At 59.8% G+C, this 461,373-nt stretch carries 421 protein-coding genes, 2 tRNA genes, 3 other RNA genes, 12 pseudogenes and 1 other annotated feature (2 of these 439 only partly in view); of the genes and pseudogenes, 232 read left to right on the top strand and 206 right to left on the bottom strand.

All coding sequences use genetic code 11. The annotated features are described in order from the left end of the window. Positions 1-106, top strand: partial view of a cytochrome c1 gene (locus J3A65_RS12045; protein WP_174196424.1) — the final stretch only. 794 nt of this gene lie to the left of the window's left edge; the window shows 106 of its 900 coding nt (coding positions 795-900); its start codon lies beyond the left edge, outside the window; it ends in the stop codon at positions 104-106. A gap of 96 nt (positions 107-202) precedes the next feature. On the opposite strand, the gene J3A65_RS12040 is transcribed toward J3A65_RS12045, so the two are convergent. From J3A65_RS12040 to J3A65_RS12025, 4 genes are all read right to left on the bottom strand, one after another. Further along, entirely contained in the window at positions 203-1,183 is a 981-nt protein-coding gene (locus tag J3A65_RS12040; RefSeq protein WP_209901379.1) for a spore coat protein U domain-containing protein, read from the bottom strand. Then, the gene (locus J3A65_RS12035) at positions 1,164-3,617 is read right to left on the bottom strand and encodes a fimbria/pilus outer membrane usher protein (RefSeq protein ID WP_209901377.1); all 2,454 of its coding nucleotides are present in this window, start codon (positions 3,615-3,617) and stop codon (positions 1,164-1,166) included. The genes J3A65_RS12040 and J3A65_RS12035 overlap by 20 nt, the downstream gene beginning before the upstream one ends. Before the next feature lie 12 nt (positions 3,618-3,629). Beyond that, a complete protein-coding gene (locus J3A65_RS12030; protein WP_062455754.1) occupies positions 3,630-4,058 on the bottom strand; it encodes a fimbria/pilus periplasmic chaperone in 429 nt (142 codons plus the stop codon). A gap of 65 nt (positions 4,059-4,123) precedes the next feature. Further along, on the bottom strand, positions 4,124-4,621 hold the full coding sequence (locus tag J3A65_RS12025) for a spore coat protein U domain-containing protein (RefSeq protein ID WP_092660363.1): 498 nt from the start codon (positions 4,619-4,621) through the stop codon (positions 4,124-4,126). A 436-nt stretch (positions 4,622-5,057) separates the two neighbouring features. Here J3A65_RS12025 and J3A65_RS12020 point away from each other — a divergent pair, with 436 nt between their 5' ends. After that, positions 5,058-5,600, top strand: coding sequence for an adenine phosphoribosyltransferase (locus J3A65_RS12020; protein WP_062455760.1), 543 nt, complete (start codon positions 5,058-5,060; stop codon positions 5,598-5,600). A gap of 101 nt (positions 5,601-5,701) precedes the next feature. Further along, entirely contained in the window at positions 5,702-6,316 is a 615-nt protein-coding gene (locus tag J3A65_RS12015; protein ID WP_209901376.1) for a LysE family translocator, read from the top strand. 7 nt (positions 6,317-6,323) lie between these two features. Here the strand turns inward: J3A65_RS12015 and J3A65_RS12010 are convergent, their stop codons facing one another. From J3A65_RS12010 to ychF, 3 genes are read right to left on the bottom strand one after another with little or no spacing between them, the layout of a single operon-like run. Then, a complete protein-coding gene (locus J3A65_RS12010; protein ID WP_209901374.1) occupies positions 6,324-6,791 on the bottom strand; it encodes a MaoC family dehydratase in 468 nt (155 codons plus the stop codon). Continuing rightward, entirely contained in the window at positions 6,788-7,258 is a 471-nt protein-coding gene (locus J3A65_RS12005) for a MaoC family dehydratase (RefSeq protein WP_209901372.1), read from the bottom strand. Before J3A65_RS12005 ends, J3A65_RS12010 begins: the two co-directional genes overlap by 4 nt. A 27-nt stretch (positions 7,259-7,285) precedes the next feature. Further along, positions 7,286-8,389: a redox-regulated ATPase YchF gene (gene ychF / locus J3A65_RS12000; protein ID WP_062455771.1), complete on the bottom strand. Its 1,104-nt coding sequence runs from the start codon at positions 8,387-8,389 to the stop codon at positions 7,286-7,288. Between the two features lie 284 nt (positions 8,390-8,673). On the opposite strand from ychF, the gene clpS reads away from it, so the two are divergent. Beyond that, positions 8,674-8,982 carry an ATP-dependent Clp protease adapter ClpS gene (clpS, locus tag J3A65_RS11995; RefSeq protein ID WP_062455774.1) on the top strand — a complete coding sequence of 103 codons (309 nt, stop codon included), beginning with the start codon at positions 8,674-8,676 and terminating at the stop codon, positions 8,980-8,982. A 12-nt stretch (positions 8,983-8,994) separates the two neighbouring features. Here clpS and prmB read toward each other — a convergent pair whose 3' ends face one another. The 5 genes from prmB to J3A65_RS11970 form a co-directional block, all read right to left on the bottom strand. Then, positions 8,995-9,924 carry a 50S ribosomal protein L3 N(5)-glutamine methyltransferase gene (gene prmB, locus J3A65_RS11990; protein WP_245341526.1) on the bottom strand — a complete coding sequence of 310 codons (930 nt, stop codon included), beginning with the start codon at positions 9,922-9,924 and terminating at the stop codon, positions 8,995-8,997. Between the two features lies 1 nt (position 9,925). After that, entirely contained in the window at positions 9,926-10,654 is a 729-nt protein-coding gene (gene pth / locus J3A65_RS11985; protein ID WP_209901369.1) for an aminoacyl-tRNA hydrolase, read from the bottom strand. A gap of 108 nt (positions 10,655-10,762) precedes the next feature. After that, entirely contained in the window at positions 10,763-11,527 is a 765-nt protein-coding gene (locus J3A65_RS11980; protein ID WP_245341525.1) for a transporter substrate-binding domain-containing protein, read from the bottom strand. A gap of 28 nt (positions 11,528-11,555) precedes the next feature. Continuing rightward, positions 11,556-13,940, bottom strand: a complete 2,385-nt coding sequence (locus J3A65_RS11975; protein WP_184653548.1) for an EAL domain-containing protein — start codon at positions 13,938-13,940, stop codon at positions 11,556-11,558. Positions 13,941-14,159: 219 nt separating this feature from the next. Beyond that, a complete protein-coding gene (locus J3A65_RS11970; protein ID WP_062455789.1) occupies positions 14,160-14,777 on the bottom strand; it encodes a 50S ribosomal protein L25/general stress protein Ctc in 618 nt (205 codons plus the stop codon). 369 nt (positions 14,778-15,146) lie between these two features. Here J3A65_RS11970 and J3A65_RS11965 point away from each other — a divergent pair, with 369 nt between their 5' ends. Continuing rightward, positions 15,147-17,957, top strand: coding sequence for an EAL domain-containing protein (locus J3A65_RS11965; protein ID WP_209901366.1), 2,811 nt, complete (start codon positions 15,147-15,149; stop codon positions 17,955-17,957). 20 nt (positions 17,958-17,977) lie between these two features. On the opposite strand, the gene J3A65_RS11960 is transcribed toward J3A65_RS11965, so the two are convergent. The 8 genes from J3A65_RS11960 to lgt all read right to left on the bottom strand — a co-directional run bounded on the left by J3A65_RS11960 (position 17,978) and on the right by lgt (position 24,776). After that, positions 17,978-18,235 carry a hypothetical protein gene (locus J3A65_RS11960; RefSeq protein ID WP_062455795.1) on the bottom strand — a complete coding sequence of 86 codons (258 nt, stop codon included), beginning with the start codon at positions 18,233-18,235 and terminating at the stop codon, positions 17,978-17,980. A 109-nt stretch (positions 18,236-18,344) separates the two neighbouring features. Beyond that, positions 18,345-18,749 carry a Kazal-type serine protease inhibitor gene (locus J3A65_RS11955; protein ID WP_082472021.1) on the bottom strand — a complete coding sequence of 135 codons (405 nt, stop codon included), beginning with the start codon at positions 18,747-18,749 and terminating at the stop codon, positions 18,345-18,347. Between the two features lie 116 nt (positions 18,750-18,865). Next, positions 18,866-19,798, bottom strand: a complete 933-nt coding sequence (locus tag J3A65_RS11950) for a ribose-phosphate pyrophosphokinase (protein WP_209901364.1) — start codon at positions 19,796-19,798, stop codon at positions 18,866-18,868. Positions 19,799-19,923: 125 nt separating this feature from the next. After that, complete coding sequence (locus tag J3A65_RS11945; RefSeq protein ID WP_192086268.1) at positions 19,924-20,667, bottom strand: hypothetical protein; 744 nt, start codon at positions 20,665-20,667, stop codon at positions 19,924-19,926. A gap of 78 nt (positions 20,668-20,745) precedes the next feature. Then, positions 20,746-21,897: a Xaa-Pro peptidase family protein gene (locus J3A65_RS11940; RefSeq protein ID WP_209901362.1), complete on the bottom strand. Its 1,152-nt coding sequence runs from the start codon at positions 21,895-21,897 to the stop codon at positions 20,746-20,748. A gap of 18 nt (positions 21,898-21,915) precedes the next feature. Then, positions 21,916-22,707: a peptidoglycan editing factor PgeF gene (gene pgeF / locus J3A65_RS11935; protein WP_184653541.1), complete on the bottom strand. Its 792-nt coding sequence runs from the start codon at positions 22,705-22,707 to the stop codon at positions 21,916-21,918. Between the two features lie 127 nt (positions 22,708-22,834). Beyond that, positions 22,835-23,950: a class I SAM-dependent methyltransferase gene (locus J3A65_RS11930; protein WP_209901360.1), complete on the bottom strand. Its 1,116-nt coding sequence runs from the start codon at positions 23,948-23,950 to the stop codon at positions 22,835-22,837. Positions 23,951-23,957: 7 nt separating this feature from the next. Then, positions 23,958-24,776 (bottom strand): prolipoprotein diacylglyceryl transferase, encoded by an 819-nt coding sequence (gene lgt / locus J3A65_RS11925; RefSeq protein WP_062457920.1) that lies wholly within the window; start codon positions 24,774-24,776, stop codon positions 23,958-23,960. Positions 24,777-25,010: 234 nt separating this feature from the next. On the opposite strand from lgt, the gene J3A65_RS11920 reads away from it, so the two are divergent. From J3A65_RS11920 to J3A65_RS11905, 4 genes are all read left to right on the top strand, one after another. Continuing rightward, positions 25,011-25,295, top strand: coding sequence for an accessory factor UbiK family protein (locus J3A65_RS11920; protein WP_062455813.1), 285 nt, complete (start codon positions 25,011-25,013; stop codon positions 25,293-25,295). A 537-nt stretch (positions 25,296-25,832) separates the two neighbouring features. After that, entirely contained in the window at positions 25,833-26,333 is a 501-nt protein-coding gene (locus J3A65_RS11915; protein ID WP_062455815.1) for a YbjN domain-containing protein, read from the top strand. Continuing rightward, positions 26,333-27,148 carry a pyrroline-5-carboxylate reductase gene (gene proC, locus J3A65_RS11910; protein WP_209901358.1) on the top strand — a complete coding sequence of 272 codons (816 nt, stop codon included), beginning with the start codon at positions 26,333-26,335 and terminating at the stop codon, positions 27,146-27,148. The genes J3A65_RS11915 and proC overlap by 1 nt, the downstream gene beginning before the upstream one ends. Positions 27,149-27,152: 4 nt before the next feature. After that, positions 27,153-27,494 carry a tRNA-binding protein gene (locus J3A65_RS11905; protein WP_209901356.1) on the top strand — a complete coding sequence of 114 codons (342 nt, stop codon included), beginning with the start codon at positions 27,153-27,155 and terminating at the stop codon, positions 27,492-27,494. A gap of 92 nt (positions 27,495-27,586) precedes the next feature. On the opposite strand, the gene J3A65_RS11900 is transcribed toward J3A65_RS11905, so the two are convergent. Genes J3A65_RS11900 through J3A65_RS11890 form a run of 3 tightly spaced genes read right to left on the bottom strand, consistent with a single transcriptional unit; the run spans position 27,587 to position 30,194 of the window. Then, positions 27,587-28,966, bottom strand: coding sequence for an ATP-binding protein (locus J3A65_RS11900; RefSeq protein ID WP_174196440.1), 1,380 nt, complete (start codon positions 28,964-28,966; stop codon positions 27,587-27,589). A 39-nt stretch (positions 28,967-29,005) separates the two neighbouring features. Beyond that, the gene (locus J3A65_RS11895; RefSeq protein ID WP_062455827.1) at positions 29,006-29,704 is read right to left on the bottom strand and encodes a response regulator; all 699 of its coding nucleotides are present in this window, start codon (positions 29,702-29,704) and stop codon (positions 29,006-29,008) included. A gap of 13 nt (positions 29,705-29,717) precedes the next feature. Further along, entirely contained in the window at positions 29,718-30,194 is a 477-nt protein-coding gene (locus J3A65_RS11890; RefSeq protein WP_092660392.1) for a MarR family transcriptional regulator, read from the bottom strand. 264 nt (positions 30,195-30,458) lie between these two features. Here J3A65_RS11890 and J3A65_RS11885 point away from each other — a divergent pair, with 264 nt between their 5' ends. After that, positions 30,459-30,653: a hypothetical protein gene (locus tag J3A65_RS11885; RefSeq protein ID WP_062455833.1), complete on the top strand. Its 195-nt coding sequence runs from the start codon at positions 30,459-30,461 to the stop codon at positions 30,651-30,653. A gap of 68 nt (positions 30,654-30,721) precedes the next feature. Beyond that, the gene (locus J3A65_RS11880; RefSeq protein ID WP_209901354.1) at positions 30,722-31,369 is read left to right on the top strand and encodes an MBL fold metallo-hydrolase; all 648 of its coding nucleotides are present in this window, start codon (positions 30,722-30,724) and stop codon (positions 31,367-31,369) included. A 78-nt stretch (positions 31,370-31,447) separates the two neighbouring features. Here the strand turns inward: J3A65_RS11880 and J3A65_RS11875 are convergent, their stop codons facing one another. After that, on the bottom strand, positions 31,448-31,663 hold the full coding sequence (locus J3A65_RS11875; protein ID WP_006725577.1) for a cold-shock protein: 216 nt from the start codon (positions 31,661-31,663) through the stop codon (positions 31,448-31,450). A 478-nt stretch (positions 31,664-32,141) separates the two neighbouring features. Continuing rightward, entirely contained in the window at positions 32,142-33,083 is a 942-nt protein-coding gene (locus J3A65_RS11870) for an EAL domain-containing protein (protein WP_209901351.1), read from the bottom strand. Positions 33,084-33,303: 220 nt separating this feature from the next. Here J3A65_RS11870 and J3A65_RS11865 point away from each other — a divergent pair, with 220 nt between their 5' ends. Continuing rightward, positions 33,304-34,506 (top strand): pyridoxal phosphate-dependent aminotransferase, encoded by a 1,203-nt coding sequence (locus J3A65_RS11865; protein WP_209901349.1) that lies wholly within the window; start codon positions 33,304-33,306, stop codon positions 34,504-34,506. Between the two features lie 134 nt (positions 34,507-34,640). Here J3A65_RS11865 and J3A65_RS11860 read toward each other — a convergent pair whose 3' ends face one another. Beyond that, positions 34,641-35,861: a PQQ-dependent sugar dehydrogenase gene (locus tag J3A65_RS11860; protein ID WP_209901347.1), complete on the bottom strand. Its 1,221-nt coding sequence runs from the start codon at positions 35,859-35,861 to the stop codon at positions 34,641-34,643. 124 nt (positions 35,862-35,985) lie between these two features. Next, positions 35,986-37,098: a calcium:proton antiporter gene (locus tag J3A65_RS11855; protein WP_209901345.1), complete on the bottom strand. Its 1,113-nt coding sequence runs from the start codon at positions 37,096-37,098 to the stop codon at positions 35,986-35,988. A gap of 201 nt (positions 37,099-37,299) precedes the next feature. Between J3A65_RS11855 and J3A65_RS11850 the strand changes: the two genes are divergently transcribed. Next, a complete protein-coding gene (locus J3A65_RS11850) occupies positions 37,300-37,560 on the top strand; it encodes a DUF2188 domain-containing protein (RefSeq protein ID WP_062455848.1) in 261 nt (86 codons plus the stop codon). 80 nt (positions 37,561-37,640) lie between these two features. Here the strand turns inward: J3A65_RS11850 and J3A65_RS11845 are convergent, their stop codons facing one another. The 4 genes from J3A65_RS11845 to trxB all read right to left on the bottom strand — a co-directional run bounded on the left by J3A65_RS11845 (position 37,641) and on the right by trxB (position 41,583). Continuing rightward, positions 37,641-38,765: an alkene reductase gene (locus tag J3A65_RS11845; protein WP_113166398.1), complete on the bottom strand. Its 1,125-nt coding sequence runs from the start codon at positions 38,763-38,765 to the stop codon at positions 37,641-37,643. A gap of 51 nt (positions 38,766-38,816) precedes the next feature. After that, complete coding sequence (locus J3A65_RS11840; protein WP_062455854.1) at positions 38,817-39,113, bottom strand: metalloregulator ArsR/SmtB family transcription factor; 297 nt, start codon at positions 39,111-39,113, stop codon at positions 38,817-38,819. A gap of 590 nt (positions 39,114-39,703) precedes the next feature. After that, positions 39,704-40,606: a LysR family transcriptional regulator VtlR gene (locus J3A65_RS11835; RefSeq protein ID WP_062455858.1), complete on the bottom strand. Its 903-nt coding sequence runs from the start codon at positions 40,604-40,606 to the stop codon at positions 39,704-39,706. Between the two features lie 2 nt (positions 40,607-40,608). Next, complete coding sequence (gene trxB, locus J3A65_RS11830; protein WP_062455861.1) at positions 40,609-41,583, bottom strand: thioredoxin-disulfide reductase; 975 nt, start codon at positions 41,581-41,583, stop codon at positions 40,609-40,611. A 341-nt stretch (positions 41,584-41,924) separates the two neighbouring features. Here trxB and J3A65_RS11825 point away from each other — a divergent pair, with 341 nt between their 5' ends. From J3A65_RS11825 to J3A65_RS11815, 3 genes are read left to right on the top strand one after another with little or no spacing between them, the layout of a single operon-like run. Continuing rightward, positions 41,925-42,395, top strand: a complete 471-nt coding sequence (locus tag J3A65_RS11825; RefSeq protein ID WP_062455864.1) for an Lrp/AsnC family transcriptional regulator — start codon at positions 41,925-41,927, stop codon at positions 42,393-42,395. A 49-nt stretch (positions 42,396-42,444) separates the two neighbouring features. Further along, positions 42,445-43,458, top strand: a complete 1,014-nt coding sequence (locus J3A65_RS11820; RefSeq protein ID WP_209903474.1) for a Stealth CR1 domain-containing protein — start codon at positions 42,445-42,447, stop codon at positions 43,456-43,458. 60 nt (positions 43,459-43,518) lie between these two features. Beyond that, positions 43,519-44,250 (top strand): hypothetical protein, encoded by a 732-nt coding sequence (locus J3A65_RS11815; RefSeq protein ID WP_092660400.1) that lies wholly within the window; start codon positions 43,519-43,521, stop codon positions 44,248-44,250. Positions 44,251-44,272: 22 nt separating this feature from the next. Here J3A65_RS11815 and J3A65_RS11810 read toward each other — a convergent pair whose 3' ends face one another. The 3 genes from J3A65_RS11810 to greA all read right to left on the bottom strand — a co-directional run bounded on the left by J3A65_RS11810 (position 44,273) and on the right by greA (position 46,826). Then, positions 44,273-45,163 (bottom strand): 3-deoxy-manno-octulosonate cytidylyltransferase, encoded by an 891-nt coding sequence (locus tag J3A65_RS11810; RefSeq protein ID WP_113110717.1) that lies wholly within the window; start codon positions 45,161-45,163, stop codon positions 44,273-44,275. Positions 45,164-45,233: 70 nt separating this feature from the next. Next, positions 45,234-46,286: a glycosyltransferase family 4 protein gene (locus J3A65_RS11805; RefSeq protein WP_209903472.1), complete on the bottom strand. Its 1,053-nt coding sequence runs from the start codon at positions 46,284-46,286 to the stop codon at positions 45,234-45,236. 63 nt (positions 46,287-46,349) lie between these two features. Further along, positions 46,350-46,826: a transcription elongation factor GreA gene (gene greA, locus J3A65_RS11800; protein WP_062457929.1), complete on the bottom strand. Its 477-nt coding sequence runs from the start codon at positions 46,824-46,826 to the stop codon at positions 46,350-46,352. Between the two features lie 242 nt (positions 46,827-47,068). On the opposite strand from greA, the gene J3A65_RS11795 reads away from it, so the two are divergent. The 3 genes from J3A65_RS11795 to J3A65_RS11785 all read left to right on the top strand — a co-directional run bounded on the left by J3A65_RS11795 (position 47,069) and on the right by J3A65_RS11785 (position 50,230). Then, positions 47,069-48,301 carry a putative DNA modification/repair radical SAM protein gene (locus J3A65_RS11795; RefSeq protein WP_062455876.1) on the top strand — a complete coding sequence of 411 codons (1,233 nt, stop codon included), beginning with the start codon at positions 47,069-47,071 and terminating at the stop codon, positions 48,299-48,301. Further along, positions 48,301-49,752: a UdgX family uracil-DNA binding protein gene (locus J3A65_RS11790; RefSeq protein WP_209903470.1), complete on the top strand. Its 1,452-nt coding sequence runs from the start codon at positions 48,301-48,303 to the stop codon at positions 49,750-49,752. Before J3A65_RS11795 ends, J3A65_RS11790 begins: the two co-directional genes overlap by 1 nt. A gap of 100 nt (positions 49,753-49,852) precedes the next feature. Beyond that, positions 49,853-50,230, top strand: a complete 378-nt coding sequence (locus J3A65_RS11785; protein ID WP_245341524.1) for a DUF6693 family protein — start codon at positions 49,853-49,855, stop codon at positions 50,228-50,230. A gap of 6 nt (positions 50,231-50,236) precedes the next feature. On the opposite strand, the gene J3A65_RS11780 is transcribed toward J3A65_RS11785, so the two are convergent. After that, positions 50,237-51,805 carry an MFS transporter gene (locus tag J3A65_RS11780; RefSeq protein WP_209901342.1) on the bottom strand — a complete coding sequence of 523 codons (1,569 nt, stop codon included), beginning with the start codon at positions 51,803-51,805 and terminating at the stop codon, positions 50,237-50,239. 106 nt (positions 51,806-51,911) lie between these two features. Further along, positions 51,912-55,400 carry a carbamoyl-phosphate synthase large subunit gene (gene carB / locus J3A65_RS11775; RefSeq protein ID WP_062576875.1) on the bottom strand — a complete coding sequence of 1,163 codons (3,489 nt, stop codon included), beginning with the start codon at positions 55,398-55,400 and terminating at the stop codon, positions 51,912-51,914. Positions 55,401-55,648: 248 nt separating this feature from the next. Between carB and J3A65_RS11770 the strand changes: the two genes are divergently transcribed. The 4 genes from J3A65_RS11770 (at position 55,649) to J3A65_RS11755 (ending at position 60,775) form a co-directional block, all read left to right on the top strand. Next, the gene (locus J3A65_RS11770; protein WP_209901339.1) at positions 55,649-56,662 is read left to right on the top strand and encodes a phosphatase PAP2 family protein; all 1,014 of its coding nucleotides are present in this window, start codon (positions 55,649-55,651) and stop codon (positions 56,660-56,662) included. A 71-nt stretch (positions 56,663-56,733) separates the two neighbouring features. After that, the gene (locus J3A65_RS11765; protein ID WP_209901337.1) at positions 56,734-57,981 is read left to right on the top strand and encodes an MFS transporter; all 1,248 of its coding nucleotides are present in this window, start codon (positions 56,734-56,736) and stop codon (positions 57,979-57,981) included. A gap of 100 nt (positions 57,982-58,081) precedes the next feature. Continuing rightward, entirely contained in the window at positions 58,082-58,978 is an 897-nt protein-coding gene (locus tag J3A65_RS11760) for a neutral zinc metallopeptidase (protein WP_062576881.1), read from the top strand. Positions 58,979-59,359: 381 nt separating this feature from the next. Next, entirely contained in the window at positions 59,360-60,775 is a 1,416-nt protein-coding gene (locus J3A65_RS11755) for an MATE family efflux transporter (RefSeq protein WP_209901335.1), read from the top strand. A 42-nt stretch (positions 60,776-60,817) separates the two neighbouring features. Here J3A65_RS11755 and carA read toward each other — a convergent pair whose 3' ends face one another. Next, positions 60,818-62,023, bottom strand: a complete 1,206-nt coding sequence (gene carA, locus J3A65_RS11750) for a glutamine-hydrolyzing carbamoyl-phosphate synthase small subunit (RefSeq protein WP_113167658.1) — start codon at positions 62,021-62,023, stop codon at positions 60,818-60,820. Positions 62,024-62,330: 307 nt separating this feature from the next. On the opposite strand from carA, the gene J3A65_RS11745 reads away from it, so the two are divergent. The 6 genes from J3A65_RS11745 (at position 62,331) to J3A65_RS11720 (ending at position 70,152) form a co-directional block, all read left to right on the top strand. Then, positions 62,331-62,783, top strand: coding sequence for a GatB/YqeY domain-containing protein (locus tag J3A65_RS11745; protein ID WP_062455897.1), 453 nt, complete (start codon positions 62,331-62,333; stop codon positions 62,781-62,783). 383 nt (positions 62,784-63,166) lie between these two features. Further along, complete coding sequence (gene dnaG, locus J3A65_RS11740; protein ID WP_209901333.1) at positions 63,167-65,182, top strand: DNA primase; 2,016 nt, start codon at positions 63,167-63,169, stop codon at positions 65,180-65,182. A gap of 537 nt (positions 65,183-65,719) precedes the next feature. Beyond that, positions 65,720-67,771, top strand: a complete 2,052-nt coding sequence (gene rpoD, locus J3A65_RS11735) for an RNA polymerase sigma factor RpoD (protein WP_062455900.1) — start codon at positions 65,720-65,722, stop codon at positions 67,769-67,771. 113 nt (positions 67,772-67,884) lie between these two features. After that, positions 67,885-69,207: a DUF930 domain-containing protein gene (locus J3A65_RS11730; RefSeq protein WP_209901331.1), complete on the top strand. Its 1,323-nt coding sequence runs from the start codon at positions 67,885-67,887 to the stop codon at positions 69,205-69,207. A gap of 25 nt (positions 69,208-69,232) precedes the next feature. Continuing rightward, positions 69,233-69,655, top strand: coding sequence for a secondary thiamine-phosphate synthase enzyme YjbQ (locus J3A65_RS11725; RefSeq protein WP_092660426.1), 423 nt, complete (start codon positions 69,233-69,235; stop codon positions 69,653-69,655). A 155-nt stretch (positions 69,656-69,810) separates the two neighbouring features. Further along, positions 69,811-70,152 (top strand): hypothetical protein, encoded by a 342-nt coding sequence (locus tag J3A65_RS11720; protein WP_113110862.1) that lies wholly within the window; start codon positions 69,811-69,813, stop codon positions 70,150-70,152. Positions 70,153-70,230: 78 nt separating this feature from the next. Here the strand turns inward: J3A65_RS11720 and J3A65_RS11715 are convergent, their stop codons facing one another. Further along, entirely contained in the window at positions 70,231-70,998 is a 768-nt protein-coding gene (locus J3A65_RS11715) for an SIMPL domain-containing protein (RefSeq protein WP_062455912.1), read from the bottom strand. A 188-nt stretch (positions 70,999-71,186) separates the two neighbouring features. Here J3A65_RS11715 and J3A65_RS11710 point away from each other — a divergent pair. Both J3A65_RS11710 and J3A65_RS11705 read left to right on the top strand, forming a co-directional pair. Next, a tRNA-Ile gene (locus tag J3A65_RS11710) sits at positions 71,187-71,262 on the top strand. 939 nt (positions 71,263-72,201) lie between these two features. Then, the gene (locus J3A65_RS11705; RefSeq protein ID WP_209901329.1) at positions 72,202-73,638 is read left to right on the top strand and encodes a hypothetical protein; all 1,437 of its coding nucleotides are present in this window, start codon (positions 72,202-72,204) and stop codon (positions 73,636-73,638) included. 136 nt (positions 73,639-73,774) lie between these two features. Here J3A65_RS11705 and J3A65_RS11700 read toward each other — a convergent pair whose 3' ends face one another. Next, complete coding sequence (locus J3A65_RS11700; RefSeq protein ID WP_062455952.1) at positions 73,775-74,092, bottom strand: hypothetical protein; 318 nt, start codon at positions 74,090-74,092, stop codon at positions 73,775-73,777. 372 nt (positions 74,093-74,464) lie between these two features. On the opposite strand from J3A65_RS11700, the gene J3A65_RS11695 reads away from it, so the two are divergent. The 13 genes from J3A65_RS11695 to J3A65_RS11635 all read left to right on the top strand — a co-directional run bounded on the left by J3A65_RS11695 (position 74,465) and on the right by J3A65_RS11635 (position 87,662). Beyond that, a complete protein-coding gene (locus tag J3A65_RS11695; RefSeq protein ID WP_281064384.1) occupies positions 74,465-75,328 on the top strand; it encodes a branched-chain amino acid ABC transporter permease in 864 nt (287 codons plus the stop codon). Between the two features lies 1 nt (position 75,329). Next, a complete protein-coding gene (locus tag J3A65_RS11690; RefSeq protein ID WP_113167646.1) occupies positions 75,330-76,334 on the top strand; it encodes a branched-chain amino acid ABC transporter permease in 1,005 nt (334 codons plus the stop codon). Next, positions 76,331-77,110, top strand: a complete 780-nt coding sequence (locus J3A65_RS11685; RefSeq protein WP_209901327.1) for an ABC transporter ATP-binding protein — start codon at positions 76,331-76,333, stop codon at positions 77,108-77,110. Before J3A65_RS11690 ends, J3A65_RS11685 begins: the two co-directional genes overlap by 4 nt. Next, a complete protein-coding gene (locus tag J3A65_RS11680; RefSeq protein WP_092661081.1) occupies positions 77,091-77,807 on the top strand; it encodes an ABC transporter ATP-binding protein in 717 nt (238 codons plus the stop codon). Before J3A65_RS11685 ends, J3A65_RS11680 begins: the two co-directional genes overlap by 20 nt. Continuing rightward, positions 77,807-78,628 (top strand): PhnD/SsuA/transferrin family substrate-binding protein, encoded by an 822-nt coding sequence (locus J3A65_RS11675; RefSeq protein ID WP_113110701.1) that lies wholly within the window; start codon positions 77,807-77,809, stop codon positions 78,626-78,628. Before J3A65_RS11680 ends, J3A65_RS11675 begins: the two co-directional genes overlap by 1 nt. Before the next feature lie 92 nt (positions 78,629-78,720). Then, complete coding sequence (gene hutH / locus J3A65_RS11670) at positions 78,721-80,211, top strand: histidine ammonia-lyase (protein ID WP_209901325.1); 1,491 nt, start codon at positions 78,721-78,723, stop codon at positions 80,209-80,211. Between the two features lie 81 nt (positions 80,212-80,292). After that, entirely contained in the window at positions 80,293-81,090 is a 798-nt protein-coding gene (locus J3A65_RS11665; protein ID WP_209901323.1) for an NAD(P)-dependent oxidoreductase, read from the top strand. A 15-nt stretch (positions 81,091-81,105) separates the two neighbouring features. Next, positions 81,106-82,539 (top strand): aldehyde dehydrogenase family protein, encoded by a 1,434-nt coding sequence (locus J3A65_RS11660; RefSeq protein ID WP_209901321.1) that lies wholly within the window; start codon positions 81,106-81,108, stop codon positions 82,537-82,539. A gap of 145 nt (positions 82,540-82,684) precedes the next feature. Further along, positions 82,685-83,572 carry an AraC family transcriptional regulator gene (locus tag J3A65_RS11655; protein WP_209901319.1) on the top strand — a complete coding sequence of 296 codons (888 nt, stop codon included), beginning with the start codon at positions 82,685-82,687 and terminating at the stop codon, positions 83,570-83,572. 139 nt (positions 83,573-83,711) lie between these two features. Beyond that, a complete protein-coding gene (locus tag J3A65_RS11650; RefSeq protein WP_209901317.1) occupies positions 83,712-85,886 on the top strand; it encodes a TonB-dependent siderophore receptor in 2,175 nt (724 codons plus the stop codon). 113 nt (positions 85,887-85,999) lie between these two features. Next, positions 86,000-87,055 carry a siderophore-interacting protein gene (locus J3A65_RS11645; RefSeq protein ID WP_245341523.1) on the top strand — a complete coding sequence of 352 codons (1,056 nt, stop codon included), beginning with the start codon at positions 86,000-86,002 and terminating at the stop codon, positions 87,053-87,055. Positions 87,056-87,167: 112 nt separating this feature from the next. Continuing rightward, positions 87,168-87,257 (top strand) — tRNA-Ser (locus J3A65_RS11640). A 126-nt stretch (positions 87,258-87,383) separates the two neighbouring features. After that, positions 87,384-87,662: a hypothetical protein gene (locus J3A65_RS11635; protein WP_062581198.1), complete on the top strand. Its 279-nt coding sequence runs from the start codon at positions 87,384-87,386 to the stop codon at positions 87,660-87,662. A gap of 64 nt (positions 87,663-87,726) precedes the next feature. Here J3A65_RS11635 and J3A65_RS11630 read toward each other — a convergent pair whose 3' ends face one another. Next, positions 87,727-88,386, bottom strand: a complete 660-nt coding sequence (locus J3A65_RS11630; protein WP_092660551.1) for a peroxiredoxin — start codon at positions 88,384-88,386, stop codon at positions 87,727-87,729. A 284-nt stretch (positions 88,387-88,670) separates the two neighbouring features. Next, positions 88,671-89,069 carry a DUF1236 domain-containing protein gene (locus tag J3A65_RS11625; protein WP_062455989.1) on the bottom strand — a complete coding sequence of 133 codons (399 nt, stop codon included), beginning with the start codon at positions 89,067-89,069 and terminating at the stop codon, positions 88,671-88,673. Positions 89,070-89,460: 391 nt separating this feature from the next. Between J3A65_RS11625 and J3A65_RS11620 the strand changes: the two genes are divergently transcribed. Further along, on the top strand, positions 89,461-90,177 hold the full coding sequence (locus J3A65_RS11620) for a hypothetical protein (RefSeq protein ID WP_209901313.1): 717 nt from the start codon (positions 89,461-89,463) through the stop codon (positions 90,175-90,177). An 11-nt stretch (positions 90,178-90,188) separates the two neighbouring features. On the opposite strand, the gene J3A65_RS11615 is transcribed toward J3A65_RS11620, so the two are convergent. Beyond that, positions 90,189-90,854, bottom strand: a complete 666-nt coding sequence (locus tag J3A65_RS11615; RefSeq protein WP_062455995.1) for a response regulator transcription factor — start codon at positions 90,852-90,854, stop codon at positions 90,189-90,191. Continuing rightward, positions 90,851-92,233: a sensor histidine kinase gene (locus J3A65_RS11610; protein WP_245341522.1), complete on the bottom strand. Its 1,383-nt coding sequence runs from the start codon at positions 92,231-92,233 to the stop codon at positions 90,851-90,853. The genes J3A65_RS11615 and J3A65_RS11610 overlap by 4 nt, the downstream gene beginning before the upstream one ends. Before the next feature lie 271 nt (positions 92,234-92,504). On the opposite strand from J3A65_RS11610, the gene J3A65_RS11605 reads away from it, so the two are divergent. The 3 genes from J3A65_RS11605 (at position 92,505) to J3A65_RS11595 (ending at position 94,649) form a co-directional block, all read left to right on the top strand. After that, a complete protein-coding gene (locus J3A65_RS11605; protein WP_209903466.1) occupies positions 92,505-93,167 on the top strand; it encodes a phosphatase PAP2 family protein in 663 nt (220 codons plus the stop codon). Between the two features lie 58 nt (positions 93,168-93,225). Beyond that, complete coding sequence (locus tag J3A65_RS11600; protein ID WP_062457949.1) at positions 93,226-93,864, top strand: nucleoside triphosphate hydrolase; 639 nt, start codon at positions 93,226-93,228, stop codon at positions 93,862-93,864. An 80-nt stretch (positions 93,865-93,944) separates the two neighbouring features. After that, positions 93,945-94,649, top strand: coding sequence for a Crp/Fnr family transcriptional regulator (locus J3A65_RS11595; RefSeq protein WP_062581192.1), 705 nt, complete (start codon positions 93,945-93,947; stop codon positions 94,647-94,649). On the opposite strand, the gene J3A65_RS11590 is transcribed toward J3A65_RS11595, so the two are convergent. Continuing rightward, positions 94,646-95,020: a response regulator gene (locus tag J3A65_RS11590; protein ID WP_192077058.1), complete on the bottom strand. Its 375-nt coding sequence runs from the start codon at positions 95,018-95,020 to the stop codon at positions 94,646-94,648. The genes J3A65_RS11595 and J3A65_RS11590 overlap by 4 nt on opposite strands. 203 nt (positions 95,021-95,223) lie before the next feature. Between J3A65_RS11590 and J3A65_RS11585 the strand changes: the two genes are divergently transcribed. Continuing rightward, complete coding sequence (locus J3A65_RS11585) at positions 95,224-95,937, top strand: Crp/Fnr family transcriptional regulator (protein ID WP_062456004.1); 714 nt, start codon at positions 95,224-95,226, stop codon at positions 95,935-95,937. Between the two features lie 9 nt (positions 95,938-95,946). Here J3A65_RS11585 and J3A65_RS11580 read toward each other — a convergent pair whose 3' ends face one another. From J3A65_RS11580 to J3A65_RS11540, 9 genes are all read right to left on the bottom strand, one after another. Further along, a complete protein-coding gene (locus tag J3A65_RS11580; RefSeq protein WP_062456007.1) occupies positions 95,947-96,177 on the bottom strand; it encodes a hypothetical protein in 231 nt (76 codons plus the stop codon). A 99-nt stretch (positions 96,178-96,276) separates the two neighbouring features. After that, positions 96,277-97,512: a peptidase T gene (gene pepT / locus J3A65_RS11575; protein WP_209901309.1), complete on the bottom strand. Its 1,236-nt coding sequence runs from the start codon at positions 97,510-97,512 to the stop codon at positions 96,277-96,279. Between the two features lie 125 nt (positions 97,513-97,637). After that, positions 97,638-98,918, bottom strand: a complete 1,281-nt coding sequence (locus J3A65_RS11570) for a TRAP transporter large permease (protein WP_062456012.1) — start codon at positions 98,916-98,918, stop codon at positions 97,638-97,640. Continuing rightward, a complete protein-coding gene (locus tag J3A65_RS11565) occupies positions 98,918-99,439 on the bottom strand; it encodes a TRAP transporter small permease (protein WP_062456015.1) in 522 nt (173 codons plus the stop codon). The genes J3A65_RS11570 and J3A65_RS11565 overlap by 1 nt, the downstream gene beginning before the upstream one ends. A gap of 87 nt (positions 99,440-99,526) precedes the next feature. Next, entirely contained in the window at positions 99,527-100,513 is a 987-nt protein-coding gene (locus tag J3A65_RS11560; RefSeq protein WP_062456018.1) for a TRAP transporter substrate-binding protein, read from the bottom strand. Between the two features lie 51 nt (positions 100,514-100,564). Next, a complete protein-coding gene (locus J3A65_RS11555; RefSeq protein ID WP_209901307.1) occupies positions 100,565-101,446 on the bottom strand; it encodes an amidohydrolase family protein in 882 nt (293 codons plus the stop codon). Further along, positions 101,446-102,597 carry a mandelate racemase/muconate lactonizing enzyme family protein gene (locus J3A65_RS11550; protein ID WP_209901305.1) on the bottom strand — a complete coding sequence of 384 codons (1,152 nt, stop codon included), beginning with the start codon at positions 102,595-102,597 and terminating at the stop codon, positions 101,446-101,448. The genes J3A65_RS11555 and J3A65_RS11550 overlap by 1 nt, the downstream gene beginning before the upstream one ends. 4 nt (positions 102,598-102,601) lie before the next feature. After that, positions 102,602-103,507 carry a 5-dehydro-4-deoxyglucarate dehydratase gene (kdgD, locus tag J3A65_RS11545; protein ID WP_062581182.1) on the bottom strand — a complete coding sequence of 302 codons (906 nt, stop codon included), beginning with the start codon at positions 103,505-103,507 and terminating at the stop codon, positions 102,602-102,604. A gap of 71 nt (positions 103,508-103,578) precedes the next feature. Beyond that, complete coding sequence (locus tag J3A65_RS11540; RefSeq protein ID WP_092660568.1) at positions 103,579-104,331, bottom strand: FadR/GntR family transcriptional regulator; 753 nt, start codon at positions 104,329-104,331, stop codon at positions 103,579-103,581. Positions 104,332-104,516: 185 nt separating this feature from the next. Between J3A65_RS11540 and J3A65_RS11535 the strand changes: the two genes are divergently transcribed. From J3A65_RS11535 to J3A65_RS11515, 5 genes are all read left to right on the top strand, one after another. Next, a complete protein-coding gene (locus J3A65_RS11535) occupies positions 104,517-105,089 on the top strand; it encodes a DUF922 domain-containing protein (RefSeq protein ID WP_210311718.1) in 573 nt (190 codons plus the stop codon). Between the two features lie 31 nt (positions 105,090-105,120). Then, the gene (locus J3A65_RS11530; RefSeq protein ID WP_209901303.1) at positions 105,121-106,272 is read left to right on the top strand and encodes a M20 family metallopeptidase; all 1,152 of its coding nucleotides are present in this window, start codon (positions 105,121-105,123) and stop codon (positions 106,270-106,272) included. Positions 106,273-106,385: 113 nt separating this feature from the next. Continuing rightward, positions 106,386-107,942 (top strand): VOC family protein, encoded by a 1,557-nt coding sequence (locus tag J3A65_RS11525; RefSeq protein WP_209901301.1) that lies wholly within the window; start codon positions 106,386-106,388, stop codon positions 107,940-107,942. Beyond that, a complete protein-coding gene (locus tag J3A65_RS11520) occupies positions 107,939-108,901 on the top strand; it encodes an ROK family protein (protein WP_245341521.1) in 963 nt (320 codons plus the stop codon). The genes J3A65_RS11525 and J3A65_RS11520 overlap by 4 nt, the downstream gene beginning before the upstream one ends. Positions 108,902-108,906: 5 nt before the next feature. Then, complete coding sequence (locus tag J3A65_RS11515) at positions 108,907-109,635, top strand: copper homeostasis protein CutC (protein ID WP_113110857.1); 729 nt, start codon at positions 108,907-108,909, stop codon at positions 109,633-109,635. A 14-nt stretch (positions 109,636-109,649) separates the two neighbouring features. Here the strand turns inward: J3A65_RS11515 and J3A65_RS11510 are convergent, their stop codons facing one another. The 4 genes from J3A65_RS11510 to J3A65_RS11495 all read right to left on the bottom strand — a co-directional run bounded on the left by J3A65_RS11510 (position 109,650) and on the right by J3A65_RS11495 (position 113,006). Beyond that, positions 109,650-110,291 carry a helix-turn-helix domain-containing protein gene (locus tag J3A65_RS11510; RefSeq protein ID WP_244508750.1) on the bottom strand — a complete coding sequence of 214 codons (642 nt, stop codon included), beginning with the start codon at positions 110,289-110,291 and terminating at the stop codon, positions 109,650-109,652. Between the two features lie 78 nt (positions 110,292-110,369). Continuing rightward, a complete protein-coding gene (locus J3A65_RS11505; RefSeq protein ID WP_139283807.1) occupies positions 110,370-110,741 on the bottom strand; it encodes a transcriptional regulator in 372 nt (123 codons plus the stop codon). A gap of 140 nt (positions 110,742-110,881) precedes the next feature. Then, a complete protein-coding gene (fixJ, locus tag J3A65_RS11500) occupies positions 110,882-111,502 on the bottom strand; it encodes a response regulator FixJ (protein WP_062456050.1) in 621 nt (206 codons plus the stop codon). Then, the gene (locus J3A65_RS11495) at positions 111,489-113,006 is read right to left on the bottom strand and encodes a PAS domain-containing sensor histidine kinase (RefSeq protein ID WP_274598251.1); all 1,518 of its coding nucleotides are present in this window, start codon (positions 113,004-113,006) and stop codon (positions 111,489-111,491) included. The genes fixJ and J3A65_RS11495 overlap by 14 nt, the downstream gene beginning before the upstream one ends. A gap of 308 nt (positions 113,007-113,314) precedes the next feature. Between J3A65_RS11495 and J3A65_RS11490 the strand changes: the two genes are divergently transcribed. Beyond that, positions 113,315-113,710, top strand: a complete 396-nt coding sequence (locus tag J3A65_RS11490; protein ID WP_209901297.1) for a response regulator — start codon at positions 113,315-113,317, stop codon at positions 113,708-113,710. Between the two features lie 16 nt (positions 113,711-113,726). Here the strand turns inward: J3A65_RS11490 and J3A65_RS11485 are convergent, their stop codons facing one another. Further along, positions 113,727-114,983, bottom strand: coding sequence for an AGE family epimerase/isomerase (locus tag J3A65_RS11485; RefSeq protein WP_209901295.1), 1,257 nt, complete (start codon positions 114,981-114,983; stop codon positions 113,727-113,729). A gap of 160 nt (positions 114,984-115,143) precedes the next feature. On the opposite strand from J3A65_RS11485, the gene metH reads away from it, so the two are divergent. After that, positions 115,144-118,914 (top strand): methionine synthase, encoded by a 3,771-nt coding sequence (gene metH, locus J3A65_RS11480; RefSeq protein ID WP_209901293.1) that lies wholly within the window; start codon positions 115,144-115,146, stop codon positions 118,912-118,914. A 126-nt stretch (positions 118,915-119,040) separates the two neighbouring features. Here metH and J3A65_RS11475 read toward each other — a convergent pair whose 3' ends face one another. The 4 genes from J3A65_RS11475 to J3A65_RS11460 all read right to left on the bottom strand — a co-directional run bounded on the left by J3A65_RS11475 (position 119,041) and on the right by J3A65_RS11460 (position 122,989). Beyond that, positions 119,041-120,102 (bottom strand): ABC transporter ATP-binding protein, encoded by a 1,062-nt coding sequence (locus J3A65_RS11475; protein ID WP_209901291.1) that lies wholly within the window; start codon positions 120,100-120,102, stop codon positions 119,041-119,043. Between the two features lie 27 nt (positions 120,103-120,129). Continuing rightward, positions 120,130-120,918, bottom strand: a complete 789-nt coding sequence (locus J3A65_RS11470) for an ABC transporter permease (protein WP_209901288.1) — start codon at positions 120,916-120,918, stop codon at positions 120,130-120,132. 11 nt (positions 120,919-120,929) lie between these two features. Further along, complete coding sequence (locus tag J3A65_RS11465; RefSeq protein ID WP_113110683.1) at positions 120,930-121,805, bottom strand: ABC transporter permease subunit; 876 nt, start codon at positions 121,803-121,805, stop codon at positions 120,930-120,932. 80 nt (positions 121,806-121,885) lie between these two features. Then, complete coding sequence (locus tag J3A65_RS11460; RefSeq protein WP_062581155.1) at positions 121,886-122,989, bottom strand: ABC transporter substrate-binding protein; 1,104 nt, start codon at positions 122,987-122,989, stop codon at positions 121,886-121,888. 666 nt (positions 122,990-123,655) lie between these two features. Between J3A65_RS11460 and J3A65_RS11455 the strand changes: the two genes are divergently transcribed. Next, positions 123,656-125,155, top strand: a complete 1,500-nt coding sequence (locus J3A65_RS11455) for an amino acid permease (RefSeq protein ID WP_062456074.1) — start codon at positions 123,656-123,658, stop codon at positions 125,153-125,155. A 215-nt stretch (positions 125,156-125,370) separates the two neighbouring features. Then, positions 125,371-126,087, top strand: coding sequence for a ParA family protein (locus tag J3A65_RS11450; RefSeq protein WP_062456077.1), 717 nt, complete (start codon positions 125,371-125,373; stop codon positions 126,085-126,087). Positions 126,088-126,165: 78 nt separating this feature from the next. On the opposite strand, the gene J3A65_RS11445 is transcribed toward J3A65_RS11450, so the two are convergent. After that, entirely contained in the window at positions 126,166-127,584 is a 1,419-nt protein-coding gene (locus tag J3A65_RS11445) for a L,D-transpeptidase (protein WP_209901286.1), read from the bottom strand. 182 nt (positions 127,585-127,766) lie between these two features. Between J3A65_RS11445 and J3A65_RS11440 the strand changes: the two genes are divergently transcribed. The 3 genes from J3A65_RS11440 (at position 127,767) to J3A65_RS11430 (ending at position 129,434) form a co-directional block, all read left to right on the top strand. Next, positions 127,767-128,600 carry a DUF4432 family protein gene (locus tag J3A65_RS11440; RefSeq protein WP_209901284.1) on the top strand — a complete coding sequence of 278 codons (834 nt, stop codon included), beginning with the start codon at positions 127,767-127,769 and terminating at the stop codon, positions 128,598-128,600. Positions 128,601-128,674: 74 nt separating this feature from the next. Next, a complete protein-coding gene (locus J3A65_RS11435; protein ID WP_113167049.1) occupies positions 128,675-129,013 on the top strand; it encodes a TIGR01244 family sulfur transferase in 339 nt (112 codons plus the stop codon). Positions 129,014-129,092: 79 nt separating this feature from the next. After that, positions 129,093-129,434, top strand: a complete 342-nt coding sequence (locus J3A65_RS11430; protein ID WP_062581144.1) for a RidA family protein — start codon at positions 129,093-129,095, stop codon at positions 129,432-129,434. A 76-nt stretch (positions 129,435-129,510) separates the two neighbouring features. Here J3A65_RS11430 and J3A65_RS23485 read toward each other — a convergent pair whose 3' ends face one another. The 5 genes from J3A65_RS23485 to J3A65_RS11410 all read right to left on the bottom strand — a co-directional run bounded on the left by J3A65_RS23485 (position 129,511) and on the right by J3A65_RS11410 (position 134,525). Then, on the bottom strand, positions 129,511-129,633 hold the full coding sequence (locus tag J3A65_RS23485; protein WP_256413794.1) for a hypothetical protein: 123 nt from the start codon (positions 129,631-129,633) through the stop codon (positions 129,511-129,513). A 61-nt stretch (positions 129,634-129,694) separates the two neighbouring features. Then, entirely contained in the window at positions 129,695-131,344 is a 1,650-nt protein-coding gene (locus J3A65_RS11425; protein WP_209901282.1) for a thiamine pyrophosphate-binding protein, read from the bottom strand. Continuing rightward, a complete protein-coding gene (locus J3A65_RS11420) occupies positions 131,341-132,540 on the bottom strand; it encodes a CaiB/BaiF CoA-transferase family protein (RefSeq protein ID WP_209901280.1) in 1,200 nt (399 codons plus the stop codon). The genes J3A65_RS11425 and J3A65_RS11420 overlap by 4 nt, the downstream gene beginning before the upstream one ends. Positions 132,541-132,542: 2 nt before the next feature. Next, the gene (locus J3A65_RS11415) at positions 132,543-133,508 is read right to left on the bottom strand and encodes a DMT family transporter (RefSeq protein ID WP_209901277.1); all 966 of its coding nucleotides are present in this window, start codon (positions 133,506-133,508) and stop codon (positions 132,543-132,545) included. A gap of 54 nt (positions 133,509-133,562) precedes the next feature. Beyond that, positions 133,563-134,525, bottom strand: a complete 963-nt coding sequence (locus tag J3A65_RS11410; protein ID WP_209901275.1) for an alpha/beta hydrolase — start codon at positions 134,523-134,525, stop codon at positions 133,563-133,565. Positions 134,526-134,674: 149 nt separating this feature from the next. Here J3A65_RS11410 and J3A65_RS11405 point away from each other — a divergent pair, with 149 nt between their 5' ends. The 4 genes from J3A65_RS11405 to metF all read left to right on the top strand — a co-directional run bounded on the left by J3A65_RS11405 (position 134,675) and on the right by metF (position 140,302). Next, a complete protein-coding gene (locus tag J3A65_RS11405; RefSeq protein ID WP_209901274.1) occupies positions 134,675-136,477 on the top strand; it encodes a hypothetical protein in 1,803 nt (600 codons plus the stop codon). Positions 136,478-136,597: 120 nt separating this feature from the next. Beyond that, on the top strand, positions 136,598-138,247 hold the full coding sequence (gene ettA, locus J3A65_RS11400) for an energy-dependent translational throttle protein EttA (RefSeq protein ID WP_062456108.1): 1,650 nt from the start codon (positions 136,598-136,600) through the stop codon (positions 138,245-138,247). A gap of 149 nt (positions 138,248-138,396) precedes the next feature. Then, complete coding sequence (locus J3A65_RS11395; protein WP_209901272.1) at positions 138,397-139,395, top strand: metalloregulator ArsR/SmtB family transcription factor; 999 nt, start codon at positions 138,397-138,399, stop codon at positions 139,393-139,395. A gap of 10 nt (positions 139,396-139,405) precedes the next feature. Beyond that, on the top strand, positions 139,406-140,302 hold the full coding sequence (metF, locus tag J3A65_RS11390) for a methylenetetrahydrofolate reductase [NAD(P)H] (protein ID WP_184653441.1): 897 nt from the start codon (positions 139,406-139,408) through the stop codon (positions 140,300-140,302). A gap of 411 nt (positions 140,303-140,713) precedes the next feature. Here metF and J3A65_RS11385 read toward each other — a convergent pair whose 3' ends face one another. From J3A65_RS11385 to J3A65_RS11365, 5 genes are all read right to left on the bottom strand, one after another. Next, positions 140,714-141,628, bottom strand: a complete 915-nt coding sequence (locus tag J3A65_RS11385) for a DMT family transporter (RefSeq protein WP_209901270.1) — start codon at positions 141,626-141,628, stop codon at positions 140,714-140,716. Between the two features lie 89 nt (positions 141,629-141,717). Further along, entirely contained in the window at positions 141,718-142,947 is a 1,230-nt protein-coding gene (locus tag J3A65_RS11380) for a lytic murein transglycosylase (RefSeq protein WP_192086331.1), read from the bottom strand. Positions 142,948-143,077: 130 nt separating this feature from the next. Continuing rightward, positions 143,078-143,872 carry a GH25 family lysozyme gene (locus J3A65_RS11375; protein ID WP_062456127.1) on the bottom strand — a complete coding sequence of 265 codons (795 nt, stop codon included), beginning with the start codon at positions 143,870-143,872 and terminating at the stop codon, positions 143,078-143,080. A 133-nt stretch (positions 143,873-144,005) separates the two neighbouring features. After that, a complete protein-coding gene (locus tag J3A65_RS11370) occupies positions 144,006-144,689 on the bottom strand; it encodes a class I SAM-dependent methyltransferase (RefSeq protein ID WP_113110672.1) in 684 nt (227 codons plus the stop codon). After that, a complete protein-coding gene (locus J3A65_RS11365) occupies positions 144,689-145,948 on the bottom strand; it encodes a DUF3419 family protein (RefSeq protein WP_209901268.1) in 1,260 nt (419 codons plus the stop codon). The genes J3A65_RS11370 and J3A65_RS11365 overlap by 1 nt, the downstream gene beginning before the upstream one ends. Positions 145,949-146,056: 108 nt before the next feature. On the opposite strand from J3A65_RS11365, the gene J3A65_RS11360 reads away from it, so the two are divergent. Beyond that, a complete protein-coding gene (locus J3A65_RS11360) occupies positions 146,057-147,415 on the top strand; it encodes a serine hydrolase (protein WP_209901266.1) in 1,359 nt (452 codons plus the stop codon). Here the strand turns inward: J3A65_RS11360 and J3A65_RS11355 are convergent. The 3 genes from J3A65_RS11355 to J3A65_RS11345 all read right to left on the bottom strand — a co-directional run bounded on the left by J3A65_RS11355 (position 147,355) and on the right by J3A65_RS11345 (position 150,506). Continuing rightward, positions 147,355-148,497, bottom strand: a complete 1,143-nt coding sequence (locus J3A65_RS11355; protein ID WP_245341519.1) for a lytic transglycosylase domain-containing protein — start codon at positions 148,495-148,497, stop codon at positions 147,355-147,357. The genes J3A65_RS11360 and J3A65_RS11355 overlap by 61 nt on opposite strands. Positions 148,498-148,609: 112 nt before the next feature. Next, on the bottom strand, positions 148,610-149,245 hold the full coding sequence (locus J3A65_RS11350) for a hypothetical protein (RefSeq protein ID WP_209901264.1): 636 nt from the start codon (positions 149,243-149,245) through the stop codon (positions 148,610-148,612). Between the two features lie 49 nt (positions 149,246-149,294). Beyond that, positions 149,295-150,506, bottom strand: coding sequence for a pyrophosphate--fructose-6-phosphate 1-phosphotransferase (locus J3A65_RS11345; protein WP_062456140.1), 1,212 nt, complete (start codon positions 150,504-150,506; stop codon positions 149,295-149,297). A gap of 354 nt (positions 150,507-150,860) precedes the next feature. Between J3A65_RS11345 and J3A65_RS11340 the strand changes: the two genes are divergently transcribed. The 19 genes from J3A65_RS11340 to J3A65_RS23480 all read left to right on the top strand — a co-directional run bounded on the left by J3A65_RS11340 (position 150,861) and on the right by J3A65_RS23480 (position 169,721). Then, a complete protein-coding gene (locus J3A65_RS11340) occupies positions 150,861-151,604 on the top strand; it encodes a DnaJ family molecular chaperone (RefSeq protein WP_162728316.1) in 744 nt (247 codons plus the stop codon). Continuing rightward, positions 151,601-152,371: an N-acetylmuramoyl-L-alanine amidase gene (locus J3A65_RS11335; RefSeq protein WP_174196511.1), complete on the top strand. Its 771-nt coding sequence runs from the start codon at positions 151,601-151,603 to the stop codon at positions 152,369-152,371. Before J3A65_RS11340 ends, J3A65_RS11335 begins: the two co-directional genes overlap by 4 nt. A gap of 243 nt (positions 152,372-152,614) precedes the next feature. Beyond that, on the top strand, positions 152,615-153,241 hold the full coding sequence (locus tag J3A65_RS11330; protein WP_209903462.1) for a lytic transglycosylase domain-containing protein: 627 nt from the start codon (positions 152,615-152,617) through the stop codon (positions 153,239-153,241). Between the two features lie 67 nt (positions 153,242-153,308). Then, positions 153,309-154,529, top strand: coding sequence for an FAD-dependent oxidoreductase (locus J3A65_RS11325; protein WP_209901262.1), 1,221 nt, complete (start codon positions 153,309-153,311; stop codon positions 154,527-154,529). A gap of 42 nt (positions 154,530-154,571) precedes the next feature. Next, positions 154,572-155,018: RNase P RNA component class A (gene rnpB / locus J3A65_RS11320), an RNA gene on the top strand. A gap of 443 nt (positions 155,019-155,461) precedes the next feature. After that, the gene (gene mraZ / locus J3A65_RS11315; protein WP_062457964.1) at positions 155,462-155,896 is read left to right on the top strand and encodes a division/cell wall cluster transcriptional repressor MraZ; all 435 of its coding nucleotides are present in this window, start codon (positions 155,462-155,464) and stop codon (positions 155,894-155,896) included. A gap of 14 nt (positions 155,897-155,910) precedes the next feature. Continuing rightward, on the top strand, positions 155,911-156,936 hold the full coding sequence (gene rsmH / locus J3A65_RS11310; protein WP_062456153.1) for a 16S rRNA (cytosine(1402)-N(4))-methyltransferase RsmH: 1,026 nt from the start codon (positions 155,911-155,913) through the stop codon (positions 156,934-156,936). Between the two features lie 3 nt (positions 156,937-156,939). Then, positions 156,940-157,407, top strand: coding sequence for a hypothetical protein (locus J3A65_RS11305; protein ID WP_062581108.1), 468 nt, complete (start codon positions 156,940-156,942; stop codon positions 157,405-157,407). Continuing rightward, positions 157,407-159,155 (top strand): penicillin-binding protein 2, encoded by a 1,749-nt coding sequence (locus J3A65_RS11300; protein ID WP_062456158.1) that lies wholly within the window; start codon positions 157,407-157,409, stop codon positions 159,153-159,155. Before J3A65_RS11305 ends, J3A65_RS11300 begins: the two co-directional genes overlap by 1 nt. Before the next feature lie 59 nt (positions 159,156-159,214). Further along, positions 159,215-160,687, top strand: coding sequence for a UDP-N-acetylmuramoyl-L-alanyl-D-glutamate--2,6-diaminopimelate ligase (locus J3A65_RS11295; protein WP_062456161.1), 1,473 nt, complete (start codon positions 159,215-159,217; stop codon positions 160,685-160,687). Continuing rightward, on the top strand, positions 160,684-162,117 hold the full coding sequence (locus J3A65_RS11290) for a UDP-N-acetylmuramoylalanyl-D-glutamyl-2,6-diaminopimelate--D-alanyl-D-alanine ligase (RefSeq protein WP_209901260.1): 1,434 nt from the start codon (positions 160,684-160,686) through the stop codon (positions 162,115-162,117). The genes J3A65_RS11295 and J3A65_RS11290 overlap by 4 nt, the downstream gene beginning before the upstream one ends. Before the next feature lie 30 nt (positions 162,118-162,147). Continuing rightward, positions 162,148-163,251, top strand: coding sequence for a phospho-N-acetylmuramoyl-pentapeptide-transferase (gene mraY / locus J3A65_RS11285; protein ID WP_062456167.1), 1,104 nt, complete (start codon positions 162,148-162,150; stop codon positions 163,249-163,251). A 4-nt stretch (positions 163,252-163,255) separates the two neighbouring features. Next, a complete protein-coding gene (murD, locus tag J3A65_RS11280; RefSeq protein WP_209901258.1) occupies positions 163,256-164,662 on the top strand; it encodes a UDP-N-acetylmuramoyl-L-alanine--D-glutamate ligase in 1,407 nt (468 codons plus the stop codon). Positions 164,663-164,664: 2 nt separating this feature from the next. Next, positions 164,665-165,819: a putative lipid II flippase FtsW gene (ftsW, locus tag J3A65_RS11275; RefSeq protein WP_062456173.1), complete on the top strand. Its 1,155-nt coding sequence runs from the start codon at positions 164,665-164,667 to the stop codon at positions 165,817-165,819. 4 nt (positions 165,820-165,823) lie between these two features. After that, complete coding sequence (gene murG / locus J3A65_RS11270; protein ID WP_209901256.1) at positions 165,824-166,948, top strand: undecaprenyldiphospho-muramoylpentapeptide beta-N-acetylglucosaminyltransferase; 1,125 nt, start codon at positions 165,824-165,826, stop codon at positions 166,946-166,948. Next, positions 166,945-168,354, top strand: coding sequence for a UDP-N-acetylmuramate--L-alanine ligase (murC, locus tag J3A65_RS11265; protein ID WP_062581099.1), 1,410 nt, complete (start codon positions 166,945-166,947; stop codon positions 168,352-168,354). The genes murG and murC overlap by 4 nt, the downstream gene beginning before the upstream one ends. 1 nt (position 168,355) lies before the next feature. Next, positions 168,356-169,330: a UDP-N-acetylmuramate dehydrogenase gene (murB, locus tag J3A65_RS11260; protein WP_113110663.1), complete on the top strand. Its 975-nt coding sequence runs from the start codon at positions 168,356-168,358 to the stop codon at positions 169,328-169,330. A gap of 5 nt (positions 169,331-169,335) precedes the next feature. Further along, positions 169,336-169,602 (top strand): hypothetical protein, encoded by a 267-nt coding sequence (locus J3A65_RS11255; protein ID WP_209901254.1) that lies wholly within the window; start codon positions 169,336-169,338, stop codon positions 169,600-169,602. After that, positions 169,599-169,721 carry a hypothetical protein gene (locus J3A65_RS23480; RefSeq protein WP_280141282.1) on the top strand — a complete coding sequence of 41 codons (123 nt, stop codon included), beginning with the start codon at positions 169,599-169,601 and terminating at the stop codon, positions 169,719-169,721. The genes J3A65_RS11255 and J3A65_RS23480 overlap by 4 nt, the downstream gene beginning before the upstream one ends. Positions 169,722-169,800: 79 nt before the next feature. Here J3A65_RS23480 and J3A65_RS11250 read toward each other — a convergent pair whose 3' ends face one another. Beyond that, entirely contained in the window at positions 169,801-171,105 is a 1,305-nt protein-coding gene (locus tag J3A65_RS11250; protein WP_062456185.1) for an MFS transporter, read from the bottom strand. A 393-nt stretch (positions 171,106-171,498) separates the two neighbouring features. Between J3A65_RS11250 and J3A65_RS11245 the strand changes: the two genes are divergently transcribed. The 8 genes from J3A65_RS11245 (at position 171,499) to ligA (ending at position 182,957) form a co-directional block, all read left to right on the top strand. Then, positions 171,499-172,425, top strand: a complete 927-nt coding sequence (locus J3A65_RS11245) for a D-alanine--D-alanine ligase (RefSeq protein ID WP_062456188.1) — start codon at positions 171,499-171,501, stop codon at positions 172,423-172,425. Beyond that, positions 172,413-173,333, top strand: a complete 921-nt coding sequence (locus J3A65_RS11240; protein ID WP_062456190.1) for a cell division protein FtsQ/DivIB — start codon at positions 172,413-172,415, stop codon at positions 173,331-173,333. The genes J3A65_RS11245 and J3A65_RS11240 overlap by 13 nt, the downstream gene beginning before the upstream one ends. Then, on the top strand, positions 173,330-174,661 hold the full coding sequence (gene ftsA, locus J3A65_RS11235; RefSeq protein ID WP_062581091.1) for a cell division protein FtsA: 1,332 nt from the start codon (positions 173,330-173,332) through the stop codon (positions 174,659-174,661). The genes J3A65_RS11240 and ftsA overlap by 4 nt, the downstream gene beginning before the upstream one ends. 82 nt (positions 174,662-174,743) lie before the next feature. Further along, positions 174,744-176,504: a cell division protein FtsZ gene (gene ftsZ, locus J3A65_RS11230; RefSeq protein WP_209901252.1), complete on the top strand. Its 1,761-nt coding sequence runs from the start codon at positions 174,744-174,746 to the stop codon at positions 176,502-176,504. A 366-nt stretch (positions 176,505-176,870) separates the two neighbouring features. Further along, positions 176,871-177,827: a UDP-3-O-acyl-N-acetylglucosamine deacetylase gene (gene lpxC / locus J3A65_RS11225; protein ID WP_092660624.1), complete on the top strand. Its 957-nt coding sequence runs from the start codon at positions 176,871-176,873 to the stop codon at positions 177,825-177,827. Between the two features lie 192 nt (positions 177,828-178,019). Then, positions 178,020-178,886 (top strand): outer membrane protein assembly factor BamD, encoded by an 867-nt coding sequence (locus tag J3A65_RS11220; RefSeq protein ID WP_062456202.1) that lies wholly within the window; start codon positions 178,020-178,022, stop codon positions 178,884-178,886. Between the two features lie 40 nt (positions 178,887-178,926). Further along, positions 178,927-180,600 carry a DNA repair protein RecN gene (gene recN, locus J3A65_RS11215; protein ID WP_209901249.1) on the top strand — a complete coding sequence of 558 codons (1,674 nt, stop codon included), beginning with the start codon at positions 178,927-178,929 and terminating at the stop codon, positions 180,598-180,600. A 179-nt stretch (positions 180,601-180,779) separates the two neighbouring features. Beyond that, positions 180,780-182,957, top strand: a complete 2,178-nt coding sequence (gene ligA, locus J3A65_RS11210; RefSeq protein WP_209901247.1) for an NAD-dependent DNA ligase LigA — start codon at positions 180,780-180,782, stop codon at positions 182,955-182,957. Positions 182,958-182,960: 3 nt separating this feature from the next. Here ligA and J3A65_RS23555 read toward each other — a convergent pair whose 3' ends face one another. Continuing rightward, on the bottom strand, positions 182,961-183,278 hold the full coding sequence (locus J3A65_RS23555) for a GNAT family N-acetyltransferase (protein WP_348635214.1): 318 nt from the start codon (positions 183,276-183,278) through the stop codon (positions 182,961-182,963). A 490-nt stretch (positions 183,279-183,768) separates the two neighbouring features. Between J3A65_RS23555 and J3A65_RS11200 the strand changes: the two genes are divergently transcribed. Together J3A65_RS11200 and J3A65_RS11195 are read left to right on the top strand one after the other, a co-directional pair. Further along, a complete protein-coding gene (locus J3A65_RS11200; protein WP_209901246.1) occupies positions 183,769-184,359 on the top strand; it encodes a 3'-5' exonuclease in 591 nt (196 codons plus the stop codon). 66 nt (positions 184,360-184,425) lie between these two features. Next, positions 184,426-184,923 carry a CreA family protein gene (locus J3A65_RS11195; protein WP_209901245.1) on the top strand — a complete coding sequence of 166 codons (498 nt, stop codon included), beginning with the start codon at positions 184,426-184,428 and terminating at the stop codon, positions 184,921-184,923. A gap of 79 nt (positions 184,924-185,002) precedes the next feature. Here the strand turns inward: J3A65_RS11195 and J3A65_RS11190 are convergent, their stop codons facing one another. Then, positions 185,003-185,470 (bottom strand): chemotaxis protein CheW, encoded by a 468-nt coding sequence (locus tag J3A65_RS11190; protein WP_062457968.1) that lies wholly within the window; start codon positions 185,468-185,470, stop codon positions 185,003-185,005. 122 nt (positions 185,471-185,592) lie between these two features. On the opposite strand from J3A65_RS11190, the gene J3A65_RS11185 reads away from it, so the two are divergent. The 3 genes from J3A65_RS11185 to J3A65_RS11175 all read left to right on the top strand — a co-directional run bounded on the left by J3A65_RS11185 (position 185,593) and on the right by J3A65_RS11175 (position 187,395). Beyond that, positions 185,593-185,748 (top strand): hypothetical protein, encoded by a 156-nt coding sequence (locus tag J3A65_RS11185; protein WP_209901244.1) that lies wholly within the window; start codon positions 185,593-185,595, stop codon positions 185,746-185,748. 99 nt (positions 185,749-185,847) lie between these two features. Continuing rightward, the gene (locus J3A65_RS11180) at positions 185,848-186,447 is read left to right on the top strand and encodes an SCO family protein (RefSeq protein ID WP_209901243.1); all 600 of its coding nucleotides are present in this window, start codon (positions 185,848-185,850) and stop codon (positions 186,445-186,447) included. Between the two features lie 66 nt (positions 186,448-186,513). Next, positions 186,514-187,395 carry a 50S ribosomal protein L11 methyltransferase gene (locus J3A65_RS11175; RefSeq protein WP_062456224.1) on the top strand — a complete coding sequence of 294 codons (882 nt, stop codon included), beginning with the start codon at positions 186,514-186,516 and terminating at the stop codon, positions 187,393-187,395. Positions 187,396-187,475: 80 nt separating this feature from the next. Here J3A65_RS11175 and J3A65_RS11170 read toward each other — a convergent pair whose 3' ends face one another. Continuing rightward, on the bottom strand, positions 187,476-187,649 hold the full coding sequence (locus J3A65_RS11170) for a hypothetical protein (protein WP_062456227.1): 174 nt from the start codon (positions 187,647-187,649) through the stop codon (positions 187,476-187,478). Positions 187,650-187,887: 238 nt separating this feature from the next. On the opposite strand from J3A65_RS11170, the gene J3A65_RS11165 reads away from it, so the two are divergent. Next, positions 187,888-189,723, top strand: a complete 1,836-nt coding sequence (locus tag J3A65_RS11165) for an aminopeptidase P family protein (protein ID WP_209901242.1) — start codon at positions 187,888-187,890, stop codon at positions 189,721-189,723. Between the two features lie 6 nt (positions 189,724-189,729). Here the strand turns inward: J3A65_RS11165 and J3A65_RS11160 are convergent, their stop codons facing one another. The 3 genes from J3A65_RS11160 to pncA all read right to left on the bottom strand — a co-directional run bounded on the left by J3A65_RS11160 (position 189,730) and on the right by pncA (position 191,555). Further along, positions 189,730-190,053, bottom strand: coding sequence for an AzlD family protein (locus tag J3A65_RS11160; RefSeq protein WP_209901241.1), 324 nt, complete (start codon positions 190,051-190,053; stop codon positions 189,730-189,732). Between the two features lie 11 nt (positions 190,054-190,064). Then, on the bottom strand, positions 190,065-190,811 hold the full coding sequence (locus J3A65_RS11155; RefSeq protein WP_174196527.1) for an AzlC family ABC transporter permease: 747 nt from the start codon (positions 190,809-190,811) through the stop codon (positions 190,065-190,067). 117 nt (positions 190,812-190,928) lie between these two features. Beyond that, positions 190,929-191,555, bottom strand: coding sequence for a bifunctional nicotinamidase/pyrazinamidase (gene pncA, locus J3A65_RS11150; RefSeq protein WP_209901240.1), 627 nt, complete (start codon positions 191,553-191,555; stop codon positions 190,929-190,931). 304 nt (positions 191,556-191,859) lie between these two features. Between pncA and J3A65_RS11145 the strand changes: the two genes are divergently transcribed. Both J3A65_RS11145 and J3A65_RS11140 read left to right on the top strand, forming a co-directional pair. After that, the gene (locus tag J3A65_RS11145; protein WP_192077018.1) at positions 191,860-193,083 is read left to right on the top strand and encodes a YeeE/YedE family protein; all 1,224 of its coding nucleotides are present in this window, start codon (positions 191,860-191,862) and stop codon (positions 193,081-193,083) included. A 507-nt stretch (positions 193,084-193,590) separates the two neighbouring features. Continuing rightward, a complete protein-coding gene (locus J3A65_RS11140) occupies positions 193,591-195,039 on the top strand; it encodes a DUF2778 domain-containing protein (RefSeq protein WP_245341518.1) in 1,449 nt (482 codons plus the stop codon). Positions 195,040-195,084: 45 nt separating this feature from the next. Here J3A65_RS11140 and J3A65_RS11135 read toward each other — a convergent pair whose 3' ends face one another. Together J3A65_RS11135 and J3A65_RS11130 are read right to left on the bottom strand one after the other, a co-directional pair. Further along, positions 195,085-196,230 carry an amidohydrolase gene (locus tag J3A65_RS11135; protein ID WP_209903460.1) on the bottom strand — a complete coding sequence of 382 codons (1,146 nt, stop codon included), beginning with the start codon at positions 196,228-196,230 and terminating at the stop codon, positions 195,085-195,087. Positions 196,231-196,298: 68 nt separating this feature from the next. After that, entirely contained in the window at positions 196,299-198,863 is a 2,565-nt protein-coding gene (locus J3A65_RS11130) for a UvrD-helicase domain-containing protein (protein ID WP_209901236.1), read from the bottom strand. A gap of 218 nt (positions 198,864-199,081) precedes the next feature. On the opposite strand from J3A65_RS11130, the gene J3A65_RS11125 reads away from it, so the two are divergent. Together J3A65_RS11125 and J3A65_RS11120 are read left to right on the top strand one after the other, a co-directional pair. Then, positions 199,082-200,260 carry an efflux RND transporter periplasmic adaptor subunit gene (locus tag J3A65_RS11125; RefSeq protein ID WP_192077016.1) on the top strand — a complete coding sequence of 393 codons (1,179 nt, stop codon included), beginning with the start codon at positions 199,082-199,084 and terminating at the stop codon, positions 200,258-200,260. Beyond that, positions 200,257-203,442 carry an efflux RND transporter permease subunit gene (locus tag J3A65_RS11120; RefSeq protein ID WP_209901234.1) on the top strand — a complete coding sequence of 1,062 codons (3,186 nt, stop codon included), beginning with the start codon at positions 200,257-200,259 and terminating at the stop codon, positions 203,440-203,442. The genes J3A65_RS11125 and J3A65_RS11120 overlap by 4 nt, the downstream gene beginning before the upstream one ends. A 10-nt stretch (positions 203,443-203,452) precedes the next feature. On the opposite strand, the gene J3A65_RS11115 is transcribed toward J3A65_RS11120, so the two are convergent. Further along, positions 203,453-204,889 (bottom strand): PLP-dependent aminotransferase family protein, encoded by a 1,437-nt coding sequence (locus tag J3A65_RS11115; RefSeq protein WP_209901232.1) that lies wholly within the window; start codon positions 204,887-204,889, stop codon positions 203,453-203,455. 95 nt (positions 204,890-204,984) lie between these two features. Between J3A65_RS11115 and J3A65_RS11110 the strand changes: the two genes are divergently transcribed. From J3A65_RS11110 to J3A65_RS11100, 3 genes are all read left to right on the top strand, one after another. Continuing rightward, entirely contained in the window at positions 204,985-205,848 is an 864-nt protein-coding gene (locus J3A65_RS11110; RefSeq protein WP_113167508.1) for a DMT family transporter, read from the top strand. An 86-nt stretch (positions 205,849-205,934) separates the two neighbouring features. Then, a complete protein-coding gene (locus J3A65_RS11105) occupies positions 205,935-207,350 on the top strand; it encodes an FAD-linked oxidase C-terminal domain-containing protein (protein ID WP_209901230.1) in 1,416 nt (471 codons plus the stop codon). Positions 207,351-207,437: 87 nt separating this feature from the next. Next, the gene (locus J3A65_RS11100; RefSeq protein WP_245341516.1) at positions 207,438-211,166 is read left to right on the top strand and encodes an AsmA-like C-terminal region-containing protein; all 3,729 of its coding nucleotides are present in this window, start codon (positions 207,438-207,440) and stop codon (positions 211,164-211,166) included. Positions 211,167-211,217: 51 nt separating this feature from the next. On the opposite strand, the gene J3A65_RS11095 is transcribed toward J3A65_RS11100, so the two are convergent. The 9 genes from J3A65_RS11095 to J3A65_RS11055 all read right to left on the bottom strand — a co-directional run bounded on the left by J3A65_RS11095 (position 211,218) and on the right by J3A65_RS11055 (position 218,683). Next, entirely contained in the window at positions 211,218-211,463 is a 246-nt protein-coding gene (locus J3A65_RS11095; RefSeq protein WP_062456265.1) for a ribbon-helix-helix domain-containing protein, read from the bottom strand. A 98-nt stretch (positions 211,464-211,561) separates the two neighbouring features. After that, positions 211,562-211,768: a DUF4169 family protein gene (locus J3A65_RS11090; RefSeq protein ID WP_113167506.1), complete on the bottom strand. Its 207-nt coding sequence runs from the start codon at positions 211,766-211,768 to the stop codon at positions 211,562-211,564. Between the two features lie 9 nt (positions 211,769-211,777). Then, on the bottom strand, positions 211,778-212,281 hold the full coding sequence (locus tag J3A65_RS11085; protein ID WP_062456270.1) for an SspB family protein: 504 nt from the start codon (positions 212,279-212,281) through the stop codon (positions 211,778-211,780). Positions 212,282-212,392: 111 nt separating this feature from the next. After that, positions 212,393-212,755: a transfer-messenger RNA gene (ssrA, locus tag J3A65_RS11080) on the bottom strand. Positions 212,756-212,799: 44 nt separating this feature from the next. Continuing rightward, positions 212,800-213,162, bottom strand: a transfer-messenger RNA (tmRNA) gene (gene ssrA, locus J3A65_RS11075). Then, entirely contained in the window at positions 213,155-213,619 is a 465-nt protein-coding gene (locus tag J3A65_RS11070; RefSeq protein WP_209901226.1) for a hypothetical protein, read from the bottom strand. The genes ssrA (J3A65_RS11075) and J3A65_RS11070 overlap by 8 nt, the downstream gene beginning before the upstream one ends. Beyond that, on the bottom strand, positions 213,620-215,440 hold the full coding sequence (locus J3A65_RS11065; RefSeq protein WP_209901224.1) for a hypothetical protein: 1,821 nt from the start codon (positions 215,438-215,440) through the stop codon (positions 213,620-213,622). It lies immediately after the preceding gene. Next, positions 215,437-217,374 carry a hypothetical protein gene (locus J3A65_RS11060; protein WP_209901222.1) on the bottom strand — a complete coding sequence of 646 codons (1,938 nt, stop codon included), beginning with the start codon at positions 217,372-217,374 and terminating at the stop codon, positions 215,437-215,439. Before J3A65_RS11060 ends, J3A65_RS11065 begins: the two co-directional genes overlap by 4 nt. Then, positions 217,334-218,683, bottom strand: a complete 1,350-nt coding sequence (locus J3A65_RS11055) for a tyrosine-type recombinase/integrase (protein ID WP_245341515.1) — start codon at positions 218,681-218,683, stop codon at positions 217,334-217,336. The genes J3A65_RS11060 and J3A65_RS11055 overlap by 41 nt, the downstream gene beginning before the upstream one ends. 19 nt (positions 218,684-218,702) lie before the next feature. Between J3A65_RS11055 and J3A65_RS11050 the strand changes: the two genes are divergently transcribed. After that, on the top strand, positions 218,703-218,948 hold the full coding sequence (locus J3A65_RS11050; protein ID WP_209903675.1) for a hypothetical protein: 246 nt from the start codon (positions 218,703-218,705) through the stop codon (positions 218,946-218,948). A gap of 1,053 nt (positions 218,949-220,001) precedes the next feature. On the opposite strand, the gene J3A65_RS11045 is transcribed toward J3A65_RS11050, so the two are convergent. From J3A65_RS11045 to J3A65_RS11035, 3 genes and pseudogenes are all read right to left on the bottom strand, one after another. After that, a complete protein-coding gene (locus tag J3A65_RS11045) occupies positions 220,002-220,703 on the bottom strand; it encodes a hypothetical protein (RefSeq protein WP_209901218.1) in 702 nt (233 codons plus the stop codon). Then, entirely contained in the window at positions 220,700-221,308 is a 609-nt protein-coding gene (locus tag J3A65_RS11040; protein WP_348635213.1) for an ATP-binding protein, read from the bottom strand. Before J3A65_RS11040 ends, J3A65_RS11045 begins: the two co-directional genes overlap by 4 nt. Positions 221,309-221,845: 537 nt before the next feature. Further along, positions 221,846-222,061 (bottom strand): annotated as a pseudogene (locus J3A65_RS11035) (ArgP/LysG family DNA-binding transcriptional regulator); the annotation flags it as partial. A 95-nt stretch (positions 222,062-222,156) separates the two neighbouring features. Here J3A65_RS11035 and J3A65_RS11030 point away from each other — a divergent pair. From J3A65_RS11030 to J3A65_RS11005, 6 genes and pseudogenes are all read left to right on the top strand, one after another. Continuing rightward, positions 222,157-222,660 (top strand): hypothetical protein, encoded by a 504-nt coding sequence (locus tag J3A65_RS11030; RefSeq protein WP_209901216.1) that lies wholly within the window; start codon positions 222,157-222,159, stop codon positions 222,658-222,660. 1,441 nt (positions 222,661-224,101) lie between these two features. Further along, positions 224,102-224,635: a GNAT family N-acetyltransferase gene (locus J3A65_RS11025; protein WP_209901214.1), complete on the top strand. Its 534-nt coding sequence runs from the start codon at positions 224,102-224,104 to the stop codon at positions 224,633-224,635. Positions 224,636-224,867: 232 nt separating this feature from the next. Then, positions 224,868-225,692 carry an LON peptidase substrate-binding domain-containing protein gene (locus tag J3A65_RS11020; protein WP_209901212.1) on the top strand — a complete coding sequence of 275 codons (825 nt, stop codon included), beginning with the start codon at positions 224,868-224,870 and terminating at the stop codon, positions 225,690-225,692. A gap of 8 nt (positions 225,693-225,700) precedes the next feature. Beyond that, positions 225,701-226,207: pseudogene (locus J3A65_RS11015) on the top strand (transposase); the annotation flags it as partial. Positions 226,208-226,904: 697 nt separating this feature from the next. Further along, positions 226,905-227,420 (top strand): annotated as a pseudogene (locus J3A65_RS11010) (transposase); the annotation flags it as partial. Between the two features lie 1,226 nt (positions 227,421-228,646). Beyond that, the gene (locus J3A65_RS11005) at positions 228,647-229,072 is read left to right on the top strand and encodes a phosphotransferase (protein ID WP_209901210.1); all 426 of its coding nucleotides are present in this window, start codon (positions 228,647-228,649) and stop codon (positions 229,070-229,072) included. A gap of 45 nt (positions 229,073-229,117) precedes the next feature. On the opposite strand, the gene J3A65_RS11000 is transcribed toward J3A65_RS11005, so the two are convergent. After that, complete coding sequence (locus tag J3A65_RS11000; protein ID WP_209901208.1) at positions 229,118-230,083, bottom strand: phosphotransferase; 966 nt, start codon at positions 230,081-230,083, stop codon at positions 229,118-229,120. Positions 230,084-230,251: 168 nt separating this feature from the next. On the opposite strand from J3A65_RS11000, the pseudogene J3A65_RS10995 reads away from it, so the two are divergent. Continuing rightward, positions 230,252-230,778: pseudogene (locus tag J3A65_RS10995) on the top strand (GNAT family N-acetyltransferase). Between the two features lie 932 nt (positions 230,779-231,710). On the opposite strand, the gene J3A65_RS10990 reads toward J3A65_RS10995, so the two are convergent. Further along, complete coding sequence (locus tag J3A65_RS10990) at positions 231,711-232,463, bottom strand: aminoacyl--tRNA ligase-related protein (protein WP_209901206.1); 753 nt, start codon at positions 232,461-232,463, stop codon at positions 231,711-231,713. Between the two features lie 378 nt (positions 232,464-232,841). On the opposite strand from J3A65_RS10990, the pseudogene J3A65_RS10985 reads away from it, so the two are divergent. After that, a pseudogene (locus J3A65_RS10985) lies at positions 232,842-233,589 on the top strand (SDR family oxidoreductase). A 160-nt stretch (positions 233,590-233,749) separates the two neighbouring features. On the opposite strand, the gene J3A65_RS10980 reads toward J3A65_RS10985, so the two are convergent. From J3A65_RS10980 to J3A65_RS10970, 3 genes are all read right to left on the bottom strand, one after another. Continuing rightward, positions 233,750-234,304, bottom strand: coding sequence for an ankyrin repeat domain-containing protein (locus tag J3A65_RS10980; RefSeq protein WP_209901204.1), 555 nt, complete (start codon positions 234,302-234,304; stop codon positions 233,750-233,752). A 109-nt stretch (positions 234,305-234,413) separates the two neighbouring features. Then, positions 234,414-234,821, bottom strand: coding sequence for a DUF1801 domain-containing protein (locus J3A65_RS10975; protein WP_209901202.1), 408 nt, complete (start codon positions 234,819-234,821; stop codon positions 234,414-234,416). Positions 234,822-234,920: 99 nt separating this feature from the next. Further along, positions 234,921-235,430 carry a GrpB family protein gene (locus J3A65_RS10970; RefSeq protein WP_209901200.1) on the bottom strand — a complete coding sequence of 170 codons (510 nt, stop codon included), beginning with the start codon at positions 235,428-235,430 and terminating at the stop codon, positions 234,921-234,923. Between the two features lie 263 nt (positions 235,431-235,693). Between J3A65_RS10970 and J3A65_RS10965 the strand changes: the two genes are divergently transcribed. Then, positions 235,694-235,999: a hypothetical protein gene (locus J3A65_RS10965; protein WP_209901198.1), complete on the top strand. Its 306-nt coding sequence runs from the start codon at positions 235,694-235,696 to the stop codon at positions 235,997-235,999. A 421-nt stretch (positions 236,000-236,420) separates the two neighbouring features. On the opposite strand, the pseudogene J3A65_RS10960 reads toward J3A65_RS10965, so the two are convergent. From J3A65_RS10960 to J3A65_RS10940, 5 genes and pseudogenes are all read right to left on the bottom strand, one after another. Beyond that, positions 236,421-236,531 (bottom strand): annotated as a pseudogene (locus tag J3A65_RS10960) (transposase domain-containing protein); the annotation flags it as partial. Between the two features lie 220 nt (positions 236,532-236,751). Next, positions 236,752-237,234: pseudogene (locus J3A65_RS10955) on the bottom strand (ATP-dependent DNA ligase); the annotation flags it as partial. 1,534 nt (positions 237,235-238,768) lie between these two features. After that, positions 238,769-239,110, bottom strand: coding sequence for a hypothetical protein (locus tag J3A65_RS10950; RefSeq protein ID WP_209901196.1), 342 nt, complete (start codon positions 239,108-239,110; stop codon positions 238,769-238,771). A gap of 177 nt (positions 239,111-239,287) precedes the next feature. Then, positions 239,288-239,752, bottom strand: a complete 465-nt coding sequence (locus tag J3A65_RS10945) for a GNAT family N-acetyltransferase (RefSeq protein ID WP_209901194.1) — start codon at positions 239,750-239,752, stop codon at positions 239,288-239,290. Positions 239,753-240,084: 332 nt separating this feature from the next. After that, a complete protein-coding gene (locus J3A65_RS10940; RefSeq protein WP_209901192.1) occupies positions 240,085-240,414 on the bottom strand; it encodes a hypothetical protein in 330 nt (109 codons plus the stop codon). Positions 240,415-240,550: 136 nt separating this feature from the next. Here J3A65_RS10940 and J3A65_RS10935 point away from each other — a divergent pair, with 136 nt between their 5' ends. The 8 genes from J3A65_RS10935 to J3A65_RS10900 all read left to right on the top strand — a co-directional run bounded on the left by J3A65_RS10935 (position 240,551) and on the right by J3A65_RS10900 (position 247,628). Further along, a complete protein-coding gene (locus J3A65_RS10935; RefSeq protein ID WP_209901190.1) occupies positions 240,551-240,820 on the top strand; it encodes a hypothetical protein in 270 nt (89 codons plus the stop codon). A 117-nt stretch (positions 240,821-240,937) separates the two neighbouring features. Further along, positions 240,938-241,603, top strand: coding sequence for a hypothetical protein (locus tag J3A65_RS10930; protein ID WP_209901188.1), 666 nt, complete (start codon positions 240,938-240,940; stop codon positions 241,601-241,603). A gap of 82 nt (positions 241,604-241,685) precedes the next feature. Then, positions 241,686-242,036: a hypothetical protein gene (locus J3A65_RS10925; protein ID WP_209901186.1), complete on the top strand. Its 351-nt coding sequence runs from the start codon at positions 241,686-241,688 to the stop codon at positions 242,034-242,036. Positions 242,037-242,450: 414 nt separating this feature from the next. Continuing rightward, positions 242,451-243,679, top strand: a protein-coding gene (locus J3A65_RS10920; protein WP_209901184.1) for an IS3 family transposase whose coding sequence is annotated in 2 segments (ribosomal slippage) — positions 242,451-242,745 and positions 242,745-243,679 — 1,230 coding nt in all. Because the reading frame shifts where the segments join, the coding sequence is not laid out codon by codon here. Then, positions 242,732-242,848: a sequence feature (AL1L pseudoknot), on the top strand. (Overlaps the previous gene by 117 nt.) A gap of 369 nt (positions 243,680-244,048) precedes the next feature. Continuing rightward, positions 244,049-245,148, top strand: a protein-coding gene (locus J3A65_RS10915) for an IS3 family transposase (protein WP_209899056.1) whose coding sequence is annotated in 2 segments (ribosomal slippage) — positions 244,049-244,301 and positions 244,301-245,148 — 1,101 coding nt in all. Because the reading frame shifts where the segments join, the coding sequence is not laid out codon by codon here. Positions 245,149-245,296: 148 nt separating this feature from the next. Beyond that, positions 245,297-245,635, top strand: a complete 339-nt coding sequence (locus J3A65_RS10910) for a hypothetical protein (protein WP_209901182.1) — start codon at positions 245,297-245,299, stop codon at positions 245,633-245,635. A 334-nt stretch (positions 245,636-245,969) separates the two neighbouring features. Beyond that, entirely contained in the window at positions 245,970-246,833 is an 864-nt protein-coding gene (locus J3A65_RS10905; protein WP_209901180.1) for a hypothetical protein, read from the top strand. 261 nt (positions 246,834-247,094) lie between these two features. After that, positions 247,095-247,628 carry a hypothetical protein gene (locus tag J3A65_RS10900; protein WP_209901178.1) on the top strand — a complete coding sequence of 178 codons (534 nt, stop codon included), beginning with the start codon at positions 247,095-247,097 and terminating at the stop codon, positions 247,626-247,628. Positions 247,629-247,688: 60 nt separating this feature from the next. On the opposite strand, the gene J3A65_RS10895 is transcribed toward J3A65_RS10900, so the two are convergent. Continuing rightward, positions 247,689-247,901: a hypothetical protein gene (locus J3A65_RS10895; RefSeq protein ID WP_209901168.1), complete on the bottom strand. Its 213-nt coding sequence runs from the start codon at positions 247,899-247,901 to the stop codon at positions 247,689-247,691. A 462-nt stretch (positions 247,902-248,363) separates the two neighbouring features. Here J3A65_RS10895 and J3A65_RS10890 point away from each other — a divergent pair, with 462 nt between their 5' ends. Beyond that, positions 248,364-248,747 (top strand): hypothetical protein, encoded by a 384-nt coding sequence (locus J3A65_RS10890; protein WP_209901176.1) that lies wholly within the window; start codon positions 248,364-248,366, stop codon positions 248,745-248,747. 663 nt (positions 248,748-249,410) lie between these two features. Here the strand turns inward: J3A65_RS10890 and J3A65_RS10885 are convergent. Next, positions 249,411-249,644 (bottom strand): hypothetical protein, encoded by a 234-nt coding sequence (locus J3A65_RS10885; protein WP_192077347.1) that lies wholly within the window; start codon positions 249,642-249,644, stop codon positions 249,411-249,413. 140 nt (positions 249,645-249,784) lie between these two features. Here J3A65_RS10885 and J3A65_RS10880 point away from each other — a divergent pair, with 140 nt between their 5' ends. Continuing rightward, the gene (locus J3A65_RS10880; protein WP_209901174.1) at positions 249,785-250,039 is read left to right on the top strand and encodes a hypothetical protein; all 255 of its coding nucleotides are present in this window, start codon (positions 249,785-249,787) and stop codon (positions 250,037-250,039) included. 77 nt (positions 250,040-250,116) lie between these two features. On the opposite strand, the gene J3A65_RS10875 is transcribed toward J3A65_RS10880, so the two are convergent. From J3A65_RS10875 to J3A65_RS10860, 4 genes are all read right to left on the bottom strand, one after another. Next, positions 250,117-250,473 (bottom strand): hypothetical protein, encoded by a 357-nt coding sequence (locus J3A65_RS10875; protein ID WP_209901172.1) that lies wholly within the window; start codon positions 250,471-250,473, stop codon positions 250,117-250,119. Between the two features lie 170 nt (positions 250,474-250,643). Next, positions 250,644-250,877: a hypothetical protein gene (locus tag J3A65_RS10870; RefSeq protein WP_209901170.1), complete on the bottom strand. Its 234-nt coding sequence runs from the start codon at positions 250,875-250,877 to the stop codon at positions 250,644-250,646. Positions 250,878-250,976: 99 nt separating this feature from the next. After that, on the bottom strand, positions 250,977-251,189 hold the full coding sequence (locus J3A65_RS10865; protein ID WP_209901168.1) for a hypothetical protein: 213 nt from the start codon (positions 251,187-251,189) through the stop codon (positions 250,977-250,979). Positions 251,190-251,477: 288 nt separating this feature from the next. After that, positions 251,478-251,999, bottom strand: a complete 522-nt coding sequence (locus tag J3A65_RS10860; protein WP_209901166.1) for a hypothetical protein — start codon at positions 251,997-251,999, stop codon at positions 251,478-251,480. An 86-nt stretch (positions 252,000-252,085) separates the two neighbouring features. Between J3A65_RS10860 and J3A65_RS10855 the strand changes: the two genes are divergently transcribed. Next, positions 252,086-252,253: a hypothetical protein gene (locus J3A65_RS10855; RefSeq protein ID WP_209901164.1), complete on the top strand. Its 168-nt coding sequence runs from the start codon at positions 252,086-252,088 to the stop codon at positions 252,251-252,253. 90 nt (positions 252,254-252,343) lie between these two features. Here J3A65_RS10855 and J3A65_RS10850 read toward each other — a convergent pair whose 3' ends face one another. Continuing rightward, entirely contained in the window at positions 252,344-252,676 is a 333-nt protein-coding gene (locus tag J3A65_RS10850; RefSeq protein ID WP_209901162.1) for a hypothetical protein, read from the bottom strand. Positions 252,677-252,879: 203 nt separating this feature from the next. On the opposite strand from J3A65_RS10850, the gene J3A65_RS10845 reads away from it, so the two are divergent. Both J3A65_RS10845 and J3A65_RS10840 read left to right on the top strand, forming a co-directional pair. Continuing rightward, positions 252,880-253,941, top strand: a complete 1,062-nt coding sequence (locus tag J3A65_RS10845; RefSeq protein WP_209901160.1) for a hypothetical protein — start codon at positions 252,880-252,882, stop codon at positions 253,939-253,941. A gap of 275 nt (positions 253,942-254,216) precedes the next feature. Further along, entirely contained in the window at positions 254,217-254,666 is a 450-nt protein-coding gene (locus tag J3A65_RS10840; RefSeq protein WP_209901158.1) for a hypothetical protein, read from the top strand. On the opposite strand, the gene J3A65_RS10835 is transcribed toward J3A65_RS10840, so the two are convergent. Next, a protein-coding gene (locus tag J3A65_RS10835) for an IS5 family transposase (RefSeq protein WP_245341514.1) occupies positions 254,637-255,427 on the bottom strand; the annotation gives its coding sequence in 2 pieces (ribosomal slippage) (positions 254,637-255,097 and positions 255,097-255,427; 792 coding nt in all). The two genes, J3A65_RS10840 and J3A65_RS10835, sit on opposite strands and share 30 nt — an antisense overlap. Before the next feature lie 351 nt (positions 255,428-255,778). Between J3A65_RS10835 and J3A65_RS10830 the strand changes: the two genes are divergently transcribed. Beyond that, the gene (locus J3A65_RS10830) at positions 255,779-256,312 is read left to right on the top strand and encodes a hypothetical protein (RefSeq protein ID WP_209901156.1); all 534 of its coding nucleotides are present in this window, start codon (positions 255,779-255,781) and stop codon (positions 256,310-256,312) included. A gap of 336 nt (positions 256,313-256,648) precedes the next feature. Then, the gene (locus J3A65_RS10825; RefSeq protein ID WP_209901153.1) at positions 256,649-257,119 is read left to right on the top strand and encodes a hypothetical protein; all 471 of its coding nucleotides are present in this window, start codon (positions 256,649-256,651) and stop codon (positions 257,117-257,119) included. 738 nt (positions 257,120-257,857) lie between these two features. On the opposite strand, the pseudogene J3A65_RS23350 reads toward J3A65_RS10825, so the two are convergent. Further along, positions 257,858-257,956: pseudogene (locus tag J3A65_RS23350) on the bottom strand (transposase domain-containing protein); the annotation flags it as partial. 44 nt (positions 257,957-258,000) lie between these two features. Between J3A65_RS23350 and J3A65_RS10815 the strand changes: the two are divergent. Together J3A65_RS10815 and J3A65_RS10810 are read left to right on the top strand one after the other, a co-directional pair. Beyond that, the gene (locus J3A65_RS10815) at positions 258,001-258,408 is read left to right on the top strand and encodes a hypothetical protein (RefSeq protein WP_209901149.1); all 408 of its coding nucleotides are present in this window, start codon (positions 258,001-258,003) and stop codon (positions 258,406-258,408) included. Between the two features lie 182 nt (positions 258,409-258,590). Continuing rightward, positions 258,591-259,130: a hypothetical protein gene (locus J3A65_RS10810; protein WP_209901147.1), complete on the top strand. Its 540-nt coding sequence runs from the start codon at positions 258,591-258,593 to the stop codon at positions 259,128-259,130. Between the two features lie 420 nt (positions 259,131-259,550). Here the strand turns inward: J3A65_RS10810 and J3A65_RS10805 are convergent, their stop codons facing one another. From J3A65_RS10805 to J3A65_RS10780, 6 genes are all read right to left on the bottom strand, one after another. Beyond that, complete coding sequence (locus J3A65_RS10805; protein WP_209901145.1) at positions 259,551-259,805, bottom strand: hypothetical protein; 255 nt, start codon at positions 259,803-259,805, stop codon at positions 259,551-259,553. A 935-nt stretch (positions 259,806-260,740) separates the two neighbouring features. Then, positions 260,741-261,190 (bottom strand): hypothetical protein, encoded by a 450-nt coding sequence (locus tag J3A65_RS10800; protein WP_209901143.1) that lies wholly within the window; start codon positions 261,188-261,190, stop codon positions 260,741-260,743. A 94-nt stretch (positions 261,191-261,284) separates the two neighbouring features. Next, entirely contained in the window at positions 261,285-261,596 is a 312-nt protein-coding gene (locus J3A65_RS10795; protein WP_209901141.1) for a hypothetical protein, read from the bottom strand. 253 nt (positions 261,597-261,849) lie between these two features. Then, a complete protein-coding gene (locus tag J3A65_RS10790) occupies positions 261,850-262,176 on the bottom strand; it encodes a hypothetical protein (RefSeq protein ID WP_209901139.1) in 327 nt (108 codons plus the stop codon). A 1-nt stretch (position 262,177) separates the two neighbouring features. Next, the gene (locus J3A65_RS10785) at positions 262,178-262,990 is read right to left on the bottom strand and encodes a Ku protein (RefSeq protein ID WP_209901137.1); all 813 of its coding nucleotides are present in this window, start codon (positions 262,988-262,990) and stop codon (positions 262,178-262,180) included. Positions 262,991-263,000: 10 nt separating this feature from the next. Next, positions 263,001-263,906 (bottom strand): Ku protein, encoded by a 906-nt coding sequence (locus tag J3A65_RS10780; RefSeq protein WP_209901135.1) that lies wholly within the window; start codon positions 263,904-263,906, stop codon positions 263,001-263,003. A gap of 47 nt (positions 263,907-263,953) precedes the next feature. On the opposite strand from J3A65_RS10780, the gene J3A65_RS10775 reads away from it, so the two are divergent. Continuing rightward, entirely contained in the window at positions 263,954-264,361 is a 408-nt protein-coding gene (locus J3A65_RS10775; RefSeq protein WP_209901133.1) for a hypothetical protein, read from the top strand. A 675-nt stretch (positions 264,362-265,036) separates the two neighbouring features. Here the strand turns inward: J3A65_RS10775 and J3A65_RS10770 are convergent. Further along, on the bottom strand, positions 265,037-265,741 hold the full coding sequence (locus J3A65_RS10770; protein ID WP_209903453.1) for an SOS response-associated peptidase: 705 nt from the start codon (positions 265,739-265,741) through the stop codon (positions 265,037-265,039). Between the two features lie 156 nt (positions 265,742-265,897). Between J3A65_RS10770 and J3A65_RS10765 the strand changes: the two genes are divergently transcribed. From J3A65_RS10765 to J3A65_RS10750, 4 genes are all read left to right on the top strand, one after another. Continuing rightward, positions 265,898-266,050, top strand: a complete 153-nt coding sequence (locus J3A65_RS10765; RefSeq protein WP_209901131.1) for a DUF3606 domain-containing protein — start codon at positions 265,898-265,900, stop codon at positions 266,048-266,050. A 216-nt stretch (positions 266,051-266,266) separates the two neighbouring features. Beyond that, entirely contained in the window at positions 266,267-268,738 is a 2,472-nt protein-coding gene (locus J3A65_RS10760; RefSeq protein WP_209901129.1) for a hypothetical protein, read from the top strand. A gap of 752 nt (positions 268,739-269,490) precedes the next feature. After that, positions 269,491-270,558 carry a hypothetical protein gene (locus J3A65_RS10755; RefSeq protein ID WP_209901127.1) on the top strand — a complete coding sequence of 356 codons (1,068 nt, stop codon included), beginning with the start codon at positions 269,491-269,493 and terminating at the stop codon, positions 270,556-270,558. Between the two features lie 64 nt (positions 270,559-270,622). Next, positions 270,623-271,135 carry a GNAT family N-acetyltransferase gene (locus J3A65_RS10750; RefSeq protein ID WP_209901124.1) on the top strand — a complete coding sequence of 171 codons (513 nt, stop codon included), beginning with the start codon at positions 270,623-270,625 and terminating at the stop codon, positions 271,133-271,135. On the opposite strand, the gene J3A65_RS10745 is transcribed toward J3A65_RS10750, so the two are convergent. The 8 genes from J3A65_RS10745 to J3A65_RS23345 all read right to left on the bottom strand — a co-directional run bounded on the left by J3A65_RS10745 (position 271,115) and on the right by J3A65_RS23345 (position 278,011). Next, positions 271,115-271,642 carry an ATP-binding protein gene (locus J3A65_RS10745; RefSeq protein ID WP_281064430.1) on the bottom strand — a complete coding sequence of 176 codons (528 nt, stop codon included), beginning with the start codon at positions 271,640-271,642 and terminating at the stop codon, positions 271,115-271,117. The genes J3A65_RS10750 and J3A65_RS10745 overlap by 21 nt on opposite strands. 4 nt (positions 271,643-271,646) lie before the next feature. Then, a complete protein-coding gene (locus J3A65_RS10740; protein WP_209901119.1) occupies positions 271,647-272,069 on the bottom strand; it encodes a hypothetical protein in 423 nt (140 codons plus the stop codon). Beyond that, positions 272,047-273,096 (bottom strand): N-acetyltransferase, encoded by a 1,050-nt coding sequence (locus tag J3A65_RS10735; RefSeq protein ID WP_209901117.1) that lies wholly within the window; start codon positions 273,094-273,096, stop codon positions 272,047-272,049. The genes J3A65_RS10740 and J3A65_RS10735 overlap by 23 nt, the downstream gene beginning before the upstream one ends. 271 nt (positions 273,097-273,367) lie before the next feature. Next, on the bottom strand, positions 273,368-274,135 hold the full coding sequence (locus J3A65_RS10730) for a hypothetical protein (RefSeq protein WP_209901115.1): 768 nt from the start codon (positions 274,133-274,135) through the stop codon (positions 273,368-273,370). A 23-nt stretch (positions 274,136-274,158) separates the two neighbouring features. Next, positions 274,159-274,971, bottom strand: coding sequence for a metallophosphoesterase (locus tag J3A65_RS10725; protein WP_209901112.1), 813 nt, complete (start codon positions 274,969-274,971; stop codon positions 274,159-274,161). A 71-nt stretch (positions 274,972-275,042) separates the two neighbouring features. After that, positions 275,043-276,791 (bottom strand): AAA family ATPase, encoded by a 1,749-nt coding sequence (locus J3A65_RS10720; protein WP_209901110.1) that lies wholly within the window; start codon positions 276,789-276,791, stop codon positions 275,043-275,045. A gap of 278 nt (positions 276,792-277,069) precedes the next feature. Continuing rightward, on the bottom strand, positions 277,070-277,372 hold the full coding sequence (locus J3A65_RS10715; RefSeq protein WP_209901108.1) for a hypothetical protein: 303 nt from the start codon (positions 277,370-277,372) through the stop codon (positions 277,070-277,072). A 195-nt stretch (positions 277,373-277,567) separates the two neighbouring features. Next, the gene (locus J3A65_RS23345) at positions 277,568-278,011 is read right to left on the bottom strand and encodes a hypothetical protein (protein WP_245341513.1); all 444 of its coding nucleotides are present in this window, start codon (positions 278,009-278,011) and stop codon (positions 277,568-277,570) included. A gap of 548 nt (positions 278,012-278,559) precedes the next feature. Between J3A65_RS23345 and J3A65_RS10705 the strand changes: the two genes are divergently transcribed. The 5 genes from J3A65_RS10705 (at position 278,560) to J3A65_RS10685 (ending at position 284,127) form a co-directional block, all read left to right on the top strand. Continuing rightward, entirely contained in the window at positions 278,560-279,354 is a 795-nt protein-coding gene (locus tag J3A65_RS10705) for a thymidylate synthase (RefSeq protein ID WP_209901104.1), read from the top strand. After that, on the top strand, positions 279,354-279,881 hold the full coding sequence (locus tag J3A65_RS10700) for a dihydrofolate reductase (protein ID WP_209901102.1): 528 nt from the start codon (positions 279,354-279,356) through the stop codon (positions 279,879-279,881). Before J3A65_RS10705 ends, J3A65_RS10700 begins: the two co-directional genes overlap by 1 nt. Positions 279,882-280,043: 162 nt before the next feature. Further along, positions 280,044-281,153 carry an FtsH protease activity modulator HflK gene (hflK, locus tag J3A65_RS10695; RefSeq protein ID WP_062456280.1) on the top strand — a complete coding sequence of 370 codons (1,110 nt, stop codon included), beginning with the start codon at positions 280,044-280,046 and terminating at the stop codon, positions 281,151-281,153. Then, positions 281,153-282,115, top strand: a complete 963-nt coding sequence (locus J3A65_RS10690; RefSeq protein WP_062581041.1) for a protease modulator HflC — start codon at positions 281,153-281,155, stop codon at positions 282,113-282,115. The genes hflK and J3A65_RS10690 overlap by 1 nt, the downstream gene beginning before the upstream one ends. A gap of 272 nt (positions 282,116-282,387) precedes the next feature. Next, entirely contained in the window at positions 282,388-284,127 is a 1,740-nt protein-coding gene (locus J3A65_RS10685; RefSeq protein WP_348635212.1) for a Do family serine endopeptidase, read from the top strand. A gap of 9 nt (positions 284,128-284,136) precedes the next feature. Here J3A65_RS10685 and J3A65_RS10680 read toward each other — a convergent pair whose 3' ends face one another. Beyond that, the gene (locus tag J3A65_RS10680) at positions 284,137-284,739 is read right to left on the bottom strand and encodes a GNAT family N-acetyltransferase (RefSeq protein WP_209901100.1); all 603 of its coding nucleotides are present in this window, start codon (positions 284,737-284,739) and stop codon (positions 284,137-284,139) included. Positions 284,740-284,765: 26 nt separating this feature from the next. Then, positions 284,766-285,659 carry a phosphoserine phosphatase SerB gene (gene serB, locus J3A65_RS10675; protein WP_209901098.1) on the bottom strand — a complete coding sequence of 298 codons (894 nt, stop codon included), beginning with the start codon at positions 285,657-285,659 and terminating at the stop codon, positions 284,766-284,768. Between serB and miaA the strand changes: the two genes are divergently transcribed. Continuing rightward, on the top strand, positions 285,660-286,553 hold the full coding sequence (miaA, locus tag J3A65_RS10670) for a tRNA (adenosine(37)-N6)-dimethylallyltransferase MiaA (protein WP_209901096.1): 894 nt from the start codon (positions 285,660-285,662) through the stop codon (positions 286,551-286,553). It begins immediately after the preceding gene. A 16-nt stretch (positions 286,554-286,569) separates the two neighbouring features. Here the strand turns inward: miaA and J3A65_RS10665 are convergent, their stop codons facing one another. After that, entirely contained in the window at positions 286,570-288,759 is a 2,190-nt protein-coding gene (locus tag J3A65_RS10665; RefSeq protein WP_192086359.1) for a DUF87 domain-containing protein, read from the bottom strand. Between the two features lie 382 nt (positions 288,760-289,141). On the opposite strand from J3A65_RS10665, the gene J3A65_RS10660 reads away from it, so the two are divergent. The 3 genes from J3A65_RS10660 to J3A65_RS10650 all read left to right on the top strand — a co-directional run bounded on the left by J3A65_RS10660 (position 289,142) and on the right by J3A65_RS10650 (position 292,604). Continuing rightward, positions 289,142-290,920 carry an acetolactate synthase 3 large subunit gene (locus J3A65_RS10660; protein WP_174196542.1) on the top strand — a complete coding sequence of 593 codons (1,779 nt, stop codon included), beginning with the start codon at positions 289,142-289,144 and terminating at the stop codon, positions 290,918-290,920. A 70-nt stretch (positions 290,921-290,990) separates the two neighbouring features. Then, on the top strand, positions 290,991-291,563 hold the full coding sequence (gene ilvN, locus J3A65_RS10655; RefSeq protein ID WP_062456299.1) for an acetolactate synthase small subunit: 573 nt from the start codon (positions 290,991-290,993) through the stop codon (positions 291,561-291,563). 30 nt (positions 291,564-291,593) lie between these two features. After that, positions 291,594-292,604, top strand: a complete 1,011-nt coding sequence (locus J3A65_RS10650) for a capsular biosynthesis protein (RefSeq protein ID WP_209901094.1) — start codon at positions 291,594-291,596, stop codon at positions 292,602-292,604. Here J3A65_RS10650 and J3A65_RS10645 read toward each other — a convergent pair. Continuing rightward, on the bottom strand, positions 292,601-293,443 hold the full coding sequence (locus J3A65_RS10645; RefSeq protein WP_209901092.1) for an aldo/keto reductase: 843 nt from the start codon (positions 293,441-293,443) through the stop codon (positions 292,601-292,603). The genes J3A65_RS10650 and J3A65_RS10645 overlap by 4 nt on opposite strands. Before the next feature lie 196 nt (positions 293,444-293,639). Between J3A65_RS10645 and nthA the strand changes: the two genes are divergently transcribed. The 5 genes and pseudogenes from nthA (at position 293,640) to J3A65_RS10620 (ending at position 296,858) form a co-directional block, all read left to right on the top strand. Continuing rightward, positions 293,640-294,293 (top strand): nitrile hydratase subunit alpha, encoded by a 654-nt coding sequence (nthA, locus tag J3A65_RS10640; protein ID WP_209901090.1) that lies wholly within the window; start codon positions 293,640-293,642, stop codon positions 294,291-294,293. Beyond that, the gene (nthB, locus tag J3A65_RS10635) at positions 294,290-294,949 is read left to right on the top strand and encodes a nitrile hydratase subunit beta (protein WP_209901088.1); all 660 of its coding nucleotides are present in this window, start codon (positions 294,290-294,292) and stop codon (positions 294,947-294,949) included. Before nthA ends, nthB begins: the two co-directional genes overlap by 4 nt. After that, entirely contained in the window at positions 294,936-295,343 is a 408-nt protein-coding gene (locus tag J3A65_RS10630) for a nitrile hydratase accessory protein (protein ID WP_209901086.1), read from the top strand. The genes nthB and J3A65_RS10630 overlap by 14 nt, the downstream gene beginning before the upstream one ends. Before the next feature lie 15 nt (positions 295,344-295,358). Beyond that, positions 295,359-295,619 (top strand): annotated as a pseudogene (locus tag J3A65_RS10625) (type II toxin-antitoxin system HicB family antitoxin); the annotation flags it as partial. A 114-nt stretch (positions 295,620-295,733) separates the two neighbouring features. Continuing rightward, entirely contained in the window at positions 295,734-296,858 is a 1,125-nt protein-coding gene (locus tag J3A65_RS10620; protein ID WP_062581019.1) for an ATP-dependent RecD-like DNA helicase, read from the top strand. Positions 296,859-296,864: 6 nt separating this feature from the next. Here J3A65_RS10620 and J3A65_RS10615 read toward each other — a convergent pair whose 3' ends face one another. After that, positions 296,865-297,581, bottom strand: coding sequence for a MerR family transcriptional regulator (locus tag J3A65_RS10615; RefSeq protein ID WP_209901082.1), 717 nt, complete (start codon positions 297,579-297,581; stop codon positions 296,865-296,867). 340 nt (positions 297,582-297,921) lie between these two features. Here J3A65_RS10615 and J3A65_RS10610 point away from each other — a divergent pair, with 340 nt between their 5' ends. Together J3A65_RS10610 and J3A65_RS10605 are read left to right on the top strand one after the other, a co-directional pair. Next, the gene (locus J3A65_RS10610; protein WP_209901080.1) at positions 297,922-298,674 is read left to right on the top strand and encodes a pyridoxine 5'-phosphate synthase; all 753 of its coding nucleotides are present in this window, start codon (positions 297,922-297,924) and stop codon (positions 298,672-298,674) included. Between the two features lie 274 nt (positions 298,675-298,948). Beyond that, the gene (locus tag J3A65_RS10605) at positions 298,949-300,217 is read left to right on the top strand and encodes an NAD(P)/FAD-dependent oxidoreductase (protein WP_244474072.1); all 1,269 of its coding nucleotides are present in this window, start codon (positions 298,949-298,951) and stop codon (positions 300,215-300,217) included. A gap of 53 nt (positions 300,218-300,270) precedes the next feature. On the opposite strand, the gene J3A65_RS10600 is transcribed toward J3A65_RS10605, so the two are convergent. After that, complete coding sequence (locus J3A65_RS10600; RefSeq protein WP_209901078.1) at positions 300,271-301,215, bottom strand: helix-turn-helix domain-containing GNAT family N-acetyltransferase; 945 nt, start codon at positions 301,213-301,215, stop codon at positions 300,271-300,273. A gap of 85 nt (positions 301,216-301,300) precedes the next feature. Next, positions 301,301-302,194: an SDR family oxidoreductase gene (locus tag J3A65_RS10595; protein ID WP_209901076.1), complete on the bottom strand. Its 894-nt coding sequence runs from the start codon at positions 302,192-302,194 to the stop codon at positions 301,301-301,303. A 117-nt stretch (positions 302,195-302,311) separates the two neighbouring features. Between J3A65_RS10595 and J3A65_RS10590 the strand changes: the two genes are divergently transcribed. Continuing rightward, positions 302,312-302,719, top strand: a complete 408-nt coding sequence (locus J3A65_RS10590; RefSeq protein ID WP_062581012.1) for a helix-turn-helix domain-containing protein — start codon at positions 302,312-302,314, stop codon at positions 302,717-302,719. Between the two features lie 51 nt (positions 302,720-302,770). Here the strand turns inward: J3A65_RS10590 and J3A65_RS10585 are convergent, their stop codons facing one another. Further along, positions 302,771-303,820 (bottom strand): NAD(P)-dependent alcohol dehydrogenase, encoded by a 1,050-nt coding sequence (locus tag J3A65_RS10585; RefSeq protein WP_209901074.1) that lies wholly within the window; start codon positions 303,818-303,820, stop codon positions 302,771-302,773. 189 nt (positions 303,821-304,009) lie between these two features. Here J3A65_RS10585 and J3A65_RS10580 point away from each other — a divergent pair, with 189 nt between their 5' ends. The 13 genes from J3A65_RS10580 (at position 304,010) to lipA (ending at position 315,667) form a co-directional block, all read left to right on the top strand. Then, the gene (locus J3A65_RS10580; RefSeq protein WP_062456341.1) at positions 304,010-304,915 is read left to right on the top strand and encodes an AraC family transcriptional regulator; all 906 of its coding nucleotides are present in this window, start codon (positions 304,010-304,012) and stop codon (positions 304,913-304,915) included. Between the two features lie 175 nt (positions 304,916-305,090). After that, the gene (locus tag J3A65_RS10575) at positions 305,091-305,741 is read left to right on the top strand and encodes a TetR/AcrR family transcriptional regulator (RefSeq protein WP_062581008.1); all 651 of its coding nucleotides are present in this window, start codon (positions 305,091-305,093) and stop codon (positions 305,739-305,741) included. Positions 305,742-305,780: 39 nt separating this feature from the next. Next, positions 305,781-306,800, top strand: a complete 1,020-nt coding sequence (gene ilvC, locus J3A65_RS10570; RefSeq protein WP_192086368.1) for a ketol-acid reductoisomerase — start codon at positions 305,781-305,783, stop codon at positions 306,798-306,800. A gap of 194 nt (positions 306,801-306,994) precedes the next feature. Beyond that, positions 306,995-307,312 (top strand): septum formation initiator family protein, encoded by a 318-nt coding sequence (locus J3A65_RS10565; protein WP_062581006.1) that lies wholly within the window; start codon positions 306,995-306,997, stop codon positions 307,310-307,312. Between the two features lie 183 nt (positions 307,313-307,495). Next, positions 307,496-308,554 carry a pyruvate dehydrogenase (acetyl-transferring) E1 component subunit alpha gene (gene pdhA / locus J3A65_RS10560; RefSeq protein ID WP_062456352.1) on the top strand — a complete coding sequence of 353 codons (1,059 nt, stop codon included), beginning with the start codon at positions 307,496-307,498 and terminating at the stop codon, positions 308,552-308,554. Positions 308,555-308,573: 19 nt separating this feature from the next. Then, positions 308,574-310,028 (top strand): pyruvate dehydrogenase complex E1 component subunit beta, encoded by a 1,455-nt coding sequence (locus J3A65_RS10555; protein ID WP_062456355.1) that lies wholly within the window; start codon positions 308,574-308,576, stop codon positions 310,026-310,028. A 10-nt stretch (positions 310,029-310,038) separates the two neighbouring features. Continuing rightward, positions 310,039-310,332, top strand: coding sequence for a hypothetical protein (locus tag J3A65_RS10550; protein WP_092660695.1), 294 nt, complete (start codon positions 310,039-310,041; stop codon positions 310,330-310,332). Between the two features lies 1 nt (position 310,333). Further along, positions 310,334-311,731: a pyruvate dehydrogenase complex dihydrolipoamide acetyltransferase gene (locus J3A65_RS10545; protein ID WP_209901072.1), complete on the top strand. Its 1,398-nt coding sequence runs from the start codon at positions 310,334-310,336 to the stop codon at positions 311,729-311,731. Between the two features lie 123 nt (positions 311,732-311,854). Further along, a complete protein-coding gene (locus tag J3A65_RS10540; protein ID WP_062456364.1) occupies positions 311,855-312,097 on the top strand; it encodes a hypothetical protein in 243 nt (80 codons plus the stop codon). Between the two features lie 47 nt (positions 312,098-312,144). After that, a complete protein-coding gene (locus J3A65_RS10535) occupies positions 312,145-312,783 on the top strand; it encodes an SGNH/GDSL hydrolase family protein (RefSeq protein WP_113110630.1) in 639 nt (212 codons plus the stop codon). A 77-nt stretch (positions 312,784-312,860) separates the two neighbouring features. Then, positions 312,861-314,324, top strand: coding sequence for a dihydrolipoyl dehydrogenase (gene lpdA / locus J3A65_RS10530; RefSeq protein ID WP_209901070.1), 1,464 nt, complete (start codon positions 312,861-312,863; stop codon positions 314,322-314,324). A 70-nt stretch (positions 314,325-314,394) separates the two neighbouring features. Next, a complete protein-coding gene (locus tag J3A65_RS10525) occupies positions 314,395-314,640 on the top strand; it encodes a GlsB/YeaQ/YmgE family stress response membrane protein (protein ID WP_113167569.1) in 246 nt (81 codons plus the stop codon). 37 nt (positions 314,641-314,677) lie between these two features. Beyond that, positions 314,678-315,667 (top strand): lipoyl synthase, encoded by a 990-nt coding sequence (gene lipA, locus J3A65_RS10520; protein ID WP_113110628.1) that lies wholly within the window; start codon positions 314,678-314,680, stop codon positions 315,665-315,667. Between the two features lie 27 nt (positions 315,668-315,694). Here lipA and J3A65_RS10515 read toward each other — a convergent pair whose 3' ends face one another. Then, on the bottom strand, positions 315,695-315,892 hold the full coding sequence (locus J3A65_RS10515) for a hypothetical protein (RefSeq protein WP_062580987.1): 198 nt from the start codon (positions 315,890-315,892) through the stop codon (positions 315,695-315,697). Positions 315,893-316,196: 304 nt separating this feature from the next. Here J3A65_RS10515 and J3A65_RS10510 point away from each other — a divergent pair, with 304 nt between their 5' ends. Further along, complete coding sequence (locus tag J3A65_RS10510; protein WP_062456381.1) at positions 316,197-316,649, top strand: type II toxin-antitoxin system RatA family toxin; 453 nt, start codon at positions 316,197-316,199, stop codon at positions 316,647-316,649. 12 nt (positions 316,650-316,661) lie between these two features. Here the strand turns inward: J3A65_RS10510 and J3A65_RS10505 are convergent, their stop codons facing one another. Both J3A65_RS10505 and J3A65_RS10500 read right to left on the bottom strand, forming a co-directional pair. After that, positions 316,662-317,159 (bottom strand): CinA family protein, encoded by a 498-nt coding sequence (locus J3A65_RS10505; protein WP_209901068.1) that lies wholly within the window; start codon positions 317,157-317,159, stop codon positions 316,662-316,664. Next, positions 317,156-318,379 (bottom strand): bifunctional 2-C-methyl-D-erythritol 4-phosphate cytidylyltransferase/2-C-methyl-D-erythritol 2,4-cyclodiphosphate synthase, encoded by a 1,224-nt coding sequence (locus tag J3A65_RS10500; protein ID WP_209901066.1) that lies wholly within the window; start codon positions 318,377-318,379, stop codon positions 317,156-317,158. The genes J3A65_RS10505 and J3A65_RS10500 overlap by 4 nt, the downstream gene beginning before the upstream one ends. Positions 318,380-318,526: 147 nt before the next feature. On the opposite strand from J3A65_RS10500, the gene dusB reads away from it, so the two are divergent. The 9 genes from dusB to J3A65_RS10455 all read left to right on the top strand — a co-directional run bounded on the left by dusB (position 318,527) and on the right by J3A65_RS10455 (position 330,187). Further along, entirely contained in the window at positions 318,527-319,549 is a 1,023-nt protein-coding gene (gene dusB, locus J3A65_RS10495; protein WP_209903449.1) for a tRNA dihydrouridine synthase DusB, read from the top strand. Then, entirely contained in the window at positions 319,546-320,691 is a 1,146-nt protein-coding gene (locus J3A65_RS10490; RefSeq protein ID WP_209901064.1) for a nitrogen regulation protein NR(II), read from the top strand. The genes dusB and J3A65_RS10490 overlap by 4 nt, the downstream gene beginning before the upstream one ends. Further along, positions 320,691-322,142 (top strand): nitrogen regulation protein NR(I), encoded by a 1,452-nt coding sequence (ntrC, locus tag J3A65_RS10485; RefSeq protein ID WP_062456396.1) that lies wholly within the window; start codon positions 320,691-320,693, stop codon positions 322,140-322,142. Before J3A65_RS10490 ends, ntrC begins: the two co-directional genes overlap by 1 nt. Positions 322,143-322,359: 217 nt before the next feature. Then, the gene (locus J3A65_RS10480) at positions 322,360-324,636 is read left to right on the top strand and encodes a PAS domain-containing sensor histidine kinase (protein ID WP_209901062.1); all 2,277 of its coding nucleotides are present in this window, start codon (positions 322,360-322,362) and stop codon (positions 324,634-324,636) included. Next, positions 324,626-325,990 carry a sigma-54 dependent transcriptional regulator gene (locus tag J3A65_RS10475; RefSeq protein ID WP_062456399.1) on the top strand — a complete coding sequence of 455 codons (1,365 nt, stop codon included), beginning with the start codon at positions 324,626-324,628 and terminating at the stop codon, positions 325,988-325,990. The genes J3A65_RS10480 and J3A65_RS10475 overlap by 11 nt, the downstream gene beginning before the upstream one ends. A gap of 6 nt (positions 325,991-325,996) precedes the next feature. Further along, the gene (locus J3A65_RS10470) at positions 325,997-326,860 is read left to right on the top strand and encodes a D-amino-acid transaminase (RefSeq protein ID WP_209903447.1); all 864 of its coding nucleotides are present in this window, start codon (positions 325,997-325,999) and stop codon (positions 326,858-326,860) included. A gap of 106 nt (positions 326,861-326,966) precedes the next feature. Next, on the top strand, positions 326,967-327,209 hold the full coding sequence (gene hfq, locus J3A65_RS10465) for an RNA chaperone Hfq (protein WP_007757453.1): 243 nt from the start codon (positions 326,967-326,969) through the stop codon (positions 327,207-327,209). A gap of 2 nt (positions 327,210-327,211) precedes the next feature. Then, positions 327,212-328,642, top strand: coding sequence for a GTPase HflX (gene hflX, locus J3A65_RS10460; protein WP_209903444.1), 1,431 nt, complete (start codon positions 327,212-327,214; stop codon positions 328,640-328,642). A gap of 273 nt (positions 328,643-328,915) precedes the next feature. Next, a complete protein-coding gene (locus tag J3A65_RS10455; RefSeq protein WP_209901061.1) occupies positions 328,916-330,187 on the top strand; it encodes an MFS transporter in 1,272 nt (423 codons plus the stop codon). Between the two features lie 84 nt (positions 330,188-330,271). On the opposite strand, the gene J3A65_RS10450 is transcribed toward J3A65_RS10455, so the two are convergent. From J3A65_RS10450 to cysG, 5 genes are all read right to left on the bottom strand, one after another. Then, positions 330,272-331,087: a ferredoxin--NADP reductase gene (locus tag J3A65_RS10450; protein WP_209901058.1), complete on the bottom strand. Its 816-nt coding sequence runs from the start codon at positions 331,085-331,087 to the stop codon at positions 330,272-330,274. A gap of 128 nt (positions 331,088-331,215) precedes the next feature. Beyond that, positions 331,216-331,725 carry a DUF934 domain-containing protein gene (locus J3A65_RS10445; RefSeq protein ID WP_209901056.1) on the bottom strand — a complete coding sequence of 170 codons (510 nt, stop codon included), beginning with the start codon at positions 331,723-331,725 and terminating at the stop codon, positions 331,216-331,218. Beyond that, positions 331,725-333,398, bottom strand: coding sequence for a nitrite/sulfite reductase (locus tag J3A65_RS10440; RefSeq protein ID WP_092660727.1), 1,674 nt, complete (start codon positions 333,396-333,398; stop codon positions 331,725-331,727). The genes J3A65_RS10445 and J3A65_RS10440 overlap by 1 nt, the downstream gene beginning before the upstream one ends. A 21-nt stretch (positions 333,399-333,419) precedes the next feature. After that, entirely contained in the window at positions 333,420-333,734 is a 315-nt protein-coding gene (locus J3A65_RS10435) for a DUF2849 domain-containing protein (protein WP_209901054.1), read from the bottom strand. Continuing rightward, positions 333,734-335,176, bottom strand: coding sequence for a siroheme synthase CysG (gene cysG / locus J3A65_RS10430; protein WP_209901052.1), 1,443 nt, complete (start codon positions 335,174-335,176; stop codon positions 333,734-333,736). Before cysG ends, J3A65_RS10435 begins: the two co-directional genes overlap by 1 nt. A 224-nt stretch (positions 335,177-335,400) precedes the next feature. On the opposite strand from cysG, the gene J3A65_RS10425 reads away from it, so the two are divergent. Together J3A65_RS10425 and mazG are read left to right on the top strand one after the other, a co-directional pair. After that, positions 335,401-335,982 (top strand): nucleoside deaminase, encoded by a 582-nt coding sequence (locus J3A65_RS10425; RefSeq protein ID WP_209901050.1) that lies wholly within the window; start codon positions 335,401-335,403, stop codon positions 335,980-335,982. A 17-nt stretch (positions 335,983-335,999) separates the two neighbouring features. Further along, positions 336,000-336,830 carry a nucleoside triphosphate pyrophosphohydrolase gene (mazG, locus tag J3A65_RS10420; RefSeq protein ID WP_209901048.1) on the top strand — a complete coding sequence of 277 codons (831 nt, stop codon included), beginning with the start codon at positions 336,000-336,002 and terminating at the stop codon, positions 336,828-336,830. Between the two features lie 60 nt (positions 336,831-336,890). On the opposite strand, the gene J3A65_RS10415 is transcribed toward mazG, so the two are convergent. Both J3A65_RS10415 and J3A65_RS10410 read right to left on the bottom strand, forming a co-directional pair. Then, the gene (locus J3A65_RS10415) at positions 336,891-337,277 is read right to left on the bottom strand and encodes a hypothetical protein (protein WP_209901046.1); all 387 of its coding nucleotides are present in this window, start codon (positions 337,275-337,277) and stop codon (positions 336,891-336,893) included. Between the two features lie 639 nt (positions 337,278-337,916). Continuing rightward, the gene (locus tag J3A65_RS10410) at positions 337,917-338,114 is read right to left on the bottom strand and encodes a hypothetical protein (protein WP_062456430.1); all 198 of its coding nucleotides are present in this window, start codon (positions 338,112-338,114) and stop codon (positions 337,917-337,919) included. Between the two features lie 196 nt (positions 338,115-338,310). On the opposite strand from J3A65_RS10410, the pseudogene J3A65_RS23550 reads away from it, so the two are divergent. Together J3A65_RS23550 and J3A65_RS10405 are read left to right on the top strand one after the other, a co-directional pair. Then, a pseudogene (locus J3A65_RS23550) lies at positions 338,311-338,469 on the top strand (nucleoside triphosphate pyrophosphohydrolase); the annotation flags it as partial. A 371-nt stretch (positions 338,470-338,840) separates the two neighbouring features. After that, positions 338,841-340,361: an anti-phage dCTP deaminase gene (locus tag J3A65_RS10405; RefSeq protein ID WP_209901044.1), complete on the top strand. Its 1,521-nt coding sequence runs from the start codon at positions 338,841-338,843 to the stop codon at positions 340,359-340,361. 316 nt (positions 340,362-340,677) lie between these two features. Here J3A65_RS10405 and uvrB read toward each other — a convergent pair whose 3' ends face one another. Further along, positions 340,678-343,656, bottom strand: coding sequence for an excinuclease ABC subunit UvrB (uvrB, locus tag J3A65_RS10400; RefSeq protein WP_209901041.1), 2,979 nt, complete (start codon positions 343,654-343,656; stop codon positions 340,678-340,680). 430 nt (positions 343,657-344,086) lie between these two features. Here uvrB and J3A65_RS10395 point away from each other — a divergent pair, with 430 nt between their 5' ends. Both J3A65_RS10395 and J3A65_RS10390 read left to right on the top strand, forming a co-directional pair. Then, complete coding sequence (locus tag J3A65_RS10395) at positions 344,087-345,565, top strand: DUF1800 domain-containing protein (protein WP_209901039.1); 1,479 nt, start codon at positions 344,087-344,089, stop codon at positions 345,563-345,565. 2 nt (positions 345,566-345,567) lie between these two features. Then, positions 345,568-346,740, top strand: coding sequence for a DUF1501 domain-containing protein (locus tag J3A65_RS10390; RefSeq protein WP_209901037.1), 1,173 nt, complete (start codon positions 345,568-345,570; stop codon positions 346,738-346,740). Positions 346,741-346,805: 65 nt separating this feature from the next. On the opposite strand, the gene J3A65_RS10385 is transcribed toward J3A65_RS10390, so the two are convergent. Further along, positions 346,806-347,201, bottom strand: coding sequence for an acyl-CoA thioesterase (locus J3A65_RS10385; protein WP_062456448.1), 396 nt, complete (start codon positions 347,199-347,201; stop codon positions 346,806-346,808). A gap of 231 nt (positions 347,202-347,432) precedes the next feature. Here J3A65_RS10385 and J3A65_RS10380 point away from each other — a divergent pair, with 231 nt between their 5' ends. From J3A65_RS10380 to J3A65_RS10360, 5 genes are all read left to right on the top strand, one after another. Beyond that, positions 347,433-349,262 (top strand): methyl-accepting chemotaxis protein, encoded by a 1,830-nt coding sequence (locus J3A65_RS10380; protein ID WP_209901035.1) that lies wholly within the window; start codon positions 347,433-347,435, stop codon positions 349,260-349,262. Between the two features lie 256 nt (positions 349,263-349,518). After that, positions 349,519-350,868, top strand: coding sequence for an extensin family protein (locus J3A65_RS10375; RefSeq protein WP_092660750.1), 1,350 nt, complete (start codon positions 349,519-349,521; stop codon positions 350,866-350,868). A 349-nt stretch (positions 350,869-351,217) separates the two neighbouring features. Then, a complete protein-coding gene (locus J3A65_RS10370) occupies positions 351,218-352,045 on the top strand; it encodes a sulfite exporter TauE/SafE family protein (RefSeq protein WP_062458004.1) in 828 nt (275 codons plus the stop codon). Positions 352,046-352,170: 125 nt separating this feature from the next. Then, entirely contained in the window at positions 352,171-353,109 is a 939-nt protein-coding gene (locus tag J3A65_RS10365; protein ID WP_192076982.1) for an ABC transporter ATP-binding protein, read from the top strand. Beyond that, positions 353,106-353,867, top strand: a complete 762-nt coding sequence (locus tag J3A65_RS10360) for an ABC transporter permease (protein ID WP_062456458.1) — start codon at positions 353,106-353,108, stop codon at positions 353,865-353,867. The genes J3A65_RS10365 and J3A65_RS10360 overlap by 4 nt, the downstream gene beginning before the upstream one ends. Positions 353,868-353,975: 108 nt before the next feature. On the opposite strand, the gene J3A65_RS10355 is transcribed toward J3A65_RS10360, so the two are convergent. Beyond that, entirely contained in the window at positions 353,976-355,172 is a 1,197-nt protein-coding gene (locus J3A65_RS10355) for an MFS transporter (RefSeq protein WP_244508772.1), read from the bottom strand. Between the two features lie 82 nt (positions 355,173-355,254). On the opposite strand from J3A65_RS10355, the gene J3A65_RS10350 reads away from it, so the two are divergent. Next, complete coding sequence (locus tag J3A65_RS10350) at positions 355,255-356,265, top strand: AraC family transcriptional regulator (protein WP_113110608.1); 1,011 nt, start codon at positions 355,255-355,257, stop codon at positions 356,263-356,265. 18 nt (positions 356,266-356,283) lie between these two features. Here J3A65_RS10350 and J3A65_RS10345 read toward each other — a convergent pair whose 3' ends face one another. From J3A65_RS10345 to cobS, 3 genes are read right to left on the bottom strand one after another with little or no spacing between them, the layout of a single operon-like run. After that, positions 356,284-356,988 carry a TIGR02281 family clan AA aspartic protease gene (locus J3A65_RS10345; protein ID WP_209901033.1) on the bottom strand — a complete coding sequence of 235 codons (705 nt, stop codon included), beginning with the start codon at positions 356,986-356,988 and terminating at the stop codon, positions 356,284-356,286. Then, the gene (locus tag J3A65_RS10340; protein WP_174196576.1) at positions 356,985-357,230 is read right to left on the bottom strand and encodes a DUF1289 domain-containing protein; all 246 of its coding nucleotides are present in this window, start codon (positions 357,228-357,230) and stop codon (positions 356,985-356,987) included. The genes J3A65_RS10345 and J3A65_RS10340 overlap by 4 nt, the downstream gene beginning before the upstream one ends. Positions 357,231-357,239: 9 nt before the next feature. Further along, positions 357,240-358,031, bottom strand: coding sequence for an adenosylcobinamide-GDP ribazoletransferase (gene cobS, locus J3A65_RS10335; protein ID WP_209903442.1), 792 nt, complete (start codon positions 358,029-358,031; stop codon positions 357,240-357,242). 209 nt (positions 358,032-358,240) lie between these two features. Between cobS and cobT the strand changes: the two genes are divergently transcribed. Further along, positions 358,241-359,257 (top strand): nicotinate-nucleotide--dimethylbenzimidazole phosphoribosyltransferase, encoded by a 1,017-nt coding sequence (cobT, locus tag J3A65_RS10330; RefSeq protein ID WP_062456473.1) that lies wholly within the window; start codon positions 358,241-358,243, stop codon positions 359,255-359,257. 6 nt (positions 359,258-359,263) lie between these two features. After that, positions 359,264-359,656 (top strand): diacylglycerol kinase, encoded by a 393-nt coding sequence (locus tag J3A65_RS10325; protein ID WP_113110605.1) that lies wholly within the window; start codon positions 359,264-359,266, stop codon positions 359,654-359,656. Between the two features lie 19 nt (positions 359,657-359,675). On the opposite strand, the gene J3A65_RS23475 is transcribed toward J3A65_RS10325, so the two are convergent. After that, positions 359,676-361,196, bottom strand: a complete 1,521-nt coding sequence (locus J3A65_RS23475; RefSeq protein WP_281064383.1) for an endo alpha-1,4 polygalactosaminidase — start codon at positions 361,194-361,196, stop codon at positions 359,676-359,678. A 38-nt stretch (positions 361,197-361,234) separates the two neighbouring features. After that, positions 361,235-362,770, bottom strand: a complete 1,536-nt coding sequence (locus J3A65_RS10315) for a HAMP domain-containing sensor histidine kinase (protein ID WP_092660767.1) — start codon at positions 362,768-362,770, stop codon at positions 361,235-361,237. Positions 362,771-362,906: 136 nt separating this feature from the next. Between J3A65_RS10315 and J3A65_RS10310 the strand changes: the two genes are divergently transcribed. From J3A65_RS10310 to J3A65_RS10295, 4 genes are all read left to right on the top strand, one after another. Next, positions 362,907-363,491, top strand: a complete 585-nt coding sequence (locus J3A65_RS10310) for a thermonuclease family protein (RefSeq protein ID WP_209901031.1) — start codon at positions 362,907-362,909, stop codon at positions 363,489-363,491. Beyond that, positions 363,485-364,138 carry a uracil-DNA glycosylase family protein gene (locus J3A65_RS10305; RefSeq protein ID WP_244476142.1) on the top strand — a complete coding sequence of 218 codons (654 nt, stop codon included), beginning with the start codon at positions 363,485-363,487 and terminating at the stop codon, positions 364,136-364,138. Before J3A65_RS10310 ends, J3A65_RS10305 begins: the two co-directional genes overlap by 7 nt. 50 nt (positions 364,139-364,188) lie before the next feature. Then, entirely contained in the window at positions 364,189-364,680 is a 492-nt protein-coding gene (locus tag J3A65_RS10300) for an Lrp/AsnC family transcriptional regulator (RefSeq protein ID WP_062456489.1), read from the top strand. Positions 364,681-364,796: 116 nt separating this feature from the next. Beyond that, on the top strand, positions 364,797-365,852 hold the full coding sequence (locus J3A65_RS10295) for an alpha/beta hydrolase (protein ID WP_209901029.1): 1,056 nt from the start codon (positions 364,797-364,799) through the stop codon (positions 365,850-365,852). 40 nt (positions 365,853-365,892) lie between these two features. Here J3A65_RS10295 and J3A65_RS10290 read toward each other — a convergent pair whose 3' ends face one another. The 9 genes and pseudogenes from J3A65_RS10290 to J3A65_RS10250 all read right to left on the bottom strand — a co-directional run bounded on the left by J3A65_RS10290 (position 365,893) and on the right by J3A65_RS10250 (position 374,445). Continuing rightward, complete coding sequence (locus J3A65_RS10290; protein ID WP_209901027.1) at positions 365,893-367,080, bottom strand: GAF domain-containing sensor histidine kinase; 1,188 nt, start codon at positions 367,078-367,080, stop codon at positions 365,893-365,895. Between the two features lie 210 nt (positions 367,081-367,290). Then, a complete protein-coding gene (locus J3A65_RS10285; protein ID WP_209901025.1) occupies positions 367,291-368,163 on the bottom strand; it encodes an NAD(P)-dependent oxidoreductase in 873 nt (290 codons plus the stop codon). A 176-nt stretch (positions 368,164-368,339) separates the two neighbouring features. Beyond that, positions 368,340-368,750, bottom strand: a complete 411-nt coding sequence (locus tag J3A65_RS10280) for a CopD family protein (RefSeq protein ID WP_209901024.1) — start codon at positions 368,748-368,750, stop codon at positions 368,340-368,342. Between the two features lie 3 nt (positions 368,751-368,753). Next, positions 368,754-369,316, bottom strand: a pseudogene (locus J3A65_RS10275) (DinB family protein). 100 nt (positions 369,317-369,416) lie between these two features. Further along, the gene (locus J3A65_RS10270) at positions 369,417-370,889 is read right to left on the bottom strand and encodes a hypothetical protein (protein ID WP_209901022.1); all 1,473 of its coding nucleotides are present in this window, start codon (positions 370,887-370,889) and stop codon (positions 369,417-369,419) included. Positions 370,890-371,062: 173 nt separating this feature from the next. Continuing rightward, entirely contained in the window at positions 371,063-371,878 is an 816-nt protein-coding gene (locus J3A65_RS10265) for a class I SAM-dependent methyltransferase (protein WP_092660781.1), read from the bottom strand. 55 nt (positions 371,879-371,933) lie between these two features. After that, on the bottom strand, positions 371,934-372,764 hold the full coding sequence (locus J3A65_RS10260; RefSeq protein WP_092660783.1) for an ABC transporter permease: 831 nt from the start codon (positions 372,762-372,764) through the stop codon (positions 371,934-371,936). After that, the gene (locus J3A65_RS10255) at positions 372,761-373,543 is read right to left on the bottom strand and encodes an ABC transporter permease (RefSeq protein ID WP_209901020.1); all 783 of its coding nucleotides are present in this window, start codon (positions 373,541-373,543) and stop codon (positions 372,761-372,763) included. Before J3A65_RS10255 ends, J3A65_RS10260 begins: the two co-directional genes overlap by 4 nt. A 122-nt stretch (positions 373,544-373,665) precedes the next feature. Continuing rightward, the gene (locus J3A65_RS10250) at positions 373,666-374,445 is read right to left on the bottom strand and encodes an ABC transporter substrate-binding protein (protein ID WP_062456519.1); all 780 of its coding nucleotides are present in this window, start codon (positions 374,443-374,445) and stop codon (positions 373,666-373,668) included. A gap of 321 nt (positions 374,446-374,766) precedes the next feature. On the opposite strand from J3A65_RS10250, the gene J3A65_RS10245 reads away from it, so the two are divergent. Further along, complete coding sequence (locus J3A65_RS10245) at positions 374,767-377,091, top strand: OmpA family protein (protein WP_209901018.1); 2,325 nt, start codon at positions 374,767-374,769, stop codon at positions 377,089-377,091. A gap of 49 nt (positions 377,092-377,140) precedes the next feature. On the opposite strand, the gene mobB is transcribed toward J3A65_RS10245, so the two are convergent. The 3 genes from mobB to J3A65_RS10230 are packed head-to-tail and all read right to left on the bottom strand — an operon-like array spanning position 377,141 to position 379,211. Further along, on the bottom strand, positions 377,141-377,659 hold the full coding sequence (gene mobB, locus J3A65_RS10240) for a molybdopterin-guanine dinucleotide biosynthesis protein B (protein WP_062456524.1): 519 nt from the start codon (positions 377,657-377,659) through the stop codon (positions 377,141-377,143). Then, positions 377,656-378,282: a molybdenum cofactor guanylyltransferase MobA gene (gene mobA, locus J3A65_RS10235; protein WP_245341510.1), complete on the bottom strand. Its 627-nt coding sequence runs from the start codon at positions 378,280-378,282 to the stop codon at positions 377,656-377,658. The genes mobB and mobA overlap by 4 nt, the downstream gene beginning before the upstream one ends. Further along, positions 378,279-379,211 (bottom strand): DMT family transporter, encoded by a 933-nt coding sequence (locus J3A65_RS10230; RefSeq protein WP_209901016.1) that lies wholly within the window; start codon positions 379,209-379,211, stop codon positions 378,279-378,281. Before J3A65_RS10230 ends, mobA begins: the two co-directional genes overlap by 4 nt. 228 nt (positions 379,212-379,439) lie before the next feature. Between J3A65_RS10230 and J3A65_RS10225 the strand changes: the two genes are divergently transcribed. Beyond that, positions 379,440-382,001 carry a methyl-accepting chemotaxis protein gene (locus J3A65_RS10225; protein WP_209901014.1) on the top strand — a complete coding sequence of 854 codons (2,562 nt, stop codon included), beginning with the start codon at positions 379,440-379,442 and terminating at the stop codon, positions 381,999-382,001. 78 nt (positions 382,002-382,079) lie between these two features. On the opposite strand, the gene moaA is transcribed toward J3A65_RS10225, so the two are convergent. Further along, complete coding sequence (moaA, locus tag J3A65_RS10220) at positions 382,080-383,066, bottom strand: GTP 3',8-cyclase MoaA (RefSeq protein WP_113110841.1); 987 nt, start codon at positions 383,064-383,066, stop codon at positions 382,080-382,082. 210 nt (positions 383,067-383,276) lie between these two features. Between moaA and J3A65_RS10215 the strand changes: the two genes are divergently transcribed. The 3 genes from J3A65_RS10215 to J3A65_RS10205 are packed head-to-tail and all read left to right on the top strand — an operon-like array spanning position 383,277 to position 386,123. Then, positions 383,277-383,663 (top strand): DUF971 domain-containing protein, encoded by a 387-nt coding sequence (locus J3A65_RS10215; RefSeq protein WP_209901012.1) that lies wholly within the window; start codon positions 383,277-383,279, stop codon positions 383,661-383,663. A gap of 31 nt (positions 383,664-383,694) precedes the next feature. Next, on the top strand, positions 383,695-385,518 hold the full coding sequence (locus tag J3A65_RS10210) for a monovalent cation:proton antiporter-2 (CPA2) family protein (protein ID WP_062456538.1): 1,824 nt from the start codon (positions 383,695-383,697) through the stop codon (positions 385,516-385,518). Further along, entirely contained in the window at positions 385,515-386,123 is a 609-nt protein-coding gene (locus J3A65_RS10205) for a pyridoxamine 5'-phosphate oxidase family protein (protein ID WP_092660801.1), read from the top strand. Before J3A65_RS10210 ends, J3A65_RS10205 begins: the two co-directional genes overlap by 4 nt. A gap of 10 nt (positions 386,124-386,133) precedes the next feature. Here J3A65_RS10205 and J3A65_RS10200 read toward each other — a convergent pair whose 3' ends face one another. Beyond that, complete coding sequence (locus J3A65_RS10200) at positions 386,134-387,204, bottom strand: GGDEF domain-containing protein (RefSeq protein WP_062456544.1); 1,071 nt, start codon at positions 387,202-387,204, stop codon at positions 386,134-386,136. 264 nt (positions 387,205-387,468) lie between these two features. Further along, positions 387,469-388,860: a class II fumarate hydratase gene (fumC, locus tag J3A65_RS10195; RefSeq protein WP_062580887.1), complete on the bottom strand. Its 1,392-nt coding sequence runs from the start codon at positions 388,858-388,860 to the stop codon at positions 387,469-387,471. 390 nt (positions 388,861-389,250) lie between these two features. Between fumC and J3A65_RS10190 the strand changes: the two genes are divergently transcribed. After that, positions 389,251-391,254, top strand: a complete 2,004-nt coding sequence (locus J3A65_RS10190; RefSeq protein WP_245341509.1) for a L,D-transpeptidase family protein — start codon at positions 389,251-389,253, stop codon at positions 391,252-391,254. A gap of 67 nt (positions 391,255-391,321) precedes the next feature. Here J3A65_RS10190 and J3A65_RS10185 read toward each other — a convergent pair whose 3' ends face one another. After that, positions 391,322-391,990, bottom strand: coding sequence for an HAD family hydrolase (locus J3A65_RS10185; RefSeq protein ID WP_113167395.1), 669 nt, complete (start codon positions 391,988-391,990; stop codon positions 391,322-391,324). A gap of 187 nt (positions 391,991-392,177) precedes the next feature. Between J3A65_RS10185 and rpiA the strand changes: the two genes are divergently transcribed. From rpiA to J3A65_RS10165, 4 genes are all read left to right on the top strand, one after another. After that, on the top strand, positions 392,178-392,873 hold the full coding sequence (rpiA, locus tag J3A65_RS10180) for a ribose-5-phosphate isomerase RpiA (protein WP_062456553.1): 696 nt from the start codon (positions 392,178-392,180) through the stop codon (positions 392,871-392,873). Positions 392,874-392,892: 19 nt separating this feature from the next. After that, positions 392,893-393,480 carry a DUF2059 domain-containing protein gene (locus J3A65_RS10175; RefSeq protein WP_062580883.1) on the top strand — a complete coding sequence of 196 codons (588 nt, stop codon included), beginning with the start codon at positions 392,893-392,895 and terminating at the stop codon, positions 393,478-393,480. 135 nt (positions 393,481-393,615) lie between these two features. Next, on the top strand, positions 393,616-395,004 hold the full coding sequence (gor, locus tag J3A65_RS10170) for a glutathione-disulfide reductase (RefSeq protein ID WP_209901008.1): 1,389 nt from the start codon (positions 393,616-393,618) through the stop codon (positions 395,002-395,004). A gap of 187 nt (positions 395,005-395,191) precedes the next feature. Then, positions 395,192-396,565, top strand: coding sequence for a 3-deoxy-7-phosphoheptulonate synthase class II (locus J3A65_RS10165; protein ID WP_113110585.1), 1,374 nt, complete (start codon positions 395,192-395,194; stop codon positions 396,563-396,565). 66 nt (positions 396,566-396,631) lie between these two features. On the opposite strand, the gene J3A65_RS10160 is transcribed toward J3A65_RS10165, so the two are convergent. Then, on the bottom strand, positions 396,632-398,368 hold the full coding sequence (locus tag J3A65_RS10160) for a pilus assembly protein TadG-related protein (protein WP_209901006.1): 1,737 nt from the start codon (positions 398,366-398,368) through the stop codon (positions 396,632-396,634). A 1-nt stretch (position 398,369) separates the two neighbouring features. Beyond that, positions 398,370-398,789, bottom strand: a complete 420-nt coding sequence (locus tag J3A65_RS10155; protein WP_209901004.1) for a TadE/TadG family type IV pilus assembly protein — start codon at positions 398,787-398,789, stop codon at positions 398,370-398,372. Between the two features lie 187 nt (positions 398,790-398,976). On the opposite strand from J3A65_RS10155, the gene J3A65_RS10150 reads away from it, so the two are divergent. Together J3A65_RS10150 and bluB are read left to right on the top strand one after the other, a co-directional pair. After that, positions 398,977-399,807 carry a PD40 domain-containing protein gene (locus tag J3A65_RS10150; protein ID WP_209901001.1) on the top strand — a complete coding sequence of 277 codons (831 nt, stop codon included), beginning with the start codon at positions 398,977-398,979 and terminating at the stop codon, positions 399,805-399,807. Between the two features lie 81 nt (positions 399,808-399,888). After that, positions 399,889-400,590 carry a 5,6-dimethylbenzimidazole synthase gene (gene bluB, locus J3A65_RS10145; protein WP_209900999.1) on the top strand — a complete coding sequence of 234 codons (702 nt, stop codon included), beginning with the start codon at positions 399,889-399,891 and terminating at the stop codon, positions 400,588-400,590. Here bluB and J3A65_RS10140 read toward each other — a convergent pair whose 3' ends face one another. Both J3A65_RS10140 and J3A65_RS10135 read right to left on the bottom strand, forming a co-directional pair. After that, positions 400,591-401,280 carry a hypothetical protein gene (locus J3A65_RS10140; protein WP_092660813.1) on the bottom strand — a complete coding sequence of 230 codons (690 nt, stop codon included), beginning with the start codon at positions 401,278-401,280 and terminating at the stop codon, positions 400,591-400,593. 85 nt (positions 401,281-401,365) lie between these two features. Further along, positions 401,366-403,684 carry an NADP-dependent malic enzyme gene (locus J3A65_RS10135; RefSeq protein WP_062456577.1) on the bottom strand — a complete coding sequence of 773 codons (2,319 nt, stop codon included), beginning with the start codon at positions 403,682-403,684 and terminating at the stop codon, positions 401,366-401,368. A 218-nt stretch (positions 403,685-403,902) separates the two neighbouring features. On the opposite strand from J3A65_RS10135, the gene J3A65_RS10130 reads away from it, so the two are divergent. Further along, a complete protein-coding gene (locus J3A65_RS10130; protein WP_209900996.1) occupies positions 403,903-404,718 on the top strand; it encodes a UDP-2,3-diacylglucosamine diphosphatase in 816 nt (271 codons plus the stop codon). Between the two features lie 24 nt (positions 404,719-404,742). On the opposite strand, the gene dgcA is transcribed toward J3A65_RS10130, so the two are convergent. Then, a complete protein-coding gene (gene dgcA / locus J3A65_RS10125) occupies positions 404,743-405,723 on the bottom strand; it encodes an N-acetyl-D-Glu racemase DgcA (RefSeq protein ID WP_192076959.1) in 981 nt (326 codons plus the stop codon). A 118-nt stretch (positions 405,724-405,841) separates the two neighbouring features. Here dgcA and J3A65_RS10120 point away from each other — a divergent pair, with 118 nt between their 5' ends. The 5 genes from J3A65_RS10120 to J3A65_RS10100 all read left to right on the top strand — a co-directional run bounded on the left by J3A65_RS10120 (position 405,842) and on the right by J3A65_RS10100 (position 410,559). Beyond that, a complete protein-coding gene (locus J3A65_RS10120; protein ID WP_348635211.1) occupies positions 405,842-406,987 on the top strand; it encodes an ABC transporter permease in 1,146 nt (381 codons plus the stop codon). A gap of 11 nt (positions 406,988-406,998) precedes the next feature. Continuing rightward, positions 406,999-407,844: an ABC transporter ATP-binding protein gene (locus tag J3A65_RS10115; RefSeq protein ID WP_244476144.1), complete on the top strand. Its 846-nt coding sequence runs from the start codon at positions 406,999-407,001 to the stop codon at positions 407,842-407,844. Positions 407,845-407,852: 8 nt separating this feature from the next. After that, positions 407,853-409,223, top strand: a complete 1,371-nt coding sequence (locus J3A65_RS10110) for an MlaD family protein (protein ID WP_062456594.1) — start codon at positions 407,853-407,855, stop codon at positions 409,221-409,223. A gap of 37 nt (positions 409,224-409,260) precedes the next feature. Continuing rightward, entirely contained in the window at positions 409,261-409,854 is a 594-nt protein-coding gene (locus J3A65_RS10105) for an ABC-type transport auxiliary lipoprotein family protein (RefSeq protein WP_209900992.1), read from the top strand. A gap of 303 nt (positions 409,855-410,157) precedes the next feature. After that, a complete protein-coding gene (locus J3A65_RS10100) occupies positions 410,158-410,559 on the top strand; it encodes a hypothetical protein (RefSeq protein ID WP_209900990.1) in 402 nt (133 codons plus the stop codon). Positions 410,560-410,930: 371 nt separating this feature from the next. On the opposite strand, the gene J3A65_RS10095 is transcribed toward J3A65_RS10100, so the two are convergent. After that, positions 410,931-418,286, bottom strand: coding sequence for a hypothetical protein (locus tag J3A65_RS10095; protein ID WP_209900988.1), 7,356 nt, complete (start codon positions 418,284-418,286; stop codon positions 410,931-410,933). A 466-nt stretch (positions 418,287-418,752) separates the two neighbouring features. Here J3A65_RS10095 and J3A65_RS10090 point away from each other — a divergent pair, with 466 nt between their 5' ends. Both J3A65_RS10090 and J3A65_RS10085 read left to right on the top strand, forming a co-directional pair. After that, on the top strand, positions 418,753-419,121 hold the full coding sequence (locus J3A65_RS10090; RefSeq protein ID WP_062456603.1) for an Hpt domain-containing protein: 369 nt from the start codon (positions 418,753-418,755) through the stop codon (positions 419,119-419,121). Between the two features lie 119 nt (positions 419,122-419,240). Next, the gene (locus tag J3A65_RS10085) at positions 419,241-419,561 is read left to right on the top strand and encodes a 2Fe-2S iron-sulfur cluster-binding protein (protein ID WP_062456606.1); all 321 of its coding nucleotides are present in this window, start codon (positions 419,241-419,243) and stop codon (positions 419,559-419,561) included. Positions 419,562-420,009: 448 nt separating this feature from the next. Here the strand turns inward: J3A65_RS10085 and J3A65_RS10080 are convergent, their stop codons facing one another. Next, on the bottom strand, positions 420,010-420,624 hold the full coding sequence (locus J3A65_RS10080; RefSeq protein ID WP_184653265.1) for a DUF922 domain-containing protein: 615 nt from the start codon (positions 420,622-420,624) through the stop codon (positions 420,010-420,012). 181 nt (positions 420,625-420,805) lie between these two features. Here J3A65_RS10080 and folP point away from each other — a divergent pair, with 181 nt between their 5' ends. Genes folP through folK form a run of 3 tightly spaced genes read left to right on the top strand, consistent with a single transcriptional unit; the run spans position 420,806 to position 422,473 of the window. Next, positions 420,806-421,597, top strand: coding sequence for a dihydropteroate synthase (folP, locus tag J3A65_RS10075; RefSeq protein WP_209903436.1), 792 nt, complete (start codon positions 420,806-420,808; stop codon positions 421,595-421,597). Next, positions 421,597-421,962, top strand: a complete 366-nt coding sequence (folB, locus tag J3A65_RS10070) for a dihydroneopterin aldolase (RefSeq protein WP_174196599.1) — start codon at positions 421,597-421,599, stop codon at positions 421,960-421,962. The genes folP and folB overlap by 1 nt, the downstream gene beginning before the upstream one ends. After that, positions 421,931-422,473, top strand: coding sequence for a 2-amino-4-hydroxy-6-hydroxymethyldihydropteridine diphosphokinase (folK, locus tag J3A65_RS10065; protein WP_245341508.1), 543 nt, complete (start codon positions 421,931-421,933; stop codon positions 422,471-422,473). Before folB ends, folK begins: the two co-directional genes overlap by 32 nt. Here folK and J3A65_RS10060 read toward each other — a convergent pair. From J3A65_RS10060 to J3A65_RS10045, 4 genes are all read right to left on the bottom strand, one after another. Next, positions 422,463-423,017, bottom strand: coding sequence for a hypothetical protein (locus tag J3A65_RS10060; protein WP_062456618.1), 555 nt, complete (start codon positions 423,015-423,017; stop codon positions 422,463-422,465). The genes folK and J3A65_RS10060 overlap by 11 nt on opposite strands. Positions 423,018-423,120: 103 nt before the next feature. Next, positions 423,121-424,194, bottom strand: a complete 1,074-nt coding sequence (locus tag J3A65_RS10055; protein WP_209900986.1) for a TIGR01620 family protein — start codon at positions 424,192-424,194, stop codon at positions 423,121-423,123. Beyond that, positions 424,191-425,657, bottom strand: coding sequence for a YcjX family protein (locus tag J3A65_RS10050; protein WP_062456623.1), 1,467 nt, complete (start codon positions 425,655-425,657; stop codon positions 424,191-424,193). The genes J3A65_RS10055 and J3A65_RS10050 overlap by 4 nt, the downstream gene beginning before the upstream one ends. 81 nt (positions 425,658-425,738) lie before the next feature. After that, positions 425,739-426,248, bottom strand: coding sequence for a histidine phosphatase family protein (locus J3A65_RS10045; protein ID WP_209903431.1), 510 nt, complete (start codon positions 426,246-426,248; stop codon positions 425,739-425,741). A gap of 265 nt (positions 426,249-426,513) precedes the next feature. On the opposite strand from J3A65_RS10045, the gene dksA reads away from it, so the two are divergent. Then, entirely contained in the window at positions 426,514-426,933 is a 420-nt protein-coding gene (gene dksA, locus J3A65_RS10040; RefSeq protein ID WP_062456626.1) for an RNA polymerase-binding protein DksA, read from the top strand. A 106-nt stretch (positions 426,934-427,039) separates the two neighbouring features. On the opposite strand, the gene J3A65_RS10035 is transcribed toward dksA, so the two are convergent. Next, positions 427,040-428,128: a flagellar biosynthetic protein FliO gene (locus J3A65_RS10035; protein WP_209900984.1), complete on the bottom strand. Its 1,089-nt coding sequence runs from the start codon at positions 428,126-428,128 to the stop codon at positions 427,040-427,042. Positions 428,129-428,403: 275 nt separating this feature from the next. On the opposite strand from J3A65_RS10035, the gene J3A65_RS10030 reads away from it, so the two are divergent. The 7 genes and pseudogenes from J3A65_RS10030 to J3A65_RS10005 all read left to right on the top strand — a co-directional run bounded on the left by J3A65_RS10030 (position 428,404) and on the right by J3A65_RS10005 (position 437,813). Next, positions 428,404-431,025, top strand: coding sequence for a PAS domain-containing sensor histidine kinase (locus tag J3A65_RS10030; protein WP_092660830.1), 2,622 nt, complete (start codon positions 428,404-428,406; stop codon positions 431,023-431,025). A gap of 245 nt (positions 431,026-431,270) precedes the next feature. After that, positions 431,271-432,359, top strand: coding sequence for a recombinase RecA (gene recA, locus J3A65_RS10025; protein WP_062456635.1), 1,089 nt, complete (start codon positions 431,271-431,273; stop codon positions 432,357-432,359). A 230-nt stretch (positions 432,360-432,589) separates the two neighbouring features. Next, positions 432,590-435,247 (top strand): alanine--tRNA ligase, encoded by a 2,658-nt coding sequence (gene alaS, locus J3A65_RS10020; protein ID WP_209900982.1) that lies wholly within the window; start codon positions 432,590-432,592, stop codon positions 435,245-435,247. A 53-nt stretch (positions 435,248-435,300) separates the two neighbouring features. Next, positions 435,301-436,167: a tRNA 2-thiocytidine(32) synthetase TtcA gene (ttcA, locus tag J3A65_RS10015; RefSeq protein ID WP_184653251.1), complete on the top strand. Its 867-nt coding sequence runs from the start codon at positions 435,301-435,303 to the stop codon at positions 436,165-436,167. 40 nt (positions 436,168-436,207) lie between these two features. Then, the gene (locus tag J3A65_RS10010) at positions 436,208-437,032 is read left to right on the top strand and encodes an inositol monophosphatase (protein ID WP_209900980.1); all 825 of its coding nucleotides are present in this window, start codon (positions 436,208-436,210) and stop codon (positions 437,030-437,032) included. Between the two features lie 96 nt (positions 437,033-437,128). Then, positions 437,129-437,344, top strand: a pseudogene (locus tag J3A65_RS23545) (ArsR family transcriptional regulator); the annotation flags it as partial. Then, complete coding sequence (locus J3A65_RS10005) at positions 437,328-437,813, top strand: SRPBCC domain-containing protein (protein WP_209900978.1); 486 nt, start codon at positions 437,328-437,330, stop codon at positions 437,811-437,813. The pseudogene J3A65_RS23545 and the gene J3A65_RS10005, both read left to right, overlap by 17 nt. Positions 437,814-437,971: 158 nt before the next feature. On the opposite strand, the gene J3A65_RS10000 is transcribed toward J3A65_RS10005, so the two are convergent. The 16 genes from J3A65_RS10000 to J3A65_RS09925 all read right to left on the bottom strand — a co-directional run bounded on the left by J3A65_RS10000 (position 437,972) and on the right by J3A65_RS09925 (position 450,560). Further along, entirely contained in the window at positions 437,972-438,409 is a 438-nt protein-coding gene (locus J3A65_RS10000; protein WP_209900976.1) for a GNAT family N-acetyltransferase, read from the bottom strand. 213 nt (positions 438,410-438,622) lie between these two features. Further along, positions 438,623-439,828 carry a multidrug effflux MFS transporter gene (locus J3A65_RS09995; protein WP_209903429.1) on the bottom strand — a complete coding sequence of 402 codons (1,206 nt, stop codon included), beginning with the start codon at positions 439,826-439,828 and terminating at the stop codon, positions 438,623-438,625. A gap of 118 nt (positions 439,829-439,946) precedes the next feature. Continuing rightward, positions 439,947-440,279, bottom strand: a complete 333-nt coding sequence (gene grxD / locus J3A65_RS09990) for a Grx4 family monothiol glutaredoxin (protein ID WP_062456655.1) — start codon at positions 440,277-440,279, stop codon at positions 439,947-439,949. Between the two features lie 150 nt (positions 440,280-440,429). Beyond that, positions 440,430-440,693 carry a hypothetical protein gene (locus J3A65_RS09985; protein ID WP_209900974.1) on the bottom strand — a complete coding sequence of 88 codons (264 nt, stop codon included), beginning with the start codon at positions 440,691-440,693 and terminating at the stop codon, positions 440,430-440,432. Positions 440,694-440,709: 16 nt separating this feature from the next. Beyond that, positions 440,710-440,946: a BolA family transcriptional regulator gene (locus J3A65_RS09980; protein WP_062581431.1), complete on the bottom strand. Its 237-nt coding sequence runs from the start codon at positions 440,944-440,946 to the stop codon at positions 440,710-440,712. 150 nt (positions 440,947-441,096) lie between these two features. Beyond that, positions 441,097-443,304, bottom strand: a complete 2,208-nt coding sequence (purL, locus tag J3A65_RS09975) for a phosphoribosylformylglycinamidine synthase subunit PurL (protein WP_113165595.1) — start codon at positions 443,302-443,304, stop codon at positions 441,097-441,099. 102 nt (positions 443,305-443,406) lie between these two features. Next, the gene (locus J3A65_RS09970) at positions 443,407-443,970 is read right to left on the bottom strand and encodes an acyloxyacyl hydrolase (RefSeq protein WP_244508759.1); all 564 of its coding nucleotides are present in this window, start codon (positions 443,968-443,970) and stop codon (positions 443,407-443,409) included. A gap of 104 nt (positions 443,971-444,074) precedes the next feature. After that, positions 444,075-444,452, bottom strand: a complete 378-nt coding sequence (locus J3A65_RS09965) for a hypothetical protein (RefSeq protein ID WP_062456663.1) — start codon at positions 444,450-444,452, stop codon at positions 444,075-444,077. A gap of 71 nt (positions 444,453-444,523) precedes the next feature. Beyond that, the gene (gene purQ, locus J3A65_RS09960) at positions 444,524-445,198 is read right to left on the bottom strand and encodes a phosphoribosylformylglycinamidine synthase subunit PurQ (protein WP_062456665.1); all 675 of its coding nucleotides are present in this window, start codon (positions 445,196-445,198) and stop codon (positions 444,524-444,526) included. Next, positions 445,195-445,452, bottom strand: a complete 258-nt coding sequence (locus J3A65_RS09955; protein ID WP_209900972.1) for a hypothetical protein — start codon at positions 445,450-445,452, stop codon at positions 445,195-445,197. Before J3A65_RS09955 ends, purQ begins: the two co-directional genes overlap by 4 nt. A gap of 17 nt (positions 445,453-445,469) precedes the next feature. Continuing rightward, the gene (gene purS, locus J3A65_RS09950; protein ID WP_062456669.1) at positions 445,470-445,712 is read right to left on the bottom strand and encodes a phosphoribosylformylglycinamidine synthase subunit PurS; all 243 of its coding nucleotides are present in this window, start codon (positions 445,710-445,712) and stop codon (positions 445,470-445,472) included. 15 nt (positions 445,713-445,727) lie between these two features. Beyond that, positions 445,728-446,492, bottom strand: a complete 765-nt coding sequence (purC, locus tag J3A65_RS09945) for a phosphoribosylaminoimidazolesuccinocarboxamide synthase (RefSeq protein WP_062456672.1) — start codon at positions 446,490-446,492, stop codon at positions 445,728-445,730. A gap of 236 nt (positions 446,493-446,728) precedes the next feature. Further along, complete coding sequence (locus J3A65_RS09940; protein WP_209900970.1) at positions 446,729-447,283, bottom strand: alpha/beta hydrolase; 555 nt, start codon at positions 447,281-447,283, stop codon at positions 446,729-446,731. Between the two features lie 45 nt (positions 447,284-447,328). After that, positions 447,329-448,636, bottom strand: coding sequence for an adenylosuccinate lyase (purB, locus tag J3A65_RS09935; protein ID WP_209900968.1), 1,308 nt, complete (start codon positions 448,634-448,636; stop codon positions 447,329-447,331). Between the two features lie 102 nt (positions 448,637-448,738). Then, on the bottom strand, positions 448,739-449,413 hold the full coding sequence (rpe, locus tag J3A65_RS09930; protein ID WP_174196612.1) for a ribulose-phosphate 3-epimerase: 675 nt from the start codon (positions 449,411-449,413) through the stop codon (positions 448,739-448,741). Between the two features lie 70 nt (positions 449,414-449,483). Beyond that, complete coding sequence (locus J3A65_RS09925) at positions 449,484-450,560, bottom strand: branched-chain amino acid ABC transporter substrate-binding protein (protein WP_092660855.1); 1,077 nt, start codon at positions 450,558-450,560, stop codon at positions 449,484-449,486. Between the two features lie 182 nt (positions 450,561-450,742). Between J3A65_RS09925 and J3A65_RS09920 the strand changes: the two genes are divergently transcribed. The 4 genes from J3A65_RS09920 to J3A65_RS09905 are packed head-to-tail and all read left to right on the top strand — an operon-like array spanning position 450,743 to position 453,740. Further along, complete coding sequence (locus J3A65_RS09920; protein WP_062456684.1) at positions 450,743-451,072, top strand: XdhC family protein; 330 nt, start codon at positions 450,743-450,745, stop codon at positions 451,070-451,072. Continuing rightward, the gene (locus J3A65_RS09915) at positions 451,069-451,764 is read left to right on the top strand and encodes an XdhC family protein (RefSeq protein ID WP_062456687.1); all 696 of its coding nucleotides are present in this window, start codon (positions 451,069-451,071) and stop codon (positions 451,762-451,764) included. Before J3A65_RS09920 ends, J3A65_RS09915 begins: the two co-directional genes overlap by 4 nt. A gap of 3 nt (positions 451,765-451,767) precedes the next feature. Then, positions 451,768-453,411, top strand: coding sequence for a molybdopterin-binding/glycosyltransferase family 2 protein (locus J3A65_RS09910; RefSeq protein WP_209900966.1), 1,644 nt, complete (start codon positions 451,768-451,770; stop codon positions 453,409-453,411). A 2-nt stretch (positions 453,412-453,413) separates the two neighbouring features. Next, the gene (locus tag J3A65_RS09905; protein WP_174196616.1) at positions 453,414-453,740 is read left to right on the top strand and encodes a TfoX/Sxy family protein; all 327 of its coding nucleotides are present in this window, start codon (positions 453,414-453,416) and stop codon (positions 453,738-453,740) included. A gap of 223 nt (positions 453,741-453,963) precedes the next feature. On the opposite strand, the gene J3A65_RS09900 is transcribed toward J3A65_RS09905, so the two are convergent. The 4 genes from J3A65_RS09900 to bcp form a co-directional block, all read right to left on the bottom strand. Continuing rightward, positions 453,964-454,389 (bottom strand): NUDIX domain-containing protein, encoded by a 426-nt coding sequence (locus J3A65_RS09900; protein ID WP_209903427.1) that lies wholly within the window; start codon positions 454,387-454,389, stop codon positions 453,964-453,966. Further along, positions 454,386-455,939 carry a DEAD/DEAH box helicase gene (locus J3A65_RS09895; RefSeq protein WP_062456700.1) on the bottom strand — a complete coding sequence of 518 codons (1,554 nt, stop codon included), beginning with the start codon at positions 455,937-455,939 and terminating at the stop codon, positions 454,386-454,388. Before J3A65_RS09895 ends, J3A65_RS09900 begins: the two co-directional genes overlap by 4 nt. 228 nt (positions 455,940-456,167) lie before the next feature. Then, positions 456,168-457,475, bottom strand: a complete 1,308-nt coding sequence (locus J3A65_RS09890) for a M23 family metallopeptidase (RefSeq protein ID WP_209900964.1) — start codon at positions 457,473-457,475, stop codon at positions 456,168-456,170. Positions 457,476-457,633: 158 nt separating this feature from the next. Then, complete coding sequence (bcp, locus tag J3A65_RS09885; RefSeq protein ID WP_209900962.1) at positions 457,634-458,101, bottom strand: thioredoxin-dependent thiol peroxidase; 468 nt, start codon at positions 458,099-458,101, stop codon at positions 457,634-457,636. A gap of 114 nt (positions 458,102-458,215) precedes the next feature. Between bcp and J3A65_RS09880 the strand changes: the two genes are divergently transcribed. Then, a protein-coding gene (locus J3A65_RS09880; RefSeq protein ID WP_209900960.1) for a DUF3971 domain-containing protein crosses the window boundary here: on the top strand, positions 458,216-461,373 show its 5' portion. The gene runs 250 nt beyond the window's last position; 3,158 of the gene's 3,408 nt are visible here — the first part of the coding sequence; it begins with the start codon at positions 458,216-458,218; its stop codon lies off the right edge, out of view.

Raw genomic sequence — 461,373 nt, 5'->3', positions numbered from 1 at the left:
GGAAGAGCGCAAGCGCACCGGTTTCATGGTGATGATCTTCCTGGTGATCTTTACCGGGCTGATCTATCTGACCAAGAAATCGGTCTATGCCCGCAAGCCGCACTGAGCTTCAAAGTTTAAACCAAAAAGGCGGCTTCGGCCGCCTTTTTCATGTCTTGCGATCAACCACTTACGGGTCAGGGCAGCCCAGCTTACGCGGTGGTCAGAAATAGGTGACGGTGACGATGACCGTGTCTGTGTAGTTGCCGACGGCAGCCGGTTGCGGAGCGACGCGGCCAAAGACAGGTATCGACTGCACCGCGCCGGCCCCTGTGCCGGAGACGAGTGCGCTACCTGTCGCACCCCAGGGTCGAGAATGGGCCTGATCGGCGTAAAGGCCGTAGGCGATCGTGTTGTTACCGGAGCGCATCAACCGTTGTTCCGGGTTGGTGGCCGCAGCCAGGCCGCCATCCATGGCGATGCTATAGGTCGAGTTCGGCGTGCAGGTGATGTCGACCCCGCCGCTTGCGGTCACTTCGGAATCGATCAGGCCGTGAAGACCGAAATCAAGGTTTGAAACGGCGATCAGGCAGTTTGCCGCAACTGTTGCCTGAACGGTGAAACTTGCCTGCGCCAGTGTCGCCGACGTCGGTGCCGTGCAGTCGAGGGTACTTCCCTCTTCGTAGTAGAACCGCACCTCGCCGGTGCTGAACGAGGAGAGGTAGGTGCCGGTGCCAGCGCTCGTCTGGCCGGCAGATAGCCCGCCGTAAAGCGTCACGGCGCCATTGGCCTCGCCATCAGATGCGGCGATGCGGATCGTCCGTGGCTGGCCGAGTGTCGTATCGTCATACGAACCCCAGCGGGTCGCGCGGCCGGCGTCGGCGTAGAGCTGGTAGCCGAGTTCGTTCGTGCCCGATCGCATGGTGCGGGTCCCGCCGGATGCGCCACCGCTGCCGCTGCCGAGATTGCCGCAGAGCGTGACCGCCGTTGCGTTGGCGCTGACGCCGCTGCAACTGATCGAAACCTGCGCCGTCGCATCGGCGGACACGCCCGAGAGCGTATCGACATTGCCGAAGTTGGCGGAATCGATGTCGACGGTACAGTTTGCGGCCGCGGCGTCGCCGGCGCCGGCTCCATAGAGGAGCAGGCCGATCCCGGCCTGGAGAAGAAGCGTTCTGAGGCGCTTAAGGCTGACAAATCGCATCGGTAATACTCACCTGTTTGCCCCGCTGGGGCTTGTATTGGAAGGTTGCAACGCAGGTGGTCTCATCCGGCAGCGTCAGGGTGAGGCGGTTGCTGGCTTTCAGATTTTCCACGAGCGTCTGGCCGTCATAGCCGACGACGAAGGGCTCCGATCCGGTCTTCGTCGTGCCACTGGCGCCGACTGCGATTGGTTTTCCGTCCGGTCCGGAGAAGGTCACCAGTGCGGCGTTCGCATCGACGTCGACCTCGAAGTTGACGACGATCCCCGACCGGTCGGCCGGCACCACGACGGTTCGGGTGGTGTTGACGACGGCATCGAGCGGCAGATCCTCGGGGTCGATCGCAATGTGGTTTTCCTGATAGGAGCGCAGGTTCGGAAGGAGCAGCTTGCCGCCGCTGTTCGTGCGGCCGGCTGGTCTGTTCTCATGCTGGACCTCGACGCCGGGCGCGCCTGCATCGACGATGGCGAACGCGTCGTTGATGCGGTTGGAGGCGAAGACGCCGCCTCCGGCGCCGACCAGAGCTCCATCAACGGTCACACTGGCCCTTGTCTTGCTGCCGCGTTGGTCGACACGCGCCGCCACTTTCGCCGCCGAAGCGCGGTAGCTGACGGCTGCCGAGTTGATCGCGTTTTCCGACTGCGTCCGGCCAACGCTCCAGCCGTAGTCGCCGATCTGCTGACCCAGCGTGCGACTGACCGTCTGCGTCACGCTGGTTTCGTCTGACTGCGATGCTACCGTTGTGGTGGCCGAGATCCGCTTGCCGATCGGGACGAAGAGGCTCGCATAGATTCCGACAGTGCCGTCGGTCAGGCTCTTGATCGCGGACACGGAAAACGTGCTGTCATTGAACACCGGGCGGCTGTAGGAAAGGCCGAGGATACGCTGCCGGTCACCTTCTGCGGTCTCGGCATTGGTGAAGCTGAAGTTCAGGTTCGATCGGTCGAAAGGCATTGGGACCGACAGGGATACCTGGTCGAGCGCCTTGGGCGGCGCCGCTGATCCGAGCAAGATCCCGTCGGTGGAGCTGCGCTTGTCGGCTGTGACCGAGGCAATGTCCTGAAAACTGCCGAAGCTGCGCTGCATGCGGGCTCTGAGGTGAAAGCCCCGCATCTGTCGCTCCCAGGTCATGCCAACCTGCTCGCCTATTGAACCGTCGTGATAACTGCCAGCGCCCGAGAGCGAGATGACGCCACTCCAAGGCGCGGCGAACACGGCGCCGACGCCGCCATGGACGAGATCCGCGCCGCCCTCGGCATGGCCTTCCATCGTCAGCCAGTTGGTCGCGCCGGTGCGCAGGGTCAGCGATCCGTAAGGGCGGGAATCGTAGTCGTTCGAGTCGATCCCGTAGCCGTGTCGCGCAAAGCCCAGCTCGGCGGAGAAATCGTAAAGCCCGCGGGCGAGCATCTGACTGGACGCGATGAAGCTGCTTTCGGTCGACACCTGCTGCCCTTGAGCGTCGGTGACGACAACCCGGGCATTGCCGCTTCCGTCGACGAAGGGCAGGTTGGTGATGTCGAACGGACCTGCGCCGACCGAACTGGAAAAGCGCTTGGCATCATTGAGATAGACATCGACGGTGGAAGGCACGGCAGCGCTTGCCGACAGTTCCGGCACGGGAAAGGTGACCAGGTCGGATCGCAGCGAGAAGCTGCGTTGCACCTGCAGGCCTCCAAGACGGGTCGGGCGCGTCCAGTTCAGGCCGCCGGTGATGACGTCACCGGCGCTGTAGGTGATCATCGAGTCCTGATCCGAATAGCGCCAGGTCGTGTCCAGGCGCGTCGAGCCGTAGTATGTATCGTCCGAGGTGCTGGCGATAAATGTATTGCTGAGGACGCCCAGCGGGCTGAAATACAGGGCTTCGAAAGCGCCGCTCACACCGGTGAAGCCGAACCGCGAATCCTTTTCGGAATTGTCGGAAGACGCGACGATATTGTAGTTGAGGAGTGCACCGGACGAGGATTGCGCCTTCAGTCTCGGTCTCTTCGGCGCACCGCCGCGCCGCGCCTTGGCGTCGATGATTTTTGGCGCGCGTTCGCCGTTCGATGCGGTAAAATCGATCGTTTGCTGCAGATCGTCGTAGACGAAGGTGACTGATGGTAGCTGATCGATCGTCACGCGGCCATCGGCGCCGATTGCCGTCTTGGCGGGCTTGATGCCGATATTGCGCAGCTGCTCGATCTCGATCGAGAGGGATCCGTCCGGTGCCTGCCGGAAGGCGGCAACGAGATTAGTCTTTACGCCGTTGATCGACACGGACAGGTAGAGGTCGCTCGGCCCGTCCGTATCGGTGGCCGCAGGGACGTCAAAGGGATCGGCGTCGGCCGCCAGATTGGCATCCGGAGACGTATCCCCGGATGCCGCATGACCTGCGGTCGGCAGGACGAGGACGGCGAGGCACAAGCGCGCCAGGAGCAGGGCTGTCTGACGCGCCATGCGACCGACCCCCTAGTCGGTAAACCGAACGGGGATCGAATGCCGGATCATGACGCTGACCTGACCGGGGGTCTTTCGCCCGGCCTCGGGCAGCTGATCGATCAGAAGCCGGTAGGACTCTGTTCCGACAATCGGCTTCTTGCTGACACGGACAACTCTGATCGAGTTCTCAGTACCAGGCTTCAGCGTGGTGACCGGGGGGCTGGCAACCACGTCCGTGGTGGGATCCAGGCGATCCTTGCCATTGACCTTCGTCCAGCGAAAAACCCGCACCTGCACCTTGACCGGCCGCAACCCGTCTTCCCACACCCGAACCGTTCCCGTGGGGGAAGAGGCTTTCAGATCCAAAGTGATCGGAGAAACCCTCAAAGCAGCTGCTCCGGCACCGCCGGCTATCAGGCATGCGAATAGGCTCGCTGCCATGAAGCGCATGGAGATCATCTTGTCATCCTTATTTTCAGGTTAGCGACACGCCGCGCCGCCGGAGCTTGCCGCAAGCTTCGTGCTTAGTAGTTGATCGTTGCGATCAAGACGTCGGCGTAGGTATCAGCCTGGACGCTCTGGTTCGCTGCAAGCACTGCCGTGAACGGAATGACGTCTGCTGCGCCAGTCGCGGTGCCGTCAAGCGTGTTCGTACCGAGGGTGGCGCCCCAGATCGGGCCGGTCGCCAAGCCCTGGTGAACCGTATAGGTCGCCAGACCACCGTTGGCTACGCCTGTCATAAAGCGGGTTTCAACGGTTGCCAGGGCGCCATTGCCGACACCGAGCTGTATCTGATAGGGCGCATTCGCCGTGCATTGCACGGTCATGTTTCCGGGGACCTCGACGGCTACATCGATCAGGGCCTGATTGCCGAAGGCTACCGGATCAGTGGCAAGCGTGCATTCGGCAGCCACGGTCATGGAGACATCCATGTTGGCATCCAGTGTCTGGGCAAATGCGGCGCTGGACGTCAGGGAAAGGGCTGTAGCGGCGAAAATCGTCGCGAGTATTGTCTTCGTCATGAAGGACCTCAATGGGCGCGATTATTCGCGCTTTGATAGAAATTGGCAATGTTGCCAACCCTAGACTGCAGCCCAATTTGTTAACGAAACATTAATGCCGTTTCTTTCGCAAGTAACTAATTTACTCTAAATCAAATAAAGTGATGATGAATCGGAAAATCGATCTTCCGCATTCAAACGAGCCAGCGCGTAATGCGAGGGCCGGGCGACAGGTTACTTATTCGTAATTTCTAATGGATGGCGGAATGTCGAGAGTGCAGGTATCGATTGCGGTGAATACTCAGATCGGTTTTGGCTGAAGAGACGGCGGACGAGAATGCGTCGCTGGGGGCACTGTTGGGTCGGCGGGTAGTGCGCGGTTTGATCTGGACAATGTCGACCGCAGCTGCCTATTGCTTTCCTTTAGCAACGAACAACAAACAAGGCTCCCGCCCCAATGTCCTCCCGTGACGACACACTCGCCGCCTCCATCCGTGCCATCCGTGATTACCCGAAACCAGGTATCATCTTTCGCGACATCACGACGCTGCTTGGCGATGCCAAGGCGTTCCGTCAGGCGGTGGACGATCTGGTGAAACCTTATGCCGACATGTCCATCGCCCAAGTGGCCGGTATCGAGGCGCGTGGCTTTATTCTCGGTGGTGCACTGGCGCACCAGCTCTCGGCAGGGTTCGTGCCGATCCGCAAGAAGGGCAAGCTGCCGCACGAGACAGTGCGCGTGGCCTACAGCCTCGAATACGGCGTCGACGAGATGGAAATGCATGTCGATGCGGTCAAGCCCGGGGAGAAAGTCATCCTGACCGACGACCTGATCGCGACCGGCGGCACGGCCGAAGGAGCGGTAAAGCTGCTGCGCCAGATGGGTGCGGAGATCGTATCCGCCTGTTTCGTCATCGACCTGCCGGAACTCGGCGGCCGCAAAAAGCTGGAAGCCCTCGGCGTCGAAGTGCGCACGCTGATCGAATTCGAAGGGCATTAACGAAAATCCGCAAATGCCGCCGGTTTTGAGGATTGCGACCGGCGGCGGAGGCGATATCCTTCACCCGTTCCGGACTTGACCGGAGCCTTAGGGAAACGGACATGGATATCGCAAGCCTGACTGCCTTTGCCGCCGCGTTTCTGGTTTTCGCGGCAAGTCCCGGACCCGACAATGTGACGATCATGGCCCGTACGGTGTCGCACGGTGCTGCGGCTGGGATCGCCTATGGAGCCGGAACGGTCACCGGCATCCTGGCCTTTCTGTTCCTCGCCGTGTTCGGCCTGTCGCTGGTGGCGGAGGAGCTGGGCGTGGCAATGACGGTGCTGCGCTATGCCGGGGCTGCGTATCTGGTCTGGATGGGTGTCCGGTTGTGGTTTGCCGAGCCGGTTTCGGCCGATCATGCCGTGGCAACGGGCCGGTCGGGGCTGGTTGGAAGTTTCGCGACCGGTGTCCTGCTCAATCTTGGCAATCCGAAGATGCCGCTCTTTTACATAGCGCTTCTGCCCAACGTCGTTGGACCCAATCTCACGATGGAGCAGGCCGGCGTTTTGGCGCTTGTCATCGTCGCCGTCGAGGTTCTGGTGATCGGCGGCCACGTCGTTCTGGCAGGCCGCGCGAGGGCGGCACTGAAGCGGACGTCGGTTCTGCGGCGCGTCAACCGGGGTTGCGGAGCGGTGATGGTGGGGGCGGGCGTTGCTGCTGTCGCCGTGCGATAGCAGGCTTTCAGGCGAATTCGAGAACGGTGCCTTCGTAGCGCATCACTGTTTCGCCGTGCTGGTTCACGCCGTCATTTTCCGTCAGGTTGATGAACGTGCCGGTGCGGCTTGTGAGCGGGCGCGATTCGATCAGGGTCACGGAATAGGTGATGCTGTCGCCGGCATAGACGGGTTTCAGCCATTGTAGCGACTTGAAGCCGGCGGAAGGGCCGAGTTTCGGGGCGGCGAGGCCGGCGGCTTCGAGGCGTGCGACTTCCGCTGTCCAATAGGCCATGAACGTCTTCATCCAGCCGGCGCAGGTGTGCCAGCCGGAGGCGCAGAGCCCGCCGAAGACGTAGTGTTTTGCGGCTTCCGCATCCACATGGAAGGGTTGCGGATCGAATTTCCGGGCGAACCGGATGATGTCTTCAGGGGTAAAGAGGAGCGTGCCGGTTTCGATCCGCGTGCCGGGGGGAGAGAGTTCGATCAGCCTCATGGCGTGACCTCGGCCGCGTTTCGGAGCCGGATCATGATCGGGTTTTCACCGCGCATGACGATCTGGCCTCGCTGATTGGTGACTTCGTGCAGGAAGTTGACGAGGCCGATGCCCGGGCGGGAGCGGAGCAGGCGGGTCGAGGCCACGGTGGAGCGGCCGGACAGCGTGTCGCCGGCGAGGACCGGCTTCTTCCATTCCATCAGTTCGATGCCGGGCGAGCCTTCGGACGCTGCGCGCGACAGCCAGCCGTCATACATCATCCGCATGAACATCGACGATGTATGCCAGCCGGACGCAGAAAGACCGCCGAGAATGCTGGCACGTCCGGCGGCTTCATCGAGATGCATGGGCTGAGGGTCGAATTCGGTGGCGAACTCGACGATTTCCTCGGCCGTGACAAGCTTATCCGCAAGCGGGAAGGCGCGATCCGGGGTGAAGTCCTCGAAGTGATATTCGATTTCCATCATCTCGTTCGCGCCTCTGCCGTGTCCCGATCAGGTGTTGAAGCGGAAGTGGATCACGTCGCCGTCGTTGACGACATATTCCTTGCCTTCGTCGCGGCCCTTGCCGGCTTCCTTGGCGCCGACTTCGCCCTTGAAGGCGACGTAGTCGTCGAAGCCGATGGTGAAGGCGCGGATGAAGCCGCGTTCGAAATCCGTGTGGATGACGCCGGCAGCGGCCGGGGCCTTGGTGCCGCGCACGATGGTCCAGGCGCGGGTTTCCTTGGGGCCGACCGTGAAATAGGTGATCAGGTGAAGGAGATTGTAACCGGCGCGGATGAGGCGATCGAGGCCTGCTTCTTCAAGGCCGAGGGCCGAGAGGAATTCCTTGGCTTCGTCTTCCGGCAGCTGTGCGACTTCGGACTCGATAGCAGCCGAGATGATGACGCATTCGGCACCCTGTTCCTTGGCCATCGCGGCCACGGCCTTGGTGTGCTCGTTGCCATCGACGGCATCGCTTTCGGCGACGTTGCAGACGTAGAGGACGGGATGCGAGGTCAGAAGGTTTAGAGCCTTCAAGATCTCGATGTCGTCGGCTGCCAGCGTCTTCAGAAGAATGCGGGCAGGCTTTCCCTCGTTGAGAAGTTTGATGACGGCTTCCATGACCGGCAGCTGGGCCACAGATTCCTTGTCATTGGTCTTGGCCCGCTTGCGGGTCTGCTCTACGCGGCGTTCCAGGCTTTCGAGGTCGGCGAGCATGAGCTCGGTCTCGATCGTCTCGGCATCGCCGACCGGGTTGATGCGGCCTTCGACATGGGTGATGTCGTCGTCTTCGAAGCAGCGCAGCACGTGCACGACGGCATCGACTTCGCGGATATTGGCGAGGAACTTGTTGCCGAGACCTTCACCCTTCGAGGCGCCGCGCACGAGGCCGGCGATGTCGACGAAGGAGATACGGGTCGGAATGATTTCCTTGGAGCCGGCGATGGTTGCCAGCTGCTGCATGCGCGGATCCGGAACCGCGACTTCGCCGGTGTTCGGCTCGATCGTGCAGAACGGATAGTTGGCAGCTTGCGCCGCTGCAGTCTTGGTGAGAGCGTTAAAGAGCGTGGACTTGCCGACATTCGGCAGGCCGACGATACCGCATTTGAAACCCATGGGACGGACCCCGTCTGACTAGAATTGTTCGTTGCCGTGGCTATGGGGGAAACAGGCCGGGCGGTCAAGGGTTGGCGGCTTGGGGGAGGCGGCGGGGACGCTGGTAACGACGCAAAACAGAATTCGGAAACGAGACGTCGGCTTGCGATGCAAACACAAATCAGACCCACCGGTCCCAATCGGGCAAATCACCGCAGTTGCTTGAATTTCCGACCCGTCGGTGCGATATAGCCAGCATACAATCATTGCTGTTTGAGCATGGCGAACGTCATCAGGAGATGCGGATGGCCGGAGACACCACCCTCACGCCGAAGACGACGACGAAGCCCAAGCTGGAGCGGCCGAAGCTCTACAAGGTTATGCTCGTCAACGACGATTATACGCCGCGCGAATTCGTGACCATGGTTCTGAAAGCCGTGTTCCGGATGAGCGAGGATACGGGCCGGCGGGTGATGATGACCGCCCACCAGATGGGTGTGGCGGTCGTGGTTGTCTGCACCAAGGATATTGCCGAGACCAAGGCCACCGAGGCGATCGATCTCGCCAAGGAAGCCGGTTTTCCGCTGATGTTCACGACCGAGCCTGAAGAATAGCCGGTCGTCCGCTCACGCCGCGGTGACGCCGAGAGCTTCGGCGGAGATCCAGAACACCGCGTCCTGCGATTCCTCGGTTTCCAGCCAGACGAAGTCGAGACCCGGAAATTCCTCCTCGAGGATTTCACGGCCGGAGCCGATCTCGCAGATCATGCCGCCTTCGGGATTGAGGTGGTTTGCGGCGTCTGCCAGCAATGTCCGCACCAGATCGAGACCATCAACACCGCCATCGAACGCCATCGAAGGCTCGGCACGGAATTCCGCCGGGAAACCATCCATCGCGTCGTGATCGACATAGGGCGGGTTGGTGATGATCAGGTCGTATTTCCGGCCTGCGAGCGGCTGGAAGAGATCGCCCTGATGCAGGCTCACCTGCTGTTCGACCTCGTGTTCCCTAAGGTTCAGCTTTGCCACTTCCAGCGCGTCGGCCGACAGATCGACCGCATCGACGGCGGCGTTGGGGAAGAATTTGGCGGCCAGCACCGCGAGGCAGCCGGAGCCCGTGCAGATGTCCACAGCAGTCTCGACCATCATCTGGTCGGGCAGGAAGGACGATCCGTTCGGACCGAGATATTCGCGAAACAGGATCTCGCCGATATGCGAGCGTGGCACGATGACCCGCTCGTCAACCAGAAACCGGACGCCCTGGATATAGGCGCGGCCGGTGAGATAGGACGACGGTTTACGGGTCGTGACGCGGGCCTCGATACGCTCTGCCAGAAGTCGGCGCTCGGCCGGCAGGAGGCGCGCGTCGAGGAAGGGATCGAGTGCGTCGATCGGCAGGTCGAGCGTATCGAGCAGCAGAAAGGCCGCGTCGTCGCCGGCAGTCGTGGTGCCGTGGCCAAAGGAAAGATTGGCGGCGTTGAAGCGCGAGATTGCATAGCGCCAGTAATCGCGCAGCGTGACGAGTTCGGTCGTGAGAGCGGTCATAGCTGGTGTCATCTTACTTGTCCTTGTCGCCGAACAGTTTCTTCAGCATGTCGGCCATCGGGCCGGTGGCCGGGATGTTCGGTTTCATGCCGCCGCGCGCCTGGTGGATATGGCTCTTGCCTGCAGGTTTCGGTGCCTTCGGGGTGGGCTTCGGCTTTTCGTCCTCGTCCGGCTGGCTGCCGACGGCAAGGGCGAGCTTGTTCATCAGCTGCGAATCCTCGCCCTTCACCAGCATTTCGGCATTGTCGGCAAGCGCATCGAGAAGCTGCGGCAACCAGACCTGATCCAGCTTGTCGAAATCGCCGAGCACGTGGTTGTTGACGAATTCCTTGGCCCCGGGATGGCCGATGCCGAGCCGCAGGCGGCGGTAGTCCTTGCCGCAATGGGCATCGAGCGACTTGATGCCGTTGTGGCCGCCATGGCCGCCAGCCGTCTTGATGCGCGCCTTGCCGGGCGCAAGATCCAGCTCATCGTAGATCGCGATGATATTTTCAGGCCCGAGCTTGTAGAAGCGCATGGCCTCGCCGACCGCTTCGCCCGACAGGTTCATGTAGGTCTGCGGCTTGATCAGCAGAACCTTGTCGCCGGCGAGCTCGCCTTCGGAAATGAGGGCCTTGAACTTCTTTGCCCATGGCGAAAAGCCCGGCCGCCGCTGGATGGCGTCGAGCGCCATGAAGCCGATATTGTGGCGATTGCCGGAGTACTTGCTGCCGGGATTGCCGAGACCCGCAATGATCAACATGAAGTGCGTCCGAATTTTCGTACAGGATGTGGTCTCACCACCCCGAAACGGAACGGAAGTCAACCCGGTTTCGTCCCTGCCGACTGATTGGCACCGCTGATCGCTTGCTCAGTGTTCGGCCTTGAGGCCGTAGCGCCGGTAGATCGTGTCCTGGCGGCCATCAAGGATCATGCTGTCGAGTGCGGCCTGCATTTTAGCGATCAAGGCGTCCGGGACTGTTTTCTGACAGGCAATGCCGAGCTTCTCCTCGGAGAGGGGAACCACCCTCTCGACGTCGGTGCCATTGTTCTTCAGCCTCTGATAGACGCCTTCCGACATGGGCATCATGTCGATCCGGCCCCGGACGAGCTTGCGCAGCGACGTGTCGAAATCGGCGCTGAGATCGAGGTTCGCAAATCCCATCGATTTCAGAAGGTCTTCGGTGAAATCGAGCCGATGGGTTCCGATCAGAAAGCTCTTCGCCTCATCGAGCGTCGTGGCGTGGATCGACGAGCCCGCCCGCTTGACCAGGATCGTATGGTTCACGGAGATCGTCATGACCCATTTGAACCGCGGCTTGCGGTCCGCTGTCTGCGCTGCCGAGAAGGCGCAGGTCATCGGCTCGGTCTCGGCGAGCGCGATGGCGCGGGCCCAAGGGATCATTTCAACGTCATAGGGTATTTGCGCTTGCCGCATGATGACATCGATCTGGTCTATGCCCGCGCCGCCATAGCGCCCGTTCTGATCACGGTAGCTGAAGGGTGCATAGGGCTCTGTCTTGAGCTGGAGCCTGTCTGCGGCGTGCGCCTGCAGGCAAGACCACGGTCCGATTGTTGCAGCGAGAGCAAGCACGACGAGTGCTGCGCTTGTCATGCCACACCTGATCGAGGACATCTGCTGCTCCACATCGAGGGCCGGAATTTCAGCTTGCAATAGAATCAATTCGGTCGCCGCTTCGGTCGGCGTTCAACATCGTAAGGACATCGCCGATCGCTTGCGGTCGTGCGAAGTAGTAACCCTGAGCGTATTCGATGCCCATGTCGATGAGTGTCGAACGCTGATATTCGGTTTCGACGCCTTCGGCGACGACATGGCAGTTCATCTTGTGCGAGATCGCGGCAATGCCTTCGATCAGCATCTTGTTTCGACGATCGATATCATCATCGCCATTGTTGAGAGACCGGATAAAGGATTGGTCGATCTTGACGATATCGACCGGGAAACGGCTGAGATAGCTGAGCGAGGAATAGCCGGTTCCGAAGTCGTCAAGCGCGATGCGGCAACCGATGTTGCGGATCTCGTCGAGCAGCCTGCGGATTTCCGGATTGTCATGCATCAGCACGGCCTCCGTGATCTCGATGACCAGTCGGGACGGGCGGATTGCGTAGCGGCCGAGCAAGGTTGACAGCTTGACGGGAAGGCTCGCATCGAATTGCAGCGGCGATACGTTGACGGCGACATAGGTGTCAAACATGCCCGGTATCCGGGAGATGCGGGCAAGATTGGCGACGGCGTCCTCAAGGATGAGATTGCCGATCTGGCCGATCGTGCCGGTTTCCTCGGCGACGCTGACGATTGCGCCCGGAGGAACAAGCCCCTTGCGCGGATGGCGCATGCGCATGAGCGCTTCAAAGCCGTTGCAGGCGCCGGTCCTGATATCCACGATCGGCTGGAGATGCGCTTCGAACCAGTTGGCGGCAAGCGCTGCTTCGATGTCGGTTTCGATTTCGGCACGTTCCCGCGTCTTGTCGAGGATGGCCGAATTATAGACCTGCGCACCGTTCTTGCCGTCGCGCTTGCGGGCATACATGGCCAGATCCGACTTCTGTAGAAGCTCGGCGCCGCTTGCGGCATGGGCAGGGTAGAAGGCAAGGCCGATACTGGCGCTAAGGCGCACACTGTTGGTCTCGATGCGGAATGGAACGTCAAAGAACTCGACGATTCTCTGGCACAGCTCGGTGCCGCGCCGTTCCGACCCCTCGCCACACAGAAGAATGGCAAACTCGTCGCCGCCCAGGCGCGATGCCGCGTCGTGGTCGCCCAAAAGCGGCAGCATCCGCTCGACGAACTGGCCAAGCACGAGATCGCCGGCCGCATGACCGAGATTGTCGTTGATCGATTTGAACCGATCGAGATCAACGAACAGACAGGCGATGTCGGTTCCGTTGCGATCCGCCTCGATGATTTTCTGCTCAAGCGCCGCCTCGAACCCCTGACGGTTGAGAAGACCGGTCAGGTGGTCGGAAATGGCCTGCTGATAGTTGCGGATTTCTGACTGCTTGAGTTCGGTGACGTCGGTCATCACGCTCAGCGAGCCGGTCTCGCCGTCGCCCGCGGAACCGAGTTCGGTCTCGGCGATAAGGACGTTCATCGTCTTGCCGGACTGACAGATGAAGCGCACGGTGACTTCGAACGCCGGTCCGCGTGATCGCACCTGCGATTTCCTGTTGTGGTAGAGGCTGCGGTCTTCCGGCATCACCAGTTCGCAGAAGGGCAGGTTCAATATGTCAGATCGGCTGTACCCGGTCGCAACGAGCCAGTAGTCGCTGACGGCGGCGATCCTGTCGTCGGCGTCGAGCGAAAACAGCATGGCCGGCGTGAGATTGTAGGTCTGCGTCGTCTTGCGATGTGCCAGCTTCAGCTCGCGCTCCTCGTGTTCGAGAAGGGTCTGCATCTCGTTGAAGCTCTTGGCCAGGCGTCCCATTTCATCGGTGGAGCGCCAGTCGACATGGTGACGAGAACCGAGGCGACGGGTCGCTTCGATTGCGGCGGTCAAACGCAGAAGAGGTTTGATCACCATCACGCGGTTGCCGAGAATGGCGGCGCCGAACACGGTCAGGATTGCGATGATGAAGATCGAGATGAAGGCGAACTCGAATTCGTGAAGCTTCGAGAACCAGCCGATTGTCGGGATGCTGACGCTGACCTTACCGACAACGCGAGCGCCGTAGTTCGACATGTAGGTGATGGGCTGTGAGCGGATCGTCAGGTCGCTCAGGGATATCTCTTGCGGCGTGACTTCCGATATATTCAGTTTGCCCGTCGTGTCGGTGACACGAACCGCGTAGATGGTCGGATCTTTCACCATGGCGACGGCGATCTGGTGAACGCTTTCGGTATCGAGATCCCAGAGGGGCTTGGCAAGCGCCTGCGAGTTCGTCGCCAGAACGATGTCGACATGCTCTTCGAGCGCCCGAACCGCCTGCTGCGATGACAACGCCAAAAGCAGCGTGAACAACGGCACGACGACGGCCAGAAGCGCGCCCGAAATAATGGCTATGAACCGACTCTCAACGGAATGAGCCACCCGTATTCCCCGCCTGCTTGTAGTCGGTGTTAGCCGCCGACTGCGTGTTCCCCAACACAGTAATCGGCCGGATAATTCCAGCCATTGATTAAGCTTTACTGAAGCCGGGAAGAGTAAAGCGAAGCGGATCTTAAAGAGGGTTACGTAATCCTGACCGGAAAACGTAAAAGCCCGCCTTCTGTGGAAGGCGGGCTCTCAGAAAGACAAGACGAAAATGTCTTATTCGGCTTCAGGAGCCGCAGTCTCAGTCGCTTCTTCTTCTTCGACGCCTGCAGCAGGTGCAACGATCGTCGCGATGGTGAAGTCGCGGTCGGTGATGACAGGTGTCACGCCCTTCGGCAGCTTAACGGCCGAGATGTGGAGGCTGTCGCCGATCTTGGCGTCGGTCAGATCAACCGTGATGAATTCCGGGATCTGGTCTGCCGGGCAATGGAACTCGACCGTGTGACGGACGATGTTCAGAACGGCGCCCTGCTTGATGGCCGACTTGTCTTCGTTTTCGAAGTGTACCGGTACTTCGACGTTGACTTCAGTCTTGGCCGAAACGCGCAGGAAGTCGACATGCATGGTGAAGTCGCGGACCGGATCCAGCTGGTAGTCCTTCGGGAGGACCTGGATCTTCTTGCCGTCGAATTCGATCGTCGCGATGGTGGTCATGAAACCGCCAGCGTGAATGCGCTTCGTGACTTCGTTCGTGTTGAGCACGATCGACAGAGGAGCCTGCTTGTCACCATAGATGACTGCAGGGATAAAACCGTTGCGGCGAAGTTCACGGGAGGACCCCTTACCGACCCGTTCGCGCGCCTCGGCCTTGAGCACGTAAGTTTCCTTGCTCATGGCAATTCCTTTCGAGGTTGTTTGGAGAGTTCTTCGCGGACAGTGCCGCGTCAAACCGGAGGGCATCGTCCGACGCTCTCCATCCGCGTTGCCTCCAAGGGTGTCTACGCGGACGGGGTCCCTATAGTCCATCAGGGCAGGAGACGCAAGGGATCTGCGGCGTGGTTGGCTCTGCAAACCGGTCGTCGTCGTTACCTACCGCCAGATACCCGCGTGCCCAATATGAAACTTCCGGTATGTGCCGTTTTGCCATCCATTAATGACGTTCATTCGAAATTAGCGAGATTCGATAAATGCGAGGTCCGGGCGACCGAATTTGTTAAATTGTGAGGGTCAAGACGGTGTTAACTCCGGAGACCAAGATCTAACATGTACGCCGTTCTGTCCTGTCTGGCCTATGAGCACAATCTCTTCCTCGTCGTCGTGGCGGGGGCGCTCTGCTTCATTGCGAATGCGGGGACCGTGGTTTTTGCCGCCCGGGCACGACAGGCAAACGACCGCAGCCGCTACGGCTGGGTGATCGTCTCCGGCGGAGCAGGGGGCTTCGGGATCTGGGCAACACATTTCGTGGCCATGCTCGCCTACGATCCGGGCCAGCTCTTCACATTCAATCTGTCACTGACGCTGCTGTCGCTTGGTATTGCATTTCTCGCGACATTTGCGGCGGGACTGCTTGCCGTGCTGTTTACCGGCAAATCCGGCGCTGTGGCCGCCGGCCTGGTATTCGGTACCGGCGTTTCCTGCATGCATTTTACCGGCATGGCGGCGATCGAGTTCGGCGGCCTGATCGTCTGGTCGCAGCCACTGGTCATCGCTGCCATCGTCACCGCGATCGTCATGTCGACGACGGCGTTTCTCATGATCCTGAAGGGAGGCCTTGCAAACAACATTATTGCTGCAGGTCTCCTGTCGCTCGGCATCGTCTTTATGCATTTCATCGCGATGGGCGCGGCAACGCTTGTCCCGGGTTTCGGGATCCTGCCTGAAGACGGGATGCTGTCGAAGCCGCTGTTGCTGGCAACGATCATTGCCGTCTCGCTGTCGCTGATCGGGTCGGGCCTGGCCGTTGCCACCATCACCGGGCGTGCGGCGCGGTCCTCGAAGGCCAGCGAAGCCAATTTCCAGATGCTCGTGCGCGGAGTGACCGACTACGCGATCTACATGCTTTCACCCGAGGGCGCCGTCTCCAGCTGGAATGCAGGGGCAGAGCGTGCCAAGGGGTACAGGGCCGACGAGATCATTGGCCAGCATTTTGCACGTTTCTATTCGGATGAAGAACAAGCCCGGGGTCTGCCGGAACAGGCGCTCGCAACAGCGCGCACAACCGGTCTGTTCGAGGCGGAAGGCCGGCGCTACCGCAAGGATGGGAGCTGGTTCTGGGCACATGTGGTGATCCAGCCCGTCCTCGACGACGATGGCGTGCTTGCCGGCTACGCCAAGATCACGCGCGACATCACCCGTCAGAGACAGGACACCGACCGGATCGCCTCCGTGACGCAGAACCTGGATCTGGCGCTTGAGAACATGGCGCAGGGGATCTGCCTGTTCGATCGCGAGCAGCGGTTGGTGCTGACGAACCGGCGCTACGGCCAGATTTTTCGGTTTGAGGAAGGCGCTCTGAAGCCGGGTATGACATACCGCGAGATCGTGGCTCTTGGCTACAGGACCTCGTTTGCCGACGCGGCGGAGGCGGAAGCACGGGCAGAACAGCATTACCAGCGCAACATCGCAGCCATCAATTCCAGGCAGGAAGCCCTTCTACACCGACTGAGCGACGATCGGACGATCCGGATCGATTTCAGCTATCTCGATCAGGGCGGCTGGGTTTCGACATTCGAGGATATCAGCGAGCGGATACGGTCGGAGGAAAAGATCGCCTTCATGGCGAAGCATGACAGCCTGACGCAGCTTCCGAACCGTCCGGCCCTGATGGAATATCTCGAAGCCGAGGTGCGTAACGCGGAGAGCGAGGGCGGGCATGTTGCGGTCGTCGGCATCGATCTCAACAAGTTCAAGCAGATCAACGATCAGTTCGGGCACGCGGCCGGCGATGCCGTGCTCAAGGAAATTGCCGAGCGGATGAATTCGATCGTGCGGCCGCACGAGATGTTTGCCCGGTTCGGCGGCGACGAATTCGTGGCCGTGAAGCGCTACGGGGATTTGGCCGAAGTGTCCGAGTTCCTGGACCGATTGTCGGATGCGTTCGGGCAGCCGATCCAGATCGAGGTGCATCGTCTCAGTCCCGGCGCAAGCATGGGTGTTGCGCTCTACCCGCATGACGGTGCATCCCCCGATGCGCTGATCGCGAACGCGGACCTGGCCATGTACCGCGCCAAGGGATCGCTCTCGCGCGACATCTGCTTCTACGACATCGAGATGGACGAGGCCGCCCGCGACCGAACCAAGATGGCGGAGGATCTTTGGACGGCGATCGAGCAGGATCAGCTCAGGCTGCACTACCAGGTGCAAAAATCGGTCGCGACCGATGAGATCACCGGTTACGAGGTCCTGCTGCGCTGGAGCCATCCGGAGCGGGGCAATGTCTCGCCGGCAGATTTCATCGGGGTTGCCGAGGAATGCGGCGCCATCTTGCCGATTGGAGCGTGGGTTCTGCGCGAAGCATGCCGGGAGGCGGCGAACTGGCCGAATGACTACAAGGTTGCGGTCAATCTGTCGCCGGTGCAGATCGCCCATGCCGACATGCCGGCGCTGGTCCATACCGTGCTTCTGGAAACCGGTCTGAAACCAAGCCGTCTCGAGCTTGAAATCACCGAAAGCTCGATCATCAGCGACAAGCAGCGGGCGATGAATGCGCTTCGCTCCATCAAGGCGCTGGGCGTATCGATTGCGATCGACGATTTCGGGACCGGCTATTCGTCGCTGGAGACGCTGCGCTCCTTCCCGTTCGACAAGATCAAGCTCGACCGGAGCTTCCTGACCGAAGTGGACCGCAGCGAGCAGGCAACGGCCATGGTGCGAGCAATTCTGGCTTTGGGGCAGGGCCTGCAGATCCCGGTTCTCGCGGAGGGTGTCGAGACGGTGAACCAGCTCGACATTCTGCGGCGGGAAGGATGCCACGAAGTGCAGGGCTATCTTCTCGGTCGGCCGATGCCGATGGAAGATCAGCCGAACCCGCAGGCTGGGTCAGAGATGGGCTCGGCCAACCAGAACGCTGCCTGAAGATCGTAGAAACGTTTGACCTAGCGTCGGGGTTCGCCGCCGGGGGCGTAGGCCGTTTTCTGCTCGAACCGGAATTTGTGGCCGCAGTCGCTACAACGCAGCATGTATTTGCGCGGATCTTTCGAGGCGAACTCGGTCTGAAAACCTTTCGGGAGTTCGTCGATACGAAAATCGCGATTGCTGGCGCGCTTGTCGTCGGACTCGGAGACTTCGGCATAACCGGCGTGTCCGCACTGCGAGCATTCGAGTTTTCGGGAATAGCGGTCGCGGGCGGCCATGCGGAACTCCTTGGGTACCGCGCCTACATAGTCAACAGACGCCTCGAATGCAAAACGCCGGGATGAAAATCCCGGCGTTTATATTCTTGGCGTTCAACTCACGTCGCGATCAGCGGCGGCATTCGCCCGGAGAGACCGCGCCGAAGCCGGCATTGCGGGCTTCGCAGGCATTCGGGAATGTCTGGAGCCGACCGCCACGCTGGCCGCAGACCGGGCGATATTCGCGGGTGCACATGCCGCCGCCATTTTCAGGACGGTCAGGTCTGCCGGGACGATCCGGCCTCGAGGGGCGATCCCAATCCGGGCGGTCAGGCCTTGATGGACGATCCGGGCGATCGGGTCTGGATGGGCGATCCCAATCTGGACGGGGATCGGGGCGATCGGGCCGGCTCCAGCCGGGGGCGGGACGTTCCGGCGGATAGCCGGGGCCTGGACCTGCGTCGACGCAGGCGGAAAGCATTGGAGCCAGGATGAAAAGTGCAAGCCATTTCGGCTTGTTTCGTAGGATCGACATCGCGATAGGTCCTCCCTCTGCAGATGGATGGCAGACCTCTATCAGACTTACATAGCCGTGGGACAGGGGCCGCAGCGTTTTTGCTGCAAAGCCCGTCCCACGGTCATGCGTCAATCCTAGTCGAAAAGGCTCGAGACGGACTCTTCCATGGCGGTACGGTTGATCGCCTCGCCGAGAAGGTTTGCCGTGGTGATGACGCGGATATTGTGCGCCGACTGAACGGATGTCGTCGGCTGGATCGAATCCGTGATCACCAGTTCCTTGAGCTTGGACGCCGCGATGCGGGCAACGGCACCGCCCGACAGCACGCCGTGGGTGATGTAGGCGGTCACGCTGGTGGCGCCATTCTTCAAGAGCGCTTCGGCCGCGTTGCAGAGTGTGCCGCCGGAATCGACGATATCGTCGATCAGGAGACAGTCCTTGCCGGTCACGTCACCGATGACGTTCATGACTTCCGACTCGCCTGCGCGTTCACGCCGCTTGTCGACGATGGCGAGCTGGCAGCCGAGGCGCTTGGCAAGCGCTCGGGCGCGAACCACACCGCCGACATCTGGCGAGACCACCATGACGTTGTTGAGGTCGTAGTGTTCCTTCACGTCGCGCGCCAGAATCGGCACGGCGTAGAGGTTGTCGGTCGGGATATCGAAGAAGCCCTGGATCTGGTCTGCGTGCAGATCGAGCGTCATGACACGGTTGGCGCCGGCCTCGGTGATGAGGTTGGCGACGAGCTTGGCCGAGATCGGCGTGCGCGGCCCGGCCTTGCGGTCCTGACGGGCATAGCCGAAATAGGGAAGCACAGCCGTGATGCGCTTGGCGGAAGACCGCCGGAACGCATCGATCATGATCAGCAGTTCCATCAGGTGATCGTTGGTCGGAAACGACGTGGACTGGATGACGAACACGTCTTCCCCACGGACATTCTCCTGTATTTCAACGAAGATTTCCTGGTCTGCAAATCGCCTTACCGAGGCTTTTCCCAATGGTACATTAAGATAGCTGCAGATCGCGTCGGCCAGATGCCGGTTCGAATTGCCTGCGAAAACCTTCATTGCGGTCCGCCTGTATTGAAGCTGGATGGCGGCCTTTTACCGGCGCCACCTTCGAATGCAATAGCGTTTTCCCTCAGGCCACCGTTTTTTGCGAAGAAACAGTGACCGTGTCACATCATGGTTACCTAACCGCCATGCGATTGCCGCCAGCTCATATAGTCCTGGATCGTCTTTGCGGCGATGAGTTCCATCGTCGAGGACGGCACTGAGGCCCATGGATCCTGGCCGCTGCCGGGCACATTTTCCTGGCCCTGCATGCGGTGAAGTCTGGAGCCGGTATTGTCGAGAACATCCCAGACGTAGACGATGGTGATCTTTTCGCCATCGCTGAAGGCCGAGAAATAGCCCTTGAGGATCTGCTCGGTACCCGTATCGCTGGAGGGACGGATCGTCAGCCCGGCGGCGCGCGCCTCGGCGCCAAGCCGTCGCGACAGCGGCGTTACGGCCTGGACAGGGGCACCGATGATCGGCAGGAAGCGGATGGTGTTGCCGGCGGCGGCGGGCAGGGAAGCCTCCTGCTGGGGCGCTGCAGCGGTAGACTGGGCTTCAGCCTGGCTTTGGCCCTGCCACTCGGGTGGCGGGCCTGAAGAGGCGGGCGAGGTCTGGTTGCCAGACTGCATCGCCTGGGCCTGCGCCTCGAGCGTATTTTGCGGGCGCGGCTGGTAGGTGTCGTTTCTGTAGGTCTGGTTCTGGTAGGTCTCGGGCCTTGGGGATCGTGCCATGCGTTCCGTATCGGCCTGGGTGACCGGTGTCGATGCGCGACTGCCGCCGCCGATCTCGGCGCGCGGCGTCAGGGCCTCGCTGGTGTTGCAGCCGGAGACGGACAGCGCAACGATGCAGGCGGAAAGCAGTTTTCCGATAAGCCGCATGCGTTCGCCCCTTTGCCGGTTCCCATCCCCCGACAAGCTAAGGTCGGATTTTCCGGCCTGTCAATGATCGCGGGCTTCTCAGCCCTGGATAAGGTCGAGAGCATGACGTGAAAGCGGCTGGGGAGCGCCTTCCGTCGTCAGATAGGTCTGGCCGAGCGTCATGGCCGCGCCGCTGTCGCTGTCCATGATGATCATGTGCACGAACAGTGTCATGCCGGGCAGGATCTCCTGCGGGTTGCCGAAGTGGAACATCTGGTGCTCCATCCAGGACGGCGAGAAGCGGGCGCCCAGCGAATAGCCGCAGGCATTCAGACGGTGACGGGAGAGGCCGCGTTCGTCGAGGATCCTGGCATGGGTGTCGAATACGTCCCCGAATGTATGACCTGGAGACAGAACCTCCTCGATCGCCCGGATCGTCTCAAGGCAGGCCTTGTAGAGTTCCTTGTGGCGCGGCGATGGATCACCGACGAGCGCGGTGCGCATCATCGCGACGTGATAGTGGGCGGCCGTGCCGGCCCATTCGAGCGTCAGCTGGTCGGTGGCATCGAGCTTGCGGCGACCGGCTTTGTAACGGCACAGAAGCGCATCCTCGCCGGAACCGATGATGAATTCGTTGGCGGGATAATCGCCGCCGCCGGAAAACACCGCGCCCTGCATCGCCGCGAGGATATCGGCCTCGTCGCCGCCGGACTTGATCAGCGGCAGAGCGGCGTCGAGCGCATCGTCCGCCAGTTCGGCGGCGCGTTGCACATGGGCGATCTCGGCCGCGCTTTTGACGAGGCGCAGCCGGCTGACCAGATAGGATGCGTCACTGAGCTGGCCGAAATTGGTGAGCTGGTTGTCGAGCAGGCGCGCGATGCGGCCGGTCATGCCATGCGTGTCGTATTCGACGCCGATCTTTGCGCCGAGCAGATCGAGTTCGCTCAAGAGGTTCTTGAGATCCAGCGTCGGATCGGCATTCACCCGGTCGACCCAGACGACGATGTTTTCGATGATCGAGGTCTGGCGGGCCTGGCGAAGGTCGGCAGAGCGCGTGAGCAGCGTCATCGAGCCATCCGCCTTCACGACCAGCGTCTGGAAGAAGCAGTAGCCGAACGTGTCGTAGCCGGTCAGCCAGTACATGCTTTCCTGCGCAAACAGCAGGATGGCATCGAGCTTTTCCTCGGCCATCTTCGTCGTCAGGCGGGCGAGGCGATCGGCATATTCCGATCTGTCGAAGTGCAGAGCCATGGTAGTCCTCCCGAACTTTTATTGCTGAAGCGCGATGGCTGAAATCTGGCGGCCGTAATCCGGCTCTTGGTCATGCGTCGTGCGGCGATAGGAAAAGAAGCGTTCCCGATCCGGGTAGGTGTCGAGGCCGAGGTTCTCAGCGGCGACGCCTGCCGCCTTCAGTCGCGACATGGTGAGAGCGGGCAGATCGAACATCGAATGCTGCGGCTTTGGAGACGGCGTGAAGAAGGCTGCGTATTCGGGGTTCACTCCGAGGAAGCGTTCCACGAATTCCGGGCCGACCTCGTAGCTGTCAGGGCCGATCGAGGGTCCGAGAACGGCCACGATCTTTTCCCTTTCAGCACCGAGCGACACCATCGCGTCGATCGTGTTTTCGAGCACGCCTGTCAGCGCGCCCTTCCAGCCGGCGTGGGCCGCGCCGATCACGCCATTGTCGCCATCGGCAAACAGGATGGGGCCGCAATCGGCAGACAGGACGCCGATCACGACGCCGGGCGTGGCCGCGACCATCGCATCGACCTGCGGGCGCTCGCCTGAATAGGCGGCATCGACCACGACCACATCGGGCGAATGGACCTGATGGACGGTTGCGAGCTTTTCGAGCGGCAGATCGAACCAGGCCGCGACCCGCCGGCGGTTTTCCAGAACGAGCGTCTGATCGTCTTTCGACCCGACACCGACATTGAGGCCGGCGTAGATTCCGTCCGAAACGCCGCCCTTTCGCGTGAAGAAGCCGTGGCGGATTTTGGCGCCGGCTGCTGCGTTCAAGACTGCGCTTTCGATCGGCGTCGGCGAGGCGTTCTCCGGCATCGGTTTATCCACCCTGCTGATTTTGTTGGTTTTTGCGTGATGCACCGTCGGCGGCACTCGCTGCTTCGATTGGGCGCGAGATTGGCGCAAGCCGATAGCGTGTGTCAATCCGCCCGGACGTGCTCTTTCAGTCGACCGGACGGAAGGGCATCAGATTGACCGCGGAGCCCGAGACGGCGATGACCTTGAAAAGCTCGCCCATCTTGCCCGCACCTTCGCCGGCAAGACGATCGACGGCAGCTGCTATCAACCGCTGTTCGGACGGTTCCTTGTCGCGCGCCAAGGCCGAGGCCCGTTCGGCAAGGCCGAGGCCATAGAGGAATTCGCCCTGATGGAGGCCGCCGTTCAGGTGGATGCCGGACGCCAGGGCGACCTTGGCGAGATCTTCGAAATCGACGTGGCTGGTGAGATCCGCCTCGCCGGGGCTGGCAAGCGGCGGGTCATAGTCGTGGTTCTTTACGGCCTGCAGCGTATCGCCGAAACTGGTGACCATATGGCCGTAGTCGATGACGAGCGCACTGCCGCCGAAATGCCTTAGCCTTTCGCAGAGCGTCTGCATGACGGCCTGGCGGGCAGGGGCGAATTCGAAGATCGTGCCTTCCGGGATGGAAGCGACGGGGGCCGGCAGGAGGACCGGATCGAGCGTGGCGATGCCGGCGACGTAGGACAGCTCGTCCTCCGGGCCGAGGCCCACCAGCCTTTCCCGAAAACCGGTCGGTGTCCGAACGAACTGGCGGATCGGGATCGCGTCGAACAGTTCGTTGGCGGCGATCAGGGTGAACCCTTCCGGCACGTCTTCGAAACTATCGTGCCACGAAATCTTGGTCGAATAGGCCTCGAGCGTGACGCGCTGAACGCCGCGAAGGCGTTCGCTGGTTTCGACCAGATGGACACGCAGGCCGTCCATCAGGGATGGTGCGATGCGCTGGATGACGCGCAGCATGTCGGACATCATCGTGCCGCGGCCGGGACCGATCTCGACCAGGCGCACATCGCCCGGGCTACCCTGGCGCTGCCAGGCGTGGACCATGAAAATGCCGACCATTTCGCCGAACAGCTGGCTGATCTCCGGCGCGGTGACGAAATCGCCATGCCGGCCGAAAGGTTCGCGGGTGCGGTAGTAGCCGAATTCCGGATCGGCAAGGCAGAGCGCGAAATAGTCGGTGACGCTGATCGGTCCGCTGGCGCGGATCAGCGTCTTGATCTTTTCGGCAAGGGGCGTGGTTACTTCTGGGCTGTTCACGGGTGCCTCACACTTTCGCCGCGGAGGCGACGCGAGCCCGCGTGATCGCCCAGATGCCAACAGCAACCATCGGTAGTGATAGCACCATGCCCATCGTTAGCCAATTGGTGCCGAGCAAATAGCCGAGCTGCACATCCGGTTCGCGGAAGAACTCGACAAAAATTCGGCAGAGCCCGTAGCCGAGGACGAACGCGCCGCAGATGGTGCCGGGTACACGAAGGGCCTTGAAACGATAGATCAGGAGTGCCAGCACCAGAAGCAGGATGATGCCTTCCAGGCCTGCTTCATAGAGTTGGCTCGGATGGCGGGCGAACGGGCCACCGGTCGGGAAGACGACAGCCCATGGTGCATCGCTCAACCGTCCCCAGAGTTCGCCGTTGACGAAATTGGCGATGCGGCCGAACAGCAGGCCGAACGGCACGACGGCGGCGACGATGTCGAACATGCTCCAGACCGGAATGGCATGACGGCGGGCAAACACGATCATCGCAATTGTCGCGCCAAGGAAGCCGCCATGGAAGGACATGCCGCCGTTCCAGATCTCGATCGCGCGGATCGGGTTTTCCAGGATCGGGCCGAGATCGTAAAACAGGATGTAGCCGATGCGGCCGCCAAGGACGACGCCTGCCGCGATCCAGACGAGGAAGTCGTCGAGATGGACCGCGGTCATCGGGGCCTGACCGTTGGGCCACAGTGACGCGTTTGCGGTCAGCTTGCGGGCGTAAAGCCAGCCCAGCATGATACCGGCAACATAGGCGAGGCCATACCAGTGTACCGCAAGCGGCCCCAAGGAGAACGCGACCGGATTTATCTCGGGAAATGGCATGAGAGCAAAAAAATGAAGCGCTTCGTACAAATTACAGGTGTCTCGCTTACTCACAGTCGTGTGAAAAGATGGACTTGGGGACATCGCCGGTCAAGATGAATCTCAATCTGAGACGCGCGCAACAGTGGATGACGCTTGCAACGCGGCGACCCAAGCCCTACTTCAGATCCCATAGGACAAACACAGGCCGATATCGGGCCGATATCGCTGCCGATGGCAAGGAGACGGAACCTCATGTCGACCGGAACGAACCGCATATTCGACGATTTCGCACGGCTGATGACGGACGCTGCCGGCGCTGCACAGGGTGTGCGCAAGGAAGTAGAGACGGCTTTCCATGCCCAGGCGGAACGGTTCCTTAACAACATGGATCTGGTCAAGCGGGAAGAATTCGAAGCCGTTCGCGAGATGGCTGCCCGCGCTCGCGACGAGAATGTTGCGCTAAAGGCCCGTCTCGATGCGCTTGAGGCAAAATTCGGCCAGAGCCAGAGCCACGACCAGGGCCAGTCAGGTCAGTAGGCCACTTCAGATCCGGCCATAAACTGTGGCCCCTCAGGGGATTCGCAATCTCCGTTTGAGATCGCCGTCAAAGTCCAGCGCCAAAAGCCTGCGCGGCGATCTTTCCCAGCCTATTCGCGATTGAGCGTCATCGCGTCTAATCGGCACAGTCAGGCGTCTGTTTTGCCTCGCCAAATCCCCATGAATTTACAAAAATTAAGCCCTGTGGACACTCTTAAAAAAGCCAGCGTCCAGAGTCATTTAACCATCCGTTCTGATCTCATGCGCGAACCGTTTTCGGGGTTCAATCCACGGAAATCGGCATTCAGGGGATGGCAGCCGGACTCCGTCTAGCTACACTGATTTTACACGATGATTCGAAACGAGCCGGTGAGCTTCCGGTGGTGACCGATAGGTTACCGACGAGGCTGAAGGTAAGCTCCAGACAGGGTAACTCAGTTATTCTGGCGGCGACGAGCGATCATCGAAATGTAGTTCCGGTTAAGTGTTGGCGCGTTCCGCTCGAATTCGCATTCATTCCGGTCAAAAAGGTGCCGCATGAGCCTCATGGAATTGAACGTTGAGCGACAGTCGAACCCGGTGGACATGATCGAGTTCGTCGCAGCTTCCAACGATTGGACATTCGAACGGTCCGGCGAAGACGAGATCGCCATGACCGTGGAGGGTCGGTGGACGGACTACCACGTGTCCTTCTCCTGGATGGAGGAGTTCGAAGCGCTGCATCTCGCCTGTGCCTTCGATCTGAAGATCCCCGATATTCGTGTGAACGAGGTCATCCGGCTTCTGTCCTACGTGAACGGCCAGACGCTGATGGGGCATTTCGACCTGTGGCGTCAGGAGGACGTGGTGATTTTCCGCCAGTCGCTTCTGCTGGCCGGCGGTGCCGAGCCCACGAACCAGCAGGTCGAGGTTCTGTTTTCCAGCGCGCTTGATGCCTGCGAGGCCTATTATCAGGCGTTCCAGTTCGTCGTCTGGTCCGGCATGGAAGCGAAGGCTGCCATGGATTGCGTTCTGTTCGAGACGGTCGGCGAGGCTTGATGGCGTTGCAGCTGGGTTCGATCGTTCTCGTCGGTGCCGGCAATATGGGCGGCGCCATGCTTTCCGGCTGGTTGAAGAACGGCGTTCCCGGCGCATCCGTCACGGTCGTCGATCCATCGCCTTCAGATGCGATGCGGGCCATGATGTCAGATGCCGGCGCGACACATGTGACTGCAATTCCTGAAGGCATGTCGGCAGACATTCTGTTCCTTGCGGTCAAGCCGCAGCTGATGGATGCCGTCCTGCCGCCATTGAAGCCTCTGGTCGGCGATGCGACGGTCGTCGTGTCGGTCGCGGCCGGCAAGACGCTCTCCTCGATGCAGAGCCATCTCGGCGAGGCTGCGATGGTGCGCGCCATGCCGAATACGCCGGCCATGATCGGCCGCGGCGTGACCGGCGCCTATGCCAATGACAAGGTTTCCACCTCCCAGCGCGACGCCGTGCATGCGCTGCTCAAAGTCAGCGGCCCGGTCGAGTGGGTTTCGAGCGAGGCGGATATCGATGCCGTCACCGCCGTTTCCGGTAGTGGCCCGGCCTATGTCTTCTATCTGGTCGAATGCATGGCGGAGGCCGGGCGCAAGGCCGGTCTTCCCGCTGATCTTGCCATGCGTCTTGCGCGCGAAACCGTATCGGGTGCCGGAGAACTTCTGCACCAGTCGACCGAGGATGCCTCGCGGCTTCGCCAGAACGTGACCTCGCCGGGCGGCACGACGGCTGCGGCCCTCTCCGTGCTGATGGCCGGCGATGGCATGCAGCCGCTGTTCGACAAGGCAATCGAAGCGGCGCGCAGCCGCGCAGAAGAACTGGGACGCTGAGTTCATGTCTGACGAGATAACCTTCGCCGACTTCGAGAAGGTCGATATCCGGGTTGGCACGATCGTCGAGGTCGAGCCGTTTCGGGAAGCCCGCAAGCCGGCCTTCAAGCTGAAGATCGACTTCGGGCCTGACATCGGCGTCAAGAAATCGTCGGCGCAGATTACCGTCCACTATACGCCTGAAACGCTGCTCGGACGCCAGGTGCTGGGCGTCGTCAATTTTCCGCCGCGCCAGATCGGGCCGGTCCGTTCCGAAGTGCTGACGCTTGGCTTTGAAGACGAGAACGGCGCGATCGTTCTGGCTGCCGTCGAGCAGGGCGTTCCAAACGGCAAGAAGATGATGTGATCAGGCGCGAGGGCGTCCTCACCGGACACCTTAGCCGTTTCGCCAACAGTCTCCCTAACTCTCACGTGAGCTCTTTGACTGCCGGCCTTCGGTCAGGCGGGAACGCGAACGATAGCTCTCAAGCCACCGCTCGGACTGTCGTCCAGCGTGACATTGCCGCCATGCGAGCGGGCGATGTCGCGGGCGATCGCGAGGCCGAGGCCGGTTCCGGACGCATCGAGATTGCGGGCCTCGTCGAGCCTGTGGAATGGCTTGAACACATCCTCGCGGGATTGCGCAGGAACGCCCGGGCCGTCGTCATCGAGGGTCAATGTCAGCCACTTGGCGCTGTGGCGCGCATCGATATGCAGGTTGTCTGCGTAGCGCTGGCTGTTTGAGACGAGGTTTCCGAGCAGGCGGTTGAAGGCGTTCGGCCTGACGGCGATCTCGTCGTCGCCCTCGATGTGGTAGGTGAGGATCTGCCCGTGCAGGCTGAAGCTCGCGCGGAATTTCTCGAGAAGCTCGCTCAGATACAGCGTACCGAAATCCTCCTCGGCCTCGCCCTTGGCAAACGCCAGGTAGCCTTCCAGCATGGACTGCATGTCTTCGACATCCTGTTCCATGCCGGCGAGTTCCGGCTTGTTGCCGGCAAGCGCCAGCTGCAGTTTGAAGCGGGTGAGGATGGTGCGAAGGTCGTGGCTGATGCCGGCCAGCATCGCGGTGCGCTGCTCCATCTGCCGTTCGAGCCGTTCGCGCATCTGGATGAAGGCAAGGCCTGCGCGCCTTACCTCGTCTGCGCCGCGCGGCGAAAAGCCTTCGGTCTTTTGTCCCTTGCCGAAACTTTCCGCCGCCTGGGCAAGTCTCAGGATCGGGCGGATCTGGCCGCGCAGGAACAGGATCGAAATCACCACCAGCACGAAGGCGGTGCCGATCATCCAGATCAGGAAGATGTGGGTGTTGGACGCGTAGGTAGAGCCGCGTCTGGCAAACACCCGCAGCACCCGTTCGTCCATTTTTACGCGGATCTCGACGAGCCGACTGTCGCCTACCGTATCGATCCAGAACGGCATGCGGATCTGACTGCTCAACTGTTCGGCAAGAATGTTGTCGAGGATCGCGAAGAAGGGGCGCTGGCGGGGCGGCGGCAGCTGGCCGTTCTCCTCGATTGCAATCGTCAGGCCGAGAGAGCTGTCGGCGATGCGGCTGACTTCGTTGTAGTTGCTGTCCTGCGGATAACTGCGGATGATCTCGATAATGGCGGCGATGTCGCGAACGGTGCCTTCAGACAGGCGCTCTGTCACCATGCGCCAGTGGCGTTCCATGAACACCGCGGCGACGACTGTCTGGAGCAGGAGCATTGGGAGAATGACGATCAGCAGCGAACGGGTGTAGAGGCCCGTCGGCAGCCAGCGACGCAGCCAGCGCGTGAACGGACGCCAACCGGGGAGGGTAAACCGGCTGGTCTCTCGCTTCAGCGTGTTGAAAATTGCCATTCGCCGCCCGTTATCGTCCTGTCGTCGGTCTCTTGTGCATCAGTCGATACTCAGCCTGTACCCGATGCCACGCACGGTCTGGAGATAGACCGGGTTGGCGGGGTCTTCTTCGATCTTACGACGCAGCCGGTTGATCTGCACGTCGATTGTGCGCTCGCCGACATCCGTATCGTCCCCGATCAGTTCGTGGCGGGGGATCGTTTCGCCGGCGCGCAAGGCAAACAGCATCATGATTTCCTGTTCGCGGTCGGTCAGGCGGATCGTCTCGGCCGCCTTGCGCAGTTCCTTGCGCGGGATCGAGAAGGTGAACGGACCAAACATGATCTGCTCGATCTTGGGTGCATCGGCCGAGCTGCTGCGGCGCAGGATGTTGTTGATGCGCAGGACCAGTTCGCGCGGATCGAAGGGTTTGGACAGGTAATCGTCGGCACCTGCCTCGAGACCGGCGATGCGCGATTCTGCCTCGACCCGTGCCGTCAGGAGGATGACCGGGGTGGTCTTCTTTTCATAAAGCGACTGGGTGAGCGACAGGCCTGTTTCGCCCGGCATCATCACGTCGAGAATGATGAGGTCGAAATGCAGTCCTTCCAACTTGCGCCGCGCTTCGGCGGCATCTCCCGCGACCGTGATGCGGAAACCCTGCTCCACCAGATAGCGGTTGAGGAGATCGCGGATGCGGGTGTCGTCGTCGACAACGAGAAGGTGAGGGGCGTCGTCCAAAAGCGGTGTATTGGTCATCTGTCTGTCCCGGTCAGATATCCTGACTGATGTCGATATCAGAAATCACGAGGTTCGGGTCACGTCCACGCATCCGTTGAAGGAAAAGGGTTACGCTTTCCCGCATCCCGGGGGTGAAGTCTTCCATGGCGCGTGCGATACGCTTGGATTGCGGCTCGCACAGGGCCAGCGCCAGTTCGCGGCCGGCAAGGGTCGGATAGAGGCGGCGCTGTCTGCGATCCTTGGCCCCGGCCATCTGCCGGATATAGCCAGTCTCGATCAACTGCTTCAGGACGCGGGCGAGGCTCTGCTTGGTAATCTGCAACAGATCGAGAAGATCCGTCACCATCATCCCCGGCTGGCGGCAGACGAAATAGACAACCCGATGGTGGGCACGGCCCATGCCGATCTTCGCCAGGATAGCGTCCGGATCGGACACGAAGTCGCGATAGGCAAAGAAGAACAGCTCGATCGCTTCGAAATCGATCTGGCCCTCGTCGACCACGGGCATCTGTGGCGGGACTTTCTTGACGGCTTTTCCCGTCGCTGCAGGCGGCACGCCGTTTCCTTTCGCTCGCTACGTCTTCATCGTGTGAAGCTGTTTAACGTAATCCTTTTGCGCTGTCGCCCGTGATAAATCGCTCTGGCGGTCAAAATTCGACCGGTTGTGTTGCTTTCAGGGAGAACACGCACTTTCTTTTGCGCGCACGACTTGTCCGGCGGAACCTTTATCCCCAAGCGCCATTATTCCCAGCGAACGACTGGAGATTATTCAATGAACGCGCACACTTATTCCGCAATGCCGCCGATCGAGCTGAACCAGACCAAGGCCGAAGCTCATCCGCTGCGCCCGGTCTTCATCACGGTGATTGCGCTGAAAGTCGTCGTCTCGGCATTTCTGCTGGCGACTGTTTCGCTGGCTCCGCCGGTTGCTGCCGAAGGCACGTATCTGGCCGCCGCTATCAACTGATTTTGAGGCTGTCATCGGCACGCCTTCCGGCTATGAAGAACGACAACGTTCAGGGCAGGACAGGCATTATGGGTCGATTGCAGGCAAGCGTCATTCCGGTGACGCCATTTCAACAAAACTGTACCGTCTTCTTTGACGACGATACAAAGACAGGCGTCATTGTCGACCCAGGCGGTGACATCGGGGTTATTCTGGACCTCGTGCGCAAAAGTGGCATTACCCTTTCCGAGATCTGGCTGACCCACGGGCATATCGATCATGCCGGAGGTGCCGACGAACTTCGTGAGGTGCTGGGCATTCCTGTCGTCGGACCCCACCGCGACGATCTTCCCCTTCTTGAAAACCTTGAAAAGCAGGCTCAGATGTTCGGTGTCGACGACGACGTCCGCAACGTCGTGCCTGATCGGTTTCTTGACGAAGGCGAAACAGTCTCGTTCGGCGAGCATGTGTTCGAGGTTTTTCATTGTCCGGGACATTCGCCCGGTCACGTCATCTTCTACAACAGAGATAACGCCTTCGCACATCTTGGTGACGTCCTGTTTGCCGGGTCGGTCGGACGGACTGATCTACCCGGAGGCGATCACGCGACCCTGATGGACTCGATCCGCACCAAGGTTCTGCCGCTGGGAGACGAGGTAGGTTTTCTCTGCGGTCATGGACCGGGAAGCCGGATCGGCGACGAGCGCCGCAGCAATCCATTCCTGAAGGGCCTGTAACCGGCAACCGGTATCACGGGCATAAAAAAACCCGGCATCACTGCCGGGCTCCAACTGGAATGAGCGAGCTTTTGAAGCTCAACCGGAGATCTGCAGATTGACGGCCTTGGGGCCTTTTCCGCGACGATCCGGTTCCGTGTCGAAGCTTACTTTCTGGTTTTCAGTCAGCCCGGACAGGCCGGAAGCCTGTACGGCGGAGATATGAACGAAGATATCGGCGCCACCGTTGTCTGGTTTGATAAAGCCGAATCCCTTGTCCGTATTGAAGAATTTCACAGTGCCAGTCTCGGCCATGCAGCAGGTCCTTTTCCTTCTGTCCGTGTTCAGCGGCGGACAGCATCAGAGTGTGCCCTTACGGGCGGCGGCAGGCAGCTTTAAGAAAGGGTCCCTGTGTTTACCGCGGCGACTGGCAGATAAGGTATAAAACCAAGCCCCCAGTTCCCGCCCGAAGTCTTGGCGCCTTCGGAGCGCGTCATTATAGGTCTTCCCATGCTCGTAAATTGCCCGAACATGGACAGAGTGCTGTGTTTATCAAAAATTGGCAAGAAAAAGTTTTTTGAAAGGCAGGCCCGTTCCAGCCTGCCTCATTTGGCCAAAAGCGCTGCAAATGAGGGCTTTGCGCATGGTCCGAAGGACGTTGGATGGGCAACGGATCGCTGGCGATGCTTCGCCCGATCGGCTCTATGCCTGTTCGCGTCATGTTTGTAGCCGTTTCACAACGTCTACACTCTCTGCGGGAAGTTCCACTGCGAACCGGTGAAGGTGCGGACGGCTAGCTGCCTTGATGTCTGCGGCCGAAGGTTTTCATCCGCTTGAGAGGGGTGGCCGACGGAAACGGGGCGGCGGCAGAGACGCGAATGGCGGATGCAGGCGAGGGGCTCATATCGAGATCGCCGCCGATCCGCGGCGGGCCGTGTTCCGGGAATGTCCTGTCGAACGTGGTCGGGGCGAGTTCAGGCCGTGCGAGTGCATATCCCTGCACGAGAGACGCGCCGAATTCCTCGCACACCTCCACCTGCCACATTTCCTCCAGTCCTTCGATGATCGGCTCGATCCCGTCATCCAGCATCTGCTGCAGGACGACGCGCAGGAGTGCTGCTCCTGCCGGATTGTCGAGAAAGTCGCGGACCCAGCCGGGTTCGAATTTGACGTAGTCAGGCTTCACCCGCTTGAGAAGCGCCAGATCGGACTCGCCCGCACCGTAATCATCGATCGCCACCTGGAAGCCGATGGCGCGCATGTGGCTGGTGAAGTCGGCGATGACGGCGGCGTTGGTCTCGGCGGTCTGACGGATTTCGCAGACGATCCGGTTGACGGCAAGTCCGGCTTCGTGGCTCGCAAGTTTGATGCGTTCGACTTCGTGGCGCATGTCTTCGGGCGTGCGCACCAGACCCGGCTGGAACTTGACGAAGATCTTCGCCTGGCGTCTGTCGAGCCGGCCGGTGTTGAGAATATGGATCGTCCGGACCATGCTGTCGATATCGGCAACTTCGGCGGGATCAACGAGGCTGAAGAATTCGTGCGGGGGAACGGGCTCTTCGCCACGATAGGCGCGCACGAGCCCGACAAAGGCTTCGATGGTCAGCCGATTGCCGGGTTTCGACGTTCTGAAAATGGGCTGAAGCGCGGATCTGAGAATGAAAGGCCCGTACGCGGTCGACCATGCCCCGTCGTCGCCGCGAACCAGGTTGGCGAAAATGCTTCTCGATGCCATACCCGTACCGTCTCCTGCGCAATTTTGCAGATTGTAGGCGAGACGGGTTACGCGGTCGTAAATACGCGCCCGAAGGTTTTAATCAGCGACATTGATCGCATTCATTCATGCTTTTTTCTTGAAAGGCGCCGGTTCATTCTCCATACAGCTTGAGGCGGCCGCTCGGCGGCGAATGAGCGCACCCCGCCGTAGTGTTCAATCAGCCCAGGACCGAAACGACATGGCCTTTCTTGCCGACGCCCTTTCCCGTGTAAAGCCTTCAGCGACAATCGCTGTTTCCCAGAAAGCTCGCGAACTGAAGGCGAAAGGTCGTGATATTATCGGTCTCGGTGCCGGTGAGCCTGACTTCGACACGCCTGACAATGTCAAGCAGGCGGCGATCGACGCGATCAACCGCGGTGAAACCAAGTACACGCCGGTTTCGGGTATTCCAGAGCTGCGCAAGGCGATCGTCGACAAGTTCAAGCGCGAAAACAACCTCGACTACAAGGTCGAGCAGACCATCGTCGGAACCGGCGGAAAGCAGATTCTGTTCAATGCCTTCATGGCGACGATGAATGCAGGGGATGAAGTGATCATCCCAGCACCCTACTGGGTTTCCTACCCGGAAATGGTCTCGATCTGCGGCGGCACGCCGGTAACGATTTCGACCAAGCAGGAAAACAACTTCAAGCTGACGGCCGAAGAGCTGGAAAGCGTGATCACGCCGAAGACCAAGTGGTTCATCTTCAACTCGCCGTCGAACCCGACGGGCGCTGCCTACAGCGCGGATGAACTCAAGTCGCTGACCGACGTGCTGCTGAAGCATCCGCATGTGTGGATCCTGACCGACGACATGTACGAGCACCTGACCTTCGGCGACTTCAAGTTCGCGACGCCTGTCGAAGTGGAGCCGAAGCTCTACGACCGGACGCTGACGATGAACGGCGTTTCCAAGGCCTATGCGATGACCGGCTGGCGCATCGGCTATGCTGCCGGTCCGATCGAACTGATCAAGGCCATGGACATGATCCAGGGCCAGCAGACCTCGGGCGCATCGTCGATCGCACAGTGGGCGGCTGTCGAGGCGCTCAATGGTCCGCAGGATTTCGTGACCAAGAACAAGGCGATCTTCGAAGGCCGCCGCGATCTCGTCGTGTCGATGCTCAACCAGGCGTCCGGGATTGTTTGCCCGAAGCCTGAAGGCGCATTCTACGTCTATCCGTCCTGCGCCGGCCTGATCGGCAAGACGGCTCCGACCGGCAAAATGATCGAAACGGACGAGGATTTCGTGTCCGAGCTCCTGGAATCGGAAGGTGTCGCCGTGGTTCACGGATCGGCCTTCGGTCTTGGCCCGAACTTCCGCATTTCCTACGCGACGTCGGAAGACATTCTCGAAGAAGCCTGCAAGCGCATCCAGCGCTTCTGCGCAGCCTGCAAGTAAGTTTCGAGACACGAGTTCGATGGGAGAGCCCGGCCAAGCGCCGGGCTTTTTCGTGAGTGGTGGTCCAGTGGAGGGAAGGTCGGGGCGGGCCACGGCTATAGCCCCGACCGAGCCCCTTTTCGAGGATCCTGCGTTTAAGCCTTGGTTAGCTTGACGATCGTCGAGGAGCCGGAGCGGGTTTCGGTGACGGCGTAGACGGCGCCATCGGGGCCGACCTTGACGTCGCGGATGCGGGCCTTGAGCGGAACGTGTTCTTCGTGACTCACCTTGTCGCCATCCATATGCAGGACCACCACGCCCTGGGTTACCAGGCCGCCGACCAGGAATGCGCCCTTCCATTCGGGGATCGCATCGCCATCGTAGAAGGCCATGCCGGAGGGGCCGATGACCGGATCCCAGTAATAGACGGGCTGTTCGGTCTGAGCCTTCTCGGTGATGCCGTCGCCCACCTTGCCGCCGCTATATTCGACGCCGTAGGTAACCTCCGGCCAGCCGTAGTTCTTGCCGGCTTCCGGTCGGTTCAACTCGTCGCCGCCCTTGGGGCCATGTTCGACCGTCCAGAGGCGGCCGTTGCCATCGAGCGCTGCTGACTGGAGATTGCGGTGTCCGTAGGACCAGATTTCCGGTCGCGCTTCGGCCTGATCAACGAATGGATTGTCGGGCAGGGCCTTGCCGTCCATGTCGATGCGGAAGACTTTTCCAAGACCGCTTTTGAGATCCTGTGCCTGGACACGCGGCTCCGGATCGGACCGCTCGCCGACCGTGACATAGAGCTCGTTGTTGGGGCCAAAGGTGAGGCGCGAGCCGAAATGCTTGTTGCCGTCATAGCTTGGCATCTGCTGGAAGATCACCTTGACGTCTTCCAGCTTGCCGCCGCCATCGTCGTTGGCGACGAGCTTGGCGGAGGCGACGGATGTGCCGTTGCCGTCTTCACGCTCTTCTGAGAAGGAGAAGAAGATCATTCCGGATGTTTCGTAGTCCGGTGCGAGCGCCACGTCGAGAAGACCGCCTTGGCCAGCGGACAGGACTTTCGGAACGCCTTCGATCGCAGGGCCGGGCTTGCCGTCCTTGATGATATGCATCGCGCCTTCCTTGGCGGTCACCAGCATGCGGCCATCGGGGAGAAATTCCATAGACCAGATGTGCGGAAGCCCTTCGGCAACGACTTCGGTGGTGATCTTAGGCATAGCCGCCGGCTGCGCTGCGCGGGTCTGACCGGTGAAGGCAGGTTTTTGATCCTTCGCATTTGGAGCGCTTGTTTCAACCGGTTTGCCACTGGTCTGCGCCATCGCGGGAGCGCCGACCAGTGCGAGAGCCAGGGCCGTGCCTGCAAGGAAGATGTTCGTGCGTTTCATGGGTCACCTCCGGACTTTGTCTTGATGCCTTTCAGTGGCGATCGCTCGCCAGACATTGTCCCATCTAGGGCGGCCAGTCCCGAAGACCGAACACAGGGTGTTCAACTCTTCTTTATTACAGATGTCACAATCCGATCATCGTCAGCATGATGAAGGTCGCAAACAGCACAAAATGGGTCATGCCCTCGATTGCGTTGGTCTGGCCGTCGTTGAGGTTGATCGCCGCAACCACGAGCGTGATTGCCACCATCACCGTCTGGACCGGCGTCATCGCCATGATGAAGGGCTGGCCGGTATAGAGCGCGATGCCTTCCATGACCGGGACGGTGAGAATGACCGTCGAGAGCGACGCGCCCATGGCGATGTTGACGACGGACTGCATGCGGTTCTTGAGCGCCGCCCGCATGGCGGTCAGGATTTCCGGCGCGGCGGAGATAGCGGCGACAACCACGGCGGTCAGCGCGATCGGCGCGCCGGAGCCTTCCAGGCCTTCGCCCATGAAGACCGACATGAATTCCGCCAGGAAGCCGATGATCAGAACGCCCAGAAGAATGATGCTGATCGATACGGCCGCGGAATCCTCGGCGGCCTCCTCCTGAGGCGCGGACGCTGTCCCGGCGGCTGCGGCCTTCTGGGTCCGCGGATAGGTGTAGCTGAAGAAGTAGCTGTGCGGCCCGACCTGCATCTTGAGAAAGACGCCGTAGAGCGCGATCATCGCGCAGATGGTAAAGGCGGAATAGTAGTGCCAGCTTTCACGGGGCACGAATTCCGGCACGATCATCGAAATGCCTACCGCCGTCATGATCATGACAGTGTAGGTGCGGCTTGAATCGTCGTTATAGGGTTGCTCGCCATGGCGTAGGCCACCGAGCAGGGCCGCGAGGCCCAGAATGCCGTTGATATCCAGCATCACGGCCGAATAGATCGTGTCGCGCACCAGCGTCGGTGAGGAATTCGAACCCATCATGATGGCGAGGATCAGGACCTCGACCGCCACCGCGGACAGGGTGAGGATCATCGTGCCATAGGGGTCGCCAACCTTGTGCGCCAAAACCTCCGCATGATGGGCGACACGTGTCGATGCAAGCACGATCACGCCGACGAAGAGCGCTGCTGCGATCAGCGACACCGTCTTTCCGGCCTCCAGAATTGAGTGTTCGATGAAGAAGCCGAGAATGGCGACGACGAGGGCGATCAGCAGGAATTTCTCCTGCCGGAGGTGGGTCGCGATTTGCACTGGAAGCTCCTGGAAACGATCTCGGAGAAACTAGGGTTGTCGGTCGACCTGCACAGAGGACGGTTTGCGATAATCGGTCTTTGGTGCCATTATCCTCGCCAGTGGAAGGAACTTCGCGGCGTATTCCGGCTTTTTTGCTCTACGCGGCCTTCTGGACCGAGACCGGTCGGGGCAGCCACGAAAAAACATACAGGAGGATCTATGACCAAGGTCGTTTACACAATCGTGCCACATGATGGCGGCTGGGCCTATCGACTGGGCGACGTTTATTCCGAAACATTCCCGAACCACAACGACGCGCTGCAGGCGGCCCGGATTGTGGCTGCCGAACAGCAGGTGGGTGGTGAGCCCGAAGAGATCAGCTGGCAGGACGCAAAGGGCGTCTGGCACACGGAGCACAGCGACGGCGGTGACCGTCCCGAAGCCGAAGTTGTGGATGGCGATCAGGCGGACGCGCGCTAGGCATTCGCTGCGACCAAAAAGAAGGCCATGCCCGGCGTTTGTGCCAGGCATGGCCGATTTCAGACAGCCGGGCCTAAAGCTTAGGCTTCTGCTGATTCAAGCGACGGGTAGTCGGTATAACCCTTTGCGCCGCCGCCGTAGAATGTGTTCTTGTCCGGCTCGTTGAGCGGCGCGTTTGTCTTGAAACGCTCGACCAGATCCGGATTGGCAATGAACAGCTTGCCGAAGGCGACGCCATCCGCATAGCCGCTGGCCACAGCCTTTTCAGCCGTATCCTTTTCGTAGCCATTGTTGACCACCCAGGCGCCGGTGCCGCCGGCGTTGCGGTAGGTATCCTTCAGTTCCTGGTAATCGAACGGCTTGCCGCCCTGGACATAGCCGCGGTCACCACCGGTCGCACCCTCGATGACGTGTATGAAGGACAGGTTGCGGGTCGCGAGTTCCTTGACCAGATAGTCGAAGACCGTCTGCGGCGCATCTTCGGTGATGTTGTTGGCAGGCGTAACAGGCGACAGGCGAATGCCGACGCGGCCGCTGCCGATGGCTGCAGCAACGGCGTCAACGACTTCGAGCGCGAACCGGGCGCGGTTCTCGACGGAGCCACCGTATTCGTCTTCGCGGAGGTTTGCGCCAGTCTTCAGGAACTGGTCGATGAGGTAGCCATTGGCGCCGTGGATTTCGACGCCGTCAAAGCCGGCCTCGATCGCAGCCTTTGCACCGGCAGCAAAATCGGCAACGACGCCCGGGATCTCGGAGAGTTCGAGAGCGCGCGGCTCCGATGTATCGGCAAACGCGCCGCTGCCATCCGGATTGATGATGTAGGTCTTGCCCTTGGCGCCCAGTGCGGACGGCGCGACGGGTGCGCCTTCATTCGGCTGCAGCGAGGTATGCGAAACGCGACCGACGTGCCAGATCTGGGTAACGATCTTGCCGCCCTTCTTGTGAACGGCTTCCGTCACCTTCTTCCAGCCGTCGATGGCCGGAGCGAGGTAAAGGCCCGGAACGTCGGCATAGCCCTGTCCCTGCTGGCTGACCGGGGTGCCCTCGGTGATGATGAGGCCCGCGGAGGCGCGCTGTTCGTAATAGGCGATGTTGAGATCGTTGGGGATCGCCTTCGGCGAACGGTTGCGGGTGAGCGGCGCCATGACGACGCGGTTCTTCAGTTCGATGTCGCCGAACTTTACCGGTTCAAAGAGTGAGGTCACAGGAATATCCTTCCATGCTGCTTTGGGAGTGATTGAGTTAAGGGGTGGCATTCAGAGAGCGGAGCGAAGATTGGTCACGAAGTCTGCGATCTTCTCCTCGTCGCGGCTGTAGAACGCCCATTGACCAACCCGGCTCGTTTTCACGAGGCCGGCTTTTTCGAGGGTCGAAAGGTGCGCAGAGACGGTCGATTGCGACAGACCACATCGTCTTTCGAACTGCTTGGCACAGATTCCCATTTCGAGCGGATGATCCTGATCGGAAAAATGCTGCTCGGGCTGCTTCATCCATTCAAGGAACTCAATCCTCGTCGGATGGGACAGTGCTTTCAGTATCTCGGTGCGATCCATCGTCTTTCCATATCGTCTCTAACCGATATATAGATCGTCTGAAGACGATTTAAAGGAATGACGTTCCCATTTTTTTGAGGAAGGCAAAAAAAAGGGCCTCCAGATTGCTCCGAGGCCCGTCAGGTGTGAAGGTCTAAAACCTCCAGAGGGGAACAGCCGGCGCTGATAACGGGGACGTCATCAATTGCTCCGGCTGATCCCTATATGGGCGCAGCGATTTGTGAGAGCAAGGGGGGTGGCCGAAATATTGACCGTTTCGGTCCAATTACTCTGACAGGCAGCCGAGGATTGCGGCGGGCCGGCAAACCGCAGGGCAAAAAAAGAGGGCCACCGGATCACTCCAGGGCCCTTATAATTATGAAGGTTAAAAACAACCTCCAGAGGGGAACAGCTGCTGCGGTGGAACTGGGAGGAAAGCCACCATATGCATCAGCTGAGTGCGATATGATGGTTTTTTGGGCAAGCGGCAACGCTTTTTTGCGCAGGACTGCCATGCACGTTCTGCACAGCTTACTCTAGTCACTGAGTCGTGTATGAAATCGCTGCGAGAATCCCGGTGCCCATTCTGAGCGAAACGTCTTCGACAGCGATCAGAAATTCCAGTTACGCGCCTTGGCGACGATAAAATCGCGGAAGACCTTGAGCTTTGCAGCGTTCTTCATTTCATCCGGGTAGCAGAAGTAAGTGTCGAATGAAGGGATGTCGGCGCTCAGCGTCAGCTGGATCAACCCAGGGTCGCGGCCGACGATATAGTCGGGCAGGCAAGCGATGCCGATGCCAAGCAGGCAGGCTCGTTTGATGGAGGTCTGGCTGTTGATCTGCAGATGCGGCGTGCGGGTGTTGTCCGAAGAACGGCCGGCGGATTCGAGCCAGTTGACGTCGAGAAGGTAATTCGGGGCAGGCTCGCCGAAGGAGATGATGCGGTGGGTGTCGAGATCCTCGACCGACTGCGGTTCGCCATAGCGGTTGATATAGGACGGGGCTGCATAGACGTGCATGTGCACGGTGAACAGCTTGCGCTGGATCAGGTCCGACTGCTGCGGCTGGCGAAGGCGGATGGCGCAGTCCGCATGGCGCATGTTGACGTCGACTTCCTCGTTATCGAGGATGAGCTGGATCGACATTTCCGGATAAAGCTGCAGGAACTCCTGCACCTTGTCGGTGAGCCAGCCCTGGCCAAGGCCGACCGTCGTCGTGACGCGCAGCTTGCCCGACGGCTTTTCCGTCGTCTCGGTCAGCTGCATCTTCACGGTTTCGAGCTTCAGAAGCACGTCATGCGCGGTGCGATAAAGAAGCTCGCCCTGTTCGGTAAGGATGAGGCCGCGGGCGTGGCGGTGGAACAGTTTGACGCCGACGTCCTGTTCCAGCGCGCTGACCTGCCGGCTGATTGCCGACTGGGACAGATGCAGCTTGTCTGCCGCATGGGTGAAGGATCCCGCCTCCGCCGCAGCGTGGAAGATGCGCAACTTGTCCCAGTCGAGAGGTACGCCCATGCTTACTCCGCAGCAATGGCAACCGGCTGAATGCCGGCGAGGTAACGTTCGGCTTCGAGCGCTGCCATGCAGCCCATGCCGGCGGCGGTGATCGCCTGTCGGAAGGTGTCGTCGGTGACATCGCCCGCGGCAAACACACCGGGAACGTCGGTCATCGTGGAATCAGGCGCCGTCCAGAGATAGCCGCCGTTCTTCATCTTCAGCTTGTCCCTGAAGAGCTCGGTCGCCGGCGCATGGCCAATCGCCACGAACACGCCGTCGATCGGCTGATCGGAGATCGTGCCGGTCCTGGTATCACGCAGGCGCACACCCTCGACCGATGGCGGCAGTGGCGCGCGGGCCGGCTTACCGGTGACCTCGGCAATTTCGGTGTTCCACATGACCTTGACGTTGGGGCGCTGGAACAGGCGCTCGGACAGGATCTTTTCCGACCGGAACGAATCACGCCGGTGGACGACCGTCACGGTCTTCGCGATATTGGAGAGATAGAGCGCTTCCTCGACTGCGGAGTTGCCGCCGCCGACCACGATCACATCCTTGTTGCGATAGAAGAAGCCGTCGCATGTGGCGCAGGCGGAAACGCCAAAACCCTGGAACTGCTGCTCGCTTTCGATGCCGAGCCATTTGGCCTTCGCACCGGTCGCGATGATGATCGTATCGGCAGTCCAGACGGTGCCGGAATCGGTGCGGACCGTGAAGGGGCGATGATTCATCTCGACCTCGGTCACGAGATCGTTGACGATCTCGGTGCCCACATGGACCGCCTGCTGCAGCATCTGCTCCATCAGCCAGGGACCCTGGATCGGATCGGCAAAGCCCGGATAGTTTTCAACGTCCGTGGTGATCATCAGCTGACCACCCTGTTCCATGCCTGCAATCAAGACCGGCTTCAGCATCGCACGCGCTGCGTACACCGCAGCTGTATAGCCGGCGGGGCCGGAACCGATGATCAGAACCTCTGTATGACGGGCGGACATGATGACGTTTCCTTTCCAAGACCGTGTCGGGCGCGTGGCGCCGCTTCCTCATATAGGAAGCCATTATTCGGTCTGCCGCTTTTGACACGTCATGTAAGGGCCATCCATGCAACATTGCAAGGGCAGCCTTGCGATAACAACAAGACAGTTGGAACTGCCCGGTAGAAACGTCAGGCCAACTGCGATTGGATGTGTCTCTAGGTGCACCTCGGTTGACAACAACTGGACCGGCGCACGAAATTTTCTTGCGTCGGAACGATGTTATTGTATGTCTTCGCGACACCGAGATGGATACCCGGGAGCCTGCGTGCTCCCGTCAATTTTGAAGGCAGGCACTACACATGGTCGTGAAAGTCGAACTCGATACCATCGACCTGAAGATCCTTCGCGAATTGCAGAAGGACGGACGCATGACCAATGTCGAGCTGTCCGAACGGGTCGGCATATCGGCGCCGCCCTGTCTGCGGCGCGTTCGCAAGCTGGAAGAGAACGGCATCATCAAGGGTTATCGCGCCATGCTGCAGGCGTCGCTGCTCGGATACGATCTTGTCGCCTTCTGCATGGTGGGACTGAAGCAGCAGTCGGACAGCAAGCTGAAGGCCTTCGCGGCGGATATGGAAACGCGGACCTTGGTGCGTCAGGCCTGGATGGTCTCCGGCGAGACCGATTTCCTGCTGCAATGCGTGGCCGAGAACCTCACCGTCTTCCAGGATTTCGTCATCGAGGATCTGACCGCGGTCGACAATGTCGATACGGTTCGCACCATGCTGACGATCCGGCAGGTCAAGGATGCGCCGGTCGTGCAGATCTAGGGTCGTCTCGATCGAGATCGTCCGAGGGGCAGGGAGCAGGAACCAGAGCATGTCCAGCCACGACATCGAGCTTGTGATCACCTGGGTTGATGGTTCGGACCCGGATCATCGCGCGAAGCGCCTGCAATACGATGACGTTGCGTCGAGTTCGCACGCGGTGGCATCCAGCCCGACGCGGTTTGCCGATAACGGCGAGATCTACTATCTCATCGCCTCCGTGCTGAAATACGCGCCGTTCATCACCAAAATTCACATCGTCACGGACGGGCAGAAGCCGGAATTCGTCGACAGTTTTGCGCAGGCGGGTTTCTGCACGGAAGATTTCATCGCCATCGTTGATCACAACGTGGTCTTCGACGGGCTTCCGGCCGTGCTGCCGACGTTCAACTCGCTGTCGATCGAGGCTGCGGTCTGGAATATTCCGGGGCTTTGCGAGAATTTCGTCTACAGCAATGACGACTTCTTTCTGAACGCTCCGACATCTGCCTCCGCGTTCTTTCGCGACGGCAAGCCGATGCTTTACGGGCGCGTGAAAAGCGGATTGCGATCCCGCCTGAAGCAGTGCCTGCGGTGGTTCAAGCGGCAGCGGGCGGAAGCGTCCAACGCTGTTCCGAGCTTTACCGTCGCGCAGGAGAAGGGGGCAGAGCTGGCGGGTGCGAAGAACCGGTTTCTGCAGGTCGGCCATTACTTTCACGCGGTCAGACGCTCAACGCTTGCCGATTACTATGCAGCGCATCCCGACGTGCTTCGCCAGCAGCTCTCCCATCGCTTTCGCAACATCGCCCAGCATTCGCCGGTTGCGCTTGCAAATCATCTCGAGATGGAGCGCTTTGGCGCGACCCCGTTACCCGAACACCGCACGGCCTATATCAAGCCGCGGCAGAAGCGGGCGGTCGCACCTGTGCTCGCCATGATCGAACAGGGGTCGACGCCGTTCGGATGTATCCAGAGCCAGGACGAACTCAGCATCGAGCTTCGCCAGGCGCTGACTGACGTGATGATAACGAAATTTCACACCCATCTGCCGCACCGGCTTATCGAACACCTGCGGGCGGCAGACTGACGAGGTTACCGGTGTAGACAGGACTGCCGAGGTTACGGCAGCAAGACTTGGAGAACGTGCGTGGTACGAAAGAAGAGTAAGCTTGAGGCACTGCTGTCCTTCAACCGCTACCGCAAGCGCTGGGGAGCTGCGAAATACGCCAAGCTCGACCAGGATTACGCGGGCATGAAGCAGCGGCTGATCGAGGATTCGGATCGCGAGCACCGGTCGGGCAAGCAGAAGTCGCTCGACGATCACATGGCGAACCTGAGACTGGAGTTTAAAGGCCAGCCGGAACTGCTGTTCTATCATGCACAGCTTATCGTCCTCATGCGGCGCGAATATAATGTCCGGGAGACGTACCAGCAGTTCAAGACCCTGTGGGAGAATGAAGCGCCGTTCCTCACCGCCCATCTCGATCTGCGTTGGCTGATCTCCGCGAGCGACAGCATCGCCGATCTCGACGAGGACATGACGGCAAGGGCGATCGCCATGATCGGCTCCTCGCTTGCCAACACGATCAAGGTTTACGAGACCGACCGCTTTATCCATGGCGGCGACGAGCGTCCTGTCTCACAAGATGCGATCGAACAGACGCAAGGTGCGCCGATGCACAGGTTCAACGGGATGTATCTGTTCAAGGTGGGGACCGACGACACGCTGCGAAACATGCGCTGGCGGCTCGATCCCTTTTTCAAGCAGGGAATTGCCGGCGAGATCGCGAAGGCGATCTACGACCGCCTGCAGGAGAACGACACGGCATTCAGCCGGTTACGAGCGCTCCACCACCGCGATCGCAGCGGGTGGTGGTAGCAGGCGCTTAAGCTGTCCCGGTTCAGGATGGCTCGCCATTCTTCGCTCGCTGCTTTTTGCGCTGCTTGACCAGCCTGTCCTTCTTGGACCTGATCCGCAGACCTCTTGCGAGATTGTAGATGACGCGAAGCGGCATGGTGATCGTGATCAGCTTGCCGAGGTTGCGGTTGCTGTTTTCCAGCCGTTCGGAAAGGACCTGGATGGCGGCAAACACAAAGTTGCTGTTGCCGATATCGGGGAAGTGGCGCGATAGGGCCTTGTAGGGATTGAAAGCTGTTCTTCCTGCCATTTCGAGCTTGTCGCTGTTGGCGAGGAGTTGCAGCACCGACTGTTCGAACGTCCAGTCGTGGATGTGGAACATCTGCCACTTGCGGCTGCGGCGTCCCGAGAAACCGCAAAGCACGACCTTGGCCTGCGGCACCTTCTCGCAGAGCCAGACCGAAAGGGCGAAGCCTGAACTGGCGGTATGGTCGCGCGGGTAGAAATCTTCGAGGTAGCTGCAAAGGTCGATGGCGCCTGCTGCGACGCCGCCGAACTCGGCCGGTTCCGTCACCTGTTCCATCGTGGCGGCGCGCATGCTCATGACGCCGGTAAACCCGGGGCCCGGCAGCAGGGCCAGCACCTTGTCGAGAGCGTTGTCGTAGATCAGTTCGGACCCGACGCGGCTCGTGCGTGCCACCAGCAGCGAATTGCGCGTGAACGGCGTTTTCAGCACCTTGCTGACGTAGTTGAAAAAGACGAACAGCGTCGTTTCCGGATAGGCGGCGTGGATCTCGTTGAAGTTCTGCTCGTCACTGTTGGCGACAAGGACGATGTGGGTATAGCCGGCGAAAAACTGCTGCCAGTCTTCCTCGTTCATAAGGCCGCTCGTCGTCGGTCTGTGCTGCGCCATCCCGGCAGAAAGTTCCGTCATTTGAAGCGTCCTCCATGCAGATGCGGGCAGAGCCGGACCGGTTGCGTGGCACCGAATACCTCTGAAGTTTTCATGGTCTGGTCTCTAAAAGCGTTTCGTAGATTTCCGCCAGACTGTTGGCTTCCTTTTCGATGGCGAAGGCGACGCGCACATGCTCGCGACCGCTCCAGCCCTGCTGGCGGGCCAGTGCAGGGTTTTCGAAATAGGTGCGCAGCGCATCGCGAAGCGCCGTGTAATCGCCGGCCGGAACGACCGATCCGGTCTCACCTTCGACGATCATTTCGGAATAGGCGCCGGCATCGCTTGCAACGACTGCGGTTCCCGATGCCATCGCCTCGAGCGGCGTCAGTCCGAAGCCCTCATTGCGGGACGGCGCCACATACAGAGACAGGCGACGGTACCAAGGCTTGATGTCGTCCACTTCGCCCATGAACAGGATGCGATCTGTCAGACCGCTCATGGCGACATCGGCTTTCAACGCATCGCCGAAAACCTTGTTGTCCGGCGTGACACGTCCGCAGACGACGCCCGTCCATTCGGGATAGGACGGCAACAGTTCGATCAGGGCGCGCACGAAAAGGTCTGTGCCCTTCTGATGCCGAACGCGCCCGAAGCAGCCGATCAGATGCTTGCCGAAACCATCTGCCGGGGAGGAAGGGTCGGATGGGCCGGAGGGACGGAAGAGATCGAGATCGACGCCGTGGTGCACCACCTTATAGGGCACTTTCAGGTATGAACCCGATCGTGCAGACGTCGCGACGACCGCATCCATCTTGCTGATCAGAAAACCCGTCCATGCGGAATGGGTTCGTTGCGCGGCGGAGGTGAACAAGAGCTTCAACGGCATCCGCAGCACATCGCGCATGAAGAGGCCGGGCAGCATCTCGATATTGCGGCGGGCATGCCAGACACGGGCGCGCCGCCCTGATGGCGGTGACCACAGCGCGGCAAGGTCGGCATAGCGGATGTGGGGAAGGTGGGAGGGCAGGCCAGGTCCCAAGACCGCGATCTTCTGACCCTTTGCCCATTGCACCGGAATCAGCTGGACGATCGTGGACGTCACGCCGGAGAGCCGCTTCTTGAAGTTCGGCGCGATCACTTCGATATCGGATATATCGACCACGGAGCCGGGAGCGATACCGCTGCCCATCTCCGTGGCGACTTCGCCAGACGTTTCCACGAGCGATCAGCCCCAGGAGATGGCGAGGATCTCGTAGGCCTTGGAGCCGCCAGGGGCGACGACTTCGATACTGTCACCCTTTTCCTTGCCGATCATGGCACGGGCGATGGGTGAGGAGATCGAGATGCGGCCAGCCTTCACGTCGGCTTCCTGATCGCCGACGATCTGATAGGTTTTTTCCTCTTCGGTATCCTCATCGATTAGCTTGACGGTTGCGCCGAACTTGATCGTGGAACCGGACATCTTGGAGAGGTCGATCACTTCGGCGCGGGCCGTGAAATCTTCCAGCTCGCCGATGCGGCCCTCATTGTGGCTCTGGGCTTCCTTGGCCGCGTGGTATTCGGCGTTTTCCGAAAGGTCACCATGGGCGCGCGCTTCCGCAATCGCTTCGATGATGCGGGGACGCTCCTCCTGCTGGCGCCAGCGCAGTTCTTCCTGCAACTGGGTAAACCCCTTCGGCGTCATCGGTACCTTTTCAACCATTTTCTTGTCCTTAAGGCGCATGTCCGCGGATGCCGCGGACACAAAAAGAAACAGGTTCCGGAGCGGTAACTTCGGAACCATCTGCAGCATCTGAATTTAGGGCATCATAACAGAATTTCGACTGCTCCCGCTAGGAAAATCGAAATGGTGTCAGATGCGCCAGCTGGAGTTGAATGAATCAAACGTCCCTCGATTTGTCAACGGGTTGACGCAGTCATAAAGAACATATAGAGAACGCACTAATGAAGAAGTCGCTGAAAGAACGGTTGGCGATCCTGTCGGACGCTGCCAAGTACGACGCCTCCTGCGCCTCCAGCGGGACATCGAAGAGAGATTCGTCGGTATCCGGCGGTTTGGGTTCGACCGAAGGGTCCGGCATCTGCCATGCCTATGCCCCGGATGGCCGTTGCATCTCGCTTCTGAAAATCCTTATGACGAATTTCTGCATCTACGATTGCGCCTACTGCATCAATCGTTCCTCCAGCAATGTCGAGCGGGCCCGGTTCACGCCCGAAGAGGTTATCTGGCTGACGCTGGAATTCTATCGGCGCAATTATATCGAGGGTCTGTTCCTGTCGTCGGGCATTATCCGCTCGTCCGATCACACGATGGGCGACATGGTACGGATCGCGCGGGAATTGCGGACCGTTCATAATTTTCGCGGCTACATCCATTTGAAGACGATCCCGGAAGCGTCGCAGCAGCTGATCGAGGAGGCGGGGCTGTATGCCGACCGTCTGTCGATCAACATCGAACTGCCGACCGATGCCGGGATCAGCCAGTTTGCGCCGGAAAAGCGGCCCGCCAATATTCGTCGCTCGATGGGCGATCTGCGGCTGAAGATCGAGGAGATGCGCGACCCGACGCTGCAGACCAAGCGTCGCAAGCGGTTCGCGCCTGCCGGCCAGAGCACGCAGATGATCGTCGGGGCAGACGGCGCCAACGACGCGACCATTCTCGGGACGAGCGCCAGGCTTTACGGCAGCTACAGCCTGAAACGCGTCTATTACTCCGCCTTCAGCCCGATCCCGGACTCGTCGAAGACACTGCCGCTGATCAAGCCGCCTTTGATGCGCGAGCATCGGCTCTATCAGGCGGACTGGCTTTACCGGTTCTACGGGTTCGAGATCGGCGAGATTACGGCGTCCACGGAAAACGGCATGCTGGATCTAGACCTTGATCCGAAGCTTGCCTGGGCGCTCGGCAACCGCGACAAGTTTCCGGTCGATGTGAACAGGGCGGACAAGGAGACGCTGCTGCGGGTGCCGGGTTTCGGGACCAAGACCGTCGGAGCGATCCTGTCGTCGCGCAGGTTTCGCAAGCTGCGGCTGGAGGATTTAAAGCGGCTGAGCGTGTCTCTGAAGAAGGTACAGCCCTTTATCACCTGCGAAGGGTGGACACCGCGCAAGCTTGCCGACCGGGCCGATCTGCGATCCATGTTCCAGCCAAAGCCGGAGCAGCTGTCGCTTCTATGATGTACCGAGTCTTGTTGCGGGGGAGAGGCGATCTGACCGAGTGGCGCGATGCTGCGCGTGCCTATCTGGCGGCCGGCATCGCACCTGATCGTGTCGAGTGGCGCACGATGGACGACACGGACGGATTGTTCGGGCTGGACGGCAATCAGTTGCCTGAGCCTGTCGACAAGCCGGTGACGCAGGGTGTTCCTCCAGCCTTTCTGAAGCTTGCCGCCTCGGTCATCTGCCATTCCGATCCGACGCGGTTCTCGCTTCTCTACCGGATGCTGTTTCGCATGGCGCACGGGCGCAATTTTCTGGGTATGGCGACCGATCCAGATGTGGTGGCGGCAAACCGGATGTCGAAGTCGATCGGCCGCGACTATCACAAGATGACCGCCTTCGTCCGTTTCAAGGAAATTCCACTGCCGGAGGGTGTTGCCGGACGCCGGCGCTTTGTGTCCTGGTTCGAGCCTGATCATTTTATCATCGACCGTGTGGCCCCGTTTTTCCAGCGTCGTTTCAACGACATGGACTGGCTGATCGTGACGCCCAGGGGTTCGGCGTCCTGGGATGGCGAGACCCTGCGGACCAGCGATGAGCCCGCCGAAAAGCCAGACCTTCGCGACGACACGGACGATCTGTGGCGGACGTACTATGCCAATATCTTCAACCCCGCGCGGCTGAAGGTGAAGATGATGATGTCGGAAATGCCGAAGAAGTACTGGAAGAACCTGCCCGAGGCAGAGCTTATTCCGGGCATGATCGCCAGCGCCGAGGCAAGTGTGATCGAGATGGGACGCAAGGCGGCGAGCGAACCCCTGGCGTTCCACCATCGCATCCAGGAAGCCGCAGCACGGGTGCCAATGCCAGAAGGGCCGACCGCCGGTACAATCGAGGCCTTGCGGGAGGAAGCACGTCGCTGCACCCGCTGCGACCTCCATTGCATGGCGACCCAGACGGTTTTCGGCGAGGGGCCTGTCAATGCCAAGGTGATGATCGTCGGCGAGCAGCCGGGCGATCAGGAGGATCTGGCCGGGCGCCCCTTCGTCGGGCCGGCGGGCAAAGTGTTCAACGAGGCGGTGAGCGCGGCCGGGATCGACCGGACGCAATTCTACATCACCAATGCGGTGAAGCATTTCAAATACGAGCCACGCGGCAAGCGGCGCATTCACCAGAAGCCAAATATGGGCGAGGTGCAGCAGTGTCGCTGGTGGCTCGTCCAAGAACTCGATCTGGTGCAGCCGAAGCTGGTCGTCGCGATGGGTGCGACCGCGCTGTTTTCACTCACCGAGATGCGCCACAAGCTGGAGGACGTCCGGAGCAGGCCGATTGCCATGCAGAACGGTCGGACGCTGTTTGTCACCGTGCATCCGTCCTACCTGCTTCGCATTCCCGATCTGGGGCGAAAGGCGGAGGAGGTGGCGCGGTTCAAAGAGGATATCGTGGCGATCGGACGCCTGGCTTCGTAAGCGAAGCATCAAGTTCATTGGTAGGCCCAGGTTTCAATTGACTTCGTCTTGAAATGAAAGCTGTATTCGGCGGGGTCTCTCAAGACTATAGCTGGGGAATATGTCGAATACAGACGTTGCGGCCACACCGCCATTCAAGACGCAACCTTTCGGATCCACGCTTCGGTGCGAATATTCGCTGATGGAGGCGGTCGGGTATATCATTCTCTGGTTGATCATCAGTGTGTTGACACTTGGGATCGGTGCGTTCTTCGCTGTTTACTACTTCTACAAGAGCATCATCAACAAGACCTACCTGATCGGCCGGGACGGCCAGCGGATCGCGCGGCTCGAATGCGAACTCAATCTGGCGGAGATGATCGGTCACATCCTGATCTGGATCCTGATCTCCATCGTGACGCTTGGGATCGGTCTCGTGTTCTACGTCTTCCGCACGCTGCGCCTCTGCTTCAACAGAACGAGGCTCGTCTATATCTGAGCGCGCTCAGTGTCCCGAGCCGATCGCGCTTTCGTCGATATGGGCGCGGGCGTAGATCGTGCGGGCGGTCGCTGCGAGGATAAGCAGGAGCAGTGAGGCGAGGAGGCAGCAGCAGGCAAAACCCGTCGAGAAGGATTGCCGGGCGGCCTCCAGCCAGACCGGACCTTCGCCTGCCTGCAGAGTGGTGCCACTGAGCCCGCGTGCCGTCTCGACGGCGCCGCCAATGGTCGCCCTGACCGTTGCTGCCTGGGCCGGGTCGAGCCCGGTCACATCCGCGCCATCCATTAGAATGCGATAGACCAGTGTCCCGAAGCTGCCGAGAAGGGCGACACCGAGGGCGCCGCCGAATTCGGCGCTGGTTTCGGAAATCGCCGAGGCCGAGCCGGAGCGTTCCGGCGGCGCCGTGCCAACGATCAGGCCAGTCGTCGTCAAAACGACGGGCACAAAGCCGATGGCGATGAACATGGTCGAGCCGAGGACGCCGTAGAGGCTCTCGGAATAGGCGGCGATCGACATGGACAACATGCCGGCCGCGTTGATGATGAGACCGATCAGGACGGTGTTGACCGGACCGAACCGGTTGGTGAAACGGTAGGCCTGTAGTGACATGACGGTAAAGACGATCGATGACGGGATCGACCAGAGGGCGGCTTCGAGCGGCGACAGGCCGAGAACGAACTGCAGGAAGAGGTTCTGGTAGAGAAACACCCCGAAGACGAAGAACATGCCCGCGAGATTGACGAGAAGCGAGGCGGTGAAGGCGGGGATGGCAAACAGCTTGAGGTCGATCAGAGGCTGCGTCAGGCGCTTCTGACGGCGGATGAACAGGTAGCCGAACGCAACGCCGACCGCGATCGGGATCAGATGCTGGCTCTGGAACCCATCTGCCGCCATGTGCTTGAAGCCGTAGATCACCGGCAGCACGGTCGCGAGCGACAGGACGACGCTGACGAGATCGAGCTTGGCACTTTCCGGGCTTTTGTATTCCGGCAGGAGGAACGGGGCGACGACCAGAAGCACCAGCATGATCGGAATGTTGATGAGAAACACCGAGCCCCAGTGAAAATACTGCAGGAGAAAGCCGCCGAGGAGCGGGCCAATTAGTCCGCCCAATGCGAAAGCTGTTCCCCAGATGCCGATCGCCCGGTTTCGCTCGGCTTCGTTCTTGAACAGGTTGACGATCAGCGACAGGGTCGAGGGCGCGATCGTCGCACCGGCGATGCCGAGAAGTGCACGGGCGGCGATGAGTTCCTGTGCTGTCGAGGAGAAAGCGGCAAGTGCCGAGGCGATCCCGAAGGCGAATGCGCCGATCAGCAGCACGCGGCGGCGGCCGATCCGGTCTCCGAGCGTGCCCATGGTGACGAGAAAACCGGCGACCATGAAGCCGTAGATGTCGTTGATCCAGAGCAGTTCGGACGCGGACGGGTCGAGATCGGCGACGATCGCGGGGACGGCGAGAAACAGGATGGACAAGTCCATCGAGTAGATCAGGCAGGCGATCGACAGGACGCAGGCACCGATCCATTCCCGGCGACCGGCAGGCTCGTGGCCCGGATGTTGCGACGGCGTCTGCATCGTTCCTCTCCCAGATATCGGCTTGCGGATTTACCGCACGTCTCAGGATCGGGCAACCGCTGCGACCTCAACGAAAACGGGCGCCAGAGGCGCCCGTTCGAGATTGTTATGCGAAGTAGCTTTGCAGCGTCCGCACTTCGAGATTGCCTGCTTTCAGTGCCTTGATCGCCATCGCAGCGGATTCGGCACCTGAGATCGTCGTGTAATACGGCACCTTCTGCATCAGCGTTGCGCGGCGCAGTGATTTCGAGTCCGAGATCGCCTTGTTTGAATCCGTCGTGTTGATGACGAGCTGGACCTGGCGGTTGCGGATGGCATCCTCGATATGCGGGCGTCCTTCCAGGACCTTGTTGATCTTGGTCGACTCGATGCCGTTTTCGGCGAGGAAGCGGGCGGTACCGCCGGTGGCGATGACCTTGAAGCCTATTTCCTTCAGCATGCGGATGGCCGGCAGCACGCGTGGCTTGTCGTCGTCGCGGACCGACACGAAGACCGCACCGTCGCGGGGCAGTTCGACGCTTGCACCGAGCTGGCTCTTGGCAAAGGCAAGTGCGAAGTCCGTATCGAGACCCATCACTTCGCCGGTCGAACGCATTTCCGGTCCGAGCAGGATGTCGACGCCGGGGAAGCGGGCGAACGGGAAGACCGCTTCCTTGACCGCGATATGCTTCAGATTGCGCGGATCGGGCTTGGTGCCGTAAGCCGCAAAGATAGCGTCGAGCTTTTCGCCGGCCATGGCACGGGCGGCGATCTTTGCGATCGGGGCGCCGATAGTCTTGGCCACGAAGGGCACGGTGCGCGAGGCACGCGGATTGACTTCGAGCACGTAGACGGTGCCGTCCTTGATGGCGAACTGGACGTTCATCAGGCCGACGACGTTAAGCGCCTTGGCCATCGACGTTGCCTGGCGTTCCAGCTCGTCGATCATCTCGTTTGAGAGCGTGCGCGGTGGCAGCGAGCAGGCGCTGTCACCCGAATGGATACCGGCTTCCTCGATATGCTCCATGATACCGGCGACATAGACGTCGGTGCCGTCGCAGAGGCAGTCGACATCGACTTCGATGGCGTTGGACAGGTAGCTGTCGAACAGAAGCGGGTTCTTGCCGAGCAGGGTGTTGATCTGGCCGGTCTTGTCGTTCGGATAGCGCTGCTTGATGTCTTCAGGCACCAGTTCCGGCACCGTATCGAGGAGGTAGCTCTGCAGCTGGCTTTCCGAATGCAGGATCTGCATGGCGCGGCCGCCCAGAACGTAGGATGGGCGAACGACCAGCGGGAACCCGATTTCCGACGCCACGAGGCGGGCCTGCTCGACCGAGTAGGCAATGCCGTTGTTCGGCTGCGTCAGGTCAAGCTTCATCAGAAGCTTCTGGAAGCGGTCGCGGTCTTCGGCCAAGTCGATCATGTCAGGCGCGGTGCCGAGGATCGGGATACCGTTCTTTTCGAGCGCTTCGGCAAGCTTCAGCGGTGTCTGGCCGCCGAACTGCACGATGACGCCGACGACTTCGCCCTTTTCCTGCTCGGCGCGGAGAATCTCGATGACGTCTTCAGCCGTCAGCGGCTCGAAATACAGGCGGTCGGACGTGTCATAGTCGGTCGATACGGTTTCCGGGTTGCAGTTGATCATGATCGCTTCGTAGCCGGCATCCTTCAGGGCGAAGGCGGCGTGGCAGCAGCAATAGTCGAACTCGATGCCTTGGCCGATGCGGTTTGGACCGCCGCCGAGAATGACGACCTTCTTGGCGGTCGAGACTTCGGCTTCCGAGCGCAGTTCGCCCACGAACGGCGTCTCGTAGGTCGAGTACATGTAGGCGGTCGGCGAGGCGAATTCGGCAGCGCAGGTGTCGATGCGCTTGAAGACCGGCCGCACGTTGAGCGCGTTGCGCAGTTCCGCGACTTCCTTCGGACGCTTCTTGGTCAGGCTGGCGAGGCGGGCGTCGGAGAAGCCCATGGCCTTCAGCATGCGCAGGTTCTCGGCGTCAGCAGGCAGGCCGTGTTCGCGAACGCGCGCTTCCATGTCGACGATCGCCTTGAACTGGGCGATGAACCACGGGTCGATCTTGCAGGCTTCATGCACTTCGGCTTCCGAGAGACCGAGACGGAGAGCCTGGGCGACCTGGCGCAGACGGTCCGGCGTCGGCGTGCCGATGGCAGCGCGGATGGCGTTCTTGGAGCCTTCTCCCTCTTCCATGCCGGGGATCTCGATCTCGTCGAGACCGGTCAGGCCGGTTTCGAGACCGCGGAGAGCCTTCTGCAGCGATTCGGCAAAGGTACGGCCGATCGCCATGACTTCACCGACCGACTTCATGGCCGTGGTGAGGACCGGCGAGGCGCCCGGGAATTTCTCGAAGGCAAAGCGCGGGATTTTTGTGACGACGTAGTCGATCGACGGTTCGAACGAGGCAGGGGTTGCACCACCGGTGATGTCGTTGTCGAGTTCGTCGAGCGTGTAGCCGACCGCAAGCTTTGCCGCGACCTTGGCGATCGGGAAGCCTGTCGCCTTGGAGGCGAGCGCCGAAGACCGCGATACGCGCGGGTTCATTTCGATGACGACAAGACGACCATCGGCCGGGTTGACCGCGAACTGGACGTTGGAACCGCCGGTCTCGACACCGATCTCGCGCAGGACCGCGATCGATGCGTTGCGCATGATCTGGTATTCTTTGTCGGTCAGCGTCAGGGCCGGTGCGACGGTGATCGAGTCGCCGGTGTGGACGCCCATCGGGTCGATGTTTTCGATCGAGCAGATGATGATGCAGTTATCCGCGGTGTCGCGGACCACTTCCATCTCGTATTCCTTCCAGCCGAGAACCGATTCCTCGATCAGCACTTCGGTGGTCGGCGAGGCATCGAGGCCGCCGCCGATGATCTCGAAGAATTCCGAGCGATTGTAGGCAATGCCGCCGCCGGTGCCGCCCATGGTAAAGGACGGGCGGATGATGGCGGGTAGGCCGACGACGTCGATAGCCTGTGCCGCAATCGCCATCGCGTGGCTGATATAGCGCTGCTTGCGGTCGGTTTCGCCGAGGTTCCACTGGTTTTCGAGCGCGTCGAGCGCCTTGTCGAGCTCGGCGCCGGACAGTTCGGCCTTGACCTTGTTGCGCTCGGCTTCGTGCGTCTTGCGGTCGGCATCCTTGATGTCGGTGGCATTGGCCAGCATCGACTTCGGTGTTTCGAGGCCGATGCGGCTCATGGCTTCGCGGAAGAGGGCGCGGTCTTCGGCCATGTCGATGGCGGCGGGCTTGGCGCCGATCATCTCGACATTGTAGCGGTCGAGCACGCCCATTCTCTTCAGCGACAGTGCGGTGTTCAAGGCCGTCTGGCCGCCCATGGTTGGCAAAAGCGCGTCAGGGCGTTCCTTGGCGATGATCTTGGCCACCACTTCCGGGGTGATCGGCTCGATATAGGTGGCGTCGGCCAGGCCCGGGTCGGTCATGATCGTTGCCGGGTTGGAGTTGACCAGAATGACCCGGTAACCTTCTTCGCGCAGCGCCTTGCAGGCCTGGGTGCCGGAATAGTCGAATTCGCATGCCTGGCCGATGACGATCGGGCCCGCCCCGATGATGAGGATCGATTTGATGTCTTGGCGCTTCGGCATGATCTCTATCCACTTTTTTCTGCGCGAAAAACCGGCACGGGGCGTGAAGCTCCGGTCGGGTGGCGTGCGCATGTTTTTTCTGGCTAGACGCGGCTTATAGGGAAATGTGCCGGGGAACGGAACCCCATAATTGAGCATATCGACAGGAATTGTCCGGATTGGACGTTGCACACGCAACATTCGGTGTCAGGCTGGTTTTAACTTTCGACGGATACACTCGTGCTGTTTGTGCAAGGTAGTCTGACGTCATGGATTTGGAACTGATCAGGGCGCGGTACGGGTTGCTGTCGCTCACCGTCGCCTCCTATGTGGTGGCTTTCGGATTGGCGCAGATTACCGGACTGAAAGTGGATTATGCCGGCGTCGGCAGGTCCGCGGGTTACTTTGTCGCATTGCTCGTCGTCGTCGGGTTTTACTGTCACGTCCGCAAGCTGAATGCGATGACGTTCGTTCTCGAAACGGTCACCTGTACTCTGCTTCTCATCGTGCCGGTACTCGTCTCTACCTATCTCAGCATCCGGGTCGGCATGCCGACTGCGGACGCGGTGCTTATGTCGTGGGATGCGGCACTTGGCCTGTCATGGCGAGGGTTCATAGCATTTGTTGATGCAAGGCCGTTGCTGGCTGAGATCCTCGGCCTCGCGTACCTGTCGTTTTCGTTCCAGTTGCTCCTGATTCCGGTCGTCCTCATCGCGACGGGGCGTCCTTTGCGTGCCTATCAGATGGCGATTGCATACGCGGTGCTATGCTACATCTCGAGCGTGATATCGATCTGGTTTCCAGCACTTGGAGCCTATGTCGTCTACGGTGTCGAGCCAGAGCAACTGACAAGCATCAACGCGTATTTCAGCTTTTTCTTTCTCGATCAGTTCAATGCCTTGAGGACAGATCCTGATTTCATTTTCAGAATGGAGGAGGTCGCCGGCATTTTGACATTCCCATCCGTGCACGCCGCGGTCGCTGCACTTTGCGCCTGGGCCGCATGGGATCTTAGATTTGCGCGCTATCCGATGATGGTGATCAACATCCTGATGGCTGTTGCGGCTGTTTCGCATGCCAGTCATTATTTTGTCGATGTGCTGGCAGGCGGGGTCGTCGCCGGCGTTTCCATCGTTGCCGTCAAACGGCTGACACGGGGACCAAACAGATCGCCGGCAATGAAAAACCATGCTTTGTCACAACCTCGACGAGACCCGTTTCCGAACCACGATCGTACCGTTTGCTCCCGTCCTGACATGGACAGGCCTGATTTGCCGCTCTAATCCTTGGCATACGTCAATATTTGCAGCGGCAACGATCCTTGAAGGACGAACACCCGCGCGGAGGAGCCCCGATGGCCGATGCCACGTCCAGACCCGTTGATGCAGCTGCAACCGTGCAGCCGGAAAATTCGGCTTCCGCCGTCCAGGCGGACAAGACGGTGATGCCGATCATTTTTGCGGTCAGCTTCTGCCATATGCTCAACGACATCATGCAGTCGATGATCTCGGCGATCTATCCGATGCTCAAGGCCGACTACAATCTCGACTTCTGGCAGATCGGCATTCTGACGCTGGCCTTCCAGTGCACCGCATCGCTGCTGCAGCCGGTGATCGGCATCATCACCGATAAGAAGCCGTTTCCGTACTCGCTGCCGATCGGCATGGGGGCGACGTTTGTGGGGCTGTTTCTGCTCGCCGGTTCGCATGTCTATCTGATGCTTGTGGTGGCGGCTGCGCTGATCGGCATCGGGTCGGCGGTATTTCATCCGGAATCGTCGCGGGTGGCGAGGCTTGCGTCCGGCGGGCGCTATGGTTTTGCGCAGGCGACCTTTCAGGTGGGCGGCAATTTCGGACAGGCGATCGGGCCGCTGCTGGCCGCCTTCATCATCGTGCCGATGGGGCAGGGCAGCGTCGCCTGGTTTTCGGCAATCGCGCTCCTCGGCATCGTGATCCTCTCCTGGGTCGCGCGCTGGTACAAGGCGCATATGCTGGCCAACAAGGGGCGCAAGAAGAGCCTCGGCATCCACAGCCTGCCGCGTCGCACGGTGATGGTTGCGCTGGTCGTGCTGGCGATCCTGACGTTTTCGAAGAACATCTACATGGCGGCGATCGGCAGCTATTACACGTTCTTCGTTATCGAGCGCTTTGGCGTCACCGTGCAGTCGTCGCAGGTCATGCTGTTCGTGTTTCTGGGCGCGACGGCGCTGGGCACGTTGATCGGCGGTCCGATCGGCGACCGGTTCGGCTCCAAGGTGGTGATCTGGATCTCCATTCTCGGCGTGCTGCCGTTCACGCTGGCGATGCCGTTTGCCAATCTGCCGATGACGATCGTGCTGTCGGGTATCGTTGGGCTGCTGATGGCGTCGTCGTTCCCGGCCATTATCGTGATGGCGCAGGAGCTGGTGCCTGGCCGGGTGGGAATGATCGCCGGCATCTTCTTCGGGCTCGCTTTCGGCATGGGTGGCATCGCCGCCGCCGTGCTCGGGATCATCGCCGACCACGGGGGCATCAGTTTTGTCTATTCTATCTGCGCCTTCCTGCCGGCGCTCGGTCTTCTTACCGTGTTCCTGCCCAGCAAGGCGCAGCTCAGGGTCGCCTGAGCCAACAGCCTGACATCCCGACATGGATATTTGGCGGGCCTGTTCTATATCGTCGTCAAGGATCATTTCCGACCGAACTTATTAGAACCTGGGGTGCGATATGGAATGGAAAGGGCGTCGGCAATCCGACAATGTCGAGGATCAACGGGGTGCCTCGATGGGTGGCCGCGGTGGCGGTTTCCGCATCCCGATCGGTGGCGGCGGACGTGGCGGTGGTGGATTGAGCATCGGCGGCATCGTCGTCGTGCTGATCATCTGCTGGGTCACGGGCATCAATCCGCTGACGCTTCTGTCGGGCGGCGATACCGGCATGGATACGGGCACCAGCACCACGCAGCAGGCGCCGCGTACGCCGGCTGAAGACGAGATGACCGGTTTCGTCCGCACCGTCCTTGCTGATACCGAAGACACCTGGAACGAAATCTTCCAGAGCAACGGCGCTCGTTACGAGGAGCCGACGCTGGTTCTCTTCGGCGGTCAGGTTCGGTCTGCCTGCGGTTTTGCGTCGTCGGCAAGCGGCCCGTTCTACTGCCCGGGTGACCGCAAGGTTTATCTGGATACGGAGTTCTTCAAGGAACTCAGCCAGCGGCTTGGGGCCGGAGGCGATTTTGCCGAGGCCTATGTGGTCGCGCATGAAGTCGGGCATCACGTCCAGAACCTGCTCGGCGTATTGCCGAAATTCAACCAGGCGCGGCAGAATATGAGCGAGACCGAGGCCAACCGCATGTCGGTTCGCGTCGAGCTTCAGGCGGACTGCTTTGCCGGCGTTTGGGGCAAGCGGACCCAACAAAAGGGCTTTCTCGAAAGCGGCGATCTGGAGGAGGCTCTGAACGCCGCCCAGCAGATCGGAGACGACACGCTGCAGAAGCGCAGTCAGGGTTATGTCGTCCCGGAAAGCTTCAACCACGGCACCTCGCAGCAGCGGATGCGCTGGTTCAAGCAGGGCTTCGACACCGGCGACATGAAGGCCTGCGACACGTTCTCGGGCAATGTCTGAGCAGTGATCTCTGCTGCTCCGGCGAGCAGCAGAGCCGTGATTTAGAGATCAATCTTCGAAAAATCGTGTGGGCGGCGAAACCGATCGCCCGCACTTTCCCGGTTTCGGCGTGCTCGACTGCGCAAAGCCGGGGCCTATGCCGGGCTGCATTCGGCACCAGCCGGCGGCGATGGACAAGGCCGAGAATCCTTGCCGCACCATCCTCCCATCGATCGGTCCGTCAGACCTGTCACGTCACCCATCAACGTTAGTGAACTTCGCCCTACAATTTTTGCTGGATCGGTGCCGAGCCTTGATGAACCCCGATGCCTTCTTTATAGGCAGGGTACCGTGCCGCTGACCGTTTCTGGAAGCGGCTTTTTCCATTTGTAGGATTTATCGATGTCGGGCTTGCCGAACACTGCCGGTGCATCTGCGCCGCATGACGCCGTCATTACGGATCGTTCCTGGTCGTCGCATCTGCGCGGCACGTTTGCGCTCGGCATCCCGCTGGTGGGAGCCCAGCTTGCGCAGATGGCGATCCATACGACTGACGTCATTCTGGTCGGCTGGCTTGGGACGACCGAACTGGCCTCCGTGGTCATCGCAACGCAGCTGTTTTTCGTCGTGTTCATCTTTGGCACCGGGTTTACCAGTGCCATCGTGCCGCTGGTTGCGCAGGCGCTCGGCCACGGCGACAGGATCGGCGTGCGCCGGTCGGTGCGCATGGGGCTGTGGGTGGTGATTGCCTATTGCACGGTTGTCGCGCCGCTGCTCTGGTTTAGCGAACCGATGCTGCTCGGCCTCGGTCAGGCGCCCGATGTCGCGGCCAATGCGCAGAGCTATCTGCGGATTGCGCAATGGGGCATGTTCCCGGCGCTCGGACTGATGGCTCTGCGCAGCTTCGTGACCGGATTGGAGAAGGGCGGGATCGTTCTCTACATCACGATCGGCATGTTCATCATGAACGCGATTGTCGCCTATCTGCTGATCTTCGGCCATTACGGAGCGCCGCAGCTGGGTCTTCATGGCGCGGCGATCGCTGCTGTGTCCGCCAACCTGGTCGGCTTCCTGATCGCGATTGCCTATGTGCAGGCGCAGCCCGTCATGCGCGCTTATGAACTCTTCGTGCGCTTCTGGAAGCCTGACTGGTCGATGGTTCGGGAAGTCTTCCTGCTCGGACTGCCGATCAGCTTCACGATCCTTGCCGAAACCAGCCTGTTTGCGGCGGCTTCGCTGATGATGGGCAGTATCGGCAAGCTCGAGCTTGCCGCCCATGGGATTGCGCTGCAGCTTGCCTCGATCGCCTTCATGGTGCCGCTGGGTCTGGCGCAGGTTGCAACGGTTCGGGTCGGTCTTGCCAACGGTCGTGGCGACATGGTCGGTGTTCGAAGGGCCGGCGGGGCCGTGCTGATCGTCAGCATCATCTTCACGGCGATCGGTGGTGTCCTTTACGCCGTGATGCCGGGCGCGCTTGCGGGGCTTTTCCTCGACACCAGCCAGCCGGACGCCGCTGCGGTGCTCGCGCTCGCCACACCGCTGATTGTCATTGCCGGCATCTTCCAGCTGGTGGACGGGCTGCAGGCCGTGGGGGCCGGGCTTCTGCGCGGATTGAAGGATACGAAAGTGCCGATGCTGCTGGCGCTGATCGCCTACTGGCCGATCGGCTTCGTCTGCGCCTGGGTGTTCGCATTTCCGCTCGGCTATCGCGGCGAGGGTGTCTGGTTCGGTTTCGTGATCGGCCTTGCCGCCGCAGCTCTCTTCCTGTGCGGACGGTTCTGGATTCTTTTGCAGCGCCATAAGCAAATGGCCCGCTGAGAGCAGCGAGCCATCTGATTGAAACCGTGACTTGAGAAGGTTTTAGCGCTCGGCGAGCGCTGCCTCTCCCTTGTTCTCGCGCACCATGTTGATGAAGCGGCGGAACAGGTAGTGGCTGTCCTGCGGACCGGGCGATGCTTCCGGGTGATGCTGGACGGAGAAGACCGGCTTGCCGGACAGACGCAGACCGCAATTGGTGCCGTCGAACAGCGAAATGTGAGTCTCCTCAACACCCTGCGGCAGCGACTTCGAGTCGACCGCGAAGCCGTGGTTCATCGACACGATCTCCACCTTGCCGGTCGTGTGATCCTTGACCGGGTGGTTGGCGCCGTGATGACCCTGGTGCATCTTTTCGGTCGTGGCGCCGAGTGCGAGGCCGAGGATCTGGTGGCCGAGGCAGATGCCGAAGGTCGGGATGTCGGTCTTGACGATGTCCTGGATGACGGGGACAGCATAGGCGCCGGTGGCTGCCGGATCGCCCGGGCCGTTCGACAGGAAGATGCCGTCCGGCTTCAGGGCAAGAATGTCTTCCGACGAGGTCTGTGCCGGCACGACCGTGACCTTGCAGTCGAGGCCGGTGAACAGGCGCAGGATGTTGCGCTTCACGCCGTAGTCGATGCAGACGATGTGATACTTGGCATCCTCGGCCTTCAGCTCTTCTGAACCTTCGTTCCAGACCCATGGCTTTTCGGTCCACTGCGACGACTGGCCGGAGGTTGCTTCCTTGGCGAGGTCGAGGCCTTCGAGGCCGCTCCAGGCCTTGGCTTCGGCCTTTAGCGCTTCGATGTCGAAATTGCCGTTCGGATCATGGGCGATCACGGCGTTCGGGGCACCGTTCTGGCGGATCCAGGCGGTCAGCGCGCGCGTGTCGATGCCCGACAGGCCGATGACGCCGCGGCTCTTCAGCCAGGCGTCGAGGTCCTTTGCCGAGCGGTAGTTCGAGGGTTCGGTGATATCGGCCTTGAAGATCGTGCCGACGGCGCCGCGGCGGGCAGCGGGCGTCAGGTCTTCGATGTCCTCGTCATTGGTGCCGATATTGCCAATATGCGGGAAGGTGAAGGTGACGATCTGGCTGAGATAGGACGGATCGGTCAAAATTTCCTGGTAGCCGGTGAGGGCGGTGTTGAACACCACTTCGGCGGTGACCTTGCCGGTCGCGCCGATGCCTGTTCCTTCAATCACGGTTCCGTCGGCAAGCACGAGAACGGCGGTGGGTTTTTTCGTGGTCCAAGGGGTGGTCGCGGTCATATCCATCCTTCTGCCCCAGCGGCCCGTTTCCCGAAACGGAAAACAGGGTGTCGAGGTCATCTCTCGTCGCAGAAAAGGGCGCGCGGAAACCCGCTTGCGGCCCACTATCCAATTGTTGTGCAGGTCCTCGACATAAACAAGGCAGAACAGCGGGTCAATTGCCGTTTATGAGAAAGCTGGGCGCAAAGGCCGGCAATCGGTGAGTTTTGCCGTGTCGGCAAAACGTTTGATCGCCGTTCACGCTTGTTCTATGACGTCGCAAAAGATCGGTCCGCTGCGGATCGAGCGACGTTCAAGGAGACAGGCCATGTTGCGCGAGAAGCTTTCCGAAGCGATGAAGGAAGCGATGAAGGCGAAGGAAACCCGCAGGCTTTCGACCGTGCGGCTGATCCAGACCGCCATCAAGGACCGTGACATCGCCAATCGCGGCACCGGCAAGGACGCTGCCACTGACGACGAAATCCTGCAGATCCTGCAGAAGATGGTGAAGCAGCGCGAGGAGTCGGCGAAGATCTACGAAGACAACGCCCGCCCGGAACTTGCAGCACAGGAACGCGAAGAGATCGCCGTCATCAAATCCTTCATGCCGGAACAGATTTCCGACGAGAAGGCGAGCGAGATCGTCGCTTCCGTCATCGCCGAGATCGGTGCTGCTGGAATGAAGGACATGGGCAAGGTGATGGCCATTCTGCGCGAACGCTATGCCGGCCAGATGGATTTCGCCAAGGCGTCCGGCACGATCAAGGCGCAGCTGAGCTGAGGTCTAGCCGCTACGCATAAAACGAGAAAGGCGGGAAGTCCTTCATGGAGTTCCCGCCTTTTGCTCTTCTACGCCTCCCATCGGCCGACCGCGGACATGCCACCGGTAGGAGAGAACGATCGCCTGCAATCATTGCCGGCCGCCGTCCTGAAGAGCAATCCGTGAGGCCGATACCCGCAGGGTGAGCGCGTGACGGCACGATTGTCCGGCTCAAGGCTATGCAGGGAACCCGCATACCGCAAGTTACAATTCGTTAATTTCTGTGGGTTGATCGGGCGAGGGGGCGCGTGAACGGCGGCCTGTGAATAGCGGGCATGATTTGCAGCTGGGCTGGCGTTCCCGTGCACTGAGCCTTAATATGACGTCTGACCCGTGAGGTAGACATGCGCTTTTCAAACAGTTTTCTTGACGAGATTCGGGACCGGGTCCCGATTTCGACGGTGATCGGCCGTCGTGTCGCCTGGGATCGCAGGAAGACCAATGCTGCGCGCGGCGATTTCTGGGCATGCTGCCCGTTCCATGGCGAGAAAAGCCCGAGCTTTCACTGCGAGGACCGCAAGGGTCGCTACCACTGTTTCGGCTGTGGCGTATCGGGCGATCATTTCCGCTTCATGACGGATCTGGAAGGGTTGAACTTTCCAGAAGCCGTCCAGCAGGTCGCCGATATGGCTGGTATCGCCATGCCGCAACCCGATCCGCAGGCGGAAAAGCGTGAACGGGAGCGGATGTCGCTTCTCGACGTCATGGAAATGGCGACGCGCTTCTTTCAGGACCAGTTGCAGAGCCCAACCGGCGCCAAGGCACGCGCCTATCTTCGCGACCGCGGACTGACGGCTCGCACGATCGAGAATTTCCGGCTCGGCTATGCGCTGGACAGCCGCAATGCGCTCAAGGAGTTCCTCGCCGGCAAGGGTGTGGCCAAGGAGCAGATCGAGGCCTGCGGGCTGGTGCGTCATGGCGAGGGGATTGCCGTATCCTACGACTATTTCCGCGACCGCATCATGTTCCCGATCCTGTCGTCGCGCGACAAGGTGATTGCCTTTGGTGGACGAGCGATGGCGCCGGATGCGCCGGCCAAATACATGAACTCGCCGGATACCGAACTCTTCCACAAGGGTCAGGTGCTCTACAATTTTACCCGCGCCAGGCGGGCGGCCCAGCCAGGGCCGGGATCCAAGGAGCCGGGCACGATCATAGCCGTCGAGGGCTATATGGATGTGATCGCGCTCAGCCAGGTGGGCGTCGAGAATGCCGTCGCGCCGCTCGGTACGGCCTTGACCGAAAACCAGCTGGAGCTGCTCTGGCGGATGACGCCGGAACCGATCCTGTGTTTCGATGGCGATGGTGCCGGTATCCGTGCTGCAAACCGTGCTGCGGATCTGGCACTTCCCTCCATCAAGCCCGGCCGCTCGGTGCGGTTCGCGTTGCTTCCAGACGGCAAGGATCCGGACGATCTCGTCAAGCACGAGGGAAGAGCGCCGTTCGATGGCGTGATCGCGCAGGCGCGTCCGCTTGCGGAGATGGTCTGGCAGCGGGAAACCAATGGTGCCGCCTTCGAGACCCCGGAAAAGCGGGCGGAACTCGAGGCAAGGCTCAAGCAGATCGTTTCCGTGATTGCCGACGAAAGTGTGCGCCGTCACTACCAGCAGAATGTGCGCGATCGTCTCAACGGCTTGTTCCAGCCGCAGCGCAATGGCGGCGGTGGCGATCGTCGTCAAAGCTACCAGCAGCGCGAAGGCGGCGGGTCCGGCAGAGGCGGTGCGGCCGGCGGACGGGGTGGATCGTCGTTCCAGCAGCAGGGGCGCGGAATGGGTGTTTCCGACCGCCTGACGCGATCGGGGCTGGTGCGGGGACATCTCGACCTTCCGGCCCTGCGAGAAAGCGTGCTGGCGCTGACCATCGTCCATCATCCGCAGCTTCTGCTCAACGAGTATGACGAGATCGCCTCGATCGAATTCGAGAACCGCGATCTGAAGCGGATGTGGTCTTGCGTGCTGACTATTGTCGGGCAGGCCGGTGCCGGTTTGACGGTGCAGGAACTGAAACGGGAACTCGGCGAGAATGGCTTTGAGGAACTGTTGAAGTCAATGAACCAGCAGATCCGCAATGCGCGACTGTGGACGGCGACGGAAGAGGCCGATCCGCAGGATTCGCTGCAAGCCTACCGTCAGACCCGGGCACTGCATTCCAGAAACAAGGAGCTCCGCTGGCAGAAGATCGAGCTGGAGCGTGAACTCGCGGAGATGACCGAGGACGAGGCCGAGCGTGCCGAGATCCTGCTGCGTGCACTTCTGGAGGTACAGAATGAAATTTCCAGGCTTGAAAACCAGGAAGCGATCATCGACGGCTTCGGTGTTCTGTCAGGACGCGTCAAGGGCGCTGCCGTCAGTCACGGATAAAGGAGAGCTGCGCAGATACTAAACCGTGTTGAATTGGTCGCCTGATGGATTAACAGCGCGAGTGGAGTGGTCTATACAGCTCTTGATTGATCACTGTATTGTTGCAACGCATCGGAAAATGGCGTCAATCCCGCGCATTTCGGGTAGAGCCAAGGGTTTTTACCGGGCGGCGGGCTCTTGTCTTTCATTGTGCACCGCTTACATATGGCTTCAATATGACGGGAGTACCGCCAACGGGGACATGGTCGTAAGGTAATTTCCACTTTTCCTGGGCACAAGCTTTGGAAGAACTTGACGAAGCGTTATTTTGTGGGAATCACCATTTCGGGCAATATTGGTGGAGTGGGTCTAGCGCCGCGGCGATGTTCGGCATCTTCGTTCTGGCGGTCCCCGCGAGTAGCGGTCGCCGATGGTAATCGGGAGTTAAAGGTCATTCCGTTACGAGTTGGATATTGATTCGCGGCTGGTGTGGCTTTTGCCCTCCGCCGCAGGCCACGAAGCGCTGCGCAGTGGCGTTCAGGGAAAGCGACGACATACATGGCAACTAAAGTCAAAGAAAACGAAGAAGCCGATACCGAGCGCGAAGGCTCGGTCGACGGTCCGCTTCTCGATCTTTCTGACGACGCGGTCAAGAAGATGATCAAAGCCGCGAAAAAGCGCGGCTACGTGACGATGGACGAGCTCAACTCGGTCCTTCCGTCCGAAGAGGTCACTTCCGAACAGATCGAAGACACGATGGCGATGTTGTCCGACATGGGCATCAACGTCGTTGAAGATGAAGAAGCCGAGGAGGCCACCACCGAGGAGGAGGACTCCAACGAGAGCGAAGAGAGCGAAGGCGGCGAACTTGCCCCGACGTCCAGCACCGCTCTTGCCACGGCGAAGAAGAAAGAACCCACCGATCGTACCGACGATCCGGTCCGCATGTATCTGCGCGAAATGGGCTCGGTCGAGCTTCTGTCGCGTGAAGGCGAAATCGCGATCGCCAAGCGCATTGAGGCCGGCCGCGAGACGATGATCGCCGGTCTGTGCGAAAGCCCGCTGACGTTCCAGGCGCTGATCATCTGGCGCGACGAACTGAACGAAGGCACGACGCTGCTGCGCGAGATTATCGATCTCGAGACGACCTATTCGGGTCCCGAGGCGAAGGCTGCGCCACAGTTCCAGAGCCCGGAAAAGATCGAGGCGGACCGCAAGGCTGCCGAGGAAAAGGAAAAGACCCGCAAGGCTCGTTTCTCTGCTGCCAACGATGACGACATCACCGCTGTCGGCGGTGACCAGGGCTTGGAAGAAGAGGAAGAGGACGACGACGAGTCGAACCTTTCGCTTGCCGCCATGGAAGCGGAACTGCGCCCGCAGGTCATGGAAACGCTCGACACGATTGCGGATACCTATAAGAAGCTGCGCAAGCTTCAGGACCAGCAGGTCGAGCAGCGGCTTGCCGCCTCCGGCACGCTGTCTTCCGCTCAGGAGCGCCGCTACAAGGAACTGAAGGACGAGCTGATCACGGCAGTGAAGTCGCTGTCGCTGAACCAGAACCGCGTCGAAAGCCTTGTCGAACAGCTCTACGACATCTCCAAGCGCCTGATGCAGAACGAAGGTCGTCTTCTGCGTCTGGCTGAATCCTACGGCGTCAAGCGCGACTCGTTCCTGGAACAGTATCAGGGTGCCGAGCTTGATCCGAACTGGATGAAGTCGATTGCCAATCTGTCGGCACGCGGCTGGAAGGATTTCGCCAAGGCGGAGTTCAACGCCATTCGCGATATCCGTCAGGAGATCCAGAGCCTGGCCACCGAAACCGGTATTTCGATCACCGAATTCCGCCGGATCGTGTCGATGGTGCAGAAGGGCGAGCGCGAAGCGCGGATCGCCAAGAAGGAAATGGTCGAGGCGAACCTTCGTCTCGTCATCTCCATCGCCAAGAAATACACCAACCGCGGCCTGCAGTTCCTGGACCTTATCCAGGAAGGCAATATCGGCCTGATGAAGGCCGTCGACAAGTTCGAATACCGTCGCGGTTACAAGTTCTCGACCTATGCGACCTGGTGGATCAGGCAGGCAATCACCCGCTCGATCGCCGACCAGGCCCGCACGATCCGTATTCCGGTGCACATGATCGAGACGATCAACAAGATCGTCCGGACATCGCGCCAGATGCTGCACGAGATCGGCCGCGAGCCGACCCCGGAAGAGCTGGCCGAGAAGCTGGCCATGCCGCTCGAAAAGGTCCGCAAGGTCCTGAAGATCGCCAAGGAGCCGATCTCGCTCGAAACCCCTGTGGGTGACGAAGAGGATTCGCATCTGGGTGACTTCATCGAGGACAAGAATGCGCTGTTGCCGATCGATGCCGCCATCCAGGCGAACCTTCGTGAAACGACGACGCGGGTTCTCGCATCGCTGACGCCGCGTGAAGAACGTGTTCTTCGCATGCGCTTCGGCATCGGCATGAACACCGACCACACGCTCGAAGAAGTCGGCCAGCAGTTCTCGGTCACCCGCGAACGTATCCGCCAGATCGAGGCGAAGGCGCTGCGCAAGCTGAAGCACCCGAGCCGGAGCCGCAAGCTTCGCTCGTTCCTCGACAGCTGATCGCTGGACCAGACCCATCAAAAGCCCGGCCGTTATGACGTGCCGGGCTTTTTTATTGATGTTGTGATCGGGCCGGGCTCGATCATGCCCGCGAACCATCCTACATGGGAGCCATGCCGGATATGTCTCCCGCCCCGCATAAGAAGGTGATCGCAACGGCGCTGGGTGCGTCCGTCGCTCTGCATCTGATCATCGCGGGCGCGCTCCTCGTCAAATTGCCGCTGCCGACAAATGCGGTTCCCGAGGAGGAAACCGTCCAGGTGGAGATTGTGCCGCCGCCGGAAGAGGACAAGCAGGAGCCGGTCGAAGAAGCGAAGAAGCCTGACGAGCTGAACCTCAAGGAAGAGGCGAAGACCGAAGAGCCGCCACCGGAAAAGCCGCCCGAGCAGAAGCCTCAGGAAGATCCGCTCGAGGACCCCGTGATTTCGGCGAGCAAGGCTTCTGCACCGGAAGCTGCTCCGCCGCCTTCCCCTGCGCAGGACGAAAAGCCGGAGGAGACGAAGCCGCCGGAACCTCAGCCTCCCAAGCCTGAAGAACCAAAGCCCGAAGAGCCGCAGCCTCAAGAAAAGCCGCCCGAAGAAAAGGTGCCGGAAGAAGCGAAAGAGCCCGAGGCACCGCAGAAGGCCGAGCAGCCGGCACCGCCGCCGCCGCCTGCAAGCCCGACACCGGCCGAGGAGGAGAAGCAGGCGTCAGCGCCGCCGATGTCCGCACTGCGGCCTGTGTTCCAGTTTGGCGAAAAGGATAGCGGTCCGCGCCAGGCGCTTGACGGCAATGCTGCGGAGGATACGCCAGCGCCCGCTGCGACCGATGCCGATCCGCCAGCGCCTGAGGAGCCTGCACAGACGGCGGGTACCGACGGACAGGGCGAGGGCGCGCCAGCAGAAGCGCCGGTGCCGACCAATATGACGCCACCGCAGCTCAGTGTTCCAGGCTCCGATCCGTCGGGAATGCCCGGACCTGCCGGCGGTGCGTCTCCTGATGCGATGACGGCCGGGCTCTTTACAGGGCCGCCTTCCTCCGCACCCGTGCCGACGCAAAAGCCGGCGCCGCCGAAACCATCCACTGCCGCCGGCGATCTCAAGCCTGTCAGAACGCTGTTTTCCGCGCGCGATACCGGTGATGCGCTGGCGACCGTCGCGATGGCCGGCATTCCGCGCGGCGTTCGGGCAGGGCAGCTCTGCTCGTCGGAACTCAGCGCGCAACTTCAGAACGGCTCGCCCGCCTACAATCCCGATGTCTTGCCCGCACCGAAGCTGCCCAATGGGACGGTTCTCGAGGCGCGCAATATCGGCTTTCGCGCCAAAGGCCAGTGGCATGATGTCAGCTTCCGCTGCGAAGTCGATGCCGATGCCACGAAAATCGTTTCGTTTTCGATGAATCTGGGTGGCCTCGTGCCGCGCTCGGAATGGCGCAAGCGCGGTTTTCCCGAGTTTTGATCTTCAAGCAGACAAGAGAATTTCGATGCCGCAGACCGCGATCCAGATTTCGACCAGAGGCCAAGGGCTATACGAGTTCACGGATGAAGCCGAACGCTTCGTGCGCCAGGCCGGGCGCGACGAGGGCCTGCTGACCGTCTTCGTTCGCCACACGTCCTGTTCGCTGATCATTCAGGAAAATGCCGATCCGGACGTGAAGCGCGATCTGAATGCGTTCTTTTCCCGCCTCGTTCCGCCGTCGGATGATCCTTCGATGGGCTGGGTCAGCCATACAATGGAAGGGCCAGATGATATGCCGGCACATATCAAGGCGGCACTGACGGCAGTCTCGATCGGCATTCCGATAACCGGCGGTAGGCTGGTGCTCGGCACGTGGCAGGGGATCTATCTCTTCGAGCACCGCGACAGCCCGCACAGGCGCGAGATCGTGCTGCACCTTTCGTCGTGATGATCGTTGTTTTCCAAATGAACAAATACTGAATGATCGGTTTTGCAGGCATTCAGCTGGGTTGGATAGAGTTGCATCGACCGTTGGCCCGAAAGGCCGGCGCGAGACAGCCGGACAACCGGTGACAGGTTCAGGAGAAGCAAAAGATGACTACAATCACACGCCTGATGGCGAAGGCCGGCCTTGCAGCCTTGATCGCCATGACAGGGATTTCGGCGTCCGCGCCAATCGCCGCCGCCGCCGGCCCTGAATTCGTACAGTACCGTGAGCGCGACTGGCGTCCGCATCACCCGCCGCGCTATGAGCGCCCGCGCCACATGCGTCCCGTCGGCTGCTCGCCGCGCCTGGCTGAACGTCGCGCCGAAGCGATGGGTCTGCGCCGTACCCGCGTCGTCGACATCTCCCGCCGCAGCGTGACCGTCGTCGGCGTCGACCGCCGCGGACGCGACCGGGTCGTGTTTGCCAATGTGCGGGGCTGCCCGCTCATCCGTCGCTAACGGATCTAAAGCGTCCCAGTCTATCTTCAGCCCCGTCCGGCATTCGCCGGGCGGGGTTTTGTCGTTGAAGCGATCCGATCAGGGATCGATGGAGAACACGACGTTGACGTTGACCGTGTAGCTGGTCTCGCCGGCCGCCACCGGGACGCCGTTGCCGGAATCCTTTGCCATTGTCATGCGCATCATAGGCGGGGCCATGGGCGGTGCCGAATTCTCGCTGATCTCCATGATGCGGCCGAGCTTGACGCCGGCAGCTTCCGTCAGCGTCTTTGCCTTGGCGAGCGCTTCGGCAACGGCTGCCTTGCGCGCCTGCGTCATCACTTCGTCGGTATTGGTATTGGTGAACTCGATCTGTCCGCCCTGGTTGACACCGAGCTTGACCGTCTTGTCGATCAGACCGCCGAGCTTTTCGAGATCGCGCACCTTAAGCGTCAGCGTGTTGGACACTTCGTAGCCGATGATTTCCTGCGGCGGCTCGATGCCGTCCTTCGGGGCTACCTGGCGATATTGCGGGTAGATCGCAAAGCTGCTGGTCTGGACGTCGCGATCGGCAATGCCTTCAGCCTTGATGGCGGCGAGCACTTCGCTCATTGCCGTGTTGTTGGCGGAGACGGCCGCATCGGCGGTCTTTGCCTGCCTCACGACGGCAAGCGACAGGATCGCCATATCGGGCGCGACCGCGGCCTTGCCCTCACCGGACACGCTGATGATCGGTTCGCGCGGCGTGCGGGCTTCCTGCGCAGAGGCGACCGTTGCCGAAAACGGCGACAGCGGAAGGAAGGCCGTGCCGAGGGCAAGGGCTAGGAAAGCCGGCGCGAGAGAAGGGGCGGTGGGCAAACGGCGCATTGTGTCTCCTTTGATACTGGTTGTTCGACGATCCCGGCCAAATGCCTGAGTTGAAAGCCGAACACCCTCTAGGTGACGTGTGATTGTGAACCTATTGCGGCGAGGCCTTGTGAGCGTTCACAATTTGAGCTAGACGGACCCTTGCGACCGGCGAACCATTGCGCCAGTCGTCATGCCTTCAAAGGGCAGGGCCTGTAGCTCAATGGTTAGAGCCGGCGGCTCATAACCGCTTGGTTGGGAGTTCGAGTCTCTCCGGGCCCACCACATTTCTCATTGCAGTTTGTAGCCGGACGCGAATTTCCGGAATTTTGTCACGAGGTTCCGGAATTCCGCATCTGGCCTGTGCCTGTTGTAAAACGGTAGATCGTCTCACCATGGTCGCCGGACAAATGTCTTCGTATCAGGTCTGACGCTCGAATCACATCTCAGCTTTTGCGACGGGGCAGTCACGAGGTCTCAATGCAATATGCTATCGATGGCTTCGTCACCTTGTTGAACGCTGCCGTAGCGAACACCGCGCCTGCGCTTGCAATTAGTAGCACGAGGAGCAGTCCAGCTTGATGCCAGCAAATCCGCGCAAGCAGGCCACCGAAACGAGAACCGAATTCGTTTCCAATCGCCTCGTAATCCCGTTTAAACTTCGTCTGCTGATTTGCGATTTCACCGCGCAGAGCTGAAAGGGTCAGCCATTGGTTGATGATAGCTACCGCGAGGAGTGCAAGGAAAATCCCACTAAATCTGTGATCTCTTACTCCGACTTGACGACCAATGGCGCTTGCTGCGGAGCTATCAGTCGCAATCCACGCGCCTAGTGACTGTCATGAAGATTGGCGGGTGATGTTCGATCTTTAAAAGCGGAAGGTCACATCCTTGCCGGATCTACCGAACCTATAGGTCGAACAATAAAAGCGGTTCAATCTTTTTGGATCCCGGACGGACGTAGGACACCTCCCCAGCTCGGCGAAGCCACACATTATTGCATATACTTTTTTCGCATTCTCTGAATCGAGTTATGCTTGCGGGGCAAGGGCCCCGACATACCAAGGCAACCGCACGTCCCCCGCCCTCTCGCAACTCGGCGAGCCTTCTTGCAAGCAAGTTGAAACCGGATGATGATACATCTAGTGCGCGATGCGGCGTAGATTTCACCACTCGCATCGATTTCCGGAAGCAGAAAAGCTTGATTGGCCGTAGCGAGTGACAATGGCAAACAACGATAAGATCTACGTGACGTTCAGAAAAGACGACGACAGGTTCAATGGCCACTCGCTGAGCAACCAGAAACCAACATTGGACAGCCTCGATAGAGACAAGTTCGCGAAAGACGTTGACGGTCCTGACCCATCTGAGAAACTGCAGGATGGTAATGAGCGGTCCTTCGCGGACGTCATAGACAGCTTTCTTTCAATCATGGATACCTATCGAAATCTGATACCTTTGACGATCCAGCTTTCACCAATGGTGTCGGGAACATTGGCGAACCAGAGACTCGGCGACTATGTGAAGAAGAATGCCAGCCTTATCGAAGAGCTAGAATCTGAAGATTTTTCCGTTTTCGAAATTGGTAGAGAGCATTTTCCCGCGTTGATTAAGCGCCACGAAGAAACGTTGGCTGCAATAGCGGGTGCGAGCCATCTGCCTGAGATTGCCGTTATCGGGCTTTTGAGCGTCTACGACGCCTATCTAGCCAAAATCCTGGGTCATATTTTCAGCATTCGCAAGGAACTAGTTTTCTCCTCCGAACGCGAACTTAAATTCTCTGATTTGGTGAAGTTCGGCGACATCGCGGAAGCCAAAAACCATATTATCGAGAAGGAAGTCGAATCAGTTCTCCGCAATAGCCATCATGACCAATTCACTTGGATGGAGAGCAAATTTGGTATGAAACTCACCGCAGGCTTAGACATATGGCCGGAGTTTATCGAGCTCTGCGAGAGGCGTAATCTTCTCACCCATACTGGTGGTGTCGTTTCGGCTCAGTATTTGAAAGTTTGCAAAGAGCATAAGGTCCAGATCGACGCGCAGATCGGACAGCGGCTGTTGACAGATTCTACGTATCTCAAACACGCAGTTCAGATTATCGGGGAAATTGGCATCAAGCTCGGTCACGTGCTTTGGAGGAAATTCAGCGCAAGCGAACGCGAATTTGCCGACAGTCACTACAATGCTTTAGCTGTCGATCTGATATCTGGAAGAGAATACAAGCTTGCGGAGAATTTGCTTGATTTGGGCGTAAACGTATTCTCACGAGAGTCGAAGGAGCCCAATAAGCGAATGATGATTATCAACTATGCGAACGCGATACGGCTCCAAGGAAAATCGCAAAACGCGAAAAAGATTATAGAAGCGCACGACTGGGATGCGAGCAGGACCGATTTCCAGATATGCGCAGCAGCAGTTTCGGAGGATATGGAACAACTCTGCTCCCTCATGGATCGCCACGGTCGGTACAGCGAAATTTCGATGCAAGACTACCGAGAGTGGCCTGTCTTTCGTGGGTTGAGGGCAACGTCGGAATTCAAGGAAACTTTTGAACGCGTCTTCGGCGAGCCGCTCGTCCGTGATGCCAAAATTCAGGCGACAGTTACCAGTCCGAGACTGGCGACACGCGCGCGTGATGAGCCCGATATTTTTCACTGAGTGACGAACGCCAGTTTACGTATGGCTGGATTTCTCGTCGTTTTGTTTGATAGAAGTGCCTACTGAAGCCACCACCACCCAAAAAAAAGCGCCCTCCGCGATATCGCGGAGAGCGCTTTTGGGGAAAAACTGCTGATTAGCAGTTGGTGCCCTGGACGGTTGTGCCGGTGTTGTTCGGGAGGTTGCCCGAGTTGGCTGCGTCACCTGGCTGGCCGCCGTTGTTGCACTTCTTGCTGCCTTCGCCCATCGTGCTGCTGCTCGGCATGGTGCTGTTGGTAGCTGTCGAATCGACGGTGCCGGAAGCTGCTGGCTTCGGCGGGATGTTGCCACCTTCGCCTGCGGTGTTCTGCTGTACATTGCTGCGGTCTGCGGCGGTGCCGGACGTTGCCGTCTGGGCCATAGCCGACGTTGCGAGACCAGCGGAAAGGATCGTTACTGCGAGAAGCTTCATCATTATGGTGTTTCCTTGTATTCCCTACGGTGACTTAACCCGATGGCGGGCAAAAGGTTTCCTCACATTAGCAAAAGATCTTCATGCGGGCGGGCCGTGGGTTTTTGATGATTGGCAGCTTCGTCGGTTCGGTTGCGTCATTCGGGAGCACGGTTGCCGGCAACTTCTAGGCCACTCGCTGGCGACTGGTCGGCCACGAGGCAGCTGGTGGCGTTCGTGCATGGTCGGTTCGCTTCGTTCGCCATGCCGTAGCCCCGCTCTGTGGATAACCCCATGTCGGGTGAATTCCGGCTTTTGTCACCCCAGCAATTTTCTTGACCTTCGGCTTCAATTATAAGCAGCCTGCAGTTCAGGACCGCATGGGAGGCGAGACGGTTGCAGACGATTTTGAGCATCGGTATCGATGCGCTCGCCTATGGCATGATCCTGTTCGTGATTTCGATCGGGCTTTCGGTGACGATGGGGCTGATGCGGGTAGTCAATCTCGCCCATGGTGCCTTCGCGATGATCGGCGGCTACGTCGCCTCCTACGTTTCGCGGGATCTCGGCCTTGGCTATGCGCCGGCTATCCTTGCCGCCGTGGTTGCGACGATCGTGATTGCGGTGCCGATCGAGCGGTTTCTCTATCGGCGCATCTATGGCGCGCCGGAACTGACGGAGGTGCTGATGACGATCGGTATCACCTTTTGCATCATCGGGCTTGCCAATTACCTGATGGGGCCGACGCTGAAGACCATTCCGCTTTCGGATATGCTGCAGCAGCCGGTCGATCTCGGTTTCCGCAGCATTTCCGCGCATCGGCTGTTTGCGATCTTCTGCGGTCTTGCCGTGGCGCTTTGCCTGTGGCTTGCGATCGAGAAGACCGGTTTCGGCATCAGGCTGCGGGCCTCGGTCGACAATGCGGCGATGGCCTCAGCGCTGGGGGTTTGCACCGAAATCATCTATGCGGTCAGCTTTGCGGTCGCGGTCGGGCTTGCGGCCTTCGGCGGCGTGGTCGGGGCGGAGCTGCTGCCGGTCGAACCCTATTATGCGCTGCGCTATCTCGTGACATTCCTGGTCGTCGTTTCCGTCGGCGGGGCAGGCTCGATCGGGGGCACGCTGCTCGCCTGCCTGCTGCTCGGCGCGGTCGATACGACGGGCCGCTATCTCCTGCCCGAGTTCGGCGAGTTCTTCTTCTACCTTGCGGTGATCGCCATCATCTGCGTGTTTCCGAACGGCCTCATGAAGGGGGCGAAATAGAATGGCGGTTGATGTGAGTTCAAGGGATATGGGCGCAATGCGCCGTCGGCGTTCGCTGATGCGCGATGTCGTGGGGTTCGGCGTGATCGTCCTTGCCGCGGCGATCGGCTATTTTGCCTTTCCGGATAATCTGGCGCTTCTGACGCGGATCATCGCGGTGGCGCTGCTCGTGCTTTCGCTCGATCTCGTTACCGGCTATTGCGGCGTGGCGACGCTTGGTCATGCGGCGCTGTTTGGCAGCGGCGCCTATGCGGCCGGTATTCTCTCTGCCCATTACGGCATCAACGATCCGCTGCTGATGACGCTTGCGGGTCTTATCGGCGGAGCGCTTGCCGGGCTGTTGTCGGGGCTCGTCATGCTGCGTGCCCATGGCCTGCCGCAACTGGTTCTGTCGATCGCGCTCATTCATCTGTTTCACGAGCTTGCCAACAAGATGTCGTCCTTTACCGGCGGCAGCGACGGCCTTTCGGGGATCGCGCCGGATCCGATCTTCGGCCGTTTCGAATTCGATCTGTTCGGCAATACGGCCTATGTGTTCGCGGTCGTGATGCTGCTCGTCGTGTTCGTTCTCCTGCGCATTCTCGTGCGGTCGCCATTCGGCATGCTGTGTCGCGGGCTGAAGGAGGATCCGCTGCGGATCCGGGCGATGGGCGCCTCACCGAAGCGGGCGATCGTCAAGATGTATGGCATTTCCGGCGCTGTCGCCGGGCTGGGCGGCGCGCTCAACGCCATCTCCACGCAGGTGGTCGGGCTCGATACGCTGTCGTTTACCCAGTCTGCGGAAGCGCTTGTGATGTTGGCACTCGGCGGCACGGGTTCGCTGTTCGGGGCCTTGGCCGGCACCGTCGCCTTCATGATGTTTCAGGACTATGTGTCCTCGGTCAATCCTTTCCACTGGCTGACCATGGTCGGCGCGCTTCTGATTGCCGTGGTGCTGTTTGCGCCGAAGGGCATCTATGGAACGGTGGCGGCGTTTCTTGAAAAACGGCGGGAGGGACGGCCATGACCGCAGTTGTCGGAAGTCCCGTGTTCGAAGTCGTCTCCCTCAAAAAGTCGTTTGGCGGGCTGGTGGTCACGAACGATGTTTCGCTGTCCATGGCGGCGGGCGATCGGGTGGCGTTGATCGGCCCGAACGGTGCCGGCAAGACGACCTTCGTCAATCTGGTGACGGGAACGCTGGCCCCCAGTTCTGGCGAGGTGCGGCTGGGTGGCGAGGTGATCACGGGGCTCGACGCGAGTGCTCGCGTCAAACGCGGGCTGGTGCGGTCCTTCCAGGTGACACGGCTGTTTCAGGATATGACGGCGGCCGAACATCTGGGACTTGCGGTCCTGCAGCGGGAAGGGCGGTCCGGCCGTATCTTCGGCAATTTCCTGACCATGCCTGACGTGATGCAGGAGGTGGAGCACCGTCTCGAGACATTGCGGCTGACCGCGCTCATGCACCGCAAGGTCCGCGAGATCGCCTATGGTCAGCAGCGTCTTCTGGAGATCGCCATCGCGCTCGCCTTGAAGCCGAAAGTACTTCTTCTCGACGAACCTGCGGCCGGCGTGCCGCAGAGCGATGTCGGGCTGATCGAGCAGGCGCTCGACGAACTGCCGGCCGATCTGGCGGTGCTGATGATCGAGCATGACATGGATCTCGTCTTCCGGTTTGCCAAAAAGGTCGTGGTGCTTGCCGCCGGCGCTGTCATTTTCGACGGCGCGCCGGGCGACGCCACACGCGATCCCCGCGTCAGGGAAGCCTATCTGGGGAGCTATGCCGATGCCGGCCGCGTCGCTTGAGATCGAAAACCTGTCGGCGGGCTACGGCCCGACCAGGGTGCTGGAAGACATCACCGTCACGGTCCCGGCTGGACGGCGGCTGGCCGTTCTCGGCCGCAACGGCATGGGCAAGACGACGCTGCTTGCGAGCCTTGCCGGGCAGACCCGTCGTTACGGCGGACGGATTGCGCTTGACGGTGCCGATATCAGCACTGCCGCGAGCGCCGACCGTGCCCGCGCGGGCCTCGGCTATGTGCCGCAGGAACGCTGTGTATTCCCGAGCCTGACGGTGGAGGAAAACCTGTTCGTCGGCTTGAAGGCGCGCCCGAAGGATGCGATCGAGGAGGCCTATGCCATGTTTCCGCGGCTGAAGGAGCGGCGCAGCAATCTGGGCAACCAGCTTTCCGGCGGCGAGCAGCAGATGCTGACGACGGCCCGCACCATTCTCGGCCGTCCCTCCGTGTTGCTTCTCGACGAACCGCTGGAGGGACTCGCCCCCGTCATCTGCGAGGAACTGATGATTGCATTCGCGGCACTTGCGACCTCAGGCGACATGACCATCCTTCTGGTGGAGCAGCGGATCCAGAGCGCGCTCGATTTCGCGGAAGACGTCATCATTCTGGAGCGCGGGCGCATTGCCTGGAGCGGCACGCCGGATGCGCTTTCCAAGGATCAGCAGACGGTGGACCGTCTGCTCGGTGTCGGCGGTCTGCATTGATGGACAGCCCGGCGCGGCTCGCCAGTTTGGCGATGTATGTCGGGCCGCCAGCGGTTGCACAGGCGACCGATGCGCTGTGGGCGTTTGTTGCCCGTAGGCTGACCGATGCCGGCATGGCCGGGGTTCCCGACAGGCTCGACCGATCGATCTCCCATGACGATGCCTGGCCGCTGCCGGATCTGCTGTTGTCGCAGACCTGCGGCTACCCTTACGTCAGCAGTCTGCGCGGAAACGTGCGGCTGGTGGCGACGCCCTGCTATGACTATCCCGGTTGCAGCGGGCCGGATATGTGCAGCTTCGTGATCGTTCGGAGGGATGCGGGGATATCCTCGCTTGAAGATCTGCGCGGGCGGACGGCGGCGATCAACAGTCCCGACAGCAATTCGGGCGCCAACCTGTTTCGCGCGGTGATCGCCCTGATTGCGCGCGGACCGCTCTTCTTCGGTAAGGTGATCGAGACTGGTGGGCATGCCGCCAGCATAGCTGCGGTTGCCGAGGGCAGGGCGGATTGCGCTGCGATAGACTGCATCACGTACGGTCATGTGGCGCGGTTCGCGCCTGACGATCTGGCTGATATCGTCGTGGTGGCAGAGACCCCATCCGGCCCCGGCCTGCCGTTGATCACCCGTGCATCTGCGTCCGATGACGAGGTGGCGCTTTTGCGAGAAGCGCTTGAGGCCGCCCTTGTCGAACCGTCGCTTGCGGATGTGCGTGACGTGCTGGCACTGTCCGGTTTCGCGGTTCTCGACGATTCCCGTTACGAGAGGCTGCTCGAGCTTGAGCGGCAGGCCGCAGCGCTTGGCTATCCTGCCGTCGCCTGACACATCGACGCCGCTGCCGGGACTTTGCCTTATCCCTTGAGACGCCTATCGTAGCGCCTTCGCCAACCCCGGCCTTTCAAGGGACGCTGCCCGTGACGATCCTTATCGACAAGGTACTGACGTGGCGCGATGTCGCTCACGTTGCGGAAGGCGAGGATCTCGCGCTTTCGCAAGGGGCTTGGGACCGCGTCGCCTATGCCCGACGTATCGTCGAGGCGTTGGTGGAGAACGGCGCGAGGGCTTACGGCATCACGACGGGCGTCGGGGCGCTGTCCGATACGGTCGTCGATCGCGAGGCGCAGAGCCGGCTTTCGCGCAATATCGTCATGAGCCATGCCTGTGGTGTCGGGCCACTGCTTGGCCGCCGCGAGGTGCGGGCGGTGATCGCAGCGCAGATCGGCAATTTCGTGCATGGGTATTCGGGGGTACGCCCTGATATCGTTCGATACCTGTGCCGGTTTCTCGAGGCCGATTGCATTCCGGATATGCCGTCGAAAGGCTCGGCCGGCTACCTCATTCACAACGCCCATACGGCGCTGGTGCTGATCGGCGAGGGACATGCCTGCGTGGCGGGGGAGCGGATGACCGGCCGCGCGGCGCTTGCCGCAATCGGGCTCGAACCGTTGGTGCTCGGCGCCAAGGAAGGGCTCAGCCTCGTCAACGGCACCGCCTGCTCGACCGGGCTTGCCTGCGTGGCGCTCGCGCGTACCGAACGGTTACTCGACTGGGCCGATGCGATTGCCGCTGTGACGCTGGAGGCTGCCGGTTGCCAGATGGCGGCTTTCGACGAGGATGTGCTGGCGCTGAGGCCTTCGGCCGGCATCGCTATGGTCGGAGCGGCATTGCGGTCGCGTCTTCAGGGAAGCGGTATCATCGCGGCCGCGGTCGGGCGTCGAACACAGGATGCGCTCAGTCTTCGCGCCATACCGCATGCGCATGGCGCCGCCCGTGACGTGTTTGCCCATGCCGGCGGAATCGTCGATCAGGAGCTTGCCTCCGTCACCGACAACCCTGCAATCGCGGGCACGCCGGATGCGCCGCTCGTCTGGTCCGAAGCGCATGCGGTGGCGCCGGCGCTTGGTCATGCCGCCGATGCGCTGGGAAGCGCCATTGCCCAGGTTGCGGCGATGAGCGAGCGGCGCATAGACCGGCTGGTCAATCCGCTGGTGAGCGGCCTGCCGCCGTTTCTTGCGACCGACGCGGGCAGCCATTCCGGTTTCATGATAGCGCAGTATACGGCGGCCGCACTCGTCAATGAGAACCGGCGGCTGGCCGCGCCCGCTGCAACCGATGGCGGTCTCACGTCGGGCCTTCAGGAAGATTTCCTGGCGCATCCGACCGCGGCAGCCAACAAGCTGCTCGCCATACTCGACAATGCCGAACAGGTGCTTGCGATCGAACTGATGGCGGGCGTCCAGGCGCACGACATTCTCGCCGAAACCAATTCGCCCGCGATCGGCACCCTGGACGTCCGCGATATGGTGCGACAGCATGTGGCCATCTACGCGGACGATCGCCCGCTGGGTCAGGATATGGAGGTGCTGCGCCAACTGATCGCTGCCAATCCGCCGCCGCCTGCTTGACCTCCCTTGCGCATCTTATAGTATGACTTCAGCCATCATGTATGATGACATGACGATGGGAATCTGTCCTGGGGAGGATCAATGCTGAAGAGACTTTTGCTGACCGGCGCTGCCGGCGGGCTTGCGCGCGGAATTCGTCCGCTGCTGAGCGAGCTTGCAGAAGAAGTGGTGCTGTCGGATCTCACTGAGATCGATGACCCCGGTGCGAACCAGAGTTTCGTGCGCTGCGATCTGTCCGATGCCGCCGCCGTCGCCAGACTGGTCGAAGGCGTCGACGGTATCATCCATCTCGGCGGTGTTTCGATCGAAAAGCCGTTCGACATGATCCTGCAGGCCAATATCGTTGGCCTCTACAATTTGTATGAAGCCGCCCGCCACAGCGGCAAGCCGCGCATTGTGTTTGCCAGTTCCAACCATGTCGTCGGCTATTACAGACGCGACGAATTTATCGACAACAGCGTCGCACCAAAGCCGGACTCGCTTTACGGTGTTTCCAAAGTCTTCGGCGAGGCGGTTGCCAGCATGTACTGGCAGAAGTTTGCGCAGGAGACGCTGTCGATGCGGATCGGCTCCTGCTTCGACAAGCCGCTCACCCGGCGTATGCTGGCGACCTGGCTGAGCTACCAGGATTTCATTTCGCTGTGCGGGCGGGCCTTCTCCGCTCCACGGCTTGGTCATACAGTGGTCTACGGCGCTTCGGCAAACGACGAACAATGGTGGGACAACGGCAACGCGTCCTTCCTTGGCTGGAGACCGCAGGACACATCCGCCAAATGGCGCGTGGAAGTGGAGGCGGCGGCGGTTGACGATCCGGCCGATCCCGCGGTCATTTATCAAGGCGGTGCATTCACCACGGCCGGGCATCCGGACGATATCTGAGATAGGAATTTTGTAATGACGATCTACCAGAACCTGATTGCCGGCGAATGGGTCGGCTCGGATGCGTCCGAGAATATCAGCCCGTCCGACACGAAAGATGTCGTGGGGCTTTATGCAAGGGGGAGTGCCGAGGATACCAAGACCGCGATCGCGGCCGCCAAGGCTGCGTTTCCCGCATGGTCGCGTTCCGGCATTCTCGAGCGGCACGCGATCCTGAAAAAGACCGCGGACGAGATCCTTGCCCGCAAGGAAGAGCTCGGCAAGCTGCTGGCGCGCGAAGAAGGAAAGATCCTTCCCGAGGCGATCGGCGAAGTGACGCGCGCGGCGCAGATCTTCGATTTCTTCGCGGGCGAAGCGCTGCGCCTGACCGGCGAGATCGTGCCGTCGGCACGGCCGGGCATCACCGTCGAGATTACCCGCGAACCGCTCGGCGTCATCGGCATCATCACGCCGTGGAATTTCCCGATCGCCATTCCGGCCTGGAAGATCGCACCGGCGCTTTGCTACGGCAACACGGTCGTGTTCAAGCCCGCCGAACTCGTGCCGGGCTGCGCCTGGGCCATCGTCGATATTCTACACCGCGCAGGCCTGCCGAAGGGTGTGCTCAATCTGGTGATGGGAAGCGGCTCGGTGGTCGGTCAGGCGATGCTCGACAGCCGGGATCTCGGCGGTATCACGTTCACAGGCTCGACCGGCACCGGCAAGCGGGTGGCGCTCGCCTCGATCGAGCATAACCGCAAGTTCCAGCTGGAAATGGGCGGCAAGAACCCGATGGTGGTGCTTGACGATGCAGACCTTAACGTCGCTGTGGAAGCCGCTGCCAATTCCGGCTTCTTCTCGACCGGCCAGCGCTGCACGGCCTCGTCACGCCTGATCGTGACGGAAGGCATTCACGACAAGTTCGTGGCTGCCATGACCGACAAGCTGAAGTCACTGACCGTTGACAATGCACTGAAGGCCGGCACGCATATCGGTCCCGTCGTCGACGAAAGGCAGCTCAAGCAGGATACCGACTATATCGAGATCGGCAAAAGCGAAGGCGCCAAGCTCGCCTTCGGCGGCGAGGTGGTTTCCCGCGATACGCCCGGCTTCTATCTACAGCCGACGATGTTTACCGAAGCGACCAACCAGATGCGCATCAGCCAGGAAGAGATTTTCGGACCGGTCGTGTCGGTCATCCGGGTCAAGGATTACGACGAGGCGCTCTCCGTTGCCAACGATACCCCGTTCGGCCTTTCCGCCGGCATCGCGACGACCAGCCTGAAGCATGCGACGCATTTCAAGCGGAACTCCGAAGCCGGGATGGTGATGGTCAACCTGCCGACGGCGGGCGTCGACTTCCACGTTCCGTTCGGTGGCCGCAAGGCTTCGTCGTTCGGTTCACGCGAACAAGGCAAGTATGCAGCGGAATTCTTCACGATCGTGAAGACGGCCTATACGCTGCCGTAACCAGAACTTTGGCCCCGGCGTAGCGGATGTTACGCCGGGTCCAATCACCGTGATCCTCTGCAGCAGTCGGCCGCAATTGGCAGGGATTGATGCACGCGCTTAAACTTGATAACCAAAGCCAAGTTTAATGTGCCACGGTGACTTCATGACCTTCCAGCCTCGGATGCGAAACCAGATCGAAGGTTTTTCGGTCATCGGCGGCATGCGTCGGCGGCACTGGAATGGGATCACTGCAGATCTGTGGGATGTGGAATGCGGTCCGCATGCGGGTGGCTACTATGTAGCGCAGGATCCGCGGCTTTTCATCCTGCTGGAGCACCGGGGTGGCGGACGGCCGTTGGTGAAATGCAGTCCGCGGGCGGGTGGCTCGCCGCAGGACAGCTGCGAGAGCCCGATCTCCTATATCCCGGCCGAAATGGATCTCTGGGTCGACATCGAAGACGTCCAGTATGTGCGGCACCTCGACATTCATTTCGATGCGGATGGTTTGCGGCGCAGGCTGATGGACGAACTCGATCCGCGGCGTCTGACCGAGCCGCATCTTCTGTTTGCCGATCCGCGCGTGATGTCGCTGGCGCAGCTGATCGCGACGGAAGTTGCCAGTCCGGACCCGCTCCATGATCTCTACGGCGATGGCCTGACGGTCGCGCTGCTCGTCGATGTGCTGAAGATCGCCAAGCTGTCGGACGCTCGCAAGCGCAGCACGCTTGCCCCGTGGCAGTTGCGGCGCGCCGTGGAATTCATCGAGGCCAATTGCCTTCGCAGCATTCGGCTGCAGGAGATCGCGACCCTGACGGGGTTGTCGCAATCGCATTTCAGCCACTCGTTCAAGGCGTCGACCGGGTTTGCACCGCACGAGTGGCAGATGAATGCCCGTCTCGACCGTGCCAAGCAGATGCTGATTTCCGGCGCCCGGCCGTTGACGGAAGTTGCGGTGGAGAGCGGCTTTGCCGATCACGCGCATTTCAGCCGCGTGTTCCGCAAGCATGTGGGCACCACGCCGTCGAAATGGAAAAAGTCACACTCGATTTGAATCGGCGGTGACGAGGTTCCGTCTGCCAACTTTGCCCAAGATCGTTCAAATATCGCGGATGCGGGCAAGCGAGGGCGTTTAATTTGAGTTAAACACTCATCTATTGTGCCAGTAGTATGGCGGCGTGAGTGGGGCGAATATGAGTGGAATTTTGGGGAAGAACAAGGTGAAGGCGGCGCTTGGGGCAGGGGTTGCCCTGATGGCGCTCAGCGCATCCTTTAGCGCGCGGGCGCAGGTGCAGAGCGAGGGGACAACGCTTGCACCGATCGTGATCGAGGGCCAAGGAACGGAAGGCGGCGGTACCGGCCCTGTTGAGGGTTACGTCGCCAAGCAGACCACGACGGGGTCCAAGACCGATACGCCGATCAATGAAATTCCGCAGTCCGTATCCGTCGTCGGGCGCGAGGAGCTGGAGGATCGCGGCGTCGTCGACAAGGTCGATCAGGCGCTTCTATATACGCCCGGCGTCTTTGCGCAGCCTTACGGTTCGGATCCCGATACCGACTGGATTTATGTGCGCGGCTTCAACGCGTCGCAGACCGGTCTCTTCTACGACAATCTGGCTCTGACCAGCCACGCCTTCGGCAATTTCCAGATCGATCCGTTCCTGCTGGAGCGCGTGGAAGTTCTTAAAGGCCCGGCATCGGTTCTGCTCGGGGGCGCCAATGCCGGCGGTGTCGTGAACCTGGTGCGCAAGCGTCCGACGGACGAGCCCTATTTTTACACCGAGCTCGGAGTGGACAGCAACGGCAGCGGTTATGCCGGCTTCGACTTCTCGGACAAGGCGCTCGGCAGCGATGTCGTCAGCTACCGCTTCACGGGCAAGCTTTCCGGCGGCCAGGGCTATTCGGATGAGCAGGATGACATCCGCGGCGTGTTCATGCCGCAGATCACATTCCAGCCGACCGACACGACCAGCCTCAATGTCTGGGGCTCCGTCAGCAAGCTCGATCAGACCCATACGTCCAACGGTCTGCTGCCCTATACGGGCACCGTGGAAAGCAATCCCGTGTTCGGCAAACTTGACCGTGACGTGTTTGTCGGCGATCCGGATTTCGATATCGGTCGCTCGACCCAGGCAATGGTCGGCTACGAGTTCGAGCATGAATTCGATAGCGGCTGGAAGTTCACGCAGAACCTGCGCTACGCGCATCTCGACAAGCGCGAACGCCAGATCTACGCGTTCGACTTCCTCTCGCAGACCGATGGTCTGGTGCTGACCTACGCAGACGACGTGCGCTCTTCGGCCGACTCGTTCAATATCGACAACCGGCTGGAGAACGAGTTCGAGCTTGGCGGCGCGAGCCACAAGGTGATGGCTGGCGTGGATTATCGCTACTACCGTCTCGACAACGATCAGCTCGCGACACCCTTCGGGTCCTATCCGCCGCAATACGATCCGCTCAACCCGAGCAATGACCTGCCAACACCAACACTCGTGCCTTCGACGCATCAGATCTACACGATCAATCAGGTCGGTGCTTATGTTCAGGACCAGATCAAGTTCGGCGGAGGCTGGGTCGCCACCCTCAACGGTCGCTTCGATTATCTTGAAAGCGAGGTGGACGACCGCCTTGGCACCGGTGATGCCAAGCTGAACGATACCGCCTGGAGCGGCCGTGCGGGCATCGCCTACGAATTCGAAAACGGTGTCACGCCCTATGCCAGCGTCGCCACCTTCTTCAGCCCGCTGGTCGGCACCGGTGCGGATGGCGCGCTGAAGCCCGAAGAAGGCGAGCAGTACGAGGCCGGCGTCAAGTACGAGCCGACCTGGCTCGACGGAAGTCTGACGGCGTCTGTATTCCAGATCGACAAGCAGAACTACACGGTCAGTGTCCCGGCCATCGGTGACCGTCAGCTCGGCGAAGTCCGCTCACGCGGTGTTGAACTCGAAGGCAAGTTCAATCTCGATCGCAACTGGAAGCTCATCGCTGCCGCCTCTTACACGGATCTCGAGTTCACCGAAAACCCTGGCGATTCCTCGCTGGAGGGCAATACGCCGGCGGTGGTGCCGAACGCGCAGACTTCGCTCTGGCTGGACTACACGGTCATGGACGGACCGCTCGCAGGCCTGGGTCTCGGGGCCGGCGTGCGCTACCGCGGCGAGTCTTGGGCTGACGACGCCAATACGCTTCGCGTGGAGGATGCGACCGTGTTCGATGCGGGTATCCGTTATGAAAAGAACGACTGGAAAGCTGCTTTCAACGTGACCAACCTGTTCGACAAGGAATACGTCGCAGGCTGCAACACGATGCATTTCTGCGGCTACGGCGAAGCCCGTACGCTGACCTTGAAAGTCAGTAAGGTTTGGTAACTTGACAACTTGAGTAAACTTTAGCAGGAAGGCCCTACGGGGCCTTTCACACTGACCGGCTCATGAGACTGTTGACGAACGGGTGAGCGCAGAGGAGCGCGACGGGAATGTTGATGGACAGGTTTACGCTTTCCGGCCAGGCAATTCCGGTCGACCCGGAGCGCATGCTGTGCGAGATCTGCGAACATTTCGTCGAGCATAGCGAGGTCAAGCGCGACGGCGACCACGTCAATCTCGCAAGCGAGGTTGGCGAAGCCAATATCCGCAAGCAGGGCGGCTGCCTTTCGATCGATATTTCCTGCCCGTCGGCGCAGTTGCTGCAACTGGTGCGCAGCTCCATTGCCGAGCATCTCTTCATGTTTGCCGGCGAAGAGCCGCTGGAACTGAACTGGCATGACGAAGCGGTCCTGACGCCGATCCCGGGCCTTACCGAAATTCGCGTCGTTGCCGCGCGGCATGTAACGCCGCATATGCGCCGCCTGACGCTTGCCTGCGACGACATTGCCCGGTTCGTCGGCGCCGACTACCACATTCGCCTGCTGATCCCGAAGAAGGGCCGCAAGCCCGTCTGGCCGGTTACCCGTGCGGATGGTCGCCTCGGCTGGCTGAACGGCGAAGACGAAATGGTGATCCGCATCTACACGATCCGCAGCGTCGATGTGGTCCGCGGCGAGATGGATATCGACTTCGTTCTACACGAAAGCGACGGCCGACCGATGCCCGGTGCCGAGTTCGGCCGCCATGCCGAACCGGGCGATGTCGCAGGTCTGCTGGGACCGGGCGGCGGCGGTTTGCCGGATGCCCGGCACATGATCCTTGCCGGCGACGATACGGCCTTGCCGGCGATTTCCCGCATTCTGGCCGAAGCGCCTGCCGATGCGCGGCTGCAGGTGTTCATCGAAGTCGACGACGTTGCCGATCAGTTGCCGCTCTGCTCCAGGGCGTCGGTCGAGATCACGTGGCTGCATCGCAAGGGGATTGCGCCTGGCAAAGCCGGGATCCTCGGTCCCGTCGTTCTTCCTGTCATCGAGCAGGCGGGGCCCGACACCTTTATCTGGGTCGGATGCGAGAAGTCCGAAGCTCGGCCGATCCGCAATCATCTGAAGTCCCGCGGCCACGACAAGAAGCGCATGTGCGTGATCGGATACTGGGGCGAGAACAAGCACTGAGAGCGATTGCCGTGGGGCAAAGGCCCTAATCGTCGCGTGCGAGCGGCAACACGGTTGACGCCGGCAGGGCGAAGCAGATAGGACGCGATCGTTCCCTTTTAGGGAACAGTGCGGAGAGGTGGCCGAGTGGTCGAAGGCGCTCCCCTGCTAAGGGAGTATACCCGGAAGGGTATCGTGGGTTCGAATCCCATCTTCTCCGCCATTATTTTCCCAGATCGTTTCGTCTCGACATCTTTTCTGGGAACTTTTGCACCTTCAGAAAGATAAGTCAGGAACCACCTCGCGACGTACCCGTTGATAGTCATTCACCTATCAAGAAGGATACCCCATGGCTCGCGATATTTCCTCCGACATCGATCGTCTGTCCGATCAGCTCGCCGACCTGCGTTCGGCTCTCATGAAACAGGCCAGCTCTTCGGCAAGCGAGGCATCCAGCTATCTCGCGCCGCGTGCCCGGCAGGTGGCGCGGCAATTGCAGCACGGCAGCCATGACATTTCGGAGGTCGTACGCCGCAACCCAGGCACCGCAACCGGTGCACTCGTCGGCGCGCTCGCGATCGGAGCCGCAATCGGCTTCCTTCTGTACAGTGCCGCTGAGCGCGACTAATTAGACCTGAAACAGGCGCATGGATTTCTTCCATGCGCCTGTTTTCACATTGTGGATGTAGGGCTCAGGCCGACGGCTGTTTCGTCTTGCGCAGATACGGAAGAACCGTGTCGAACGATCCAAAACGCGCAAGCGCATCCTCATTCGAAACCCCTGCCGTAATGATCACATCGTCGCCCTGCTGCCAGTTGGCGGGCGTTGCGACCTGATGCTTTGACGTCAGCTGGATCGAATCGATCGCCCTCAAGATTTCATTAAAATTGCGACCTGTTGTCATCGGGTAAGTGAGGATCAGTTTGATCTTCTTGTCTGGACCGATGACATAGACGGAACGTACCGTCGCGTTGTCTGCAGGTGTGCGGCCCTCAGACGATGACCCGGCGCTTGCCGGCAGCATGTCGTAGAGTTTCGCGACGTTGAGATCCTTGTCGCCGATCAGCGGATAATCGACATCGTAGCCGGTTGCCGTGCGAATATCGTCCTTCCACTTGCCGTGGCTTTCGACGGGATCGACCGAGATGCCGACAATCTTGACGCCGCGTTTCGTGAATTCGCCTTCGAGCCCCGCCATCGTGCCGAGTTCGGTGGTGCAGACGGGCGTGAAGTTCTTGGGGTGGGAAAACAGAACCGCCCAGCCATCGCCGATCCAGTTGTGGAATTCAATCGTGCCTTGGGTAGTTTCGGCAGTAAAGTCCGGGGCGATGTCGTTGATACGCAGGCTCATGGTGAAGTCCTCCAGTGCTTTTCGCATTGTGATCGGTGACGGCGGCATATCCGGTCGGGCGCCGCCTTTAGGCCACCTTAGATATTAGCGGCCGGTCCACTGAATACCACCTTGTTTGTTCCAAAATGCGATGGGGAAGGGGCGAATTGTTGCGCATCGCGCCGTCTTAGCGAAGTCGCTTTGCGCAGTTCGCGTTTGTGGCCTGAAGCGCGCTATCGACCAAACAAATCAGCCCCGCATTCCTTTCGGAAGGCGAGGCTGGAAGGGTAGTCTTTCGACCGCGATTAGCGGATGATCTGGACGACCTTACGGGTCTGCGGATCGACGATCACGCGTTCCTCGTTGACGACCGTGTAGGAATATTCCGGCGCTTCCGGGATCTGCGAGAGAACGACGGTTTCAGGAACCGCCTGGCCGACCACGATGCGCTCCTTGACGACGACGCGTTCGGTTGGCATCGGCTGCTGCTCGACATAGGTAACGACGCGCTGCGGCGGCGGATCGATTGCGCTGCCGACGATCGCGCCAGCGACGCCACCAACGGCTGCGCCGACTGGTCCGCCGACGATTGCGCCGGTAACCGCGCCGCCTGCTGCACCATTAACCGTGCCCTGCTGCGCCATAGCGACCGGCGCAATGCCGATGCTGAGAAGGGTAGAAAGAACGAGGATCTTCGTTTTCATAACGTTTACCTTTCGATGCCTGCGACGGGACCGGCCCGGCAGTTTTATGTTCTGCCAGATGCAACGGTCGTTTTCGACCCCGTTCTGGATGAGTATGGCGATGTCCTGATACCCAAAAGGATAATGTGTTCAGCGCCTTGATACGACCTGACAATGGCCGAACGGATGGTTCGTTCCAGCCATTGGGCTTCAGTCCTGTGCGGTATGGGACCAAAGGCTGACACTTGGCGGATCTTGCCGAAGAGACGGAAAAGACGGAACAATTCCGGCGGCCGGTGGATTTCAAATACTCAGTGCACCTGCGCAGGCGGGATGCTGACACCTCATGTGGCAAGAGGCCGATACGACGGGCAATGCGCCCTTTGTCACGGCACATTTGAAGAGCCAACAGATGATCACACGCCGAGACATACTCACCGCCGTCACCACCGCAGCATTCGTCACGGTGTTTCTGCCTGCGCAGCTTCGTTTCGATGTGACGTCGGATGGAATGCTGATCGGGATCGCCCAGGCACAGGCGCAAGGCAATGGCGGTGCAGGGTCTGGTGGCGGAGCCGGCGGTAATGGTGGCAAGGGAGGCTCGGGTCAGGGTGGCTCGGGGCAAGGTGGTTCAGGCTCGGGTGGCTCTGGTCCCGGTGGCTCTGGCCCAGGTGGTTCAGGCCCAGGTGGTTCAGGCCAAGGCGGGTCAGGGCAGAGCGGCGGCTCAGCGGGTGACGGCGCGGATGGCGGATCGAAGGGTGACGGGGGCAAGGGCGGCTCTGGTAGCGGTGCGCCGGGAGAGGGCAATCGCGGGGACGCGCAAAATGCCGGTACGTCGGGGACACCCTCTGATGCTCCGGCGAATGGAGCCGTGACTGATGGACCGCAGAACACCGGCACCCAAAAGGACAATGCGATCGGGACGACACCCGAGACACCGGACGTCTCGGCCGAAGGACGGAAGAAGACCTCTAAGAATTCGCGCTCGCTGTCTGTTCGTCATGCGAACGGAACCACAGAGCGGATCTCAGGCGATCGGTACGAGATGCGGGATTCACGGCAAAGACCGATCGTGAACCGCGAGGCCACACGATCGGACCGAAAGCGACTTGAGACGCTGAGCCGCTAACGGTTACCGCGCTAGGCTGCTCCGCCCGTCCGACTTTCGGTCGCGTCGCGAAGGGCCAGCGCTGCTTCGGTGCGGTTGGAGACTTTGAGTTTCGACAGAATGCGCGTCATGTGGTGCTTGACCGTCTTCTCATGCAGATCGAGCAGTTGCGCAACCCGCTTGTTGCTGAGACCCGATGCCACGAGGTTGAGGACTTCCTGTTCGCGATCCGTCAATTCCGCCATCAGATCCTGCTTGGCGGCATTTTCCCTTTCCTTTGCCATGCCGGCGAGAAGCCGGGCAGAGAGGCTAGGGGCCAGATAGGGTTCTCCAGAGGCAACGGTGCGGACGACGTCGGCCAGTTCGCGGGATCCGATGCCTTTCAGAACATAGCCTTTCGCTCCAAGCTTCAGGGCACCTGCAATGTCCTCGTTGGCTTCCGATACGGTCAGCATGACGATCTTGATAGGGGGCCAGGCCTCGACGGCGCCGGCAACGGCCTGCAGTCCGTTTCCGGGCATCGAGATGTCCATCAGCATCACGTCGGGGCGTATATGCTCGACGATATGAAGCGCCTCGTCCTTTGAGCCACCTTCCGCCACGATCTCGAAACCCTCCATTTCAGAGAGGCTGCGGATCACTCCCTCGCGAAACAGCGGGTGATCGTCGATGACGGCTATTCTGGTTGGGGCTTTCATACATGCTCCGATTCATGAACGTTCAGCGACATTCTGACCGTTGTTCCACGAGAAGACGTCGCGAGATCAAAGGTTCCCCCGAGGCTTTCAATCCGCTCCCTGAGACCAGCGATCCCCAGGCCTTCCGGCCTTATAGTGGATTTGTCGAAGCCGGGTCCATCGTCGCTTACCTCGACAATGATCATGTTGCCTTCGTAGGTTTGGGTGACTGTCTGGTTTGCGCCAGCGGCGTGCCTGTATCCGTTGTTCAACGCTTCCTGGACAAAGCGGTAGATACAGATCTTGGCGGAAGGAAGAAGCGGTCTGGCGGGCGATGCGATCTTGAGGTCAACGGTCGCCGCAGTCCGCTCGCGGTGAGCGCCAACGACCTTTTCGAGGATTTCCGGCACAGCTGCCGTTTCGATCTGCGGCAGGACAAGCCCGCTGCAGATGCTGCGGATCTCATCCATCGCTTCCTGCAAGCGCGCCTTGATTGCAGTAATCTCCGCTTCCCGGACATCGCGGGGAGCTTCCGGATCGACCAGGAGCGCGCTGTCGACGCGCAGCGCCGCGTAGGCGACAAGCTGGGCCGGGCCGTCGTGCAGGTCGGCACCCAGCCGCCGCAGGTAGCCTTCGTTCAACGCTGTTGCGCGTTGCGACGCGCGCTGTGCACGGCTGTGCAAGGTCCTGTTCTGGGTCAGCAGGCTCTGCAGGTCCACCACCCGCTCCGTGAGGCTGCGCTGCTGCGCCTCGATCATCCTGCTGCCCTTGAAGACGATCGCCGACAAAAGCAGGAAGAACGTCGTCGTGACCCCGGCGACGGCCAGCCAGCTCTGAAGGCGCGCCTGCGACAGGCTTTGCTGGAAATCATCGGCGATCTCGTAGAATTCCGTGACCGCGATCACCTCGCCGGACCACGGCTGCAGAATCGGATTGTAGATCTCGAGAAGCGGCTTTCCGAAACTGCGCTGATCGAAACTTTCGGCATCATCGACATAGTCGAACTGTGCGACCATCTTGCCGGAAAAGGCTGCGGTCAGATCTTTGCCCGGCGGGAAACGTTTGCCCTGGATCGTTTTGTCCGTCGCATAGAGAACGGTGCCGTCTGCGCGCCAGAGCCTGAAGGAGACGACCTGCTTCCCGAGAGCGCCCTGACCGAAGGTTTCGTCGAGAACCCGGTTGGTCACGTCGTCGAGCGTGTCCGTTGTCTTGAGATCCGGCAGGATCGGCGCAATGATGCTATCGACATAGAGTGCGGTGGTGGCCGCAGAATTGCGTGTGACCGCGTCCTCGATGAGGTTCGTCACGAAGGCGCCGACCAGCAGCATTGCAACGATGGACACGATGCCGCCGGCAAACAGGAATTGCCGCGCCAGCGTCTGTTGGTTCCAGCGTTCCAAAATTCCTGTCTTCAGCAATGCCCCGGGGCCTCGATTGATCGAGCCATACCTATGGCAGCCGAAAGCAGGATCAATTGTGGCCGTGTCGCGAAAGGAGCGATGATGCCTCCAGAACACATTCTTCATGCACCTTCTTTGCCTTCACGTCTCTCCTGCCTATCTGTTGCAGCAATGAAACCGACAACGACGTCGTCGCCATCGCGGCTGATGATGCAAACCCGGAGACGATGCCGTGCTGCAACGCCTGAGAACGATCATTGCCGAGCGGTTCATGACGTTTGAGCCTCTTGGCCTGATCATGTTCTCACTCCTGGCCGGTAGCCTCTTCCTGTTCATCAGCCTGACCGGTATCGTGATCGATGGCGAAACGCACGAATTCGACGAACGGATACTGCTTGCTCTGCGCCAGACAGGCGACCCTTCGGTGCCCATCGGGCCCTACTGGCTGACCCATGCCGTTGGTGACATCACCGCGCTTGGCGGCATTACCGTGCTATCGCTTATGACCGTGCTTGCCACGATCTATCTTCTGCTCGCGGGCCGCCGCTCGATCGCCGTCTTCATGTTTCTATCCATTCTCGGCGGTTGGCTGCTCAGCAACCTTCTCAAGCTCGGCGTGGCGCGGCCAAGGCCGGACATCGTACCGCATCTCGTCAATGTCCACGACCTGAGCTTCCCGAGCGGGCATGCGATGCTTTCGGCGGTGACCTATCTCACCCTTGCGGCGCTGCTGTCACGTGCCGAACAATATCGCTCGACCCGCATCTTTTTCCTCGCGACCGGCATCCTGCTGACCCTGCTTGTCGGTCTCAGCCGCCTCTATCTCGGCGTTCACTATCCAACAGACGTGATGGCGGGGTGGTGTGCGGGTGCAGCCTGGGCTGCCGGCTGCTGGATTGTCGCGCGACGGTATATTTCGTCACGCGCATCTTGAATGAAGCGACCGCGTCGGGAATGAGTGGGCAAACGAAAAGGGGATATATATGGCGGACATGCAACTCGACGAACTGTGCGACCTTATCCTGAAGACGGAGGAGGGAAAGTCTCGCTCGCTCATCGCGGTCGCAGGACCGCCCGGAGCGGGGAAGTCGACACTGGCCGACATTCTGGCATCCAAGCTCTCCGGACGGGGGGAAACAGCCGAAGTCCTGCCGATGGATGGTTTCCACATGGACAACGGCATTCTCGAGGAGCGCGGATTGCTCGCCCGCAAGGGGGCGCCCAATACGTTCGACCTGCGCGGTTTTATCGATGTCGTCCAGGCCGTGAAAGCGGCCGAGGATGAAGTGCTCGTGCCCGTGTTCGACAGGTCGCGCGAACTGGCGATCGCTGCGGCACGGGTCGTCTCGCCACGCCATCGGTTCATCGTGATCGAGGGCAACTATCTTCTGCTGGGCGAGGGTGGCTGGGAGCGTCTTGCACCGCTGTTCGACTACCGGATCCTGCTCGCCCCGCCGATCGAGGAGCTGCAACGGCGTCTGGAGGCACGATGGACGTTCTACGGTCTGGCCGGACAGGCGTTCGAAGACAAGATCCACGGAAACGACATGCCGAATGTTCGGTTGGTGCTGGAAAAATCGAAGGGCGCCGATCTGGTTCTCGAAAGACTGGATCTCGAAGCCGCACGATAAGTGCTCCCGGGGGGCTACACAGATCGACTTCGTGATCCAAATATAACAGGGTAACGATCACAGAGGACGGGTGAAAACCAATGCGATCACCCAACACGCTGCTATCCCTGTTGTCCGAGGACGACTACTCGCACGCGGAACGCTGCATGGAGGAGCTCGAATTGCCGCAGGGCATGCTCCTTTCCGGGCCGGACGAAGTCGACCGATACTGCTATTTCCCCTATTCCGGGATCGGGTCGACCGTCGCGATCTCTGCGCGCGGCAAGCAGTCCGAGATCGGACTGTTCGGGCGGGAAGGCATGTCTCCCGCGTCGGCGATACTGGGATCCGATCGCAACCCGTACAAGGTCATCATGCAGGTTCCGGGGCACGGCGCACGCATTGAGGTGGGGCAGCTGGTTGACCTCATCTGGAGCAGGCCGGAGATACGCCGGGTCTTTTTCCGGTGGGCGCATGTTTCTTCGGTGCAGGTTGCTCTGACTGCGCTGACCAATGCCACCCAGACGATCGAGCAGCGTCTGGCCCGATGGATCCTGATGTGTCACGACCGCACTGGAAGCGACGAAGTCAACCTCACGCACGAATTCCTGGCAATCATGCTTGCCGTCCGGCGTCCGAGTGTAACGACATCGCTGCATGTACTCGAAGGTCGGCAAATGATCCATTCGTATCGGGGAACGATTGTCGTGCGAGACCGTCCGGCGCTAGAGAAACTCGCAGCCGACTGCTATGGCGGAGGTGAGGTTGAATATCAGCGCGTGATGGAGATGTCAGCGTCAGTCTAAGCTCTGGCTGAAACCGCGGCGAGCTTCTGCTCGACGACGGAAACGACGAACGCTGGATCGGCCGGCTTGTCAATCCAGACGCCATCGCTGAAGAGCTCGTTTTCCCAGTCCTGCGGCTTTTCACTGCCCGAGTAGACCACGAATGGGATGCGAGCGTCATGCAACACCTGGATGACCGCGTAGCAATCACCATCGGTCAGATGAAGATCGAGAATGACAATGCTCGGAACATTCTTCTGCAGCCATTCCAGCGCAGCTTGTTTCGAGCGCAGATTGATAACGTTATTCAGCCCAGCAGCCCCGAGCGCGTCCTCGATATCCAACGAAATGAGCGGCTGATCTTCAAGCAATAAAATCATATGTTTCGACAAACCAGTTCCAAAGGGTCACTGTGTTGAAAGCGCGGATTCGTTCTAATCAATTTGCTTCGGACTTTGTCCGTTGGTCTGATAGCGTACCGACGTTGGGAAGCGGGTTGTCTCGCTTATTTTATGGACATAGATGGAATCATTCTATTCAGGCGGAGATATCTCCATAGGCCGAGCAGGCTGGTCTCTGCCTTCAAGGGTTGGCGATGGGTGACATTCAGAAAGATACGGTCCGGAATTCGCTTCTCCGGCTGATGCCCCGAGAAAGCTTCGAAGCAATTGCGCCGCATCTCGAACATGTCGATCTTCCGCGCGGAACCGAGCTATCGGCTCCGAACGAAACGCCCCTGCACGCCTATTTCCCGGAATCCGGTATCGCCTCGATTGTGGCGAGGTCTCCACAAGGGCAGCATGCTGAGATCGGAATTTTTGGTCGCGACGGAATGACCCCCACGGCGATGGTCCTTGACGCGGAATCGGACCCCTATTCGATCTTTATGCAAGTGGAGGGCCGTGGTTACCGTCTGGCCTCAGATCAGTTGAAGCTGGCTTTGAAGGATCGCGCCTGTCTCAACCTTCTGACGCGCTACAGCCAGGCCCTGTCGGTCCAGGGGGCCTACACGTCACTGTCCAACGCCGTCCATCACATCGACGAACGTCTGGCCCGGTGGATCCTGATGTGTCACGATCGGACCGACGGCGACGAGATCAGCCTTACCCACGAATTCCTCTCGATCATGTTGGCTGTCCGCCGACCGAGCGTGACGACGGCACTGCATCTGCTCGAAGGTCGCAAGCTGATCTACTCCGAGCGTGGCATGATCATCGTCAGAGACCGTAGCGCACTCGAGGATTTCGCCAAAGATGCCTACGGGGAATGCGAGCGGGAATACGAGCGTCTGATCGGACCCTTGAGGTAGAAGTCGACCTCAGTTTGTCGCCGCGGGCAGGGAGAACTCCCCAACCTTCGTTCCCTTGTAGTCGCGAACTTCAATCATTGGTGAGACGGAAGGACGACCCTGTCGCAACCGGTCGGCCATGATTTCGCGCGCAGACGCCTCGGCCTCGGCCAGGGCGCTTGGAAGATCCGGAAGATCGTTGCCTTCTTCGTCTTCGATCAAATCTTTGCCGTCACGAACGTGGAAATAAAATCGGGGCATGTGGGTACCTAGCGAGCTTTTTATTCATACCCGCGAGGCTCGCTTAGGTTCCAGATCCGTGTTCATGTCGGCAAAGACTGTACGGTTGCGTACATAGGCTCAGGCGCGCTCTTCCCAGAGCTTGGCCAGTTCAACGATCGTGTCGACCGCCTTTTCCATATCCTGGCTGCTGACCCATTCCAGCGGGGAGTGGAATGCATGGCCGCCGGCAAAGATGTTGGGGCAGGGCAGGCCCATGAAGGACAGCCTCGAACCGTCAGTGCCGCCGCGGATGCTGCCGCGCTTCGGCGTCAGACCGGCCCGCTTGATCGCTTCGATCGCATTCTCGACGATCTCAGGATGACGGTCGAGCACCAGCTTCATGTTGCGATACTGCTCGATGACGGTGAACGTGTAGGTCGAACCGGGATAGTCGTGCATGACGTCCTTGACGATATCCTCGAGCAACGTCTCCTTGGTCTTCAAACCCTCGTCGGCGAAGTCCCTGATGATCAGGCTGATCTTTGCCTTCTCCATGCTGCCGCTCAGATCCGTCGGATGGATGAAGCCGTCCCGGCCTTTCGTCGTTTCCGGCGCCATGTGTTTTGGCAGGCGATCGACGATGGCGCCGGCGATGCGGATCGCGTTTTCCATCTTTCCGTAGGCGAAACCGGGGTGGATCGCGACGCCGGTGATGGCGATCTCGACCGCGTCGGCAGAAAACGTCTCATCCTCGATCGTGCCGACTGTTTCGCCATCCAGCGTATAGCCAAAATCGGCGCCGAGCTTTTGAATATCCACCTTTTCCACACCGCGGGCGATCTCTTCGTCGGGCGTGAAGAGGAGGCGGATCGCGCCGTGCTTGATGTCGGGGTTGTCGATCAGGTATTTCGCGGCCGTGACGATTTCGGCAAGGCCCGCCTTGTCGTCGGCGCCGAGAAGCGTCGTGCCGTCGGAGGTGATGATGTCGTGGCCGATCTGGTTCTTCAGTTCCCTGTGCTCGCTCTCGCGGATCACGCGACCCGCGTGGCCGGGAAGTGCGATATCGCCGCCCTGGTAGTTACGGATTACCTGCGGCTTGACATCGGTGCCGCTGAAGTCAGGTGCCGTATCCATATGCGCGCAGAAGCAGACGACGGGCACGTTGTTCTTACCCGTATTGGATGGCACCGTCGCATATACATAGCCGTGTTCGTCGAGATGCGCGTCTGAGAGGCCGATCTCCAGCAGTTCTTCGACCAGAAGACGGCCGAGCGTCAGCTGTTTCGAGGTCGATGGCTGGGTGGGTGAGGAGGCATCCGACTGGGTATCGATGACGACGTATCGGAGGAAGCGGTCGGTAACGGTATCGGTCATGAGCAAATATCCGGATCAAATCAAAGCCGGACTGTAGCCTGACATCTCCAAAATGCAAAAGGTCCCGTGCTGGACGGGACCTTTGATTTCAGGAGCGATGACTATCCGACTTGAACAGCCTCGGCCTACTTGAACAGAGCCGGCAGCCAGAGCGACAGGCCGGGGATATAGGTGACCAGCAGCAGCACGAAGATGCTGGCGCCAAAGAACGGCCAGATGGTCTTCATAGCTTCGCGGATGGTGATGCCGCCCACCGCGCAGCTGACGAAGAGCACGGTTCCGACCGGAGGCGTGTTCAGTCCGATACCGGCGTTGAGGATCATTACCACGCCGAAATGGACGGGATCGATGCCGAACGCCTTGACGACCGGCAGCAGGATCGGCGTTGCGATGATCACCATCGGCGCCATGTCCATGAACGTGCCGAGCACCAGCAGGATAATATTGATCATCAAGAGCACGATGATCGGATTGTCCGAGATTGCCGAGATCGCAGCGATGATCAGCGTCTGCACCTGCAGGAAAGCCATCAGCCAGCCGAACGAGGCAGCCATGCCGATCACCAGCAAGACCATTGCCGTGGTGCGGACAGCACCCATAACCGCTTCGACGAAACCATCCCAGTTCAGTTCGCGATAGACGATCATCGCGACAAGGAAGGCGTAGAGTACCGCGATGCAGGAGCTTTCCGTTGCCGTGAACACGCCCGAGCGGACACCGCCGAAAATGATGGCGATCAGGAGGATGCCCGGGAGCGACGCCAGGAAGTAGTAGCCCACACGCCTGAAGCCGGGGAACGGGTCCGCCGGGTAACCGCGCTTGACGGCAACCCACCAGGCCGTGACCATCAAGGCGGCGGCGAGAAGCAGTCCGGGAATGATGCCCGCGGTGAAGAGATCGGCGACGGAGACATTGCCGCCAGCTGCGATCGAATAAAGGATCATGTTGTGGGACGGCGGGATCATCAGCGCGATGATCGCAGCATTTGCCGTCACGTTGACAGCATAATCCCGGTCATAGCCGCGAGCTGCCATCTGCGGGATCATCAGGCCGCCGACCGCCGAAGCGTCGGCCACCGCAGAACCGGAAATGCCACCGAACAGGGTCGAAGCGACCACGTTGACCTGGCCGAGGCCACCCCGCATGTGGCCGACCAGGCCGGCCGCAAAGCGGATCAGCCGAGTGGCGATACCGCCGCGTACCATCAGGTCGCCTGCGAAGATGAAGAACGGGATCGCCATCATGGCAAACACGTTCATGCCGGAATTCATCTGCTGGAAGACGACGATCGGGGGCAGGCCGATGTAGAGCACCGTCGCGAAGGATGCGATGCCGAGGCAAAATGCGATCGGCATGCCGATGATCATCAGAAAGGTGAAGGCGCCGAAAAGAATGGTATAGGCCATTATGCGGCCTCCTGCACAAGTACGTCCGCTGCGATTTCCTCGCCGATCGCGACGTCGATGAAACGTTCGAGTGAAAAGATCGATATCATTGCGCCACCGACGATCATCGGAAAGAAATCCGTACCGCCGGGCCATCCGAGAACGGGGATGCGCGCCGTCCAGGTCCCGATCGCCAGAAGCGATGAGTAATAGGCCATGCCGATGCCAAACAGCACGATCAGTCCGAGGCTGAGCAGGTCCATGGCCCGCTGGATGGCCGGCGGCATGATGTAGCGAACAACGTCGAGCCCGAGATGGACGCTTTCGCGAACACCGACCGCAGCGCCAAGCATGATGAACCAGGACATCAGATAGAGCGACAACGGCTCCGACCAGCTGGGACTATCGTTGAGAATATATCGGCTGAAAACCTGCCAGCCGACGATCAGGGTCATCGAGACCATGCCGATACCGGCGATCCACAATGATGATCGGCTGATCATGCTAAGAACAGGTCTTATCGCCTGCATGAAATTTCGCATTGTCCCGTCCTCCAAAGCCCGACACGTTCCCCGATGTCGGAAAAGCACAGCCGACCCCGGTGTGGCGGGGCCGGCCGATCAGGGCTGTCAGTTGACGGCCTGGATTTCTTCCAACAGGCTCTTCATCTTCGCGTCGGTCACGAACTTGTCGTAGACTGGCTTCATCGCGGCCGAGAACTCGTCCTTGTTGACGGTAATGACCTTGACGCCGCCGGCGCGGACCTTTTCTTCCGAAGACTTTTCGCGGGCAGCCCACAGTTCGCGCATCTTGACGACACTGTCCTTCGCGGCCTGGCGGATGACCTTCTGGTCATCGGGCGTCAGCTTGTCCCAGGAGACTTTCGACATGACCAGAATTTCCGGGTTCATCGAATGCTGGGTCAGCGAATAGTTCTTGGCGACCTCGTAATGACGGGCCGATTCGTAGGACGGCCAGTTGTTTTCAGCACCGTCGACAACGCCGGTTTCCAGCGACGAGTAGACTTCGCCCATCGGCATTGGCGTCGGGTTGGCACCGAAGGCCTGCATCATCGCGATCCAGAGGTCGGACTGCTGGACGCGGATCTTCATGCCCTTGAGGTCGGCCAGTTTTTCGACCGGCTTCTTGGTGGTGTAGAAGGAGCGCGCGCCGCTGTCGTAGTAGGCCAGACCGATCAGGCCGTGCGGTTCGAAGGCGGCAAGGATCTTGTCGCCGATCGGGCCGTCTACGACCTTATGCATGTGGTCGGTCGAGCGGAACAGGAAGGGCAGGCCAAGAACGACCGTCTCGGGGATGAGGTTGTTGAACGGCGCGGCATTGACGCGGTTCATGTCGATGACGCCGAAACGGGTCTGCTCGATCGTGTCCTTCTCGCCGCCGAGAACCGAGTTGTTCATCACCTGCACGCCGATGCGGCCGCTGGTGCGTTCCTTGACGAGGTCGCCCATGTATTTGACTGCTTCGACAGTCGGATAGCCATCAGGATGGATATCGGCAGAGCGCAGGGTGATCTCCTGCGCGCGGACGCTTGTATGGGCCGTGGTGGTGGCCAGCGCCAGGCAAAATGCGAGCCCGAGGGCTTTCGTCAGTTTCATGTCTTCCTCCTCCAAAAAGCCGTCGCCTCCACGCGCCGGCGGTGATTAAATTTATTTGGTCGATGCACTCCAGTCCGGAAGGCCAAACAGCTGTTCCGGGTTCTTCACGAGCGCCAGCTCAAGCGCTTCTTCGTCCGCCAGCCAGCTTAGAACCGTGTCGGTCAACGCGACGTCGTCCGGATAGTCCTTCTGCTCGCGTGCAAGGTTGTGCGGCCAGTTGCTGCCCCAGACGATGCGTTCAGGCGCGTAGGCGGCGATATCGCGCGAGAAGGCCGCGACATCGGCATAATCAGGTGCGCCGGACTTCGAGGACTCGTAGACGCCTGCGAACTTGAACCAGCATCTGCCGATATCCATCAGTCGCTTGACGGCTGCGATCTCCGGGCCCTCTGGCGTTGCGCCGGAGAAGAACTTGCCGTGATGGTCGAACACCCAGCGGCTTTTGAGTTTGGCAAGGCGTGGCTCATGCTCGAGGATATTGCTGCCGTCGAACTGGACTGCGAGCATCCAGCCGCGGGCGGCAGCCTTGGCGTCGAGTGCTTCGAGCGCCGAAAGGTCCACGGCACCGCCGGGCAGATCCATGATGCGCAGGCCGACGATACCGGCTTCGGCGAGCTGGTCGAGTTCGCCATCGGAGACATCACCCGCGACTGCAGCGACGCCACGGGCAACATCGCCCATTTCCTTCAGGCAGGCGACCAAGTTGGTATTGTCGCGCTGGTGGGCATTGCCCTGCGTGATGACGACCCGGTCGATGCCGAGCCATGCCATGAACTGGCGATACTGGTCCGCATCGGGAAGTGCGCCGACCGGAAGGCCCGGACCACCGGGCTGCGATGGGAAACCCGGCAGGTACATATGCATCTGCGAGTCGACTGCGCCCGCCGGCAGTTTGGTCGTTGGCGCGTCTCCGGAGAGCGGACGAACAAGCATCAGACGTCTCCCGACTTCGGTTCAGGCATTTTGAATTCCTTGAGCGCATCGCGGTTGATCTCGATCCCGAGACCAGGGCCATCGGGGATCTGCACCACGCCGTGCCGATGTTCGATCGGTGTTTTGATCACCGCCTGGCGGAAAGGGTTGTCGGTGCGATCAAATTCGAGAATGGGTTCGATCGGATTGACGCGAACCGGGCTCGGGATCATCGCTGCCATGAATTGCAGGGCGGCGGCGATATGGACGGCCGTGCCCCAGACATGCGGGACAACGCGGATACCGTGCAGCGCCGCGAGATCGGCGACGCGCTTGGCTTCGGTAAACCCGCCGACGCCGGCAAGATCGGGCTGGAGAATGTCAACGGCGCGGGTTTCCACCGGCTCGCGCATGCCCCACCGGCTGTGCCACGTTTCACCGCCGGCAACCGGGATCGGCTGGCGGGCGCGCACTTCGCGGTAGGCGGCCAGCTGTTCCGGCACGACGGGTTCCTCGAACCAGTCGATATCGTATTGTGCCGCCGCATTGCCGAGTTTGACGGCTTCCACTGTGTCATAGCCATGGTTGGCGTCGATCATCAGGCGCATGTCGGGACCGGCTGCTTCCCGCACGGCGCGGATGACGCGAAGGTCTTCCTCGACACCGAAGCCGATCTTGATCTTCGTCGCGTGGAAACCTTCGTCGCGGTAGCGGGCGACGTCGCGGGCATTGTCTTCGACGCGGTCGACGCCGTCGCGCTTGAAGCTGCCGGTGGCATAGGCCTTGACGTTCTCGCGAAAACGGCCGCCGAGCAGGATGGAAACAGGCACGTCGAAATGCTTGCCCTTGATGTCCCAGAGCGCGATGTCGATGCCCGATAGAGCGGTGACGGCAAGGCCGCGCTGGCCCTGATCACGCAGGGCGTTATAGAGCTTCGCCCAGATCTTTTCGGTTTCCAGCGGATTTTCGCCGATCAGCCAGTTCGTATAGGCCGCCACCACGGCCGCGTTGGGTCGGGCCGGGCCGAGGCATTCTCCCCAGCCGATGGTTCCGTCGTCGCACTCGATCTCGACCAGGATATGGGCGCGGCGGTCGAAGCGCATCGAGGCGCTTTCGAAGGCGACATCCAGCCGGTGTTCGAGAAGGTGAGTGCGGACCGCAGCGATCTTCATGGGTTCACCGCTTCTGATCGCCGATGAGCTTCAGCAGGATCTGCTCTTCTTCTTCCGTCAGGTCATCGAGCGGCGGGCGGACCTTGCCTGCATCAAAGCCCTGCAGGCGCACGCCGGCCTTGATGGCCGAGACGGCATAACCCTTGCGGCGGCCGCGAAGCGCCATGAAGGGGTAGAAGAATTCGGTGAGGATCTGTTCGCAGCGGGTGCGATTGCCGGCACGCAGTGCCTTGTAGAACTCGACAGCAAGACCCGGCACGAAGTTGAAGACGGCCGACGAATAGGTGGTGAAGCCGGCGCCGAGATAGGCTTCGGCAAACAGTTCGGCCGTCGGCATGCCGCCAAGATACATCAGCCGGTCGCCCATCGTGGCGGTAATCTGGCGCACGAGGCCAATGTCGCCGGTGCCGTCCTTGAAGCCGATCAGGTTAGGGCATTCGTCGCAGAGCCGCTGCAGCGTGTCGACCTGAAGCACGGAGTTGTCGCGGTTATAGACCATGACGCCGATGCCGACCGACTGGCAGATCGCCTTCACATGCTTGTACAGGCCTTCCTGCGGCGCATCGATCATGTAGTGGGGCAGCAGCAGAATTCCGTCCGCGCCTGCTTTCTCGACCTTCTTTGCAAGGTCAACGCCGACATGGGTGCCGAAGCCGCAGCCCGACACGATCGCGGTCTTGCCGGACGCTTCCTTGGCGGATTTCACGATGGCGGGAATTTCGTCGGGGGCCAGCGAGAAGAATTCTCCGGTGCCGCCGGCGGCAAAGAGAACGGGCGCCTCGAAGCCGGAAAGCCACTCGATATGACGCTGATAACTTTCAGGCTGAAACTGGCCCTCGGCATCGAAATGGGTCACAGGGAACGACAGCAGGCCGGCGCCAAGCGCTGCCTTGATCTCTTCAGGCGTCATGTAGTGTTATCCTCTCAGTGTCTCCTCCAGACAATGTTGTCGTACATGTATGATGAATTTGTGTCAACACGTCATCTGACAGATTGGCGAACTTCGCGCAGCAACGTCCGGTAGCGCAGTTGCGCGCCACGCAGATGGCTGCGCATGGCCTGCCTTGCGCCTTCTTCGTCGCCTTCCGAAATTGCCACGACGATCGCGTCATGCTCCTTGTCGAGAAGGGCGATATAGGCCGCCTGATCGGATTCGGAATCGTCCGGACGCAGGGCCGCACGGGGGATCAGCCGCTTGCCGATCATGGTCAGGAACTCGCGGAAACGTGGGTTGTTGGTCGCTTCTGCAATGGCGAGATGGAGGGCAAAATCCGCCTCGCTGGTCGGCTTGTCTGCCTCGAGACAGGCGCGGACGGCGTGGTGGTGTTCGAAGATGCTTTCTTCCTGCGCGGGCGAGCGACGCACCGCTGCAAGGCCTGCAGCTTCGACTTCGACGGCGGTTCTGAGCTCCAGGAGCTCGATCATCGATGACACCTGAGCAAGATCGATATTGTTGAGCGAGAGCATCGTGGGCTGGGTGTTTTGCCGTGGTTCCAGCACAAAGACGCCGGCTCCCTGGCGCGCTTCCACAAGACGGTCGGCGCGGAGTGCGGCGATCGCCTCGCGCACAACGGTGCGGCTGACGCCGTGGGTCTCCGTCAGCTGCGCTTCGCTTGGCAGCCGCGCACCGGCCGTGAACTGACCGGCGGCGATCGCCTGGCGCAATGTATCCGTCAGCTGAGACACCAGCGTTCCTGCACCCTTTGCCGGCTCCAGCCTCGTCTCTCCAGCCATGCGTCTCTCCTTGCGCTCTTGTTATCTGCTCCCGTTAACCTGTATGATAAGTCGGCTTCGTTGTCACGGCTTTTGCTTATGGAGCCTTTGCGGCAGTTGAAAGCGGCCGCACTTGTCTCTAGGTTGCGGCATTGATTTCAGATGTCGGGTGATGAGTGCGCGAGAGAGTTCGGTGTATCGGTCTGTTGTGTGCTCTTAGTCTTTGGCCGGCGGCGGCGCAGGCGCAGTGGAAGCCGGTGGAGCAGGTGAAGACCTATCCGGTCAAAGGCACGTCCGGCATCGAGCTCTACTCCTCGATCGGCGAAAACGGCCCGAAGGTCGGCAGCCAGGTTCGGGCGATTGCCCATACGGATTTCAAGCTGACCTGGTCGCGCAAATACGAACCGCAGCCGGACGGCGCCTGCACGCTGGTTTCGGCGCGGCCCAACATCATCATCATCTACACACTGCCAAAGCTTGTCTCGAAGCTGTCGCCCGCGCTTCAACAGAAATGGGACGCGTTTACTGACGGCGTGCGCCGGCATGAGCGGGTCCACGGCGCGATGATCGAGGATCTCGTGCGCCAGATCGAGGCGGCCAGTATCGGGCTTTCGGTGCCTAACGATCCGAAATGCACCAAGGTACGGGCTGAACTCCAGAGCAAGATCGCCGTCATCTTTCCCGCCCATCAGCAACGCAACCGGGATTTCGACAAGGTAGAACTCGGCGATGGCGGCAATGTGCAGCAGCTGATCCTCCAGCTCGTCAACGAGCGCTAGAGACAGGCGAATTTTTCAAAGGAAGCTTTCAATGACGCAGGTTATTTCCGCTGGTGATGTCGATGCCGAGGCTCTGATCGAAGAGCTGAAAGAGTGGGTGCGGATCGAGACGCCCTCCGGCAATGCGGCGGCGGTAAACTTCCTGGCCGATCGGGTGGAGGCCAGTGCGGCTAAGGCCGGGCTTTCCGTCGAACGGCTGCCGGGCACGCTCGGGTTCGGCGATATCCTCGCGGTCCGATCGCCACGGCAGGCGGGGAGCAACGAGAAATCGGTTCTGGTGCTTGCGCATCTCGATACGGTGCATGCGATCGGCGTGATCGATAACCAGCTTCCGCTCCGCCAGGAGGGCGACAAGCTTTACGGTCCCGGCATCTACGACATGAAGTCCGGTGCACTGATGGCGCTGGAGGCGTTGAAGATCGCGGTTGCAAAGGGCAGCAGAATGCCGGTCGATCTCGTTTTCGTGCCGGACGAAGAGGTCGGAAGCTTTTCGTCGCGGGCCTTCATGGAGGAATGCGCGCGTAGCGCCGGTTATACGCTGGTGGTGGAACCGGCGCGCGACGGCGGCAAGATCGTCATCGCTCGCAAGGGTGTGGCGATGTACGATATCGTCGTGCGTGGCCGGGCCTCGCATGCGGGCACACGGCCACAGGACGGACGAAGCGCCGTGCGGGCGGCAGCAAGGCTTGTGCTCGATCTGGAGGCGCTGAACGACGCAGGGCGCGGCATCACCGTCACGGTCGGAACGATCAGCGGCGGCACCGGCCGCAATACGGTGCCGGCGGAATGCCGCATGCAGGTGGATGTGCGCGTCCCCGACGATGCGGCAGCCACGGAAGTCACGGCGAAGATCGCCGCCATGCAGCCGGTCGATCCGGATATCAGTTTCGAGATCAAGGGACAGATGAACCGGCCACCGTTTGCGCAGTCGGATGCGGGCCGGAGATTGTTCGATACGGCCGCGAAAATCGCTGTAGATCTCGGCATTGCGCTGGAGGGCGTCACGACCGGCGGCGGTTCCGACGGCAATTTCACCGCAGCGCTTGGCGTGCCCACGCTCGATGGTCTCGGCGCTGATGGCGCAGGCGCGCATACGTTCGAAGAGTATATCTTGCTGTCGAGCGTTGCGCCGCGGACGGCCCTCTTGGCCAACCTGATGATGTCGCTCGAGCCCGAAGCCTGACGGGTGCCGCTTTGTGAACGGTGCGGCACCGGCCGCACCCATCACGGCATCTTTTCATCGTCCAGAAATTGCGTCCATATGGCTGATATCGAAGACCAATCGGGAATTCCGACATGACCAGCGGCCTGCACCACATCACCGCCATCACCCGCAAGATACAGGCGAATGTCGACTTCTATGTCGGCTTCCTCGGATTGCGGCTGGTGAAACGCACCGCCGGTTTCGAGGATGCGCAGCAGTTGCATCTGTTTTACGGCGACGGTGCCGCATCGCCCGGATCGATCGTGACGTTTCTCGCCTGGGAAGATGGATCGCTCGGTCGGGTCGGGCATGGGGCGCCGAGCGAGATCAGCCTGGAGATTTCGCCGGAAGCGATCGGCTTCTGGCTGACGAGGGCCCTCCAATATAACATCAAGCTATCCGGGCCTGCGCAGGAATTCGGCCAGCCCGTGCTGCGGCTGACGGATCCGGACGGTATCATCGTCAAGCTCGTCGGCGTCGAGGAGACGGGACCCTGGGTCTGGTGGCCGGATGGCGGTATCGCCGAAGAAAACGCAGTCCGCAGGCTTTACGGCGCGACGATTCTTTCCGAGAAGCCCCAGGAGACTGCTAAATTCCTTGTGAGGCATATGGGGTTGGCTGTTGGAAGCCGGGAAGGCAACATCCAGCGGCTGGTTTCGGATGCGCATGATATCGTCGATGTCCGCGACGCTTCAGGCTTTTGGACTGCAGCACCGGGGACGGGCGCAATCGATCATATCGCGTTCCGGGCCGCGGATCGCGTGGCGGTCGAGGCGGTGTATGGAGATTTTGTTGCTGCCGATGCGGGCGAGATGAACATCCACGACCGGCAGTATTTCCATTCGCTTTACGTGCGCGAGCCGGGCGGCACGCTGATCGAACTCGCCTCGGACGGGCCGGGTTTTGCCACCGATGAACCGGTCGAGACGCTCGGAAGCCAGCTGTTCATTCCGAAGCATTTCAAGGCGGATCACGAGGCGCTGAAGGTGATGCTGCCGCAGTTCGGTCTGCCGGGCGAGGAACGCGTCATCTACCGCGACCTGCCGTTCGTGCATCGGGTCCACATGCCTGACAACTGGGACGGCACGACGCTGGTGCTGATGCACGGCACCGGCGCCAACGAAACGGCGCTGCTGCCGCTCGGCCGCAAGGCGGCACCCAATGCGATGCTGATCGGTTTGCGCGGCCGCTCCGTGGACGAGGGCTATCCGCGGTTTTTCCGCAGGCTCAGCCAGACGACGTTCGACCAGAAGGAGATCGCGTCCGAGGTGGAGGCTTTCGTCGGGTTCATCGAGGATATCGGTCCCGCCTATGGCGCGGATCCTGCGCGCACGGCGTTTCTTGGCTATTCCAACGGCGGCAACATGATCGGAGCGACGATGCAGCTTTACCCTGAGGTGATCCGCAAGGCAGTGCTGCTGCGCTCGATGAACGTGCTGGAAGAGCGCCCCGTCGTTGATCTTTCCGGGACAGAGGTCCTGTCAATCAGCGCCACCAACGATTTTTACGGCCCACTTGCCGGCGAGATCGAGGACAGGCTACGGACGGCCGGGGCCGACGTGACGGCCCGGGTACTCGATGCCAATCATGGCCTCGACGCGGAAGACGAGGTCATCGTGCACGAATGGCTCAAGGAGCGGATTGGTTGACAGGTAACGTGTTCACGACCGGAAACGACAAGCCGGTATTCTGTGCCGATATCGGCGGTTCGTTCATCAAGTTCGCGGTGTCGCCGAAGCCTGGTGTCATCGAGCCTCTGGAGCGGGTTCCAACACCCGCGTCCGACTGGGATGCGTTCGTGGCAGCGCTGTCTGACCTGATCGCGCGGCATGCCCATCTGGTCGAAGACAATGACTCGACGCCGCTGGCGTTGTCGATCACCGGGATCGTCGATCCCAAGACCGGTGTTTCGATTGCCGCCAACATTCCCTGCATCACAGGACGTCCCGTGGCGGCGGAACTTTCCGCGCGGCTCGGAAGGCCGGTCGTTGCGGCCAACGACGCCGATTGCCTGACGCTTGCCGAAGCCAGTGAAGGTGCCGGCAAGGGCCATGACGTCGTGTTCTGCGCCATCATCGGCACCGGGATCGGCGGTGGTCTGGCGATTGGTGGCAAGCTGGTGCGCGGTGCGGGCGGCGTGACCGGCGAATGGGGCCACGGGCCGATCGTCAATACGACCGTCGAGATCGCCGGCGAGACGATCCACATTCCGCGCCTGGCCTGCGGTTGCGGCCAGTCCGGCTGTGCCGATACGGTCGGCGGCGCACGCGGGATAGAGCGTATCGACGGCCTGCTCCATGAGAGAGCCGAGACCAGTCACACGATCATTGAAGACTGGCAGGCCGGCGATGCGTTGGCGGAAAAGACGATCGCCGTCTGGCTGGAACTGATTGCCGATCCCCTGGCGCTTGCGGTCAACACGACAGGGGCGTCGGTCGTGCCCGTCGGAGGGGGACTGGCCTCCGTTCCGGCACTGATCGACCTGCTGGACGGAGCAGTGCGCAAACGCATCCTCAACCGGATAAGTCACCCATTGGTGATCCCGGCGCTTCGGCAGGCGGATGGCGGGCTGGTCGGGGCAGCGGTGCTCGGTCGGCAGGAGGGCTGATGGCGATGCGGATCACGCTCGAAGTCTGTGTCGATACGCCTGAGGGGTTCGAGGCGGCTGTGGCGGGCGGGGCCGACCGGATCGAACTCTGCGCGGCGCTCGATCTGGGCGGACTGACGCCGTCGCCGGGGCTGATGGCACTGGCGGCGAAAGCGTCGACCCCGGTCTATGCGATGATCCGACCGAGGGCAGGGGATTTCGTGTTCGGTCTCGGTGACGAGGCGGCCATGCTCGGCGATATCGACGCTGTGCGGTCCGCCGGGTTGGCGGGTGTGGTGATCGGTGCGAATCTGGCCGACGGCCGTCTCGATGTGGCGCTGCTCGAACGCCTGATGCGACATGCTGACGGTCTCGGTGTGACACTGCACCGTGCCTTCGATCTGGTGCCGGATCCGGTTGAGGCCCTCGACGTGGCGATGACGCTCGGCGTTGAGCGCATCCTGACGTCCGGGCTGGTTCCGCGCGCCATAGACGGGGTGAACCTGTTGAAGCAACTGGTCGATCAAGCCGGGACACGGTTGTCGATCATGCCGGGCAGCGGGGTCACGCCGGCAAACGTTGTCGAATTGTTGAACTGCACCGGTGCCCGCGAGGTCCACGGCTCCTGCCGCGCTGTTCTCAAGCGCGGTGACGGCAGGGCTGTCGAGTTCGGTTTTCAAGCTAACCAATCATACCGGACAAGCGAAGTCATCGTGCGCGAGATGCGGACGATCTTGGATGGTGTCGGCAGCTGAGGGTTCGCTCAGCCTCAGGCGCAGAGGCTGGCGAGGGCCTTGAAGTCCTGGATCTGCACGCAGCGGACGCTTTGCAGTTTGATCAGGTTGGATGCGCGCAGCTTTGCGAACACACGCGAAACGGTTTCAATCGTCAGGCCGAGATAATCCGCGATGTCGAGCCTCGACATCGGCAGGTCGAAATGGTCGAGATTGCCCTGGCGGTTGGCCATGTCCAGCAGGAAGCCGGCGATGCGCTCCACCGCGGTCTGGCGGCCAATGACCGCCAAGTGCTCCTGGGCGCGCAGCATGCCGCGCAAGGCGAGCTTCAGAATGTCGTCGCCACTGCCGGGCTGGGAAAAGCTGCGCAGTCCCGTCGGAACGATCGCTTCCGCAAAAAAGGCATGAGTGCGGTCGGCTTCAAACCCAAAGGTCTCGCCGGCAAGGTAGAAGCCGATGACCTGACGGCGGCCATCGGACAGCAGCCGATGGAGGCGGACGGCGCCGAATTCGACCTCGTAGAACGTGCCGGATTTCTCGCCGGGCGTGTAGATTTCCTTGCCGCCGGCATAGGTCTGGACCTGGGTAACCCGGGTGACTGGTGCGGAGGAACACGGAAACGCGATCGGCGTTGCGTTTAGCATCTTTGCCTGGGCGTTCGCGACCGGAGCGTTCACGGCTCTTCCTCCAAGTGATCAGAGCTAGGATGCCGCAAGCCACTCGTCGGCGATATTGAGGTGTCTCCCTACGGAGTTCTACGTAGCAACCGGTGCTGGCGTGGCGTGGCTCAGATGGGCGAAATCCCTCACCATCCGCAGGAGTTCGGCACCATCGAACGGCTTTATCAGGATGCGCGCCGTGTTTTTGGATGGGATCGGCGTCATTCCGTCTGCCAGCATGATGAAACGGCTGGGAGAGTCGAGAAGCTTGTGCTGGGCGTCGAGGTTGCCGTGGACTTCGTGGGAGTCGATGATCGTGCACGCTGACGAGGCTGCCGAAGCGTGGCCCGCGCACCAGCTTTCATAGGACAGAACCTGAAAACCTTCGACCTCCAGCGCGAACGCCAGCGACTGTCTAAGCCCGGCATCCGGAGCGATCACTGCAATAGTGGTCGAGGGTGACAACACGTGGACTATCCAGGATCCGGGGGGCGCTAGGGCGACATTGGACGCCGATTGTAATATGCGCGCCACGCCCCAAGCGGACTTTGCGTTAGATCAAGAAGTTGCAATTAAATCGCGGATTGTCCGTTTGTTCAGGTTCGGCGTCACTCCTGGTCGAATCCGGCCGCCATGGTCATCCGAACCAACTGCGGCAGGCTGCGCGCCCGCATCTTGGCCATCACGTTGGCGCGGTGGACTTCAACCGTCCGGGGGCTGATGTCGAGATCGTAGGCGATCGACTTGTTCGGCAAGCCGGCAACGACTGCCAGAAGGACCTGGCGCTCGCGATCGCTAAGCGACTGGAGGCGGCTCAACACTTCCTGCACCTCGGTCACTTCCGTCGGCTTTTCGACGAGAAGCTTGGCAGCCCGCTCGATTGCTTCGATGATGGTCGTATCGTCGAACGGTTTTTCGATGAAATCGACAGCGCCAGCCTTCATTGCTTCCACTGCCATCGCCACGTCGCCGTGGCCGGTTATGAAGATCACAGGCATCCGTATCTTCTGGGCGGCGAGCGACCTGATCAGCTCGAGTCCCCCGATATCGGGCATCCTGAGGTCGCTGATGAGCAGGGCGTTGCGAGTTCCGGGCGCAAATTTCAGGAAGGCCGTCGCGCTTTCATGCACGCGCACGGCAAATCCGTTCATCGTCAGCATGAAGGCGAGCGACTTGCGCACCGGCTCCTCATCGTCGACGATATGCACCACGTAGTCAGCGGTCGGCATTCTCTTCGTCCTCCTTGTACAACGGCAGCGTGAACCGGAACGTGGCACCTCCGGCGACATTTCGGGTGACCACCATCTCACCGTCATGGGCTTCGATAATACGTTTGCATATCGAAAGTCCGATTCCCATACCACCCGCCTTGGTCGTCACGAATGGCTTGAACAATTGGGCCTCGATCTCCTCCGCAATCCCGGGGCCTGTGTCTTCGACGACCACGGCCACGTGCTCGTCGTCCTGGACCAGCGTGCGGATCGTGAGCTCTCTCCGCTCACTGTCGCGCATCGCTTCGATTGCGTTGCGCATCAGATTGGTCAGGACCTGCTGGATCTGGATCTTGTCAGCGACGACGATTTCCGGGCCGTCGTTGAATTCGAACATCGTCCGCACGCCGTTTTCCCGAGAGCCGACCAAGGCCAGAGCCGCGGCTTCTTCAATCAGCCGGCGGATGTTGTGGGGTGCTTTTTCCGTTTCGCCCTTCGTCACGAATTCGCGCAGGTGCTTGATGATCTGCCCGGCGCGGAGCGATTGGTTGCCGGCTTCCTTCAGCGCGTCTCGCAATCGCGACGCCATGTCGTCGTCCATGTCCCGCAGGAGTCTTGCGCAGCCGTGGACATAATTCGCGATGGCCGAAAGCGGTTGGTTCAGTTCATGGGCAAGTGTCGAGGCCATTTCACCCATCTCGTTCAGACGCGCGAGACGGGCGACTTCACCCTGCATTTCCTGCAATCGTGCCGCCGATTCGGCGCGTTCGGTAAGATCTCGCACGAAGCCGGTATAGAAGGTCTCGCCACCCGACCGGGTTTCGCCAACGGCAAGCTTCATCGGGAAGGTGGAGCCATCCTTGCGGCGGCCGACCACGACGCGATCCCGTCCGATAATCCGCTTCTCGCCGGTGCGCGCGTAGCGCTCGAGATAGCCGTCATGCTCACGGTGGTAGGGCTCCGGCATGAGGATACGCAGGTTGCGTCCGACGACCTCGTCTTCCGTATATCCGAACTGGCGAACGGCCGCGGAATTGAAGGAGACGATGATGCCCTCCTTGGTAATGACGATGGTGGCATCGAGCACGGTGTCGAGGATCGATCGCAGATGCGCCTCGCGAACCTCGGCCTTGGCCTGGGTCTTTGCGATGATGATCCGGGCGATATGCAGGACCTTGCCGGTGACGGCGATTGCCAGGCTGGTCAGAGCGACCACTCTCAGTTCCGCCGAGGTCGCGCTGACGGGTGACAGTTCCTTCAACGCCCAGACACCGATTACGGAGAGGACTGCAGCGACCACACCCGGTCTCAAGCCTCCGATGACGGAGGCGAAGATGATCGACGGCACGAAAAAGAAGTAGATTCCCTTGCCGTTCATGGGAACGGACAGAGCCAGACGAATTGCAAAGCCGACCAGGAAGCCGACCACAGCAAGGAGATAGACCTCACCGCGGGTGAAATCACGTTTCTGAATGAACTGTACGAAGCGTTCGGTGCGCCCGGTCATTTCGCTTAGGATCATCGCTCATCCTACTGAAAAGGCGATCGACACAGGCGCGCGGAGAGACGGGCGCGGATGTCTTGAACGCGTTGTAGCACAGGCTTAAATGCAGCGTCCAACGGGCAAATCAGGGAGGGGTCTTCATACACATGCTTTTCACCATATGTCAGAGAAACCGCGCATTCGCTCCGGAACCCTGTTCATCCCGGCGTGCAATTGGTCGGCAAACCCGATAAGGCTGGGCCTTGGCCTAAACATTCCGCTAGGTTATCAACCAGAATCAGACTGGTAACACACACGCAGCCATGGCTGCTGCCGGAGAATTCGATATGTCGACCGTAGCCGCCGAAGCAAATGAAGGGCGCGCCGCACCGATCAAGGTTTTGTTCGTAGAAGACGAAGCCCTGATCCGCATCTCTACAGCCGATTTCCTGCAGGACGCCGGCATGGGCGTCGTCGAAGCCGGCACGGCCGGTGAGGCGCTGGGCCTTGCCTCCGAGCAGCCGGTCGATATCCTGGTTACCGACGTGCATCTGCCCGACATGACAGGCCTGCAACTGACCATCAAACTCCGCGCGCAATTTCCGGATCTCCCGGTCATCTTCGCGACCGGCGATCGCAATGTCGAAGGCGCCGAAGGCCTGTCGCGTTCGGGCCTGGTGACCAAGCCCTATGACTACGACAGCCTTGTCTCGCTAATCCGCTCCATGGTCTCGGGAGGCTGACCGGCGGAACCGGCCGTCAGATTCGGCCGTCCGCCTCCACGATCATCTTCGTCAGGCTGCCATCCGCGGGAAACAGCGGGATGAGGCATGCCTGCAGCGCGTGATAGATGTCGCCCTTGCCGGGAAACAGGGTGTGAGCCGGAACCAGATCTTCCGTGAGTTCCTCGTGCCAGCCGCCGTTCTTGTGGTCGACGAACTTGTTGGCGATGGTGCCCCAGATCAGCCTGTAGCTGTCTTCGTAGAAGCTGTCTGCCGGCAGATGCTGGTTGATGAAATGCGCAGCGCCAGCGCCCTCGCACATCGGCCACCAGAGCTTGTTGGTCTTGGCGGGCTTGTCTTCCCAGTTGAGTGTGTAGAAAAAGCCGCCTTTTTCCTTGTCCCAGCCGAGTGACATGGCCTGCACGAACAGGTTCTTGGCCGCATCCGGCATCCAGGCGCGCTTCTTGTCGCCGAGCGTCCACAGTTGCAGCGTCAGTCTTGCCCATTCCAGCCAGTGGCCGGGCGTCGTGCCGGCCGGGCGGAACATCTCGTCCTGGTGGTAGTAGTTCTTGTCGATCTGCCAGTCGGTATCGAAATGCTCGGCGACGCGGAAGCCTACGCTGCCGGCGAGGCGCCTGATCACGAGGTCTGCAATGCTTTCGGCCTTATCAAGATAATGCCGTTCGCCGGTTGCCTCGAAGGCCGCCATCAGCGCTTCGGTCAGGTGCATGTTTGAGTTCTGGCCGCGGTAGCTGCCACCGTCGATCGGCGACCAGTCGGACGCGAATTCCTCTGCGATGGCGCCGTGTTCGCGATCCCAGAACCGCGTTTCCAGCACGTCGGTAACGTCGGCCAGCATCGCGTCCGCAAGCGGATGGCCGACGACCTTGGCGGAGGATGCGGCGAGCAGCACGAAAGCGTGGCCGTAACCCTGCTTGTTGCTGTCGGCTGGGCCATCGTCGTTCATCGACCAGGCATAGCCACCGTTTTGTTGGTCGCGGTGACCGTTCCAGAGAAAATTCATGCCGTGGTCGACCAGGTCGCCCGTACCCGGACGTCCCAAGAGATAGCCGATAGAATAGCAGTGCACCATGCGGGCGGACGCGTGAATGCCGCGAACGGGATTGTCGCCGGGGAGCGGGTTGCCGGTAGGATCGAGATCGAAGAAGCCGCCCTTGGGGTTGATGGCCCTGTGCTGGAAGAAATCGAACAGGCCGTCAGCCTGTTGCAGCAGCCAGCGCCGGTGGTAGGGCAGATCGCTCCAGAATTTCGATACCTGGCCCGCGTCGCTCATGCTTCTCTCCCTTTTGCATTCTGCTTCAAGGCTATACCGTCAGGAGTATGGCCTGTCATCGACAATTCGTTTATTACTCACGGCACGACGGCTGGACATCATATAAACGCATCTTTATATGATTATGAATACCGTTTGATGCTGTTCAGGAGTGTGTCCCTTGTTTGATGAACTCTTCGGTCCCGAAGGCGATCGCCGCGACGGTGCGGAAATCCTTGCAGCTCTAAAGGCGGCCGCACGCGAACGAATTCTCGTGATAGATGGCGCCATGGGCACCCAGATCCAGGGGCTCGGCTTCAACGAAGAGCATTTTCGTGGCGAACGCTTCATCGGTTGCGCCTGTCACCAGCAGGGCAACAACGACCTTCTGATTCTCTCGCAGCCCCAGGCGATCGAGGATATCCACTATCGTTACGCCAAGGCCGGCGCCGATATTCTCGAGACCAACACGTTTTCCTCCACCCGTATCGCCCAGGCGGATTACGAGATGGAAGGCGCTGTCTACGATCTCAACCGCGACGGGGCACGCCTTGCCCGCCGGGCCGCGATCCGCGCCGAAAAGGAAGACGGCCGCCGCCGTTTCGTGGCCGGCGCCATCGGGCCGACCAACCGGACGGCCTCGATTTCTCCCGATGTCAACAATCCGGGCTACCGCGCCGTCTCCTTCGACGACCTGCGGATTGCCTATGGCGAGCAGATCGACGGTCTTATCGACGGCGGTGCAGATATCATTCTGATCGAAACGATCTTCGACACGCTCAACGCCAAGGCTGCGATCTTTGCCTGCGAGGAGCGCTTCGAGGCGAAGGGTATTCGCCTGCCGGTGATGATATCGGGCACGATCACCGACCTTTCCGGACGCACGCTGTCCGGCCAGACGCCGTCTGCGTTCTGGAACTCTGTGCGCCATTCGAACCCGTTCACAATCGGTCTCAACTGCGCGCTTGGCGCAGATGCCATGCGTCCGCACCTGCAGGAATTGTCGGGCGTTTCCGACACGTTCATCTGCGCCTATCCGAATGCCGGCCTGCCCAACGAGTTTGGTCAGTATGACGAGACGCCTGAAATGATGGCGAAGCAGGTCGAGGGATTTGCCCGCGAAGGTCTCGTCAACGTCGTCGGCGGCTGCTGCGGCTCGACGCCGGAGCATATTCGCGCGATCGCCGAGGCTGTCTCCAAGTACAAGCCGCGCCAGATCCCGGAGCATTCGCCGTTCATGTCGCTGTCGGGCCTCGAGCCCTTCACACTGACAAAAGACATCCCGTTCGTGAATGTCGGCGAACGCACCAACGTCACCGGTTCGGCCAAATTCCGCAAGCTGATCACCGCCGGCGATTATGCGGCAGCGCTGGTCGTTGCCCGCGACCAGGTCGAGAACGGCGCGCAGGTCATCGACATCAACATGGACGAGGGCCTGATCGACTCAGGTCAGGCGATGATCGAGTTTCTCAACCTGATCGCCGCCGAGCCGGATATCGCGCGCGTTCCAGTCATGATCGACAGCTCTAAGTTCGAGATCATCGAAGGCGGACTGAAATGCGTTCAGGGCAAACCGATCGTCAACTCGATCTCGCTGAAGGAAGGCGAGGAAAAGTTTCTGGGGCAGGCCAAGCTGATTCGCAATTACGGCGCAGCTGTCGTTGTCATGGCGTTCGACGAGACCGGCCAGGCGGATACCTATGACCGCAAGGTCGAGATCTGCAGCCGCGCCTACAAGATCCTGACCGAGCAGGCAGGCTTTCCGCCTGAGGATATCATCTTCGATCCGAACGTGTTTGCGGTGGCGACCGGGATCGAGGAACACAACAATTACGGCGTCGACTTTATCGAGGCGACGCGCACCATCCGTGAACGCATGCCGCTGGTGCATATCTCGGGCGGCGTTTCGAACCTCTCCTTCTCGTTCCGCGGCAACGAGCCGGTGCGCGAGGCGATGCATGCCGTGTTCCTGTACCACGCCATCCAGGCGGGCATGGACATGGGCATCGTCAATGCCGGTCAGCTGGCGATCTACGAGAACATCGATCCGGAACTGCGCGAGGCCTGCGAGGATGTGGTGCTGAACCGCCGCGCCGACGGAACCGAGCGGCTGCTGGAGGTGGCCGAAAAATATCGCGGCGGCCCCGGTAAGGAAGCAAGGGTGCAGGATCTGGCATGGCGCGAGCGCTCTGTCGAAGAGCGGCTGTCGCACGCGCTGGTCAATGGCATTACCGAATTCATCGACGCCGATACGGAAGAGGCGCGGCTGCAGGCCGCGCGTCCGCTCCACGTCATCGAGGGGCCGCTGATGGCCGGCATGAATGTGGTCGGTGATCTGTTCGGTTCGGGCAAGATGTTCCTGCCGCAGGTGGTGAAGTCCGCCCGCGTGATGAAGCAGGCGGTTGCGGTGCTGTTGCCTTACATGGAAGAGGAAAAGCGCCTGAACGGCGGCGACCAGCGCAAGACCGCCGGCAAGATCCTGATGGCGACCGTCAAGGGCGACGTCCACGACATCGGCAAGAACATTGTCGGCGTCGTGCTCGCCTGCAACAATTACGAAATCGTCGATCTCGGCGTGATGGTACCGGCGACGAAGATCCTCGAAACGGCAATTGCCGAACAGGTCGATATCATCGGTCTGTCGGGCCTGATCACGCCGTCGCTCGACGAAATGGTGCATGTGGCAGCCGAAATGGAGCGGCAGGGCTTCAACGTGCCGCTGCTGATCGGCGGCGCCACCACCAGCCGGGTTCACACGGCCGTCAAGATCCATCCGCGTTACGAGCGGGGCCAGGCGGTCTATGTCACCGATGCCTCGCGCGCCGTCGGCGTCGTCTCGGCGCTTCTGTCGCCGGACGCGAAGGATGGCTATGTCGAGACGATCCGCGGCGAATATGCCAAGGTCGCAGCGGCGCATGCCCGTTCGGAAGCGGACAAGAAGCGGCTGCCGATCGAGCGTGCCCGCGCCAATGCCGAGACGGTCGACTGGACATCCTATGACCCCAAGAAGCCGCAGTTCTTCGGCACGAAAGTGTTCGAAGGCTACGATCTGGCGGAGCTTGCGACCTATATCGACTGGACGCCGTTTTTCCAGACCTGGGAACTGAAGGGTCGCTATCCGGCCATTCTCGAAGACGAGAAGCAGGGCGAGGCCGCGCGGCATCTGTTTGCAGATGCGCAAACGATGCTTCAAAAAATCATTGCGGAAAAGTGGTTCCGGCCCCAGGCCGTGATCGGCTTCTGGCCGGCCAACGCTGTCGGCGACGACATCAAGCTGTTTACCGACGAGACCCGCAGCACGGAACTCGAGACCCTGTTCACGCTGCGCCAGCAGCTGTCCAAGCGTGACGGCCGGCCGAATGTGGCGCTGTCGGATTTCGTCGCACCGGTTTCGAGCGGCAAGGCCGATTATGTCGGCGGCTTCGTGGTCACGGCCGGTATAGAGGAAGTGGCGATCGCGGAACGGTTCGAGCGGGCGAACGACGATTATTCGTCGATCCTAGTCAAGGCGCTCGCCGACCGGTTTGCGGAAGCGTTTGCCGAACGCATGCACCAGCGCGTGCGCCAGGAATACTGGGGCTATGCGCCGGACGAGACGCTCACGAGCGACGAGTTGATTCACGAGCAGTATGCGGGCATCCGTCCGGCGCCCGGCTACCCGGCGCAACCCGACCATACGGAAAAGGAAACGCTGTTCAGGCTGCTCGACGCCACCAAGGCGACAGGTGTGACGCTGACCGAAAGCTATGCGATGTGGCCGGGATCATCCGTCTCTGGCTTTTATATCGGCCATCCCGCCAGCTACTATTTCGGCGTCGCCAAGGTGGAGCGGGACCAGGTCGAGGATTATGCATCCCGCAAGGGCATGCCGATCGAAGAGGTCGAGCGCTGGCTCGGGCCTGTGCTCAACTATATTCCGACCAATGTGGCGGCGGTGGAAGACGCCGCATAGGCGGTCTGCCGCCATGTTCACAGATTGAATCAAGAAGCCGGCAAGTTGAATCACTTGCCGGCTTCTTCTGTTTGATATTGCTGCGTTGTTAGCGATCAAGCATTTGCCAGTCGCGGCGCGCAGCGCCTATTCCTTGACCACCAGCAGGTCGCTTGCGGCGAAACGCAGGGTCACTGTTTCGCCGGGCTGCGGCAGGACCTTGTCCGGTGCGTTGAACATGTCGAACGAGATCTGGTTGCCGCCCGCGGTGAACCTGGTGCGCACGACGGACCCTAGGAAATGTGTCGAGACGACGGTGCCGGTCAAAGCCGTATCGCCCGTGGCGCTCTTCGAAAGCGAACCAGCTTCAGGACGCAGCGCGATCGAAACGGTGTCGCCTTGGTTCAAGGCGCCGATCGGTTCGCGCAGCGTGATGATGTTGTCGCCGATGCGGATGGTGTTGGCGGCTGGATCGGCGACGATCGCATCGATGATGTTGAGCGTGCCGACAAACGAGGCGACGAAGCGGGTGGCCGGGCGGTTGTAGATCTCCGACGGCGTGCCGATCTGGTCGGCGCGACCGGCGTTCATGACGACGATCCGATCCGAGATGGACAGCGCTTCCTCCTGATCGTGCGTGACGAACACTGTGGTGATGCCGAGCTTCCTCTGGATCTGACGGATTTCCTCACGCAGCGATACGCGGATCTTTGCATCGAGCGCAGACAACGGTTCGTCGAGCAGCAGGACCTGCGGTTTCGGCGCAAGCGCGCGGGCGAGTGCGACGCGTTGCTGCTGGCCGCCGGACATCTGGTACGGGTAACGGTCGGCTAGATGTTCGAGGCCGATCAGCTTCAGCATTTCCTTCACGCGGGCGTCGATATCCGCCTTCGACATGCCAGCGACCTTGAGGCCGAAGGCGACGTTGTCGAACACGTTCATGTTGGGAAACAGCGCATAGGCCTGGAACACCATGCCGATATTGCGCTGGCTGGTCTTCAGGCCTGACTGATTTTTCCCGTTAATCACGATCGTGCCGTCGCTCGGGTTCTCGAAGCCGGCGATCATCCTGAGCACCGTGGTCTTGCCGCAACCGGACGGTCCGAGGAAGGAGACGAATTCCCCTTTCTCAATCGCCATATGGAAGTCCTTGACGACCTGCGTCTGGCCGAAGCTTTTCTTGATACCGTCGAGAACGAGAAACGACATGAGGTGAAAATCCTTGAGGCGCAGTCCCTAAGCCCGGGAGGGTGCCATCTTGCTGAAACGGGAAACGAGCTGGAGCAGGCCCATCGAAAGCCAGGTGATTGCAAAGGCGATCACGGCGAGCGCCGACGGCTCATAGGCCTTGTTGGCGCCCACGAGCTGGAGATAGGGACCGAATGCGGGTCGGTTGAGAAGGGCGGCCATGGTGAACTCGCCCATCACGATCGCGAAGGTGATGAAGGCGCCCGACAGCACGCCCGACATCACGTTCGGGAAGATGCAGCGAAACAGGATCGTCGGCCATTTGGCGCCAAGGATTTCCGCCGCTTCCGTCAAGGTCCTGACGTCGATGGTGCGCATCGCCGTATCGACCGAGCGATACATGTAGGGCAGCGACAGGGTGATGTAGGACATGACCAGAAGCACATTCGTGCCGAAGGTCGAGCCTGTGAAGGGGATGTAGGACGACGAATTGTAGAGCCTGAGATAGCCGAAGACGATGACGATCGCCGGGATGACCAGCGGCATCAAGGTGATTAACTCCATCACCGGGCGCATCTGCGGGACGCGGAGCCTGACCCAGTAGGCCGTTGGCACGATCAGCAGCATGCCGAAGATTATGGTGAGCAGCGCCATCAGCATGGAGAAGCCGAAGGTCGCCCGGAAAGCGGCATCCGAAAAGACCGAGTCATAGGCATCGAACGAGTATTCGCCGCGCCGCATGCGCAGCGAGAATTCGAACGTGCCGAGCAGCGGCACGAAAAAGTAGATGACGCCTACGGCGATGGCGAGCCAGGCGAAGAATTTTGTCATCTTCATCTCGCGCATCCTCACTTCTGCCAGCGTTCGGCGCGCATGCGCAGCCAGATGTACAAGACGTTGGAGGCGCCGGTGATGACGATCATGCCGAGTGCCAGCGCATAGCCGAGGTTTGGATTGTGCAGCACGTCGCCGCGGATCTGCGCATAGAGCAGGATCGGCACGATGTTGAGCGAGGAGCCGGTCAGCGCATAGGCCGTGGCGATCGCGCCGAAGGCGTTGGCGAACAGAAGCAGGCTGGTGCCGAGGAGGCTTGGCCACAGGATCGGCATCGCCACCATGCGCCAATATTGCCAGGTGGATGCGCCGAGGATCTCGGAGGCTTCACGCCACTCCTTCTTCAGACCGTCGAGTGCCGGGGTCAGGATCAGCACCATCAGCGGGATCTGGAAGAACATGTAGGTGAGGGTCAAGCCCACGAAGGAGAGGAGATTGAAGCCGGTCGAATAGAGATTGAAGCCGAACCAGTCGCGCATGAAGACGGTCACGAGCCCTGTGCGGCCGAGCGTGGCGATAAAGGCGAAGGCGAGGGGCACGCCGGCAAAGTTCGAGGCGACACCGGAGAAAGTCAGGAGGCTCGATCGGATCCAGGACGGCAGGCCACCAAGAACGATTGCCCAGGCGAGCGCAAAGCCGATGATCGCGCCACCGAGCGATGAGGCGAAGGAGACCTTGATCGAGATCCAGTAGGCCGAAAGGATTGTCGGCGTGAACAGGTCTGCGATATTCTTGAAGGTGAACGTTCCCTCGGGCGTGAAGAAGGCGCCGACGACGAGATAGAAAGTCGGGACGATCAGAAACATCAACGCGAAGATCATGAACGGCGCGACGCCGAGCCAATCGACGACGGTACGGCGGTCGATGAAGGACGATGATGCGGTGGACATGAATCCGGTGTTTCTGTCGGAGGAGGAAAAAGGCCTCCCCGCGCCCATAAAAGCGGAGCGGGAAGGCCGTCTAGGCTAGATTACTTGACGTTGGCGCCGACCACGGAATCCCACTTCGTGGTGATCGCGGTCTTGCCGGCAGCCTGCTCTTCGAGTGTCGGGAATACGGCCTTTTCATAGGACGCGGCCGGCGGCAGGGCGTCGAGCAGTGCCTTCGGGATCTTGTTGTTCTTGGCAAGATCGTTGAACCGGATCGGGTGGCAATAGCCCTTCAGCCAACCGAGCTGGCCTTCGTCGGAATAGAGGTATTCCATCCACAGCTTGGCAGCGTTCGGATGCGGTGCGAAAGCGGAGATCGCCTGCACGTAGACGCCGGCAACGACGCCCGACTGCGGAACGACGACTTCATAAGGCGGGTTGCCCTTCAGGCTTTCGCCCCAGGACAGAGCGTTGTAGTCCCAGGCGATGATGATCGGGGTGGAGCCCTGTGCGAACGGGGCAGCCTTGCCGATGACCGGAACGAAGTTGCCGGCCTTGTTGAGTTCTGCGAAGAACTTCAGGCCTTCTTCGCCAGCCTTGGCGGCATCGCCCTTAGCGGCGGAGAGACCGGCAGCATAGACGCCCTGGACAGCCTGGTTGGCAGAGCGCGGGTCGCCGGCGAGTGCGACGGCGTTCGCGTAGTCGGACTTCAGAAGATCCTTCCAGTCCTTCGGCGATTCCTTGACGAGATCCTTGTTCACCATGAACGCGAGAACGCCGTAATAGTCGCCGTACCAGTAGCCTTCAGCATCCTTGGCTTCGGCCGGGATCGAGTCCCAGGTGGAAACCTTGTAAGGCTGGATCAGGCCTTCGGCCTTGGCGGACGGGCCGAAGGACAGACCAACGTCGATCACGTCAGGAGCCTGCGGGCCCTTGTTGCCCTTGTTGGCCTTGATGGCTTCGATTTCGTCGCCCGAGCTCGCGTCCGGGTTCAGTTCGTTGACTTCGATTCCGTACTTTGCCTTGAAGCCGGCGATCACGTCGCCGTAGCCGCACCAGCTGTGGGGCAGGGCGATGGTGGTCAGCGCGCCTTCCTTCTTGGCGGCGGCGATCAGTTCCGCGCTCGGCTCGGCTGCTGCAAGGCTGGTGGAAGCGATGAGGACTGCTGTCGTCAGAGACAGCAGACGATGGGCGTTCTTGAGCACGGGTGTCCTCCTGGGGTTGAGCGTCTCGGCGCGACTCGTAGAGCCATTGTGTGTATCGTATGTGACAGCGCGCATTCCAAGCGCATGCTAGAAATCAGGCCTGTATTTCAGGAATTTAGAAGATATCCCTCACCAATTGTATCCGTTTGTCCGGAGGGAACTGCGCTCGGACACGGCAATCGTGTTTGCCCTGTCATCACTGGTCAATCCTGCCGGTCATACGAAAGCCGTTCCCTCCGGTCTGCGCCGGTTTGTGACAGGATTAACATTCGTTTCCAGGACCGAGTCAACGGGGCCTATGGAGGAGATTTGAGATTACCGTTGACGACGCGGCGGAAGTGAAGAATTCTCGTCGTGGTTAATGCGTGTTCATACTTCACGAAATCGCTTCAAGACCGATGTCGGCGGGATCAAAGGACAGTCATCGCGTCCGGCACTGACTTCACGACCTAGACTATGAACGAGTTTATTCGAAACGAAGCCGCCTACGGTCGAGGCAGGCTTTCGACGGGCCGGTGTGGGAACTCTCCAGCCGGTTTACTGAGAGACCAGGGGAACAGCCAGAGCTGCGGGATACCGACACCGACAAAAGCGGGCGGATCCGAATGGACGGGGACGGCGGGCCGGACGGCCTCGCTGCCTATTTCTTTGATCAGGAGAGAAGGCATGGAAAGTTCATCAGCGGGCGTCAGCTACAAGAAGGCGGATGCTGCCTATTTCGAAAAGCGCGGGCTTTCGCGCTATGCAGGGGTCTGGTCGCTTTGGGCGCTCGGCGTCGGCGCCGTTATCTCAGGGCATTTCTCGGGCTGGAATTTCGGTTTCGCGACCGGCGGATGGGGAGGGATGCTGGTTGCAGGCATCATCATCGCCGTCATGTATCTCGGCCTGACGTTCTCGATCGCCGAGATGAGCCCGGCGCTGCCGCACACGGGTGCTGCCTATTCCTTTGCGCGAACGGCGATGGGACCCTGGGGCGGCTTCATTACAGGGCTCTGCGAGAACGTCGAATACGTGCTCACGCCCGCCGTCATCGTTACCTTTATTACGGCCTATGTGAATTCGATCCTCGGCCTCGATCCCGTCTACTCGCCGATCCTGTGGATCCTGTTCTACATCATCTTCCTAGCGCTCAACGTGTTCGGCCTCGAACTGTCGTTCAAGGTGACGCTGGTCATCACGATCGTTTCGTTGGCGGTGCTGGTGTTCTTCTGGGTCAGCGCCATCCCCAACATGGACTTTTCCCGCTGGGCGCTGAACATCGGCGTCGGACCTGATGGTGCAGCGATCGAACTGCCTGAAGGCAATGGCGACTGGTTCCCGTTCGGGATCACAGGCGTGCTTGCAACGCTTCCCTTTGCGGTCTGGCTGTTCCTTGCCATCGAACAGTTGCCGCTGGCGGCAGAAGAATCGGTCGATCCGAAGCGTGACATGCCGAAGGGCATCATCCTCGGCATGATGACGCTGATGCTGTCGGCCTTCATGATTGTGCTCCTCAATCCCTCTCTGCCGGGTGTCGGCGCCTTTCATCTGAGTACGGCGCTGGAGCCGCTTCTCGACGGGTTCAAGTCCGTTTATGGCGACGGCGGCGTCGTTATCCTCGGTCTGGTGGCGCTGACGGGTCTGATCGCCAGCTTCCATACGATCCTCTATGCACAGGGTCGCCAGATCTACTCGCTCTCGAGGGCCGGCTATTTCCCGACGGCGCTTTCGGTCACGCATCCGACCTACAAGACGCCCTACGTCGCGATGCTGGCTGGAGCGCTGGTCGGTCTTGCCGTGATGCTGGTCATCTGGTTCTCGCTCGGTGCGGAAGCAGGCGGCAGCGCCATCGGCAGCGTGTTGCTCAACATGGCGGTGTTCGGCGCGATGTTCTCCTACATCATGCAGGCGATCTCGTTCATCATCTTGCGCAAGAAACTGCCCAATATCGAGCGGCCGTTCCGGTCTCCACTGGGCATTCCGGGTGCCGTCCTAACGATCGTCATCGCAGTGGTGACGCTTCTCTATCAGGTTCAGGATCCCAACTTCTTCAAGGGCGTCGTCTGGGTGGTCATCTGGTTTGCAGTCGCGATCGCCTATTTCGCGCTTGTTGGCCGCCATCGTCTGATCCTTTCGCCGGAAGAAGAGTTCGCGATGGAGCACAAGCAGGCGGCAGCGCTGGTCTGATCCCTAGACATCCGTGATCAACATGTGGCCCGCGATCGCTTCGCGGGCCACATTTGCGTTCTCAGCCTTTTTAGGTCGGCATGCTGAAATGTGACAGGCAATATGCGTTAACCCTTAATTTACGTCTCGTTAACCAAGTTCATGAAGAATACGTTAACTGCGCATGAAGCGGCGTGGTGGTGAGCGATGCGGCTCTATTTCATCAAGGACCGAGAATGCCCGTAATTTCATTTGCCAATGCCAAGGGCGGTGCCGGCAAGACGACTGCAGCCCTGCTGCTTGCCACGGAACTCGCCCACCAGGGATTTCGCATCACGATAATCGATGCCGATCCGCAGAAGTGGATCAGCCAGTGGTGCGAGATCTCCGGCCCCGTGCCCAACCTCTCGGTGATTTCAGAAGTCACGACGGCGTCGCTTCCTTGCCACCTGCGCGAGATGGCATCTTCGACCGACTACTTCATCATCGATCTTGCCGGAGCGCGAGACGCGCTGGTAACCACTGCAATCGGGCTTTCCAACCACGTCATCATCCCGGTCCAGGGCTCGGCGATGGATGCGAAGGGCGCAGCACAGATTCTCGATCTGCTCGCGCAGATGAAGGACAAGGCCAAGCTCGACATTCCGCATTCCGTCGTCCTTACCCGTGTCACCTCGATGGTGACGACGCGAGCCATGCTGGCGATCAAGGGGTTGCTGGCGGCCAAGGGCGTCAATGTGCTGGAGACGTCGATCGGCGAGCGAGTTGCGTTCAAGGAACTGTTCGAGACCGGTGGGACGCTGCACACGCTCGATGCGACAAAGGTCAGCAATGTCGACAAGGCAAAAGACAATGCGCGCAGTTTCGCTCAGGAAGTGATGCGCATGATGCCTGTCCGCGTCGTACGCTCGATGGGATCTAAACTGTTTCCGTTTCGCCGCAACGCGGCCTGAAGCCAATTCAACGTAGCCATAAAAAAAGCCTCTCCGGTTTGCCGGAGAGGCTTTTTGCGTTGTTAAGTCTGGCAAAACCTACTCGAGGAATTCGACGGTCGTGCCGGGCTTGACCATCTTGGCAAGTTCCGTCGCATCCCAATTGGTGAGGCGCACGCAGCCGTGGCTGTTGGTCTTGCCGATCTTGGAAGGCTCCGGCGTGCCGTGAATGCCGTAGGTGGGTTTCGACAAGGCGATCCAGACCGTGCCCACCGGGCCGTTCGGACCCGGAGGGATCTGCAGGATCTGGGTGTTGTTGCCCTGTGTGAAGTTGATCTTCGGATTGTAGGTGTAGCCCGGATCGAGCGCGATGCGCTGGACCGTATGGTTGCCCGACGGCGATGGCGTATCGCTCGAACCGATCGTGGCCGGATAAGCCGAAATCAGAACGCCGTCTTCACCGTAGGCGAAGACCTGCTTGCGATACTTGTCGGCAACGATCCGCGTCACCTGTCCGGTCTTCGGCGTGCCGGGGTTGATCACCTTGATGGTCATGCCGGGAATGGTGAAGTCGACGTTCGGGTTGAGCGACTTCAGGTAGTTCTCATCCATGTGGAACTGCTCGGCGAGCTTTTCGGTCACGGATGTGTAGGACATAGCCGGCAGGATGGCCTTGTGAGCGTAGTCTTCCGGGATAGACGCAACATATGGTCCGGCAGCGTCCGCGGCCGTGATCGTATAATCGATGATCGGCAGGCCGCCCGAATAGGTCAGGCGCTGCATGATGTCTTCGGAATTGTTCGGATCAAGCGTCTCGCCGGTCATTTCCTGCCAGGCGGCGATCGCCTTGTTGACGTTGTCGCCAAGATGGCCGTCGATCACACCGGGCGAGATGCCCTCGCGGTCAAGAAACACCTGGAGTGCGGCGATCTCGGCCTGCGGCTTCTTGGTGACGGTGATGACCGGTTTGGCATCATGCTGCGGTGCCGGAAGCTGCGAGCCCGCATTCGGGTCGATCGAGGCTTCTTCGGGCTCGGAATAGTTCTCGTCGATGCCGGGAAGTGCATCGTTGGTAAGAGGCTCGCGGGTAATCGAACCGGGGCCGGCAATCGACCCGGTCACGGCACCCGGTTCTTCGCCGGGACGATACTGGCGGTAATCCTGATATCCGCCCTGGTCTTGCGGATACTGATCCTGCGGCTGATAGACGGTTTCGCGACGGTTGCGGTAGCCACTCGGCGCCGGCGGATATTCCGCCTGCTGGGGGCGGTAGGCATCCTGGCGCGTTTCGGTCGCAACGATGTTTCCGCGGCGATCGAGATAGACGCGGCGGCCCATACCGTCGCGGCTGATCACCACGTCGCGCGGATCCGGCATGTAGTCGAGTATGGCGCCATCAGGTGCCACGAGGGTCGTCTGCTGCTGATAGCGATATCCGCTCTGAGCCTGCGCCGACGATGGCCCGAAGGCTGCTGATATTGCCATTAGGCTGATACTTGCGAGAATGAGACGCTTCACGTTTCCACCGAAAGAAATTATTCCGTCTACGGTAAGCGGGGAAATGCGCATATGGTTCCCGACTCCGTATCTGGTGCCATAGACAACGTAATTTCGACTTTACCGTGAGAAAAGTGAATTCGTTATGAACCGATGGTTAAATTCGATCACGATCCGGCGAGAGGCGCCGTGAGGGAGGTTTTATGAAAGCGTTTTCAGCAGGAAACGGGCCGAAGCTCACTCTGGACGAGGGATCGGTGCTGGATATCGGCGCGTGTTTCGTCGGCGGCGTCGACATCGCGCCCGGCCGGGCCATTCCTGACGATGGCGATCCGCGAATCGACCATTCGCTGGAAGGGTTTTTGTTTACCTGCGGTCCCGACCACATCCGTCATCCCGAACCCATACCCGGTCGTCCCGATGGCGCGAAGTTTCCGCTGCACGGCTCCTACTCGTCGCACCCGGCCGAGATCGTGTTCTGGGATATGCAGGAGGATGCCGAATGCCGGGCGCGCGTTCCGGTCACGACAGCCGAGGGGGAATCGGCGCTTCTGGAACGCCACTGGCGGATTGATGGTGTGACCGGAGAAGTCTGCCTGTCCGACAGGGTGACGAACACCGGAACGAAAGCCATCGCCCGGGTGCATATGTACCATATGAATATCGGGGCCTGGCTGCTGGACGACAACGTCCGTCTTTCGAGCGCGATGTTCGAGCAAAAAGAGATGCCCTGGAATTTCGGGCCCGAGCCAGGGAGCGTGTTCTGCGTGCCGGCAGCGGGCGGCGATCCCTGGGCGGAACTGGCACTGGGACCGATCGCGGCGCTCGGTGGTCTCACGCTCAAAGTGCGCTTTAAGAGCGACACGCTTCCATACCTGCAGATGTGGCGCAACCAGAAGCAGCCGGCGCATGTGCTGGGGATCGAGCCGGTCTCGCACCGGCTGGCCACCCGCGGCGAACTGGAGGCGTCAGGCGAGCTGAAATGGCTTCAACCCGGCGAAAGCGTCGACTACGGCCTGCGCTTCGTGTTTGCGTAAAAGGCCGCTTGGCGATTGACGCTCCCCGGGGTGCATCGTAAAGCTTGCCCCCTATCGAGAATGGAGGCTCTGCCATGGATATCCGCGAGATCAACGACGAATACTCGGTCTCAGGCCAGATCACGGTCGAAGACCTCGACCAGATCAAGGCGCTCGGCTTCAAGTCCATAGTCTGCAACCGCCCCGACGAGGAAGAGCCCGGCCAGCCGGATTTCGCCGAGATCGAGGCACGCGCGAAGGAGCTCGGTCTCGACATCCGCCATATCCCGGTCGGCCGCATGGGCCTGACACCGGAAGGCGTGACCGAGATGGTCGACGTGCTCGAAGATTTTCCCAAGCCGCTGCTTGGCTATTGCCGCTCGGGCGCACGCTCCACGGCGATCTATGAACAGAGCCTGCGCCTGCGCGGCTGATCGGTTCGAAAGCTTTTCCACGCAAGGGCGCGGTATGCCACGCCCTTAATTTCCGAAGCTCAGCATTCAGGAGCATTTTATGAGCATTCAGCGTATCGAGCCCGGCGCCCGCATGAGCGGCGCCGTCGTCCATGGCAACACCGTCTATCTGGCCGGCCAGGTTGGCGAAGGCGACAGCGTCACCGACCAGTGCAAGGACGCGCTTGCCGAAGTCGATCGTCTGCTGGCTGCTGTCGGTTCCGACAAGTCGAAGATCCTGCAGACCCTGATCTATCTCTCCGACATCGCGGATTTCGCTGAAATGAACGCGGCTTGGGAAGCATGGGTCGATCCGGCCAATACGCCGGCCCGCGCCACCAGCGAAGCCAAGCTCGCTGCGCCAAAGTACAAGGTCGAGTTCATCGTGACCGCGGCGATCTGATCGCTCGGTTCATACGGACATGAAAAAGGGGGCCGGTGAAAACCGGCCCCCTTTTTGTATCGTTGATCCGTTGCGATCACGGCTCGCCCGGCGTCATGCCGATGAAGTAGTAAGCCGCGAGTGCGAGACCGATAAAAAAGATGACGGCGACGAAGGTCGTCATGCCACCCAGTGCTTTGCGTTTTGTGTCATTTGCCATGCGCCATCAACGGCATGGCCGGCGGAATGTTCCGCCGGGTGATTGCGCAGATGCCGCCGTTTCAGTTCCTGTTGCGGATCTGCGTCAGCGTTTTGGCCGGCGTGATCGCTTCCGGATCGAGCCTGATTTCGATGATGGCCGGCTTGCCGCTTGCGCGGGCCCGAAGGTAAGCGGGACCGAAATCCTCCGTCTTCTCTACCAGTTCGCCATGCCCGCCGAAGGCTTGCGCATAGGCGACGAAATCCGGATTGACGAGATCCGTTGCCGAGACGCGGCCGGGGTATTCGCGCTCCTGATGCATGCGGATCGTGCCGTAGATGCCGTTGTTGACGAGGACAGTGATGATCGGCAATCCGTAGCGGACGGCGGTGATAAATTCCTGCCCGTGCATCATGAAGCAGCCATCGCCGGCAAAGCAGACGACTTCACGATCCGGAAACAGCTGCTTGGCGGCGACTGCTGCCGGAAGGCCGTAGCCCATCGATCCTGATGTCGGTGCCGACTGCGTGTTGTATTTCCGGAACCGGTGGTACCGGTGCACCCAGGTGGCGTAGTTGCCGGCGCCGTTGGTGAAGATCGCGTCAATCGGAACGTTTTCCTCGATCCAGGCCATGATCGGTCCCATGTGGACGTTGCCGGGGCCGCTTTTCGGGGGCGTCGACCACTTCAGATAGGAATCATGCATCGACGACTTGCGCTCGGTCCAGAGCGGCAGTGCCGGCGGTTGCAGATCCTTGATGGCCGCAACGAATTCCGCCGGTGCCGCGCAGATCGCCAGATCCGGGCGGTACATCCGGCCAAGCTCTTCCGGATCCGGATAGACGTGGATCAGTGTCTGCTTGGTGTAGGGAATGTCGAGCAGGGTATAGGAGGAGGACGGCATTTCCGACATGCGGGCGCCGATAAGGATCAGCAGATCGCTATCCTTGATTTCATAGGCAAGCGCCGGGTTGATGCCTATGCCGACATCGCCGGCATAGGATGGGTGGAGGTGATCAAACAGCATCTGGCGACGGAAGGAGCAGCCGACCGGCAGCTTGAAGCGGCTGGCGAAATCCTGGAAGTCTGAAACCGTCTTCTCGTCCCAGCGGGTGCCGCCGAGGATTACCATCGGCCGCCTTGCATTGCGCAGCATCTCGTCGAAGGTCGCGATCTGGCTCTTGCCGGGATGGCTTTCGACCGGGGTATAGGGGCGGGCCTGAACCGCCTCGACCGCTTCCGTCAACATATCCTCGGGCAGCGTCAGCACGACTGGGCCGGGGCGGCCGGAAGTGGCGACGGCAAAGGCGCGGGTGACGAATTCCGGAATACGGCGGGCATCGTCGATTTCGCCGACCCATTTGGCGAACTCGGTAAAGGCGCGGCGGTATTCGACTTCCTGAAACGCTTCGCGTTCCTTCATGTCGCGGCCGATCTGGCCGATGAACAGGATCATCGGGATCGAATCCTGTTTGGCGATGTGGAGACCGGCAGACGCGTTGGTGGCGCCGGGGCCACGGGTGACCATGCAGATGCCGGGTTCGCCCGTCAGCCGCCCCCAGCTGTCCGCCATCATCGCCGCGCCGCCTTCCTGGCGGCAGACGAGAACCTCGATACCGCTTTCATAGAGCGCGTCGAGCACGGCAAGATAGCTCTCGCCCGGAACGCAGGACACTCTGCTGACCCCGTTTGCCTTCAGTGCCTCGACGATCAGTTCTCCACCCGTCTTCATCGATTGCGTTCCTTCTCGATCATGTTCAGTTCGGCAAGAATTTCGGCCGTATGCTCGCCCACGTTCGGGCTTGGCCGGTAATAGGCAAGAGGCGTCTCCGATAGCACGATCGGGCTGCGGACGCCGGGGATGACAGTGCCGTCGGCTGCCTCGAGATCCACACGCAGACCGCGCGCCTTGACCTGGGGATCCTCGAACATTTCACCGATCGAATTGATCGGTCCGACCGGCACGGCACTGTCGCCGCAGGCGGAGAGGAGCTCGGCCTTGGTCCACTTGATCGTCTCGGCGATCAGTAGACCGCGGACCTCGATCCTGTGCGCGACACGCGCCTTGTTGGTGGAAAACCGCTCGTCATCCGCGACGTGCTCGATGCCGAGAATTCGGCAGAAGCGGCGGAACTGGCCGTCATTGCCAACGGCGAGAATGATGTAGCCGTCCTGCACGTTGATCACCTCATAAGGCGAGATGTTCGGATGGGCGTTGCCGAGGCGGACCGGCGAGATGCCTGATATCAGGTAGTTCATGTTCTGGTTGGCAAGGACCGCCGACATGACATCGAGCAGCGCCATGTCGATATGCTGGCCTTCGCCCGTCCTCATGACGTGGATCAGCGCGCTCTGGATGGCGGTGACGGAATAGATGCCGGTAAAGATGTCGGCGATGGCGACGCCCGACTTCATCGGCTGGCCGTCGGGTTCGCCAGTGATCGACATGAAGCCGGACATGCCCTGGACGATATAGTCGTAGCCGGCAAGGCTCGCATAGGGCCCGTCCTGGCCGAAACCGGTAATCGAGCAATAGACCAGTTTCGGATTGATCGCCTTCAGGCTCTCGTAGTCGAGCCCGTATTTGTTGAGGCCGCCGACCTTGAAGTTCTCGATCAGGACGTCCGACTGCGCGGCGAGGCGGCGGACGATGTCCTGGCCTTCTTCGGTCTTGAGATCGACCGCGATCGACCGCTTTCCCCGGTTGGTCGAATGGTAATAGGCGGCAGAGAGGTTTTCGCCGTCGACGCTTTCGACGAAGGGAGGGCCCCAAGCGCGGGTATCGTCGCCGCCGTCAGGGTTTTCGACCTTGACCACATCGGCACCCATATCGGCCAGCATCTGGCCGGCCCAGGGGCCTGCGAGCACGCGGGCCAGTTCGAGAACGCGAATGCCGGCAAGCGGCGGCTTTTTCTTGGGCTCATCCATGATCAGGGGCTTACCACTGTGTTTTCGCTGTTGGTGACGGGCTTAAGCGAGGCGGCGCGGCGTTCGCGCCAGATGATGTAGAGGCCTGACCCGATGATGATGGAGATGCCGAGCCATTTGACCGGATCCGGGAAATCACCGAACACCAGCCAGCCCAACAAAGTCGCCGAGACGATCTCGAAATACTGCAGCGGCGCAATGACGGAGGCGGGCGCGGCGCGATAGGCATAGACGGCAAGCAGGCCGGAGAGGGCAGCGACCGTGCCGACGCCGACCATCCATGTGGTCGTCGTCAAATCGGGGATCGACGGGGCCATGAATTCGATGCCGCTGACATGACCGATCAGGAGGAGGGCACCTGATATCGGAATTCCCCAGAGCGACATCTGAAACTGCATCGACCATGGGTTTTCGCGATGGGCGAGCGCCCGCGTCATCAGGGCGAAGACGGCGACGCCGAAAGCTGTGACCACGGGCAATACCGCGATATAGCCGATTTCCTGAAAGCTTGGGCGGATGACGATCATCGCGCCCAGAAAACCAACGCCGCAGGCGGTGTAGCGCCTCCAGCCGATGATTTCCTTGAGGAAGATCGACGACATGACGGTGAGGATGATCGGCTCGACGAAGAAGATTGCGACGGCATCTGCGACTTCCATCACGGCAAGCGTTGCGACGAAGCAGATCATCGACAGCGTGATCACCGCCGCGCGGATGGCGTGATAGAAACTGAGCTCCCAGGAGAAATTGCGCCACGACCCGGTCCACAGCACGATCGGCAGCATGCAGAGGCCTTGGACGACGAAGCGAACCATGGTGATGAGCGTCGGCGAGGCAGCGTCGGTCGCAAGCTTGGAAAACACGTCGATCAGCGGCGTGATCAGCATGGCAAGCAGCATCAGGCCCATGCCGGCGGAAATGCCGGACGCTTGCAGAGCAGGTCTCGTATGCGCATGCGGTGACGTCATGGCAAAGCTATACCTTCGGCATTCTCCGAGCGCACTTGAGGAAATGTCATGAACTCATTCCGTTTGCGTGCGGGTATCGCGCGACGGATCTGAGCGACGCGAGGTGAGCGTTTTCGCCCATTCGGCGAAGGCGTTGGTCGCGCGGTCCCGGACGCGATCGTTCAGGGTCTCGTGGCGGGTTTGCGGGTAGATGATCGTCTCGACATTGTGCATGCCGCGTTTCTGGAACCTGTCCGCGAGCCAGCGGATGGCGCGCCCTCCATCCGTCGCCGGATCGTCCGTGCCACCGACCAGATTGACCGGCAAGTCGGCGGGCAGGCGGTCCAGAAGCGCGGGGCCCCGGTAGGACATCTCGAAGATGTCGAGCCAGAGCGAGACGCTGGCATCGAAGCCGCAGAGCGGGTCGGCGATGTAGGCATCGACTTCGGTTTGGTCGTGGCTCAGCCAGTCGAAATCCGTATGATGGCCGGGGATCGATTTTCCCCATGCCCCGAAAGTGAGTTTCGGCAGATGCGTGCTTGGAACATCAGACCCTTTTAGCGCGCGCTCGACAAGCAGAATTGCTTGGGCACCGCGCCCGGCGAGGCCTGGATTGAAGTTGGAGTTCCAGACGGCAATCCCGTCGAAGGCCTGCGGATAATCGATCGCGGCATTGAGGGCGATGAGGCCGCCCATCGAATGCCCCAAGAGAATGATCGGCAGGCCCGGATGCCCCTTGGCGGCGAGATCGCGAACCGCTTTCACATCCGCGGTCACGATGCTTGCACCGTCCCGCAAGGCAAATCGGCCGATCGGTAAGCCGGGTGCCGTGGTCTCGCCATGGCCGCGATGGTCGGGCGCATAGACATGAAAACCGTGCGTCGCCATCGCCTCGGCAAACCGCCGGTAACGGCGGGAATGGTCGGCGAGACCGTGCAAGACGAGGATGACGCCACGGCCGTCCGATGTCGCGGGTTGATAATGAAATGCTAGGCGCGCGCCCGTCGAACTATCGAGCCAGTTGGTTGTGTCAAACATCGCTATTCCTGCGGCACCGACGCTGTCAGTCGCTTGTCCTGCCCGGCCGCTTCTCCCGTTCGATCTTTCGCAGAGGCAATCCGGTAGCGCAATGTTAATTCAAGCTAGGTAAGCCGGTGCTGAAGGGCAAAACGCAGGTGGCTTCGAGGATGGCTGGCGCGAGGAGAGGCGAGGCAGGCGCGTCATCGACGCGGCAGGAAGGATCGCTTCTGCGGATCTTTTTCGTTGTCTATCTGACGGCACTCCTTTTGCTGCTACTCGACCTTTCCGATGGACGGCTGTTCTTCGCGGATGTGGATGATGTTCTCCGGGGCGTTCAGATTCGCCATCTGTTATCCGCATCCGGGTTCTTCTGGGACCTGACATTGCCGATGATCGACAGCCCAGGGATCTACGTCTCGCCCTGGTCTCGTCTCGTCGACCTTCCCTATGCCGGCCTTTCGCTTCTGCTGACGCCGCTGCTCGGCCGCGACGGCGCCATCTCCGCGTCCCTGTTGATCTGGCCTCCGATGCTGCTTTCGGTCTATGGGCTGTTTGTTGCCATGATCTGGAAACGCATTGCTCCGATCACCGAGGGGATTCGTTATCTCCGGCTGGCGGCTGGGACGTTTGCGATGCTGTATGCGGTCTTCGAATTTTCGCCCGGTCGGATCGACCATCACAATTTTCAGATCGTTGCACTGATGGCTGTCGCTTACGGTCTTGTCCGCTTCGATCGTATCGGCGGTATCGTTGTCGGGGTAGGCACCGTCATGTCGGTCGCCATCGCACTCGAAGGTCTGCCGTTCCTGGTCATCATGTTCGGCGGACTTGTTGTGGCATTCGTCGCAGGGGCGACCAGGGCGGCCGAAACGCTCTCGGCGGCGTCGGCCACAATATGTATCGCCACTGTTCCAACAGCTTTGGTACTGCTTGGCGCCTCAGGTACGATGTCGACGCAGTGCGATGCGTTTTCTGCACCCTATATCGGTCTTCTTGTCGGTCTGTCCGGCACATCCTGGATTGCCTGCAGATGTTTCGCGGATGCATCCGGCTGGGTAAAACTGCCCGTTCTTGCCGCTGCCTCGATCGGCGTCATCGTTGCAACCGGAATCTCTTTTCCTGAATGCCTTGCGGGCCCCTATGCCGGGATGGATCCGCTTGCAAAGCAGCTATGGTTCGACCGGGTGCCGCAGGAGCAAGGACTGCTCCATTATGCAGGCGGCTCGCCCTTGCCGGGCATCTTGTTGATCGGTATTTTCCTCACCATACTGGCTCTTGCGGCGCCACGGGTCTTGCGTGAGGTTCGCGCCGGTAATCCTGCCCTTGCGATCCTGTTCGTCACCGCACTCGTCAGTGTGCTTCTGGCAACCGGTCTGCTTCGCTATATCCGCTTTCCATTCGTCTTCGCCGCACTTTTCGTGCCACTGGCGCTCCGCCATATCGATCAGACATCAAGGCAGCCCGGCCGAGCGTCAAGGACCTTGTTCAGCGTCGGGACCGGCGTCTTTCTGCTCATGGTCGGTCTCTGGAGCCTTTCGCGGCCACAAACGATACACGGCGATGCCGTTCAGGCGATGACCATCGACGACTGCAAGGCCGGCGACATGTCCGCTCTCACAAATCTCGGCCAAGGGCATCTTCTAGCACCCCCGACACTTGCCATGTCGGTGCTGAGGAACCCGATGCCTTCAGGACTAACAGTCGGGCCGATCCCGTTTCACCGGGCCTCACGCGGGATGGCGAACGCCTATACAGCCTTCATCACAACCGACCCAGAGACGCGTCGCGAAGCGCTTGCACCGTTCGATTATGTGGCGGTCTGCCGTTTCCCTGCGCAGGCTGAGCCTGGATCGGCGCCGCTCTACGATGCATTGTCCGCGGGCAAGGACTGGCCCGGTCTCGCACGGCTCGAGACCGGTCGCGCAAATCCGTTTCAGCTTTTCCGGATCGACCACGCAAACCTGCGCTAGAAAGCCTCCGGTCCCACGATTCCGTTCGGAAAGCGCATGGTTTGCGCCTCGTATGCGTTGCTCCCAGGCCCGTCTTCGCCTACATAGCGGGCAAACAAATTCCCCGGAGCACATTTATCCATGGCACGTCAGTTCATCTATCACATGTCGGGGCTGAACAAGTCCTACGGCGCCAAGAAGATCCTCGAGAACGTCAACCTGTCCTTCTATCCGGATGCCAAGATCGGTATCCTCGGTCCGAACGGTGCGGGTAAGTCGACGGTTCTGCGCATCATCGCCGGACAGGACAAGGAGTTCACCGGTGAGGCCTGGCTCGCTGAAGGTGCGACCGTCGGCTATCTCGAGCAGGAACCGCATCTCGACCCGACGAAGACGGCTTTCGAGAACGTCATGGTCGGCGTCGCTGCCAAGACCGCGGTGCTCGAGCGCTACAACGAACTGATGATGAACTATTCCGACGAGACCGCCGACGAAGGCGCCAAGCTCCAGGACGTCATCGACGCACAGAACCTCTGGGATCTCGACAAGCAGGTCGAAATGGCGATGGAAGCGCTACGCTGCCCGCCGAAGGATTCGGACGTCACGCTGCTTTCGGGTGGTGAGCGTCGCCGTATCGCGCTCTGCCGTCTGCTTCTGTCGCAGCCGGACCTGCTGCTCCTCGACGAACCGACCAACCACCTTGACGCCGAGACCATCGCCTGGCTCGAAAAGCACCTGCGCGACTATCCCGGCGCCGTGATGATGATTACCCACGATCGCTACTTCCTCGACAACGTCACCGGCTGGATCCTCGAGCTCGACCGCGGCCGCGGGATTCCATACGAAGGCAACTACTCGGCTTACCTGCTGGCGAAGGCCAAGCGCATGCAGCAGGAGTCCCGCGAAGATGCCGGCCGCCAGAAGGCGATTTCGCGCGAACAGGAATGGATCGCCTCCAGCCCGAAGGCCCGTCAGGCCAAGTCGAAGGCCCGTATCAAGGCCTACGAACAGCTGGTCGATGCTGCCGACGGCATCCGTCCCGGCGATGCGCAGATCATCATCCCCGTGTCCGAGCGTCTCGGCCAGGTGGTGATCGAGATGGAAGGCATCAACAAGGGCTTTGAAGGCCGCACGCTGATCAACGACCTGTCGATCAAGCTGCCGCCAGGCGGCATCGTCGGCATTATCGGCCCGAACGGCGCCGGCAAGACGACCCTGTTCAAGATGATTACCGGACAGGAAAAGCCGGATGCCGGTTCTGTCCGCATCGGTGAAACCGTGCATCTCGGCTATGTCGACCAGAGCCGCGACGCTCTCGACGGCAACAAGACGGTGTGGGAAGAAATCTCGGGCGGTGCCGAAGTCATCAAGCTCGGCAAGTTCGACATGAACTCCCGCGCCTATTGCGGCGCTTTCAACTTCAAGGGCGGCGATCAGCAGCAAAAGGTCGGCAACCTGTCGGGTGGTCAGCGTAACCGCGTTCACCTTGCCAAGATGCTGAAGGCCGGCGGCAACGTTCTGCTGCTCGACGAACCGACCAACGACCTTGATACGGAAACGCTGGGTGCTCTCGAAAGCGCGCTCGAAGCGTTTGCCGGCTGCGCGATCATCATCAGCCATGATCGCATGTTCCTCGACCGGTTGGCGACGCATATCCTCGCATTTGAAGGCGATGGCCATGTGGAATGGTTCGAAGGCAACTTCGAGGATTACGAAGAGGACAAGATCCGTCGTCTTGGCCCTGATGCTCTCAATCCCGGCAGCCAGGCTCACAAGCGCCTGACGCGCTAACTGCGAAAGACGCAGTTAGAAGCTTACAAAACCCGGGGTCGTCCCCGGGTTTTTTTGTAGGAATGCCTGCTCAGCTTCTGTTGCGTCTTGCGTGGCAATTTGAAATCACATAAACATATCTTTATATGTTGATTGTGAAGGCGTGTTGTATGGGGTTGGTCCTTGATGAACTGGTAGATGTGCTGAAGACAGCAGGGGAGCCCACACGGTTTCGTTTGCTGGTGCTTTTGGCCGCAGGCGATCTGACCGTCACGGATCTGACCGAAATTCTAGGTCAGTCCCAGCCGCGGATTTCGCGTCATCTCAAGCTGTTGACCGAAGAAGCGCTGATCGAGCGATACCAGGAAGGCGCCTGGGCTTACTTTCGGCTGCGTCAGGAAGGGAACGGCGCCGCACTGGTCCAGACTTTGCTCGCCTCCGCTTCGCAGGAGGATCCGGTCCTCGTGCGCGACCGCGAGCGTCTGACAACTGTGAAAAACGAGCGCTCGGCGAAGGCGCAGGAGTATTTCAGCCGCAACGCTTCGCAGTGGGACGAGCTTCGTCGTCTGCATGCGAGCGACGAGACGGTCGAAGAGGCGCTGCTGCGGCTGATCGGCCCATCGCCGGTTGATTCGCTGCTCGATCTCGGCACGGGAACGGGCTGGATCCTGCAGTTGCTGGCAAGCCGCTATCGCCGCGCGATCGGTGTCGATGCCAGCCGCGACATGCTGGCTGTCGCCCGATCCAATCTCGACGATGCAGGTATCGTCAAGGCATCGGTCCGGCACGGCGACATTCTCAATCCGCCTGTCGAAGGCCAGGATTTCGATCTCATCACCATTCACCAGGTGCTGCATTTTCTCGACCGGCCGGATCTTGCGATTGCCGAAGCTGCCCGCATGCTGCGGCCCGGCGGACGATTGCTGATCGTCGATTTTGCGCCGCATGCGCTGGAGCATCTGCGTGACGAGCACGCGCATCTGCGCCTCGGTTTTTCCCATCAGGCGATGAACGAGTGGCTGAACAGAGTTGGCCTGGACGTCCAGAAGGTGATCGACCTCAGCCCGGGCCGGGAAGGCGCGCTTACGGTGACCGTATGGCTTGCCGGCGACCGTCGCCTGCTGATGGCGAAAGCCGACACACCCGCTCTCGCCGAAACCGTTATCTAGGAGCCTGATCATGGATACACCCGCAGCCAAGGCCCCGTTCAAGCTCTCCTACGAGTTCTTTCCGCCGAAGTCCGATGAGATGCAGACGCAGCTCTGGGAAACGGTCGATGCGCTTGCAGCCTTCAAGCCGGAATTCGTCACGATGACCTATGGCGCCGGAGGCTCCACGCGCGAGCCGACGCTCGCAGCGGTTCAGCGTATGATCAACGATGCCAAACTCCAGACCGCTGCGCATCTGACCTGCGTCGATGCCGCGCGCGAGGAGGTGAAGTCTGTTGTCGAGGAGTACCGGGCAGCGGGCGTTCGTCGCATCGTCGCGCTGCGTGGGGATTCGAGCGCAGGCGTCGGCGCGGCCTATACGCCGCATCCCGACGGGTTCTCCGACACGGCCGATCTCGTTCGCATGCTGGTCGAGTATGGCGACATGGATATTTCCGTCTCTGCCTATCCGGAAATGCATCCGGAAAGCCCGAGCATGGCCGCCGATATCGATACGCTCAAGCGCAAGGCAGATGCAGGTGCCAACCGTGCCCTGACGCAGTTCTTCTTCGACAACGAAGTGTTCGAGCGCTATCTCGAGGCCGTTCATGCGGCGGGCATCACCATCCCGATCGTGCCCGGTATCATGCCGATCCAGAACCTGACTCAGCTGAAGCGTTTTGCGGGCCGCTGCGGCGCCACCGTTCCGGCGTTTCTCGATGCCCGCTTCGAAGGTCTGGACGACAAGCCTGATGATCGTGCCAAGGTGGCGGCCGATGTCGCGGCCGAGCAGATCGCAGACCTGATGCGCCGCGGTCACGATCACTTCCATCTCTACACGATGAACCGCGTCCCGCTGGTCTCAGGTGTGCTGGAACGGCTTGGCCGGCATCCTGACAAGAATGCAAACGTCGGTAACGCTGCGTAGCGCCGACAATGAAAAAGCGCATGTTCCATGCGGGAACATGCGCTTTTGTAATGCTGCCGATTATCAAACGGTCAGTCCGAGGTATCACCGGTCACCGGTTGCATGCGTTGTTTTGGAATGCGTCTAGATGAACAACATCGAAGCGACGAACACAAACGCAATACCAACCACCAGGACATTGAGAGGGTAGGTTCTTCCCATGTCTGCCTCCTTGCGTTGACTGACAGAGTTTATGTCTGTTTCATGGCAAATGGAAAGAGGGAAACTGTGCTGCGGCGCATCAAGATGCGGCCGAAACCGACCGATCATTTTCCATCTTATTGATTTGACAACGGAAAGCCCCGTTAACGGAAGTTTTCAAAGTGTTAAATATCTCGATCAGGCGGTTAACAACATCGTATTGGGCGTGGACTATCTCGCCGTTGTGCGGGTGCGAAGGATTCGCCCGTCCAGCAGAAGGAGGCCCGCGCAGATAACGGCCATGCCGGCAATATCCGTCCATTCCAGTCGCTCGCCGAGAAAGAATACGCCTAAGAGAATGGCGCTCGGAGGGATGAGCAGCGTGACGAGCGACGCGTTGGTTGCGCCTGCCAGCGCCAGGACCTTGAAGAAGATCAGGTAGCCAAGTGCGGTCGAGAGCAAGGCCAGCGCCACGATGGCCAGGATCGCCTGTGTGGACGGTGTGGCGAGCGCCCATGGCTGGTCTGCCACCAGCGAGACCGGTAGCATCATCAGGCTCGACGCCGTGAGCTGTCCCGTGGCCGTCACCGGTGCCGGCAGGCCGCGAAAGCGTTTGCCGTAGGTGCCGGCGATACCGTAGGAGATCGCAGCGCAGATGGGCAGCAGCAGCGCCCAGAGCGGCGCCGCCGTATCCGTGATCGTGCTCGGGCCGATCAGGATGCAGGTGCCCACAAGGCCAGCAGCGCATCCGGCAAGCTTTGCCCCGGTCAGCTTTTCGTCCGACGTCCACTGGTTGGCGATGATGACGGTCCAGATCGGCGTCGTCGCGTTGAGGATCGAGGCAAGGCCTGCGCCGATCTCCGTCTGGCCGAAGAAGATCAGCGTGTGCGGCAGAGCGTTGTTGAGGAAGCCCATTGCGACAAAGGCGCGCCAGTGGGTGGCAAGGATGGAGTAGGTTCCGGTGCGGCCGTGCAGGTAGATGTGGAGAGCGAGCGCCGCAAGACCGAGGCGCAGAAACACCAGAGTGAACGGCGGTACTTCCTGGACGGCGATGCGGGCGAAGAAGAACGAGCCGCCCCAGAGAAGGCCGAGCACGAACAGCAATGCCCAGGCGACGGGGGTCAGTCTGGCTGCGGCGGATGACATGGAATGCCTTTATTGATGCTGCTCGAAGAAAAAACGGGCGGCGGTCAGCCCGCCACCCGTTTCATGTCATGTGATGCAAGGCCCGCTGATCAGAGCGCGGACAGCAAAGCCTGGGTCGGCCAGCCGTCGGCCGGCATGCCGAGGCGCGCCTGTTCCTTCTGGACGGCAACGCGCGTGCCGGAGCCCAGAATGCCATCGATCTTGCCGACGTCATAGCCATGCGCCTGAAGCTTGGTCTGCAGTGCCTTCATGCCCGTATCGTCGAGACCCGGTTCCGGGTTGCCCTTCAGGTAAGGCGGGGCGCCGGAGAGGCGGGTGGCGAAATAGGCGGCAGACGTCGTGTAGATGAACGACTGGTTCCACTGCAGGTAGATACCGAAGTTCGGATAGGTTAGGAACGCGGGTCCCTTGCGGCCCTGCGGCAGAACGAGTGCTGCCGGCAGGTTGCCAAAGGACGTGACACCATCGCGCGGCGTGACACCGTAGGAGAACCATTCGCTGGCGGGGATCTCGTTGCCGAGGCCGCTCTTTTCGAAGGGCAGGCTTTCCGGCAACGTCACTTCCTGGATCCAGGGCTGGCCGGGCGTGAAGCCCATGCTCTGAATGAATTTGGCCGCCGTCAGGATGGCGTCGGGACCGCTCGTCTTGACGTTGATGTGGCCGCTGTTGTCGCCATCGACGCCGTGGGCGATGATGTCTTCCGGCAGCATCTGCACCTGGCCGATTTCGCCGGCCCAGGCGCCGGTGTTGGTGGCCGGGTCGAGATCGCCGTGCTGGACCATTTCGATCAGCGCGATCAGCTGCGGCCGGAACAGGCCCGGACGGCGGCAATCATGCGACAGCGTGACAAGCGCGTTGCGGGTGTTGAAATCGCCCTGAACGGCACCGAAATCGGTTTCCATCGCCCAGAATGCGGTGATGACTCCCGGCGCAACACCGAATTCGCTCTGGGCGCGGCCGAACACGTCCGAAAGCTGCTTCATCTTCTGACGACCGATATCGAGGCGGCCCTGGCTGACGGTGCGCTGCGAGAATTCGAGGAAGGTCTGGCGGAAGACGCCCTGCGCGCGGTCGCGTGACAGAACCTTCTGGTCGATCTCGGCGCCTGCAAATGCCTGATCCGCGGCGGCAGCGGTAGCGCCGGCTTTGATCGCGTCAGCCTTGACGCCGTCGAGGAAGGTCGCAAGATCGCCGCCGCAAGGTGCTGCCGGAATTGGCGGAGCGGTCGGCTGAGTGGCTGTCTGGGCAAGGGCGGTGGAAGAGAGGCAGGCGGCGAGAGCACAAGCCAAAGCTGCGCGGCGGACAAGTGTCGAAGACATCAGCGGTTTCCTAAAATCGATTTCTTCCGCGCGACATGGTCACTGGTGGACATGGGCGCAGACCCTCAGGTCGCGCCGGTTTTAGCGTAACGTCAGATACATTGCCAGAGAGCTTGTGCGGGTTAGCACATCAGTCGGCCGACGCAATAAACGTCTTCCACGCTTTGCTGTTTCCGGCAAAGACATTGATATCGGTTGCGCCTTTGACGCCCGGGACAACGCCTGTTGCCGTGTATTGCCAGAACGCCCACTTGCGGTCCGTATAGATCTTGGTCGGATGGGCGGCGACCGAGCGAACCCAGAAATGGTAGTTGGGGAAGGCGCCGACGAGGTTGTCGCGGTGGAAATCGACCGACGTGTAGATGATCGGCCGCTTGCCGTAGTGGGCCTCGATCCTGTCCATGAAGCGTTTCATGCTGGCCCGCACGGTCTGCGGATCCGGCTTCAGCTTGCAGGTGGGCGAGGCGTGGTTCCACTCCATGTCCAGTACCGGCGGCAGCATGTTTGCTTCCTTGGGAACATTGGCGATGAACCAGTCTGCCTGATCTTCCGGTGTCGAGCAGAAGTAGTAGAAGTGATAGGCCGCGTGCGGAATGCCCGCATTGGCGGCGTTGCGCCAATGGGTGGTGAAGGCGGAATCGATGCGGTCCTTGCCCTCGGTTCCCTTGATGAAGACGAAGGCGACGCCGGATTTCTTCACCGTCTGCCAGTCGATGTCGGTGCCGTTCCATTTCGACAGGTCGATGCCGTGAACCTCGTGGCGGCCCGGATGGTTGGCGCCGAAATCCTGCGGATCCGTGTCCTTGAACTTCATCTGCCGGACAGAGCCAGTATCGACCAGATCGTAGCTTGTGGACGTACAACCGGACATCAGAAGCGCGGCAGACAGGACGGCAGCAGAAAGAACGGTTGGAAGCCGGGGCATGAAGGTTCCGTGTTAGGGCAGAGACAAAGAGCCTTGTCCGCGATCGAGTGGGCAAAAGGGAGGCGTAGCGTCCCGTTTACCATAAGCTCGTAAAAATTCAGTTAGAAAGCAAGATCTGGAATACGCTTAGTGATTATCCCCGGCGGCGAAGGATCGCCCGCCAGGCATAGCCGCTACCGATCACCTCGAACATCATGTCGGCCTTTGCCGGTGCGAGACGCTTTTCCAGCGCCTGTTCGAGAGTGGCGCGCGGGGTCACATGAAAGCGGGCGAGCCAGGATTTGAGCGCAGATCCCATGACGTTCGGCAGGTTTTCCTGCTGTCCGAAGTCGATGATATGCAGCGACCCTTGAGGCGACAGCGCCGCAAGGGCGGCGTCGATCGCCTTCTCCCAGTCTGGGATCATCGACAGGGCGTAGGAAATGAGGATCCGGTCGAAACCGTTGACGCCGAACTCCTCCGCCGTGAATGTCGTGGCATCTGCGACCTTCAGAATAGGCTTTATTCCTGTGCCGCGGAAATTCGCGTCTGCCGTCTGGAGCATCTGCGCGGAGATATCGAGGCCGTAAAGTTTCGCGTTCGGGAAAAGCTTGTGGGAGAGGAGAAGGTTGCGGCCGGTTCCGCAGCCGACTTCCAGCACGCTTCCTCCGACTGGCGGGGCAAGGCCTGCGATCGTGCCATCGCGTCCCAGGAGATAGTATTTGCGGGTGAGGTCGTAGATATGCCGCTGGTAGCGGTACATCCGATCCATCCTGCCGGCATGGCCGATCTCTTCGCGATTGGCCGGTTCGAGGTTGCCTGCGTCGGTCTCTGCCATCAGTCGGCCTTCGCGTAGACATGGAAGCCGCCGTAGATGGCGGAGCGGTCCTGCAGGTTGAGGGCCTGCGAGCGCGCGTCGAGATAGGTCCAGCGGGCGGCAAGCGAGGGCGAGAGGCGCCCCTCGATGACGCTGCGCTCGGCGGCCGTCCGGAAGATCACCCGGGCGCCGACAGCGGCCGTCCGGTCGATCTCAGACCAGAGGTCGTTGATCTGCTGGTCGTTCATCCAGTCCTGCGCGTCCAGCAAGACGTAGCGATCGATTGAGCCTGCCGTCTTGCGCTTGAGGAGAGCGGTGAAACTCTCGTGGTGAACCGCGACCCGGTCTGTGGCGGCACGGATCGCCTTGTAGTTGCCGGCCTTGAGATAGGTGGGCAGCGTGCCTTCGTGGGCGGCGGGATAGCGGCGGACGAACGCCTGCCAGGCGAAATAATTGTCCTTCAGAGGAAAATGACAGGCGAGCTTTTCGAGACGCTCCCGCAGCACGGTCGCGATTGAGCCGTTATCGCTGCCGCCGGTCGCCATGCCGGCCAGCTCGTCATATTGCTGCGGCGGAATGCCAAGTCCGAACAGCGAGCTCTTGTTCGAGGTAATCCAGCGGACCAGTTTTCTGTCGAACAGGGGCGCGATCTCTTCGTCGAAGAAGCGGCGCTGATCTCGGACCGATTTGGTCTGCGCCATCTTCGTCAGATCGACGCCATGCAGGCGCGCCAGAAGGTGTCCCGCGGCGATGAACCGGCCGAGAAGCCCGGTGCGGTAGATGTTGCGGTCGAACACGGAGACGCGGCGACGGCCGGTGATAGACCGCTTCTGCCAGTAACTGCGGGTTGCGCGATCCAGATGCGACGCGATCAGTCTGTCGAAGGTGACGCTGTTCGATCGTGTACCCTGCGCCGAGAGAAACCTGACGACATCCATATGGCTCGGCAGATGACGGAATGCCGCGAGCTTCAGCCGATTCAGCGCGACATGGTGGGGGTTGAGATCCACGACATCGATGCTGCGCGGATTGCGGGAGAGGTAGGCCAGCATATTGCAGCCACCGGAGCCGATGGTGACGATCGCATGCTCCGATGAGAGCTCCATTGCTTCCATGTCGACGTCTGGATCTTCCCAGATCTGAGGATAGACGAGACCGGAAAACAGGAGCCCGAACAGCCGTTCCGACAGCCCTTCGCGCGAAAATAGTTTGTGCTGGAGCAGCGCATCCTTGAGCTTCTGATTGCTGGTGAAACCGGTTTCCCTGACGACGTCGGCCATTGCGTCTCTCGCTGCGTGAATTATTTCGCGATCTGTAGAACGCAGGCCTAAACCCGGCATGCTACAGCTGGATGACGCGGGCTGTTGGTGAACAAGGACATTTGACATATGCGCCTGATGAAGCGGATCGTGACGGGAACTGCCGGGGCATTGGTACTTGGTATCTTCGGGGGACTGGCGTGGATCACCATTGCGCCGCCGCAACTGCTTCGGGTCGGAAGCGGCTATGCGGCCAAGATCGTCTGCTCCAACGTGTTTCTGGCCGGACGCGATCCGCAAGAGGTGCTGGCGAGCGACGTGCAGGCGCCGGGCAACCCGCTGCTCCTGATGATGCGGGTGACCGTCGACCGCGATGCCGGTCGGGTCGATGCCGGGCTGCTTGGCTTCATCGGAACCAATCAGGCAACCTACAGGCCTGGCCTCGGCTGCACCGTTTCGCCGGATGGTTCGGCGTTGCCGCAAGTCGCGCTGCCGCCGCGATCATCACCTTCCGTCGATGAAGCTCCGGCCTGGCCGGTGGGGCAGGGGGTCGAACGCGATCCGCGCGTGATGGCGGTTCTAGAGGATAAGGCACTGACCGGGCCTGGCATGCGGGCGGTGGTGGTCGTCAAAAACGGGCGCATCGTCGGCGAGGCTTATGGAGAGGGCTTCTCGAAGGACACGCCGTTGCTGGGATGGTCGATGACGAAAACCGTCAATGCGGCGCTGATCGGCACATTGATGAACAGCGGCCGGATGTCGCTCGGAGATCGTGATCTTCTGCCCGCGTGGAGCAACGACAAACGACGCGAAATCACGCTTGCCAACCTTCTCGCCATGGAAAGCGGGCTTGGTTTCAACGAGAATTACGGTGCCGTCGCCGATGTCACACGGATGCTCTACCTCGAACCCGACATGGCCGCCTTCACGGAAACGATCCCGCTCGAGGCCGATCCCGGTTCGCGTTTCAGTTACTCGTCGGGCTCCAGCGTATTGCTGTCGAGGATCTGGATGGACAGGATCGGTGATCGCGCGACGGCTCTTGGCTATCCATCCAGGGCCTTGTTCGATCCGCTCGGCATGACAAGTGCTGTCATGGAGCCCGATGCGGCAGGGACGTTCGCCGGCAGTTCCTACCTCTATGCGACCGGGCGCGACTGGGCGCGGTTCGGGCTGTTTCTGGCGCGCGACGGAGTGTGGAACGGGACGCGTCTGCTGCCGGACGGCTTCGTGCGGCTGATGCAGGAGCCGAATGCGCACTCGGGCGGACGGTTTTCGAAGATGCAGACGTGGCTACCAAAGCCAGACGACGTCGCTCTGCCTGAAGATACGTTCTATCTGCAGGGCCATGACGGGCAGACCATCGCTGTCATGCCGTCGGCGGATCTCGTGGTGGTGCGGCTTGGGCTGACGCCCCGGTCGCTGGGTTACGAACCGGGCTTGCTGTTCGGCGCCGTTGCAAAGGCGACCGGTGTCGTGGGGCTCTGATCGGCCTTCAGCACATGCAGCATGTCGCGGCGCTTGGCGTCGTAGTAGTAGCCGCGGGCATAGAGGCGGATGGCGTTGTCGTTCTTGTTGTCGGCAACGAGCCAGGCGCCGCGGAGATATCGGATCGCGTATTTGAGATTGGTCTCGGCGTCCAGCAGGCCTTCCGGCTTGCCCTGATAGCCCATCGACTTCGCGGTCGAGTACTTGATCTGCATCAGGCCCCAGTAGCCATTCTTGTGGTAGGCCTTGGGATTGTATTTGCTTTCGCGATGGACGACGCGGTGCACCAGCGATTCCGGCACGCCGTAGAGACCGGCATAGCGCTTGATGAGCTTCTTGAGGTCTGCAGGTGCGTTCGACGCGGTATCCGGCATCGGCTCGCCGGGAGCCGCCGGAAAGTCCTTGATATTGCCCATGGCCGAGACCGCAGCCACAGCGCGGGGAGCGGCTGCATAGGCAAGCGTGGAGCTTGCGGCAGCCGGCGTTGCAGCACCAGCAATAGCGCTCGATGTAAGCGTGGCTGGACGGGGTGTCGGCACGACCGATTGCAACGCCACCATATCCGGCGTCAGTTCTTCCTCGTCGAGCGCGATGGCCTGCGCTGCTGCCGGCTGGATCTGGCCAGACGCAACGGCGGTCGCTACCGGCGGCGACACGAGACGGCTCGACTTCTGGGTCATGACCGAACCGGCTGCCGGCTTGAGCGGCTGCGCCGAAGCAAGGCTCACGGGCTGGACCGCGGTTGCGATCGGCGGCGGCGTGAAGGCAACGATCGGCGCCATGGTCGGAGACGCCATGGCGGCATTCTGAGCCGATACGGTTTCTACGGTCGGCGGAACCGGAACGGCAATGCGACCGCTCTTGGCGATCTGCGCCATTGTCTGGCCGGGCGCCATTTGTTGAGATTGATCGGCGGCGGAAGAATTGTACTGGATGACGAGCTGACCGTCAGCTGACGTGGTCTGAGACGGCTGACCGGACGCGACTTTTGTATCGCGCTCAACGCTGGAGCATCCAGCCAGAACGGAAGACATCGCAAGCGCCACAGCAGCTCTACGGCTGACGAATCTGACCACCGTCATCAGGTTGCTCTCATTTGAAATGGTTACCGTACCCGCCAAAAAGTCACCGATTGTGGATTTCCATTAACGTATAAGGCGGCGCCCGGCAAGTCGAAGGACGCTTTCTGTTTCCTCAAGCAGCGATTCGCCGGAAACCAGCCGTCACGGCACGCCTGGCGATGAATACCGTGCCGGGCTTGTTCAAGGCTGGATTGCGCCTCGAAAATCGCTTTGTGCCCCGCAGCGCAAGGCTGGGGATGAGTGCCTGTGCCAACGCACTGCCAGCGATGGAGGCGAGAAAAATCGCCGTCAGCACTTCGGCCTGGAGCGAGAGCGACAGCGAAGGGCGCAGAAACTGTGCAGTCAGCGCGGCAAGAATGATCGCGTATCTGGGGGTGCGAACGCATCGAACGAAGACGTCTGCGAAGATCCGGTCAAACCGCCGCGTCGGCAGATTGTCATTGTCGGCGAGCGGCGCGCGGACCTGTGGGTCCTGGAAGCACCAGAGTACATAGACCATGGCGTAGGCGATGCCGACCCAGCCGATCGCGGTCATTGCCGATGGCGCGTAGAAACAGACAAGCAGTAGCGGCGCGAGGCCCGCGGTGAAGGCGAGACCCACTCCCAAGGCCAATGCAGGGACCGTCACGACTGCGCTTAGACGGCCGCGCTGCTTGGAATAGAGCGCGACTGTCCTCGTCAGCGGGTTGGGAAGGATGACGAGGGCCACAGCGGTCGCGGCAAATGCGAACCATGTTTCGATCGTCATCACATTCCTCCGGAGCCCACGGCTCTCGTTTGTCGCTCAGCGCGACGCGTTATACGGTTTCGTAGGGCTGGCCGATATGGTCCATCACCTCGCCGAACCATTTTGCCGTCAGATCGAAATGTTTTCCACCCTTGATTCTTGGAAATTCGATGGTTCTCAGTTTTCCGCCCTGGTCTTCATCATGGCCGGTGACTCCAGACACCTTGTTGAGAGCGCTTTCGACCGCAAGATCGACCATGCCCTGGATGAGGCGAAGGTCATCACCATTGGCCGGGGCCGAGCGGGCGAAATAGCCTGACTTCTGGACCATCGAGCGTTCGGCACCGATCAGGCCGGCGAACTGGTTCTGGAACCAGCCGCCAACATTGATCGTGTCGAGCTTCACATGGCCGAACGCATCGCGCTTGACGGTGTCGCCGGCGGCTTCCCGTTCCGCGATGATCGTATTCATGCCGGCACCTTCCGAGACGAAGATCGTCACGGTGCCGCGTTCTTCCATCACGCGCTTCAGGCGTGCCGACTCTTGTTCGAGATCGAACTCCAGTTCCGGCAAATAGAGGCCATCGATGCTTTTCAGCTCAGCATTCATCATGAGGCCGTCGACATACTCGTTGCCCCGGCTCTGCTCGATATAGGCGCGCGCCGTTGCAGCCGTCAGCCAGCCGCAGTGGCGCCCCATGACTTCGTGGATCACGAAGGTGCGGGGGGCGGCGGTCTGCTCGTTGCTGACATTGTCGAAGAAACGCGCGCCGACTTCGGCCGCCGTCCAGGCGCCGAGCGACTGGCGGATTGGCACGACGTCGTTATCGACGGTCTTCGGAAGACCGACGACAGTGAGATCATAGCCATTTGCGCCGAGGTAGGCTGCGAGATCGGCTGCCGTCGTGTTGGTGTCGTCGCCGCCGATCGTGTGAAGGATCGTCACGCCGTCCTTGGCGAGCCGTTCGGCTGCGACCTGCAGTGGGTTGTCGCCTTCCTTGACGAGGCCACGCTTGACGCAATCGGCGGCGTTGGTGAGCTTGACGCGGCTGTTGCCGATCGGCGAGCCGCCGTAACGATGAAGGAGAGGAGCCTTTTCACGCATCTCGGATGTGATCGCGATGCTGTCGCCCAAGAGCACGCCCTGGTAGCCGGAGCGGTAGGCAATGATGTCCAGATCAGGGGCAACATCCGAGTAGCGCTCGATCAATCCGCCGACGGCAGACGAGAGGCAGGGCGCAAGGCCGCCGGCGGTCAGCAGTGCGACTTTCTGTTTGGACATCGATCCTCCTTGATGCGCTCAGGCGCAAGAAACTGACAAAACGGGATGAATGGATGCGACACCAGCTAGAGCCTGTAAAGTGAATTTCTCAAGAAAATTCCGTCGCTTCGAGGTTTTTCCTGTCCGTTCCCCGATCTAATCGTTTCAAAGAAATCACGGGCCATGCGGGCTGCCGGGGTACGATACGGCGGGTCGTTTGCATCAGCGTTTCGACCCATTGGTCGTCCACGACTTTGTGCCGTTTCTGGGCAGACCGGGCTTCCAGCGCGATTGTTCGAAAAACATGAACAGAGTTTAATCTACAGCGGACCGTCGTCAGCTTGCCAAAACGTCGGTTATCTGGTCATTTAAGGGATGATTTTCGATTTCAGTTGCCTTCAATTGTCCTCCCTCTGGGAAAGGTTGCTCGGTGCCGTCGGCGATGCCGCGGGCGGTGTGCTCAACCGAGTCGTCGATGCGATCCGCACCATGTTCGAGGGCGATCCGGAAACACGGCGCCAGGTTTCCTTCTCGGTGGCGATCATCGCCCTGTCTGCAAAGATGGCGAAGGCCGATGGCGTGGTCACCGAAGCCGAAGTGAGTGCCTTCCAGCAGATTTTCGATTTTCCGGCCGAGGAAGCGCGCAACGTTGCACGTCTCTATAACCTCGCACGCCAGGACATTGCCGGCTACGAGGCGTATGCCACGAAGCTTTCGGGGCTGTGCAGCAGCGGCGACATGGAAAACTGCCCGATGCTTGAGAGCGTCGTCGATGGTCTGTTTCATATCGCCAAGGCGGATGGTCTCGTGCATGAGAGCGAGCTGGCGTTTCTGGCGCGCATCGCCGAAATCTTCCGGATCGACGAGGAACACTTCCGCCGCATCATGGCCCGCCACGTGCATCTCGACGGTCGTGACCCGTATCTGGTGCTCGGCGTTTCGCGTGACGACGACTTTTCGGCAATTCGCAAACAGTACCGTCTGCTTGTTTCGGAGCATCATCCCGACCGGCTGATCGCACGCGGCGTGCCGGCAACACTGCATGCGGCTGCGACCGAACGGATGGCAGCGCTCAACGCGGCTTATGAAGCGATCGAGAAAGAGCGCCGCGCGGCATGACAATTCCGGCTTCCTTTGCCGCCGATCATGCCCGCGCCACGGTCGAGCCTTCGCCAAATCATGGGGAAAGGGCAGGCGGGCGCCAGCCGGACATGATCCTCCTGCATTATACCGGCATGCCTGATGCCGATCAGGCGCTGGCATGGCTTCGCAACGAGGCGAGCCAGGTCTCCAGTCACTATTTCATCCATGAAGACGGCCGGATCGTGCAGCTTGTGCCCGAGGCGCGGCGCGCTTGGCATGCGGGCAAAAGCAGCTGGGCCGGCGAAACGGACATCAATTCCTGCTCCATCGGGATCGAAATCGCCAATCCCGGACATCCCGGCGGACTCCCCCATTTTCCGGATATCCAGATCGATGCGGTCGTCGAATTGTGTCGAGACTGCGGCAATCGCTGGGGAATATCCCGGGAACGGGTCGTCGGACACTCGGATGTCGCCCCCATCCGAAAGCTCGACCCGGGCGAAAATTTCCCCTGGCAGAAATTGTATGTGGCGGGGATCGGTCACTGGGTTGAGCCCGGTCAGATCAGCGGCGGCCGTTTTTTCCAGCACGGCGAAAGTGGCCAGCCGATCGAGGCCCTGCAGTCGATGCTGTCGCTCTACGGATACGATATTGAAATCACGGGCACATTCTGTGATCGCACGAAGGGCGTCGTCGAGGCTTTCCAACGGCATTTCAGGCCCGCCCTGGTCGATGGGATTGCCGATTTTTCGACGATCGACACGCTGCATCGGCTGCTCAAGGCACTGCCGAAATACAGCTAGGCGCAAGCTTCGCGAAACTGTCGGAAGCGTTTGCGGACAGGGCTTTTTTGCATTGCCACATGATCTCCTTAATGCGGCTTTCTAAAGAGTTGCTAACGCAGCGTCCCCAGACGGGGGCTGCCAAGATAAACCTACAGGTCTTGTAAAACCTCGCGTCGTCGTCCGGCGTCGCGACGAGGGATGTTTGCGTATCACGATATCCCGCGAGCCTGTTGTTCCGGAGATACTTTAGAATTGACTAAGATGACTTGTGCGGTCGCGGCAGGCATTGCCATGCTTTTCGCGGGATGTGGATCTGTGCGTGCCGAAGACGGCGGAGACGTGGTTCGGGTTTATGTCAAACCGCTGACCATTCCCTGGGAGACACGCGAAACCGGGTTTGCTGCCCCGACGGCCACCGAGAGGCAGATGGTTCGCCGGATGCATTATACGACGCTGATCGCCAAATATGCCGATCAATACGATGTGCCGTTCGACCTTGCTGAGGCTGTCGTGCAGATCGAAAGCAATTTTCGCCCGACTGTGAAGGGCAGTGCCGGCGAGATCGGCCTGATGCAGGTGAAGCCGGCGACCGCAAGGCTGATGGGCTACAAGGGCCCTGATTATGGCCTCTACGATCCGGAAACCAACATTCGCTACGGCATGAAGTATCTGGCGGGCGCCAATGATCTGGGTGGCGGCAAGATTTGCGGCACGATCCTTAAATACAATGCGGGCCACGCCGCCAAGCGTATGAACCCGACGTCCAAGCGCTACTGTCAGCGCGTCGAGGCGGTTCTTGAAGACAACAAGGACGATGTGATCGAAAAGACCTTCGCGTTCGATTTTCCACCGAAGGGGTATGCCGTTCTGGCGCCTCTGGTATTCTGATTCCGGAAACGGTTAGAACTGCCTGAAAAGAGCGGCAATTCGAGCTAGGGAATCGAAAGGACAGGGCATGGCGGCGCGGTTCAAATACATCATCATCGGAAGCGGCATGATGGGGGCGGCAGCGGCCCGGCATCTTTCCAAATGGACCGATGGTGTGGCGTTGATCGGGCCGGGCGAACCTGACGATTACCAGCGTCATGACGGCGTGTTCGCAAGCCATTACGACGAGGCGCGCATCACCCGGACGATCGATCAGGATCCAGTCTGGGCCCGCCTCGCCAATCGTTCGATTGAACGCTACGGCGAGATCGCGTCCGAAAGCGGTATCGATTTCTACTCGGAAGTGGGCTGTCTGATGGTCGGGCCTGGGCGCGCCGGGCAGCAGTCCTATGCGCCCGGGCGCGCCGGGCAGCCATCCTATGTCGGTCGCGTGCTCGATGCCGCCGGGCGGCTCGGGGTCGAGACCGAAACGCTGGGGCATGATGCGCTTTCGAGCCGGTTTCCGTATTTTGCCTTTCAGGATGGCGCCGAAGGCGTCTGGGAGGAGAAGCGGGCGGGGCACATCAATCCGCGCCGGCTGGTGAAGGCGCAATGCCTGCTTGCGGAGCGGCAGGGTGCCACGCTGATTGCCGAGACCGTTTCGGCTGTTCGTCAGGACGGGGCGATCGTGACCGTGACGACGGCGGAAGGGCGCAGTTACACGGCCGACAAGGTGCTTGTGGCGGCAGGCGGCTTTTCCATCAACGAAGCACTTGTCGGCGCTCGTCTCGATCTCTCAGTCTATGCAAGGACCATCGCGTTCTACGAGGTCGGCGAGGGGGCGATGGAGGAGCTGAAGGCCATGCCATCGCTGATCTGGAAATGGAACGAGGAGGATGACGGGATCTACCTTCTGCCTCCGGTCCGTTATCCTGATGGCAAAACCTATGTGAAGATCGGCGGCGATCCGGACGATCTTCTGCTGCCGTCAGAGCCCGAGATACGGGACTGGTTCAAGAGCGGCGGACGCGAGACGACCCGGCGCCACCTGACCGGCGTGATGGAACGGCTGATGCCGAAGCTCGATCTGTCGCGATCTTCCATGGCAGCCTGCGTCACGTCTTTCACGCCAAACAACTATCCGGCCGTCGCCATGACAGCGTCCGACCGGATCGGTGTTCTGACCGGCGGTTGTGGCGCTGCCGCCAAGAGTTCCGACGAGATCGGCCGGCTCGGCGCCGAACTGATCTTTAACGGGTCGATCATCGACGATGGCTATCCTGTCGATTTCCATGCGGAATACCGGTAGGCCTATGGCCTTATCCGCGCATCTCGGCTAAGAGCCGCGCGACCAGTTGGCCGGGCAGCCGCACTTTACCAATGCCGAAAGGCGGTAGGGTGAGGAAAGTCCGGGCTCCACGGAAACACGGTGCCGGATAACGTCCGGCGGGGGCGACCCTAGGGACAGTGCCACAGAAAGGAAACCGCCCCGCTTTCTGATCGACCGGATGACGCATTGCGGCAAGGGTCGATGAGATAGCGGGGTAAGGGTGAAAGGGTGGGGTAAGAGCCCACCGCGCGACCGGTAACGGAAGCGGCATGGTAAACCCCACCGGGAGCAAGACCGAATAGGGATGACGCGGGACGTGCGAAAGTACGTCTACAGCCTGTTTCCGGGCCAGTCATCCGGGTGGGTTGCGCGAGGCGACGTGTAAACGGCGTCCCAGATGAATGGCTGCCACGTTCCGGTGTTCGCACCGGGGCCATACAGAACCCGGCTTACAGGCCAACTGGTCACTACTCTCTTCTGATTCGTCAATTGTGCCCGTCCCCGACGGGGCAATCTGACATGCAAATTGCCCGATTCCGGTGCCGCTTTTTATATGAGCAGGCCGGAAAGCGCCTTGCGTTTCCGGCTCTTAGCAACTGTCAAAATATCACTTGCGAAGGGTCGCAAAGGCAGTTTCTCCAAAGCGCTCAATAACCCTTTGTTAAACTTAACAGCTTATAAATAAATCCGAACATGGAGGAGCTTGCAGGGCCTCTCCCATTGACGCCCATATGGTCCCATGGTATCCCAAATTCGCACTGCACAAGGGCTTTTTGCCCATCAAATCAAGAGTTTCGATCTCACAATCGGGCAAGCATCTGCTTATCCACAAGGATCTTTCTTGTTTGAATCCAAGCAGTCTGGCGGGAAGTTTCCCGTGTCTTTTGCGAACGGGGCGGGTGTTTGTTGCGATGAGCCGCTTCCTGTCGAATGCGACGAACAGGATCGATACGAAGGGGCGGGTCTCTGTGCCTGCCGGCTTTCGCGCGGTTCTTTCCGAGCGCGGAATTCAGGAGCTCTACTGCCTCCAGGATTTCATCTATCCGGCGATCAGCGTCGGCGGTCCGGATCTGCTCGATCGCTACGAGCGGCAGATTGCGTCCGTCGATCCGTTTTCACCGGACGCCAACAGGATGTCGCTGCTGATTCACGGCGGCGGTGTCTTCATGAGGCTCGATGCGGAAGGCCGGCTGATGGTCTCGGATTTCATCCGGGATTTCACGGGTATCAGCTCGGAAGTCACTTTCGTCGGGCGTTCGGATCATTTTCAGCTTTGGCAGCCGCAAGCATTTCACGAGGCGCAGGCGGCAGCACGGGAGGGACGTTTGAGTTCACGTCCCGCATAGTACAGGAGAGCGGGATGTCGGCGAATCCAGGCGAAGGTCAAACTGAGCCCGAAGGCGGACCGGTTCGCCATATTCCAGTTCTTCTGCACCAAGTGGTGGAGGCGCTTCAGCCTCTTCCTGGCAAGGTCATCCTTGATGGCACCTTCGGGGCGGGCGGTTATTCGTCCGCCCTGCTGGCAGCCGGTGCTGACGTCATTGGCCTTGATCGCGATCCTTCCGCAATCGCCAATGGACAGGCGCTCGTCGCCGCGCATGCCGGTCGCCTCTCTCTCATTCATTCACAGTTCTCGCAGCTTGCCGATCATGCGCCGGAAGGCGGGCTCGATGGCGTCGTGCTCGATATCGGCGTGTCCTCGATGCAGATCGATGAGGCCGAGCGCGGCTTCTCGTTCCAGCGCAACGGTCCCCTCGACATGCGCATGTCGAGCAATGGCGTATCGGCGGCTGATGTCGTCAATCGCGCGAAGGTCGGCGATCTCATCCGCATCTTCGGCTTTCTCGGTGAGGAAAAACATTCCGGTCGTATCGCACGTGCCATCGAAAAGCGCCGCGTGACCGAGCCCTTCCGCACGACGCGCGATCTCGTCAATCTCATCGAGAGCGTCAATCCGCGTAAAGCCAAGGACAAGATCCATCCGTCGACGCGTGTTTTTCAGGCGCTGCGCATTTTCGTCAACGACGAACTCGGCGAGCTGGCACAGGCGCTGTTTGCCGCCGAGCAGGCGTTGAAGCCCGGTGGCCGGCTCGTGGTCGTCACCTTCCATTCGCTGGAAGACCGGATCGTCAAGCAGTTCTTCGCCGATCGCTCGTCCAAGACCTCCGGCTCCAGGCATCTGCCGATGGTTGCGGTGAAGGAAGCGATCTTCGATCCGCTCGGCAAGGCGATGGTGGCGGCAAGCGAGGAGGAGGCGGAGATCAATCCGCGCGCCCGTTCGGCCAAGCTGCGCGCCGGTATCCGCACCGAAGCAAAATCGCGTGGCTCCGACATGTCGATCTTCGACCTGCCGAGCCTCGCAAGCCTTTCGACATTGGGGGTCTGACGGATGTTGAGAAGCTTCGATCTCGTGCTGATCGGCGTCATGACGGCAACGGCTGTTGTGACCTATTCGATCAAGCATCGCGCCGATGAGAAACTTGAAGAGGTCCGGCGTCTCGAAACCGAGATCAGGCTCGAGAAAGATACGATCGATCTCTTGAGGGCTGACTGGGCGCTTTTGACTCAGCCAAACCGTCTTCACCGGCTGATCGGCGTCTATGGCACCGAGCTCGGCCTTGGCGCGACCGATACGACGCAACTCGCCATGCCCAAGGAATTGCCGATGATGAAGTCGCGTCTGCCGCAGCCCGAGACCACCATCGAGGACATCATTTCCGGCAAGGACAGTGAAGTCGCAGCGGCGCTGAAGGGCGTCGAGGCTGCAAAGTCCAGGCCTCCGTCCAAAATACCGGTACCCAAAAACCGTGGTGCTTCTTCTCTTGATGTTCATTCAACCGGATCGGTGAGACGCTGATGTCCTTCCTGTCACGAATCATGGTTTTGAAGAGCAGGGCGCATTTTTCGGCCGGTGGCCGTGGCCGCCCAACGATGCGCGGCGCGTCCTTTGAAGGTACGCGCAAGCGCAAGTCCGCCCAGGCGAAAAACCGCGTCGGCCTCCTGATCGCCGGCTTTGTCGCGTTCTACGGCGTCATCGGCGGACGTCTCGTGCAATACGGCTTTGCGATGCCGGAGGTAACGTCGAGCATTCTGCCGGCAGACCGGTTCATGGCGTCGCGCCCGGATATTGTCGACCGCAACGGCGAGGTGCTGGCCACCGACATCCGCACCGTCTCGCTGTTTGCCGAGCCGCACAAGATCGTCGACGCCGACGAGGTGATCGAAAAGCTCGCGACCGTGCTGAACGATCTCGACGTGAAGGGCACCTATACGAAGCTTCGCTCCAATTCGCATTTCCAGTGGCTGCGCCGCCAGCTGACCCCGAAGCAGCAGAGCCAGATCCTGGCACTCGGCATCCCGGGCATCGGTTTCCGGCCTGAGAAGCGCCGTTTCTATCCCGGTGGCAGAACTGCTGCGCATCTCGTCGGTTACGTCAATATCGACAACCGCGGCGTCGCCGGGATGGAACGCTACATCGATTCCCAGGGTCTCGCGGACCTTGCGGCCGTCGGCATGACCTCCGATCAGCCGCTTGAGCCGGTCAAGTTGTCGATCGATCTGCGCGTCCAGGCAATCGTTCAGCAGGTCGTTGCCGAATCGATCGGCAAATACTCGGCGATCGGTGCAGGCGCCGTCGTCATCGACGTTCACACCGGTGAAATCCTCGGCATGGCATCGGCACCGGATTTCGATCCGAACGACCCGAACGGCGTGGACGCTGAAAAGGGCTGGATGAACCGCATGTCGAACAGCACGTTCGAAATGGGCTCCACCTTCAAATCCTTCACGCTCGCCATGGGTCTCGATGACGGCAAGATGAACCTGCAGAGCTCGTTCGATGCTCGCTTCCCGATCCGCATCGGCGGTTTCACCATCAAGGACTTCCATGGCAAGGGGCGCGTGTTGAGCGTTCCGGAAATCTTCCAGTATTCTTCGAACATCGGCACGGCGAAGATCGCCGACATGGTCGGCATTGCAGGACACAAGGACTTCCTGACGCGGCTTGGACTTCTCAGCCGGATGAAGACCGAACTGCCGGAAATCGCGATGCCAAGTCAGCCGCGCGAATGGAAGAAGATCAACTCCATCACCATCTCGTTCGGTCACGGCGTGTCGACAACGCCGCTACAGACGGCTGTTGCCGGTGCGGCACTGGTCAACGGCGGCAAGCTCGTTCCGCCGACATTCCTGCCCCGCACCCAGGCGCAGGCCGACGAGATCGCCACCCAGGTCATGAAGCCCACGACCAGCAAGGACATGCGCTTTCTGTTCGAATGGAACGGCATCAACGGATCGGGCCGCAATGCGCGCGTGGCCGGCTTCAATGTGGGCGGCAAGACCGGAACGGCGGACAAGGTCGTCAACGGCCGCTACGCCCACGACAAGAACTTCAACGCGTTTCTGTCTGCCTTCCCGATGGACAATCCGCGCTATGTCGTCCTGTCCTTCAGCGACGAGCCGAAGACCGACAAAGGCAATGGCGCCGCGCTCGCTGCGATGTCCGCAGCACCCATGGTCAAGGAGATTATCGCGCGGTCTGCTCCCATTCTCGGTGTAAAGCCAAAATTCGGCAATGACGGTTCTGCCCTGCTTGTGTCTTATTGAGGATCAAGAACGGGCCCTCGATTCGTGAGGGAGCCTGCTGTTAGATGGAAAGATTACCGATGAAACTGCGCGATCTTGCCGGAGACGATTTTCCGGAAGCGGCCGATATCCTGGCTGGACCAGCCGGTGATGTGGATATTCTCGGTCTTTCCTCGGACAGTCGGCAAATCGCCGAGGGCATGCTGTTCGCAGCTCTTGCTGGATCCAAGGCTGACGGGTCGCGCTTTGTCGACGATGCCGCCGCCAAGGGCGCGGTTGTCGCCATCGCGTCCCATCCGGCAGACAGCAGCATCCCGGTTGTGGTTGTGGACAATCCACGCCGCTTTCTAGCAATCGCTGCCGCTCGGCTGTATGGCGCTCAGCCGGAGACGATGGTTGCGGTAACAGGCACTGCCGGCAAGACTTCGGTTGCCTCTTTCACCCGGCAGATCTGGGCCTATGCCGGCCATGCGGCTGCACAGATCGGCACGACGGGCGTCGTCTCGCCTGATCGCAACGATTACGGTTCGCTGACCACGCCTGATCCCGTCGAGCTTCAGAAGCTACTGGCGGAACTCGCGTCCGAAGGCGTCACCCACGCGGCGATGGAAGCGTCCAGCCACGGTCTCGACCAGAGCCGTCTCGACGGCGTCAAGCTGTCGGCTGTCGGTTTCACCAATCTTGGCCGCGACCATATGGACTACCATCCGACCGTCGAGAGCTACATGGCCGCCAAGATGCGGCTGTTCGATACGCTGGCACCTGCGGGCGCTCCGGCCGTGATCTTTGCCGACGACCGCTGGACTGAAACTGCGATCGAGGTGGCACTTGCTTCAGGCCTCAGCATCCGGACCGTCGGGCGCAAGGGCGGCTATCTCTGCCTGAAGCGTGTCGAACACTTCCGTCACAAGCAGACCGCGGAGATCCATGCGGACGGCAAGATCTATGAGGTCGATATCCCGCTCGCGGGCGACTTCCAGGTGGCCAATGCGCTGGTTGCCGCAGGACTTGCGATGTCGACCGGCGTTCCGGCCGCTGTTGCCATGGCAGCGCTTGAAAAGCTCGTCGGCGCATCCGGCCGGCTCGAGCTTGTCGGCCAGACGAAGGATGGCGCGCTTGCCTATGTGGATTACGCCCACAAGCCCGATGCGCTCGAGAACGTTCTGAGCTCCGTGCGTCCGTTCACCACCGGCCGCGTGGTCGTTGTGTTCGGCTGCGGCGGAGATCGCGACAAGGGCAAGCGTCCGATCATGGGAGAGATTGCCACCCGCCTTGCGGACGTGGTGATCGTCACCGACGACAATCCTCGCTCCGAGGAGCCGGCCACGATCCGCTCCGAGATCATGGCGGCAGCGCCGGGCGCGGAAGAGATCGCCGACAGGGCAAAGGCAATCCGTCACGCGGTCGGACTGCTCAAAACTGGCGATACGCTGATCGTTGCCGGCAAGGGGCATGAGGAAGGACAGACGGTTGGGGCAACGACATTGCCGTTCTCCGATCATGTCGAAGTGCGCAAGGCATTGCAGGACCTGGCGGAGGGCGTAGCATCGTGAGCTTTCTTTGGACCTCGCAGGAAATGGCCACCGTCATGGACGGCCGGCCGATCGGGCAGATGCCGGAAGGCGTCACCGGTCTTTCGATCGACAGCCGCGGAATCACCGAGGGTGAAGCGTTTTTCGCCATCAAGGGTGACCGGGTCGACGGGCATGACTATGCCAGCATGGCGATTGCCAACGGTGCATCGCTGATCGTCGTTTCAGAAGCGAAGCTGCCGGCAATGGGCCGTCTGACGATCCCGATGATCGTCGTCGAGGACGTGCTGGCCGCACTCGTCAAGCTCGGGATCGCGGCACGTGACCGCAGTCGCGCCCGTATCGTTGCCGTGACCGGTTCGGTCGGCAAGACGACGACCAAGGAAATGTTGCGCCATGCACTTGCCCCGTCCGGCAAGGTGCATGCGGCCGTCGCCTCGTTCAACAATCACTGGGGCGTCCCGCTGACGCTCGCACGCATGCCGTCCGATACGGATTTCGGCGTGTTCGAGATCGGCATGAACCATGCCGACGAAATCCGGCCGCTGGTCAAAATGGTGCGCCCGCATGTGGCGATCATCACGACGATTGCTGCCGCCCATCTCGGGCATTTCAACAGTCTCGAAGAGATCGCGGCTGCCAAAGCCGAGATCCTTGAGGGTATCGAGCCCGGCGGGGCTGCCATCCTCAACCACGACAATGCACAGTTTGCGCTGCTGGAACAGAAAGCCCACGAGTTGGGCGTCAGCCATGTCATGACCTTCGGCCAGCATGCAAAGGCCGACTATCGCCTTGCCGATTTCGAGGGCAATGCCGAGAGCTCCGTTATCTGGGCCGTTCTCAATGGCGAGACGAAGGAGTTCGTAATCGGCGCACCTGGCCGCCACATCGCCGAAAATGCCATGACAGTTTTAGGAGCGGCGCTCCTCCTCGGTGCCGACATGGGCTCGGTGGGGCAGGCGCTGGCCGAACTCAAGGCCGTCAAGGGCAGGGGACAGCGCCATCGTCTCGGTATTGGCGAAGGCCATTTGACGCTGATCGACGAGAGCTACAACGCTAATCCTGCCTCCGTTCGGGCCGCGATCTCCCTGCTCGCAGCGACAGCACCGGAACTCACCGGTCGCCGCATTGCCGTCCTCGGCGACATGCTGGAAATGGGCGAGTTCTCGGCCCAGGTGCACGAAGAGCTGGGCGGGCCATTGCTCGCCTCCGGGATCGAGCACGTCTGGCTCGCCGGCAAGGAAATGGCCGCTCTGCGGGATGCGCTGCCTGATAGTGTCGACGTACAGTATTTCGAAACGACGGACGCACTGACTGAATACGTCGTGCGCTCCGTCATTCCCGGCGACGTGCTGATGGTGAAGTCGTCACTCGGGCTTGGTTTCGGCAAGATCGTTGCCGCGCTGCTTGACAACTACCCGGCTTTTTCCGACACGGACCGCCAACCTTAAGACGACGCGGCTTTTTTGAAAGGGCCCTTTATGCTGATCTGGCTCGTGGAACTGGCAGACAAGATTCAGTTCTTCAACCTGTTCCGATACATCACGTTCAGGACGGGAGCAGCGCTCTTCACCTCGGCGTTCATCGTCTTCATGTTCGGGCCACGGATGATCAATTCACTCCGAATCCGTCAGGGCAAGGGTCAGCCGATCCGCGCCGACGGACCGCAGACCCACTTCAAGAAGGCCGGTACGCCGACCATGGGCGGGCTGATGATTCTCGCCGGCATCGTCGGCGGATCGCTGCTCTGGGCCGATCTTTCCAACATCTACGTGGTCGCCACGCTGCTCGTGACGCTCGGATTCGGCGCGATCGGTTTTTATGACGACTATCTTAAGGTCACCAAGCAGACCGACAAGGGCTTTTCCGGCAAGGCGCGCCTCGGCATCGAGTTCCTGATCGCCGGCATCGCCGTGTTCTTCATGATGCGACTAGCGATGGTGACGGAGCCTGCGGGAAACCCGCATCTGGCAACCTCGGTCGCCTTTCCCTTCGCCAAGGATTTCCTGATCAATATCGGCTATTTCTTCATCCTGTTCGGTGGCTTCGTCATCGTCGGCGCCGGCAATGCGGTCAACCTGACTGACGGTCTCGACGGGTTGGCGATCGTGCCGGTCATGATTGCCGCCGCGTCGTTCGGGGTGATTGCCTATCTGGTCGGTAACGCCGTCTTTGCAGGCTATCTGCAGATCAATTTTGTCCCCGGAACCGGTGAGCTCGCCGTCATCATGGGCGCGGTGATCGGGGCTGGCCTCGGCTTTCTCTGGTTCAACGCCCCGCCGGCTGCGATCTTCATGGGCGATACCGGTTCGCTGGCACTCGGCGGCCTGATCGGTTCGGTTGCCGTCGCCACCAAGCACGAGATCGTCATGGCGATCATCGGCGGCCTGTTCGTGATGGAAACGATGTCCGTGATCATTCAGGTCGGCTTCTTCAAGATGACCGGCCGGCGTGTGTTCCTGATGGCGCCGATCCATCACCATTTCGAAAAGCTTGGCTGGACCGAAAGCCAGGTCGTGATCCGGTTCTGGATCATCGCCGTCGGCCTCGCGATGCTCGGCCTCTCGACCCTCAAGCTGCGGTGATCCGATGATCCCGGTCACGACGTTCAGCGGAAAACGTGTCGCACTATTCGGTCTCGGTGGTTCGGGGCTGGCGACCGCGCAGGCGCTGGTTGCCGGCGGTGCCACGGTTCTGGCCTGGGACGACAATCCTGACAGCGTCGCCAAGGCAAACGTTGCCGGCATCGAGACGGCGGACTTGCGAACCATCGACTGGAGCGCGCAGGCGGCCTTCGTTCTGTCTCCGGGCGTTCCGCTGACCCATCCAAAGCCGCATTGGAGCGCCGATCTGGCGCGTGCTGCCGGCGTCGAGATCATCGGTGATGTGGAGCTTTTCGTGCGCGAGCGCCGGGCGCATGCACCGGACTGCCCGTTCATCGCCATCACCGGCACCAACGGCAAGTCGACCACGACGGCGCTGATTGCGCATATCCTGCGCTCAAGCGGGCGCGACACGCAGCTGGGCGGCAATATCGGGACGGCGATCCTGACGCTCGATCCGCCGAAGGCCGAACGCTATTACGTCGTCGAATGCTCGTCCTACCAGATCGATCTGGCCCCGACGCTCAATCCCACGGCCGGCATAGTGCTCAACCTCACACCTGACCATCTCGATCGTCACGGCACGATGCAGCACTATGCCGACATCAAGGAGCGACTGGTTGCTGGGGCGAAGACCGCCGTCATCGGCGTCGACGACAGCTATTCGACGCTGATCGCCGACCGGGTCGAGCGCACAGGCGTCAAGGTTCGTCGCATTTCCAAGCGTAATGCGGTCGCCGATGGTATCTATGCCGAGACAACCCGGCTCATCGAGATGAATGGTGGCGTTTCGTCTGCGCTAGTCGACCTCGATGGCATCCCGACGTTGAAGGGCAGCCACAATGCTCAGAACGCGGCAGCGGCGATTGCAGCCTGCCTGGCGGTCGGCGTGTCTGCCGATGACATCCGCGCCGGTCTGCGGTCATTCCCGGGCCTCAAGCACCGCATGCAGCCGGTCGGGAGACGGGACCATGTTGTTTTCGTCAATGATTCGAAGGCAACGAACGCCGAAGCCGCGGCCCCTGCGCTTTCCAGCTATGAGCGGATCTACTGGATTGCGGGCGGTCTTCCCAAGGAAGGCGGCATCGCAAGCCTCGCACCACTCTTCCAGAATATAACAAAAGTCTATTTGATTGGAGAAGCAGCACCGGCATTCGCAGCAACTCTTGGAGACACGGTCCCTTACGAAATTTCGGGCACGCTCGAACGGGCCGTTACCCATGCAGCCGCAGATGCGGCAGCCGACACTGTTTCGTCGGCAGTGATGTTGTCGCCGGCATGCGCCAGCTTTGATCAGTTTAAGAATTTCGAAGTGCGCGGCGATGCGTTTGTCGCACTCGTCGCAGCTCTCGACAGTGTGGACATGCTGGTCGATACCGGAAAAGGAAACTGAATATGGTAAGCCGCGCAGACCGTGGACCGCTCGCAGACTGGTTCTGGACGATCGACCGTTTTTTCCTGGCGGCCTTTATCATGCTGATGGGCATCGGGTTCATGTTGTCGTTTGCGGCATCGCCAGCCGTTGCCCAGCGCATCGGTCTCTCAGACTTCCACTTCGTCGAACGCCATGCGGTTTTCCTCATTCCGTCACTCGCCATCATGATTGGCCTGTCGTTCCTGACCCCGCGTCAGGTACGAAGGACCGCAATCGTGCTTCTTGCTCTTTCGCTGGCCGCGATGGTTCTGGCGTTGTTCTTCGGCGTCGAGGTCAAGGGGGCGCGGCGCTGGATCGGTGTTGGCGCGCTGTCCATCCAGCCGTCCGAATTCATGAAGCCCGCCTTCGTGGTGGTCTGCGCCTGGCTGTTTTCAGAGCACGCACGGCAGCCTGAAATTCCGGGCAATCTCTTCGCCATCATCCTGTTCGGCATCGTCGCGGCCCTTCTTGTCGCGCAGCCCGACCTTGGGCAGACGATCCTGACCAGCATCGTGTGGGGCGGCATGTTCTTCATGGCCGGCATGCCGTGGCTCTGGATCGTTCTGCTCGGCGGTGTCGGTGTCGGCGGTCTTCTTGCGGCCTATTACATGCTGCCGCACGTGACGGCCCGTTTCGACAAGTTCCTGACCGGCGAAGGCGACCGCTTCCAGGTGGAGACAGCGCATGAGGCGATCGTGCGCGGCAACTGGTTTGGCCAGGGCCCGGGCGAGGGCATCGTCAAGCGGATCCTTCCCGACAGTCACACCGACTTTGTGTTCTCCGTCGCGGCCGAGGAATTCGGCATCATCTTCTGCATGGCGCTTGTTGCAATCTTCGCCTTCATCGTGCTGCGCGGCCTCAAGCATGCCTTCAACGAGCGCAACGACTTCAACCGCTTTGCCGTCGCCGGCCTTGTGCTGCAGATCGGCATACAGTCGATGATCAATATCGGCGTCAATCTCGAGTTGATGCCGGCCAAGGGAATGACGCTTCCGTTGATCTCCTATGGCGGATCGTCGATGATCGCCATATGTGTGACAGCTGGTTTTATTCTGGCACTCACACGTCACCGGCCGGAACGGCGCGCGCAGGAACGCAGCTTGTTCCGCGTCGCGTCCGGAGTTCCCGCGGAGTAGGTATATGAGCAAGGGCATTATTCTGTTAGCCGCCGGGGGAACCGGCGGTCATCTTTTTCCTGCGGAAGCATTGGGTCACGAGCTGAAAGCACGGGGCTTTTCCGTGCATCTGGTGACCGACAGCCGCGCCGAGCGTTTTGCGGGCAAGTTTCCGGCAGACGAGATTCATGTCGTACCGTCGGCGACGTTCGGATCGAAAAATCCGATCGCGATGGCGCGGAATGCCTGGAAGCTCTGGACCGGTCTTCGCGCCGCGCGCAAGCTGATATCGCGTTTGCGGCCGATCGCGGTCGTCGGCTTCGGTGGCTATCCAACAGTCCCGCCATTGATGGCCTCGACCGGCATGGGCGTGCCGACGATCATCCATGAGCAAAATGCTGTGATGGGCCGCGCCAACAAGGCGCTGGCTTCGAGGGTGCAGGCGATCGCTGGAGGGTTTCTTCCCGAAACGACCGGCACATACGCGGCAAAGACCGTAACGACCGGCAATCCCGTGCGTCCCGCGGTTCTGGAAGCCGCAAACGTGCCCTACGTCGCGTCGCGGGGAACTGATCCGTTCCGGCTCGTCGTGTTCGGTGGTAGCCAGGGCGCTCAGTTCTTCTCGTCTGCCGTGCCCACAGCCTTGAGCCTTCTCGATCAATTCGAGCGGGACAGGCTGGTTGTGACACAGCAGGCACGCCCCGAGGATCAGGGCCGCGTCGGCTCGTGCTTCGGCAAGCTGAATTCAAAGGTAGAAATCTCGCCGTTCTTCCCCGACATGGCCGAGCGTCTTGCGGCGGCGCATCTCGTGGTGTGCCGCTCGGGTGCATCGACGGTATCGGAGATCTCGGTGATCGGGCGACCGTCCATTCTGGTGCCCTATCCCTATGCTCTGGATCACGACCAGGCGGCCAATGCGGCGGCGCTCGTTGCGACCGGCGGAGCCGAGGTCGTGGCGCAGTCCGAGCTTTCGCCGGAACGCCTCTCGGCGATGATATCGTCTGCCATGAATGAGCCGGAGCGGCTGGAAAAGACGGCGGCAGCCGCCAAGCGGGCAGGTCGGCCCAATGCGGCGATCGCACTTGCAGACCTCGTCACCGCGGTTGCTGAACGTAAAAATATTGCAGAATTCAAGGGAGTACGGGCATGAAGATGCCGAAGGCTATTGGCCTCGTTCATTTCATCGGCATCGGCGGGATCGGCATGAGCGGTATCGCCGAAGTGCTGCACAATCTCGGCCACAACGTTCAGGGCTCCGACCAGGCCGATAGCGCCAACGTGCAGCGCCTGCGCGACAAGGGTATCCCGGTTTTCGTCGGCCATACCGCCGAAAACCTCGGCGATGCGGAAGTCGTGGTCGTTTCGACAGCGATCAAGAAGAACAACCCGGAACTGGTTGCTGCGCGCGAAAAATCGCTGCCGATCGTCCGGCGCGCGGAAATGCTGGCGGAACTGATGCGCTTCCGCAATGCGATCGCGATCGGCGGCACGCATGGCAAGACCACCACGACCTCGATGGTCGCGGCATTGCTCGAAGCCGGCAATCTCGATCCGACCGTCATCAACGGCGGCATCATCAACGCCTACGGCACCAACGCCCGCATGGGCGAGGGCGAGTGGATGGTGGTGGAAGCCGACGAATCGGACGGTACCTTCCTGAAGCTGCCGGCCGACGTCGCGGTTGTGACGAATATCGATCCCGAGCATCTGGACCACTACGGCAATTTCGACGCGGTGCGAGCGGCCTTCCGGCAATTCGTCGAGAACGTGCCCTTCTACGGCTTCGGCGTTCTCTGCCTCGATCACCCGGAAGTGCAGGCTCTGGTGGGCAAGATCGAGGACCGCAAGGTCGTGACCTACGGGGAGAACCCGCAGGCCGATGCGCGGTTTTCGAACATCCGCATGGAGGGTACCAAGTCGATCTTCGACGTGGAAATCCGTCGCCGTCGCACCGGTCGGATCTTCACCTTCAAGGATCTGGTGTTGCCGATGCCGGGCCGCCACAACATCTCCAACGCAACGGCTGCGATTGCCGTCGCAAACCGGCTCGGGATATCGGAAGAGAATATCCGCAAGGGTCTTGCGAATTTCTCCGGCGTCAAGCGCCGCTTCACCCTGACCGGCACTGTCGACGGCGTTTCCATCTTCGACGATTACGGTCACCATCCGGTCGAGATCAAGGCCGTGCTGAAGGCAGCGCGCGAGGCATGCCAGGGGCGTGTCATCGCCGTCCACCAGCCGCACCGTTTCTCCCGGTTGTCGAGCCTGTTTGACGATTTTGCGAATTGTTTTAACGATGCCGACAGTATCATCCTTGCGCCGGTGTATGCCGCGGGGGAAGATCCGATCGAAGGGGTCAATTCAGAATCGCTGGTGTCGCGGATCAAATCGAGCGGCCACCGCGACGCGCGTTACATGACCTCTCCGAGCGAACTGGCTTCGATCGTCTCCGGCATTGCGAAGCCGGGGGATTTCGTGGTGCTTCTGGGGGCAGGCAACATCACGCAATGGGCTGCGTCGTTGCCGAAGGAACTTGAGAGATTTTCGGGACAGTAGAATGAAACAAGTAAATGGGGAAAAGCTGCTGACGTCACTCGGGGACGGCGTCAAGAACTTGCGTGGTCGTCTGACGCCGAACGCACCGATGGACCGTGTCACGTGGTTCCAGGCGGGCGGACTTGCCGAGCTGATGTTCCAGCCGCATGACGCCGAGGATCTCGCGACTTTCCTCAAGATGCTGCCGCAAGAGGTCCCTTTGACCGTTGTCGGCGTCGGCTCCAATCTGTTGGTGCGTGATGGTGGTATTCCGGGCGTTGTGGTCCGTCTCTCTGCCAAGGGGTTCGGCCAGCTCGATCTCATGGGTGACAACCGGATCAAGGCCGGTGCTATCTGCCCGGACAAGCACCTCGCTGCGATGGCGATGGACAATGGTATCGGCGGGTTTGCCTTCTACTACGGCATACCGGGTTCGATTGGCGGGGCGCTGCGGATGAACGCCGGCGCCAATGGCGGGGAGACTGCCGAGCGGCTGGTCGAAGTCCATGCCGTCGATCGCGAGGGCAACGAGCATGTGCTTTCCAACGAGGACATGGGATACAGCTACCGCCATTCATCGGCTTCCAAGGACCTGATCTTCACCCATGCGGTGTTCGAAGGGTACCCGGAGGACCGTGCCAAGATCCGCGCCGACATGGACGCTGTTCGCCAGCACCGCGAGACCGTGCAGCCGGTCAAGGAAAAGACCGGCGGCTCTACCTTCAAGAACCCGGAAGGCCATTCCGCCTGGAGCCTTATCGACGAGGCCGGCGGCCGCGGTCTGATGAACGGTGGCGCCCAGATGTCGTCGCTGCATTGCAATTTCATGATCAATATCGGCCATGCCACCGGCTATGATCTCGAATATCTCGGCGAGATGGTGCGCCAGCGCGTGTTCGACAAATCGGGCATCAAGCTGGAGTGGGAGATCAAGCGCCTCGGTATCTTCATGCCGGGCCGGGAAGTGCGGCCCTTCCAGGGTGCGACGACGGAGTAGCTGACATGAGCGACCCGTTCGATTTTGGAAAGGAGGAGCGGAAGCTCCTTCTTGTCCACAACGAACGGACCAAACTCCGCGCCAACGCGCTGGACAGGCTCTCCAGCGCGTCCGCTGCGGCCGGCTTCATTGCTCCGATCGCATCGATGTCCAATAACGGCGTCACGTTTGGTATTTCGGTATCAATCGTTGCCTCGACCACGGCTTGGATTTTCACCGCATTGGTACTACATTTCGCTGCACAGCTTATGTTGGGAAAACTGAGGCCATGAATTTCGCTGCAGCTTTCTATCTTTACATCCTGCCTTTGAGCATTTCAGGCATTGCTTTGGTATGGATGGCTTATGAAAAGTGGAAAGAGCGGCGCAGGCCGCCGCATGCCGGCGAATAGGGCATGACAGGTCAACAACGAAAAGCCCGCGAAGTCAGAGACTTCGCGGGCTTTTTTGTCATTTTGATTCCGGTTTAGCTTAGACCTCGTCCTTGCCCGACAGGAGGATGCAGACCAGCGTGATCACGGCAGCGATGCCGAGATAGTAGCCGACATAGGCCATGCCGTAATTGGCCTGGAGGTAGGTTGCGATATAGGGCGCGAGCGACGCGCCGAAGATGCCGGCGAGGTTGAAGGTGATCGACGAGCCCGTATAGCGGACCGCGGTCGGGAAGGGAGCGGCCAGTGCCGTTCCGATCAGGCCATAGGTCATGCCCATCAGCACCATCGCCAGTACGACGAACAGGAAGATCATGCCTTCGCCATTGGTCATCAGTGCCGGCAGGACAAACGAGAACAGCCCGATCAGCACCGTCGTCACGATCAGCATCTCGCGGCGTCCGTAGCGGTCACCCAGCTTGCCAACGATCGGAATGAAAATGCCGAACACGATCGAGCCGAGCAACTGCACCTCGAGCGCATCGAGGAACGGCATCTTCAGGATCTTGACGTTGTAGGACAGAAGATAGGCCGAGCCGATGTAGAACAGCACGAAGGTTGCAAGCGCCACGAAAGTGCCAAGCGCCAGGCTGCGCTTGTGCGTGCGGAACAGTTCCACGACCGGGATCTCGACCCGCTCCTGCTTGTCGATTGTCTTCTGGAAGGCTGGCGTCTCGGTGATCGAGAGGCGTACCCAGAGGCCAACGGCAATCAGCAGGATCGATGCAATGAACGGAATGCGCCAGCCCCAGGACAGAAGCGCTTCCTGCGACATGAAGTGCAGCAGGATCCAGAACACGCCCGAAGACAGGAACAGGCCGACAGGCGCGCCAAGCTGCGGGAACATGCCGTACCAGGTGCGCTTACCAGGAGGTGCGTTTTCGGTCGCGAGCAGAACAGCACCGCCCCATTCGCCGCCGAGGCCAAAGCCCTGGCCGAAACGGCAAAGCGCCAGAAGCAGCGGTGCTGCCACGCCGATCGTCTCATAGGTCGGCAGCAGGCCGATGATCACGGTGGAAATGCCCATGGTCAAAAGTGCGGCAACCAGCGTTGTCTTGCGTCCGATCCGGTCACCGAAATGGCCGAACACGACGGCACCGAGCGGGCGGGCAAAAAATGCGATCGAGAAGGTTGCGAACGAGGCAAGCAGTGCGGTCGTCGGATCGCTGTTGGGGAAGAACAGCGCCGGGAAGACGAGGACCGCAGCCGTCGCGTAAACGTAGAAATCGAAGAACTCGATCGTCGTGCCGACCAGGCTGGCCGTCAGGACGCGTGCAGGAGAATTCATTGCAACATGCGCTAACGGCTCAGCTGACGGCGAAGCGGGAGGCGTCGCGTTTGTCATACTGATTCCAATTCAGGAGATTTAAATATGCGGCTCTCTAGGAGTACCGGCTGCGACATACAGCAGTTTTCTGACGAGTAAAACAAAAAACGCGCAATAAACGGCACGTTTTCACCCCTGATCCATTGCGATCTTACCGCGCTCGAGCAGCTGTTCGAGCTCCATGTCCCGTGCGGTACCATGCGACCTCAAGTCCTGCATTAACCATTTCAAAATCTAATTTGTGCTTCAATTTCAGCCTGTTGGGTTCTCCCATTAAGGAAAGTAAACGATTTGTTAACCATTTTGGTGCACCAATAGCCTGGCGATCAGATCTGAGAAAGAATCGTTGGTCGTACAAGTTTGGCGCAAGCGATGTCGCTTAAGCCTAAAGCCCTTTTCCGGGAGTGGTTGATGAACGACATGCATGTGGCTGTATTGATGGGAGGGTTTTCCTCCGAGCGGCCGGTCAGCCTGTCTTCCGGCAACGCCTGTGCTGAGGCTTTGGAAGGCGAGGGTTACAAGGTGACGCGGGTTGATGTCGATCGTGATGTCGCAGCGGTTCTTGCCAGCCTGCGCCCGGATGTCGCCTTCAATGCGCTGCATGGTCCCTTCGGTGAAGATGGCACCATCCAGGGCGTGCTCGAATATCTCGAGATCCCCTATACGCATTCCGGCGTTCTGGCCTCCGCTCTCGCGATGGACAAGCAGCAGGCAAAGCACGTGGCTAAGGCTGCCGGTATTCCTGTTGCTGAAGCCAAGGTCATGGATCGCCATGAATTTACCAATGAGCATCCGATCGCCACGCCTTACGTCGTCAAGCCGGTGCGCGAAGGCTCGTCCTTCGGCGTCGTCATCGTCAAGGAAGGCCAGTCTCACCCGCCGCAGATCATTACCTCGCCGGAATGGAAATACGGCAGCCAGGTGATGGTCGAGCGTTATGTCTATGGCCGCGAGCTGACCTGCGGCGTCATGGGCGACGTGGCGCTGGGTGTGACGGAAGTCATCCCGAACGGTGATGCGTTCTACGACTACGATGCGAAATATGCCGTCGGTGGTTCGAGCCACGTCATTCCCGCACAAATTTCACCAAATATTTACCAAAAAATTCAATCCTTGGCGCTTGAGGCGCATCGGGCAATGGGGTGCCGTGGCGTCAGTCGTTCGGACTTTCGCTTCGACGACCGGTTTTCCGAAGACGGCGAAGTCATCTGGCTCGAAATCAACACCCAGCCCGGGATGACGCCGACCTCGCTTGTGCCTGAGATGGCTGTTCATGCTGGTCATACTTTTGGTGGTCTCGTCCGTTGGATGGTGGAGGACGCGTCGTGTTTGCGTTGAATAGCAAAAAAGCTGACGATCACGGCCGGGCAAACTATCTCGGCGCTGAAGAGCGTCGTGTACTGCCGCGTCCACTGCGCCGCGTCGTCCGCTTCGGCTTGAGCCTTGCGACGGGCCGCATCCATATCCCTGATCATACCGGCACGTTCGCGACTTTCGGTTTCTTCGCGGTTGTCGGCCTCTACGGAATGTCGCTCGGCGGCCATGCCCAGACGGTTGCTCAGGCGACGACAGCGGCCGTCGGTTTCGCCATCGAAGACGTTCGCGTCTCGGGCAATGACCAGACCTCGGAAATCGACATCCTGCAGCTTCTCGGTCTCGACGGAACGACCTCGCTGGTCGCTCTCGACGTCGATCAGGCGCGCCGCAAGCTGTCCGAGCTTCCCTGGGTTCGCTATGCCGAAGTCCGCAAAGTCTATCCGCGCACCATCGAAGTCATGCTCAAGGAGCGCGAAGCTTTCGGGATCTGGCAGAACGGTTCGGATCTCGCTCTGATCGAAAAGAACGGTTCCATCATCGCGCCGCTGCGGGACAGCAAGTTCGCTTCCCTGCCGCTGTTCGTGGGTCGTGAAGCAGACAAGGCCGCATCCGCTTTCGTCGATCAGATGGCTGCGTGGCCGGAGCTTCGCTCGCGGGTGAAGGCCTATGTTCGCGTCGCCGGTCGTCGCTGGGATTTGCACATCGACAACGGCGTTGTACTCAAGCTGCCGGAAACCCAGGTCGAGACCGCGCTCAGCGTGCTGGCTCGTCTGGAAAAGGAAGAACGGATCCTGGAGCGTGACATCGCTGCCGTCGATCTTCGCCTGCACGACCGCACAACCGTTGAACTTACTTCTGCCGCCACCGAACGCCGCAACGAGGCAGTCGAGGCACGCACGAAGGCGTTGAAGAAGGCAGGAGAGACGTGAGTGTATTCGGTTCTTCCAATTACGGGCTTCCGCACATGAAGCCACTGTCTTCCAAGCGCAGCCACATCGTTTCGGTGCTCGACATCGGCTCGACCAAGGTCGTGTGCATGATTGCGCGGCTGACGCCAAAGCAGGAAAGCCAGATCCTGCCGGGTCGGACCCATCATGTCGAGATCATCGGCATCGGCCACCAGCGTTCGCGCGGCGTCAAGTCCGGCGTCATCGGCGATCTCGATGCGGCGGAAAGCGTCGTCCGTCTTGCGGTTGACGCTGCAGAGCGCATGGCCGGCCTCACGGTCGACAGCCTCATCGTCAATGTTTCGGCTGGTCGTCTGACCAGCGACGTCTATACGGCATCGATCGACCTCGGTGGACAGGAAGTCGAATCGGCCGATCTGAAGCGTGTTCTCGTCGCAGCCAGCCAGAAGTCGGCTCGCCAGGACCGCGCAATCCTTCACTCGCTGCCGACCGGCTTCACGCTGGATGGCGAAGTCGGGATCCGCGATCCGCTGGCGATGTACGGCGATATGCTGGGCGTCGATATGCATGTCGTCACCGCCGAGCGCGTGATGCTGCGCAACCTCGAGCTCTGCATCAACCGGGCGCATCTGTCCGTCGAGGGCATGGTGGCAACGCCCTATGCCAGCGGCCTTGCAGCACTTGTCGACGACGAAGTCGAACTGGGTTGTGCGGCGATCGACATGGGCGGCGGCACGACAACAATTTCGGTGTTTGCCGAGGGCAAGCTCGTTCATACGGATGCGATCGGCCTCGGTGGCCATCACGTCACCACTGACCTTGCACGTGGTCTTTCGACCCGGATCGAGGATGCCGAGCGGATGAAGGTCGTGCATGGCTCGGCCGTCTCCAACGGCGCAGACGACCGCGACATGATTTCGGTTCCGCCGATCGGCGAGGACGACCGCGACCAGCCGACCCAGGTTCCGCGCTCGCTCGTGACCCGGATCGTCAAGGCCCGCATCGAAGAAACGCTGGAACTGATTCGTGACCGGATCCAGAAATCCGGTTTCAGCCCGATCGTCGGCAAGCGCGTGGTTCTGACGGGCGGTGCCAGCCAGTTGACCGGCCTGTCGGAGACAGCCCGTCACATTCTGGCCCGCAATGTTCGTATTGGTCGTCCGATGGGCATTTCCGGCTTGCCGGCTGCCGCCAAGGGCCCGGCCTTTTCGACGGCCGTCGGACTGATGATCTACCCGCAGGTCGCGGACCTCGAAACACATGCATCCCAGAGCGGCCTGATCGGCTCGCTCGGAAATGGAAACGGCCGTCTCGCCCGTGTCGGGCAATGGCTCAAGGAAAGTTTTTGACCCGGGCTCTGCTCCCGGATCAGAGAAGTTGCAATGAATTGGCCAGCTCGGCAATGCGGCCACGAGAAGAAGGACAGGTACAATGACGATCAAGCTTCAAAAGCCTGATATTACCGAGCTGAAGCCTCGGATCACCGTTTTCGGCGTCGGCGGCGGCGGCGGCAATGCCGTCAACAACATGATCACCGCAGGGCTGGAAGGCGTCGATTTCGTCGTTGCCAATACCGATGCCCAGGCGCTGACCATGACCAAGGCCGAGCGGATCATCCAGATGGGTGTGCAGGTCACCGAAGGTCTCGGCGCAGGTTCGCAGCCGGAAGTCGGTCGCGCTGCCGCTGAGGAATGCCTCGACGAGATCATCGATCATCTTAACGGAACGCATATGTGCTTCGTCACCGCCGGCATGGGCGGCGGCACCGGCACCGGTGCTGCTCCAGTCGTTGCACAGGCTGCCCGCAACAAGGGTATCCTCACGGTTGGCGTTGTTACCAAGCCGTTCCACTTCGAAGGCGGTCGCCGCATGCGGCTTGCCGAACAGGGCATCCAGGAACTGCAGAAGTCGGTCGACACGCTGATCGTCATTCCGAACCAGAACCTATTCCGCATCGCCAACGACAAGACGACGTTTGCCGACGCCTTCGCCATGGCCGACCAGGTTCTCTATTCGGGCGTTGCCTGCATCACCGACCTGATGGTCAAGGAAGGCCTCATCAACCTCGACTTCGCGGACGTTCGTTCCGTGATGCGCGAAATGGGCCGTGCGATGATGGGCACCGGCGAAGCTTCGGGTTCGGGCCGTGCGATGCAGGCAGCGGAAGCTGCTATCGCCAACCCGCTGCTCGACGAGACTTCGATGAAGGGTGCACAGGGCCTGCTGATCTCCATCACCGGTGGTCGCGACCTCACACTGTTCGAAGTCGACGAAGCGGCAACCCGCATCCGCGAAGAAGTCGATCCGGACGCCAACATCATCCTCGGCGCAACCTTCGACGAAGCGCTGGAAGGCATCATCCGCGTCTCCGTCGTTGCCACCGGCATCGACCGCGCCCATGGCGAAATCGACCTGCGTGCCGCTGAAATGCGCGCAGCCCAGAAGCCGATTATCCGTCCTTCGGCGGCCGTTGCTCCGGCTCCGGCCGCACAGCAGCCTGTCATGATGCAGGCACCGGTTCAGGCCGCAGCGCCTGCGCCAATGGCTCCCAAGGCTGTCGATCCGATCGCCGAGACCATCCGCCAGGCCGAAGCCGACATGGAACGCGAACTGGCTATCCCGCAGCCGGTCATGCAGCAGCCTGCAGCGCCCGCGCCGCAGCCAGTCATGCAGCAGCAGCCGCCGGCCGAAGAGGCATTCCGTCCGCAGAGCCGTCTGTTCGCACAGTCTGCACCGGTTGAAGCCGCTCCGCAGGTTTCGCGCCCGGCTCCGCAGATGACGCAGCAGCCAGCACCACGCATGACACAGCCGGTTCAGCAGGAGCCTGTCTACCGCGAACCCGTCATGGAACCGGTCCGCATGCCGAAGGTCGAGGATTTCCCGCCGGTCGTTAAGGCCGAGATGGATCACCGCACCCAGCCTGCCAGCCATGTGCAGGAAGAGCGCGGCCCGATGGGTCTTCTGAAGCGAATCACCAACTCGCTTGGCCGTCGTGATGAAGAAGAGCATGTCGAACCGGCCGCCGCTCCGGCACCGGCTCAGCAGCAGCGCCGTCCGCTGTCGCCTGAGGCAAGCCTCTACGCACCGCGTCGCGGCAACCTCGACGATCACGGTCGTTCGGTACCGCAGAGCTCGCAGCATGACGACGATCAGCTCGAAATTCCGGCATTCCTTCGCCGTCAGTCGAACTGATTTGTGGGAGCGTCGCAGCGTCAGCGCGCGGCGTTCAACAAATGTCTGCAGAGCCCGGGTCGTTGCACCCGGGCTTTGTGTATCCGGACGCCTGAGGCGTTAAGGATTTTGTCCTGGACCTCCGGAAAAGTTGCCTTAATTCAGGTTGTTACCGGTAGACGTCCGCGTTTGTGCCTTGAGTCCTAACACCGCGTCATTCTGCGGGTTGGTGGCGTAACAATCCGATACGAACAGTGATTTGGAATGTTAAAGACGCCTGCGTATGTAAGACGATAAGTGATGCTGACATGAACGTTTGAGAGGCGTTGTCGCCGGTATCTAACCAAGCTCGATCCCAGACCAGGGGTCTTGAGAGAAGGCATTAGAATGACCATCGGATTGCTCGGTTTCCAGACCACCATCGCGGCCCCGGTTTCTTTGACCGGTATTGGCGTGCATTCGGGGTCTCCGGTCAGCATCACATTCCAGCCTGCTGAAGCCAATTCCGGTATCATCTTCGCGCGTCAGTTTGATGACGGATCTTCTGCCGAATACCGCGCCGTCTCCTCTCAGGTTGGACCGACCGATCTCTGCACTATCCTCGGTTCGTCGCCGGCCACCTGGGTTGCCACGATCGAACACGTGATGGCAGCACTCTACGCGCTCGGGATCGACAACGTGACTGTCGATGTCGATGGCGCCGAAATGCCGATCATGGACGGCAGCTCCTATCCTTTCATTGATGCGATCGAACAGGTCGGCATCGTCAATCTCAATGTGAAGCGTCGCTACATCCGTGTCATCAAGCCGGTCCGAATCGAATCGGGCGCGTCCTGGTCCGAGTTCCGGCCGCATGATGGTACCCGCTTTGAAGTCGAGATCGATTTCGCATCTCCGCTGATCGGCCGTCAGAGCTGGAACGGTGAACTGACCGCAGCGCGGTTCAAGCAGGATCTTTCACGGGCTCGTACATTCGGCTTCATGCGTGACGTCGAGCGCCTTTGGGCTGCTGGCTACGCTCTCGGTTCGTCGCTTGAGAATTCCGTCGTCATTTCCGATGACGAAACGGTCGTGAACGTCGAGGGTCTCCGTTACCAAGACGAATTCGTGCGCCACAAGACGCTGGACGCGGTTGGCGATCTTGCGCTTGCCGGCGCTCAGTTCATTGGCTGCTACCGCTCCTATCGCGGCGGCCACAAGATGAACGCCAATGCGCTGAAAGCTCTGCTCAACGATCCGACGGCTTATGAAATCGTCGAAGCGCCATCGTCGCGGGTTGCGCGCGTGAGGGCCGGAGATTTTGTTCCGGTCAGCGTTAGTGAACTGGCGCCGTCTTTTGCTTGAATAACAACTCCAGTCGACTTGGCCGCTTCCGTTGGAAGCGGCTTTTCTTTTGAATAGCCATGTGTGCTGCGGTCGGTGCCACAAAAATGCGTTAATGGGTGAGCATTGCGTTGCTCTGCCAATACTTTTATGGCTAGAACGACCTGCTTTCGGGCAGCAGGGCAAAACGGGCGGGACATCGGGAATTGTCGAATGGCGTATGCGAAGGCTGTAGAAATGCGTAGAGCGGCAAGGATCGCACTTGTATCGTTGGTGTTTGCGGGTGCCGGTCTCGGCCTTACCGCATGCCAGTCGGACAAAGACATCGACATCACCAAGCTCGGTTTCGAAAGCGAGTCGCCCGAGGCCCTCTACAATCAGGGCCTTGCCAACATGAAGGCGGGCAATATCGTCGAAGCGAGCCGCAAGTTCGACGCCATCGAGAAGCAGAACCCGTTCACCGAATGGGGCCGCAAGGCGCTCGTCATGAGCACGTTCAGCAAGTATCGCATGGGCCGCAACGACGAAGCCATCACCGTCGGTAACCGCTATCTCAACCAGTACCCGCGCTCCGCAGATTCGGCCTACGTGCAGTATCTGGTCGGCCTTGCCTATTCCAAGCAGGTCGCCGACGTCACGCAGGACCAGAAGGCCGCCAACAACACGATCGATGCGATGACCAAGGTCGTCCGTGATTATCCCGATTCGGAATATGTCGAGGATGCGCAGGCCAAGATCCGCTTTGCGCGTGACCAGCTTGCCGGCAAGGAAATGCAGGTCGGGCGATACTATCTCGAGCGCAAGGAATATCTTGCCGCCATCTCGCGCTTCCGCAGGGTCGTCGAGACCTTTTCCAATACCAACCAGGTTGAAGAAGCCCTCGCGCGTCTGACGGAAACCTATTATGCGATGGGCATCGTCGAAGAGGCGCAGACCGCCGCAGCCGTGCTTGGCCGCAACTATCCGGACAGCCAGTGGTACGCAGACTCCTACAAGCTGCTTCAGTCCGGCGGTGTTCAGCCGCGCGAGAACAAGGGCTCGTGGATTGCGCGTGCCGGCGCAAAGCTCGTCGGCGCCTGAGACCTTTCAACCAAGTGCCTGACAGGATAGGCGAGGCCGCATGCTGATCCAGCTTTCGATCCGCGACATCGTTCTGATCGAGAAGCTGGACCTTGCCTTCGAAGCGGGCCTTTCCGTGCTGACCGGCGAGACCGGTGCAGGCAAATCCATCCTTCTCGACAGTCTTTCTCTGGCGCTTGGCGGCCGCGGCGATGGTGGTCTCGTGCGCCATGGCGAGGACAAGGGGCAGGTGACGGCGGTCTTTGACGTGCCGATGAACCATTCCGCCCGCAAGCTTCTGCGCGACAACGGCATAGACGACGACGGCGATCTGATCTTCCGCCGTATCCAGTCGGCCGACGGGCGCACCCGCGCCTCGATCAACGACCAGCCGGTCAGCGTGCAGATGATGCGCCAGGCGGGGCAGGTTCTGGTCGAGATCCACGGCCAGCATGACGATCGCGCGCTGATCGATACCGGCGCCCACCGCACGCTCGTCGATGCGTTTGCAGGCCTCAACGATGAGGTTCTCGCGGTTTCTCACCTCTACAAATCCTGGCGGGATGCCGACCGGAGCCTGAAGACGCATCGCGCCAAGGTGGAGGCCGCCGCACGCGAGGCCGATTACATCAGGGCCTCGGTCGAGGAACTGGAAGCTCTCTCTCCCCGCGACGGCGAGGAGGACGAACTGGCTGAGCAGCGCTCGAAGATGCAGAAGTCCGAGCGCATTGCCGGCGACATTTCGGAAGCATCGGAGTTTCTCAACGGCAACGGGTCGCCTGTGCCGTTGATCGCCTCCATGGTGCGCCGCCTCGAGCGCAAGAGCCACGAGGCGCCAGGCCTGCTGGAAGAGACCGTCGAACTGCTGGATCAGGCGCTCAACCATCTGTCGAACGCACAGATGGAAGTCGAAACGGCGCTTCGCCGGACCGAGTTTGATCCGCGTGAATTGGAACGGGTCGAGGAGCGACTGTTCGCCCTGCGCGCCGCCGGCCGCAAATATTCGGTCGCCGTCGTCGATCTTCCAGCGCTTGCCGAGAAGATGGTGGCTGACCTTGCCGATCTCGATGCGGGCGAGGAACGGTTGGGCGAGCTGGAAAAGCTCGCGGCCGCCGCGAAAGAGGAATTCGATCATGCCGCTCTCGTTCTCTCGGGCAAACGCAAAGCGGGTGCGGAGACGCTGGCGGAAGCGGTGATGCAGGAATTGCCAGCGCTGAAGCTGGAACGGGCCCGCTTCATGGTCGAGGTGACCGCCAATCCGGAGGCTGCGGCAGCCGAGGGTATCGATACGGTCGAATTTCATGTGCAGACCAATCCCGGCACACGCCCCGGGCCGATCATGAAGGTCGCCTCCGGCGGCGAGCTCTCGCGCTTCCTGTTGGCGCTCAAGGTGGCGCTTGCCGATCGCGGCTCGGCACCGACGCTCGTCTTCGACGAAATCGACACCGGTGTCGGTGGTGCGGTGGCGGATGCGATCGGCCAGCGGCTGAAGCGTCTGTCGGGCACCGTGCAGGTGCTCTCGGTCACCCACGCGCCGCAGGTGGCGGCCCGTGCCGCGACGCATCTTCTGATCTCCAAGGGTCCGGCCGGCGACGGTTCCGACAAGATCGCCACGCGGGTGGCGACTATGGCGCCTGAAAACCGCACCGAGGAAATTGCCCGCATGCTGGCCGGCGCTTCGGTAACGGACGAGGCGAGGGCGGCCGCCAGAAGCCTGCTTGCGGGCAACGGCTAAACGGTTATCCGGCAGTCGCGGGAGCGTGCGGGCAGGCTCACCCGGACAGGGCGTAACGCAATCCCGTATCCCGGAACGATGCTGCATCTCGTGGTGTCAAGTCACAGGCGAGATGGGCGCTGCTTCTTCCAATCTTCTCAAATTGCACTAGAAATGCCGTTGAAGATGGAGATTCCCGCATGGCCGCCGACCAGACCCCGACCGAGACCCCTGTTGATGACTTGACCGAACAGGCAGCGGCCGACGAGCTGGAGCGACTGGCGCGTGAACTTTCCCATCACGACGAGCTCTACCACGCCAAGGACGCGCCTGACATTTCCGATGCCGATTACGACGCGCTGAAGAAGCGCAATGCGGCGATCGAAGAGCGTTTCCCGCAGCTGATCCGGGCCGATTCGCCGTCCATCAGGGTTGGTGCAGCACCTCTGCCGACCTTTGCGCAGATCACCCATTCGCGACCCATGCTCTCGCTCGACAACGCCTTCGCCGATGACGACGTGCGCGACTTCGTGAACTCCGTCTACCGCTTCCTCGGTCAGTTGCCGGACGGCTCGATCGCCTTTACGGCTGAACCGAAGATCGACGGGTTGTCGATGTCGATCCGCTACGAGAACGGGATTCTCGTCAATGCCGCGACCCGTGGCGATGGCACGACGGGTGAAAACGTCACGGCCAATATCAAGACGATCAAGGAAATCCCCAGCAAGCTTCCGAAAGGCGTTCCCGCGGTCGTCGAGGTTCGCGGCGAAGTCTATATGGGCAAGAGCGATTTCCTGGCGCTCAATGCTGAGATGGAAGCGAAGGGCAAGCAGCTCTACGTCAATCCGCGCAACACGGCGGCAGGCTCACTGCGCCAGCTCGATGCCAAGGTGACGGCCAGCCGCAAGCTGAAATTCTTCGCCTATGCCTGGGGCGAGATGTCCGAGCCGAACGATCTGCCGAGCACGCAATACGAGATGGTGCAGACCTTCAAGGACTGGGGTTTCCCGGTCAATCCGCTGATGAAGCGGCTGAATTCGCTCGAGGATATTCTCGGCCATTACCGCGAGATCGGCCTTGAGCGTCCCGAACTCGACTACGATATCGACGGTGTCGTCTACAAGGTCGACCGGCTCGATCTGCAGGCGCGCCTTGGTTTCCGCTCGCGCTCGCCACGCTGGGCGACGGCGCATAAATTCCCCGCCGAGCAGGCGTTCACGACGGTCGAGAATATCGACATCCAGGTGGGCCGTACCGGTGCGTTGACACCGGTGGCGCGACTGACCCCGATCACCGTCGGCGGTGTCGTCGTCACCAATGCGACGCTGCATAACGAGGACTATATCAAGGGTATCGGCAATTCCGGCGAGCGGATCCGCGAGGACGATCACGACATCCGCATCGGCGACACCGTGATCGTGCAGCGTGCCGGCGACGTCATCCCGCAGGTTCTCGACGTGGTCATGGAAAAGCGGCCGGCGGATGCCAAGGCCTATGAGTTTCCCAGGAAATGTCCGGTCTGTGGCAGCCATGCGGTGCGCGAGAAGAACGAGAAGACCGGCAAGCTCGATTCGGTCACCCGCTGCACCGGCGGCTTCGTCTGCCGCGCGCAGGCGACCGAACACCTCAAGCATTTCGTGTCGCGCAATGCCTATGACATCGAAGGGCTGGGCGCAAAACAGGTCGACTTCTTCTTTGAGGCGGAAGACCCGGCGCTGCAGATCCGCACTGCGCCCGACATTTTCACGCTGAAGAAACGTCAGGAAACATCGCAACTGCTGAAGCTCGAAAACATCGACGGGTTCGGGAGAATCAGCGTCAGGAAGCTGTTCGACGCGATTGACGAGCGGCGCTCGATCGCGCTCAACCGCTTCATCTACGCCCTCGGCATCCGCCATGTGGGCGAGACGACGGCGAAGCTTCTGGCGCGCCACTACGGCACCTACGAGGCGTTTGCCGAGGCCATGAAGGAAGCGGCCAGTCTCTCCGGGGATGCCTGGGCTGACCTCAACAATATCGAAGGCATCGGCGAGATCGTCGCCCGCGCCATCGTCGAGTTCTTCAAGGAGCCGCGTAACCTCGACGTCGTGACGCGTCTCCTCACCGAGGTGACGCCGCAGGCGGTGGAACAGATCGCGGCCTCGAACAGCCCGGTTGCCGGCAAGACGGTCGTCTTCACCGGCTCTCTGGAGCGCTTTACCCGCGACGAGGCAAAGGCCCGTGCCGAGGGGCTTGGTGCCAAGGTGGCCGGATCCGTTTCCAAGAAGACCGACTATGTCGTTGCCGGCCCCGGCGCCGGTTCCAAGCTCGACAAGGCAAGGGAACTCGGCGTCGAGGTGATGACGGAAGACGAGTGGCTGACGTTTATCGGTGGCTGAGCATCAGGTTTTCAGCCGCGCCATTGCATAGGCGTCGACATAGTGCCCGTCGCGAAAGGCGTCGTCCCTGAGATGCCCTTCGATAACAAAGCCGTAGCGCTCGTAGAGCCTGATGGCGTCGTGGTTGTCGGTGAAGACGTCGAGTTCCAGGCGGTGCAGGTTCAGCCAGTTGTCGGCAAGGTCGATCGCGGCCTTCATCAAGGCCGAGCCGACGCCGCGGCCGACAAAGTCGTCGTGCACGCCCATGCCGATCGTCCCGACATGGCGGCGGCGGCCCTGTAGCGGACCGAGGAAGATGTCGCCGATGATGACACCGTCCATGTCCGCCACAAGCTTCTTTGCGCCGGGTTTTCCAGATATTGGCGTGTCTCAGCCACGGTCTGATACGGCAGTCTCAGCGTGCCGTAGCGATATCCGGGAAGATTGGCAAGGGCCGTGATGGCCGCCGCATCGTCGGGTGTCGACGACCTGATGACGTAACCTCCCAGCCGTTCGGCTCGGGGTAGTTTTTCCTGGATTTCGTCGCTTGATGGCATGATGGCTCTCCTTCAGGTATCACCGAGGCAGAGCGGACCAGCCGAACCCTGCCAGTTTCGGCAGGGTGGTGGACGGATGATCGACTAACGCGCCAAACCCGCCACACGCCCTGCAAGGCGGATGGTCATGGTAAGACGGGTAAGGGCGATAGCGTTCATCATGGATCACATTGGGCCTGACAATGATGTGGAGGTCAAGATGCAGGCGGGGATCCGCTTTGCCGAATCGCTCCATCCGGCATAAAAGTCCGATGACCGAAGATTAGGACGCGACCTTGAAGACCATTGCGATCGATTTCGAAACCGCCAACGAACAGCGAGGCAGCGCCTGCTCGGTGGGCCTCGCGTGGATCGAGGACGGTCGTGTCGTGCGGGTCGAGGAACGGCTGATCCGGCCGCGGGATATGCGGTTTTCGTCCTTCAACATCGCCATTCATGGGATCCGGCCCGACCATGTCGAGGATGCCGGCGAGTTTCCCGAAGTGATGGACGAGTTCATCGACGACTTTCGCGGCGCGACGATGATTGCCCATAATGCCGCATTCGATTTCAGCGTCTGGCGCGCCTGTCTCGACCAGTACCGCCAGTCCTATCCGGAACTGTCCTATCTCTGCAGCGTCAAGATGGCCCAAAAAGTCTGGCCGCATCTGATCTCGCACAAGCTCAATATCCTGGCGCAGCATCTGGGCTTGAGCTTCCTGCACCACGACGCAGCCGAAGACGCGGCGGTCTGCGCCGAAGCCTCGATCGCGATTGCGCGGTCCTTGGAGGTCATGCATATCCACGATATCCCGACCGCGATCGGCATGCGCGCAGGCCGCCTGTTTTCCGGCGGCTACGATGCCTGCACATTGCGCAAGCAGTGATCACTTGTAACCCCGCTGCCGAAGCTTATCTCTGATCACGTATCGTTGACTGGAGATTTTGCCACTATGACCCGTTCGAGCCGCCGCCTTGCCGTTCTCGCGACCGCCGCTATCCTCGGCGGTCTTGCCGTTCCCGCTCTTGCCCAGGTGGTCGGCAAGGTCGGCGTCGACTGGATCGGCAACGACATCATCGTCGAGGCGGTGCAGGACCCGAAGGTGAAGGGTGTCACCTGCCACGTCACGTATTTCGATCGCAGCGTCATCGACAGGCTGAAGAACGGCAAGTGGTTCGAGGACCCGTCCAACAATTCCATCGCCTGCCGCCAGACCGGGCCGATCGAGATTGGTGACATCGAGCTCGACGACGGTGGCGAGGAAGTGTTTCGCCAGGGTCGGTCGCTGATCTGGAAAGACCTTCTGGTCAAGCGGATCTACGACAAGCCGAACGATACGCTGATCTACCTTGCCCATTCGCGACAGGTTGTCGAAGGTTCGGCCAAGATGGCGATCTCCAGCGTGCCGCTGTTCAACCAGCCGGTGACCTGGGAAAAGGGCAAACCCTGATCCGCTTTACGTCCTGACGTAAGAAAACCGGGCTCCTTTCGGAACCCGGTTTCAACTAGGACAGCTCTAAGGCTTACAATCAGGCGGCTTCGCGCGACAGTTCGTCTGCAATGACGGTGTCGAGGTTCAGGAAGCAGACCATGGTCTTTTCCAGGGCAACGATGCCGCGGCAGAAATCGCGCTGGGCTTCCGGAATGATTTCCGGTGCCGGCTGCAGATCTTCGCTTCTGATCGTCATCATGTCGGAGACCTGTTCGACCAGAAGGCCGACCAGCTTGCCGGCGATGTCGGTGACGATGATCGCCGAACGCTCGGATGGTTCGGTCATCTTCATGCCGAGGCGGCAGGCCATGTCGATGACAGGGATCACCGCGCCGCGCAGGTTGATGAGGCCAAGCACGTAAGGCGGAGTATGCGGCATCGGAGTGACCGGCGCCCAACCGCGAATTTCGCGGATCGCCATGATGTCGATGCAGAATTCCTGGTCTCCCAGATGGAAGGAGACGATTTCGAGATAGGCTCCCGACTGCTTGATGGCGTTACTCATGTCGATCATCCTGATGTCGTTTTTTTGAAAGTCTCACGTCCCCGTTAAACTTCCCCTAATCTTTGCCGCCTCAACGCGCTTTTGTTCTATTTCCCAGCTGGTCGACGATGCTATAGTGGGGCATGCAACCGACCGCCCCATCGCTCCGACTTCCGGTTTTTCTGATCGCCGCGCTTGCCGCGATGCTGATCGGCGCCCTGGCTTTTGTTGGGTGGGCGCAGCACGGTTCTTCCATCTTCCTCGCGATGGCCGAGGGAACGCTCTCCTGGTGCATGTGACGGCCACGTATGTGAAAACGCTGTGGTGATTTGCAACAATCGTCGTCTGCGGCTATCAGCGGTCACGATCTCAACTGATGATGCAGCAGGCAAACTACGATGAAGACTTTCAGAATTGTACTTTGGCTCGCCGTCGTCATTCTGGCCGGTGTTCTGGCCTGGCTGACCCTGGAGGTCACGCGCTCGAAGCAGCAGGTGGCCGAAGGGCCGTTCGGTGTCCCGTTCGAACTTGTGGCGCAGGACGGCAGCCCGATCACCGAAGCAGCGTTCCGCGACAAACCGACGGCCGTGTTCTTCGGCTTTACCCATTGCCCGGAAGTCTGCCCGACAACGCTGTTCGAGCTGAACACCTGGCTGCATCAGGTCGATCCCGATGGCACCAAGCTCAACGCTTACTTTGTGAGCGTCGACCCGGAGCGCGATACGCCGGAGCTGATGGGACAGTATGTCTCGAATGTCTCAGACCGTATTCGCGGTATCTCAGGCCCGCCTGCCAAGGTGATGGAGATGGTCAAAGGGTTTCGCGTGCTTGCCCGCAAGGTGGCGGTGGATGAGAAAAACCCTGGCGGCGATTACACGATGGACCATACGGCATCGATTTTCCTCCTGAAGGACGGCGGCCGTTTTGCCGGGACGATCGCTTACGGCGAGGATCCTGCAGCGGCGGCTAAGAAGCTCGAGAACCTGACCAAGGGATAAGTCGCTTGAGGCGGATGCCTTATCTGTGGCAAAGCTTGCCGCGAAGATTATGAAAGGCGACTTCCTTTGAGTGAAATCCGGCTTTACGTGACATCCACCGAAATCGGTTCGGCCGAGATCCTCGACCTCCTGTCGCTGGAGTTCGGCGAAGAGGACGTGGCGATTGCCACGACCGAGGTGGACGAGAAGAAGGATATCTGGGAAGCCTCCGTCTACATGATGGCGGACGACGAGGAGGTCTTCAGAGAACGCATCGCAAAGGCGATCAGCGAGGATTTTCCCGATCTTTCGATTGCGATGGAGGTTATCCCGGATGTCGACTGGATTGCCAAATCGCTCGAAGGGCTCAAGCCTGTCAGGGCAGGGCGGTTTCTGGTTCATGGCTCGCATGACCGCGACAAGGTCAAGATCAACGACATTGCCATAGAGATCGATGCTGGACAGGCGTTCGGGACCGGCCATCATGGGACAACGGCGGGGTGCCTCGAGGTGATCGACACGGTCGTTCGAGCAACCGAGCCGAGAAATGCGCTCGATCTGGGAACGGGCAGCGGCGTTCTGGCGATTGCGGTGCGCAAGTTGCGCAACATCCCGGTTCTGGCAACGGATATCGATCCGGTCGCCGTTCGGGTTGCCAAGGAGAATGTTCGCCGCAACGGCATTGCCAGCGGACTGCGGCTGGAGACGGCACCGGGTTTCCACTCCTCGGCCTTTCGCCAGGACGGTCCGTTCGACCTCATCATCGCCAATATTCTGGCGCGGCCGTTGATCAAGATGGCGCCGCAGCTGGTGACGCATCTGACACCGGGCGGATCGGTGATCCTGTCCGGTATTCTAGCCGAGCAGCGCTGGAAGGTGATTTCCGCTTATGCAGGAGCCCGCTGCCGGCATGTGCGCACGATCTGGCGCAACGGCTGGGTGACCATGCATTTCGTGCGAGGCATGTGACGGGCCATGGGTTGGCCTGTCAGGTTCTGTAGGCTTGCCGGCACACCGAGTTGCGTGCCGGGTATCGCGTCGTCCTCAGATCAAAAGATGTAACGGGTCGCACCCTGGCGCTGAAGTTCTTCGCGCGTCGTGCCGAGGCTCTTCAGCGTCGCATCATCAAGGCCAAGCATTGCGCCGTTGACGTAACGGGAAACCTGACGCTGACGGGCTTCGACCACGCGGTTCATTGCATTGCGGAGAAATGAGTTGGCCATCGTGTTCGTCCTTTTCAAAGTGATGACCCCAGAGGTCATCGAACATTGACGACACCTTAGTTGATAAAAAATGAGGCAGGCAGTGGGTCTGCATCATGTGTGGCATGCGTCGGCTGCATGGATAGGTTCCTGACCCTGACTGCCCTGTCACGTATCTGCATAGGATACTGGCGGCGGCGCGGGGAAATGTTCTAACATGGCGGCCATCAGTCGGAATCAAACCAGCCGGAATTCACTCATGTTTCAATCGTTCGAGACCAAGTCCGCCCCGCAGTTCGGCCGCGAAAGGGTGACTGCCCTGCGCGACGGCTTTGCCGAACTCGGCATCGACGGGTTTCTCGTGCCCCGCGCCGACGAGTATCAGGGCGAGTATGTGCCTGAGTCGGCCGAGCGCCTGTCATGGTTGACCGGCTTTACCGGATCTGCCGGCATGGCGCTCATCACGCAGCGTGAGGCAATCGTCTTCGTTGACGGGCGTTACGTGACGCAACTGGCCGAACAGGTTGACGGAACTGTGTTTTCCGGCGGCGATCTGGTCGGCGAGCCGCCGCATGCCTGGATTGCGAAACATGCGCCGAAAGGGTTCCGCCTCGGCATCGACCCTTGGCTGCATGCCGGTGCGGAAGTGCGCAGGCTGGAAAAGGCGCTTGCGGAGATCGGCGGCACGCTGGTTTCGCTGGCCCATAATCCGCTCGATGCGATCTGGAGCGATCGCCCGGCGGAACCGGTTGGCGCGTTGACCATCCAGAGAGAAGAGTTTGCCGGGAAGCCGGCCGGCGACAAGCTGAGCGAGATCGCGCGGCAGACCGAAGCGAAGGGACTGTCGGCGGTGCTGATCACGGATCCGTCCTCCGTCGCCTGGATCTTCAATGTTCGCGGGGCTGACGTGCCGCACACGCCACACCCGCTGGCACGCGCGATCGTCTTTGCAAATGGCAAGGCAGAACTCTTCATCGATGCGGCAAAGCTCGGGAGCGAAGAGGCGGCTTACCTGGACGCTCTCGCTCTCCGGCGCGACCCTTCCGCGTTCCTAGGCCGTCTTGCCGAGGTCTCCAAAAACGGCGCCCGCATCCTGATTGATCCGGATCTGACACCGCTCGCGCTGACGGCTGCAGTCGTCGCAGCCGGCGGCGAGGTGGTCGAGGGGATCGATCCGGCAAAGCTGCCGCGCGCCTGCAAGAATTCGGCGGAACTCGATGGATCTGCCAAGGCGCATCTGCAGGATGGCGCGGCTGTCGTCGAGTTTCTGTACTGGTTGGATGGCCAGACGCCGGGCTCAATCACCGAGATCGATGCGGTAAAGACGCTGGAAGCGACCCGGGCCCGCGTCGGCCAGAGCATGCAGAACCCGCTGAAGGACGTTTCCTTCGATACGATTTCCGGTGCCGGAGAGCATGCTGCGATCATGCATTACCGGGTGACGTCCGAAAGCAACCGGCAGATCCTGCCCGGCGAACTGTTCCTGATCGATTCGGGCGCGCAGTATGTCAACGGCACGACGGATATCACCCGCACGGTTGCGGTCGGCTCGGTTTCCGAGGATCGCAAGCGCTTCTTCACGCTGGTTCTGAAGGGCATGATCGCCATCAGCATGGCGAAGTTTCCGAAGGGAACGCGCGGCTGCGATCTCGATCCGCTCGCTCGGATCGCGCTGTGGAAGGCGGGGGCTGATTTCGCGCATGGCACGGGACACGGCGTCGGGTCCTATCTCTCCGTGCATGAGGGACCGCAGCGCATTTCGCGGATGTCGACGCAGGAGCTTCTGCCCGGCATGATCCTGTCGAACGAGCCCGGCTATTATCGCCCCGGCGCCTTCGGGATCCGCATCGAAAACCTGATCTTCGTGAAGGATGCGCAGCCCATCGAGGGTGGCGACATGCCGGTTCTGTCGTTCGAGACGCTGACCTGGTGCCCGATCGATCGCCGCCTTGTGGTCCCCTCGCTGATGACCTCGGAAGAACTGCAGTGGCTGAACGACTATCACGCAGAGGTTCGTGAGAAGCTGATGCCGCTGATCGACAAGGATTCGGTCAAGACCTGGCTCGCTGCTGCGACGGCGCCGATCTCCGGATGAGCCGGATTACATCCCAATGCCGAAACCGTGCCGGGCGGCCATGACTGCCGCCCAGCCGACGACGAGGACCATGAGGCCCGGAAAACGCAGTCCGAACACCAGGGCCGCGATCATCGCAATGCGGACGTCCCAGCCGCTGTTGACGAAGGGTGGAGCGACGAGTGTCACCAGAACGGCGGCCGGCACGGCGTTGAGGGCCGATTCCACCCGTGGCGGTATGCGTTTCAGGCTGTTGACAAGGATGTAGCCGCCAAGCCGCGTGGCGTATGTCGCAATTGCGGCCATCAGGATCAGGGCGACGGTCTGGCTATCGACGGAGAAGGCGCTCATGCCGGTTTCCATTACGCAGCCTCCGTTTCAAGGGCCGGGTCTTTCACGTCGTGATCCGAGGCTCCGGGAGGAGGCAGGATGGCCGCGACGACGATCCCGAGCGCTGCCCCCACACTGATATGCCAGGGTGACCCGACGACCCAGTAGGCGACAACCGATCCGACTGCTCCGGCGACGAGGACGGGTAGAAAATTGTGCCGTTTGCGAAAGCCCATCACCAGACCGAGAAAGTAGACGGGCAGGAGGACATCGATGCCGATCGCCTTCGGGTCGCCGATCAGGCTGCCGAACAGCGCGCCGACAATGGTATTGCCGACCCATCCAATCCAGACCACGCCGCCCATGGCGATGTACCAGGCGAAGGTGACCGGGGTCTGTTCTTCACGTTTCTCCGTCTCGGCAAATTGCGGATCGGTCAGCAGGAAAAACGAAAGACAGCGCTTGAGGAGCGGGAAGCGCCCGAGGATCGGCGATACTGCCGCGGAATAGAGGACGTGGCGGAAATTGACGGCGAGCACCGAGAGCACGATCATCCAGGCCGCGACATGGTGGCCGAACAGTTCGATCCCGACCAACTGACTCGCACCGCCGAAGACAAACGCGCTCATCAGCGCCGCTTCCGCCATGCTGAAACCGTTGTCGATGGCGATCGCTCCGAACAGGATGCCGAACGGGGCTGAGGAGAGGACGATGACGAAGCCCTTCTTCAATCCGTTCCTGATCTGGCCGCTTGTGGTGATCGGTTCGCTGAAACTCATGAGTCTTCCGATGCGTGCGCGTGCAATGCTTCGTTTATGCACGTGAGCGCCCGGTGACAATCGAATTGCGTTGATGCGTGTATCGATTTTGCTGAACGATCGGCGGCGCGGAGTGCGTCAGTCCGCGAGAATCTCGCTGCTCTTGATAATGCCGACGCCGTTGGCGCGCATCTCCTCGATGGCAGCCCTGACACCCTCGGGTGTTATGCCGCGGCTCGCATCCTCGATGAAGCGCACTTTGACGTCCGGCAGCATTTCGACAGCGTCCAAGGCTGAAAACTTCACGCAGTAGTCCGTGGCGAGACCGCAAACGTCAAGCTCCGTAATCTGCTGCGCCCGGAGGTAACCGGCAAGGCCGGTAAGGGCGGCCTGGTCGTTGTCGCGAAAGGCGGAATAGCTGTCGACCGCAGGGTTTTCGCCCTTTTGCTGGATATAATCGACTGCGCCGATATCGAGATCCGGGTGGAATTCCGCATCCGCTGTTTCCTGCACGCAGTGATCCGGCCACATGACCTGCGGCTGGCCGGAGAGCTCGCCCATGTCGAATGGTTTCTTGCCCGGATGCTGGGAGGCGAAGCTGCCGTGATTGGCGGGATGCCAGTCCTGCGAGGCGACGATCACGTCGTAACCGCCGTCGGAAATGAGGCTGTTTGCGATCGGCACGATGTCGTCACCGTGGGCAACGGCAAGGTTGCCGCCAGGGCAGAAGCCATTCTGGATGTCGATCAGGAGCAGCGCTTTCATAGATCGTCCTCACGAGTGGTTCTTCCTTGTCACACGAAGATGCCAAGCATGGCGGCATCGATCAAGCCTCTTCTGCGCAACACGATCGTCGCTCCAAATCAATTGTGACGAAACGGTCGGCCTTGGTGGCAGGTTCTGCGGTCATCTGATCTCCGCGTTTTCTAGGATTTCGAAAGATATCTCGATCGCTTTTGCTGACCGATCTGAAATCCCAATCCGGTTTCGAGCCCAATGTTGAAACGTGATTCCTCGTCGGATGCGGACCACGACCCTATCTAGAGGTCATCTTCACGGAGTTTCTCCCATGTCACTGTCGTCTTCGCTAGAAACGCGGGCTGAAGGCCTGCCGCCGATCGGTTTTCCCGGTCTCGGCGCTCTCATCGTGCTTGTTGTCGGCACCGTTGCGCTCGGCCTCGCTTATGGTCCAGCCCAAGGTGCGCTCTTCCTCATCGGAGGCGGGCTTGGCATCGCGCTCTATCACGCGGCCTTCGGGTTCACGTCTGCCTGGCGTGTCTTCATTGCGGAGGGCCGGGGCCGGGGTCTTCGCGTTCAGATGATTCTTCTGGCGCTTGCCGTCATCCTGTTTTTCCCGGCTCTATCCAGTGGCGTGCTGTTCGGCACCGAGGTGCGTGGCAATATTTCGCCGGCCGGTATCGGCGTGATCGTCGGGGCCTTCATGTTCGGCATCGGGATGCAGCTTGGCGGCGGTTGTGCATCCGGCACGCTGTTTACCGCCGGTGGCGGCAATGCGCGCATGCTGGTGACCCTGTTCTTCTTCATCGTCGGTTCGGTTCTCGCCACCATCCACTTCGACTGGTGGGTCAGTCTTCCTTCGCTGCCGCCGACGTCTCTGTTCCAGACCTTCGGGGCATTTGGCGGCATTGCGGTATCGCTTGCCATATTTGCCGCGATCGCAGCGATCACTGTGATCGTCGAGAAGCGGCGCAACGGCGCACTTGAACAGGCACCACCTTCGCCACGGCATGGTCTTGCCCGCTATCTGCGTGGTCCGTGGCCGCTGGTGGCTGGCGCGATTGCACTCGTCATCCTCAATTTCGCGACGCTCGCAATCGCCGGCCGTCCCTGGGGGATCACGTCCGCCTTCGCGCTCTGGGGTGCGAAGGGCGCGCAGGCGATCGGCTTTGATCCGACAGCCTGGGCCTATTGGCAGCAGCCGGGGAATGCTAAGGCTCTGGCCGGAAGCGTGTTTGCCGATGTCACATCCGTCATGGATTTCGGCCTCATCGCGGGCGCCATGCTGGCCGCCGCGCTTGCGGGAAAGTTCGCACCCAGCCTCGACATTCCGCTCCGCTCGATCCTTGCGGCCGTCGTCGGCGGTCTGCTGCTCGGCTACGGTGCGCGAATCGCCTATGGCTGCAATATCGGAGCCTATTTCTCCGGCATCGCGTCCGGCAGCCTGCATGGTTATCTCTGGGCAGTCGCGGCGTTTGCCGGAAATGTGCTGGGTGTGAAATTGCGGCCCTTCTTCTTCATGGAAGGTCGGTCCATTCGCCGGGCCGACGGTTGAGCCGTTCACCGGATCCCTTCAAAACTCCACGATCCATGGGCGTCTCCACAGAGGCGCCCATTTTCGCATGTGGGTTCAGACAGAGTGTCGCCACACTTTGGCTCTGGCTTGCCGCATCTTACCCCCTCAAAATTGCGGGTGCGATTTCGTACCTCAAATGTCGCACCAGTTAAAAACCGGTGTAAGCCTTGAGTTTGTTAACTTTTGTCGCTAAACAGCAACAGTCGACGAGCTAGACACCGGACTTGCGGGCAGGGTCGAACACCCCTTTGCCGCATTTCTGCTTAACTTCCGGCGGTATGCGCTTTTAAGTGCACCACCGAAACCAAATCGGGGCGGCGTAAAGACATTGGTTACCATAATCGTTCATTCTCATATGCAGTCGATTGGCGGCGATGAGCAGATCCTGTCTGCTTTCTCAGTCCGCTTTGATCTTGCGGGCAAGACTGCGAAAGCGGTTCTTGCCGGTGTGAGTAACGGTTCGGGTAACGAGTAATGGCGCGTCAGTTGGAATCCAAAGCTTCGAAGCAGAACGGTCGCAAAGCGGCATCGAAAGCATCCTCGGCGCAGGCGCGCCGCAAGAAGTCCCGCTCACTCATGACGAATATGGCGCTTGGCGTCGGCTTTACCGTAGCGGCGCTGGTTGGTGCCTCGATGGTCACGGTCGCGACCTCAGTCAAGTCTGCCCCCAGCATCAGGTTCGAAACGGCCCTGCTTGCGCCACCAACGGCGCGCGAGCATCTAGTGGCTGCATCGGCGCGCACTGCGGACCGCAATCTCGATATTTCGAAATTCTCCCGCCTTCCAGGCAGCGCGCCGGCCGAGCCGAAGCGCGGTCGTCTGGAAGGAGCGCAGCTTGCTGCTCTCTCTTCCCAGCGTCCTGATGACGCAAGCGTTCGTCAGTCGATGCATCTCGCGATGGCAAAGGCTGCCCGTCACGCCGAAACCGAACAGCAGTTTGCGGCCCTTGGCAAGCTGCGGCCCGGCTCCGACCAGATCAAGTCCGCCCTCGGTTCTGCCATGGAAAGTCTTGTGGTCGTAGCGCCACGCGGTAGCGAAGCTCTGGGCGCAATGCCCGACATTCTCCAGGAAGTTCAGCCGGCGACAGAGGTGGCGGAACTCGACACGATGAAGCCGGTGGAACTGGCGTCGCTCGAAAGCGATCTGCCGGAAAGCATGTCGGAGGATACGGTGGCGATTGCCGAACAGGCGACGCCGCTGCCTTCACCTGCGCCGACATCTTTCGCCCAGGCGCTGCCTAAAGCCGGACCACTGCCGGTCCTGCGTCCCGGTGCGGCCACCACCAGCGCTTCCATGGCCGTCGCTTCCGTCAAGCCTGAAAAGCCGAATGCACTTGCCGCAATCGCAGCCGTCGCACCCCAAAAGCCTGGCCGTGGCGACAACGATAACGACAAGCCAACCGTGCTTGCCTTTGCCAAGCCGAACAACCCGATGCGCGAAGAGCCTCTCGCGCCGTCGCAGGGTTCGCCGAAGTGGCCGGGCATTGGCACCAAGGTTGCGATCTACGACATCACCAACGGCGTCGTCATCATGCCGAATGGCAGCAAGCTCGAAGCCCATTCCGGCATCGGCAGCATGCGCGATAACCCGAAGTTCACGCATGTGAAGATGCGCGGCCCGACACCTCCGGGCACCTACAAGCTCTCGATGCGCGAATCGCTGTTCCACGGCGTTGCGGCAATCCGACTGACACCGACCGATGGCAAGGCGCCGCAGGGCCGCACGGGTCTTCTCGCTCACAGCTTCCTGCTTCGCGTTCGCGGCGACAGCCATGGTTGCGTGGCCTTCGCCGACTACGACAAGTTCCTGAAGGCCTTCCAGCGCGGCGAGATCACCCACATGATCATCGTGCCGAAGTGGGATGGCAAGCGCCCCGGCGCCGGCCCAAGCGGCGGCGGCATCATGGCAAAGCTGTTCGGCAACAAGGACGCCTGATCAAACTCAAAACAAACGGAGCCTTTTAGGCTCCGTTTTTCGTTGTCAGTCCAGCACCTGCCGCGTTGCGGCCAGGAAGATGCGGGCGCCGATCGCAATCAGATCGTCGGGATAATCATAAGTCGGGTTGTGCAGGGCAGGGTGGCTTTCGCCGGCGCCGAGAAACAGCATGGCCGATTTCGAGACCTTAGCGAAGCGACCGAAATCCTCCGAGGCGCGATAGGCTTGCCCAGCGACATGCGGCACGCTCTCGGCATCCATCGCGGCCCTCAGGATGTCGGCTGCAGCGGGGTGGTTGATGCAGTGGCCGAACACATCCTGATAGGACAAGGCCAGGGCCAGCCCATCCGCCGCAGCCGCGTCTCTCGCCATTGTCTCTGCATGTTCGACAAGGGCGGACATCCGATCATCCGTCGAGGTGCGCAGCGTCACCCAGATCTCGCCATGCGCCGGTGAAATGCCCGCCGCGGGTTCACCGATCGTCACGTGGGTCACGGTCGCTCGCACAAGGTCGTCGTTTTCGACGGAGCCTGCCGAAATCCCGCTCAGGGCGGGCAACAACTTGGCCACCGCCGCCACAGGCGAAATCCCCGTCTCTGGCCATGCCGCGTGGGCAGTCTTGCCGGTCAGGATGATTTTCATGCCGCGCGACGCGCAATTGGTCGGGCCGTCCTTCAGATGAACGTGGCCGAGCGGGATGCCCGGCATGTTGTGCAGGGACAGGCTGATATCGGGTGTCAGGTCCCGAAACTTGTCGTCGGCAAGGACCGCTGCCGCCCCGGCGCCGGTTTCCTCCGCCGGCTGGAACAGGAGAACGACACGACCCTTGGCGGGACGTCGACGTCCGAGCGCGCGGCCGACCGCCGCAAGCGTTGCCATATGCCCGTCATGCCCGCACATATGGCTCTTTCCCGATACCTTCGACTTGTGCTCGGGATCGCCGAGTTCCTCGATCGGAAGAGCATCGAGCTCCGCCCGCAGCATCACCGTCATTCCGGGCACGCCACTGTCGTAGACGACCGCAACGCCGGTGCCGCCAATACCTTCGACCACCGCGTCGGGACCGGTCTCCGACAGGAACCGCACCACCTCGCGCGCCGTCTCCGCTTCCTCACCGGAGACATCAGGCATGGTATGAAGCCGGCGGCGCCATGCGGTGAGTTCGACGACGTCGCTGTTGCTGAGGGAGATGTCATTCATCGAATTCTAAAGCCCTCATCATGGTCACGACCCTCGTTTGCGAGTGAGTAGACGTCTCGTCAGCCCGCCTTCTCCACGAACCCGTCCAGCACCCGCTTTTGCCCTGCCTTGTCGAACTCGATCGTCAGCTTGTTGCCTTCGATCGCGGTGACGTTGCCGTTGCCGAACTTGATGTGGAAGACGCGGTCGCCGACTGTGAATTTCGAGGGCGTGTCGGTTGTCGACTTGGCGACCAGCTCGCCGTCGATCGTGCGGCCGCGGGGGCCGCTTTCGCCGTAGCCGATCCGTTCCACCGCGTGGCCGGAGCGGCTGCCCCAGTTGTCGCGGGTGGCGTCTGTCTTGTTGGCCTGGGCGCGTTTCCAGCCTGGCGTCGAATAGGAATTGCCGGCGAAGGCATCCGCCTTGTCGAAGCGCGACTGGCCGTAGCCGCCACGGCCGCCATAGCCGCCGAAGCTTGAGGATTCCGATGACGCCACATCGACATGGCTCGGCGGCAGTTCATCGAGAAAGCGCGAGGGCATTGTGGATTGCCACAGGCCGTGGATGCGGCGGTTCGAGACGAACCAGATGTGGCAACGGCGTTTTGCGCGGGTGATGCCGACATAGGCGAGGCGACGTTCTTCTTCCAGTCCGGAACGGCCGCCTTCATCCAGCGCGCGCTGGTGCGGGAACAGGCCTTCCTCCCAGCCGGGCAGGAACACGGTCTCGAATTCCAGACCCTTGGCCGAGTGGAGCGTCATGATCGAGACGGCATCGAGGTTCTCGTTGGTCTCGGCATCCATGACGAGCGAGACGTGTTCGAGGAAGCCGCGCATGCTCTCGAACTGCTCCATCGAGCGGATCAGTTCCTTGAGGTTTTCCAGCCGCCCCGGCGCTTCGGCGGTCTTGTCGTTCTTCCACATGTCGGTATAGCCCGACTCTTCGAGGATCTGCTCGGCCAGTTCCGTATGGGGCACGGTTTCGAGACGTGCCTGCCAGTTGCGGAAATTCTGCACGACATCGAACAGGGCCTTGCGGGCCTTCGGCTTCAGCTCGTCGGTCTCGATCATTTCGCTTGCGGCCTGAAGCATGGGCACATCGCGGGCGCGGGCGCTGTCATGCAGGTAGCGGATCGTGGTGTCGCCGAGGCCGCGCTTCGGCGTGTTGACGATGCGCTCGAAGGCCAGGTCGTCGGCCGGCTGGCAGACCATGCGGAAATAGGCCATCGCATCGCGGATCTCGAGCCGCTCGTAAAAGCGCGGGCCGCCGATGACGCGGTAGTTGAGGCCGAGCGTCACGAACCGGTCTTCGAACTCGCGCATCTGAAACGAGGCGCGCACCAGGATCGCCATGTCGTTCAGCGCGTGTTTCTTGGCATCGCTGCGACCATCGCCGCGCTGCAGCCGCTCGATCTCCTCACCGACGGCACGGGCTTCCTCTTCGCTATCCCAGGCGGCGTGGACGATGACCTTTTCGTCTTCAGGGTCGACCCGGTCGGTGAACAGCGTCTTGCCGAGGCGTCCTTCGTTATGGGCGATCAGATGGCCGGCAGCGCCGAGGATATGTTCTGTCGAGCGGTAGTTGCGCTCGAGCTTGATGACCTTGGCGCCCGGGAAATCCTTGTCGAAGCGAAGGATGTTTTCCACTTCGGCACCGCGCCAACCATAGATCGACTGGTCGTCGTCGCCGACGCAGCAGACGTTTTGCGGCACGTCCTTCGGACGCTGAGCGAGCAGACGCAGCCACATATACTGGGCCGTATTGGTGTCCTGATACTCGTCGACGAGGATATAGCGGAACCGCTGGTGATACTCCTTGAGCAGATCCGGTGCCTTGCGGAACAGGGCGATCGGGTGCAGCAAAAGGTCGCCGAAATCGCAGGCGTTGAGCGTGCGCAGGCGGGCCTGATAGGCGGCATAGAGTTCGCGGCCCTTGCCGTTGGCAAAAGCTCGGGCGTCGCCTTCCGGAATGTCGGGCGGCAACAGGCCCTTGTTCTTCCAGCCATCGATCATGCCGGCGAACTGCTTGGCCGGCCAGCGCTTGTCGTCCAGACCTTCCGCCTGGATGAGCTGCTTGATCAGGCGCACGACGTCGTCGGTGTCTAAGATGGTGAAATCGGATCGCAGGCCGACCAGCTCCGAATGGCGCCGCAGCAGTTTGACGCCGATCGAGTGAAACGTGCCCAGCCACGGCATGCCTTCGACGGCGCCGCCGACGAGAACGCCGATGCGCTCCTTCATCTCGCGCGCAGCCTTGTTGGTAAAGGTCACGGCGAGAATCTGGCTCGGATAGGCGCGGCCGGTCTCCAGCAGGTGGGCGATGCGGGTGGTCAGCACGCGGGTCTTGCCGGTTCCGGCGCCGGCCAGAACCAGAACGGGACCATCCAAGGTCTCGACCGCTTCGCGCTGTTCCGGGTTAAGGCCCGTCATATAGTCGGGTGAGGGCCGGTTGCCACCGCGCGCCGCCATGGCCCGCGCCGCGATCCCCAAACCACCGGAACCACCAGCAGGAACAGGAGCAGAACCTTGGTTGCCAGCCGATGCCGGCACCGGGCGCTGGTCCGATTGGTCTTCGCCTCGCGCCTTGCGGGGGGCGGGCTCCGGCTCCTCATCGAAGAAAGGGATGTCGTCGTAACTGTTACTCATCCGGCCAATGTAGTGATTCGGGCTCGAAAGACCAGCCGATGTTCTCTTTTCATTCCTATGTTTCCCCTAGGAAACGTCCGGATCCGTGTCGTTGAAGCTCTGACACATCCGTGAAATCGCGTGATGTTACAAAACAGTAAGGTAGGTTCCTCGACCTTGCCAGTTGGGCGCGAAACGGGGATACTTGCACCACTTATCGATAGACTTGCGAGGAATGAATGCGGATCTGGAACCAGCTTCTGATGTCGGTTGCGGTACTGCTCGGAGGGCTCTGTCTCTGGGTCTACCTGTCGGCAGATGCCGGGCGGTCACTGATTTCGATGGGCGTTCCCGCAGGCATGGTGACTTCCATCAATCCTGATGTCGCCGAGCCGGCGGCCGCAACGGTTGCGGGCGCACCGGCTTCGTCATCGCGCGGCGGGCAGCGGGGCGGCGGTGAGAGCCAGGTGGTGTTGGTTGCAACCAGACCCGTCGGAACCGGTGTGGTCAATGACAGACTGTCGGCGATCGGTGACGGCGAGGCGATCCAGTCGGTTATCGTGATGCCGCAGGCGACGGGCACCGTAAACGAGATCCTCGTCAAATCCGGCGACATGGTCAAAAAGGGCCAGATTCTTGCGCAGCTCGATGACGACGAGCAGATCATCCTGCGCGATCAGGCGCAGGTGGTGTTGCGCAGTGCGCGTGAGAAATCCGATACTTACCGGAACCTCAAGAGCTTTTCCCGTCTCGACGTGCTCGACGCGCAGATTGCGTCCGAAACGGCGCAGCTGACGGTCACCAACGCCGAATTGGCGCTGAAGCGTCGCTCGGTCGTTGCGCCAATCGATGGGATCGTCGGCATCGTCGCGGTCAATATCGGTGACAACGTCACGACCGCGAGCAATATCGTGACGATCGACAACCGTACCGAGCTGCTGGTGGATTTCTGGGCGCCAGAGCGTTTCGCGGTCCAGGTCAAGCCTGGCATGCCGGTCGAGGCCGCCTCCGTCTCGCGTCCAGGCCGCACCTTCGAGGGTTCGGTCGAGGCCGTCGACAACAGGGTCGATCCGGCAAGCCGTACGATCCGCATTCGTGCCAGAATTCCCAATGTTGATGACGAACTCCGCGCCGGCATGTCTTTCGGCGTGACGATGCGGTTTCCGGGCGAGACCTTTCCAAGCGTCGATCCGCTTGCAGTCCAGTGGGATGCGAAAGGCTCGTTCGTCTGGCATATCGTCGATCACAAATCGGTCAAGGAGCGGGTGAGGGTGATCCAGCGCAATCCCGATGCGATCCTCGTCTCGGCCAATCTGAAGGATGGCGATGTCGTGGCAACCGAAGGGTTGCAACGGGTCCGGGAAAATGGTGCCGTCCGCATTGCCGGTGAAAAGCCGCCGGAGGTCGCCAGCCGATGAGCAGCAGCCACAGCGGTAACGCCAATAACAACGGGTCGTCCGGCCAGTCTTCCGGAAAGCAGAACAGCTTTACCGCGCTCTTTGTGCGGCGGCCGGTCCTTGCCGCGGTTCTCAACACGCTTCTCGTCGTCGCAGGCCTTGCCGCTCTTGCCGGCGTCGAGGTGCGCGAGTTGCCGGATGTGGACCAGCCGGTCATCACCATCCGCACCACCTATGACGGCGCTTCCGCCCAGACGATGGACCAGGAGGTGACCGATATCATCGAGGGCGCGGTTGCCCGGGTCGCCGGCCTCAAGGCCGTTTCGTCGGAATCGCAGTTCGGCCAGAGCCGTGTCACGCTGGAATTCAACGACACCGCCGATCTTGCGGTGGCCGCCAACGACGTGCGCGATGCGCTTGGTCGTGTCACCGGCCAGTTGCCTGACGACGTGGACGAGCCGCGTATCATCAAGGCCGATTCCGACAGCCAGCCGATCATGCGGCTTGCCGTTACGTCCAACTCGTTGTCGATGGAAGACCTGACGCTTCTCGTCGATAACGAGGTCTCCGACCGGCTTGCGTCGGTTGACGGCGTCGCTGACGTGGAACTCTACGGCGACCAGGAAAAGGTCTTCCGCGTCGACGTGAACCAGACGGCGCTTGCCAGTCGTGGGCTGACGATTGCAGACCTCTCCGAGGCGCTATCGACGGCTGCCCTCGACGTGCCCGCCGGGTCGCTGGAATCCTCGACGCAGGACATTGTCGTGCGGGCGACGGCGAGCCTGACCAAGCCCGAAGACTTCGAAAACGTCATGCTGGGCAACAATGTCCGGCTGCGCGATGTGGCAACCGTGATGCTGGGGCCAGACGATGGCACGACGGCACTGCGATCGAACGGCGTTCCAGGCGTCGGTCTCGGCGTGCTGCGCCAGGCGCAATCGAACACGCTCAGCATTTCGGAAGGCGTACGAGCCGCCGTCGCCGATCTCCAGAAGACGCTGCCCGAGGGCACGCGCATTGCCATCACCAGTGACGACGCGGTCTTCATCGAAGGCGCGCTGCACGAGGTCGAGATCGCGCTGGCGCTGTCGGGCACGATCGTCATTGCCGTCATCTATCTCTTCCTGCGCGACTGGAAGGCGACGCTCATCCCGGCGCTTACCATGCCGGTGGCGCTGATCGGTACGCTGGTCGCGATCTATGCCGTCGGGTTCTCGATCAACATTCTGACGCTGCTGGCCATTGTGCTCGCGACCGGCCTTGTGGTGGATGACGCGATCGTCGTTCTCGAAAACATCGTGCGACGACGATCGGAAGGCATGGGTCCGCGCGCGGCCGCCGTGATCGGCACGCAGGAGGTTTTCTTCGCGGTGCTGGCGACGACCGCGACGCTTGCCGCCGTGTTTATTCCGCTGTCCTTCCTGCCGGGACAGATGGGCGGCCTGTTTCGCGAGTTCGGGTTCGTTCTGGCGTTTGCCGTCGCGCTGTCTTCGGTCACGGCGCTGACGCTTTGCCCGATGCTTGCGTCGCGCATGCTGACCAAGCCGATACAGGAAAAGAACGATGGCCTGCTTGGCCGGTTCGGAACACTTTTTGCGAATTTCTACCGGGTGACGCTGCATGCCTGCCTTGGCGCGCCAGCGATCGTCATCGTCTTTGCGCTGCTGTTCGGCGGTGCCGGCTACATGGCCTTCAAGACGGTCAAGAGCGAACTCACCCCGCCGGAAGACCGGGCTATGGTCATGCTGCGGGCGACGGCGCCCGAAGGCATCAGCCTGCAATATATGCGCGACAAGCTGCAGCAGATCGAAGAGAAACTGCAGCCGCTCGTGGCCTCCGGCGAGATCCAGAACATCTATTCGATCTCGGGACAGGGTGGCGCCACCAATAACGGCTTCATGGTTCTGACCCTCGCGCCGTGGTCCGAGCGAGAGCGCAGCCAGGCCGATATCGTGCGCGATATCAACGCGGCCACCGCGACCGTGCCGTCGCTTCGCGCCTTTGCGACGCAGCAGAACAGTCTGCGTATCCGCGGTGCCGGCAACGGGTTGCAGATGGCGATGGTCGGCACCAATCATGAAGAGCTGACGGCCGCCGCGCTGAAACTGGTGGACCAGCTTCGCGCGAGCGGATTGTTCGATACGCCGCGTCTCAACAACGAGCCGACACAGGCCCAGATCTTCGTGTCGGTGAACCGTGAGCGGGCATCGGATCTCGGAATCGACATCACGAATCTCGGCACGTCGCTGCAGTCTCTTCTCGAAGGCCGATCTGTGGTGGACGTGTTCGTCGACGGCGAGGCGACACCGGTCAAGCTGACATCGACGACGCGTCCGATCGATGACCCGACGGATCTCGAGAACATTTTTCTGAAGGCCAAGGATGGCCGCATGGTGCCGCTCTCCACCGTCGCGACGCTCGAGGAACGGGCCGTGGCGCCGAGGCTCAACCGCGAACAACGGCTTGCGGCAGTCTCCTTCTCGGCAAGCCTCAAGGACGGTGTCTCGCTCGGCCAAGCGGTCCAGGCGGCGACCGAGCTCGCGCAGCCGCTCCTGCCAGCTGGATCACGTCTGATACCGTTGGCAGAGGCTGCGACACTCAAGGAAAACTCGAGCGGCATGGCGCTGACATTCGGCTTTGCCATCGCCATCATCTTCCTGGTGCTTGCGGCGCAGTTCGAAAGCGTTCTGTCTTCGATCATCATCATGTCCACGGTGCCGCTGGGACTAGCGTGTGCTGCCTTCGCCTTGGTTCTGACCGGCTCCAGTCTCAACGTCTACAGCCAGATCGGGCTTGTGCTGCTTGTCGGGGTCATGGCGAAAAACGGCATTCTGATTGTCGAGTTCGCCAACCATCTGCGCAACGAGGGCGCGTCTTGCCGCGAGGCGATCGAACGGGCGTGCGCGATCCGTCTTCGACCGGTGATGATGACGATGATCGCGACCGTGATCGGCGGCGTGCCTCTGGTTCTTGCCAAGGGCGCCGGTGCCGAAGCCCGTATCGCGCTCGGCTGGGTGATCGTCGGTGGCCTCGGCATGGCAACCATGGTGACGCTCTACATCACCCCCGTCGCATACTTGTTGATCGCCCGCTTCTCCAAGCCACAGGTGCACGAGGAACAGCGGCTGCAGGACGAGCTGGAAAGCGCCCGCAAGGGACGCGCCAACGATACGAAAGAGCAGCAGCTGATGGCAGCCGAGTAAGGGCTTGCCTTCAGGCAACGGTTTCGGGGTTCCGCATGTCGGCGAAAATCTGCTTCAGGACGTCGTAGATCCGGCCATCGAGCGATTGCGACACGTTGAAGCGCATGGAGCCCGTCGCTGATTGCGACGGGCTGAAGACATTGCCAGGAGCAAGCACGATGTTGTGCTTCAGTGCCGCCCGCGCGACGTCGGCGGAATCGAGACCGACGGGCAGCCGGCACCAGAGAAACATGCCTGCCTGCGGCTCGATCCACGGCACGATCCCGATCGCCTTCAGCCGTCCCGATACCTCGACCCTTGCGCCGGCGAGCCGCCCCCTTATCGTGTCCAGATGCTTGCGGTAGCTGGCATCGCTCAGCGCCTGGTAGACCAGTTCGGACGCAAGCGACGGTCCGCCGAACGAGGTCGCGATCTTGAGGTCCGTCAGACCTTCGATCCAGTCCCGCTTGGTGGCGATGAAGCCGCAGCGGACCGAAGCGGACAGCGTTTTTGAAAAGCTGCCGATATGAATGACCCGGTCCAGACCGTCGAAGGCGGCCAGCCTCGGTGCCGGCGTGTGCTCGAAATCCGCAAAGATATCGTCCTCGACGATCGTCAGGCCGAACTGTTCGGCTAGTTTCAGGACGCGATGCGCGGTGACGGGACTAAGCGTCGCCCCGGTCGGATTGTGGACCGCCGAATTGGTGATGTAGAGGCGAGGGCGGTGTTCGGCGAGGACGTTTGCGAAAGCGTCGAGATCGGGCCCGCTTGGCGTATAGGGCACGCCGACGATCCGGGCGCGATGGGCGCGCAGGATCGCCTGGAAATTGAAGTAGCACGGGTCGTCCACAAGCACGGTGTCTCCGGGCTCGATCAGGAACCGGCAGAGAAGGTCGATCGCCTGGGTGCCGGAATCGGTCAGCACGATCTGGTCGGGCGAAGCCTCGATGCCGCGCTCTCCCATTCTGCGCGCAATCAGGCTTCGAAGCGGTGTCAGGCCGAGCGGAGAACCGTAGTCCGTAAGTGCTGCCGTATCGCCGCGGGACAGTGTGCGAAGCGATCGCCGCAGGGTCTCGTCCGGTAACCAGGACGGCGGTAGCCAGCCGCAACCAGGCGTGAGGCCATCGCGCCGGACATCGAGCGATTGCCGTGACACCCACAGGGGATCAACGGCGCGGTCGAGCTTCGGACCGATCTGCGCGAGCGACAACGGTGCCGTCTGGCTGGCAACGTAGAAACCGGAGCCGGGGCGGGAGGTGATCACGCCCTCTGCCGTCAGCCGGTCGTAGGCATCGACGACGGTGGAGGTGGAGACTTTAAGAGTTGCCGCGAGGCTTCGCACGGAGGGAAGCTTTGCTCCGGGCACGAGGCTGCGCCCGGAAATCCGTTGCCGGATGGTCGAAACGACCATGGCGACCTTCTGCCCACCTTGCGTCCCCAGATCCATCCGTACTGCCTCATGCACCATTACAGTTTTGTCAAATCGTACCTGAGTGTAGCTGTCTCTGCCAGAGGCTTGCGCGCATAAGCGTCGAAGGATTTCGGCAGGGGGTTTAAAGGCTTATGGATCGTTCTCTTTCAGGTTGGATCAACGGCATGATCGGCGTGATCATCTTCAGCGGCTCGCTGCCGGCGACAAGGGTTGCCGTCACGCAGTTCGATCCGGTTTTTCTGACCGTTGCCCGTGCCGCGATTGCCGGCATCCTCGCGCTCTGCATTCTCCTTGTTTTCCGGGAGAAATGGCCGTCGCGCCGCGACCTCGTGTCTCTTGTGGTCATCGCGCTCGGCGTCGTGGTGGGTTTTCCGCTTCTCACTGCGCTGGCACTCCAGCACGTGACATCGGCCCATTCCATCGTCTTCATCGCTCTGTTGCCGCTCGCGACGGCATGCTTTGCGGTTCTGCGCGGTGGCGAGAGACCCAGGCGGGCATTCTGGATCTTCGCGATTGCCGGGAGCGCTTGCGTTGCCGGTTTTGCGCTGTCGCAGGGTGTGATGGCGTCACCCTATGGCGACGGCATGATGCTTGCCGCGGTTCTCGTCTGCGGCCTCGGTTATGCGGAAGGTGGCCGCCTGTCGCGGACGCTCGGGGGGTGGCAGGTGATCTGCTGGGCGCTTGTTCTATCTCTGCCGGTGATGGTCGTCATCACGCTTACGCAGCTGCCGCCGGATTTCTCAGCGATCCGGATGCCGGTATGGCTTGGCCTCGGCTATGTCTCACTCTTCAGCATGCTGATCGGTTTCATCTTCTGGTACCGCGGGCTGGCGCAGGGCGGCATTGCTGCGGTCGGCCAGCTGCAACTGACGCAGCCATTCTTCGGCCTCGTGCTTGCCGCCCTGCTGCTCGGTGAAAGCATCAGCCCGATGATGATCGTCGTAACGCTTGCCGTCATCCTCTGCGTCGCCGGGGCTCGCCGCTTCGCGCGGTAAGCTACCGTACCGATGCGGGGTTGTTCGTTCTGGACAAACCTTGCCGTGTCTCCTAACCAAGCCGTATAATATTGAGGAGACGTAGCATGGCAATTCGCGACGTGAAGGCAGGCCAACGTAACGAGGAGGGCATTGCCGCGGTCCTCGGGATCTTGAAACAGGCTTTCGGCGAGCGTTTCCAGACCGGCCAGTCGTTCCGCGAACAGCATGCCCATACGACCACCTATCTTCCGGGCCAGCTTCCCGATGGCGTCGTGTTTGTCGAGACGAGCGACGACGTGAAGACCGTGGTGAAGGTGTGCTCCGAACATCGGGTTCCGATGATCCCGTTTGGCGTCGGTTCCTCGCTTGAAGGACAGGTCAATGCGCCGTCCGGCGGCATTTCGATCGATTTCAGCCGCATGAACAAGGTCCTTCGCATCAGCCCTGAAGATCTCGACGTCACCGTCGAGCCGGGGATGACGCGTGAGGAGCTGAACCGCGAACTGCGCGATACCGGCCTGTTCTTCCCGATCGATCCCGGCGCCAACGCAACGATCGGCGGCATGGCGTCTACAAGGGCGTCCGGCACCAACGCGGTGCGTTACGGAACGATGAAGGACAATGTCCTGGCGCTGACCGTGGTGACCGCCGATGGCGAAGAGATCCGCACGGCGCGTCGCGCCCGCAAATCCTCGGCCGGCTACGATCTGACCCGGCTTTTCGTGGGCTCAGAGGGTACGCTCGGCGTGATCACGTCGGTGACGCTGAAGCTTCAGGGCATTCCGGAAAAGATCGGCGGCGGCGTCTGCGCCTTCCCGAGCGTCGAGGCAGCCTGCGATGCCGTCATCATGACCATTCAGATGGGCATTCCGGTTGCGCGTATCGAGCTTCTCGACGACGTGCAGATCCGCGCCTGCAATGCCTATTCGGGCCTATCCTACCCGGAAAAGCCGACATTGTTTCTCGAATTCCATGGTACCGAGGAGACGGTTCGCATCCAGTCGGAACAGTTCGCCGAGATCGCGTCGGACTGTGGTGGTGACGAGTTCCATTGGACTGCCAATGCCGAAGAGCGCACCAAGCTGTGGAACGCCCGCCACAATGCCTACTGGGCCGGCCGCGCGCTCGATCCGTCGCTGAATGGGCTCTCCACCGATGTCTGCGTGCCGATTTCGCGGCTGGCGGAATGCGTGGCCGAGACCCAGGCCGATATTCGCGATGCGGGGCTTCTGGCACCGATCGTCGGCCATGCGGGCGATGGCAATTTCCATGTTCTCGTGCTTTTCGACGACAAGGATCCGGCTTCCGTTGCCAATGTCGAGGCGTTTACGGGACGCCTGAGCCGCCGTGCTCTCGCGATGGATGGAACCTGCACCGGCGAACACGGCGTCGGGCAGGGCAAGATGTCCTATCTCGACGAGGAACTGGGCGGTGCCGTCGAGCTGATGCGGTCGATCAAGAAAGGCTTTGATCCGCAAAACCTCTTCAATCCGGGAAAGATCTTCCGCATCGCGGAATAACACTCCCCAATGATTGACTTGCCAGTCCGGCGCGTGGAACTACTCTTGCCGTAGAAACAGGGAGATAGGCCGGTGCTCGGACGCATCATGTTGGCTTTGGGCGGATTGGTCGTGGCGGCGCTGTTTGCGGCGCTGCTGGTGCCGTTCTTTGTCGACTGGTCGAGCTTCCGCGTCGCTTTCGAGGATCAGGCCAGCCGTCTGCTCGGCAAGAAGGTCGCCGTCCACGGCTCGGTCGATGCGCGGATCCTCCCATTTCCGTCGGTTACACTGCATGACGTGCGCGTCGGCCAGGACGTCGATGGCCAGCCGCTCGTGCAGGTGGCGCAATTCTCGATGGATATGGAACTCGCGCCGTTTCTCTCCGGCGAGGCACGCATTTTCGATATGCGCATCGACAAGCCGAAGGTGCGTTTCCGCATCCTGAAGGACGGCACGTTCGAATGGCTGCGCGGCAGTCGCCCGACGATTGCGGCCCGCAGCGTCATTCTCGAAGACGTCCATATCATGGGTGGCGAAATCGAGATCATCGACGATCGCAACGGCCAGGTCCGCCGCATGACCGGACTGTCCACCGACCTGTCGGCGGGGACGCTTGCCGGGCCATGGCGGGGCGAGGGCAATGCGGTGCTGGATGGCCAGGAGGCCCGCTTCAGCCTGACAAGCGGTGAAGCCGCCGCCGAGGGACGGCAGATTCCATTGCGGCTTCGCGTCTGGCCGGATGCCCATCCGGTCGTGGTCGATTTCGATGGCGAACTTGCCGCAGTGGACAACAAGCCCAGCTACAACGGCAAGTTCAACCTTGCCTTCCTGCAGGAAGAAGACGAGTCCGAGCCGGTCAAGGCGCCGCCGCCCGGTCCGCGTGTCTCGGGCGATTTCGAGCTGACCGGCGAGCGCGCCCGCATTCCGCAATACCGGGTCGAAGTCGGTCCGAAGGAAAACCCTTACATCGTCACCGGCGAGGCAACGCTCGATACCGGGCCGAAGCCGGAATTCCTGCTGACGGCCGATGGCCAGCAGATCGACGTCAACCGCCTGAGCGACGGTCCCCAGGCTAAGACCGGTCGCAATCCGGCGGCGTCCGCGCAGCGCCGCCTGAATGCCTTCGTGCAGATGGTCGCGTCGATCCCGATCCCGCAGGTGCCAGGAAGGGTCAACCTCAAGCTGCCGGCAATCGTCTTCAACGACACAACGATCCGCGACATCCATCTCGACGTCAGACCGGCCGGGCGCGGCTGGGCCGTCGACAACGTGACTGCCACCCTGCCGGGCCGCACCCAGCTGGAGGCCAAGGGAAATCTCAACCTTGCAAACCGAACCGCGTTTGTCGGCGACATGCTGGTCGCGTCGACACAGCCCTCCGGCCTTGCCGACTGGCTGTCCGGCAGCGTTGATCCTGCGATAAGGCAGCTGAAAAACGCCGGTTTCTCGGCCAAGGTGAACCTCACGCCGGAACTCCAGCGGTTCGAAGCCTTGGAACTTGGGATAGGGCCTGCAACGCTAAAAGGAAGGCTGGAGCGCCAGTCTCCGAACGGTCAGGCGCCAAGCCTCTCCATGGCGCTTGCCGGCAACGAGATCGATATCGACGCCATGCGCGCGCTCGCTTCGCTGGTCACCGGCGACGATGCCGGTCAGGATGTGCTCGACCACCGGGTCGCAGCAAGCCTCAAGGCCGACCGGCTGACGGCTCTAGGCGTCGTCGCAACCAAGGTCGATACCGCGTTCAGCGTGGCCGAGGGCGTGTTGTCGCTGGAGCGGCTGACTGTCGGAGATATCGAGGGCGCCACCCTGTCCGCCAAAGGCAGGGTCGAGGGCTCGCTGGTTTCCTACGCCGGGACCGGGTCGGTCAGTTTCCGTTCACCGGACCCCACGTCCTTCATCACCATGCTGCGGGACCGGCTGCCGCATCATCCGTTGCTCGACCGGTTGGCCCGCAACGGCAGCTGGTATGCGGATTCGGATCTGATCGCCGATATTTCACTCGGCGGTAGCGGTCTTGGCGGTGCGAATATCAAGCTGCGCGGCAAGGCGAATGGCAGCACTGTCGATGCGGATCTGAAGCTGCCCGGCATCTTCGATCTTACGGCCGGCAACGCGATGACGCTGTCTGCATCGCTTGCCAACCCGAAGGCGACGGTCCTGCTGGGTCAAGCCGGTCTCGATCCCTTGCCTTTCGATGGTGACGGCGCGGGACGGTTGGCGCTGACATTGCAGCAAAAGGAACAGCACGCGGCCACCACCGAACTGAGCTTCACGACGCCCAAGACGTCGCTGCTGATGGCCGGCGACGTGAATATCCAGAATGCCGGATTTGGCGAAGGGCGGGCGCGGGTGTCGCTCAAGAGCGCCGATATCGAGCCCTATCTGCTGGTCACCGGTGTCAGCCTGCCGCAGTTCGGCAGCGGACTGCCTGTCAATCTCGCGGCTGATGTCGAGCTTTCGGCAGATGTCGTAAAAGTCTCTGGCCTCGGTGGCGATCTTGCCGGAAACACTGTCGGTGGATCGCTTTCCGCCGATCGCCGCGCTCCCGGCCTGCCTGTTACCGGCGACATGTCTGTCGACACGATCGATCTTGCCTGGATGGGCGAGGCGGTATTCGGACCGATGGAGAATGGCGTGACAGGCGCCCCATCGAAGACGCCGTTCGCCACGCCGCTGATTGGATCGACGGATGTCGGCATCAATCTGTCGGCAAAAACGCTCCGGGCGGATGCGCTTGGAACAATTACCGGTTTTTCGGGCAGGGTGAACGGCAAAGCCGGTGGTCTGACGATCGACAACGCCTCCGGTACCTGGCAGGGCGGAAAGCTGTCCGGACGGCTGATGATGTCGAACGGCGATGCGACCGGTATCGTCCAGGCAAAGCTGCAGGTCGAAAACGCCGATCTCGCGCCGCTCGTCTGGCAAAAGGGCGGCACACCGGTCGCGACGGGCAGGCTGGACAGCACTGTCAGCATCGAGGCGACGGGCAAGACCATGGACGAACTCATGCATGGCGTCAGCGGCTCCGGCGAGATTCGCCTCAAGAATTTCGAGATTGCCGGGATCAATCCGGATGCGCTCGCGCCAGTTCTTGCCGGTGCCGACAGGCTGCAGGGTGAGGTCAACGAGGCGGCGGTTCGCCCGATCGTGACAACTGAGGTCCTGAAAGGGACAGCCCGGCTCGGGTCCGTCACCATTCCGATGACGATTACCGGCGGCGCCGCACGGGTTCAGAATTTTACCGCAACGGCCGGCGCCGCACAGGTCTCGGCTGAGGGCGTGCTCGACTTTGTCGATAGCCGCATCGATGCCGGGCTGTCGGTCCGTTACGATGCGGGTGAAGAGGCTGTGGCGGGCGGAGAACCGACTGTCACGCTCGGTTATTCCGGATCGCTTGAGCAGCCGGAACAGCGCATCGATATGGCCGCAATGGCAAACTTCCTGTCACTGCGGGCCTTCGAACAGGAACGCCGCCGCGTCGAGACGCTGCAGGCAAGCGTGCTCGAGAAACAGCGGCTGCGCCGCGAAGTCGCGCTCTACACATTTCGTGGCGTGGAACGGGAGGCGGCACGCGTGAAGGCAGAGGCCGAGGAGCGGGCACGCCAGGAGGCGGCTGAGGCAGAACGCAGAAGCCAGGAAGCCGAACGGCAGGAGGCAGCAAGGCGCGCTGAAGCAGCCCGGCTCCAGCAGGAGCGGCAACGGGAAATCCAAAGGCAGAACCAGCAGCCATCGGCACCGGCGCCGTTCACGATGCCACCCGCCGGCGACCTTTTCCAGGAGCAGCCTTCGGGTACGGGTCGCTCCTCAAACCCCAGTTTGCCGGGCGTGCAGCCGTGAGTGCGGCGGCACGCTGATCAGAGCAAATGGGGGGCGGGAGGACGCTGACCGTCAGCGCCTGGCTGGCAGCCCGGCAAGACAGTCGGCCAGCGAGGTCTTGAACCAGCGCAGCACATGCAGGCGGAGTGCAGAGGATAGATTGTTGTCTTCCGAACGACCGTCGTCGACCTCGGCGATCAAGGCGGCCAGACTGATGCCGCGTTTGGCCGCAATGGATTTCAGTTCATGCCAGAATTCATCTTCCAGCGAAAAACTCGTTCGATGACCGTGCAGGGTCGCAGAATGTTTTCGGATCAAGTGTAGGCCCCGTCACCCTCATGGTGATTGATGGAGCGCAATTGAGGATGTCGCATGCGCACGGTCAAGCCGTTGCCATGAGTCAGCCTAACGAAGCCTTAACGCCGTTCGTCCGTTTCCGGAGAAGGCTTTTCGAGCTTACCCTGATCGAGGGTTTTCCCCGCTTTTTCGTTGAGGGCCGTCGTCAGCTGCTTTTCACTCTTGGTGCGGCCAAAGCTGATGCGGTTCTGTTCGGCAGCCGCGTCCTTTTGCGAACGCGCCTTGCCTTTGCGAAACTGCCGAAGGTTGACGATCTCGGCGCACATCGTGTCTGCCTACTGCTTCTTGCGGAACGAATCGAGGGAGACGACGGAGCCTTCCTTCTTGTCCTCGCCGGTGGCGGCATCCGCATCCACAACCTTTGGCGTGGTATCGACCGGGATCGCGGTGATCTCGGCGGAAACTTCGCCTTCCTCGACCATCGGCACTTCGAACTCGAGTTCGAAATTCACGGACGGGTCGTAGAAGCCGCGGATCGTGTTGAACGGGATGACCAGGCGTTCCGGCGTATCGTTAAACGACAGGCCGATTTCAAAAAGCGTATCGGTGATCTTGAGGTCCCAGAACTGGTGCTGGACGACGATCGTCATCTGTTCCGGATACTTCGACTTCAGCGCCGGAGAGATTCGTACCCCGGGTGCGCCGGTCAGGAATGTGATGAAGAAGTGGTGGTCACCCGGCAGTCTGCCGGTTGCCGCGACCTCGGACAAAACCTTGCGGATAACGCCGCGGAGGGCGTCCTGTGCCAGAATATCGTAGCGGATGTGATCCTGCCCCATGCGATCCTGTCTTTCTATTACTCTTCAAACGCCGCTTATGTCACGAGACGCGCCCGCGGGGAAGTCCGCTTCGGCGTCGAGTCATGTCATGATATTCCACCGGGGAGCGAAGGTGAAGGCTTCTGTTGCCAGGTGCCTCCGGACCCCGCCTTACGGGGCTAACCGTAAGGACTTAGTTCGGGTTTCCCGCACCGCCATTAGGCAGCGAGAGCGTAACCCTTAGCGTTGTTGTCATTTGCAACTACACTTGTGACCCGATAACGGCGGTATCATGCCGAGCAAAAGTTCGATCTTTACACCCTTGTCGATCCTATTTCGCCCCCATCACAAGCCGGTCCAGATTGACCGACCGGTTTGTGGTGGAGGCGCCGGGTACCGAACTTTATATGACGAAACCAAACTTAGTCTACAGCTTAACCCCATGCTTTCGAGGCGATTCCGATTACACGAAGTCAACTAAATTTAGCTAACAGCAGCGTAAAATTTTCCATGCAAATGTTTTAGTTCGTTCTGAGGTGAGTGGAGGTTTCTGTTGCCAGGTACCTCCGAACCCCGCCTCAGAGCGCTAACAATAAGGACTTAGGTCGGATTTCCCGCACCGCCATTAGGCAGCGAGAGCATAACCCTTAGCGTTGTTGTCGTTTGCAACTACACTTTTTGACCCGATAACGGTGGTATCATGCCGAGCACAGCTTTTGTCTTTCAACACCAGTCGATCCCATGTCGCCCCCATTAACCGATGAAACGATCATCGAGTCGTTTGGTGGAGGCGGGGGCATCGAAGCCCCGTCCTGTATGCCTATTGCACAAAAGGTTTAGCACCATGTCTCCGCGAACGGAGCATGAGTTAGATAGGGTCAAGGGAGAATTAGATCAAGGGGTTTTATTTCCAGATATCGAAACCACTGTAGGACCAGCACCCGACGAAAGAGTTCGAATGATCTGCCTTTTTGAGTGAAGGGTCAGGCGTGCTTCATGAAGCAGATCACATACCCTGCCAAATCTTAGTTGAAGATCGTTTCCATCGTTCGCGCTACCGGCGTTTTCGAAGTCAGCCGAACCGTTTTTGGCGAGCTTCTTCAAGTCCTGAAGAAATTTTTTTATTCCAGGCTTCACATTATCACGATACTTGTCCCCGTTGAGGAAATTTTCCCCAACACCCGCCTGCCGACAAAACTCGGCGAGACCCAACTTCTTGACTTCGTCTGGAGTAAGCTTTCCAGCTTGGAATTTCGTCGTCAGAGCTGCTCGGTGAGCCATAACCTTAGCGAGGGAAGAATCCGACCTTGCTTTGGCATCCAATGCAAGTTGAGGAGGAAGCGCGTTTTGCGATTTCATCTAGAAAAACCATCTTTTCAGTGAGCGGTTAGCAGATAGCGCCTCTTCAAGCTTCTGCCGCAGCTGTGGCCAAGCGCGGACGTACTGGAGAAGCTCATCGGTCTTTCGTATCTTCTCATGCAAGGAAATATCTCCGGCTCCATAGAAGTCCGCCGCACGATTTATGAAGGCTTCCCAGTCAATGAGGTTGGAAGGAAGCTGAGCCTGAAACTGACAATCGGCACGGCAATGCTCGATTTCTGGAAAATCGTCGCCAGTCGCTGCTGAGCAAGCGCCACGAGCGTGAGCCTGCTTCAAACAAAAACGGTCCCGGCCGACCTTGAGAGGAAATAGACCAAAATCTCTCATCTGGCTCTTAACCTGGTCAGGTTTAGCACCATCATTTATCGAGGTTTTGATCATTTCGCCTTGAGGTCCACCAAGGGCCGAGGCTTCGAAACACTTGTCAACGAAGCTATCAATGCTACGTCCAATTCCTTCAATCGCTGATTTTCGGATGTCAGCACCACTAGGCCCGCTGAGCCCGTAACCAATTGATTCTGACATATAGTCATGATCGAGTTGATATTGGATCGCAGCAAACGGCGTATCAGCTGCCTGAGTGACAATGTCAGCGAGGGTGAAACGCCAGCTATGACTCGTCATATCAACTGGCCTGCCGTGCATTTCAGCGAACTGGCGAATTTTCTTGTTTAAGTTGTTAGTGCAAATTTCGAGATTTCTATTTTTCTTTGAGAAAACAGGCTCGGTTAAATCTCCGCCAAGGGCATCTGCCATCGCATGGATCGCCGCATTCACCTTCAATAAGTATGGGTGAACTGTGTACGTTCTCTTTGCCCCCCGCTTTGATCCCTTAAAGATCATCAATGTAATTTGCGCGTGAAACTGCGTGTCTTCGTCGGTACAGCGAGAAATGGAGTGCCCATCTAGCGTCAGTGCCTCGGAAGCCCTTGATCCCAAATGGAACACGATTAAGTTGTAGGCGGAGATTTTCACAAGCCACTCAAGTTGATAAGCAATTGCTCTTTTCTTCAGCGCTTTTCGCACCGGCAAATGTACGCATGCCCATTCCATTAGCCTCACGGCAGAGAGTGCTCTCTTGCGATACATCTTTATTTTGATGGCGATAATAGGCGCTAACTCGATGTAGGTCCGAGAGTGACCTAGCAAAAAGCTTGTGTCGTCTTCGTCCAGTGTTTTTGCGCCGCGAGGTAGGGTTGTATCTTCAGCGACTTCCCGCATTTCTATATAGGCTTTGGGTACAGTTAAAGGATCGCTGATCAGTTCTTTTTCGGATAAGAAAACTATGTCTTTGACGTGGCCGATCATCACGGCATGAGCTTTGGGCTCAACGGGGATTGTTTCAAATATAATGCTTAAATGGTCTTGTGTAAGTTCGCTGAGGGACTTCACACCCGCCGCTGCAAAATTAGCGAATAGCTGAGAGAGTCTTGTTCCGTCGTTCAGTATAGTCAGAGGCTTAGCTGCATCGATCCGTCCGGGGAGCAAGGTCCGCAAATATATCATCGCCACCATAACCTCTTTGAGTTGCTGGATCAGCAATGCATGTTGAGAAACCGAGAGATGGAACTTACCCTGGGGCACTGCTCGCTCAGTGCTGAAGTCGATCCAAGGGCTTGTTCGGTGGCCTGCTGGTAGCCATTCTGCCGGGTAGACCCACCGAAGATCGCAAAACTTCGAGAGCGGTGTTACTTGGAAGTCTGACGCGTAAGGGGGGCGAATGGCTTGGACCCGTTGCATAGCTATCCACGCGCGGTAGTCTAACTCATCCTCAACAAAACTGGCTGCCAAGTTCATCATTCAACCTCTCCAGTTATTTTGAGTATGGCTGACATAATTGCTTCCAGGCGCTCAATACGGCCGTGAATGACACTCACCGATGATGCAGCGAAGCCGACTTCGGAAAGACGCGCTAACAACTCCCCGCGACGTGTTGCGGCGACGTCGAAGGCATCGGGAAACCATCGCGCACGGGGGCAGCCATCGATACAAGATTGACCAACGCAATACCCGCCGGGCTCTGTACCTACGTCAAATCCCGGAGGAGGATTTTTCGGATCGGAGCATCGATTACCCCATCTGGTGAGGTTCCCTTCTCTCATCACCGAATTGACTTCCTTGAGCGAAAGGCCTTGCGCTCTCAGCATTGCTTTGATGTTTTTCTTTGAGTAGGATCGCGCCGAAATCAAAGACATAGAAAGTTCAAAAATCTCTATGAAAAGTGCTTTCCACCGGGCGTGCAACTCCTTTCGATTGCGGTAATTTTTTGCTGTTCTGTCATTTTTGTGGTCCCCTAGTAAGCTAACAATACTCTGCGATGTTCCGGAAAACGTTGATGCGTAAGCTAGAGCGGAGTTTCGTAGGGCGGCCAAAGATGTTGGAAATCCCAAGTTTGTTAAGGCTGTGTGAAATAACGTGGGACGGTCCCCTAATTCGGCGTATAAGCCAAGAGAGCTTATCTCGCCCTTTCCGTAATAGAGAAAAAGGTCGTCCTTTATTTTTTCGAGTTTGGTTAAGTATAAGTCTTCTGCAGGTGTTTTACGTTCGATGTTCACTAGTTCGGTCATTTTACGTTTCAACTCATCCCGCAATGGAGCGGTCAGATGTTCTAGGGATTTAATTAGTTGGAACGTATGTGCGTACGGTTTCGTCAGAGACAGCGAATGCACAAAGCTTGGCTCGGCGTCTACGTCGTTGACTGACTTGAATTTGGCGGCGGAAAATTGGACAATGCTTTCGGACTTCCGAAATTTTAGAGCCAGGGGTCGAAACACGTATTTTCCGAGTCGGAGCCCAAGTATCACACTCTGATTGAAGCGGGTTTTGATCATGAGCAAACACACAAAAGGAAGTAGGTCTCTCAGGCTTGGATAAAGATAAGCCAAGTGGCCAGTAAGACCTTTCTTCCTTTGGTGCTGTCCGTTGAGGCGCAGTGTCATAGCGCCCTCAAATGCCTCCAACCCGGCAAGCGCACTTCTGAGACCGTTGTCTCGGTTGCTTACTACAGGCTTGATTTCGGTCCCGATTACATTGAGAACCACGAAGATACGATTTTGCAGTAATCGCCAGTCGCCATGCCTTCCTCCTTGCTCCCGGCGAGGATCGCGACCAAGCTCGGAATAATCTGAGAACTCGCGCATCCTGTCCAGAACGATCCGCGCTTCGCCTTTGAAGTGAGTGTACATGCGCACTGTTTGCTCAAGGGAGAGCACGTTGCCAGGATGCGTGGCGGTGCTGATGAAAGTGTTCAATGGAATGTCATGTTCGGCGACGCCGATGGACCTGAAGAAGCGACGAAAGAAATTCATCTTCCGATAATTGCCGCCATGATGCTTAAGGAACAAAAAAACATAGGACGTAACATTGAGATCGATCTCCCTTGTTCGGGAAATATTGATGCCGTGCTTTTCGGAAAGCCATGTGAAATAGTTAGCGACCATAAGAAGCGCTCTGTGAAGGACCTCAAGGCTGGCGCGGGACCGTCCTTTTAGGATGTGATCAAATATTTCGGCCTGATAATTTGAGATCATTGGGCAGGCGGAAAAGTTGCTGAAGTCAAATTTGTTTCTCTGCGCTCGCGACGCTCCTCGGTAGCTTGACGTTGCGACGACGGTGTTTTTCTCGTCGGTTGTTAAAAATGGAACGACGACCACGTTACTGGACGCGCTGGCGCGATGCTTCGGTCCGAGACGACTAGAATGCCTTGGCATCACCAACCACTTCTTCGACAGCATTGGCGAAAAATTCCAAGTATCGGAGACCCGCTCGTCCCATCCGCAGCTGCCGTAAGTAACGAGCCGTGTCCTTTAAAAGGGCGTGGCCAAGCCATTCTTGGATGACTGCCGTGGCTTCGATGCCGTAACTTTCGATGTGATCGAGCGAAAGTTTCTCAGGATCATGGCCGTCCTCTTTCGCCCGTCCCGCGATTATGCCCTCCAAGGCGAGGCAAGCGAAGGTATGTCTAAGGACGTGAGGTGTGAGTTGAATCTCGTTCCCAAGCTGCATCTCCGCAGCCTTACGCGCTTCCGAAATGAGGTAACTGATATTTTTGGCGGTAATTCTAGCTGACCGCTTGTTGATGAACATTGCTGAGCTATTGGCCGCTGTCACTTTTGGCCGCTCTAATACAAAATATCGCCAAATCTCACGCATTAGGTAAGTCGGGATGTATATCGTTCTTATCTTACGACGCTTTCCCATGATTTTCATTGGCAACATGGGATCATTGGATGAAAAAGACGTTTCTTCGTCGGGTAACACCCCGATCATAGTGTTGTCCCTAGTGTCGTATCTCAGCTGAGACGCTCGTTTTGGGAAATTCGGTGATGCAAGTCGCAGTTCGTCGTTGGATCGGAGATGCATCGTTCCTGGAACCAAGGTGTTTGAGACCAGCTCCTGGAGCCGCATCCCCGTCCACAGATACAGGAGTGTTATCAGTACCCCAAGCCGCCCGCTCATGTTCTGTAGAATTGCTCGAAGCTCTTCAGGTGCTAGGGGTGACCAGTCACCGGGGTCCTGTCGGCGTCGATATTTTAGTTTTTTGTTTTCCAACAACCGGACTTTTTCAGGAAGTGCGGCCCTGAGAGCTGAGGTTGACCGGATAAGCGCAATTTGACGTTCATATAACGGAGACGCGACTTTCGGCCATTCCAGAAGATGCTCGGCAGCCATCCATTGGTAACAGCCTCTAATCTCATTTAAGCGGCCCTTCATCGTAGTAGTCGAATTCAAGCTGAATTCGTTTCCAGTCGCCCAAAATTCCTGAGTCCAGAGGCCGAGCTTCATGTGCTCATAGTAAAGATCATCTAGGTGCCATTCCGCCACGTCGGTCCAGTGAATAACTCCAAGGTCTGGATGGCATTCTTCGCAGTACAGCCAAGTTGCAAAATTTGTAAGATTGTAGCCGTAAGCTCGTATGCTATTCTGGCTACGTCGGAAGGTTGCGACGTTATTGATAACGCCCCGCGAGAGCCGAATCCGTCCGCTGCATCTTTCCTGAAGGTAAAGGTTGTAGCCATCCAGGTACTCGTCGTCGTCGCCCATGATGTAGGGGATGTGCGCAATGCTCCTCAAGAAAGGAGATCGCGTCCTTGGGTTAACCCAGTGGAGCGTGGCCATGGCGCAGCAACTCTTTCGGAATTTGTGGAAGATGGATTACATTGCCGAGCGAATGAAAGCGCTCAATTTCCGGGGCCGCTTAGGTGCTTGTTCTCATTTGCGACCGGATATGTTCGCTGAATGCTTCGGTTTCGGGCCAATCAGCTCTTATCATTTTCCGGAATATCAGGCTCTGCTTCGGCTCGCATAAACGACGTTAGATTTCTGCCGCCAGCGTCGCAAAGTGCGTTTCGCTCACTGTCGAGGTTTGCATGGTTTTCCGTCATGATCTAGCTCTCCTTGGTTCACACCGAGAATTCCATAATAACGTAATGATGTAAATCAACGCTAGGTGCGTAGATCAAAGTTTAGAATATCATTCTTACTATTGCTTCCGTGGGGTTGTTTGCATTTAGGATGTGTAATAAATGGCATATTTCCTTGAGAGGTTTTTATAAACTAAGGAAATGTCATTTTTTAATGAATTTCCTTGAAAGTATTCACCGTGTAAAACGCGCGTTCTATGTCGAGCATCCTCTTTGATCTTTCTTCGAATGATTATCGCATTCATTATAGATTTAGGTGATTCTGTCCCAGGCGCTTTTTTTGGTGACTTTTGGCAGTAAAAAAGGCTGTACTTTCAATAACGAGGGCTTTCACGGCGCAGCAAAAAAAGGCGTTAAGCGGACCTCCAAGGGAGTTAATTTTTCTGCAAAACGGCAATTTCAGAGAAAATAATTCTGGTCAATAATTGGTTGAGCTAGCGGACCATCACCATCCGTCCGTGTTCCAGGTAGTCGTTCGGCCAGGTTGAGGAGCGTCGCCTTCACACGATCCAGTGTTGTGCATCCATCCTCCGGCTTGAAAAGAAGCAGAGAGGAACTGCCTTAACGGCCGCCCGAAATCACCTGCCTGCCCTGATCCGTGAGAACAAGCACCGGGCTGCCGTTTACCGCTATCTCTCTCAGAAATGCGCTCCGTTAGAGAGATGCAACCGTTGCAGTCGAAACGCGCCGGTCGCCAATCAGCCAAACGCGGCCGGAGCGGCGCTGACGGCGATATCGCGCGATAGCGCACAAGGCTTCAATGGAGGTTTTCGATGGCGATTTCCGAACGCTAGTCATCATGACAGCAAGGCTCCTGTTCCTCGTATGTTCATGTGAGAATCGCAGTTATGGCGGCCGGTTTGGCTGCTGGTGTTGCGGATAGCCTCCTTGCGGTCGCCGCAATCGGGCCAGACACTGGAGCGCGTCCACCGAAAGCGTCACCTGTCGCGCCCCAGTTTTAGGCTATACAATTCTGACTGTGTTGACGTGATGAGGTCTTGTGACGGATTCCATCCAAAAGCCGCGAGGAATTCCCGAATAATAGGCCGGGAAATTTCCTTTGGGTCGCCAAGCAACAGCTCGGATGTCCGCAATGACCTCTCAACTGTAATAGTGTCGGATTGGGTGACCATCGGCGACGTAAAATCTAGTCGATTTGGGTCCTCGACCCATAGTCTTCGTCCCAGGCAGTTATAGAGAGAGATTGTTAGGGTCGCACCCTCTTTGTATAGCCCAGCCGCCCTCAGCCGATGGGTGAACTCGGTGATTTCAGTGACGGTATACATAAAGCTACCGACCCCAAGGACGCGGCCTTCGGGAACATTCCCGTCTTTGCTAAGGTCTTCACGAAGCGCTTTGTAGTGCAGGAACTGGCCGCTTTGATACATGCGCCAGAATTCGACGTGGTGATACAAATCACACCAATCCTGAGCAAACTCAGATGTGTATTCAGACCCGCCATGTTCATCGTTTCGTGCCGCGATATGTGGATAATCCCATCCCCGAAGCGAAACACTTCCTTTTTTTACCATCTCACGCGCGTCTACCATGCTCAACTCCTCGGGGAGCACTGTGGGACGGATTACCACGCGGAAGAAACCCACAGCTCTAATTTTTTCAAGCAGGGAGTCACTCATCATAGGCCACCAAGCTCCTTATCGAAATACTCGGCCATTTTGGCGGCAATACCCTTCGGGGCATCAGGCGCAGCGGTTTCCTCCGCTTTCGCTTCGAGGCCCAGACTTTGGAAGTGACGCATCGTCTGAATAGCTGCCCGTTCGATGATGTCGCGCATGTCGTTTGCATTGTTAACGCGGGAACTTTGGGGCCGTCCAGTTTTACTTCGATAGTAAACCACTCCGCGTTGCAATTCGTTTTTGTTGCCACCGTCTTTCGAGCAAATCACAGGTGTCCTTTCGAAGGGCCCGACAGTGATTACGACGAACCAAAGCTGTACATAGTCGGCCACCTTTTCGACGGTGAAGGAAACGTGAGGGTCTGCAAAAACAGCGACTCTATCCATCATTATGTCGGGAACAAAGCTAGCTAGTTCCTCATCGCTCAGGCCTTGGCGGACTAGAGACTCATCCTCGATACCTACGACAATGCGACCGCCATCTTGGACGTTAGCCATTGCTAGGATGTCTTTGATAAATCCGACGTCCCAACACATTGCCCTTTTGAACTCGAGGCTATCGCTTTCCTGCGCACCTTGTAACAGTTCCTCAAGTTCTTCCGTGGTCACGCGCTACTCGCAATGTTGACTTTCTAAAGGTGTGAAAGGCCGCAGTCATTCGCTATCGCAATCTTTGCCGCCGAACTCGATGAGACGATCTTCACCAATTGCCCCTACGTTGAATCGCCACGCGGCGAAACCATAACCCATCACATGCGGAATAGGGACCTCATATTGACGCCAACCGGCCTCAAAGCCTTTTCCAATGCTGCAAGAAAGTAGCCCGTCTCTGGGGTCGCCTTGGCTTTAGCGATATCGGATAGATGTTTCGAGTTCCTCGACACGAAGGAAATCGCAAGCATCCCATAAAGGCCGTCCAGCCCAAGCGCCGCGTCGTGCGGTCCGATAACGCATACGAGAACCGCAGATAGGGCAACTCAGCGTGCCGGTTAATGCTGCCGGTTGCACTGGCTGGCTCGCGGTTAGGCGAGGGGCGGCACGGGGTGTCTGTGACCAAATAGGGCGACTATATAAGACGATGCTTTAGTGCCAAGGCGGTATCAATTTGATCCCCCGGAACCCGCAGCTTGAGATAGCCATGACCGGTCATTCCGGCTGAGGAAGAGAGCGCCTGGCGACATCCACGATTGTCGATGTCAACATACCCAGACGATCCGCCGCCAACCGGTTGATGTGCCAATATAAGGGAATATCGAGAGAAGTATCTGGGATCAGCTCTACAAGGCGACCAGCTGACAAGTGGTCTCTGGCGAGGATGGCCGGGTTCATCCCCCACGCCATGCCCATCAGCGTGGCGTCGAGGGTCATTGCCTGCGTTCTTTGTCCCATGGACCGGTGTGCACCGTGTAGATGAACCTCCGACATTCAGAGGGAGAGTTTCTACCCCCGCAGTGCTTATGTGGTTCGCCTGTGCTGCAGGAGGTGGCGCAACGGTTGCCGTCATTGAAATCGGAGCCGTCGCGCTGGCACTGAACTTTGGTTACGAACCCGCTCTCGCCATCCTGTTCACCGTGCCGCTCTGCATCGCGTCCGTCGCCGGAGGCATCTGGATAAGCGTCCGAAATCGCATGCCTTCGCGAAAGGTCGTGCTGGTTCAGCTCGCCGTGATGGCCTTCGGGTCAGGGCTCGCAGCAGCTAATCATTCGATGGCGGTAACCATTGCTGGAACGGTGCTCGTAGGTGCAGTGCTCACGCCTCTTGGCACCTACTGCTCACTGGCTCTGGACGCTCTTGCCCCTCCTGAACGACGACCGGAAATCTTCGCGCTCCTGCGGGCTTCCAAGGCGGTCGGTGTTGTATTTGCAAGTGCATTGCTTGCGTTGGTGGGGCTGTCAACGGCGATGGTCTGGGTAACCGCGCTTATAATTGCCGTAACTTCCATGGTAGCAGTCGTCTCGTAGATGAGCGTTCGATATATTGGTTAACGTGAGGTTGACTACGTATTGCAACTATTGCGACCAATCTCGAATTGGTGCGTTCAATCGCTTATGACCAACGATCACTTGAGATTATGGCTCGCAGCAGCTTTTGAAGCAAAAAGCCATAGGCAGATGTATGCAATTGCTTCGGAGATCGGGGAGGCCGGAACTTTGGCTTCTCCGGCATTGCGGAAGGCGGCTCGAAATCTCGCTCGTTCGCTTCACGGCGTGATCGAACTACCGATTGCGGACGCAAGCGTGTTAGCAAAAGCTGACCGACGGTTCGCTGTGTTGTGCGAGCTTTTGAAGAAAACTGCTTCTGGAACACCGCCAAGTCTCACTGCGTAAGCGAGTTCTCGTGGCAGTGCGAGTCGGCTGCCGCCGATACTTCCAACCACAGAGTATTGAGTGCGCCGCCCAATGAGCCGGAAGGCTTTGGCCTAGCGCTCGATGTCGCCGGTAGCGCAGCCGTCCAATGCGATGAACTCGGATGTCGATGGCTGGTTCCATGCTTTGGCTACTCCGACAAATCGCAACCTGCCGCATGTTGTTGGAGCCGTATACTGAAGGCAGCTCACAAGCAGCGAGAATCTGGCCATGCGAACCAGCGCAAAAACCCTGATGGCCTGATTGGCAACTACGCGACCGCCAAAGCATGCAGTGTAATCAAACACCCTCGGTCATTCTGCGAGGGAGATCGCACTGGCGATGGCGTACCCGAGCCGCGAAGTACGCACATGAAATCCCTGTCGTCAGTTGGGGTGACGAGGGCGGTTCAGCTCCGCTTCTGATGTGAATTCGGTTTTCGATAGCGTTGACTCTTCTCACTGGAGAGGTGAGAACATAGCACGAACAAAATCAACTCACGTCAGGTTCGAAGATGATACACACTACCCAAGCCAACGCGCCTGATGAGATAGAGACCGATCTGGTAGAAGTGATCCTCGCTGCGCACCACGGCGATGCCGTAGCAGCCTTACGTGAAGTTATTGCTGATGCGTCCTTTCTGCACGAGCAACTAAGAACGGCATCGTCGTTTCTCAGCTATGGAGCGGCGAGGGGATGGCGGCCGAAATTCACCCGAGAGTGAGCGTCCAACGCAATCGAAGCCATCCGTGATTGGACTGCGCAGGCTTGATGCTAAGCAAGCGTGCCCGTCAACATCTATGCGATAGGGGGCACCGTTCATTGAAGTCCTCTACACCCCATGCCATCATCGATGGCTCTGCCGGTTTCAGTTCTCACTCTGCCTTCGGCACGTTGCGTGATTGATTTTACCGGTTCGTATGTCGCTGTCCGGATTAGGGGAGCCAACCATGAGTGTGGCGTTGGACAGGATCGGGGAGAATGCTTTGCGACTGCAGATCGCGAGGCGGCTGCCCTCGACCCTTCCTTGTGCAACAGCAGACCAAGGGGATGAGGGATGCACCCGGCCATTCGAAAAGCCGATGTTGAAGATGCGGGGATACTGTCGGTTCTGGCCATAGAGGTGTGGTTGGACACCTATGCCACGGAAGGTGTCTCGTTGCACTTTGCGGCGCATTTGCTTGACGAGTATTCGCCTCAAGCTTTCAGTGAAGCGTTGCGGGACGAAAGCATCCATATCTTCGTTTACACCGATGGAACCTTCGTTAAAGGGTATCTGAAGCTCATCACAGAACCGACGGCGCTCGATGTGCGGTACGGGACGGTAGAGGTGGCGACGCTGTATGTGCGTCGGCATCACAAGCGACAGGGTATAGGAAGGGAACTTCTACGCAAGGCGATGAACGTGGCAGCAGAGCCAGAACACCGAAGCATGTACCTTACCGTACATCACGCCAACCGAGATGCGCTGGTCTTCTACGAGACCCACGGCTTCCGTCAAGCTGGTGACTTCTTGTTCGAGTTTGAAGGCATCCAGGTGCCGAATATCGTTCTCGCCACCGATCTCGGGTGGCAAAATGACCGCTTGTGAACCGAGCCCCTGTGACGGCTCGGCGGCTTTGGCACGAAGCGAACCTTCAGCCTAAGATTGACAAGAAACGGACCTTCTGCGCACAATTGGGCTAGGTAGATACAGCCTGCTGCTTGCGCCCCTGGGGTATGGTGAATGTATCGGGTCACCCATGGCTCACTTTGCCCGGACGAACGGGTCAGCAACGCAAGCTCCTGACCATATCCGTTCGTCTCATGCAAAGGATCATTACATGCGCGATTTCCGCGATGCCAAAGCCATGGCGAAAACGTTACGTGCCGCTCTTCACGTCAAATCTGTCGTCTTGACCACCAGTGAGAGCCAAGAACTTGTTGCTCATATTTTCGGCTTTCGTGACTGGAACGTATTGACTGCAAGGACCAACCAAGCGTCCCATTTGCCTGCGTGTTCTGTGGAAGACACCGCCTCACCTCCGCCCGGAGCACGCATCCCCTTAGTTCCTATGCGCGATCTTGTCTTGTTCCCGCATATGATCTCGCGGATTTTCGTGGCACGCGAGAAATCTCGCCAAGCTGTGGAACGCGCACTCACCGACGATCAGCGTATCCTTATCGTTGCCCAAAGACATGGCGGAGAGGCTTATCCCGACACACTTGAAGCCTTTCATCCGGTAGGCGTGATAGCAAACGTGGTAGACCGTCAAACCCAGGTGGATGGAACTCTCAAGGTTACCGTGCGGGGATTACAGCGGGCAAGACTGAGCCGACTGATCGATGAGAAGTACTTGGCGGCTGAGATTGCGCCGATTGAAGAACAGCGTGGCGATTCGAAGGAGGCGGCTGCACTTTCAAGTGCGGTTCTTAACAGCTATCAGACCTATGCCGAGGTTGATTTTTTCGCGCTCCCACCAGGACCAAAGGCCCGTTTTAGTCTGCCATCTATCGGCAATCCGAGCTTACTAGCCGACACAATCGCTCCGTTGCTATCGAACAGTATCGAAGTGAAGCAGCAGCTCTTGGAAGCTAATGACGTGGTGACGCGTCTCGAAAGACTCATCGATGTGATGAGAGCTGGTCGACCGAAAGCCGCTGCCTAAATTCCATCTCAGCACCCATTGCCGAGGACGACGTCAATTGGATCGGAGAACTGTACCGCATCAAGGACGAACTGCGCGGTCTTGATCCGGAGGCTCGCCTCGCCGCACGGCAGGGGCGGTCAGCGACACTCGTCACCGACATGCAGGCGTGGCTCATCAATCACCGCGCCCGCGTGGGTACAAAGTCCCCGGTCGGCGAGGTTTTGGCCTACATCGCCAAATACTCGGATGGCCCGCAGCTATTCCTGGCCGACGGTTGCATCGAGATCGACAACAACAGCGTCGAGCGACCATCCGGTCCATAGCCTTCAATCGCAAGAACGCGCTTTTTGCGGGCCACGATACCGGAGCCGAGAACTGGGCAACCGGTCTAAACTTGCAAGGTCAATGACGTCGATCCGCAGGCCTATCTGACCGCAACGCTTACTGCCATCGTCAACGGCCACAAGCAGAACCGGATCGATGAGCTGCTCCCTTGGGCTTATCCGATTCTATCCAGCCAGCGTCATTCATGACCGCCCGAAAGCGCAAGCGAATGTCTCTACGCAAAAGCGCATTCAGTTAAAATTGCACGCAGCCGATATATGATTGTTTGACCCTCTCCCACTTATCTTTGGTCAACCAGGGGGCAATATGCGCGTTCTATTTATCCTCGTCGCAACAGTGATGGTAGCAGGTGGCTTGATCGCCACGATCAAAGTCCCCAATGTAGCGGACAATAGGCGGATACTGGCAAACTATCGTGATGATCCGCAGACGACCCTGCAGAGGTTGGAATCTGCAATTCCAATGCGTCCCAGATAGCGCCAAGAGCGCTACTGGCACGCGATTTACCAAAGCTGTTATTGCGCCATTCTACGTGAAAGTTGTTGACCTTCGGATGGCGGGAGCAGCCAGAGACAGCTTTAGCGCACAGATTCAGAAATGGATCATAACCAATCATCCGGAGCTTTTGACTAGCCTCCCAGATAAAGACTTCCTTGAATTGGTCGGCTACCTCAAGAAAATTGGAGACGACGACGTCGAGAACTGCATCCTCTCGGCCGCGATGTCGAGCGATAGAAGCGTCAGAGGAGGCGCAGAGAACTGGGAACTTCGTCTCTAACCGCGTATGCTAGGGGCCCGGCTGCGTTGGCCTACGGAAGCGCCAGCGCTCTTAGGCATCTCGTACTGACTGCGAGTCCCCTGGGTGGGAGCAGCACGTCGATTACACCGATTGCCGAGGAGGGCGTCAAAAGGATTAGCGAGCTGTATCGGATCGAGGGCGAATTGCGCGGCCTTGATCCGGAGGCTCGCCTCGCAGGACGGCAGGAGCGGTCAGCGCCACTCGTCACCGACATGCAGGCGTGGCTCATCCATCACCGCGCCCGCGTGGGTACAAAGTCCCCGCTCGGCGAGGCTTTGGCCTACATTGTCAAATACTGGGATGGTCTCCAGCTTTTCCTGGCTGACGGGCGCATCGAGATCGACAACAACAGCGTCGAGCGGACCATCAGGCCGATTGCCCTCAATCGCAAGAACGCACTTTTTGCGGGGCATGATGCCGGAGCAGAGAACTGGGCGATTATCGCTTCGCTCGTCGAGACCTGCAAGCTCAATGCCGTCGATCCGCAGGCCTACCTGACGACGACACTCACCGCCATCGTCAGCGGCCACAAGCAGAGCCGGATCGTTGAACTCCTGCCTTGGAACCACAACAGCACGGCGGTAAACACTTCCGCTCACTGAAAGCGGACGGACAATCTTAATATTCCCCTTCACCTGTCACTAACCGGCCGATGTCATATTGCCTGGGTTTCTGGGGACAATGCATGTTGCGAACGGTTGTTAATGGTATCATTGAGATGATGTATTTGTTCGCCTACAACAGTGTCGCTGGCCCGCGTGCTTTTCTACTGTGGGTCGGCATCGCAGGATTTTTTGAATCATTGCTGTCTGCAGCGCTGGCTACGGTGCCTGTTTATACCGTTATTCTCGTGGTTCTGGCGACCACTGTTTTGCGTCCGTGGACTATCCTACGACGGCTCCTCCGCAAGCCTCTAAGAAGCTCATTTGAGATAGGCTCAGCTCTCGTATCGCCCAGAGGCCTCTAGACTGTCTTCAAGCCCGAACCCTTGCATATTGTCACTTGTCGAGCATTGAAGGTCCTGCAAAAACTGCACCCGGGATCAGTTGAAGTGCGGCAAGCAGCGCTAACCGAATACTTCTCCCTCCACAGCAAAGGAGCTGCAATTTGAACCATGCGTTTTTGAAGGCTACGTCTTCTCCCGGTTTGGCGATCATTGTGATTTCAGTGGTTTGTATAGGGCTGGGCTTTGCAGTAAGCCGAAATACGGGCATAGCTGCCCAACGAAGGCTCTTGCGCTACTCGGCGTTGGTTACTGTGTTGCTCATCGCATTGATGTTGCCATCCCTAATCACAAATCCATTTGGTGAGGGTTCATCGCACGGAGCTTTTTACGGCATCTTGCTCGTCGCGTCGTTCTACGCGGTGTTGTTGGGAGGCTTTTTCGTACTCCCGGTGAGTTCGCTTTTTTTGCTAGTGTCGCTATTCGCTTGCCTGTTCTCAACGTTCATGCCCCGACGTGATCTACCATCATTCTCAGAAGGGCGGCGTGCAGCCCAGTCGGATGGTGGGGCAGGAACGAAGCAGCGCTTTGGGCGACGATCAACGTCATGAGCCAAGGTTCAGTAGTGTCATGAGAAAAACCCAGTAAGGACACAGCAAACGCCTTGTCGCTGGGTCATGAAATAGCGATTGCAGATTTATATCGTGCCGACGAGGTGGGCTCAGGACACCGATTACGGAGCATCGCCACCCCCGAGAACATCACAGACGCCGAAGAGGCCGCAATCTCGTTGGCGAGCTTCTTGAAAGCTCTGCATTTGAAATCGACGGCAGACGCACCGATTGCAGGGCCGATCAACAATTTGAGGGAATTCCTCTCAATGAAATGTCGGCACGTACTCTTCCCGCTATTGACATCGTCTCGGATGAAATCGACGCAAAGGCGGCTGTTGAGCTTTGGAACGAGGCTCGTTCGGAAAGCTATGACGCCCGACCCGTATGGCTGCATGGTGACCTCAAGGCAGACAATCTTCTGACCGTTGGTGGAAAATTGTCTGGGGTCATAGACTGGAGACTGTCTGCCGTAGGAGACCCTGCGGCCGACTACGCAACCGCATGGTCGTGGGTGCAGCCATCTGCCAGAAAAGGATTTAGGAACGTCCTCGGCTTGAGTGAGGGCGAATGGCTTCGCGGCAAAGCTTGGGCGTTGTATGGAACGGTGATCGCGCTGAGCCATTATCGAGGCGGCAAAAACGAGCCGCTCTGTGAACAATGCCGACTCACGCTATCTCGGTTGGATTTGATGCTTTGACCGCTTATGGGGCGAAGCGGAAGACTCCTATCGGCCTACCAATCCCTAGATTTGGTCGGCACTCGCCACGGCAGATAGAACCCGACTGAGTTGCAATTCCCACAACCAGCGCATCTTCTCTGCCGTTTCGGGATTAGAACACCATTCAAGCGGGACATGCAAACATTGGCGCACGGCAGTCTTCCAATCAATCAGAGCTTGTGCCCAGGAATAGCAAGAATCGTCTACCTCCTTGTGCCAACAGCGGACAATCTCTGCTTCGTGTGCGATTCTAATATCTTCCGGCCACCACAGCACGAGAAAGTAGGCAAGATCGTGTATGGCCAAGGAGTAGGTCAGAGACCAATCAAACGGCTGGCGATCAATGAAGAAGACTGGGCTGTCGTTGCCTTTCGGCGTCAAGATATTCATCGAATTGAGGTCGCCATGAAGGAGGGACATTCCCCGACGGTCCAATAGGCGATCCCGCAATTGCATCTCCAGTGCAGTTGCTTCGTTGTAGAGGTCACGACCCGAAATGGCCTTTAGCGCGGCAATGCCAGGACGGACTTCATGGAAATATCGGTTTACAGCCTTTCGATCAGGGGCAGGACGAGCCTCCCAGTGATGCTTATGCAAGCGACCCAGCGCTTCTGCTACGGCAAGACCGTAGGTGCGGTTGGGCACCACGTCTCGACGGTTGTTATGAGTTTCCGCAAGATCATCAAGCAGCAAATGATAGCCGACCTGGCTGTCGAATTCGGCATTCCAGCATTTCACAAGAGGCGCATCAGCCATTGTGACATAGTCGCGTGTATAATAATCAACTTCCGAGCGGCCAAATGATGACCCGTGGCATAATTTGACCCGAAGCGATGCCGTCTTCCCGTCGCGAAACTTCACGATCATCGGCACTTGGCTTGACCAATTGCTGCTCTCGATCTTCATTCGCAAAGAGGTGACTTCTTTCCCAAGCATGTCGCTCAGCCATTGAGTTGTGAGGCTTTCCGCACTTGTAATCACTTTGTTCATTTGCATCGGTTCAGACTATCGAAAATGACATCATATAGAGAACAATCATGGCTATGAGAGCAAATGGCGCTTCTGAGCCATGACTGCAATCGGCCCGAAGCGGCCATTGCCATGCGTATGGCAACTCTTAAAATACTGCGATGTGATTAAAGTTCTGGTGGGAAGCAAATGGAATTTACAGAGGCAAGAAGCCTTTCGCCTGTTGCAGTGACCGCAACTGCCGCCGACCACATCGAGAGTTTCCACAAAGCGCTCGATCTAGTGGCCAGGGAGCGGAGATATTTGACGTTGATGGAGGCGTTCCCGTTTCCAGATACGCAGAAGTTCGTCCTAGATATGATCAAGCAAGGAAACCCGCATTCGTCGCTACCGTAGAAGATGAGGTTGTTGGCTGGTGTGATATATCCCGCCACTTCTTTCCGGCACATAGACATCGAGGAAGCCTGGGAATGGGTATCATCGAAGCCTACCGGGGCCAAGGTCTAGGAAGGCGTCTCATGCTAGCAGCGTTGAAGCAGGCCCGAGCTTCGGGCTTCATTCGCATCGAACTGTCTGTGCATGCTGACAATACAAGGGCCATCGCCCTCTACGAGAGGGTTGGCTTCCTCAAGGAAGGTGTTCAGAAGCGCAGCGTCCTTATCGATGGCCGTTTTCTTGACGCCGTTAACATGGCGATCTTACTCGACGAGCAATGACCGCAGTTGGCGCGGCTCGCCTTTCGGCCCATTGCAGCCTTTGGAAATATGAATCGCGACACCCACGTGTTACTTATGGACAGGATACAACAGACGGTAACAATCTTGCTCAGCATACTAGGGTTGACCCTTGGCGCTGTCTGTGGCCTTGAAATCGCGGGAATTTTTGGCTTGCTTATGTTCGCCCTTGTCGGAGCAATTGCTGGCCTGTGTCTGGGCCTTATTGGCTGGCGGATGATTTATCTGCTGGCCTTGTTCCCTTAGCCATATCTGCATTTGGCGGAAAGCAGGCAAAGTTCTCTTACCGCTAAGCGGACGTCGCTGGCCTGGGCGACCTCGGTAAGGTTGCCGTAAGGCGGTAGAGGAAACCTCCCGCTGCTCCACCCGACGATGCGGCAACTATCATCAGCGCGGGGTGGAGTTCAGTTGCGAGTGTCGGCGCAACCCACATGAACGTCGCGAGTGTCAGAAGACCAGCGAGCAACCCAGCTATCGCGAACGTCCTCTTCCTTTTAGCGCGACACCGATTCAATAACAGTAGCAATACGGCAGCGAATGGCGAGACCAGAAGAAGCAAAGGTATTAGCATTAGGCTTGTAAGCACCCACGCGGCCATGGGAGCAGCCCAACCACCCGGTGCACACACTATCAGGCAACTCACATACGTTCCTACGAGGTGGGCGATAGCCAGGCTACCTGCTGCATCAAGTACCCGGGTCACAAACGACTTCGCAGAAGAGCTATGCTCACCTTCCATTTATTCCCTCTGACCGCCGAAGTACCAGCGTTTGAATGGTCCCGGCAAAACGGCGTTTTCTTCGCAAAGCAGCCCTCAGCATACTAGACTTCGGGGGTGGGTCAGAATTCGGCCTAAGCTGTCAAAGCACCCCTGTTGCCCCGTTTGCTGAGGCAACAGAAAGTCTACCGCGCTTCTAAGTTCTCTCTGAGGCAATCGCCCAGTTGTGTAGGCAGCGATCAAGGCCAATAGCGATCTCTAAGACGAAGATGTCGTGCTCACGGGTCGCGCCTGCCTTCGAGCGGGAGATGAACTTGCGAGGGAAGTCAGTCCGCCTCGATATCGAGCAGACTTCCATCCACTTGAAGCCATTGTCGATCTCGACGTCCATGGTCACCTGACTGTAGTTTGGCAGGCGGTCAGATTCTACAATTCGCGTCGGAAGACCAATCACCGAACCGATCATCTTTCTGACGGGCTCCAGGCAAGCAGCGTGGTAATCCATGCCAGTGTCCGCCGTGAATGCCGCCTGGAATTCCAGTTGCCAGAACTCCTTCAGACGCATGTGCGCAGTCGTCTGCTCTTGTTCCCGACGGTAAGACCGGCCCGCCTGCCAGACACAGAGCGGAAGCTTTGCACCGGAGTGACTATCGAGCAGGTGGGCCATGTAGGCGTAGGTTGAAGGGGTCGTCTCTGGGCGAAGGACGAGTTCCGTTTCCGTCTCCGTCGTCCGCTCTTGTACCCAGACGTCGGCATTCTCGTAAGCGTCGGAGATCATGTTGCGAGGGATGAGAGTGGGAGCCTCAATGCGCCGCATATCCCACGCAGGGTTGACCGAGCGGAGGAAGAATTTAACTTCCTCGGAAAAATGGCGAATGAAATCTTCGCGGCGGAGGATTTCGCGTTCCTCCCAATGCACGAGCGAGTTCACGTTCAGAATGCTGAGCATGGCCTGTTCTCCTTGATGGCCATTTAGGAATGAGGTGAATTTTACGTCCAATCGGTCGCGCGAAGACGCGCGGCATCACGACTGGACGTAACGACCTCGTCCGCCGAACACGCACAGGAAGGCAACCCGCTTGATGCGGCCCTTCTCTATCGATTGCGTGGTCACGTTGCTCATACGATGAGCTAATGCACTAGAGAGACCCGAGGGTCAACCATCAGGTGTTGGCGCATAGCTCCTCAGGTCGGCTGTCGGCACAAACCGGCCAACCGCAGCCTACGCATGTCGAGCGGCTCTCGGTGCTTTGTTTCCGCAGGAAACGGGTGGCGTTGAGCTTCACTGCCCCTGTATCGCTCGGTTTTCAACAATGGAGGCCAACCAATGGGTTTGCTTGAAGACAAGGTAGCTATCGTCACGGGTGCATCGTCAGGTATCGGCCGCGCAGCCGCGTTGCTGTCCAGCGCCGAAGGTGCGGCGGTTGTGATCAACGGAAGAAACAGAACGGCGCTCGATCATGTTTTGGGTAGTATTCATGCTGGGGGAGGACGAGTTGTAGCAGTTCAGGCGATGTTGGCCTGCCGGAGACGCATGCGAGGCTGGTAGCAGAGGCCTATCAGTCCTTCGGAGGCTCAAACATAGTCTTCAACAACGCGGCGTCCGTCGGTCCTGTTAAACCTCTCGCCGAGGTCGAGTTGCCGGAATGGCAAGATACGATCTCAACGACCCTGACCTCAGCCTTTCTTGCGAGCCGCTCTCAAATTCCCGCAATGCTTCAGAAGGGAGGCGGCAGCATCATATTTACATCGAGCTTCGTCGGCACCAGCGTCGGGCTTCCCGGCATGGCGGTGTATGCCGCTGCCAAAGCGGGCTTGATGGGCTTGGTGAAGGGTATCACGGCGGATTACGGCAGCCAGGGCATCAGGGCGAACGCTCTACTCCCAGGCGGGGTTGATACTCCTATGGCTGGTGACGAAGGCCAGAAGGCATGGGCGGCCGGGCTGCATGCAATGAAACGCATCGCGCAACTCGAGGAGATCGCGAATGCGGCCCTCTTCCTCGCCAGCTCCATGTCGAGCTTTGTCATGGTTCAGCCCTCTACGCGGACGGCGGTAACTCTGCGGTCAAATAATCGTCAAATCCTGGGGATCGCCGCTATGCGGCGCTCCTCTCCATGAAATGGGCTGGACCGCTTTTCGGCTCGAAGCCGAGGTCGCATTTCGGCCCGAAGCGGTCATTGCCGACACAAAGCACCCACTTTCGACCGTCAGCTTTGTCATCGGCGCAGCTTTTCACTCAGTCGCTCCACCCGCCGTCAGAACCTTTAGAAATTCCTCATCACCAGCTTGATGAGCAAAGGAAAGCGCGGTTTCACCAGCGCTACCCTTTGCATTAGGATTCGCGCCGTTTGCGATTAGGGCAGCAATTACGTCGGGTCCATTTTCCTGATTATTTGCTTGCATGATGAGAGGCGTCCAGCCTTTGACATCTCTGGCTTCGATATCAGCACCTCTTTGCACGAGTAGGCTGACCGCACCGGGATCGGTGACGATGTGGAGAAGAGTGACACCCTCGTCGTTTTTCGCGCTGATGTCGGCTCCTGCTGCGAGAAGGAGATCAAGGATGTCCGCGTCGAAATACATGTCGAGAAGATGGATGGGCTGAAAGTTGTATTCATCCATTGAAGTTGCTAATGCAGGGTCGCTTCCGAGCATAGACTGGACCGTTTTCACGTCGCCTCTGTGAACGGCTCCATGAAAAGTCTTGATCACATTGGCATCCGTTGCCGCAGCCGGACCAAATGACATGCCGAGCGCTGCCAGTATGTTGATCAACAAGCGTTTCATATTTTCTCCCCTGACAAGAATCTCAAATAGAAGCACTTTTTGGAACGAAGGATAAAAGGTTTTTCGCTCATCCCAACGTTCGCTATTGGCGCAAAAAGACTGATTCAGGCTATAGCTTAGCACCTGGCAAATTAGCTGCTTGAGTAAGCCAGTTCCTCAGCAACTTCTCATTGAATGGTTCATCTTCGTGAAGGTGCACGTAGCGGACCTCATCTTGTTTGGAGGCAACTGGCGGCGGCGGAGACAGCGACGTACCCTTGAAGAAGGTCACTTTAACGTACCTATCGAAACAGTGGAAGGCCAAGAACCAACCGTTGTCAGGGACACCGTAGAAGGGTGTATTCCATTTCACGGCCTTTTGGACATCGGGAACGATGGCCCTAATCAGGTCGTCAAGCTGCCTTCCTACCCCATGCTTCCAACCTGGCATTGCTTCGATGTATGCCTGAACCGGACCATCACCTTCGCCTTTAGGAATTTGTGGGTTGCCACCCGACAACAGTTTCGCTGCGCCCATTAGAATCCCTCCAGTTTGAGGACAAGAGTTCTACCACCATCGTAGAGAATTGCAGCTTCTGGCGCAAAGCTGCCAAGGTCGCCTCATGTCCCAAGCAGGTCATCGCATGCTCGGAGGTGGCCCTAATACAGCATCTATGAACGGTGCTTTCCGAACGAGATATGCTTTGATCCCGTCTTCACTCGTAGACTCCAACTCTAGCTTCAGTTTCTGATACTCTTGCCGTAGGTCGTCATCCTGCCTAAGCAGGTCACGGAAGCGAAGCATTCTGGTAATCTGCCAGTGCCCCAGCAGGCAGACATGAACCTTATGGGTTCGGACACCCTCAACATCGCGGCGATAGAAGTGGTGTCCATCCAAGAGGTTTTTTCCCCGGACGTATCCCAGCGACGCCATTTCCCAATCAACTCTCTCTTCATCACTGGCACCAGAGACGACCACCAAAAGGTCGATTTCCGGTTTTGCGGCAAGGCCGGGAACTGCCGTGCTACCAACATGGTGAATATCTACCGCCTTAGCTTCGAAAACCGCTGCAAGGCGGGCCCTTTCGGCTTCGAACATGCTGGGCCACTGCCTATCGTACTCGGAGATTTTGCTTGTCAGTGCCATGTGGCCTCCGTCAGCGTAGTGGTCACTAGGCTAACGCATCTAGCTTCAGTTGCAATGACCGCAAATGCGGACCTCGCAGAGAGCCTTGCAGGCTTAACTGCGCATCGAGCGGATTTGGCGTCTTCACGGAGAGAGCATATCTGCCTGCGACATCGCGCAGACTGCTATCGTATTGCCAGCAACTAAACCTGTCAGAACGACCTAAAAGGAAACTAGCAGTGCTCGACTGCTCAAAGCCACATCGACATGTTTACGGATAGGCAATGATTGCTGTGATCAATGGTGTAATGAGAAAAATAAACAACCTTAGACTCATCGGCAGTGTCATCATTGCTGTTTCGTTAGGAGCGCTTTTCCTGATCGATGACGTAAGCTCGTCTCGACGGTCTGATGTACTGGTATCAGTATTGGGACCGGTCGGAGCACTCTGGTTTTTCCGCCTTCTATGCCTGCTCTTCATCGGAATAGCGTTATGGGTGATATATCAGGATGTGAAGTTGCAGACGCGCGTGGATCGCATCATTGCCCAGCAGATTAGCATCGACAAAAGTGTCCGTCGCGATAAGTGACGTTTTTGCGTCGGTCACGTCATGTAGACGTTCAAAGAGATTATGATGTGCGCCATTCGGTCGTCGTAAGAGGTGTCTCGCTGGCGCTTTGATCAAATCTCGCTTTCCTAATCTCGATGATTTGACCCTCTCCCGGACGACAACGATTCACCAACTGCTGTCATGAAAAGTACATCCGGTAAATCACCACCGCGATCAGAGCGGCTACGATTACCATGACAGCTCGTTCCAACCATCGCATGAGTCTCGATTTTGACTGATGGCCGGACGTCATACTGCCAAGCACATCACCAAGGAATTGCAATAACTCACCCACAGTCCTCGACCTCAAATTGCATCCGGAAACTGGGAGTGTGGCGTAGTTTGCGTTTACTTAAGGTTGATGCAATGACGATTTCTATTGAAAGCAGCCCTAGTGCAATTACTCGGCTGAATATTCCCAGGGCAACAACTCATCGATCCCGTTCTGCCTGTGACCGTTGACGATGGCGGTGAGCGTGGCGGTCAAGTAAGCCGGATCAGGCGACAGCGCACAATATGGGAGAGAACACCGCTTACCGGTCGTCGATGGAAGCCGGGGCTTGATCGGAGTATTCCGCACCTACCTCCCAGCCGATTTAAAAGGCGGCAGCAATTCTCAGATCGGCCAGAGGTTCGGCGGTAGATCACGTTTCGAGAGATCGATGCGACTTCGAACCTACCCAATCGTCGCACCATATCGATTGAGGCACAATGCGCTTGCAGCAAGCCTTTCAGTTTTCACTATCGAGGCGGTAGACCTCCGCGTTGTCGTGGCGCTCCCGCAGCCCCTTAAATGAGGCATGTTGTAATTGCCTGTTAGACGTCCACGCTTGATATTCAATCTCGCCTATCAACGTCGGCGCGATCCAAACAACGTTACGTTTGTCTTCGTAGGGCACAGGAGGCACTTTCCTTTTCCAAGGCACGCGATCCATCAACGACCGGAGGTCTGACGCCTGGCGGGCCGTAAAACCAGTTCCTACGCTTCCGACATACTCTAGTTGATCGCTTCGATATGCAGCCAGCAGGAGCGACGAGAACGGCGACGGGCTTGACGGCTCGTAGCCGAGAACGAAGAAGCCTTCCGATTGGACACATTTGATTTTGACCCAATCACCGGTTAGGCCGGATCGATAAGAACTATCGCGATCTTTGCCGACAATGCCCTCTAGCCCGAGGCGACAGGCATGATCGAGCAGTTCTTGCGGATCAGCTTTGGAGGCTGCGCTGTGACCGTTTGGGCCGTGCCGATAAGGCGAATGCGACGAGACACAGGATCGCTCCAGGGCGAGAGAAAATTAATGCTCGAAGACCGATCTTAGACTGCCTTGCCTCCGTCAGCGATCACCTGCTTCCCCTGATCCGTGATCACAAGCACAGGGTTTCCGTTGACCGCGATCTCTTTCAAAAATGCGGCCCGTTCGAGCGAAGCGACGGTTGCAGTTGAAACTCGCCGGTCGCCGATCAGCCAAACGCGGCCAGAGCGACGCTGATGCCGATATCGCGCAATAGCGGACAAGGCTTGAATGGAGGTCTTCGACGGCGGCTTTCGAACGCTAGTCATCATGACAGCAGGACTCCTGTTCCTCTTACGTTCATGTGAGAATCGCTGGTGTAGAATTCAAGCCCTGCGAGCGCTCGAAACAGTCCAACGTGGTCAGATGCGGGCCGTCAGTTTCGGTCATCCGTCGAGGAAAGGGGACCCGCTTCCACAAAACCTACCCACCACCCGAGGTTGCCACCCCATCGCAGTATAGGATGCGCGTATTGACAGGGGGCTTTCATCACGCGTTAACCGCTGAGACCCAAGCATCGGCGAGAGACGTTCCCCATGAAGGGCAACGATACGATCCTGTACAATCGTGAGTTACTGTCATTTTCAACGAGTGTCGCTATCGTCAGCGAATCATTGAGGTTCACATGACGCCTGAGAGACGCCGCGAGATATTCGAAACGGTCCGCAACAAAGCCCATTCACTTGGACTGCAATTCGAGGACGATCCCACGTACTTAAACGCTGTCGAAGAGTGGATTGCGGGATCGATCACCGCAGAGAATCTTCGAAACCACTACCAGGAGCTGTTGGAAGGTCGCGAGAAAGAGAAGCGTTTGTCGTACTTCGTCAAGCACTGTCTCCAGGAAGTCTGATGATGCGCGAAGGCATTCAGAAGATCAAATAGACCGCGCGGTCGGCTACAGCTTCTCACCCAACGGCTATTCCCGATACTAACTCACGAAACGGCTTCCAAGTAGCGTAAAGCAGATAGATAACAGCTGCGCATCCGAGACGGACAAAGATTGGGCGCACTCGTGGTGTGGGAGTCTTCTGAAATATTATGCTGAGTGCAGCACTCACAGCTCCGGCAAAAAGCCCCGTCCCGAATAGAGCCAGGATTGCGAAGAGTCCTCCCATCACTCCGCCGTTTTGGTAACTTTCTCCATCGGCGACAAGCCTGATGAGGATAACCAAAATTATCGTAGTAGCGCTCAAACTCCGCCAACCTGGGAGGAACGCCAATAACACCCACCCCAGAAGGTAGGGTAGCGAAACGAGTGCCGTGAAAATTAGAAACTCCACTACCCCTCCTTAAAACAAACGCCGCGTGTCGAGTATCAATGGTCGTCACTTGATCTAGCAGGATTAGCCTCACCAGTCCCGGTCTTTCCTCCAGCCGTTGTAAACATGAACGTAGAGCGTTTTCGTTTTCGAGGGTGACTAAGGGCTCGTGATCGGGGAAAGGTCCGTTATCACCGCAGCGGTCCCCGAGCTGCTTTGTCGTACCCAGTCGCCTTCAACACAGCCTGAACCCGCGCATAGGCTACCTTCATACGAGCATCGAGGGTTTCCCATTCGGCGTTCAGCTCAACAAATTTGTCGTTGATGCGCAGCATTTCGTTGCCAACGGTATAAGTGCCACTGGTGTCACCACCTCGTCGCCTTTCCTGATCCGCCGCAAGAATAGCTTCTCGCTCGGCTTCCAAAGCCTGCATTTTCCGGACCAGCTTCATGTGGGGCTTCTCGACCTTCGCGTAGGTGTACAGCGCATACTTGGCGCGAAGTCGCAGGATGATACCAGGACGCTGCTCCATCGTCACTCCTCTGATTTCTATTCACCCGGCCTAGAGCCCGAGAAATTGTTGCAACAGGCGTCCCTCCAGGCTTCTTCCGGCGCAATGGCATGGTTTTGCCCGTGACGGCGTTGGAGCCCAAGCCGCCATTCGAAAGAAAGCAGTCAACGTCTTCCTCGGACCTGAGCGGTGACACTGCTATAACGCACTCGCAAAACGATAGACGCAAGTCTGGTCCAGATCGACCGTCTCGATCTCAGACACGCCTGCCGTTTTCAAGGCCCTTAACCAGAATGACTTTGCGCCAGCGTTATTCGCCATGACGCTAACTTCCCATATGCCAGAATGCGCAGCAAGAAGGCTGGCAACCGCTCGCTCACCAACCCCCGTGCCCCGGAACTCCGGCAGCACATAGAACTCAGCAACAGCAAAATCAGTGCCGTTCCCTGAAGGCGACCAGGTGTTTACGAGTGCAAACCCAGCGGTGCGTTTGCCAGTGGCAATGATGTAGGGCCAGCGGGCTCGGTCTACCCAGTAGCTATCAAAGAAACGGTATTCGCGGTCCACCTCGGCATACTGGCTTAGCTCGTCAAGATAAGTAGATAGCATCTCCCAAACCTGAGTTTTTTCGGCTTCGCTTGCTAGGTGCAGTTTGATTTCCAAAACTTCCTCACAAAGGCGATGGATGAGCGTATATTCGAATCGAATGAAATGCTTGCGGTTGGCGCAATCCGTCGAAGACCGTTGTCGCCTTCCGGCCCGTAGCCGTCATTGTAGCGCAATGGGTTGCTAAAATTGCTGCATGGTCGGAAAAAAAAGTTCCCAGTCGTTGGCACCGACTGTTTCAACAATCTGCTGACCGATAAGGGGCCGCGCTGCAACGAGGGCTTTGCAATGTAGGCGAAGCGTCGTTAGCGTCGTGCACGACGAAGAGTAAATAAATCAAGTGACTTAGATAATCTTGGCGAATATAATGTACGTCCTCTCTTGCGGCATCAGTCCACTGCTGAAGAATTGGATTCGTCGTTTTTGCTCGCATTTAGGTCCGAGAGGGTCAGCGGTCTAAATTTCAGAGCGAGCTTGCCAGGACCGTCATAGAGTCCGATTTCTTCAATCGCGTCCTCTAGCTGAACGACGTGATAGAAATGTAGCTCCGCTCGCTGAGGCACTGTTGTGATCACGTCGCCTGAATTGGGCAAAACGACCTCGCATGTGAAATAGCCACCGACGCCCAAGACCAAAGGTCGCACGTTGTTGTGGTAATCCCAGGGCGTCCCTTCAACTCGAAACACGGTCCCGATAATTTTCATAGCGACAAGATGCATCAGGCTTGTTCCATTTGCGGCACCCATTGAGATAGGACAATTGGTGAATACGTGCAATTAGCGAACAGGTCGCCGAGGCCAGCTTGAGCCCCGTCGCGGTCATGCTATGGTGCATTATAGAAATTCAGGGCCGACTATGACCTCCCACGCGACAATGTTAACACCGCCGTTCAACTTCGCTGTCGTACAAATGCCTGATAGGAATTATCCGGGAGTCGTCTTTCAAGGCGATACGCTGCACAGCATGACGACGCAGGTTGCTCAAATGCAGAGGCTTCTTGCCAAGCAAGACCTGGCTGAACTCGGTGACGAGATCGAAGTGCTGCTCCACGATCTATTGGCTATCCAAGCATCCTATGAACGGGTCTGTTCAGAGCAAGGGATCGATCTGCCTTACGTCCGCTGATGTTCAACCGGTCTGATATTGACGCGAAGGTGCCGAGATCGCCTTTCGGCCCTTTGCGAACTGATGATTAGTTGGCGTTTCATTGACTGATCTACCTTCGCAGGTTGAGTATCCCCAATGCTGTTGATAAGACCTACGGACTATAATGAACGAAAGCATTCATTTTTGTTTCCGGCGAAGTTTCCTGAGCCACTGCTACTGGCGGTATTAGAACTTCGGTCTGAACGCATCTACGACTTGGAACTGGGTAACGAGGCTGCCGCGTTGTCGGCAATTCTAGACGCGGCGCGACATCTGCCGGGACAGCCCTTTTCAATTCTTTCTGAAGACACCGGGAGCGTTAACAAAGTGCGATCCTATAGCGGTGTCATACCTAGCCGGAGTTCGCTCAGACAGTTGGAGCATCGTCGGTTTGAGGTAAAAACGGCTCCCAACGTATCCAGGCTAGGTGCCATTGTCAGCCTACAGGATGCGTGTCTTGACGACGAAGCCGCTCGACTTGTTCTAAATTATTGGGATGCCCTGATTCTTTGCAGCAAAAGGGATTTGAATGAACTGCGGGACTTGTTCGTGAGTTGGATGACTAGCGCGGAGCCGAGCAATTCCCGAGTGAACATCAATCTGGCGCTGGCGGCGACACGTTTTTCGGACGACGTCGCCATGCGTTATTTTCCGCCGGATAATGGTAGACACGAAACAATCGCTTTGCTTTTCAACGAGAGCAAGATTGAGATGACGCAAGCCTTCTTTCGCTCTTTGAAGTTTCGTCTCAAGGTCAGGTGAGCAGCCTGATACATCGGCCGTCCGATGTCGCCTATTCTGAGACACGAGAAAGCGCTTCCGGTCGACTGAAATTGAGGAAACCATGGATAAGCTAAGCTCGCTGGAGAGGCAGCGACTGTCTGAAGTAATCAGGACGGCATTAACGGTCGATTGGGAACGATTCAAGTTCCTTACAGATACCCAGTTTTCGAATACGGCATCTATGAAAGAACAGTTCGAAGATTCGTCCCAACTACTAATAGGCCTGATGTCTAAACCAAGACCCGAGGTAGCCGTGGGAGTGCACAAAGACGGCAGCCGGGTCATCTTCGCACGCTTTTCATTGGACGACCCTGCGGCAGGTCCAATCCTACTGACGCTGCACAGTACGTCTGAACGCCCGGATTCCGTCATCAGTATCTGGACCTTCTACCAAGAAATGAGCTTCGACTAGTGACGGTTCGAAAGGCTGTCTCGCAGCTCGATGAGATCGCGTATCGCTTCGATAGGTTCGCTGTCAGCTTGGCTCGGAGAGTTCGGCGTCATTGCGGAGGAACCTGCTCAGATAGCCTGAAAGCTACCATGTATTGAAACAAACCCTATGACTACTTTTGAGCATCTGTGCTTCAGGCGCATCAGCGTCATGACGGCCTTCGCCCGTTGCGCACAGTGTAAGCGCGACGGCCGCTTGCTATGATCAGCACTATCGCTTCGCTCGATTCACAACGATTATGCGGCTCAAAAATACGATAACAAAGGGGGTCCATAGTGCGAGGACTAAATAGTAGTATGCGGTCGCCCCGACACACTCACTTTGAACCGCACCGGGTTTGCCGGAGGCTCCAACTTCTGAGAAAGTGGAGTCATCATGAGCAAGACAACGAACAAGTTTTCACCTGAAGTCCGTCAACGTGCCATTCGTATGGTGCTGGATCACGAAGCCGAGCATCCATCCCGCTGGGCTGCCGTTTCATCTATTGCGGCCAAGATCGGCTGCTCGCCAGCCACGCTGCATGAATGGGTGAAGAAGTCCGAGGTCGACAGCGGTAAACGAGCAGGCCTGCCGAGCGATGTGGCCGAGAAGATGAAGGCTCTTGAGCGGGAGAACCGGGAGCTTCGTCAGGCCAACGAGATTTTGCGCAAAGCTTCTGCATATTTCGCCATGGCGGAGCTCGACCGCCCCTTCAAGCGATGATCTCGTTCATCGACGAACACCGTAGCGTGTTCGGGGTCGAGCCGATCTGCAAGCTGCTGCCGATTGCCCCATCAACCTACCATGAGAATGTCGCCAAACGACTGGACGTGGATCGCCTGTCGGTCCGCGCCCGCAGCGATATCAGCCTGAAGATCGAGATCCGTCGCGTCTTCGAGCAGAACTTTCGGGTCTATGGCGTTCGTAAAGTCTGGCGGCAGTTGAAGCGTGAAGGCTTCGACGCCGCCCGCTGCACCGTTGCTCGGCTTATGAGGTCGATGAGCCTGCAAGGTGTTATTCGGGGAAAGCCGATCCGCACGACGTTCTCGGACAAGACGGCTCCAAGCCCGCTTGACCGGGTGAACCGCCAGTTTAAAGCCCCTGCGCCAAACAGGCTGTGGGTTTCGGATTTCACCTATGTCGCTACTTGGCAGGGTTTCGTCTACGTGGCCTTTGTCATCGACGTCTTTGCTCGTCGCATCGTCGGCTGGCGGGCGAGCCGGACAGCACATGCAAGCTTCGTCCTCGATGCGCTGGAGCAGGCACTTCATGATCGGCGTCCTGCGCATGGCGGCGGCCTTGTGCATCATTCGGATCGCGGTGTTCAATACGTTTCGATCAGGTATTCCGAACGCCTGGCAGAGGCAGGCATCGAGCCGTCCGTCGGGAGTGTCGGTGACAGCTACGATAACGCCCTCGCAGAAACGATCAACGGTCTCTACAAGGCCGAGGTCATCCATCGGCGTGGACCATGGAGGAGCTTCGAGACGGTAGAATTCGCCACCTTGGAATGGGTCGACTGGTTCAACCATCGACGGCTTTTGGAGCCCATCGGGAACATACCGCCAGCCGAAGCTGAAGAGCGGTATTACGCCATGCTGGACGAACCAGCTATGGCTGCATAACTTAAACGAAATGGCCTCCGGCAAACCCGGTGCGGTTCACTTTCATCGATCCGGCATGACTGAGCTACTCCAAGTCGAAGAGGTGACAGAGCGAGGCCCAGTGCCGCTCCAGCAACCAGCATGGACATCCATGTCTGGAAACCTTGGCGAACGATCAAGGTGAGAACGATGATTGCGATACATGGCAGCAAAGCTACCAATCCGAAGGACATTACTTGTTCCCAGCCAGTTACAGATGTAGGTGATACTATCCGGCCTGATTGTCGTGGCAACGTTTGTAATCGGCCCGAAACGACCGTTAATCTTGACCTGAGCCCCTGACCTTCCTCCAGATTTTGGTAGAGTCCGTCACATCAAGGAGACGGACGAATGAAGCGTTCACGGTTCACGGAAGAACAGATCATCGGGATATTGAAGGAGCAGGAGGCGGGCGCGAAGACGGCGGACGTCTGCCGCAAGCACGGCATCTCGGACGCAACCTTCTACAAATACAAGGCGAAGTATGGCGGCATGGACGTGTCCGATGCGCGCAAGCTGAAGGCGCTTGAGGACGAGAATGCCAAGCTGAAGAAACTGCTCGCCGAAGCCATGCTGGACAATGCGATCCTGAAGGATGTCGCTGCAAAAAAATGGTGACGCCCGATGTGAAGCGGGATGCGGTGGCTCATGTCTGTGCGCAGCATGGGGTGAGCCAGCGTCGGGCGTGCGAGGTTCTGTCGGTGGATCGGTCGAGCATGCGATATCGCAGCGTGCGGCCTGACGATGCGGCCATTCGTGAGGCGATGAAGAAGGTGGCATCTGAACGACGCCGCTTCGGTTATCGCCGTATCCACGTCATGCTCGACCGGCAGGGGATCGTCATGAACCTGAAGAAGCTTCGGCGTCTTTATCGGGAGGAGAAGCTGACGGTGCGCAAGCGCGGCGGCCGGAAGCGAGCCTTGGGGACAAGGCGTCCTCTGGCTCTGCCCTCGCGTCCCAATGAGCGCTGGAGCCTGGACTTCGTCAGCGATGCCTTCACCGACGGTCGCCGCTTTCGGGTCCTGGCCGTCGTTGACGACTTCACCCGCGAATGCCTATGCCTGGTCGCCGATACATCCCTGTCAGGCGCAAGGCTTGCCCGTGAACTGGATAGTCTCATCGCCAGACGCGGAAAACCGAGGACGATTGTCTCGGACAACGGGACGGAGATGACCAGCATGGCCATCCTCAAATGGTGCCAGGAGAGCAAGGTCGAATGGCATTACATCGCCCCCGGCAAGCCGATGCAAAACGGCTTCGTCGAAAGCTTCAACGGCAGCTTCCGCGACGAGTGCCTGAACGAGACGCTGTTCTCGTCGCTCGCTCAGGCCCGCGCCGCAATCACTGCATGGAAGGAGGATTACAACAGAAACAGACCGCACTCGTCGCTGGGCAATATCACCCCCAGCGAATTCGCAATGAAAATGGCCATGGAAAAACAGGCCGCATGAGGCCAGATTAAAAATCCAAGACTCTCCCGAAAACTGGAGGGAGATTGGGTCTCAGGTCAATCTCGCTTTTCATTTGCGCCGACGTTCACAACTGATTTGCAAAACGCTAGACTACAGTTGCAGTATTTAAAATTCCAGAAGCTCTTTAATGCCGACCCGTTACCGCCTTGCGCAAGCTGCCCTCTATTCGTTTTTGTTCGTCTGCTTTGCAGGCCTCACCCGAGCCCAACCGATAGGGCATTGGTTGCTCGATAACTGCGGCCTCATGGGCCTTTCCATTGGTATTTTCATCTATGCGGCAGCCCTATGTGCATCCATCTTTGGCGTGAGGAAAATCACCAACACATGGTCTTTTGATGAACTGCCTCGGCATTCGAGCGAAAAGGTCTTTGGAAGCTTCTATCACGTTGAAGCAAATCAGTTTGTGATAGAGGAGACCAAACCAAAAAAGCCTGATGACTTCGACAAGCCAAAGTATGACGTGTAGATGTCCGAATTTTTTCAGGACAAATTCGTGGGCGGGCATAGTATTTATTGGCGCGAAGCTGTCGTGGTCGTCTCTCGGCCCGAAGCTCACTTCCAGCAACTAAGAGCGGGCGATGGCTTTTAAGTAGTCACCTGACCTGTCCGCATGAGCTTCAACAGTGACTGTTTCCCCTGGGGTAAACTCCCCCTCTTCATATTCCGGAACCTTCTGGGCTAGAATGACGAAGCACCCATTGCGTAGCCGCAAATTTCTGTCGTGCGTATCAGAGCCTCTTAATACCTGAACAACTGATGATCTATAGCTTAGGTACCAACGTCAAACAGAAGGCTCGACGGTGCGTAAGGTATTCCTCTTTTCAGTGGTTGTGTTTACTGCAATCGCTCTCAGTCTGCTGCTATTCACATATCGACTGTCGACGGCCGCTCAAGAGATTGCGGTAGGACGCTCCTTCTGCCTCCAGGTTCCTAAAAGTAGCCCCTACCGCATGGGAGGCTCATATCAGGCGGCGAGCAATTTGTTGGATATTACCCCAATTATCATGAGAGGGAAAAACTCGATCTATCACGCAGTCTTGGTCGTCGATAAAGGCTCAAGTCTCGCCGTGTATAACTGGTCTTATTGGCACATGAGTTTCCGGAGTGACTTACGTGGCGGGGAGGACACTACTGGCTGGCCGATACTGTGCAAAACAGGAAACCGTCTGCTCGGCGGCCCTTTGGGCAACGCGGAGGAATTTGTGTTCATTCGCGACGACACGCGGTGGGTTGTTGGCAGCCAATACGAGCCAAGCGTGGCTTACTGGAATTATCTCATGGATTTCCGTGCGGTCGAACCGGCATTCCGCCCGCTATCTGGGAAAGAGATAAGCCGCTACGGTAATGCTTATTGGGGCATACTCGTCGGGATAGGTGACGAGGAAATCGAGCGGACGAGGGGATGGTTGGAAGGCTTGTTGACATCTGAAACTTATCGAAAACCCGGATACGAGGCGGTGGCGGAGCGCGATAAGGAGGGGGCCTTGGTAGCAGTTGCAGCCTGCATGCCGCCCACCGACAAAAATCCGCGATCATGCCAGAATCGCTTTATACGCGATGGACTGACTTTTTCGTTCAGGCATGAGCCTATGCCAAAAGACGATTGGATCAAACTTCAGCAAACACTCTACCAGCGTGTGCATTCTTTCGAGCATTCACGCTAGCGATGCTGGTGCCGCGACATAGTCACCTCATTCAAGGTGTGAGCGGAACAACGCTTACAACGAGCCAATTTTTTATTTGAATGGGCTTGAATGTACTCAGGCGAGCGGTTCGATGCAATTCCATTTGGGACGTTGTGGAATGCCGATCTTCCAACCCGCAACCGAACGCAGACCCGCATTGCGAGGTCGATAGATTTCAATTTTATCCTGTGTAATGGTCTGCCCAGTCCCACCAAGTTCTCATTTAACCGAGTTCATTTGATGCCCGATAACCCTAGCCAAATCCGCTTAGAAAGTTGCCTTCAGGTACTGGTGGGGTTGCCATTGAGTATTGCCCGCAACGCTGCGGATATGAAGATTTTCCATTTTGGGGAGATTCAGCCGCATCCTTCAGGCCGAGGAACTGTCGGTTCTTACGCACTACATATTCAATGCCCGTGGCGTCTGGTTGTTAAGGATAGAGTGTTTACGGGGACATCAGATCGCTTTGTCGGTCCTGCTGAAGGATCAGAGGTTGATGATGACAACCATAGATCGGGAAGCCTGCAGCTCATCAGAATTGCATCGCTTCTGAAAGGCTATGACGAGACAACCAAGTCCTTCGTGAACACCACAGAGCAACTCATCGTCATCGAGGCCCATGCAGATAACGTTGGTGGGGCTGACTTGCTGCTATCAGGCGATTACCGCCTCCAAATTTTTCCAGACGGCTCGCTAGAAGAGGATTGGCGCTTTGTCGAGTTAGAGGGTCGTCATATCGTGATGGAAGGCGGCCGCGTACGGATAGACGACTAGCGATCTGGCCACTGCAGCCAGTGGAGCGAGTTTTCCAACAGTATCGGCCCAGAGCAGACGTCAGATAGAGGCTTGCTCTTCGTCTATTGACAGCAGTTGCGAAGCGGTAGCTGTGGATATCGCACCGTTTAACTGCTGATCCGACAAGGTCCAAAGAACGAGATTGATCCATTCCTGATGTCCAATCTCGTAGGCGACATCCTCCCTCAGTTCGAGGTGATCGGCCCATTTCTCTAAGTCGTCCGAACTGAGCCTGCCTTCGAGGTATGACATGAGTACGACCTCTACATCCTTCCGCGTGAGAAGAACGGGCTCGCCCTTATAGTCCCAAGAGAACCTCGACAGCCGACTTTGGCAGTTCGCAAGGCTATCTCGCATCTCGATCAAATCACGAACCGCCGTAAGACGTTCGCTGTGCGTTTGGCTCGGAGCGTGTGGAGGCACTAAGAGGAACCTTGTTTTGTGCGCCCAAAGTTTCCACGAGTCGCAACAAACTCGATGACTACTTCGAGGCTTCTGGGGTATCAGCGTCGTGGTCGCTCCGGCCCCAAGCAATCATTGGAGTTGCTAAGTTCACGCATTCCGTATTTTGTCTGTCGAGTATGGTGAAGGCTTCATCTGCAGATAAGGCAAAGGTCGCTACAAACAAGCACGATGGGGCGCAATCCGAAGACAAAGTTTCTGATCAGACCGCATCATAGCCGCGATCTAACACTGCTAATGGAACGAGAAACCATGCTTATACCTGGTGTTAAAAATACGATCACTTACACTATCGTTTTGGTAGAAGCGGTAATGGTATTATCGTTTCTCAAGCAATACACGAATATCATATACCTTAGTGGATTGGCGAGTATAGCAGCTGTTGTAACCTTGCGGATAAGGCATGCGAATTATACATATACACCATTTTCAAATAAAAACGATTCCGATATAATAAATAAAGAAATAAGATGGGCAATTGTAATTTTCCCAATAATATTTATCGTAGGTCAAAGCTTCAAGGCGGTTGTCTTACCTGGTGGTTTCGCGCAAGGCAATGTTGGAATAATCATGTTTTTGGCAGCGGCGTTTGTTTGGGCGTTGCTTGAAGGATTTCTTCGCATACGAATAAAGTAAGCAATATTTCAGACATGAGTGAGCATCATTATTCAACATTTTCGATGGCTTAATCCTCGGACTATTGCGTCGACAGCGTCGCCGAATCGGAATTACGATCGTCACGCACCCTCCTAGCTGCTGCAACAAAACGGTCTCATCAGGGAGCAAAGCTGAAGGTCGCCTTCTGGCCCGAAACGGTCGTTCCGCAGTTGCAAGAACGTCGCCATTGAGCAATTATCGGCACCACCCCAACGTTGGGTTATCCAATGAAAGTCTCGCTCACCAAATACGCGTGTCTCGACTGCCAACGAGTTTTCAAACGCCCTGCAGATGCGACACAGAAAACCTGCCCACGATGCTCTGGTGTCGCGTACCGCACTGGCTCAGATTTCCGTCCGCCGTCATCTGGTGACGTGAAGGGCTGGGAGGTTGCATCATTCCTGATCTCAAACGGCCTCCCATACTATCGGCTCGGTGTGCAGTACCCGGCAACTCTAAAAGACGCGCGGCGCTTTGTGGAAGAGAACGCTTCGAAGGCCGTAGACATGACCACAAACAGGGCCGTTCCGCTGCAGTGGCCCCGAGATCGTCGAGCTTGAAGGCATGTGAGGCCCGTAGAAAAATAGGAAATTGCCCGATGGCGGCACTGTCTCCTGTCGGCCCAAAGCTGACTTCCGACCACTAAGAACGAACTATGGCTTTGAGGTAGTCACCTGACCTGTCCACATGAGCTTCAACAGTGACTGTTTCCCTTGGGGTAAACTCCCACTCTTCATATTCCGGAACCTCCTGGGCTAGAATAAAGAAGCACCCATCGCCCAGTGCTTCGGCCTTGATCGGCCGCCATACAGGAATTGACTCATCGAGAAGGCGAACGTGGATAGTGACTACTTCGACCTGGTCAGATGATTCCATGACAGCCACTTCTCCCCCAAATAACGCAAGTTACGTCGTCAATGAAGGTATCGCAACGGCTGCGTCGCCGCGATGACGCCTGTCGGCCCGTTGCGGACAAACCTATGAATCGCGACAATTCAACGGCAAAATAAATAACCATGAATTACAATATTACGATTTGTTCAGATACTAAGTACGAAGAGCTAATTGCCGAAATCCTTTTCACAAGCGGCGAGTTGGTGGTCATTAGCCAAGAACGGAGTCGCGAACAGTTTGATGTCAGCCTTTATTCGCCTCAGAAGAGCATAGATGACGTGGTGGAGCGACCAAATCTTCTTGATCTCGACGAGCTACTCGCGGCAATTTCTAAGGCAAAAGAGAGGCTGAGGCTGCTAGACGTGCCAACCGAATAGAACAATGGTGGCGCTTGTCGACGTCGTCTTTCGGCCCTTTGCGGCCGTTGATAGGGGGGCTAACCCCATCTTTGCAATCATCCTAATTCAGGAATGAGATCGGACTTCCTAACGTCAGGATCAAATCGACACTCCTTCGCGCAGACATCGAACTGGAAGTCGCTCCCACTGAACATCACCACGAACCGTAGGAACTTCTTATCAAAACCGATCTGGTCTTCGAGTACCATCACGCGATCATAGGGCAGCGAAATCTGCTTATCTAATTGCCCGTTTATGTTGATCGAAAGGCACCAACCGAACCGAAGCTCTCCAACGTGTTCAGCCCCATCACTACGGTATTGGAAGTGGATCGTAGCCTCGGTGCCAATGTACGAGACGCCGAAGTCACCATATCCAGAGGGATCGTAAGGCAGCTCAAGAAACAACTTCATCTAATAACTCCGGTTCTGCAGGAGGACCTTACGAACACGTTGCGCTGAACGAATGATGGACCCACTGCCCACTTCGGAGCGAAACGTTACGGTAGCAGCGAAAACCTGAGGTCTGCAATTGGCGCGAAGCCGCCGAGGTCGCCTCTCGGCCCAAAGCTGACTTCCAGCCACTAAGAGCGAGCTATGGCTTTGAGGTAGTTACCTGACCTGTCGAGATGAGCTTCAACAGTGACTGTTTCTCCTGTGGTAAACTCCCACTCTTCAAATTCCGGAACCTCCTGGGCTAGGATGACGAAGCACCCATTGCCCAGTGCTTCGGCCTTGACCGGCCGCCATACAGGAATTAGCTCATCGAGAAGGCGAACGTGGATAGTGACTACTTCGACCTGGTCAGATGATCCCATGACAGCTATTCCTTCGTCTAATGAGGCAAGTTACGTAGTCAACTAAGGTATCGCAACGGCTGCGTCGCCGTGATGACGCCTGTCGGCCCAGAGCAGACGTCAGATAGAGGCTTGCTCTTCGTCTATCGACAGCAGTTGCGAAGCGGTCGCTGTGGATATCGCACCGTTTAACTGCTGATCCGACAAGGTCCAAAGAACGAGATTGATCCATTCCTGATGTCCAATCTCGTAGGCGACATCCTCCCTCAGTTCGAGGTGATCGGCCCATTTCTCTAAGTCGTCCGAACTGAGCCTGCCTTCGAGGTATGACATGAGTACGGCCTCTACATCCTTCCGCGTGAGAAGAACGGGCTCGCCCTTATAGTCCCAAGAGAACCTCGACAGCTGACTTTGGCAGTTCGCAAGGCTATCTCGCAGCTCGATCAAATCACGAACCGCCGTAAGACGTTCGCTGTCAGTTTGGCTCGGAGCGTGTGGAGGCACTAAGAGGAACCTTGTTTTGTGCGCCCAAAGTTACCACGAGTCGCAACAAACTCGATGACTACTTCAAGGCTTCTGGCGTATCAGCGTCGTGGTCGCTTTCGGCCCGAAGCTGCCGCGCTACATCGCGGCGACGGTATGTTCGGCGTCCGCCCACTTGATCCACGCGCGTCCGCTCTGTGGCTTCCAGACATCTGCAAAGCGAAGAAACACTTGGTTGATCGCAGCATCGTCCGAGGGCAGCCCTTCACGTGCGACGGCCCTTAGATTCAACAGATTCTGCGCGTCCTGCGACAAGAACTCTGAGTTGACCCCGCACCTTATCGAGAATGTAGCATCCACATCACCAAAGGCCCGATTCCACAGCCCGAAGTGATATCCCAGTTCGGGAATAACGGTTCTTGGTGGGAAGTCTGTCCAGTTTCGTCCCTTCAAAAAGAGCATACGCACTTCCTCGGGATCGGTCGGGTTAATAACCGGGCCAGCCAGCGCGATCTTCCTAGATTTACCCGGTCGAACCCAAGTCTCGAATGGGGGCCCAAGCCCCTTCATCTCAGCGAGGTGCTCAATTGCTTTAAGGACAAGTGTCTCAAGCTCTTCAGGCTTGGGACCCCAGTAGAGGTGAATGTTCACTTCGATCATGATTGCCCCGCTAGCTCCCGCCCACGCTAAGCGAATTTCAACATCCCAGCTATGACCGCAGTCGGCCCAAGCCGGACTTACAACAGATGATCGATGCCGAAATCACCGAGGCGTTCGTAGGCTTGTGCTGCTTCGAGCCTTGCCACCGGATTTCCTTCCACCGCTCGACCATACCAGTAATTCGCGGCGTGGAGATCGCCTACCTGTTCGTAGCAAATTCCCAGCCGTTCTTCCAGATAGCCCGCATCGAGTGAGGGGCCTCAATCCGACATGGAGAGAACTCTTGATCGCGTCAGCAACATCGCCATCAACAATATACTTCTTGGCAATGCAGACTCTCTTGGCTAGGCGAGAAGGTTGTCGAACAGGGCTATCAGAGAAAACGGCGTCAAAAATAGCGTTAGGAAACCCAAGGTCTTTCCCGCAACTTTAGCAATCACGGTGACAAACTTTGGGTTAGGCCTCGCTGAATAGAACACTCGCTGAACTGAAATTGGTACCTTCACGTATTTCTTCAACCAGAAGACTAAGGCAGCAAAAATATATACACCGAGTGGTGCGTACGGAATGAGGACAATAGCCGCTAAAGATGCCGCCCAGAGCAACAAGATAACCAAAATCAAAATCATCGGGTGGCTGAGCATGTCCGCGTTCTTCTTCCACAAACGGCTATGCATAGACAACATCCACAGCTAGCAGTCGCAGTCAAGGACCGGCCTTCTCAAGTCGATACGTGACGCTTTTCGGCCCGACCCGGTCATTGTTGACCGAATGCAAAGAGGTATCTTCGAGCCTCATAGTGGCATTGACGCTTTGTGATTACGCCTACAGAATTACTCTGCACCCTGACGAACCCATCGCACTGTTATAAGTGGCGAACATGGCTAATATCTCCAGCGCCTTTACGGCAGCTAGCAGCATGAAAACCAAACCTTCGATCATGAGTGTTGAGTTGAGAGCAGCCCTAAATGCTGTCGGCGAAAAGCTATATAGTGGCAAGGCGCTGCAGGGTGAGGTGGAGGCGGTCGTTCGCCTGTTGAATGACCTGTCACCGCTTAGCGTCACTCTTGTGTCAGGGGCAATTCGCAACGAGGCAAACTTGTTCGGTGCGGTCAAACCCCAGTCCCTCTGGAAAAGCCTCGTAACACCGCTCACCCACCGCAACCAGCTGCACGACACACCGGGTTTGGCGCTTTTGTTCCTGTTTCATGGCAATGGCCAGTTGCGTGAACTGGCGCTGGAGAAGATCACGCAGGGGCTTGTCTCGCCCTTCTGGGTGGCAGCCGTGCTTTTTCGAATGAACGACTGGGCGGTGCAGGTGCGCGAAAGCGCCAACCGCTGCGTGGAGCGCGTGCTGCCCGTCACGCCACCACACGTGCTCGCAGAGGTCGCGCTTATGCTGTTTCCCCGTCAGAGCGAGTGGGGCCGTTGGAATGACGCCGGGCAAACGCTTGCCAGAAGCCTTATGACGAGACCGGATATCGGCGCGGAGTTTGCAACGCTGTTAATGTCCAGTGCCGCTGGGCCAGTGCCAACCTCCTTCCGGCTTGCGCTGAAAACCCCGTGGCTGGATACGTATCTAAGTGACATCGCCACTCACGCCACAAACCCCATTGTTCGCGCCATTGCCGTCGAAACCCTGCTGCAAGGCACGGCTCGATGGCGATCCGGTTATGAGCACAAGTGGCTCGACAAACGCTACAACATTACCAAGCTCGTTCCAGTATACACCAGCCGCCCCCTCGATATTGCCTCAAAGCCTGAGCCAATTGCCATGATGGCAATCACAGATCGCTCTGCCTTCGTGCGCCGCACATTCCTGCAATGCGCTGACCGCCATACAATTCCCGCAGAACTTTCACGCACATGCGCAAAACACCTAGCCAACGACCACGACAAATCCGTGCGGGACCTCGCGGCGTTTATTCTCAGCAAGAGGTGAGTACGTGCAAGAAGTGGCCAGTGGGCCTTCTGCCGCTTTCAAAGAGACGAGGTTGAGCTAAGCTCACCCTGGTCTAGCAGTCGTTGGGGCTAAACAGTGTCGGGTCGCGGCGTTTCTGATTGTAGAAGCGCTTGGTGTAGTCGAAGACATCCGCTCGTCATTAAAGCACACGAATTTCAGTTTTTGCATTCGTATATCCTGCGTCAATTGGAGCGGCTTAGGTCCTGTTGACAAAGTGTTTCTGCCAATGCGACCGTGGGTTCACGGAGGACGCCATGGCGACACTTAGGGTCTATGATCTCAAGGATCACGTTCTTGCGCTTAATCTCAGAGACCTGCTGCGACTTTTGGCACCTCGTTCTTTAGAAGCACGTTGGATTGTCTCCACAGTCAAGTCGTCCAAACCTGGGCACGAATGGTTTGAGGCTACCGGTGAAGGGGGCGAACGGCTTGAGGGATTAGCACAAGACGACGGCCAGCTTTCGGGCTCTGATTTAGCTGCCTTGGCTGAGAATACGCGGCAGGTTATTTGGGGGGAGTTCGTCGGCTTGGCAGCCGCGCAGTTAGACAGGCCGTGGGTGATAATCCGGGCGGTCGATAGCACGTTCTACGAGATCGATTCGGATGACGAGGCGGTGCTGAACAAGATTAGCTCGACCTACAAAGACGTCCGAATGGGAGAGGCTCCGACTACGTCATGGGTCTTGGACCAGGTCGACGAATGATGGCAGCCAAACGCGAACGGCAGCCAGAGCAAGGAATGCCATGAATGACCTCGCCGTTTTATCATAGCGCGTGGCCACGCGACGGAAATGCTTGAGGCGATTGAACATCCGTTCGATGCGGTTTCGATCCTTGTATGCGCGTAAGTCGCAGGCAGGAGGGTTCTTCCGGTTTGCTTTTGGCGGAATGACCGGCCTGATCCCGTGGCTCAGCAGTTCTTCACGTAGGAAGTCACCGTCGTAGCCCTTGTCGGCAAGGAACAGCCTCGGCTTGCCAACCGGCATCGCCAGCAGATCAGGAACGGCATTGTAGTCCGAAGTCTCCCCTCCCGTCAGAACGAAGCCAAGAGGGCGTCCCTGACCGTCTGCACGGGCGTGGATTTTCGTCGTAAAGCCGCCGCGTGATCGACCAAAAGCCTCCCGATAAGTCCCCCTTTAGCGCCCGCAGCTTGAGAATGGCCGCGAGATGTGGTGCCGTCGATCATATGCTGCCAGTCATCTGTCAGCCCAAGTTCAACGAGGGTGTCAAGCAAAGCGTCCTGAACCCCTTGCTCGGCCCAGCGGCGGAATCTCACATAGACCGAGTTCCACTTCCCGTAGCGCTCATGCATGTCGCGCCAGGGGCAGCCTACCCGAAGAACATGCAGCATGCCGTTCAGGTATCGCCGCTTATCGTGCGCGGGCTGGGACTTCCTTCCACGTTCGGTAGGCAGCAGTCCTTGGATGATCCGCCATTCCATATCCGTAAGGTCGCCGCGAGCCAAAACAGCCTCCTAAAAGCAGTCTTGCACCACGCTTCTCCTGGTTTGGGAATCCACTTTGTCAACAGGCCCTAGCCAATGCCAAGCTGGGAAGATGAGTGAAGGGTATACGTCTAGCGAAGCGAAGTTTGCTTCCGTTGGCCGCTGGCGTCAACATTGATACTACTGTCGTTTAGCGGCAGAACTGAAGAGCCACTAAGGCGGATGGATCACAGCCAATCGCCTCATGAGGTTGTTGCTTTTCATCGTGAGTCGGTCGTACATGGTACGATGTCTTCGACCAAAGCTTTCACGAACACTGTTGGCATTGAGAAAGTAGTCCTGCGTGCAAAGGGTCTTGAACCAGGACCTGTCTTGGAAGCAGAAGTTGAGCTTGCCAGGAACATTCTGCGGAAGAAGGGCGCGAGCGCTATAGAGGCCATCTTCGTCGTAGGCCTCTATAGCGCTGCTGAAGACGCTCCGCTGCTGGAGATGTATCTGCATGGCGAGGGGAACAACCTTTACGCCGAGTACGCGATCAAGGCGCTGTGCCGCTACCTTGGCATGACCGACCAATATCGTCCGTTGTTGCGGCAGTGGATCACGAACCGGGATGACGCGTTCCGGAGGATCGCCGCGATCCATCTGGCGAAGGAATACTTCCGAGGTTACGTAGATAACGATCTAGGCAGGTACCTCATCGACGTTCTTTGCGACCTTGAAGATAATTGTCGGCACGCGGCACGTAGCTCTTTGACAGACATTTTGAACTTGAGAGATCGGCTCAGCGACCCCTCCGGCCTAGTCTTCGCCGACTGGGATGATGACGCGACACTGATAGTCGAGGTGGCTGCTGCACAGTTCGGGTACGACGTGCCGACGATCCTGCACGGACGCCCGATCCACTAATCTGCAGAGACATCCACTGCCATGGTGGCTTGTCGCTTTATCGATCTATTCGCTGAGGTACGCGGATATTGGTGATATGCGATCAATTTAAGCATTCTCGGCCAGCTCGGAAGCGCAAGTAAGCTGACTCTCACTTGCCGTAGCGCTTACGTATGTCGCGCCAAGGCATTCAAGTTGGGGAACAGGCAGTATTCTTGCGATACCGTCGACCGAGGCGAAGCAACAGCAACCGGCTCGCGAGTGCAACTTGACCAGGAAACTGGCTTCTGTTGTAACGCTGATCGTCTACAACCGTACTGCTTTTTTTTGATTGCGATAACCAGTTATGAGGTAGGCATGTTTGCGTTTATGGCCGCTTGGCCGACTTGGCTTATTCCCGCAATCGTAGCGGGCGTGATGGGAGGTATGGCTGGCGCGATAGGTACTGTGCTAGGCAGAACGAATGGGAAGGTTTCAGTACTTTTAATTGTCGTAGCCGTTGCCGCATCTAAGCCTGTGTCTGACAACTTCGTCATGCCTGTGGTCGAAAACGACGTCGCGAATGCTGGCCTTCCCATGAAAGTGGACACCTCCACGACGATGAAACGCGTTGAGATCGACGGCAAAGCGGTGCGATATTTCTTTGATCTGGATGAAAGCGTTTCTGTCTTAACCTCCTCTGAGCTGAAAACGACGATTGGGATTCCCGCTTGCAGCTACTGGAGAGACCAGTTCAAACGAGGGAGGTACACCTCGGCGCAGTACGTTTACGACTTTAAACCCAGCGGCCGTGAGGATTTCACTCTTCTGCAAGCTGACTGCCCATAGGCCCCTTTGACGAAGTTCTTGAGTTGCTATGCCTCGGGAGCGCTGCCCAGCGTGTGAGATACGCGTCGAGTAGCGTTCGTTTTTCAAAGAAGCTTTGAGGAAAGCGCTGTAGGCTGGGAATTACCACACGTTTTGCCGTTTTGAACGACCTCCGCTGCCAGGCAAATGGCAACAATGCACCAATTGCAGCCATCAGTACGCTTATCCAACGATCAGAAAAATTTCCCCAATTTTGATCCTGGGCCCCAATACCGGCTCGATCTCAACCTGGTTCTCTGCGCCGCGAAAAAGATCAAATTTTCTTTCCTTCTGGAAAGTGACCTTAGACCGACCTGATGTGAATGAGCAGACCTTCGGACACTCAATAGTCAAATCTGCAGACTCGACTGTCTCGCGGCGACGCCAGGTAACATCCACTTTCACGCCTGATCCTAAACCAAAAATGATCTCGCATCTTTTATCGATCCTGCAATGGGCTGCACCGACGATGGGCTCTTCCAACCCATCCAGCATGACAGCGGCTTGCACACGTCGCTCATTGGATGCAGCGATTTGAGCGAAAGCTGTAGGCGTTGATTGGGCAACGCACGCCATTGTCGAAAAAACGAATTTGTACGCCTTAAGGTATGTGGCCATTGCCCCGGCTTCGCCCGCTATCATCGCACCATAGGAGCCGTACATTGTGACCCGACAACGGCTAAGTACCACTGAAGTCTTCTGAGGACATGACTGATCCCTGTAGCCCCATGGAAGCAACTCATCAATCTGGTTCCGCTTGTGCCCGTTGACGATAGCGGCCATCGTGTTGGTCAGCTAAGTCAGAGGATCGACGGCATGACCACAATGACCCAATCTCGATGAGTTAGGGAGTTCAACACTTGATGATAAAATACGAACTCATGAGTTTTGATCTTGGGGCAGGAGCGGCGGCCGCAGACCTTGATCGTCTGGAAATGACCTGCTCAGGATCGAAGGAACTGAGGGCTTATTTCTCCGTTGCGGGGAAAAGTAAGCTCCTAAGGGTGTTCTTCCCCGACGTCGACATCTTCCGGGTCATTGATGAAATGCATCTGCCGCTGGAGCAACAGGGGATGGAAACGGTGGGGTACGTCTCCAACCACTTCGCTTACAAGGTCCAGGGAAGCCCGTTCTGGGCAGCGCAACGCCAAGTCTTTGAGACAGTGCTAACAGGATCAGTCCACTATCTGTTCGTCACCGGAGGCGACTGCCTGGACGTCATCACGAGAGACGAGCCACGGTTCAGCTGGGTTGATCCCAATGCCGGTTGAGTCATCCCACCATGTTTGTTCCATCGCCACCAAGTTGCCGTGCGCTTGTCACTAGGGCGGTAGTGGGATTTTCGTGCCTAGTATCTTTGAGCGTTGCAGGCAGGCGCATCTCTGCTTAGGCATGTTAGCTGCGAAGCTGCGCGATTTAAGCAGTGCTAGGCGGCGTTAGAAGGGAGTCCGATGTGCGTCTTGCCAAAGTAGGATTGATAGTAAGCTTGGTGACCGCCAGCGTTCGGTCTAGCCAACCGGCTTGCGCGGAGGTTATTCCTGAAGATATTGTCGCGATGATCAAGTCCTCATCCGATGTTGACGCGTATCGGGTAAACGCGCTTGCGAAGCTGGCAAATCTGCTTGTCAAGGTTGGCCTCAAAGAAGACGAGGTCAAACAGGTGCTCAACGATGCGATCACCGATGGTATTCGTCCGAAACGGATATCTAAAGTCTTGACTGCCTCGCTTTTAATCAGCCGCCTCAGGAAGCAGAGCTTTGCTGAGAGCGCAGCTTCTGTACGGCAGGCCGCGATGCGCGGATCGCAAGGCATCATAGACCTCGACGCAACTTTCAGCTTTCTAACGTCTCACGAGCGGCAGCAGATACTCGCGTTGCAAGCCGCCGGGAAGGAACAAGAAGCCGAATGGTATGCTTGGGACCTTACCCTCCCGGGACTAGAGAAGCGCAGTCAACAACGTATGATCAGAACTATGACAGGAGCAGCGCCGTAGGCTACGCCACGAAGACCAGGGTAGTGGTCAGCTTTAGAACTAAACCGGTCAAAGATGAACCTGCTCTACAGCGCCGCCTTCGCCGTCGTCCCAAGCGTCCACCATCGCAAGAACTTCATTGAGCGGCTCGTTTGGATGAGATGAAGTGCAAAGGAAGCGGTCTGGCTGCGATCTGTCGCCTATCACCAGGCAGTCTATTTGCTCTTCCAGAACGGCTGACGCGGGGCCGAAAATGTCCAGTAAAGAAACTCGGTCAACGAGACAACAAAACCCTCCAGCAGAGCTGCATTCGATACCGGCGAGTGGAGAATGAGTTTTGAGGCGAAAGGCATGGATTGAAGGTAGACTTTCAGAATGAGGAACGCAATTTGCGCGTAGCGGTTAAGGTCGCCTTCCTGCCCGTTGTGCGAATGAAGGGCCCTATCTCTCCATATTTTTCACTGCACTGTCGAAGAGGCCGTTGATATAGTCTTCGCAACCCAATCGAGCCGCTGTTTGATTTAAGTGGGCTCGAATGTCCTCAGGCGAGCGGCCCGATGCAATTCCGTTTGGGACGTTGTGGAATACGTCCGCAAGAGATTGTGCTTTTCGCAGGTTTTCAGCCGCCCTGATCTCGATCAGGGCGTAACGTAAAGCCGTTAGAACAAGTCTATAATCCATGATTTCTGCTGGCATCGGTTCACTCTTGATCCATTGTTTGGCAGCTTTCGGCCCAACGACTCGTTGCTGAGGCCTTCTCTGTTTCCATATATGTTTAACGGCGTACATTGTGTCTTAAGAACTGCCATGCAGTTCGAGCTGGTTCATGAAGTCTGGCTCGATCCGGAAGCAGATGGGCAGATGCTTCCGGGCTTGTGCTTGGCTGGCCCTATGGGGGATGGCTTCAGGTCTGTCCTAAACGAGGGGGCTTGCAAGGTCGGTGAAATTCGCGGCTCCAGCACCTTCGACTTGATGATAAAATATTGGAAGCTACAAGGCTGGGGCAAGTACACGACGTCATTTGAGCAAGACCACGAACCGTTTCCGGAGGAGTGGATTAGTATCCAGCAAAGCTACCTCCGAGGTAGGGTAGCCACGTAACTAACGAACGTTTGTTGCCTTAGGACCTAATGTCCGTCCACATATCCGCTGGACAAGCCTTTGGCTTCAGTGAATGCCGACTGAGTTCGAATTCTCTTCATCATAGCATCGCGCTGTGCTCGGGTGAGCCTGGAGCCATTTATGCTGGCGAACGTCTTTCGGGCAGGAGGCTCTGAGTTCATGATTTCGACTGGCCCGAGCGCCTCCTTAAGGAGACGATGAAGCCGCGACGCATTGCGGCTTCCCCACACGCCCAAGAATTCGGGACTTGAAGACGGCCCGAAAATGACGCCGCCGCCAAAGATTGTCTTGAAATTCGCGATATTACCGAAAGTTGCTATGACAGCGTCACTTGGAGCCGCGCAGTGATTGATAACGCCAGCCTTGAAACGGTAGACCTTGACCACGTTATCATCCCCCTGAACCATCCTGCGTTTGCGAAAGTATGATGCGTCATCACTCGTACCAAAATGCGATGCAACGGCCGCCCTTGGCTCGAAGCTGAAGACAGCAATCGACGAAAACCGCCGTCAGGCTTTAAACCAGCGGGCTCTCGTTTCTTCCTCAAGTGTATCAATTAATCCATATTCGGCTTCTTCAGCGACTTGGTAAGCGAGATGAGAAACTACCGCCAACGCCGCATACTGCCCTTCGGCTGCCGCGACCTCACGCATTAGGACCAGTCCCATTTCCAGCGATACCGCTTCGCCATTGAGCACTCGCTTGGCGAAATCGCCTATCGGAGCGGCCAAGGGAAATGATGTTCGTCTAGTCCAGGAAGCCAGCAAGTCCCTTTGTTTCGGCCCCGAAAGTTGTGCAGACGCTGGTGGGCAAACGAGTTCGTACAGCACACAAAATGCCGCATTTGAAGAAATCGAGCAAGCTTCGAATATCAACGCCTCAGCTTTCGCTGCATCGCGGTAGGGGAACTTGCAGTCGCACTTGTCAAGAAATACCTGCTCTTTATCGGTAATGCTCATGATGGCGCTCGACGTTTGGAGATTACAATTTGCCTCACGCCCTTGGCAAGTTCTGCAACTACGGCGAAGCGCCAGGCAGCAACCGGACGCAGACCTATTCTTCTCCTCTATCAACAATCATCAGATCAGGGTTGATTGTTGAGCCATAGATAAAGCACTCCGGGTTGGGCGAGTGCGGGATGCGGCTAATCCGTATTGTACCTGCGTCGAGAAGAATCTCACACCACTCGTCAGACCAAACCAATTCTGTAACTCTAACAGGATCATCGCCGAAACCGATGTCAATCCTTACCTCGGTCCAAGCCGTTATCGCACCGTCTTCAAAAGTGATGATCGTGTTATATCTTGCCTTGTGCTGAATTTCCCTCAGCTCTTTCCCCATAAGCCTATCAGCGATCAAATCCATCAGTAGGCTCCCGTGTCCGGTCGACCCTAGCGAAAGCCGGGATAGGTAATAATGACCGCCACCAGCAGTACGCAATTTTGACGTTTGGGTCGATACGCTCTGGGTGAGCAGGGTCCTGTATCCGGCATAGACATCGGCGCTCATGATGCCGGAGAAGCCCTACAATATCGTTCGGCGCAACCAAGCGCATAGGAGAAGGCCGGGCCAAGTGGACCACCCGACCCAGGGGCAGTCATCCCGCGTGAGCTAGATGTCAGCGTTGTTTTGAACTTCGCGCAGTCGTGTGCAGAACATGCCTGTGGCTCAACTTCGTAGAGAGAACGTCGCTCTCGCTGATGAACACCTTGCCCCCGATGTTCTCCCCGCGAGATATCGCGGCAGCAGCCAGACAGGTGAAGAAGTTGGCGTAAAGCGTCAGACGTCGCAACGACATCTCCGGCGGGTTGGCAATCGATCTGATTGCTTCGCACGTCACGATCACCAGCCACACTTGCGAGCCGTCCGTCACCGTGATCTGTCCGTTTTCGTGGTAGAGAAACGGTGCTGGTTCGCACAGGGTGATTTCGGTATGGTCGATCATATCAACTTGCCTTCCTGCTCTTGAGGTCGTCCGCGACAGATTTGCGCAACGCGTCCATGATGTTGACCACGTTCGACGCGGGAGCAGGCGCTTGCTTTGTCTTCGAGGACTTCCTTGCGGGCTTGAGGGTTTTCTTCTTCTCCTCGATGAGCTTCAGCAGGCTCGTCTGTATGGGATCGCTCACCATGTCGGGTGACCATCTCGCGGACTTTTGCTTGATCAGCTTCTGGACGAGAGGGATCAGGCCGGGTTCCGCTTCGTCGTCTATGTCTTCGAAATACGCCTCTTCAGGCCGTACCTCGTCCCCGAACCGTAGCGACCAGAGGACAATGCCGTTGTCGCGCGGCTCTAGCACGACTGCCCGTTCGCGGCGGCCGATAACCAGCTTGGATACCCCGACGACGTTATCGGCCTTCATCGCATCACGGATGACGGCGAAAGCCTCGTGGCCGACGGCATCGTCAGGCATCAGGTAGTGCGGTTTTTCTAGGTAGACCCATTCGATGCTTTGCGACGGTACGAACTTCTGGATGTCGATTGTCTTCACCGTGTCGAGCTGGACGGCGTCGAGGTCATCGTCGCTCAGGATAACGTAGTCGTTCTCACCACGGGCATACCCCTTCGCTTCGTTCTGGTCCTTCACGGGTTTCCCGGTGACAGAGTCGATGTACTGCGAGACGACACGGTTGCCCGTCTCGCGGTTCAGCGTATGAAACCGCACCTTCTCGCTCTCGCTTGTCGCCGGGGTCATGGCGACCGGGCAGGTGACGAGCGAAAGCTTCAGGTAGCCTTTCCAGTAAGGACGGATTGCCATCGTCTCTCTCCTAGCTTGCCTTGCGCTGCGGGGCGGTCTTCGAAGCGGCGGACTTCCCGACCGCCCCACGCGCCGCACGTTTGCGACCAGTGCCAGCATTGGCATTGGCGGCCGTGCGTTCCGGTTTGGGTTCGGCAGGCTTCAGCAGCCCTGCGCTCTCGCGAAGGGCGGCGAGCAGGTCGCTCGGCTGCGACACCTCGATCTTCTTGCGCTTGGGAAGCGCCTTGCCTTCGACCTTGGCCTTTACCAGTTCGGCGAGTGCCGCCTCATATAGGTCGTCGAAGGTTGCCGGATCGAATGTCCCCTTCTTCGTGCTGATGATGTGCTTGGCGAGATCGAGCATTTCGCCTTCGATCTCCAGCTTCGGCATTTCCTCGAACGCCTTTGCGCTGGACCGAACTTCGTAGTCGTAGTTCAGCGTGGTGGCGATCAGGCCCTTACCGTGGGGACGGATGAGAACCGTGCGCATTCTCCGGAAGAGGACGGTTCTCGCGATGGCTGCGACCTTGGACATCCTCATACCGTCGCGCAGTGCTACAAACGCGGCTGAGCCCATGCGATCGGGGGTGAGGTAGTAGGGCTTGTCGAAGTAGACGTCGTCGACGTCGGAGCAGGGGATGAACGCCTCGATTTCGAGCGTCTTGTCGCTCTCCGGGATCGTGGCGGCCACCTCGTCTGGATCGATGACGAGATATTGTCCGTTTTCGATCTCAAAGCCCTTGGTCTGGGCTTCTTTCGGCACCAGCTTTTCGGTCTCGCTGTCGATGAAGACGCGGTTGACCCGGTTGCCTGTCGCCGAATTGATTGTGTTAAAGGTGATGCGGTCGGAGGTGGAGGCTGCTGTATATAGCGCCACGCCCGCTGTGACCTCTCCGAACTTGAGGAAGCCTTTCCACTGCGCTCGATGCCCTGCCATACGCTTTACTCCGAATCACCTGGTTGGCGACTCCAATCGGATTCTGAGTGATTCGTTCCGAGTCAAAACGAATCATTTTTCAATGGCTTGAGCGGTTCTCTTGCAAGATTGATTCAGCGTTGCTTCATCAGGCAGGCTTACCGTTTGATCTCAATCGGTTTCCAGATCACCTGGACGCTTCTGGGGTCGGGGTCGAACAGTTCGCAACTGATTTTCATATTCGTACCGTCGCACGCGCTGCACCGGAACTTCAGTTTCCAGGGGCTGGCGTCCCACCCTTTGTACTGGGCGAGGTCACGCGCCAGAAACCTGCCCTCGCGACCGCACGGGCGGCACGTCGCAACGACCACCATGTTGTGCCTGACGGCTTCGGCAAGCGTTCTGAGATTCCCGACCATAACAAACAGATGGAACGAATGCAGAACGACGTCAACCTGCAGGCCAGAGTCCGGTGACATATGTGCTTGAAAGTTGATCGGCTAAAGCTATGACTGCGGGCAATTTCGTACGTTGATACGCCATCGTATCGTTGACCTGTTTACCACCGACGTCCTATCTGGGCGTTGGAGGGACCTATGCCCGAATTGATACCGGACGAGATCGAAACGCTGCGCATGCTCGCTGGTCAGCTTCCGCGACGACTTGGGTCGAAGCACGCGATCTGCATAGAAGAACTTGCGTCTCTCGGCCTGTGCGCTTCCGCTGAACCTCATCGTTTGACGGACAACGGCATTCTCTGCCTTGAGGTAAACACAGGAACGATTGACCTTCGGTCCCGCCGGGTCGCTTAGCTGTTCAGAGGGTCAGATGTGGCCGTTGCGCTCATTATGCGATAGGTCCACAATGGAGTGCTGTGGTTGCCCGCCACCCCGGGTCCCCCATCCTACAGCCGAGGCTCGCTGCAGACGGACCACGCTTTAAGCGGGCGGCGAGCCTCAATTCTTGTCAGTGATTTTGAACTATTATTCGGGCGTTTCGGATTGCATAGTCCCCTCCTCGCCTGCGGTAGGGCGAGGGTAGTCTTGGAGAGGGCTAGCCATCACGAAGGTTAGCTCTTTGTCAGCGAGCCACAACCGGTCCGCGACACTACGTTTGCCCCCTCTGCCGTAGTCCTGCCGTTCGACAACCCTTCAGCCGAATAGGTCTTTCGCCTCTGCCGGAAGTCCACCAAGGCCTCCAACTGCTGTGTAACGCGGTAACGCCATCATCCGGTCTGCAGGCAGGGGACGTTGAAGGGCCTTTGCCTCGCTCCATGGCGCGGTCATCCAAATCTCGCATTCTTCCTTCGTTGTCAAAAGAACGGGCATGGCCTTCGGATGGATAGGTTTTACGATCTCGTTGGTATCGGTCGTAAGGAAGGCATAGAGGTCGTGCTCACCCTCTCGGGGTGCCTTGATCGGGCCTCGTGCGCCAATCCATTTCGTATGGATACCTGCAAGCATGAACAGCGGCTGGTCCTCGCCGACGGCGAACCATCGAAGCGGCTTCTTTCCCGTGGCAGGATCGGCGGTCTGCTCATACTCGCTGAATGCCGTCGCAGGTACGAGGCAACGGTTCTCGACCCGGAGCCACTGCTGCCAGTGGGGAATGAAGGTCTTGCGGACGTTCGTAACACCTTTGTCGGGCTTGCCGTCGAGATGCACCTCGGGCGTCGGCATGCCCCAGGTCGACATCGTCAGCTCGCGCTCGCCGTCCGAGTCCACGCGGATGATCGGGCCATCGCGATCGGGGTGGACGTTGATTGACGGCGGCAGGTTTCCTTCCCGAAACCGCGTGATGCTGATGAAGTCCCTGATGGCCTGCTGGTTGGTTGTGACATTGTAGAGGTTGCACATGTCCATCTCTCCCGTGTCCTGCGTAGATATGCGGCCAGACTGAAGTATCAACATCATACATGACACCTGCAGGCTTGAACTTCATGGACGTCACTTCATCCGAGGAACTTCGAGAATCCGTACGAGGTTTATCAAGATCGAATAGAGGAGGCCGAGATGGCAACAACGACTAGCGGGCGCAATCAGGACAGGGCTCGTGTCGCGGCGCGACAGGATCACGAAGTGAGCTACGAGGTGAAGAAGGAGGGCGTGTCCAAGTCAGATGTGAAAGACGCGGTAAAGGCTGTTGGAAACAGCCGGACTGAATAGTCCCGCGTTTTGTAAGATACCCGAATGCGTCAGCAGACGCATGTATTATGGGGCACTGAGTTGCAACAACTGTAGCTAGGGTGTCCGTGTAACCCGTGACCGCCCAGTTCGATTGCATTGAATTGCTGTTTCAATCTTTAATTGGGGAGGGTGGCAGATCAGGCTTGCAGGAAATTTTCGTGTCGTTCAAGTTCCACCAATTCTGGAGGAATAGAGATGCCACTTCTCGCAGCTGAAGAATTATCAGATGGTCAGGCGAATCTTGACAAGTTGATTGCGGAACTCGGCACGGCGCTTCCAGATTGGAATGAAGCAGAAACTCGTTTTCAGATTATAGACAGGCTTATTGTCGAATGCTTCGGGTGGCCCAGCGATCCAAGCCAATTCCGACTCGAAACTCCACATGGCGGGGAGTATTCGGATTACGAGTTGGGATCGCCAAAGGTGGCCATCTGGGAAGCAAAGAGAGTTGGCAGTGTCTTCGAACTGCCCGCAAAACGGCAGAAAAGCTTAATCTATTCGCTCGCTTCTTTGATGAAAGTGTCTGAACTTTGTAATTCGGCAATCGGACAAGTAAATTCTTATTGCCTATCGAGGGGCGTGAAGATCGCTGTTGCGACCAACGGTCACCAGATTATAGCGTTTATCGCAGAAGCCGATCTATCATCGACGTCTAAGAGCAAATGCATTGTATTCGAAAGCCTATCAAACCTTAGAGTTTCGTTCCCTCGTGCGTGGCAGCTATTGTCACCAGGAGGACTGAGAACTGGCAGCCTGATCGAGCTGCTAAGCCGTAGCGTAACGCCCAAACCACCCGAAAAGCTTTCGGCTGTAATCCCGAGCTATCCCCAGTATCGAGAGCCTAGCGACCTGCAGCGTTCTATGATCGACATTGCAGAACTCCTACTTTTGAGCGTCGAAGAGCAAGAAGAACTGGAGCAACAGTTCTATGAGGAATGTTATTGTGAAAGCGGAGCGTTGGGGCAGCATGGTTTGATAAGCAGACATATGCTTGCATCTAGATATGACTCCCTTTTCCCAGATGCACCCGATGCATCTGCAGCACAGCCCGTTTCGAAGAAAGGTGGGAAACCTCAGCTCACACCTGAAATTTTAGCGGAGGCAATCTCAAGTAGGCCAATAGCCTTGGTCGGCGATGTGGGCGTTGGGAAATCGTCGTTTCTTAAGCATCTAATGTATGTGAGTGCTTACTCTGAATTTCAGCACGCAATATACGCGTACGTCAATCTTGGTAGGAAAGGTGCGCTTTCGTCATCAGTGAGGGAACTAGTTCTCGATCAAATCGAAGAAGCTTTGGAGAGAAAGTACGACATTGATGTTGGTTCAAATAATTTCGTCAGGTCAGTATACAAAAAAGATATCAAGAGGTTCGAAAAGTCGATCTGGGGCGCAGAGCAGTCTGCAAATCCAGAAAAGTATAATGACAAGCTGCTCGAAATGCTCAGTTCTAAACAGCTTAACAGGGCTGAGCACCTAAGGCTTGCCGTAGAGTACCTATCAAAAGAGAAGCGCAAACAAATTATAATTGCTCTTGATAACGCTGACCAGCGGAGTCCAGCTGTACAGCAAGAGGCCTTTGTGATCGCGCAAAATTTGGCCGCCGATTGGAGAGCTACAGTCTTTGTGTCTGTGCGGCCCAAGACCTTTTTTCTATCGAAGCGATCCGGGACGCTTGCCGCTTATCCGCATCGCGTTTTCACGATTGCTCCGCCGAGGGTCGATGAAGCAGTCGAGAAGCGCTTAGTATTTGCGCTCAGTATCGCAGAGGGTAGGGTTGAACTCTCTCAGCTGAAAAACATCTCGCTTAGACTAAAAAATATAGCTACGTTAATTAAAGTATTTCTCGGCTCTATCGACCGATCAGACGCAATTAAGATTTTTTTAGAAAACATCACGGCAGGGAATGTTAGGGAACTAATTCACTTTGTAGCACAAATGTTTGGAAACCCTAATGTTGATCTGTATAGTGCCGTATTGGCACTAGAAGAATCTGGCGACTACCTCATTCCAGTGCATGATTTCTGGAAGGTGGCCCTGCAGGGTGACAACCAGTATTATCATCCGGACCGAGCGGCTGCCGCGAACATGTTCGATGTAAGTACCGACGATGCCAAGGAGCACTTCTTAATGCCTCTGCTCCTCGGAATGCTAGATGAAAATTCTCCAAGGAGGAATGCAGAGGGCTTTGTTCTAGTCTCCGTAGTGATTGAAGAGTTACAGTCGTTTGGCTTTTTGCCGAGTTCAATAGAAGCTGCAGTACGCCGCGCAAATAATAAAAAGTTAATCGAAGCCCCTGATCGAGTCACTTTTGAAGAAGATGAAGATGGCGTATATGGCTTCGTGCCGGAGTTTTTTCGTATTACGACGTTCGGTGCGTATCACCTGAAGATTTGGGTAGGCACATTCAATTATTTAGATGCGATGTGCGTAGATACGCCGATATTCAATGAATTTGTTGCTGACGACATTAAGATTATGATTCGGTCACATAGTTTGGCTGATCGCTACGCGAAATCGGTTAAATTTAGGGATTACCTGTCACAGATTTGGGTTGGAATGAATGTTTCTCCATCTTATTTCGACTGGGAAGCGGCCTGCCAAATTGGTCAGGAAACATTCGACCGAGTGGCTAAAAATTTGTCGCGACGAGGGATAAATCGGGCGTGAACGGGTGAACGTTATGTCTGCTGGTAGGATACCACCGATTCCTGGGATTCCTTCCATCGAGTCAATCAAACCAATACCGTCCATACCTCCCATGAAACCGATGCGTCTTTCTTGGAGTCAAGATCGACTGCCTGGACTTTAAAGCCGACACGCGATGACAGGTGGATGGCCTTCAGCCCGTGGCGCTCGGCCACTTAATTTACCTTCGCGCCTGTTCGCAAGCTCTCAGAAACGATCCGTGCCTCGACCTCGTCAGGCTATTGGCGTTGTGCCTCGCGGCTGCTCCGTCGCGTTGTGAAAACCTCCAAGATAGACTCCATGGAGACACTCCTTGTAGCTCGTCCATAAGACTTCGGTCACAGCTCAGGCCACGGCGGACAATGTGGGGGCAGAACACCGGTTACCATTCATGCAGAGGTACATAAGGTTAAATAGCTCATGACCGGTACCGAAAGCGGCCTGAACTGCGCCGGGTTTGCCGGAGGCCATTTGGTTTAAGTTATGCGGCCATGGCTGGTGGGTCCAGGATGTTGTAATACCGTTCCTCGGCATCGGCTGGCGGAATGTTTATGAGACCCTGGACTTGTTCCTATTGGATCGAACGGCCCAGGGATAAACCGTACAAGCACTATCCGGACACCAACGTCCTCAGGTCTTTTCGCAAGGTTCAGACAATATTTCCTCACTTCTACACCGCAAATATAGCGTGTATAGATAATCAGCAATAGGGACTGCAGTCAAAGATCGCTTAGATGAATATGAACGTCCGACAGGCATCCCGTAAAGATGGGAGCATGGCGCTTTGGTGCCGATCAATCGCCGACCTCCCCAGAGCATCGCTCGAAGCGCACTTCAATTTGTGGAGAATTGCAGGCGACCAAGATTTCAAAGGCAAAGGGGGCCGCACGGTTCGTGACTTCCTGGAAATCGGGGTAATGCTCACCAATCCTCTCTCTGTCGATCAGATCAACATCTTCTTGCCTACCTTAGTAGCAGGAGAAGACATCGAAGATTGTTCAGGTAGGCTCGCGGACCCCTCCGTCGCGCAGGGAATTTTTAACGAGCCGCTTGAGTGCACGAAAGTGCTCCGGCCTGCGCGGGTCGATCTAAAGACCCCCGAGGGTATGTTTTGCCGCGTGCATGAGTTCATACGCGACGGCGAGGCTATTGACCGCTCTCAGCTTGGCATCGCTCAAGAAAGCGGAGGGACTGTTCTATCCATTAGGCGCAGTGCCGTTGAATCTGTTTGCAACAATTTGAAAGAGGGGGACCGGGCCTATTTCCGCTTACGAGTATTCTTAAGCCCAACCAACGGTCATTTTATCCGAGTCATCTCGCCAGGCGACAGGAATTTCCATAGCGGCTCTGAAGAGATTGAATACATCGATTTTCGGTTCAATGAGCTGAGAACCCTTCCTGTCGCAATAGAACAGCGAATGAACGCTGATGAGGGCAGCATGAAGGTGCCCGTAACGTTGATCGCGTTTCTTACCGCTTTCCCGATCAACTCTGACCTGGCATCGAGCAGCATCCAATGGCACAAAAATCGACTTCTTGAGTCTCAGCCTTGGTCTGACTACGTGGATAGCGGTGTGCCGGATGGCATGGTTGTCTACCATTGGAAAAGGAAGGCCGAACCCGGAAAATCTCTCTTGGATTTTTCGTCATTCGTCAAACTGCAAACTCGACGCACCGGCCGCCGAACTGTTATCATTTATCTCTTGGTGGCATTTCTGTTCGGCCTTTCGGGTAACGTTTTCGCGTCCGTGTTAATTTCACTCGTTACCTACCTATATCAGACTTGGAGCCAGCACGGCTAAGCCATTGAGAGGCCAACGTTTGAACACACAACTCACTAAGCCTTCCAAAGGATCGGCAGGCCCCATGTTGCCGCGACTATTGCACGGCCCGACACTCGAACTTCATCCGAGCGAGGAAGAGGTTCTCCACTTCTTGTTGCCGCTCTCAGCGGATTACCCCGGGATCGAGAACTGGTTCCGTCGCAAGGTGGTGCCGGGGTTGCGCGTGCAGGAACGTTACATCCACCGTGTAGAACGTGACGGTCACTTGATCGGCGTAGGCATCGCGAAAAACGGCCCAACAGAAAAGAAGATTTGCTCCGTACGCGTGCTGCCAGAGCATTTCGGTCGGGGTGCGGGGGTTCGAATTTTCGATCATCTGTTGCGGTGGCTAGATGATGACCGGCCTCATCTGACCGTCAGCGAGGGCAAGCTTCCGGCTTTCGAGCGCATCTTCGATCACTATGGCTTCAGCGAAACCTCACAGAGGAACGGCCTTTATGTGCCTGGACGTTTCGAATTAGGATTCAACGAAAATGCGACAGCTGTCAATGAAGACGATGCTCGGCAGCCTCCATCAGGTCAGGCAGGCGAATAAATCTTCCGCAAGGTCGCTTTGATCGCTCTTGAATACCCTTAGTGGGACCGAGAGGTTATGGTGGTAAGCAAAGCAAGTGTCACGCGTCATCGAAAGCTCCAGACCAATTTCATCGACTGTCCTGGCTTTGGCGAGTTGATCGCGCTCGACTCTTCTTTTCCAGATCGTCTCGGGCTCTGCTTCGATGAGGATTAACATCGCTGGGGCCAATGCGACTATAAACTCACTTGGCAGTTGATAGAGCCCTGACGCGAGCCGTATGACGCAGTGGCCATCGAGAATGATTCGGCGCGGCTCGCTTTCTCTGAGATGGCAGACTCGTTCGACGATCTCCGCCTGAATAGCCTGCATCTCGTCCATAGAGCGGCCGACTGAAAGGGCAGTCTGACTTATGAGTTGGCTAGCCGTGATATGTCGGAATTCGTGGTGACGCTTCGCCAAGTTGGCGCATACAGTTGTTTTGCCCACGCCCGAGACGCCAAAGACAACGGTGAGGTCATGCCGCAACGTCTTACCAAGCAAGCTCTAATTGACGTGCATCAGTATTTTTAAGGCGGTCGCGGTTAATGTACATGTACGACTGTGGAGGTGTGAAGTTGTCCAGTAGGTCTGAGGGATCGACGTGCGCCTCGTATGCTCGGACTTCACCTATTTTCAGTGCGTATCCTACCTTACGGCCTTCGAAGTAACTGTCGAAAAACTGTTTGGAAATTCCCGAGCCGGAGCTTGTTTCCTCCCATAAATTGTCAGGTCTCTTTTCAATTATGCAGTCAATATCGAACTCGCCAACGATTTTCCCGACTGGCATCGTACAGTAAACTACGACAGTGGTGACATCTTTCCTCGCGAACACTTTTCTGCGAAACTCATAAGTCTTTAGACCGCTGAAGATGTTCGCCACATGCTCAGGATTAATTGATAATAATACTTTCATGAATTTGTCCCATCTGCACGATTGCGTCGAAAGCCTCTTTTGTAAGAGGCTTCAAGTCCCAGCGCGGTTGCACAGGAACTCCGGCTTCGTCGATCATCTTTCCCCTGGTGATACGTTTGTTGAAAGCGACGTTGTAGGTCATCTTTGCCGTATAGAGTCGGCCGTATGTCGCGAACATATGACTCAACTCGGCTTCGTCGAAAACGCTGTGGGGTCGGCAATAGGTGAGAAAGTCGTCAACCGACGCGAAGTCTTTCTTTTTGTGTGTCTCTTCCACAACGCAAACAGACGTTGCTACTGACCGGTAATGCGCCGGACCTTTCTTGTCCGAAGTCCGATAGATAAGAACGGCGTCGCCCTTTTTCATTCGCGTCAATGAGAGCTTGCCGATGTAAATCTTGTGGATCGTGTTGGTATGCGACACGTCTTGGACGATTTCCTGAGCTTCATTGTTCAGGATTGAATCTGGAAGAAGGCGAGTATGGTATTCGGGGTAAACTGCGAGAAGCCATCGGTTCTTTCCCGCAAAATCCATGAACGGGTAACGCGCCAGGATGTCGGGAACGTGATCCGTCAAAGAGCGGATTAAAACGTGCTCCACGCCGTTGTCTGTTGTCTTCGTTCCGTGCTCCAAGAATCCGTATTTTTTGAAAAGGGTGATCAGTTGCTTGTGAACTTCGAAAACGGTGACGTAAATGCCCGTTGCGCCCTTATCGAGCGCCGAATCGAAGATTTTCTTGATAACACGCTCGCCGAGCTTCGTCCCTTTTCCTACGATTTTAAGCGTACCCACCTTCATCCAGTCCCCCGCCGGTAACGGAGGCTCGACGTCGTTGACTGGACCTTTTTCCATTTTAAGGTAGATCATGCCACTGAGTTCTTTGCCGTCATCGACGACATACAGATCATCCTCAGCCTTGCTTGCAAACCACTTCGGAAACTCCCCGTATCCTTTTTTAAGAGAGTCAAAAAACGGGTCATCCAAAGACAGGTTCTTGAATTTGGTTAGTCTAAGGTTTCTTGCCACGCGCTCCCCCCTGAGCGAATCTGTTGCTACTTCTAGACGAGGTTAAGCTAAAAGAATGAAACGTCTACTGGGGATCGCACTGCCGAACCGTGGGTGAAAAATTGAAGCCCGGATGCCCAGGCGGCGGTGGACCCGGATTTACTTAAGCTCGTGATCATCGGCGGCGAAGTGTACGTCTATTCGATGGCTCCGGACGTCGATAGCTTCGTAACGGAGGACGGCAAGTTCCGTTTGAACTCGGAAAAGTGAGCGGGCGGACGAGCCGTGATATCTATCTTCCTGTCGATTCCGTATCAAAAAGCTTGTTTGTCAGTCGAAGTCGATATTGAACGTTGTCAAGAATCTCTCGCGCCCGACGGTGTTTCCCAAGAGATGCGAGATCGTGGTTCGCCAAGATAGCATCCATCTCGGCGGCCAAGTCCTCGATGAGTTTGGCTTTGGCTCCAAAACCCTTAGTGTTGCGCTTAGTATGAAAATGATAGGTGATAGCCAGGTCCGAGAGCTGCTGAAGGCTGTCATGACGCAAGGCCGACAGTTGCGAGTTTGTAGCGTGGGTAGCGATATCATCGATGACCTCCGCCATCTTCACAGCGACATATGCGGGCGTCGCAATGAAGTCGGGGTCCAAGGAGAGGAATTTCTGCGATTCAGCGGCAGCATATTCGTCCAAACTCTCGATAGGGGCCTTTCGCCGGTTGAGGAACGCATTCGCTTCGAATGCGCCTGATTTGATGTAGGTCGGCAGTTGAGGAACTACCCGGCTTACGTCCTGGAAGATCAGGAAAGACGCGCCTTGGATCGCCGCATACTCGAAAGCGCTCATCAGATCGTGTGGGAGATGAGGGACGATGGCATTCGCACCATCATTCACCCAGAAAAACCAGCCAAGGTCGCCGTAGTGACCGCCAGGTGATGGCCAGTCCGCAGCGTCGTGATCTCGGAGGAACTTCGCGGTTCGCCAAGTCAAATGCCCCGTGGAAATAAGCAACAAGCTTCGAAGGGCGTTCTGATCGCGGGCGTCGGGCGTCGCATATGACATTATGAGATTTCCTTGGGTTAGACTCACAGGTCGATCAAGAGGCTGGGGCGGTATCCCGACGTATTTCCTTCGTGGAAGTAGCCAACCGGATTGCAAATGATCCGCGTGCCGTCCGCCAAGTAGTCGCGGGCCTTGTGAATGTGCCCGTGTATCCAGGCAGTCGGTTTTCGCCGCCTTATGAGATCGGATAGGTCGGAGGCAAACGCGGCATTCGTCGTTTGGCCGTGAAATCGAGGGTCGAAGCTCTCAACCAACGGCGCGTGGTGCGTGACAACTATGGTTGGTCCGTCGTGAAATTTGCCGAGTTCGTTGTCGATGAACTGCCTGCTTTCGATGTGACGGTCGAGAATTTCGCGGCAAGTTACCATGCCATTTTCGTCGCCGGGTCTCGGGTTTGAGGGGTAGATCGTAAAGAAATCTTGCATTCGCCAAGGCACCTGCGCAAACGCGATGGCGCGGCGCTCTTCCGGCGGAACATGTTCGTCGTAGCCAATGCTTACGGCGAAGTCCGTCCAGAGTGTCGCGCCAAGGAAGCGGCAACCTCCGATCACAACGCTTTGATTTTCCAGCAGATGAACGCGAGTGCCTTGGACCTTAAGATGGGCTCGCTCCAGCGCCATGGAAATGCTGAAATGATAATAATCGTGGTTTCCGAGAACGAGAACGACGGGCATCCGGGGCTCAATGTGTTCTTGAACATAGGCAATGGTCACGCCCATATTGCTACTGACATCTCCTGCGCAGATGCACAGGTCGGCGTCCGGGATATGCAGGGAACGGCCTCGGAGAGCATCCAGTCTAGAATGGTGAATGTCGCTGATGATCCAAGCACGCATTTTGGCATTTCCTTCGGGCATGGGGATGCGATGAGACGGCGCAAGATCGACGCGGTCTCGTCGGGTAGGCTCTATTTGATGGTCTGTCCGGCGCGACGGTTCAGCCGCTTCGCGCTTTTGGGGACAGGGGCAGTCTTTGTTTGAAGGAACTGATCTAATTCGGGACCGGAGAGCGTCTTCCGTTCCTTGAGAGTCATTGCCATCGTCAGCAGGTCGCGTTTTCTACCGTTGAGGATATCTTTCACACGGAGGAATTCACTTTGAAGCACACGGTTGACGTCCTCGCGTAAAGGCTGATCACGCCACAGCTCATGAATTCCGAGCCGATCAATCGCGTCGAATGAAACGGTCAGGGAGTTTCCAAGTCCGTAGACGGTGACGAGTTCCATTGTCAGTCTTGTCGCGCGATCAAGATCGCTATTCGCGCCGCCTCCCGCAGAGTTCGACCGGTCGCCGAATACCAGTTCCTCTGCCGCCATACCGGCTAGGAGCAGGCCAATGTCAGCAAGCATCGACGCACGTGGTGCCACGAGCCGATTGCGATGCTCGATTATCGTCAACCCGTGAGTTTTAGCCTGGGTCGGGTGCGAAGTCTCGTAATCGTAGACCTCGACGGAATGGACTATGCCAATTTCTGAGATGCCCGCCATCAAAACGTGTCCGCATTCGTGAACGGAGACCCTGAACAGTTCTTCGTCGGACATCGCTGGCGCGTTCGGGATCAGGAACTCGATGTCCGCGACCGTGACGTCTCTTTTGCCCTTCCGAGCCAATCTTCGGGCTGCCCTGACCATCTGGTTGATGTCCGCCCCGGTTTTACCTGCCATTCTCTCAACGGCCTTTCGCAAACGTTCATTGCCTACGAGGTGGGGGAGGTAGCTCTCGAAAATTTTCATCTGCTCTTCAGCGTCTGGCAGAGGAAAGTGGACGTGCTTTTCGAGACGGCCGCTCCGCAGCAGGGCAGGGTCCACTTTATCGGGAAAATTGCAGGCTCCGACAACGATGACACCTTCGCGGCCCGTCACGCCGTCCAAGCATTCGAGCAGGCCATTGATGACTTGTAATGAATAGTTCTCCCAACGCGCGGGGAGCCGGTCTCTACTCCCGATGGAGTCGAATTCGTCCAGGAAAAGTAAAGCCGGTGCCTTTTCCTTCGCCTCCGTGAACGATGCGTACATCGCCTTCAGGAGGTCACCAAGATGCCCGTCTTTCGAGGCTTGCCATCGCGTAACAGACGTCGCGACGAGATGAACATTCAAGCTGGTGGCGAGGGCCTTTGCGAACATCGTTTTCCCCGTGCCGGACGGACCGTAGAGTAGGATTCCTTTATCGATTTCAGACCAGTCAATTTTTCCGGCACGCCACTCGGTCAGGTCTTCGCGGAGATTCCGAGCCCATCGCGATGCCTCGCCAAAGCTTTTCTCTGGATTAACAATGGATTCGATAGTCTTCGGCTGCTCGGTCTCCGGCTCCGGTATCCTTTGAAGGGCTTGCGACGCGCTACTGCCGATCCTGAAAATTGCGTTGAACCGGTCAGCAGGTAGTGTCGCCAGCCGCTCGACGTCGAGGTCGGTCAGCGAACCGCAACCCAGGAGATAGCTAAGCGCTCGAAAATGAGCTGGTCGATTAGCGCCGATTGTAAAGTCGCCGGTCTTGGCGACATCGACATCGGGATGCAGCTCGATGTGCTCGTGCGCGAAGAGGATAATCCGAGAATAGCGCAGCACGTCGCTCGCATCGAATTCGTGACCGCGCTTCGTCTTGGTCGGGTGCTGCGAGATGACAATCTCCGGGTTCAGCTTCAGCACTAGCTTTGCCATCACAGCTAACTCTCCGAGTTCCCAGCTTTGCGGGGCCCGTAAGACGATTAGAAAAGACCGCTGGGACAGCAGACCGCGATGCTGCCTGGCAAACCTAGCGACGGCGCAATATGAAAGGAAACGCGGTGCCGAGTGGTTTAGAGCGAGCCTGGCCCGCCTAGTGTCGATCTTCACGCTCGTGGTCATCAAGTAACCCCGCTTCAAAATTTCTTCTCGGTCTGTCAAGACGGTCCCCAGCCAATTGTCCCAAGCCATATTTTCCTCGTCTGCGATGGCGATTAGAGCGGATCACCGACAAGCCGATAGAAGCGGTTGAACGTTCGAACGAGCTTTTGTTTCTCGTTGACGTAGTACAACTCCGTCGAAATGCCCGGCGAACCGTCGCGGACTGTCGGATGCCCGGTCATCCGGCCGACGAGGCAAGGAACGGTTCGACTGGAGAGGGTGAACTCACGAATCTTGACAGCTCCCGCAATCGCAGCGGGCGATCTTCCCTCGGCAAGTTGTTCGAGGTCGTCAGCAAGCATCCGGAGAGAACGTACGAGTTCTCTCGGATTCTGGCCTAGCCAGGCATTCGGCATCGATTCCTCCGATTCTATTTCTGGCATCTATTAGGAGTTCTCTAAGAGATAACGAGTCCGAACATTTTGTCAATAAGCGGAACATTTCAACGGATAACGGAACATTTTACGCATAATGTTGACATTTTCGGCCTTTCTTCACTCATCACCCGCATGGATTTTTCGCCAAGCTCATTTCGGGCCGCTAGAGCTTTATTAAACATGGGGCAGGGGCAGGTTGCGTCTGCCGCCGGTGTCAGCCCGCGCATTGTCATCAAGCTTGAGGATACTGGATATCAGGAGCCGCCCGAGGCAGCGCTCAAAGTGCATCTCTACTATAGAAACCAAGGTCTCGATTTCTTGGCTGCCAATGGCAGCCTCGGACCCGGTGTTCGATGGCGAGTGGCTGGCCGACCCGACTTTTTTAACCGGCGTCAAATACATGCCGGGCGCGTGCTTCTTGACCGTCGACAGCTGGATTTTGCGGAGAAATTGAACGTCACCCGCAGCTTGGTTGCGAAATTCGAAAGCGGCATCAAAAGGAAACCGACCCAGGCGTTTGTGGATTCCGCCATCAAAACTTTGGAAGCTGACGGCGTCGTGATGATGCAGGATGGCGATGACGGTGGCTTTGGCGTTCGGTTGGCGAAGGCTCTGCAAACTATGGCGCTACCTCCCTCTGAATGATTTTGCGTTATCTTCATTGAAAACGAGTGGCCCTCTTGCGACAATTTGCCGTTGAATTGCCGCGAAATTGGCTGCGGACCGATGCGCATTTTTATTCGCGACCGGGCCCTCCCTTTGGTCGGGTTGGCATCGGAGAACGTCTGCATTTCTACATATTGAACGCCGAGCAAGTCATGCGGAACCGCTACGGCACTATGGAGGGTGCGCGGCTCCGCATGACTACGGAAACATCAAAGGGAAAAGGAAGTTAGGGAGGCATTTGTCGACTAACTTTGGAGGGGTTTGTCGTATAACGCCCCCGGGTCCAATAGGCTTATTTCATCGACCGTTTATCGCCATATCCGAACCGAAGTCCGGCACGAGTGATATAGGGGTTTGCGAACCGGATGAAAAGAGGTCTCGTCATATTCCTATCATCAACGTGAAAAGCTTGGAAAAGCCGCGCCGGTGACGGGGAGGTGATTGGTGAGTAGGCTTCGTGCTATTATGTAGGACGATCTCGACCAATCGGCGGAAGACCCATGAAGCAGTATCTCGACCTTCTCCGGCACGTGATGGAGACTGGCGCCGACCGCGGCGACCGCACCGGGACCGGTACCCGCTCGGTCTTCGGCTATCAGATGCGATTCGATCTGAACGAGGGTTTTCCGGTCCTCACCACCAAGAAGCTGCATCTGCGCTCGATCATCCATGAGCTCTTGTGGTTTCTGAAGGGCGACACGAACATTGCCTATCTCAAGGAGAATGGTGTCTCCATCTGGGATGAATGGGCGGACGAAAAAGGCGATCTCGGTCCGGTTTACGGATATCAGTGGCGCTCATGGCCGACGCCTGATGGCGGTCATGTGGATCAGATCGCCCACCTGATCGAGAACCTGAAGGTCAACCCAAACTCGCGCCGGCACATCGTCACAGCCTGGAATCCTGCACAGGTTGACGACATGGCGCTGCCGCCCTGCCATTGCCTGTTCCAGTTCTACGTGTCGGAGGGGCGGCTGTCGTGTCAGCTCTACCAGCGGTCGGCGGACATATTTTTGGGAGTTCCGTTCAACATCGCCTCTTACGCGCTCCTGACCATGATGGTGGCGCAGGTGACCGGGCTGAAGCTTGGCGATTTCGTGCATACGCTTGGCGACGCGCATATCTATTCGGATCATTTCGAACAGGCGCGGCTGCAGATGACGCGCGAGCCGAAGCCGCTGCCGACACTGCGCATCAATCCTGATGTGAAGGACATCTTCTCCTTCCGCTTTGAGGATTTTGCGCTGGAGAATTACGTCGCTGATCCCAGCATCAAAGCACCGATTGCAGTCTGATGGCGGTTCCGGTCGCAATCTTCGTCGCGGTGTCGCGCAACAATGTCATCGGCAGAGATGGCGACATGCCGTGGCGATTGTCGACCGACCTCAAACGTTTCAAGGCGATGACGCTCGGCAAGCCGATGGTGGTGGGGCGAAAGACGCTCGACAGCTTCGGCGGCAAGCCGCTGCCCGGCCGCCCGCATGTCGTGGTCACCCGCAATCGCGATCTCTCGGTCGAGGGTGTGGAGACGGCGGCGTCCCTCGAGCAGGCGATATCTAGGGCGAGGGAGATCGCTGCAGCGACCGGTGCTGAAGAGATCGGCATTCTCGGAGGCGGTGAAATCTACGCGAAAGCAATCGATCTGGCAGACCGACTTTACGTGACCCATGTGGAAGCGGATATTGCAGACGGTGATACGATGTTTCCAGCAATCGATCCAACCGTGTACGAAAAGATCGAGGAGATCTTCGTCCCGGCCGGCGAGCGCGACAGCTTTGCCACCCGTTTTGCTGTCTACAGCCGCCGATCGATGCCAAAGTGACATAATTCGTTACCGAACACCGGGAAGTTATTGAAGCTGCGTTGAAAGCGGCTCTTCCGATACTTATAACGGCATGACCGGGGGCACGGACCGCGAGCTGCTGCATTTCAGGCGGCTCGGACAGGCGACCGGTTAGGGAGTAGCACTAACAAAGAGGTTTTGATGCCCTGGAGCAATCAGAATGGCGGCGGCGGCCCATGGGGCGGCGGCGGCGGCGGTAACAATCAAGGACCTTGGGGACAAGGCCCGAACCGTCCGCGCGGCGGCGGTGGTGGCGGAGGGGGAAATGGCGGACCGCCTGACCTCGAAGACATCCTGCGGCGCAGCCAAGACCGGCTGAAGGGTTTTATGCCTGGTGGTTTCAACGGCGGAGCAGTCGCGGTCGTCTTTCTGGCCGTTCTCGCATTCCTGGCATTCGAATCGATCTATACGGTTCAGCCGGACGAGCGGGGCGTCGAACTTCGGTTTGGAAAGCCCAAGGAAGAACTGTCCATGCCGGGCCTTCACTTCCATCTCTGGCCGTTCGAAACGGTGGAGATCGTCAAGGTCACCGAGCAGCAGCAGAATATCGGTGCGCGCAGCAGTGCCACCAATTCGAATGCCGGATGGATGCTGACCGGCGACCAGAATATCGTCAACGTCCAGTTTTCGGTCCTCTTCACCGTCACCGATCCACGCGCCTATCTCTTCAACGTCGAGGCCCCGGCCCAGACGCTGCAGCAGGTTGCAGACAGCGCCATGCGCGAAGTCGTCGGACGCCGTCCGGCTCAGGATATTTTCCGCGACGCTCGTGAAGGCATGTCGACCCAGGTGCGCGACATCATTCAGGGCACGATGGACCGTTACGGCGCAGGCATTGCCATCAACGCCGTGCCGATCGAAGATGCAGCGCCGCCGCGTGAAGTGGCAGACGCGTTCGAAGAGGTTCAGCGCGCCGAGCAGGACGAAGACCGTATCGTCGAGGAAGCCAATCGCTACGCCAACCAGAAGCTTGGTGGCGCCCGCGGTCAGGCCGCGCAGGTCCGCGAAGAGGCGTCCGCCTATCGTGACCAGACGGTCAACGAGGCTCAGGGTGAAGCGCAGCGCTTCGTGTCGATCTACGACCAATATGTGAACGCGCCGGACGTGACGCGCGAACGCATCTTTATCGAGACCATGGAGAACGTTCTGAAGAACTCCAACAAGGTCATCATCGAGCAGGGTCAGAACGTCGTCCCTTATCTGCCGCTCAATGAAATCAACCGGCCGGCAGCCGCACAGGGGGGCAACTGATGATCTCGAACAAATTGCCCGCTTTCCTGATCGGTCTCGCCGTTCTCCTTTTCCTCGTCTACTCGTCGGTCTTCGTCGTCAACGAACGGCAGCAGGCGCTCGTGCTTCGCTTCGGTGAAATCCAGAGCGTGAAGAACGAGCCGGGGATCTATTTCAAGCTTCCCTTCGCCTTTGCCGATGCGGATCGCGTTCAGTATATCGAAGACCGCGCACTTCGCCTGGATCTCGACAATATCCGCGTTCAGGTCCGCGGCGGCGCCTTCTATGAAGTCGACGCGTTCGTGATCTACCGGATCGAAAATCCGCAGCGTTTCCGGGAAGCGGTTTCGGGCGATCGCGTGTCTGCCGAATCGCGTATCAGCACGCGTCTCGACGCCGGTCTGCGCCGCGTCTACGGTCTGCGCAGCTTTACCGAGGCGCTGTCCGAAGAGCGTGCGTCGATGATGACCGAGGTCAAGCGTGATCTCGACGTTGCCGCCGAAACGCTTGGCGTCAAGATCCAGGATGTCCGCATCCGCCGTACGGATCTGACGCAGGAAGTCTCGCAGCAGACGTTTGCGCGCATGCGTGCCGAGCGTCTCGCGGAAGCGGAACTCATTCGCGCCCGTGGTAGCGAAGAAGGCCAGCGCCGCCGTGCTATCGCCGACCGCCAGGTTGTCGAGTTCGTCTCGGAAGCGCAGCGCGATTCGGAAATCATCCGAGGTCAGGGCGATGCCGAGCGTAACCGCATCTTTGGGGAAGCGTTCCAGCGTGATCCGTCGTTCTTCCAGTTCTACCGGTCGATGCGCGCCTATGTCGCCTCGATGGCCGGGAAGGATACGACCTTGGTGCTTTCGCCTGATTCACAGTTCTTCCGGTTCTTCAACTCGTCGGACGGCGTGGTAACGCCGCCTGCAGCGGGACGGCCTGCACCGGCCCAGCCGACGCCAGCCCAGCCGGCACCGGCGCAACCGACGAACTAAGCATTTAAGAAAAGGGCGGCCTGTCATGGCCGCCCTTTTCGCAACTGCCCTTTTCACCCGTCATCCACATCCATGTTCGCTGATGGTCGCGGTTTCACGAAAAGGTAATTTTCCCGGCCGTTATTCCGCCCTATGCTTTCTTCAGAACGGGGCGCGAGTTATCAATGCGTAACGTTGTGGGTTGCACGGATGCTTTTCTGCCGCAGCAGACACCGTGACAGAAAACGAGGATGCCAATGGGCCATTCGAAACTATCGTCCTTGAAGGGTTCCGTGAGCCTCGGTCTAGTGGTTGCCGTCATGGTCAGTCCGCTTCAGGCACTGGCGCAAGGCCCGGCCCAGCCGCAGCAGGTCCAGGCCCCGGCCCCTCGGCCACAGGCGCCAGCGCCTCAGGGACAGGCGCCCGCTCCGCAGGGGGAAGCCCCGGCACCTCCGGGACAGGCGCCGGCTCCACAGGCTAACAGCCAGCCGGCCACTCAGCCCGGCGGCATGCTGCCCGCGCCACCAGCGCCAGTCGGCAACAAGTTCAATCCGCCACCTCCGGTCAGCCAGTCCGCAGTGCCCGCCGGTCCAGCGCCGATCTCCGATCTGGCGGAAGGCCTGCTCGACGCCGTCGTCAACATCTCGACGTCGCAGAGCGTCAAGGACCAGGGTGCCGGCCCGCAGCCGCAGATCCAGGAGGGCTCACCCTTCCAGGAATTCTTCGACGACTTTTTCGACGACAAGGACAATCAGGGCGGAAACCAGAAGGTGTCGTCGCTCGGCTCCGGCTTCGTGATTGATTCCTCCGGCTATGTGGTGACGAACAACCACGTTATCGAAGGCGCCGACGATATCGAGGTGATTTTCCCGGATGGCCGTAAGTTGAAGGCCCGGCTGGTCGGCACCGACACTAAAACCGACCTCTCCGTGCTGAAGGTCGAGTCCAAGACGCCGCTCAAGGCCGTTCCCTTCGGTGATTCCAAGAAGATCCGGATCGGCGACTGGGTGATGGCGATCGGCAATCCGTTCGGTCTCGGCGGCTCGGTCACGCTCGGCATCGTGTCCGCGCGCGGCAGAAACATCAATGCAGGTCCTTACGACAACTTCATCCAGACGGATGCGGCGATCAACAAGGGCAATTCCGGCGGACCGCTGTTCAACATGCGCGGCGAGGTAATCGGGATCAACACGGCGATCATTTCGCCCTCCGGCGGCTCGATCGGTATTGGCTTTGCTGTCCCGACCGAACTTGCGGAAAACATCGTCCATCAGTTGATCGAGTTCGGCGAGACCCGCCGCGGTTGGCTCGGTGTTCGCATTCAGCCCGTGACTGACGATATCGCGGCGAGCCTGGGGCTCGACAAGGCCCGTGGAGCACTGGTTTCCGGCGTCGTTGAAAACGGTCCGATCAAGAACGGTGAAATCAAGTCGGGCGATGTCGTGCTCGCCTTCGACGGACAGTCGGTCAGTTCGATGCGCGATCTGCCGCGGATTGTTGCCGAAAGCCCTGTGGGCAAGGATGTCGAGGTGCGTTTGCTGCGCGACGGCAAGGAGCAGACCGTCCGCATCACGCTCGGGCAACTCGATGATACGGCCGATGCCGCAGATGGCGATGAGCCGGCAGCACCCGAAGGACAGTCGCCAGACGCACAAAGCCCTGACGATCAGTCCCCGGATGACCAGGGCAAGAATGACAGCGGCTCCCCGGACGCCGGCGAGAAAAGCAGCGAGCCCGTCACGGTTTACGGCATGACGCTGAGCGTGCTGGATGAGGCGCACCGCAAGACGTTCGGGATCGCGGAAAGCGTCGAGGGCGTGGTGGTGTCCGAGGTGAAGGCTGGTTCGGTTGCCGCTGCCAAGGGCTTCAAGGCCGGCGACGTGGTGGTCGAAATCGCCCAGGACTTCGTCGAGAACCCGGGTGAGGTCGCCAAGCGCTTCGACGTGCTGAAGAAGGAAGGCCGCAGCAACGCGCATGTCATGGTGGCCGACAAGACCGGAAACCTGCGATTCGTGGCACTTCCGCTGGAATAGCCTGAGAGTTCAGGCTTCCTCGACAAGGCGGGCGTTCCGCCTTGTCCATTCCTCCGGTGTCATTGCGTAGACGACATGGCGCTTGAGGTGGGGATGCGTCTCCGGCACGCGCGGATGGTCGAAATCCATGCCGGCCGCCCGATGCATTCCAAGGCGCTTCATGACAGCCGTCGAGCGGTTATTGTCCGCTACGGCGAACGAGACGACGGCCTTGATGTCCTTCTCCACGAAGGCGAAATCGAGAAGCGCTTCTGCCGCTTCCGTCACATAGCCATTGCTCCAGTAACGGGCAGCCAGACGCCAGCCGATCTCCACCGTTTCGGCCGGAAAAATCCCCGGCATATTGGCATAGGTCAGCCCGCAAAACCCGAGAGGCTCGCCGGTTTCCCTGAGTTCGAGCGCGTAAAAGCCAAGCCCGTTTTCGGAAAACATGTCGTTCAGCTTCCCGAGGAACGCATCCGATTCGTCGTGGCTGCGACGGAACGGGAAGAACGCCATCACGTCAGGGTCTGCGTTGATTTCGCGGAACAGGTCCCGGTCCGTGGGGAGCCAGCGGCGCAGGACGAGGCGTGAAGTTTCAAGGAGCGTGGTTGCGATAGGCTGCGGCTGCATGGTGTTGCTCATCCCTCTGTGGAGCCTCAGCCGGAAATGACGAAATCCGTCTTCCGGTAGCCCTGGATATAGAGGAGCGCGGTCAGGTCGCCGTGGTCGATTCGGATCTTGGCCTGGGCCGCAACAGTGGGCTTGGCGTGGAGGGCCACGCCGGAGCCTGCGATGCCGAGCATGCCAAGGTCGTTTGCGCCATCGCCGACAGCAATCGTATCATCAGGGGTGATGCCGAGTTCGCGGGCGATCTCTTCCAGTGCATCCACCTTGGCCTGTTTGCCGAGGATTGGTTCGGCGACTTCGCCGGTCAGGATGCCGTTTTCTTCGAGAAGGATGTTGGCGCGGTTGATGTCGAAGTCGAGCATTGCGGCGATGCGGCTCGTAAAAACGGTAAAGCCACCGGACACGAGTGCGGTGTACCCACCCTTCGCCTTCATCGTCGCGATCAGTTCCGGTCCACCCGATGTCAGCGTGATCCGCTTCTCGATGACCTCGTCGACGACGCCGATCGGCAGGCCTTTTAAGAGCGCCACCCGTTCTCTCAAGGCCGGCTCGAATGCGATCTCGCCGTTCATGGCACGTGCCGTTATCGTCGCCACCTTGTCCTTCAAACCGACGACGTCCGCGAGTTCATCGATGCATTCCTGGCCGATCATGGTGGAATCCATGTCTGCGATGAGGAACGACTTGCGCCGGGTTTCCGCCTCCTGCACCACGACATCGATCCGCTCCTCGCCGATCAAGCCGCGAAGTGTTTCTTCCGCAGCCGACGGATCGGTGCCGTCGCGAAGGGCGATATCGCAGGCGATCCCGTCTGCCAGCCAGTACAGACCGGAGGCGTTGACCGCCTCGGCGGCCCGTTCGGCGATGGCCGGAGTGAGAACGGGGTTTGACGGATGGGCAATGAGCGTGGCAACGAAAGCCATATGACCGACCTTATGCAAAATACTGATGCGATCCTGATAACCGGGCCGACTGCCAGCGGCAAGTCGGCGCTTGCCATTCGCATGGCACGCGAATGCGGCGGCGTCGTCGTCAATGCCGATAGCATGCAGGTTTACGACACGCTCAGGATCATCACCGCGCGTCCGTCAGAGGAGGAGACCGCGGACATCGCCCATTACCTCTATGGTCATGTGCCGGCGACGCACGCCTATTCGACGGGCGAATGGCAGCGGGACGTATCCGCACTCCTGCCGGTCCTGAAAGAACAGGGGCGGATCCCGGTCTTCGTCGGCGGCACGGGGCTGTACTTCAAGGCGCTCACGGGCGGTCTTTCGGACATGCCGGAGATTTCACAGGATATTCGGTGCCGTGTGCGCTTGCGACTCAAGGAGGAGGGACCGCAGGCGCTTCACTCGGAGTTATCGGCACGTGACGCGGCGGTTGCTGCCAATCTGAGGCCGATGGACGGACAGCGGATCCTGCGGGCCCTGGAGGTGCTGGAAGAAACAGGCCGATCCATCACCGAGTTTCAGGGCAAGGCAGGCCCGGTCATCATCGATCCGTTGCGAGCGCGCAAAATCGTCGTTCTGCCGGATCGAAAAATCCTGCACGATCGTATCAATGCCCGCTTCGTCAAGATGCTGGATGGGGGCGCAGTCGAGGAGGTCGAATCGCTGCTCGCCTGCGATCCGGCCCCGGACCTGCCGATCATGAAGGCGATCGGCGTGCGGGAGATTGGCGAAATGCTCGCGGGACGGATGACCCGCGACGCGGTCATCGAGCGTGGCTCCGCGTTGACGCGGCAATACGCCAAGCGTCAGATGACGTGGTTCCGCAACCAGATGGACGAAAGCTGGGAGCGCCTCGCGCCCTGATGGGACCGTCGAGTGGTCAGTCCTTGTCGTAGAGACTGCTCAGCGGCTTCTTGAGAAGGCCATCGCGCAGCGAACCTTCCCTTGGCGGAGCTTCGCGCCGCAGGAATGCGTTCGGACGCGGTTCCAGTGACGGCGAGCCTGGTCGAGGGGTCTCGGACGAAACCTGCCGACGAAGATCGGCGAAACGGTCGTGAATGGCGGGCGGACGATCCGTGAGCCGGTCGGTCTGACGCTCCACGGGACGCTCGGCAAAGCGCTCAACCGGCCTGTCGCGTTCCGGGAAGCGCGGTGCAAGCCGCTCCGCTGCACGCGGGGTCGGCAGCATGTCGGATCTGTAGGGTGCCAACGAGGGCGGTTCCGGCGAGCGCGGGGCAGGCGCATCGAGCGGCGGTATACCGCTGCCGATTTCACGCCGCCAGTCATTCAGTTCCGCGTCATCGGCGGACGGCACAGCCTGCCTGTCTTCGGGCGGGATCGGCAGACCTGCCTCCGGGGCGGGTGGATTGGCGGAATAGCTCTGCTGGAACGATGAGATTTCCGGCGCTGTGACCGAGCGCATGCGGGACACGATCGAACGCAAATCAACCGTGTCGGGCGTTTCTTCGCTGCCCTTGTTTGCAAGACTGTTGGTCTTTGGAAGATAGCGTTTCTCGACGCGTGAGAAGCGCATGCGCATGGGAACCGAGATGGCCTCGCCGAACGCGATTGCCTCGCCATTGCCGATCGACGACAGGAAGCTCGTCGTCGAAATCGACGAATTCGGGATCGCCGACTTGATGATGACCTGATCCCGTTCATTCGACAGGCGCATGGCAAACAGTGTCGAGCACTGGGACAGGATCGTCTGGTCAAGCTCGCCGGGGCGCTGCGTGATGATGCCAAGGGAAACGCCGTATTTCCGGCCTTCCTTTGCGATGCGGGAGATGGCCTGCACGGTCGGCGCAAACCCGAGCTCCCGGTCCGCCGGTACGTAGCGGTGCGCTTCCTCGCAGACAACGAGCATGTGAATTGCGCCATTGCTCCAGAGCGCAAGCTCGAACGCCATACGGCAGAGGATAGAGGCGACAGAGTTCACGACTTCCGATGGGATGCCGGCAAGCTGGAACGTCGAGATCGGCCGGTCGTCGCCGGGAATGCGGAAGATATGCGCGATCGTCTCCATGATCGTGTCTTGGATCGTGTTGTTGGAGAACATGAAATGGTAGCGCGGATCGTTGATCGCCGACGTGATGCGCATTTTCAGAGCGCGCAGGAACGGCTTGTCGGAGCGACCCTCCAGCCTGCCGAGCCGTTCGTCGATCAGGGCCAGCAGATCGGCCATGCGGTAAGGGACGGGCGTATCGGCGGTCAGTGAACTTTTTTCCGAAGCCGAGCGGCGCATCAGGCCCGAATCGCTTCCCTTGAAAGCGCGTTTTGCTTCCGGGATGAGGTCGCGCATGATGTCGAGCTCTTCGGGGATAGCCGGGCGGCCACGGAAAATGACTTCCGAGAATTCCTCAAGGCGCATCAGCCAGAAAGGCAGGTCGAGCGTGTCGGTATCGATAACGACCGCATGATCGGGAAAGGCTGCCGCAAATTCGTTGTGCGGATCGAGGATCAGAACGCGGAGCCGATGGTCAGCTTCGATCGCCTTGTGCAGGAGAAGCGAAACGGCTGTCGACTTGCCGACGCCGGTGGAGCCGACGATGGCGAAATGCTTCGACAGCATTGAAGGCACATGGATTGCCGCATCGATGCTTTCATCCTGGCTGAGCTTGCCGATCGTGCACGTATCGTTCTTGCCGGCATCGTAGATGCGCAGAAGGTCGGCCGAGCGGATACGATGGGCAATGGCGCCGAGATAGGGGTAGGCGGAAATGCCGCTCGAAAACTCTTCGCGACCATCATGCCCGACACGGACCTCGCCGAGCAGCTCGACTTCGATGTGGAATTTCGTGTCTTCACCTTCCGCCCACTGGCGTTCGCCAGATTGCATTGAATAGGCAAGCGCGACGACGCGGTTGCTGCCGACGGAAATGGAGATCAGCCGGCCGACGGACCAGAGTTCGGTGAGATCGGTGTCGCCATGCTCGGCGACAGCTGCGATCGTCGCATGCGAGCCGTTGCAGGCGACGACACGGCCCAGCATCCGGTTACCGATTTTCTGGGCATCGCGACGCTCTTGCTCCCCGGCAGAGATCGAACGGTGAAGGTCGTTGTTCAACAACAGTAACGGCCCTGCAAATGGGGTGGCAATCGAAAGGTGATATGGAGATCAGGTTCCTCCAATCTCGCGACTGTAGCCTTGCCGGCTTAACAACTTGTGTAGGACCTCGTGACTTTCGGCGTGAACTGCGAGCGATCTCAATGAGATGACGTTTTTGCTGACGGTCTGCGTTGACGAATGGGGCATATCCGGCTAACACTCACGGCCATGAATATTTCGAACGCACTTATCGTGGTGGGAACGCGCATGGGCAGGACGGTGTAACCGTCCGGCGATAGCCACCCATGCGCGGAAAGACAGGCTCCTCAAGGGGCCTTTTTTTATGTCTTCAAACCGGCTCGGAGGAGCCGCCGGTAAATCCAGAAGTGAACGGATGACGATGATGACGGATACGAATAACAGGATGACGGGCGCAGAGATCGTCCTGAAGGCGCTCAAGGACAACGGCGTCGAGCATATTTTCGGCTATCCCGGCGGCGCGATCCTGCCGATCTATGACGAAATCTTCCAGCAGGATGACATCAAGCACATCCTCGTCCGCCACGAACAGGGCGCCGGCCATGCTGCCGAAGGCTATGCCCGTTCGACCGGTAAGGTCGGTGTCATGCTCGTCACGTCAGGTCCAGGCGCCACCAACGCGGTTACGCCGCTGCAGGACGCGCTGATGGATTCGATCCCGCTCGTGTGTCTGACCGGCCAGGTTCCGACCAACCTGATCGGCTCGGATGCCTTCCAGGAAGCCGATACGGTCGGCATCACGCGCCCCTGCACCAAGCACAACTGGCTCGTCAAAGACGTCGACCAGCTGGCCGGTGTCATCCACGAGGCGTTCCGTATCGCCCAGTCCGGCCGTCCGGGACCTGTTGTCGTCGATATCCCCAAGGATATCCAGTTTGCGACCGGCACCTACACGCCACCGGGCGCGACGCCTGCCAATAAGAGTTACGCGCCCAAGCTTGCCGGCGATATGCAGGCAATCGAGGCAGCCGTCCAGCTGATGGCCTCGGCCCGTCGGCCGATCCTCTATACCGGCGGTGGCGTCATCAATTCCGGTCCGGAAGCGTCGCGTTTGCTGCGCGAGCTGATCGAGCTGACGGATTTCCCGATCACCTCGACGCTGATGGGGCTCGGCGCGTATCCGGCATCGGGCAAGAACTGGCTCGGCATGCTGGGCATGCACGGTTCCTATGAAGCCAACATGGCGATGCATGACTGCGACGTCATGGTTTGCGTCGGTGCGCGTTTCGACGACCGCATCACCGGACGCCTGAATGCGTTTGCGCCGAACTCGCGCAAGATCCATATCGATATCGACCCGTCTTCGATCAACAAGAACGTCCGCGTCGAGATCCCGATCATCGGTGATGTCGGTAATGTTCTGGAAGAGATGGTTCGCCTGTGGCGCGCCCTGCCGCAAAAGCAGGACAAGGCGCAGATCTCCGACTGGTGGAACGAGATCCAGAGCTGGCGGGGTCGCAAGTCGTTTTCCTACAAGAACTCGACCGACGTCATCATGCCGCAATACGCGGTCGAGCGTCTCTACGAGGCGACGAAGGGTCACAAGACCTTCATCACGACCGAGGTCGGCCAGCACCAGATGTGGGCGGCACAGTTCTTCGGTTTCGAAGAGCCGAACCGCTGGATGACATCGGGTGGGCTCGGCACGATGGGTTACGGCCTGCCGGCAGCTCTCGGCGTTCAGGTCGCGCATCCCGATGCGCTCGTCATCGACATTGCCGGCGATGCGTCGATCCAGATGTGCATTCAGGAAATGTCCTGCGCCATCCAGCACGATCTGCCGGTCAAGATTTTTATCCTGAACAACCAGTATATGGGCATGGTGCGCCAGTGGCAGCAGCTGCTTCACGGCAACCGTCTGTCGAACTCCTATACGGAAGCGATGCCTGACTTCGTCAAACTCGCGGAAGCTTACGGTGCTGTCGGCATGTATTGCGACGATCCGAAGGAGCTGGACGACAAGATCGCCGAGATGATCGCAATCCGGCAGCCAGTCATCTTCGACTGCCGTGTCGCAAACCTTGCCAACTGCTTCCCGATGATCCCGTCAGGCAAAGCCCATAACGAGATGCTGTTGCCGGACGAGGCGACCGACGAAGTTGTTGCAACCGCGATCGACGCCAAGGGCCGTCAGCTGGTTTGATCGGCGCATCTGGGGCGTCAGCGGAGGGCTGGCGTCCTGAACCTATCTCTGAGGAAACGGACCTGAGACCATGAATGCACATCAGCAGCCGACCGGTTCTGCCTACTTCTTCCAGCCCGAGACCGCCAAGGTCGAGAGCCACACGCTTTCGGTTCTCGTCAGCAACGAGCCGGGGGTTCTTGCCCGCGTCATCGGGCTTTTCTCCGGCCGCGGCTACAATATCGAAAGCCTGACGGTTTCGGAGACCGAGCATGAAGCGCACCTATCGCGCATCACGATCGTCACCAACGGAACGCCGACCGTGCTCGAGCAGATCAAAGCGCAGCTCGAGCGCATCGTGCCCGTCCACCGTGTCCTGGACCTGACTGTCCGGGCGCGTGATCTCGGCCAGGACCGGCCGATCGAGCGGGAAGTGGCATTGCTCAAGGTCGTCGGCCACGGCGACCAGCGCGCCGAGGCCTTGCGTCTCGCCGACGCGTTCCAGGCGAAGGTCGTGGATGCGACGATCGAGCACTTCATCTTCGAGATCACCGGCAAGTCGTCGAAGATCGATCAGTTCGTGGCGGTCATCAGACCTCTCGGCCTGATCGAGATCTGCCGCACGGGCATCGCCGCGATGAACCGCGGCTCGCAGGGCATGTAAGTGTCGGGCCGTGGCGCCGGGGATATTCCATTGCAAAAGGACTGGCTGCCGAAACCTGGAACGCGCATCGGTGCGACCTTCTATGTCCGGCAGTCGCAGCCCTTCCTGCGGCATTATCTCGGCGTCGAGGCGCTTGAACCGACGCTTCGGCCGGGGATCGGCGGGATCGTTCTGTGGGGCGGTCGCATTCCCGCAAAGGCGGCCCGACTGATTGCTGCGCTGCGCGGTTTGCCGTCCTGGTATCTGGAAGACGGGTTCTTGCGCTCGGTCGGGCTCGGCAAGCAGAACACGCTGCCGATTTCGATCCAGATCGACGACCTCGGCATGCCGGTGAGGGCCGCCGTTCCCTCGCGCCTGGAAAAGGTGATCGCGGGAGCTGCCGACGATTGGGATGCTGCATCCCTGGGCAGTGATATCCGCACTGCGCTGGTTTCTGAAAAGCTGTCGAAATACAACAACCTGCCGCATCGGGAGCTGAAACTCGAGAGATCGCTGCGAAAGCGCATCCTTCTGGTTGACCAGGTGTTCGGCGATGTTTCGGTGCCGATGGCGGGCGGCTCGCCGGACAGCTTTTCTCGGATGCTCAAGGATGCGATCGCGAGCGGTGCTCAATGCGTGGTGCGCACCCATCCGGATGTGATGGCCGGCTTCCGCAAGGGCTATCTGACCGAACTGGCAGCGAAAGCGTCCGGCGTGATTCTCCTGTCGGATGCAGTCTCGGTTGCCTCCATTCTCGATGTGGTGGATGAAGTCTGGACGGTCTCCAGCCAGTTCGGGCTGGACGCGCTCCTGCGCGAAAAGCCGGTGCGGTGTTATGCCGGTCCGTTCTATGCGGGCTGGGACCTGACCGAAGATCACCTCGGTGGGGGCGCGCAGGCCACTCTGTCTCGTCGGACCGCCCGTCCCACCATCGATCAGCTGGCAGCGGCAGCCTTCGGCCTATACCCGGTCTATCGCGACACGAAGAGCTTTGCCGAAATTGACGTCTTCAAGGCGATCGAGACGCTCGCGGACGAGCGCCGACGGCTGAATCTCGACTAGAGCATCTCCAGCGGCTGCTTGCGTTCCGGCGGCGGGAAGGCGGCGTCGAGAGCCTCCCAGTCCTCGTCGCTGATGTCGAGGTCGACAGCAACGGCATTCTCCTCGACGCGCGACGCGGTCGAGGATTTCGGAATCGCGATCACCTTGTCCCGCTCCAGCAGGAAAGCGAGCGACACCTGCGCTGGCGTTGCCTGGTAGGCTTTGGCGATGCGGATCAGTTCCGCATTGCGCAGGATCCGTCCCTGTTCGATCGGGGAATAGGCCATGACCGGAATCTCGTGCTCCTGGCACCAGGGCAAGAGATCGTATTCGATGCCGCGGCGCGACAGATTGTAGAGTACCTGATTGGTCGCGCAGTTGCGTCCATCCGGCACCGCCATCAGTTCTTCCATGTCGGCGGTGTCGAAATTGGAGACGCCCCAGGCGCCGATCTTGCCGTCGCGGCGCAGAGCCTCGAACCCGGCGACGGTTTCTTCGAGCGGATGCTCGCCGCGCCAGTGCAGAAGGTAAAGGTCGAGCCAATCCGTTTTCAACCGTTCGAGACTGGCCTCGCAGGCCTCGATCACACCGCGGCGGCTGGCATTCCAGGGATAGACCTTGCTGACCAGAAACACCTCGTCGCGTCGGCCTTCGATGGCTTTTCCTGTCAGCTCTTCCGAAGCGCCTTCGCCATACATTTCCGCCGTGTCGATCAACGTCATGCCAAGGTCGAGCCCGCGGCGCAGACTTTCGATCTCGGCCTTCGCGTCGTTCGGGGACTCGCCCATCTTCCAGGTTCCAAGACCAAGCGCTGGAACCGAGATGCCGGAGGGCAGGGTGACGGTTGGAATATCGGGCATCTTCGACCTCGCTGATGAGTGATCTGATGTCAGATAAGGCGCTCTGCCGTGATGCCAAGCCTCCGGTTCGTCCGGTGGCGGCAAAGGCTTGCCGGGCATGGCGAAGGCGCATACGCTGAACCGACGACGACAACGTTTGCATCTCCTCGATGCGGACGTTGGCAAAGGTATCCCGCAGCGATCATGAGGTCCGGCCATGCACGACGATCACGAGACCGATCACCACGACCACCATGGCCACGCTCACGGTCACTTTCACGACCACGACAACCGCTACACCGACATGCAGGCGCGGGTAAGGGCGCTTGAGACGGTGCTGGTCGAAAAAGGCCTGATTGATCCGAAAGCGGTCGATGCGATCGTCGAGACCTACGAGACGAAGATCGGGCCGAAGAACGGCGCCCGCGTGGTAGCGAAAGCATGGAGCGATCCGGTGTTTGCGGACTGGCTGAAGGCAGATGCCACGGCGGCGATCGCCAGCCTCGGCTATACCGGCCGCCAGGGTGAGCATATGCGCGCCGTGTTCAACACGCCGGGTACCCATAACCTCATCGTCTGCACGCTCTGCTCCTGTTATCCGTGGGCGGTCCTTGGCCTGCCGCCGACCTGGTACAAGGCGCCGGCCTATCGCTCCCGTGCGGTGATCGATCCGCGCGGCGTGCTGGCCGAATTCGGTCTGGATCTTCCCAAGGAGACGAAGATCCGCGTCTGGGATTCGACGGCCGAGCTGCGATACCTCGTCATTCCGGAACGGCCTGACGGGACGGACGGGCTGGATGAGCAAGCGCTTGCTGAACTTGTCAGCCGCGACGCGATGATCGGCACGGCGATCGCAGGGGTGCCATCATGAACGGCCCGCACGACCTTGGCGGCCAGATGGGGTTCGGCCCGGTGGCGCCTCAAAGCAACGAACCCTATTTCCATGCGGACTGGGAGCGCCGCGCGCTGGGCCTGACGCTGTCCTGCGGTGCATTTGGCGCATGGAATATCGATGAAAGCCGGCATGCTCGCGAGAATATTCCACCGGCAAGCTATCTCTCGGCCAGCTATTACGAGATCTGGACCCGGGCACTGGAAGTGCTTCTGGAACGGCACGGTTTTGCGACCAGCGCGGAAATTGCCTCGGGCACAAAACAGGTCGAACCGGCGGTGCCCAAACGCATCTTGAAAGCCGAGACGGTTGCGGGCGTGCTTTCCAAAGGCGGGCCGTGCGACCGGCCGCTGGAGACAAGGCCAGCCTTTGCCGCGGGCGATCGTGTCCGCACGAAAAACTTCAACCCGGAGACCCACACGCGATTGCCGCGTTACGCACGCGCCAAGACCGGCGTGGTGGAGGCTGTGCAGGCCGCTTTCGTGTTCCCGGATGACAATGCCCATGGCAAGGGCGAGAACCCGCAATGGGTCTATACCGTCGTTTTCGATGCGGCTGAAATCTGGGGCGAGGGCGCCGATCCGACGCTGACGGTCTCCATCGACGCCTGGGAGAGCTATCTTGAGCGCTTCTGAACATAGATGCGATAGCAAAACCGACCTTGCGCATTCGCCGGGCTTGCCGGTGTCACCGGAGGGTGATCCGCTCTTTCCCGAGCCTTGGGCGGCCGAAGCCTTCGCGATGACCGTGCACCTCCACGAGCGCGGCGTGTTTACCTGGCCGGAATGGGCAGCGGCATTGTCGCGCCAGGTCCATCAGCCCGGCAGGGCAGAGGATGGAAGCGACTATTTCGACTGCTGGGTGTCAGCGCTATGCGACCTGCTGGCAGAGAAACAGGTCGCCGACGAAGCGATGATCCTCGCCCTCCAGCAGAGCTGGCAGCGTGCAGCGCAGGCCACGCCGCATGGCATGCCGATCGAGCTGAAGAACGATCCAATTGGACTGATTCATGATATGGAACCCCGATAGAACGTGAGGTAAGCCATGCAGCATTATATCGCACTAATCCATAAGGATGCGGATAGCGACTTCGGCGTTTCTTTCCCGGATTTCCCCGGAGTTATCACCACTGGTCGGGATCTGGATGACGCGCGCCGTTTGGCCGAAGAAGCACTGGCGTTGCATGTCGAAGGGTTGCTCGAAGATGGTGCTGCCATCCCGGAGCCGGCTTCGCTTGATGCCGTGGCTGAGGACCCGGATAACAGGGAGGGTGTTGCCATCCTGGTGTCTCTTAAGCCAGAAAGCAGCCACCGGAACTCACCCGAGGCCGTCTGAACCAGCTTCCTTCATCCCAGGCTTCCATTCATCTTTCGTTCTTTTCAGTTGCGCTGGCAGGCAGAATCCTGCCAAGTCGCGGCCATGCAATTTGCGCCGCAACAAGACGAGGCCTTGAAGGCCGTTTCGAAATGGCTGAAGGAAGGCCGTAGCCAGGTTTTCCGTTTGTTCGGGTATGCGGGCACGGGCAAGACGACGCTTGCCAAGCATTTCGCTGAGCACGTCGATGGCGACGTGCTGTTTGCCGCTTTTACCGGCAAGGCGGCGCAGGTGCTGCGGTCGCGCGGCGCGCGCAACGCCAAAACCATTCACTCGCTGATCTATCGCCCCCGGGGCGAGGAAGAGGTTGAAAACGAGGAAACCGGCAAGACCTCCGTGTCGCCGATGTTTTCGATCAACCGCCAGAGCCCGCTCACCAAGGCCGCTTTGATCGTCATCGACGAATGCTCGATGGTAGACGAACAGCTGGGCCGTGACTTGTTAAGCTTCGGCACGCCTGTTCTGGTTCTGGGTGATCCCGGCCAGCTGCCACCGGTCACGGGCGGCGGGTTCTTTACCGAACAGGAACCGGATTATCTGCTGACCGATATCCATCGCCAGGCGCAGGACAACCCGATCATCCAGCTCGCCATGACCGTGCGCGAAGGCAAGGAGATCATGCGTGGCGACTACGGCAAGGCGAAGGTCATCTCCCGCAACGAGGTGACGCAGGAACTGGTGATGGAGGCCGATCAGGTTCTGGTCGGAACCAACCGGACCCGCAAGCGCTACAACCAGCGCCTTCGCGAACTGAAGGGTTTTACCGCCGATTACCCACAGTCCGGCGACAAGCTGGTCTGCCTTCGCAACGATCAGGTCAAGGGCCTTTTGAACGGGTCTCTGTGGCAGGTGATGAGTTCGTCGCGAGAAACCGTCAAACCCGGTATCAACCTGATGATCCGCCCGGAAGACGACGACATGGATCGCGGTGCAGCCAAGATCAAGCTGCTGAAGACTGCGTTTGAGAGCGACGAGGAAATTCCGTGGTCGACGCGCAAGCGTTATGACGAGTTCGATTACGGTTATGCGCTGACCGTCCACAAGGCGCAGGGTTCACAGTGGCAGAACGTCGTTCTATTCGACGAGAGTTTTGCCTTTCGCGATACGCGGGAGCGCTGGCTCTACACGGCGATCACCCGCGCTGCCGAAACGCTGACGATCGTCCGCTAGAGCGGTTCAGTTGAGGACGACACCGGCAACCAGTGCCTTGGCGATTGCCTGAAAACGGTTGCTCGCCTCGAACTTGTCGATCAGCGCGATCTCGATTCGGCGCATTTCGTCGAGATCAATCTCAAGCTCGCGGGCTATCCTTGATGCGGAATATCCATCGCTCATCAACGACAGGCATCGGCGTTCGATATCGGCAAGCGGCGGACAGGCTGCACGCCGGCTGGTCTCGGCACGGTCGTCGGTCTCCTGCGACACCAGGGTCTCGATCTGCTGCATCTGCCGCCGGATCTGGGAGATCTCTGCGGTCATCTCCCGTTTGCGTTGTTGAAGTGCGGTACTGAAGATGTCGTCGGCCTCGGCCTGGCTGGCAGCTCCTGCCAGCACCGACAGGAGATCCTGGATCATCACGATGCCGATGCCGACCTCGCGGCAGGCCGTGATAACTGCCATGCGACGAATCTGATCTGATGCGTAAACCCGCATCGGGGCCGTTCCGCGTCCCGTTGCACGGCCCGCGACCAGCAGCCCTTTTTCCTCGTAGAAATGCAGTGTCCGGTGCGTTACGCCGAACAGGTCCGCCACGTCGGCAATCGGCACAGGCTGATCCGGCAGCTCGAACGGCAACTGGATTTGCGGGAAAAATCTGATCGCCAGGAATTCCGGCGACAACAGGCAGGAGGGCTGGGAAGTCTGGCTCGGTGCATCAAACAGGTCGCTTCGCATCGGATCCTTCGGTCGCTACCTGGTCCTGCTCGATTGCATCCACAGGCCGCTTTATGCGTCATGATGAGCGGATGATCTTCGGTAAAAGGAATGCGGACCCGATTGATCGTGACAGCAGAATTCGCCTCGCCGGCCTCATGTGCCGCATCTTGCCGACTTGGCGAATTCTGCATGAAGACACCGTACGTAAAGTTTTAACGATTACTACTCCGGATTTTTGTAGATTATAATATGCTTACGTATCGGAAAGATCTATTTTCTACGTAATGTTCCCAAACGGTGGTCAACACGCTGCGCATGTCCTAAAAGCAGGCTGACATTTCTCGCTTCGGACGCTGCCATGACCACTACGCTCTCCGTCAATCTCAATGCTGTCGCCATGCTCCGCAATCGCCGCGATCTTCCGTGGCCGAGCGTTGAAGCTTTGGGGCGGATTGCGTTGCAGGCTGGGGCATCCGGACTGACGGTTCATCCGCGTCCCGACCAGCGCCACATCCGCTTTTCCGACCTGCCGGTTCTCCGAGCCCTGATCGACGACGAATTCCCGAACGCAGAATTCAACATCGAAGGCTATCCGAGCGAGGATTTCCTGGCGCTGTGCGAACGTATCCAGCCGGAGCAGGTGACATTGGTGCCTGACGATCCGGCTCAGGCGACGTCCGACCACGGTTTCGATTTCCGTGCGACAGGCGAAATGTTGAAGCCGATCGTGGCGCGCTTGAAAAAGGGCGGTATGCGCGTTTCGCTGTTTGCCGATGGTGACGGAGATGTCGAGGCAGTAAAGCTTGCCAAGGCGACCGGCGCCGACCGGATCGAACTTTATACCGGTCCCTATGGCGGCTGTTTCGACAATCCGGAACGCGGCATCGAGTTTCTCGAGCTGTTGGGAAGGACTGCGGATGCTGCATTGGCGCACGGCCTTGGCGTCAATGCCGGGCACGACCTGACGGTCGACAATCTCCCCGCGCTGGTGAAGCGCCTTCCGGCGCTTGCCGAAGTCTCGATCGGCCACGGGCTGACGGCCGATGCGCTGGAATACGGAATGGCCGAGACGGTGCGTCGTTTCTGCCGCGCCTGCGGTCAGACGATCTAACTGAACCCGCAGCCGCGGTTCTCTCTTCGACCATGAGGCTGTTAGCGTCTGGTGCCGTCACGGCAGGCTTGTCACCGCGTAAAGGCGACGGGTCGGATGCTGACCCCACGCGGCGCTATCGAGCGCCTGAATGCCTTGCATCAGGCGGCTCCCTGCCTTGCACAAAAGGCAGATGGACAAAGTGCCGCAGTTCCGTTGACTGAGAACTTGATTAAGACCTGCATCATATTGCGCTGCAGCATTTCATTGTCATTCGTCATTCGGGGAAGCATCCATCGTGAGCAAGCATAGAGTTGTCGTCGTCGGGGGAGGTTTCGGGGGATTGCAGACGGTGCATGGGCTGAAAGGTGCCGATGCCGACATTACGCTCATCGATCGTCGCAACCATCATCTGTTCCAGCCGCTCCTCTATCAGGTCGCGACGACGGTGCTCGCCACGTCGGAAATCGCATGGCCGATCCGCAGGCTGTTCCGCGATCGGCGCGATGTCACGACGGTGCTCGATGAAGTTCTCGGGATCGACAAGGGTGCGAAGACGGTGAAGCTCGCGTCCGGCCGTATGGTGCCGTATGATACGCTTGTTCTCGCAACTGGCGCACGCCACGCCTATTTCGGCCGCGACGAATGGGAAAGTGTCGCGCCCGGCCTGAAGACGTTGGAGGATGCGACGACATTGCGCCGCCGCATCCTGCTCGCATTCGAGCGGGCAGAGATGGCGGAAAAGACGTCGGAGCTGGATTCCGAGCTGACATTCGCGATCATCGGCGCCGGTCCAACAGGCGTGGAAATGGCCGGCATGATCGCGGAACTCGCGAACAAGGTGCTGCCAAAGGAATTCCGCAAGATCGACACGACCCGCACACGGGTGATGCTGATCGAGGCAGGTCCACGCGTGCTGCCAGCTTTCACCGAGGATCTGTCGGCTTACACGAAGACGGCGCTCGAAAAGCTCGGCGTCGAGGTTCATACCGGCAAGCCCGTCACCGCGATCACCGAGGAAGGCGTCACCGTTGGCGACGCGTTCATTCCCTGCAAGACGGTGATCTGGGCAGCCGGTGTTCAGGCATCGCCCGCAGCGCGCTGGATCGGCGCGTCGGCGGACCGGGCAGGGCGCGCCGTCGTCGGTCCGGATCTGTCAGTCCCCGAGCAGCCCGAGATCTTTGTCATCGGCGATACCGCGCTGGTCTCGCAGGACGACGGCAAGCCGGTGCCCGGCATCGCGCCGGCCGCCAAGCAGCAGGGCGAATACGTCTCGAAGGTCATCAAGACGCGGCTCGCCGGCAAGCCTGTGCCCGCGGCGTTCCACTATCGCCACCAGGGCAGTCTCGCAACCATCGGCAAGCGTGCGGCGGTGATCGATTTCGGCAAGTTCAAGCTGACCGGAGGACTTGCCTGGTGGATCTGGGGGCTTGCCCATATCTACTTCCTGATCGGCACCAGATCACGAGCCGCCGTTGCCTGGAGCTGGCTGTGGATTTATCTGTCCGGCCAGCATAGCGCGCGGCTGATCACCCAGAAGGAAACGCTGAAGGACGAGTCCTGATCGTCTGGCCGCGTATGGATCCTCGGGCGTGAACCAGGGATCCAAGCACGATCTCAGACATCGGCGCGTTGAGCGTTCGTCAGATCGAGTTCCCAGGTCTGGCCAATGCATTCCGGGCCGAACATCGCATGTCGCTCCTCGGCGACAAGCGTGAAGCCGGTGGCCTCGTAGATGTGGAGGGCAGCCTTCAGCACGTCATTGGTCCACAGCGACAGCTTGGCATAGCCTGCCGCCTTCGCGAAGGCGATTGCTTGCTCGACAAGGGTCCTGCCAAGGCCGAGGCCACGGCCTGCGGGATCGACATAAAGGACGCGCAGCTTGGCGATGTTTTCGCCAGCTTCAGCGACCAGAACCGAGCCTATGCGCTGTCCGTCTCTTTCGGCAATCCAGCACCGCTCCCTGTCCGGATTGAAGTTCTGGATGAACCGTCCCGCCACCTCGGCGACGAGACCTTCGAACCGGTCGTTCCACCCGTATTCCCGCGTATAGGCGACCGACTGCGCCTCAATCAGCCAACCCATGTCGCCGGTTCGGTGTTCACGGATCACGACCGGTGCCGTGGAGCGCTCTGTGGTTGCCAGCATGCCGTGGATGGTAGCCATCGCGGTGACCAATCTGTCTCGATCACCGTCGCTGACGCCGGAAAGCTCGCGGGCGATCTGCGCTCTCGATCGCGTGCCTAGCATTTCGTATTCCGCTTTCCCCGGCGCGGTAATCGTCAGGATCTGGCTGCGCCGGTCCAACGGGTCGGGTTCGCTCTCGAGAAAGCCTGCTTCGCGGAATTTCTTCAGGATGCGGCTGAGATAGGCAGGATCGAGCCCGAGTTCACGGTTGAGCTCGGTGGCCGAAATTCTTTGGCTCGCGCCGATCTCGTAGAGGATACGCGCTTCCGTCAGCGTGTGGTCGGTATCGAGGTACCCCTTCGACAGCACGCCGAGCTTGTTGGTGTAGAAGCGGTTGAAGGCGCGGATTGCCTCGAAGGTCTCTGCTCCAGACATGATGATCCTCCCATTCAGGAGGGTAGATGTTCCGGTATTTAATTGACTGAGTCAACTAAATACCGGAACGAAGTCGTTCGTTATCTTATGCGGTGGCGCCGGTGAGGTCGGCCTTGCGGCTGTCGAAATAGGACGCAAGCGTCTGGGGCTTGCGGCCCGTCAGCGTCTCGAAATCGTCGGTGACGATGTCGAAATTGCCCGCCTTGATATTGGCATCGGCTGAGACAAGCATCTTCACCAGAAACTCGGGCAGCCCGGCATTGGTCATTCCGCCGGCAAGTTGCTCCTCGGTGACCTTGACGACCGCAAGCGGCTTGCCTGTGACCTTCGAAACCAGTGCTGCGATCTCGTCCGCGCTGAGGCTTTCCGAGCCCGTCAATGTCACCGTCCTGTTGCCGGCCGGGGGATTGGCGAGCGCTGCGGCGGCGGCGCGGGCGCAGTCATCGCGCGCGATGTTGGAAAGCTTGCCGTCGCCCATGGCCGTGTACCAGGTGCCGGTCGCGAGGTTATGCGGCATCGACATCAGGTAATTGTCGCCGTACCAGGCGTTGCGCAGGATCGTGTAGGACAGCCCCGTCGCCTTGATGGCCTCCTCGGTCCCGAGATGATCCGGCGCGAAGCTCACCAGCGATCTGTCCGGGTTCGGCATAGATGTGTAGAGGATGTGCTTGACGCTGGCCTTTTCAGCAGCGGCAACGGCAGCCTTGTGCTGCTTGAGGCGACCACCCGGCGTGGCGAGATCATCGGTCGAGATGATCAGTAAGCGATCAATCCCGGCGAAGGCGCCCAAAAGCCCGGCCTCGTCGGTGAAGTCAGCCTTGCGGGTTTCGATGCCCTTGGCTGCGAACTCCGACAGTTTGGACGGATCGCGACTTGCGGCAACGATATCGCCTGCGGAAACCTTCGATGTCTCCAGAAGGTGATGAAGAACGGCGCGGCCGAGCTGACCGGCGGCACCGGTGACGAGAAGTTTGGTCATCCTGCGTTTCCTATCTTTGTTGGTCTCAAAAAGAGACTAACACTAGAATAGGAATTGACGACCTCCTGTAAAGGAGGCAGGTTTGAGGGAGATCGTTACCAAAAGGGAACCACCGCAATGGCCGTTACCGCAAGCAAGCCGACGCTGGCTGAGCGACCCTGTGACACGTCAACCTGGGATGCCGGGAACTGTCCGGTCCGGGACGTGATGAACCAGATCGCAGGCAAGTGGTCGACGCTCATTCTTCAGGCGCTTTCGGAAAAGCCGTACCGGTTCGGCGAGCTGCGGCGGCTTGTGCCCGATATTTCCCAGCGGATGCTGACGCAGACGCTGCGGGATCTGCAGCGCGACGGTTACATCGATCGGCAGGTGTTTCCGACCAAGCCGCCAAGCGTCGAATACCGGATGACGCCGCTAGGCTACTCGCTGTTTGAACCACTCTCGGCAGTGCTTGCGTGGGCGGCAAGCAACCACGCCAACGTCAGGGCGGCACGGTCGAAGTTCGACGCGGGCGATCTTCGCTAACACAAAGGGCGGCTCGAAGACCGCCCTTGTCATTGCACTATACCAAACGGATCAGGCGTCGAGCGATGCCATGTCGATGACGAAGCGGTAGCGCACGTCGCTCTTCAGCACGCGCTCATAGGCTTCGTTGACGTCCTGGATCTTGATCATCTCGATTTCCGAAACGATGTCGTGCTTGCCGCAGAAATCCAGCATGTCCTGGGTTTCCTTGATCGAGCCGATCATCGAACCCGACAGGCTCTTGCGGCCCGGGATCAGCGAGAAGGCATGAACCGGGATCGCATGCTCCGGTGCACCGACAATGACCATCGAGCCGTTGACCTTGAGCAGGCCAAGATAGGCGTTCCAGTCGATCGCCACGCCTGCCGTGCAGATGATCAGATCGAATGTGCCGGCAAGCTTGGTGAAGGTTTCCGCGTCGCTCGTCGCGTAATATTCCTTGGCGCCGAGCTTCAGGCCGTCTTCCTTCTTGGAAAGGCCCTGCGAGAGGACGGTGATATCAGCGCCCATCGCGGAACCGATCTTGACGCCCATATGGCCAAGACCGCCCATGCCGACGATCGCGACCTTCTTGCCAGGGCCAGCCCGCCAGTGGTGGAGCGGCGAATAGAGCGTGATACCGGCGCACAGCAGCGGAGCGGCAGCGTCGAGCGGAAGATTGTCCGGGATCGACAGGACATAGCCTTCCTTGACGACGATGTGATCGGAATAGCCGCCCTGGGTGGCCGCATTGCCGTTCAGCGTATCGACATCGTTATAGGTCTGGACGAGGCCTGGCATATACTGTTCGTTGTCGACATCACGCGCCGCGCAGCCGACGCAGCTATCGACGAAGCAGCCGACGCCGACGCGGTCGCCGACCTTGAATTTGGTGACGGCCGAACCGACGGCGGTAACGATGCCGGCGATCTCGTGACCGGGAACGATCGGGTAGACGGCGTTCTTCCATTCGTTGCGGACGGTATGGATGTCGGAATGGCAGATGCCGGCGAATTTGATATCGATCACCACGTCATCTTCGTTCGGCTCGCGGCGCTCGAAGGTAAACGGTGTGAGCGGCTTGGTGGCGTCGGTCGCGGCATAGCCTCGTGCAATAGCCATGGAAAACTCCATTCATTTTCAGTTGAAATCAACTGCCGGACTATGCCGATCCGTCGTCATAAGCGTTAGATCGATCCTGCAAGCTTCTTGCACGATCCTACAAATTCCGTTTTCGGATACTACCTCTGTCTTGTGCCTGATATGGATTTGCCATGTCAGTGCCCGAACGCGCGACGGTGGTAAGACTTCATGACAATTTCCTTCATGCCTTATCAGGAACTGACGGCACTCGCTGCCCGGCATGCGGTCGAAGGCAATGACGGCACGACTGCGATCGAAGGGTTGCGGCTGCACCGATGTTCGGCTCCAACAGCGCCGCTTCATACGGCCTATTCTCCCAGTTACACGCTGGTCCTACAGGGCTCCAAGAGCCTGACGCTTGGCCGTGAGACGTATCGCTACGGCGTTGGTCAGTATCTTCTGACATCACTCGATCTGCCCGTCGCGTCCTGGGTGGTGGAGGCCAGCGGCGATATTCCCTACTACTGCCTCTGCCTCGATCTGAAGATGGAGCGGCTGCACGAATTGTTCGACCGTATCAACTTCCAGCCAGACTCTCTGGCAAGCGAGGGATACCGCGGGCTGACGGTCAACCATGCGTCGCCTGATCTGATCGATGCGACAACTAGACTGGTGCGGTTGCTTGATACGCCATCCGATATCGCTGCGATGGTGCCGCTTATCGAACAGGAGATCTTCTACCGCCTGCTGACCTCGCCCGATGGGCCAAGGCTTGTCCATATGGCCATGTCGGAAACGCAGAGTTCCAGAATCGCACGCGCCGTCAGCTGGTTGCGATCAAATTTCCATCGTCCGCTCAAGATCGAGGATCTGTCGGATCATGTGGGAATGAGCCCGTCCTCGTTCCACCATCACTTTAAGGCCGTGACGGCTCTCACGCCTGTCCAGTTCCAGAAGCATCTCCGCCTTCATGAGGCGCGCCGGTTGATGCTGGTCGACGGGCTGGATGCAGGCAATGCCGGCCACCGCGTCGGTTACCAGAGCCCGTCCCAGTTCAGCCGCGAATATGGCCGTCTCTACGGCATGTCGCCGAGCCGTGACATCAGCGCAGTGCGTGAGCCGTCTGCCGGCTGATCGCGGTTGAGGCGGGTGAGCGCGACTTCTGTCTTGCTTTGCAAAGCCAGTTCCTTCCGCATCTTATTCACAGGACCCGCCAGAAGCACTTGACGGACATGTGAAATCATTTATACCGGCAGAACCGTACCGTACGGTACTTCAGAGGTGAGCCGTGAGAACCGAAACCGCAGACATGCCCGACTTTTCGCCGCGCCAGAACGAGGTTCTGGAGCAGGCGCTGCGTCTGCTCGTCGAAGGCGGTGAGAAGGCGCTCACCACATCCGGGCTTGCGCGCGCCGCAAGCTGCTCAAAGGAAAGCCTCTACAAGTGGTTCGGCGACCGTGAAGGCCTGCTGGCGGCGATGATCGCCCATCAGGCCGCCAAGGTCCGCACGTTCGAGCGGTCCGGCGAGCGGCTGAGTGCCGAGCTTTTGCGGGATCATCTCGAACTTTTTGCACGCGATCTGCTGGAGGTTTTATCCGGCGATGTGTCGCTGGCGCTCAACCGGCTGGCGATCGGCCAGTCGGGACCGGGTGCCGGACCGAACGGATCCAAGCTCGGCAAGCTGCTGGTCGAGCATGGCCGTCGCCAGATCGATCGTCGCGCCATGGCGCTGATCGATGCGGGCAAACGGGTAGGGCTCCTGCGGTTCGACAACGCGGATGCCGCCTATCATACGCTTTACGGCCTGATCGTCTCCGACCTGCATGTCCGCATGCTGCTCGGCGAACCCGGGCTGAAGGATACTGCACGTCAGGCGGAAAGAGCCATCGATGCCTTTCTGTCGCTGTATCGCACCGAGAAACAGCCGCTGGAGGTGTCACGCACCTCCGCGGCCCGCTAATCATCAACAACAGTTACGTTCATAGGGAAGGAACATACGATGCGCGTTTATTACGATCGGGATGCTGATCTCAATCTCATCAAGTCCAAGAAGGTTGCCATCATCGGTTACGGTTCGCAGGGTCGCGCCCACGCGCTGAACCTGAAGGACAGCGGTGCCGGCAATGTCGTCATCGCCCTGCGTGCCGATTCGCCGACCGTCAAGAAGGCCGAAGCCGATGGCTTTAAGGTCATGACCGTTGCCGAAGCTGCCGCCTGGGCAGATCTGATGATGATGGCGGCTCCCGACGAGCTGCAGGCAGACATCTACAAGGCCGACATCGCCGGCAACATTCGCGACGGCGCTGCGATTGCTTTCGCCCACGGCCTCAACGTCCATTTCGGCCTGATCGAGCCGAAGGCTTCCGTCGACGTCGTCATGATCGCACCAAAGGGCCCGGGCCATACGGTTCGTGGCGAATACCAGAAGGGCGGCGGCGTTCCTTGCCTCGTTGCCATCGACCAGAACGCGTCCGGCAATGCGCTTGAGATCGCTCTCTCCTACGCTTGTGGCGTTGGCGGCGGCCGGTCCGGCATTATCGAGACCACGTTCAAGGAAGAGTGCGAAACCGATCTGTTCGGCGAACAGGCTGTTCTCTGCGGCGGTCTCGTCGAGCTCATCCGCGCCGGTTTCGAAACGCTGGTCGAAGGCGGCTACGCGCCGGAGATGGCCTATTTCGAGTGCCTGCACGAAGTGAAGCTGATCGTCGACCTGATCTATGAAGGCGGTATCGCCAACATGAACTACTCGATCTCCAACACGGCCGAGTGGGGCGAGTACGTCACCGGTCCGCGCATCATCACCGCCGAGACAAAGGCCGAGATGAAGCGGGTTCTGACCGATATCCAGACTGGCAAGTTCACGTCCGACTGGATGCAGGAATACCGTGCCGGTGGCGCCCGCTTCAAGGGCATTCGCCGCATGAACGACAAGCACCAGATCGAGGAAGTCGGCACCAAGCTTCGCGCCATGATGCCCTGGATCGGCAAGAACAAGCTGGTTGACAAGGCCGTCAACTAAGCGATTGTTGCAGATTGAAACGGAGGCCGGAGCCAAAAGCTCCGGCCTTTCGCATTTCTGGGTGACGTCGAGCGGGTGAAGTCGCCGGTCGAGGCTCCCCGGTCAACCATTGCTTAAGCAAGTTCTGCGATTCTCTCTCGCAGTTCGGATCGATCCTGATCCAGTTTAGCGTATTGGGTGGGCGTCTCGTGAGCATGTGGACCAAGCATCACAAGAAAAGAAAATTCGGTCGTTTCGTCCTGCCGGCCATCACGATCGCATTCGTTTCCTATTTCGGATATCATTCCGTGCATGGCGAACTCGGGCTGATCGCGACGGAGAAATTCGAGAAGCGGCGGATCGAGCGGGTTGCCGAACTGACAAGGCTGACCGACGGTCGCAAGGCGTTGGAGCGTCAGGTCCAGCTGATGAGCGACGGGTCTCTCGAGAAGGACATGCTCGACGAGATCGCCCGCTACCAGCTCAACGTCTCCAAGCGCGACGAGATCGTCATCTTCAACAACTACTTCTAAATTAACCACAAGCTGGTTAATTTCACAATTCAGCAACGATATCAGTGATTTAATTTGGATGTGAGCCATGCAATTAGGGCATTGCTGGTCCGTGCTTTCTTCCCTATGTTACGCTCCGAAACCAGGGTGCGTCATTTTGACATGATGTCCCCTTTATAAAGAGCAGCACACAGGGAGGGATCGATGGCGCAAGCTAAAACCGCGTCTACGTCCGGCCGCAAAACGGCGGCAAAGTCTGCAACCCAGAACGTTTCAAAGGATTTTACCGGCAAGAATATGTCGGACTTCGGCAAGGATGACGAGCTGCACGCGTATCGCGAAATGCTGCTCATCCGCCGCTTCGAGGAAAAGGCCGGCCAGCTTTACGGCATGGGTTTCATCGGTGGTTTCTGTCACCTCTATATCGGCCAGGAAGCTGTCGTCGTCGGCATGCAGATGGCGCAGAAAGAGGGCGATCAGGTCATTACCGCCTATCGTGATCACGGCCATATGCTGGCAACCGGCATGAGTGCCCGTGGCGTGATGGCGGAACTGACGGGGCGTCGCGGCGGCTATTCCAAGGGGAAGGGCGGCTCGATGCACATGTTCTCCAAGGAAAAGCAGTTCTACGGCGGCCACGGCATCGTCGGCGCGCAGGTGTCTCTCGGCACCGGTCTTGCCTTCGCCAATGCCTATCGCGGCAATGACAGCGTATCGGTCGCCTATTTCGGCGATGGCGCTGCCAACCAGGGTCAGGTCTACGAGAGCTTCAACATGGCTGCTCTCTGGAAGCTCCCGATCGTCTACATCGTCGAGAACAACCGTTATGCGATGGGCACATCGACTGCCCGTGCGACGGCGCAGTCGAACTATTCGCTGCGTGGCTCCGGCTTCGGCATTCCCGGCATCCAGGTGGATGGCATGGATGTGCGCGCCGTTAAGGCCGCTGGCGACGAGGCGCTCGCTCACTGCCGTTCCGGCAAGGGTCCGATCATTCTCGAAATGCTGACCTACCGCTACCGTGGTCACTCGATGTCCGACCCGGCCAAGTATCGCTCCAAGGAAGAAGTGCAGAAGATGCGCTCCGAGCAGGATCCGATCGAACAGGTGCGTCTGCGCATCCTCGACGGTGGCTGGGCGACCGAGGACGAACTGAAGGCGATCGACAAGGATATCCGTGACGTGGTCTCGGATTCTGCAGATTTTGCCCAGAACGATCCGGAGCCGGATGTATCCGAGCTCTACACCGACATTCTGCTCTGATCGCGGGGAGGGAACCTCAATGCCAATCGATATCCTGATGCCCGCGCTTTCTCCCACGATGGAAGAAGGCACGCTCAGCAAGTGGCTGAAAAAAGAGGGTGACAAGGTCACCTCCGGCGACGTGATCGCCGAAATCGAGACCGACAAGGCGACCATGGAAGTGGAAGCTGTGGATGAAGGCGTGATCGGCAAGCTGCTGATCGAGGCCGGCACCGAGAACGTCAAGGTCAACACCAAGATCGCAATCCTGCTTGCCGAAGGCGAAACCGCCGACGACATGAAGGCTGACAAGCCTGCACAGGAAAGTGCGCCCCAGGCAGACGCTCCGAAGGCAGACGCTCCGAAGGCCGATGCCGATACTCCGGCGGCGACCTCCGATGCTGCCGGCGGCAAGGCTCGCGAAGCCAAGGACGAGACACCTGCTGACGCCAAGGTGCCGGCCCAGCCGAAGATCGACATTGCTGCCGATCCGGACATTCCAGCTGGCACCGAAATGGTGATGACCACGGTTCGCGAAGCGCTTCGCGATGCCATGGCCGAAGAAATGCGTCGCGATGGCGATGTGTTCGTGATGGGTGAGGAAGTCGCCGAATACCAAGGCGCCTACAAGATCACGCAAGGGCTGCTGCAGGAATTCGGCGCGCGTCGCGTCGTCGATACGCCGATCACCGAACACGGCTTTGCCGGCGTCGGCGTCGGTGCTGCCATGGCCGGCCTGAAGCCGATCGTCGAGTTCATGACGTTCAACTTCGCCATGCAGGCGATCGACCACATCATCAACTCGGCTGCCAAGACGCTCTACATGTCCGGCGGCCAGATGGGTGCGCCGATCGTGTTCCGTGGTCCGAATGGTGCCGCTGCCCGCGTCGGCGCGCAGCACAGCCAGGACTATGCCGCCTGGTACAGCCAGATCCCGGGCCTCAAGGTCGTCATGCCCTATACGGCTGCCGATGCGAAGGGTCTTTTGAAGGCTGCGATCCGCGATCCGAACCCGGTCATCTTCCTGGAAAACGAGATCCTCTACGGACAGCAGTTCGAAGTGCCGAAGCTGGACGATTTCGTTCTGCCGATCGGCAAGGCGCGTATCCATAAAACCGGCAAGGACGTGACAGTCGTCTCCTTCGGTATCGGCATGGCCTATGCCACGAAGGCGGTTGCCGAACTCGAGAAGGACGGCATCGATGTCGAACTGATCGATCTTCGCACCATCCGTCCGATGGACCTGCCGACTGTGATCGAATCGGTGAAGAAGACGGGTCGTCTGGTCACCGTCGAGGAAGGCTACCCGCAGTCGTCGGTTGGTACCGAAATTGCCACCCGCGTCATGCAGCAGGCCTTCGACTATCTCGATGCGCCGATCCTGACGATCGCCGGCAAGGACGTGCCCATGCCTTACGCCGCCAACCTTGAAAAGCTGGCGCTGCCGAATGTCGGTGAAGTCGTTCAGGCGGTGAAGACCGTCTGCTACAAGTAAGGATCCGGTCATGCCGAAATCTTCTGTGAAGCAGATTCTGCCGGTTTCCGGTTCTTGGTTCCGAGTGATCGGCACCAAGAACAACCCGGTCTTTGAAAGAATTGTGTTCTGGGCCTTGGTCAAGACCGAAGACACCGAGGTGATCGTCGGTGTGCCGCGCGAAGAGATTGGCGTGATTGGTGCCGTCGACGGCTGGCTTGAAGACGTTGCCGGTTACATCGAAGTGACGCCTGAAGACGTCGCCCGGCTGACGGAACATCCTGACGAACTTGCCCAGTTTGAACTTGTGTGGGCGGAGGATTAACATGCCTATCAACATCACCATGCCTGCCCTGTCGCCGACCATGGAAGAGGGCAACCTCGCCAAGTGGCTGGTCAAGGAAGGCGATACGGTCAAGTCCGGCGACGTGATCGCCGAAATCGAGACCGACAAGGCAACGATGGAAGTCGAAGCCGTCGACGAAGGCGTTGTCGCCAAGCTGGTGGTTCCGGCCGGCACCGAAGGCGTCAAGGTCAACGCCCTGATCGCCATCCTTGCGGTCGACGGCGAAGATGTTTCGGCTGCCGCTTCCGGCGGCGAGGCTCCGAAGGCTGAAGCCCCGAAGGCAGATGCTCCGAAGGCTGAAGCCGCTCCTGCGGAGAAGGCGTCCGAAGCGCCGAAGTCCGAAGCCAGTTCCGACAAGCCGCTGACGGATGCCGCTCCGGCACCGTCGACGCCTGCTCCGAAGGCAGAAGACGGCAAGCGTGTGTTTTCGTCGCCGCTCGCCCGTCGTATGGCCAAGGAAGCCGGTCTCGATCTCACCGGCGTTACCGGCACCGGCCCACATGGCCGTGTCGTCAAGGCCGATATCGAGAAGGCAGCCGCTTCCGGCGGTGCAAAGCCTGCTTCTTCTGCTGCAACGCCGGCAACTGCCGGTGCCGCTCAGGTTCCAGCCGCGCCAATGGCAAAGGGTCCGTCGGACGACAACATCATGAAGCTGTTTGCGGAAGGCTCGTACGAGCTTCTGCCGCATGACGGCATGCGCAAGACGATTGCCTCGCGCCTGACCGAGTCGACCCAGACGGTTCCGTCGTATTTCGTTTCGATGGATTGCGAACTCGATGCCATGCTCAAGCTGCGCGCCGAGATCAATGCGTCCGCGCCGGTGAAGAAGACGGAAAAGGGCGAGGTTTCGGCCTTCAAGCTTTCCGTCAATGACTTCATCATCAAGGCGATGGCGCTGGCGCTGCGGGATGTTCCCATGGCAAACGCCTCCTGGACGTCTTCTGCCCGCGTCCTGCACAAGCATGCGGATGTCGGCGTCGCCGTGTCGATCCCGGATGGTCTGATCACTCCGATCGTCCGCAAGGCCGAGACGAAGACGCTTTCGGTCATCTCCAACGAGGTCAAGGACCTTGCCAAGCGGGCCCGCGACAAGAAGCTGAAGCCGGAAGAATACCAGGGCGGCACCACGTCGGTGTCAAACCTCGGCATGTTCGGTGTCTCCAACTTCACGTCGATCATCAACCTGCCGCAGGCCTCGATCGTCTCCATTGGCGCCGGTGTCGAAAAGCCGATCGTTCGTGGCGGCAAACTCGAAGTCGGCACGGTGATGACGGCAACGTTCGCCTTCGACCACCGCGTCATCGACGGCGCGCTCGGCGCAGAGCTTGCCTCGGCCTTCAAGCGCTACATCGAAAGCCCGATGGGCATGCTGGTTTAAGAAATCTCGGCCGCGGCCTAAGTCGCGGCCGTTCCCATCGGTGAATGCGCTTGATGCGTGACATTTGTAAGCTGCTCCACCATATTTGATGGAGCGGAATACGGTCCGCTCAGGAGCACGTCGATGGCGAACGAACCGGTGGACATGATCATGCCGATGCTGCGTGAAATACGCGGTGAAATGCATGAGATACGCGGTGAACTCGGTGCCGTGAAACAGCAATTGCACAAGCTTGAGATCGGCCAGAAGAGTATTCGCAATGCGCTGACCGCCGATACAATGCTCTCGAAGTTCATGACCGGTGATTTCGAGGAGCGGATATCCGAGTTGGAAAGCAAGGTCGAGACGCTGATGAAGGGGACCTGAGCTCGACAGAGACAGGTCGGCAGGGAATGACTGGGCGTATGGACACTATGAAAACCGTTCTCTGCTTCGGCGACAGTCTCACCTGGGGGTATGACCCCGTCGGTCCCGGTCGGCATGCGTTCGAGGATCGCTGGACGAGCGTGCTCGGCGCCGCACTCGGAGACGAGGTCACGGTGATTGCCGAGGGCCTGAACGGGCGCACAACTGGCTATGACGACCATCTCGCCGATTGCGATCGCAACGGCGTCAGGAATTTCCCGACGGTCCTGCACACCCATATGCCGCTTGATTTGGTCGTGATCATGCTTGGCACGAACGACATGAAGCCTGTCATCGCCGGCACGGCGCATGCGGCGCGGGCCGGGATCCAGCGGCTGGTCGCTTTGATCCGGCACCACGAATGGTCGTTCGACTATGATGCGCCTGACGTGCTGATCGTATCGCCACCGCCGCTTTGCGAGACCGGGGATCCGATCTTTTCGGCGATGTTCCAGGGCGGGATCGAGCAGTCGTCGATGCTCGCCTCGCTTTACCGCGATCTTGCCGACGAGCTCGGGTGCGGCTTTTTCGATGCAGGATCGGTCGCAAAGACCAGCCCGCTCGATGGTGTGCACTTGACGGCGGAAGACACCCGCGCCATCGGCCGCGGCCTTGAGCCGATCGTCCGGATGATGCTCGGCATCTGACCCAAGAATTCACATCGGCAGGCCGCTCATCGATGGTTGCCGCAGACACAGACTTAAAAAGACAAAGGCAGGAAACAATGGCTCAGTCCTACGATCTCATCGTTATCGGCGCCGGTCCGGGCGGTTATATCGCCGCGATCCGTGCATCCCAGCTGGGCATGAAGGTTGCCGTCGTCGAGCGCGAGCATCTGGCCGGCATCTGCTCCAACTGGGGCTGCATCCCGACGAAGGCGCTGCTTCGGACCGCCGACGTGCTGCATACGGCGCAGCATGCCAAGGATTACGGCCTGACGCTGGAGGGCACGATCACGCCCGACGTCAAGGCTGTCGTTGCGCGGTCGCGCGGCATTGCCAACCGCATGAACAGCGGCGTCGGCTTCCTCTTCAAGAAGAACAAGATCGATATCATCTGGGGCGAAGCCAAGGTCACTAAGCCGGCATCCGGTTCGCAGATGGCCGAGATCGTCGTCGGCAAGATCACCAAGGAGATTGTCCAGCCGCAGGGTCCTGTGCCCAAGAACACGCTGGGCGAGGGCACCTACACCGCCAAGCACGTGATCGTCGCCACGGGCGCCCGTCCGCGTGCGCTGCCGGGCATCGAGCCGGATGGCAAGCTGATCTGGACCTACTTCGAAGCGATGAAGCCGGAAGAGTTGCCGAAGTCGCTGCTCGTCATGGGTTCCGGCGCGATCGGCATCGAGTTCGCGTCCTTCTATCGCACGATGGGCGTCGACGTGACCGTGGTGGAAATCATGAGCCAGGTCATGCCGGTCGAGGATGCCGAGATTTCGGCCTTCGCCAAGAAGCAGTTCGACAAGCAGGGCATCAAGATCCACCTCGAAGCCAAGGTCGCGAAGGTCGAGAAGGGTGCAAACTCGATCACGGCCACGATCGAGAAGAAGGACGGCACGTCGGAGAAGATCACCGCAGATCGGATGATCTCGGCTGTCGGCGTGCAGGCCAATATCGAGAATATCGGGCTTGAGGCTGTCGGCGTGAAGACCGACCGCGGCTTTATCGTCATCGACGGTTACGGCAAGACCAATGTCGAGGGTATCTATGCGATCGGCGATGTCGCCGGCGGTCCGCTGCTTGCGCACAAGGCCGAGCATGAGGCCGTCGTCTGCGTCGAGAAGATCGCCGGCCTGCCCAACGTGCACGCCATGGACAAGAGCAAGATCCCGGGCTGCACCTATTGCAATCCGCAGGTCGCCTCGGTCGGTCTGACGGAAGCGAAAGCCAAGGAGCAGGGCCGCGAGATCCGCGTCGGCCGCTTCTCGTTTGCGGCGAACGGCAAAGCGGTTGCGCTCGGCGAGGACCAGGGCATGGTCAAGACGATCTTCGACAAGAAGACCGGCGAACTGATCGGTGCGCATATGGTCGGGGCGGAAGTGACCGAACTGATCCAGGGCTTCGTCGTCGCCATGAACCTCGAGACGACGGAAGAAGACCTGATGCACACCATCTTCCCCCATCCGACGATTTCGGAATCGATGAAGGAAAGCGTGCTCGACGCCTATGGTCGCGTCCTGAACGCTTAGGTCTCAGCCCGATTGCATATGGGCGGCTCGCCGCCCATATCTGCTGATAAGGATTTGAACGGAGTAAGACATGGGCGTGGGCTGGTTTGCAGCAATCATCATCGGAGGCCTGGCAGGCTGGCTTGCCGGCAAGCTGATGGATATGCGCTTCGGCATCTTCATGAACATCGTGATCGGCATTGTCGGCGCGGTGATTGCCAATGCGATCTTCGATTCTGCCAACATCCATGTCGCCAGCGGTTGGCTGGGTTACCTCGTGCAGGGTTTCGTCGGCTCGTGCATTTTGCTATTTGTCGCAAAACTCGTCAGGCGTTGACGGTACCCGCATTCAAGGCGGTTGAGGACAGTAATTTATGGTCACCATTCTCGACAGGATAAACCTCATCACCCCTGCAACGGGCGATGAGAAGCGTGTCCGCCATCCGGAAAAGGCGCATCGGCCAGATACCGAGGTGCTGCGCAAGCCCGAATGGATCCGTGTCAAGGCGCCGGTTTCCAAGGGCTATCAGGAAACCCGCTCGATCGTGAAGGAGCACAAGCTCGTCACTGTTTGTGAAGAAGCGGGTTGCCCCAACATCGGCGAGTGCTGGGACAAGAAGCACGCCACGTTCATGATCATGGGCGAGATCTGCACGCGCGCCTGCGCCTTCTGCAACGTCTCGACAGGAAAGCCGAACGCGCTCGACCTGTCAGAGCCTGAAAACGTCGCAAAGGCCGTCAAGGAGATGGGCCTGCAACACGTCGTCATCACCTCGGTCGATCGTGACGATCTGGCCGACGGCGGTGCCGAGCATTTCGAGAAGGTGATCTGGGCGATCCGTGCGGCGTCACCGTTGACGACGATCGAGATCCTGACGCCGGACTTCCTCAAGAAGCCGGGCGCTCTCGAGCGCGTCGTTGCGGCAAAGCCCGACGTCTTCAACCACAATATGGAGACGGTTCCTGGCAACTACCTGACGGTTCGCCCCGGTGCGCGGTATTTCCACTCGGTTCGTCTGCTGCAGCGGGTGAAGGAACTGGATCCGACGATGTTTACCAAGTCGGGCATCATGGTCGGCCTCGGCGAAGAGCGCAACGAAGTGCTGCAGCTGATGGACGACCTGCGGACCGCCGACGTCGACTTCCTGACGATCGGCCAGTATCTGCAGCCGACCCGCAAGCATCATGCGGTGATGAGTTTCGTGACGCCGGAGGAGTTCAAGTCCTACGAGACCGTGGCCTATACGAAGGGCTTCCTGATGGTGGCGTCCAGCCCGCTGACGCGGTCGTCGCATCACGCAGGCGATGATTTCGCCCGTCTGCGCGCCAATCGCGCCCGCAAGCTGCTCGCAGCAGCGGTGTAATCCGCACTTCTGCGGTCTGGCGGCCGATCACTCGGCCGCTTGAATCTTCTCGATCTTATCCTGGTTCTTGTCCTGCCCGCGGCGGCGCTCGCGCAGCGTCGTGCGATGTCCGCGTGTCTCGGCTTTCGCCATTTCCACAAAATAGGCGAGCATGGGGAGCTGGTTCATATCGGCCAGTTGCTTGGCGGATTCGAGCAGCTTGATCATTTGCGTGAAGTCATCCATGGAATGCGTCTTTCCGACAGGTAAAGGCCAGTCATCTCCCGTGAAGCGTTATACGCAGGATTGATCCCGCGGATCATTACAACTTCATTGCTGAGACATTAAAATTATTTAATCTTGGGCCTCCCGTTATCGAGCCGAGCGGCGACGTCCCAGATATGCCTTGAAGCAACAACCCGCCAGAGGGCGGGGCGATTTTTTTGGACGACAGCGAGAGCGCAGGATTTGGGCGCGCCTGATGTTGAAATCGCACCGACACATGCGTCAGCTTCTTGATCTTCTGCCTGTGCGCGATTAACTCCACGACATGCCCAAGTTCGAAATACGTCGCCCCGTCAAGCATAGTCCCGAGAAGATGTACGCGCTCGTCGCCGACATCGAGAAATATCCGGAATTCCTGCCGCTTTGTGAAGCGCTGTCGATCCGTTCCCGCAAGGAACGCGACGGCAAGGAGTTGCTGCTTGCCGACATGACCGTCGGCTACAAGGCGATCCGTGAGACTTTTACGACCCAGGTCCTGCTGCATCCGGCGGAGCAGGCGATCGATGTCAAATATATCGAAGGTCCGTTCAAGTATCTCGATAACCGCTGGCGGTTCGAGCCGGCGACGGACGGTTCCGACGGTTGCACCGTTGCCTTCTTCATCGACTATGAATTCAAGAGCATGATTCTCGGCGCGCTGATGGGTTCGATGTTCGACCGCGCTTTCCGCATGTTTGCTGAAGCGTTCGAAGCGCGCGCGGACAAGATCTACGCCTGATTGGGGTCAGGCTCAGGCCGCCGCCTCGAGCAGCATGTCCAACGCTGTCATGATGGTCTCAATCCGGATCTCGGTTCGGCCGATGTCGCCATAGCGCATCTCCCGGTGCAGGATCTTTCCGTTCCGGCCGCGCGCTGCGAGATGGACCAGCCCGACTGGCTTTTCGGCCGAGCCGCCGCCGGGGCCTGCTATGCCTGTTACGGCAACAGCGAGATCGGCGCGGGAGCGGAACAGGGCGCCAGTTGCCATCAGCAGGGCAGTCTCCCTTGAGACGGCGCCGTGTGTTGCAAGCACCGATGAGGGCACTCCCAGCATGTCTGTCTTCGCGTCATTGGTATAAGTCACGAAGCCGCGGTCGACGACCGCCGACGACCCGGCGATTTCGGTGAGCGCTCCGGCGATCAGGCCGCCGGTGCAGGATTCCGCCGTCGAGACCATCAGCTTGCGCGCCGAAAACGTCTCGATGATGCGCCGGGCCTGTGCCTTGATATCATCAGGAAAGAGGCTCATGCCCGCACCGATCCGAACACCACGGTGGCTGTGGCAATCGCTGCGATCCCCTCGCCACGGCCGACAAAGCCGATCTTCTCGTTGGTTGTCGCCTTGACCGAACAGCGGTCGAGCGAGATGCCGAGGATTTCGGCGAGCTTTTCGCGCATTTCCTGACGATGCGGACCGACCTTGGGGGCTTCCGCAATCAGCGACACATCGGCATTCATGATGGTGCCGCCGTGTTCGCGGACGATCTTCGCCGCGTGTTCGAGAAAGATCCTTGAGGCGGCACCCTTCCACTGCATGTCGGACGGTGGAAAGTGGTCGCCGATGTCACCGGCGCCGCAGGTGGCGAGCAGCGCGTCGGTGAGGGCATGCAGCGCCACGTCGGCATCCGAATGGCCGCTCAGCTTCTGATCGTGCGGAATGAAGATCCCGCACAGCGTCACGCCGTCGCCGGACACGAGCTGGTGGACGTCGTAGCCATTGCCGGTGCGAACATCCGGCTGATAGTGTGGGGCAGGGTTGCCCTGCGTGAGTTTTTCGTCAGCCATATCGATATCCCGCTTCAGCGTCAGTTTGATATTGTCGACGGAGCCTTCCACAATCGTCACGGCAAGGCCCGCCCATTCGGCGATCGAGGCATCGTCGGTGAAGTCGTCGTGGCGAAGGGCTGCGGCCTTTTCATGCGCGGTGCGAATTTCCGAGAGACGGAAGCTCTGCGGTGTCTGGGCCGCATAGAGCCCCGCCCGCGAAACCGTTTCGTGCACCAGCCCGTCCGATCCGCCACGCTTCAGCGTATCGGTCACCTCCATCGCCGGCAAGATTCCGTCATTGCCCGCGGCAAAGCCCTCTGCAATGCGATCCAGCAGTGCGTGGTCGACGAAAGGGCGCGCCGCGTCATGGATCATCACGTGGGTCGCCTCCGTTGCCGCAAGCGCCCGCAGGCCCTCGTAGACGGAGCGCTGCCTTGTATCGCCGCCGAAGGTGACAATGATGTTCTCGGCTCCGCCAAGTCCGTCCGTCGAGGCGGCGTAGAGCGCCTCGTCTTCCGGGTGAATGACCACGACGATCGGGCCGCTCTTTGGCCAGGTCAGAAATTTCTGCAGCGTATGATGAATGACCGGCAAGCCACCGATACGGCGATATTGTTTCGGCCCGTCTCCCGGCGCACCCGCACGCTCTCCGCGGCCAGCGGCCACGATGACGATGCCTATCTTGAAGATCTCGCCGTCCATGAGCCCTCGGAAATTGGTGGGAGGTTGACAGCCGCAGAACTATAGGACCAAAAGCCTTTATTCCAGCACGTCGCTTAAAAATAACGCAGCTCGTGAATTGCCCTTGGCAAACGCATGACTCCTGAATAAAAATAGTGCAGAAGAATTATCTGCCCGAAAGATCATCATTTGTCGCTCCCTGATCTATCCTCATCTTTTCATATCGGGCCAGTCGCCATCCGTAATCGGGTCGTCCTGGCGCCGATGTCCGGCGTGACCGATCTGCCGTTCCGCACCCTTGCCTGGCGCCACGGAGCAGGTTTGGTCGTGACCGAGATGGTTGCGAGCCGCGAGCTGGTGATGAACCGGGAGGAATCCTGGTCGCGGCTGCAGGGGACAGGGATTACGCCGCATATGGTGCAGCTCGCCGGTCGCGAAGCGCACTGGATGGCGGAGGCGGCAAAGATCGCCGAAGCCAATGGTGCCGATATCATCGACATCAACATGGGCTGTCCGGCCAAAAAGGTGACGGGTGGCTATTCCGGTTCGGCGCTGATGCGCGATCCCGATCACGCGCTGTCGATGATCGAGGCGACCGTCAAGGCGGTCAACGTGCCTGTCACCGTCAAGATGCGGCTCGGCTGGGACGAGAACACCATCAACGCACCGGAAATTTCGCGCCGCGCCGAACAGGCAGGTGCCCGGATGATCACCATCCATGGCCGCACCCGCATGCAGTTCTACGAGGGCAAGGCGGACTGGGATGCCATTCGTGCCGTGCGCGATGAAATCAAGATCCCGCTCATCGCCAATGGAGATGTCGAGACGCCGGAAGATGCGGCCGAGATCATCCGGCGCTCGGGCGCCGATGCGGTCATGGTCGGACGCGGTGCGCAGGGTCGTCCCTGGCATATCGGATGGCTTGCCGGCGCTTCTGCACCGGGCCGCGAGGAGATGGCTGTCATCGTCGTTGAACATTACGAAGCGATGCTGGAGCTTTATGGCCGTGAGGCCGGGCTTCGACACGCGAGGAAACATCTCGGCTGGTATCTCGACCGGTTCGCGCCGAACCTGCCGGCAGATCAGAAGGGCGCAATCATGATATCGAAGAACGCGACCGACGTTTCGAAAAGAATGTCGTCGGCACTGCTCGACGGTGCGTTCGATGAGTCGGCAAGGAAGGCAGCATGACCAAGTCTCCCGCACCCGATGCCGCGCAGGGACAAGCGCTGGCCATGGCGGTTCTCAATTCCGTTCAGAACCCGGTCATTCTTGTCGATGCCGAAGGCAGGGTCGCATTTGCCAACTGGGAAGCCGAGTCGTTCTTCGGCTCCAGCGCCTCGCATCTGGCCAAGAACACGATCTCGAGTTTCATTCCGTTCGGAAGCCCGCTTCTTGCGCTGATCGATCAGGTGCGCGAGCGCAAGGCGCCCGTCAACGAGTACCGTGTCGACCTGTCGTCGCCGCGGCTCGGACAGGAAAAGCTGGTCGACCTCTATGTGGCTCCTGTCGTCAGCGAACCGGGGTCTGTCGTCGTGGTGTTCCAGGAGCGCTCGATGGCCGACAAGATCGACCGCCAGCTGACCCATAGGGCTGCGGCGCGATCGGTCACCGGCCTTGCGTCGATGCTGGCGCATGAGATCAAGAACCCGCTCTCCGGCATCCGCGGCGCGGCCCAGCTCCTCGAGTCGGTCGTGCCGGACGAAGACCGCTCACTGACCCGGCTCATCTGCGACGAGACCGACCGCATCGTGTCGCTGGTCGACCGCATGGAAGTGTTTTCCGACGAGCGTCCGATCGACCGGATGGCGCTCAACATCCACTCCGTGCTCGATCACGTGAAGGCCATCGCCAAGGCCGGGTTCGGACGCGACATCAAAATCGCGGAAATGTACGATCCGTCGCTGCCGCCGGTCTATGCGAACCGCGACCAGCTGGTGCAGGTGTTTTTGAACCTCATCAAGAATGCCGCCGAAGCGGTGGGTGATCAGCCGGATGCGGAGATCATGCTGACCACCGCCTACCGGCCGGGCATCCGCCTGTCGGTTGCCGGCACGCGGGAGAAGATCTCGCTGCCGCTGGAATTTTGCGTCATCGACAACGGTCCGGGCGTCCCGGCCGATATCCTGCCGCATCTGTTTGACCCCTTCATCACCACCAAGACGAACGGTTCCGGCCTTGGTCTGGCGCTGGTTGCTAAGATCATTGGTGCCCATGGCGGCATCATCGAATGCGACAGCCAGCCGCGCCGGACGATATTCCGCGTTCTTATGCCCATGCACAAGGAAGAAGGCGGCGATGGCCGCGCCTTGAACTTCACAGGAAGCGATTAATGACTGCCACGATCCTTGTCGCAGACGACGACGCAGCCATCCGCACGGTTCTCAACCAGGCGCTGACCCGCGCCGGTTATGACGTCCGCATCACATCGAATGCCGCAACGCTGTGGCGCTGGATTTCCGCCGGCGAGGGCGATCTTGTCGTCACCGACGTGATCATGCCGGATGAGAATGCGTTCGATCTTCTGCCGCGTATCAAGAAGGCGAGACCGGATCTTCCGGTACTGGTCATGAGCGCCCAGAACACATTCATGACCGCCATCAAGGCCTCGGAGAAGGGCGCCTACGACTATCTGCCGAAGCCGTTCGACCTCACCGAGCTGATCGCCATCATCGGGCGGGCGCTGGCCGAGCCGAAGCGCAAGCCGGCCCGGCTCGACGACGATACGCAGGACGGCATGCCGCTGGTCGGCCGTTCGACGGCGATGCAGGAAATCTACCGGGTTCTGGCGCGTCTGATGCAGACAGACCTGACGCTGATGATTACCGGGGAGTCGGGCACCGGCAAGGAACTGGTCGCCCGCGCGCTGCATGACTACGGCAAGCGCCGCAACGGCCCCTTCGTGGCCATCAACATGGCGGCAATTCCGCGCGATCTGATCGAGTCGGAACTGTTCGGCCACGAAAAGGGAGCCTTCACCGGCGCCCAGAACCGTTCCACCGGCCGTTTCGAACAGGCAGAAGGCGGCACGCTGTTTCTCGACGAAATCGGCGACATGCCGATGGATGCCCAGACACGGCTTCTTCGCGTTCTGCAGCAGGGCGAATACACGACGGTTGGCGGCCGTACGCCGATCCGCACCGACGTGCGCATCGTTGCCGCGACCAACAAGGACCTCAAACAACTCATCAACCAGGGTCTGTTCCGCGAGGACCTTTACTATCGCCTCAACGTCGTTCCGTTGCGCCTTCCACCGCTCAGGGATCGCGCCGAAGATATTCCCGATCTCGTCCGCCATTTCATGCAGATGGCGGAGAAGGAGGGTCTCGACGGCAAGCGTTTCGAAACTGAAGCGCTGGATGCGATGAAGGCCTATGCCTGGCCGGGCAACGTCCGCGAGCTGGAAAACCTCGTGCGCCGCCTGATGGCGCTTTATCCACAGGATGTGATCACCCGCGAGATCATCGAGACGGAGCTACGCTCCGACGTGCCGGATAGCCCGATCGACAAGATGACGGCCCGTTCAGGGTCTCTCACCATTGCCCAGGCGGTCGAAGAGAACATGCGGTCATACTTTGCCGGTTTCGGCGAAAACCTGCCGCCGCCAGGTCTTTACGACCGGGTTTTGACGGAAATGGAGTATCCGCTGATCCTTGCCGCGCTGACTGCCACCCGTGGTAACCAGATCAAGGCAGCAGATCTTCTCGGTCTCAACCGAAACACGCTGCGCAAGAAGATCCGGGAACTGGGCGTTTCGGTCTATCGAAGCTCCCGCGGTGCGTAAGCGGTAGCGGCTTTTTTGCCACAATCGCTTGACACTCCGGCCTCATCGTTGCATTTTCGCCACAAAGCGTTGCTTAAACGTCACGCAGATTTACGCTTCGGTCTGAGCCTCCAAGCTCCGCCGAGCAGCGCGAGTTTTCGTTGCAAATGAATGACTGGCGTCTCCGTCCGGATGAGAGATCCGCACCTGCCACGCCACGAAGGCCGGGGTTTTAATCATGACGGATGGCGCTGCATTGCAGTTGGCCGAAGCGGAGCCGGCAGCTGTGGTTCACGATCGGCGTGCATCTTTCGCGCTGCCGGGCCTGTTGCTCGCTGGCGGTGCGCTGATCTGCGCCACGCTGACCTTGTTCGTGCTGCTCGGCATTACGCCGGTGGCACCGACAACGAATGTCGTCATAGCCTCTGCCGCGGTCAACTCGCTGTTCATTCTGGGCCTTGTCTACCTGATCGGCAGAGAGGTCGGACGACTGGTAAAGGCCAGACGTCGTGGCCGTGCGGCGGCCCGTCTACATGTGCGCATCGTCGTGCTGTTCTCGTTCGTGGCGATCACGCCCGCCGTGCTGGTTGCGATCTTCGCCAGCCTGACGCTGAGCGTCGGTCTCGACCGCTGGTTTTCGCTGCGCACGCAGTCGATCGTGCAGTCGTCGCAGGACGTTGCGCGTGCCTATATGATGGAGAACGCAAGTTACCTTCAGGGCCAGACCGTCTCGATGTCGAACGACCTCGAGCGGAACCGGGCGATGTATTATCTCGACCGGACCGGTTTCATCGATCTGCTGACCCGTCAGGCCCGGGGGCGTGGTCTGCTCGGCGCTTTCCTGGTTCAGGAAGATGGCCAGGCGGTCGCGCAGGCCGACATCAAGACGGAAAAGCCGCTGCCGGCCATTCCTCAGGATGCCCTCAAGAGTGCTGCGTCCGGTCAGCCGACGCTGATCCCGCCGGGCATTACCAATCTGGTTGGCGCCGTCATCAAGATCGATACGATCCCGGGCGCCTTTCTCTACACGATCCGGGCCGTCGATCCGCGCGTCATGAACGCGATGCGGCTGATGGAGGAGAACACCGCCGAATACAAGGCGATGGAAGCCGGGCGCATGTCGCTGCAGGTCGCCTTCGCGGTGCTCTATCTCGGCTTTGCGCTGATCGTGCTTCTGGCCGCCATCTGGGCCGCCATTGCCGTCGCCGACCGTATCGTGCGGCCGATCCGGCTGCTGATCAGTGCGGCAGACAGCGTCGCGACCGGCAATCTCAACGTCGTCGTCCCGGTTCGCACTGTTGACGGCGATGTGGGCAGCCTGTCGCGCACCTTCAACAAGATGATTTCCGAGATCCGCAGCCAGCGCGATGAAATCCTTGAGGCCAAGGACGAGGTCGACGACCGCCGCCGGTTTATCGAAGCCGTGCTATCGGGCGTGACCGCGGCTGTCATCGGCGTCGAGGCCGACCGCCGCATCACCATCGTCAATCCGACGGCGGAAGACTTTCTCGGTGCGCCTGCCGAGGAGCTGATGGGCAAGACGCTGGATGACGTCGCGCCTGAAATCGACCATGTGCTGACCGAGGCGACCGCCCGTTCGCGTGGTGATTTCCGCAAGCAGGTCAACCTGATGCGCAATGGCACCGAGCGGACGCTCTCCGTCCAGGTCACCCGTGAAGAGCAGCGTTCGCCGCAGGATGCCTATGTCATCACGCTGGATGACATTACTGACCTCGTGATCGCGCAGCGCTCCACTGCCTGGGCGGATGTGGCGCGGCGTATCGCGCACGAGATCAAGAACCCGCTCACCCCGATCCAGCTTTCCGCCGAGCGCCTGAAGCGCCGCTACGGCAAGCAGATCGACCCCAGCGACCGGGCCGTGTTCGACCAGTGCACCGATACGATCGTGCGCCAAGTGGGCGATATCGGCCGCATGGTCGATGAGTTTTCCTCGTTTGCCCGCATGCCGAAGCCGGCCAAGGAAGATGCGGACCTGCGCGATATCCTGCGCGATGCCATCTTCCTCCGCGAAATGGGTGAGACACATGTGGACTTCATTCGCGAGCTCGGAGATCAACCGCTGAAAGGTCTGTTCGATGCCCGCATGCTGGGCCAGGCTTTCGGAAACCTCGTCAAGAATGCTGTCGAGGCGATCGAGGCGGTGCCGAGCGATCAAGAGCGCGACGGCCGCAAGATCATGGTTCGTGCTGCTCTCGAAAAAGGCCGGGACACGTTCGTCGTCGATATCATCGACAACGGCAACGGACTGCCGACCGAGAACCGGCACCGCATTCTGGAGCCTTACATGACGATGCGCGAGAAGGGCACGGGCCTTGGCCTCGCGATCGTCAAGAAGATCATCGAGGAGCACGGCGGACAGCTGGAGCTTCACGATGCTCCCAACGATTTCGATCATGGCAAGGGCGCCATGATCCGGGTGCTGCTGCCGCATGTCGAGCGGGTGGCAAAGCCCAACACAGATAATAACGATAAGGAACTGGCATATGGCATCTGATATTCTTGTCGTCGATGACGAGGCCGACATTCGTGACATCGTTTCGGGGATCCTGTCCGACGAAGGCCATGAAACGCGAACGGCCCACGATGCGGACAGCGCGCTTGCGACGATATCCGACCGTGTGCCACGGCTCGTCTTTCTCGATATCTGGATGCAGGGATCACGGCTCGATGGGCTCGCGCTCCTCGAGGAGATCAAGTCCCGTCATCCGGATCTCCCCGTCGTCATGATTTCCGGTCACGGCAATGTCGAGACGGCAGTTTCAGCCATCAAGCGCGGTGCCTTCGACTTTATCGAAAAGCCGTTCAAGGCCGATCGGCTGATCCTGATTGCGGAGCGGGCGCTCGAAAACTCCAAGCTGAAGCGCGAAGTGACAGAGCTGAAGCGCCGCACCGGTGACGCCGCCGAACTCGTCGGCACGTCGGTTGCCGTGTCGCAGCTTCGCCAGACGATCGAGAAGGTATCGCCCACCAACAGCCGCATCATGATCCTTGGCCCATCCGGTTCCGGCAAGGAGCTGGTGGCACGGATGATCCACAAGAAGTCCTCGCGCGTGACGGGTCCGTTCGTGGCGCTCAACGCTGCAACGATCACGCCTGACCGCATGGAGATCGCTCTGTTCGGGACCGAGGGTGGCCCCGGCCAGCCCCGCAAGATCGGCGCGCTGGAAGAGGCGCATCGCGGCATTCTCTATCTCGACGAGATCGGTGAAATGCCGCGCGAGACGCAGAACAAGATCCTGCGCGTACTTGTTGATCAGCAGTTCGAACGCGTCGGCGGTTCCAAGCGGGTCAAGGTGGATGTCCGCATCATCTCGTCCACCGCCCTCAATCTCGAGAGCCTGATTGCCGAAGGGGCGTTTCGCGAAGATCTCTATCACCGCCTCGCGGTCGTGCCGGTCAAGGTGCCGGCGCTTGCCGAGCGGCGGGAGGATATTCCGTTCCTGGTCGACATGTTCATGCGCCAGATCTCCGAGCAGGCGGGCATCCGCGCCCGCAAGATCGGTGACGATGCCATGGCGGTTCTGCAGGCGCATGACTGGCCGGGCAACATCCGCCAGCTGCGCAACAATATCGAACGGCTGATGATCCTTGCCCGCACCGACGGTCCGGACACCGCGATATCAGCGGACATGCTGCCGCCCGATCTCGGCGACATGCTGCCGAAAGTCTCATCGAAGGGCGATGTGCATATCATGACGCTGCCCCTGCGCGAGGCGCGTGAAATGTTCGAACGCGACTATCTCGTCGCGCAGATCAACCGTTTTGGCGGCAATATTTCGCGCACCGCGGAATTCGTCGGCATGGAGCGCTCGGCGCTGCACCGCAAACTGAAGTCGCTGGGCGTGTAAGGGATCATCATGCGTATCGCTTACGTCAACGGCCAGTATGTCAGGCACTCCGAGGCTGCTGTTCATATCGAGGATCGCGGTTTCCAGTTCGCCGATGGTGTCTACGAAGTCTGCGAGGTCCGGGACGGGCTGATCGTAGATCTGACGCGGCACCTGAACCGGCTCGACCGGTCGCTGAGCGAGCTGCGCATCGTGCAGCCGATGAGCCGCGCGGCACTCACCCTCGTCATCCGGGAGGTGCTGCGCCGCAACCGGGTCCGCAACGGCATCTTCTACATGCAGGTGACCCGCGGGGCGGCAAAGCGCGACCATTTCTTCCCGCCGGAGGGGACGGCTCCGACCATCACGATCACTGCCAAAAGCACCGATCCGTCGCTGCTTGCCAAGAAGTACGCAACCGGCATCAAGGTGATCACGCTTCTCGAAAACCGCTGGGATCGAGTCGACATCAAGACTGTCGGCCTCTTGCCCAACGTTCTTGCCAAGCAGCAGGCCCGTGATGCGGGTGCCCATGACGCGATCTTCGTGACGCGCGACGGCATGGTGCTGGAAGGTGCGTCGGCCAATGCCTGGATCGTCACGCCGGATGGCAAGCTCGTCACGCGGCCGGCGGAGCATGGGATCCTGAAGGGCATCACCCGCACCACGGCGATCGACGTTGCGGCGAAGCTCGGCCTGGTTTTTGTCGAGCGGGAGTTCTCCGTGGACGAAATGCATGGCGCCCGCGAGGCCTTCATGACATCCGCAACCGGCATTTGCGTTCCGGTCGTCGAGGTCGATGGTAAGCCCGTCGCGAACGGCCATCCAGGCACCGTCTCAAGCGATATAAGGGACGCTTTTTTCGCGATTGCGGAGAAGACGGCGATTTGATAACCAGACTGTCAGGGGAAGGGAAACACGAGGGCGTTTCCCGCTCAACTCTAGAAATTTTGATCAGCTTCCGGCAATGACCGGCAAGAAAGAAAGAAGCGACGCTATGGCGGAACGTTCTCAGAACCTGCAGGATTTGTTTCTCAACACAGTCCGCAAACAGAAGATTTCCCTGACGATATTCCTGATCAACGGGGTGAAGCTCACGGGCGTCGTGACCTCGTTCGACAATTTCTGTGTGCTTCTACGCCGTGACGGACACTCGCAGCTCGTGTATAAGCACGCTATCTCCACCATCATGCCGGGCCAGCCGATGCAGATGTTCGAGACAGAAGAAAACGCTGCTTAAGGATCGATAGAATCTCCAATCGCGATACCTCGAACGAATCAATAGTCCCGGAAGCCGAAAAGCACCGGGACGACATGCGCGCTGTCGTCATCGTGCCTGTGCTGAAACAGAGCCGGGCACGCAGCGGGCAGGGTGAGGCGACAGCCACGCCTGCGCCCTCAAGACCTGCCGCGCCGCAGCGATCCAACGAAGCCCGTCTTGAAGAAGCGACCGGCCTTGCCCGTGCGATCGATCTCGAGATCGCCGAAGGCATGATCGTAACCGTCGGTCAGCCGCGGCCCGCCACGCTGATGGGCACCGGCAAGATCGAAGAGATCAAGGCACTTCTCGACGAGAAGGATGCCGGGCTCGTCATCGTCGATCATCCGCTGACACCTGTCCAGCAACGCAATCTCGAGAAGGAATGGGGCGCCAAGGTCATTGACCGCACCGGCCTCATTCTGGAAATCTTCGGCCGCCGTGCCTCCACCAAGGAAGGCACGCTGCAGGTCGATCTCGCTCACCTGAATTACCAGAAGGGCCGCCTCGTTCGGTCCTGGACCCACCTTGAACGCCAGCGCGGTGGTGCGGGCTTCATGGGCGGTCCCGGTGAAACCCAGATCGAAGCCGACAGACGGCAGTTGCAGGACAAGATCATCAAGCTCGAGAGGGAGCTTGAACAGGTCGTGCGGACCCGCCAGCTGCACCGCGCCAAACGCCGCAAGGTGCCGCATCCGATCGTGGCGCTGGTCGGCTATACCAATGCCGGCAAGTCGACGCTGTTCAACCGCATTACCGGCGCCGGTGTGCTGGCCGAGGACATGCTGTTTGCGACGCTCGATCCAACGCTGCGCCGGATGAAGCTGCCGCATGGCCGCACCGTCATCATGTCCGATACGGTCGGGTTCATCTCCGATCTTCCGACCCACCTTGTCGCCGCCTTCCGCGCGACGCTGGAAGAGGTGCTGGAAGCCGATCTCGTGCTGCATGTGCGCGACATGTCCGACCCTGACAATGCCGCCCAGTCGGCTGACGTGCTGCGCATCCTCGCCGATCTCGGGATCGACGAGAAGGAGAGCGAGAAGCGCATCATCGAGGTCTGGAACAAGATCGACCGGCTCGACCCGGAAAGCCACGACGCGCTGTTCGAGCGTGCCCAGGGGCGCGCCAACATCATGGCCGTCTCGGCGATCACAGGCGAAGGCGTCGAGGCACTGCTCGATGAAGTCTCGAACCGGCTTTCCGGCGTGCTGACCGAGGCCGAGATCGTGATCCCGGCCGATAAGCTGGCACTCGTCTCCTGGGTCTACGGCAATGCCGTGGTGAGCGAGCGTGAGGACAATGAGGACGGCTCGGTGACGCTGGTCGTCAAACTCACGGATCGGCAGGCTTCTGAACTGGAGCGCAGGCTCGGGAACGGCGCAAAGCCGGACAAGGAAGAGTGGGAGCGGTAAGACGCTCCTTCTTCATTCCCTGTAGCTGCTGCGAAGGTTCGCGGGAGCGTATTTCCCTCCATACGGATGGTAATTCGCTTTGTGAACCTATGTCGGAAAACGCCAGTCCAGTAACGCTCCATTGTGATACGTATTCATCTTCGTGGCGCGAAGCTAACGCACTGACAATATTTGAGTATTAAATAGGGTTTACGCGTAATTCACGGGCGGCGGAAGCAACCAAAGCTTGGCGGATGCATTTAGGCTGCGCTCTCCAGCTAAGGTTCGCTCCTGATGACATCATCCGTTCTTCACAAATCTGCGGGTGGCAATCCACCGCGCATCTTCTCCGACCGATCTCTGGCGGCGCTCTGCCTCCTCAATTTCTTTCTAGCCGATGCGCGTGATGGGCTCGGGCCGTTTCTTGATGCTTTCCTTGCGACGCAAGGCTGGTCATCGATGTCACTCGGCCTGATCGCCACGGTCGGTGGTTTAATCGGGCTTGCCGCAACGCCGCTTTGTGGGGCGCTGGTCGATGGAACGTCGTGGAAACGGGCGCTCGTTGCCATTCCGGTCGTGGTGGTCACCGCTGCAGCGCTGGTGACGCTTCTTTCCCCCAATCCGGCAATTGTCTGGATCGGTCAGATCGGGACCGCCGTCGTCGGCGCCGTGATCGGTCCGGCACTGGCCGGCCTGACGCTGGGTCTCGTCGGCGAGAAGCTGTTTTCGCAACAGATCGCTCGCAACGAGTTCTGGAACCACACAGGCAATTTCGCCTCGCTGTTTGCCGTCTACGTCATCATCTCGCTGTTCGGCCAGGGTGGCATGATCTGGCTGATGATCGCGACGGCGTTCGGTGCTCTTGCGGCAGTCGCAATGATCGATCCTGATCGCATCGATCACAATGTCGCCCGCGGCCTTGCGGCGAACGACGGCAGCGGAGCAGACGCTAGCGCGGCGGAGGCGCCATCCGGTTTTAGTGTGCTTCTGAAAAGCCGGGGACTTATTCTGCTTGCACTGATCCTGATGATCTTCCACTTCGGCAACGCGCCGATGAGCCGGCTGATTGCCCAGCAGTTCGCCATCGAACTCGGAACACCATTCCGGACCACGGCGATCATCACAGGCATCGCCCAGCTTTCGATGGTGGCTGTCGCGGTCGTGACGCCGTTCCTGATCCGAAGGCTCGGCCTCGCCGCGACGCTTGCGATCGGGCTTGCAGCGCTGCCGATCCGCGGGTTGATCGCCGGCAGCTTTGACGGTTTCTGGGTGGTATGGCCCGTCCAGATCCTCGACGGAGTCGGTGCCGGGCTGCTTGGCATCGTCACACCGGTTGCGGTGGAACGCATCCTGAAGGGTACAGGCCGTTTCAATGTCGGCTTTGCGAGCTTGATGACGGTCCAGGGCCTCGGCGCATCGCTCAGCAACGTCGTTGCCGGCTATGTGGTCAGCCAGGGAGGCTATGCGGTCTCGCATCTCGTCGGGGGCGGCGTCGCGCTGATCGCCGTGGCCGTCTTCGCGATCTACCACAAGGAAATCGCGCCATCGCAACAGGCGAACGGCTAAAACAGAAATGACGCGATCCCTGGGGGGTCGCGTCATTCATAATCAGATGATTAGAACGGTCTTTTAAACCAGTTTCGCAGAAGCTTACCCAACGAAAGCGCGTTCGATGACGAACTCGCTTGGCTTGTTGTTGGCACCTTCGGTCAGGCCCGCACTTTCCAGCCGTTCCTTGGTGTCTTTCAGCATCGCAGCCGAGCCGCAGATCATGCCGCGGTCGACCGCAGGATCGAGCGGCGGCACGCCGAGATCGGTGAAGAGCTTGCCGTTGTCGATCAGGTCCGTGATGCGGCCTTGATAGGGATAAGCGGCGTCGCGGGTCACCGTTGGATAGTGCTTCAGCTTGGTGCCGACGACTTCCGAGAGAAACTCGTGATTACGGATCTCTTCCATCAGGTCGAACCCATATTTCAGCTCCGCCACTTCGCGGCAGGTATGGGTCAGGATGACCTCATCGAACTTCTCGTAGGTTTCCGGATCGCGGATCAGGCTTGCGAACGGAGCAATGCCCGTGCCGGTCGAGAACATGTAGAGACGCTTGCCAGGCGTCAGCGCGTCGAGCACCAGCGTGCCTGTCGGCTTCTTGCGCATCAGAACCGTATCGCCCGGCTTGATCGCCTGCAGATGGGATGTCAGCGGGCCATCCGGAACCTTGATCGAGAAGATTTCAATCTCTTCGTCCCAGGAGGGGCTGGCAATCGAATAGGCGCGGTAGATCGGCTTATCGCCGACCATCAGGCCGATCATGGCAAACTCGCCTGACCGGAAGCGGAAGCCTGCCGGACGTGTCATGCGGAAGCGGAACAGATGATCCGTGAAATGCTCCACCGAAAGCACGGTTTCGGCGTAGACTCCATCCGGGATCTTCACGGCAAACTCTTCGGTCTTGGCAGGTGCGTTCATAGTCTCGTCCGTTACTCGGTCAGATTGGTTTCGCAGCAGCGAAATACACTATCGAGCCGCGCTTATGAAGCAATCGGCCGCGCTTTCTGGCCGATCGCTTAGAAAATATGTCTTCTGAGGTCAGCTTTTCAAGCCGGCACCGAGCGGCGGCGCCAGCTATAGCCTTCGCTTGGCTCCGCAGGACGCGCCGTCGGCTGGTAGTGAACGTCAATGCCGGGCAGGCGGCCTTCCTCCAGACGCTGCAGCGCCGTTGCGTTGGTGACCGCGAAGCTGTCGATGCCACACCGCAGCATCAGCGGGACCTGGTCGATAAGGACATCGCCCACGGCGCGCAACTCGTTCTTGTAGGCCAGACGATCGCGCAGCAGCGAGGCGTGGCTGAAAGCGCGGCCATCGCTGAAGGCCGGAAATTCCACCGCCACCAGTTCGATGCGGTAGAGATAGGGCTCAAGCTTCCGGACGTCGTCGGCGGGCTTGATCAGCACACCGAGACCGACATCGTTGCTGGCTTCGGCTTTCTCGATGAATTCGGCAAGCGGAAGCAGCGTCTTCTGCTCGCCCTCGGCCTTTACCTCTTCCGTCTCGATCACCCAGGGGTCGTTGGCGACGAAGCCGGTTTCTCTCCAGATCTTCGCCATCACGCAGCCTCCGCCTTCGCATCACCGTAGAGCGCATCCTTGAAGGGCTGCGGTCCGACACGGCGATAGGCGGCGAGGAAGGTTTCCTCCTGGCCCTGCCGAAGCCCGAGATAGGTGTTGACGATAGTTTCGATCGCGTCCGTCACCTTCGACGGCTCGAAGCCGCGGCCGATGATTTCGCCGATCGACGTGTTCTCGTCGGCAGAACCGCCAAGCGTGATCTGATAGAGCTCGGTGCCCTTCTTCTCGACGCCCAGAAGGCCGATATGGCCCACATGGTGGTGGCCGCAGGCGTTGATGCAGCCGGAGATCTTGATCTTCAGCTCGCCGATTTCCGCCTGCCGCTCCGGGGAGCCGAAGCGTGTAGAGATCTCCTGCGCGACCGGGATCGAACGGGCGTTCGCCAGAGCACAGTAATCCAAGCCGGGACAGACGATCATGTCCGTGATCAGGTTGGAGTTTGCCGTTGCCAGATTGTGGGCGGCGAGGGCGCGATAAAGCGGCTCGAGATCGGCCAGCGCCACGTGCGGCAGGATGACGTTCTGCTCGTGGCTGATGCGGATTTCGTCATGGCCGAATTCTTCGGCCAGATCGGCCATCGCATCCATCTGCACGTCGGACGCGTCGCCCGGAATGCCGCCGATGGGCTTCAGCGAGATGGTGACCATGCCGTAGTCTGGATGCTTGTGCGGCTGGACGTTCTGATCCACCCAGCGGGCAAAGTTTTCGTCCTGCCGCTTCCAGCTCGCGAGTTCCTTCCAGCCCTCGGCGCGGTTCGGCAGAGACGGCGGCGCGAAATAGGCGGTGATCGCCTCGATATCCCGTTCCGGCAGTTTCAGCTCGGTGCCCTGCAGATGCGAGAACTCTTCTTCTACCTGACGGGTCAGTTCCTCGACGCCGGTTTCGTGCACGAGGATCTTGATGCGGGCCTTGTACTTGTTGTCGCGGCGACCGTTGAGATTGTAAACGCGCATGATGGCGGTCGTGTAGGAGAGGAGATCCTCTTCCGGCAGGAAGTCGCGGATCTTCTTGGCGATCAGCGGCGTGCGGCCCTGTCCGCCGCCCACATAGACGGCAAAGCCGATCTCGCCCTTGTCGTTCTTTTTGAGGTGCAGGCCGATGTCATGCACCTGGATCGCGGCGCGGTCTCGCTCGGCGCCGGTCACGGCGATCTTGAACTTGCGGGGCAGGAACGAGAATTCCGGATGCACCGACGACCACTGGCGCAGGATTTCCGCGTAAGGGCGCGGATCGGCCACTTCATCGGCTGCAGCGCCTGCGAAATGATCGGCCGTGACGTTGCGGATACAGTTGCCGGACGTCTGCAGCGCATGCATTTCGACAGTCGCGAGTTCGGCCAGGATATCCGGCGTGTCGGACAGTTTCGGCCAGTTGTACTGGATGTTCTGCCTGGTGGTGAAATGGCCGTAGCCGCGGTCGTACTTGCGGGCGATATGCGCCAGCATCCGCATCTGCTTTGCATTCAGCGTGCCGTAGGGGATGGCGACGCGCAGCATATAGGCATGCAGCTGGAGATAGACGCCGTTCATGAGGCGCAGCGGCTTGAACGCATCCTCGGCAAGCGCGCCGGACAGGCGACGCTCCACCTGATCGCGGAACTGCTCCACGCGGCCTGATACAAATGCGTGGTCGAATTCGTCGTAACGATACATGATGTTCCTGAACTCTCGGTATCAGACTGCGATGAATGCCGGATCGGCGTGGCTGTAGCCGGCGGCATAATCCATTGTGGGGCCCTGTGCACGAATGCGTTCGCGAAGACGCGTGGGCCACAGCTTGCCTTCGGTTTCCTCGACATCGATGACATTGACGTCGACGACCTTGTTTTCGGCAAAGTCACGCTTGCCGATCGCTTCCAGAGAGGAGACGGCTTCCGCGTGGCGCGCCACAAGCGCTTCCTGCAGGTTTTCCGTCCAGCGGCCGGCGGCATCAAGCCAGACGGCGATGCCATCGGACAGGCGGTTGGCAGTCAGAACCTTGTCGGCCATTATTCCACTCCAATGCTTGCCCGCTCAACCGTCCTTGCAAAGGCGGAAAGCGGTTCGGACTTCTCAAAATTCGCACCAGCGACGGCTTCGCCGATAATCACCATGACCGGGCCATCGAGATCGTCCCTGGTCTCCAGCGCCGGCAGTTCCTGGAGGACGCCGTGGAACAGCTTGCGGTCGGTGCGGCTGGCATTTTCGATCACGGCGACGGTGGTGAGGGGAGAGACGCCGGCCTGCATCAGCCGTTCGGCGACCGATGCTGCGACTGTGCGGCCCATATAGACGGCGATGGTGGCGCCAGATATTGCAAGGCTTGCCCAATCGGGCAGGGCTTTGCCGGCAAGGTCATGGCCGGTGGTGAAGATCAGCGACGAGGCGACACCGCGGAGCGTCAGCGGCAGTTCGAAATCGGCAGCAGCCGCGAAGGCCGAGGTGATGCCGGGCACGATCTCATAGGCGATGCCGGCTTCGCGTAGGGCCGCCATCTCTTCGCCGGCGCGGCCATAGACCAGCGGATCGCCGCTTTTCAGGCGCACGACGCGCTTGCCCTGCTGACCGAGATCGACCAGCAGGCGGTTGATCTCTTCCTGGCTCTTGGAATGGCAGTTCTTGCGCTTGCCGACCGAAAGCCGTTCCGCATCGCGGCGGCCCATATCGACGATCGCCTGGGGAACCAGCGCATCGTAGACGATCGCGTCCGCTTCCATCAGCACGCGCTGGGCCCGCAATGTCAGGAGATCCTCGGCACCTGGACCGGCGCCGACCAGCCAGATCTTGCCTTCGGCCTTGCCGGTCACTGACAGAAGAGCATCTGCGGCGCGGCGTGCGGCGGTATGATCGTTGGCGTCAACGGCATCGGCAACGTCGCCGGAGAAGAACCGGTGCCAGAAGATGCGACGCGATACGCCGCGTGGCACCATGCGTTCGACGGCATCGCGGTAATCGGTCGCAAGCGAGGCAAGTTTGCCAAGCGATGGCGACAGCATCTGATCGATGCGGGCGCGGATCATCTGGGCGAGAACAGGACCAGCACCCTCGGTGCCGATGGCGATGGCGAGCGGGGCGCGGTTGACCAGTGCCGGCGTGAAGAAATCGCAGTGATCCGGCTGGTCCACGGCATTGGACGGAATTCCGTGCGCGCGGGCAGCAATGACGATGGTCTGGTCGAGCGCCTGATCACCGGTTGCAGCAAACACGAGCGTGGCGCCTTCGACCTGAGCGGCGGCAAAGGTTTCGCGGATCGGCTCCGTCTTGTGCTCAGAGAGCCATGCCGCATAATCGGCCTGCGGATCATCCGAATAGGCGATGATCAGCGCATCCGTATTGGCGATCAGCCGCGCCTTGGCATAGGCCTCGTCGCCGTTGCCAAACACGGCAACGTTTTTTCCGCGCACGCGAAAAAACGCCGGGAAGACCGACAGGCGTTGAAGGCTCTGAGACATGCGATTATCCTGCATCATATGAACCTGAATATCCACAATGCGGTGGCATAATTGAAGAAATGGATGTGCAAAAGGCCGGGGCGCCCGGTATTTCTGTTTCCCGTTCGCTCGCTTCTTGAGCAAAAGCCACCGCCAACCTTCCGTTCATTGTGTGCAGCCCTGCACGGCCATAACCCTACAACCGTACAATTTCGCTCTGCGGCAGACCTGGAGATGAGTGCACCATGACCATTGCTTCCCGCCTTCTCGATGTCATCGAGCACGATATCCTGCCGCTGACCCAAACGGGCGTTGCCGCCGGCAACAAGGTGTTCGGAGCGGCGATCCTGCGCAAGTCGGATCTTTCGCTGGTGATTGCCGAGACCAATAACGAGCTGGAAAATCCGCTCTGGCATGGCGAGGTGCACACGCTCAAACGCTTCTACGAGATTGATTCCGGACTTTCCGCCAAGGATCTGATTTTCCTCTCGACTCACGAACCGTGCACGATGTGCATGTCGGCGATTACCTGGGCGGGGTTCGACAATTTCTACTCGTTCTTCAGCCACGAGGACAGCCGCGATGCGTTTGCCATTCCGCATGACCTGAAGATCCTGAAGGAGGTGTTCGGCCTGGAGCCCGGCGGCTACCGACGCGCCAACGCCTTCTGGAACTCCTACTTCATCGCCGACCTCATCGAGGCCGAGGAGGACGACGCCGTCCGGCAGGACCTGAAGGCCCGGGCGGAGCGGATCCGGCAGCGCTACCAGCTGCTGTCGCAGAGCTATCAGGCCGGCAAGGCTGACAACACGATACCGCTCAATTGAAGGCCAAGGATTTCGGCATGCATGCTTCGAAGGATATTTCCCGCCTGATCGAGATCATGGCGGCGCTGCGCACGCCGGTGACCGGATGCCCCTGGGATCTCGAACAGAGTTTCGAGACGATCATTCCCTATACGATCGAGGAGGCCTATGAGGTGGCCGATGCGGTCGAGCGGCATGACATGGACGATCTGCGCGAGGAACTGGGCGACCTGCTGCTGCAGGTCGTGTTTCATGCGCGGATGGCGGAGGAAGCCGGTGCGTTTGCCTTCGGCGATGTGGTCGAGGCGGTCACCACCAAAATGATCCGCCGGCATCCGCATGTGTTTGCGCGCTCCGATGCGGATACGCCGGGCGCCGTGAAGCTGCAGTGGGACGCGATCAAGGCCGAGGAGAAGCGCGAGCGGGCCGAGAGGCGGGCGCTGCGCGGCACGACCGAGCCTTCCAAATCCGGCTTTCTCGGCGGCGTGCACCGGGCCCAGCCGGCGCTGAGCGAAGCCGTGAAGCTGCAGCAGCAGGCGGCCCGCGTCGGGTTCGACTGGTCGAAACCGGGCCCGATCCTCGACAAGATCGAGGAGGAAGTCGCCGAACTGCGCGAGGCCCTGGCGGCCGGGCAGCCCGAAAAAGTCTCCGACGAACTCGGCGACCTCATCTTCGCCCTCGTCAACATCGGCCGCCATGTGGACGCCGATCCGGAAACGGCGCTGCGTGGGACAAATGCGAAATTCCGCAGACGTTTCAGCCATATCGAGACGGAGCTTCAGAAATCAGGCGAGACGCTGGAGGCTGCGACCCTGGAGCGGATGGAGGGGCTTTGGCAGGCGGCGAAGGCGATTGAGCGGGCGCTGTAAGCCGCTCAGCTTCCTGCCGCCCATCTCGGCCCGGCGGGCTGTTTCTATCCGCGGTCCGCATCACGGCAGGGTTGGCGGGGGCAGTTTTTCGCGGGCCCGGTAGGCCGCCATCCATCGCTTGGCATCCTCGGCCGGTAGGGCGTTTCGGGCGACCTCGACACAGGCATCCTGCAATTCACGGTCGATGGCGGAAGGCGATGCGAACATCATGCCCTGCCGGCCGAGATCGGCGCGGGCGGCAAGCGCGATGAGGTAGATCAGGGTAAAGCTTTCGGGGTAGTCGGGGCCGAAATTGATCAGACAGGCAGGGGCGCCGGTGTCTACATCGACATGCAAGCATCGGTTGGCGCGACGGCATTCGCGCCGGAGGCAGGCCTGCGGAAAGGCCAGTATCTCTGCCGTGCAGCATGCCAGATGGGTCTCGATTTCCGTGATTTCGACAGACATGGTGCTTCTCCTGTCCGGTTTCGGATGGTCCGCCTGCGCAGGGCAGACGTGTGCCTTGGCGATCGAGGGATGCAAAATTCGGACGGGGCGCCGGAAGCTGCCTCGATATAGAAAATTGTAGGTGACACCTTTCGGCACCCCGTTCGGCGGTTTTTGCCCGCGACTCCGGTCTCTCTGCAACGACCCGGCCGGGCGGTTGTTCGCCGCCGGCTCCCCGGTGCTTCCGACGGATCAGGAATCCGGCGAAACCACCCGGCGGGCCACCTTGTGTGCCGCACAGGCACATCCGGCGCGCTCTTTCGGGCATCGGAAACCGGCGGTCGGTCCGTGACCCGCCTGTTTCCCCCGTGTCGCCGGAGGGAGACCATTTTCCGCGAACCCGGAGCATGGGGTGTTGCGTCCTTTCCCCATGACCCGCGCCGGTTCCGCCTCGCCGGGACGCCTCCCAGTGTATCCGCGAGGGAACGCAGCATTATAGGCACGGAAAAAATCCGTGAGGATGTAACATGCGTTAAGTCATTGAAATTTAGTAGGTCGGTGCGCCAAAATCCGCCGCAGCGCAAATAAAAGCGCTGTTCTCGAGGCACTTCTAAGGACCGGAAAAGCGGGCGTTGCGCCCTCGGCGCGAAAACCTGCCGCTCAGCGCGGCGCGGTGCCGGCCAGTTTCGACTGCACGAGATCGACGCTGCCGCGAACATGGATCGTCACCGGTTTGCCACCGGCACCCGTGACCGCCAGCGCAATCACCGAGACGTCTTCCTCATAGGTGGTGACGTAAAGGACCTGAGCCTGGTTGACGTAAACGGGCTGATTGTGGGTGTTCTTGAAGCCAATCATCGTGGCCGTGCTCCATCTTCGTTGTGAAGAAGGTATCGCATGGAAGGGGTTGATGGAGGGTGAATGCGGGGGGTGATGGTGTGTGGGGATGTGGAGGCGGGGAACTCGCGAGACGAGAGGTGCTGCCTAAGGATGTATTTCTTCTGGAACCACTCGATAGCGTTGCCGTGGTTGGAGGGTTGCTATCGCAGTTGAGAAACAGGCGCTGCGAGGAGGGAATGCGACATTCCTCAGACGTTTCGGCCAAATCGAGATGGAGCTTGAGACATGAGGTGAGACGTTCGTGGCGGCGACGCTGGAGCGGATGAAGGGGCTTTGGCAGGTGGCGAAGGCGGTTGAGTGGGAGGTTGGGTAGGGGGTGAGGCCGGGTCGTATAACTCTGCCGTGCAGCCGTTCTCTCTGGCCAAAACAAGAAGCGGGTGGAACTTATAAACTGCTTCTACAAAAGTGGAAGAAGACTGAGAGTTTGTGCTCTTAACGCTCTTGCCGATCGTCGTCGAATTTCGTGGACCCCAGAGTGAAACTGTTTCTGAAATCCTCTATAGCTCCGTCGTAAACTTCGCGACTTTTTTTGGCTACCGTCTCAAGACGGTTCAGTAACTCACTTTCGTGGATCTTGTTTGTATCAGCTTGCTTCTCGTTCGTCGGTCGCATTGAAAACCTCAACCATAAACTGTAACTGTGAGTCTGTTCACAGGTTCAATCTCATAACAAACGTGTAACCAGATGACCACTCCGACGTTCCAGAACGCAGATAACTTTTTGCCAGAGATCGTAATAGGAATCGTCTCGCCGGTGGGGGCCAACGTTGAAAACACCCTTCGCGGCCTTAAATCTGAATTTAAGGCGAAAAAGTTCGCCTGTCATCATGTAAAGCTCTCAAATTTGTTTCCTAGTATAGCTAAAGATCTTAACTATATTGGACTTGATGGAAGTAAGAAATATAATCGGATTGATACTTTTATAAAGTTCGGAAATTATGTACGCGATAATATCGGTACAAAAAGCCTGTCAGTTTTTGCGATATCTGAGATAGCGAGACTTAGATCTCGCGCTACATCCGATGTTGATGGCATTGCATACATAGTTGACCAATTGAAGACAGAGGAAGAACTGGAAGTCTTGCGAGACATCTACGGAAGCCGATTTTTGCAGATATCCGTTTATTCTGCTCGTGATGTACGTGTTGATAATCTGTCGAAGCAAATAGCCCACGATAACCAAAAGCGAGACGGAAATAAATTCCGAGATCAAGCTGAGGCGCTTGTAGTTCGAGACGAGGATGAGATAGATGCTCCTAACGGTCAAAGAGTAGGCAAGATTTTCCAGTTAGCGGACGTTGTTATTAACGACGACCGGTCTGATGATGGTGTGCGCGTAAGCGATCAAGTAAAAAGATTTGTTGAGTTATTGTTCGGACACAACGGATATTCACCAAATCATCTTGAATATGGAATGTATCTGGCGCACTCAGCAGCGCTGAGAAGTTTAGACCTGTCTAGGCAGGTCGGGGCGGCAATATTTCGTTCTACCGGAGAAGTTGCAGCGTTGGGTTCCAACGAGGTTCCTAAAGCTGGCGGCGGGACTTACTGGGCAGACGATTCTCAGGATGCTCGTGAGTATACTTTGAAAGAGGACAGTAATGATGTCCGTAAAGCTGAACTCATGGACGAGTTGATTAGTATCATTCTCCCCGAGGGTCAGGAAAAGCTCACATCCTCTCAACGACGGATGTTAGATAAATCTCAATTTATGGACGCATTAGAATACGGGCGCATAGTGCACGCTGAGATGTCGGCTTTGAGTGATGCTGCTCGGCTAGGTGTGAGTGTGCAAGATGGCATCCTTTACTGCACAACCTTTCCTTGTCATATGTGCTCCAAACACATTGTCGCTAGTGGTATTGCAAAAGTTGTATTTCTGGAACCATATCCGAAAAGTTTGACTTCAGATCTGCATCCGGACTCGGTTAAAATTGAAGGGACCTCCCGCGGTGGGTACAGCAAGTTCCCCTCCGTCGAATTTGTCCCATTCTTTGGAATCACACCGCGTCGGTATAGAGAGTTCTTTTATCGCGGAAAACGAAAAAACGGAGCGCAATATCGTGAATACGGGCTCGATGGGCCGGCACTTATGATGCCGAGTTCCGGGCCGTTTTACGCGATGCGAGAAGGCAAGACGATCGACACCCTGATCCAGCAAATCGCTATATTTCATAAGCGGCAGGGGCCAAGCGCGCCAAACTGATAGGTCAGTTCATATGAAGTATGTAGATTGACTGCCTTGGAAGCTTCATTTCCGTTTAGATCCTACCGCCCCGTTCTTCCCTTCGTCCGCCGCTTCTGCTGCTTGGCGTCGCCAGCATCCTCGTAAATCCCGGCGCCGACCTACCTTACCCGCCCCTTTGAGGGGGAGGGTCGGACCGAAGGTCCGGGGTGGGGTGATGGTTTGAGGCTGGCGGGTCCCGCCGCTTTGCGGCGACCTCCCCCCTCAAAAGGGAGGTGTTTTCCGGGCTTCCCGAGGGTGAGTGACCGGCGCCTATTCGGCGCCGTCATGTTGGTGCCTACCGTCCCGGCCGTCCCGTCTTGCCCTTGGTCCGCCGCTTCTGCTGCTTGGCGTCGGTCGCGTCCTCGTAACTCCCGGCGCCGACTTTGCCGCGCACGATGGGGCGCGGGTCGTCCTTGCCTTCGCCCCGTTCCGGCTGGCCTTCCAGCAGCGGGGAGAAGCGTTTCTTGGTGCTGATCGTTTCCGGCGGGCGTTCCGGCAGGGCGCCTGGGGCGGGTTTTTCGGTGCGGCCGACGGTCATCTCGTCGAGGGAGTTGCGGCGGAACAGCGGGGTGGCCGTGTCTGTGCCCGGGCCCATGTCGTCGAGCGAGGGTTTGGCGAAGTAGGAGGGTGCTGCCTCGTCCCCGGCCTTGGCGGCTTTGCCTTTGCCACCGCCCAGCGAGGTGCGGGTGGCTTCGGCGCTGCGGCGCACGCCTTCCTGGGCCTTGGATTCCTCGCGGGCGATCGGGTCGTCCATGGTGGCGAGTTCGGAGGCCTTGAGGCGTTTGATTTCGTCGCGCAGGCGGGCGGCCTTTTCGAAGTCGAGATCGGCTGCGGCGTCGCGCATGGATTTCTCCATGGCGTTGAGATGGCTCTGCAGGTTGTTGCCGACAAGGTGGCCGCCGTCTGCAAAACCCTTGCCGGAGGCGCCTGATATATCGGCGCGGACGTGGTCGCGCTCATAGACGCTGTCGAGAATGTCGGAGATGCGGGCTTTCACCGACTCTGGCGTGATGCCGTGTTCGGTGTTGTAGGCGACCTGCTTTTCGCGGCGGCGGGCGGTTTCGTCCATGGCGCGCTGCATCGAGCCGGTGATCTTGTCGGCGTAGAGGATGACCTTGCCATCGACGTTACGGGCGGCGCGGCCGATGGTCTGGACGAGCGAGGTTTCCGAGCGCAGGAAACCTTCCTTGTCGGCATCGAGGATGGCGACGAAGCCGCATTCGGGAATGTCGAGGCCTTCGCGAAGCAAGTTGATGCCGATCAGCACGTCGAAGGCGCCGAGGCGCAGATCGCGGATGATCTCGATGCGTTCCAGCGTGTCGATGTCCGAGTGCATGTAGCGCACGCGCACGCCCTGTTCATGCAGGTATTCGGTGAGGTCTTCGGCCATGCGCTTGGTCAGCACGGTGACCAGGGTGCGATAGCCTTTTTCGGCGGTCTCGCGGATCTCGCCGAGCACGTCGTCGACCTGGCTACGGGCGGAGCGGACTTCGACCGGCGGGTCGATGAGGCCGGTCGGGCGGATGACCTGCTCGGCAAACACGCCGCCGGCCTGTTCCATTTCCCAGTTGCCGGGCGTTGCCGACACGGCGACGGTGAGGGGGCGCATCGCATCCCATTCCTCGAAGCGCAGCGGCCGGTTGTCCATGCACGACGGCAGGCGGAAACCGTATTCGGCCAGCGTCGCTTTCCGGCGGAAGTCGCCCCGGTACATGCCGCCGATCTGGCTGACGGAGACGTGGCTCTCATCGATGAACAGAAGGGCGTTGTCAGGAATATATTCGAACAGGGTCGGTGGCGGCTCGCCGGGCGTGCGGCCGGTGAGATAGCGCGAATAGTTTTCGATGCCGGCGCAGGAGCCGGTCGCTTCGAGCATTTCGATATCGTAGCGGGTGCGCTGTTCCAGACGCTGCGCTTCCAGCAGGCGGCCGCCCTTTTCGAGCTCGTTGAGGCGGAGCTTCAGTTCTTCCTTGATCGACTTGATGGCGCCGTTGAGCGTGGGGCGCGGCGTTACATAGTGGGAGTTGGCGTAGATCTTGACCGACTTCAGGTCGCCGGTCTTGTGGCCGGTGAGCGGGTCGAACTCGGTGATGCTATCGATCTCGTCGCCGAACATCGAGATGCGCCAGGCGGCATCTTCAAGGTGGGCGGGGAAGATCTCGATCGTATCGCCGCGCACGCGGAAGGAACCGCGGATGAAGTTGATGTCCTGGCGCTTGTATTGCTGGGCCACGAGATCGGCCAGAAGCTGGCGCTGGTCGAGCTTGTCGCCCACGGCCATCTGGAAGGTCATGGCGGTGTAGGTTTCGACGGAGCCGATACCATAGATGCAGGAGACCGAGGCGACGATGATGCAGTCGTCGCGTTCCAGCAGCGAGCGGGTGGCGGAGTGGCGCATGCGGTCGATCTGTTCGTTGATCGAGGATTCCTTCTCGATGAACGTATCGGAGCGCGGCACATAGGCTTCCGGCTGGTAATAGTCGTAGTAGGAGACGAAATATTCCACCGCGTTGTCGGGGAAGAAGTTCTTGAATTCGGAATAGAGCTGCGCCGCCAGCGTCTTGTTGGGCGCAAGGATGACGGCCGGCCGCTGCGTGGCCTCGATCACCTTTGCCATCGTGAACGTCTTGCCGGAGCCGGTGACGCCGAGCAGGACCTGCGAGCGTTCGTTGTTGTTGATGCCCTCGACGAGGTCCTTGATGGCGGTCGGCTGGTCGCCGGCGGGCTGATAGTCCGAGGCCATGCGGATGGTGACGCCGCCTTCGGATTTCTCGGGGCGGTGGGGACGGTGCGGCGTCCACATCTTGCCGTCCTTGAACAGCGGGTTGCCGCTCTCGATCAGCGCCGACAAGGCTTCGACCGTGGCGGTGACGGCGCCGGTGGCGAGGTGTTCGGCCTCTTCAAGCGACACGTCCATGCCGGCGACGGGATTGAGGCCGGCGGCGGCGCGGGTTTTGGGATCGGACGAGCCGCCCATCGACGTGCCGCGAGACGATTTCGACGAGGTCGTGTGCTTGGCGGTTTTCGGCGTGTCTTTCGCGGCGGCCTTGATGGCCTCCTCGCGGGCGGCGATCTCGATCTTCTTGCGATGCTTGCCGGCCTTGGAGGCGATCTCGCGCTGGGTCTCGACGCCGGACATTTCCGCCTCGGCTTCCAGCTGTCTCACCCAGTCCGAAACATTCCCCTCCAGCGGCGCGCCTTCGAACGACGATTGCGGGGATTCCTCGAAACCGCTGGGCTTGGAGGAGGGGGATTTCTTCGGAGATCTGGCCATTGCGCGAATATGGAGGCGGGATGGTGGAAAGTGAAGAGGGGGATGGTGGGAAAATGAGTACAAAAGGGCAACGGGGTGGGTTGTGCTTTTGGCGCGGTCTCCAGCAGATCCCGAAGGCTACCATTGTCCACAGTTCTACGATGCATAGCGTGGGCTGCGTCTCTCACATCCCCACGCCGTAAAGTAACCGGATGACAGAATGTTGTACCGACCGTGGCTGGACAGGCGAGCCGTCGTTGGCGATATCGCAGCTGATGGCATTCTTGCCGAGGCATATGGCAATCGTTTAGAGGGGCCACTTCCGAGGTTCTTCGGTCCCAGACCGCGGTTGGCTGGCGGCAAATCGTCCGGGTCGCGAAATGGCCGTAATTGTCTTTCGTTTCGGACACATTCGTCTCCGACTCTGGGGGACCGAAACAGGAGTGGCCGGATGGCGATCTCGAGACCGACATTGGCAGCGATTCGCTTCGGCTACGGGCTGCGTCCCGGCGAGGAGTCGCCCCGCGATGCCGAGGCTCTGCTGGCCCAGCTCGACCAGGCCGCAAAAAGGAAGCCGCGTTTTCCCCGCGAGGGAGCGGGTGGCCGCCGCGAGACGGCCTCTCGGGTGATGTCGCTGCGGGCGGCCGAGGCGAAGGCGGCCAAGGACGGCAAGCCGAACGAAAGCATTCGCAAGGAAACCCAGAAGGAAGCGCTGCAGATCTATCGGCAGGATGCGATGGCGCGGCTGGCGCAGGCGATCCTGTCGCCCTTCGGGTTTCACGAACGGCTGGCATCGTTCTGGACGGACCATTTTTCCACCAGCGCGCTCAAGTCGCTGCCGATGCGGATGGTCGTGCCTTTGTACGAGGCGGAGGCGATCCGTCCCAATCTGGCCGGGTCGTTCGCGAACCTGCTGAAAGCCGCCATGCTGCATCCCGCGATGCTGATCTATCTCGACCAGAGTGATGGTGCAGGCATGGACGCCTCCGCGGGGCGGCCGGGCGGGCGTGCCGTGAACGAAAGCCTTGGCCGCGAACTGCTGGAACTGCACACGCTGGGAGCTGGGAGCGGGTATACCCAGGAGGATGTCCGGGCCGCCGCGCTGATCCTGACGGGACTGTCGGTCGATCGCCGCGCTCTCGAAGTCGTCTACCGGCCACGCATTTCCGAAGGCGGCTCGATCAGCTTGCTCGGAGAGGTTTATGAGGACGACGAGGCGGGGAGCCAGGACCATCTACGGATGCTTGAGGATCTGGCGCTGAACCCGATGACGGCGGAACATGTCTGCCGAAAACTGGTGATCCACTTCGTTGCCGACGAACCCCCGGCGGATGTGGTTGCCGCGATGACGGCAGCCTGGGCTGAAACCGAGGGCGATCTGAAGGCCGTCTATCGTGCCATGCTGGATCATCCCCGTGCCTGGAGCGATCCTGGACAGAAGATCAAGCGTCCGTTCGAATTCGTCGTGTCCGGATTCCGAGCCGTCGACATTTCCGATAAGGACCTCTCCCGGTTGCTGGACGAGATGGACGACGATGAGCAGGAAGACGACGGACCGATGCGAAAGGCGCTGAAGATGGCCAGCAGCACGGCTGCCCGCGCGGATGCCAAGCAGCGTGCCGCGCGCGCCAACGACCTGACGCTTGCCGCGCTCCAGCGGATGGACCAGCCGATCTGGCAGCCACCGAGCCCGGCCGGCTATGCCGACCTGGCGAGTGTCTGGCTGTCGCCGGGCCAGCTGAGCGAGCGGATCGCCTGGGCGCGGCTGATGGCCGGCCGTTTCGGCCAGAGGCGCGATCCCGGCACGTTTCTCGATGCGGCGCTCGGGGACGCGGCGGGCCAGAATACCAGGGACGTGATTGCTCAGGCACCCAACACCAACCACGCCATCGCGATGGTTCTGGCGTCGCCCGAGTTCAACAGGAGATAGCGATGACGATCAAGCCAGGCTTTTCGCTCTCCCGCCGCGGCTTTCTGGCCGGCGCCTGCTCTGCCGCTGCCGCACCCGTGCTGACACCGGTCAGCTTTGCGGCTGCTCCTGGCGAAAGCCGGTTCGTGACGATCATATTGCGCGGAGGGATGGACGGCCTGGATCTGGTGCAGCCCTATGGCGATGCGGCTTTCGCCGGATTGCGACCGACGCTCGGTCTGACGCCCGGGACCGGACTTGTTGATCTCGACGGATTTTTCGGTCTCAACCCGGCGGCGTCGGCATTGATGCCGCTCTGGCAGGAGAATGCGCTGTCCTTCGTGCACGCGGTCGCGACGCCCTACCGCGACGGGCGCAGTCATTTCGACGGCCAGACAATGCTGGAAAACGGTGGTACCGACGCATCGCAGAAGAGTGGCTGGCTCAACCGGACGCTGGCGGTCATTCCGCGCACCGACGGCCGCAAGGCGCTCGACATCCATACGTCGATGGAACTGATCCTGAGCGGGCCGAACAAGGCCGACAACCGTGCGGGAACGGGCGACGTGGAGATGGCGCAGGACGAGATCGGCTTTCTGGAGCGGCTCTACGCAGCCGATGCGCCGTTTGCCGCGGCGATGGAGGAGGTCAAGCGGACGGGGTTTTCGGCTGACGGGTACCGCCAGAAGCGGAACCGCAGCGTCGTCGACATGGCGCGGCTTGCCGGTGGCATGCTGCGGGAAGACTACCGGATTGCCAGCTTTTCAATCAACGGCTGGGATACGCATCGCGAACAGGCTAGCCAGTTCGGATCGGTGGCTGGCGAGCTTGCCGCTGCCATCGTGGCGCTCAAGGACGCATTGGGTGCCGACGCGTGGGCCCGCGCGGTGGTGCTGGCAGTCACGGAATTCGGACGTTCCGTGCGCGAGAACGGCACCGGCGGAACCGATCACGGCACCGGCGGCGTTGCCGTTCTCGCCGGCGGTGCGGTGTCGGGTGGGAAGGTGATGGGGACGTGGCCCGGTCTTGCCGAGGACAGGCTTCTGGATGGCCAGGATCTGATGCCGACCGGCGATGTGCGCGAGATCGCCGCGGCCATGCTGCACAAGCAGTTCGGCATTGCACCGGACAAGCTGACGTCGCGCGTCTTTCCCGGGCTGTCCTTCGACAGGTCCTCCATCTATCTTCAGGGGTAACTGGCTATCTACAGCGATAGACCGGCTATCTGCAGGGATCGACTAGGGCCGGTCCGACCTGGCCACTATTCTGCGGGAACGGGTCTTGGCTTGCCGTCGTCTCCCAGCGCCACCATGACGAAGGTCCCGGCCGTTACCTTTTCCAGCATCCGGTAGCGCGCGCGCTGGGCCCAGGCTTCGACATTCAGCGTGATCGAACTCGTGCCGACGCGGGTGATCTCGGTATAGACGTTCAACGTGTCGCCGATCTTGACGGGGAGCTGGAATGCCATTTCCTTCACGGCTGCGGTCACCGTGCGGCCATGCGCCCGCTCGGTGGCGCGGATGCCGCTGGCAAGGTCCATCTGGGCCATCACCCAGCCGCCGAAGATATCACCGGCTGGATTGGCGTCGGCCGGCATCGCAAGTGTGCGCAGTGTCAGTTCGCCGGTCGGAGAGGCAGGTTGCGGCTGTTCGGTCATTCGTCACGTCCTTGCTGAGTCTCGTATCTGTTGAGACCAGACTAGAGCGAAAGACTGGTCCGGCCCACCCTTGTTTTGGATTGGAGCAATGCTCCAGCAACATGGCTTGGATACATGCCGCTTTGGTGCGTGCGCACCCAATCCGAGTAAGTGTTTCCGCCGCTTACATGCTTTACGACCTGCTAACCCTCTTCACTTAAGCTCCGCGCAGTTTTACTGGAGGGGGAAACTATGCAGCGTATCGCTATTTCTTGGCGTCTCTACAGCCTTGTCGTCCTGTCGCTCGTCATTCTCGGTGGCGCGATGGTGTTCAGCCTGTTTCAAAGCTATCGTTCGTCGGAGCAGGAGCGCAAGGCGGGTCTTGCCCAGATGAACGACAACGCTGTTGCCATCCTGAAGAAGTACCAGGGTCTCGAAGCTGCCGGCACGATGAGCCGTGATGAGGCGCAGGCAGCCGCCAAGGCCATCGTCAGCGCCATGCGCTATGGTGGCGGATCGGGGTATTTCTGGATCAACGACATGCACCCGACCATGGTGATGCATCCGATCAAGCCGGAACTGAACGGGTCGGACCTGACCCAGAACAAGGACCCCAACGGGAAATTCCTGTTTGTGGAATTCACCAATGTGGTGAAGGCAGGCGGTCAGGGCTTTGTCGACTATTACTGGCCAAAGCCCGGTGCCGCCGAACCGGTCGAGAAATACTCGCATGTCATCGGCTTTTCGCCCTGGGGCTGGATCGTCGGTACCGGTGTTTATACGGACGACCTTCAGGCGATGTTCCGCCAGGACGCGATGAAGTTTGCCGCCATGTTTGCGGGTGGTGCGGTGCTGCTGCTTGCCGGCGCCTGGTTTGTGGTCAGAAGCGTGACCCGACCGATCCGTCAGGTAAAGGGCGTGCTGACCGCGATTGCGGCCGGCGAGACCGACATGGCGGTTCCGTGCACGGCTTATCCGAACGAGGTGGGCGAGATGGCACGTGCCGTCGAAGTGCTGCGCAACAGCGTCGAAGAAAGTGCGGCACTTCGGGCACGCGAGGCCGTTCACCAGCGTGCCATGGCGACGGAGCGTTCCGAAAGCGAGCGCAGCAGCGGTGCTGCGGCCGAGAGACAGGCGCGGGCGATCGGCCAGCTGGGATGGGCGCTGGAGGCACTTGCCGCCGGCAACCTCTCTGTTTCGCTCGGTGATATTGGCGCTGATTATGCGAAGCTGCGGCGCGATTTTAATGCGGCGGTCGAAGCGCTTCACAATGCCATCGCTGCAATTTCGGAAACCGGCCATGTGGTGCGCGACAGCGCTTCCGACATTTCCGGCGCTACCGGCAACCTTGCCAAGCGGACCGAGCAGCAGGCTGCGGCACTGGAAGAGACGGCCGCCGCACTCGACGAGATCACCGCGACAGTCGGAACTGCGGCAGAGCGGGCTCGCGAGGCACGCGTCATGGTCGCCGAGACCAAGGCAAGTGCCGGCCGTTCCGGAGAGATCGTCCGCAGCGCGGTGGATGCTATGGGCCGTATCGAGGCGTCGTCCAGCCGCATCAGCCAGATCATCGGGGTCATCGACGAGATCGCCTTCCAGACCAATCTTCTGGCGCTCAATGCCGGCGTCGAGGCGGCACGGGCAGGTGAGGCGGGTCGCGGCTTTGCAGTCGTTGCGCAGGAAGTGCGCGAACTGGCGCAGCGCTCGGCCAACGCCGCCAAGGAGATCAAGACGCTGATCAGCACCTCGGTTCACGAAGTCGAGACCGGCGTCGCGCTGGTGCGGTCAACCGGTGATGCGCTGGTGGAGATTGCCGTGCTGGTCGAAAAGGTCAACGCCCATGTCGAGACGATCGCAACGACCGCGCACGAACAGTCGGGTGGGCTTCGGGAGATCAACGCGTCTGTCAACCACATGGACCAGATGACCCAGCAGAATGCCGCCATGGTCGAGGAGACGACGGCTGCCAGCCAGACCCTGGCCGAACAGAGCCATCATCTGCAGCATCTGCTTTCGACCTTCCGACTGAATGGCGAGGCCGTAAAGGACACTCGTCAACCGGACCGGGTTCGCGCGGCCTGAGTGACTGACGTCGATGCGCCCGTCCGCAGCTTGCGGGCGGGCGTTTTTACGCGCGGCGGACATTTGATGGTCTTCACAAAGGTGCAGTTGTAGTGTGTGGCAGCTCGCGCTGCCTGCATGAAATGACCATGAAACGGCCTCGATTGGGCAAGGCTTCGTTTACCGAATCTTCCTACAATTTGCGCTTGTGTGATTTCGGCACCAGAGGGTGGCAACTGGTATGGCGTATGCGCTTCTCGAGAAGCAGGCCCAACGGATGGCCCCGAAGACTTTTATGCGCAAAGCTTTGGCGCTGCTGATGGTCTCCACCATGCTTGCCGCCTGTTCTTCCAGCGACCTTGTTCCGCCTGCGTCGATCGATAGCGGGACGCGCGTCGGCGCGATCCAGCCTGTCGCGCCGCTGCCGCCCGACACGATCGCCCAGTCGCCCTACCAGACAAACGCCGGTTATCAGGCTGGTCCTTCGCCAGCCGCTTCGGTTGGCATGATGAATGCTCCGGTCGCCTCGAACAGCCCTCCCGGTGACGGGGGACATTATCTGCGCGCGCCGCAACCGATGCAGTCAGCCTCGCTGGCGCCACCCGTATCCTCCTCGCCGCTCGGGCAGGGCGGAATGCCCACCGCCTCGCCTGAAGAGGGCGTCAACATGGATAGCGAGCTCGGCTTCGATCCGGACGAGAGCGGTGTGACGGGCCTTGCGGAAGAGCAGGACAGCGATATCGCCGAAGGCGTCGGCGACCAGCCGGTGGTCGACGGTATCGGCACCGACAATCCGCGTGCACTGAGTGCGAGACGCCAGCCGATTTCCAACGTCGAGGACGATCGTGTCATCGTGCCGCCGAAGCGTTCCGGCGCGGGCGCGCGCGATGAAATGATGAATGACGGATTGGCCGGCGGTAGCCAGGTCTGGGGCGACCGTTCGCCCGTGACGCCGCCGAGCCGTGCGCCGGTTCGCAGCCAGCAGGTGGCGATGCTGCGTCCGAACAATCCAACGATCCAGTCGGGTCCGATGAGCGAGCCGGACAAGCCGTTTCTGCGCAACGTCATGCCGCAATCGGAAGTGAGCTGCCGGGCGGAACTGCGCCGGATGGGCGTCGAGTTCCGGGATCAGCCACGCATCTCCAACGGTCCGAGCTGCGGCGTCGACTACCCCGTGAAGCTTTCCGGTCTTTCCGGCGGCATCGATGTCAAGCCGGCGGTGACGCTGAACTGTCAGGTGACGCTCGCCTTCGCCAAATGGGTGAAGAGCGAACTCGCGCCATCGGCGCGCCTGCGATACCTTTCGGGTATCCAGAAGATCCAGCCGATGGGTGGCTATTCCTGCCGTCGCATGAACAATTCACGGCAGCGCTACAACCCGATGTCGGAACATGCCAAGGGCAACGCAATCGATATCGGCGCCATCGTCCTCAAGAACGGTCACGATATCAACGTGCGCAAGAAGGGGCTGTTTTCCTTCCGCGAGGGTGCGCTGCTCAAATCCGTGCGGACCGACAGCTGCAAGTATTTCAACACGGTGCTTGGACCCGGCAGCAATGCCGAGCACTGGAACCACTTCCACTTCGACCTGCGCCCGCGCAAGGGCGGTCGGCGCTACTGTAGCTGACGTCCACGCTACGGTTGCTGACGCCGAAGCCCGCAAAAAAAAAGCCGGCTCGGGGTTTTCACCCGGAGGCCGGCGAAATGGAGAGGGCTCGCGGGGGGAAGCCTGTCTCCCGGTAGGAGACCCGCCTTTGGCTGAGGCGGGGTGATGCGGCAAGCGAAAGAAAATGCTGAAAAGGATCTGGTGATAACGGCCGACCGGCTTGGTGTTGCGGCACTCCAGAAACCTGGAACCGGGCGTCCATTGCTTGCCTCTGCGCAATCATGCTGTCAGAACGTCACGGGAAAATGACAGCGGCATGCAGAATCCAGTTTTTGAGCGCTGCCTTCGGAGACGAACGATGCAGCCTCTCATGCCGCCGCTGGCAGACCTTTTGCCTTTCATCGCAGCACTTCTGGCCGCCGGCGTGCTGGCGGGACTTCTTGCCGGTCTGTTCGGGATCGGTGGCGGTGCGATCCTGGTGCCGATCTTCTTTCACGTGTTCGGCCTGTTGGGAATTTCCGATGCGGTGCGCATGCATCTGGCGCTCGGCACCTCGCTTGCGATCATCGTGCCGACGTCGATCCGCTCCTTCATGGCGCATCGAAAGAAAAACGCCGGTGCTGTCGACATCGATCTCCTGAAGGGTTGGATCATTGCTGTGCCGCTCGGCACGATGATTGCCGCCGTCGTCGCGGCATGGTCGTCCAGCACCGAGCTCAGGATCATCTTTGCCGTCATCTCGCTGCTTCTGGCGCTGCGGATGATTTTCAACCGGGCAAGCTGGCAGCTGGGCGACGATCTGCCCAAGAACCCGGTCAAATTCCTTGTCGGTACGGGGATCGGTATTCTCTCAGGCCTGATGGGCATTGGCGGCGGCGTCATGAACAACACCTTCATGACCCTCTATGGCCGCTCCATCCATCAGGCCGTCGCGACATCATCCGGCGTCGGCGTGCTGATTTCGCTGCCGGGCCTGATCGGCTACGTCTGGGGCGGATGGGGTGAGCCCGGTCTGCCGCCGTTTTCCACCGGCTACATCAACTGGATGGCGGTGGCTCTGCTGATCCCGGTGACGCTGCTGATGGCACCTTACGGCGCAAGGCTGGCGCACGCGCTTTCGAAGCGGCAGCTGGAATTCGGTTTCGCGCTGTTTCTGGTGGGAATTTCGATCCAGTTCTTCTTAAGCGTGTTTGCCTGACACCATTGGTCGCGAAATCCGAACGCAATATTCGACCACCGGGGGATGGTTGCACGACGCGTTGAACCTATATTCGTGGCAATCCAGAAAATACTTTCCCCATTCAAGTCTCCCAGCGAGTAACAATGACTTCTATCGTTTCCATCCGCCAGCTGACCAAGACCTACGGTAATGGTTTTCAGGCGCTGAAGGGCGTCGATCTCGATATCGAGGAGGGCGAAATCCTAGCGCTTCTCGGCCCCAACGGCGCCGGCAAGACGACGCTGATCTCGATCATCTGCGGGATCGTCAACCCGAGTTCCGGAACTGTCAAAGTCGGCGGCTACGACGTCGTGAAGGACTTCCGCAAGACCCGTTCGCTGATTGGACTGGTGCCGCAGGAACTCACCACGGACCAGTTCGAAACCGTGTGGAACACCGTCTGCTTTTCGCGCGGCGTCTACGGGTGCAAGCCGGACCCCGCGCTGATCGAGAGGATCCTGAAGGACCTCTCGCTCTGGACGAAAAAGGACAGCATGCTGCGCGAGCTTTCCGGCGGCATGAAGCGGCGCGTGCTGATTGCCAAGGCGCTGTCGCATGAGCCGAAAGTGCTGTTCCTCGACGAGCCGACCGCGGGCGTCGACGTCAACCTGCGCCGTGACATGTGGCTGGTGGTGGAAAAGCTCCGCGAAAGCGGCGTCACGATCATTCTCACCACCCACTATATCGAGGAAGCCGAGGAGATCGCCGACCGCGTCGGCGTCATCGATGGCGGCAGCCTTCTGCTCCTGGAGGAAAAGGCAAAGCTGATGACGAAGCTCGGTCGCAAGCAGTTGCGGCTGGAGCTTGCAGCACCACTTTCCGCGCTGCCGGAAAGCCTAGAATCCTACAATCTGACGCTGTCCGACGATCGCACGACGCTGATCCACGACTACCAGGGCGAGGAAGCGCAGGACAGTATCGCCTCGCTTCTGGCGACGCTTGCGCGGGAAAACATTCATTTCCGCGATCTCTCCACGCGGCAAAGTTCGCTGGAGGATATTTTTGTGGCGCTGGTGGCTGAAAAAGCGGGAGAACAGGCATGAATTTCGAAGCCGTCAAATCGATCTACTATTTCGAGATGGCCCGCATGCGCCGCACGCTGCTGCAAAGCGTGCTGTCGCCGGTCATCACCACGTCGCTCTATTTCATCGTGTTCGGCACGGCGATCGGCTCGCGTATCCAGACCATCGAAGGCGTGTCCTACGGATCGTTCATCACGCCGGGCCTGATCATGCTGACATTGCTGACGCAATGCGTTTCGAACGGCTCGATCGGCATCTACTTCCCGAAGTTCACAGGCACGATCTACGAGATCCTGTCGGCGCCGGTGGCGATGACGGAGGTTCTCCTCGGCTATGTGGGGGCAGCGGCGAGCAAAGGGCTGATCATCGGCCTGATCATTCTGGCGACCGCGTCCTTCTTCGTGGAAATCCGCATCGCCCATCCATTTATGATGATCTTATTCCTGGTGCTGACGGCAATCACCTTCAGCCTGTTCGGTTTCATCATCGGCATATGGGCGAAGAATTTCGAGCAGTTGAACGTGGTGCCGATGCTGGTCGTCCCGCCTCTGACGTTTCTCGGGGGCAGCTTCTACTCGATCGACATGCTGCCGCCCTTCTGGCAGGCGGTCAGCCACCTCAACCCGGTGCTGTATCTGGTCAGCGGTTTCCGCTGGAGCTTTTATGAAATCGCCGACGTCAACCCGATGATCTCGGTCGGCATGATCGCGCTGTTTCTGGTGATCTGCCTGTCGGTGTTGGGCTGGATGTTCAAGACCGGGTATCGGTTGCGGAACTAAAAGGCGCAGCCGGTTCGCACCTGGCAGCCGGCACTCAAGAGACCCTCACAGAAACGCCCGCAACATCGCTGTTGCGGGCGTTTCTTTTGCGCGGTGGTTCGGGCAGGTTTAGCCCAGTGACAGTCGCCGACGTTCGCCGCGGGCGGCCATGACCGAGGTGCCGGCGAGGGCGGCGAGACCGAGGAAGGAGATCACCGCGATCGGTCCCTGTGTTTCGATCAGGATGCCGCCGAGGACCGCACCGCTGGAGATCGCGATCTGGAAGGCGGGGATCACGAGCGCACCGGCGCTTTCGGCCTCGTCAGGGGCGTGACGCACGACGAAACTCTGGATGCTGACCGGGAATGCACCGAAGGCGAGGCCCCAGAGGGCGATTGCGACAGCTGAGACGACAAGCGATGCGCCGCCGATCGCCAGTATCAGGGCCGATACGGCGACAAGGCTGCCGAAGATCGTCACCGACAGACGTGCACTGCGTTCCGAGACAATGCCGCCGAGGATGTTGCCGACGAAGCCTGCGATGCCGTAGCCGAGCAGAATCAGCGAGATCGTTTCGACGTCGAGCTTCGGCACGCGCTCCAGGAACGGGCGGATATAGGTGAAGCCGGCGAAATGGCCTGCGACGAAGAGGAGGATGGTGAACAGTGCGGTTCGGATGGCCGGACGGCGCATCAGGGCCGCGAGCGTTCCAAGACCTGCATGGCCGGTCGGCGGCAGGGCGGGCAAGGTGAAGGCCTGCACGGCCAGCGCGACCACGCCAACGGCTGCGGAGAGGTAGAATGCCGAGCGCCAGCCGAGCGTCGAACCCAGCCAGGCGCCGAGCGGAGCAGCGCAGACGGTGGCGAGCGAGACGCCGGCCATGATGATGGCCATGGCGCGCGGCATGCGGGCCGGCGGCACGAGGCGCATGGCAAGTGCTGCCGACATGGCCCAGAACCCGCCAAGGCCGATGCCGAGCAGGACACGGGCGGCCAGCAGCATGACGATGTGGTTGGCGACCGCCGCCAGCAGGCTCGAAATGATCAGAAGCGTGGTCAGGGCGAGAACCGTCCAGCGCCGGTCGATATTGCGGGTGCCGATGATGACGCCGGGGCCGGCGATGGCTGCAATGACGGCGGTCGTGGTGATCGACTGGCCGGCAACGCCGGTGCCGACGCCAAGATCTGCCGACAGCGGCGTCAGCAGGCTGACGGGCAGGAATTCCGCGGTAACAAGGCCGAAGACGCCAAGCGTCAACGATATGACAGCTCCCCAGCGTGCGGGTGTGTCGTCGGCCTGCGGCGACGTGGCTCGTTGGACGCTCATATCCATTGGTGTAGACTCCTGACTGAATGATGCGCCCTGGATAGGCTTCACTCGCCGGATGTTCCATGCTAGATAATCCGATATGCTTGATCATTCGTCCAAACTGACATCTGACCTTACGTCCGATCCGCTGACCGAAATGTTGCGGGGGCTTCGCCTTGATGGGGTCGACTACGGTCGCTGCCGTCTGGCCGAGCCGTGGGGAACGGCGTTTCCGGCGCAGGATGCCGCGCGGTTTCATTTCATCAAATGCGGCCGGGCGATCATCAAGACCGAAACCGGCAACTGGCAGGAGTTGAAAACCGGCGATGCGGTGCTGATCCCGCGGGGAGAGGCGCATGTTCTGGCGAGCGCTGCCGATGCGCCGACCTTGCCGTTCGAACACTACGGCCGCAAGGAAGTCTGCACCGGGATTTATGATCTGAAATGCCGCAATACGGCCGAGAGTGGCGGCACGCTGGTGTTCAGCGGCTCCCTGCGCTTTAACGTCGACCGGCTGCATCCGCTTTTGCAGATGATGCCGGAGACGATGCTGACCAGTGATCTCGCCAAGGATGACCCGGCCATTCCGCATCTTCTCGAGGCGATGACGCGCGAAGTGGATATGGACCGTGTCGGCGCCGGAGGCATTCTGGCGCGACTGGCTGACGTGCTGATGGCGACGATGATCCGCACCTGGGTTGAACACGGTTGCGGCGAGACGCGCGGCTGGATCGCGGCCGTCCGGAGCCCTGATGTTGGCCGCGTGCTTGCGGCGATCCATTTGCAGCCCGAACGCGACTGGAACAATGTGGAACTGGCGCGCCTGATGGGCATCTCCCGCTCGGGCTTTGCAGAACGGTTCGCACGCGTTGTCGGCGAGACGCCGGCGCGGTATGTGGCACGGGTGCGCATGCACCAGGCCCGGCTGTGGCTGAAGGACGGGATGCGCGTGGCGATGGTTGCCGAGCGGCTGGGCTATGACGCCGAGGCCTCGTTCAGCCGCGCCTTCAAACGTGTGATCGGCGATCCGCCGAGCCATTATCGCAACAAGGCCGATCCGGTCCGAGCGCTGGCGCCCCTTGCTGCGGTGTCCTTGGTCGCTGCCGAGTAGGTTTGGCAGCGGAAGCCGCTAATCCTTTAGCCTCAGCTCATCGGACTGCATCTGCATCGAGCTGAGTGTGGAGAGGAAGGTCATGCCGAGAAGGCTTTCGTCGAGCCTGCCTTCTTCCGCCACCATGGCGCGGACATCGCGCCGGACGATCGGGCCGATCGAGACTTCGCTCAAACGCACCGGCGCTGCCTGGGCGCGGCCGTTGGCGGTCATGACAGTTACCGAGTAGCTCAGCGCCGAAGGATCAAGGCCGATGCGGCGTGCATCTTCGTAGGTCAATACGATGCTGCTTGCACCGGTATCGACCAGCATCGGCAGGACCTTGCCGTCGACGCCGACATTGGCTTTGAAATGGTCGCCGAGCGTCTTGTGGATGACTACTTCGCTGCTGCCGTCGCTGGATGTGGTGACGACCGCGGTGCCGGGCAGGAGGCCTGCCGTCATGCGGGCGCCAAAGCTGCTGAAGTCGTTTCGGTAGAGATAGCCCGCAACCAGCGCCATGATGATGACCAGCCAGATGGCAAGCTGGCGGGCAACGGTTCCGACGTTGCCGCGGCGGCCCTGCAGGACGCCGGCGGATAAAAGTGCGGCGATCGGGATCAGATAGACGAGGCTGCCGAAATCCTCGTTGGCCATGCCGAATGTGCGGCCGCTGTCGTGGTTGTAGACGAGCAGCGCCAGACCGGCACCGAGGATGAGGAGGACAACGGTAAAGCCGTTCATGCGGTGGTTGTTTCCTTCCTGACGGTGGCGTTTGCTGTTCTTCTGCGCTTGAGCTCACCGAGCTTTTCGGGTTCGACGGTGTCGAGCCGTGTGGGCAGCAGATCCATCAGCTGAACGCGCTCGTCATCGGTGAAACCGGTCCATCCGGCTATCTCGTCGCCGGTGCGTCCGCAGCCGAGGCAAAAGCCTGTTTTCATGTCGATCGAACATATCAGTGTGCAAGGCGAAATCATCGCGTCCATATCGTGGGTTCAGAGGCCGAGAGCAAGGGCCGATAACAGGGCGATCTCGCAGAGTTGTTGCGTGGCACCGATCGTATCACCGGTATGCCCGCCGAGTTTTTTCGCGACGTAGCGGTTGAAACCCCAGGCGGCGGCGGCAGACAGGCCGAGCGCGATCAGCGCATGCGGCAGGCCGAAACCGGGTATGAGCAAGACAAGGCCGGCGGCAGCGCCGATCAAGAGCGCGAGATTGCGGGCATTGTCGTCAGGCATTCCGGCACCGGCTGCGACACCGTTGTTTCGCGCGGGCGGCAGGGCGCGCCAGTGGGCAACCAGCAGTGCGCGGCTGACGGCGGCGCTGGAGAGAAGGGCGAGAGCCGCCGCCTCTGGCGAAAGCCGCGCAATGCCGGCCAGTGCTGCGGCACGCAGGCCGAAGGAGAGGATGAGCGCGACGACGCCATAGGAGCCGATGCGGCTGTCCTTCATGATAAGAAGCGCATGATCTGCATCGCGTCCGCCGCCAAGACCGTCGGCGGCATCGGCAAGGCCATCTTCGTGCAGCGCGCCGGTCAAGAGGGTGATCAGTGCGAGTGCGATCAGAACCGGCAGGAGCGTATCTCCAGCGGTTGACTGGATGCTGCAGAGGCTCAGGAGAAGGAGAGCGGGAAGAAACGCGATCAGCAATCCGGCGACCGGAAAGGCGCGCACGGCACGTGACACCGTGCCGTCATAGCCGGCAAAGAAGCGATCCGGCACGGGCAGGCGGCTGAGGAACCCTACCGAGCGGGCGAGATCTGCAACGAAGTGGTTTGCGTGTAGCAGTTTGTCTCTCCTGCCTTTGCGAGGCCTGTTTTGAGAATGGGTTTTTCGGCCGCAGCCTTTTTGACCTTGTCCCGTCCGACCTGACCTTGTCGCGTCGCTGATAGCCGATTATGAGATGGCGCATAAAGTATGATTTGCTGAATGATCAATCCCTACCCGATCCAGCGTCAGAAGACGATACCGCCCGAAAAGACCGAAGAGAGTTTTCCATGAGCATGACCGGCCTGCCGTTCGACGATTTCCGCACCCTGATGCAGAACCTTCCCGGCCCCGATGCAAGGGCATTGGTGGCGGCCCGCGAACGCGACGCGCAACTGACAAAGCCGGCGGGTTCGCTCGGACGTCTTGAGGAGATCGCCTATTGGCTGGCGGCCTGGTCGGGGCGGGCGCCGAGCGTCACGCGGCCGCTGGTGGCGATCTTTGCCGGCAATCACGGCGTCACCAGACACGGGATTACGCCGTTTCCCTCGTCCGTGACGCAGCAGATGGTCGAGAATTTTGCGGCTGGCGGTGCGGCGATCAACCAGATCTGCGTCACGCATGATCTCGGCCTCAAGATCTTCGATCTGGCGCTCGATTATCCGACCGGCGACATCGCCACCGAAGCGGCACTTTCCGAGCGCGACTGTGCAGCGACGATGGCATTCGGCATGGAGGCGATTGCCGGCGGCACGGATCTTCTGTGCATCGGCGAAATGGGGATCGGCAACACGACGGTTGCGGCCGCAATCAACCTGGCGCTCTACGGCGGCGAAGCGGAAGACTGGGTTGGTCCCGGGACCGGTTCGCATGGGGAGCTTCTGGCCCGCAAAGTGGCCGTGGTGAAGCAGGCGGTGGAGTTCCACAAGGAGCATCTGTCGGACCCGCTGGAAGTGCTGCGTCGCCTCGGCGGACGCGAGCTTGCAGCGATCGCCGGCGCTATTCTCGCCGCGCGGATGGAGAAGATCCCTGTTCTGCTCGACGGCTATGTGGTTACGGCTGCGGCCGCTATCTTGAAGGCGGCCAATCCGTCGGCGATCGACCACTGCCTGATCGGCCATGTCTCTGGTGAGCCGGGGCATCTGAAGGCCATCGAGAAGCTTGGCAAGACGCCGCTTCTGGCGCTCGGCATGCGGCTGGGCGAGGGTACCGGTGCAGCGCTTGCGGCCGGTATCGTCAAGGCGGCGGCTGCGTGTCACACCGGCATGGCGACTTTCGAGCAGGCCGGCGTCAGCAACAAGGACTGATGCTGGATGGAAAAGACGCCGCTGGACAGCCATATCGAAAAAGCGGCGACCTTTCGCAGGATCATCGCCTCGTTCCGGTATTCGATGCAGGGCCTTGCGAGGCTCTGGCGCGAGGCGGCGTTCCGGCAGGAGGTTTACGCCTTCCTGATCGGGATCGTCATCTTTGCGGTCGCCGGAGCGGGCTTTGGCGACTATTTCATCTTCATCATCCTGATGCTCGTGCTGTTTTGCGTGGAAGCGCTCAACACGGCAATCGAGGAACTTGTCGATAGGGTGTCGCCGGAGATTTCGGTTGTCGGACGGCACGCGAAGGATCTCGGATCCTTCGCCGTGTTCTGCCTTCTCTGCGCCAACGGCCTGTTTGCGCTCTATGTGGTGGTAAAGCCGATCTGGATCTGATCCGAACGGCGCTTGTGCCTCAGCCGATAAGGTCGAAATCGCCGGCGGTGAGGCCGAGGTTCTTGTCGAGTTGGGCAAATTGCACGGCGGCGGTCTTGCCGGTGCCGTCGGCGTCGTAGAACAGCTTGCCGGTCAGCTTGTCGTAGATGATCCGGTCGCTGGCATCATGCGCCTTGGTGCCGGTATGGAATGCGCTGGACAGGAGATCTCCGACCTTGCCGGCCTTGGCGAAGATATCGTCGTCCAGCCAGATGGTGTCGTCCTTCGCACTGAAATCGCTGATCGTATCGATATTGGACGCGCCGAGCTTCGTCTCGAACACGAAGATATCGGCGCCGCTGTTTCCCGTGAGAACGTCCTTGCCGGCCCCGCCGGAGAGTTTGTCGTTTCCGGCGCCACCGGAAAGCTTGTCGTTGCCGGATCCGCCGATCAGGGTGTCGTTGCCTTTGCCGCCATCGAGGCGATCATTGCCGTTGCGTCCATCGATCCGGTCGCTACCGGCAAGACCGTCGATCGTATCGGCAAGCTGCGAACCGCGCAGGCTATCGTTCTTGTCGGTCGGGCGGATGAAGACCGGGTCGCCGTCATGGGGGGCGGCCAGGCGGTCGAGATCGCGATCTGGTGCGGCGTATGGGATGAACCCGTCTTTCAGAGCAAGCTTGTTGAATTCGTCGATCCGCGCTGTGCCGTTGATATAATCGACGGCGAAGACCGGCTTGCCGTTCGCGAGGAAATCCTTTTTCAGGACATCGATCGTCTCGCGGTCCGGGTTGAGCTTGTTGTTCTCATCCGCATCGCCGCCATAATAGACGTCCTCGACTGCGATGCCGCCGATTGCGCCGAGATAGGCCTTCTTTCGGGCGCTGTCGGAGCCGAGGTCCTCCATGATGAAGGCGCCGTTTTGCGGAATGACGAAAAAGTCGGGGTTGGTTTTGCGGGCATGCTCGGTCAGCGCGACGATGAAATCCACCATGCGCTGAGCCGCCTGCTTGGTGTTTGCCGGATCGCCCGGCTGCCTGTCCTTGGCCGAGGCCTCGGCGCCCCAGAAATAGTAGGCATCGACGATGTCGAGATAGGCGGCGTCGAAGCCTGCCTTGACGATCGCATCGAAATCCCCGGTCTTCTTGTCGTTGAAGATCAGGTCCTGCCAGTCCTTGTCCCAGTAGCGAACTTTGCGTGATTCCGGCCAGTCGGCGTTGACGGGACCGAGCCAGTCAGGGGCTTTCGACGTCAGCTTGTCGCTGGCTTCGCCGCCCGATGTCCACGTCGTCTTCCAGTAGTCGCGAAACTCCGCGGCTTCTCCGATCGAGATATAGGACGCGACCACCGAGGGGCCGCCCATACCGTCCTTCATCCGGGTGATCTCGTCGGCGGTAAACCGCTCCGCATTGCTGCCGTCGCGTGTTGAATCGATGACAAGAAAATCATGCGTCGCGGACGCCAGCAGACCGGCATCGAGCGGATTGCCGTTCGTGCCCTGCAGCTCATAGCCCCAGTTGTCGACTGTGACTTTGCCGGACGACGTTGTGAAACTGACCAATTGGTGACCTGGCTCGCGACTGAAGTCGCGGAGTAATGTTAAGCGAAGCTCTTGCGGCGGCGCTCGATGGCGGGGGCGTCGGCGATGGCGGGGACGCTCTGGAGGATGCGGGTCGAGGGCAGGATGGCGATGGCTTCGGTGCCTTCGCGCAGCTTCGAGCGCAGGATGAACTGACCGTCGTGCTTGGCAAGGATCGCCTGGACGATCGGCAGGCCGAGGCCTGTTCCCTGTTCGGCGTTCTTGATGGCAATCGATCCCTGACCGAAGGCGGAGAGCACGATCGGGATTTCCTCTTCCGGAATGCCCGGTCCGTTATCCTTGATCGCCACATACTGGCCGCCGCCCGCGGTCCAGCCCACCTTGACGGTGATTTCGCCACCCTGGGGCGTGAACTTGACGGCGTTGGAGAGAAGATTGAGCATGACCTGACGCATCGACTTCTCGTCGGCCCAGACCTGCGGCATGTGCTTTTCGAACTGGTCACGGATGGTGATGCTTTTCGCCCGGGCGCGCAGCTGGACCATGCCGATGCAATCTTCCGCCACTTCCAGAAGCGACAGCGAATCCTCCGTCAGATCGTAGCGGCCGGCTTCGATGCGCGACAGGTCGAGGATCTCGTTGATGAGGTTCAGGAGGTGCTGGCCGGAGCGGTGGATGTCGCCGGAATATTCCCGGTATGTCGGGTTGGCGAGGGGGCCCAGGACCTCGGAACTCATCACCTCCGAGAAGCCGAGGATAGCGTTGAGCGGGGTGCGAAGCTCGTGCGACATCGAGGCAAGAAAGCGGGATTTTGCCAGATTGGCTTCTTCTGCACGGCGGCGAGCCTCGTCAGACATGGACTTCGCCACTTCGAGCTCGGCGATCAGATCGTCCTTTTCCGACTGATAGGACATCAGCGTCAGGTTGGAGCGGTAGAGGCGCTCGGCGACGTAATGGAAAAACACGACAGCCGTCGCGCACATGGCGGTAAGGCCGATATCGAGGACCTGACCCGACAGGATGGCGATGCTGAGAAGCGCCGCAATCATCGGCACGAAGCCGTAGAGAACGCTCTGGCGCAGCATGAACGTGCTCATGGCGGTGTAGGACACCGCAAACAGAAGCACCGCGCCCTTGTAGAAATAGAAGCTGTCGCCAGCGCAGGTGGAGCAGCCCTGAAGCGCGAAGACACCCCAGCCGCAGCCGAGCAGGATATGTCCCGTCAGAAGGCGTCTACGCCATTTCCTGGTGTCGGCAGCCGTTATCTCCACCTTGCTCGCACGGCGTGCCAGAAGCACGTTGATCGCGTGCAGGCACAGCATCAGCAGCGCCCAGGCGAAGATGTGGATATCCGGATTGAGATAGAAGCCGATGGCGGTGACGACGGCAACAACGAGCGGCGTCATCAGTGCCGCCTGCAAACCGGACCCGATATGGATGGAGAGCATATCGCGATCAAACGCGAAATTGCCATTGGACGACGACTGCAGCCGATCACGGGTCGCACGGACAGCCTTCGAGACAGCCTTGTTGCGGTGGCTGCGCGTGCGATCGACGATATTCTTGTCGGTTGATGTGCTGACGCCGCTACTCATAGGCTGTGTACTGGGCCTGTAAACTGATATCCCCGGGGTACTTGAGAGGCTAATCCGCAAACCTTAAGAAGATGCTGCCGGGAAAGGATTTGTTTGCCATTTCCGTGAAGCTTCCGTTTTGTTGTAAGGCTCAAATGTGACCCGTATCGTTAAAATAGGCCGCGACGCCGTGTTCCTGGCGGCGTTCATCTTCCTGGGCTCGCTGATCATCGCCAAGCTCGATATCGGCCAGGGAAGCGCGATAAACGGTCCGTTTTTTGCGATCGATGGCGACACGCTGGCCGCCGGTGCTGAGCGGCTTCGGCTTGTCGATATCGATGCGCCGGAGGCTGGCCAGAGCTGTGGCGATGGCAAGGGCGGAGAGTGGGCCTGCGGCGATGCGGCTCGCGAAGCCTTGTCGAAGCTTGCGGCGAGTTCCATGACCGAGTGCCGCGGCGACGCGCGCGATCGCTACCGGCGTGTTCTGGTCTCCTGCCGCCGCGGTGACCTCGACATCAATGGCGAGATGGTGCGCCAGGGCATGGCTGTGGCGTCCGGTGGTTACGGGCGCGAGGAGGCGGCCGCGAAGGGTGCAGGCGAGGGGATCTGGGTCGGACCGTTCGAGAGGCCGAAAGCGTACCGGGCGGCGAAGGGGGCGATGGATGACGACGAGGGCACAACGGCGATTGTCGATCGCGTAGGCGAGCTGTTCGACCGGCTGAAGGCTGCGGTTTCGTGGTGAATGGCGATCCGGCTGGCATCGCGTCTCTCGCGGCCTCGATCGCGCAGTGTCGCATCTGTCGCGATCATCCGCTGAAGGGCGAAGCGGACCGGCTGCCGCACGAGCCGCGGCCGGTTGCCGTGCTGTCTGCCACCGCCCGGTTGCTGATCGCCGGGCAGGCGCCGGGCTTGAGGGTTCACGAGAGCGGTCTGCCGTTCAACGATGCCTCGGGCAACCGCCTGCGGGACTGGATGGACGTGACGCGCGAGGAGTTCTACGATGCGCGGCGACTTGCGATCGTGCCGATGGGGTTCTGTTTTCCGGGCTATGACGCGAAGGGCAGCGACCTGCCGCCGCGCAAGGAATGTGCGCCGGCCTGGCGCGCCCAAGTGATGGCGGCGATGCCGCAGATCGATACGATCCTCGTGATCGGGCAGTATGCGAGTGCATGGCATCTCGGATCGCAGCGCAAGCCGAGCATGACAGAAACGGTCATGAACTGGCGGCAGTATTTCTTTGCCAACGAGGGACCGCGCATTCTTCCTCTTCCTCATCCGAGCTGGCGCAATACCGGTTGGCTGCGCAAGAATCCGTGGTTCGAGGCAGAGGTTATTCCAGTGCTTCGGCATCATGTGGATAGCCTGGTGCGGGGAACAAATTTCGCTTAACTGTGCGATATTCGGGTATATAACGGAAAATCATTTCGAAAGGACGTTTGATGGACCGCCTGGACCGCAAGATTCTGCGCATACTGCAAGAAGACTCCACGCTCGCCGTTGCAGATCTCGCAAAGAAGGTCGGACTGTCGACGACTCCGTGCTGGCGGCGCATCCAGAAGATGGAAGAGGACGGCGTGATCCGCCGTCGCGTGGCGCTTCTCGATCCGGTCAAGGTCAATACCAAGGTCACGGTGTTCGTCTCCATCCGCACCGCAAGCCACTCGATCGAATGGCTGAAGCGGTTTTCCGAAGTGGTGGTGGACTTTCCCGAAGTGGTTGAATTCTACCGCATGAGCGGCGACGTCGATTACCTCCTGCGCGTGGTCGTGCCTGACATTGCTGCCTATGACGCGTTCTACAAGCGCCTCATCGCCAAGATCGAGATCCGTGACGTGTCGTCCGTCTTCGCGATGGAGCAGATCAAGTACACGACTGAACTGCCGCTCGACTATATGTTGCTCGACAATCAGAAGTCCGGCGACAGCGACTGATGGTCAAGGCGCTTCACAGGGCTGTTATTTTCGATTGCCCTTAATGAGGCCGGACCTACCTTGAGCGTGTGACCCGGTGCATGTCATGTGCCGGGCGCGAGCCTCAAGGAGACCTGATGCCCACGCCATTCCTACGTTCTATCGTTGTCGTTGCTGCCGCCTTAGCCCTGCCGGGCCTCGGTGCGGCGCAAGGCGTGTCCTCGGAGCACCCGACCTATGGTCCGAGGCTGGAAGGCTTCGAGTATCCGTTCAAGACTGAAGTCTTCAGCGTGGCGGGGCAGAGGCCGGATGCTGCGGCCGCAAGCGACAGCCAGCCGCTGGAAATGGTTTTCATGGATATCGCCCCTGAGACGCCGAACGGGCGCACCGTGGTGCTTCTGCACGGCAAGAATTTCTGTGCGGCAACCTGGGAGGCGACGATCGGTCGGCTGACCGGCGCCGGTTACAGGGTGATCGCACCCGACCAGATCGGTTTCTGCAAGTCGAGCAAGCCGGCCGCGTATCAATTCAGCTTCCAGCAACTGGCGCAAAACACCAAGGCGTTGCTCGACGCGCGCGGTATCGACAAGGCGACGGTGGTTGGTCATTCGATGGGCGGCATGCTGGCGACGCGGTTTGCGCTGATGTATCCGGACTTTACCGAGCAGCTGGTTCTGGTGAACCCGATCGGTCTCGAAGACTGGAAGGCGAAGGGCGTGCCCTACCAGTCGATCTCGACGGCCTTCGAAGGTGAGCAGAAGACCAGCTTCGAGAGCATCAAGGCCTACCAGCAGAAGTTCTATTATTCCGGCCAGTGGAAGCCGGACTATGACAAGTGGGTGGAGATGAGCGCCGGCATGTCTGCGGGCGAGGGAGGAGATCAGGTTGCCTGGAACCAGGCGCTGACCTCCGACATGGTCTTTACCCAGCCTGTTGTCCACGAGTTCGGGCAGGTGAAAACGCCGACCCTGCTCATCATCGGCACGACGGACAAGACGGCTCCGGGCGCCAACCGCGCCAGCAAGGCGATCGCCGCATCGCTCGGCGATTATACCAAGCTCGGCAAGCAGGCGGCGGAATCGATCCCCGGGGCGAAGCTGGTGGAGTTCGATGACCTCGGCCATTCGCCGCAGATTCAGGATCCGGACCGGTTCCACAAGGCGCTGCTCGACGGGCTGAATGATCGCTCGTGATACTGGGAACCGCGTTCGCTTCAGAGAACGCGGTTCCTGATCAGCTTTCCGGCACGATTGCCGGCATGCGGAAGGTGAACACCGTCTGAGTATCATCAGAGGTGACATCGATATGGCCACCATGGGCCTTGGCGATCTGCGACGCGATGTAGAGGCCAAGGCCTAGACCCTGATCATGGGTGCCCGCATCGCTGCGGCTGAAGGGCTGGAACAGTTTTTCGATCGCCTTGCCGGTGATCGCGGTTCCGGCATTGGCGATTTCCAGTTTCAGTTCGTCCCCTTCGACCGTTCCCAGAATGCGGATCGGATGTTCTGTAGAGCCGTGGGTGATCGCGTTGCCCAGAAGGTTGGAGAACATCTGCGCAAGGCGGTCATGGTCGACATCGAACAGGCCCGGCAGCTCTATCTCGACGTCAATCTGCCGCTCTGGATGGGCAGAGCAGATTTCCGAGACGACCTGCATCAGTGTGGGGCCAAGCGGACGATCTGCTTCCCTGCGTAGACCCAGACCACCACCAAGCCTTCCGCGGGCGAAATCCATGACGTTATCGATCAGGCCGGACATGCGCAGGATACTGCCGCGCATCATGTAGAGAACCCTGGTGGACCGCTCGCTTTGCGCTTCGCGCTGCAGGATGTTGATGCCGCCGTCGAGCGACGCAAGGGGATTTCGAAGATCGTGGCCGAGGACTGCGATGAACTGTTCCCGCAACCGAGCCGTCGCTTCCGCATCGAGCAGGCTTGCATTGGCCCGATCGAGCTTCTCGTCGGCTTCCAGATGGTAGGCAATCAGTTCGGCAAACAGCTTGAATGTTCCAATCACCTGCGGATTGTTGAGCGCCGCCGGCTTGGGATCTATGGCGCACAGGGTTCCGAAATAACGGCCATCCGGCAGGATGATCGGCATGGAGATGTAGCTCTTCAGTCCGTAGAGCTTCGGGGTTTGATGCTGGAAGTAAACAGGGTCTTCGGCGACGTTGTCGATGACGATAACGTCGCGCGATTGCCGGACTTCGTGGCAGAGCGTCGTTTCGACCGGCAGTTCTCCTCCGGCCGGGAGTCCGAAATGGATGTTGTCCAGAACCTGGCAGGCAACCCACCGATCCTCCGTGACGCGAACCACTGCCGCATATCCCATCCCGGTCGCGCGACAGACAACATCAAGGATCGTTGGTACGGCACCGATACGCTGGACTGCGTCTATGTCGTCCTGAAAGTCATGCGCCATCAATATTCACCAATCCGGCTGACCTTGGTCCTCCAAAATACCCTCTACCCATGGGGCGTCGCAAGGACATCCACCACGCGTCAGGCTCACCGTCGCCGCATAATGCTGATGTAACCGCGAGTCCAGGTTTGCACCAGTCTGCTGTAGCTAAGGATAGAGCAACGGCCAATGTCAACGGGCCGTCGCCACGACTACTGTCGTATTGATAAATTACTTCCGCTCCAACCGTGCCAGCAGCGACGACGTGTCCCAACGCTTGCCGCCCATCGCCTGCACTTCAGCATAGAACTGGTCGACCAGCGCGGTCATTGGCAGGTTTGCGCCGTTGCGACGGGCTTCGGTGAGGACGATATCGAGATCTTTGCGCATCCAGTCGACGGCAAAGCCGAAGTCGTATTTGCCCTGGTCCATCGTCTTGTGGCGGTTTTCCATCTGCCAGGATCCGGCAGCTCCCTTGGAGATGACGCCGACGACGGTCTCGATGTCGAGGCCTGCCTGCTTGCCGAAATGCACGGCTTCCGCCAAGCCCTGGACGACGCCGGCAATGCAGATCTGGTTCATCATCTTGGTCAGCTGGCCGCTGCCGACCGGACCCATCAGGCCGACCATGCGGGCATAGGCCTCGATCACAGGCTTTGCCGTGTCGAAGGTTTTCTGATCGCCGCCGCACATGACAGTCAACACGCCGCCTTCGGCACCCGCCTGGCCGCCGGAAACCGGTGCATCGATAAAGCCGATGGCTTTCTCGATGGCGGCTGTCTCCAGTTCACGGGCGACTTCGGCGCTGGCCGTCGTGTTGTCGATCAGGATCGCGCCGGATTTCATGCCAGAGAGAACGCCGTCCTCACCTGTGGTCACCTGGCGCAGATCGTCGTCGTTGCCGACGCAGATGAAGACAAAATCGGCATCTTTTGCGGCTTCGGCTGGCGTTGCACCGGTTCCTCCGCCGAACTTCTTTGCCCACTCGGCAGCTTTGGACGCGGTGCGGTTATAGACGGTGACGTCATGGCCGCCCTTTTCCTTCAGGTGGCCTGCCATGGGGAAACCCATAACGCCAAGACCGATGAATGCCACTTTCGCCATGCCGGAACTCCCTGAATTGCTGTGATGCGAGGATTAGAACAAAGCAAGGCCGACGGGAAGGGCAAAGCGCTCGCAAGCCTAACTAGCTGACCTGTCACGACGCTCCACCCGCCGGCTGCGGCGCGTTGGAAATGGGTTCGGTGATACCGTCGTGCAGAGCAGGGTCTTTCTTCTGATCAGAACGGCTTGATCACGGCGAGCGCCACGATCAGCACGAGACAGACCATGATGATCGGCATGCCGAGACGCACGAATGCGTTGGGATCGCGTTTTGGATCGGCCGCCATCTTGCGCATGGCCGCCCCCTGCATGCCGTGCAGCGCGGAAAGCAGGATCACCAGCACGAACTTGGCGTGAAGCCAGCCACCCGAAAAGCCGACATAGCCGATTGCCAGCCACAGGCCGAAGATCCAGGCCCCGGCAAGGGCTGCGGTCGTGACGGTGCGGTCGTATTTGCGCAGCGACTGGATGACGCCGACCCGGATCGTCGGGGGCACCATGGAGATGACGATGGCGTTCACCAGCATGCCGCCGATCAGCAGAAAGTCGGAGATGAGGTGCAGGGTCTTGAGAACGAAATACAGCATGGGTCAGTCACTCCAGATCATGGATTCGGTAAAGCCGAGTTCGGCGAAGTCTTTTGCGCGCAATGCCTGTTCCTGCGGATCGGACGGAAAGAACTCGTCGAGCTGCGGTGGGGAAACAGGGGTGGAAGACAGCATCGCGTGCACCTGGCCGCGATGATGGATCTGGTGCTGGAAGAGGTGCAGCAGAATTCGATCGGCACGCTCGACCTGGACATGGTTTTGTCGCGGGATCCGGATTTCCCCGGCGAGGTCGGCCTCGCTCGGCGACGACAGTGATCGATCATGCGACGGTCGACGGCCCGTTGTTCCCGATCGAGATCCGCGATCGCGGGGAAGGGTGTCTGCGGCTCGAAGGCCGAAGCGCCGGGACAGTGTCCTTCGAGCGCACCGACGTAAAGCCAGTCCACCGTGAGAATGTGGTTGAGCGTGTGGATGATCGACGGGAAGAAGCTTTGCCGCGGCGCATCAAGATCCGCGGCCGACAGCAGCGCACAGGCTTTGAGCAGCCGATGATTGGCCCAGGCATTGTTATAGGCCTGGGCGAGAATATAACGCTGCGGTCCCATCGCCACCTCCATTGCGAAGTTGGTTTAGCCGTTCGGCACGGAGATGAGAAGACGGAAGTTGGTGTGGCTGCTCCGATGATGAACGGGGGGAGCTCAATGCCTAGACAGTATCCGATGCTGGACCTGACGTTTCCTGCTTTTTGTTCTGGGGATTGCGCTTGGAATCCCGGAAGTAGGAGGATCCTGGCTCGAGGCTGTCAGCAATGTCGTTCCACAACCGACGCAGGCGACGGACGTGCAGATCGTCCGAAATCCATGTCATCAGATGTTCCGCGGCTTTCGTGATCAGTTTCGGCTCGCTGCTGACCCGCTCCCGGGCCCACTTGGCGTATTCGTCCACCGAGACCGGGCGGGCATTCGTACCGTCCATGATCATGAAATTCATTTTCGCGATGTCAGCCAGCTTGCGCAGGTTGCTGGTCGGCGACATGAGGATGCTCATGTAGATGTCGTCGAATTCTTCCGGAGAATCGACGCTGTCGATTGCGCGTTCGAGGTCGAAGATCGTCCGGATGTTCAACTCCCGCAAAGCCAGGAATCGCTCGAGGCCGACGATATGACAGAGCTGCGCCTGGGCGACCCAGTCGATGCACTGATAGATCCCGAACGGCGTTTCGACGTGAAGGAGGATGGGGTTGTAGGTGGCAAGGTTCTGGATGTCGTAGATGCCGCAGTCTTCAAGCCGGAAGCGGATTTCGTAATCGATGCCGTTGATCACATCGAGCGACACGATCGGGGTGATGGACACGAAGCGGTCGTCGCTCACCTTGACCCAGGTGAAGATCTGCTGGAGCTTGACGAAGAGGAACTTGGTCGAGCTCTGCGGGAGCAGCCCGAGCATCGGCGCGAGTGCTATCCATGTGAGCGGCAAGGATTGGCCCGTGGTTTCGGCACCTGAGGTTGCCCCGCCAGTCAGAACACGTCCGATGCCGCCGAGTGGGTCCGGGAAGGCTGCAAACAGGATGGCCGCAAAGAGAACCGATGCCAGGCTTTCGATGGTGATTCTCAGAAATGTGGTCGACGAAAGATCGAACACAGCGAGGCGGGCAAGAAGGGTGCGTGCCGAGGAAATGTAGGCGCCGATAAAGGCGAGCGAACCGATCACGATAAGCTTCGAGGAGGTGTCACCGCCGACGAGACCGGGCACAGGGCACTGGACGGAGATTTGCAGCCCGCAGCAGATCGCGGAAATGAAGATGTGGAAGCCGATATAACTGAGAAGGACAAACCCCAGCGACGACAGGAACAGACGATACGCGAATGTCACGCGGCCCTTTGCCGCGAGACTGATAAACTGCCGCAGCTTGTCCGCTTCCGGGAGAGCATCGAATTTGTCCTTCTCCGGAAAAACCAGATCGGCCGTGTATTTCGAGCGGACGAATTCGAAGGATGGATTGGTCCCGAGTCGCGAAGCTACGGTGTTTGAGGCACTGCCTTTTTCACTGCTGAAGTTGACGTAGAAATCCTGGATCTGTCGCAGCCGGCGCAAGCGCACTTCGTTTCGAGCTGCGAAGATGAGAAGCGGGCCAAGCAGGGCGATGACGAGAGCTATCCAGTCAATGCTCGAAAACAAGCCGCCCAAAAACGATAGTTTTGAGAAGGGGCTATCCAGCAGCCCAGTCCAAGACGTGGCATCCATAGCAATCCCCCCAATCAATCCGAATGCTATCATCGGTTGATTAGGTGAGCTTTGCGCAACTTATACGTAATGTCAATATGACTCGGCGAACCGTCCAGTTTAGGGGCTCAGCCCTTCAACTTCGCAATCACCAGATGGCCCGGGCTCGGGTTGCCGTCCTGCATCCGCACATTGATTTCGGTCATTTCCACGACCGTAAAGCCGGTCTCTTCAAGCCGCGAGCGGATGTAGGATTCCGAGTGGACGAAGCGCTGGTGGGGGCCGACCCGGTAGGGGGTGGTGTCGGATGCGGGGAGCGTTTCGGACGAGAAGGCGAACAGGCCGCCTGGCACCATGTTTTCGGCAGCTCCGAAGAACAGGGGTTCGAGCGCGCCGAGATAGGGCAGGACGTCGGTTGCGGTGACGAGGTCGAAGGGCTCGTCGTCGTTATCGTCGAGGAAGTCCTCGACCTCAGCGACGTAGAGCGTTTCGTAGAGATCCTTCTCATGGGCGATCTCGACCATGTTTTCGGAGAGGTCGATACCGGTGATGTCGTCCACCATGTCGCGCAGGGTACCGCCTGTGAGGCCGGTGCCGCAGCCGAGATCGAGCATGCGCTTGAACGGGCCAAGGTTCAGTTCCTGCAGACGCTGGCGCAGGATAACGGGCACCGCGTAGCCGAGCTGTTCGACGAGGATGTCCTCGAAGCTTTCGGCATGCTGGTCGAACAGGGTTTCGACATAGGCGTCCGGCGCTCTCGGAGGCGTTTCGCCGCGTCCCATCGAGGCGATGCGGACTGCTGCGCCGCCGTGATCCTCGGGGTCGATTGCCAGCACGTCTTCGTAGGCTTTTACCGCCGCGTCGATGTCGCCGGCCTTTTCCAGCGCCAATGCGCGGTTGTAGGCCTCGGCCAAAGCTTCCTCGTCGATCTTCGTCATCGCCATCATCCTTTTCGTTGCGAAGCGCTTTAAGGGGCGGAGCGCCGTTTGGCAATCTGGACTAGCGTTTCAGGTGACGGGTCAGGCGGGCTTCCATGAATGCCCAGAGGTGCCTCAGCGCTTCGACCATCGTCAGGTAGAAGATCGCCGCCCAGAGATAGGTCTGGTAGTCGAAGGTGCGCGAGAAGGCATAGCGCGTCTCGCCCATCAGATCAAAAACGGTGACGATGGCGACCACAGCGGAGCCCTTGATCATCAGGATCACTTCGTTGCCGTAAGGGCGAAGTGCGACGATCAGTGCCTGCGGCAGGATGACCTTGCGCAGCGTGATGCGCTTGGAAATGCCCAGCGCCGCGGCGCCTTCGTGCTGGCCGCGCGGGACGCTTTCGATGGCACCGCGCAGGATTTCCGCCTGGTAGGCGGCCGTGTTGATCGTCAGCGAAAACAGTCCGCAATACCAGGCCTCGCGGAAGAACCACCAGAGACCGACGGATTCGAGTTCCGCCCTGAAACTGCCGAGACCGTAATAGATCAGGAAGAGCTGCGCGAGCAGCGGCGTCGAGCGGAAGAGATAGACGTAGGCGTAGGCGATCGTGTTGAGCACGCGGTTCTTCGACATGCGGGCGAACGCGATCGGCAGCGAAAGCAGCGCGCCGAGAACGATGGAGATGCCGACGATCGAGATGGTCGTCCACAGGCCGTTCAGGTAGCGCGGTCCGTATCGCTCGAACTTGGCCGTATCCCAGCCGTTGATCACCATCATGACAAGCGCGACCGCCAGCAGGCCCCAGAGCACCAGCACGATCATGCCGGTGACCTTGGCGGCGGTGAGCGGCCTCTCGGCGACGGCGGGCGCCGGGCGTGCCGGTATCAGCTCTTTCACAAAGCTCATCGCGATACTCCCGAGCGTTTGGCCCAGCGTTCGATGAAGCCGAGCCCGAACGAGGAGATCATCGCGAGCGCCAGATAGAGAAGGCAGGCGATGGTGTAGAAGAAGAAGGCCTCGCGGCTGACGCGGGCGGCAATGCCTGTCTGGCGGATGATATCGGCAAGGCCGATGACCGAGACGTAGGACGTATCCTTCAGCAAGATCAGCCAGAGATTGGTGAGGCCCGGCAGCGCGATGCGGATCAGCTGCGGCAGGACGATCAGGAACATCGTGCGCCAGCGCCGAAGGCCAAGCGCATCGCCGGCCTCATACTGGCCGCGCGGGATGGCGCGAAAGGCAGAGAGAAGCACTTCCGACGAGTAAGAGGAGAACACGACAGCGAGAGCTACCATCCCAGCCACGAAGGCGTTGATCTCGACGCGCCCGTCATAGCCTAAGGTCGACAGCACTGTCTGGAGAAGGATCTGGGCACCGTAATAGACGATGAACAGCGTCAGCAGCTCGGGAAGGCCGCGAAAGATCGTGGTGTAGATGCCGGCAGCCAGCCGCAGCAGCCGTTCTTCCGACTGCGCCGCGAGCGCGATCAGGAAGCCGATGATGAGGCCGACCGGCAGGGTCGCTAAGGCCAGCGTGATCGTGACCTTGACGCCAAAGGCGATCTCGTCGCCCCATCCGGCGTCGCCGCAGGCGATCAGGGAACCTTGGCCGAGCCAGGTAAAGATGCCGGCCGGGCCGCAAAACGGGTCGAGCGTATCGAAGAGGGCGGAGAGCCATCCGCTCATAGGGTCATTCCGGTTCGTTCCCCATGCGGCTTTTAAGATGCCGCTTCAGTCATAGGTGTCATTAAAAAGGAAAACGGCGGAAGGGCAAGCCTTCCGCCGTTCATATTCCGGCGTATAGACGATTACTTGTCGCCGTACACGTCGAAGTCGAAATACTTCTTGTTGATTTCGGCGTATTTGCCGTTGGCGCGGATCGCGGCGATCGCGGCGGTGAACTTGTCGGCCAGTGCCGTTTCGTCCTTGCGCACGGCGATGCCGGCGCCTTCGCCGTTGATCTCAGCATCGACCGGGAGCGGTGCAAGGATCTTGCAGCAGTTGCCGGCTTCGGACTTCACCCATTCCGACAGGACAACGATGTCGTCCACAACGCCGTCGATGCGGCCGTTGGTGAGGTCGAGCTTGTACTCGTCAGACGTCGGGTAGAGCTTCAGTTCGGAATCGGGGAAATGCTTCTCGGTGTAGTTCGAGTGGGTGGTCGAACCCTGGGCGCCGAGCGTCTTGCCCTTGAGCGAGGCCGCGGTCGCATCCTTCAGCGGCGAATCCTTCGGCACGGCGACTGCCGGCGGCGTGTTGTAATATTTCTTCGAGAACGCAACCTGCTGCATGCGCTCCGGCGTGATCGACATGGAGGCGATGATGGCATCGAACTTCTTCGACTGCAGCGCCGGGATGATGCCATCCCAGTCGTTGGTGACGAAGGTGCAGGTGACCTTCATTTCGTCACACAGCGCCTTGGCGATGTCGATGTCGAAACCGGTCAGATTGCCGTTGGATTCGAGAACGTTGAAGGGCGGGTAAGCGCCCTCGGTGCCGATCGTGAGCTTTTCCTGGGCAAGCGCGGATCCGGCGAAAAGCGATACAGCCGCGATGGATGCAGCTGCGAAAAGGCGGGACATGGTCATAATAATCCTCTCTGTTGGCAAGACCGGCGGCGTTGAATTCATACGCCATCCGGGTTGCGGGGCTTAAGGCCAGCTCGCCCCGTCTGACGTTTTATAGATACCGGCCAACGGGAAATTGCAACGGCATTTTCCTGCCCGATGACACCTCGCGGGAGGTGAACGCGGCATTCAGTTGTCATTCATGTGGTTGGGAACAGTCTTTGCGGAACCATATCGGTTGAATACCCGTTCAGCCGGCGCGTCAGCCCGAGGTCATTCTTTCGAACGATGCATAATACGGGATGCGCCAAGGGAAGAGACGCTTGAGAAGAGGAAGATTGCATGTCTAAAAAATTCAGACTGTTTGCCAGCGTGGCTGCGCCGGTGCTGTCGCTGCCGCTGATGCTGCAGCCGGTTGGTGCCATGCCGCTGAAGGCCGCCATTGAAGTCAACCAGACTCCGGCCTCGGTACCAGGTTTCATCCAGGTTCAGCAGGAAGTCATCGCGCCTGAAGATGGTGGTGGCGAAAAGCCGCAGCGTCCGCGCCGTGAAAAGAGCGAAGCGGGCCAGGGCGAAGACAAGCCAGAGCGGCCGCAGCGTCGCCAGGCCGCGGAAGACGGTGGCGGTGCCAGCGAGCGCCCGCAGCGTCGCCAGCAGGCTGAAGACAACGGCGGCGCAAGCGAGCGTCCAGCACGCCGCGCGCAGGCTGAACAGGGCGAGCCCGAGCAGAAGAAGCCAGCGCGCCGCGATGCCGAGCGTCAGCAGGATGCTCCTGCAGCAGGCGAACGCCCGCGCCGTGAAGCTCAGGAAAGCGATGCCAAGGAGCGTCCGCCTGCAGCGGACCGTTCCAATGCCGAAGGCGAGCGCCCGAAGCCATCCCGTGACCGCGCCGATCCGTCCAAGGCCGATGCTGCCGACAGGGCAAAGCCGGACGATGCAAAGCCGGCCAAGCCTGAAAAGGCACAGGCTGATCGTGCAAAGCCAGACCAGGCCGATCCGGATCAGGCTCGTCCGCAGCGCGAAAAGGCAGGCGATGAACAGTCGCCTGAGCGTCCGCGCGCGCAGGGCGATCGCAACAAGGTAGATCCGAAGGCCGACCCCAAGGTTGATCCGAAGGCTGCGGAACGCAATGCTCGCGACACCGACGCTGAGAACGGGGCTACGCCACCGCGCGACGCCAAGGATCGCAACCAGCGCGACCAGACCCGTCCGGATACTGCAGCGCAGCCAGACGCGGCTCGCCCAGACCGTAATCAGGCTGACCGTAACCCAGCCGACCGCGACCAGAACAACCGTCGCCCGGGTGATGCCGATCAGGCCAATCCGAACGAGCCCGGCCGTGATCGTCCCGATCGCAACCAGGCCGATCGCAACCAGCCGGAGACCGATCAGCCCGCAAACGGCCGTCCGCGGCCGCCGCAGGTTGCCGATACGCCTGACAAGGTGGAGCGCGCCAAGGAACTGGCGAAGGATCCGAAGTCTGCGCAGCGCGGCGAACAGCCGACCCTGCCGGTCGAAAACGGTGCAGCGGTGCTCGACAGCGCCAAGGAAGATGCACGTCCGCGTCGTCCGGACCGCGATGGTGAGCGTCCGCGCCGCGACCGCGACCGCGATGCCCAGCAGGCGGATCGTGCACCGCCACGTTCCGACGCTGATTCCCAGTCCAACACCCGGGAGACAGCCGACCAGAGGCGCAATTTCCGCGAACTGTCCGAAGAGCGCGGCGAACGGCTCGACCGTCGTCCGCAGTTCGATCGCCCGCGTGGCTGGGATTATCGCGGTCAGGACGGCCAGGACGTCGGTCGTAACGATCGCGGCAGGGATCGTGGCCGCGTAATCATCTCGATCGACAACCAGTCGGTCGTGCGCCACGATGACAGCCGCCGCTTCTATGAAGAAGACGGTCGCCAGCCGGAATACGAGCGTCTGCGCGATGGTCGTGTACGTGAAGTGATCGAGCGCGAAGACGGCACCCGGATCGTCACCGTGCGCAACCGTTACGGCGAGATCGTCCAGCGGTCGCGTATCGTGCGCGGCGGTGAGGAATACGTGCTCTACTATGCGCCGGAACTGTCGGAACAGAACCGTGGGGCGGATTATACCTGGCGCGATCCGGGTGACGATCTGCCGCCCATGCGTCTCGACGTTCCGCTCGACGACTACATTATCGACACGTCGTCGGAGCCTGACCGGAACTACTACGAGTTCCTCGAACAGCCGCCGGTCGAACAGGTCGAGCGCGTCTATTCGCTGGATGAGGTTCGCTACTCGGCCCGTATCCGCGACAAGGTTCGTCGTATCGACTTGGATACGGTCACCTTTGCAACAGGCAGTGCCGAAATTCCGATGAATCAGGCAAGCTCGCTGCGCAAGGTTGCGGATGCGATCAACCAGGTGCTGAAGAAGGACCCGGCTGAAACCTTCCTGATCGAAGGCCATACCGACGCCGTCGGCGCGGATGACGCCAACCTCGTCCTGTCCGACGAGCGTGCGGAAAGCGTTGCCCGCGTTCTGACCGACGCTTACGGCATCCCGCCGGAAAACCTGGCGACCCAGGGCTACGGCGAACGCTATCTGAAGGTTCGCACCGACGGACCGAACCAGGAAAACCGCCGCGTCACCATCCGCCGAATCACGGCGCTGGTAAAGCCGGTTGCGTCGAAATAGTACGGTTCACCAGAGTTGATCAGAGAGCGCCCGGTTTATCCGGGCGTTTTCATTTCTGCGGGAGAGAAACGACGTCCGCGATGAAATCCGCGATGGCGACCGTGTCGTCGAGATCGAAGACGGGCAGGGACGTACCCTCCACCGCATGATCGGCAGCGATGGCAACAATGTGCGGATCGGTCGGAGCCAGTGGCTCGCGGCTTTTCGATTCGAGCCTTCGGGCCTCGATCTTGGGCACAGGCTCGCGCTTGTAGCCCTCTATCAGCACCAGATCGCAGGGCGCGATACGATCGAGAACGTCCTGCAGACTGGGTTCCGGATCGCCGCGCAGCTCGTGCATGATGGCAAACCGGGTGCCGGAGACGATCGTCACTTCATGCGCGCCGGCCTGACGGTGCCGGAACGAGTCGGCGCCGACCTTGTCGATGTCGAAATCGTGGTGGGCGTGCTTGATCGTCGAGATCTTGTAGCCGCGGCGGGTGAACTCGGTCACCAGTCGCACGGCAAGGCCGGTCTTGCCGGAGTTCTTCCAGCCGGCAATTCCAAAGACACGGGGCGGCACTGTCATCTCAGAGCCTCGGTGAAGCGCTTGGCCAAGGCCAGATCCTCCGGAGTGTTGATATTGAGAAAAGGATCGAGCATTTCGCCGCCGATGTCGAGAATTGGGAAATCCACATAGACCGTCGAATGGCGATCCAGAAATGCCCTGAGGCGACGGTTGTCGGGATCGACAAGCCATTTTTCGAGGTCGTCGGCGATCGACTTCGGCCAGAGCGCGAAAACGGGATGCGTGCGACCATCCGACGTAGCGACGGCAATGGTTTCAGGGCCAGCGTCGGCTTTGAGACGTGCCACCAGATCCAGCGGCAGGAACGGACTGTCGCAGGGGACCGTCACCAGATGGGACGCATCGGTGTCCTGCGCCTGCAGGTCGAAAAGACCGGCCAGGACGCCTTCGAGCGGGCCGGCCTGGCCCGGTCTCAAGTCGGGAACGAGACGTAGCCCGGAGAGATCCTCTGAGGCTTCGGGCGCATTCAGAACGATCGATATCACCTGAGGCGCGAGCCGATCGACGACATGGCCGAGGATCGTCTTTCCGGCGAGCGGCAGATCAGCCTTGTTTTGCCCCATCCGGCTGGATCGGCCGCCGGCGAGAATGAGAGCCGGGAGATCGTTTGAGGCAGTTATCATCGGCCCGTTTCGCTCGTCTGCGTGGAGCCGGGCGGGGCGACGTCGGCGGCGGTCGCGACCTGCTGCTTCCTCTTTTTCTCGCGCGCGAACGTGTAGAGACCGGAGCCGATCACGATTGCCGCTCCCGCAAGCATGCTGCCGCTCGGCTCCTCGCCGAAGAACAGGATCCCGATCGCCAGAGCCCAGATCAGGCTCGTGTAGCGGAACGGCGTCACAAACGAGACCTCTCCCGCGCGCATCGCCATGATCACGGTCTGATAACCCGCAAAAACGAGGAGCGATGTCAGGACGAGAATGGAGAAGGTGCCGGCGCTCACCGGTTGCCAGCCGCCCATCGGCACGATCAGGATAATGCCGAGAAGCGTGTTGGCAAAGCTGGTGAAGAAGGTGATGCTGATGGTCGGAATTTCCGCGCTGATCCGCCTTGTCGTCAGGTCGCGGCAGGCGGTGAAGCAAAGTGCGATCAGCGGATAGATTGCGTCCCCCGAAAATCCTTCCGCGCCGGGGCGCAGGATCAAAAGAACGCCGACCAAGCCGACCCCGATCGCGCTCCAGCGCCGCCAGCCAACCGGTTCACGAAAAATGAGTGCTGCGCCGAGCGTGACGACCAGTGGCAGCGACTGCATGATGGAGGCAGCGGTGGCAAATTCGAGCCGGGCGAGCGCGGTGAAATACGCAAGGGTGGCGCCGAGTTCGCAAAATCCTCGCAAAAGGACGAGGGGATGGCTCAGCGTTTTCAGCGAAATCGACGCGCGAAGGTGGCGCGCGATGAAATAGACGAGGGTTGTGGTCATGACCCCGCGCACGGCAATGATCTGTGCAATGCTGAGCTCTGACGTAACGGATTTGACCAAAGCGTCGTTGAAGGTAAATGCCGCCATGGCGAACGCCATAACCAGGGCGCCGCGTGCGTTTTCGGACAGACTCATGATGTCTCCTCGGGACCGCGCCGTCTTAACGCAGCTTCAAACGGTCCGCCAGCAGCCACATGTCCCCGTTCTTGCGAAATCGCAACTCGGACGTCCTTGAGTTAACGCTTGTTCAACCGAATTTGCAGATTGTGTGCAGCAATGTTACCCGCATGACGTGGGGGCGCTTGCTGGATAACCCGCGAATGAACAGCGGAGCCGGGGGCTACTCAACAACCCGGGGGTTCCATGTCATTCGTCGATCGTCTGCTTCAAAGACGCAAAATTGTCACCAAGGTTCTTCTCTTCGTCGTGCCACTGGTGCTTCTGATTGCAGGCGTGGGAATGGCTGGCTTTTATACGGCCGAAACGCTGAACGGTCATATGACCGTGACGCGTGCCACGATCGAAAATATCGGCGATTTCGAAGATCTCCAGTCATCGCTTCAGGCATTCACCGAGGCTCCGTCGGATCAGACCGTCGCGACCCTGCGGTCCAGTATCGCGCGTCAGGCTGACGGCGTCGGCCGGTTGCAAGGGCTGTTGCAGACCGAGGGTGACCGTAACCGGATAGCCGTTGTCCGCGAGCTTGCGGCTAAGCTCTCAGCCGACACGGATGGGCTGTGGGCGATCGAACAGATGCGCAAGCGCAATGTCGAGGAGATCAATCAGATCCTCAAAGGCGTGCGCGATGCTTCCAACGGCGTCGACAAGCAGGTCGAGATCATCCAGAAACAGTTTGACGGCAAAGAGAAATTCGCCAAGCGGCAGCTGTTTGAAGCCTACGCGTATCGATCCGTCGCGCGTCGGCTGGAAAATCTGCGCAATGCCGTGCGGGCCTCCGAAACCGACGAAGCCACCGTCAAGGGCGCGGAGCTTTACGGCCACACGCTCAAAAAGGAATTCGCGATCGTCGCGCCGATGCTGTCGTCCAACGGCAAGGCGGCCATGGCGCCGATCGAGCAGTCAGCCGATCAGCTTCTGGCCGTCATCGCCAGCGACAAGCCGGTTGCCGACAAGGCCCAGGCTTTGCGCATTGCGACAAGTGCCTTCATGAGACCGCAGGGGGAACTTGCCGCCGAAGTGACGAAGAAATCCGGTGACGCAGCCGAGCGTTTCGTCGATCTCGAAGGCGAGGTGGAAGTGCTGAAAAGCGTTCTCGACCAGATCGACCAGTCGCTCCAGATTTCGAACGCGATGCAGCTGCATGCCGAGCGTTTCATGACGGTGCCGACCGATGAAGCACGTTCGCATATCATTGCCGACATCGTGGCGCTGAGGGCAACAAGCGTAAAAGTCTCCGAACTCAATTCACGCAATGCCGCCACCCGCGACTTTGGACCGACCCTTGCGACACTGCTGAGCGCGCTGGAGAAGAGCACGGCGACGACGATTGTCAACGCGGGTGAATGGACTGCGGCACGCACGAAGGCGACAGAAACGCTGACGGCAGGCATGGCCGGCCTCAAGAACTTCGTGGCGCAGGCGCAGGAGGTCGGCAAGGCGGACAGCGAGCGTTCGGCCACCGTTTCCGTGATCGCCATGGTGGCGGGCACGCTGCTTGCCATCGCCGGCGGCCTCATGCTGGTCGAGACGCTGCGCGGACCTTTGCGCCGCGTCACCGAGATCATGAAGCGTCTGGCCGATGGCGATCTCGATGTGAAGATCGAAGGCCGCGAGCGGGGCGACGAGATCGGCGACATGGTGCGCTCGGTCAGCGTGTTCCGCGATTCGGCGCTGGAGAATATCCGGCTGGAAAAAGAGGCGACGTCGGCACGGGAGCTTTCGAGCGCCGAATCGGACCGCCGCACAAGCGAACGTGCCCGGATTGCCGCCGAACAGCGTCAGGCGCTGACCGCTCTCTCGAGCGTTCTTGGTCAGCTTGCCGAAGGCGACCTGGAGCAGACCATGGATGAAAACCTGCCCGAGGATTTCATCGAGATGGCCCGCACATACAACCGCGCTGTCGAAGAGTTGCGCGGCACGCTTGCCGACGTCCGTTCCACGGCCGACGAGATCGAAGGCGGCACCGGCAATCTTGCGGCATCCGCCGACGACCTTGCCCGGCGCACCGAGCAGCAGGCGGCAGCACTCGAGCAGAGCTCACGTGCGCTCCGCCATCTCGGCGACATCGTCCGCGCAACAGCGCAAAGCGCTCGCGAAACCTCGACGTCCGTCAACGAGACTGAAGCTTTTGCGGTGCGTTCGGGCGAGGTCGTGGCACGCGCTGTCGGCGCCATGGGCGAGATCAGCCGGTCGTCGGAGAAGATCGCAACCATCATCGGCGTCATCGACGAGATCGCCTTCCAGACGAACCTGCTTGCGCTCAATGCCGGTGTCGAAGCCGCACGCGCAGGTGAGGCGGGTCGCGGTTTTGCCGTGGTCGCGCAGGAAGTCCGCGAACTGGCGCAACGCTGCGCAGGTGCTGCCCGGGAAATCAAGGGGCTGATCTCGGCAAGTTCCGCCCAGGTGACCAATGGCGTGCACCTGGTTGAAGAGACAGGTGGCGCGCTCTCGCAGATCATCGCCCATGTGACCGACGTGCGCAAACTGGTGACGCAGATCTCCGATGCTGCCGAGGAACAGTCGACGGGGATCAGCCAAGTCACCCGCGCCGTTCAGGAAGTGGAACACATCACCCAGCGGAACGCCGCGATGGTGGAAGAAAACAATGCCGAGATCCACGGCCTGCGCCAACGGGTCGGCGTTCTTTCCGAAAAGATCGAGCGGTTCAAGACCCGCGAACCGCATGAACAGTACGGCATGGGGAGTTATGACCGGCGCGATCAGCAGCGGCGCGACGTCGCCTGAGACGATCGCTGCAGTCCCAAAACGAAAAGAGCCGGCTCAAGCCGGCTCTTTTCACATCTGAGCTTTGCTTCGTTTACATCACCCGCCGGTGACGCTCATGTGCCGCGACACCGCCGGGCGGTTGTTGCGGTCGATAATGAAGTCGTGGCCTTTCGGCTTGCGCGAGATTGCCTCGTCGATCGCCGCCGAGAGAACGGCCGGATCGTCCGATGCGCGCAGCGCTGCCCGAAGATCGGCAGCGTCGTTCTGGCCGAGGCACATATAGAGCGTGCCAGTGCAGGTCAGGCGGACGCGGTTGCAGCCTTCGCAGAAGTTATGCGTCATTGGCGTGATGAAGCCGACGCGGCCACCGGTTTCGGCGACCTCGACATAGCGCGCAGGGCCACCGGTCTTGTAGGGGATGTCGGTGAACGTGAACTGCTGCTCGAGATCGGCGCGCAGCTTCGACAGCGGCAGATAGCGGTCCGTGCGGTCTTCCTCGATCTCGCCCATAGGCATGGTCTCGATGACCGTCAGGTCCATTCCGCGGCCATGGGCGAAGCGCAGCATGTCGGCAATCTCGAATTCGTTGAAATCCTTGAGCGCGACCGCATTCAGCTTGATCTTCAAGCCCGCCTTCTGCGCCGCATCGATGCCTTCCATGACCTTGGAGAAGTCACCCCAGCGCGTGATGGTCTTGAACTTGTCGGGATCGAGCGTATCGAGCGAGACGTTGATGCGACGCACGCCGCAATCGTAGAGTTCTTGCGCGTGGCGGGCTAGCTGTGAGCCGTTCGTCGTCAGCGTCAGCTCGTCGAGATTGCCCTCTTCGATGTGGCGACCGATCGAGCGGACCAGATACATGATGTTCTTGCGCACCAAAGGTTCGCCGCCGGTTAGCCGAAGCTTGCGGACGCCCTTTGCGACGAAGGCCGAACAGAGCCTGTCGAGCTCTTCCAGCGTCAGCAGGTCCTTTTTCGGCAGGAACGTCATGTTTTCCGCCATGCAATAGGTACAGCGAAAGTCGCAGCGATCCGTGACCGAGACACGCAGATAGGTGACCGCGCGACCAAACTTGTCGATCATCGGTGCGTTGGTCGCGGCAGGGCCGGCAGTCAGTGGCGGTATGACAAATGAATTCACGGGTAAATACTCCTGACGCCAGAACTTGGGTCCGATCCGGGGCAACGTCAAGGTTTGTACTCCTTAACGTGATGATGGACCGTTCACGGCGAACGGGCTTGCGAGGCATGAGCGAAGTCCATAATCGTGAGACATTCAAATTGGAAGAGAAACATGACTGACGTTCCCAACGACAGCTGGCCGACGGAATTGCGGGTTTCGCCGGACAAGAGAACACTGACCGTGCACTTTGAAGACGGTGCGTCTTACGCCCTGTCCGCCGAGATGATGCGCGTGCTCTCGCCTTCCGCAGAAGTTCAGGGCCACAGCCCGGACCAGAAGGTGACGGTACCGGGAAAGCGCCTTGTGGGCATACGCAACGTGGTCGCGACCGGCAATTATGCGGTCCGCATCGCGTTCGACGACGGCCATGACAGCGGTATCTTTACCTGGCGCTATCTGCGTGAGCTCGGGACCGAGGGCGACGCGCTTTTCCAGGGTTACGAAAATGATCTGGCGGCCAAGGGACTGAGACGCGATAGTGTCATGCAGACGCGCTAAAGCGATTTCGAAAACAAAGGGGATTGTCGGGGTGGCAGCGGAATCAAATGCGGGCGATCTGGTTCAGGTCGTCGCGCTTCTCGGGGCAGCGGTTATTGCGGCACCCCTCTTCAAGAAGATCGGTCTCGGATCCGTGCTCGGCTACCTCGCCGCCGGTTTGGCGATCGGGCCTTTTGGACTGAAGCTTGTCTCGGATCCGCAGGCGATCCTGCACATTGCCGAACTCGGCGTCGTCATGTTCCTGTTCGTCATCGGCCTGGAAATGCAGCCATCGCGGCTTTGGAGCATGCGAAAGGATATTTTCGGGCTTGGCGCACTCCAGGTGTGCGCCTGTATTGTTTTGCTGATGGCTGTCGGGATCGGCTTCGGTTATCCGGCGCCTGTCGCCTTCGTCGCCGGCACCGGCTTCGTCCTGACCTCGACGGCAATCGTCATGCAGATGCTTCAGGAGCGCAACCATCTGCATACGCCGAAGGGCCAGCATATCGTTGCGATCCTGCTGTTTGAGGATCTCGCCATCGTGCCGCTGCTGGCTATCGTCGCCCTCCTGGCGGCGCAGGGCGAGGCCGTTTCCTTGACCGAGCGGCTGCAATCGGTCGGCATCGGGTTTGCAGCGCTTGCCGCACTCGTTCTTGCCGGGCGATACCTGCTCAACCCGTTCTTCCGGCTGCTTGCCAATTCCGGTGCGCGGGAGGTGATGACCGCCGCGGCTCTGCTCGTCGTGCTCGGATCGGCGCTGCTGATGCAGTTTGCGGGATTGTCGATGGCGATGGGCGCGTTTCTTGCCGGCGTTCTTCTCTCCGAATCATCCTTCCGGCACCAGCTTGAGGCCGATATAGAGCCGTTTCGCGGTATCCTGCTCGGTCTGTTCTTCCTCGGCGTCGGCATGGCGGTCGATCTGTCGGTGATTGCCGCCAACTGGCAGCATGTGCTTCTGGCCGTGATCGCCTACATGATCGTCAAGGGGCTGGTGATCTACGGGGTCGCAAGGCTGCTCGGCACGTCCCACGCCGAAGGTCTCGGACGTGCGATCCTGATGGCACAGGGCGGCGAATTCGCGTTCGTGCTCTACGCGGCGGCGGCCTCCGTCGGCATCTTGGATTCCGATACGAATGCCGTGCTGACGGCGACGATCGTTATCTCGATGGCAGTGACGCCGCTGGTCGTTGCGATCTACGTGCGCACCGCGCCGAAGCCGGAAGTGGATACGAGCGGTCTGGCCGAGCCAGAGAATATCGAAAATACGGTGCTGTTGATCGGCTTCGGGCGTTTTGGACAGATCGTCAGCCAGCCGGTTCTGGCGCGAGGCTATACGCTGTCGATCATCGACAGCAATGCGGAGTTTATCCGCGACATCGGCGATTTCGGCTTCAAGGTCTATTACGGTGACGGTGTCCGACCCGAGATCCTGCATGCAGCCGGTGCGGCGACGGCAAGGGCGATCCTGATCTGTGTGGACGACAAGGAAGCGGCGCTGAAGATCGCCGAGATCGTCAAGGAAGAGTTCCCGCTCGTTCCGGTTCTCGCCCGCGCCTATGACCGCGGTCATGCGATCGATCTTCTGAAGGCCGGCGTCGATTACCAGATCCGCGAAACCTACGATTCGGCGCTGAGCTTCGGAGGCGAGGTTCTGCGCGCTCTGGGTGAGGCCGACGAGACGGCGCTTCAGATGGTCGAGGAGTTCCGCGAGATCGATCGCGAACGGTTTGCGCTGGAACAGGTCGGCGGCATCTATGCCGGCCGTTCGCTAATCAAGGGCAATGCGCAACCGGCAGACATCATCGCCGCCAAAACGGCGCGCGAACGGGAACGACGGGCGGCCGCCCAGGACGCGGCGCAAGGGGCAGCAAGATGACGGTTATCACGACGGTCGACGAACTGAAGGCGATCTATGGCGACAGCAGCGAGGCATCGCTTGCCAAGGTGACCCGCTTCCTGACGGCCGAATATCGGCAGATGATCGAGGCATCACCGTTCGTGGCGCTGGCAACCGTCGGGCCGGAAGGGATCGACTGCTCGCCGCGCGGCGATCTCGGCGGGGTGGTGCGGATCGAGGACGAGCGGACGCTGGCGCTTCCGGACTGGCGTGGCAATAACCGCATCGATTCGCTGATCAACATCGTTCGAGATCCGCGGGTCGCCCTGATGTTTCTCGTGCCGGGCTCGACGATGACGATGCGGATCAATGGTCGCGCGGTGGTGTCGGTGGAGCCCGGACTGCTTCAAAGCTTCGAGATGGACGGCAAGCACCCGCGCAGCGTGACGGTGATTGCTATCGACGAGGTCTATTTCCAATGCGCGCGGGCGCTGATGCGGTCGGAACTGTGGAACCCTGCGCGTTTTGTTGACCCGAAGACCCTTCCGACGCCCGGCACCTTGCTGAAGGCGGCAAAGGCCGACTTCGACAAGGAGACCTATGACCGCGACTGGGCGGACCGTGCCGCCAAGACGATGTGGTGAGGGCAGGCGGTCACTTCTTGTAGATCAGCCAGCTCTTGCTGACGTAATCCTTGGTCATGCTGTCTTCGTAGAACACGGTCCGGTTTCGTCCGGAGTTCTTGGCATGATAGAGCGCCGTGTCCGCGCGGGCGTAGAGATCGCCCGGATCGGCTGCCTGCGAGGCCATCGAGTATCCGAGCGAGATGGTGACTGGCCCATAGTTGATGCCTGAGCGGGAATTGCGGAAGGCGCGCGTTTCGAGAGCACGACGCACCCGCTCGCAGATGATCATGACCTCGTCGGGTGTGTTGCCCTGAACGATGATCGCAAACTCCTCGCCGCCTGTGCGTGCGACGAAGACTTCCTTGCGGACGTTCGAACGGATGACCGAGGCGACGGTCGACAGGATCTTGTCGCCGACCGGATGGCCGTAGCTGTCGTTGATCTTCTTGAAATTGTCGATGTCGGCAAGGACCAGCGCCGTCACGGGCAGGCTTGGCGCATGGTCGAAGATCGTTGCCAGGCGCTCGTCGAAGGCGCGTCGGTTGGAAAGCCGCGTCAGGGAATCGGTATTGGCGATCCGCTTGTACTCGTCGAGTTCGCGGCGAACCTGATCCATTTCCTGCGAGCGTTGCTCCATGTCGCCGGCGGTCTTTTCGCCCTGCGCGATCTTGTCACCGGTGGCATCGTTGAGGAGGCTGACGGCGTTGCGGATCAGTTCGCTCGAAAAGCTGCTTTTGGCATTGATACGGACGGCGGTCTCGCCAAGAAGACGGCTGTAGCTTTCGAGCGACGCCTGTTCCTGACGCAACAGCTTCAAAACGGAGTCCAGCTCCGTCAAGATGCGGTCATGCGCCTTCTCGATGACATCGACCTGACCCGTTCCCAGATGCCGGGCAGAAAGGTCGTCGAGTTCCTCTTGCGTCGCGCGTGAGCCCAGCGCCGCAAGATCCTGTGCCAGCTCGGGGTTGGAGCCGATGTAAGCTTCATAGAATAGCTGATAATTACGCGGTATCGAAGCGACCCCCATCGCCCGAATTGCGTATATGACTTGACTGATCAAATCACTGGATTGCGCCTTCGGCGCCACACCCGTCGTCATCGACGACCCCCACTAGACCTCATCCACTGTGTGGATAAATTTATATGTGACGAATATTGGAAAACAATTAAGAGCAGTTTGTATTTGCGCAATTTTGTACGCGTTATTTTAATTATGATTCTATGTTATATTGCGTGAAAGTGCAAATCTTGGCTGAGCTTGCGATACAAGCCAAACATATGGTTCGGTCTAGCTCATTCCGGATGTAATCTTGACGACGGGGCCTATCGGTTGACCGACCCCGTCATCGCTCTAGCGACCGATTTACTTGGGGCCGATCATGTTTTCCGGACGGACATACTGATCGAACTCCTCGTTCGTCAGATAGCCACCGCCAACGGCTTCCTCACGCAGGGTGGTGCCATTCTTGTGCGCGGTCTTGGCGATCTTGGCGCAGGTGTCGTAGCCGAGCCTGGAATTCAGTGCGGTGACCAGCATCAGGGAGTTTTCGACGCCCTTGCGGATATTGTCTTCACGCGCTTCGATGCCGACGACACAGTTGTCGGTAAAGGAAACGGCAGCATCACCGAGCAGCTGAACCGACTGAAGGAAGTTGTAGGCCATCATCGGATTGTAGACGTTCAGCTCGAAATGCCCCTGGCTGCCGGCGAAGGTGAGGGCAGCATGGTTGCCGAAGATGTGGGCGCAGACCTGTGTGAGCGCTTCCGACTGCGTGGGGTTGACCTTGCCCGGCATGATCGACGAGCCCGGCTCGTTTTCCGGCAGCGACAGTTCGCCAAGGCCGGCACGCGGACCGGAGCCGAGGAAGCGGATGTCGTTGGCGATCTTGAACAGGGCGGCTGCTGCCGCATTGATCGCGCCGTGCGAAAACACCATCGAGTCGTGTGAGGCGAGCGCCTCGAACTTGTTCGGCGCCGTCACGAAGGGCAGGCCGGTGATCTTCGAGATTTCGTCGGCGACCTTTTCGGCAAAGCCGACCGGGGCGTTGAGGCCTGTGCCGACGGCAGTGCCGCCCTGAGCAAGCTTGGAGAGTGCCGGAAGCGTCAGCTCGATATTGGCGATCGCGGAGGCGACCTGCGCGGCATAGCCGGAAAATTCCTGGCCGAGCGTCAACGGCGTCGCGTCCTGCGTGTGGGTGCGGCCGATCTTGATGATGTGGGCGAAAGCCTTCACCTTGGCTTCCAGCGCCTCATGCAGGTGCTTGAGCGCCGGCAGGAGATGGCGGACGATGGTTTCGACGCAGGCAATGTGCATGGCCGTCGGATACGTATCGTTCGACGACTGGCTCATGTTGACATGGTCGTTCGGGTGCACAGGCTTCTTGGAGCCCATGACGCCACCGAGGACTTCGATCGCCCGGTTGGAGATCACTTCGTTGGCGTTCATGTTCGACTGCGTGCCGGAACCGGTCTGCCAGACCACCAGCGGAAAATGATCGTTGAGTTTGCCGTCGATCACTTCCTGGGCAGCGTCGACGATCGCCTTGCCGACGGTCTTGTCAAGGCCTGCCAGTTCCATATTAGCGACGGCTGCGGCCTGCTTGACGATGCCGAGCGCACGAACGACGGCCAGCGGCTGCTTTTCCCAGCCGATCTTGAAGTTTCCAAGCGAACGTTGCGCCTGAGCGCCCCAGTAGCGGTCTGCGGCCACGTCGATCGGGCCAAAAGTATCGGTTTCGGTGCGCGTTGTGGTCATCGTGTCGCCTCTGTCTCCCATGCCCGCAAACGCGGGCGAACTATCGCGTGCCGGGCACGAAACCGGCGCCGGCATTACTATACCATTACCGGGTGACTTCAAGCGCAGCCGGGGTCGATTTGTGACCGTGTCCGCGTGCCATTTCGGTCACGCCGCGTGGAATTGTGCCCGATGGAACAATGGTCGGCCAAATAAACTAGGTTACCCATTGGTGAAAATTTAACGAATAATTTCTTAATCTTCGCCGGCGTTCGCGTATGCTTTGCCGCTCAGATCCGGCTTTGTGTGTGCTCGGGCGTTTCTTTCCACAGGCCACGCGATCGGATAGATGGCGGGCTGCATGAATTGATCCCGCAGATTTGCAAGCGGGTGGAAATGACGGGGACAAAATTGCCGCAAGATACCAAAAAGACTTCGCTCGCTCTGGCTTTGGTTTCCGGAATTTCGGCCTTTGCCGTCCTGGCCGGCCCCGCCAACGCCCTGACCCTGATGGATTTCCTGAAAGGCGGCCCTGGCAAGAGCCGCGCCGCCGACAACGGCGTTCCGGGTGTGACGACTGTTGCTCCCACCGAAAAGGCGCTGGCCGATCCCGAGCCGCTGCCGAAGGTGTCCGGACCCCGCTACTATACGTATAAAGCCGATGCCAGCCGGGCCGTGCAGACCGCAGGCTTTGCTGCGGCCTCAGCGACCGATGCGACCCGGCTGATCGCGCAGGCAAAGGTATCGGCCCCGTCTGCGATCGCGTCCGCACTCGAAGCCTATTACAGCAAGAACGCAGCTCCGCTCTGGGTCTCCGGCGGCGATGTCAACGACCATGCGCGGGCGCTGATCAGCGTGCTGGAAAAGGCCGCCGACTTCGGTCTCGATCCCGCCGACTACGCGTTGAAGGTTCCGAACCTGACGACCGCCAGCGTCGCGCCTGCCGAAGCGCCGGTTGCGTCGGCTGAAGCCGAGGCCACTGTCGACCCCGCAACCCCCTCCGCCGCGGCGCCGGAAGCTGCAACCGCCACACCCGTCGCTGCCACGCCGGACACAGCTACCACCTTGGCTGAGACGCCTCCCGTAGCATCACCTGCCGCCGGTCCGGCCGAGGGTCACGACCGCGATCTGATGCAGTTCGAGCTTGCTCTGTCTGCCAAGGCATTGATGTTTGCGCAGGATATGACGCGCGGGCGTATCGATCCGAACAAGATCTCCGGATTCCACGACTTCAAGCTGAAGACCGTCGATCTGAATGGCGTCATGGCTTTCCTGGCGACAGGTCAGGAACCCGGCGCCTATCTTGCAGGCCTTGCTCCGCAGGATCGGCATTTCACGGCTTTGAAAGCCGAGCTTGTCAGGCTGCGTGCTGAAGCTGCGAGTGAAGCGACCGCCGTGAAGCTCCCGGACAATCTGCTCCTGAAGCCGGGCAACAGCAGCCCTGATCTGTCAGCTGTTGTGGCGGCGATCCAGCATTCGGGGTCCGATGCGCTGAAGACCAAGCACGAAGCGACGCTTGCGAGCTACCAGCAGACGCCGGAATACACGCCCGAGCTGGTCGATCTGGTCAAGACGTTCCAGAGCGAAGCAGGCCTGAAGGCCGATGGCGTCATCGGTGCGGCGACCGTTCGCAAGATGGTCGGCCATACGTCGCAGGACAAGATCGAAAAGCTTGTGGTCGCCATGGAACAGGCGCGCTGGCTGCCGAGCGATCTCGGTCAGCGCTACGTGTTCATCAACCAGCCTGCATTCCGCGTTTACTACAACGAGAACGGCGCCGAGCAGTTCTCGATGCGCACAGTTGTGGGATCGAAGGCGCATCAGACGTTCTTCTTCCAGGACGAGATCGAGACTGTCGAGTTCAACCCATACTGGGGCGTGCCGCAGTCGATCATCGTCAACGAGATGCTGCCGAAGCTTCGCGCGGACCCGTCCTATCTCGATCGTCTCGGCTATGAAGTCGCGGTCAATGGCAAGGCGGTGCCGTCGCGCAGCGTCAACTGGTACACTTCGACCCAGAACGTCTCGGTCCGTCAGCCTCCGTCGAGCGACAATGCTCTCGGCGACCTCAAGATCCTGTTTCCGAACGCCCATGCGATCTACATGCATGACACGCCTTCGAAGAGCTTCTTCCAGCGTGACATGCGTGCGCTCAGCCATGGCTGCGTGAGACTCGCAGAACCGCGCAAGATGGCTGCGGCCGTCCTCGGCATTTCCGAGCAGGAGGTCGATGCTCGGATCGCCGGTGGTGAAAACGTTGCGGCCAAGGTCACCGCAAAGATCCCGGTCTACGTTTCCTACTTTACCGCATGGCCGAACAAGGACGGAAAGGTCGAGTATTTCGACGACGTCTACGATCGCGACGCGGCCGTGAGAAAGGCATTCGAGGCAACCACGAAGGCACGTTCGGCTTAAAGCTGAAAATCTTGACGTCCAATTGGAAACGGCGGCCTTCGAGCCGCCGTTTTCGTTCGGGTTGACCTCAGATCATCTGCCGGATGACCTGGACGGTCAGATCGTCGAAGTGATCAATGACGATGTCGGCGTTGAGGTCCACGACGGGGACGTCTGAATAGCCGAAGCTGACGGCGATCGAGCCAATCCTTGCATTTTGCGCGGCGAGGATGTCGTTGATGCTGTCGCCGATCATGATGCTGCATGCCGGGTCGGCGCCTGCCTTTTCGATCGTGCCGAGAATATGCCCCGCATCGGGTTTGCGGACCGCAAACGTGTCTCCGCCGGTGATGACGTCGAAACGCGAGGCAAGGCCAAGGCCCTGCATCAGCGGCAGCGCCAGTTCTTCCAGCTTGTTGGTGCAGACGGCAAGCCGGACGCCTGCACATGCGAGGCGATCAAGACAGTCGATGACACCGGGATAGACCTTGCTCTTGCCCGGCATATTCGCCTTGTAATGCGCCATGAAGCGATCGAAAAGCCGCGCCGCCAGTTCGTCGTCGAGCGGCGTGTTGCGCAGGTGGAAGGCGCGGGCGATCATCATCCGCACGCCCTGGCCGACGAGATGGGTGATGTCCTCATAGGCGACAGGCTGCAGATCGGCCGCGGCAATCGTGTGATTGAGGCTATCGATGAGATCGGGCGCGGTATCAACGAGGGTACCATCCAGATCGAAGATGACGAGGGGAGTTTTCACGGGTGCCTCTTGGTTTCGATGAATGCCGGCTGGAATATCAATACAGAAAAAAGCAAGGCAGCGACTAACACGGATCCGGCGACGCCGCAAAACCTCAGCAAGCCTGTGTGCAAGACGTTAGGCTCTTTCGTTTGTCAAAAGAGCCGTGTAAACAGCGACCGCAGGAACATTCTGGAGCTTTTGGCGGATGGACGCCCGAGAAATGAAGGTCAAGGCGGCTGAGGCTGCGCTGGGATATGTCGAAGACGGAATGCGTCTTGGCATCGGCACAGGCTCGACTGCCGAAGAGTTTGTTCGTCTCCTGGCCGAAAAGGTGCATGGCGGCCTGAAGGTTCTCGGCGTGCCGACCTCGGAGCGGACCGCCCGCCTTTGCGTCGAACTCGGCGTTCCCCTCAAATCGCTCGACGAACTGCCGGAGCTCGATCTGACGATCGACGGCACCGACGAGGTGGACGGGAACCTGACCCTGATCAAGGGCGGCGGCGGGGCTTTGCTGCGTGAAAAGATCGTTGCGGCGGCGTCTGCTCAGGTGATCGTGATTGCCGACGAAAGCAAGGTCGTGGAAACCCTCGGCGCGTTTCCGCTGCCGATCGAGATCAATCCGTTCGGGATGGCCTCGACACGCATTGCCATCGAAAAGGCGGCCTCCAGGCTCGGCCTTTCCGGCGAACTGAAGCTGCGCCGCGGTGGCGAAGATGTGTTTCGCACCGACGGCGGGCACTATATTCTTGACGCATCTTTTGGCCGCATTCCTGATGCAGAGGCCTTGTCAGCTCAACTTCATCTCATTCCCGGCGTCGTCGAGCACGGGCTGTTCATTCACATCGCGTCCTTTGCGATCATCGCCGGCGAGGCTGGTGCGCGGACGTTGAAGGCGAAATAACCTTAGGAGCAATCAACCCATGATCAAATTCGCGGTTCTTGGCCGTGCTGCCGCCCTCGCAATTGTGATGTCCGGCGCCGTTTCCGTTTCTGCTCAGGCCCAGGAAATTCCTGAGGCCCATATGGCGGCTGCGCGCGATGCTATCGCTTCGCTCAACGTCACCGATCGGTTCGACAACATTCTGCCCAACATGGCCGAAGCGTTGAAGGGACAGTTTATCCAGTCTTCGCCGAACTTCCAGGAACAGATCAACGCCATCGTCGACGAAGAGGCGCTGGCGCTTGCTCCGCGTCGTGCGGATCTCGAAAAGGAAGCCGCGACGATCTACGCCAAAAGCTTTTCCGTCGATGAGCTGAAGACGATCTCGACCTTCTTCACGACCGAAGCCGGCAAGAAGCTTTTGAACAACCAGCCGCTGGTTGCCCGCGAACTCGGACGTGCGGCTGAAATCTGGGCCAACGGCATTTCGCGCGACCTCAACACCCAGGCGACCGCCAAGCTGCGCGGCGTTATCGATGCCAACCCGATCAAGGCACCTGTCGTCGATACGCCGGCACCTGCGGCGGCTGGCGCCAAGCCGGCTCCGACGCCTGCTGCCAAGCCCTGATCGACTGATTTAAAAGACTTCTGAAAAGCCCGGAGAAATCCGGGCTTTTGTTTATGGCGGCTGCAGCATTATATGTGGCTGGCACCTATCTATGCCCCAAGCATCCCACCCATGTTCTTTCTTCAGGAGCCTGCCATGACCGCCTATGACTATGACCTGTTCGTGATCGGTGCAGGCTCCGGTGGCGTCAGGGCAGGGCGCGTTGCCGCGTCGCTCGGCAAGACGGTTGCCGTGGCCGAGGAATATCGGTTCGGCGGCACCTGCGTCATCCGCGGCTGCGTGCCGAAGAAGCTGCTTGTCTACGCGTCGCAGTTCTCGGAGCATTTCGAAGATGCTGTCGGCTTCGGCTGGACGGTCGGCGAAACCAGCTTCGACTGGAAAAAGCTGATCGCGGCCAAGGATGCCGAGATCGCGAGGCTCGAGGCGATCTACAAGCGCAACCTCTCCAATAGCGGCGCCGAGGCGATCGAAGACCGGGCCGAGCTTGTCGATGCCCATACGGTGCGCCTGGTGAAATCCGGAAGAACCGTGACGGCGGACAAGATCGTGATTGCCACGGGCGGCACGCCCAACCCGCATGTGGCCCTTCCCGGCTACGAGCTCTGCATCTCGTCCAACGAGGCTTTCGATCTGCCGGAACTGCCGAAATCGATCCTGATCGCCGGCGGCGGTTATATCGCGGTGGAATTCGCCAACATCTTTCATGGCCTCGGCGTCGAGGTGACGCTGATCTATCGCGGCCAGGAGATCCTGTCGCGGTTCGACCAGGACATGCGCCACGGACTCCGCAAGGCGATGGAAGACAAGGGGATGCGGGTCATTCTCACCGACGTGATCGCCGAAGTGACGAAATCTCCGGCCGGTCATCTCATCGCGTCGACCATGGGCGGCGAAACGCTTGCCGTTGATACCGTGATGCTGGCGCTCGGTCGTGATCCGAACACCGATGGTCTGGGACTTGAGGCTGCCGGTGTCGAGGTGGACGAGCTCGGAGCCATCGTCGTCGACGAGTATTCGCGCACCAATAAAGAAAACATCTATGCGCTCGGCGATGTCACCAACCGGGTACAGCTGACGCCGGTCGCGATCCATGAGGCGATGTGCTTTATCGAGACCGCGTTCAGGAACAACCCGACCAAGCCGGATCACGAGCTGATTGCGACGGCGGTGTTCTCGCAGCCGGAGATCGGCACGGTCGGTCTTTCGGAAGAGGAAGCGGCCAAGCGCTATGCCGAGCTCGAAGTCTACCGGGCGGAATTCCGGCCGATGAAGGCAACGCTCTCCGGCCGGCAGGAAAAGACGATCATGAAACTGATCGTCGATGCCGAGAGCCGCAAGGTGATCGGATCCCACATCCTCGGCCACGAGGCCGGAGAAATGGCGCAGCTGATCGGCATCTGCCTCAAGGCCGGCGTGACGAAGGACGATTTCGACCGCACGATGGCGGTGCATCCGACGGCTTCGGAGGAACTGGTGACCATGTACACGCCGAGCTACCGCATCAGGAATGGCGAGCGGGTCTGAGGTCTGCTTGGACCGGGACGAATATAATTCAGCAATGTGAGATGGTTCGACATCGTTTGTTGCACTGGTGGAAGCCCGGCCGGGCGCTTATCTACCCGCTATGCAAACGAGGCCGTTCGGTCTATAAGCCCCGCAAAATTTGAAGCTTTGCCCGGCGGGGGAGCCGGGGTGGAAACAGGTGAGTATCATGGCGCAGAACTGGACCCCGAGCACGTGGCGGAACAAGCCGATCCAGCAGGTTCCGGACTATCCGAACATGGCTGCATTGGAAGCAACCGAGGCGCAGCTTTCCACATTCCCGCCGCTCGTGTTTGCGGGTGAGGCTCGCCGCCTGAAATCCCAGCTTGCCAAGGTGGCGGAAGGCGATGCCTTCCTTCTGCAGGGCGGCGACTGCGCCGAAAGCTTTGCCGAGCATGGCGCCGACAACATCCGCGACTTCTTCCGCTCGTTCCTGCAGATGGCCGTCGTGCTCACCTACGGTGCGCAGCTTCCTGTCGTGAAGGTCGGCCGCATCGCCGGTCAGTTCGCAAAGCCACGCTCGTCCAATATCGAGAAGCAGGGCGATGTCGAGCTGCCGTCCTATCGCGGCGATATCATCAACGGCATCGATTTCACCGAAGCCTCACGCATTCCGAACCCGGAGCGCCAGCTGGATGCCTATCGCCAGTCGGCGGCAACGCTGAACCTTCTGCGTGCCTTCGCGATGGGTGGCTATGCCAACCTCGAAAACGTCCACAAGTGGATGCTGGGCTTCGTGAAGGACAGTCCGCAGGGCGAGCGTTACCGCATGCTGGCCGGCCGGATCAGCGAGACAATGGAGTTCATGCGGGCGATCGGCATCACGGCCGACAATCAGCCGAGCCTTCGCGAGACGGATTTCTTCACCAGCCATGAAGCTCTGCTTCTCGGCTATGAGGAAGCTTTCACGCGCGTCGATTCGACGTCCGGCGACTGGTACGCAACGTCGGGCCACATGCTGTGGATCGGCGACCGCACACGCCAGCTCGACCATGCGCATGTGGAATACTTCCGCGGCATCAAGAACCCGATCGGCCTCAAATGCGGTCCCTCGCTGCAGCCGGACAATCTGATCCAGCTGATCGACGCGCTGAACCCGGCCAACGAGCCGGGCCGGTTGACGCTGATTGCGCGCTTCGGCCACGACAAGGTTGCCGATGGCCTGCCGAAGCTGATCCGTGCCGTCGAGCGCGAAGGCCGCAAGGTCGTGTGGTCCTGCGATCCGATGCATGGCAACACGATCACGCTTAACAACTACAAGACCCGTCCTTTCGAGCGGATCCTGTCGGAAGTGGAAAGCTTCTTCCAGATCCACCGGTCGGAAGGGACCCATCCGGGCGGCATCCATATCGAGATGACAGGCAAGGATGTGACCGAATGCACCGGAGGCGCCCGTGCGGTGTCGGCCGGCGACCTGCAGGACCGCTACCACACGCACTGCGATCCGCGCCTCAATGCCGACCAGGCGCTGGAACTGGCGTTCCTCCTCGCCGAGCGTATGAAAAGCGGTCGCGACGAGAAGCGAATGGTCGTCAACGGCTGAACCCCGGTTCGACACAACGCAAAAGGCCGGCGTGAAAACGCCGGCCTTTTGCGTTGCAAGGGCCGCCTACTGGACGAGAACGGGGTTACGGCAGGACGCGCCACCGACCTGGACATCCGCTTCACCAACGCGCACGCCGAGGGTCAGCAGGACGTTGTAGAGGACGGTGTCGACCGGGCTCATGGCCGCACCGAGCGTGGCGCCGACGGCAGAGATAATGGGTTGCGGCAGCCCGAGCCCAAGGCCGAGAAGGTCTACCCGCACAACGAGCTTGGAAAGCAGGCTAGTCGTCAGCGACTCAAGCACGTTCTTGACCGACGTCGACTTTACCCTGTTCGCGCTGATATCCGCCGGCGAGAACGTCAATCGCTCTGTCTTGAGATTGGTCGAGGTGGTGTCCGCCATGGCGGAGACCTTGAGAAGAAGGGTCGAGATGATGTCGGCTCGCGTGACACGCGGATCTTTGCCGAAGTTCGTGAATGCAGTCGTATCGACGTCGCCCAATGCGATCGACGCGATGCCCGGGACGGCGTCGACATCGACGGAGGCGCTGTTGGCCGCGCCCGTACAGGTGATCCCGGCAAGCCGTCCTTCGGCATAGGCAACTTCCAGGTAGAGGGGGACGCGGACCTTGAGCCCGAGGATCGCCTGGAGGCCATCAACCACGACCTCGACCGCCACGCGTGTCTGAGCGGTGCGGACGATCGTGCCCGGCGCTCCAACTGCAAGGTAGGACGACCCGACCGGCGGCTCCCCGATCGCAACGGTCACCTTGGACGATGCGACACCGGGAATGGATGTCCCAAGGTCGACAGAGAGCTGCTTGCCGCCGCTGGCAGCGGTTGCGGCCGCCGACAGCAGATCGAAGACGCTGGTGTTGACAGATAGTCCACTCGATTGGCCGATCAGCTTTTGAGATACGGGTCCCAGCTTCAGCGTATCCTCGAGCTTGACCATGACCTTCGTCTTGTTGAGCGTCTTTTCGAGATTGGAGAGGACCGTCGAGACCGAGGGGGTAAGTCCGGTCGTCTTGCCGAGGGCTCCGACGAACTTGCCATAGTTGATGTCGGTTGTGAGAACATCCGCGTAAGTCCCTGACTGGAGACCAAGATCAAGAGCAAGCTGGTCGATCGTCTTCAAGGCATTGACCTGGGCATCGGCGAGGGCCCGATAATCCATCGCCTTCAGGGAAATCGTCGTTCCGAGCATCTGGCCAAGCAGGGCATTGAGGACACCCTCGTTGACGCTTGCCAAACGACTTCCGATCGAGAAGGACGCAAGCTTATCCGTTGCTGCTGTGCCGGATGCGGCAAGCGCCGGCGGGGTGGTGAGACTTGCCCCGAACATCAGGTTGCTCTTGCTGCGGAGCGTCAAGCGGACCGCATCGGGCGGTGTTGCGCCGGCGACAAAACGGTTCGCGGCAGGCTGCGCGGGATCGGGTACATAGCGGCCCCTGCTGATCTCGGCATAGCTGCCATAGGCTTCGAGCGCCGTCTTGGGGTTGAATGGGACAACCCCCTTGGTTGTCAGCAGGCCGCCGGCGCTGACGACGCCAATGCTTTGACCGTTCATCGCGAAAAAGTCGAAAGCGGATTTTTCCGCAGTCGAAATGTTGGCTGCCGCTGCAATCGCGGCAAGGTCGGCGCTTGCCTGCAACTGCCGCTGCTGCAGCGTCAGACTGCCATAGTCGACGCCGAGTGCCAGCGCTCCGATGGCAAGCGGCATGGCAAGTGCTGCAGTAATGGCAATGTTGCCGGCCCGGTCACCGGCGATAGTCTGACGACGCTTCAGTCGGAAAAGCATCTCAAATGCCTCCGATCCGCATGGTCGAATAGCGCCTTATGTGCTTGTTCGGCATGGCGTAGCTGTAGAGACTGAAGATCGGCAGGGTGCTGGCGTCGTATTCGATCGAAACGGTGAACTGGTTGGGGTTGCTCGGGTCGCTTTGCACCTTCGTCGTGAAGTTCTTCTTGTCGAGAAGCGCATAGTCCATCGTCGACTTGGTGAGATACTCCTGCACCAGCTTCTGGCGTTCGCTGGCATCGAGGCCGGCAACAGCAGTGCGTGCCGCATCCGCGGCAATCTGCTGCACGGCGTGGGCTGCAGCGAGGTAGACGCCATAGCCGATCAGGCTGAAGAGCATCAGAAGCAGGACCGGCGCGATGATCGCGAATTCGACGGCGGAACTGCCCGAACGGCATCGCAGCAAGGATCGGATTCTCATCACCAACTCCCATTGTATGAGTATATTCGAATATAATGTTATGCGGTTATAAAGAATCCATGAATCGCATCCGTCAGTTTTTAATGATGTGTTTTTAGAGCTCCGGAGGCTTATCTCGCGTGACTTGCCACCTTGTGTTCAGGCGTCGTAACCTCACGCTGGCAGCAAATCGCCGGGAGAGGATGCAATGCGCAGTTCGGTCGAAATCTATAATATCCGGACGCGACAGAGCCGGATTGTCTGGCAGACGAGCGCGCTTTTCGAAGCGCCGAACTGGGCGCCGGACGGACGTTTCCTCATGCTCAACAGCGACGGGCTGATCTATCGGCTGCCCGTGGCCGGCGACACGCCTCCGATCATCGTTGACACCGAGTTCGCGGTTGCCTGCAACAACGACCATGGCATCTCGCCCGACGGCACGCTGATTGCGATTTCCGATAAGGTCGAATTCGGCAAGTCCGCGATCTATGTGCTTGCCGCGACCGGGGGCAAGCCAACGTTGGTAACACCGAAGCTTCCCTCCTACTGGCACGGCTGGTCTCCGGACGGACAGCGCTTCGCCTATTGCGGCATCCGCGACGATGTTTTCGATATCTATACGATTGCGGTCGAAGGCGGCGAGGAGATGCGGCTCACCCATGGCGAAGGCCGCAACGACGGGCCTGACTACTCCCCGGACGGGAACTGGATCTATTTCAATTCGAGCCGCACGGGCACCATGCAGATCTGGCGCGTGCCGGCTTTGGGCGGCTCGGCGGAGCGCATCACCGACAGCCCCTATGGCGACTGGTTTCCGCATCCGTCACCGAAGGGAGACAAGATCGTTTTCGTGTCCTATGACGGCGACGTGTTCGATCATCCGCGCGATCTCGATGTCCGGGTTCGGCTGATGGATATGGATGGCAGCAATGTCGAAACGCTGTTCGAACTGTTCGGCGGGCAGGGCACGATGAATTCGCCAAACTGGTCACCGGACGGTGACGAATTCGCCTATGTCAGGTATTTTCCTGTTTCGTGATGGGCTTGCGATATCTGGTATGGTCGGGCATAGCCTCGGCAGTTTTGCTTCAGCCGTCGCAAGCACTGTTGGGGATAGACGATGCCGCCAATTCCAGACCCGTCCGACGATACGCAAGCAGGCCTTGCTCCGGCCGGCGCCTTTTCCGCGACGGAGCGGGCAGCGATCTACCGGGTGATCGAAACGCGACGCGACGTTCGCGATCAGTTCCTTGCCGACCCCTTGAGCGACGAGCTTGTCACCCGTCTTCTGGCGGCCGCGCATGCCGCACCGTCAGTCGGGTTCATGCAGCCGTGGAACTTCATCCTCGTCCGTGACCAGGCGATGCGGCAGGCGGCCTGGGAGGCCTTTTCCAAGGCCAATGACGAGGCGGCCGAGATGTTTTCCGGCGGCGAGCGCGAGCTTTATCGCAGCCTCAAGCTTGAAGGCATTCGCAAGGCGCCGCTATCGATCTGCGTTACCTGTGATCCGGACAGGGCGGGACCGGTCGTGCTCGGTCGCACCCACAATCCGCGCATGGATGTCTACTCCACCGTCTGCGCCGTGCAGAACCTGTGGCTTGCCGCGCGCGCCGAAGGCGTCGGTGTCGGCTGGGTCAGCATTTTCCGCGATGAGGACGTGCGCAGGCTGCTGGGTATCCCAGAGCGCGTGGCGATCGTCGCCTGGCTCTGTCTCGGCCATGTGGACCAGCTCTACAGCGAGCCGGAACTGGCCGTGCGCGGCTGGCGCCAGCGCCTTGCACTGGAAGACCTGGTGTTTTCCGAGCGCTGGCAGGGTGACTGACTACTGCTGTTGCTGCGGTCCATTTTCGCGGGGGTGGCGCAGATCAATACTGGCTTCAGGGAGAAAAATCGGACCCACCGTGCGGACCTTTGCGGAGGTTTCGTAATTCCGCTCCGGTACCGGCGGCGTGGGATCGATCGCAACCTTCTGGACGGTGGCAGGCTTGCGGGTCCGCAGGTCGGTGATGCTGCCGGAATAGGCCTCCTCATCCTTCGGTAGCGCGATCCCCTTTACCCGGATCCGTTCCTTTTCCTCCTCCTTCGCGACATCCTGGAAATCGGACGGAATGCAGGCATTTTGACGGATGGCAACGATGGTTGCGCCGCGCTCTTCCCCGGTGACGGACAGGTTGCGGGCTTTGTTGCGCTCGTCAACAAGCACTTCGCGGTTTTCCTCCAGGGCTTGCAGCTGCTCGAGGAGGGGTTCGCACTGGTCGGCCTTGGCCGCGCCAAAGGAAACAATGCTGCCGCCACCGCATCCGGCGCGCCGCATGTCGACGCGAAGTTTGCGGATGTCGGAGTTTGCCTGGCTGAGGTCCTGCGCATATCGGCGCATTTCAGCGGTATTGCCGATCACAACCGGTGTGCTGTGAAGCTTGCGGTACAGATCCGCGCAAAGCTGCGCATCCCGCGCCAGGACGGAGGCGGGGACGAAGACGAGCGGAATGAAGATCAGGCCGCGAAATCGCATCGCTTTTCCGGCAATTCGTTAAAACCCATCAAACATAGGCCGGGGCGGATGAAGATATCCTAAACCGCCCCGGCTTCTGTGAGACCTAGCCGAACAGCGACTCTGGCTGCGAGGCTTCGACGACGGCCAGAGCCGCCATATTGACGACGCCGCGGGATGTGACGGACTGGCCGAGAACATGGGCGGGTTTTGCCGTGCCAAGCAGGATCGGGCCGACATGCAGCGCGTCCATCATGGTGCGCACCAGGCCAAGCGAGATGCTGGCCGCATCGAGGTTCGGGAAGACCAGCAGATTGGCTTCACCGGACAATGTGGTGCTCGGCATGGCGCGCTTGCGCAGTTCCTCGGAAAGCGCCGAGCCACCCTGCATTTCACCGTCGACTTCCAGATCCGGCGCCCGTTCGCGAATGATGGCGAGTGCGTCGCGCATCTTCGCGGCGCTTTCGGAATTGCGCGAGCCGAAATTGGAGTGGCAGATGAGGGCCGCCTTCGGCTTGATGCCGAAGCGGCGCACTTCCTGGGCCGAGAGAATGGTGATCTCGGCAATCTCTTCGGCGGTCGGATTGTAGTTGACGAACGTGTCGGTGAAGAAGATCGCACCGCGCTGCGAAATCAGCAGGCTGAGGCCGGCGAGCGTCTTCGTGCCTTCGCGTTTGCCGATGATCTGGTTGACGTCGCGCAGATGCCGGTCGTAGCGGCCTTCGATGCCGCAGATCAGCGCATCTGCCTCGCCGCGCTGGACCGATAGCGCGCCGATGACCGTGTTGCTGGTGCGCACGATGGTTCGTGCCGCTTCCGGGTTGACGCCCTGGCGACCGACGAGCGCGAAATAGTCGTCGACATAGCCGCGGTAACGCGGATCGTCTTCCGGGTTGACGACGGCGAAATCGACATTCGGGCGGATGCGGATGCCGAAACGCTGGAGACGGGCTTCGATGACCGAGGGACGGCCGATCAGGATGGGCCTTGCGATCTGCTCTTCGAGCAGGATCTGTGCGGCCCTCAGAACGCGTTCGTCCTCGCCTTCGGCGAAGATGACGCGGTTTCTTTCGGCAGTCTTGGCCGCCGTGAAGATCGGCTTCATCACGAAGCCGGAGCGCCAGACGAATCGGCTAAGCTGGTCGAGATAGGCCTCGAAATCCTGGATCGGACGAGCGGCGACGCCGCTTTCGGCCGCAGCGCGTGCGACAGCCGGCGCGATGCGCAGGATGAGGCGCGGATCAAACGGCGAGGGGATCAGGTAGTCGGGGCCGAAGATCGGCGTTTCACCGGAATAGGCTTTCGCGGCGACGTCGGAGACTTCCTCGCGGGCAAGGGCTGCGATCGCCTTGACCGCCGCCATCTTCATTTCTTCGTTGATCGTGCGGGCGCCGCAATCGAGCGCACCACGGAAAATGTAGGGGAAGCAGAGGACGTTGTTGACTTGGTTGGCGAAGTCCGAGCGGCCGGTGCAGATCATCGCGTCGGGACGCTCCGCGCGGGCGAGTTCCGGCATGATTTCCGGCGTCGGGTTGGCGAGCGCCATGATCAGCGGCTTTTCGGCCATCTGCACCAGAAGTTCGGGCTTCAACACGCCCGCGGCCGACAGGCCGAGGAAGACGTCTGCGCCGGCGATATTGTCGGCCAGAACTCGGTTGTCGCTCTTCTGGGCGTAGATCGCCTTCCACTCGTCCATCAGCTCGACGCGGCCCTCATAGACCAGCCCTTCGATATCGTGGACCCAGATGTTTTCCTTCTTCGCACCAAGCGACACGAGAAGATGCAGGCAGGCAAGCGCTGCCGCACCGGCGCCCGACGTGACGATCTTGACGTTGTCGATCGTCTTGCCGGCAAGCTCCAGGCCGTTGAGGATCGCGGCGGCGACGATGATCGCCGTTCCGTGCTGATCGTCATGGAAGACCGGGATGTTCATCTTTTCGCGAAGACGACGCTCGACTTCGAAACATTCCGGAGACTTGATGTCTTCGAGGTTGATGCCGCCGAAGGTCGGCTCCAGTGCCGAGATCGTCGAGACCATGGCTTCGATGCCCGGCGCGTCGATTTCGATGTCGAACACATCGATGCCGGCGAATTTCTTGAAGAGGACGGCCTTGCCTTCCATCACGGGCTTGGAAGCGAGCGGGCCGATATTGCCGAGGCCGAGCACGGCAGTGCCGTTGGAGACCACGGCGACCAGATTGGCACGCGCGGTGAATTCCGCGGCCATTTCCGGATTGTCGCGGATCGCGAGGCAAGGGGCGGCCACACCCGGGGAATAGGCAAGTGCGAGGTCGCGCTGGTTGCCGAGCGGCTTGGTGGCCTGGATTTCCAGTTTGCCGGGGCGGGGATAGCGGTGGAAGAAGAGAGCCTGTTCGTCGAGATCTCCGGTTACCGGCGATGGTTTCGGATTGTCGTGCCCATCCATGCTCTTATGGCTCCTCGTATCGATTTCCGTCCTGACATGCGAGTCCCCTCCTTACATCAATCGATCCATCGAGAAACTACAATATTTGCGATGCTGTCGGATTTTGCCGCCGGTTTCGGGTGGTCGCCGACTGCGGCGATCGCGCCCCTGTCATCATCCTGAAACACGAGTCTGATTTTCGAAGGGTAGGACAAGGTAGGTAACGAAGGGACGTTTCCGTGGCCGATGCAATCGAGACAAGGCATTTCAGAACCCTGTTCATTTCGGACGTGCATCTCGGCTCCAAAGCCGCCCGCACGGACTTTCTGCTCGATTTCCTGCGCTACCACGAGGCGGAAACGATCGTGCTGGTCGGCGATATCGTCGACGGCTGGCGGTTGAAGCGCAGCTGGAACTGGCCGCAGGGCTGTAACGACGTGGTTCAGAAGCTTCTGCGCAAGGCGCGCAAGGGCACGCGGATCGTCTACATTCCGGGAAACCACGACGAATTCCTGCGCGATTTTCCCGGCATGCATTTCGGCGGTATCGAGGTCGCAGACCGAATGATCTACGAGATGGCAGACGGGCGGAAATACATGGTGCTGCACGGTGACGAGTTCGACGTCGTGGTGCGCAATGCGCGTCTGCTCGCCTATCTCGGTGACTGGGCCTATGATGCGGCAATCGCCATCAATGTCGGTCTTGCCGCGGTGCGCCGCCGCATCGGCCTGCCATACTGGTCATTCTCTGCCTGGGCGAAGCTGCAGGTGAAGCACGCCGTGAATTTCATCGGCGAGTTCCAGAAGGTTGTCGTCGACGAGGCACGCCGCAACAATGTCGACGGGATCATCTGCGGCCATATCCATCATGCTGTGATGGAAGACATCGACGGGATCCACTACGTCAACACGGGCGACTGGGTCGAAAGCTGCACGGCGATTGCCGAGCATCGTGACGGGACGCTGGAGCTGATCTCCTGGCAGAAGATCGCGAAGACCGCGGAAATCACGACGCTGCCGGCACCGGAGACGATCAGGGGCATGCAGGCCGCGTAACGGCCCGACGATGCAAGGGACTCATTATCCCCAGAGGTTCGTCCGGGGCGGATAGACCAGCGATCCGTCGTATCGCAGCCCGTCCGGGCGGTCTTGCGCCAGGAGTAACGGACCGTCGAGATCGGCGTAGTCGGCATCCTGCGCCAGAAGAACTGCGGGGGCCATGGCGAGCGACGTTCCGACCATGCAGCCGATCATGACGGCAAAGCCCAGTCGCTGCGCCTCCTCCTTCATGATCAGCGCCTCCGTCAGCCCACCGGTCTTGTCGAGCTTGATGTTGACGGCGTCGTAGCGGTTTCTCAAACTTGCAAGATCGCCGGTCGCGTGCACGCTTTCGTCAGCGCAGATCATCACCTTGCGGCGAATGGTGGCAAGGATTGCATCCTTGCCGGCTGGCAGCGGTTGCTCGATCAACGAGATACCGAGGGCGTCGGCCACATCCAGATGTCGGGCCAGATTGTCCTCTGTCCAACCCTCGTTGGCATCGACGATCAGACGCGAATCGGGCGCTGCCTGCCTCACCGCCCGCATTCGACTTTCGTCATCGTCTGTGCCGAGCTTGACCTTGAGGAGAGGGCGAGCCGCATTCCTGCGCGCATCCTCTGCCATTGCCTCCGGCTCGCCAAGCGACAGCGTGAAGGCGGTGATGAGCGGCTTTTCGGCAGCATCAATCATCGATGCCACCGAACGGCCAAGGCTTTTGGCTTCCAGATCCCACAAGGCGCAGTCCACCGCGTTGCGGGCGGCTCCCGGTCGCAGGCGCGTCTGCAGTGTGTGGCGATCCATGCCATCGTGCATCATCGAAGCAAGGGAGTTGATCTCGTCGAGGACGCCTTCGGTTGTTTCACCGTAGCGTTTGTAGGGAACGCATTCGCCCCGGCCGGTCAGGCCGTCGCGGGTGATCGCACAGGTCACCACCTCGGCTTCTGTCTTGGAACCGCGGGAAATCGTAAACACCCCCGCGATCGGGAATTTCTCGATTGTTGCTTCGAAGTGACGCGTCATGGTTTTCCACCTGGGCGTTGTGGCAAATCCGTTCAGGGTCGCTATATTGCCGCTCTCAGTGCTGCGATCAACAGCAGATCGCAGCCGCGTGCTGCTTAACCTAAGCCGAAAGAAACCTGTGCCGTCACAACCTGCCGAAATCAAAGCCGAAGACCTGCCCGGCGGCGATGGCGAGCGCTACATTCTGGCCGGAGAATGGCGCAATCATTCGATTTCGCCGGTCCTCAAGGCGTTTGGCGATCTTGAAAAGAGCAGCGGGTCTGGATCCCTCGAGATCGACGTTTCGGCGATCGACGGAATCGATACATCCGGTGCCTGGCTGATTCGCCGTCTTCTGTCGGCAAAAGCCGAGCAGGGTCGCGACGCGAAGTTGGTCGGGGCGGAAGGGACGATCGAGGAACTGGTTGGCGCCCTGCCGGAAAAGACCCCGGCACCGCCGCCCAACGATCAGGACAAGCGGTCGCTGTTTGATCGCGTGTTCAGCCCGGTCGGCAAGACGATGACGGAATTTGCCGGTGACTTCGTCGCCGCCATGCACATTCTCGGCTCGGCGGTCCGTGGCGCACAGCTGAAATTCGGCCGCGGATCCGGCGTTTCTCCGGCATCCGTCGTGACGCATATCGACCGGATGGGCGTGCGTGCGGTGCCGATCATCCTGCTGATGTCGTTTCTGATCGGCGCCATCATTGCCCAGCAGGGCGCTTTCCAGCTCCGGTATTTCGGGGCAGAAATCTTCGTCGTCGACTTGGTCGGCATTCTGCAGCTTCGCGAAATCGGCGTTCTGATCACTGCGATCATGATCGCCGGCCGTTCGGGCAGCGCGATCACCGCCGAAATCGGCTCCATGAAGATGCGCGAGGAGATCGACGCGCTGACCGTCATCGGCCTTAATCCCGTCGGTGTGCTCGTGTTCCCGCGCCTTGTCGCTCTGACGATCGCACTGCCGCTCCTGACCATCGTCGCGAACCTGTCGGCCCTCTACGGCGCTGCGGTGATCACGCTGGTCTATTCCGGCATCACATTCGATACGTTCCTGTCGCGCCTCAAGGAGGCGGTCGACTTCTCGTCGGTGGCCTCAGGCATGATCAAGGCGCCGTTCATGGCGCTGGCAATCGGCATCGTGGCGGCTGTCGAGGGAATGAAAGTTGGCGGCAGCGCAGAATCGCTCGGCCAGCACGTCACCTCGTCGGTGGTGAAATCGATCTTCGCGGTGATCCTGATCGACGCGATGTTTGCGATTTTCTATTCCGCGATCGATTTTTGATGGGGACCGGCGTGGAAGACGTTCAAACCTTTGACAATACCAAACCCGCGGAGACGAAGAGCGACGAGCGCAAGGTCGTGCTGTCGGTCAAGGATCTGACGGTCGGCTTCGGCTCGAAGCTCGTGCTGGACAATCTGAACCTCGATATTTACCGGGGCGAGATCCTCGGCTTCGTAGGAGCGTCGGGCACCGGTAAGTCGGTGCTGATGCGCACGGTTCTCAGATTGCTGCCGCAGCGCTCAGGTACGATCGAGATCCTCGGAGTTGATTATGCCACCGCCGACGAACAGCAGCGCGTGGCGCTCGATACGCGGCTCGGCGTGCTGTTCCAGCACGGTGCGCTGTTTTCGGCGCTGACGGTGAAAGAAAACATCCAGCTGCCAATGCGCGAGTATCTCGATCTGCCGCAGTCGCTGATGGACGAACTCGCCTATGTGAAGCTTGAGATGGTGGGCCTGCCGCCCGATGCGGCCGACAAGTATCCGTCGGAACTCTCTGGCGGCATGATCAAGCGCGCAGCCCTTGCGCGCGCTCTGGCGCTCGACCCCGATCTGGTTTTCCTCGACGAGCCCACATCCGGCCTCGATCCCATCGGCGCTGCCGATTTCGATGCCTTGATTGCAAGGTTGCGCGATACGCTTGGGCTCACCGTCTACATGGTGACCCACGACCTCGACAGCCTGTTTTCCGTTTGTGATCGCATTGCCGTGCTTGGGCAGAAACGGGTCTTGGTGGAAGGCACGCTTGAGGATATGTTCGCCTTCGACGATCCGTGGGTTCAGTCCTATTTCAAGGGCAAGCGCGCGCGTTCCGTCGTGACCGATGAGACCAGGCCCGACGGCGAATCTGAGAAGTGATGTAACCTATGGAAACTAAAGCAAATTACGCCCTCGTTGGCTTTTTTACCTTGCTGGTAATGGCTGCCGCTTTCGGGTTCGTCTACTGGATGGCTTCGTCCGGCCGGGGAGGCCCCACGGCTGAGCTGGCGATTCGCATTCCGGGCTCCGCAAACGGTCTTTCCGTTGGTTCGGCGGTGCGCTTCAACGGCATCCCAGTCGGCTCCGTGCGCAGCCTCAGCATCGACCCGGATGATCCGCGCTACTCGATCGCGTTCACCGAAGTGCGCGCCGACGCACCTGTCTACCAGTCGACCAAGGCCGTTCTGGAAGTTCAGGGCCTGACGGGCGCTGCCTATGTGGAAATGTCGGGTGGTGCCAAGGGTGAAGAAAACATCCTGCAGAAGGCGATCGAGAGTGGCCGTCCTGCGGTGCTGATCGCCGACCAGTCGAGCGTGACCAACCTTCTTGCGACCGCCGACAAGATCCTCGACCGGGCCGACCAGGCGATCGGCGACATCCAGGGATTTGTCGGGGACGCACGTGGTCCGCTGACGCAGACCATTCGCAACGTCGAGACGTTTACGGCTGCGCTCAGCAACAATTCGGACAGCATCGACAAATTCCTGAACAGCCTCTCGACGCTGTCGGCGACGGTCGATCGCGTCTCCGGCACGTTGAACTCGACGCTCGAAGCAGCCGACCAGCTGGTACGGGCAATCGATGCGGAGCGCGTCAATCAGGTTGTCACGAACGCCGAACGGGTGACTCGCAACATTGCCAATGCCTCGGACAACTTCGGCCCTCTGGTGCAGAACGTGACTCAGGCGGCTGCGAGCTTCCAGCAGGCAGGCGTCGATGCGCAGAGCGCCCTGAAACGCGCCGATACGCTGATGGCGGCCGTCGACGTCAATCAGGTCGGCGCAACGATCCGCAACATCTCGTCGGCATCCGAAGACGCACGCCAGACGCTCAGCTCGGCGCGCGACGTGATCGACGACGTGTCGCGCCGCCGCGACGACATCAACGGTGCGATCTCCAACTTCACGGACATGTCGACCAAGCTCAACAACGCTTCGAACCGCGTCGACGGAATTCTGGCGAAGGTGGACGGGCTGGTCTCCAGCGACGACTCGCAGGGTCTGTTTGCCGAGGCGCGCAAGACGCTCGAATCCTTCCGCACCGTCGCCGACAATATCAATTCGCGCGTTGGACCGATTGCCGACAACCTGTCGCGCTTTTCGTCCGGTGGCCTGAGAGACATCCAAACGCTGATCAACGACACGCGCGGAACCGTGCAGTCGCTCAATCAGGCAATCAGCAATTTTGACCAGAACCCCCAGCGCCTGATCTTCGGCGGCGAAACGGTGAAAGAGTACGATGGCAGGACACGGCGCTAACATGCGGGGAGTTCAGGGTTTCATGCAAGGATCTGCGATGCTTCGCGTCATCCGCCATCCGATCATCATCGCAGCCCCTTTGATGGCAGCACTTCTGGCCGGTTGTGGCAGCAAGGCGAACAACGACACGTTCGACCTGTCGATCACGCCGATGGCGAGCGGAGCAACCGCGAAGAGCCGGCAAATCCTGGTGCCTGAACCGACTGCGGTCAAGATGCTCAACAGCGACCAGGTCGTTGTGCGTATTTCGCCCTCCGAGGTTCAGTATCTGGCCAATTCCCGCTGGGGTGACAGGCTTCCGGCACTGGTCCAGTCGAAGCTGGTCGAAGCGTTCGAAAACTCCGGACGGGTTGGCGGCGTCGGCAAGCCGGGGCAGGGTCTGGCGATCGACTATCAGGTCGTAACCGATATCCGCAGCTTCGAGGTGGTGACTGAGGGCAACAGGCTTGCCACGGTGGAGATCTCGGCAAAGCTCTTGAACGACCGCAACGGCAGCGTTCGTGCCCAGACCGTCTTCAAGGCAACGGTGCCGGTCGCCGGAACCGAGAACCGCCGCTTCATCGAAGCGCTGGACAAGGCATTTGCACAGGTCGGCGCGAATATTGTCGACTGGGCTCTCAAGGCCATGTGATCCTTTTCGCGCGGGGACGACCCGCGCGATATCGGCCTGGCGGAGACTTCTCTGCCGAACAATTCGCGGCAGAGAAGCACTTTCCTGCAGTACGTAATCTTACCCGAGCGAACGCTACCCAAGGGCGCTGGCGGTGAAGCTTGGCGATGGTCCCAAGCATCGCGTTAGGATGCCCACCCGGCTCCCGGACCCGCTCTGCCAGCTGAGCGATACGATACTGGTTCCAGCCCTAAGATCCCTCGCAAGTCCTGCCATGTGTCTTTGACAGCTGGCTTCGCAATCCGAACTAATAGCCTGGCCGTTATGGCGTTGACCTGTGGTGTGAACAGCGCTCCGATCCCGGTTGCCTCTCATGAGAGCCAAGCGAATGACTGGCGTCCGATCCCCGTCTATCTTTTCAGGCAATCCGGTTTTGCTCCCTCCGGTGACACCGTGGTCAGCGTTGCACCGTTGCAAAGTGTCGTAGCGGTTTATGGCGCAGGCGGCGTGGTGGGCGAAGGTGGTCTGGCTTCTGCCATTGGCGGCGCCGTGGTGTTTCGCAACGATGTCTCCGGCGCGTGCTATATCGGCGTCTGGGACGCCCGGAACGCGTCACGCTTTCGCAGCGACCTTCGTCCACGGATGGAGATCATTCTCCTCAGGCACGCGCCCGATGCGCGGCTCAGTTTCTGGGGCGCGGCAAAAGAGCGGCCGTTGAGGAACTGAGTAGAAAGAGGGCCAGACTCAGGTTCGCTCCGATGTAGTGCAGCCCATCGAAAGCCGGCTTGATGGGCGACTGAGCGTTCTGTGAAGAGTACTGGCGAAAAACTCCGCAGGTCGGTTTGGAAACTGAGCCTGTCACCAAACTCCTCTCATCCTCGCCCTTGTGGCGGGGATCCAGTCAGCTCGTGTCCTTGAGCTGAAGGAGTCTGTGACCCCAACAGCCCTCGTGCCGCTGGAATTTCGGCACAAGGGCTGGGATGAGGGACGTCGGGGTATCCCTCTCGCCAACAGCTTTTTCAGGGTTTATCCGCCAACGAAAAAGCCGCCCCGAAAGGCGGCTTCTTGTATTCGGCATTCCCTGCGGAATGGATCGATCAGCTGAAACGTCCGGCCGCGTGGGCGAGCATGGTGTAGACCTTGCCCGTATCCGAGGTCAGGTAGCTCTGGGTGACCGTCTTGTCGCGATCTGTGCGGGCAACATCGGCGAGCAGCTTTTCGAAATCGGCGATGTAGCGATCGACGGCGGTGCGGAATTCCGGCTCGCGTTCGTATTTCCGCTTGATGTCGTCGAACGTCTGCTGGCCCTTCAGCGTGTAGAGGCGGCGTGTGAACACGTCGCGCTCGCCGCGCTGGTAACGGCGCCAGAGGTCGACCGAGGCGTCGTGATCGATCGCGCGGGCGATGTCGACCGACAGAGAGTTGAGCGATTCCACCATGTGGCGCGGGTTGCGGTTGTCGCCGTTGGTGCGAACCGGCTGGGCCGGTTCGGCTGCTGTCGGGCGTGCAGCCTGCTGCGGCTGGCGAGCAACTGTGCCTGATGTATCGTCACGCGATGCACCGCGAAGGAGATCGCTGATCCAGCCGCCTTCACCTGGACGCTGCGTTGCTTCAGGTGCGCGGGAGACCGGGGCCTGAGGCTGTGCGAGAACCTGCGTTACCGGTGGCGTCTGTGACGGCGCCTGGGCAACCGGCTTGCTGACGCCCTGTGCGATGCTCGGCGTCGGACGATCGAGTGGCAGACTGTCACGAAGGACAGACGAGCCAAACGGTGCGCTCGTCGCGGCGGCTGGTGCCGTCGGGGCTGCAGGGCGCGGGGCCGCCGGCTGCGGAGCCGGCTGGGCGACCGGAGCAGGGCGCGACATTGCAACCGGCTCGGACACGTCGAGGCTCTGGGCGGACCGGCCGACTAGCTGCGAGATGTCCTGCAGGGCCTTGATCTGTTCAGCCACTGCACGGCGCATGGCGGCTGCGCTTTCCTTGGCTTCTTCGGGCAGATCGAACGCGCCGCGCTTCAGTTCGGTGCGAGTCGCATCGAGTTCCTGGCGAATGTCCTGGGCCGAGCGGCGGATCTCGTCGGTTGCGCCGGTAAAGCGGCCGATCGCCTCTTCAACGGAAACCCGCAGCGTATCGCGCAACTGCTGGGCTGCGCCATCGGTGCGGTTTGCGGCGTCGGCCAGCAGGCGCTCAATGTCGCCCATCGAACCGGTGATGCTGCCGCGCAGGCGTTCGGAGAGATCGCGGGCGCGTGTTTCGGCATCCGACAGTGTCGTCTCGATGGCGCGGCTTGCCTCGTTGCCAGCCTCGCTCAGCGTCTCGCGCATAGCCTGGGCCGTGAGGTTGGCACGCTGCTGGGTTTCGCCCAGGCCGCGACCGATATCGGCGAAGGAAGCGTGCAGGCTTTCGCGCAGTGATGCGCCGATCTGCGAGGTGCGATCTTCGGCGCGGGTAAAGGCGCCATCGACGAGGGAGGTCAGACCATTGAGCGTGCCTTCGATTTCCTCCGAACGCTTGACGAGACCGGCAGAGAGCGTGCGAAGCGCGGTCTGGCGTTCGTCGAGCGTGCTTGCAAGGTTCGACTGGGCAGCGCCGAGCAGCTCGGACGCCTGAGCGAGAACCTTGGAGTGATCGTCGAAGCGACCGACGATGCCGCCGACCTGGCTGAGCGTCTGGCCGGAAATGCTGACCAGGCGATCGATGTTGTTTTCGAGCAGGCGGCTCGAACCATGCACGAGGTCGGCCGCGCTGTTGGCCGACTCGGCAAAGCGGTTGGCGGTCGCATCGAGCTTCTGATCGGCGTCGGACAGCTGTTCGCTGACGCGGTCCGCTGCCTGGCCGAGATTGCGGGCGGCCTGTTCGACCAGCGATGCGATGCCCGAATTGCTTTCGGCAAGGCGCTCGATCAGGCTGTTGACGTTTGCCGACAGGCTCTGCTCGACGGCGCGCATGGCACCGGTGGCATTCTCTGTCCGCTGGCTGATGGCGGCGAGCGTCTCGTTGGTGCGGGCGGAAATCGCCTCCACCAGTGCGTCGTTCTCGTTGCGGATGCGGTCGGTCGTATCGCGGGCGGCCGTGGAAAGGCGCTCGGCGCTTTCCTGTGCGGCCTGGCTGATGCGCTCGGCGGCGGACCGGCCGGTCTCGGCATATTCCTCGACCAGCGGCCGTGCCTTTTCGTCGATCAGCTTGGAGAGTTCGGCCGAACGGCTTGAGAGCATCGAGTTCAGGTCGCGGGTGCGGCTGTCGAGCGACGAGCGGATCGATTCTCCACGGGCAGCGAGCGCTTTGTCGACGGCCGAAAGAGCGCTGTCGAGTTCGCCTGCGGTTTCGGCAAGCGTGTCGCGCAGAGACGTGCCGCGGGCATCGAGCGCCTTTTCGGCATCGCCAAGCGCTTCCGAAATCGCGTTGACCTGCTTCTTCACCAGGCTGTCTGCTTCGGCGACCTTGTGGACGATCGCGTTGCCGGCTTCCGAGAAGGCCTGCGCCACGGTTGCCGCCTGACCGGCAAGCCGGTTCTGGGTTTCCGAAATGCGGTCGACGATATCGTTGGAGCGCTGTTCGATCGAGCGGGCAAACTCATCGTTGCGGGTGCTGAGTTCTTCCGTGAAGTCTGCGCCGGCGCGGGCAAGAAGCTCTGCCGAACGGCTGGCTTCGCTATCCATGCCCTGCGCTGCGGCGCTGACAGCGTCGCGCAGGCTGGATGCGAGGCCAACTGCCTTGCCTTCGATGGTGCGCGACACGGCGTCGAGGCCGACGGTGAGCGCCCGGTCCATGGTGCCGAGGCGTTCCTCGATGCGGGCGGTGCGTGTATCCAGCGTTTCGGCGATCCGATCCGATGTTTCGGATCCGATGCGCTCAAATTCCTGCGTGCGGGATGCGAGCGCCTGATTGATGCGGTCTGCAGTTTCTCCCGACAAGCGCTCCAGTTCGGCCGTGCGATCACTCATCACGGTTGAAACGCGATCGGTCGCAAGGCTGGTAACGCGCTCCAGTTCCGCGGTGCGGGCGCCGAGTGCATCGGCGATACTGTTGCCGGCCGTGTCGACCAGGCTGGTCGCATTGCCCAGTTCCGAGCGGATGCGTTCTTCCAGACCACCGAAAGTCGTCTCTATCCGGGTGCCGGCGCCATCGAGGGCGGTAGAAACGCCGCCGACAGTTTCTTCGACGCGGCTCGAGAATCCCTCTGCGGAGGCTGTGATTTCGCGGGCGGCTTCGTTGAGCTGGCCTGCAATCGCGCCGACGTTTTCGCGAAGACGCGTTTCCAGGTTTTCACCGGCGCCGTCGATCGTGGCGCGCAGCGATTCCTGCTGGGCTTCGAGGGACATTTCCAGCATGCCGGCGCTGGTTGCGATGGTGGCGCCGATCGATGTTGCCTGATCCAGCATCAAGTCGGCCAGATGGTTTTGCGCATTGGTGAGCGTGCTGGCAATCAGGCCGCCGCGATCGTCGAGTGTCGAGCGAATGCGATCGTAGCCGCCATCGAGTGTAGACGAGAGCTGGCGGTTTGCCGTGTCGAGCGTCTCGGCCATCTGACCGTGTGCCGTCGTGACCTTTTCGGATATGTCGCGGCTTGCGGTATCGACGACGCCGGAGATCTGTACGGCAGCGGTGCCGACCGTGTCGCTGATGGTGCGGGTTGCTCCATCCAAGGTCGAGGCGATGTTGCGCGTTGCGTCGCCGACGGACTGGGAGATGTTCTGGGCGCCCGAACCGACCGTCGAGGAAATCTCGTAGTTGGCGGCGCCGAGCGTCTGCGCGATGTCCTGTCCGGCTGTGGCAAGCGTATCGGCGAGCTGCTGGTGACCGAGGCCGATCGTTGCAGCAATCCGCTGCTGGGTGGCGTCGAAGGTTTCGTCCATCCGCTGCAGGCCATCGGCCATGCCGGTTTCGAAGCGGCTGGTGCCATCGGTGAGGGCGGATTCAATACGTGTGGCTGCGCCACCGACCGAGTTTTCGAGACGAGCGCTGCCACCGTCGAGGATGCGGGACAGTTCCGCAGCCTGGGTTTCGAGCGTGATGTCGAGGCCGAGCTGGCCGTCCTGGTAGGCACTGCGGATTGCATCCGTGCGATCTGCAAACGCGCTTTCGATGCGTTCCGCTGCACCGCCGACGGATGTCTCAAGCTCCGCGCTGCCGGACTGGATGATGCGCGACAGTTCCGAGGCGTGGGTCTCGAGCGTGATGTCGAGGCCGAGCTGGCCTTCCTGATAGGCGCTGCGGATGGCATCGGTACGATCGGCAAAGGCGCTTTCGATGCGCTGGGCTGCACCGCCGACGGACGTCTCAAGCTTCTCGCTACCGCCCTGGATGATGCGGGTGAGTTCCGAAGCGTGCGTTTCGAGTGTGATGTCGAGGCCGAGCTGGCCTTCCTGATAGGCGGTGCGGATCGCATCGGTACGATCGGCAAAGGCGCTTTCGATACGCTGGGCTGCGCCGCCGACGGATGTCTCAAGCTTCTCGCTGCCGCCTTCGATGATGCGGGTGAGTTCCGAAGCGTGCGTTTCGAGTGTGATGTCGAGGCCGAGCTGACCTTCCTGATAGGCAGTGCGGATTGCGTCGGTACGATCTGCGAACGCCGTTTCGATACGCTGGGCTGCGCCGCCGACGGATGTCTCAAGCTTCTCGCTGCCGCCTTCGATGATGCGGGTGAGTTCCGAGGCATGCGTTTCGAGCGAGATGTCGAGACCGAGCTGACCTTCCTGATAGGCGTTGCGGATCGCTTCGGTACGATCGGCGAAGGCGCTCTCGATGCGCTGGGCTGCGCCGCCGACGGATGTCTCAAGCTTCTCGCTGCCGCCTTCGATGATGCGGGTGAGTTCCGAGGCATGCGTTTCGAGTGTAATGTCGAGACCGAGCTGACCTTCCTGATAGGCGTTGCGGATCGCGTCGGTGCGATCGGCAAAGGCAGCTTCAATGCGGCCGGCAACCCCTTCTACGGAATTCTCGAGGCGTTCGCTGCCGCCGTCGAGAATGCGCGCCAGTTCCGAGGTCTGGGTCGCAAGCGTGATGTCGAGACCAATCTGGCCGTCCTGATAGACGCTGCGGATTGCTTCGGTGCGCTCGGCCAACGTGGCTTCGATCCGTTCGGCTGCACCGCCGACAGACTTATCGAGCCGTTCGCTGCCGCTGTCGATGATGCGGGAAAGCTCGGAGACGTGGCTTTCGAGCGAGAGATCGAGACCGAGCTGGCCGTCCGTATAGGCCGTGCGGATTGCTTCGGCGCGAGCGGCGAACGTGTGTTCGATACGGCTGTCTGCATCCGATACGGCGCCGATCAGAGCTGCCGTCTTTTCTTCGAGTGCGCCTGTGAGGCGATCTTCGTGCAGGGCAAGCGAAGTCGCGATGTCCATCGACCGGTCATCGAAGATCTCAGCGAGGCGGTCGCGGTTGGCGGCAAGCGTCGTGTCGAGGCTCGTCACCTTGCGCTCCAGTTCGCTGCCGAGCCGGATCTCGCTGTCGGACAGCGCCTTCGACAGGACTTCAGTCTTGTCGTCGAACATCGAGGACAGGCGCTCGGGTGTTCCCGACATCAGCTCGCTGATTGCCGAGGTGCGGCTGTCGAGGACTTCTGCAAGACGATCGTGGCTGCCGGTGACCGCATCGATGAGGGCGTCCGCGCGCGAACCGACGGCGTCCTCGAAACGGGCCTGGCTATCGGAGAGTGCGGCGGCGAGTGCCGTGCCGCGTTCGACCATGACGGCATCGACCTTGTTATGGGCGTCGCCGAAGCTGTGGCTGATTTCGTTGCTGCGGGCAGCAAGCGCATCGGAAAATTCGCGGGCGCGGTTTTCGAGCATGGAGTCCAGCACTTCCTGGCCGGTTCCAAGCGTGGTGGCGAGCGCAAGGGACTGGTCGGTCAGTGCATTGCCGATCCGGTCGATGCTGGACGACAGGATGCCTTCGATCGCATCCGAACCGCCGGCGACGGTTTCGTTGATGCGGGCAAGGCTGTCCATCAGTTTGCTGTCGAGCGTGCCGGCGCGCTGGTCGAATGCCGTGGTAAACTGCGACAGGCCGTCGTCGAAGGTTGCCGAAAGCTGGCCAACGGTTGCCTGGAGACGGTCTTCGAACAGGCCGGAGCGGAGGTCGAGATCCATGATCGCGTCGTCGGAAGCGGTCTGCAGGCTCTGACGGAAGGTGGCGCTCTTCTGGTCGAGCGAGCGGTTGAGCGCGGCGATTGCCGTGTCCAGCGTGCCGCCGAGCGTCTTCTCGCTGTCATTCAGACCCTCGGTGATTTCGCGGGTGCGGGCAAGCAGCGTCTCGTTGAGCTGACGGGTGCGGTCGGCGAGGGCGGCGTTCAGCTTTTCGGTGTTGGCATCGATGGTCGACGCACGGGTTTCGAACTGGCCGAGCAATTCCTGACCGCGTTCGGACATGGTCGATGTGAGCGTGTCGAGGCGGATATCGAACTCGGTGGCCAGAGCGATACCGGACGATGCCAGGCTCGAGACGAGGTTTTCGGCACGGGCGGCCATCAGGGAGCTGAGCGCTTCACCGGCAGCGTCGGATTTTGCGATGAGAGACGCGGCGCGGGTGTCGATCATCGAGGCAAAGGCCTCGCCTGACGTGGCAAGGCGAACGGAGATCTCCTCTGTCGACAGCGACAGGTCTTCCTTCAGCTGCTCGTGCACGCCGACGATCGAGGAGCGGATACGTTCCGCATGGTTGACGATCGCGTCGCGCTCGGCACCGAGTTCATGCACCAGGCCGCGGACGCGCAGCTCGTTGTCTGTATAGCTGCGTTCCAGCGCGTTGACTTCGGAATGAACCAGCGTTTCCAGCTCGGAAGCACGCGCAATGGTGCGCTCGATGCCTTCGTTCATCGCAGACACTTCGCGACGGACAGCCTGGCCGACCGACATGATGCGCTCGGAGGCAATGGTTTCCGGTTCGGAGAGACGCAGGGCCACTTCCGCCATCGAGCGGGCCGCATTGCGCAGATCGGCAGCTCTCGCCATCATGATCGCGAAGGCGAAGAACAGCATGATCGGCAGCAGGATGCCGACGACGAGGGCGACGATTCCCGGTGCAGCGAGGACGCCGGCGACCGAGGTGAATTCCCACAGCTGGCTGCCGTAGATCAGCTGGCCGAGACCGATACCCGCAACAACCCAGAAGAACGAGATAATGGCGGCATTGCGGACGGCGCTCTTGATCGAGCCGCCTTCGAGCGAACGAAGAATCGCATTCGGGGTGCGGCGACCGGCATCATTGGCCGGCTCGAAAGCGGGCTGTCGGGCTGTCGTTTCGGGACCGGCCTGACGAGGCGGGGCGGATTGCGAATTTTGTGAGGACGATGGGGAGCGCTGCCTTGGCGTATCCGACACTCTGGTCTCCGAAGCGGTCTGAGTTGGTCGGGCGCGAGGCTGCTCGCCGTTGAAGTCGATCTTCAGCGCTTCTTCCAGTGCCTGGAAAGCCGTCTCATCGACCGACTCGCTGCTCGTTTTCTTCGCCATGCGGTTACGCCTCGTTACACTCACCCGGCGCTTTCGTTCCAGCTCTGCCGCCTGCAGGCTGGAAGTCGGGTCGCCGACCGGAACCCGGCCCGTGCGTCATGCTGGCCGCAATTCCACTTTACTCACAATTCGAACGGCCGTTGTTGCAAACGGATGATAATGAAAGCTTACCACCGTTCCGCCGTCAGACGCAGGATGGTTTCCACACCCATCTCAACCGTCCTGTAGTGACACATTCGTGTCTTTCACACAATTGCTCGGCCGGGATCGGCCCGGAAAGCAGATTTGTTGTTAACAGAATTTAAACCACGTAAAATGTCGAAACCCCTGACATTCCCTGAGGTTGATGGAAATTAACCATGTCCCGAAATTTGCGCCGTGATTGTGCCGGAATTTAACGGGATAGGCAGCCGCTGTCCCGCATCACTGGGACGCATGATTGAGCCCCAAAGAGGAACAGAGTTTCATGTCAGCGGCGAATACTGCTTTTTCAACGCCCACTAGCCCGCGCGGGGCATGTCCTTCGCAGTCGCGCCCGATCGATCTCGTGCATCTTGCCCGCCAGACGATGGGCGACAAGACACTGGAAAACGAAGTGCTGATGATGTTTGCCCGCAACGCCCGCCGGGCGCTGCAGGACATGACGGGCGCAGACGCTGCCGGGGTTGCGATGACGGCGCATCGCCTGAGGGGTGCTGCATCTGCGGTCGGCGCGTTCGGCGTTTCCAAAGCTGCAGAAAAACTCGAAGCAGACGGTGCCGACGCCGCGCATTTGGCCGCGCTTGCCGCGTGTGTCGTGGAAGCCGAGAACTTCATCCTGAAACTCTGCCGCTGATCCGTGACAGTTGGAGGGCGCCGCAAGACAACGGCGCGTCGTCCGTTCGTGTTGACTGGACCGGTGATTTATCGGAAGACAACCGGCCAAGACTGCCACTCAATGCGGATTTCCTGATCATGACGAAACTGACCCTCGTTGCCTTCGACGGTACGCGCTTCGATATCGAAGCTGACAACGGCTCCACGGTAATGGAGAACGCCGTGCGCAATTCCGTGCCAGGCATAGAGGCCGAATGCGGCGGCGCCTGTGCCTGTGCCACCTGTCATGTCTATGTCGACGATGGCTGGACCGAAAAGGTCGGTCCTCCGGCAGCGATGGAAGAAGACATGCTCGACTTCGCCTTTGAGGTGAAGCCGACCTCGCGGCTGTCCTGTCAGATCAAGATCAAGGCCGATCTCGACGGTCTGATCGTGCACGTTCCAGAACGTCAGGCCTGAACCAAACCAGACGACCCTCTTCCAAAAAAATGCCTCGCTGCGCAGTTAGCGCAAGCGAGGCAAGGCAGGCGCATAGCCGCAAGGCGAGGGAGGAAAACGCCTGCGGCCGCAATTGCGCCGGGGAGACCTGTGAAGCTTGTACAAGGCAACAACGCGGGACCTCTCTCGGTCCAAGTGCCTGATCGCGGCCGCGAACATCTGCGGCGCCTGAACTGGTGGATCCGGGCACCGTGGCCGGGATCACGGGCGGCTGGATGACCCTTGATATGGGTCGTTGGCAGCGCCGTTCTGTTGCTACGGTTTTAGCCCAGACACACACATTAGTATATTGTTATAAGTCACCGATGAATGACAGGGTGGTGCGAAAGCTCCGCGCAAGTCTCGGGAAAGGTCGGGCTACGGGTCGGTGGATTGGCTGTGCCGATCGATGTCGTCTTTCGCTGCCCGATCAGTCGCGCTTCATCCGGTATTTCAGAAGACGGGTCATCCGCTCGTCGAAGTTCTTCGACTCGACCTGGTCGAACCGCATCTGTTCCCGGTCGTGTGCTTCCAGAAGATCGCGAGTCGCATCGGCCACCTTCTTTTCGAGACTATCGCAACTGCTGGGCGTCGATAGGTCCAGAAGCTGTCTCTCGAGAATGCGGGCGTGGGTGCGGGCAATCTCGGCATGGCGTTCTTCGTGGCGCTTGATGTCTGCCGAAAGCGTGTCCCATATCATGCCAAGATCCGCGTCTGCACGACGTCGATTGATCCAGCGTGGCAGAACGATATGGGTACGCAGTGTGACCCTTGCGGCGCCGACCGTGCAGCGATTGGCGCGCTCGACATAGGTCACTTCCCCGCCGAATTTGATTTCGGTTGCACCGGGATGACGGTGGCCGGTCGTGCGGGTCAGCGGACCGCGTTTTTCCAGCTCCTTGTCGAGGTCTTCGGCAGTTTTGCCGCCGATCTGAAAATACGAGTAAGTCTTGGTGATGATCGGTGCGGCCGATGCGGGAGAGGCGAATACGCCTGCAAGAAGTACGGTACCGATGGAACGGCGAACCGCGCGCATTGAAAACATTCTGTGGCCTGCAACGTTGAACTTTAAAAGAGCTTGGGGCATAGCGAGACCAAGCGCAACACGAGGTCCCTGAATTTTGCGTCAACTCTCCAAAGATGATTGGCCGGTGATATCGCGGCGCAACACGCACTGGCAATTGGCGCGCGGACGCGTGCTGGAACTCGGCGCGCAAGGCCATATCATGGCGATCGTCAACGTGACCCCAGACTCGTTTTCCGACGGCGGTCGGCATGCGCAAACGGATGGCGCCGTGCGGCATGCGCTGAGCTGCGTCGCCGAAGGTGCTGCCATCCTCGATATCGGTGGCGAATCGACACGGCCCGGCGCGGCGGCGGTGACGCCTGCCGAAGAACAGGATCGCATCCTGCCGGTGATCGAGAAGCTTGTCGGCGAAACCGACGCTATGATCTCGGTCGATACCTATCGTGCGGTAACGGCGCGGCTGGCGATGGCTGCCGGCGCCCACGTCATCAATGACGTACATGGACTTCAGCGCGAACCCGACATGGCTGATGTCGCGGCCGAGACAGGTGCTGGTATCTGCATCATGCATACGGGACGCGACCGGACGGATCGACGTGCGGACATGATCGAAGACCAGCAGTATTTCCTCACGCGGTCTCTCAAGATCGCGCATGCTGCCGGGATCAAGGATGCGGCGATCGTGCTCGATCCCGGGTTCGGATTTGCCAAGAACCGGGACGACGACATGGAACTGATCGCCCGATTCGGCGAGTTGCATACGTTCGGATTTCCGTTGCTCGCGGGGACGTCGCGAAAGCGGTTTATCGGTGCGGTCACGATGCGGGATCCGGCCGATCAGCGGGATATCGGCACAGCGGCAACGACAGCGATTCTCAGGCTTGCCGGGGCTGCGATCTTCCGGGTCCATAACGTGGCGGCCAACCGCGATGCACTGCTGATGGCAGATGCGGTTCTGGCATCCCATGCAGCACGAGGTAAGGACATCTGATGGGGACCTACAGCATCGCCCTCAAGAACTGCGCGTTCTTCGCTCGTCATGGAGCCTTTGCGGAAGAAGAGAGGCTCGGTCAGCGATTCTATGTCGATCTCGTCATGCATGTGGATGCCGAAGAAGCGCTGGAGGACGACAACGTCGAGAGCACCGTGCACTATGGCGAAGCCTATGAAATCGTCGAGAGGATCGTGACCGGCACGCGCCGCAACCTGATCGAGACGCTGGCCAAGGACATCGCTAAGGCGCTTTGCGCCTGGTCGTCGCAGATCCGAAGGGTCGAGGTGACGGTGCGCAAGCCGAGCGTGCCGATCCCGGGAATTCTTGATCATGCCGAAGTCAGGATCGAGCATGTCGCGTGACGGCTCGATGGAATTGGTAGCCCTTGGGCTCGGCGGTAACGTCGGTGATCCGCGGGCCGCGATGGCGGATGCGTTGAGGGAACTTGATGCCCGATCGGACTGTCGGGTGCTCGCCGTATCCCGGCTTTATGCCACGCCGCCATGGGGAAAGACGGATCAGGCCGAGTTCCTGAACTGCTGCGCCCTGATCGAGACCTCGCTTCATCCCGAGTCGCTTCTCGATGTCTGTCTTGATATGGAAAGGCGGCGCAAGCGTGAGCGCGTCGAGCGCTGGGGCCCGAGAACCATCGATATCGACATCCTGACCTACGGCGACAGCGCGTATCACTCCGAGACGCTGGAGCTTCCCCATCCGCGCATGACGGCGAGGGGCTTTGTGATGATGCCGCTTGCCGATGTCGCGCCCGAAATGGTCCTCGGACAGAAAAATGTCCGCGACTGGCTGGCAGAGGCGGACATCGAAGGCATTAGGATCGCTGACGCAGACAGGGATTGGTGGATTAGGGCTTGATCGAACCGACGGCGATCGAATCCAGATCGCGATCCAGCGACAGGCCGATCACGGGCACCATCTGGTCTTCGACCTTCACCGAAATGGTGATGTTCATCTTGTTTTCGCCGCGCAGGCTGGCGACCATTGCGCCGTTCAGCTGTGCACGGTTGATGCCCATCACGACCTTGTCGCCATTGACGGAGCCGGAGACGATGTCGAGGCCCTTGCCCTGGGCGCCGTCCAGGAACTTGCCGGAATAACCGGTGCTGCTCTGGCTGATGACCGCGGACATCGGCTGCTGGAAAACGCCGACGCGGCAGGTGCCATCGAGCTTGATGCCGACAGTGCCATCCGGCTGTGCAGCGCCAATCAGGTTGCAGCTGAACTTCGTACCCTTGTACTTGCCCGCGACGATTTCGCCCGGACCCTTCCAGACGCCACCGACCTGCTGGAAAAAGGATTTGTCACGCGAAGCCGCGGAGGCCTCCGGTGCCAGGGCGGGAGCAGTTGCGATGGTCAGTGCAACGATGCCACCGAAAAGCGAAAAGAAGCGCGAATACATGTGCTTTCCCTTGGAAACCAGAAACTTCAAGTGCCTCGCAAATTAGCTTGGAATGGTTAATGACTGGTATCTTTTCGGGTCATTAAGGGTCACAGAGGCGCGATCAATCGGTCTTGCGCGGGCCGACGGGAGAGATGTCGGACATGAAATCGCCGATCCCCGGGCGCTTCACAGCGCGGAAGGGAAGTGGGCGGCAAAGATCCATCGCGGCAATGCCGATACGCGCCGTCAGTAGGCCGTTGATGACACCTTCGCCGAGTTTGCTTGAAAGCCTCGATGCCAAACCATGGCCCAGAACCTGCTGCGCGATTCCGTCTCCAACCGCGATCGAACCTGTTACCGCCAGATGCGCCATCACGTCCCGCACGAGCTTCAACAGTCCGAGCGTGCCTGGGCGCCCGCCGTAGAGGTCCGCCATCGCGCGGATCAGTCGTGTCACCTCGAACAGGACATAGACGAGATCAACGACCGCGCGGGGGCTGGCAGCGGTGACGACCGAGACCCGTTTCGAGGCGCCAAGAATGAGGACGCGTGCCTGCCGGTCGAGCGGCGACAGGAGTTCTCGCTCGGCGAGATCGATGAGTTGTGGCCCGTCGATGATGTCGTCTTTCGTCGCATCGAGCGCGGCACGTCCGCGGGCGGTCTCCGCCCGGTGACCTGTCAGTTTCGTGAGCGCGGCGACGACGGTTCTGGCTGCCGTCGGCCTTGGCGATTTCAGGGCGTCTTCCGCTTGCGTCTTCAGCGTCTGGACCGCAGCAAGCCGCATCATCCCGATGATTTCGCGACCGACCATGACCAGAAGCGCGACGATGCCGACGCCCAACGCTGCCGCTGCGGCGTAACCGAGCCAGTCGGATCGTGCGAAGAGATCCCGGATGATCCGATCTGCCCAGAGGCCGAAGGCGAGCGACAGGAACGTGCCGAAGGCGGCGGCTGCGAGGTTGGCGAAGGAGAATCGCTTCCGCTTGACCGGTACTGCGACGGCCAGCGCGTCTGCTGAAAGTTCCTGCGGGCTGATGAACGGATCGAGCTCGTCCGGCGTGATGGCGATGCCATCGTCAAACCGGCGGGGTGCGCGGTTCGGGTGGGTCTGCGGCTCTTCTTTAGTCGGAATGTCGTCGTCTACGACGAAGGAAGTTGGGCGGCGGCGGTCATCGGTGATCTTGCGGTCGGTCATGCGAGGCGATCTCCCAGCAGAAACTGCATGGCGCGGTCGAGCCTGATATGCGGGACCGATAGGGTAATGCCGCCCTTTTCGTCGAGAGCCGGGGGACGGAAGCGCACCACGTTGACATCCGGAAGCTCGGAGCCCGGCTGACCGAGCTGCCGAAACAAGGCTTCCGGGTCGGCCGGAAGGTCGCCAGGGAAGATCGCCGTCTGCCGCGTGCCGTCGAAGACTTCGCCATTGATGGTTTCGCCTGCCATCGGTGTGCCGACTATGACCGGCAGTTGGTGACTGCCGTCCTTCACGGAAGCTTCACGCGTGGCGCGCACGGAGGCGATTGCCATCACGTCGATGCCGGCGCCGGCCATGCCGATCCGCTCGATGGCGCGGTCGACGAGGCGGCCGGTCAGGCGTTCCAGCCGGTCGTGGCTTTCGTGATGCAGATGGTCGGCCTTGGTGGCTGCGACCAGCACCTTGTCGATGCGCCGGCCGACCAGCGACGAGAAGAAGCTGTTGTGGCCGGGACGGAAGCAGGCGAGTACGTCGGTCAGTGCGCGTTCCAGATCCTGCACGGCCTCAGGGCCACGGTTGATCGCCTGGAGCGCGTCGATCAGCACGATCTGCCGGTCGAGACGCGCGAAATGCTCGCGGAAGAAGGGTTTGACGACGATTGTCTTGTAGGCGTCGTAGCGGCGCTCCATCATCGCCCGGAACGACCCCTTCGGGGCCGGCGTATCCGGAAGATCGGCGAGGGGCGCAAAGGTGAGGGCGGGCGAACCTTCCAGGTCGCCGGGCATCAGAAATCGCCCGGGCGGCAGGGTGGAGAGCGAGCGCTCATCGGATTTGCAGGCTTTCAGGTAGGCCGCAAAACTCTCGGCCAGCCGACGCGCGGTTCCTTCGTCCGCCGGTGCGTCCATGTCTATGCCGGAGGCGAACGAAAGCCAGTCCTTCGACAACTCGGCGCGAATGCCGGTCCGGGCAAGGTCTACCGTGTTGCGGCTGAAGGTCTCGTAATCCTGTGCCAGCAGCGGGAGGTCGAGCAGCCATTCGCCGGGGTAGTCGACGATGTCGATCGACAGGCGGCCGCGGGAAAACATCCGGTTCCATCCACTGGCGCTTTGGTATTCCAGCGTGACGCGGAGTTCCGAGATCGCGCGCGTCGAGTCCGGCCAGATCCGTTCGCGCACCAGTGCGTCGATGTGATCCTCATACTGGAAGCGCGGTATCGCGTCGTCCGGCTGCTGCTCGAGCCGAGCCTGCGAGACCCGCCCGGATCGCATTGCCTCGAACAGTGGCAGCCGGCCGCCGTTCAGGAGATTGTGGACAAGCGACGAGATGAACACCGTCTTGCCGGCACGCGACAAGCCGGTAACGCCAAGCCGCATAGACGGGTTGACCAAGTTCGAGGCGCGATCGGCGAGGTTATCGAGAGCAATTTTCGCGTCGTCGGTGATACTGGTGAGCGCTGGCGGCAAGGTGTCGTCCCAAAACTGTTTGTCGCTATATAGGGACCGTCAGGCAATGCGCAAAGGGATGGGATGCCTTGGAATCTGTGGTCACGGCGTGAGGAAATCCGTCAGGTTCCATGCGGGTCGCGAGCCGTCGCTTCGGCCTGCGTGATCGATGACAGCAAGGCCTGCCGTCGGATACCCTGAGGGCAGGGCGCGGGCTGCATGCTCTTTTCCGATCAGTTCCCCGAACACGTCCTCGATCGTCGGGTTATGCCCGACGAGCATCACCGATCCGCTGCGGTCGCTGGTGAAAATCAGCGCGAGATAGGTGCCGACCGATCCGTTGTAGACCTCGTCGATGAATTCGGGCTCGATGGTTTCGCTGATTGCGCGGCGCACCGCCTCCGCAGTCTGGCGGCAACGCATAGCCGTCGAACTGATGACAGCGTCGGGGCGGTAGCGACGGTCCGCCGCCTTGTCGGCAACGATTTCCGCTTCCGCGAAACCATCCGTCGTCAGTGTTCGATCGAAATCTCTCTGACCCTGTTCCGGGTTGGCCGCCCGGCCGTGCCGGAGAAGGTAGATGCGTGACGGCGGCGGCGCGAGTGTCGGCATATCGGTGAAAGACGCCATTTCATTCTCCTTTGACCGCCTGGACGGTAATTCCGTGACTTCTGAACTTCAACCACGCCTGCGCCATGATTGCCAGTTGCGCTGCCCAGGAACCGGTTTCAACCGAAGTCGATTAAAGCATAGAAAATAGTCATTTAGCTGATTTTTGTGACAATTTTAAAATTGCCTCAATAACGAGCGGAAGGCTTGAACCGGAACAACCAAAGCGATATAGAGCGGCCACGAGATGTTCTTCAGGAGAATCGCGTTGAGTGAGAAGATCGATCTTAGCAATTATGTACTCTCGGAAACCGACGAGTTCATGAATGCAAACCAGAAGGCGTATTTCCGGGCAAAACTGACGGCCTGGAGAAACGATATCCTGCGGGAGGCGCGGGAGACTCTGGATCATCTGGCAGAGGAAAGTGCCAACCATCCCGATCTGGCCGATCGCGCATCTTCGGAAACCGATAGAGCCATCGAGCTTCGTGCCCGTGACCGGCAGCGCAAGTTGATCTCCAAGATCGACGCGGCGATGCAGCGCATCGACGACGGGACCTATGGCTATTGCGAAGAAACCGGCGAGCCAATCGGACTGAAGCGTCTTGACGCCCGGCCGATCGCAACCCTGTCGATCGAGGCCCAGGAGCGGCACGAGCGTCGCGAAAAGGTCTATCGCGACGAATGATTTCTGCTTGACGCATGGTCTACGGCAGAAACGACAAAAGGCACGGGAAACCGTGCCTTTTGTCGTTTGATGTCATGGATACGTGCAAAGCCCGCGGCCCTGCATGTCATTTATCGCGCGTGGCGGACATTTCCCCAAATATACGGGCGACTTCGTCCTGAAGTGATGGCTCGGCAGTCGCGCCGGTAATCGGTGCGACAGCAGGATCGCGCTGCGGCAACTGGCGGTTTGGTGCAGGCGCTGCGATCGTCTCGCGGCCGGCGTTTTCCCGCGCCGCAAGGTTTTGTGCCATTTCCTCTTCCAGAATTTTCTCGAAATCGCTCCCGAGCATCTTCGGCTTTTCGAGGGCCGGCTGTCCGCCGGTCGAGAGGTCCTCCGGATTGATCGGGACAACGCGTGACGGTTCTGTCGGCTGGTCGGGCTCGGCGTGAGCAAGAACCCGACTGCGCGCGGCTTCAAGCGCGTTTGCCGCATCGTCGACCCTGGATGGTGCAGGCTGCGGGATCGCCATGATCGCTGCCGCGGCGATCGGCGCTGCGGCAACGCCAGCGGCTGTCGAAACCGTTGCCGGGATGACGACGGTCGGTGCCGGACGCTGTGGCTCGGGGGCGGACTGTCTTGCTGGCGGATCCAGTCGCTGCGGGGCGGGTGGTGATACGGACGCAGTCGGCGTCGGCTCCGACCGGGATACCGGGCTCACAGGGCGAGCGGGAATGGGAGATGGCTGGGTCGCGAGTGGTGGCTTCGCACGCGGGGTGTCGTCGCGCACAGAAATCTCCCGCATGGGCTCAGGCCGTTCGGCCTCTGGCAGAGCTGCCGGGCGAGGGTCCGGACGCTGCCTCTGGGCAAGTGCGGGACGCGGTTCAGAAGGCGCGCTTTCAATGGCGGAGGGCTGTGAGGGCGAGTTCGTCGCGATGCCGGTTTCGATCACGATATCGGTCGGCCCGCCGATCATGACGAGGTGCTCCACGCCGTCGCGGCGGATCAGCACGAGGCGGCGACGTGCATCGACGGCTGCCGCATCCAGCACCTGCAGCCGCGGATTGCGGTTGCGTCCCCCGCGGACGAACGGCGACGGTCCATTGCGACCGCGCAGCATCCACAAGATGCCGAACAGGAAAAGAAGCCCAATGCCGACACCGAGGACCGCGATAACCATCCGGCTGCCATAGGCGCCCATCAGTTCTTCGGCCATATGCTGATACTCCTCATGCCAATCGTCACATTTGAAAAGACGACAATTTTCGCTTCGATCAAGGGGTGCTGCGATGCTGTCTTGATGGAAAACATCACTTCGGAGAGGAAAGATAGGGCACAAGTCTTCACTGTCCCGGGTTTTCTGGCACAACGGAGCTTTTTGCGTCGCCGACAACTTGCTAAGAAGGAATCATAGGGTTTTCGGCTCCGTGGAGCATGACGGCCGCAGTAGGATGGCTTCGGCAGTCGGCCGTTGCGAAATGCGAGGGATTGATGACGAAGTTGCAGCAGGGCGGCAACTACGAGACCCCACTGGTCGAGCGTAAGACGCGGGGTGGAACCATTCTTCGGATCGTGCTTCTGGCGCTGGTGCTGCTGGGCGTTGCAGTCGCTTTTGTGGTTTTTCAGCAGGCACTCGACAATGAGATTGTGCTCGGCCTGCTGGGCATCCTTGCCATGGTCGGCATATTTTTCCTCGTCTCTTCGATGATAGGCCTCGTGGAAGTCATGCCGCAATCGCGGTCCGACGATCTCGCCCGCGCTTTCTTGGCCGGCCATCCGGACGGTATCCTGATCACGGACATCAAGGGTCGCATCGTCTACGCGAACGCTGCCTATGGTCGGATGACCGGTGCGACGAAAAAGAGCGATATCCAGTCCCTTGAAACGCTTCTGTCCAAGTCGCGCGAATCCAACGAGGCGCTTTACAGGCTGACATCCGCGCTGCGGGAAGGCCGCGAGGGTCATGAAGAATTCCGCCTGCTGCAGCCGCTTGGCCGCAGCACGGGCACTGCCGTCGTTGGAGAGAATGGTGCGGGCGCCTTCTGGTACAGGCTGAAGGCCGGCCTTCTGGCGGGTTCGGGAAACAACAAGGCGCAGCTCGACATCTGGCAGATTACCGACACGACCTCGGAACGGTCGGACCAGGAGCGTTTCTTTCGCGAACTGCAAAACGCCATCGACTACCTCGATCATGCGCCGGTCGGGTTCTTTTCCGCGGGCAAGAAGGGCGAGATCTTTTATCTCAACGCCACGCTGGCTGAATGGCTGGGTCTCGATCTGACCAAGTTTTCTCCGGGATCGATGACGATCGACGATCTCGTGGCGGGCGAGGGCATGGCGCTGATCCAGTCGGTTCAACCGGCGCCAGGCCTGAAGCGCACGGAGACGCTCGATCTCGACCTGCGCCGTGCCAACGGCCAGAGCCTGCCGGTGCGGCTTGTTCACAGCGTCAGCTCCATGCGCGACGGTGCGCCCGGCGAAAGCCGCAGTGTCGTGATCAACCGGCCGCATGGTGAGGACACCGATCAATCCGCGTCGGCGATGCGTTTCACGCGCTTTTTCAACAACACGCCGATGGCCATTGCGTCCGTTGATGGCGAAGGCCGGATCCTGCGCATCAATGCGCCGTTCCTGCGACTGTTCGCCGGGGTTCTGACCCGAGACGACGTGGAAAGTGGTGCGTCGCTGGAGCGTATCGCGCACGAGACGACCCGCGATCAGCTGATGGCGGCGCTTGCTGCCGCACGCGACCGGCAGGGCGACATTACTCCGATCGATTCGCGGCATCCGGGCGACGAGACCCGCTATCTGCGTTTCTACGTCAATGCGGTGATCGACGAGAGCGACGAGGCGCCGGAAGAGGCGGCCATCATCTATTCCGTCGAGACGACCGAGCAGAAGGCGCTCGAGACGCAAATGGCGCAGACCCAGAAGCTAAATGCGGTCGGCACGCTGGCAGGCGGTATCGCGCACGATTTTAACAACGTGCTGACGGCTATCCTTCTGTCGTCCGATCACCTGCTTTTGCAGGCGCGTCCGTCCGACGCGAGCTTCGCCGATCTGATGGAAATCAAGCGCAATGCCAACCGGGCCGCCGTTCTGGTGCGCCAGCTTCTGGCCTTCTCGCGCAAGCAGACGATGCGTCCGGCGGTTCTGAACCTCACCGATGTGGTGGGCGACCTGCGCATGCTGGTCGACCGGCTGATTTCCGGCACCAATGTCAAGCTCGATGTCGACTACGGGCGTGACCTGTGGCCGGTGCGTACCGACCTGTCGCAGTTCGAGCAGGTTCTGATCAACCTCTGCGTCAACGCGCGCGATGCGATGCCGCAGGGGGGCACGATCCTGATCAAGACCCGCAATGTGACGGCCGAGGAAACGAGCAGCTTCCATCAGGCCGATCTGCCGGCGGAAGATCTCGTGATGGTCGAGGTTGCCGACAGCGGCACGGGCATTCCGCCCGAGATCATGGACAAGATCTTCGAGCCGTTCTTCACCACCAAGGAAGTGGGCAAGGGGACAGGTCTCGGCCTTTCGATGGTCTATGGCATCATCAAACAGTCCGGCGGCTATATCTATCCGGAATCCGAAGTCGGTCGCGGAACGAGTTTCCGGCTGTTCCTGCCGCGTCACATTCCCGAAATACCGGTCATCACGCCAGAGGCCGCAGAGGCTGCAGCTCTGGCAGCCGCACAGCCTGTGGCTTTGAAAGCGCCGGCGGAAGACATGGATCTCACAGGCAAGTCTGCGGTCGTGCTGCTTGTGGAAGATGAAGAAGCGGTTCGCCGGGGTGGCAAGCGCATGCTGGAAACGCGCGGTTATACCGTGCACGAAGCCGGATCCGGCGTCGAAGCACTCGACATCATGGACGAGCTCGAAGGCAAGGTTGATATCGTCGTTTCCGACGTTGTCATGCCTGAGATGGACGGGCCGACGCTTCTGACGGAACTGCGGAAATCCTATCCGGATCTGAAGTTCATCTTCGTCTCCGGATACGCGGAGGACGCGTTTGCGCGCAACCTGCCGGCCGATGCGAAGTTCGGTTTTCTGCCCAAGCCGTTTTCGCTGAAGCAGCTTGCCGTTGCGGTTCGCGAGATGCTCGACTCGGACTGATTTTCCGACCCGCCTGCGAAACTTTATGGAGCCTCGCGATTCGTCCGTCGAATGCGAGGCTCCTTGCTTTAACGCCTGATTTTCCACAGGTTATGCGTGCGTGAACGTTCCGGGAACGAAATCGCGATAACGCATTTCAATCAAGCTGATAAAAGCCTCTTGATTGATGAGAACAAAAAGAGTACACGATGTCCATCGGCTGCTTCATTGCTTGCGTGGCGGCAATAACCTAAAGGTGGGACCTCATGGCACAGAATTCATTGCGGCTCGTAGAGGATAAAGGCGTGGACAAGAGCAAGGCGCTCGAAGCAGCACTCTCACAGATCGAACGTTCCTTCGGTAAGGGATCGATCATGAAGCTTGGCTCGAACGATAGCATCGTCGAGATCGAGACAGTTTCCACCGGTTCCCTGAGCCTTGATATTGCGCTCGGCATCGGCGGTCTGCCGAAGGGCCGTATCGTCGAAATCTATGGTCCGGAAAGCTCGGGCAAGACGACGCTTGCGCTGCAGACCATTGCTGAGGCTCAGAAGGGTGGCGGTGTTTGCGCCTTCGTCGACGCGGAACACGCACTCGATCCGGTCTATGCCCGCAAGCTCGGCGTCGATCTGCATAACCTCCTGATCTCGCAGCCAGACACCGGTGAGCAGGCGCTTGAGATCACCGACACGCTGGTGCGTTCCGGTGCTGTCGACGTTCTCGTCATCGACTCGGTTGCGGCATTGACGCCACGCGCCGAAATCGAAGGCGAAATGGGCGACAGCCTGCCGGGTCTTCAGGCCCGTCTGATGAGCCAGGCACTGCGCAAGCTGACGGCGTCGATCTCCAAGTCGAAGACGATGGTGATCTTCATCAACCAGATCCGCATGAAGATCGGCGTGATGTTCGGTTCGCCGGAAACGACGACAGGCGGTAACGCGCTGAAATTCTACGCGTCCGTCCGTCTCGACATTCGCCGCATCGGCCAGGTCAAGGAACGCGAAGAAGTCGTCGGCAACCAGACACGCGTCAAGGTCGTCAAGAACAAGATGGCGCCTCCCTTCAAGCAGGTCGAATTCGACATCATGTATGGCGAAGGCGTGTCAAAGACCGGCGAGCTCGTCGATCTCGGCGTCAAGGCTGGGATCGTCGAGAAGTCGGGCGCATGGTTCTCCTACAACAGCCAGCGCCTTGGTCAGGGCCGCGAGAACGCGAAGTCGTTCCTGCGAGACAATCCGGAAGTGGCGCGTGAAATCGAGACGTCGCTGCGCCAGAACGCCGGTCTGATCGCGGACAAGTTCCTGCAGAATGGCGGTCCTGATGCCAATGACGGCGACCAGGCCCCGGACCCTTGATCGGACCTGGGTTGGGATGTCGATCTAGGGCATCCTGACGCTGATATTCACCGGTGTTTTCCGGTTTTCAAATCTTGCCGGCCGCCATCTACGAGATGCGCGGCCGGTCTGCGTTCCGGGCGGGTTTGGGATGATTAGGGGTGCTGTGGCTGGACAGTCGGGAACGCGGACGATACAAGCCTTTCGTCTTCGAATAACAGCATCGCACCCGGCGATAAAAAGGGCTTAGCATGAGCGGCGTGAATGAAATCCGGTCGACGTTTCTCGACTATTTCCAAATGAACGGCCACGAGGTTGTGTCCTCGTCCCCGCTTGTGCCGCGCAATGACCCGACGCTGATGTTTACCAATGCCGGTATGGTGCAGTTCAAGAACGTCTTTACCGGTCTTGAAAAGCGCCCCTACACCACGGCCACCACCTCGCAGAAATGCGTACGCGCCGGTGGCAAGCACAACGATCTCGACAATGTCGGTTACACCGCCCGCCATCTGACCTTTTTCGAGATGCTGGGCAACTTCTCGTTCGGCGACTATTTCAAGGAAAACGCGATCGAGCTTGCCTGGAAGCTGGTCACCGAAGGCTTCGATCTGCCCAAGCACCGCTTGCTGGTCACCGTCTATTCGGAAGACGAGGAAGCTGCGACGCTGTGGAAGAAGATCGCCGGCATTTCCGACGACAAGATCATTCGCATTCCCACCTCCGACAACTTCTGGCAGATGGGCGATACCGGCCCCTGCGGTCCGTGTTCGGAAATCTTTATCGATCAGGGCGAGAATGTCTGGGGTGGACCTCCGGGCTCGCCTGAAGAAGACGGCGACCGCTTTCTGGAATTCTGGAACCTCGTCTTTATGCAGTACGAGCAGACGGCACCGGGCGAGCGTTCGCTGCTGCCGCGTCCGTCGATCGATACCGGCATGGGTCTTGAGCGCATGGCCTGCGTTCTGCAGGGCAAGCAGAGCGTGTTCGACACGGACCTGTTCCAGACGCTGATCGGCACGATCGAGGATGTGCTGAGCGTGAAGGCGGAAGGCAGTGCAAGCCACCGCGTCATAGCCGACCATCTGCGGTCCTCCGCCTTCCTGATTGCCGACGGCGTGCTGCCATCCAACGAAGGCCGCGGCTACGTGCTTCGCCGCATCATGCGCCGCGCCATGCGCCATGCGCAGCTGCTCGGTGCCAAAGAACCTGTGATGTACAAGCTGCTGCCGACGCTGGTTCAGGAAATGGGCCGCGCCTATCCGGAACTGGTGCGCGCCGAGGCGCTGACGTCGGAAACGCTGAAGCTTGAGGAAACCCGCTTCCTCAAGACGCTCGAACGTGGTTTGTCGCTGCTTTCGGACGCGACCAGCACGCTCGACAAGGGCGACATGCTCGACGGCGAGACGGCGTTCAAGCTTTACGACACCTATGGCTTCCCGCTCGATCTGACGCAGGATGCGCTCCGCGCCCGCGAAATCGGCGTCGATTTGTCGGGCTTTACCGATGCGATGGAACGCCAAAAGGCGGAAGCCCGCTCGCATTGGGCAGGCTCCGGCGACAAGGCGACCGAAACGGTCTGGTTCGAAATCAAGGAAAAGTTCGGCGCCACCGAATTCCTCGGCTATGACACCGAGACTGCCGAAGGCGTCGTTCAGGCGATCGTCAAGGATGGCAAGGCCATCGACAGTGCCTCGAGCGGCGATGCCGTCCAGATCGTCGTCAGCCAGACGCCGTTTTACGGTGAATCCGGCGGTCAGATGGGCGATGCCGGTCTGATCTCGACCGACCACGCCAAGCTCGAAGTGACCGACGTCCAGAAGCGGGGCGAGGGGCTGTTCGTTCATATCGCGACCGTGACCGAGGGCACGTTAAAGGCTGGCGACGCTGTCATCCTCGCCGTCGATCACGCCCGCCGTTCGCGCCTGCGCTCGAACCATTCAGCCACGCATCTGCTGCATGAAGCCCTGCGCGAAGTGCTCGGCACCCATGTTGCGCAGAAGGGCTCGCTTGTCGCTCCTGAGCGTCTTCGTTTCGACGTGTCGCATCCGAAGCCGATGTCATCCGAGGAATTGCAGGTCGTCGAGGATATGGCCAACGCCATCATCCTGCAGAACGCGCAGGTCACGACGCGCCTGATGAGCGTCGACGATGCGATTGCCGAGGGTGCAATGGCGCTGTTCGGCGAGAAATACGGCGATGAAGTTCGTGTCGTCTCGATGGGCAAGGCTGTCGATGGCCCGAAAGCCGGCAAGCCCTACTCGATCGAACTCTGCGGCGGCACGCATGTCAACGCGACGGGTGATATCGGCCTTGTGCGCATTCTCTCTGAAAGCGCCGTCGGCGCCGGTGTTCGCCGTGTCGAAGCGGTGACGGGGGATGCGGCGCGTGTCTATCTCGCCGAGCAGGATGAGCGCGTGAAGACCTTGTCCGGTGCGCTGAAGGTTCAGCCCGGTGAGCTTGTCTCCCGTGTCGAGGCGCTGATCGACGAGCGTCGCAAGCTCGAGAAGGAACTGGCAGACGCCAAGCGCCGGCTCGCCATGGGTGGCGGTCAGCAGGGTGGTTCTGCCGACGACATCCGTGACATCGCGGGCATCAAGTTCATGGGCAAGGCACTGGCCGGCATCGACGCGAAGGACCTGAAGGGGCTCGCGGACGAAGGCAAGGCCACGCTCGGTTCCGGCATCGTGACGCTGATCGGCGTCTCCGAAGACGGCAAGGCGAGCGCGGTCGTGGCGGTGACGCCTGATCTTATCGGCCGCTTCAGTGCCGTCGATCTGGTGCGGATCGCCTCTGCGGCACTCGGCGGCAAGGGCGGCGGCGGACGGCCGGATATGGCGCAGGCCGGTGGCCCTGACGGTGCCAAGGCCAGTGAAGCGCTGGAAGCCGTGGCCGCAGCGCTCGGCGCCTGAGGATTGGACTGATCGGGCGGCCACTGGCCGCCCGTTTCACATGAGGTTTGGACATGGGATTGAACGCGAGCGTACCAGACGAGATCGACGAGGTCGTGGATGGCCTCGTGCCGTCCCTGTTTCGGGATGCACCGAGTTCGGTCTCGTTCAACAAGTTGCGCAAGCGGCTGCTGCGGCAGGTCCGTCAGGCGTTCGACGATTTCGGCATGCTGAAGGACCAGAAACGCTGGCTGGTCGGCCTGTCGGGTGGCAAGGACAGCTATTCGCTTCTCGCCATTCTGCTCGATCTGCAGTGGCGTGGCCTGCTTCCGGTCGAGCTGCTTGCCTGCAATCTCGATCAGGGACAGCCGAACTTTCCCAAACACATCCTGCCGGATTATCTCACCTCCATCGGAGTCAAGCACCGGATCGAGTATCGCGATACCTATTCGATCGTGAAGGAAAAGGTGCCGGCGGGCGGAACCTACTGCGCGCTCTGTTCGCGGCTTCGGCGCGGCAATCTCTACCGGATCGCCCGTGAAGAGGGGTGTGATGCACTGGTTCTCGGGCACCACCGGGAGGATATTCTCGAAACCTTCTTCATGAACTTCTTTCACGGCGGACGGCTTGCCGGGATGCCCGCAAAGCTTCTGAACGACGAAGGCGACGTGATGGTGCTGCGACCGCTCGCCTATTGCGCCGAGGACGATCTGGCGAAGTTTTCTGCCGCCATGGAATTCCCGATCATCCCGTGCGACCTCTGTGGCTCGCAGGACGGGCTGCAGCGCAATGCGATGAAGGCCATGCTTGCCGATATCGAGACGCGCATGCCGGGCCGCAAGGACACGATGCTGCGGGCGCTGGCGCATGTGAACCCGTCGCATTTGCTTGACTCGAAACTGTTCGACTTCTCCGGCCTCAGCGCCAACCCCGCCACCTGATCCCCAACAAGCTGCTCCCACCACTGCAGGATCTCACACCATGACCATGCCGCTCGATATAGCCAAGCTTGCCGACATCCTGCGCCTTGCGGCGAAGGAAGAGATCCTGCCGCGGTTCCGGCGGCTTGGAAGCGGCGACGTGCGTTCCAAAAGCGAGCCGTCGGATCTTGTGACCGAAGCGGACGAGGCAGCCGAGCGTCTGATCCGCCGCGAGCTTGAAGCGCTGGCGCCTGATGCTCTGTTTGTCGGCGAAGAATCGGTGGCCGCCGATCCGTCCCTGCTGGGCAAGCTTGGAGGTTCGGATTTCGCGATCGTCGTCGATCCTGTCGATGGCACGTTCAATTTCGCCTCCGGCATTCCTGCCTTCGGTGTCATGGCCTCTGTCGTCTGGAAAGGCGAAACGGTGGCCGGCATCATCTACGATCCGATGGGTGACGATTGGGTGATGGCGGAAAAGGGCGCAGGCGCCTTCCTGCGCCGTCCCGACGGCGATGCGGTGCGCCTTGCGGTCGCGGAAGCGACACCGATCGGCGACATGGTCGGAATGGCGTCACCCGGGTATTTCTTCGGCGAGGAGAGAGAGCGGCTGCTGGCCAATCTGGCGAAGGTGCGTTTCTTTGCCAACTATCGATGTGCCGCGCACGAGTATCGCACCTTTGCCGGCGGGCACGTGCAATACCTTCTCTACAACAAGCTCATGCCTTGGGATCATCTGGCGGGCACCCTGATTGCCACGGAGGCCGGCGGTTATGCGGCGCGCTTCGACGGATCCGAGTACCTGCCGAACCACGTGGATGGCGGGCTGCTGGTCGCGACCTGCAAGGACAGCTGGCAGATGCTGCGCCGCGAACTCATCGGCGACTGAGCCTTCAAGGGGTCGGTCCCAGTAGAGGGCGAAACGACACCGTAAGCCAACTCCGTTGTCCTCGTTGAACCCTCGTGTATTTTGGTGCCGGAAGGCGGCATGCGGAAGCATATCCAGGTTCTCGAACGAGCGGGGCTCGTTGTCACCGAGTAGATCGGACGGGTGAGAACCTGCAGGCTTGCGAGACACGGACTTGAGGCGGAGGCCGAGTGCGTAGAGGCGCATCGAAAGCTTTTCGAGGCCCGCTTCGAACCATTGAATGAACTCATCAGTACCATGCAACGGGAGGCAACCGATGAATCAGCAAGTTGACAGGACATCAGTGGAGCGCAGGGGCGATCGTGAATTGGTCGTCATGCGGACATTCAATGCGCCGCCGAGCGCCGTTTTCAGGGCGTGGAGTGAGCCCGAGATGTTCCAGGCCTGGTGGGTGCCAAAATCGGTCCCCGGCCTATCGCTCGTATCGTGCGACATGGACGTGCGTACCGGCGGCAAGTATCGGCTGGAATTCGGTGCTGGCGGCGATTCCGATACCATGGCCTTTTATGGCAAGTATCTCGAGGTCGTACCGAACGAGCGCATTGTCTGGACCAACGACGAGGGCGAAGAGGGCGCGGTCACGACCGTGAGCCTCGAGGACCAAGGCGCCATGACGCTGTTGCGTTTCCACGAGGTCTATCCGTCCAAGGAGGCGCTTGAGGAGGCCCTGCAGGGCTCGGCGGGCGCATTGCCCGAGCAGTTGGACCAGCTCGACGGATTGCTGACCAGCAAAGCTGAGTAGCACGGCTGCGGAAACGCATCGGGCAACATATGCCTTAGGCGCTACCCCACCGAGCTTTTCGCGGGTGGTGAAGGTAAAGCAAACCAATCTCGCGGCGCCGTTCTATGTCCGCAACGGGCCGAAAGGCGTCTTTGGCAGCTTTGCGCCAAAAGGAGACATCACAGCCGTGTCTTCGTGAGTCGAATTTGGTTTCCCTTTGCCACGCGCTCGCTGCCCCAGCCAAGATGCCTGTAGAAGCCCGCCGCACGACTGTCCTTGTCGGTCTCAAGCCAAATCTCGGAATGGTGCTGAAATAGCTCATCCTCCGCGACAAGCACGAGTTGGGTGCCCAAACCTTTTCCTTCATGCGCGGGGAGAACGAATACTGCGAAGAGAGAACCGTCAGCCACGTCGATCATCGAGAAGCCAACGATCTCATCGTTCAAGACAGCAACCCAAGCGCATGGCGACGCATAGATCATCTCAGAGACTGAGTCGTCGGTGATGCCTAATTCAGCAAGACGCTCTCGCGATACGTGGTTCTCTCGCACCGAAGTCCGAACATGAAATAGGGCTGAAACATCAACCGGTTCAGCAAGCCTAATCATTACGGTCATACCTTGTCCTGGAATTCAGCGAACGACCCTGCTGATATCACTCTCGTCCGAAACGATTGTGACGGATTATCGAGGCGTCCGCTCCGGGCCGAAGGCTGGCTCTCTCCGTCAGAGTGTCAATTCGCCCTCTACGGGACCGACCCTTCGAGACAAAGCGGAACCGAAAAAGGCCGGATCGCTCCGGCCTTTTTTGCGCTCTGACGTGATGGACTGTCAGGCCTTGTGGTTGTGGGGCCGGAAGAGCTTTCCCTTTTCGCCGACCAGCACGAAGATCAGGCCGATGACGGAGACGGTAAAGAAGCCTGCCACCATCGGGGTTGCCGTGCCGTCGAAGGCCTGGCCGATGGATGCGCCGATGATTGCGCCGCCGACCGTGCCCATGAAGCCGAGAACGGAGGATGCGGTGCCCGCCACGTGGCCGAGGGGCTCCATTGCCAGCGAATTGAAGTTCGAGGCGATCAGGCCGAACAGGAACATGGCCATGGCGAAGAAGGCCAGGAACAGCAGGAAGGGCATCGGTTCGGATGACAGGAGTTGTACCGTCAGCCACAGGAAGGTGACGACGACGAAGCCGATGATGGCGGCATGCGACAGCTTGCGCATGCCGAGCCTGCCGACCCAGCGGGAGTTGAGAAAGGCCGAGATCGACATGAACAGAGCGACCGCAGCAAACGCCACCGGAAACCAGACGCCGAGCTGGTAGATGCCGACATAGACCTGCTGGGCCGAGTTGATGAAGCCGAACAGCGCACCGAAGATGAAGGTGCTCGCAAGCGTGTAGCAGAGCGCCATGCGGTTGGTGAGCACGATGAGGAAGCCGGCAACGATGGACTTCACCGTGAACGGGCGGACATCGGCTGGATCGAGCGTTTCGGGCAGCTTGCGGGCAACCCAGATGGTGACGATGACCGCGACGACGGCGATGAAGACGAAGATCAGGTGCCAGTCACCAAACAGCAGCACGAGCTGTCCCGTTCCGGGCGCGATGATCGGCACGATCATGAATACCATCATGATGAGAGACATGACTTCCGCCATGGCGCGACCGCCGAACACGTCGCGGACGATCGAGACCGAGATGACGCGGGTCGCGGCCGAGCCGATGCCCTGGATGAAGCGCAGGATGAGCAGGCCCGCAAAGGAGGGGACGAAAACGACAGCGATCGCTGAGACGATATAGATGCCAAGACCGATCAGCAGCGGCGTGCGGCGACCGAAACGGTCAGAGATCGGGCCATAGAAGAGCTGGGCGATGCCAAAGCCGAACAGATATGCCGAGACGACATACTGCCGATGGTTCTCGTTCTCGACGCCGAGTGCTGCGCCGATCTGCTGTAGTCCGGGGAGCATGATATCGATGGCGAGGGCATTGAGTGCCATCAGGGCGGCCATCATGGCAATGAATTGTGCCCTTCCCATGCCTTGCAGCTTTGGGACAACGGGATGTGAAGGATTTGTCACGGGGGATTTCCTAAAGAATGGGAAAGGCGCCGTGGGAGCGGCGCCTTCAAAATTTTGGAGAGTATATCAAGCCGGATCAGGCTGCGCGGACGGTAATGCCCTGTTCCTCGATATGGGTTTTGAGCTCGCCGGACTGGAACATTTCGCGGACGATATCGCATCCGCCAACGAATTCGCCCTTAATGTAGAGCTGCGGGATCGTCGGCCAGTTGGAATAGTCCTTGATGCCCTGGCGGATTTCCGCGTCGGCAAGAACATTCACGCCCTTGTAGTCGAGCCCGAGGTAATCGAGGATCTGGACCACCTGGCCGGAGAAGCCGCACTGGGGGAACTGGGGCGTGCCCTTGAGGAAGAGAACGACGTCGTTCGTCTTGATTTCGTTTGCGATGAAGTCGTGAATGCCGCTCATGATCTTTCCTTTCACATGCGGTTTCAAGGACCGCTGCGGTGTCTTGCCCCTTAAATAGCAAGGTGACCTTACTAATTCCAGCGCAATTCCGCTTGGAGTGTCAAACTGTTTTGCCCTGGGGCGAGGGACCCGATGTCCTCACGCAGAGGTTTACCGGCTGCGTTGTTTGCTGCGACTTGTCGTGCTCCGGCGGCGGCTCGTCTGCTTTTTGGCGGGCTTTACGACTTTCGATCGCGTGCCGGGCTTCTTCGCGGTGAACCTGCCGGTGGTCGCGGACCTTGTGCTTTCCGGCGCAGCGGCGCGTGTCTGACGCTTCTTGCGCTTGGAAGGCGTGCGGCCATGTGACTTGCCAAGAAGCTGCCTGACGACATCGTCGAAAACGCTGGTCACGATCTGCTTGATCAGGTCGGACATCGCATCGGCAGCCTCGTTACTCGGCGGGGGCGGAGGTCTGAAGCGCCAGGGCGTGCAGAACGCCGCCCATGTTGCCCTTCAGCGCTTCGTAGACCATCTGGTGCTGCTGGACGCGGCTCTTGCCGCGGAACGCGTCCGCGACGACCTCGGCTGCGTAGTGGTCACCGTCACCCGCCAGATCGCGGATCGTGACCTTGGCGCCGGGAATTCCGGCTTTGATCATGTCTTCGATATCGCCGGGACGCATGGGCATGGTGTCTTCCTCTTCTTCGGCCGCAGACTCATATCGCGGCATGCTTTGACCGAAAGACTGCCTGAAAGCAGTCTCCCGGTCAAAGAGGTAACAACCTCAAATACAGATTGCTAGAGGATTTGGATAGGTTGAAGTCACCCGACCCGTGCCTCATGCCATGAACGAGGGGAACCAGCTCTCGTGAGCGATGGTGAGATCCTCGACAGTGATGTCGACGATGTCATCGATGACGACGCGTTCGCCGGCGACCTTGCCGAGGCGGCGGAAGGGCACGGCTGAACCTTCGGCATTGGCCTGCAGGAAATTGGCGATGTCAGCCGGAACGGCGATCACGTAACGCGCCTGATCTTCCCCGAACAGGAGCGCATGCGCCGGTCCGCGCTGTTCCGACAGGCTGACGGTCATGCCCTTTTCCGACGCCATCGCCATTTCGACAAGTGCGAGACCGAGGCCACCGGAGGAGATGTCGTGGCAGGCGCTGACATGGCCGTTGCGGATCGCCGAGCGCACGAAGTCGCCATTGCGGCGTTCGGCGGAAAGATCGACGGTCGGTGCTGGACCTTCTGTCGAGCCGAGGATGTCGCGCAGGTAGATCGAGGAGCCGAGATGGCTACCATCGGTGCCGATCATGATCAGCACGTCGCCGTCGCCAGCGGAGCCGATCCTTGCCATCTTCTGCCAGTCGGGCAGCAGGCCGACGCCGGCGATCGTCGGGGTCGGCAGGATGGCGACGCCGTTGGTCTCGTTATAGAGCGACACGTTGCCGGAGACGATCGGGAAATCGAGGGCGAGGCACGCTTCGCCGATACCCTTGATGGCGCCGACGAGCTGGCCCATGATTTCAGGCTTTTCGGGATTGCCGAAATTGAGGTTGTCGGTGGCCGCGAGCGGCTCGGCGCCGGTTGCGACGATGTTGCGCCAGCATTCGGCCACAGCCTGCTTGCCACCTTCATACGGGTCCGCCTCGACATAACGCGGCGTGACATCAGACGAGAAGGCCAGCGCCTTGGTGGGATGGGTCTCGATGCGCACGACGCCGGCATCGCCGCCGGGGCGCTGCAGCGAATTGCCCTGGATCAGCGTGTCATACTGTTCCCAGACCCAGCGACGGCTGGACTGGTTGGCAGAGCCGACCAGCTTCAAAATGGCATCGTTGTAATCTGTCGGGGCTGCAACGTCTGCCGCGGGCATGTCAGGGCGCGGGTTGTGCTGGATCCAGGGACGGTCGTATTCCGGTGCTTCGTCGCCCAGTTCCTTGATCGGCAGGTTGGCGACTTCCTCGCCCTGATGGATGACGCGGAAACGCAGGTCATCCGTGGTCTTGCCGACGATTGCGAAATCGAGGCCCCATTTGACGAAGATCGCCTTGGCGACTTCTTCCTTCGAAGGCTCCAGCACCATGAGCATCCGCTCCTGGCTTTCCGAGAGCATCATTTCGTAGGCGGTCATGCGCTCTTCGCGGACCGGGACCTGATCGAGCTGCAGCTCGATGCCGAGGCCGCCCTTGGCGCCCATTTCGACGGCCGAGCAGGTGAGGCCGGCGGCACCCATATCCTGAATGGCGATGACGGCGCCGGTCTTCATCAGTTCGAGGCAGGCTTCCAGCAGGCACTTTTCGGTAAAGGGGTCGCCGACCTGAACGGTCGGGCGCTTTTCCTCGATATCGGCGTCGAATTCGGCCGATGCCATCGTGGCGCCACCGACACCGTCGCGGCCGGTCTTCGCGCCGAGATAGACGACAGGCAGACCGACGCCCTTGGCTTCCGACAGGAAGATGCCGTCGGACTTAGCAAGACCGGCTGCGAAGGCGTTGACCAGAATGTTGCCATTGTAGCGTTCGTCGAACTCGACTTCGCCTCCGACCGTGGGCACGCCGAACGAGTTGCCGTAACCGCCGACGCCGGCAACGACGCCGGAGACGAGGTGTTTTGTCTTCGCGTGGTCAGGAGCGCCGAAACGCAGGGCGTTCATGGCCGCAATCGGCCGTGCACCCATGGTGAAGACGTCGCGCAGGATGCCGCCGACGCCCGTCGCCGCACCCTGGTAGGGCTCGATATAGGACGGATGATTGTGGCTCTCCATCTTGAAGACAACGACATCGCCATCATCGATGTCGACCACGCCGGCGTTCTCGCCAGGCCCCTGGATGACGCGCGGGCCCTTGGTGGGCAGCGTGCGCAGCCAGCGCTTGGACGACTTGTAGGAGCAGTGCTCGTTCCACATGGCCGAGAAGATACCGAGTTCCGTATAGGTCGGCTCGCGGCCGATCAGATCCAGGATCCGCTGATATTCGTCGGGCTTGAGGCCGTGGGACGCGACGAGTTCTGGCGTGATCGGGAAGCTGTTCGGAATGGTCATGATCTTCTCTATGTTGCGGAGCGAGATATGCGCCGCTCTTTAGCCTATGTCTTGACGAGGCGCGACAAGAAAATGCCGGCGCGCCACAGGCAAAAGCCGAGATCAGAACCGGTAACCTACCGTCAGACCCGCGCGGGTCAGACCATCGTTTGGTCCGTCGCAGAGATTGGCGTGAGACGAATGGCCCGCCTGCGCCAGGAGCTGCCAGTTTCCGAGAAGTTTGACGCCTGCGGCCACATATTCGTGGAAGAGTGCGCGGCAGCCAAGCTGAGGGTCGTCACCGCTGTCCAGGTTGCCGTCATGCAGCGCGCCGCCGAAGCCTGCTTCCACGAAGACATTGCGCGTGACCGGCATTGTCCACGAGAAGCCTGCATAGACCTGGCTCGTTTCGCCCGTGGTGCTGAGTTCGCCGCCGACGTGAAGACGGGGCCGCAGGACCTTCTCAACGCCCGTCGCCTGTTCACGACCGAACGGATCGGTGAGGAGCATTCCCGTCAGGAAGACGCCGTTTTCCTTGCGACCGCTGTCCAGGGAGGTGAGGACTCCAAAACGCGCGTCGTCGAACAGTTGTTCGGCAGCAACGATCGGTGTCGCGACCATGGACAGGAATGCCAAGGGTGCAGCGAGGGCGATCCGCGCCGGCAGTGTCAGGGAAATCGGCGGCAAACTACTCTCCTCGAATCGGCATTATGTTGCCGTTTGAGGAGAGAGTGGTCTGCGAAACTCGTACGGAGCTTACGCTATCGACAGAAGGCTTCTGACGGTCGAGATCAGCAGTTGGTGTTGCCAGCGGCCCAGCGTTGCACATCGGCGTTGACGCGGCCCGACACAGGCTCGCTCATCAGCGGGCCGAAGGTGGAAAGCTTGGCAGGTCTGCCCTCCGCCTGCACCACGAGAAGCGGACGGATATCGGACGAGCCCTTGCGTGTCAGAAGAAAGCGTGGACGACCGGAGAAGGACGTCAGTTCCGGCGCGAACGCGTAGGACTTGAAGGCCGGGTCGCCCGACCGGAACCAGCAGCGATTGGCGCCAACGGCAACCTTTTCCATCACGTCGAGCGCCGATGCGTTGCTGACCGCTTTGACGGGTGGTTTCGACTGGCAGGACGCGAGCGCGGTCCCGAGAGCGACAAGAGAAATGGCAGTCATAGTACGGTAAGAGATCTGCATGTCGTTCCCGGAGGGTTATGGTATTGTCTGCTACGGAGACCTGAGACAGGTCAGGCAGCGATCACGTCGAGCGCCGAGGCAAAAAGGCCGCGACCGTCACTGCCGCCATGCGCAGCTTCGATCAGGTTTTCCGGGTGCGGCATCATGCCGAGAACGTTGCCGCGCGCGTTGATGACGCCAGCGATATCGCTCAACGAACCGTTGGGGTTGGTGCCTTCCGCATAGCGGAACACGACCTGGCCCTTGTCTTCCATGGAAGCGAGCGTGTCTGCGTCGACAAAGTAGTTGCCGTCATGGTGGGCGACCGGGCAGCGGATGATCTGGCCCTTGCCATAGGCGCGGGTAAAGTCCGTTTCGGCATTCACCACTTCGAGCTTCACGTCCTTGCACACGAACTTCAGCGACGTATTGCGCATCAGTGCACCCGGCAGCATGCCCGCTTCGACCAGGATCTGGAAGCCATTGCAGACGCCCATGACCTTCACGCCCTGTTCGGCCTTCTGCTTGATGGCCTGCATGACCGGCATACGGGCTGCAATGGCGCCACAGCGCAGATAGTCGCCGTAGGAGAAACCGCCGGGAATGACGATCAGGTCGATATCGTCAGGGATCTCGGTTTCCGTCTGCCAGATGGTGACGGGCGCCTGGCCGGAGATCTTGGTGAGGGCGGCGATCATGTCGCGGTCGCGATTGAGGCCGGGAAGCTGGACAACGGCGGACTTCATGGGTGTGGTTCAAACCTTGCATGTGCCTCAGACAGCTCGCGCAGCTCGAGGCGGGTTTCGATACGGTCGAGACGCAGGTCGTGGCGCGCCAGTGCCGTGTGGATATTATGCATGTCCTGATGGAGCGATATCATCGCACCACGCATGGCATTCACTTCTGCCTTCAGATCCCGTTGGCCGATTTTGATGTCAGATATGTCTGCTTGCACGCGCTTCATCAGTTCGTACATGAGTTCATTCGTGACGTCGGCCATGACACACCCCGCAACCGTTAGTCGATTGCGATAGTATAGTTCTCGATTACCGTGTTAGCCAGAAGCTTTTCGCACATCGACTTCAGGTCTGCTTCGGCTTTTACCTTATCGGTGCCCTCAAGGGAAAGGTCGAACACCTTGCCCTGACGAACATGGCCGACGCCTTCGAAGCCCAAGCTTCCGAGCGCGCCTTCGATGGCCTTGCCCTGCGGGTCTAGAACGCCGTTCTTGAGCGTAACGGTCACGCGTGCCTTGATCACTGAATATCCCCCGAATTACTTGACAAGAACCGGGCCGGTCCCGCGGAGCGGCTCGTTTTCGTTGATGATGCCGAGACGGCGCGCCACCTCGGAATAGGCTTCGACCAGACCGCCGAGATCGCGGCGGAACCGATCCTTGTCCATCTTTTCCTTCGTCTCAATATCCCAGAGACGGCAGCTGTCGGGCGAGATCTCGTCAGCCAGGATGATGCGCATCATGTCGCCTTCGAAAAGGCGGCCGCATTCGATCTTGAAATCGACGAGCTGGATGCCGACACCGAGGAAAAGGCCGGACAGGAAGTCGTTGACGCGGATGGCGAGCGCCATGACATCATCGAGCTCGGCCGGGTTTGCCCAACCGAAGGCGGTGATGTGCTCTTCGGACACCATCGGATCGGCAAGCTGATCGGACTTGTAGTAGAATTCGATGATCGAGCGGGGAAGAACGGTGCCTTCCTCGATGCCCAGACGTTCCGACAGCGAGCCGGCGGCGACGTTGCGCACGACGATCTCGAGCGGGATCATCTCCACTTCCTTGATCAGCTGCTCGCGCATGTTCAGCCGACGAATGAAATGCGTGGGAATGCCGATCTTGTTCAGGTGTGTGAAGAGATATTCCGAAATGCGGTTGTTCAGAACGCCCTTGCCGTCGATCACACCGTGCTTCTTCTTGTTGAAAGCGGTGGCATCATCCTTGAAGAACTGGATCAGCGTGCCTGGCTCCGGGCCTTCGTAAAGGATCTTTGCCTTGCCTTCGTAAATACGGCGGCGACGGTTCATGATTGTTTTCTCGTTGTTGGCACCCGGGGCAGGCGCAATGGATCGTGTTTGAGGGGTCCATATCGGAAAAGATCGCATTTCACAATGCGGGGGCCATCCGTCCGGTTTTCATCCCGATGAAAAAAGCTATGCCGGCTCCCTCTACCGGATAGGCCGCAGGCGACTCAGTCGCGCTATGCGGCAGAGCTCCAGCCTAGCAGGAAAAATGCGTCATGATTCCGGCGTGACCGCCGAGTTCAGGGCTTCAGTTTGCCGAGGAACTGGGCAAACACCATCGTACCCTCCGGCCATGGACCATGCCCCGATTCTTCGTTGATATGCCCGGACTCCCCCGCATCGACCAGTACCGATCCCCAGGACGCGGCGATATCGTCGGCGTGATCGTAAGAGCCGAAAGGATCGTTGCGGCTGGCGACGGTCAAGGTCGGAAACGGCAGTGGATCGCGCGGGTAGGGTCCGAACGTCATCAGGTGCTTGGGTCTGATCTTCGGATTGGCCACCTCGGGCGGTGCGACCAGAAACGCGCCGGCGACCTTCTTCTTGAAAAGAGGAATCGCGTGGATGGCTGTTGCCACGCCAAGCGAGTGCGCGACGAGCACAACGGGTCGCGTCGAAGCATTCACTTCGGCCGCGAGCCGCTGGACCCAGTCGTCTTTGACCGGCTTTGCCCATTCCGATTGCTCGACCCGGCGGGCGGTGGCGAGTTTAGACTCCCACCGCGTTTGCCAGTGGCCTGGGCCGGAATTGGTGTAACCCGGGATGATGAGGATATCGGCTTCGGATGCTTTCATGCCGCTTATCTGTGTTTGTGTGATTTCAATATCAAGTTGCTGGTATCAGGCTTCGCCAAAGACCCGGGTAAAGATCGTGTCGACATGCTTGGTGTGGTAGCCGAGGTCGAACTTCTCACGGATCTCTTCCTCGGAAAGGGCGGCCCGGACTTCCTGATCGGCCAGCAGCAATTCGAGGAAGTCCTTGCCTTCCTCCCAGACCTTCATGGCGTTGCGCTGAACGAGGCGATACGCATCCTCGCGCGACGTGCCTGCCTGCGTAAGCGCCAGAAGGACGCGCTGGCTCATGACCAGACCCTTGAACTTGTTCATGTTCTTCAACATGTTCTCTGGGTAGATCACCAGCTTTTCGATGACGCCGGCGAGACGGTTGAGGGCGAAGTCGAGGGTGACGGTCGTATCCGGGCCGATGGCGCGTTCGACGCTCGAGTGACTGATGTCGCGCTCATGCCAGAGAGCAACGTTTTCCATCGCCGGAACAACCGACATGCGCACAAGGCGGGCAAGACCTGTCAGGTTTTCGGTCAGAACCGGATTGCGCTTGTGCGGCATGGCCGACGAGCCCTTCTGGCCGGGCGAGAAGAATTCTTCCGCTTCCAGAACTTCCGTACGCTGCATGTGGCGGATTTCGATCGCGACATTCTCGATCGAAGAGGCGATAACGCCGAGGACCGCGAAATACATTGCATGGCGGTCGCGCGGGATCACCTGCGTGGAAACCGGTTCTGCCTTCAGGCCGAGCGCTGCTGCGACATGCTCCTCGACGCGGGGATCGATGTTGGCAAACGTGCCGACGGCGCCAGAGATTGCGCAGGTGGCAACTTCTTCGCGGGCTTCGAGCAGACGGGTCTTGTTGCGGTACATTTCCGCATAAAAGCGCGCAAAGGTGAGGCCCATCGTGGTCGGCTCGGCATGGATGCCGTGGCTGCGGCCGATACGGACCGTATCCTTGTGCTCGAAGGCACGGGTCTTGAGGGCTTCAAGAACACGATCAATGCCGGCGATCAGGATGTCGGTCGCCCGCACGAGCTGGATGTTGAAGCAGGTGTCGAGGACGTCCGAGGATGTCATGCCCTGGTGGATGAACCGGCTGTCGGGGCCGACGAATTCCGCGAGGTGGGTGAGGAAGGCGATGACGTCATGCTTGGTGACGGCTTCGATCTCGTCGATGCGCGCGACATCGAACGTTGCGCTGCCGCCCTTTTCCCAGATTGTCTCAGCCGCCGACTTCGGGATCACGCCGATCGCGGCAAGCGCGTCGCAGGCATGCGCCTCGATTTCGAACCAGATGCGGAACTTCGTCTCTGGCGACCAGATGGCGACCATCTCGGGCCGGGAATAGCGAGGGATCATGAGCGTGCGGCTTTCCTGTCAAGTGTTGCCCAGCCTGTAGCAACAAGCGGGCCAAAGCTCAATAACTTCGGGTTTGTTTGCAGGGAAGAGGGCGCCGGATGGTTAGCGCGCGCTGCTTGCCGCTGTTCTCAGTGCTTCGATATTGCCGCGATAGGCCTCCATGCCGTCACCCTTGTAGATGGCGGAGCCGGCAACGAAGACGTTTGCGCCGGCAGCGCTCGCAGCGCCGATCGTGTCTGCAGTAATGCCGCCGTCGACTTCGATCTCGATCGGGCGGTCACCGATCAGGGACTTCGTCGCACGGATCTTGTCGAGCATGGCGGGGACGAATTTCTGGCCGCCAAAGCCTGGATTGACGCTCATGATCAGGATCAGATCGACGTCATCGAGCACGTTTTCGAGCGCCGACAGCGACGTTGCCGGGTTGAGTGTCACGCCGACCTTCTTGCCGAGGCTGCGGATTGTCTGCAGGGAGCGATGCAGGTGAGGGCCCGATTCAGCGTGTACGGTGATGCTGTCGCAGCCGGCCTTTGCGAAGGCCTCAAGAAAGGGGTCGGCCGGTGCAATCATCAGATGGCAGTCGAAGAACGCATCCGTATGCGGTCGCAGCGACTTGATGACGTCAGGTCCGAATGAGATGTTGGGGACGAAATGACCATCCATGACGTCGAGATGCACCCAGTCGGCGCCGGCCTGCACAACGTCGATGACTTCCTGGCCAAGCTTGGAGAAATCGGCGGCAAGAATGGACGGGGCGATGCGGATCGGCAGGGTCATGGGATGGGTCTCCGGTTTGAGGGAGGCTTTATCATCCCGTGGCGACAGGAACAATCGCCTGGCCAGACCATCAGTCGGTGGCGGGCCCGATCTCCACAAAGTCCGTACCTTGCCACTCCACCAGACGGAACGGGTTCTGCTTCAACTCGTGGTCCGGGCCGAAGGCGACGGGACCGATCGCAGTCGTGAAGGAGCCTGCCGCAAGAGTGTCGGTCAGGGAACGACCATTGGACGTCTCGGTCACCGCCCGGTGAACAAGTTCCGTTGCCGCATAAGCGGGCAGAACGTAGCCTTCCGGCTCGACATTGCCTGCGCGAAGTTGCGTGACGGCGGTGGAAGCTTCAGGCGCAACTGCGTAATCCGGAAGGGCTGCCGCGAGCACGCCGTTGGCAAGGCCAACAGGACGGTTTGCGGCACGCAGCGCATCTCCGCCCATGACTGTCAGGGAAACGCGTTCGGCTGCAGCGTCGCGAACGATGATGGCGGTATCGTTTCGGTCGCCACCGATAAAGACATGAGTCGCGCCGGCCTTTGCCAGGCGGCGGACGAGAGCGATCTGTTGCTCCTGGCCTGGCCTGAACACGTCGGTGAACGCGGGGCGGATGCCTGACGGTTCCAGCTTCTGGCGAACGGCGCTTGAGAGCTCGCGGCCATAGATCGTGCCGTCGTCGATGAATGCGATCGGCTCGGCCTTCCAGCGGGATAGGATGGCAGATGCAACAGCATCCGCTTCGGCGGTTTCGGTTGGTGCCAGACGGAAAAACGGCCAGTCGTTGCGAAGTGCATCCTCCATCAGGATCTTCGACCGCACCGAGACCGAAACGGCTGGAATAGCGGCGGCCTTCAGAGCGGGCAGCGCTGTCGTCAGCGTTTCCACGCAGAGGAAGCCGATGGCCGCGCTGGCCTTTGCATCCGTCAGAGACTTCGATACCGCGAGCCCGCCATTCTCGTCACAGCTCTCGTCCAGCTCCACCAGCGTATCGCCATTGGCCTCGGCGGCCGCACGGGCGCCTTGGTAGATCTGGGCTCCGAGGAGGGCGTATGGACCCGATTTCGGTGCGACCACGCCGATGATCGCAGCCGATGCAGACGGAGCAGCGAGGAATGAGGCAAACAGGCCGGCTGATATCAAAGTGCGAATGTCCATGCCTTCCCTTAACTCATTGCGGCTTGCGTTCCAGCACATTTAGCTTTCCCATCCGACCGGTCAAAGAGAATCGCGTCACGACGATAAAAACTGCGCGCAGACGTGGAAAAGCGCGGGTGAGGCTTCCATATCGTCACGACGCGCCGATGCGTGTTTCGAAAATTGCCGTCTGAAAGGCACCGATGACCGTCACATCCAGTCTTGATCCACTCGTCACCGCCCAGAATTGGGCCGAAAGCGGCCGCGACGTGGCGATCGCAACCGTCGTCGAGACCTGGGGATCTGCACCACGTCCGATCGGAAGCCATCTCGCGATCGATGGCGAGGGAAATTTCGTCGGCTCCGTTTCGGGTGGCTGCGTCGAGGGTGCGGTGATTACCGAGGCGATCGAGGTGATTTCGTCAGGCACGCCGAAGATGCTGGAATTCGGCGTTGCCGATGAGACGGCGTGGCAGGTCGGGCTTTCCTGCGGCGGCAAGATCCGCGTCTATGTGGAAAGACTCGGTCGATGAAGTTCGATGATCTGGCGCGTCTCAACGGCGCCCGTCAGGAAAGACGGGCCTCGGCGACAATAACCGACCTTGCGTCGGGCGAAATTTCTCTTGTTTCCGAGGAAACGGTTCCGGAGGGTCCGCTTGGTGCCGGCATCGCGGACGCGATGCGCAGCGGCAAGGCCACGAGCGTCGAAATCGACAACCGCATTCTGTTTATCAATGTCTATCTGCCGCCGCCAAGGATCGTTGTGATTGGCGCTGTTCATATCAGCCAGGCGCTCGCCCGTCTGGCGCCGGTGGCGGGCTACGACCTCACGATCATCGATCCTCGGACAGCCTTTGCCACCGAAGAACGGTTTGGTGATGTCGATGTCATCGCGGAGTGGCCCGAAGACGTGCTGAGAGAGCGACCGTTCGATAGCTATACGGCTGTCGCGGCCCTGACGCATGATCCGAAGATCGATGATTTTCCCTTGTCACAGGCGCTGAAGGCGGGCTGTTTTTATGTCGGCGCGCTCGGTAGCCGCAAGACTCATGCGAAGCGCGCTGATCGACTGAAGGATATGGGACATTCCGAGGCGGAGATTGCCCGGATTTCAGCGCCGATCGGTCTCGACATCGGTGCTGCGAACCCGGCCGAGATTGCGCTTGCCACACTTGCCGACATCGTCAGGTCGTTGCGCCGGCGCGACCTCCTTACGCAGGGTTAGGGGATGAAATACGCCAGCTTCCCGTTGCGTGAGGCCGAAAACATCGTGCTCGCCCATTCAATCCGGTTTGAAGGTCAGCGCGGACGACTGCACAAGGGTCACCGGCTAGCGCCTGATGACATCGAGCGTCTTCGCGAAGAGGGTATCGCTTCCGTCATAGGCGTGCGGCTAGATGCGGGAGACGTTCTTGAAGACAATGCGGCGGGAATGCTGGCTGCGGCAATCGCACCTGATCACCTCACGTTTTCGGAGCCAGCAACGGGACGTGTCAACGTTTATGCGGCAACGGCCGGTCTGTTCGTCGCCAACACGCACGTCGTCAACGCGCTCAACGGCGTGGACCCGTCGATCACGCTTGCCTGTCTCAAGGATCGCGTATCGGTCAAGGCAGGCGACATGGTCGCAACGTTCAAGATCATTCCGCTCGCTGTCGATGGCGATTGTCTCGGGAAGGCTGTGGCGCTGCTTGGGGCTTCTACACCGTTTGAGGTCAAACCGTTCGAGGCTCATGCTGTCACGTTGATTGCAACGGAGCTTCCGACGCTGAAGACGTCGGTGATGGACCGAACGGCGAAGCTCATCGAGCAGCGGCTTGCACTTTCGGGCAGCACGCTGGTGCGCGAGATCCGTATTCCGCATACGCATGACGCGCTGACCGCCGCACTGCAGGCGCTTGATCTCGGGAACTGTCGCGAGCCTTCGCTGGTGATCGTGTTTGGTGCGTCCGCCGTTGCCGATAAAGAGGACGTCATTCCGGCTGCGATCCGAGCCGCTGGCGGTGAGGTGATCCGCGTCGGCATGCCGGTCGATCCCGGCAATCTTCTTGTTTACGGCCATATTGGTGGTGTCACGGTGCTGGGAGCACCCGGTTGTGCACGGTCTCCGAAGGAAAACGGTTTTGACTGGATGCTCCACCGGCTGCTTGCCGGTGAAAGACCGACATCGGACGATATTGCCGCACTGGGTGTGGGAGGACTTTTGATGGAGATCCTGACAAGGCCTGCGCCGCGGGACCGCAGCGAGAGCAAGGACGATGTCTCGCTTTCGGTTGCGGCTGTCCTGTTGGCCGCCGGTCAGGCCAGGCGCATGGGCGAAAGTGGCCTTCACAAGCTGCTTGCTGAGTTTGACGGTGTGCCGCTCGTGCGCCGCTCCGCCGAGATGCTGTTGGCCTCGAAGGCCACACCCGTGGTCGTTGTCACCGGTCACCGGCAGCGGGATATTGCGGCCGAGCTTTCATCGCTCGACGTCCGTCTCCAAGACAACCCCTCCCATGAAGCGGGGATGGCGAGCTCTCTGATTGCCGGATTCACGCGGCCGGATGTCGCGGCAGCAGATGGCGTCCTCGTCATGCTGGCAGATATGCCGGGCGTGACCGTCAGCCATATCGATGCCTTGCTCGGTGCCTTTGGGGACGCCGGTGGCGAGGCGATCGTGCGCGCAGTCTCCAACGGCAAGCGCGGCAATCCGGTTATTCTGCCGCGCGCCACCTATGATGCTGTACGGAACCTGCAGGGCGATGTCGGCGCAAGGGCGATTATCGAAACCTCCGGTCTTCCGGTGATCGATGTCGATATCGGTCCGGCAGCCCATCTTGATGTGGATACGCCCGAAGCCGTCATTGCTGCAGGTGGCGTTCTGAGGACGTAACGATGGATAATATTGCGATCGAAGAGATGTTCGAAGGTCTCGGCCCCGTTAGCATCCGTCGGATGTTCGGCGGCAAGGGCATCTACCATCAGGGCCTCATCGTCGCGATCGAGCTGCGCGACGAACTGATGCTGAAAGCCGATGCCGTAAGCGCGCCTGAGTTCGCTTCTGCAGGCGCGAGGCAGTGGAGCTACGAAGGCAAGAAGGGCAAGTCCGTGATGATGCCTTACTGGACGGTACCGGAAGACGCGTTCGAGGACCCCGACCTCATGTCAAAGTGGACAAGACTGGCTTACGAGGCCGCAATCCGGAGTGAAATCGACAAGTAACCTATATTTTTGGCGCTGCGAGATTTCGCGTATTGAATAGGCAATAGGTTTCGCGCTAAAATAGGCATCGTAATGGGGGATGCAGGCTTACCGAGCAGTCGGTGCGTTTCCATCTGACGTAAAATACAACGCTATTTCATCACGGGCAGCCGTTCCGGGAAACCGGGACGGCTTTTTGCGTTGCTGTTTTATCAACGTCCGCCGCGGGCTGGAAGTTGTGTGTTCAGATTTTGAAAAGATGTTCAAATGCGCGGATCGAGAAGACCGAGAGTGGCAGCGGCGGATCGGCAGGGTCAAACCATCCCAGATCCGAAAGCTTGTCCGGTTCGGTCAAGCGTGGCTCGCCGGAGAAATCGCGTGTGACGTAGATCATGGAGATCCAGTGTTGTGCGTCTTCCGGGAGGATCTGTTCAGTCGTGCAGAGAAACTCAACTTTGCCGATCGACAGGCCGGTTTCTTCCTCGGCCTCACGACGTGCCGCATCCGCGGACGGCTCCATCTTATCGACCTTGCCGCCGACGATGTTCCAGTAACCGGCTTCCGGCGCCTTCAGGCGACGGCAGAGGAGAACCCTCCCATCATCCCGCAAAATGACCAACCCGGCGCCGACGCCGGGAAAGTCTATGCCGGGTCTCAAGGACAAATTCAGACCTTGGCGTTGGCGACGATCAGCATGAATGCCGGAATGTCGTCACCGAAACCGACTGGTGTCGGGCCGTCATCGTGGTCGCGGTAGTGACGGCGACGCTCGCGGTTGTCGTCATTGGCAGGATTCGGAGCAGGGGCCGGGCGAGGAGCGCGTTGTGCGCCATTGTTCTGCGGCTTCCTGTCGGCGCTACGTTCGCGCTTTACGTCTTCTACCCTGGCTTCAATCATATTTTCCGTCTGGCTCCGATCATCCTGGCTCGTCGGTTCTGCAATCTTGACCGGAGCTTCTACGCTCCTGGTCTGCTCGGCGCGCTTGCCGCGACCGCGATCCTTGTCGCGCTCGCCACGCTTGCCGCCACGATCGCGACCCTGGCCGCGTTCCTGACCCTTGTCGCTGCTTTCCATCGGTGCCGGCAGGGCAGCGATGTCACCGTTCAGCCATTCGATCTTTTGAGTGATCAGCTTTTCGATGGCATCGAGATACTTAGCATCGGATTTTGTCACAAGCGTGAATGCACGACCGGACCGTCCTGCACGGCCGGTACGGCCGATGCGGTGGACATAGTCTTCCGCATGGATTGGAACGTCGAAGTTGAAGACGTGGCTGACGTCGGGAATATCGAGACCGCGCGCTGCGACGTCGGAGGCGACCAGTAGCGTGATCTGGTTGTCCTTGAAGCCTGCCAGCATGTTGGTACGCGAGCGCTGATCCATGTCGCCATGGAGCGCGCCGACCGAGAAGCCGTGGCGCTCGAGCGAGCGGAACAGGTCGGCGACATCCTTCTTGCGGTTGCAGAAGATGATCGCGTTCTTCAGGTCGTCCTGCGCGCGGATCAGGTCGCGAAGGGTTGCGCGCTTCTCGTAATCCTTGTTGTGAGCGGCGACCAAGCGCTGCGTCACCGTCGTTGCTGTCGAAGAAGGCTTTGCCACTTCGATGCGTTCCGGGTTCTGCAGGAAGCGGTCGGCCAGCTTCTGGATTTCCGGCGGCATGGTGGCCGAGAAAAACAGCGTCTGACGCGTGAACGGGATCATCTTGGCGATCTTTTCGATATCCGGGATGAAGCCCATGTCCAGCATGCGGTCGGCTTCGTCGATCACGAGGATCTCGACGCCTGTCATCAGCAACTTGCCGCGCTCGCAGTGGTCGAGCAGGCGGCCTGGCGTGCAGATCAGCACGTCGGCGCCGCGCTCAAGCTTGCGATCCTGTTCGTCGAACGACACGCCGCCGATCAGAAGAGCGACGTTCAGCTTGTGATTCTTGCCGTATTTTTCGAAGTTCTCGGCGACCTGTGCCGCGAGTTCGCGGGTCGGCTCGAGGATCAGCGTCCGCGGCATGCGGGCGCGGGCACGGCCTTTTTCCAGAAGTGTCAGCATCGGCAGCACGAAGGATGCCGTCTTGCCTGTTCCCGTCTGCGCGATGCCGCAGATATCGCGGCGCTGCAGGGCAAAGGGGATGGCACCAGCCTGGATCGGTGTCGGGATTGTGTAGCCCGAGTCGGTGACTGCAGAGAGTACTTTCTGGCTAAGGCCAAGATCAGCGAATGTGGTCAAAGGGAAATCTGTTTCCGTTGCAATTCGGGGAAGTGATCCGGTGCCGACGGTAACTGGCGTACGACAACTGGCCCGCGACATAGGACCAAAATGCCGGAAAGTCAAGAAATCCCGGAATATTGCTGCCGGATGTGGTGAATAGAGGCGGCAAGGCTGCCAATGTGTTGTCGAACGCGCTCAGTTTCGCAACGCATGACCCATTCCGGTCCTCTCGCGCATCTTTGCGGCCTAATTGAGATAATTGTCGAGCTTCATACCGGCGTTCAGGAAATGCACGGGGTCGACCGGCGAACCGTCGCGTCGCACTTCGTAATGAACATGCGGTCCCGTGGACCGTCCGGTGGAGCCTGCACGTCCGATCACCTCGCCGGGAGCCACGGTTTCTCCGGCTCTGACAAGGATGCGCGACATGTGGCCATAGCGCGTGGTGATGCCTTGGCCATGATCGATCTCGACCAGATTGCCATAGCCTGCTGAGGGACCGGCGACAACGACTTTGCCGGCGCCCGTACTCTTCACGTCGTCACCGGTCTCGGCTTGAAAATCGATGCCTGCATGCAGCGCGAGGCGTCCGACAAACGGGTCCATCCGGTTACCAAACCGGCTGGTGACGGAACGGCCGGGGGCCGGGTTTCCGAACGGCAGCTCGCGCGCCACGTCGCGGACGCTTTCGAGCCGGTTAAGCGCGGAATCGAGATCATCGAGCGATGTGTGGAACGTGTCCGAGAACAGCTGAGGCTGGACGTAGGGGCCACCAATACCCGGGTCCGGTTCGGTCGGAGGAGCGGCCGCGACCTGCACGCCCGTACGCCGGAGGATGGACGTGATGGCGTCTGCCGTCTGCGATGCGCCAGTGGTGAGATCGGCGATCTTGACGATCTGGCGCTTCTCGATGTCCTTCAAGGACAGAGTCACCTTGGAAAAGATGCGGTCGGCTCGATCCGCGAGATTTTCGCGAAGCGGGGTGTAGGCCAATGGGTTGGCGACGCCGAGATCCGCCGGAGCGGAATGGTTCGACAACAGGCCTTCGATCGCGTCCAGTCCATGACTGACGGATGCCTGCTTGTCCTTGCCTTCTGCCTGATAGGCTGAAGCTGGTGACGACGAGGTGCCGGCGGACGGGACGATGCCCGATTCTTCCGCGCGGTCTAGAAGCGAACCAAGCTTGCCGTGCCGCGAAAAGAGGGCGTTTTGCTGTTCAAGCAGTTTCTCGACCTTTTGCTCCACGACCTGCTGATCGAGCAACTGGCGGGATGTGATGCGGTCGAGCTGGGCGCGCAGGGCAGAGATCCGGTCTTCGTAATCATGCTGCATGCGCGCCTGGCGCGCCATCGTTGCGCCGATCAGATCGTCGCGGATCACGAGATAGCTGGTGGCGCCGAGATATCCGATCGCCAACGCGCCGACGACGCAGACGGAGACTGCCGCCATCCAGGGGCGGATCGTCATGTGGCGGATCTTTTCGCCGCTTGCGAGAATGAGAACGTGCTCGGGAGCACGATTTCCAAAAACGCGGCTTTGAGTTCCGTTTGCCACCTTCTGCTCCTGAAGATGCGCATGAGACGAGTCGTGCGCGGTGATCCTTCCTCCGCACTAGACCGCTTTATAGTTAACAAACCGTTGTTTTTCGTGCCGCAGAGCAGGAGGCGTGACACCTCCCTGTCGCATCAACATGCGACAGGGAGGTGTCTGGCTTACATTGCCTGTACGGCTTTCAGCACCTCTTCGGCGTGACCGGCAACCTTTACCTTCGGCCAGACATTTGCGATCCGGCCATGGGCATCGATCAGGAACGTGGTGCGGTCGATTCCCATGTACTTGCGCCCGTACATGCTCTTTTCCTTCCAGACGCCGTAGAGATTTGCGACGGCGGTATCCTCGTCCGATCCGAGGATCACTGCGAGCGCATGTTTCTCGACGAACTTGTCATGCTTCTTCACCGTGTCCGGGGACACGCCGATGACGGCGGCGCCGGCTTTTTCGAACTCAGGGAGGAGGGAGGTGAACGCCAGCGCTTCGGTGGTGCAGCCGCTGGTATCGTCCTTTGGATAGAAGTAGAGAACGACCGGCTTGCCGGCGAACGTCTGCAGCGACACTGTGCTGCCGCCGTCGCGGGGAATATCGAACTGTGGGGCGATGTCGCCAATGGCCAATTCAGACATGAATTTCCTTTCTTTCGCCGGGATCTTGAGCAATTGTCGGCCCATCGGTAGTCTATTGGTGCCCGTTGCGTCTAGTCAGGCTGCAGCGGGTCTTGAGAAGGTAATGTCAGCCTGATGGCGGAAATTCGCGGCGAAAAGGTCAGCTTCAACCGCAAGGATATGGTTCCGCTGCACGAACTTCCCTCTGCACAGGCGGAAGATCCCATTATCGTACACTGCCCACCGCGCCGATCGCGCATGCGCCGCGTGGGCAAGACCTTTTTGCTGTTTACGATGCTGATTCTGGCTGCTGCCGGAACTGCGATTGTCGCCATCGAGAGCGGCGTCGTCGACGGCGCGCTGACGGCGCGGGCCCAGTCGGCCCTCAACAACGCGATCGGGCCCCGTTATGTCGCTTCGGTCGGTTCGACGGCGATCCGGTTTGATTCGGTGATGCGGATCGCGATCGAGGCGCGCGACGTGGATATCGTCGAGCAAGCGAGCGGTCAGCGGCTGAGCCGTGCCGAAGCGCTGCGGATGGCGATCGATCCGATGAAGCTTCTCGGTGGTCGCGTTTCCATCAACAACATTTCCGCGCAAGGCATTCGGCTGGAGACGGCGCAGTTGCCGGCAGGCGATCCTATGGCGCTGTCGCAGGTTCGCGTCGATGCGATGCCGAAGCTGCTCGAGCAGGCGTTCCAGCGCCTTGATGAAGTGCGCGGCCTGATCGAGCGTACCGGCACCGCATTCGTCCGGATTGCCGGCATCGAAATCGTGCTTCCGTCTGCCCCTGGCCAGAAGCCGCTGATGTTCGTCGTCAACGAGCTCAATATGCAGCGCAACCTGGAGGGCGAGATCGATATCAGGGGGATCGTCAGCCTTAACGACCGCCAGGCAACGCTGGTGGCAGGATCCCAGACTATCGAAGGCGTGACGACCGGACTTTCCGCAAAGCTCATGGGGCTGGACGTGACGTCCTTCCTGTTGCATCGGGATGCAGCCGGGATGCCGCGCGAAGGGCTGGACAGTGCCGTCGATCTTGAACTTGCTGCAACCCGTTCGCGCGAGACCACTGTTCCGGTCATCACCGCAAAGCTCAAACAGTCGCCAGGACGGTTCTATTTCGACAGTATCGAGCAGCCCTTCAGCGGCGCGGATATCGACGTTGCCTATGATTTCACCAAGGACGCGATCGAAATCCAGAGATCGGAAGCGCGTTTTGGCCCGACTGTCCTTCCGTTCACCGGCGCGGTCGTCGATCTCAACAGGGTCGATCCGGCAGACCACCGGCCGGGGTTCGGCCTCGATCTCCTCGTCAGCGGCGGAACAGCAGCCGGCGCGTCGAACGCCGAAGAACCGGCACAGTTCGATCTGAAAGCCGTAGGACGCTATCTCTCGGCCGATCGCGAGTTGCAGTTCGACGAGATGGCGATGTCCAGTCCGCTTGGGCGGATGGCCGCTGCACTGAAAGTGCGCTTCGGCACGCAGTCTCCGGAAATCAGCTTCGGCGGTCAGTTGCCACAGATGCAGGTGACTGCAATCAAGCAGCTCTGGCCGTTCTGGATGGCCCGCAAGGCACGCGACTGGGTGATGGGAAACATGTTCGGGGGAACGCTGAGCAACGGCTCCATCGCCGTCTTCATTCCGGCAGGACGGATGAAGGGACCGGGCGTTCCGCTCGATCTCAACCGCAACGAACTGCAGATCAGTTTCGACCTTGCCGACGGGCGCGTCAACCTGCCCGCCGACATCCCGCCGCTTCGCGACATCTACGGCCGTTTCGACCTGAAGGGTGAAGCGATGCAGGTCGACATCACGCAAGCGGGTTCGTTTTTTCCGTCGGGGCGCGCGGTCAAGGTTGAGGGAGTGCGTTTCTCGATCCCATCGACCTACGCGAAGCCGCTGATGGCCGATATCGCGCTGAAACTGAGCGGGCCGGCGGATGCCATCGCGGAACTCACGAGTTTCAAGCCCATCAACGGTCTAAAAAACACAGAGTTCAAGCCATCGGATTTTTCCGGCACTGCCAAGGTGGATGTGAAGGCGCAGTTTGGTCTGGTCAATGACCAGAACCCGCCGAAGCCGGTCTGGAATGCGCATGCGGATCTGCGCGACGTTGCGCTGGCGACGCCGGTGTCCGGTCGCAAGATTTCCAATATCGACGGCACGCTCGATATCGATCCGCAGGCCGCCAGACTGAGCGCGAAGGCTGCGATCGACGAGGTGCCGGCAGACGTCACCCTCGTGCAGCCGATCGACAGCGCGTCGACTGTCAAGCGTGAACAGGTCATCAAGGCAGTTCTCAGCGACAGCCAGAGGGACAAACTGGTGCCCGGTCTCTCGGAGATCGTCCAGGGCACGATCAGCGTGGAACTGACCAGGCTCGATGATACCAGGCAAGGCGTCAGCCTCGATCTGACGCGCTCTGCGCTCTCGATCCCGGGCATCGGCTGGACGAAGGGCAACGGCGTCGGTGCCAAGGCGCAGTTCGAGATTGCCGGGGAGGGACTCCAGCGGACAGAGCTCAAGAACTTCGAACTGGTGGGCGACGGGTTTGGCGCGCAGGGCAATATCGTCCTCACCAATGGTAGCCTCTCGTCGGCGGAGTTTTCGAGCGCCCGCCTGTCGCCGTCCGATAATTTCAGCGTTGCGGTGAAGCAGTCGAAGGGTGTCTTCGATGTGTCGATCGGCGGATCCTCTGCCGATATAAGGCCTATCATCACCAAACTTCGCTCGGCTACGCCTAGTGCAAGTGGGTCGGGTTCCTCTGCCAAAAGCAGCGGTGGCGCGACGATCCGTGCCAAGCTCGATCGCATGGTCGGCTTCAACGACGAGGCCCTGTCGAACGTCAATCTGTTGTTTGCGATACGCGATGGCGACATTGCCTCGGCCGACCTTTCCGCCGTAACGGAAAGCGGGCAGGCGGTTGTCAGCGACATAACGAAGGGCAACACGATCTCGATGACCAGCGGCGATGCCGGCGCCGTCGTGCGGTTTGCCAATATCTACAACAACATGCGGGGCGGTCTTCTCAATTTGCGGCTGCGATCGCAAGGGTCCGACTGGGCCGGCAATGTCGACATCCGAAGCTTCGCTTTGGTGGACGAGCAGCGCCTGCAATCGCTGGTGTCGACCCCTGTGGGCCGGGATGGGGAAAGCCTCAGCAAGGCGGTCAAGAAGGAAATCGACCTCAACGCCGCGCGCTTCCAGCGCGGTTTTGCCTCGCTCGTTTACCGGAACGGAGCGCTCTCTGTTGCCAACGGCATCGTACGTGGCGAGCAGATTGGCGCGAC

It is taken from the genome of Rhizobium sp. PvP014, assembly GCF_017876855.1.
Taxonomy (GTDB): domain Bacteria; phylum Pseudomonadota; class Alphaproteobacteria; order Rhizobiales; family Rhizobiaceae; genus Neorhizobium; species Neorhizobium soli.
Note: the sequence above shows the minus strand (reverse complement) of the source record. Positions and strands in the feature narration are given on the sequence as shown.

Bases quoted from the DNA above. Each gene is read 5' to 3' on its own strand.
- J3A65_RS12040 (WP_209901379.1), bottom strand. From the start codon at position 1,183: ATGCGATTTGTCAGCCTTAAGCGCCTCAGAACGCTTCTTCTCCAGGCC.
- J3A65_RS12035 (WP_209901377.1), bottom strand. From the start codon at position 3,617: ATGGCGCGTCAGACAGCCCTGCTCCTGGCGCGCTTGTGCCTCGCCGTC.
- J3A65_RS12030 (WP_062455754.1), bottom strand. From the start codon at position 4,058: ATGATCTCCATGCGCTTCATGGCAGCGAGCCTATTCGCATGCCTGATA.
- J3A65_RS12025 (WP_092660363.1), bottom strand. From the start codon at position 4,621: ATGACGAAGACAATACTCGCGACGATTTTCGCCGCTACAGCCCTTTCC.
- J3A65_RS12020 (WP_062455760.1), top strand. From the start codon at position 5,058: ATGTCCTCCCGTGACGACACACTCGCCGCCTCCATCCGTGCCATCCGT.
- J3A65_RS12015 (WP_209901376.1), top strand. From the start codon at position 5,702: ATGGATATCGCAAGCCTGACTGCCTTTGCCGCCGCGTTTCTGGTTTTC.
- J3A65_RS12010 (WP_209901374.1), bottom strand. From the start codon at position 6,791: ATGAGGCTGATCGAACTCTCTCCCCCCGGCACGCGGATCGAAACCGGC.
- J3A65_RS12005 (WP_209901372.1), bottom strand. From the start codon at position 7,258: ATGATGGAAATCGAATATCACTTCGAGGACTTCACCCCGGATCGCGCC.
- ychF (WP_062455771.1), bottom strand. From the start codon at position 8,389: ATGGGTTTCAAATGCGGTATCGTCGGCCTGCCGAATGTCGGCAAGTCC.
- clpS (WP_062455774.1), top strand. From the start codon at position 8,674: ATGGCCGGAGACACCACCCTCACGCCGAAGACGACGACGAAGCCCAAG.
- prmB (WP_245341526.1), bottom strand. From the start codon at position 9,924: ATGACACCAGCTATGACCGCTCTCACGACCGAACTCGTCACGCTGCGC.
- pth (WP_209901369.1), bottom strand. From the start codon at position 10,654: ATGTTGATCATTGCGGGTCTCGGCAATCCCGGCAGCAAGTACTCCGGC.
- J3A65_RS11980 (WP_245341525.1), bottom strand. From the start codon at position 11,527: ATGTCCTCGATCAGGTGTGGCATGACAAGCGCAGCACTCGTCGTGCTT.
- J3A65_RS11970 (WP_062455789.1), bottom strand. From the start codon at position 14,777: ATGAGCAAGGAAACTTACGTGCTCAAGGCCGAGGCGCGCGAACGGGTC.
- J3A65_RS11965 (WP_209901366.1), top strand. From the start codon at position 15,147: ATGTACGCCGTTCTGTCCTGTCTGGCCTATGAGCACAATCTCTTCCTC.
- J3A65_RS11960 (WP_062455795.1), bottom strand. From the start codon at position 18,235: ATGGCCGCCCGCGACCGCTATTCCCGAAAACTCGAATGCTCGCAGTGC.
- J3A65_RS11955 (WP_082472021.1), bottom strand. From the start codon at position 18,749: ATGTCGATCCTACGAAACAAGCCGAAATGGCTTGCACTTTTCATCCTG.
- J3A65_RS11950 (WP_209901364.1), bottom strand. From the start codon at position 19,798: ATGAAGGTTTTCGCAGGCAATTCGAACCGGCATCTGGCCGACGCGATC.
- J3A65_RS11945 (WP_192086268.1), bottom strand. From the start codon at position 20,667: ATGCGGCTTATCGGAAAACTGCTTTCCGCCTGCATCGTTGCGCTGTCC.
- J3A65_RS11940 (WP_209901362.1), bottom strand. From the start codon at position 21,897: ATGGCTCTGCACTTCGACAGATCGGAATATGCCGATCGCCTCGCCCGC.
- pgeF (WP_184653541.1), bottom strand. From the start codon at position 22,707: ATGCCGGAGAACGCCTCGCCGACGCCGATCGAAAGCGCAGTCTTGAAC.
- lgt (WP_062457920.1), bottom strand. From the start codon at position 24,776: ATGCCATTTCCCGAGATAAATCCGGTCGCGTTCTCCTTGGGGCCGCTT.
- J3A65_RS11920 (WP_062455813.1), top strand. From the start codon at position 25,011: ATGTCGACCGGAACGAACCGCATATTCGACGATTTCGCACGGCTGATG.
- J3A65_RS11915 (WP_062455815.1), top strand. From the start codon at position 25,833: ATGAGCCTCATGGAATTGAACGTTGAGCGACAGTCGAACCCGGTGGAC.
- proC (WP_209901358.1), top strand. From the start codon at position 26,333: ATGGCGTTGCAGCTGGGTTCGATCGTTCTCGTCGGTGCCGGCAATATG.
- J3A65_RS11905 (WP_209901356.1), top strand. From the start codon at position 27,153: ATGTCTGACGAGATAACCTTCGCCGACTTCGAGAAGGTCGATATCCGG.
- J3A65_RS11900 (WP_174196440.1), bottom strand. From the start codon at position 28,966: ATGGCAATTTTCAACACGCTGAAGCGAGAGACCAGCCGGTTTACCCTC.
- J3A65_RS11895 (WP_062455827.1), bottom strand. From the start codon at position 29,704: ATGACCAATACACCGCTTTTGGACGACGCCCCTCACCTTCTCGTTGTC.
- J3A65_RS11890 (WP_092660392.1), bottom strand. From the start codon at position 30,194: ATGCCCGTGGTCGACGAGGGCCAGATCGATTTCGAAGCGATCGAGCTG.
- J3A65_RS11885 (WP_062455833.1), top strand. From the start codon at position 30,459: ATGAACGCGCACACTTATTCCGCAATGCCGCCGATCGAGCTGAACCAG.
- J3A65_RS11880 (WP_209901354.1), top strand. From the start codon at position 30,722: ATGGGTCGATTGCAGGCAAGCGTCATTCCGGTGACGCCATTTCAACAA.
- J3A65_RS11875 (WP_006725577.1), bottom strand. From the start codon at position 31,663: ATGGCCGAGACTGGCACTGTGAAATTCTTCAATACGGACAAGGGATTC.
- J3A65_RS11870 (WP_209901351.1), bottom strand. From the start codon at position 33,083: ATGGCATCGAGAAGCATTTTCGCCAACCTGGTTCGCGGCGACGACGGG.
- J3A65_RS11865 (WP_209901349.1), top strand. From the start codon at position 33,304: ATGGCCTTTCTTGCCGACGCCCTTTCCCGTGTAAAGCCTTCAGCGACA.
- J3A65_RS11860 (WP_209901347.1), bottom strand. From the start codon at position 35,861: ATGAAACGCACGAACATCTTCCTTGCAGGCACGGCCCTGGCTCTCGCA.
- J3A65_RS11850 (WP_062455848.1), top strand. From the start codon at position 37,300: ATGACCAAGGTCGTTTACACAATCGTGCCACATGATGGCGGCTGGGCC.
- J3A65_RS11840 (WP_062455854.1), bottom strand. From the start codon at position 39,113: ATGGATCGCACCGAGATACTGAAAGCACTGTCCCATCCGACGAGGATT.
- J3A65_RS11835 (WP_062455858.1), bottom strand. From the start codon at position 40,606: ATGGGCGTACCTCTCGACTGGGACAAGTTGCGCATCTTCCACGCTGCG.
- trxB (WP_062455861.1), bottom strand. From the start codon at position 41,583: ATGTCCGCCCGTCATACAGAGGTTCTGATCATCGGTTCCGGCCCCGCC.
- J3A65_RS11825 (WP_062455864.1), top strand. From the start codon at position 41,925: ATGGTCGTGAAAGTCGAACTCGATACCATCGACCTGAAGATCCTTCGC.
- J3A65_RS11820 (WP_209903474.1), top strand. From the start codon at position 42,445: ATGTCCAGCCACGACATCGAGCTTGTGATCACCTGGGTTGATGGTTCG.
- J3A65_RS11810 (WP_113110717.1), bottom strand. From the start codon at position 45,163: ATGACGGAACTTTCTGCCGGGATGGCGCAGCACAGACCGACGACGAGC.
- greA (WP_062457929.1), bottom strand. From the start codon at position 46,826: ATGGTTGAAAAGGTACCGATGACGCCGAAGGGGTTTACCCAGTTGCAG.
- J3A65_RS11795 (WP_062455876.1), top strand. From the start codon at position 47,069: ATGAAGAAGTCGCTGAAAGAACGGTTGGCGATCCTGTCGGACGCTGCC.
- J3A65_RS11790 (WP_209903470.1), top strand. From the start codon at position 48,301: ATGTACCGAGTCTTGTTGCGGGGGAGAGGCGATCTGACCGAGTGGCGC.
- J3A65_RS11785 (WP_245341524.1), top strand. From the start codon at position 49,853: ATGTCGAATACAGACGTTGCGGCCACACCGCCATTCAAGACGCAACCT.
- J3A65_RS11780 (WP_209901342.1), bottom strand. From the start codon at position 51,805: ATGCAGACGCCGTCGCAACATCCGGGCCACGAGCCTGCCGGTCGCCGG.
- carB (WP_062576875.1), bottom strand. From the start codon at position 55,400: ATGCCGAAGCGCCAAGACATCAAATCGATCCTCATCATCGGGGCGGGC.
- J3A65_RS11770 (WP_209901339.1), top strand. From the start codon at position 55,649: ATGGATTTGGAACTGATCAGGGCGCGGTACGGGTTGCTGTCGCTCACC.
- J3A65_RS11765 (WP_209901337.1), top strand. From the start codon at position 56,734: ATGGCCGATGCCACGTCCAGACCCGTTGATGCAGCTGCAACCGTGCAG.
- J3A65_RS11760 (WP_062576881.1), top strand. From the start codon at position 58,082: ATGGAATGGAAAGGGCGTCGGCAATCCGACAATGTCGAGGATCAACGG.
- J3A65_RS11755 (WP_209901335.1), top strand. From the start codon at position 59,360: ATGTCGGGCTTGCCGAACACTGCCGGTGCATCTGCGCCGCATGACGCC.
- carA (WP_113167658.1), bottom strand. From the start codon at position 62,023: ATGACCGCGACCACCCCTTGGACCACGAAAAAACCCACCGCCGTTCTC.
- J3A65_RS11745 (WP_062455897.1), top strand. From the start codon at position 62,331: ATGTTGCGCGAGAAGCTTTCCGAAGCGATGAAGGAAGCGATGAAGGCG.
- dnaG (WP_209901333.1), top strand. From the start codon at position 63,167: ATGCGCTTTTCAAACAGTTTTCTTGACGAGATTCGGGACCGGGTCCCG.
- rpoD (WP_062455900.1), top strand. From the start codon at position 65,720: ATGGCAACTAAAGTCAAAGAAAACGAAGAAGCCGATACCGAGCGCGAA.
- J3A65_RS11730 (WP_209901331.1), top strand. From the start codon at position 67,885: ATGCCGGATATGTCTCCCGCCCCGCATAAGAAGGTGATCGCAACGGCG.
- J3A65_RS11725 (WP_092660426.1), top strand. From the start codon at position 69,233: ATGCCGCAGACCGCGATCCAGATTTCGACCAGAGGCCAAGGGCTATAC.
- J3A65_RS11715 (WP_062455912.1), bottom strand. From the start codon at position 70,998: ATGCGCCGTTTGCCCACCGCCCCTTCTCTCGCGCCGGCTTTCCTAGCC.
- J3A65_RS11705 (WP_209901329.1), top strand. From the start codon at position 72,202: ATGGCAAACAACGATAAGATCTACGTGACGTTCAGAAAAGACGACGAC.
- J3A65_RS11700 (WP_062455952.1), bottom strand. From the start codon at position 74,092: ATGATGAAGCTTCTCGCAGTAACGATCCTTTCCGCTGGTCTCGCAACG.
- J3A65_RS11690 (WP_113167646.1), top strand. From the start codon at position 75,330: ATGGCGGTTGATGTGAGTTCAAGGGATATGGGCGCAATGCGCCGTCGG.
- J3A65_RS11685 (WP_209901327.1), top strand. From the start codon at position 76,331: ATGACCGCAGTTGTCGGAAGTCCCGTGTTCGAAGTCGTCTCCCTCAAA.
- J3A65_RS11680 (WP_092661081.1), top strand. From the start codon at position 77,091: ATGCCGGCCGCGTCGCTTGAGATCGAAAACCTGTCGGCGGGCTACGGC.
- J3A65_RS11675 (WP_113110701.1), top strand. From the start codon at position 77,807: ATGGACAGCCCGGCGCGGCTCGCCAGTTTGGCGATGTATGTCGGGCCG.
- J3A65_RS11665 (WP_209901323.1), top strand. From the start codon at position 80,293: ATGCTGAAGAGACTTTTGCTGACCGGCGCTGCCGGCGGGCTTGCGCGC.
- J3A65_RS11660 (WP_209901321.1), top strand. From the start codon at position 81,106: ATGACGATCTACCAGAACCTGATTGCCGGCGAATGGGTCGGCTCGGAT.
- J3A65_RS11655 (WP_209901319.1), top strand. From the start codon at position 82,685: ATGACCTTCCAGCCTCGGATGCGAAACCAGATCGAAGGTTTTTCGGTC.
- J3A65_RS11650 (WP_209901317.1), top strand. From the start codon at position 83,712: ATGAGTGGAATTTTGGGGAAGAACAAGGTGAAGGCGGCGCTTGGGGCA.
- J3A65_RS11645 (WP_245341523.1), top strand. From the start codon at position 86,000: ATGGACAGGTTTACGCTTTCCGGCCAGGCAATTCCGGTCGACCCGGAG.
- J3A65_RS11635 (WP_062581198.1), top strand. From the start codon at position 87,384: ATGGCTCGCGATATTTCCTCCGACATCGATCGTCTGTCCGATCAGCTC.
- J3A65_RS11630 (WP_092660551.1), bottom strand. From the start codon at position 88,386: ATGAGCCTGCGTATCAACGACATCGCCCCGGACTTTACTGCCGAAACT.
- J3A65_RS11625 (WP_062455989.1), bottom strand. From the start codon at position 89,069: ATGAAAACGAAGATCCTCGTTCTTTCTACCCTTCTCAGCATCGGCATT.
- J3A65_RS11620 (WP_209901313.1), top strand. From the start codon at position 89,461: ATGATCACACGCCGAGACATACTCACCGCCGTCACCACCGCAGCATTC.
- J3A65_RS11615 (WP_062455995.1), bottom strand. From the start codon at position 90,854: ATGAAAGCCCCAACCAGAATAGCCGTCATCGACGATCACCCGCTGTTT.
- J3A65_RS11605 (WP_209903466.1), top strand. From the start codon at position 92,505: ATGACGTTTGAGCCTCTTGGCCTGATCATGTTCTCACTCCTGGCCGGT.
- J3A65_RS11600 (WP_062457949.1), top strand. From the start codon at position 93,226: ATGCAACTCGACGAACTGTGCGACCTTATCCTGAAGACGGAGGAGGGA.
- J3A65_RS11595 (WP_062581192.1), top strand. From the start codon at position 93,945: ATGCGATCACCCAACACGCTGCTATCCCTGTTGTCCGAGGACGACTAC.
- J3A65_RS11585 (WP_062456004.1), top strand. From the start codon at position 95,224: ATGGGTGACATTCAGAAAGATACGGTCCGGAATTCGCTTCTCCGGCTG.
- J3A65_RS11580 (WP_062456007.1), bottom strand. From the start codon at position 96,177: ATGCCCCGATTTTATTTCCACGTTCGTGACGGCAAAGATTTGATCGAA.
- pepT (WP_209901309.1), bottom strand. From the start codon at position 97,512: ATGACCGATACCGTTACCGACCGCTTCCTCCGATACGTCGTCATCGAT.
- J3A65_RS11570 (WP_062456012.1), bottom strand. From the start codon at position 98,918: ATGGCCTATACCATTCTTTTCGGCGCCTTCACCTTTCTGATGATCATC.
- J3A65_RS11565 (WP_062456015.1), bottom strand. From the start codon at position 99,439: ATGCGAAATTTCATGCAGGCGATAAGACCTGTTCTTAGCATGATCAGC.
- J3A65_RS11560 (WP_062456018.1), bottom strand. From the start codon at position 100,513: ATGAAACTGACGAAAGCCCTCGGGCTCGCATTTTGCCTGGCGCTGGCC.
- J3A65_RS11555 (WP_209901307.1), bottom strand. From the start codon at position 101,446: ATGCTTGTTCGTCCGCTCTCCGGAGACGCGCCAACGACCAAACTGCCG.
- J3A65_RS11550 (WP_209901305.1), bottom strand. From the start codon at position 102,597: ATGAAGATCGCTGCGGTCCGCACTCACCTTCTCGAACACCGGCTGGAT.
- kdgD (WP_062581182.1), bottom strand. From the start codon at position 103,507: ATGACGCCTGAAGAGATCAAGGCAGCGCTTGGCGCCGGCCTGCTGTCG.
- J3A65_RS11540 (WP_092660568.1), bottom strand. From the start codon at position 104,331: ATGGCTGGAGAGACGAGGCTGGAGCCGGCAAAGGGTGCAGGAACGCTG.
- J3A65_RS11530 (WP_209901303.1), top strand. From the start codon at position 105,121: ATGACGCAGGTTATTTCCGCTGGTGATGTCGATGCCGAGGCTCTGATC.
- J3A65_RS11525 (WP_209901301.1), top strand. From the start codon at position 106,386: ATGACCAGCGGCCTGCACCACATCACCGCCATCACCCGCAAGATACAG.
- J3A65_RS11515 (WP_113110857.1), top strand. From the start codon at position 108,907: ATGCGGATCACGCTCGAAGTCTGTGTCGATACGCCTGAGGGGTTCGAG.
- fixJ (WP_062456050.1), bottom strand. From the start codon at position 111,502: ATGCCGACCGCTGACTACGTGGTGCATATCGTCGACGATGAGGAGCCG.
- J3A65_RS11495 (WP_274598251.1), bottom strand. From the start codon at position 113,006: ATGATCCTAAGCGAAATGACCGGGCGCACCGAACGCTTCGTACAGTTC.
- J3A65_RS11490 (WP_209901297.1), top strand. From the start codon at position 113,315: ATGTCGACCGTAGCCGCCGAAGCAAATGAAGGGCGCGCCGCACCGATC.
- J3A65_RS11485 (WP_209901295.1), bottom strand. From the start codon at position 114,983: ATGAGCGACGCGGGCCAGGTATCGAAATTCTGGAGCGATCTGCCCTAC.
- J3A65_RS11475 (WP_209901291.1), bottom strand. From the start codon at position 120,102: ATGTCGTTTCTCGTTCTCGACGGTATCAAGAAAAGCTTCGGCCAGACG.
- J3A65_RS11470 (WP_209901288.1), bottom strand. From the start codon at position 120,918: ATGAAGATGACAAAATTCTTCGCCTGGCTCGCCATCGCCGTAGGCGTC.
- J3A65_RS11465 (WP_113110683.1), bottom strand. From the start codon at position 121,805: ATGTCCACCGCATCATCGTCCTTCATCGACCGCCGTACCGTCGTCGAT.
- J3A65_RS11455 (WP_062456074.1), top strand. From the start codon at position 123,656: ATGGAAAGTTCATCAGCGGGCGTCAGCTACAAGAAGGCGGATGCTGCC.
- J3A65_RS11450 (WP_062456077.1), top strand. From the start codon at position 125,371: ATGCCCGTAATTTCATTTGCCAATGCCAAGGGCGGTGCCGGCAAGACG.
- J3A65_RS11440 (WP_209901284.1), top strand. From the start codon at position 127,767: ATGAAAGCGTTTTCAGCAGGAAACGGGCCGAAGCTCACTCTGGACGAG.
- J3A65_RS11435 (WP_113167049.1), top strand. From the start codon at position 128,675: ATGGATATCCGCGAGATCAACGACGAATACTCGGTCTCAGGCCAGATC.
- J3A65_RS11430 (WP_062581144.1), top strand. From the start codon at position 129,093: ATGAGCATTCAGCGTATCGAGCCCGGCGCCCGCATGAGCGGCGCCGTC.
- J3A65_RS23485 (WP_256413794.1), bottom strand. From the start codon at position 129,633: ATGGCAAATGACACAAAACGCAAAGCACTGGGTGGCATGACGACCTTC.
- J3A65_RS11425 (WP_209901282.1), bottom strand. From the start codon at position 131,344: ATGAAGACGGGTGGAGAACTGATCGTCGAGGCACTGAAGGCAAACGGG.
- J3A65_RS11420 (WP_209901280.1), bottom strand. From the start codon at position 132,540: ATGGATGAGCCCAAGAAAAAGCCGCCGCTTGCCGGCATTCGCGTTCTC.
- J3A65_RS11415 (WP_209901277.1), bottom strand. From the start codon at position 133,508: ATGACGTCACCGCATGCGCATACGAGACCTGCTCTGCAAGCGTCCGGC.
- J3A65_RS11410 (WP_209901275.1), bottom strand. From the start codon at position 134,525: ATGTTTGACACAACCAACTGGCTCGATAGTTCGACGGGCGCGCGCCTA.
- J3A65_RS11405 (WP_209901274.1), top strand. From the start codon at position 134,675: ATGGCTGGCGCGAGGAGAGGCGAGGCAGGCGCGTCATCGACGCGGCAG.
- ettA (WP_062456108.1), top strand. From the start codon at position 136,598: ATGGCACGTCAGTTCATCTATCACATGTCGGGGCTGAACAAGTCCTAC.
- J3A65_RS11395 (WP_209901272.1), top strand. From the start codon at position 138,397: ATGGGGTTGGTCCTTGATGAACTGGTAGATGTGCTGAAGACAGCAGGG.
- metF (WP_184653441.1), top strand. From the start codon at position 139,406: ATGGATACACCCGCAGCCAAGGCCCCGTTCAAGCTCTCCTACGAGTTC.
- J3A65_RS11385 (WP_209901270.1), bottom strand. From the start codon at position 141,628: ATGTCATCCGCCGCAGCCAGACTGACCCCCGTCGCCTGGGCATTGCTG.
- J3A65_RS11380 (WP_192086331.1), bottom strand. From the start codon at position 142,947: ATGTCTTCGACACTTGTCCGCCGCGCAGCTTTGGCTTGTGCTCTCGCC.
- J3A65_RS11375 (WP_062456127.1), bottom strand. From the start codon at position 143,872: ATGCCCCGGCTTCCAACCGTTCTTTCTGCTGCCGTCCTGTCTGCCGCG.
- J3A65_RS11370 (WP_113110672.1), bottom strand. From the start codon at position 144,689: ATGGCAGAGACCGACGCAGGCAACCTCGAACCGGCCAATCGCGAAGAG.
- J3A65_RS11365 (WP_209901268.1), bottom strand. From the start codon at position 145,948: ATGGCCGACGTCGTCAGGGAAACCGGTTTCACCAGCAATCAGAAGCTC.
- J3A65_RS11360 (WP_209901266.1), top strand. From the start codon at position 146,057: ATGCGCCTGATGAAGCGGATCGTGACGGGAACTGCCGGGGCATTGGTA.
- J3A65_RS11355 (WP_245341519.1), bottom strand. From the start codon at position 148,497: ATGACGGTGGTCAGATTCGTCAGCCGTAGAGCTGCTGTGGCGCTTGCG.
- J3A65_RS11350 (WP_209901264.1), bottom strand. From the start codon at position 149,245: ATGACGATCGAAACATGGTTCGCATTTGCCGCGACCGCTGTGGCCCTC.
- J3A65_RS11345 (WP_062456140.1), bottom strand. From the start codon at position 150,506: ATGTCCAAACAGAAAGTCGCACTGCTGACCGCCGGCGGCCTTGCGCCC.
- J3A65_RS11340 (WP_162728316.1), top strand. From the start codon at position 150,861: ATGATTTTCGATTTCAGTTGCCTTCAATTGTCCTCCCTCTGGGAAAGG.
- J3A65_RS11335 (WP_174196511.1), top strand. From the start codon at position 151,601: ATGACAATTCCGGCTTCCTTTGCCGCCGATCATGCCCGCGCCACGGTC.
- J3A65_RS11330 (WP_209903462.1), top strand. From the start codon at position 152,615: ATGACTTGTGCGGTCGCGGCAGGCATTGCCATGCTTTTCGCGGGATGT.
- J3A65_RS11325 (WP_209901262.1), top strand. From the start codon at position 153,309: ATGGCGGCGCGGTTCAAATACATCATCATCGGAAGCGGCATGATGGGG.
- mraZ (WP_062457964.1), top strand. From the start codon at position 155,462: ATGAGCCGCTTCCTGTCGAATGCGACGAACAGGATCGATACGAAGGGG.
- rsmH (WP_062456153.1), top strand. From the start codon at position 155,911: ATGTCGGCGAATCCAGGCGAAGGTCAAACTGAGCCCGAAGGCGGACCG.
- J3A65_RS11305 (WP_062581108.1), top strand. From the start codon at position 156,940: ATGTTGAGAAGCTTCGATCTCGTGCTGATCGGCGTCATGACGGCAACG.
- J3A65_RS11300 (WP_062456158.1), top strand. From the start codon at position 157,407: ATGTCCTTCCTGTCACGAATCATGGTTTTGAAGAGCAGGGCGCATTTT.
- J3A65_RS11295 (WP_062456161.1), top strand. From the start codon at position 159,215: ATGAAACTGCGCGATCTTGCCGGAGACGATTTTCCGGAAGCGGCCGAT.
- mraY (WP_062456167.1), top strand. From the start codon at position 162,148: ATGCTGATCTGGCTCGTGGAACTGGCAGACAAGATTCAGTTCTTCAAC.
- murD (WP_209901258.1), top strand. From the start codon at position 163,256: ATGATCCCGGTCACGACGTTCAGCGGAAAACGTGTCGCACTATTCGGT.
- ftsW (WP_062456173.1), top strand. From the start codon at position 164,665: ATGGTAAGCCGCGCAGACCGTGGACCGCTCGCAGACTGGTTCTGGACG.
- murG (WP_209901256.1), top strand. From the start codon at position 165,824: ATGAGCAAGGGCATTATTCTGTTAGCCGCCGGGGGAACCGGCGGTCAT.
- murC (WP_062581099.1), top strand. From the start codon at position 166,945: ATGAAGATGCCGAAGGCTATTGGCCTCGTTCATTTCATCGGCATCGGC.
- murB (WP_113110663.1), top strand. From the start codon at position 168,356: ATGAAACAAGTAAATGGGGAAAAGCTGCTGACGTCACTCGGGGACGGC.
- J3A65_RS11255 (WP_209901254.1), top strand. From the start codon at position 169,336: ATGAGCGACCCGTTCGATTTTGGAAAGGAGGAGCGGAAGCTCCTTCTT.
- J3A65_RS23480 (WP_280141282.1), top strand. From the start codon at position 169,599: ATGAATTTCGCTGCAGCTTTCTATCTTTACATCCTGCCTTTGAGCATT.
- J3A65_RS11250 (WP_062456185.1), bottom strand. From the start codon at position 171,105: ATGACAAACGCGACGCCTCCCGCTTCGCCGTCAGCTGAGCCGTTAGCG.
- J3A65_RS11245 (WP_062456188.1), top strand. From the start codon at position 171,499: ATGAACGACATGCATGTGGCTGTATTGATGGGAGGGTTTTCCTCCGAG.
- ftsZ (WP_209901252.1), top strand. From the start codon at position 174,744: ATGACGATCAAGCTTCAAAAGCCTGATATTACCGAGCTGAAGCCTCGG.
- lpxC (WP_092660624.1), top strand. From the start codon at position 176,871: ATGACCATCGGATTGCTCGGTTTCCAGACCACCATCGCGGCCCCGGTT.
- J3A65_RS11220 (WP_062456202.1), top strand. From the start codon at position 178,020: ATGGCGTATGCGAAGGCTGTAGAAATGCGTAGAGCGGCAAGGATCGCA.
- recN (WP_209901249.1), top strand. From the start codon at position 178,927: ATGCTGATCCAGCTTTCGATCCGCGACATCGTTCTGATCGAGAAGCTG.
- ligA (WP_209901247.1), top strand. From the start codon at position 180,780: ATGGCCGCCGACCAGACCCCGACCGAGACCCCTGTTGATGACTTGACC.
- J3A65_RS23555 (WP_348635214.1), bottom strand. From the start codon at position 183,278: ATGGACGGTGTCATCATCGGCGACATCTTCCTCGGTCCGCTACAGGGC.
- J3A65_RS11195 (WP_209901245.1), top strand. From the start codon at position 184,426: ATGACCCGTTCGAGCCGCCGCCTTGCCGTTCTCGCGACCGCCGCTATC.
- J3A65_RS11190 (WP_062457968.1), bottom strand. From the start codon at position 185,470: ATGAGTAACGCCATCAAGCAGTCGGGAGCCTATCTCGAAATCGTCTCC.
- J3A65_RS11185 (WP_209901244.1), top strand. From the start codon at position 185,593: ATGCAACCGACCGCCCCATCGCTCCGACTTCCGGTTTTTCTGATCGCC.
- J3A65_RS11180 (WP_209901243.1), top strand. From the start codon at position 185,848: ATGAAGACTTTCAGAATTGTACTTTGGCTCGCCGTCGTCATTCTGGCC.
- J3A65_RS11170 (WP_062456227.1), bottom strand. From the start codon at position 187,649: ATGGCCAACTCATTTCTCCGCAATGCAATGAACCGCGTGGTCGAAGCC.
- J3A65_RS11165 (WP_209901242.1), top strand. From the start codon at position 187,888: ATGTTTCAATCGTTCGAGACCAAGTCCGCCCCGCAGTTCGGCCGCGAA.
- J3A65_RS11160 (WP_209901241.1), bottom strand. From the start codon at position 190,053: ATGAGCGCCTTCTCCGTCGATAGCCAGACCGTCGCCCTGATCCTGATG.
- J3A65_RS11155 (WP_174196527.1), bottom strand. From the start codon at position 190,811: ATGAGTTTCAGCGAACCGATCACCACAAGCGGCCAGATCAGGAACGGA.
- pncA (WP_209901240.1), bottom strand. From the start codon at position 191,555: ATGAAAGCGCTGCTCCTGATCGACATCCAGAATGGCTTCTGCCCTGGC.
- J3A65_RS11145 (WP_192077018.1), top strand. From the start codon at position 191,860: ATGTCACTGTCGTCTTCGCTAGAAACGCGGGCTGAAGGCCTGCCGCCG.
- J3A65_RS11130 (WP_209901236.1), bottom strand. From the start codon at position 198,863: ATGAGTAACAGTTACGACGACATCCCTTTCTTCGATGAGGAGCCGGAG.
- J3A65_RS11125 (WP_192077016.1), top strand. From the start codon at position 199,082: ATGCGGATCTGGAACCAGCTTCTGATGTCGGTTGCGGTACTGCTCGGA.
- J3A65_RS11120 (WP_209901234.1), top strand. From the start codon at position 200,257: ATGAGCAGCAGCCACAGCGGTAACGCCAATAACAACGGGTCGTCCGGC.
- J3A65_RS11115 (WP_209901232.1), bottom strand. From the start codon at position 204,889: ATGGTGCATGAGGCAGTACGGATGGATCTGGGGACGCAAGGTGGGCAG.
- J3A65_RS11110 (WP_113167508.1), top strand. From the start codon at position 204,985: ATGGATCGTTCTCTTTCAGGTTGGATCAACGGCATGATCGGCGTGATC.
- J3A65_RS11105 (WP_209901230.1), top strand. From the start codon at position 205,935: ATGGCAATTCGCGACGTGAAGGCAGGCCAACGTAACGAGGAGGGCATT.
- J3A65_RS11100 (WP_245341516.1), top strand. From the start codon at position 207,438: ATGTTGGCTTTGGGCGGATTGGTCGTGGCGGCGCTGTTTGCGGCGCTG.
- J3A65_RS11090 (WP_113167506.1), bottom strand. From the start codon at position 211,768: ATGTGCGCCGAGATCGTCAACCTTCGGCAGTTTCGCAAAGGCAAGGCG.
- J3A65_RS11085 (WP_062456270.1), bottom strand. From the start codon at position 212,281: ATGGGGCAGGATCACATCCGCTACGATATTCTGGCACAGGACGCCCTC.
- J3A65_RS11070 (WP_209901226.1), bottom strand. From the start codon at position 213,619: ATGAAATCGCAAAACGCGCTTCCTCCTCAACTTGCATTGGATGCCAAA.
- J3A65_RS11065 (WP_209901224.1), bottom strand. From the start codon at position 215,440: ATGATGAACTTGGCAGCCAGTTTTGTTGAGGATGAGTTAGACTACCGC.
- J3A65_RS11060 (WP_209901222.1), bottom strand. From the start codon at position 217,374: ATGCTGTCGAAGAAGTGGTTGGTGATGCCAAGGCATTCTAGTCGTCTC.
- J3A65_RS11055 (WP_245341515.1), bottom strand. From the start codon at position 218,683: ATGGGCGACGACGACGAGTACCTGGATGGCTACAACCTTTACCTTCAG.
- J3A65_RS11050 (WP_209903675.1), top strand. From the start codon at position 218,703: ATGCTCCTCAAGAAAGGAGATCGCGTCCTTGGGTTAACCCAGTGGAGC.
- J3A65_RS11045 (WP_209901218.1), bottom strand. From the start codon at position 220,703: ATGATGAGTGACTCCCTGCTTGAAAAAATTAGAGCTGTGGGTTTCTTC.
- J3A65_RS11030 (WP_209901216.1), top strand. From the start codon at position 222,157: ATGTGGTTCGCCTGTGCTGCAGGAGGTGGCGCAACGGTTGCCGTCATT.
- J3A65_RS11025 (WP_209901214.1), top strand. From the start codon at position 224,102: ATGCACCCGGCCATTCGAAAAGCCGATGTTGAAGATGCGGGGATACTG.
- J3A65_RS11020 (WP_209901212.1), top strand. From the start codon at position 224,868: ATGCGCGATTTCCGCGATGCCAAAGCCATGGCGAAAACGTTACGTGCC.
- J3A65_RS11005 (WP_209901210.1), top strand. From the start codon at position 228,647: ATGTCGGCACGTACTCTTCCCGCTATTGACATCGTCTCGGATGAAATC.
- J3A65_RS11000 (WP_209901208.1), bottom strand. From the start codon at position 230,083: ATGAACAAAGTGATTACAAGTGCGGAAAGCCTCACAACTCAATGGCTG.
- J3A65_RS10990 (WP_209901206.1), bottom strand. From the start codon at position 232,463: ATGCTCAGCATTCTGAACGTGAACTCGCTCGTGCATTGGGAGGAACGC.
- J3A65_RS10980 (WP_209901204.1), bottom strand. From the start codon at position 234,304: ATGAAACGCTTGTTGATCAACATACTGGCAGCGCTCGGCATGTCATTT.
- J3A65_RS10975 (WP_209901202.1), bottom strand. From the start codon at position 234,821: ATGGGCGCAGCGAAACTGTTGTCGGGTGGCAACCCACAAATTCCTAAA.
- J3A65_RS10970 (WP_209901200.1), bottom strand. From the start codon at position 235,430: ATGGCACTGACAAGCAAAATCTCCGAGTACGATAGGCAGTGGCCCAGC.
- J3A65_RS10965 (WP_209901198.1), top strand. From the start codon at position 235,694: ATGATTGCTGTGATCAATGGTGTAATGAGAAAAATAAACAACCTTAGA.
- J3A65_RS10950 (WP_209901196.1), bottom strand. From the start codon at position 239,110: ATGGAGCAGCGTCCTGGTATCATCCTGCGACTTCGCGCCAAGTATGCG.
- J3A65_RS10940 (WP_209901192.1), bottom strand. From the start codon at position 240,414: ATGCATCTTGTCGCTATGAAAATTATCGGGACCGTGTTTCGAGTTGAA.
- J3A65_RS10935 (WP_209901190.1), top strand. From the start codon at position 240,551: ATGACCTCCCACGCGACAATGTTAACACCGCCGTTCAACTTCGCTGTC.
- J3A65_RS10930 (WP_209901188.1), top strand. From the start codon at position 240,938: ATGCTGTTGATAAGACCTACGGACTATAATGAACGAAAGCATTCATTT.
- J3A65_RS10925 (WP_209901186.1), top strand. From the start codon at position 241,686: ATGGATAAGCTAAGCTCGCTGGAGAGGCAGCGACTGTCTGAAGTAATC.
- J3A65_RS10910 (WP_209901182.1), top strand. From the start codon at position 245,297: ATGCCGACCCGTTACCGCCTTGCGCAAGCTGCCCTCTATTCGTTTTTG.
- J3A65_RS10900 (WP_209901178.1), top strand. From the start codon at position 247,095: ATGCCCGATAACCCTAGCCAAATCCGCTTAGAAAGTTGCCTTCAGGTA.
- J3A65_RS10895 (WP_209901168.1), bottom strand. From the start codon at position 247,901: ATGTCATACCTCGAAGGCAGGCTCAGTTCGGACGACTTAGAGAAATGG.
- J3A65_RS10890 (WP_209901176.1), top strand. From the start codon at position 248,364: ATGCTTATACCTGGTGTTAAAAATACGATCACTTACACTATCGTTTTG.
- J3A65_RS10885 (WP_192077347.1), bottom strand. From the start codon at position 249,644: ATGGAATCATCTGACCAGGTCGAAGTAGTCACTATCCACGTTCGCCTT.
- J3A65_RS10880 (WP_209901174.1), top strand. From the start codon at position 249,785: ATGAATTACAATATTACGATTTGTTCAGATACTAAGTACGAAGAGCTA.
- J3A65_RS10875 (WP_209901172.1), bottom strand. From the start codon at position 250,473: ATGAAGTTGTTTCTTGAGCTGCCTTACGATCCCTCTGGATATGGTGAC.
- J3A65_RS10870 (WP_209901170.1), bottom strand. From the start codon at position 250,877: ATGGGATCATCTGACCAGGTCGAAGTAGTCACTATCCACGTTCGCCTT.
- J3A65_RS10865 (WP_209901168.1), bottom strand. From the start codon at position 251,189: ATGTCATACCTCGAAGGCAGGCTCAGTTCGGACGACTTAGAGAAATGG.
- J3A65_RS10860 (WP_209901166.1), bottom strand. From the start codon at position 251,999: ATGATCGAAGTGAACATTCACCTCTACTGGGGTCCCAAGCCTGAAGAG.
- J3A65_RS10855 (WP_209901164.1), top strand. From the start codon at position 252,086: ATGATCGATGCCGAAATCACCGAGGCGTTCGTAGGCTTGTGCTGCTTC.
- J3A65_RS10850 (WP_209901162.1), bottom strand. From the start codon at position 252,676: ATGCATAGCCGTTTGTGGAAGAAGAACGCGGACATGCTCAGCCACCCG.
- J3A65_RS10845 (WP_209901160.1), top strand. From the start codon at position 252,880: ATGGCTAATATCTCCAGCGCCTTTACGGCAGCTAGCAGCATGAAAACC.
- J3A65_RS10840 (WP_209901158.1), top strand. From the start codon at position 254,217: ATGGCGACACTTAGGGTCTATGATCTCAAGGATCACGTTCTTGCGCTT.
- J3A65_RS10825 (WP_209901153.1), top strand. From the start codon at position 256,649: ATGTTTGCGTTTATGGCCGCTTGGCCGACTTGGCTTATTCCCGCAATC.
- J3A65_RS10815 (WP_209901149.1), top strand. From the start codon at position 258,001: ATGATAAAATACGAACTCATGAGTTTTGATCTTGGGGCAGGAGCGGCG.
- J3A65_RS10805 (WP_209901145.1), bottom strand. From the start codon at position 259,805: ATGCCAGCAGAAATCATGGATTATAGACTTGTTCTAACGGCTTTACGT.
- J3A65_RS10800 (WP_209901143.1), bottom strand. From the start codon at position 261,190: ATGAGCATTACCGATAAAGAGCAGGTATTTCTTGACAAGTGCGACTGC.
- J3A65_RS10795 (WP_209901141.1), bottom strand. From the start codon at position 261,596: ATGGATTTGATCGCTGATAGGCTTATGGGGAAAGAGCTGAGGGAAATT.
- J3A65_RS10790 (WP_209901139.1), bottom strand. From the start codon at position 262,176: ATGATCGACCATACCGAAATCACCCTGTGCGAACCAGCACCGTTTCTC.
- J3A65_RS10785 (WP_209901137.1), bottom strand. From the start codon at position 262,990: ATGGCAATCCGTCCTTACTGGAAAGGCTACCTGAAGCTTTCGCTCGTC.
- J3A65_RS10780 (WP_209901135.1), bottom strand. From the start codon at position 263,906: ATGGCAGGGCATCGAGCGCAGTGGAAAGGCTTCCTCAAGTTCGGAGAG.
- J3A65_RS10770 (WP_209903453.1), bottom strand. From the start codon at position 265,741: ATGTGCAACCTCTACAATGTCACAACCAACCAGCAGGCCATCAGGGAC.
- J3A65_RS10765 (WP_209901131.1), top strand. From the start codon at position 265,898: ATGGCAACAACGACTAGCGGGCGCAATCAGGACAGGGCTCGTGTCGCG.
- J3A65_RS10760 (WP_209901129.1), top strand. From the start codon at position 266,267: ATGCCACTTCTCGCAGCTGAAGAATTATCAGATGGTCAGGCGAATCTT.
- J3A65_RS10755 (WP_209901127.1), top strand. From the start codon at position 269,491: ATGAATATGAACGTCCGACAGGCATCCCGTAAAGATGGGAGCATGGCG.
- J3A65_RS10750 (WP_209901124.1), top strand. From the start codon at position 270,623: ATGTTGCCGCGACTATTGCACGGCCCGACACTCGAACTTCATCCGAGC.
- J3A65_RS10740 (WP_209901119.1), bottom strand. From the start codon at position 272,069: ATGAAAGTATTATTATCAATTAATCCTGAGCATGTGGCGAACATCTTC.
- J3A65_RS10730 (WP_209901115.1), bottom strand. From the start codon at position 274,135: ATGTCATATGCGACGCCCGACGCCCGCGATCAGAACGCCCTTCGAAGC.
- J3A65_RS10725 (WP_209901112.1), bottom strand. From the start codon at position 274,971: ATGCGTGCTTGGATCATCAGCGACATTCACCATTCTAGACTGGATGCT.
- J3A65_RS10720 (WP_209901110.1), bottom strand. From the start codon at position 276,791: ATGGCAAAGCTAGTGCTGAAGCTGAACCCGGAGATTGTCATCTCGCAG.
- J3A65_RS10715 (WP_209901108.1), bottom strand. From the start codon at position 277,372: ATGCCGAATGCCTGGCTAGGCCAGAATCCGAGAGAACTCGTACGTTCT.
- J3A65_RS10705 (WP_209901104.1), top strand. From the start codon at position 278,560: ATGAAGCAGTATCTCGACCTTCTCCGGCACGTGATGGAGACTGGCGCC.
- J3A65_RS10700 (WP_209901102.1), top strand. From the start codon at position 279,354: ATGGCGGTTCCGGTCGCAATCTTCGTCGCGGTGTCGCGCAACAATGTC.
- hflK (WP_062456280.1), top strand. From the start codon at position 280,044: ATGCCCTGGAGCAATCAGAATGGCGGCGGCGGCCCATGGGGCGGCGGC.
- J3A65_RS10690 (WP_062581041.1), top strand. From the start codon at position 281,153: ATGATCTCGAACAAATTGCCCGCTTTCCTGATCGGTCTCGCCGTTCTC.
- J3A65_RS10680 (WP_209901100.1), bottom strand. From the start codon at position 284,739: ATGCAGCCGCAGCCTATCGCAACCACGCTCCTTGAAACTTCACGCCTC.
- serB (WP_209901098.1), bottom strand. From the start codon at position 285,659: ATGGCTTTCGTTGCCACGCTCATTGCCCATCCGTCAAACCCCGTTCTC.
- miaA (WP_209901096.1), top strand. From the start codon at position 285,660: ATGACCGACCTTATGCAAAATACTGATGCGATCCTGATAACCGGGCCG.
- J3A65_RS10660 (WP_174196542.1), top strand. From the start codon at position 289,142: ATGACGGATACGAATAACAGGATGACGGGCGCAGAGATCGTCCTGAAG.
- ilvN (WP_062456299.1), top strand. From the start codon at position 290,991: ATGAATGCACATCAGCAGCCGACCGGTTCTGCCTACTTCTTCCAGCCC.
- J3A65_RS10645 (WP_209901092.1), bottom strand. From the start codon at position 293,443: ATGCCCGATATTCCAACCGTCACCCTGCCCTCCGGCATCTCGGTTCCA.
- nthA (WP_209901090.1), top strand. From the start codon at position 293,640: ATGCACGACGATCACGAGACCGATCACCACGACCACCATGGCCACGCT.
- nthB (WP_209901088.1), top strand. From the start codon at position 294,290: ATGAACGGCCCGCACGACCTTGGCGGCCAGATGGGGTTCGGCCCGGTG.
- J3A65_RS10620 (WP_062581019.1), top strand. From the start codon at position 295,734: ATGCAATTTGCGCCGCAACAAGACGAGGCCTTGAAGGCCGTTTCGAAA.
- J3A65_RS10615 (WP_209901082.1), bottom strand. From the start codon at position 297,581: ATGCGAAGCGACCTGTTTGATGCACCGAGCCAGACTTCCCAGCCCTCC.
- J3A65_RS10610 (WP_209901080.1), top strand. From the start codon at position 297,922: ATGACCACTACGCTCTCCGTCAATCTCAATGCTGTCGCCATGCTCCGC.
- J3A65_RS10600 (WP_209901078.1), bottom strand. From the start codon at position 301,215: ATGTCTGGAGCAGAGACCTTCGAGGCAATCCGCGCCTTCAACCGCTTC.
- J3A65_RS10595 (WP_209901076.1), bottom strand. From the start codon at position 302,194: ATGACCAAACTTCTCGTCACCGGTGCCGCCGGTCAGCTCGGCCGCGCC.
- J3A65_RS10590 (WP_062581012.1), top strand. From the start codon at position 302,312: ATGGCCGTTACCGCAAGCAAGCCGACGCTGGCTGAGCGACCCTGTGAC.
- J3A65_RS10585 (WP_209901074.1), bottom strand. From the start codon at position 303,820: ATGGCTATTGCACGAGGCTATGCCGCGACCGACGCCACCAAGCCGCTC.
- J3A65_RS10580 (WP_062456341.1), top strand. From the start codon at position 304,010: ATGACAATTTCCTTCATGCCTTATCAGGAACTGACGGCACTCGCTGCC.
- J3A65_RS10575 (WP_062581008.1), top strand. From the start codon at position 305,091: ATGCCCGACTTTTCGCCGCGCCAGAACGAGGTTCTGGAGCAGGCGCTG.
- ilvC (WP_192086368.1), top strand. From the start codon at position 305,781: ATGCGCGTTTATTACGATCGGGATGCTGATCTCAATCTCATCAAGTCC.
- J3A65_RS10565 (WP_062581006.1), top strand. From the start codon at position 306,995: ATGTGGACCAAGCATCACAAGAAAAGAAAATTCGGTCGTTTCGTCCTG.
- pdhA (WP_062456352.1), top strand. From the start codon at position 307,496: ATGGCGCAAGCTAAAACCGCGTCTACGTCCGGCCGCAAAACGGCGGCA.
- J3A65_RS10555 (WP_062456355.1), top strand. From the start codon at position 308,574: ATGCCAATCGATATCCTGATGCCCGCGCTTTCTCCCACGATGGAAGAA.
- J3A65_RS10550 (WP_092660695.1), top strand. From the start codon at position 310,039: ATGCCGAAATCTTCTGTGAAGCAGATTCTGCCGGTTTCCGGTTCTTGG.
- J3A65_RS10545 (WP_209901072.1), top strand. From the start codon at position 310,334: ATGCCTATCAACATCACCATGCCTGCCCTGTCGCCGACCATGGAAGAG.
- J3A65_RS10540 (WP_062456364.1), top strand. From the start codon at position 311,855: ATGGCGAACGAACCGGTGGACATGATCATGCCGATGCTGCGTGAAATA.
- J3A65_RS10535 (WP_113110630.1), top strand. From the start codon at position 312,145: ATGAAAACCGTTCTCTGCTTCGGCGACAGTCTCACCTGGGGGTATGAC.
- lpdA (WP_209901070.1), top strand. From the start codon at position 312,861: ATGGCTCAGTCCTACGATCTCATCGTTATCGGCGCCGGTCCGGGCGGT.
- J3A65_RS10525 (WP_113167569.1), top strand. From the start codon at position 314,395: ATGGGCGTGGGCTGGTTTGCAGCAATCATCATCGGAGGCCTGGCAGGC.
- lipA (WP_113110628.1), top strand. From the start codon at position 314,678: ATGGTCACCATTCTCGACAGGATAAACCTCATCACCCCTGCAACGGGC.
- J3A65_RS10515 (WP_062580987.1), bottom strand. From the start codon at position 315,892: ATGGATGACTTCACGCAAATGATCAAGCTGCTCGAATCCGCCAAGCAA.
- J3A65_RS10510 (WP_062456381.1), top strand. From the start codon at position 316,197: ATGCCCAAGTTCGAAATACGTCGCCCCGTCAAGCATAGTCCCGAGAAG.
- J3A65_RS10505 (WP_209901068.1), bottom strand. From the start codon at position 317,159: ATGAGCCTCTTTCCTGATGATATCAAGGCACAGGCCCGGCGCATCATC.
- J3A65_RS10500 (WP_209901066.1), bottom strand. From the start codon at position 318,379: ATGGACGGCGAGATCTTCAAGATAGGCATCGTCATCGTGGCCGCTGGC.
- J3A65_RS10490 (WP_209901064.1), top strand. From the start codon at position 319,546: ATGACCAAGTCTCCCGCACCCGATGCCGCGCAGGGACAAGCGCTGGCC.
- ntrC (WP_062456396.1), top strand. From the start codon at position 320,691: ATGACTGCCACGATCCTTGTCGCAGACGACGACGCAGCCATCCGCACG.
- J3A65_RS10480 (WP_209901062.1), top strand. From the start codon at position 322,360: ATGACGGATGGCGCTGCATTGCAGTTGGCCGAAGCGGAGCCGGCAGCT.
- J3A65_RS10475 (WP_062456399.1), top strand. From the start codon at position 324,626: ATGGCATCTGATATTCTTGTCGTCGATGACGAGGCCGACATTCGTGAC.
- hfq (WP_007757453.1), top strand. From the start codon at position 326,967: ATGGCGGAACGTTCTCAGAACCTGCAGGATTTGTTTCTCAACACAGTC.
- J3A65_RS10455 (WP_209901061.1), top strand. From the start codon at position 328,916: ATGACATCATCCGTTCTTCACAAATCTGCGGGTGGCAATCCACCGCGC.
- J3A65_RS10450 (WP_209901058.1), bottom strand. From the start codon at position 331,087: ATGAACGCACCTGCCAAGACCGAAGAGTTTGCCGTGAAGATCCCGGAT.
- J3A65_RS10445 (WP_209901056.1), bottom strand. From the start codon at position 331,725: ATGGCGAAGATCTGGAGAGAAACCGGCTTCGTCGCCAACGACCCCTGG.
- J3A65_RS10440 (WP_092660727.1), bottom strand. From the start codon at position 333,398: ATGTATCGTTACGACGAATTCGACCACGCATTTGTATCAGGCCGCGTG.
- J3A65_RS10435 (WP_209901054.1), bottom strand. From the start codon at position 333,734: ATGGCCGACAAGGTTCTGACTGCCAACCGCCTGTCCGATGGCATCGCC.
- cysG (WP_209901052.1), bottom strand. From the start codon at position 335,176: ATGTCTCAGAGCCTTCAACGCCTGTCGGTCTTCCCGGCGTTTTTTCGC.
- J3A65_RS10425 (WP_209901050.1), top strand. From the start codon at position 335,401: ATGACCATTGCTTCCCGCCTTCTCGATGTCATCGAGCACGATATCCTG.
- mazG (WP_209901048.1), top strand. From the start codon at position 336,000: ATGCATGCTTCGAAGGATATTTCCCGCCTGATCGAGATCATGGCGGCG.
- J3A65_RS10415 (WP_209901046.1), bottom strand. From the start codon at position 337,277: ATGTCTGTCGAAATCACGGAAATCGAGACCCATCTGGCATGCTGCACG.
- J3A65_RS10410 (WP_062456430.1), bottom strand. From the start codon at position 338,114: ATGATTGGCTTCAAGAACACCCACAATCAGCCCGTTTACGTCAACCAG.
- J3A65_RS10405 (WP_209901044.1), top strand. From the start codon at position 338,841: ATGACCACTCCGACGTTCCAGAACGCAGATAACTTTTTGCCAGAGATC.
- uvrB (WP_209901041.1), bottom strand. From the start codon at position 343,656: ATGGCCAGATCTCCGAAGAAATCCCCCTCCTCCAAGCCCAGCGGTTTC.
- J3A65_RS10395 (WP_209901039.1), top strand. From the start codon at position 344,087: ATGGCGATCTCGAGACCGACATTGGCAGCGATTCGCTTCGGCTACGGG.
- J3A65_RS10390 (WP_209901037.1), top strand. From the start codon at position 345,568: ATGACGATCAAGCCAGGCTTTTCGCTCTCCCGCCGCGGCTTTCTGGCC.
- J3A65_RS10385 (WP_062456448.1), bottom strand. From the start codon at position 347,201: ATGACCGAACAGCCGCAACCTGCCTCTCCGACCGGCGAACTGACACTG.
- J3A65_RS10380 (WP_209901035.1), top strand. From the start codon at position 347,433: ATGCAGCGTATCGCTATTTCTTGGCGTCTCTACAGCCTTGTCGTCCTG.
- J3A65_RS10375 (WP_092660750.1), top strand. From the start codon at position 349,519: ATGGCCCCGAAGACTTTTATGCGCAAAGCTTTGGCGCTGCTGATGGTC.
- J3A65_RS10370 (WP_062458004.1), top strand. From the start codon at position 351,218: ATGCCGCCGCTGGCAGACCTTTTGCCTTTCATCGCAGCACTTCTGGCC.
- J3A65_RS10365 (WP_192076982.1), top strand. From the start codon at position 352,171: ATGACTTCTATCGTTTCCATCCGCCAGCTGACCAAGACCTACGGTAAT.
- J3A65_RS10360 (WP_062456458.1), top strand. From the start codon at position 353,106: ATGAATTTCGAAGCCGTCAAATCGATCTACTATTTCGAGATGGCCCGC.
- J3A65_RS10355 (WP_244508772.1), bottom strand. From the start codon at position 355,172: ATGAGCGTCCAACGAGCCACGTCGCCGCAGGCCGACGACACACCCGCA.
- J3A65_RS10350 (WP_113110608.1), top strand. From the start codon at position 355,255: ATGCTTGATCATTCGTCCAAACTGACATCTGACCTTACGTCCGATCCG.
- J3A65_RS10345 (WP_209901033.1), bottom strand. From the start codon at position 356,988: ATGAACGGCTTTACCGTTGTCCTCCTCATCCTCGGTGCCGGTCTGGCG.
- J3A65_RS10340 (WP_174196576.1), bottom strand. From the start codon at position 357,230: ATGGACGCGATGATTTCGCCTTGCACACTGATATGTTCGATCGACATG.
- cobT (WP_062456473.1), top strand. From the start codon at position 358,241: ATGAGCATGACCGGCCTGCCGTTCGACGATTTCCGCACCCTGATGCAG.
- J3A65_RS10325 (WP_113110605.1), top strand. From the start codon at position 359,264: ATGGAAAAGACGCCGCTGGACAGCCATATCGAAAAAGCGGCGACCTTT.
- J3A65_RS10315 (WP_092660767.1), bottom strand. From the start codon at position 362,770: ATGAGTAGCGGCGTCAGCACATCAACCGACAAGAATATCGTCGATCGC.
- J3A65_RS10300 (WP_062456489.1), top strand. From the start codon at position 364,189: ATGGACCGCCTGGACCGCAAGATTCTGCGCATACTGCAAGAAGACTCC.
- J3A65_RS10295 (WP_209901029.1), top strand. From the start codon at position 364,797: ATGCCCACGCCATTCCTACGTTCTATCGTTGTCGTTGCTGCCGCCTTA.
- J3A65_RS10290 (WP_209901027.1), bottom strand. From the start codon at position 367,080: ATGGCGCATGACTTTCAGGACGACATAGACGCAGTCCAGCGTATCGGT.
- J3A65_RS10285 (WP_209901025.1), bottom strand. From the start codon at position 368,163: ATGGCGAAAGTGGCATTCATCGGTCTTGGCGTTATGGGTTTCCCCATG.
- J3A65_RS10280 (WP_209901024.1), bottom strand. From the start codon at position 368,750: ATGCTGTATTTCGTTCTCAAGACCCTGCACCTCATCTCCGACTTTCTG.
- J3A65_RS10265 (WP_092660781.1), bottom strand. From the start codon at position 371,878: ATGGCGATGACGAAGATCGACGAGGAAGCTTTGGCCGAGGCCTACAAC.
- J3A65_RS10260 (WP_092660783.1), bottom strand. From the start codon at position 372,764: ATGAGCTTTGTGAAAGAGCTGATACCGGCACGCCCGGCGCCCGCCGTC.
- J3A65_RS10255 (WP_209901020.1), bottom strand. From the start codon at position 373,543: ATGAGCGGATGGCTCTCCGCCCTCTTCGATACGCTCGACCCGTTTTGC.
- J3A65_RS10250 (WP_062456519.1), bottom strand. From the start codon at position 374,445: ATGACCATGTCCCGCCTTTTCGCAGCTGCATCCATCGCGGCTGTATCG.
- J3A65_RS10245 (WP_209901018.1), top strand. From the start codon at position 374,767: ATGTCTAAAAAATTCAGACTGTTTGCCAGCGTGGCTGCGCCGGTGCTG.
- mobB (WP_062456524.1), bottom strand. From the start codon at position 377,659: ATGACAGTGCCGCCCCGTGTCTTTGGAATTGCCGGCTGGAAGAACTCC.
- mobA (WP_245341510.1), bottom strand. From the start codon at position 378,282: ATGATAACTGCCTCAAACGATCTCCCGGCTCTCATTCTCGCCGGCGGC.
- J3A65_RS10230 (WP_209901016.1), bottom strand. From the start codon at position 379,211: ATGAGTCTGTCCGAAAACGCACGCGGCGCCCTGGTTATGGCGTTCGCC.
- J3A65_RS10225 (WP_209901014.1), top strand. From the start codon at position 379,440: ATGTCATTCGTCGATCGTCTGCTTCAAAGACGCAAAATTGTCACCAAG.
- moaA (WP_113110841.1), bottom strand. From the start codon at position 383,066: ATGATCGACAAGTTTGGTCGCGCGGTCACCTATCTGCGTGTCTCGGTC.
- J3A65_RS10215 (WP_209901012.1), top strand. From the start codon at position 383,277: ATGACTGACGTTCCCAACGACAGCTGGCCGACGGAATTGCGGGTTTCG.
- J3A65_RS10205 (WP_092660801.1), top strand. From the start codon at position 385,515: ATGACGGTTATCACGACGGTCGACGAACTGAAGGCGATCTATGGCGAC.
- J3A65_RS10200 (WP_062456544.1), bottom strand. From the start codon at position 387,204: ATGACGACGGGTGTGGCGCCGAAGGCGCAATCCAGTGATTTGATCAGT.
- fumC (WP_062580887.1), bottom strand. From the start codon at position 388,860: ATGACCACAACGCGCACCGAAACCGATACTTTTGGCCCGATCGACGTG.
- rpiA (WP_062456553.1), top strand. From the start codon at position 392,178: ATGGACGCCCGAGAAATGAAGGTCAAGGCGGCTGAGGCTGCGCTGGGA.
- J3A65_RS10175 (WP_062580883.1), top strand. From the start codon at position 392,893: ATGATCAAATTCGCGGTTCTTGGCCGTGCTGCCGCCCTCGCAATTGTG.
- gor (WP_209901008.1), top strand. From the start codon at position 393,616: ATGACCGCCTATGACTATGACCTGTTCGTGATCGGTGCAGGCTCCGGT.
- J3A65_RS10165 (WP_113110585.1), top strand. From the start codon at position 395,192: ATGGCGCAGAACTGGACCCCGAGCACGTGGCGGAACAAGCCGATCCAG.
- J3A65_RS10160 (WP_209901006.1), bottom strand. From the start codon at position 398,368: ATGCTTTTCCGACTGAAGCGTCGTCAGACTATCGCCGGTGACCGGGCC.
- J3A65_RS10155 (WP_209901004.1), bottom strand. From the start codon at position 398,789: ATGAGAATCCGATCCTTGCTGCGATGCCGTTCGGGCAGTTCCGCCGTC.
- J3A65_RS10150 (WP_209901001.1), top strand. From the start codon at position 398,977: ATGCGCAGTTCGGTCGAAATCTATAATATCCGGACGCGACAGAGCCGG.
- bluB (WP_209900999.1), top strand. From the start codon at position 399,889: ATGCCGCCAATTCCAGACCCGTCCGACGATACGCAAGCAGGCCTTGCT.
- J3A65_RS10140 (WP_092660813.1), bottom strand. From the start codon at position 401,280: ATGCGATTTCGCGGCCTGATCTTCATTCCGCTCGTCTTCGTCCCCGCC.
- J3A65_RS10135 (WP_062456577.1), bottom strand. From the start codon at position 403,684: ATGGATGGGCACGACAATCCGAAACCATCGCCGGTAACCGGAGATCTC.
- dgcA (WP_192076959.1), bottom strand. From the start codon at position 405,723: ATGACGCGTCACTTCGAAGCAACAATCGAGAAATTCCCGATCGCGGGG.
- J3A65_RS10110 (WP_062456594.1), top strand. From the start codon at position 407,853: ATGGAAACTAAAGCAAATTACGCCCTCGTTGGCTTTTTTACCTTGCTG.
- J3A65_RS10105 (WP_209900992.1), top strand. From the start codon at position 409,261: ATGCTTCGCGTCATCCGCCATCCGATCATCATCGCAGCCCCTTTGATG.
- J3A65_RS10100 (WP_209900990.1), top strand. From the start codon at position 410,158: ATGGCGTTGACCTGTGGTGTGAACAGCGCTCCGATCCCGGTTGCCTCT.
- J3A65_RS10095 (WP_209900988.1), bottom strand. From the start codon at position 418,286: ATGGCGAAGAAAACGAGCAGCGAGTCGGTCGATGAGACGGCTTTCCAG.
- J3A65_RS10090 (WP_062456603.1), top strand. From the start codon at position 418,753: ATGTCAGCGGCGAATACTGCTTTTTCAACGCCCACTAGCCCGCGCGGG.
- J3A65_RS10085 (WP_062456606.1), top strand. From the start codon at position 419,241: ATGACGAAACTGACCCTCGTTGCCTTCGACGGTACGCGCTTCGATATC.
- J3A65_RS10080 (WP_184653265.1), bottom strand. From the start codon at position 420,624: ATGTTTTCAATGCGCGCGGTTCGCCGTTCCATCGGTACCGTACTTCTT.
- folP (WP_209903436.1), top strand. From the start codon at position 420,806: ATGGCGATCGTCAACGTGACCCCAGACTCGTTTTCCGACGGCGGTCGG.
- folB (WP_174196599.1), top strand. From the start codon at position 421,597: ATGGGGACCTACAGCATCGCCCTCAAGAACTGCGCGTTCTTCGCTCGT.
- folK (WP_245341508.1), top strand. From the start codon at position 421,931: ATGCCGAAGTCAGGATCGAGCATGTCGCGTGACGGCTCGATGGAATTG.
- J3A65_RS10060 (WP_062456618.1), bottom strand. From the start codon at position 423,017: ATGTATTCGCGCTTCTTTTCGCTTTTCGGTGGCATCGTTGCACTGACC.
- J3A65_RS10055 (WP_209900986.1), bottom strand. From the start codon at position 424,194: ATGACCGACCGCAAGATCACCGATGACCGCCGCCGCCCAACTTCCTTC.
- J3A65_RS10045 (WP_209903431.1), bottom strand. From the start codon at position 426,248: ATGCCGACACTCGCGCCGCCGCCGTCACGCATCTACCTTCTCCGGCAC.
- J3A65_RS10035 (WP_209900984.1), bottom strand. From the start codon at position 428,128: ATGGCCGAAGAACTGATGGGCGCCTATGGCAGCCGGATGGTTATCGCG.
- J3A65_RS10030 (WP_092660830.1), top strand. From the start codon at position 428,404: ATGACGAAGTTGCAGCAGGGCGGCAACTACGAGACCCCACTGGTCGAG.
- recA (WP_062456635.1), top strand. From the start codon at position 431,271: ATGGCACAGAATTCATTGCGGCTCGTAGAGGATAAAGGCGTGGACAAG.
- alaS (WP_209900982.1), top strand. From the start codon at position 432,590: ATGAGCGGCGTGAATGAAATCCGGTCGACGTTTCTCGACTATTTCCAA.
- ttcA (WP_184653251.1), top strand. From the start codon at position 435,301: ATGGGATTGAACGCGAGCGTACCAGACGAGATCGACGAGGTCGTGGAT.
- J3A65_RS10010 (WP_209900980.1), top strand. From the start codon at position 436,208: ATGACCATGCCGCTCGATATAGCCAAGCTTGCCGACATCCTGCGCCTT.
- J3A65_RS10005 (WP_209900978.1), top strand. From the start codon at position 437,328: ATGAATCAGCAAGTTGACAGGACATCAGTGGAGCGCAGGGGCGATCGT.
- J3A65_RS10000 (WP_209900976.1), bottom strand. From the start codon at position 438,409: ATGACCGTAATGATTAGGCTTGCTGAACCGGTTGATGTTTCAGCCCTA.
- J3A65_RS09995 (WP_209903429.1), bottom strand. From the start codon at position 439,828: ATGGGAAGGGCACAATTCATTGCCATGATGGCCGCCCTGATGGCACTC.
- grxD (WP_062456655.1), bottom strand. From the start codon at position 440,279: ATGAGCGGCATTCACGACTTCATCGCAAACGAAATCAAGACGAACGAC.
- J3A65_RS09985 (WP_209900974.1), bottom strand. From the start codon at position 440,693: ATGTCCGACCTGATCAAGCAGATCGTGACCAGCGTTTTCGACGATGTC.
- J3A65_RS09980 (WP_062581431.1), bottom strand. From the start codon at position 440,946: ATGCCCATGCGTCCCGGCGATATCGAAGACATGATCAAAGCCGGAATT.
- purL (WP_113165595.1), bottom strand. From the start codon at position 443,304: ATGACCATTCCGAACAGCTTCCCGATCACGCCAGAACTCGTCGCGTCC.
- J3A65_RS09965 (WP_062456663.1), bottom strand. From the start codon at position 444,452: ATGACTGCCATTTCTCTTGTCGCTCTCGGGACCGCGCTCGCGTCCTGC.
- purQ (WP_062456665.1), bottom strand. From the start codon at position 445,198: ATGAAGTCCGCCGTTGTCCAGCTTCCCGGCCTCAATCGCGACCGCGAC.
- J3A65_RS09955 (WP_209900972.1), bottom strand. From the start codon at position 445,452: ATGGCCGACGTCACGAATGAACTCATGTACGAACTGATGAAGCGCGTG.
- purC (WP_062456672.1), bottom strand. From the start codon at position 446,492: ATGAACCGTCGCCGCCGTATTTACGAAGGCAAGGCAAAGATCCTTTAC.
- J3A65_RS09940 (WP_209900970.1), bottom strand. From the start codon at position 447,283: ATGAAAGCATCCGAAGCCGATATCCTCATCATCCCGGGTTACACCAAT.
- purB (WP_209900968.1), bottom strand. From the start codon at position 448,636: ATGATCCCTCGCTATTCCCGGCCCGAGATGGTCGCCATCTGGTCGCCA.
- rpe (WP_174196612.1), bottom strand. From the start codon at position 449,413: ATGACCCTGCCGATCCGCATCGCCCCGTCCATTCTTGCCGCCGATTTC.
- J3A65_RS09925 (WP_092660855.1), bottom strand. From the start codon at position 450,560: ATGGACATTCGCACTTTGATATCAGCCGGCCTGTTTGCCTCATTCCTC.
- J3A65_RS09920 (WP_062456684.1), top strand. From the start codon at position 450,743: ATGACCGTCACATCCAGTCTTGATCCACTCGTCACCGCCCAGAATTGG.
- J3A65_RS09915 (WP_062456687.1), top strand. From the start codon at position 451,069: ATGAAGTTCGATGATCTGGCGCGTCTCAACGGCGCCCGTCAGGAAAGA.
- J3A65_RS09910 (WP_209900966.1), top strand. From the start codon at position 451,768: ATGAAATACGCCAGCTTCCCGTTGCGTGAGGCCGAAAACATCGTGCTC.
- J3A65_RS09905 (WP_174196616.1), top strand. From the start codon at position 453,414: ATGGATAATATTGCGATCGAAGAGATGTTCGAAGGTCTCGGCCCCGTT.
- bcp (WP_209900962.1), bottom strand. From the start codon at position 458,101: ATGTCTGAATTGGCCATTGGCGACATCGCCCCACAGTTCGATATTCCC.